Origin of the sequence: Salinimicrobium sp. TH3 (assembly GCF_026676115.1) — a bacterium.
GTDB lineage: Bacteria > Bacteroidota > Bacteroidia > Flavobacteriales > Flavobacteriaceae > Salinimicrobium.
In genome coordinates this window covers 115,344-576,716 of record NZ_JAPONB010000001.1, presented here as the reverse complement: position 1 = coordinate 576,716, position 461,373 = coordinate 115,344, and the positions used below count along the sequence as shown (strand labels likewise).

At 41.0% G+C, this 461,373-nt stretch carries 407 protein-coding genes, 5 tRNA genes and 2 pseudogenes (1 of these 414 cut by a window edge); 204 read left to right on the top strand and 210 right to left on the bottom strand.

Translation table 11 applies throughout. The annotated features are described in order from the left end of the window. Positions 1-259: 259 nt before the first annotated feature. Positions 260-625: a DUF779 domain-containing protein gene (locus tag OU683_RS02485; RefSeq protein WP_268134807.1), complete on the bottom strand. Its 366-nt coding sequence runs from the start codon at positions 623-625 to the stop codon at positions 260-262. Between the two features lie 9 nt (positions 626-634). Next, positions 635-2,134, bottom strand: coding sequence for an aldehyde dehydrogenase family protein (locus tag OU683_RS02480; protein WP_268134805.1), 1,500 nt, complete (start codon positions 2,132-2,134; stop codon positions 635-637). A gap of 115 nt (positions 2,135-2,249) precedes the next feature. Between OU683_RS02480 and OU683_RS02475 the strand changes: the two genes are divergently transcribed. The 5 genes from OU683_RS02475 to OU683_RS02455 all read left to right on the top strand — a co-directional run bounded on the left by OU683_RS02475 (position 2,250) and on the right by OU683_RS02455 (position 6,258). Beyond that, the gene (locus OU683_RS02475) at positions 2,250-3,167 is read left to right on the top strand and encodes an AraC family transcriptional regulator (protein WP_268134803.1); all 918 of its coding nucleotides are present in this window, start codon (positions 2,250-2,252) and stop codon (positions 3,165-3,167) included. A gap of 122 nt (positions 3,168-3,289) precedes the next feature. Then, complete coding sequence (locus OU683_RS02470) at positions 3,290-3,658, top strand: DUF6122 family protein (protein WP_268134801.1); 369 nt, start codon at positions 3,290-3,292, stop codon at positions 3,656-3,658. A gap of 232 nt (positions 3,659-3,890) precedes the next feature. Beyond that, entirely contained in the window at positions 3,891-4,508 is a 618-nt protein-coding gene (locus tag OU683_RS02465) for a deoxynucleoside kinase (protein ID WP_228914354.1), read from the top strand. Positions 4,509-4,713: 205 nt separating this feature from the next. After that, entirely contained in the window at positions 4,714-5,367 is a 654-nt protein-coding gene (locus OU683_RS02460) for a sterol desaturase family protein (RefSeq protein ID WP_268134798.1), read from the top strand. Positions 5,368-5,553: 186 nt separating this feature from the next. Beyond that, on the top strand, positions 5,554-6,258 hold the full coding sequence (locus tag OU683_RS02455; RefSeq protein ID WP_268134796.1) for a protein-L-isoaspartate(D-aspartate) O-methyltransferase: 705 nt from the start codon (positions 5,554-5,556) through the stop codon (positions 6,256-6,258). A 300-nt stretch (positions 6,259-6,558) separates the two neighbouring features. Here OU683_RS02455 and OU683_RS02450 read toward each other — a convergent pair whose 3' ends face one another. From OU683_RS02450 to OU683_RS02435, 4 genes are all read right to left on the bottom strand, one after another. Further along, on the bottom strand, positions 6,559-7,590 hold the full coding sequence (locus tag OU683_RS02450) for an App1 family protein phosphatidate phosphatase (RefSeq protein WP_268134794.1): 1,032 nt from the start codon (positions 7,588-7,590) through the stop codon (positions 6,559-6,561). 113 nt (positions 7,591-7,703) lie between these two features. Further along, positions 7,704-10,076, bottom strand: coding sequence for a sodium-translocating pyrophosphatase (locus OU683_RS02445; protein WP_268134792.1), 2,373 nt, complete (start codon positions 10,074-10,076; stop codon positions 7,704-7,706). Positions 10,077-10,368: 292 nt separating this feature from the next. Next, positions 10,369-10,884 (bottom strand): inorganic diphosphatase, encoded by a 516-nt coding sequence (locus OU683_RS02440; protein WP_228914350.1) that lies wholly within the window; start codon positions 10,882-10,884, stop codon positions 10,369-10,371. A gap of 455 nt (positions 10,885-11,339) precedes the next feature. Next, positions 11,340-12,320: a pyruvate dehydrogenase complex E1 component subunit beta gene (locus tag OU683_RS02435; protein ID WP_228914349.1), complete on the bottom strand. Its 981-nt coding sequence runs from the start codon at positions 12,318-12,320 to the stop codon at positions 11,340-11,342. 165 nt (positions 12,321-12,485) lie between these two features. Between OU683_RS02435 and OU683_RS02430 the strand changes: the two genes are divergently transcribed. From OU683_RS02430 to asnA, 11 genes are all read left to right on the top strand, one after another. Continuing rightward, positions 12,486-13,232, top strand: coding sequence for an electron transfer flavoprotein subunit beta/FixA family protein (locus OU683_RS02430; RefSeq protein WP_228914348.1), 747 nt, complete (start codon positions 12,486-12,488; stop codon positions 13,230-13,232). A 73-nt stretch (positions 13,233-13,305) separates the two neighbouring features. Further along, entirely contained in the window at positions 13,306-14,274 is a 969-nt protein-coding gene (locus tag OU683_RS02425; RefSeq protein ID WP_268134788.1) for an electron transfer flavoprotein subunit alpha/FixB family protein, read from the top strand. An 83-nt stretch (positions 14,275-14,357) separates the two neighbouring features. Further along, complete coding sequence (locus OU683_RS02420) at positions 14,358-14,981, top strand: bifunctional nuclease family protein (RefSeq protein WP_268134786.1); 624 nt, start codon at positions 14,358-14,360, stop codon at positions 14,979-14,981. A gap of 11 nt (positions 14,982-14,992) precedes the next feature. Then, entirely contained in the window at positions 14,993-16,705 is a 1,713-nt protein-coding gene (locus tag OU683_RS02415) for a nucleoside transporter C-terminal domain-containing protein (protein WP_268134784.1), read from the top strand. A 269-nt stretch (positions 16,706-16,974) separates the two neighbouring features. Then, positions 16,975-17,799, top strand: a complete 825-nt coding sequence (locus OU683_RS02410) for a thymidylate synthase (protein WP_268134783.1) — start codon at positions 16,975-16,977, stop codon at positions 17,797-17,799. Positions 17,800-17,828: 29 nt separating this feature from the next. Further along, positions 17,829-18,203: an energy transducer TonB gene (locus OU683_RS02405; RefSeq protein WP_268134782.1), complete on the top strand. Its 375-nt coding sequence runs from the start codon at positions 17,829-17,831 to the stop codon at positions 18,201-18,203. Between the two features lie 18 nt (positions 18,204-18,221). Then, entirely contained in the window at positions 18,222-18,635 is a 414-nt protein-coding gene (locus OU683_RS02400; RefSeq protein ID WP_268134780.1) for an energy transducer TonB, read from the top strand. Positions 18,636-18,646: 11 nt separating this feature from the next. Beyond that, positions 18,647-19,429, top strand: a complete 783-nt coding sequence (locus tag OU683_RS02395; protein WP_268134778.1) for a hypothetical protein — start codon at positions 18,647-18,649, stop codon at positions 19,427-19,429. A 118-nt stretch (positions 19,430-19,547) separates the two neighbouring features. Continuing rightward, positions 19,548-20,522 carry an L-histidine N(alpha)-methyltransferase gene (gene egtD, locus OU683_RS02390; protein ID WP_268134775.1) on the top strand — a complete coding sequence of 325 codons (975 nt, stop codon included), beginning with the start codon at positions 19,548-19,550 and terminating at the stop codon, positions 20,520-20,522. Further along, positions 20,519-20,800, top strand: a complete 282-nt coding sequence (locus tag OU683_RS02385) for a DUF427 domain-containing protein (RefSeq protein WP_268134773.1) — start codon at positions 20,519-20,521, stop codon at positions 20,798-20,800. Before egtD ends, OU683_RS02385 begins: the two co-directional genes overlap by 4 nt. Before the next feature lie 332 nt (positions 20,801-21,132). Then, complete coding sequence (gene asnA, locus OU683_RS02380; protein ID WP_268135044.1) at positions 21,133-22,155, top strand: aspartate--ammonia ligase; 1,023 nt, start codon at positions 21,133-21,135, stop codon at positions 22,153-22,155. Positions 22,156-22,233: 78 nt separating this feature from the next. Here the strand turns inward: asnA and OU683_RS02375 are convergent, their stop codons facing one another. From OU683_RS02375 to OU683_RS02365, 3 genes are all read right to left on the bottom strand, one after another. Continuing rightward, positions 22,234-22,890 (bottom strand): Crp/Fnr family transcriptional regulator, encoded by a 657-nt coding sequence (locus tag OU683_RS02375; RefSeq protein ID WP_268134771.1) that lies wholly within the window; start codon positions 22,888-22,890, stop codon positions 22,234-22,236. 119 nt (positions 22,891-23,009) lie between these two features. Next, the gene (locus OU683_RS02370; protein ID WP_268134769.1) at positions 23,010-23,627 is read right to left on the bottom strand and encodes a hypothetical protein; all 618 of its coding nucleotides are present in this window, start codon (positions 23,625-23,627) and stop codon (positions 23,010-23,012) included. A 28-nt stretch (positions 23,628-23,655) separates the two neighbouring features. Beyond that, entirely contained in the window at positions 23,656-24,261 is a 606-nt protein-coding gene (locus OU683_RS02365) for a porin family protein (RefSeq protein WP_268134767.1), read from the bottom strand. Between the two features lie 198 nt (positions 24,262-24,459). Here OU683_RS02365 and OU683_RS02360 point away from each other — a divergent pair, with 198 nt between their 5' ends. Beyond that, positions 24,460-24,909, top strand: a complete 450-nt coding sequence (locus tag OU683_RS02360; RefSeq protein WP_268134765.1) for a hypothetical protein — start codon at positions 24,460-24,462, stop codon at positions 24,907-24,909. A gap of 29 nt (positions 24,910-24,938) precedes the next feature. Here the strand turns inward: OU683_RS02360 and OU683_RS02355 are convergent, their stop codons facing one another. Next, on the bottom strand, positions 24,939-26,012 hold the full coding sequence (locus tag OU683_RS02355) for an aminotransferase class V-fold PLP-dependent enzyme (protein ID WP_268134763.1): 1,074 nt from the start codon (positions 26,010-26,012) through the stop codon (positions 24,939-24,941). Positions 26,013-26,075: 63 nt separating this feature from the next. Between OU683_RS02355 and OU683_RS02350 the strand changes: the two genes are divergently transcribed. From OU683_RS02350 to fabD, 5 genes are all read left to right on the top strand, one after another. After that, positions 26,076-26,525 (top strand): 2TM domain-containing protein, encoded by a 450-nt coding sequence (locus OU683_RS02350; RefSeq protein ID WP_268134761.1) that lies wholly within the window; start codon positions 26,076-26,078, stop codon positions 26,523-26,525. Positions 26,526-26,528: 3 nt separating this feature from the next. Continuing rightward, positions 26,529-27,020 carry a dihydrofolate reductase gene (locus OU683_RS02345; protein WP_268134759.1) on the top strand — a complete coding sequence of 164 codons (492 nt, stop codon included), beginning with the start codon at positions 26,529-26,531 and terminating at the stop codon, positions 27,018-27,020. After that, complete coding sequence (locus tag OU683_RS02340; protein WP_268134757.1) at positions 27,004-27,864, top strand: fructosamine kinase family protein; 861 nt, start codon at positions 27,004-27,006, stop codon at positions 27,862-27,864. The genes OU683_RS02345 and OU683_RS02340 overlap by 17 nt, the downstream gene beginning before the upstream one ends. 92 nt (positions 27,865-27,956) lie before the next feature. Then, the gene (locus tag OU683_RS02335) at positions 27,957-28,457 is read left to right on the top strand and encodes a pyridoxamine 5'-phosphate oxidase family protein (protein WP_268134755.1); all 501 of its coding nucleotides are present in this window, start codon (positions 27,957-27,959) and stop codon (positions 28,455-28,457) included. Positions 28,458-28,541: 84 nt separating this feature from the next. Next, the gene (gene fabD / locus OU683_RS02330; protein ID WP_268134753.1) at positions 28,542-29,423 is read left to right on the top strand and encodes an ACP S-malonyltransferase; all 882 of its coding nucleotides are present in this window, start codon (positions 28,542-28,544) and stop codon (positions 29,421-29,423) included. A 165-nt stretch (positions 29,424-29,588) separates the two neighbouring features. Here the strand turns inward: fabD and OU683_RS02325 are convergent, their stop codons facing one another. Together OU683_RS02325 and OU683_RS02320 are read right to left on the bottom strand one after the other, a co-directional pair. Continuing rightward, positions 29,589-30,869, bottom strand: coding sequence for a metal-dependent hydrolase family protein (locus OU683_RS02325; protein ID WP_268134751.1), 1,281 nt, complete (start codon positions 30,867-30,869; stop codon positions 29,589-29,591). Between the two features lie 7 nt (positions 30,870-30,876). Continuing rightward, the gene (locus OU683_RS02320) at positions 30,877-32,010 is read right to left on the bottom strand and encodes a DegT/DnrJ/EryC1/StrS family aminotransferase (RefSeq protein WP_268134749.1); all 1,134 of its coding nucleotides are present in this window, start codon (positions 32,008-32,010) and stop codon (positions 30,877-30,879) included. Between the two features lie 84 nt (positions 32,011-32,094). On the opposite strand from OU683_RS02320, the gene OU683_RS02315 reads away from it, so the two are divergent. The 4 genes from OU683_RS02315 to OU683_RS02300 all read left to right on the top strand — a co-directional run bounded on the left by OU683_RS02315 (position 32,095) and on the right by OU683_RS02300 (position 35,009). Further along, a complete protein-coding gene (locus OU683_RS02315) occupies positions 32,095-33,333 on the top strand; it encodes a 3-deoxy-D-manno-octulosonic acid transferase (protein WP_268134747.1) in 1,239 nt (412 codons plus the stop codon). Between the two features lie 102 nt (positions 33,334-33,435). Continuing rightward, entirely contained in the window at positions 33,436-33,675 is a 240-nt protein-coding gene (locus tag OU683_RS02310) for a hypothetical protein (protein WP_228914328.1), read from the top strand. A 71-nt stretch (positions 33,676-33,746) separates the two neighbouring features. Next, the gene (locus OU683_RS02305; RefSeq protein ID WP_268134743.1) at positions 33,747-33,983 is read left to right on the top strand and encodes a hypothetical protein; all 237 of its coding nucleotides are present in this window, start codon (positions 33,747-33,749) and stop codon (positions 33,981-33,983) included. A 111-nt stretch (positions 33,984-34,094) separates the two neighbouring features. Further along, complete coding sequence (locus OU683_RS02300; protein WP_268134741.1) at positions 34,095-35,009, top strand: glycerophosphodiester phosphodiesterase family protein; 915 nt, start codon at positions 34,095-34,097, stop codon at positions 35,007-35,009. Here the strand turns inward: OU683_RS02300 and OU683_RS02295 are convergent. Then, the gene (locus OU683_RS02295; protein ID WP_268134739.1) at positions 35,006-35,383 is read right to left on the bottom strand and encodes a response regulator; all 378 of its coding nucleotides are present in this window, start codon (positions 35,381-35,383) and stop codon (positions 35,006-35,008) included. The two genes, OU683_RS02300 and OU683_RS02295, sit on opposite strands and share 4 nt — an antisense overlap. Then, entirely contained in the window at positions 35,376-38,015 is a 2,640-nt protein-coding gene (locus tag OU683_RS02290; protein ID WP_268134737.1) for a PAS domain S-box protein, read from the bottom strand. The genes OU683_RS02295 and OU683_RS02290 overlap by 8 nt, the downstream gene beginning before the upstream one ends. 296 nt (positions 38,016-38,311) lie before the next feature. Between OU683_RS02290 and OU683_RS02285 the strand changes: the two genes are divergently transcribed. The 3 genes from OU683_RS02285 to arsB are packed head-to-tail and all read left to right on the top strand — an operon-like array spanning position 38,312 to position 40,507. After that, entirely contained in the window at positions 38,312-38,647 is a 336-nt protein-coding gene (locus tag OU683_RS02285; RefSeq protein ID WP_268134735.1) for an ArsR/SmtB family transcription factor, read from the top strand. Positions 38,648-38,664: 17 nt separating this feature from the next. Beyond that, positions 38,665-39,438 carry a metallophosphoesterase family protein gene (locus tag OU683_RS02280; protein WP_268134733.1) on the top strand — a complete coding sequence of 258 codons (774 nt, stop codon included), beginning with the start codon at positions 38,665-38,667 and terminating at the stop codon, positions 39,436-39,438. Between the two features lie 40 nt (positions 39,439-39,478). After that, a complete protein-coding gene (gene arsB, locus OU683_RS02275; RefSeq protein ID WP_268134731.1) occupies positions 39,479-40,507 on the top strand; it encodes an ACR3 family arsenite efflux transporter in 1,029 nt (342 codons plus the stop codon). A 68-nt stretch (positions 40,508-40,575) separates the two neighbouring features. Here arsB and OU683_RS02270 read toward each other — a convergent pair whose 3' ends face one another. Both OU683_RS02270 and OU683_RS02265 read right to left on the bottom strand, forming a co-directional pair. Beyond that, positions 40,576-41,628: an alpha/beta hydrolase gene (locus OU683_RS02270; protein WP_268134729.1), complete on the bottom strand. Its 1,053-nt coding sequence runs from the start codon at positions 41,626-41,628 to the stop codon at positions 40,576-40,578. 525 nt (positions 41,629-42,153) lie between these two features. Then, complete coding sequence (locus tag OU683_RS02265; protein ID WP_268134727.1) at positions 42,154-42,834, bottom strand: hypothetical protein; 681 nt, start codon at positions 42,832-42,834, stop codon at positions 42,154-42,156. 410 nt (positions 42,835-43,244) lie between these two features. Between OU683_RS02265 and OU683_RS02260 the strand changes: the two genes are divergently transcribed. From OU683_RS02260 to OU683_RS02200, 13 genes are all read left to right on the top strand, one after another. Next, on the top strand, positions 43,245-44,117 hold the full coding sequence (locus OU683_RS02260; RefSeq protein ID WP_268134725.1) for a hypothetical protein: 873 nt from the start codon (positions 43,245-43,247) through the stop codon (positions 44,115-44,117). Positions 44,118-44,195: 78 nt separating this feature from the next. Beyond that, positions 44,196-44,915, top strand: coding sequence for a DUF8737 domain-containing protein (locus OU683_RS02255; protein WP_268134723.1), 720 nt, complete (start codon positions 44,196-44,198; stop codon positions 44,913-44,915). A gap of 81 nt (positions 44,916-44,996) precedes the next feature. After that, positions 44,997-45,878 carry a CPBP family intramembrane glutamic endopeptidase gene (locus OU683_RS02250; protein ID WP_268134721.1) on the top strand — a complete coding sequence of 294 codons (882 nt, stop codon included), beginning with the start codon at positions 44,997-44,999 and terminating at the stop codon, positions 45,876-45,878. A gap of 69 nt (positions 45,879-45,947) precedes the next feature. After that, entirely contained in the window at positions 45,948-47,231 is a 1,284-nt protein-coding gene (locus tag OU683_RS02245) for a S41 family peptidase (RefSeq protein ID WP_268134719.1), read from the top strand. Positions 47,232-47,502: 271 nt separating this feature from the next. Then, positions 47,503-47,790, top strand: a complete 288-nt coding sequence (locus OU683_RS02240) for a hypothetical protein (protein WP_268134717.1) — start codon at positions 47,503-47,505, stop codon at positions 47,788-47,790. Positions 47,791-47,803: 13 nt separating this feature from the next. Then, on the top strand, positions 47,804-48,256 hold the full coding sequence (locus OU683_RS02235; protein WP_268134715.1) for a hypothetical protein: 453 nt from the start codon (positions 47,804-47,806) through the stop codon (positions 48,254-48,256). 173 nt (positions 48,257-48,429) lie between these two features. Further along, a complete protein-coding gene (locus OU683_RS02230) occupies positions 48,430-52,626 on the top strand; it encodes an AAA family ATPase (protein WP_268134713.1) in 4,197 nt (1,398 codons plus the stop codon). Between the two features lie 2 nt (positions 52,627-52,628). Further along, positions 52,629-53,285, top strand: a complete 657-nt coding sequence (locus OU683_RS02225) for a response regulator (RefSeq protein WP_268134711.1) — start codon at positions 52,629-52,631, stop codon at positions 53,283-53,285. 263 nt (positions 53,286-53,548) lie between these two features. Further along, positions 53,549-54,433 carry an SDR family oxidoreductase gene (locus OU683_RS02220; RefSeq protein WP_268134709.1) on the top strand — a complete coding sequence of 295 codons (885 nt, stop codon included), beginning with the start codon at positions 53,549-53,551 and terminating at the stop codon, positions 54,431-54,433. Between the two features lie 305 nt (positions 54,434-54,738). Continuing rightward, positions 54,739-55,497: a DUF5602 domain-containing protein gene (locus tag OU683_RS02215; RefSeq protein WP_268134707.1), complete on the top strand. Its 759-nt coding sequence runs from the start codon at positions 54,739-54,741 to the stop codon at positions 55,495-55,497. A gap of 82 nt (positions 55,498-55,579) precedes the next feature. Next, on the top strand, positions 55,580-56,164 hold the full coding sequence (locus OU683_RS02210) for a diheme cytochrome c-553 (protein ID WP_268134705.1): 585 nt from the start codon (positions 55,580-55,582) through the stop codon (positions 56,162-56,164). Positions 56,165-56,670: 506 nt separating this feature from the next. After that, a complete protein-coding gene (locus tag OU683_RS02205; RefSeq protein WP_268134703.1) occupies positions 56,671-57,363 on the top strand; it encodes a VOC family protein in 693 nt (230 codons plus the stop codon). A gap of 357 nt (positions 57,364-57,720) precedes the next feature. After that, positions 57,721-59,088 (top strand): phage integrase SAM-like domain-containing protein, encoded by a 1,368-nt coding sequence (locus OU683_RS02200; protein WP_268134701.1) that lies wholly within the window; start codon positions 57,721-57,723, stop codon positions 59,086-59,088. Between the two features lie 460 nt (positions 59,089-59,548). Here the strand turns inward: OU683_RS02200 and OU683_RS02195 are convergent, their stop codons facing one another. Together OU683_RS02195 and OU683_RS02190 are read right to left on the bottom strand one after the other, a co-directional pair. Beyond that, positions 59,549-60,559 carry an endonuclease/exonuclease/phosphatase family protein gene (locus OU683_RS02195; protein WP_268134699.1) on the bottom strand — a complete coding sequence of 337 codons (1,011 nt, stop codon included), beginning with the start codon at positions 60,557-60,559 and terminating at the stop codon, positions 59,549-59,551. 8 nt (positions 60,560-60,567) lie between these two features. Continuing rightward, positions 60,568-64,224 carry a metallophosphoesterase gene (locus tag OU683_RS02190; RefSeq protein WP_268134697.1) on the bottom strand — a complete coding sequence of 1,219 codons (3,657 nt, stop codon included), beginning with the start codon at positions 64,222-64,224 and terminating at the stop codon, positions 60,568-60,570. A gap of 236 nt (positions 64,225-64,460) precedes the next feature. Here OU683_RS02190 and OU683_RS02185 point away from each other — a divergent pair, with 236 nt between their 5' ends. Continuing rightward, positions 64,461-64,832: a hypothetical protein gene (locus OU683_RS02185; protein WP_268134695.1), complete on the top strand. Its 372-nt coding sequence runs from the start codon at positions 64,461-64,463 to the stop codon at positions 64,830-64,832. An 870-nt stretch (positions 64,833-65,702) separates the two neighbouring features. Here the strand turns inward: OU683_RS02185 and OU683_RS16580 are convergent. Both OU683_RS16580 and OU683_RS02180 read right to left on the bottom strand, forming a co-directional pair. After that, positions 65,703-65,918: a hypothetical protein gene (locus tag OU683_RS16580; protein ID WP_442800846.1), complete on the bottom strand. Its 216-nt coding sequence runs from the start codon at positions 65,916-65,918 to the stop codon at positions 65,703-65,705. Continuing rightward, positions 65,915-66,145 carry a recombinase family protein gene (locus OU683_RS02180; protein ID WP_268134693.1) on the bottom strand — a complete coding sequence of 77 codons (231 nt, stop codon included), beginning with the start codon at positions 66,143-66,145 and terminating at the stop codon, positions 65,915-65,917. Before OU683_RS02180 ends, OU683_RS16580 begins: the two co-directional genes overlap by 4 nt. Positions 66,146-66,294: 149 nt before the next feature. Between OU683_RS02180 and OU683_RS02175 the strand changes: the two genes are divergently transcribed. The 3 genes from OU683_RS02175 to OU683_RS02165 all read left to right on the top strand — a co-directional run bounded on the left by OU683_RS02175 (position 66,295) and on the right by OU683_RS02165 (position 67,586). Next, positions 66,295-66,960, top strand: a complete 666-nt coding sequence (locus OU683_RS02175; protein WP_268134691.1) for a hypothetical protein — start codon at positions 66,295-66,297, stop codon at positions 66,958-66,960. 134 nt (positions 66,961-67,094) lie between these two features. Beyond that, entirely contained in the window at positions 67,095-67,313 is a 219-nt protein-coding gene (locus OU683_RS02170; RefSeq protein ID WP_268134689.1) for a hypothetical protein, read from the top strand. A gap of 105 nt (positions 67,314-67,418) precedes the next feature. Beyond that, positions 67,419-67,586, top strand: coding sequence for a hypothetical protein (locus tag OU683_RS02165; protein WP_268134687.1), 168 nt, complete (start codon positions 67,419-67,421; stop codon positions 67,584-67,586). 265 nt (positions 67,587-67,851) lie between these two features. On the opposite strand, the gene OU683_RS02160 is transcribed toward OU683_RS02165, so the two are convergent. Continuing rightward, positions 67,852-68,055, bottom strand: a complete 204-nt coding sequence (locus OU683_RS02160; RefSeq protein WP_268134685.1) for a hypothetical protein — start codon at positions 68,053-68,055, stop codon at positions 67,852-67,854. A 360-nt stretch (positions 68,056-68,415) separates the two neighbouring features. Here OU683_RS02160 and OU683_RS02155 point away from each other — a divergent pair, with 360 nt between their 5' ends. Continuing rightward, positions 68,416-68,784: a hypothetical protein gene (locus OU683_RS02155; RefSeq protein ID WP_268134683.1), complete on the top strand. Its 369-nt coding sequence runs from the start codon at positions 68,416-68,418 to the stop codon at positions 68,782-68,784. Here the strand turns inward: OU683_RS02155 and OU683_RS02150 are convergent. Next, complete coding sequence (locus OU683_RS02150) at positions 68,776-69,861, bottom strand: CNNM domain-containing protein (RefSeq protein ID WP_268134681.1); 1,086 nt, start codon at positions 69,859-69,861, stop codon at positions 68,776-68,778. The two genes, OU683_RS02155 and OU683_RS02150, sit on opposite strands and share 9 nt — an antisense overlap. Positions 69,862-70,040: 179 nt before the next feature. Between OU683_RS02150 and OU683_RS02145 the strand changes: the two genes are divergently transcribed. Further along, entirely contained in the window at positions 70,041-70,592 is a 552-nt protein-coding gene (locus OU683_RS02145; RefSeq protein ID WP_268134679.1) for a manganese efflux pump MntP, read from the top strand. Between the two features lie 13 nt (positions 70,593-70,605). On the opposite strand, the gene OU683_RS02140 is transcribed toward OU683_RS02145, so the two are convergent. Together OU683_RS02140 and OU683_RS02135 are read right to left on the bottom strand one after the other, a co-directional pair. After that, entirely contained in the window at positions 70,606-71,688 is a 1,083-nt protein-coding gene (locus OU683_RS02140) for a CNNM domain-containing protein (RefSeq protein ID WP_268134677.1), read from the bottom strand. A 618-nt stretch (positions 71,689-72,306) separates the two neighbouring features. After that, on the bottom strand, positions 72,307-73,179 hold the full coding sequence (locus tag OU683_RS02135; RefSeq protein ID WP_268134675.1) for a GNAT family N-acetyltransferase: 873 nt from the start codon (positions 73,177-73,179) through the stop codon (positions 72,307-72,309). Positions 73,180-73,388: 209 nt separating this feature from the next. On the opposite strand from OU683_RS02135, the gene OU683_RS02130 reads away from it, so the two are divergent. Beyond that, entirely contained in the window at positions 73,389-73,883 is a 495-nt protein-coding gene (locus tag OU683_RS02130) for a hypothetical protein (RefSeq protein ID WP_268134673.1), read from the top strand. Between the two features lie 24 nt (positions 73,884-73,907). Here OU683_RS02130 and OU683_RS02125 read toward each other — a convergent pair whose 3' ends face one another. The 7 genes from OU683_RS02125 to OU683_RS02100 form a co-directional block, all read right to left on the bottom strand. Then, the gene (locus OU683_RS02125; protein WP_268134671.1) at positions 73,908-77,624 is read right to left on the bottom strand and encodes a bifunctional metallophosphoesterase/BamA family protein; all 3,717 of its coding nucleotides are present in this window, start codon (positions 77,622-77,624) and stop codon (positions 73,908-73,910) included. Positions 77,625-78,575: 951 nt separating this feature from the next. Then, positions 78,576-78,983, bottom strand: a complete 408-nt coding sequence (locus OU683_RS02120; protein WP_268134669.1) for a DUF6730 family protein — start codon at positions 78,981-78,983, stop codon at positions 78,576-78,578. 11 nt (positions 78,984-78,994) lie between these two features. Beyond that, complete coding sequence (locus OU683_RS02115) at positions 78,995-79,861, bottom strand: relaxase/mobilization nuclease domain-containing protein (protein WP_268134667.1); 867 nt, start codon at positions 79,859-79,861, stop codon at positions 78,995-78,997. Beyond that, positions 79,858-80,154 carry a mobilization protein MbpA gene (gene mbpA, locus OU683_RS16560; RefSeq protein ID WP_326493541.1) on the bottom strand — a complete coding sequence of 99 codons (297 nt, stop codon included), beginning with the start codon at positions 80,152-80,154 and terminating at the stop codon, positions 79,858-79,860. Before mbpA ends, OU683_RS02115 begins: the two co-directional genes overlap by 4 nt. A gap of 99 nt (positions 80,155-80,253) precedes the next feature. Further along, complete coding sequence (locus OU683_RS02110; RefSeq protein WP_268134665.1) at positions 80,254-81,150, bottom strand: DUF8464 domain-containing protein; 897 nt, start codon at positions 81,148-81,150, stop codon at positions 80,254-80,256. Between the two features lie 307 nt (positions 81,151-81,457). Beyond that, the gene (locus tag OU683_RS02105; protein ID WP_268134663.1) at positions 81,458-82,666 is read right to left on the bottom strand and encodes a primase-helicase family protein; all 1,209 of its coding nucleotides are present in this window, start codon (positions 82,664-82,666) and stop codon (positions 81,458-81,460) included. A gap of 782 nt (positions 82,667-83,448) precedes the next feature. Beyond that, the gene (locus OU683_RS02100; RefSeq protein ID WP_268134661.1) at positions 83,449-84,438 is read right to left on the bottom strand and encodes an IS110 family RNA-guided transposase; all 990 of its coding nucleotides are present in this window, start codon (positions 84,436-84,438) and stop codon (positions 83,449-83,451) included. Between the two features lie 1,335 nt (positions 84,439-85,773). Here OU683_RS02100 and OU683_RS02095 point away from each other — a divergent pair. Genes OU683_RS02095 through OU683_RS02085 form a run of 3 tightly spaced genes read left to right on the top strand, consistent with a single transcriptional unit; the run spans position 85,774 to position 88,408 of the window. Next, on the top strand, positions 85,774-87,270 hold the full coding sequence (locus OU683_RS02095) for a transglycosylase domain-containing protein (protein ID WP_268134659.1): 1,497 nt from the start codon (positions 85,774-85,776) through the stop codon (positions 87,268-87,270). Then, positions 87,261-87,893, top strand: coding sequence for a hypothetical protein (locus OU683_RS02090; RefSeq protein ID WP_268134657.1), 633 nt, complete (start codon positions 87,261-87,263; stop codon positions 87,891-87,893). Before OU683_RS02095 ends, OU683_RS02090 begins: the two co-directional genes overlap by 10 nt. A 26-nt stretch (positions 87,894-87,919) precedes the next feature. Then, entirely contained in the window at positions 87,920-88,408 is a 489-nt protein-coding gene (locus tag OU683_RS02085; protein WP_268134655.1) for a hypothetical protein, read from the top strand. A gap of 453 nt (positions 88,409-88,861) precedes the next feature. Here the strand turns inward: OU683_RS02085 and OU683_RS02080 are convergent. The 3 genes from OU683_RS02080 to mutS form a co-directional block, all read right to left on the bottom strand. Next, a tRNA-Leu gene (locus OU683_RS02080) sits at positions 88,862-88,947 on the bottom strand. 16 nt (positions 88,948-88,963) lie between these two features. Then, a tRNA-Gly gene (locus OU683_RS02075) sits at positions 88,964-89,036 on the bottom strand. Between the two features lie 196 nt (positions 89,037-89,232). After that, positions 89,233-91,818, bottom strand: coding sequence for a DNA mismatch repair protein MutS (mutS, locus tag OU683_RS02070; protein WP_268135042.1), 2,586 nt, complete (start codon positions 91,816-91,818; stop codon positions 89,233-89,235). A gap of 220 nt (positions 91,819-92,038) precedes the next feature. Here mutS and OU683_RS02065 point away from each other — a divergent pair, with 220 nt between their 5' ends. Beyond that, on the top strand, positions 92,039-92,575 hold the full coding sequence (locus OU683_RS02065; RefSeq protein ID WP_268134653.1) for an RNA methyltransferase: 537 nt from the start codon (positions 92,039-92,041) through the stop codon (positions 92,573-92,575). A gap of 28 nt (positions 92,576-92,603) precedes the next feature. On the opposite strand, the gene folK is transcribed toward OU683_RS02065, so the two are convergent. Further along, positions 92,604-93,728 (bottom strand): 2-amino-4-hydroxy-6-hydroxymethyldihydropteridine diphosphokinase, encoded by a 1,125-nt coding sequence (folK, locus tag OU683_RS02060; RefSeq protein WP_268134651.1) that lies wholly within the window; start codon positions 93,726-93,728, stop codon positions 92,604-92,606. A gap of 173 nt (positions 93,729-93,901) precedes the next feature. Here folK and OU683_RS02055 point away from each other — a divergent pair, with 173 nt between their 5' ends. After that, positions 93,902-96,550: an AsmA family protein gene (locus OU683_RS02055; protein ID WP_268134649.1), complete on the top strand. Its 2,649-nt coding sequence runs from the start codon at positions 93,902-93,904 to the stop codon at positions 96,548-96,550. Here OU683_RS02055 and OU683_RS02050 read toward each other — a convergent pair whose 3' ends face one another. Beyond that, positions 96,551-97,345: a DUF2797 domain-containing protein gene (locus OU683_RS02050; RefSeq protein WP_268134647.1), complete on the bottom strand. Its 795-nt coding sequence runs from the start codon at positions 97,343-97,345 to the stop codon at positions 96,551-96,553. A 106-nt stretch (positions 97,346-97,451) separates the two neighbouring features. On the opposite strand from OU683_RS02050, the gene OU683_RS02045 reads away from it, so the two are divergent. Further along, entirely contained in the window at positions 97,452-98,966 is a 1,515-nt protein-coding gene (locus OU683_RS02045; protein WP_268134645.1) for a GH3 auxin-responsive promoter family protein, read from the top strand. Positions 98,967-99,402: 436 nt separating this feature from the next. Here the strand turns inward: OU683_RS02045 and hemL are convergent, their stop codons facing one another. From hemL to OU683_RS02030, 3 genes are read right to left on the bottom strand one after another with little or no spacing between them, the layout of a single operon-like run. Beyond that, a complete protein-coding gene (gene hemL / locus OU683_RS02040) occupies positions 99,403-100,692 on the bottom strand; it encodes a glutamate-1-semialdehyde 2,1-aminomutase (RefSeq protein ID WP_268134643.1) in 1,290 nt (429 codons plus the stop codon). A gap of 9 nt (positions 100,693-100,701) precedes the next feature. Further along, a complete protein-coding gene (locus tag OU683_RS02035) occupies positions 100,702-101,505 on the bottom strand; it encodes a glucosaminidase domain-containing protein (protein WP_268134641.1) in 804 nt (267 codons plus the stop codon). A 1-nt stretch (position 101,506) separates the two neighbouring features. After that, the gene (locus OU683_RS02030; protein WP_268134639.1) at positions 101,507-102,445 is read right to left on the bottom strand and encodes a 1-aminocyclopropane-1-carboxylate deaminase/D-cysteine desulfhydrase; all 939 of its coding nucleotides are present in this window, start codon (positions 102,443-102,445) and stop codon (positions 101,507-101,509) included. 197 nt (positions 102,446-102,642) lie between these two features. Here OU683_RS02030 and OU683_RS02025 point away from each other — a divergent pair, with 197 nt between their 5' ends. Continuing rightward, positions 102,643-104,010: an FAD-containing oxidoreductase gene (locus OU683_RS02025; protein WP_268134637.1), complete on the top strand. Its 1,368-nt coding sequence runs from the start codon at positions 102,643-102,645 to the stop codon at positions 104,008-104,010. Positions 104,011-104,027: 17 nt separating this feature from the next. Here the strand turns inward: OU683_RS02025 and OU683_RS02020 are convergent, their stop codons facing one another. Further along, positions 104,028-104,246 carry a hypothetical protein gene (locus tag OU683_RS02020; protein WP_326493539.1) on the bottom strand — a complete coding sequence of 73 codons (219 nt, stop codon included), beginning with the start codon at positions 104,244-104,246 and terminating at the stop codon, positions 104,028-104,030. A gap of 141 nt (positions 104,247-104,387) precedes the next feature. Between OU683_RS02020 and OU683_RS02015 the strand changes: the two genes are divergently transcribed. The 4 genes from OU683_RS02015 (at position 104,388) to OU683_RS02000 (ending at position 109,085) form a co-directional block, all read left to right on the top strand. Next, positions 104,388-104,561 carry a C1orf53 family protein gene (locus OU683_RS02015; RefSeq protein WP_169578534.1) on the top strand — a complete coding sequence of 58 codons (174 nt, stop codon included), beginning with the start codon at positions 104,388-104,390 and terminating at the stop codon, positions 104,559-104,561. A gap of 6 nt (positions 104,562-104,567) precedes the next feature. Next, positions 104,568-106,628, top strand: a complete 2,061-nt coding sequence (gene hutU, locus OU683_RS02010; protein WP_268134632.1) for a urocanate hydratase — start codon at positions 104,568-104,570, stop codon at positions 106,626-106,628. Positions 106,629-106,646: 18 nt separating this feature from the next. Then, positions 106,647-107,183, top strand: a complete 537-nt coding sequence (locus tag OU683_RS02005; protein WP_228914307.1) for a DUF4136 domain-containing protein — start codon at positions 106,647-106,649, stop codon at positions 107,181-107,183. A gap of 144 nt (positions 107,184-107,327) precedes the next feature. Then, entirely contained in the window at positions 107,328-109,085 is a 1,758-nt protein-coding gene (locus tag OU683_RS02000) for an aromatic amino acid hydroxylase (RefSeq protein WP_228914306.1), read from the top strand. Here OU683_RS02000 and OU683_RS01995 read toward each other — a convergent pair whose 3' ends face one another. The 3 genes from OU683_RS01995 to alaS form a co-directional block, all read right to left on the bottom strand. Then, a complete protein-coding gene (locus OU683_RS01995; protein WP_268134629.1) occupies positions 109,086-109,703 on the bottom strand; it encodes a DUF4230 domain-containing protein in 618 nt (205 codons plus the stop codon). Between the two features lie 57 nt (positions 109,704-109,760). Continuing rightward, positions 109,761-110,699: a GSCFA domain-containing protein gene (locus OU683_RS01990; protein WP_268134627.1), complete on the bottom strand. Its 939-nt coding sequence runs from the start codon at positions 110,697-110,699 to the stop codon at positions 109,761-109,763. A 149-nt stretch (positions 110,700-110,848) separates the two neighbouring features. Continuing rightward, complete coding sequence (gene alaS / locus OU683_RS01985; protein ID WP_268134625.1) at positions 110,849-113,461, bottom strand: alanine--tRNA ligase; 2,613 nt, start codon at positions 113,459-113,461, stop codon at positions 110,849-110,851. Positions 113,462-113,586: 125 nt separating this feature from the next. Between alaS and OU683_RS01980 the strand changes: the two genes are divergently transcribed. From OU683_RS01980 to OU683_RS01960, 5 genes are read left to right on the top strand one after another with little or no spacing between them, the layout of a single operon-like run. After that, complete coding sequence (locus OU683_RS01980; RefSeq protein ID WP_268134623.1) at positions 113,587-114,564, top strand: M23 family metallopeptidase; 978 nt, start codon at positions 113,587-113,589, stop codon at positions 114,562-114,564. Then, a complete protein-coding gene (locus OU683_RS01975; RefSeq protein WP_268134621.1) occupies positions 114,564-114,896 on the top strand; it encodes a MerR family transcriptional regulator in 333 nt (110 codons plus the stop codon). Before OU683_RS01980 ends, OU683_RS01975 begins: the two co-directional genes overlap by 1 nt. Before the next feature lies 1 nt (position 114,897). After that, on the top strand, positions 114,898-115,494 hold the full coding sequence (locus OU683_RS01970; protein ID WP_268134619.1) for a LemA family protein: 597 nt from the start codon (positions 114,898-114,900) through the stop codon (positions 115,492-115,494). 11 nt (positions 115,495-115,505) lie between these two features. Next, positions 115,506-115,940: a TPM domain-containing protein gene (locus OU683_RS01965; protein ID WP_268134617.1), complete on the top strand. Its 435-nt coding sequence runs from the start codon at positions 115,506-115,508 to the stop codon at positions 115,938-115,940. Then, positions 115,940-116,734, top strand: coding sequence for a TPM domain-containing protein (locus OU683_RS01960; RefSeq protein WP_268134615.1), 795 nt, complete (start codon positions 115,940-115,942; stop codon positions 116,732-116,734). Before OU683_RS01965 ends, OU683_RS01960 begins: the two co-directional genes overlap by 1 nt. A gap of 259 nt (positions 116,735-116,993) precedes the next feature. Here the strand turns inward: OU683_RS01960 and der are convergent, their stop codons facing one another. Together der and era are read right to left on the bottom strand one after the other, a co-directional pair. Further along, on the bottom strand, positions 116,994-118,298 hold the full coding sequence (gene der / locus OU683_RS01955) for a ribosome biogenesis GTPase Der (protein WP_268134613.1): 1,305 nt from the start codon (positions 118,296-118,298) through the stop codon (positions 116,994-116,996). A 164-nt stretch (positions 118,299-118,462) separates the two neighbouring features. Next, positions 118,463-119,353: a GTPase Era gene (era, locus tag OU683_RS01950; protein WP_228914296.1), complete on the bottom strand. Its 891-nt coding sequence runs from the start codon at positions 119,351-119,353 to the stop codon at positions 118,463-118,465. A gap of 189 nt (positions 119,354-119,542) precedes the next feature. Between era and OU683_RS01945 the strand changes: the two genes are divergently transcribed. Continuing rightward, positions 119,543-120,052, top strand: a complete 510-nt coding sequence (locus OU683_RS01945) for a hypothetical protein (RefSeq protein ID WP_268134610.1) — start codon at positions 119,543-119,545, stop codon at positions 120,050-120,052. 72 nt (positions 120,053-120,124) lie between these two features. Here the strand turns inward: OU683_RS01945 and OU683_RS01940 are convergent, their stop codons facing one another. Beyond that, complete coding sequence (locus OU683_RS01940) at positions 120,125-120,751, bottom strand: DUF4403 family protein (RefSeq protein ID WP_268134608.1); 627 nt, start codon at positions 120,749-120,751, stop codon at positions 120,125-120,127. 137 nt (positions 120,752-120,888) lie between these two features. On the opposite strand from OU683_RS01940, the gene OU683_RS01935 reads away from it, so the two are divergent. Then, positions 120,889-121,404 (top strand): gamma carbonic anhydrase family protein, encoded by a 516-nt coding sequence (locus OU683_RS01935; protein WP_268134606.1) that lies wholly within the window; start codon positions 120,889-120,891, stop codon positions 121,402-121,404. 7 nt (positions 121,405-121,411) lie between these two features. Here the strand turns inward: OU683_RS01935 and OU683_RS01930 are convergent, their stop codons facing one another. Next, on the bottom strand, positions 121,412-121,537 hold the full coding sequence (locus OU683_RS01930; protein ID WP_255702490.1) for a hypothetical protein: 126 nt from the start codon (positions 121,535-121,537) through the stop codon (positions 121,412-121,414). Positions 121,538-121,897: 360 nt separating this feature from the next. Here OU683_RS01930 and OU683_RS01925 point away from each other — a divergent pair, with 360 nt between their 5' ends. Then, positions 121,898-122,563: a hypothetical protein gene (locus tag OU683_RS01925; protein WP_268134603.1), complete on the top strand. Its 666-nt coding sequence runs from the start codon at positions 121,898-121,900 to the stop codon at positions 122,561-122,563. On the opposite strand, the gene OU683_RS01920 is transcribed toward OU683_RS01925, so the two are convergent. From OU683_RS01920 to OU683_RS01900, 5 genes are all read right to left on the bottom strand, one after another. Next, positions 122,560-123,864: a dicarboxylate/amino acid:cation symporter gene (locus tag OU683_RS01920; protein WP_268134601.1), complete on the bottom strand. Its 1,305-nt coding sequence runs from the start codon at positions 123,862-123,864 to the stop codon at positions 122,560-122,562. The genes OU683_RS01925 and OU683_RS01920 overlap by 4 nt on opposite strands. Positions 123,865-123,910: 46 nt before the next feature. Beyond that, positions 123,911-124,867, bottom strand: a complete 957-nt coding sequence (locus OU683_RS01915; RefSeq protein ID WP_268134599.1) for a calcium/sodium antiporter — start codon at positions 124,865-124,867, stop codon at positions 123,911-123,913. A gap of 95 nt (positions 124,868-124,962) precedes the next feature. Beyond that, positions 124,963-125,466 (bottom strand): hypothetical protein, encoded by a 504-nt coding sequence (locus OU683_RS01910; RefSeq protein ID WP_268134597.1) that lies wholly within the window; start codon positions 125,464-125,466, stop codon positions 124,963-124,965. Positions 125,467-125,572: 106 nt separating this feature from the next. Further along, on the bottom strand, positions 125,573-125,914 hold the full coding sequence (locus OU683_RS01905) for a hypothetical protein (protein WP_268134595.1): 342 nt from the start codon (positions 125,912-125,914) through the stop codon (positions 125,573-125,575). A 147-nt stretch (positions 125,915-126,061) separates the two neighbouring features. Continuing rightward, positions 126,062-126,505 carry a hypothetical protein gene (locus tag OU683_RS01900; protein WP_268134593.1) on the bottom strand — a complete coding sequence of 148 codons (444 nt, stop codon included), beginning with the start codon at positions 126,503-126,505 and terminating at the stop codon, positions 126,062-126,064. 223 nt (positions 126,506-126,728) lie between these two features. Here OU683_RS01900 and OU683_RS01895 point away from each other — a divergent pair, with 223 nt between their 5' ends. The 9 genes from OU683_RS01895 to OU683_RS01855 all read left to right on the top strand — a co-directional run bounded on the left by OU683_RS01895 (position 126,729) and on the right by OU683_RS01855 (position 136,802). Further along, entirely contained in the window at positions 126,729-127,763 is a 1,035-nt protein-coding gene (locus OU683_RS01895; protein ID WP_268134591.1) for a zinc-dependent alcohol dehydrogenase family protein, read from the top strand. A 568-nt stretch (positions 127,764-128,331) separates the two neighbouring features. Further along, positions 128,332-130,065, top strand: a complete 1,734-nt coding sequence (gene acsA / locus OU683_RS01890; protein WP_268134589.1) for an acetate--CoA ligase — start codon at positions 128,332-128,334, stop codon at positions 130,063-130,065. A gap of 2 nt (positions 130,066-130,067) precedes the next feature. Continuing rightward, on the top strand, positions 130,068-131,054 hold the full coding sequence (gene pdhA, locus OU683_RS01885; RefSeq protein ID WP_268134587.1) for a pyruvate dehydrogenase (acetyl-transferring) E1 component subunit alpha: 987 nt from the start codon (positions 130,068-130,070) through the stop codon (positions 131,052-131,054). Next, a complete protein-coding gene (locus OU683_RS01880; protein ID WP_268134585.1) occupies positions 131,051-132,037 on the top strand; it encodes an alpha-ketoacid dehydrogenase subunit beta in 987 nt (328 codons plus the stop codon). Before pdhA ends, OU683_RS01880 begins: the two co-directional genes overlap by 4 nt. Then, on the top strand, positions 132,034-133,371 hold the full coding sequence (locus OU683_RS01875) for a dihydrolipoamide acetyltransferase family protein (protein ID WP_268134583.1): 1,338 nt from the start codon (positions 132,034-132,036) through the stop codon (positions 133,369-133,371). The genes OU683_RS01880 and OU683_RS01875 overlap by 4 nt, the downstream gene beginning before the upstream one ends. Next, positions 133,368-133,622: an acyl carrier protein gene (locus OU683_RS01870; protein ID WP_268134581.1), complete on the top strand. Its 255-nt coding sequence runs from the start codon at positions 133,368-133,370 to the stop codon at positions 133,620-133,622. The genes OU683_RS01875 and OU683_RS01870 overlap by 4 nt, the downstream gene beginning before the upstream one ends. A gap of 326 nt (positions 133,623-133,948) precedes the next feature. Next, positions 133,949-134,620 carry a BON domain-containing protein gene (locus tag OU683_RS01865; RefSeq protein ID WP_268134579.1) on the top strand — a complete coding sequence of 224 codons (672 nt, stop codon included), beginning with the start codon at positions 133,949-133,951 and terminating at the stop codon, positions 134,618-134,620. A gap of 45 nt (positions 134,621-134,665) precedes the next feature. Continuing rightward, positions 134,666-135,130 carry a hypothetical protein gene (locus OU683_RS01860; protein WP_268134577.1) on the top strand — a complete coding sequence of 155 codons (465 nt, stop codon included), beginning with the start codon at positions 134,666-134,668 and terminating at the stop codon, positions 135,128-135,130. Positions 135,131-135,467: 337 nt separating this feature from the next. Further along, a complete protein-coding gene (locus OU683_RS01855) occupies positions 135,468-136,802 on the top strand; it encodes a tyrosine-type recombinase/integrase (protein ID WP_268134575.1) in 1,335 nt (444 codons plus the stop codon). Between the two features lie 91 nt (positions 136,803-136,893). Here OU683_RS01855 and OU683_RS01850 read toward each other — a convergent pair whose 3' ends face one another. From OU683_RS01850 to OU683_RS01840, 3 genes are read right to left on the bottom strand one after another with little or no spacing between them, the layout of a single operon-like run. Continuing rightward, positions 136,894-138,195: a hypothetical protein gene (locus OU683_RS01850; protein ID WP_268134573.1), complete on the bottom strand. Its 1,302-nt coding sequence runs from the start codon at positions 138,193-138,195 to the stop codon at positions 136,894-136,896. Continuing rightward, positions 138,188-139,189: a nucleoid-associated protein gene (locus tag OU683_RS01845; protein ID WP_268134571.1), complete on the bottom strand. Its 1,002-nt coding sequence runs from the start codon at positions 139,187-139,189 to the stop codon at positions 138,188-138,190. Before OU683_RS01845 ends, OU683_RS01850 begins: the two co-directional genes overlap by 8 nt. Positions 139,190-139,194: 5 nt before the next feature. Then, complete coding sequence (locus OU683_RS01840) at positions 139,195-139,602, bottom strand: helix-turn-helix domain-containing protein (protein WP_268134569.1); 408 nt, start codon at positions 139,600-139,602, stop codon at positions 139,195-139,197. A 169-nt stretch (positions 139,603-139,771) separates the two neighbouring features. On the opposite strand from OU683_RS01840, the gene OU683_RS01835 reads away from it, so the two are divergent. Continuing rightward, positions 139,772-141,493, top strand: coding sequence for a hypothetical protein (locus OU683_RS01835; RefSeq protein WP_268134567.1), 1,722 nt, complete (start codon positions 139,772-139,774; stop codon positions 141,491-141,493). Beyond that, a complete protein-coding gene (locus tag OU683_RS01830; protein ID WP_268134565.1) occupies positions 141,474-141,803 on the top strand; it encodes a hypothetical protein in 330 nt (109 codons plus the stop codon). The genes OU683_RS01835 and OU683_RS01830 overlap by 20 nt, the downstream gene beginning before the upstream one ends. A gap of 24 nt (positions 141,804-141,827) precedes the next feature. Here OU683_RS01830 and OU683_RS01825 read toward each other — a convergent pair whose 3' ends face one another. From OU683_RS01825 to OU683_RS01815, 3 genes are all read right to left on the bottom strand, one after another. After that, a complete protein-coding gene (locus OU683_RS01825) occupies positions 141,828-143,402 on the bottom strand; it encodes a hypothetical protein (protein ID WP_268134563.1) in 1,575 nt (524 codons plus the stop codon). 270 nt (positions 143,403-143,672) lie between these two features. Continuing rightward, a complete protein-coding gene (locus OU683_RS01820) occupies positions 143,673-144,962 on the bottom strand; it encodes a hypothetical protein (RefSeq protein WP_268134562.1) in 1,290 nt (429 codons plus the stop codon). Continuing rightward, entirely contained in the window at positions 144,959-148,087 is a 3,129-nt protein-coding gene (locus tag OU683_RS01815) for a type ISP restriction/modification enzyme (protein ID WP_268134561.1), read from the bottom strand. Before OU683_RS01815 ends, OU683_RS01820 begins: the two co-directional genes overlap by 4 nt. Before the next feature lie 450 nt (positions 148,088-148,537). Between OU683_RS01815 and OU683_RS01810 the strand changes: the two genes are divergently transcribed. After that, the gene (locus OU683_RS01810) at positions 148,538-149,140 is read left to right on the top strand and encodes a DUF6088 family protein (RefSeq protein ID WP_268134559.1); all 603 of its coding nucleotides are present in this window, start codon (positions 148,538-148,540) and stop codon (positions 149,138-149,140) included. Further along, entirely contained in the window at positions 149,140-150,138 is a 999-nt protein-coding gene (locus OU683_RS01805) for a nucleotidyl transferase AbiEii/AbiGii toxin family protein (protein WP_268134557.1), read from the top strand. Before OU683_RS01810 ends, OU683_RS01805 begins: the two co-directional genes overlap by 1 nt. A 468-nt stretch (positions 150,139-150,606) precedes the next feature. Here the strand turns inward: OU683_RS01805 and OU683_RS01800 are convergent, their stop codons facing one another. The 6 genes from OU683_RS01800 to OU683_RS01775 form a co-directional block, all read right to left on the bottom strand. Beyond that, entirely contained in the window at positions 150,607-153,813 is a 3,207-nt protein-coding gene (locus OU683_RS01800; protein ID WP_268134555.1) for a cytochrome c biogenesis protein, read from the bottom strand. A gap of 408 nt (positions 153,814-154,221) precedes the next feature. After that, on the bottom strand, positions 154,222-154,965 hold the full coding sequence (locus OU683_RS01795; RefSeq protein ID WP_268134553.1) for a hypothetical protein: 744 nt from the start codon (positions 154,963-154,965) through the stop codon (positions 154,222-154,224). A 581-nt stretch (positions 154,966-155,546) separates the two neighbouring features. Then, positions 155,547-155,619 (bottom strand) — tRNA-Met (locus tag OU683_RS01790). Positions 155,620-155,676: 57 nt separating this feature from the next. Further along, a complete protein-coding gene (locus OU683_RS01785) occupies positions 155,677-156,030 on the bottom strand; it encodes a SpoIIAA family protein (RefSeq protein ID WP_268134551.1) in 354 nt (117 codons plus the stop codon). A 76-nt stretch (positions 156,031-156,106) separates the two neighbouring features. After that, positions 156,107-156,289, bottom strand: a complete 183-nt coding sequence (locus tag OU683_RS01780; RefSeq protein WP_268134549.1) for a CPXCG motif-containing cysteine-rich protein — start codon at positions 156,287-156,289, stop codon at positions 156,107-156,109. Positions 156,290-156,291: 2 nt separating this feature from the next. Further along, the gene (locus tag OU683_RS01775) at positions 156,292-158,199 is read right to left on the bottom strand and encodes an ABC-F family ATP-binding cassette domain-containing protein (RefSeq protein ID WP_268134547.1); all 1,908 of its coding nucleotides are present in this window, start codon (positions 158,197-158,199) and stop codon (positions 156,292-156,294) included. Between the two features lie 346 nt (positions 158,200-158,545). Between OU683_RS01775 and OU683_RS01770 the strand changes: the two genes are divergently transcribed. Then, a complete protein-coding gene (locus OU683_RS01770) occupies positions 158,546-158,932 on the top strand; it encodes a DUF983 domain-containing protein (protein WP_268134545.1) in 387 nt (128 codons plus the stop codon). On the opposite strand, the gene OU683_RS01765 is transcribed toward OU683_RS01770, so the two are convergent. The 7 genes from OU683_RS01765 to topA all read right to left on the bottom strand — a co-directional run bounded on the left by OU683_RS01765 (position 158,929) and on the right by topA (position 168,428). Next, positions 158,929-159,987 (bottom strand): NAD(P)/FAD-dependent oxidoreductase, encoded by a 1,059-nt coding sequence (locus OU683_RS01765; RefSeq protein ID WP_268134543.1) that lies wholly within the window; start codon positions 159,985-159,987, stop codon positions 158,929-158,931. The two genes, OU683_RS01770 and OU683_RS01765, sit on opposite strands and share 4 nt — an antisense overlap. Positions 159,988-160,056: 69 nt before the next feature. Beyond that, complete coding sequence (porN, locus tag OU683_RS01760; RefSeq protein ID WP_268134541.1) at positions 160,057-160,950, bottom strand: type IX secretion system ring subunit PorN/GldN; 894 nt, start codon at positions 160,948-160,950, stop codon at positions 160,057-160,059. Positions 160,951-160,961: 11 nt separating this feature from the next. Then, a complete protein-coding gene (gene porM / locus OU683_RS01755) occupies positions 160,962-162,506 on the bottom strand; it encodes a type IX secretion system motor protein PorM/GldM (RefSeq protein WP_268134539.1) in 1,545 nt (514 codons plus the stop codon). 51 nt (positions 162,507-162,557) lie between these two features. Then, complete coding sequence (porL, locus tag OU683_RS01750; RefSeq protein WP_268134537.1) at positions 162,558-163,202, bottom strand: type IX secretion system motor protein PorL/GldL; 645 nt, start codon at positions 163,200-163,202, stop codon at positions 162,558-162,560. 56 nt (positions 163,203-163,258) lie between these two features. Continuing rightward, positions 163,259-164,614, bottom strand: coding sequence for a T9SS ring complex lipoprotein PorK/GldK (gene porK, locus OU683_RS01745; protein WP_268134535.1), 1,356 nt, complete (start codon positions 164,612-164,614; stop codon positions 163,259-163,261). A 112-nt stretch (positions 164,615-164,726) separates the two neighbouring features. Continuing rightward, the gene (locus OU683_RS01740) at positions 164,727-165,881 is read right to left on the bottom strand and encodes a formimidoylglutamase (protein ID WP_268134533.1); all 1,155 of its coding nucleotides are present in this window, start codon (positions 165,879-165,881) and stop codon (positions 164,727-164,729) included. Between the two features lie 3 nt (positions 165,882-165,884). After that, on the bottom strand, positions 165,885-168,428 hold the full coding sequence (topA, locus tag OU683_RS01735) for a type I DNA topoisomerase (protein WP_268134531.1): 2,544 nt from the start codon (positions 168,426-168,428) through the stop codon (positions 165,885-165,887). A 176-nt stretch (positions 168,429-168,604) separates the two neighbouring features. On the opposite strand from topA, the gene miaB reads away from it, so the two are divergent. The 7 genes from miaB (at position 168,605) to groL (ending at position 175,270) form a co-directional block, all read left to right on the top strand. After that, positions 168,605-170,050 (top strand): tRNA (N6-isopentenyl adenosine(37)-C2)-methylthiotransferase MiaB, encoded by a 1,446-nt coding sequence (miaB, locus tag OU683_RS01730; RefSeq protein ID WP_268134529.1) that lies wholly within the window; start codon positions 168,605-168,607, stop codon positions 170,048-170,050. Between the two features lie 71 nt (positions 170,051-170,121). Next, on the top strand, positions 170,122-171,378 hold the full coding sequence (locus OU683_RS01725; RefSeq protein WP_268134527.1) for a sigma-54 interaction domain-containing protein: 1,257 nt from the start codon (positions 170,122-170,124) through the stop codon (positions 171,376-171,378). Positions 171,379-171,405: 27 nt separating this feature from the next. Further along, positions 171,406-171,912: an LptE family protein gene (gene lptE, locus OU683_RS01720; RefSeq protein ID WP_268134525.1), complete on the top strand. Its 507-nt coding sequence runs from the start codon at positions 171,406-171,408 to the stop codon at positions 171,910-171,912. Then, entirely contained in the window at positions 171,912-172,760 is an 849-nt protein-coding gene (locus OU683_RS01715; RefSeq protein WP_268134523.1) for a DUF8458 domain-containing protein, read from the top strand. The genes lptE and OU683_RS01715 overlap by 1 nt, the downstream gene beginning before the upstream one ends. A 5-nt stretch (positions 172,761-172,765) precedes the next feature. Further along, a complete protein-coding gene (secG, locus tag OU683_RS01710) occupies positions 172,766-173,104 on the top strand; it encodes a preprotein translocase subunit SecG (protein ID WP_228914271.1) in 339 nt (112 codons plus the stop codon). A 146-nt stretch (positions 173,105-173,250) separates the two neighbouring features. Continuing rightward, positions 173,251-173,526, top strand: a complete 276-nt coding sequence (locus OU683_RS01705; RefSeq protein ID WP_228914270.1) for a co-chaperone GroES — start codon at positions 173,251-173,253, stop codon at positions 173,524-173,526. Between the two features lie 103 nt (positions 173,527-173,629). Continuing rightward, positions 173,630-175,270, top strand: coding sequence for a chaperonin GroEL (gene groL, locus OU683_RS01700; RefSeq protein WP_268134519.1), 1,641 nt, complete (start codon positions 173,630-173,632; stop codon positions 175,268-175,270). A gap of 162 nt (positions 175,271-175,432) precedes the next feature. Here the strand turns inward: groL and OU683_RS01695 are convergent, their stop codons facing one another. The 11 genes from OU683_RS01695 to OU683_RS01645 all read right to left on the bottom strand — a co-directional run bounded on the left by OU683_RS01695 (position 175,433) and on the right by OU683_RS01645 (position 185,415). Then, positions 175,433-175,996 carry a DinB family protein gene (locus OU683_RS01695; RefSeq protein WP_268134517.1) on the bottom strand — a complete coding sequence of 188 codons (564 nt, stop codon included), beginning with the start codon at positions 175,994-175,996 and terminating at the stop codon, positions 175,433-175,435. A 32-nt stretch (positions 175,997-176,028) separates the two neighbouring features. After that, on the bottom strand, positions 176,029-176,481 hold the full coding sequence (locus tag OU683_RS01690; protein ID WP_268134515.1) for an SRPBCC domain-containing protein: 453 nt from the start codon (positions 176,479-176,481) through the stop codon (positions 176,029-176,031). Position 176,482: 1 nt separating this feature from the next. Further along, positions 176,483-176,923: a VOC family protein gene (locus OU683_RS01685; RefSeq protein WP_268134513.1), complete on the bottom strand. Its 441-nt coding sequence runs from the start codon at positions 176,921-176,923 to the stop codon at positions 176,483-176,485. A gap of 156 nt (positions 176,924-177,079) precedes the next feature. Further along, positions 177,080-178,312 (bottom strand): ATP-dependent Clp protease ATP-binding subunit ClpX, encoded by a 1,233-nt coding sequence (gene clpX / locus OU683_RS01680; protein ID WP_228914265.1) that lies wholly within the window; start codon positions 178,310-178,312, stop codon positions 177,080-177,082. A 51-nt stretch (positions 178,313-178,363) separates the two neighbouring features. Then, complete coding sequence (gene clpP / locus OU683_RS01675) at positions 178,364-179,038, bottom strand: ATP-dependent Clp endopeptidase proteolytic subunit ClpP (RefSeq protein ID WP_029033202.1); 675 nt, start codon at positions 179,036-179,038, stop codon at positions 178,364-178,366. 123 nt (positions 179,039-179,161) lie between these two features. Beyond that, entirely contained in the window at positions 179,162-180,475 is a 1,314-nt protein-coding gene (tig, locus tag OU683_RS01670; RefSeq protein ID WP_268134508.1) for a trigger factor, read from the bottom strand. An 85-nt stretch (positions 180,476-180,560) separates the two neighbouring features. Continuing rightward, positions 180,561-180,902: a phage holin family protein gene (locus tag OU683_RS01665; RefSeq protein WP_268134506.1), complete on the bottom strand. Its 342-nt coding sequence runs from the start codon at positions 180,900-180,902 to the stop codon at positions 180,561-180,563. An 89-nt stretch (positions 180,903-180,991) separates the two neighbouring features. Next, complete coding sequence (locus OU683_RS01660) at positions 180,992-182,560, bottom strand: SGNH/GDSL hydrolase family protein (protein WP_268134501.1); 1,569 nt, start codon at positions 182,558-182,560, stop codon at positions 180,992-180,994. A 15-nt stretch (positions 182,561-182,575) separates the two neighbouring features. Continuing rightward, positions 182,576-183,823 carry an OmpP1/FadL family transporter gene (locus tag OU683_RS01655; RefSeq protein WP_268134499.1) on the bottom strand — a complete coding sequence of 416 codons (1,248 nt, stop codon included), beginning with the start codon at positions 183,821-183,823 and terminating at the stop codon, positions 182,576-182,578. A 114-nt stretch (positions 183,824-183,937) separates the two neighbouring features. Further along, entirely contained in the window at positions 183,938-184,699 is a 762-nt protein-coding gene (locus OU683_RS01650; protein WP_268134497.1) for an alpha/beta fold hydrolase, read from the bottom strand. Beyond that, complete coding sequence (locus tag OU683_RS01645; RefSeq protein ID WP_268134495.1) at positions 184,699-185,415, bottom strand: pyridoxine 5'-phosphate synthase; 717 nt, start codon at positions 185,413-185,415, stop codon at positions 184,699-184,701. The genes OU683_RS01650 and OU683_RS01645 overlap by 1 nt, the downstream gene beginning before the upstream one ends. Positions 185,416-185,503: 88 nt before the next feature. On the opposite strand from OU683_RS01645, the gene OU683_RS01640 reads away from it, so the two are divergent. From OU683_RS01640 to OU683_RS01595, 10 genes are all read left to right on the top strand, one after another. Then, complete coding sequence (locus OU683_RS01640; RefSeq protein ID WP_268134493.1) at positions 185,504-186,160, top strand: CBS domain-containing protein; 657 nt, start codon at positions 185,504-185,506, stop codon at positions 186,158-186,160. 2 nt (positions 186,161-186,162) lie between these two features. Continuing rightward, positions 186,163-187,047, top strand: coding sequence for an NAD kinase (locus tag OU683_RS01635; RefSeq protein WP_268134491.1), 885 nt, complete (start codon positions 186,163-186,165; stop codon positions 187,045-187,047). Between the two features lie 101 nt (positions 187,048-187,148). Next, the gene (porG, locus tag OU683_RS01630; protein ID WP_268134489.1) at positions 187,149-187,865 is read left to right on the top strand and encodes a type IX secretion system protein PorG; all 717 of its coding nucleotides are present in this window, start codon (positions 187,149-187,151) and stop codon (positions 187,863-187,865) included. Position 187,866: 1 nt separating this feature from the next. Beyond that, on the top strand, positions 187,867-188,607 hold the full coding sequence (uppS, locus tag OU683_RS01625) for an undecaprenyl pyrophosphate synthase (protein ID WP_268134487.1): 741 nt from the start codon (positions 187,867-187,869) through the stop codon (positions 188,605-188,607). Next, a complete protein-coding gene (gene bamA / locus OU683_RS01620) occupies positions 188,591-191,233 on the top strand; it encodes an outer membrane protein assembly factor BamA (protein ID WP_268134485.1) in 2,643 nt (880 codons plus the stop codon). Before uppS ends, bamA begins: the two co-directional genes overlap by 17 nt. 33 nt (positions 191,234-191,266) lie before the next feature. Further along, positions 191,267-192,070: an OmpH/Skp family outer membrane protein gene (locus tag OU683_RS01615; protein ID WP_268134483.1), complete on the top strand. Its 804-nt coding sequence runs from the start codon at positions 191,267-191,269 to the stop codon at positions 192,068-192,070. Positions 192,071-192,138: 68 nt separating this feature from the next. After that, positions 192,139-192,648: an OmpH/Skp family outer membrane protein gene (locus tag OU683_RS01610; protein WP_228914252.1), complete on the top strand. Its 510-nt coding sequence runs from the start codon at positions 192,139-192,141 to the stop codon at positions 192,646-192,648. Positions 192,649-192,714: 66 nt separating this feature from the next. After that, a complete protein-coding gene (murI, locus tag OU683_RS01605; protein WP_268134481.1) occupies positions 192,715-193,503 on the top strand; it encodes a glutamate racemase in 789 nt (262 codons plus the stop codon). A gap of 68 nt (positions 193,504-193,571) precedes the next feature. Beyond that, positions 193,572-194,480 carry a NifU family protein gene (locus OU683_RS01600; RefSeq protein WP_268134479.1) on the top strand — a complete coding sequence of 303 codons (909 nt, stop codon included), beginning with the start codon at positions 193,572-193,574 and terminating at the stop codon, positions 194,478-194,480. Between the two features lie 53 nt (positions 194,481-194,533). Further along, positions 194,534-194,836, top strand: a complete 303-nt coding sequence (locus OU683_RS01595) for a hypothetical protein (protein ID WP_268134477.1) — start codon at positions 194,534-194,536, stop codon at positions 194,834-194,836. A 68-nt stretch (positions 194,837-194,904) separates the two neighbouring features. On the opposite strand, the gene OU683_RS01590 is transcribed toward OU683_RS01595, so the two are convergent. Beyond that, positions 194,905-197,193, bottom strand: a complete 2,289-nt coding sequence (locus OU683_RS01590; RefSeq protein WP_268134475.1) for an inorganic phosphate transporter — start codon at positions 197,191-197,193, stop codon at positions 194,905-194,907. 202 nt (positions 197,194-197,395) lie between these two features. Here OU683_RS01590 and OU683_RS01585 point away from each other — a divergent pair, with 202 nt between their 5' ends. The 3 genes from OU683_RS01585 (at position 197,396) to OU683_RS01575 (ending at position 199,313) form a co-directional block, all read left to right on the top strand. Beyond that, positions 197,396-197,902, top strand: a complete 507-nt coding sequence (locus OU683_RS01585; protein ID WP_268134473.1) for a nicotinate-nucleotide adenylyltransferase — start codon at positions 197,396-197,398, stop codon at positions 197,900-197,902. Between the two features lie 202 nt (positions 197,903-198,104). Continuing rightward, on the top strand, positions 198,105-198,308 hold the full coding sequence (locus OU683_RS01580; RefSeq protein ID WP_268134472.1) for a dodecin family protein: 204 nt from the start codon (positions 198,105-198,107) through the stop codon (positions 198,306-198,308). 159 nt (positions 198,309-198,467) lie between these two features. After that, positions 198,468-199,313, top strand: coding sequence for a mechanosensitive ion channel family protein (locus OU683_RS01575; protein WP_268134470.1), 846 nt, complete (start codon positions 198,468-198,470; stop codon positions 199,311-199,313). Positions 199,314-199,405: 92 nt separating this feature from the next. On the opposite strand, the gene tsaB is transcribed toward OU683_RS01575, so the two are convergent. The 23 genes from tsaB to OU683_RS01460 form a co-directional block, all read right to left on the bottom strand. Then, the gene (gene tsaB / locus OU683_RS01570; RefSeq protein ID WP_268134468.1) at positions 199,406-200,062 is read right to left on the bottom strand and encodes a tRNA (adenosine(37)-N6)-threonylcarbamoyltransferase complex dimerization subunit type 1 TsaB; all 657 of its coding nucleotides are present in this window, start codon (positions 200,060-200,062) and stop codon (positions 199,406-199,408) included. Positions 200,063-200,079: 17 nt separating this feature from the next. Next, on the bottom strand, positions 200,080-201,342 hold the full coding sequence (locus OU683_RS01565) for an efflux RND transporter periplasmic adaptor subunit (RefSeq protein WP_268134467.1): 1,263 nt from the start codon (positions 201,340-201,342) through the stop codon (positions 200,080-200,082). Positions 201,343-201,345: 3 nt separating this feature from the next. Next, a complete protein-coding gene (locus tag OU683_RS01560) occupies positions 201,346-202,782 on the bottom strand; it encodes a TolC family protein (RefSeq protein ID WP_268134465.1) in 1,437 nt (478 codons plus the stop codon). 59 nt (positions 202,783-202,841) lie between these two features. Beyond that, positions 202,842-203,963, bottom strand: a complete 1,122-nt coding sequence (locus OU683_RS01555; protein WP_268134463.1) for an efflux RND transporter periplasmic adaptor subunit — start codon at positions 203,961-203,963, stop codon at positions 202,842-202,844. A 24-nt stretch (positions 203,964-203,987) separates the two neighbouring features. Beyond that, entirely contained in the window at positions 203,988-205,250 is a 1,263-nt protein-coding gene (locus tag OU683_RS01550) for an ABC transporter permease (RefSeq protein ID WP_268134461.1), read from the bottom strand. Positions 205,251-205,252: 2 nt separating this feature from the next. Continuing rightward, the gene (locus OU683_RS01545) at positions 205,253-206,497 is read right to left on the bottom strand and encodes an ABC transporter permease (RefSeq protein WP_268134459.1); all 1,245 of its coding nucleotides are present in this window, start codon (positions 206,495-206,497) and stop codon (positions 205,253-205,255) included. Continuing rightward, on the bottom strand, positions 206,490-207,191 hold the full coding sequence (locus OU683_RS01540) for an ABC transporter ATP-binding protein (RefSeq protein WP_268134457.1): 702 nt from the start codon (positions 207,189-207,191) through the stop codon (positions 206,490-206,492). Before OU683_RS01540 ends, OU683_RS01545 begins: the two co-directional genes overlap by 8 nt. 114 nt (positions 207,192-207,305) lie before the next feature. After that, on the bottom strand, positions 207,306-207,533 hold the full coding sequence (locus tag OU683_RS01535) for a hypothetical protein (RefSeq protein WP_268134455.1): 228 nt from the start codon (positions 207,531-207,533) through the stop codon (positions 207,306-207,308). 4 nt (positions 207,534-207,537) lie between these two features. Next, complete coding sequence (locus OU683_RS01530) at positions 207,538-208,071, bottom strand: DUF420 domain-containing protein (RefSeq protein WP_268134453.1); 534 nt, start codon at positions 208,069-208,071, stop codon at positions 207,538-207,540. After that, positions 208,061-208,798 carry an SCO family protein gene (locus OU683_RS01525; RefSeq protein ID WP_268134451.1) on the bottom strand — a complete coding sequence of 246 codons (738 nt, stop codon included), beginning with the start codon at positions 208,796-208,798 and terminating at the stop codon, positions 208,061-208,063. The genes OU683_RS01530 and OU683_RS01525 overlap by 11 nt, the downstream gene beginning before the upstream one ends. Continuing rightward, complete coding sequence (locus OU683_RS01520; RefSeq protein WP_268134448.1) at positions 208,799-209,452, bottom strand: hypothetical protein; 654 nt, start codon at positions 209,450-209,452, stop codon at positions 208,799-208,801. It lies immediately after the preceding gene. 76 nt (positions 209,453-209,528) lie between these two features. Continuing rightward, a complete protein-coding gene (locus OU683_RS01515) occupies positions 209,529-209,891 on the bottom strand; it encodes a cytochrome C oxidase subunit IV family protein (protein WP_268134447.1) in 363 nt (120 codons plus the stop codon). Between the two features lie 18 nt (positions 209,892-209,909). Beyond that, complete coding sequence (locus OU683_RS01510; RefSeq protein ID WP_268134445.1) at positions 209,910-210,890, bottom strand: cytochrome c oxidase subunit 3; 981 nt, start codon at positions 210,888-210,890, stop codon at positions 209,910-209,912. Positions 210,891-210,936: 46 nt separating this feature from the next. After that, the gene (locus OU683_RS01505; RefSeq protein WP_268134443.1) at positions 210,937-211,518 is read right to left on the bottom strand and encodes a cytochrome c oxidase subunit 3; all 582 of its coding nucleotides are present in this window, start codon (positions 211,516-211,518) and stop codon (positions 210,937-210,939) included. Then, positions 211,509-212,411, bottom strand: coding sequence for a heme o synthase (cyoE, locus tag OU683_RS01500; protein ID WP_268134441.1), 903 nt, complete (start codon positions 212,409-212,411; stop codon positions 211,509-211,511). Before cyoE ends, OU683_RS01505 begins: the two co-directional genes overlap by 10 nt. A gap of 116 nt (positions 212,412-212,527) precedes the next feature. Further along, a complete protein-coding gene (locus tag OU683_RS01495) occupies positions 212,528-214,639 on the bottom strand; it encodes a gliding motility protein RemB (RefSeq protein WP_268134439.1) in 2,112 nt (703 codons plus the stop codon). A gap of 272 nt (positions 214,640-214,911) precedes the next feature. Continuing rightward, positions 214,912-215,637 carry an energy transducer TonB gene (locus OU683_RS01490; RefSeq protein ID WP_268134437.1) on the bottom strand — a complete coding sequence of 242 codons (726 nt, stop codon included), beginning with the start codon at positions 215,635-215,637 and terminating at the stop codon, positions 214,912-214,914. A 33-nt stretch (positions 215,638-215,670) separates the two neighbouring features. Then, the gene (locus OU683_RS01485) at positions 215,671-216,084 is read right to left on the bottom strand and encodes a VanZ family protein (protein ID WP_268134435.1); all 414 of its coding nucleotides are present in this window, start codon (positions 216,082-216,084) and stop codon (positions 215,671-215,673) included. Further along, positions 216,074-216,454: a glycine cleavage system protein GcvH gene (gene gcvH, locus OU683_RS01480; RefSeq protein ID WP_268134433.1), complete on the bottom strand. Its 381-nt coding sequence runs from the start codon at positions 216,452-216,454 to the stop codon at positions 216,074-216,076. Before gcvH ends, OU683_RS01485 begins: the two co-directional genes overlap by 11 nt. A 59-nt stretch (positions 216,455-216,513) precedes the next feature. Beyond that, the gene (gene sov, locus OU683_RS01475) at positions 216,514-223,659 is read right to left on the bottom strand and encodes a T9SS outer membrane translocon Sov/SprA (protein ID WP_268134431.1); all 7,146 of its coding nucleotides are present in this window, start codon (positions 223,657-223,659) and stop codon (positions 216,514-216,516) included. A gap of 5 nt (positions 223,660-223,664) precedes the next feature. Next, positions 223,665-224,246: a Holliday junction branch migration protein RuvA gene (ruvA, locus tag OU683_RS01470; RefSeq protein ID WP_268134429.1), complete on the bottom strand. Its 582-nt coding sequence runs from the start codon at positions 224,244-224,246 to the stop codon at positions 223,665-223,667. Positions 224,247-224,404: 158 nt separating this feature from the next. Next, positions 224,405-226,696, bottom strand: a complete 2,292-nt coding sequence (locus OU683_RS01465) for an NADP-dependent malic enzyme (RefSeq protein WP_268134427.1) — start codon at positions 226,694-226,696, stop codon at positions 224,405-224,407. Positions 226,697-226,799: 103 nt separating this feature from the next. Next, positions 226,800-228,758 carry a trehalase family glycosidase gene (locus OU683_RS01460; RefSeq protein ID WP_268134425.1) on the bottom strand — a complete coding sequence of 653 codons (1,959 nt, stop codon included), beginning with the start codon at positions 228,756-228,758 and terminating at the stop codon, positions 226,800-226,802. On the opposite strand from OU683_RS01460, the gene OU683_RS01455 reads away from it, so the two are divergent. Then, positions 228,757-229,578: an energy transducer TonB gene (locus OU683_RS01455; RefSeq protein ID WP_268134423.1), complete on the top strand. Its 822-nt coding sequence runs from the start codon at positions 228,757-228,759 to the stop codon at positions 229,576-229,578. The two genes, OU683_RS01460 and OU683_RS01455, sit on opposite strands and share 2 nt — an antisense overlap. Here the strand turns inward: OU683_RS01455 and queG are convergent. From queG to OU683_RS01400, 11 genes are all read right to left on the bottom strand, one after another. Then, on the bottom strand, positions 229,567-230,490 hold the full coding sequence (gene queG, locus OU683_RS01450; RefSeq protein WP_268134421.1) for a tRNA epoxyqueuosine(34) reductase QueG: 924 nt from the start codon (positions 230,488-230,490) through the stop codon (positions 229,567-229,569). The two genes, OU683_RS01455 and queG, sit on opposite strands and share 12 nt — an antisense overlap. A 162-nt stretch (positions 230,491-230,652) precedes the next feature. Further along, the gene (locus tag OU683_RS01445) at positions 230,653-231,987 is read right to left on the bottom strand and encodes a cytochrome P450 (protein ID WP_268134419.1); all 1,335 of its coding nucleotides are present in this window, start codon (positions 231,985-231,987) and stop codon (positions 230,653-230,655) included. Positions 231,988-232,050: 63 nt separating this feature from the next. After that, complete coding sequence (gene ruvB / locus OU683_RS01440) at positions 232,051-233,073, bottom strand: Holliday junction branch migration DNA helicase RuvB (protein ID WP_268134417.1); 1,023 nt, start codon at positions 233,071-233,073, stop codon at positions 232,051-232,053. A gap of 85 nt (positions 233,074-233,158) precedes the next feature. Beyond that, positions 233,159-234,976 carry a cytochrome c oxidase subunit I gene (locus tag OU683_RS01435; protein WP_268134415.1) on the bottom strand — a complete coding sequence of 606 codons (1,818 nt, stop codon included), beginning with the start codon at positions 234,974-234,976 and terminating at the stop codon, positions 233,159-233,161. 21 nt (positions 234,977-234,997) lie between these two features. After that, entirely contained in the window at positions 234,998-236,125 is a 1,128-nt protein-coding gene (locus OU683_RS01430) for a cytochrome c oxidase subunit II (RefSeq protein WP_268134413.1), read from the bottom strand. A 26-nt stretch (positions 236,126-236,151) separates the two neighbouring features. After that, the gene (locus OU683_RS01425; protein ID WP_268134411.1) at positions 236,152-237,543 is read right to left on the bottom strand and encodes a quinol:cytochrome C oxidoreductase; all 1,392 of its coding nucleotides are present in this window, start codon (positions 237,541-237,543) and stop codon (positions 236,152-236,154) included. A 35-nt stretch (positions 237,544-237,578) separates the two neighbouring features. Then, the gene (locus OU683_RS01420; RefSeq protein WP_268134409.1) at positions 237,579-238,274 is read right to left on the bottom strand and encodes a c-type cytochrome; all 696 of its coding nucleotides are present in this window, start codon (positions 238,272-238,274) and stop codon (positions 237,579-237,581) included. A gap of 5 nt (positions 238,275-238,279) precedes the next feature. Next, the gene (locus tag OU683_RS01415; protein ID WP_268134407.1) at positions 238,280-238,807 is read right to left on the bottom strand and encodes a DUF3341 domain-containing protein; all 528 of its coding nucleotides are present in this window, start codon (positions 238,805-238,807) and stop codon (positions 238,280-238,282) included. Positions 238,808-238,809: 2 nt separating this feature from the next. Next, positions 238,810-240,597 (bottom strand): NrfD/PsrC family molybdoenzyme membrane anchor subunit, encoded by a 1,788-nt coding sequence (gene nrfD / locus OU683_RS01410; protein WP_268134405.1) that lies wholly within the window; start codon positions 240,595-240,597, stop codon positions 238,810-238,812. A 34-nt stretch (positions 240,598-240,631) separates the two neighbouring features. Continuing rightward, positions 240,632-243,712 carry a TAT-variant-translocated molybdopterin oxidoreductase gene (locus OU683_RS01405; RefSeq protein WP_268134403.1) on the bottom strand — a complete coding sequence of 1,027 codons (3,081 nt, stop codon included), beginning with the start codon at positions 243,710-243,712 and terminating at the stop codon, positions 240,632-240,634. 23 nt (positions 243,713-243,735) lie between these two features. Continuing rightward, positions 243,736-245,112: a c-type cytochrome gene (locus OU683_RS01400; RefSeq protein ID WP_268134401.1), complete on the bottom strand. Its 1,377-nt coding sequence runs from the start codon at positions 245,110-245,112 to the stop codon at positions 243,736-243,738. A 216-nt stretch (positions 245,113-245,328) separates the two neighbouring features. Between OU683_RS01400 and OU683_RS01395 the strand changes: the two genes are divergently transcribed. After that, positions 245,329-245,715: an SPOR domain-containing protein gene (locus OU683_RS01395; RefSeq protein ID WP_268134399.1), complete on the top strand. Its 387-nt coding sequence runs from the start codon at positions 245,329-245,331 to the stop codon at positions 245,713-245,715. A 353-nt stretch (positions 245,716-246,068) separates the two neighbouring features. Here the strand turns inward: OU683_RS01395 and infB are convergent, their stop codons facing one another. The 3 genes from infB to rimP are packed head-to-tail and all read right to left on the bottom strand — an operon-like array spanning position 246,069 to position 250,685. Next, positions 246,069-248,933: a translation initiation factor IF-2 gene (gene infB, locus OU683_RS01390; protein ID WP_268134397.1), complete on the bottom strand. Its 2,865-nt coding sequence runs from the start codon at positions 248,931-248,933 to the stop codon at positions 246,069-246,071. Positions 248,934-248,964: 31 nt separating this feature from the next. Beyond that, positions 248,965-250,209: a transcription termination factor NusA gene (gene nusA / locus OU683_RS01385; protein WP_268134395.1), complete on the bottom strand. Its 1,245-nt coding sequence runs from the start codon at positions 250,207-250,209 to the stop codon at positions 248,965-248,967. Between the two features lie 11 nt (positions 250,210-250,220). Then, positions 250,221-250,685 carry a ribosome assembly cofactor RimP gene (rimP, locus tag OU683_RS01380; RefSeq protein ID WP_268134393.1) on the bottom strand — a complete coding sequence of 155 codons (465 nt, stop codon included), beginning with the start codon at positions 250,683-250,685 and terminating at the stop codon, positions 250,221-250,223. A 167-nt stretch (positions 250,686-250,852) separates the two neighbouring features. On the opposite strand from rimP, the gene OU683_RS01375 reads away from it, so the two are divergent. The 10 genes from OU683_RS01375 (at position 250,853) to OU683_RS01330 (ending at position 261,237) form a co-directional block, all read left to right on the top strand. After that, on the top strand, positions 250,853-251,689 hold the full coding sequence (locus tag OU683_RS01375; protein ID WP_268134391.1) for a universal stress protein: 837 nt from the start codon (positions 250,853-250,855) through the stop codon (positions 251,687-251,689). A gap of 338 nt (positions 251,690-252,027) precedes the next feature. Continuing rightward, entirely contained in the window at positions 252,028-252,240 is a 213-nt protein-coding gene (locus OU683_RS01370; protein WP_268134389.1) for a hypothetical protein, read from the top strand. Between the two features lie 407 nt (positions 252,241-252,647). Beyond that, a complete protein-coding gene (locus OU683_RS01365) occupies positions 252,648-253,919 on the top strand; it encodes a PAS domain-containing sensor histidine kinase (protein ID WP_268134387.1) in 1,272 nt (423 codons plus the stop codon). Further along, a complete protein-coding gene (locus OU683_RS01360) occupies positions 253,916-254,968 on the top strand; it encodes a response regulator (protein ID WP_268134385.1) in 1,053 nt (350 codons plus the stop codon). The genes OU683_RS01365 and OU683_RS01360 overlap by 4 nt, the downstream gene beginning before the upstream one ends. A gap of 95 nt (positions 254,969-255,063) precedes the next feature. Then, positions 255,064-255,876, top strand: coding sequence for a universal stress protein (locus OU683_RS01355; RefSeq protein WP_268134383.1), 813 nt, complete (start codon positions 255,064-255,066; stop codon positions 255,874-255,876). A gap of 192 nt (positions 255,877-256,068) precedes the next feature. Further along, positions 256,069-256,791 carry an iron-sulfur cluster repair di-iron protein gene (gene ric / locus OU683_RS01350; protein ID WP_268134381.1) on the top strand — a complete coding sequence of 241 codons (723 nt, stop codon included), beginning with the start codon at positions 256,069-256,071 and terminating at the stop codon, positions 256,789-256,791. A 100-nt stretch (positions 256,792-256,891) separates the two neighbouring features. Next, complete coding sequence (locus tag OU683_RS01345; RefSeq protein ID WP_268134379.1) at positions 256,892-259,174, top strand: nitric-oxide reductase large subunit; 2,283 nt, start codon at positions 256,892-256,894, stop codon at positions 259,172-259,174. 102 nt (positions 259,175-259,276) lie between these two features. Next, a complete protein-coding gene (locus OU683_RS01340; RefSeq protein WP_268134377.1) occupies positions 259,277-260,497 on the top strand; it encodes a hypothetical protein in 1,221 nt (406 codons plus the stop codon). A 51-nt stretch (positions 260,498-260,548) separates the two neighbouring features. Further along, positions 260,549-260,776, top strand: coding sequence for a hypothetical protein (locus OU683_RS01335; RefSeq protein ID WP_268134375.1), 228 nt, complete (start codon positions 260,549-260,551; stop codon positions 260,774-260,776). A gap of 59 nt (positions 260,777-260,835) precedes the next feature. Next, positions 260,836-261,237: an endonuclease domain-containing protein gene (locus OU683_RS01330; protein ID WP_268134374.1), complete on the top strand. Its 402-nt coding sequence runs from the start codon at positions 260,836-260,838 to the stop codon at positions 261,235-261,237. A gap of 526 nt (positions 261,238-261,763) precedes the next feature. Here OU683_RS01330 and OU683_RS01325 read toward each other — a convergent pair. The 3 genes from OU683_RS01325 to OU683_RS01315 form a co-directional block, all read right to left on the bottom strand. Further along, on the bottom strand, positions 261,764-264,796 hold the full coding sequence (locus OU683_RS01325) for a DNA polymerase III subunit alpha (RefSeq protein WP_268134372.1): 3,033 nt from the start codon (positions 264,794-264,796) through the stop codon (positions 261,764-261,766). A gap of 361 nt (positions 264,797-265,157) precedes the next feature. Next, positions 265,158-266,378, bottom strand: a complete 1,221-nt coding sequence (gene dinB / locus OU683_RS01320) for a DNA polymerase IV (protein ID WP_268134370.1) — start codon at positions 266,376-266,378, stop codon at positions 265,158-265,160. Positions 266,379-266,545: 167 nt separating this feature from the next. Beyond that, positions 266,546-268,219 (bottom strand): hypothetical protein, encoded by a 1,674-nt coding sequence (locus tag OU683_RS01315; RefSeq protein WP_268134368.1) that lies wholly within the window; start codon positions 268,217-268,219, stop codon positions 266,546-266,548. A 162-nt stretch (positions 268,220-268,381) separates the two neighbouring features. Between OU683_RS01315 and OU683_RS16575 the strand changes: the two genes are divergently transcribed. Continuing rightward, positions 268,382-268,582, top strand: a complete 201-nt coding sequence (locus tag OU683_RS16575) for a helix-turn-helix domain-containing protein (RefSeq protein ID WP_442800844.1) — start codon at positions 268,382-268,384, stop codon at positions 268,580-268,582. Between the two features lie 355 nt (positions 268,583-268,937). Here the strand turns inward: OU683_RS16575 and OU683_RS01310 are convergent, their stop codons facing one another. The 8 genes and pseudogenes from OU683_RS01310 to OU683_RS01275 all read right to left on the bottom strand — a co-directional run bounded on the left by OU683_RS01310 (position 268,938) and on the right by OU683_RS01275 (position 272,731). Beyond that, positions 268,938-269,762 carry a hypothetical protein gene (locus tag OU683_RS01310; RefSeq protein WP_268134366.1) on the bottom strand — a complete coding sequence of 275 codons (825 nt, stop codon included), beginning with the start codon at positions 269,760-269,762 and terminating at the stop codon, positions 268,938-268,940. 256 nt (positions 269,763-270,018) lie between these two features. After that, positions 270,019-270,563 (bottom strand): annotated as a pseudogene (locus OU683_RS01305) (DNA polymerase Y family protein); the annotation flags it as partial. A 211-nt stretch (positions 270,564-270,774) separates the two neighbouring features. Further along, the gene (locus tag OU683_RS01300) at positions 270,775-271,092 is read right to left on the bottom strand and encodes a type II toxin-antitoxin system RelE/ParE family toxin (protein ID WP_228914190.1); all 318 of its coding nucleotides are present in this window, start codon (positions 271,090-271,092) and stop codon (positions 270,775-270,777) included. Then, positions 271,083-271,322, bottom strand: coding sequence for a hypothetical protein (locus tag OU683_RS01295; protein ID WP_268134364.1), 240 nt, complete (start codon positions 271,320-271,322; stop codon positions 271,083-271,085). The genes OU683_RS01300 and OU683_RS01295 overlap by 10 nt, the downstream gene beginning before the upstream one ends. A gap of 124 nt (positions 271,323-271,446) precedes the next feature. Next, positions 271,447-271,599 (bottom strand): annotated as a pseudogene (locus tag OU683_RS01290) (Y-family DNA polymerase); the annotation flags it as partial. Between the two features lie 241 nt (positions 271,600-271,840). Next, the gene (locus tag OU683_RS01285; protein ID WP_268134362.1) at positions 271,841-272,206 is read right to left on the bottom strand and encodes a GerW family sporulation protein; all 366 of its coding nucleotides are present in this window, start codon (positions 272,204-272,206) and stop codon (positions 271,841-271,843) included. A 19-nt stretch (positions 272,207-272,225) separates the two neighbouring features. Beyond that, positions 272,226-272,456 (bottom strand): hypothetical protein, encoded by a 231-nt coding sequence (locus OU683_RS01280; protein ID WP_268134360.1) that lies wholly within the window; start codon positions 272,454-272,456, stop codon positions 272,226-272,228. Positions 272,457-272,503: 47 nt separating this feature from the next. Further along, on the bottom strand, positions 272,504-272,731 hold the full coding sequence (locus OU683_RS01275; RefSeq protein WP_268134358.1) for a hypothetical protein: 228 nt from the start codon (positions 272,729-272,731) through the stop codon (positions 272,504-272,506). 489 nt (positions 272,732-273,220) lie between these two features. Here OU683_RS01275 and OU683_RS01270 point away from each other — a divergent pair, with 489 nt between their 5' ends. The 6 genes from OU683_RS01270 (at position 273,221) to OU683_RS01245 (ending at position 279,574) form a co-directional block, all read left to right on the top strand. Next, positions 273,221-273,586: a (deoxy)nucleoside triphosphate pyrophosphohydrolase gene (locus tag OU683_RS01270; protein WP_268134356.1), complete on the top strand. Its 366-nt coding sequence runs from the start codon at positions 273,221-273,223 to the stop codon at positions 273,584-273,586. Continuing rightward, on the top strand, positions 273,583-276,729 hold the full coding sequence (locus tag OU683_RS01265) for a DEAD/DEAH box helicase (RefSeq protein WP_268134354.1): 3,147 nt from the start codon (positions 273,583-273,585) through the stop codon (positions 276,727-276,729). Before OU683_RS01270 ends, OU683_RS01265 begins: the two co-directional genes overlap by 4 nt. A 1-nt stretch (position 276,730) precedes the next feature. Beyond that, the gene (locus OU683_RS01260; protein ID WP_268134352.1) at positions 276,731-277,711 is read left to right on the top strand and encodes an HNH endonuclease; all 981 of its coding nucleotides are present in this window, start codon (positions 276,731-276,733) and stop codon (positions 277,709-277,711) included. Positions 277,712-278,021: 310 nt separating this feature from the next. Next, positions 278,022-278,330, top strand: coding sequence for a hypothetical protein (locus OU683_RS01255; protein WP_268134350.1), 309 nt, complete (start codon positions 278,022-278,024; stop codon positions 278,328-278,330). A 254-nt stretch (positions 278,331-278,584) separates the two neighbouring features. Then, the gene (locus OU683_RS01250; protein WP_268134349.1) at positions 278,585-279,358 is read left to right on the top strand and encodes a hypothetical protein; all 774 of its coding nucleotides are present in this window, start codon (positions 278,585-278,587) and stop codon (positions 279,356-279,358) included. Between the two features lie 84 nt (positions 279,359-279,442). Further along, positions 279,443-279,574, top strand: coding sequence for a hypothetical protein (locus OU683_RS01245; RefSeq protein WP_268134347.1), 132 nt, complete (start codon positions 279,443-279,445; stop codon positions 279,572-279,574). Positions 279,575-279,719: 145 nt separating this feature from the next. On the opposite strand, the gene OU683_RS01240 is transcribed toward OU683_RS01245, so the two are convergent. The 4 genes from OU683_RS01240 to OU683_RS01225 all read right to left on the bottom strand — a co-directional run bounded on the left by OU683_RS01240 (position 279,720) and on the right by OU683_RS01225 (position 284,682). Further along, the gene (locus OU683_RS01240) at positions 279,720-280,556 is read right to left on the bottom strand and encodes a DUF5602 domain-containing protein (RefSeq protein ID WP_268134345.1); all 837 of its coding nucleotides are present in this window, start codon (positions 280,554-280,556) and stop codon (positions 279,720-279,722) included. 184 nt (positions 280,557-280,740) lie between these two features. After that, a complete protein-coding gene (locus OU683_RS01235; protein ID WP_268134343.1) occupies positions 280,741-282,093 on the bottom strand; it encodes a vanadium-dependent haloperoxidase in 1,353 nt (450 codons plus the stop codon). 416 nt (positions 282,094-282,509) lie between these two features. After that, positions 282,510-282,659 (bottom strand): hypothetical protein, encoded by a 150-nt coding sequence (locus OU683_RS01230; protein WP_326493538.1) that lies wholly within the window; start codon positions 282,657-282,659, stop codon positions 282,510-282,512. 217 nt (positions 282,660-282,876) lie between these two features. Further along, on the bottom strand, positions 282,877-284,682 hold the full coding sequence (locus OU683_RS01225) for a DUF885 domain-containing protein (RefSeq protein WP_268134341.1): 1,806 nt from the start codon (positions 284,680-284,682) through the stop codon (positions 282,877-282,879). A 641-nt stretch (positions 284,683-285,323) separates the two neighbouring features. On the opposite strand from OU683_RS01225, the gene OU683_RS01220 reads away from it, so the two are divergent. Beyond that, complete coding sequence (locus OU683_RS01220; RefSeq protein WP_268134339.1) at positions 285,324-285,620, top strand: GIY-YIG nuclease family protein; 297 nt, start codon at positions 285,324-285,326, stop codon at positions 285,618-285,620. A gap of 191 nt (positions 285,621-285,811) precedes the next feature. Here the strand turns inward: OU683_RS01220 and hemN are convergent, their stop codons facing one another. The 4 genes from hemN to OU683_RS01200 form a co-directional block, all read right to left on the bottom strand. Continuing rightward, the gene (gene hemN / locus OU683_RS01215) at positions 285,812-287,176 is read right to left on the bottom strand and encodes an oxygen-independent coproporphyrinogen III oxidase (protein ID WP_268134337.1); all 1,365 of its coding nucleotides are present in this window, start codon (positions 287,174-287,176) and stop codon (positions 285,812-285,814) included. 438 nt (positions 287,177-287,614) lie between these two features. Further along, positions 287,615-288,391 carry a TIGR03915 family putative DNA repair protein gene (locus tag OU683_RS01210; RefSeq protein ID WP_268134335.1) on the bottom strand — a complete coding sequence of 259 codons (777 nt, stop codon included), beginning with the start codon at positions 288,389-288,391 and terminating at the stop codon, positions 287,615-287,617. Then, on the bottom strand, positions 288,392-289,651 hold the full coding sequence (locus tag OU683_RS01205; protein WP_268134333.1) for a putative DNA modification/repair radical SAM protein: 1,260 nt from the start codon (positions 289,649-289,651) through the stop codon (positions 288,392-288,394). It lies immediately after the preceding gene. A gap of 333 nt (positions 289,652-289,984) precedes the next feature. Further along, entirely contained in the window at positions 289,985-291,457 is a 1,473-nt protein-coding gene (locus OU683_RS01200) for an AsmA family protein (RefSeq protein ID WP_268134331.1), read from the bottom strand. 282 nt (positions 291,458-291,739) lie between these two features. On the opposite strand from OU683_RS01200, the gene OU683_RS01195 reads away from it, so the two are divergent. Next, entirely contained in the window at positions 291,740-292,084 is a 345-nt protein-coding gene (locus OU683_RS01195) for a hypothetical protein (protein WP_268134329.1), read from the top strand. Positions 292,085-292,208: 124 nt separating this feature from the next. On the opposite strand, the gene OU683_RS01190 is transcribed toward OU683_RS01195, so the two are convergent. Both OU683_RS01190 and OU683_RS01185 read right to left on the bottom strand, forming a co-directional pair. Continuing rightward, on the bottom strand, positions 292,209-292,808 hold the full coding sequence (locus OU683_RS01190) for an REP-associated tyrosine transposase (RefSeq protein ID WP_268134327.1): 600 nt from the start codon (positions 292,806-292,808) through the stop codon (positions 292,209-292,211). A gap of 280 nt (positions 292,809-293,088) precedes the next feature. Further along, positions 293,089-293,161: transfer RNA gene (locus tag OU683_RS01185), tRNA-Gln, on the bottom strand. A 252-nt stretch (positions 293,162-293,413) separates the two neighbouring features. Between OU683_RS01185 and OU683_RS01180 the strand changes: the two genes are divergently transcribed. The 11 genes from OU683_RS01180 (at position 293,414) to OU683_RS01130 (ending at position 306,643) form a co-directional block, all read left to right on the top strand. Beyond that, a complete protein-coding gene (locus OU683_RS01180) occupies positions 293,414-296,680 on the top strand; it encodes a glycosyltransferase family 117 protein (protein WP_268134325.1) in 3,267 nt (1,088 codons plus the stop codon). Positions 296,681-296,700: 20 nt separating this feature from the next. Continuing rightward, entirely contained in the window at positions 296,701-297,342 is a 642-nt protein-coding gene (locus tag OU683_RS01175; RefSeq protein WP_268134323.1) for a polysaccharide deacetylase family protein, read from the top strand. Between the two features lie 351 nt (positions 297,343-297,693). Beyond that, entirely contained in the window at positions 297,694-298,167 is a 474-nt protein-coding gene (locus tag OU683_RS01170) for a hypothetical protein (protein ID WP_268134321.1), read from the top strand. A 118-nt stretch (positions 298,168-298,285) separates the two neighbouring features. Then, positions 298,286-298,468 carry a hypothetical protein gene (locus OU683_RS01165; protein ID WP_268134319.1) on the top strand — a complete coding sequence of 61 codons (183 nt, stop codon included), beginning with the start codon at positions 298,286-298,288 and terminating at the stop codon, positions 298,466-298,468. Further along, the gene (locus OU683_RS01160) at positions 298,461-298,616 is read left to right on the top strand and encodes a hypothetical protein (RefSeq protein ID WP_228914171.1); all 156 of its coding nucleotides are present in this window, start codon (positions 298,461-298,463) and stop codon (positions 298,614-298,616) included. Before OU683_RS01165 ends, OU683_RS01160 begins: the two co-directional genes overlap by 8 nt. Positions 298,617-298,905: 289 nt before the next feature. Then, positions 298,906-299,655, top strand: coding sequence for a DUF6090 family protein (locus tag OU683_RS01155; RefSeq protein ID WP_268134317.1), 750 nt, complete (start codon positions 298,906-298,908; stop codon positions 299,653-299,655). Positions 299,656-299,681: 26 nt separating this feature from the next. After that, positions 299,682-300,722, top strand: coding sequence for a serine hydrolase domain-containing protein (locus OU683_RS01150; RefSeq protein ID WP_268134315.1), 1,041 nt, complete (start codon positions 299,682-299,684; stop codon positions 300,720-300,722). A 537-nt stretch (positions 300,723-301,259) separates the two neighbouring features. Continuing rightward, a complete protein-coding gene (locus OU683_RS01145) occupies positions 301,260-301,985 on the top strand; it encodes an SDR family NAD(P)-dependent oxidoreductase (RefSeq protein ID WP_268134313.1) in 726 nt (241 codons plus the stop codon). Positions 301,986-302,294: 309 nt separating this feature from the next. Beyond that, a complete protein-coding gene (locus OU683_RS01140) occupies positions 302,295-305,555 on the top strand; it encodes a S41 family peptidase (RefSeq protein WP_268134311.1) in 3,261 nt (1,086 codons plus the stop codon). An 88-nt stretch (positions 305,556-305,643) separates the two neighbouring features. Next, positions 305,644-306,258 carry a Crp/Fnr family transcriptional regulator gene (locus OU683_RS01135; protein ID WP_268134309.1) on the top strand — a complete coding sequence of 205 codons (615 nt, stop codon included), beginning with the start codon at positions 305,644-305,646 and terminating at the stop codon, positions 306,256-306,258. A 157-nt stretch (positions 306,259-306,415) separates the two neighbouring features. Further along, on the top strand, positions 306,416-306,643 hold the full coding sequence (locus OU683_RS01130; protein ID WP_268134307.1) for a YgaP family membrane protein: 228 nt from the start codon (positions 306,416-306,418) through the stop codon (positions 306,641-306,643). A 142-nt stretch (positions 306,644-306,785) separates the two neighbouring features. On the opposite strand, the gene OU683_RS01125 is transcribed toward OU683_RS01130, so the two are convergent. Beyond that, positions 306,786-308,204 (bottom strand): glycosyltransferase family 2 protein, encoded by a 1,419-nt coding sequence (locus OU683_RS01125; RefSeq protein WP_268134305.1) that lies wholly within the window; start codon positions 308,202-308,204, stop codon positions 306,786-306,788. 259 nt (positions 308,205-308,463) lie between these two features. Between OU683_RS01125 and OU683_RS01120 the strand changes: the two genes are divergently transcribed. From OU683_RS01120 to OU683_RS01100, 5 genes are all read left to right on the top strand, one after another. Continuing rightward, entirely contained in the window at positions 308,464-309,042 is a 579-nt protein-coding gene (locus tag OU683_RS01120; RefSeq protein ID WP_268134303.1) for a Crp/Fnr family transcriptional regulator, read from the top strand. A 79-nt stretch (positions 309,043-309,121) separates the two neighbouring features. Further along, positions 309,122-310,492 (top strand): TolC family protein, encoded by a 1,371-nt coding sequence (locus tag OU683_RS01115; protein WP_268134301.1) that lies wholly within the window; start codon positions 309,122-309,124, stop codon positions 310,490-310,492. A gap of 17 nt (positions 310,493-310,509) precedes the next feature. Next, the gene (locus OU683_RS01110) at positions 310,510-311,472 is read left to right on the top strand and encodes an HlyD family secretion protein (protein WP_268134299.1); all 963 of its coding nucleotides are present in this window, start codon (positions 310,510-310,512) and stop codon (positions 311,470-311,472) included. A 4-nt stretch (positions 311,473-311,476) separates the two neighbouring features. After that, the gene (locus OU683_RS01105) at positions 311,477-312,640 is read left to right on the top strand and encodes an ABC transporter permease (protein ID WP_268134297.1); all 1,164 of its coding nucleotides are present in this window, start codon (positions 311,477-311,479) and stop codon (positions 312,638-312,640) included. Between the two features lie 199 nt (positions 312,641-312,839). Then, complete coding sequence (locus OU683_RS01100) at positions 312,840-313,994, top strand: porin (RefSeq protein ID WP_268134295.1); 1,155 nt, start codon at positions 312,840-312,842, stop codon at positions 313,992-313,994. A gap of 56 nt (positions 313,995-314,050) precedes the next feature. Here the strand turns inward: OU683_RS01100 and OU683_RS01095 are convergent, their stop codons facing one another. From OU683_RS01095 to OU683_RS01025, 15 genes are all read right to left on the bottom strand, one after another. Then, positions 314,051-314,347 carry a thioredoxin family protein gene (locus OU683_RS01095; RefSeq protein ID WP_228914156.1) on the bottom strand — a complete coding sequence of 99 codons (297 nt, stop codon included), beginning with the start codon at positions 314,345-314,347 and terminating at the stop codon, positions 314,051-314,053. A 242-nt stretch (positions 314,348-314,589) separates the two neighbouring features. Further along, complete coding sequence (locus OU683_RS01090) at positions 314,590-315,324, bottom strand: LytR/AlgR family response regulator transcription factor (RefSeq protein ID WP_268134292.1); 735 nt, start codon at positions 315,322-315,324, stop codon at positions 314,590-314,592. Beyond that, the gene (locus tag OU683_RS01085; protein WP_268134290.1) at positions 315,321-316,367 is read right to left on the bottom strand and encodes a sensor histidine kinase; all 1,047 of its coding nucleotides are present in this window, start codon (positions 316,365-316,367) and stop codon (positions 315,321-315,323) included. The genes OU683_RS01090 and OU683_RS01085 overlap by 4 nt, the downstream gene beginning before the upstream one ends. Before the next feature lie 80 nt (positions 316,368-316,447). Continuing rightward, the gene (locus tag OU683_RS01080) at positions 316,448-316,954 is read right to left on the bottom strand and encodes a lipid-binding protein (protein WP_268134288.1); all 507 of its coding nucleotides are present in this window, start codon (positions 316,952-316,954) and stop codon (positions 316,448-316,450) included. Positions 316,955-316,972: 18 nt separating this feature from the next. Beyond that, positions 316,973-317,602 carry an immunoglobulin-like domain-containing protein gene (locus tag OU683_RS01075; protein ID WP_268134286.1) on the bottom strand — a complete coding sequence of 210 codons (630 nt, stop codon included), beginning with the start codon at positions 317,600-317,602 and terminating at the stop codon, positions 316,973-316,975. A 20-nt stretch (positions 317,603-317,622) separates the two neighbouring features. Then, the gene (locus OU683_RS01070) at positions 317,623-319,110 is read right to left on the bottom strand and encodes a SusD/RagB family nutrient-binding outer membrane lipoprotein (RefSeq protein WP_268134284.1); all 1,488 of its coding nucleotides are present in this window, start codon (positions 319,108-319,110) and stop codon (positions 317,623-317,625) included. Between the two features lie 19 nt (positions 319,111-319,129). Beyond that, positions 319,130-322,288, bottom strand: coding sequence for a SusC/RagA family TonB-linked outer membrane protein (locus OU683_RS01065; protein ID WP_268134282.1), 3,159 nt, complete (start codon positions 322,286-322,288; stop codon positions 319,130-319,132). 675 nt (positions 322,289-322,963) lie between these two features. Next, the gene (locus tag OU683_RS01060; protein ID WP_268134280.1) at positions 322,964-324,184 is read right to left on the bottom strand and encodes a metallophosphoesterase; all 1,221 of its coding nucleotides are present in this window, start codon (positions 324,182-324,184) and stop codon (positions 322,964-322,966) included. A gap of 144 nt (positions 324,185-324,328) precedes the next feature. Beyond that, complete coding sequence (locus OU683_RS01055; RefSeq protein ID WP_268134278.1) at positions 324,329-325,099, bottom strand: 3-hydroxybutyrate dehydrogenase; 771 nt, start codon at positions 325,097-325,099, stop codon at positions 324,329-324,331. Beyond that, the gene (locus tag OU683_RS01050; protein ID WP_268134276.1) at positions 325,096-325,887 is read right to left on the bottom strand and encodes an alpha/beta fold hydrolase; all 792 of its coding nucleotides are present in this window, start codon (positions 325,885-325,887) and stop codon (positions 325,096-325,098) included. The genes OU683_RS01055 and OU683_RS01050 overlap by 4 nt, the downstream gene beginning before the upstream one ends. 14 nt (positions 325,888-325,901) lie before the next feature. Further along, positions 325,902-328,382, bottom strand: coding sequence for a TonB-dependent receptor (locus OU683_RS01045; RefSeq protein WP_268134274.1), 2,481 nt, complete (start codon positions 328,380-328,382; stop codon positions 325,902-325,904). Between the two features lie 129 nt (positions 328,383-328,511). Continuing rightward, positions 328,512-329,951 (bottom strand): hypothetical protein, encoded by a 1,440-nt coding sequence (locus OU683_RS01040; RefSeq protein ID WP_268134272.1) that lies wholly within the window; start codon positions 329,949-329,951, stop codon positions 328,512-328,514. Then, on the bottom strand, positions 329,951-330,880 hold the full coding sequence (locus tag OU683_RS01035; protein ID WP_268134270.1) for an alpha/beta fold hydrolase: 930 nt from the start codon (positions 330,878-330,880) through the stop codon (positions 329,951-329,953). The genes OU683_RS01040 and OU683_RS01035 overlap by 1 nt, the downstream gene beginning before the upstream one ends. Further along, a complete protein-coding gene (locus tag OU683_RS01030; RefSeq protein ID WP_268134268.1) occupies positions 330,858-332,375 on the bottom strand; it encodes a class I adenylate-forming enzyme family protein in 1,518 nt (505 codons plus the stop codon). The genes OU683_RS01035 and OU683_RS01030 overlap by 23 nt, the downstream gene beginning before the upstream one ends. Continuing rightward, a complete protein-coding gene (locus OU683_RS01025; RefSeq protein ID WP_268134266.1) occupies positions 332,372-333,850 on the bottom strand; it encodes a sodium/pantothenate symporter in 1,479 nt (492 codons plus the stop codon). The genes OU683_RS01030 and OU683_RS01025 overlap by 4 nt, the downstream gene beginning before the upstream one ends. Before the next feature lie 216 nt (positions 333,851-334,066). Here OU683_RS01025 and OU683_RS01020 point away from each other — a divergent pair, with 216 nt between their 5' ends. The 3 genes from OU683_RS01020 (at position 334,067) to polA (ending at position 339,518) form a co-directional block, all read left to right on the top strand. Continuing rightward, entirely contained in the window at positions 334,067-335,032 is a 966-nt protein-coding gene (locus OU683_RS01020) for a glycosylasparaginase (protein ID WP_268134264.1), read from the top strand. Positions 335,033-335,036: 4 nt separating this feature from the next. After that, complete coding sequence (locus tag OU683_RS01015) at positions 335,037-336,350, top strand: sugar MFS transporter (protein WP_268134262.1); 1,314 nt, start codon at positions 335,037-335,039, stop codon at positions 336,348-336,350. A gap of 342 nt (positions 336,351-336,692) precedes the next feature. Continuing rightward, the gene (gene polA, locus OU683_RS01010) at positions 336,693-339,518 is read left to right on the top strand and encodes a DNA polymerase I (protein ID WP_268134260.1); all 2,826 of its coding nucleotides are present in this window, start codon (positions 336,693-336,695) and stop codon (positions 339,516-339,518) included. A gap of 150 nt (positions 339,519-339,668) precedes the next feature. On the opposite strand, the gene OU683_RS01005 is transcribed toward polA, so the two are convergent. Continuing rightward, positions 339,669-340,271 (bottom strand): lipocalin-like domain-containing protein, encoded by a 603-nt coding sequence (locus OU683_RS01005; RefSeq protein ID WP_268134258.1) that lies wholly within the window; start codon positions 340,269-340,271, stop codon positions 339,669-339,671. Positions 340,272-340,622: 351 nt separating this feature from the next. Between OU683_RS01005 and rplM the strand changes: the two genes are divergently transcribed. The 4 genes from rplM (at position 340,623) to tsf (ending at position 343,462) form a co-directional block, all read left to right on the top strand. Then, a complete protein-coding gene (gene rplM, locus OU683_RS01000; RefSeq protein ID WP_268134256.1) occupies positions 340,623-341,078 on the top strand; it encodes a 50S ribosomal protein L13 in 456 nt (151 codons plus the stop codon). Further along, positions 341,078-341,464, top strand: coding sequence for a 30S ribosomal protein S9 (gene rpsI, locus OU683_RS00995; protein ID WP_268134254.1), 387 nt, complete (start codon positions 341,078-341,080; stop codon positions 341,462-341,464). Before rplM ends, rpsI begins: the two co-directional genes overlap by 1 nt. Before the next feature lie 182 nt (positions 341,465-341,646). Beyond that, complete coding sequence (rpsB, locus tag OU683_RS00990) at positions 341,647-342,546, top strand: 30S ribosomal protein S2 (protein ID WP_228914141.1); 900 nt, start codon at positions 341,647-341,649, stop codon at positions 342,544-342,546. Between the two features lie 91 nt (positions 342,547-342,637). Continuing rightward, complete coding sequence (gene tsf, locus OU683_RS00985; RefSeq protein WP_268134251.1) at positions 342,638-343,462, top strand: translation elongation factor Ts; 825 nt, start codon at positions 342,638-342,640, stop codon at positions 343,460-343,462. A 98-nt stretch (positions 343,463-343,560) separates the two neighbouring features. Here the strand turns inward: tsf and OU683_RS00980 are convergent, their stop codons facing one another. After that, entirely contained in the window at positions 343,561-343,929 is a 369-nt protein-coding gene (locus OU683_RS00980; RefSeq protein WP_268134250.1) for a hypothetical protein, read from the bottom strand. Positions 343,930-344,075: 146 nt separating this feature from the next. On the opposite strand from OU683_RS00980, the gene pyrH reads away from it, so the two are divergent. The 6 genes from pyrH to OU683_RS00950 all read left to right on the top strand — a co-directional run bounded on the left by pyrH (position 344,076) and on the right by OU683_RS00950 (position 351,618). Next, positions 344,076-344,783 carry a UMP kinase gene (gene pyrH, locus OU683_RS00975; protein WP_268134248.1) on the top strand — a complete coding sequence of 236 codons (708 nt, stop codon included), beginning with the start codon at positions 344,076-344,078 and terminating at the stop codon, positions 344,781-344,783. Positions 344,784-344,825: 42 nt separating this feature from the next. Beyond that, positions 344,826-345,380, top strand: a complete 555-nt coding sequence (frr, locus tag OU683_RS00970; protein ID WP_268134246.1) for a ribosome recycling factor — start codon at positions 344,826-344,828, stop codon at positions 345,378-345,380. Between the two features lie 126 nt (positions 345,381-345,506). Beyond that, the gene (locus OU683_RS00965) at positions 345,507-347,927 is read left to right on the top strand and encodes an efflux RND transporter permease subunit (RefSeq protein WP_268134244.1); all 2,421 of its coding nucleotides are present in this window, start codon (positions 345,507-345,509) and stop codon (positions 347,925-347,927) included. A gap of 90 nt (positions 347,928-348,017) precedes the next feature. After that, positions 348,018-349,460: an asparagine--tRNA ligase gene (gene asnS / locus OU683_RS00960; RefSeq protein ID WP_268134242.1), complete on the top strand. Its 1,443-nt coding sequence runs from the start codon at positions 348,018-348,020 to the stop codon at positions 349,458-349,460. A 92-nt stretch (positions 349,461-349,552) separates the two neighbouring features. Continuing rightward, positions 349,553-351,013, top strand: coding sequence for an RNA polymerase factor sigma-54 (gene rpoN / locus OU683_RS00955; RefSeq protein WP_268134240.1), 1,461 nt, complete (start codon positions 349,553-349,555; stop codon positions 351,011-351,013). Next, on the top strand, positions 351,013-351,618 hold the full coding sequence (locus OU683_RS00950; RefSeq protein WP_268134238.1) for a hypothetical protein: 606 nt from the start codon (positions 351,013-351,015) through the stop codon (positions 351,616-351,618). The genes rpoN and OU683_RS00950 overlap by 1 nt, the downstream gene beginning before the upstream one ends. Here OU683_RS00950 and OU683_RS00945 read toward each other — a convergent pair. The 9 genes from OU683_RS00945 to OU683_RS00905 all read right to left on the bottom strand — a co-directional run bounded on the left by OU683_RS00945 (position 351,613) and on the right by OU683_RS00905 (position 358,019). After that, complete coding sequence (locus OU683_RS00945; RefSeq protein WP_268134236.1) at positions 351,613-352,320, bottom strand: porin family protein; 708 nt, start codon at positions 352,318-352,320, stop codon at positions 351,613-351,615. The genes OU683_RS00950 and OU683_RS00945 overlap by 6 nt on opposite strands. A gap of 99 nt (positions 352,321-352,419) precedes the next feature. Beyond that, positions 352,420-352,902: an ExbD/TolR family protein gene (locus OU683_RS00940; RefSeq protein WP_268134234.1), complete on the bottom strand. Its 483-nt coding sequence runs from the start codon at positions 352,900-352,902 to the stop codon at positions 352,420-352,422. A gap of 19 nt (positions 352,903-352,921) precedes the next feature. Next, on the bottom strand, positions 352,922-353,530 hold the full coding sequence (locus tag OU683_RS00935) for an ExbD/TolR family protein (RefSeq protein WP_268134232.1): 609 nt from the start codon (positions 353,528-353,530) through the stop codon (positions 352,922-352,924). 7 nt (positions 353,531-353,537) lie between these two features. After that, positions 353,538-353,975 carry a hypothetical protein gene (locus tag OU683_RS00930; RefSeq protein ID WP_268134230.1) on the bottom strand — a complete coding sequence of 146 codons (438 nt, stop codon included), beginning with the start codon at positions 353,973-353,975 and terminating at the stop codon, positions 353,538-353,540. Between the two features lie 17 nt (positions 353,976-353,992). Continuing rightward, positions 353,993-354,787, bottom strand: a complete 795-nt coding sequence (locus OU683_RS00925; RefSeq protein WP_228914128.1) for a MotA/TolQ/ExbB proton channel family protein — start codon at positions 354,785-354,787, stop codon at positions 353,993-353,995. Positions 354,788-354,857: 70 nt separating this feature from the next. Continuing rightward, a tRNA-Ser gene (locus OU683_RS00920) sits at positions 354,858-354,945 on the bottom strand. A 99-nt stretch (positions 354,946-355,044) separates the two neighbouring features. Beyond that, positions 355,045-356,073, bottom strand: a complete 1,029-nt coding sequence (locus tag OU683_RS00915) for an asparaginase (protein WP_268134227.1) — start codon at positions 356,071-356,073, stop codon at positions 355,045-355,047. After that, complete coding sequence (locus tag OU683_RS00910; protein WP_268134225.1) at positions 356,057-357,199, bottom strand: 1-acyl-sn-glycerol-3-phosphate acyltransferase; 1,143 nt, start codon at positions 357,197-357,199, stop codon at positions 356,057-356,059. Before OU683_RS00910 ends, OU683_RS00915 begins: the two co-directional genes overlap by 17 nt. Before the next feature lie 52 nt (positions 357,200-357,251). Further along, complete coding sequence (locus OU683_RS00905; protein WP_268134224.1) at positions 357,252-358,019, bottom strand: TatD family hydrolase; 768 nt, start codon at positions 358,017-358,019, stop codon at positions 357,252-357,254. Between the two features lie 52 nt (positions 358,020-358,071). Here OU683_RS00905 and OU683_RS00900 point away from each other — a divergent pair, with 52 nt between their 5' ends. Beyond that, positions 358,072-358,509, top strand: a complete 438-nt coding sequence (locus OU683_RS00900; RefSeq protein ID WP_268134222.1) for a retropepsin-like aspartic protease — start codon at positions 358,072-358,074, stop codon at positions 358,507-358,509. Positions 358,510-358,757: 248 nt separating this feature from the next. Here OU683_RS00900 and odhB read toward each other — a convergent pair whose 3' ends face one another. Both odhB and OU683_RS00890 read right to left on the bottom strand, forming a co-directional pair. Then, positions 358,758-360,035, bottom strand: a complete 1,278-nt coding sequence (gene odhB / locus OU683_RS00895) for a 2-oxoglutarate dehydrogenase complex dihydrolipoyllysine-residue succinyltransferase (RefSeq protein ID WP_268134220.1) — start codon at positions 360,033-360,035, stop codon at positions 358,758-358,760. A gap of 57 nt (positions 360,036-360,092) precedes the next feature. Then, on the bottom strand, positions 360,093-362,885 hold the full coding sequence (locus OU683_RS00890) for a 2-oxoglutarate dehydrogenase E1 component (protein ID WP_268134218.1): 2,793 nt from the start codon (positions 362,883-362,885) through the stop codon (positions 360,093-360,095). Between the two features lie 113 nt (positions 362,886-362,998). Here OU683_RS00890 and OU683_RS00885 point away from each other — a divergent pair, with 113 nt between their 5' ends. Continuing rightward, on the top strand, positions 362,999-363,535 hold the full coding sequence (locus OU683_RS00885; RefSeq protein WP_268134216.1) for an alpha-ketoglutarate decarboxylase: 537 nt from the start codon (positions 362,999-363,001) through the stop codon (positions 363,533-363,535). Here the strand turns inward: OU683_RS00885 and OU683_RS00880 are convergent. Continuing rightward, positions 363,532-364,506, bottom strand: a complete 975-nt coding sequence (locus OU683_RS00880; protein WP_268134214.1) for a polyprenyl synthetase family protein — start codon at positions 364,504-364,506, stop codon at positions 363,532-363,534. The two genes, OU683_RS00885 and OU683_RS00880, sit on opposite strands and share 4 nt — an antisense overlap. Positions 364,507-364,649: 143 nt before the next feature. Between OU683_RS00880 and OU683_RS00875 the strand changes: the two genes are divergently transcribed. The 10 genes from OU683_RS00875 to OU683_RS00830 all read left to right on the top strand — a co-directional run bounded on the left by OU683_RS00875 (position 364,650) and on the right by OU683_RS00830 (position 378,258). After that, complete coding sequence (locus tag OU683_RS00875; RefSeq protein WP_268134213.1) at positions 364,650-365,258, top strand: TetR/AcrR family transcriptional regulator; 609 nt, start codon at positions 364,650-364,652, stop codon at positions 365,256-365,258. Then, positions 365,255-366,685: a TolC family protein gene (locus OU683_RS00870; RefSeq protein ID WP_268134212.1), complete on the top strand. Its 1,431-nt coding sequence runs from the start codon at positions 365,255-365,257 to the stop codon at positions 366,683-366,685. Before OU683_RS00875 ends, OU683_RS00870 begins: the two co-directional genes overlap by 4 nt. A 22-nt stretch (positions 366,686-366,707) precedes the next feature. Beyond that, complete coding sequence (locus tag OU683_RS00865; protein ID WP_268134211.1) at positions 366,708-367,880, top strand: efflux RND transporter periplasmic adaptor subunit; 1,173 nt, start codon at positions 366,708-366,710, stop codon at positions 367,878-367,880. A gap of 1 nt (position 367,881) precedes the next feature. Then, entirely contained in the window at positions 367,882-371,334 is a 3,453-nt protein-coding gene (locus OU683_RS00860) for an efflux RND transporter permease subunit (protein ID WP_268134209.1), read from the top strand. Positions 371,335-371,466: 132 nt separating this feature from the next. After that, positions 371,467-372,663 carry a glutamate-5-semialdehyde dehydrogenase gene (locus OU683_RS00855; RefSeq protein WP_268134207.1) on the top strand — a complete coding sequence of 399 codons (1,197 nt, stop codon included), beginning with the start codon at positions 371,467-371,469 and terminating at the stop codon, positions 372,661-372,663. After that, complete coding sequence (gene proB, locus OU683_RS00850) at positions 372,647-373,468, top strand: glutamate 5-kinase (protein WP_268134205.1); 822 nt, start codon at positions 372,647-372,649, stop codon at positions 373,466-373,468. Before OU683_RS00855 ends, proB begins: the two co-directional genes overlap by 17 nt. 643 nt (positions 373,469-374,111) lie before the next feature. Next, on the top strand, positions 374,112-375,860 hold the full coding sequence (aspS, locus tag OU683_RS00845) for an aspartate--tRNA ligase (RefSeq protein ID WP_268134203.1): 1,749 nt from the start codon (positions 374,112-374,114) through the stop codon (positions 375,858-375,860). 58 nt (positions 375,861-375,918) lie between these two features. Further along, on the top strand, positions 375,919-377,712 hold the full coding sequence (locus OU683_RS00840) for a chloride channel protein (RefSeq protein ID WP_268134201.1): 1,794 nt from the start codon (positions 375,919-375,921) through the stop codon (positions 377,710-377,712). After that, positions 377,709-377,960 (top strand): hypothetical protein, encoded by a 252-nt coding sequence (locus tag OU683_RS00835; protein ID WP_268134199.1) that lies wholly within the window; start codon positions 377,709-377,711, stop codon positions 377,958-377,960. The genes OU683_RS00840 and OU683_RS00835 overlap by 4 nt, the downstream gene beginning before the upstream one ends. A 103-nt stretch (positions 377,961-378,063) precedes the next feature. Further along, entirely contained in the window at positions 378,064-378,258 is a 195-nt protein-coding gene (locus tag OU683_RS00830) for a cold-shock protein (RefSeq protein ID WP_228914110.1), read from the top strand. Between the two features lie 60 nt (positions 378,259-378,318). On the opposite strand, the gene OU683_RS00825 is transcribed toward OU683_RS00830, so the two are convergent. Further along, positions 378,319-379,272 (bottom strand): NAD-dependent epimerase/dehydratase family protein, encoded by a 954-nt coding sequence (locus tag OU683_RS00825; RefSeq protein ID WP_268134195.1) that lies wholly within the window; start codon positions 379,270-379,272, stop codon positions 378,319-378,321. A gap of 130 nt (positions 379,273-379,402) precedes the next feature. Between OU683_RS00825 and OU683_RS00820 the strand changes: the two genes are divergently transcribed. The 3 genes from OU683_RS00820 to OU683_RS00810 all read left to right on the top strand — a co-directional run bounded on the left by OU683_RS00820 (position 379,403) and on the right by OU683_RS00810 (position 383,087). Then, the gene (locus OU683_RS00820) at positions 379,403-379,966 is read left to right on the top strand and encodes a hypothetical protein (RefSeq protein WP_268134193.1); all 564 of its coding nucleotides are present in this window, start codon (positions 379,403-379,405) and stop codon (positions 379,964-379,966) included. 362 nt (positions 379,967-380,328) lie between these two features. Continuing rightward, complete coding sequence (locus tag OU683_RS00815; protein WP_268134191.1) at positions 380,329-380,724, top strand: transmembrane 220 family protein; 396 nt, start codon at positions 380,329-380,331, stop codon at positions 380,722-380,724. Continuing rightward, a complete protein-coding gene (locus OU683_RS00810) occupies positions 380,721-383,087 on the top strand; it encodes a TonB-dependent receptor (RefSeq protein ID WP_268134189.1) in 2,367 nt (788 codons plus the stop codon). Before OU683_RS00815 ends, OU683_RS00810 begins: the two co-directional genes overlap by 4 nt. Positions 383,088-383,197: 110 nt before the next feature. Here OU683_RS00810 and OU683_RS00805 read toward each other — a convergent pair whose 3' ends face one another. Beyond that, positions 383,198-384,511 (bottom strand): PQQ-dependent sugar dehydrogenase, encoded by a 1,314-nt coding sequence (locus tag OU683_RS00805; RefSeq protein WP_268134187.1) that lies wholly within the window; start codon positions 384,509-384,511, stop codon positions 383,198-383,200. 229 nt (positions 384,512-384,740) lie between these two features. On the opposite strand from OU683_RS00805, the gene OU683_RS00800 reads away from it, so the two are divergent. Together OU683_RS00800 and OU683_RS00795 are read left to right on the top strand one after the other, a co-directional pair. Beyond that, positions 384,741-387,095, top strand: coding sequence for a multicopper oxidase domain-containing protein (locus tag OU683_RS00800; RefSeq protein WP_268134185.1), 2,355 nt, complete (start codon positions 384,741-384,743; stop codon positions 387,093-387,095). A 17-nt stretch (positions 387,096-387,112) separates the two neighbouring features. Next, positions 387,113-388,066, top strand: coding sequence for an ion channel (locus OU683_RS00795; RefSeq protein WP_268134183.1), 954 nt, complete (start codon positions 387,113-387,115; stop codon positions 388,064-388,066). A 121-nt stretch (positions 388,067-388,187) separates the two neighbouring features. Here the strand turns inward: OU683_RS00795 and OU683_RS00790 are convergent, their stop codons facing one another. Together OU683_RS00790 and OU683_RS00785 are read right to left on the bottom strand one after the other, a co-directional pair. After that, positions 388,188-388,538: a hypothetical protein gene (locus OU683_RS00790; RefSeq protein WP_268134181.1), complete on the bottom strand. Its 351-nt coding sequence runs from the start codon at positions 388,536-388,538 to the stop codon at positions 388,188-388,190. Positions 388,539-388,542: 4 nt separating this feature from the next. Then, positions 388,543-390,048, bottom strand: coding sequence for an FAD-dependent oxidoreductase (locus OU683_RS00785; RefSeq protein WP_268134179.1), 1,506 nt, complete (start codon positions 390,046-390,048; stop codon positions 388,543-388,545). 137 nt (positions 390,049-390,185) lie between these two features. On the opposite strand from OU683_RS00785, the gene OU683_RS00780 reads away from it, so the two are divergent. The 3 genes from OU683_RS00780 (at position 390,186) to OU683_RS00770 (ending at position 394,995) form a co-directional block, all read left to right on the top strand. Continuing rightward, on the top strand, positions 390,186-391,700 hold the full coding sequence (locus tag OU683_RS00780) for a carboxypeptidase-like regulatory domain-containing protein (protein ID WP_268134177.1): 1,515 nt from the start codon (positions 390,186-390,188) through the stop codon (positions 391,698-391,700). 669 nt (positions 391,701-392,369) lie between these two features. Then, positions 392,370-392,864 carry a nuclear transport factor 2 family protein gene (locus OU683_RS00775; protein WP_268134175.1) on the top strand — a complete coding sequence of 165 codons (495 nt, stop codon included), beginning with the start codon at positions 392,370-392,372 and terminating at the stop codon, positions 392,862-392,864. 67 nt (positions 392,865-392,931) lie between these two features. Continuing rightward, complete coding sequence (locus tag OU683_RS00770; protein ID WP_268134173.1) at positions 392,932-394,995, top strand: M13 family metallopeptidase; 2,064 nt, start codon at positions 392,932-392,934, stop codon at positions 394,993-394,995. A gap of 192 nt (positions 394,996-395,187) precedes the next feature. Here OU683_RS00770 and OU683_RS00765 read toward each other — a convergent pair whose 3' ends face one another. Further along, positions 395,188-395,676 carry a CIA30 family protein gene (locus tag OU683_RS00765; protein WP_268134171.1) on the bottom strand — a complete coding sequence of 163 codons (489 nt, stop codon included), beginning with the start codon at positions 395,674-395,676 and terminating at the stop codon, positions 395,188-395,190. Positions 395,677-396,069: 393 nt separating this feature from the next. Here OU683_RS00765 and OU683_RS00760 point away from each other — a divergent pair, with 393 nt between their 5' ends. The 4 genes from OU683_RS00760 (at position 396,070) to OU683_RS00745 (ending at position 400,149) form a co-directional block, all read left to right on the top strand. Further along, positions 396,070-396,600: a hypothetical protein gene (locus OU683_RS00760; protein WP_268134169.1), complete on the top strand. Its 531-nt coding sequence runs from the start codon at positions 396,070-396,072 to the stop codon at positions 396,598-396,600. A gap of 210 nt (positions 396,601-396,810) precedes the next feature. Further along, complete coding sequence (locus OU683_RS00755) at positions 396,811-398,034, top strand: MFS transporter (protein WP_442800845.1); 1,224 nt, start codon at positions 396,811-396,813, stop codon at positions 398,032-398,034. Between the two features lie 206 nt (positions 398,035-398,240). Continuing rightward, entirely contained in the window at positions 398,241-399,107 is an 867-nt protein-coding gene (locus OU683_RS00750; protein ID WP_268134165.1) for an RluA family pseudouridine synthase, read from the top strand. A gap of 220 nt (positions 399,108-399,327) precedes the next feature. After that, positions 399,328-400,149: a sulfurtransferase gene (locus OU683_RS00745; RefSeq protein WP_268134163.1), complete on the top strand. Its 822-nt coding sequence runs from the start codon at positions 399,328-399,330 to the stop codon at positions 400,147-400,149. On the opposite strand, the gene OU683_RS00740 is transcribed toward OU683_RS00745, so the two are convergent. Continuing rightward, positions 400,146-401,057 (bottom strand): DMT family transporter, encoded by a 912-nt coding sequence (locus tag OU683_RS00740; protein WP_268134161.1) that lies wholly within the window; start codon positions 401,055-401,057, stop codon positions 400,146-400,148. The two genes, OU683_RS00745 and OU683_RS00740, sit on opposite strands and share 4 nt — an antisense overlap. A gap of 216 nt (positions 401,058-401,273) precedes the next feature. Between OU683_RS00740 and OU683_RS00735 the strand changes: the two genes are divergently transcribed. Continuing rightward, complete coding sequence (locus tag OU683_RS00735; protein WP_268134159.1) at positions 401,274-402,050, top strand: sulfite exporter TauE/SafE family protein; 777 nt, start codon at positions 401,274-401,276, stop codon at positions 402,048-402,050. Between the two features lie 6 nt (positions 402,051-402,056). On the opposite strand, the gene OU683_RS00730 is transcribed toward OU683_RS00735, so the two are convergent. Next, positions 402,057-402,560 carry a RidA family protein gene (locus OU683_RS00730; protein ID WP_268134157.1) on the bottom strand — a complete coding sequence of 168 codons (504 nt, stop codon included), beginning with the start codon at positions 402,558-402,560 and terminating at the stop codon, positions 402,057-402,059. Positions 402,561-403,129: 569 nt separating this feature from the next. On the opposite strand from OU683_RS00730, the gene OU683_RS00725 reads away from it, so the two are divergent. The 11 genes from OU683_RS00725 to OU683_RS00675 all read left to right on the top strand — a co-directional run bounded on the left by OU683_RS00725 (position 403,130) and on the right by OU683_RS00675 (position 412,602). Then, entirely contained in the window at positions 403,130-405,217 is a 2,088-nt protein-coding gene (locus OU683_RS00725; protein WP_268134155.1) for an AAA family ATPase, read from the top strand. 156 nt (positions 405,218-405,373) lie between these two features. Beyond that, complete coding sequence (locus OU683_RS00720) at positions 405,374-405,958, top strand: hypothetical protein (protein ID WP_268134153.1); 585 nt, start codon at positions 405,374-405,376, stop codon at positions 405,956-405,958. Positions 405,959-406,125: 167 nt separating this feature from the next. Next, positions 406,126-407,184: a serine hydrolase domain-containing protein gene (locus tag OU683_RS00715; RefSeq protein ID WP_268134152.1), complete on the top strand. Its 1,059-nt coding sequence runs from the start codon at positions 406,126-406,128 to the stop codon at positions 407,182-407,184. A 469-nt stretch (positions 407,185-407,653) separates the two neighbouring features. Continuing rightward, entirely contained in the window at positions 407,654-408,277 is a 624-nt protein-coding gene (locus OU683_RS00710; protein ID WP_268134151.1) for a class I SAM-dependent methyltransferase, read from the top strand. Further along, a complete protein-coding gene (locus OU683_RS00705; protein ID WP_268134150.1) occupies positions 408,274-409,206 on the top strand; it encodes a ketopantoate reductase family protein in 933 nt (310 codons plus the stop codon). Before OU683_RS00710 ends, OU683_RS00705 begins: the two co-directional genes overlap by 4 nt. 298 nt (positions 409,207-409,504) lie before the next feature. After that, a complete protein-coding gene (locus OU683_RS00700; RefSeq protein ID WP_268134148.1) occupies positions 409,505-410,068 on the top strand; it encodes a hypothetical protein in 564 nt (187 codons plus the stop codon). Positions 410,069-410,096: 28 nt separating this feature from the next. Beyond that, positions 410,097-410,555: a hypothetical protein gene (locus OU683_RS00695; protein ID WP_268134146.1), complete on the top strand. Its 459-nt coding sequence runs from the start codon at positions 410,097-410,099 to the stop codon at positions 410,553-410,555. 108 nt (positions 410,556-410,663) lie between these two features. After that, on the top strand, positions 410,664-411,245 hold the full coding sequence (locus OU683_RS00690) for a helix-turn-helix domain-containing protein (protein WP_268134144.1): 582 nt from the start codon (positions 410,664-410,666) through the stop codon (positions 411,243-411,245). 78 nt (positions 411,246-411,323) lie between these two features. Further along, complete coding sequence (locus OU683_RS00685) at positions 411,324-411,806, top strand: DUF423 domain-containing protein (RefSeq protein WP_268134142.1); 483 nt, start codon at positions 411,324-411,326, stop codon at positions 411,804-411,806. 91 nt (positions 411,807-411,897) lie between these two features. After that, positions 411,898-412,272, top strand: coding sequence for a hypothetical protein (locus OU683_RS00680; RefSeq protein WP_268134141.1), 375 nt, complete (start codon positions 411,898-411,900; stop codon positions 412,270-412,272). A gap of 138 nt (positions 412,273-412,410) precedes the next feature. After that, complete coding sequence (locus OU683_RS00675) at positions 412,411-412,602, top strand: hypothetical protein (RefSeq protein ID WP_268134139.1); 192 nt, start codon at positions 412,411-412,413, stop codon at positions 412,600-412,602. Between the two features lie 2 nt (positions 412,603-412,604). Here OU683_RS00675 and OU683_RS00670 read toward each other — a convergent pair whose 3' ends face one another. From OU683_RS00670 to OU683_RS00650, 5 genes are all read right to left on the bottom strand, one after another. Next, the gene (locus tag OU683_RS00670; protein WP_268134137.1) at positions 412,605-413,753 is read right to left on the bottom strand and encodes an erythromycin esterase family protein; all 1,149 of its coding nucleotides are present in this window, start codon (positions 413,751-413,753) and stop codon (positions 412,605-412,607) included. Between the two features lie 132 nt (positions 413,754-413,885). Further along, a complete protein-coding gene (locus OU683_RS00665; RefSeq protein WP_268134135.1) occupies positions 413,886-414,242 on the bottom strand; it encodes a DUF1508 domain-containing protein in 357 nt (118 codons plus the stop codon). Positions 414,243-414,546: 304 nt separating this feature from the next. After that, a complete protein-coding gene (locus OU683_RS00660) occupies positions 414,547-415,083 on the bottom strand; it encodes a hypothetical protein (protein ID WP_268134133.1) in 537 nt (178 codons plus the stop codon). 185 nt (positions 415,084-415,268) lie between these two features. Then, the gene (locus OU683_RS00655) at positions 415,269-416,042 is read right to left on the bottom strand and encodes an NAD(P)H-binding protein (RefSeq protein WP_268135040.1); all 774 of its coding nucleotides are present in this window, start codon (positions 416,040-416,042) and stop codon (positions 415,269-415,271) included. A gap of 145 nt (positions 416,043-416,187) precedes the next feature. Next, the gene (locus tag OU683_RS00650) at positions 416,188-418,500 is read right to left on the bottom strand and encodes a M20/M25/M40 family metallo-hydrolase (protein WP_268134131.1); all 2,313 of its coding nucleotides are present in this window, start codon (positions 418,498-418,500) and stop codon (positions 416,188-416,190) included. Positions 418,501-418,630: 130 nt separating this feature from the next. On the opposite strand from OU683_RS00650, the gene OU683_RS00645 reads away from it, so the two are divergent. Beyond that, entirely contained in the window at positions 418,631-419,104 is a 474-nt protein-coding gene (locus OU683_RS00645; RefSeq protein ID WP_268134129.1) for a CBS domain-containing protein, read from the top strand. A 52-nt stretch (positions 419,105-419,156) separates the two neighbouring features. On the opposite strand, the gene OU683_RS00640 is transcribed toward OU683_RS00645, so the two are convergent. From OU683_RS00640 to OU683_RS00620, 5 genes are all read right to left on the bottom strand, one after another. Next, positions 419,157-419,504: a hypothetical protein gene (locus OU683_RS00640; RefSeq protein WP_268134127.1), complete on the bottom strand. Its 348-nt coding sequence runs from the start codon at positions 419,502-419,504 to the stop codon at positions 419,157-419,159. 777 nt (positions 419,505-420,281) lie between these two features. After that, complete coding sequence (locus OU683_RS00635) at positions 420,282-420,821, bottom strand: GNAT family N-acetyltransferase (RefSeq protein WP_268134125.1); 540 nt, start codon at positions 420,819-420,821, stop codon at positions 420,282-420,284. Between the two features lie 74 nt (positions 420,822-420,895). After that, entirely contained in the window at positions 420,896-421,369 is a 474-nt protein-coding gene (locus OU683_RS00630) for a hypothetical protein (protein WP_268134123.1), read from the bottom strand. Further along, the gene (locus OU683_RS00625; RefSeq protein WP_268134121.1) at positions 421,369-422,037 is read right to left on the bottom strand and encodes an ATP-binding cassette domain-containing protein; all 669 of its coding nucleotides are present in this window, start codon (positions 422,035-422,037) and stop codon (positions 421,369-421,371) included. Before OU683_RS00625 ends, OU683_RS00630 begins: the two co-directional genes overlap by 1 nt. 274 nt (positions 422,038-422,311) lie before the next feature. Beyond that, positions 422,312-422,875: a hypothetical protein gene (locus OU683_RS00620; protein WP_268134119.1), complete on the bottom strand. Its 564-nt coding sequence runs from the start codon at positions 422,873-422,875 to the stop codon at positions 422,312-422,314. Between the two features lie 183 nt (positions 422,876-423,058). Between OU683_RS00620 and OU683_RS00615 the strand changes: the two genes are divergently transcribed. The 3 genes from OU683_RS00615 to OU683_RS00605 are packed head-to-tail and all read left to right on the top strand — an operon-like array spanning position 423,059 to position 424,136. Beyond that, positions 423,059-423,391, top strand: coding sequence for a single-stranded DNA-binding protein (locus OU683_RS00615; protein WP_268134117.1), 333 nt, complete (start codon positions 423,059-423,061; stop codon positions 423,389-423,391). Between the two features lie 45 nt (positions 423,392-423,436). After that, a complete protein-coding gene (locus OU683_RS00610) occupies positions 423,437-423,769 on the top strand; it encodes a single-stranded DNA-binding protein (RefSeq protein ID WP_268134115.1) in 333 nt (110 codons plus the stop codon). A gap of 28 nt (positions 423,770-423,797) precedes the next feature. After that, entirely contained in the window at positions 423,798-424,136 is a 339-nt protein-coding gene (locus tag OU683_RS00605) for a single-stranded DNA-binding protein (RefSeq protein ID WP_268135038.1), read from the top strand. Positions 424,137-424,455: 319 nt separating this feature from the next. On the opposite strand, the gene OU683_RS00600 is transcribed toward OU683_RS00605, so the two are convergent. The 5 genes from OU683_RS00600 to metG form a co-directional block, all read right to left on the bottom strand. Continuing rightward, a complete protein-coding gene (locus tag OU683_RS00600) occupies positions 424,456-424,950 on the bottom strand; it encodes a hypothetical protein (protein ID WP_268134113.1) in 495 nt (164 codons plus the stop codon). A 174-nt stretch (positions 424,951-425,124) separates the two neighbouring features. Further along, positions 425,125-426,000, bottom strand: coding sequence for a hypothetical protein (locus tag OU683_RS00595; RefSeq protein ID WP_268134111.1), 876 nt, complete (start codon positions 425,998-426,000; stop codon positions 425,125-425,127). A 92-nt stretch (positions 426,001-426,092) separates the two neighbouring features. After that, positions 426,093-426,995 carry a histone deacetylase family protein gene (locus tag OU683_RS00590; protein ID WP_268134110.1) on the bottom strand — a complete coding sequence of 301 codons (903 nt, stop codon included), beginning with the start codon at positions 426,993-426,995 and terminating at the stop codon, positions 426,093-426,095. Positions 426,996-427,215: 220 nt separating this feature from the next. Continuing rightward, positions 427,216-427,410: a GIY-YIG nuclease family protein gene (locus tag OU683_RS16570; protein WP_442800843.1), complete on the bottom strand. Its 195-nt coding sequence runs from the start codon at positions 427,408-427,410 to the stop codon at positions 427,216-427,218. Between the two features lie 358 nt (positions 427,411-427,768). Further along, positions 427,769-429,871 (bottom strand): methionine--tRNA ligase, encoded by a 2,103-nt coding sequence (gene metG, locus OU683_RS00580; protein WP_268134108.1) that lies wholly within the window; start codon positions 429,869-429,871, stop codon positions 427,769-427,771. A gap of 112 nt (positions 429,872-429,983) precedes the next feature. On the opposite strand from metG, the gene OU683_RS00575 reads away from it, so the two are divergent. Further along, entirely contained in the window at positions 429,984-430,565 is a 582-nt protein-coding gene (locus OU683_RS00575) for a hypothetical protein (RefSeq protein WP_268134106.1), read from the top strand. A gap of 85 nt (positions 430,566-430,650) precedes the next feature. After that, entirely contained in the window at positions 430,651-431,010 is a 360-nt protein-coding gene (locus tag OU683_RS00570; RefSeq protein ID WP_268134104.1) for a YraN family protein, read from the top strand. Here OU683_RS00570 and OU683_RS00565 read toward each other — a convergent pair. Continuing rightward, complete coding sequence (locus OU683_RS00565; protein ID WP_268134103.1) at positions 431,007-431,540, bottom strand: DUF421 domain-containing protein; 534 nt, start codon at positions 431,538-431,540, stop codon at positions 431,007-431,009. The two genes, OU683_RS00570 and OU683_RS00565, sit on opposite strands and share 4 nt — an antisense overlap. Positions 431,541-431,560: 20 nt before the next feature. Further along, positions 431,561-432,820: a DUF389 domain-containing protein gene (locus tag OU683_RS00560; RefSeq protein WP_268134101.1), complete on the bottom strand. Its 1,260-nt coding sequence runs from the start codon at positions 432,818-432,820 to the stop codon at positions 431,561-431,563. Between the two features lie 212 nt (positions 432,821-433,032). Between OU683_RS00560 and OU683_RS00555 the strand changes: the two genes are divergently transcribed. Then, positions 433,033-434,292: a cation:proton antiporter gene (locus OU683_RS00555; protein WP_268134099.1), complete on the top strand. Its 1,260-nt coding sequence runs from the start codon at positions 433,033-433,035 to the stop codon at positions 434,290-434,292. Between the two features lie 112 nt (positions 434,293-434,404). On the opposite strand, the gene mfd is transcribed toward OU683_RS00555, so the two are convergent. Further along, complete coding sequence (gene mfd / locus OU683_RS00550; protein WP_268134097.1) at positions 434,405-437,779, bottom strand: transcription-repair coupling factor; 3,375 nt, start codon at positions 437,777-437,779, stop codon at positions 434,405-434,407. A gap of 487 nt (positions 437,780-438,266) precedes the next feature. On the opposite strand from mfd, the gene tnpA reads away from it, so the two are divergent. Continuing rightward, positions 438,267-438,716: an IS200/IS605 family transposase gene (gene tnpA, locus OU683_RS00545; protein WP_268134095.1), complete on the top strand. Its 450-nt coding sequence runs from the start codon at positions 438,267-438,269 to the stop codon at positions 438,714-438,716. A gap of 325 nt (positions 438,717-439,041) precedes the next feature. Here the strand turns inward: tnpA and pdeM are convergent, their stop codons facing one another. From pdeM to OU683_RS00520, 5 genes are all read right to left on the bottom strand, one after another. Continuing rightward, positions 439,042-439,680 (bottom strand): ligase-associated DNA damage response endonuclease PdeM, encoded by a 639-nt coding sequence (pdeM, locus tag OU683_RS00540; protein ID WP_268134093.1) that lies wholly within the window; start codon positions 439,678-439,680, stop codon positions 439,042-439,044. An 8-nt stretch (positions 439,681-439,688) separates the two neighbouring features. Further along, the gene (locus tag OU683_RS00535; protein ID WP_268134091.1) at positions 439,689-442,166 is read right to left on the bottom strand and encodes a ligase-associated DNA damage response DEXH box helicase; all 2,478 of its coding nucleotides are present in this window, start codon (positions 442,164-442,166) and stop codon (positions 439,689-439,691) included. 172 nt (positions 442,167-442,338) lie between these two features. After that, the gene (locus OU683_RS00530; protein ID WP_326493540.1) at positions 442,339-442,623 is read right to left on the bottom strand and encodes an endonuclease domain-containing protein; all 285 of its coding nucleotides are present in this window, start codon (positions 442,621-442,623) and stop codon (positions 442,339-442,341) included. Between the two features lie 371 nt (positions 442,624-442,994). After that, the gene (locus OU683_RS00525; protein ID WP_268134089.1) at positions 442,995-444,581 is read right to left on the bottom strand and encodes an ATP-dependent DNA ligase; all 1,587 of its coding nucleotides are present in this window, start codon (positions 444,579-444,581) and stop codon (positions 442,995-442,997) included. Between the two features lie 131 nt (positions 444,582-444,712). Next, entirely contained in the window at positions 444,713-445,750 is a 1,038-nt protein-coding gene (locus OU683_RS00520) for a ligase-associated DNA damage response exonuclease (RefSeq protein WP_268134087.1), read from the bottom strand. Positions 445,751-445,980: 230 nt separating this feature from the next. Between OU683_RS00520 and OU683_RS00515 the strand changes: the two genes are divergently transcribed. Beyond that, complete coding sequence (locus OU683_RS00515) at positions 445,981-446,406, top strand: tellurite resistance TerB family protein (protein WP_228914044.1); 426 nt, start codon at positions 445,981-445,983, stop codon at positions 446,404-446,406. A 30-nt stretch (positions 446,407-446,436) separates the two neighbouring features. On the opposite strand, the gene fbp is transcribed toward OU683_RS00515, so the two are convergent. Next, positions 446,437-447,447, bottom strand: a complete 1,011-nt coding sequence (gene fbp, locus OU683_RS00510; RefSeq protein WP_268134084.1) for a class 1 fructose-bisphosphatase — start codon at positions 447,445-447,447, stop codon at positions 446,437-446,439. 117 nt (positions 447,448-447,564) lie between these two features. Between fbp and OU683_RS00505 the strand changes: the two genes are divergently transcribed. From OU683_RS00505 to OU683_RS00485, 5 genes are all read left to right on the top strand, one after another. Next, the gene (locus OU683_RS00505) at positions 447,565-448,047 is read left to right on the top strand and encodes a GNAT family N-acetyltransferase (RefSeq protein ID WP_268134082.1); all 483 of its coding nucleotides are present in this window, start codon (positions 447,565-447,567) and stop codon (positions 448,045-448,047) included. Further along, the gene (locus tag OU683_RS00500) at positions 448,044-449,294 is read left to right on the top strand and encodes an aspartate kinase (protein WP_268134080.1); all 1,251 of its coding nucleotides are present in this window, start codon (positions 448,044-448,046) and stop codon (positions 449,292-449,294) included. The genes OU683_RS00505 and OU683_RS00500 overlap by 4 nt, the downstream gene beginning before the upstream one ends. A gap of 19 nt (positions 449,295-449,313) precedes the next feature. Further along, complete coding sequence (locus OU683_RS00495) at positions 449,314-451,137, top strand: bifunctional lysophospholipid acyltransferase family protein/GNAT family N-acetyltransferase (protein ID WP_268134078.1); 1,824 nt, start codon at positions 449,314-449,316, stop codon at positions 451,135-451,137. An 82-nt stretch (positions 451,138-451,219) separates the two neighbouring features. Beyond that, positions 451,220-451,870: an SDR family oxidoreductase gene (locus OU683_RS00490; protein WP_268134077.1), complete on the top strand. Its 651-nt coding sequence runs from the start codon at positions 451,220-451,222 to the stop codon at positions 451,868-451,870. A 100-nt stretch (positions 451,871-451,970) separates the two neighbouring features. Further along, a complete protein-coding gene (locus OU683_RS00485; protein WP_268134076.1) occupies positions 451,971-452,171 on the top strand; it encodes a YwbE family protein in 201 nt (66 codons plus the stop codon). 406 nt (positions 452,172-452,577) lie between these two features. On the opposite strand, the gene OU683_RS00480 is transcribed toward OU683_RS00485, so the two are convergent. Next, on the bottom strand, positions 452,578-453,792 hold the full coding sequence (locus tag OU683_RS00480) for an MFS transporter (RefSeq protein ID WP_268134074.1): 1,215 nt from the start codon (positions 453,790-453,792) through the stop codon (positions 452,578-452,580). 295 nt (positions 453,793-454,087) lie between these two features. On the opposite strand from OU683_RS00480, the gene OU683_RS00475 reads away from it, so the two are divergent. Continuing rightward, positions 454,088-455,248 carry a DUF3800 domain-containing protein gene (locus tag OU683_RS00475; protein ID WP_268134072.1) on the top strand — a complete coding sequence of 387 codons (1,161 nt, stop codon included), beginning with the start codon at positions 454,088-454,090 and terminating at the stop codon, positions 455,246-455,248. Between the two features lie 150 nt (positions 455,249-455,398). Further along, positions 455,399-455,908 (top strand): hypothetical protein, encoded by a 510-nt coding sequence (locus tag OU683_RS00470; protein WP_268134070.1) that lies wholly within the window; start codon positions 455,399-455,401, stop codon positions 455,906-455,908. Here the strand turns inward: OU683_RS00470 and OU683_RS00465 are convergent. The 7 genes from OU683_RS00465 to OU683_RS00435 all read right to left on the bottom strand — a co-directional run. After that, positions 455,903-456,289: a VOC family protein gene (locus OU683_RS00465; RefSeq protein WP_268134068.1), complete on the bottom strand. Its 387-nt coding sequence runs from the start codon at positions 456,287-456,289 to the stop codon at positions 455,903-455,905. The genes OU683_RS00470 and OU683_RS00465 overlap by 6 nt on opposite strands. Positions 456,290-456,360: 71 nt before the next feature. Then, the gene (locus OU683_RS00460) at positions 456,361-457,302 is read right to left on the bottom strand and encodes a 2-hydroxyacid dehydrogenase (RefSeq protein ID WP_268134066.1); all 942 of its coding nucleotides are present in this window, start codon (positions 457,300-457,302) and stop codon (positions 456,361-456,363) included. Between the two features lie 6 nt (positions 457,303-457,308). Then, positions 457,309-457,674: a cupin domain-containing protein gene (locus tag OU683_RS00455; RefSeq protein WP_268134064.1), complete on the bottom strand. Its 366-nt coding sequence runs from the start codon at positions 457,672-457,674 to the stop codon at positions 457,309-457,311. A 203-nt stretch (positions 457,675-457,877) separates the two neighbouring features. After that, entirely contained in the window at positions 457,878-459,230 is a 1,353-nt protein-coding gene (gene mgtE, locus OU683_RS00450; RefSeq protein ID WP_228914030.1) for a magnesium transporter, read from the bottom strand. Then, the gene (rsmA, locus tag OU683_RS00445; RefSeq protein WP_268134061.1) at positions 459,220-460,062 is read right to left on the bottom strand and encodes a 16S rRNA (adenine(1518)-N(6)/adenine(1519)-N(6))-dimethyltransferase RsmA; all 843 of its coding nucleotides are present in this window, start codon (positions 460,060-460,062) and stop codon (positions 459,220-459,222) included. Before rsmA ends, mgtE begins: the two co-directional genes overlap by 11 nt. Before the next feature lie 14 nt (positions 460,063-460,076). Further along, positions 460,077-460,385 (bottom strand): DUF4286 family protein, encoded by a 309-nt coding sequence (locus OU683_RS00440; RefSeq protein WP_268134059.1) that lies wholly within the window; start codon positions 460,383-460,385, stop codon positions 460,077-460,079. 43 nt (positions 460,386-460,428) lie between these two features. Beyond that, a protein-coding gene (locus tag OU683_RS00435; RefSeq protein ID WP_268134057.1) for a tetratricopeptide repeat protein crosses the window boundary here: on the bottom strand, positions 460,429-461,373 show its 3' portion. 840 nt of this gene lie beyond the right edge of the window; only the last 945 of its 1,785 coding nucleotides appear in the window; its start codon lies off the right edge, out of view; its stop codon occupies positions 460,429-460,431.

The following is a 461,373-nucleotide window of genomic DNA, read 5'->3' as shown; positions in this document are numbered from 1 at the left end:
TCCGGCTTTTTCTTTTTCCTTCGGAAAAAGAGATTTCTTCCTATCCGTCATCCTGAACTTGTTTCAGGATCTTTTTGAAATCCGGTATACATCCACCCTACCCTGCGGGAACCCCTACGAAGAAGAAGATAAATAAAAAGCCCCGGAGGGGCGACAGATATTCCAGGGTTTCAACATGAATAAAAAAAGCCCGGGACGAAAAGTCCCGGGGAAATAATGGAGCAACAAGAAACCTGATGGGCGGCAGAAAAAATTATTCCTACCCGGGGTTCAGGAATTTTGCTTCCTCTTCGGAAAGCATTCTCGACTTTGTCAAAAATCTTTTCCCGAGAGGGATCTCCAGTGAAAAACTTGAACCTCTACCGGTGGTAATATCCACCGTAAGATGGGTGTGCTTCCAGTACTCAAACTGGTCATGGCTCATGTAAAATGGGATTTCGGCAACCTCCCCCAGCAGGATATCATTATCATCCAGGTAAAAATCCTCTTTTGGAAGCAACATAGGAGAAGAACCATCACAACAGCCGCCGCTTTGGTGGAAGATCAATTCCCCATGCTGTTCCCTTAGTTGCTGCACAACCTGCACTGCCTCTTTTGTGATATCTACTCTTTTATGGTCTGCCATGACTTATTTTTAAAAGAACCCAAGCTTATTTTTGTCATAGGAAATAAGCATATTCTTGGTTTGCCTGTAGTGGTTCAACATCATTAAATGATTTTCCCTTCCAAAGCCCGATTTCTTGTAACCGCCAAACGGCGCATGTGCAGGATAATCGTGATAACAATTTACCCATACCCGTCCGGCTTTAATAGCTCTCGGCACCTGGTAGAGCTGGTGGGCATCCCGCGTCCATACGCCCGCGCCCAGTCCATACATGGTGTCATTGGCAATTTCAATGGCATCGGCTTCATCCTTAAAAGTACATACAGCCACCACAGGACCGAATATCTCTTCCTGGAAAACCCTCATCTTATTATGCCCTTTTAAAAGCGTGGGTTTGATATAGAATCCGTCTGCGAGATCTCCGTCCAACTTAGCTGCTTCTCCCCCTGCCAATACTTCGGCGCCTTCATCTTTTCCAATCTGAATATAAGACAGGATCTTTTCATACTGGTCATTTGAAGCCTGCGCCCCCATCATGGTGTTCTCATCAAAAGGATTCCCCATTTTTATGGCATTCACCCTATCTATCACCTTCTTAATAAAGGCATCATAAATATCTTCCTGGATCAACAGCCTGGAAGGAGCCGTACATACCTCCCCCTGATTAAAAGCAAACAGCACTGCACCTTCTATACATTTATCAAGAAACTCATCGTCATGGTCCATCACCGAACTGAAAAAGATGTTCGGGGATTTTCCTCCCAGTTCCATGGTGACCGGGTTCAGGTTCTTGGAGGCATATTGCATGATAAGTTGTCCCGTTGTGGTTTCCCCGGTGAAGGCCACCTTATCTACCCGCGGACTCGAAGCCAGAGGCTTACCTATTTCGGGTCCAAAGCCATGTAAAACATTCAGAACCCCCGGAGGAAGGATATCTGCTGTTTTTTCAGCAAAGAGAGTGGCCGATGCCGGAGTTTGCTCTGCAGGTTTTAATATTACACAGTTCCCGGCTGCCAATGCACCTGCCACCTTCCACGCAAGCATTAACATTGGAAAATTCCACGGAATGATCTGCGCCACAACTCCTAGCGGCTCCCGAATGATGAGGGAAAGCGTATGTTCATTTAACTCTGTAGCCGTGCCTTCTTCTGCCCTTATTACTGAAGCAAAATACCTGAAATGATCTATGGCTAAAGGAATGTCTGCATTGATTGTTTCGCGAATGGACTTCCCGTTGTCGGCAGTATCCATTTGAGCAAATTCCTCCAGATTCTCCTGGATTACATCGGCGATTTTGTTGAGGAGAGCAGACCTTTCTGCCACAGAGGTTTTACCCCAGGCATCTTTTGCAGCATGTGCCGCATCAAGTGCCAGTTTTAAATCCTTTTCATTGGAACGAGGATACTCCGCCAGAATTTTATTGTCAATAGGGGATGGATTTTCAAAAAATTGCCCATCAACAGGAGCTTCAAATTTACCGTTGATAAAGTTGTGGTACTCGTCCTTAAATTTTGGTTTGGAATAACTCATATCTGATATTTTTTCTATTTTATATTTTTAAATATCTATATTTAAAGTGTTTATAAAATGAACATATCTATTTTAAACTATCACAATACTATCACATTGATAAAAACTGACTGAATTGAATGACAACCTGATAAAATATCAAAACACCCGAAAATTGACCACAGCCGTGGAAAACAGGACCATTTATAGCGGCGATTTCGCCGAGCTAAATGTTTTTGAAACGAGACAGGTGATAGAAAAGGTTTCTCTTCAATTCGGCTTTCCTGTTATTGCCAGCATGCTCACAGGTAAAAAGGTGATGCACCTGGAGGGAAGAAAGGCCTTTGATTTTTTTCCGGGAGAATCTGTAGTGCTACCCTCCAATGAAAAAATGATCATAGATTTTCCTGTAGCAACTGCCGGGAGCCCTACCAGCTGCCTTGCTCTTGGGATACATCCGGATAAGATAAAGGAGACTGTAGAATTCTTCAACACCAAAACCAGGATCGATTATGAGAATGATCAACACAGTTTAGATGAAACCTCTATTCACTTAGAGAACAATGAAGAAGTACAAGTTGTCCTGGAGCGAATTTTCCATACTTTTTTAAGTGACAATGTAGCAAAAGATGCTTTACTGGATCTTATGCTGCAGGAGTTAATCCTTAGGCTCCTGCAATCACGTGCCAAAAGTGTTTTTATAAATGACCCCGCTCTTTTTGAGAACAACCGGATGGCCTATATTGTAAAATACATGAAGGAAAATCTTAGGGACAATATTACCGTAGATAAACTAGCAAATATCGCCTGCATGAGCAGTTCCCATTTTTACAGGACCTTCAAGAATACTTTTGGAGTGAGCCCCGTGGATTTTCTCAATGGACAACGAATAAAACTGGCGAAAGATCTAATAAAAAACTCCAGGATGAGCCTTGCAGAAGTTGCATTCCAATCGGGCTTCAACAACCCTAGCTATTTCACCCGCCTGTTCAAGCGTATAGAAAACACCACCCCGAATACCTTCAGGAAAGAATCCCGAAACTTTATGGAATAATCCCGGCGCTTCTTTCCTCACCGCCGCAAACAGCTGTTTCCGACAATCGTTCACTAAAAACAATTAAGTGTAACTTTGCACCAAAATTCGAAGCCAAAACCTGGTACAAAGAATTCTTCATAATGCTACAAACGCTGGTACACTATTTTCTCCACTTCATCTTTATTGGTGCCATTGCCTATTGGTACGACCCTAAAAACTGGAAAAAATATTACCTGATCCTCCTGGCAACAATGCTGGTGGACCTGGATCATGTTTTTGCAGATCCCATTTTTATGCCGGGACGTTGCGGGATTGGATACCATCCCCTGCATTCTGAATATATTATTCCGTTTTACTTCCTGGGAGCAATTTTTATTAAACACAGGATCCTTAAACTGGTGATGATAGGACTTGCTTTTCACATGATCACCGATTTTATTGACTGCCTCTGGATGTATGGGAAGTGTGAGGAGTGTTCTGTAGGGGAGGTGTTTAAAAATATATTTTGAAAACCAGAGCCTCGAGTCCAGAGACTAGAGTCTGGACTATAGACTTTGATAGCGTCTCTAACCATTCCCCAATTAACCAATCCCCAATTAACCAATCCCCAATTAACCAATCCCCAATTCCTCCTTAACTAAAAACCAATTTCAATTTTACTTTTAATAAAAAATCTAATTCCATTATATTTACCGGCGGAGTTTTCACTGCTCCCAGATCAACAGCCAAAAATCTCTGAACATGCACGTAGCCATTGCGGGAAACATAGGGGCGGGAAAAACCACCCTTACCAAATTACTAGCAAAACATTTTAACTGGGAAGCTCAATATGAAGATGTCCTGGAAAACCCATATCTGGAAGATTTCTACAACAAAATGGAACGCTGGTCATTTAACCTGCAGATCTACTTTTTGAACAGCCGGTTCCGCCAGATCCTTGAGCTTAGGGAAAGCGGAAAAGCGATCATCCAGGACCGTACTATTTATGAAGATGCTCATATTTTCGCACCCAACCTGCATGCAATGGGTCTTATGACCAACAGGGATTACGAGAATTATAAATCTCTTTTTGACCTTATGGAAAGTGTGGTACAGGGACCAGATCTTTTGATCTACCTGCGCAGCAGTATTCCCAATCTCGTTTCCCAGATCCACAAACGCGGCAGGGAATATGAAAATTCCATTTCTATCGATTACCTAAGCCGGCTCAATGAGCGCTACGAAGCCTGGGTACACAACTACAACAAAGGCAACCTGCTCATCATTGATGTGGATAACATTAACTTCGTTGATAATCCAGAAGACCTGGGTAATATTATCACCAGAGTGGATGGCGAACTCCACGGACTTTTTAAATAGAAATGAGATTTTAGATATTAGATAGTACATTTTTAAGAAGATATTCCTTCCAGGCTTCCCACCCGGAGTGGCAAACTTATGAGCCTAACCGGGATGATTCCTACAGTGGGATGAAGTCTCACAACAGATAAGAATTCCCTTGATATTTGCAGCAAAGTAAACTAACTTAGTAAGGATCAATTGATTGAACTCCTAAAATCCTGCTATGGAATCTCAAAAGCTGAAAAGACCGCAACACAAGGGTTCCCCAAGATTATTCAAAAATCCTGTTTTAGAGAGACTTACTCATACCCACATCTCGGCACCCCTGATTATCTTTTTTTCTATTGCCGCCGTACTTATCTACTACGGAATTTTCGAGAAAGGTTTTGCAGTACTTGAAATGGTCCTGCTATTCCTCGCCGGGCTTTTCTTTTTTACGCTCGTGGAGTATTTGATGCATCGCTACCTCTATCATATTCCTGCCACTACCGAAAGGAGAAAAAAGATCTCCTACACCATGCATGGAGTGCCTCATGATTACCCAAAAGATAAATCCAGATTAGCCATGCCACCTGTTTTGAGCCTTTTCATCGCCAGTGTCCTCTTTATAATATACCGTTCGTTATTAGGAGATCTTGTTTTTGGTTTTCTTGCCGGTTTCCTGGTTGGATACGCCGCATATCTCTCAATACATTACTCTGTACACGCATTTAAAGTGCCCAACAACTCCCTTAAGATCCTGTGGCACCATCACGCTATTCACCACTACCGGGAGTCTGATCGCGCTTTTGGAGTCTCCTCTCCACTATGGGACCATATCTTCGAAACAATGCCGCGTAAAACTCCTGTCGAAAGACAAAAAGGGAGCCTCAATTAGTTCTTATGGTTCTTCGGTGATTTGTTGCAGGCTGCATATTGATTCGGCTTTACATTCCTCTCTTATCTGGGCTAAAACTGATGATCTACTCAAATATGTTTAGCCTGACCCGACGTTAGATTACTGTACGCATCCCCTCTTATTTCTTGATTTTCATTATCTTATAGTATGTAAAAAAGAAAGATCATGAAAACGACAATTTTTATCCTGACATTTATTCTGTTCTTTTTCCTACCCTCCACAGACCAGGACAGATACCAGCAACAGCGCGAGAGAATGGTGAAGCAACATCTTGCTTCCCGCGGAATAGATGATAAAAATGTTTTAAAGGCCATGCGCACTGTGGAGCGACACAAACTCGTCCCCCCTAACATGCAAAGCTATGCCTATGATGACAGGCCTCTACCCATTGGAAAAGGGCAAACCATTTCTCAGCCATTTATTGTTGCCTATATGACTCAGGCGATCGACCCAAAACCCGGAATGAAAGTTCTGGAGATAGGCACGGGATCGGGATACCAGGCGGCTGTATTGGCCGAGATCGTGGATGAAGTTTACACCATTGAGACGGTAGAGTCCCTGGCTGCAACTGCTAAAAAGAACCTGACGCAGATGGGGTATGAAAATATCCACTTCCGCGTGGGGGACGGCTTTTACGGCTGGGAAGAACACGCGCCCTATGATGCAATCATTGTTACCGCTGCTCCCGAAGAGATCCCTCCCCGACTGGCAGAACAGCTCAAGGTGGGCGGCAAAATGGTCATCCCGGTGGGCCCAATGTCGGCTTCGCAGGAACTCAGACTTGTAGAAAAACAAAAGGATGGTAAGCTGAAGATCAAAAATTTGATGCCGGTGAGGTTTGTGCCGTTTACAAGGCGATCACAAAATTAAAACGTGAGACGTGAGACATGAGACAGGAGACAGGAGACATGAGACATGAGACATGAGATAAGAACAAAATTTAATCTGGAGCATCCCTGTTTAAAAAAGAATTTAGAGGGCGTCTCCCTCCATTACAATAATGTACAGCTACGGCAACAGGCCACCGGTAACGTGAACAGGAAACATGAAACCGACAACCGGTAACTTGAACGAGGCAACTTGAAACAGGCAACCGGCAACCTGGAACCTGGAACCTGAAACCTGAAACCTTGAACCTTGAACCTTGAACCTTGAACCTGAAACCTGGAACTAAATAAACCCCATTTCCCGCGCATGTTCCTGGGCTTGTTGGGAATTTTCGACCATTAGGACCGGAACAGTCTCGAAGTTATCCACTATACTTCTCACCCGTCTCATTTGTTGGCGGTGTTTTACACTTCGCAGGTAAATTGCAAGAATACGGTCGGGGTACTGGGCAGCGATTTCTGTGTATATAGCAGGATCGTGTTCTCCACTATCACCAATGAGAATGAACTTAAGGTGAGGATAAGTCTTCAGGATATTCACGATCTCCTTTTGCTTGTGCGGCTTCTCGGGCCGTAAGGTTTTATCAAAAGGGGTTCTAAAATCCCGCAAAAGAATAGGTCCTTTAGGGAAATCATTGATCTCCAGAAAAATTCTGAGATACTGGTATAGATTCCATGGACTATTGCTTAAATAGATTATGGGGTTCTGTTCATCTCCTTTCTTTCCGGCATGCAGATCCCGATAAAATTTAGGAGAACCTTCTAAAGAGATCCTGTTGTGAGCATTTTTGAAAAGGGAATTTTTGATCACCCTCCACTTTAAAAAAGAAGTAACACCTGTATGCAAAATCGTGTCATCGATATCGCTAATGACTCCGTAGCTGGCCTTTATGGGTGGGATAAGCAATTCGGCTTCAAATTGATTATTGTTGGTGATAATACTGTTATGCACCTCAGTTACAAAAGAGGCTTTTAGCTTCACCCAACCTTCATCATCGGCAAACTCCTTAAGGTTTAGGGAAATGGTCTTGTCGTAGAGGAAATAGCCTTTGGAATTGGTTTTTGTTGTAAGCACCACACCATTTGGAAGTTCCAGGGCAATTTCGGCATTTGAGATCTCATAGCTGTCGAACTGCTTATAGGTGTTGGAAAGTGTCCTGAAAAATGATTGGTCCTCATGCATCTTCAGGTTATCATCATCTATAGCCCGTCCCAACAAATAAAGATGACTGGAAGTTCCATAACTGCGGTAGGTGGCCAGTTTTACTTCAGGTTTTGCGGTAAGATGATTTTTAATCCTGGAAAGGAGCTTCATAAACAGGTTTTAAAAATGCCATTTTTGACACTTTTTTCAAGATACATTTTAAAACAAAAATCCCCTGTGGTTGCAGGGGATTTTAAAAATTTTTTAGGAAATTTCCTTCTGAATCACTCTTTTTCAGGAGTTACTACTGAAGCTTTTTCAGCCGGTACAGCTTCCGAAGCAATAACCGCATCAGCAATTTTTCCCGCAGCAACAAGAGCCTCATTTTTATCTGTTGAGAATTGTACCACAGGTGCTACTTCTGCCTCCTCCTGCTCGTGAATGATAGTGACTTCATCTACCTCGGGGGTATTGGCCATAGCCATATCTTCTCCAAGAATAGGCGCGATAACAAGGCCTATCAAACAGGTAAGCTTAATCAAAATGTTCATTGATGGGCCCGATGTATCTTTAAAAGGATCTCCCACAGTATCACCGGTTACGGCAGCTTTATGAGCTTCAGAACCTTTATAGGTCATTTCGCCGTTGATCATCACCCCGGCTTCAAAAGATTTCTTGGCGTTATCCCATGCACCTCCAGCGTTGTTCTGGAAGATCGCCCAAAGCACACCACTTACGGTAACTCCGGCCATATAACCTCCAAGCATTTCGGCGATAAGAGGATTTTCATAACCAAGAGCCATTGGTATAAGTACGATTAGGATAGGGAATCCAATGGTTAGAAGACCCGGCAACAACATTTCACGTAAGGCTGCTTTTGTGGAGATCTCTACACATTTATCATATTGTGGCTTGCCTGTTCCTTCCATGATCCCGGGGATCTCACGAAACTGCCTACGTACCTCGTTTACCATTTCCATTGCCGCTTTCCCAACAGATTGCATTGCAAGAGCCGAGAACACTACGGGTATCATACCTCCTACAAACAACATGGCAAGCACAGGAGCTTTAAAGATGTTGATCCCGTCAATTCCAGTAAAAGTGACATAAGCTGCAAAAAGAGCAAGAGAGGTAAGTGCCGCCGAAGCGATGGCAAATCCTTTTCCTGTCGCTGCAGTTGTATTTCCTACTGAATCCAAAATATCTGTTCTCTCTCTAACTTCTGAAGGCAGTTCGCTCATTTCGGCAATACCTCCGGCGTTATCGGCAATTGGTCCAAAAGCATCAATAGCCAGCTGCATTGCCGTGGTCGCCATCATGGCCGAAGCCGCAAGCGCTACTCCGTAGAAACCTGCAAAGGCATAAGATGCCCATATCGCTATAGCGAAAAGAAGTACAGAATAAAAAGTAGAGATCATCCCGGTAGCAAGACCGGCAATTATGTTGGTCCCGGCACCTGTGCTGGAATTTTGAACAATAGAAAGTACAGGTTTATTACCCAGCCCAGTGTAATATTCGGTAACAGCAGAAATTACTCCTCCAACCACAAGTCCCACTAAAGTGGCATAGAAAACCCTCATTGAAGAAATCAACTGTGGGCCTTCGCCAAAGAATTCCATTTGCATGGTTTCCGGCAACATCCAGGTCACAAGGAAGAAAGATGAGATGGCAACCAGGATGATGGACACCCAGTTCCCTCTGTTAAGTGCTGACTGTACCTCAGCTTCTTTAGCAGTACTACTGCTAATCTTCACCAAAAGCGTTCCCACGATAGAGAAAATGATCCCGAAGCCGGCGATCGCCATTGGTAAAAGAATGGGTCCAATCCCTCCAAAACCTTCAGAAATAATATCACCGCCCATGTCTTTGATCACATAATTACCAAGAACCATAGCCGCTAATACGGTAGCTACATAACTTCCGAAGAGGTCGGCACCCATCCCGGCAACATCACCTACGTTGTCCCCAACGTTATCGGCAATGGTAGCAGGGTTACGAGGGTCATCTTCTGGAATACCGGCTTCCACTTTTCCAACAAGGTCGGCACCAACATCGGCCGCTTTGGTATAAATACCACCACCCACACGGGCGAATAGCGCAATAGATTCGGCTCCCAGAGAGAATCCTGCAAGAGTTTCCAGTACAATGGTCATTTGGTGAACGTCTGTCCATTCCCCGCCCATAAAGACATGATAGAAAATGATAAAGAAGGTCGTTAAGCCAAGAACGGCAAGACCGGCCACACCAAGTCCCATAACTGTTCCACCTCCAAATGACACTTTTAATGCCTGTGGCAAACTTGTCCTTGCGGCCTGGGTTGTACGAACGTTAGACTGGGTTGCGATACGCATCCCTATATTTCCGGCGAAAGCCGAAAAAATAGCCCCAAATATGAAGGCTACAACAATTAGAATATGGGTGGTAGGAACAATAAATGAAATTCCTGCCAGTAAAATACTTGCGACGATGACAAAAATGGTAAGGATCTTATACTCGGCATTAAGGAAAGCCAGTGCTCCTTCGTAAATGTGAGAGGAAATATCCTTCATCTTTCCATCTCCCGCATCCTGTTTCAAAACCCAGGAGCGTTTTGCCCACATAAAAATGAGCCCTATGATTGCCAGGATAGCCGGCAACCAGATCATCAATGATTCCATAATTTTTTGTTAAATTTATTTACGGTGCTAAAGTTAGCAAAAGAGGGGAAAATATAGCATCCTAAATATGATGTTTGTCAGTAACAGGCAAAAAAGTTCAGATATTCTCAGTCATAGGTAGCCCTAAGGCGTTAAAAATATATTTTAGAGAATAATTTTATGATAATGCCATTTTTTAATTGGTTTTTTAACGAATGCAAATTGAAAGGAAATTAAACCTTAGGAATATCTTAAAATAAAAAAGCAGCTATTTTTCAATAGCTGCCTTCTTAATATGGTAAGCGTAGGAAGATTAAAGGATCGAAAAATTTCCTTTTTCCCCGTTGCTGTCTTTATATCGTTTAATACAATCCTCGATAATAGCATTTGCCTCCTTAACGTCTCCCCAACCTTCAACATCAACCTTCTTTTGCTCAAGATCTTTGTACACCTTGAAAAAATGCTCTATTTCCTTGATAAGGTGACCATTTACGTCGCTAAGGTCATTAAGCCTGTTCCAGATAGGATCGGAAATAGGTACACAGATCACTTTCTCATCAGGTCCCTTTTCATCGGCCATGTGGAAAACACCAATAGGCTTTACCTCCATCACACAACCCGGGAAAGTAGGTTCGGTCACCAATACAAGTACGTCCAAGGGGTCACTGTCTAAAGCCAGGGTTTCGGGAATGAAACCATAATCTGCAGGATACATCATGGAAGAAAAGATCATCCTGTCATAGCGCACTTTCTTTAGATCAAAGTCATACTCATATTTATTACGGCTCCCTTTTGGGATTTCGATAAGAACGTCAAATGTTTTACTCATTATATTATTTTTAATTTCTTTTTTTCTCTTAGGGGCGGCAAATATAATACTTCCTTCCGTTTTAAATAGGTATATCTTATTGAGAAGTTGCTCCTTAAAATAAAGTTTAGGTTTTTTTTCACAAATGGCAAAGGCAAATTCCAAATCCCAAATCCCAAATCCCAAATTCCAAATTCCAAATTTCAAATTCCAAATTTCAAATTCCAAATTCCAAATTCCAAATTCCAAATTCCAAATTCCAAATTCCAAGTTGCAAGTTGCAAGTTGCAAATTCCAATTTGCAGATTTAAAGATTTGGAGTTCGGTGCTTGGAGTTCGGTGTTTGGTGCCTGGTGTTTGGTGCCTGGTGTTTGGTGCTTGGTGCTTGGTGGCTGGAATTTGATGATTGGTAATTGGGGTTGTAAACAAAAAAGCCTCCCAAAAAGGAGGCTTGAAAATGTTATTTTTGAAAGGTTTTATTCCTTATACATTACTTTCTTCACCGCTTTGATCACGTCGTTGTGATTTGGCAACCACTCTTCCAGCAATACAGGAGAATATGGCGCCGGGGTATCGGCAGTATTTATCTTTACAATAGGAGCGTCAAGGAAATCGAAAGCCTGTGACTGCACCTGGTAAGTGATCTCTGTAGCAATATTTCCAAAAGGCCATGCCTCTTCCACGATCACTAACCTGTTGGTCTTTTTCACAGATTCCAGGATAGCCTCGTGATCCATCGGGCGAATAGTACGCAGATCGATGATCTCACAGGAGATACCTTCTTTTTCCAATTCTTCAGCAGCCTTGTAACATATCTTGATGATCTTACCAAAAGAAACAATAGTAACATCGCTACCTTCTCTTTTAATATCGGCTTTACCAATTGGCAAAACATATTCTTCTTCGGGCACTTCACCTTTGTCGCCGTACATTTGTTCAGACTCCATGAAGATCACAGGGTCATCATCGCGAATAGCAGCTTTTAAAAGCCCTTTTGCGTCATAAGGATTAGAAGGAACAATAACTTTAAGTCCCGGAGTATTTGCATACCAGCTTTCAAAAGCCTGGGAGTGGGTAGCACCCAATTGTCCCGCAGATGCTGTTGGACCACGAAATACAATAGGAATATTAAATTGCCCGCCGCTCATTTGGCGCATCTTGGCAGCATTATTTATGATCTGGTCAATTCCCACCAGGGAAAAGTTAAAGGTCATGAATTCTATGATAGGGCGGTTGCCGTTCATGGCGCTACCAACCCCAATTCCTGAAAAACCTAATTCTGAAATGGGTGTATCGATCACACGATCGGGACCAAATTCATCCAGCATCCCTTTTGATGCCTTATAAGCTCCGTTATATTCAGCAACCTCTTCCCCCATAAGGTACACAGTTTCATCCCTGCGCATCTCTTCACTCATGGCCTGGGCTATTGCTTCCCTGAACTGGATTGTCTTCATTACACGTATTTGATTAAAAATTTCGAACCACAAAAATAGTAATTCAAATAAGGATTATCGCCTACTTCAGAACAAAAATTTCTTATGCACGCACAGTATTTTTCCTCAGTTTTTATGTATCTTCGTAAACCAATTATAAATTTTATTTAAAAAATACTGAGATATATGAAAATATTAGTGTGTATTAGTCACGTTCCTGATACTACCTCCAAGATTAATTTTTCTGAAGGTGACACAAAATTCGACACTGCCGGGGTACAGTTCGTGATAAATCCAAATGACGAATTTGGTCTTACCAGGGCCATGTGGTTCAAAGAAAAACAAGGCGCAACAGTAGATGTGGTAAATGTAGGTGGTACAGAGACCGAGCCTACCTTAAGAAAAGCTCTGGCTATTGGAGCCGATAGCGCTATACGGGTAAATACACCGGCTACAGATGGGGTATATGTTGCAAAACAAATTGCCAAAGTAGCACAGGACGGGGGTTATGACCTTATTATTGCCGGCCGTGAATCTATTGACTATAACGGCGGGATGGTTCCCGGAATGGTTGCAGGACTAATTGGAGCTAATTTCATAAATACCTGTATTGGATTGGAAGTGGAAGGAAATGAAGCCACGGCAATTCGCGAAATCGATGGAGGAAAAGAAACGCTTAAGACAAGCCTTCCTTTAGTTATAGGAACACAAAAAGGAATTGTACAGGAGAGTGATCTTCGTATTCCTAATATGCGGGGAATAATGCAGGCCCGTAAGAAGCCACTTAATGTAGTGGAACCGGTGGAAGCAGGAACACATTCTGAAGCTGTGAAATTTGAAAAGCCACAGCCAAAAGGAGATATTAAACTTATCGATCCCGATAACCTGGATGAGTTGGTGAATTTGCTTCACAATGAGGCGAAGGTGATTTAAAGATGAAGAGTCTGGAATCCAGACTCCATTTTTAAGTATTCAATTTTCAATAAAAAATATACCATAAAAAGATATGTCAGTTTTAGTATATACAGAATCAGAAGAAGGAAAATTTAAAAAGACCGCATTCGAAGTGGCCTCTTATGCAAAAGGTGTTGCCGACATGTTGGGAACAGATGTCACTGCCGTTTCCTTTAACGCACAGGGCGCAGGGGACCTTGGCCAATACGGAGTAAGCAAGGTACTTAAGATAAATGATGATAAACTTCAAAAATTCAATGCCAAAGCTTATGCCGATGCCATTAAACAGGCAGCCGAAAAAGAAGGAGCAAAAGTAATTGTCCTTAGCCAGAGTGCTAATGCAAAATATTTAGCTCCGCTATTGGCGGTACAACTGGATGCAGGTTACGCCTCCAATGTGGTTGCCCTGCCCGAAGGTACCGAGCCCCTTCAGGTAAAAAGAACAGCTTTCACCAATAAGGCTTTTAACTTTACAGAACTTTCTACAGATGTGAAGATCATAGGCCTTTCCAAAAATGCCTTTGGTCTTAAAGAAAACGCAACAGAGACTAAAGAGGAAGATTTCTCCCCTTCTCTTGCTGAAGGAGATTTCTCAGTAAACGTAGTTTCTGTGGACAAGGCAGCCGATAAGGTGACCATTGCCGATGCCGAGATCGTAGTTTCTGGCGGAAGAGGAATGAAAGGACCGGAAAACTGGGGAATGCTCGAAGAACTTGCAGATACTCTTGGGGCAGCAACAGCATGTTCCAAACCAGTAAGCGACATGGGCTGGAGACCACACAGTGAGCACGTAGGTCAAACAGGAAAGCCCGTTGCCGCAAATCTCTATATAGCAGTGGGAATCTCGGGTGCAATACAGCATCTTGCCGGGGTAAGCGCTTCAAAAACAAAGGTGGTGATCAATAATGACCCCGAAGCTCCTTTTTTCAAAGCAGCCGATTACGGGGTGGTGGGAGATGCCTTTGAAATTGTACCAAAGCTTACCGAAAAATTAAAGGAATTTAAGGCTGGTAACTCATAATTTTTTAACTTGCGAGCCTTTAAGAGGGCTGTCTAAATTAGGTTTTTTGCCCGTTTAGACAGCTTTTTTTGTATTTTTGAAGTATGAGCTTAGTGCGCCTTAATATAAAAGGAATTTCTTACAGCCAGACACAGAACGGGGCTTATGCCCTAATCCTGAGCGAGGTAGAAGGAGAACGAAAATTACCCATAGTCATTGGAGCCTTTGAAGCCCAATCTATTGCTATTGCTCTCGAAAAAGAGATCAAACCTCCCCGCCCGCTTACCCATGACCTTTTTAAGAATTTTGCCGACAGATTTGAGATCGTGGTAAAACAGGTGATCATTCACAAGCTGGTAGATGGAGTTTTCTACTCCAGTCTAATTTGTGAGCGCGATAAGATAGAAGAGATCATAGATGCCAGGACTAGTGATGCCATTGCTCTTGCCCTGAGGTTCCAGGCACCCATTTTTACCTATAAAAACATTTTAGACAAGGCCGGTATTTACCTAAAAGGAGATGCCAGCAAAGAGGCAGAAGAAGAACAGAAGAAAGAAAATATCATCGTAGATGAACTATTTTCTAAAGAAGTGGAGATAAAACCTGACCAACAGAATTATAAAAAACTTTCTCTTAACGAACTGAATAACATGTTAGATCAGGCCGTAAAAAACGAAGATTATGAAAAAGCGGCCCGCATACGAGATGAGATCTCCAAGCGAAAATAACTCCCCCCTTTATGAACAAAATTTGGTGCTGCCTGTTTCTGATCTTCTTCGGAATATCTCCCCTTTTTGCCCAATCTATTTCTAAAACCTGGGATTTTGAAGCTGTTGAAGACAGTTCTCAAAATGCCATTTTTGAGATCTCTCCCGGAAATGACTACTTAAAACTTGATAACGGTGACTTTGAATTCGCCCTTACCAATGAAGAAGTTTCCCATGCAAAAGGGAATTATGTATATCAAAATGATGTCCTGGTTCTTTTTTTCGATACCCCCGGCGATAGTATACAGAATTTCAGAGTCAATACCTTAACCGATTCTACCCTGGTTCTTTCTGCCAGGAATGTCACTTATTCCTTAAGAGAAATCCCCCAAACTGTTGGAGAAGTACTTCCGGTAGAAACGGCAAAGACTGTAGTGCCCAACCAGGGATTTACATTTACAAGCTTCTGGAGAGGGGCACTGGGAATGGTTTCCTTAATTTTAATAGCATTTCTATTCAGCAGCAACCGCAAAGCGATCAACTGGAAAACGATCCTTGTAGGATTGACAGCCCAGTTATTACTGGCTGTAGGGGTGCTAAAAGTTGAATTTATTCAGGATATTTTTGAGTTTGTTGGAGGTATTTTCGTTCTTATTCTTGACTTTACTGCTGCAGGAAGTGAATTCCTGCTGGGCGGACTTATGAGTGTAGAGAGCTACGGTTTTATCTTTTTGTTCCAGGTGTTACCTACAATTATTTTCTTTTCGGCGCTTACCTCAGTTTTATTCTATCTAGGAGTTATCCAGATAATCGTAAAAGGAATGGCTTGGGTGCTCACCAAACTTATGGGCATCTCTGGTCCCGAAAGTTTAAGTGTGGCAGGGAATATCTTTCTGGGTCAAACAGAGGCTCCACTTATGATCAAGGCCTATCTTGAAAGAATGACACGCTCTGAGATCCTGTTGGTAATGATTGGTGGAATGGCCACTGTAGCAGGAGGAGTACTCGCTGCTTACATTGGCTTTTTGGGTGGGGATGATCCCGCCTTAAGACTTGAATTTGCAAAGCACCTGCTCGCAGCTTCGGTGATGGCCGCGCCGGGAGCGATCGTGGTTTCCAAGATACTTTATCCACAGCAGCAGGAGATAGACACCAATGTTGAGGTTTCTTCAGAAAAAATAGGATCCAATCTTCTTGATGCCATTGCAAATGGTACTACCGAAGGTTTAAAACTTGCAGCCAATGTTGCTGCCATGTTACTTGTGTTTATTGCTTTTATTGCCCTTATCAATTACGTGCTGGGCTGGTTTGGAGATCTTACCACTCTCAACGCCGTAATGGCTGAAAACACTCCTTATGCAAGGCTTTCTCTCGAATCTTTGCTGGGTTTGATATTTGCACCGCTTATGTGGCTCATTGGAGTGGCTACAGAAGATATGATGCTCATGGGGCAACTTCTTGGAATCAAACTGGCAGCCAGCGAATTTGTAGGATATATTCAATTGGCAGAACTAAAAAATCCGCTGAATGCCCTTAGCCTCACCTATGAAAAATCCATTATCATGGCTACCTATATGCTGTGTGGTTTTGCAAATTTTGCCTCTATTGGGATCCAGATTGGCGGGATAGGTTCCCTGGCGCCCGGGCAACGAAAAAATTTGTCAGAATTTGGAATGAAAGCTCTTATTGGAGGTACTATTGCATCTTTACTTTCGGCCACTATTGCCGGGATGATCATTGGTTAATTTATATTTAAATGTCCTAAAGATGGAACCAAGAGCCAGGATTCAGGACTTAAGACTTATAATTACTCAGGATTCATATTTATTCTAAAACAGGTATACTTTATCATAAATACGATAGTTAATAAGTCTGTAACAATTCCTTTTTAGAATTAACTTTTTTAATCGGGACAGTTTTCTATTTTAGCTGAAATTGATCCGGAATTTGTCATTTTTGACAGGTAAGCATCAGCACTATCTTTAAAATATAAACCCTTCAGAATTAACTTATAATGAAGCAGTATCACGACTTGATAAAACATGTCCTGGAAAACGGAAATGAAAAAGGGGACCGCACCGGCACCGGCACTAAAAGTGTTTTTGGTTATCAAATGCGATTTGACTTAAGCGAAGGTTTTCCTATGGTCACCACGAAAAAGCTTCATCTAAAGTCTATCATTTATGAACTGCTTTGGTTCCTTAATGGGGATACGAATATTAAATACCTGCAGGAAAACGGGGTGCGTATCTGGAACGAGTGGGCCGATGAAAATGGGGATCTGGGACCGGTATATGGACACCAATGGCGCAACTGGAACGGTGAAGATATTGACCAGATAAAAGAGGTGGTGGACACTCTAAAGAAGAATCCAAATAGCCGCCGCATGCTCGTTACCGCCTGGAATCCATCGGTATTGCCAGATAATTCAAAAAGTTTTTCAGAAAATGTGGCTAACGGGAAAGCGGCACTTCCCCCCTGCCATGCCTTCTTTCAGTTTTATGTAGCCAATGGGAAACTCTCCTGTCAGCTTTATCAGCGCAGCGCCGATATTTTCCTGGGAGTGCCATTCAATATTGCATCCTACGCCCTGCTCACCATGATGATCGCCCAGGTTTGCGGTTATGAGGCCGGGGATTTTATTCACACTTTTGGTGACGCACATATTTATAACAATCATATGGAGCAGGTGAACCTGCAGCTGTCAAGGGATCCAAGGCCGTTACCGGTGATGAAGCTCAACCCGGAGGTGAAAAATATTTTTGATTTTAAGTTTGAAGATTTTAAATTGGAGAATTATGATCCGCATCCGGCTATAAAAGGCCGCGTAGCGGTTTAATTTTTGTTTAATTTAAATTTTTCAACAGTATGAAGAAGTTCTTAGTTATCACATGTTTTTTCTTTGGGGGAATTGCAGTTTCCCAGGCACAACAAACCTCCCCGGTTTGGCCCGGTTGTGAAGATGCCGAAGACAAAACAGAATGTTTTAACGAAAAACTAAATGCCCATGTGAGGGAACACTATGAATATCCCATGAAGAACAATGCTTACGTACGTGGGCAGGTGAAAGTTTCCTTTGACATTAATAAGCAAGGGGAAGTTGTAGTAAAATCGGTGGAAGGCTCCGAGCCTTTGGTTAATGAAGCAGCAAGAAATATGCTGGAAAAAATTCCTGAAATGGAACCGGGAACTTTAAACGGGGAACCCGATACACGCAACTTTACCAGCACCTATCGCTTTTAATATTTTTATCTCCCGATCATGAAAAAACTATTTTTAATTCTTTTCCTCTTTACCGCAGGCACCAGCATTGCTCAGGAAGGAGTGAAGGTTTCCAATAGTACCGTTACCACCAAAGAAATTCCTCCAATTTGGCCGGGATGTGAAGCATCTGCCGGGGATACAAAAGCGTGTTTTAGGAAGAAACTTACGCAGCACCTCAAGGAAAATTATAAATTCCCGAAGGATGCCAATGGCAACTATATAAGAGGAAAAGCAGTAGTTTCTTTTGTGATCGACAAAGAAGGAAAGCCGGTGGTAAATAAAGTAGAAGGACCAAAACAGGAGCTTAATGAGGAGGCAAAGCGAATAATTCTCGCTATCCCGCAAATGAAGCCGGGAGAACTGGCAGGAAAACCCAGGGAGATTAGCTATAAAGTTCCTTTCACCTTCTAAAATTTTTCCCTTTGAAGAACCTTCTGTGTTTCTTATTACTGGCCCTTTCAAGTTCGACAGCTTTTGCTCAGAAGGAAAGTAATTCCGGAGCTTTTATTCCTTTAATTAACGCTGATGTGTCTCCGTCCTCCACAGAATGTGTAGAAAAAACTCCTGCCTGTACAGCCATATTGATTGAAAAATATGTGTTGCAGCATATCACAGGAGTAGGAGCATTGACAACCGTTGAAGAAGGCAAGATTGAAATACCTGTACGAATCATTATTGACACTACAGGAAAAGTAGGCTGGGCTTCCGTAAAAGGTATACCTAAAGAAGCCGCAAAGGCATTGGAGAGACGATTAAAGAATATGCCTCATTTTATCCCCGGGGAATATGATAACAAAAAGGCGAATGTTATAGTAGATCTGAAAGTACTTCTCTACATTTCAGAACCCGGTACTTCCCCAATAGAAGTTGTTACTTCTAAAGAAGCAGATCAACAGCCTATTTGGAAAAAGTGCCGCAAAGCTGAAGACATTCAAACCTGCACCACCTCCTCGGTTAATGACTGGATGAACCGCCACGTTAATATTTCGGCCATAAAAGAACCGGGAACCTATTCCCTTACGGCTGCTTATGTAGTTAGTGTGGATGGAAAAGTAGGTCGTGTGGTTGTATTTGGCGGGGGAGAGGAATTTGCAAAAGAAGTTATCAAACAATTGAAAAGTATACCTCAATTTGAACCCGGTAAGAAAGCGGGAAAGGACGTAGCAGTTAGTTCTCTACTACCTATGTCGCTCAAGAAGGTTTAAGCGCATTGTTAGTATTCCTTTAACTAAAAGGGATTTTTAAAAGATTAAATTTGAAGGAAACCCGCGGGTTTCCTTTTTTTATTTTGAAATTAGGAAAGTTATGCGGAAAATTATTTCAATGAACGAGACAAAACCTCCCGAATTTAAGACGCAATTTGCCGAAGATGTTTTCAAAGGCCTTACCTCCTATCCTAAAAAGATAAGCTCCAAATTTTTCTATGATGAAAAAGGGGATGAGCTCTTCCAAAAGATCATGGAGCTGCCGGAATATTATCTTACGGGAAAGGAGTACGATATACTGTTACAGCACAGGGAGGAAATAGGGGACGCTTTTTCCTCTTTTAACGGTTTTGACCTTATCGAACTTGGCGCTGGAGATGGGAAAAAAACCAAGGTGCTATTAAGACATTTCGAGGAAAAAAGTTACGACTACAAATACCTGCCGGTCGATATAAGCAAGAATGTGCTGGAACAGCTAAGTGACAGCCTGCTACAGGAGTTCCCTGCATTAGATGTAGAACCACAACAAGGGACCTATGCAAATGTACTTACCCGTCTTGCAGATTACCGGGACAGGAAAAAAGTAATTTTATTCCTGGGATCGAATATTGGGAATCTTACTCCCGAAGAAGCCGTTGCATTTCTTAAAAAGATCTCCTCTGCCATGCATGAAAAAGATCTGTTTTTTATGGGGGTGGATCAAAAAAAGGAGCCACAGGTGATTCTGGACGCTTACAATGATAGTGCAGGAGTTACCGAAGCCTTTAACAAGAACCTGTTGACACGGATGAACCGGGAGCTGGAAGCCGATTTTGATCCGGAAACTTTTATACACTGGCCGCTCTACAATCCTGAAACCGGGGTAGCAAAAAGTTATCTTGTTAGCACAAAAGAACAAACGGTGCAGATAAACGCACTCAATCTGGAAGTACATTTCCATAAATGGGAAACAATACATACAGAAGTGTCTCAAAAATATGATGATACCTCAATCGCGTGGCTTGCAGAAGAAGCCGGGCTGGAAATGGCAGGAAGTTGGGCAGACAAGGATAACTGCTATAAAAATTACCTTTTTAAAAGAACAGGATTATGAAAGCAATTTGGAACAACACCATTATAGCAGAGAGTGATAATACAGTGGAAGTGGAGAACAACCAGTATTTCCCTCCCGAAGCTATCAAAGCTGAATTCTTTCAGCTAAGCGATACACACACTACCTGCCCCTGGAAAGGCCGGGCTTCCTATTTTCACCTAAAGGTGGGAGAAGAGAAAAACCCCGATGCAGCCTGGTTTTATCCTCATCCAAAATCTGAAGCTGCAAAAATCAAAGATCATGTAGCCTTTTGGAAAGGAGTTAAGATTGAAAAATAAATTTGGCAATAAATAAAAAAGAAGTAAGTTTACAAATATCAAAAGACACAAACAGGTGGTTTTCAATAACAACAATAATAATTTCAATAACAATCTGAATCGACTCAGGTTGCGGAAAGCTATTATTGTATAACAAGATCCCTTAAACAATATTTAAAGCCTTTCCCACACCAGGAAAGGCTTTTTTTTTTTGCTCAATTATGAAACGACTTCAAACAAATAATATCAATAATAATAGTCCGCCACCCGGGGGAGAGGATCTCTGTGCTTATAAGCCTGCCTCCTTCCCGGGGCAGGCTTTTTTTATTTCTAAAAAATCTGAAACAAGAATTATGAAAACTACACTACAACAACAATCGCAAAAACTTGAAACCGAAGAAGCTGTACACTTCGTAAAAGCCGAATTTGAAAAACATTTAAAAGAGAAGCTTTCTTTAGTGCGGGTCTCTGCCCCCACGGTTGTTCTGCAGGGCACCGGCATCAACGATGACCTCAACGGAATAGAACGTCCTGTAGGCTTCCCTATTAAAGAAATGCAGGAACAGAGGGCCGAGGTGGTGCAATCTCTGGCTAAATGGAAAAGGCTGCGCTTAAAGGAATATGAGCTGGAACCAGGTTTGGGAATAGTAACCGATATGAAGGCGCTGCGCCCCGATGATGAGCTGGGGCCTATGCATTCGATCTCTGTAGACCAGTGGGACTGGGAGAAAGTTATGGCTCCCGAAGATCGCCACCTGGAATTCCTTAAACAACAGGTCTCCAGGATCTATGAAGGCATTTTAGCCACCGAGGCAGCAGTAACCAGCCGGTATCCCCTACTCACTCCCATTCTTCCTGCAGAAATTACTTTTTTGCATACCGAAGATCTACAGGAAAAATATCCCCGGCTTTCATCAAAGGAAAGAGAAAACATGGCCGCTAAGGAATATGGCGCTGTGTTCCTTATAGGAATAGGAGGGGAATTGCAGGGGGGAGAATTCCATGACGGCCGCGCCCCAGATTATGATGACTGGAGCTCTCCAACCTCTGCTACCACAAAAGGCCTAAACGGCGATATTCTTGTATGGAACCCGGTGCTTGAAAAGGCCTTTGAACTCTCCTCCATGGGAATAAGAGTGGATGCAGCTATACTGGAACAGCAATTAAAAATGCGACAGGCAGAAACAAGAAGCCAACTGTTCTATCACAAGCAGTTACTTGAGGGAAAGCTTCCGCAAACTATAGGAGGCGGGATTGGGCAATCCAGGTTGTGTATGTTCCTGCTAAGAAAAGAACATATTGGAGAAGTACAGGTAAGCATCTGGCCGGAAGCAATGAGGAAGGAAATGCAAAGAAAAAGAATTTACCTTCTATAAGTATTTAGTCCCTCCTCCAATAAAAATCCTTTAATTTAAAGATGCCCCAAAAAAGTTTAATCTTCTTGGGGCATCTTATCAATCATATTGTTTGCTAACCTTCAGTAATCGATCACGATCCAGAATCTGGATCTCCCTATGAGACATTGAAATAATTTTGTCCTTTTGAAATTCAGAAAGGATCCTGTTGACTGTTTCCTTGACCGTTCCGGTGAACCCTGCTAGTTCTATTCGGGACAAACAAATGGCAATACCGGAATCATTGTTGTCATTATCAAGGCTCAATAGATTATCGGCCAGTCGTCCCCTGAGAGGCTTGTAAGCGAGACTTGTCAATTTATTTTCCAAAGAGACCACTTCCTGTGCCAATTGGGTTATCACTCTATTATTAAAGGATTCGTCCTCATGAACCAATCTTAGAAATTCACTTTTAGGAAGAAAAAGAACAGTTGAATCTTTTATAGCCCTGGAGGAGGAACTGTATTTTCTATTGAGCAGTAAATCTGCACAGCAAAAAATGCCTTCTTTTGAGATAACCCTAAGGATATGATCTCTACCCTGACTTGCAAGTTTTGAGATCAATACTTCCCCACTCTGCAAGTAAAAAACTCCCAAGGGAGTACTACCTTCAGAATAAATAACCTGATTCTTTTTAATTTTCAGGATATCAAAATTATCACGGATCTGCTCCACAAAGGGACCTGAAAATTCCAAAGTAGAAAAAGATTTTTCCATGGCTGTGAAATTAAATCAGGGGAAGGATTCACAAACCAAGATAAAAATCTTTTTCCCATCGTTAAATGATAAATGTCATAATCTCAAAATTGTGAGTATTTTTAAGAAAGTTAGAATTCCTATTTTTTGACGTAAGGCATTTTTTTGCTCGCTTCTCTCATCAAATTATCGACAAGCCTGCTGGGGGTGCTGCCAATACCTCCCGCAAATTTGTGATCATAGTTCCATATTAACTTTTGTTGACTACAATCATTAATGTTCAAAGCGGCATGAACTTCATTAGTAGATCCCACTCCAATCAAAATAGTAGTAACAACAGCAGCACCTTCAGACATTGGTTTTGACAGGTGGTAATTTGAGGAAATTATTCCATCTACTCCAAGGACCTCACACATTTGAGCGGTGGTAAGCATTTTTTCCGGATACCCGGCCTCTTTTAATTTTGCGTTGGTAGTCTGCAGATCCTGTACCTCGGGTTTTATCTTACCCTGAGATTTTCTTTTCAACATCCAGGAATACATTTCTTCCTGGAAACTTTGAGTTTCTGCCCGCTGCTGCAATTCAACATCCTGTGGAGTCATTTTTTTGGTAGCTTGAATGGTCACCACTGGAGGAGCAATAGCTATTGATCTGTGGTTTTCTGCAAGATTCTGTGCATCAGGACTATAAAAAGTTTTAGCACAGGAGCTTATAAGCAACAGAAACAAGATTACACCGAATATATTAAAGGTTTTCATTTTTTAGAATAAAACTTAATGTTGATAATTAGAATTTATAGCCTAAAGAAATTTGAAACACACTGTGCTTCAGATTACTTTCATCATAAACATCAGAGAGTCCATAAAGGTACCTCGCCTGTACAAAAATATTATAAGGAAGATCGTATCCTAAACCAAACAACCAGCCAAACTCGACTGAACTTGTTTCATCTTCAAAATCTAAAGAGACAGATTCTCCCATTGCTTCTGCTTCCACTTCTGAACTGGTCTCGAAAGAAATTTGAGGTCCTGTTTCAATAGATAGTTCCTGAATGGGGAAATACTTGAAGAGGACAGGAACTGAAATATAATCCAGTTTAAAGGTGATATCTCCGTCAAATTCGTTGCCCATATCATCCATAAATATCCCCTCCACCTTTGCACCCGCAGTACTGTAAAGCACTTCCAGTTGTGCTCCAAAACTTTCGGAGAACTTACCTTCTACTAAGCCTCCTAAATGAAATCCTGTTCGTGACTTCAAATCAAGATCATCTGCATCACTGCCTGTAAAGTTGGCAATATTGACACCTCCCTTAATTCCGAAATTCCACTCCTGCGCTGGTAGCTGTACAGTCAACAGCAACATAAACAGCATTGTAATCGTAGTTTTCATATCTATTAGATTTAAATGAAATTTCTCTCTAATTATTAAAGTTAGAATTAAGATGGAATAAAATAGCAATCAAAACCATTGACTTATAGTGATTTAAGTCAATCAAAAAGATGACAAAAGTTGTCATTGTACATTTTTTACATCATCCTCCAGTCAGCCAGAATGTTGTAGCTTCAAGAGAAGAAAAGAATAGAAGCTATGAAAACAACGGTTGTATTAAGAAAGTTTCTTGCTGTAGGTTTATCGGGTATTCTGCTCTCCTGTAACGTCTATCAAAAAACACCGGTGAGTTTGGAAAGCGCACTCCAAACTAAAAATCATGTAAAAGTAACAACAATTGAGAAAAAGGAGTATGAGTTTCAATATCTCGAAAAAAACAATGATCAACTCCTTGGGGCTACAAAAAAAAGATCCAGAACGGCTAACCTTTTGAAAAAGGAACCTATTGTAAAAGAAGGTCGAATCTGGAAATTTGAACTTAATGAAGATAACCTACAATTCATTTACTATAGAAATGAATTCCAGACCAACATGGTGAAAATTGGAGTTCCGGTTTTTCTCACAGGCCTTTTGGTCTTCGCTTTTATAGAAGGTACAGATGATTGGGGATGGGGAAGTCTGGACAGTACAGATGGCACGGCAGAGTAAAGCAACTTTAACCCGAACACACAATTGTTTTATATCAAGGTTTTAAGAAGCTTTTCAAGATCCTCTTCGGTATTAAAATAAGTAAAGCTTACCCGAATTCCCTCACCCCGCATAGAGCAGATTATCTTGTTGCTTCGCAGCTTTTGAAATAATTTTTCATCTCCTTTAATGTTAAAAATAGAAGAATGCAGCTTCCGGTTCACCACTGCAGATTCCAAAAGGCCTCTTTCTGCAAGTTTCTCTTTGGCAGGCGCTGAGAGTTCCCTCACCCTGGATTCGATCTTGTCTATTCCTATTTGTTCAATAAGATCAATGGCTGCTTTTAAACTTCCGAAGTTGAGCGTGTCCAGGTGACCGGGCTCAAACTTCCCGATAAAACTGCCCTTGTGCGGCTTGTTCTTACCCTGCAGGTCTTTTAGCTCCAGCCCTTTTGGAGCAATTTTCTCCTGCAAATGTTCTTTAAAGAGAAAGAAAGCATTTCCATAGCCGGCATTGAGCCACTTATATGCACTGGCCCCAAGTACATCCAAAGCTGAAGCTTCAAAATTAAATTTTTCGGTTCCACAATACTGGGTACCATCAGCAAAAAGTAGCAGTTCCGGGTATTGTTCCTTCAGCTTCAGGAGGAAATCGGGATCTATTTTAATACCGTTGATGTATTGTACCAGACTAAAAGCGAAAATATCTGGTTTGTGCTTTTCTACTGCTTCAGCAATATTTTGCTCCAGGTTTTCGTCTATTTCGGCATAGCAAACTTTAAAACCTCTTGACTCCACAGCCCAGTTGACCGAAGGATAATCCTTTCGCAGTAAAAGAACCTTTTTGCTGCGATCAATTCCTTCCATAAGTAAATTAAACCCATAAGAGAAATTGGGTGTTAGCGCCACCAGGTTGGGAGCGCAATGAAAAAGATCACCAACTGCCTTTCTTACCTTGAGGAATAATTTCCCGCGGTTCTCCCGAAATAAACTTCCCCCAATAAAAAAATCAAGGTCGTGGTCCTGCCGGAATTCCAGTACAGCCTCGGGCAAAAGACCCGAAGCAGCAGTGTCGAGATAGGTATACTGCTCTAAAAGGGGAAACTGTTTCTTAAAATTCTTCATAGACATGGAATATTCCGCAGTAAAATCAATAAATTTGGGTAGATATCTAAATTACCTATAAATATGGGGCTGGAAAAAAATAGTTCTTCAAAAATTGATCCTGAGCAGCGAATGCTCATCGAAAGAGCGCAAATGCGGGCGAGACAAAAGAGAAAGTTGTATCAACATTTTATTGTCTTCCTGCTGGGCTCGGTGGTTCTTATCCTTTTAAACGTGATCTTTGAAATAGGTCGTGATATCAATCCTTTTGGGTTGGACTGGTTTGTATGGGCTATCATTTTCTGGGCTTTGCTCCTGCTTATTCATGCTTTTAATGTTTATGTCACCAATAAATTCTTTGGGAAAGACTGGGAAAATGAGCAGGTGGAAAGACTTGTGGCCAAACAGAGAGAAAAGATTGAGGAGCTTCAAAGAAAAGTGGAAAGAGAGCATCCCTTGCCAAAAAAAGATCAACCATACATTCCTCCCACTACCCACAAACCTATTGATCCAGATGCTCCAATAAATTCTTAATAAATGGGAAAAGTTACTTTGATCGCAGCTGCAGGTGAGAACAATGAATTGGGCAAAGACAAAGACCTGGTATGGCATTTACCCGATGATTTCAAAAGGTTCAAAAAATTAACTACGGGCCATACGATCATTATGGGCCGTAAGACGTTTGAAACTTTTCCCCAATTACTCCCCAACCGCAAGCACGTTATTATTACCCGAAAGCAGGATTACAATCCCGAAGGAACTATCGTGGTGAATTCTTTGGAAAAAGCACTTGAAATGGCCAAGGAAGACCCTCAGCCTTTTGTAATTGGTGGAGGCGAGATCTATAAATTATCAATGGAAAAGGCAGATTGTATCGAACTCACCCGTGTTCACGGAACTTTTGAAGCCGATACTTTTTTTCCGGAAATTGACGGGAAAAAGTGGAAGCTTGTAGCTACTGAAACCCATCCCAAAGATGAACGCCACGATTACGCATTCACTTACCTAACTTATGAACGTGCCAGGTGATCAACAGGTCATAAAGGAACTGGCCAATAGGAAAGGCTTTGAAATAAACAAAGTAACATTTTTTTCGGGAGGCAGTATTAATGAGGTTTACCTTCTTGAAACTTCTGAAGGAAAAAAAGTCGTTAAGATAAATTCTGCGAGAAAATTTCCTAACATGTTTGCTGCCGAAAAGCAGGGCCTTGAAGCCCTGAAAAAAGCTGAAGCTTTTGATGTGCCGGCTGTTTTGGGTTTGGGAGAAATAGAGGACATGGCTTACCTGCTCCTGGAACACAAAAAAGAAGGGGTTCAAAAAAGCCATTTTTGGGAGGTATTTGGGGAGCAACTTTCCAAACTTCACAAATCATCGGCAGAAGAATTTGGTTTTTACGTGCCCAACTATATCGGCAGCCTTCCCCAGTATAATGAAAGACGTAAATCTACAGCCGATTTCTATGTAAGTCAGCGGCTGGAGCCACAGGTGAAAATGGCTATAGAAAGAGGGTTTTCGCTGGGCGATCTTTCAGGATTTTATAAGAATATTTCAGAAGAAATTCCCGAAGAAGCCCCTGCCCTGCTGCACGGAGACCTCTGGAGCGGCAATTATATTACAAATGAAGAAGGTTTGCCTTGCCTCATTGATCCTGCTGTATGTTATGGCCCCCGAGAAATGGACCTGGCGATGATGAAACTTTTTGGGGGTTTTCCTTCGGAAGTATTCGAGGTTTATCATGCATATTTTCAGCTTCAGCAGGGATGGGAAGAGCGAATTCCTTTGTGGCAGCTGTATTACCTCCTGGTCCACCTCAATATATTTGGCAGCAGTTATCTTCCGCAGGTAAAAGGAATAATTCGCCGCTTTTCATAATCTTAACAGGCTTCGCTGTTCTTTTAGCAGTTCTTTAGAGGACATCCCTCCCTAATTCCTTTATATTTAAATGGATAAACATAAAAAAAGATATGAGCACAGAGAATTTAAATAAAGAGAAATCGTGGGAAAAGCTAAAAGAAATGGTAGACGACATAAAAGTAGCCATGATGGTTACCGGGCTTGAAAAGAAGCCGATAAATGCCATTCCCATGAGTACAAAAAAGGTAGACGAAAAAGGAAATATCTGGTTTATTAGCATGGGCAATAGTGAACACAACCAGAATTTAAAGACCAATCCCGATGTTCACCTGCTCTACAGTAATCCCGACGATATGGAATTTATGAGCCTTTATGGAAAGGCAGAGATCACCAAAGACAGGGCAGTACTCGAGGATCTATACAACCCCAGAACCGACAACTGGTTTGACGGGCCCGACGATCCTAACTTAACCGCAATAAAAATTACTCCTGCAGAGGCATATTACTGGGACACGAAGACCAATAAGTATGTTACCCTCTTTAAAATGGGAGTTGGTGCCCTTACAGGTGACAATAAAGATATTGGCGAAAAAGGAAAATTAAACCTTTAGAACCAGCTTCATAAGACAAATCCTTACAGCCTCGCTGTAGGGATTTTTTTATTTTACTAATTTTGCAGACTAATCACCAATGATATGAAAGCATATATATTTCCAGGCCAGGGAGCACAGTTCACAGGAATGGGACAGGATCTCTATGAGAAATCCCCTCTTGCAAAAGAACTTTTCGAAAAAGCCAATGATATTTTAGGGTTCTCAATCACGAATATCATGTTTGAAGGAACCGACGAAGACCTTAAGCAAACAAAGGTAACGCAACCGGCAATTTTTCTCCATTCGGTTATTTTATCCAAAGTATTGGGAGATTCCTTTAAGCCCGATATGGTTGCAGGCCATTCCTTAGGGGAATTTTCGGCCCTTGTCGCCAACGGAACTTTGCAATTTGAAGATGCATTGAAATTAGTCTCTAAAAGAGCTTTGGCCATGCAAAAAGCCTGTGAACTGGAAGAGTCTACCATGGCTGCAGTTTTAGGACTTGAAGATCATCTGGTAGAAGCTATTTGTGCCGATATTAAAGGTACAGTTGTGGCTGCTAACTATAATTGCCCGGGACAACTGGTAATTTCCGGAGATCTTTTAGCTGTGGAGAAAGCCTGCGAAGAATTAAAAGAAAGAGGTGCAAGAAGAGCCATGATCCTTCCCGTGGGAGGTGCTTTTCACTCTCCCTTAATGGAACCTGCAAGGGAAGAGCTGGCAGCCGCAATTAAAGAAACCGATTTTAAAACCCCTTCCTGCCCCATATATCAAAACGTATCCACTTTTGCCGTTACAGATCCTTCTGAAATAAAGAAAAACCTGATCTTTCAATTGACTGCGCCCGTAAAATGGACCCAAAGCGTTCAAAACATGATCAAAGACGGCGCTACTGAATTTATTGAAGTAGGCCCGGGAAAAGTGCTTCAGGGATTGGTCAAGAAGATAGACAGAAGTGTGCAGGTGCGTTCTGCAGAATTTTAATTATTAGAATCAAAAGCCAAGAGCCAAGAGGCAAGAGGCAAGAGGCAAGAGGCAAGAGGCAAGAGGCAAGAGGCAAGAGGCAAGAGGCAAAACAAGGACTTGTGGCAATATCTAAAAAGCCGGAGAAAATCTCCGGCTTTTTAGTGTTTCATGTTTAGCAAGTTATTATTTATGCTTGTAAACTTTTCCTTCTTTCATTACAAACTGCACGTCTTCCAAAGTTTTGACATTGCTGGTGGGATCTTCCTTTACTGCAATAATATCGGCAAAGAAACCGGGGGCGAGTTGTCCTAATTCTTTTTCCATCTTCAAAATTTGTGCGGGAACAATGGTGGCCGACTGAATGGCTTCAAGTGCCGGCATACCTGCCTCCACCATATAACCAAACTCTTTCCCATTTTTGCCATGTTCAAAAACTCCGGCATCTGTTCCAAAGGCAATCTTTACTCCCTTTTTATATGCTTTTCCGAAGGTGTTTTGAAGTTGCGGTCCTATTTCCCGGGCTTTTGGCACTACTAACTCCGGATAATAATTTTCAATTTCGGCTTTTTCTGTCACTTCTTTTCCTGCGGTTATCGTGGGGACCAGATAAGTACCGTGCTTTTTCATAAGCTCCATTGTTGCGTCACTCATCAAGGTGCCGTGTTCAATAGTAGTAACCCCTCCTTTTATTGCCCGCTGCATACCTTCATCTCCATGAGCATGAGCTGCAACATGAAAACCATAATCTTTTGCAATATCTACGATAGCTTTTATTTCTTCAAGGGTGAACTGCGGATTGGAACTACTTTTGGCGACACTTAATACTCCGCCGGTAGCGGTGATCTTGATAAGATCGGCTCCATTTTTATAACGTTGCCTCACTGCTTTGGCTGCATCTTCAACAGAGTTCACCACACCTTCTGCAGGCCCCGGGTCTCCGGCAAATTCCCTGTTCATCCCGTTTGAAGGATCGGCGTGACCTCCCGTGGTGGCAAGAGACTTGCCCGAGGTAAAGATTCTGGGACCTTTCACTTTGCCTTTATTAATGGCGTCCCGTAACGAGATATTTACTCCACTGCCTCCCAAATCCCGCACTGTAGTAAATCCCGCCAGGAGAGTGGTTTCGGCAAAAGCAACAGAATTAAAAGCATCATCTGCAGGATCATTAGTAAACCGCTGCAGGTATTTCGAAGGATTGGTTTCACTTTCCAGGTGCACGTGCATATCGGTCAACCCGGGAAGCACGAACATGTTCCGTAGATCAATTAAACTGTCTGAAGTTCTTGCCGGTTGCACAAAACCATCCCTGATTTCCCTGATCTTTTTTCCAGAGACAATAATTGTCTGATCGTTAAGGACCTTTCCGGTTTTGGTATCCAAAAGTTTTCCGCTGTGAATGTAAGTGTCCTGTGCAGCAGCTACAAAAGTAAACAGCAGAGTGCAGGCCCAAAGAAGATGCTTCATATAATACTTATTTCGTCAAAAAATCGGTTATAGTATTTGTAATATAGGAAATTTGTTCATCATCAAGTTCGGTGTGCATTGGAAGGGAGATCACCTCTTCTACCAGGCGATTGGTCACAGGAAAATCGGCCTCATTATAACGCTCATCCTTATATGCCTTTTGGCTATGGAGCGGGATTGGATAATAAATACCATGAGGAATACCTTTTTCTGCCAGGTGTTTAGCCAGTCCATCTCTTTTCCCATTAGCCACTTTGATCGTGTATTGATGATAAACATGAGTATCATCTGCACCTTCGGTATAAGGCACGGTTATACCCTCTACACCTTTTAGGGCACGGCTATATTTTTGTGCAGCTTCCTGCCGGGCCTTATTATACCCGTCCAACTGTGGAAGTTTCGCTCTAAGAACTGCGGCCTGTAAGCTGTCAAGCCTTGAATTCACGCCCACTACATCATGGTGGTAGCGCTCATACATCCCGTGATTCACAATTCCCTTTATGGTATGGGCCAAATCATCATCATTAGTAAAAATTGCGCCTCCATCTCCATAACAACCCAGGTTTTTAGAAGGAAAAAATGACGTGGACGCAGCATGTCCAATTGCTCCGGTTTTTTGGGTTGTACCGTCCTTAAAATGGTAATTAGAACCAATGGCCTGTGCATTATCCTCGATTACATATAGATCGTGTTCCCTTGCAATTTCCATAATTGCATCCATGTTTGCAGCCTGCCCGAACAGGTGCACCGGAACGATAGCTTTGGTGTTTGGTGTAATGGCCTTTTTAATGGCTTCGGGATCGATATTGAAAGTATCGGGTTCCACATCTACAAGGACAGGGGTTAACTGAAGGAGTGCAATTACCTCCACGGTTGCCGCAAAAGTAAAATCGGCAGTGATCACCTCATCACCTGGTTTTAATCCCAATCCCATCATAGCTATTTGTAAGGCATCTGTACCGTTTGCGCAGGGGATCACATGTTTTACATCCAGGTAAGTCTCCAGTTCTTTTTGAAAAGCATGAACTTCGGGTCCATTAATAAAGGCAGTGGTATCGAGGACTTCTAAAATAGAGTTATTGACAGTATCTTTTATTTTTTCGTATTGACCCTTAAGGTCAACCATTTGTATATTTTTCATCTTATAAAGTTAGGACTACAAAAATACGAAGAATGTCACTTTTGCCAATGGTATTTTATTATTTTAGCACCCAAACCACCAGTCTTGCATTTTCTCTACAATTTCGCCATTAAATCTGCTGAAAAGTTACTCCCCCTGGCGGGAAGATATAATGAAAAGCTCCGCCTTTTTAACCACGGAAGAAAGGACCTTTTTGAGCATCTTGCTACTGAAATTGCACCTACAGACAGGACCATATGGTTTCATGCAGCATCCCTTGGGGAATACGAACAGGCCGTGCCGGTGATTGGGCAGGTAAAGGAAATATTTCCCAAACATAAAATCGTGCTAAGCTTCTTCTCCCCTTCAGGTTATGAAGTAAGGAAAAACACTTCCCTGGTAGATGTGGTAACTTACCTTCCTCTAGACACCAAAAAAAATGCCTCAAGGTTCATTGACCTTGTTCACCCCGATTGGGCTCTTTTCATAAAGTATGAATTCTGGCCCAATTTCCTTGAAGAACTTAGGAGAAGAAAGACCAGAACTTTACTGATATCGGGAGTTTTCAGGGAAGATCAGGTGTTTTTCAAGCCCTATGGAAAATGGATGAGAAAATACCTTGAGGCGTTTGAGTACTTTTTTCTTCAGAATCAAAACTCAAAAGAGCTTTTAGATAGAATAGGCTTTAAAAACTCTGAAGTAAGCGGCGATACGAGATTTGACAGGGTAAGTGCACAACTGGAGCAGAACAATCATTTAGGTTTTGTCGAGGATTTTGTAGACAATAATTTGTGTATCGTTGCCGGCAGCACATGGCCCGAAGATGAGGATTTGCTAATCAACTTCATCAACGAAGCAAAGACAGGAGTCAGGTTCATTATTGCTCCACATGCCATTAAGAAAGAAAAAATAGAAGCATTTCAAAATAAGCTTGAGGTAAGTTCAGTACTATATTCAGAGAAAGACAGTAAGCAGCTAAAGGATTATAAGGTGCTAATTATTGATAACGTGGGGCTCCTTACCAAAATTTATAGTTATGCGAATATCGCGTATGTGGGAGGTGCCGCCGGAGAAACAGGTCTGCACAATGTTTTAGAACCTGCCGCTTTTGGAATACCGGTTATCATTGGGAAAAACCACTCAAAATTTCCCGAAGCAGGAGCACTCGAAAGATCTGGAGGATTGCTTTCGGTTAAAAGTAGTGAAGAAGCCGGGGCCGCACTCACTCAACTCGTTGGTGATAAGAGTATCCGGGAAAGAATGGGCTCAAATTCAGCTGCTTATATCAGGAAAAACAGAGGGGCAACTACAATGATTTCAGAATATTTCTTAAAAAAACGATAAAAACTTCACCTTATACCTTCAGGCTGCAGCAGTTTATTTAAACACTTCTTTGCATATATAAAAAATAGTTTAAATTTGTTTCAACTAATTAAACATACTCACATGAAAAAATTATTTTTAGGATTACTTGTAGCTGCATTTACTCTTTCTACTTACTCTTGTAGAGAGACTACTGAAGAAAATGTAGAAACTGAAATGGAAGAAGTAGAAACTGATCTTGAAGAAACAGGAGAAGACATCGAATCTGGTCTTGAAGAAGCAGGAAATGAAATAGAAGAGGCTGGTGAGGAAACTGAGCAGGAAATTGAAGAAGAAATGAACGAAACTGACGACATGCAGTAGTTCCTTCTTTTTTAAAGAATTTAAAGCCATAAGTTTACTCTTATGGCTTTTTACTTTAAAAAATAGCAGTTATGAAAAAAATTTTTTTGAGTTTATTGATTACAGGAGTGACCTTGACAACCTACTCTTGTAGGGAAAGTACCCAGGAAAAAACAGAAGATGCTGTAGAGGCAATAGGTGAGGACATTGAAGACGGTACACGACGTGCTGCCAGAGAAGTAGAAAAGGGTGCAGAGAAAGTAGAACAGGAGATCGAGGAAGAGATCCATGAGACCGATGACCAGGTGGAGCAGGAAAAGATAGAATAGTATATTTCTCTAAAAGTTTCACAAAAATATTTTAAAGCCGTTCCTAATCAGGGGCGGCTTTCTGGTTTTTGAAGCGGCATTTCTATATCTTTAGATAGAACTAATTGGAAAATGAGAAACCTTTTTCTGGTGTTTAGTAGCTTAATTTTAATTTTTTCCTGTGTGAGTTCCAAAAATGTCATTTTTCATCCCGGTTTTGAAATAGTTGGCCACAGAGGAAATGTTTCTTTGTACCCGGAGAATACCCTTGAAGGCTTTATAAGTGCGGTGTCGCTTGGGGTAGATGCAATAGAAATGGACCTTGTGATCTCTGCCGATAAAGAAGTCGTTGTTTCTCACGAACCGTATATGGCCGCTGCCACGGTTATTACTCCAGAAGGAAAAAGGATTAGCCGTTCAAAACAAAAAGACTATAACCTGTACAGGATGACCTATGATAGCATCAGGCAATTTCCAACAGGCACTCTCAAAAACAAAAAATTTCGCAATCAACAGCAAAGTTCTAATGCTCACAAGCCTCTTCTCAGTGAAATATTTGAGGCAGTGGAAAATTTTAGAAAAAAAGAGGGGCTCGAACCTATTACCTATTACTTGGAGGCAAAATCAAGACCTCCCGATTATGGCATCTTTCAACCGCATCCCGAAGAATTTGCAGAATTAATTATGGAAATTGTAAGCAAGCATCAAATGGAGGAAGTTGTGATTATCAAATCTTTTGATGCAAACTTCCTCAACCTCCTGAAGCAAAAGTATCCTGATATAAAAACTTCCTATCTTATCTACCAGACTCCCTGGAGAGAAGGACTAAACCGCCTTGACTTCACTCCCGATGCCATTGGCCCCTACTACAAGCAATTGAGAACAAAAGAACAGGTAAAGGAAATACAGGCCAGAGGAATAAAAGTTGTCCCCTGGACCATTAACAGCAAAAATAAAATTAAAAAAATGATCAATTTAGGTGTTGACGGTATTATAACCGATTATCCCGAGTACATAGTCAACCTAAGAAAGAAAGCCGGTAATTAACTTTTCGCTTTGGATTCCAGGATAACACCTATTTTATTAACCAGATCATCCATTTCAAAAGGTTTGGCAATAAAATCATTGGCCCCGGCCTCCCTGCATTTGGTACCGGCATCATGAAGGGCAGACATCATTAGAACCGGAATATTTTCCATTTGAGGATTGTTTCTAAGACGGGCGCAGACGTCTGTACCATTAACGCCAGAGATGAGCATGTCGAGAAGCACCAAATCAACCTTTTCGGCAATGATAAGTTTTTCGGTTTCTTCGGGTTTTGCGGTTACAGTGACATCATATTCGTAGAACTCGAGAAGGGTTTTTAGCATTTCCCCAATTCCCGAATCGTCATCAACTACCAGAATTTTATTTTTATTCATTTTCTTTTTTGTTTTCCAGAAGCACAAAACTAAAGTCTGAACCTTCCCCTTTTTTACTTTTTACTTCTATATAGCCATTATGGCGCTCAATGATCTCATTAGCAAGATACAATCCTATTCCAAATCCAGAATAAGTATCATCACTCTCCACTCCTATCCTGTAAAATCTTTTAAAAATATTCTTATGGTATTTTTCATCAATCCCAATTCCCTTGTCTCTAACGCTAACACCTACCTTTTTGTCGTCCACCTTTAGAATGTGGATTTCGATGTACTGACTCTCGGGTGAATATTTAATAGCATTAGTAATAAAATTGATTAGCACCTGTCCAATTCTGTCTTTGTCTGCACAAACTTTCGCATTATAGGTATGAAAGATATCCATTTGATGCTGAGTGTTCGTAAGCTTTATATCCTGAACGGTTTCTTCTACAAGTTCGTTAAGATCAAAGACTTCCTTTTTCAAATCCAGCTTATCCTCCTCCAGCCTCGAAAGATCCAGAATCTCGGCAATGAGCCTGGTGAGACGTACTACCTGATTGTCAATTCGCTCGAGTGAAGGTCTAATTGGAAAACCTCCGGGTATTTCTACCTTATTTTTTTCGAAAAAATTCAGTAGAAGCTGAACATAACCTTTAATGGAAGTCACAGGTGTTTTTAATTCGTGGCTTACCATTTTAAGAAAATCTTCCTTCCTTTTTTCTTCTTCTTTAAGCTTTTGAATTTGGGTATTAGTCCCAATCCACATTGCTACTTCCCCATCCTCTCCTCTTACCGCTTCGGCCCTGCTTAGATGCCACAAAAATTCACCGTTTCTATCCTGAAGTCTCAATTCCATTTCAAAATCGCTTCCGGTCTCAAGGGAATACTGCCACTTCTCATTGAATTCTTTCTCCTCCTGCGGGTGAATAAAGCTCTCCCAATTGCGTTTCTTGAGCTCAGAAAAACTCATACCAGTATAGTCCAGCCAATTTTTGTTGAAGTAGATTGCTTCCCCGCCGGCATCTGTATTAATAACCTTTCCAGGCATAAGATCTGCCATGAGTCGAAAATGACGTTCCCTTTCTTTTAAAAGGTTTTTTGATTCGACCATTTCGGTAACGTCCACGGCCATATTTAGAATTCCAATGATCTCACCTTCTTCATTGCGAAGCGGCTTGTAAGTAAAATTATAGTAACCCGTTACTATCTGGCCATCCTTCATTAAAGCTGCCCCGTCCTCTTTCCCCCAGTAGATTTCCCCTGTCGTGAATACTTTAAGCAGGAGGTCATGAAAAGGCTGCCCCTCAAGCTCTGGTAAAGCCTGGCGCAAAGTGGTTCCAATTACAGACCTGTCTTTCCCCCATACGTCCAGCATAGCATCATTAGCCAGCTCAATCTTCATTTCCTTACCCATGTAGACAGCCATGGCCACAGTAGCCTGTTCTACTATGGAACGAATGCGGTGCTCATTTTCTCTAATCACCTGCTCCTTAAGGTGGTCATCATGAACATCTGTGACTGTGCCTATTAAACCTTCAAATTCTCCCTTTGAATTCCATTTAGGGCGACCCCGGTCGATCACCCACCTGTAATATCCATTTTTATTATAGAGACGAAATTTCCTGTAGTATTCCTTTTCCTCTTTATGAGCCAATTTGAAATGTGTCGCTACCATATCCCTGTCTTCGGGATGTACCGCGCTCAACCAACCAAAACCTGAGGATTCATTTCTGCTCTGTCCTGTATATAAATACCAATTCTTGTTAAGATAATAGCCTTCTCCCTGCGCATTCGAAATCCAAATAATTACCGGCACCGTATCAATAAGATTTCTCAATTCTTTCTCACTGTTCTCCAGGCTTTGCCTGTTTACAACCTTTTCGGTGACATCTACGGCATGAACAAAAATTCCCTCAACTTTTCCTGAAGCATCCTTTATAGGCTGATACACAAAATCAAGAACTAAACTTTTCCCTCCTCTTTTATTCTTTAAATCAAGTTTTATTTCTTTTCCTATGAAAGCTTCTCCCGTATCATAGACCTTATCCAGCATTTTAATAAAGCCCTGATTTTCAACCTCGGGCAGTATTTCTTTGACAGGTTTACCTATTATTTCACGGTATTCTACAAGGGCAAGATACTTATCGTTCGCAAGTTCAAATTTGTGATCGGGACCTCGCAGAGTGCATATTAGGGCAGGAACTTCAGATAGGACCTCACTAAGTAATTTACGGTAGTCAATTTTGTCCCCCTCAGGTAAATTCACATCCTGAAAGCAAAGCAGGAAACCGGGTGAACCCGAACCATTGGCGGGAATATAATTAGCATTGATCCTGAAACGGTGCTTTTTAAGTCCTGCAGATGATAAAATTACCGGAAAATCTTTTACAGCTGCTTTTGACTTTATGAGAGTATGTATAAGGTCATTTAAACGTGAAGATTCTTCCCTGTCTTCCAGCAGGGGAACCAGGTATTCTCCCGTAAAATTATCGGGGGGAGTTTCAAAGATCCTGGAAATGGCATCGTTTGCAGCAAGAATCTTCCCTTCCTCGCTTATAACCACAACCGGTTCGCGCAAAGAAATTATTAAACTTTCGGCAAATTTTATCTGTTCAGGATCTTCCATAAAGGGTGCCTGGCTGCTCTTCATTAAAGTAGTACTTCTTTTAGGAAAAAAGCTAAATTAACCTTTTCCAATTGCTATTCTATAAAAGATATCTCAAAATTCCCGGAAAAAACAATTTTGGCAAAAGGTTAACACCTCGACCTGAAAGAGCCTTCCAGGATTCTTTTTATCTCTCCTTATAACGAGTGGGTAAAACCAAAAGAAATTATCCTTTAAAAAATCTACAAAATATATCGTAATATTGCGATATATTTACTCTTCCTCGACCGGGTTCCAATATCCAGTGAGGGATGGTTTGCAACATTAAAATTCAGAATGAAATGGGAGTAACAAAAAATGATCTTTTTACTAAATCTCAGAACGAAATGGCTCTTGCAGCAAAAGCCTTTGCGCACCCTGCCCGCATTGCCATACTGGAATTCCTGCTGAAATCTAACAGCTGTATCAATGGAGATTTAGTTAATGAATTGGGACTGGCCCAGGCTACTATTAGTCAACATCTTCGGGAACTAAAAGATATTGGCATCATACAGGGGACCATTGAAGGTACAAAGGTGAATTATTGTATCAACCCATCCCGTTGGGCAGAAATAAAGGAAAAATTCAATAATATCTTTAATGAATATAATAGCCCTTCTTCAAACGATTGCTGTTAACCTGAAATAGATCCAAAATGAAAATTGCCTTATTTAGCGATATACATGCAAATCTTCCGGCTCTCGAAGCATTTTTCATAGATGTGGAAAAGCGTGATATAGACTTCATCTATTGCCTGGGAGATCTTGTGGGATATAATATCTGGCCAAATGAAGTCATTGAAGAACTGAGGAAAAGAAATATTTCTGTAATCGCCGGGAACTATGATTATGGCATTGGGAGAAACAGCGATGACTGTGGCTGCGCCTATAGCACCGATGAAGAAAAAGCCAATGGAGCAGTCTCCATTTCCCTTACCAATGAACTTATTTCAGAAAAGAACAGGGCTTACCTTCGGAGCCTTCCGGCGCATATGAGCGTGGAATTTAAAATGAACAGGGGAAACTTAAACTTGTTGATGGTTCATGGCAGTCCGCGCAAGATCAATGAATATCTCTTTGAAGACCGGGAAGAAAAAAGTCTTTTGAGAATATTGGAAAAGGCCGGGGCAGATATTATGTGCTTTGGCCATACACACAAACCTTATCACAGGATCCTGAATTCCGGGGAAGAAGAAAATCCGCATTACAGGCATGCGATTAATCTTGGCTCGGTTGGAAAACCTAAAGACAAGGATAACCGCGGCGGTTATGTAATTCTGGAAATAGATGAGAATAGTTCCATTAAAAAGGCAGAAAGCATAAAAGCAGACTTTATAAGGTTTAGTTACGATGTTGAAAAAGCTGCAAAAGCGGTAGAGGATAGTCGGTTACCCAATGCTTACGCAGAAAATCTTAGAAGAGGATATTAAGAACATTCGGAGGAACGAACCGCCACCAAAATTTAAGTAAATGTCTGAGAAAAAAAAGATCGCTTTTTTTGAAAAGTATCTAAGTCTATGGGTAACCCTTTGTATAGCCGGAGGTATATTCATTGGCTACGTGGCAGGAGATGCTATGGAGGTCATGAGCACCTGGGAGATCTACCAGGTAAATATTCCAATTGCCATTCTAATCTGGTTGATGATCTATCCAATGATGTTACAGATAGATTTTAGCAGTATTAAAAAGATAGGAAAAAGGCCAAAGGGTATTGTACTAACGTTGGTAATGAACTGGCTGGTTAAACCATTCACAATGGCATTTTTTGCCTGGATCTTCTTTACCAGGATTTTTGCCGCCTTTATTGATCCCGCGCTCGCCGGAGAGTATATCGCCGGAGCTATTATTCTTGGAGCTGCGCCATGTACGGCAATGGTCTTTGTTTGGTCCTATCTTACCGACGGCGATCCCAATTACACCCTCATGCAGGTTTCGGTAAATGATCTTATTATTCTGTTTGCCTATGTGCCAATTGTAGGACTCCTGCTTGGAATAACCAATGTTGTTGTTCCTTATGAAACCCTTATTTTGAGCATACTTATCTACGTGGTTGTACCATTACTGGCAGGTATCCTTACAAGTAGTATGCTTATCAAAAAACACGGGGCAGATTGGTTCCAGACTGACTTTCTACCCAAGTTCAAGCCACTGAGTGTCATCGCACTTTTACTGACCCTGGTTCTGCTTTTTGCATTTCAGGGGGGGAATATCCTCAATAATCCACTTATTATCGTTTTGATCGCGGTGCCATTGATCATTCAGACCTACTTTATCTTTTTTGCCACCTGGTTCGCGGGTCGAAAACTCAACCTCAGCCATCCGGTATGCGCCCCGGCTGCTATGATTGGCGCGAGTAACTTTTTCGAGTTATCTGTTGCCGTAGCCATAGGGCTCTTTGGGCTGGAAAGTCCGGCAGCATTGGTTTGTGTGGTAGGCGTTCTGGTGGAAGTCCCTGTAATGCTCTCCCTGGTGAACTACGCTAACAAAAAGAGGTATTAAAATTTAGACCAGAGATAATTTCAAAGAAAAAAATGCTTCGGGGAAATGAACACCTTCTAATTGAATGATCAATTATCATTCGCCTGTTCATCTACCTCCAAATCTCTTATTTCTGCGGAATCAGAATTAATTTTCAGTTTCAGGGTTTCCCTTAAGAACTCTACGATTTCCCTTGTAACCACATGAGTATTTTCAGACTTTATTTCACTCCCTAAAAAGTGATTTTTCGGCTCCTCCAGTCTCACCAGCTTCTTTAGAGAATCGGGGGTAGCAAGTAATGCGTGGATTTCGGGATAAACCTCTACCTCAACATGATCATCCTCTTCAAGAAAATTCTCGTAATAATAAAGGGTAAGGACGGGAGAAGTCACCTTCCGGAAAGTGTCTTCAGAAATAAGCGTCCCCAGTAAAACCTGCAGGTCCACCAGGGCCTGGGAAGGATAGATAGTATCGAAGTATTGCGCGGCAATTTCTTTTTCATGCTCAACTTTCATGTGGTCTCCAAAAGATATAAGATGTGCCACTTCATAGCCCCAAGGTGAGTTCAATAAAAAAGCTCCATCTGTCTCATCCTCTATATACGGCGACAAGTTAATAAGCGCATGCACTTTTTCCGGATAAGTAGCAGCTAACTTAAAGGCGAGCGTACCACCCGTGGAGGTGCTCATGATGATCACCTTTTTACCAATTTTTTCACCTACTACCAGGGCTTCCTTAGCGGATTCCCAGGCAGCTCCCGGAGAAAATTCCTCCAGAGCTTCCCCGGCAACCATGCCGTGTCCTGCCCAACGGGCAAGGTAGAGGTTGGCTCCTAAAGTGTCGGCTATCTTAACATTAACCGGATATCCATCCCGGTAACTCCCGCCAAAACCATGCAAATAGATAACACTGTATTCTGTGACCTGCGGCTCGTTTTGCTGCCAAAGTATCCGCGCCTGATTATCCTCCCTGAGAGGAAGCTGTTTTTCCCTTTTTTGGATATAGGTTCCCAGCTGTTCCAGATCATTGGGAAGATCTGGCAGTTCTTTCCCGTAGTCGGGATTAGGCGGTTTAGGGCCTAAAAAATAGGTGATTATGAGGATGAGGAGAACAACAGCAGGAATCCAGTATCTTTTCTTCATTGGGAATAGGGACATCTTGATAAAGGTAAGGATTCTTTATAAAAACCGGTAAAAGGGCTTGAAAAGGAGAATACAGTTGTGAACCAACTGAGGCGGGGTTCAAACGAGGGAATTACTTCAAAATCTTTCTAAAACGCAAGAGTTTGATATCGAATTTTGAGAATAATAGCATTTACAAATGATAAACTTACTCTTTATAAAAAGAGATCAATTGAAATTGGAAGATTTAATGAAAAATCCTGGGGAGAAGCGGCCAAATATTATGGCTTGAAAACAAAAAACCCCTCTAAACCAATAAGATAAAGAGGGGTTCTGTACTCGGAGCGGGAAAATATTGAATACAAGAATGTTTTTAGCCTTTGCTTTCCGGCTTAGGATCAGATCTTCGTTTTCCTAAAACTCTAAAATATCCCCGGCTTGGCAGTCCAAACCTTTCATGTTGAATTCTGGATTCTGAATCCTTTAATGGGAGCTCCAAGGAACTTTAGTCCTGACGGAAACAAAAGGCGCAACGCTCTGTTAACTTCACTCCCTATCATTTCTGACATTTCGCATATCAATTTTGCTTTTTCCGGTTCGAATTAAAAAGTACATTATCAAACCGGCCACACCTGCAACCAAGGCAGCAAACATTACTAAGAACATCTTGTATTCAAGCAGCATCCCGGTGACGGTCAACATTATTAGGAACAACCCAAGATAGGTCCAGAATGGGCTTTTAATAATTTCCGAATTCACCGGTCCCGGAAGATTATTTTCTTCAGGATTTACAAAAATGTACTTCAGGGAATCCATATCCCACAGCACAAGATACAATACAGCGAGTAGCATTAATCCTGTTACAACAGGAGTTCCCTTAAAGTTGTAGGAAACGGTGATCATAAAAATGTTCAGAATTATTCCAAAAAACATTAAAGCACCCGCTTTGGAAAAACGCTGAGTTACAAGGAGAACCCCAGCAATTATCTGGGTCCAGCCAATAAACTGCCAGTAAAGGACCGACTGCGAAATGACCCGGAAAAACTGCTGTATCGCGTGGAGCTGATCTAATTGAATGTCCCCATTCCATGGAATTCCGGAGAATTTACCCATACCAATGGCTGCAATGATGAAGGAACATCCAATTAAATAACGGAGATAAATTGTAAATACCTGCAAAATTGATCTTGACTTCAAATTGCGGTAAAGAGAATCAATACGGTTCATATAACATGTGTTTTTTAATGTAGACTTCTAAGAATCAGTCATGTTACATCGCTATATATGAATCCCTGAAATATTAGTAACGATCCGGTGTGGTTTTGAGGTGGGAAATTTGGAATGGCCTTTAATCAAAAATATTATTGAAACTCCGTTTTCTCTTGCAATGCCTGATAGAACCATGAAAAGGAATAACTATATGTAATTAAGTAATCTTCCAAAATGCCAGCTTAAAATTTTCTTACCTCCCTTTTTTCATTCCTATAGAAAAACCTCTTATCTACCTGTTAGAGTGTAGGTAAACACAAAAAAATATACCCTGAACAAGGCAGCTTAAATACATGTATGAGGGGATTTCATAAATTCCGGTTAACCCACAACTTTGTATATCAGATCACAACTTAAACTGAAAACACATGAAACCGATTTATCTTTTTTTTAGCTGCATTATTTTAGGCGGCACTCTCGCCTTTAAACCCAAAGATGTTTTCAATGACCTAAACATCACCCATCAAGAGGTAAAAACCCAGATCCTGAATGGAATTAAACAGGAAACCTACAGATTTCCTGTCAACAAACTGGCAAAAACGCTTTCTCCCGAAGCAAGGGCGGCTGCCGTAACAGCCCTGGCAGTATTTGCAAGGGAGTATGTCAATTCCAAAGATTTCCTCTACGATTACATGGGAACCGGCGAAGCCACTTATGAGGATATTTCAGGAGCTGAGGAGAATCTGGCTGCCCAGTTTGCTTCTGCGGAAGCTTCATCCTTTCAAATGCAAATCGACTTTTCGAGGCAGGGCATTGAATATATGAAAAAGGCTCTCGACAATCCTTATTTGGGAGCAGCCGAAAAAGCTGAAATGAAAAAACAAATAGCTGAAGCTGAAAAGGAGCTGAACGTATTTGAACAGGAACATAAAGAACAACAGCTGGAAATTGAAAAAGAAGCAAAAGAAAACAACAGGAAAAGTTATGCGCAGGCACAACAGGACCTGGAAGATCAAAAAGCACAGCAGGAATTGTTGAAGGGATTACAGAAAGAAGAGGAGGAAAAAACTGCAAAAGAAATCAGGAAACAACTGAAAATTCGACTTGAAAAGTTCCTGGCCGACACAGAAGGCATGGACTTTAACGCAAAACTAATTCCCGGAAGAAACGGAGTGTCCAAATTTGCCGATCCGCAGCTGGAAGCAAAAGACAAGCAGTGGAAACTATATTTCCGCGCAGGGGAAGCCCCTGTTATGGCAGCCCGATCCTTTGCCAAAGACTGGTTGAAAGAGCTGGAATAGATCAAAATTAAAGCTAATTTTTAGATCCCTGTTATTACTCTAAATATTTAAAAAGACCGGTAATTAAATTCTGGCATTATGGAAAAACTATCTTTTTTCACTCATTTGATTATGATACTGTCTTCAGTATTTGTTGTCTATATGCTTTTCAAAGCGGCCGGAAAGCCAAAAAATTTTCTAATACTAGTCCTGGTGTGGGCGGGTATTATCAGTTTTTTCGGCTTTACCGGTTTCTATAGGGAGGTAAACGTTGCTATACCCCGATTTTTGTTCCTGGTAGGTCCCGGAGTGGCATTTTGCCTTCTAACGCTTTTAACAAAAAGAGGAAGAAGATTGATAGATTCTGTAGAGCTCACAGACCTTACCCTTTTACAGACTGTGCGATTTCCTGTAGAAATAGTTCTTTTTCAACTTTATGCCGCGGGCATGGTGCCGCAGATCATGACCTTTAATGGTTATAATTTTGATGTAATCACAGGACTAACTGCTCCTGTGATATTTTATTTAGTCTTCAAGGCGGGACTATTAGGAAATAGAGGGCTGCTTGCATGGAATTTCCTGGGACTGGGCTTAGTTTTAACCATTATGTTCATAGCAGTTGCGTCTTCACCAACTCCTTTTCAGCTATATGGATTTGAACAACCTAATATTGGAGTTACTTATTTCCCTTTCGTCCTGTTGCCCGGGATAATAGTCCCTGCTGCTCTTTTTGCCCATTTGGTCAGCATAAGAAGACTTGTTATTAATGTGCTTAAACATTCGGCCAATTTTCAGCCTAAATACACTCCCGAAATCTAAAAAACAGGTAAAATCTCAGATACGGTTTCGACGGGAATAACCGTGGGTGATTTTTATAAGTCACATTCAAAATAATTTATTATGAAAAATTTGATTCCTTTCAGGCTTTTAATTTTTGGAGTATTGCTGATTGTATTAACCATTGCCACACAGTTTCTTCCAACAGATTCACCTCTGTCCATGTTTGGCGTTATGTGGGTGCCGGGGATCGCAGCCTTAATTGCTACATTTTCCACAAAGAGAAAATTCTCAGAGTTCGGCTGGAAACTTAATCTAAAATGGATGGGTTATGGTTGGTTGCTGCCCATTTTATATGGAGGAATTGCTTACAGCATCATTTGGATATCAGGATTAGGGGCTATGCCCAAGGATACTTTCTTAGAAAGGGCTCGTTTAACTTTGGGGATGGATAATCCTAATGACATAGTTATCATTATTTCAGCATTCTTTTTTATCAGTATTTTAAACTTGCTCCCCAATATGATTTTAGTTCTGGGAGAAGAACTGGGCTGGCGGGGTTTTCTCGTACCAGAAATGATCAAAATAACGACATTTAGAAATACAGCATTAATAAGCGGCAGTATTTGGTTTTTCTGGCACTTACCGGGGATCATATCCGGAAATTATGGAAATGCAGCTACTCCACTTTGGTTTCAACTAGCTTGTTTTTTCATCCTTGTTCTGGCGGGGGCGATTATTTTAACATGGTTAAGGCTCAAATCAAACAGTCTTTGGCCAGCAGTCATATTTCATGCTGTACATAATGGGGTCATACAAAGTTTCTATACCAATCTTACGGCAGATACGGGAAATACGGATTATTTCATTGGAGAATTCGGAATTATGGTGCCGCTGGTATCTGCAGTCATCGCTTTGTATGTTTATATAAAAAATGAATATACCCAAACGATCTTACCAAAAGATGAACTTCACAAAGACAGCGAAAGAGTTTCTGTACTGTAAGAACTTTCAGTAGTTCCGGTTCTTCCGCTTATTTATCTAAAAACATCTATTAATTAAAATTCAAATTATATGAAATTAAAGGCTTTTATAGCAATATTAATGCTATCACAACTGGCACAGGCGCAGCTTACAGCGGAAGAAAAACAGAGCACTTTGAAATCTATGTTCGATATACTTTCAAAAAAATATGTTAAAGAGGAAGCAACTGAAGAGATTGAACAGCGATTGACTAAACATTATCTAAATGGTCGTTACGATAGTCTCATTTCTGAAGAAGATTTCGCTTTTAGTGTTACTGAAGATCTGAGGGAAATAACACAGGATCTTCACCTGGGTTTGACTTATTATCCTGTTGAAAATTCTGAAAATGTTGTTGAAAGTGACGAGAAAGAGAAGGAAGAATATTTAAAGATGGTTTTAGGCTCATCCGGCTTTGGCTTTAGAAAAAAAGAAATCCTTCCCGGTAATATTGGTTACCTGGAAATTCCTCTTTTCGGACCATTGGACCGAGTAGCGGACACACTCGTAGATGCCATGCACAAGGTAGCCGACACAGATGCTTTAATATTAGATCTTCGGGAATGCAGAGGAAGTATGGATCAAAACACAGTCCCTTTCCTTTTAGGTTATTTCTTCCAGGATCCGGTGCATCTAATGGATTTTCATATTCGAGAAACAAACTTCATAAGACAATTTTGGAGTGTCGCCTGGGTTCCCGGTAAAAAGTATCTGAACAAGCCGGTTTACGTACTTACCAGCGGCCGCACTTTTTCGGGAGGGGAAGCTCTGGCCTTCCTGATGCAAAAGCGGCAACGGGCAACAATCATAGGCAATATTACCCGCGGAGGATCCCACCCATTCCAACTGATGAGGCTTAACAATAAATTTGGTGTTAACGTTCCCTATTCAACCTCCGTAGATCCCGTTGATGGTAGTTCCTGGGAAGGAGTGGGAGTAAATCCGGATATATTCGTAGACACTAAATTGGCTTTACACGAAGCTCACCTGCTTGCCCTCCATGATCTTCTGGAAAAAAATTCAGGAGTTGAACGTAAGAGATTGGCAGATATTATCGAAAAACAGCAGGCCGATAAACCCATTTTTAAACATTTAACTTTTAAACTAAAGGCTTTTCCTGAGGCCAAAAAAGTAATAGTTACCGGCAGTTTTAATTCTTGGGAGCGGGAGAGTCTTTTTATGGAACGTAAGGGTGATGAATGGATTTTATCAACAGAAGTTTCTCCCGGCAGACATACCTATAATTTTATTGTAGATGGCAAATGGATACTGGACCCTGCAAATCCTGAAATTGAGAAAGGAGAGTTTGAGAATTCGGTTGTATTGGTGAAATAAAAGATATGTACTATTAATCTTTCTTTGGTACAGAAAAACAGAAAAACCATGTGCATTCTCCCCCTCTGTTATTTGGTCTACCCTGAAGATAAAAGAATGGTTTTGCATATTTTATGTTTCCGAATTCTCTGTAATTCCCACTGCTCACCGATTTGAAATACCCTATAGACGGTAGACAAAACCCCTCTTAAACGGTATTTCATATACTTTATTTCGGTCACACCTTTGTATCATAAGAATTACTCTTTTCTAAGAACTAAAGATAGAACACATGGAAACGATAGACAGGTTATTTGGAAATTACGGTAGTGAGCGCCTGGCAGGAGTATTCAAAAGCTACTGGACCCTGTTGCTGCTTATAAAACAGGTGATGTTTTCTTTATTCCTGATCGGATTACCCATTCAGGATCAACTGCCTGTCGAAAACACAGAAATTATTAAAGAAGTCACAGTTAAGGACCGGGAAGAAAATCTGGACAATCCCAATTTTTTCCGGCTCGTAGTAAGCCTGGCCCAGGTCAGTCCCAATGAACAGTTCGAAAAAACCTCTGTAAATTAAAACCTCTACTCAATTGCCTACTTTAAACCCACATCATCTCCAGGAAGTGATTCTTGCTGAAAACGCAAATTACATGTTATCATCTAATGCTGCGGGCACAATTCTTTATCAGGAACACTTTAAACCACACCTGCTAAAGCGACCCGAACTTAAAGAGATATTATATGCAATGTCCAACGGAAATTTTAAAGCTTACCTCATAAAGATCAACAATGGAAATATTTTACCTCCCGAAGACATGTCCTGGGTCGAACGATTTAATCTCATGCGACTCTATAAAGCCGGAATATCAAAAGTGGCTTATGTTTCGCCACAAAACATTTTTAACAGCCTGGAAATGGAAAAGGAACTAGCCCCTGGAAAGATCTTCCACATCAGGATTTTCCGAAAAACTCCAGATGCAGTAAAATGGCTGGAAAGTTATCTGCAGGAAGGGAATAATTCTAAATATTCAAAAGGTCTTTAGCTTAAGACCAGGGGCCTGTTACACTGGTAACTTCTGACTTACAGACACACAGTGACCAATGAGACAAATTCGATTTATTTCATAAAATTTAGATAAGTATAATTTCATTTATGAATTTAAATTAAATTTATTCTCCCCTATTACAGAAACGTCGAAAGATTAACAGCTAAGGTATGCCTGGTCTTCCAACCATCTCCAAACCAGCCAACAGGCTTTTAGGTCGAAACAGAGAATTTAAAAAAATCTCTGAAATTCTTTGGGACTCACAAAAAACTTCTCTACTCATCGTGGAGGGGCCGGCGGGGATTGGCAAGACCAGCCTCATCAAACATGTGCTGGAAGAAAATCTGCAAAAAAACTTCTTTAAGCTCTATGGTAAATTTCAGAATAACCGGGGAGACACCCCTTATTCGGCATTTCGTCAGGCATTTACCTTATGGAGTCAACAGATCCTCCTGTTAAGCGATAAAGAATTTGATGAACTTCGGGAAAATGCTACCTCTGCCCTGCAAACTCATATTAGGGTAATCACCTCTGTGTTTCCCGATCTGGAAGTGTTTTTTAACAGGAAACATCTGGTTCAGTATCCCAACAAGGTGGATTCACATCAAATTAAAGCAAGGTTCTACTACTTCCTGAAGAAGTTCTTTAAAAGTATTACCGCACTCGGATACGAAGTTGTTCTTTTTCTTGACGACCTGCAGTGGGCAGATAGAGCTTCCCTGGACCTACTTGAAGAATTGACAGGGAAGCAGATTGGAGGATTAAGACTTGTAGCTGCCTACCGTCCGCACGAGGATCCTTCTTCTGCCCTTTCCCAACCATTGGGAAATATATTTACTGGTAGCAAGGTGAAACTAATACGACTCGAACCTTTTCCCCGTTCTGTTGTTCCCCGTATGATCCCACCGGAATGGAACTTTTCTAAAGAGAATCTGGCTTCTTTCTCGAACTACCTTTGGATGGAAACAGAAGGAAACCCTTTTGGAATACAAGAGATCATCAAGGCGGTCGAAAGCCGGGACCTATTGAGCTTAGGGCCCGGAAATCCTCTTTTTTGGGAGCGTTTGCCCAGGCTTGGAGGAGAAAAGGATTCTGTAGTTCTTATTAGAGAGCAAATAAGAGCTTTACCATTTCACCAGCAGAAACTCATTGCAGCTGCTTCCTGCTTAGGTTTCTATTTTACTCCGGAAGCGCTCCAAAATATTTATGACCCGTTTGACAAAGAATCCCGGAAATCTTTGGGTCTACTTAGCACCCGGGGTCTTCTCATAAAGAAGGGGACAACTTACGTATTTGCTCATGACCACGTCTTCTCTGCTGCCAATTCCTTACTTTCCAATTCAGAAAAATGCGACCTGCACTTGAAAGCTGCAGTCTATATGCTCAAAGTCTGTGGAGATTACCAGAATGCAGATTTATTTAATGCCGTGAATCATCTTAACCGGACCAAAGAACTGGCTGGTTCAGGAAAGATCTATTCCAAGGAAATTGTACTTCTTAACATACAGGCTGCCCGCCTTGCGATCAACAACTCGGCTTTTGAAACTGCATTAGGCTATATTCAAAATGCCGATAAATTTTTCAGGGAAAGTGAAAAACCAATCAGGATCAAGGATCCGGCCCTACAAAGGATCTTTGAAGCAAAGAAACTTGAAATTGAAAGTATCGGTTATCTCATCTTTTATGGATATGCTGAAACCAATTTCCTCCTGCAAAGATTTGAGATTGCCCTGTCTTATGCTCAAAAAGTTCTTGACCTCAATGGCACCCGACATCAAAGGGTGAAAGCTATGTTGATCAAAATCAGGATCTGTTCTGCATTGATGTATCAAAAAAACACTTCTCACCTCCTCGAACACGGGCTTAGCAGTTTTGCGCAGATACTGGGAGAATTCGGCATTCATTTTCCATTCACGGTTGAAAAAATGGAGAAAGAAAACATGGAGAATTGTAGCCTGCTTCAGGAAAAAGCTGCTGCTTACACCGAAAAAACAGATTTTACCCGGCTACTCAATCCTGATAAGGAATATCAGGACCTGCTAAAGCTCATAACCACTTCCCTCACCTTTCTTTACTACCTCGATGTGAGGAAACATCTTTATCTAACGATTAGAAGTCTCCTGCTCATAGTGGAAAAAGGACATACCCCTGTAAGCCCGGTACTCTTTTCTGCCAGTTTTGTCATCTCTTCCCTGAGCCGGGAGAACCGGGATCTTGCTTATTTCCTGGGAAGACTTTCTCTTAAGATGATCGAAAACGATCCTTTTAAAAGATATTCCCATATCATTTACTATGTAGGTACTCTTAATTTTTTCGCCTGGAATAATCACTACAGGATATGCAGTAAAAAACTTAAAGAATCTGTTGTAAAAGCCTATGAAGCCGGAGACCCTCATTATGCTGCCTTTTGCTCTACCAACATTCGCCTGCTGGACTGTTATAGAGGCAGGAACCTTCTGAAACATATGGAGGCTACAAAGAGGTTTGAAAAGAATTATCACATTTTTTTCATCAGCAGCAGCGATGACGATCTTACTAATTATCTCGTCGGAACTAAACAGGGTTTGGAGAAGGGAAAATTCCGATTCTCAAAAGATCTTTTAAGACAGTCGGAACAAAATCTGAATAGCCGGTATCACTTGAATCTTGCTTTACAAAAGCTCAATTATATTGCCGGTTATAATGAGGCAGCATTAAAAGCAGGAAAGATTTGTGAGAGTCTGGGACATATCTACAAGGGATTCCAGATCGAGCTGGAACATTTTTTCTTTTATTCCTTAAGCAGGTTACAGGCAGCATATTCAAATCCCGAATCTTTTCCGGAAGTTCTCTCCAGTGTTCAGCCGAAACTTGAGGAATTCCAGCGGCTCACTGCCTTTGGTTCGGGTAACTATCTTCACAAGGTTTATTTGCTGCAGGCGGAAATTGCAAAGTGCAGAGGGGATTTTGAAGAAGCCACCCTGCTGTATGACCGTGCCATTGAGCAGGCCCAAAAGATGAAATTCACTCATCATGCCGCTATTGCTGCAGAACTAGCTTTTAAGTATTATCACTACAAAAACAGAACCGGACTGGCAAAACATTATTTAGAAATATGTCTAAAGAACTACAAACGCTGGGGTGCCATGGCGAAAGTAGATCAACTCCAAACGAAGTATGGATATCTTACTCCAAAGAAGAAGCGATCACAGGAGAAGATTGAGCTTGGCGGTCACTATGAAACCATTAAGAAGATACTCCGCCGTAATGTTCCTTCAGGGAATATAATTTTAGAAGAGCTGGGACAATATCTTTTAAACCTGTTGATTAAAGACCTAAAAGCAAAGAAAGGGGGGATTTTTATACTTAAAGACAATAACTGGCAGGTTCTGGCGTCAAAATCCCTGGGCGTTCGGGTTGAGGAAGCTTTAAAGGATCTTAGGGAGAAGCTTCCCGTAAGTGTTTTAAACTACATCATTAAAAAAGGCGAAAAATTGCTTCTTCAGGAGTTACTGCGGGAATCTCTTTTCGCCGAAGATGAATATCTCAGAGAACAGCAACCCGGGAATATTACCATAATCCCTGTAAAACAAAGTGCAGAAACCATAGCAATATTTTATCTGGAAGACTGCAGGATTGATTCGGAAGCTGAAAAAGACCTCTTTCCTGTCAAGTTAGAACTCGCCTGCACCACTTTTACAAATGCCGTCTATTATGAAAACACTAACCTCCTGAACAAACAGCTTAAACTGCAGGAAAGGAATCGAATAGAAGCGGTGATTGAGTCCCAGGAAAAAGAAAGGCAACGTATTGCAGAGGAATTGCACGATAGTTTAGGTCAAATCCTCGCACTCACCAGGATTAATCTTTCCCGGATTCAGCCAACAGATACGGCTTCCGAAAATGAAGAGCTCCTAAAAAATATTTCAGATCTTATTGATGAGAGCTGTGAAGAAGTGAGAAGTATTTCACATAATCTCATGCCTCCCGACCTAAATAACCGCGGTATTGCCGATATTCTACAAAAACTCATTGCTAAAAACAGGGTAGTCAATGGAATTGAATATAAATTTTATGCAGAGAGACTGGAAAGTGAACCTTCCGCAGCATGTAAGTTTACACTGTATCGTGTACTGCAGGAGATAATTCAAAACATTATTAAACACGCTTCAGCGACCAAAGTCAACGTTAGTCTCACTGAGACAGGGGACTTGCTGCATCTCCTGGTAGAGGATAATGGTAAAGGCTTTGACACAAGTGTAACAGGATTCGGCCTTGGATTAAAGAATATTTATTCCCGCATCAAACTTCTTAACGGATATCTGGATATTGATTCTTCAATTAATAGTGGGACAGTTTTCAACATAACTATTCCCCTAAAAATTTAGGTATGGAAAAAATAAAAATAATACTGGCAGACGATCACCAAATGTTCCTGGATGGATTATCTTCTTTATTGTCACAACTAAAAGAAGTGCAGGTATTGGCAGCGGTGAAAAGCGGAAACGAAGTTCTGGAGAAATTAAAAGAACTCTCTCCAGATCTTGTCATTGTAGATCTTAATATGCCTGTGCTCAATGGCATCGAAACTACAAAAGCCATAAAGTCGAAATATCCGCAAATCAGGATCCTGGGGTTAACCATGGAAAATGACCTGGATTCTGTGACCGCTATGCTTGAAGCCGGTGCCTCGGGATATATTTTAAAGAACACCGGGAAAGCAGAACTGGAAATGGCAATTATGCAGGTTATGAAAGGAGATCCTTACCTGAGCCAATCTATAAGCACCCAACTGGCACAAAACCTTCTTCAGAATTTTCAGCAAAGAAAAGAGCAGGAGAATGAACTGGACGTTCTTACTGAAAGAGAGCTTGAAATTCTCAAATTGATCGCTTATGAAAACTCAAATACCGACATAGCAGATGTTCTTTTTATAAGTCCCAAAACAGTGGAAACACATCGTAAAAATCTTATGCGTAAAATTGGGGTGAAAAATTCTCTTGGTGTCTATAAATTTGCTTTAAAGCATAAACTTGTGGAAGAATAAACTGAATTCGGGGGTTTTCTGCATTTCCTGAAACTCTTTTTCACAAGATTTCCTTTTCCTGACTAATAGTGCCGGTACCTTATGTCTGGTACATCTAAATCCTGAAAATACCAGATTTGGTGTATATAAAATCCTATAGATAAGGTATTTCAGGATACTCCTTTCTTACCCAATTTTGTACCGTAGCATTTCTAAAATATCTAATGAAATAATTTGGATATAGGAGCTACTTCATCAATCAATCAAATTTAATTTTTTAAAAAATGAAAACACTGGTAATTGGAGGTACAGGTACCGTTGGAAAAGAAGTTGTAATGGAACTTCTAAAAGAAGGAAAAGCACTTAGAGTATTAACTACTTCAAAAGAAAAGGCAAAATCTCAACCTGCAGGAGTAGAAGCCGTTATGGGTAATACCGGAGACCCTGAGAGTCTTCAAAAAGCATTTTTAGACATTGACAGGCTTTTTATGGTCAATGCCCACACCCAAACCGAAGTGGAACAGGCTATGAATGCCGTTGCCGCAGCAAAAAATGCCGGGGTAAAAAAAATCGTTTACCAGAGTATTCATCGTGCACATGAATTTCAAACCATTCCACATGTAAAATCGAAGGTTTTGATCGAAAATGCGATCAAAGATTCAGGTATTAATTACACTTTTGTTTGTCCCAACAATTTTTACCAGAATGATTTCATGTTTCATGAAGCTGTAACGAAATATGGTGTTTATCCACAACCAATAGGGAATATTGGCCTAAGTCGTAATGATGTAAGGGACATCGCAGAAGTAGCTGTGAAAGCTTTATTTACTTCAGATCTTGATGGCCTTTCTATTCCTATCGTAGGACCCGATGCGTTGACAGGGAACGATATTGCGAATATACTTACCGGAGTGCTGGATTACAGAGTTCAATATGCCGGTAATGATCTTGCAAGCTGGGCTGCACAGACCAAACAGTTTGTACCGGAATGGATGGTAGAGGACTGGAGGATCATGTATGGCGAATTTCAGAAAAGAGGCTTAATCGCTACAGATGAAGAAGTAGCGCTGCTGACTGATGTATTGGGCAGGCCTCCCAAAAATTATGTGGATTTCCTCAAAGAAAATAAATCACTATTCCAGAGAGTACCTGCTGTGGCTGAAAGCTGAATCTTTACTATTCCTTTTCCAAAAGGATCACAAAAGGCGGGTGCATTTTATCCAACCCAGTACAGCCTTTCCTTTGATGCTGCAGAGAAGAAATACATAATAAATCTGTTGGAATTTCAGAGAAGTTAATATCAGTACCAGATTCACGATAGAAAAGAATAAAAATAAATACCTGAACACTGGCAATTAAAAACATGTCTATCAGGTATTTAAAACTCAAGTTTTTCGACACAACTTTGTCTCTGGAAGTTTTGCAAAACCAAATATAATTATCAATTAATCACTTTAATCAAAATTATTAAATCATGAAAACCTTTAATTCAACTTTTTTAAAGCTCTTTTTACTAAGCCTAATTTGCTTAACGGCAATCAGCTGTCAGGATGAAACTCCCCTGCCTCCAATGACTTTTCATGGGCCGGCAACTCAATTAGGGGATGGGACCATTAGATCCTTTGTAAGAATAGATGAGGACGGTGCTCCCGAGGAAATAGGTCTTATCTTTCCCGAATCCGCTTTAAATAATCTTCCTCATACAATGACCTTTTTGGAGATACAGCTTCCACAACAAGCTTATAAAACTCCTTTTGATCATATTGGATTTGACTGGAATCCTCATGGACATGAGCCTGAGGGAGTTTACAACGTTCCTCATTTTGATATGCACTTTTATATGATATCTTCGGCTGAGCGCATTCAGATTGGGGTGGAGGATCCTTTATCTGAAAAGCTTCCCCCTACAGGATTTATGCCTGCCAGTTATATCCCCTTACCCGGATCTGTTCCTCAAATGGGAAAACATTGGGTAGACCCTTCTACTCCCGAACTTAATGGAGGGGAATTCACGCAGGTCATGATGATGGGGTCTTACAACGAAGAGGTGATATTCTATGAGCCCATGATTACTCTAGATTATTTAAAAGAAAAGAAAAGCGAAAATATTCCCCTGGAATTAGCACAAAATTATCTTCAGGAAGGGAGATATTATCCTACGGCTTATAAGATCTCTTTTGACCAAAAGAAAAAGGAATATACCGTTAGTTTAACAGGATTGACCATAAGATAAAATTAAAAATACAGGTGTGGCTTTTCGAAGCCACACCCAACTATATGTATCTAAACCAGATTTGAAAAACGCATTTTATGTTATGAAAAACCTATTACTTGCCCTTGGCTTTTTAAGTCTTACATCCTGCATTCAGGAAAGTAAATCTTACACTCCTGTTGAACAACCTGTAAACCTGTCTCTGGAGGAGTCAATTAGAAGAGGAGAATATCTCGTAACTATTATGGACTGCCATGCCTGTCATTCTCCAAAAATAATGACGCCGCAAGGTCCCGTACCGGATCCAAACCGTCTGTTGAGCGGATTTGATGCCTCACAGCCTCTGGAAGAGTTAAGTGAAGAAGAAAAAATCACTGCTAAAAAGTGGGTTCTTTTCCATCCACAAATGACCTCAGCCATAGGCCCGTGGGGAACCACCTTCGCCGCCAATATCTCTTCTGATGATACGGGCATTGGAACCTGGTCCTATGAACAGTTTAAAAAAGCAATTACAGAGGGGAGGTATAAAGGTCTGGAAAATACTAGGTCTCTGCTACCGCCTATGCCTTGGCAAACCTATCAGGATCTCGAGGATAAGGATGTGCGCGCCATCTATGATTATTTGAAAACCACTACTCCGATAGAAAATATAGTACCGGCACCACAACTTGTAATGCAGCCACAGTAGTATTGACAATATGCATTTTATAAATTCAAAAAAATTAATAAAGATCGGATATTTAGTCCCGAACATGGTGCAGGAGTAATCTTTTGAGACAGGGAACGGCATAAAGAAGGATTTTTTGTTAACCTGCACATTCATGAAGGAGACGAATCATTAAAAGTCCTGGAGGATAAAATTCGTTTTAAAGTTAACGGACTGCAAAAAGTATGTGGCCCTGGATCAATCAAATTTATACTCGCCGGATAGAACTTGGATTTCTTGTTATAGAGAATGCATGTCTGGATGGTATTTCCCAGTAGAAAATGGGCCTTATTGTAAAGGTTCTGGCTCCTGACGGTTCTGTGACTTTTGAGGAAGTCTATTTGAAGGATTTCCCGTCCTGGAGATTTCCACCTCCTGACATAGATTTTGATTCCCGGGAACGGGTTCGGCATCTCTATCAATCCACCAGGCATCTCCTTTAGTTCTGTAGCCTGAGCAAACTTCCTCTCTTATTTAAAACTTTTCAAATGAGAATAGAACAGTTATCCCTTAAGACCTCGGACATAAAAGGCGCAGGGAAATTTTATGGAGATCTTCTAAATCTACCTGTTATCAACGGTACCCGAAGTAAGATCTCCTTTCAGGTTGGATCGAGTATCCTCAGTTTTTCCAAAGCTTCACATAAATGTTTTTATCACTTCGCCTTTAACATTGCACCCCATCTTTTTGACGATGCCTTTAAATGGATAAGGAAAAGAGCCCGGATATTACCTTTTTCGGCCAGCTCTCCTATCGCCGATTATCCCGGATGGCGTGCTAAAGCTTTTTATTTTTATGATCATGAAGGGAATATAGCCGAATGCATCGCGCGTTTTGATCTTCCTAATCCTCCCCCTGCAGTCCGTAAAATTATTCCTTCATTTATTTCAATAAGTGAAATTGGAATTGTGGTAAAGGAAGTAGAACCGGTACTTCATCAAATGAAACAGGTATATGAAATACCCTTATTTAAAAAAGGACCGCAACTGCCCGATTTCACTCCAATGGGAGATGATGAAGGTTTGCTCCTCATAACACAAAATTCCAGGGGATGGTCGCCCACCCAGCGACCTGCAGAGCAACATGATGCAGAAGTATGCTTTATCCAGAATAAAAAGGTCAGAAATCTTAAAGTGGAATCTGGCAAAATTCTTATACCAAAAAATAATATTTTTATTTAGTCCCGTCTTAGTTCCTGTCCCTATGTTCTATTTTTAATTAGCTAAAATAGTGGCCTTTAATCTCATATTAACCCAAACTATAAGCAAGACCCTTTTTAGATTTTATGGAGAGACCACGGAGAAAATTAAGTTTTATTAAACAAAAAACCCTCTAAATCAATAAGATAAAGAGGGTTTCTGTACTCGGAGCGGGATCTTGAATTTCATTTTATTTAAACCCATTTATTCCTATTCACTGCTATACACATGATTTAAAGGTGTTTACAATAATTATTAACATCAAAAGATCACATATAATTTCAACAAATGTCGGGAAAGTGTCGGGAAAGGCTTATTTTTATAATAAATGCTTTTGCTATGGCTACCGTGAAATATATAATCAGAGGAAAGGAGGACCCTGTAACCATTTATCTACGTTTTATTCACGGACGGAAACATGACTATACAAAGAGCACCGGCAAAATTGTAAATCTTTCTAACTGCATTTTATCTGGTAGTGGCAAAAAGAGTCCAATACTGGAAGGAGTAAAAAGGAATTCCCCCGAGATGAAGAACCTCAATAGAAGATTGAGAGACCTTAAAAATCAAATCATAGATCGTTATGATGAAGCCACTCCAGACATGATCAGCGGCGAATGGCTTCAAAAACAGATTGACACTTTCAATGGAAAATCTTGTCCAGGCGAAGAAACGAAAAGTGATTTATTAGTTGATGCTATTCAATCTGTAATAGATACAGCTGGAATGCGTGAAAACTCAAAAGGAGGATTAGGACTATCCAAAAACCGCGTTGACTCTTACAATAATCTTCTGAAGATCATCAAAAGTTACGAGGGCAATAAAAACCTTAAAGTGCAGGATGTCAATATAAAATTTGGTAAGGATTTTCTTGAGTGGATGCTTAAAAAGAGAAATTACTCAGAGAGTTATGCGAAGAAGAAAATAGATGATTTAAAGACCGTTTGTGCAGATGCGGAAATTCAGGGGCTCACAGTTAGTCCGCAGCTCAAAAAAGTAAAAGGAGGCAAGTCTAAAAACGAATTTATATTATATCTCACCCCTCAGGAACTTAACAAAATTGAAAAGACACCTATTGCTAGTCAATCATTAAAGAACGTCAGAAAATGGCTCCTATTGGGCTGCAATTTGGGCCAACGAGGCCAAGATCTTTTAAACCTGACGGATGACAATTTCGTCACCCGTCATGGGTTGGAAGTAATTGAGTTAAAACAACAGAAAACCGGAAAACAGGTTACGATTCCAGTTCTCCCAGTAACTAAAGAAATATTAAAAGAAGGCCTACCCTATAACATCTCACTTCAGAAATTCAATAGTCTTCTAAAGGACCTTTGTAAGGAGGCAGGAATTAATGAAGTAATTCCTGGAACAAAGATTGAAATGGTGGATAAAGATGGAAAAGTAATTCCAAAAGATGAAAAAGGAAAGAGGAAGCAAAAAGGGGAAAAACGGAAAGTCAGAGGATCTTTTCCTAAGTGGCAATTAATGAGCTCCCACGTGTGCAGGAGATCGTTCGCCACAAATACTTATGGGAAATTGCCAACCCCCTTAATAATGCAAATAACAGCCCACAGTACGGAAAAAATGTTCCTTGGGTACATCGGCAAATCTTCAATGGACTATGCTCAACAAATTGCAGATTTTTATGCTAAGGAAATTAAAAAAGAAATTTCTTCCTCCATACTACCTAAAACAAGTAAGGCTTAGTATTTTATCCATTGTACCTGTAAGGGATAACACTTTCTCTTAAAAGATATGCTTCGCTTACCCCAAGTTAGACCATACCCCCTAATATGTATAACTACTGATTCAGCAGTCCTGTCCAATATAAAATCCATTTTTCGACCTTTTTTGGAAGAATATTGGGTAGAAAAACAGTTTAGAAATAAATCGGGATATTACGAAAAATGGAAGCTGGTTTCAAGTCACGTTGGCAGAAGAAGCTTTACAATAAACTATTACGGCGAGGTTCCTTTATCTCCCCTGAAACTATAACAGAACAATGTACAAAAGGTAATCTTATGGCGTTGTTAGGAAAAGGAGATAAAGAAAAAGCCATTGATACTTTTAAATATTTTGATTAAGTCATTCAAGGGGTCCTTTAAAATATTTAATACCGAATAAAACCTGATATTGTTGACCGGTCCGAGATGTTCACATTCCTTTATCAATCAGTAGAAGGTAATATAAACTCTGCAATCATCGGGAAGTGATCTGAACCCACATGGGAAAGCCGCTCTAATTCTCCCAATCGAAATTCTTTGGTGACGAAAAAATGATCAAGAGGCCATCTTAGGAATCGGGAATTAGCATTATAGGAGTTATATAATCCTCTTCCCAACCGCACATTTTTTAATTTACCCTGTTCTTCAAAAAATCGGGTGGTTTGTGACCATGAGACATCATTAAAGTCCCCTGCTACAATCGATGGCAAAGTCTCTTCTGCTACAATATTACCTACCTTTGATAAAGCTACTTCCTCTTTGGCCACATTATCCGGATATTTTGAACTGGGAACAGGAGCTACAGGGTGCACTCCATGGAAGGAAAATTCCTGCCCGGAAGGCAAAGTCATTGTTGTATGAAAAGAAGGAACATCCGAATGTTTCAGAAATTTGATGTTCGAATTTTTTAAAGGTAATTTAGAGTAAAGAACCATTCCATAAGCATTTTCAAGAGGGTACTCCATTTTATATGGGAAAGCTTTCTGTAAAACATCTAGCTGCTCTGCCCACCAATCATCTGTTTCCATAGCCAAAACAATATCTGGATGATTTTCATCTATAAGTGCTATCAACTTATCCGAACTTCGATTTGTCACTAGAACATTCGCTATAATTATTTTTACAGAGGACTCATCCCCGACTAAATTTTCCGCATCAGGAACCACTTTTTCTCCAAAAAAATAAGGGCTCACCTTAATTGAATGGATAATGATCGCGGTTAAAAGGCCTATGACAAGAAGTGCATAACCTATATTCCAATTTCTTTTAAGAATAAATAAAAGGATGAGGCAGAGAACAGATATTATTAAATATTGAACCCGGGGAAAATCCAAAATTTTAATAAACCAAAAAGAGATATCATGAATAAGTGAAAGAACACCTAACAGGGTCATTAAAATACTCAGACTCACTATTACAATAAGGAAAAATGAACGCAGGTGTTTAACCATCATTTTAAATTTTAAAGACCGAATGTTAATCCAAATGAGAATCTGAAACCTTCTTTACTGTGAAATAAATTAAAATCTGCTGCGGCAGCCTGGGCTACAGTTAACCACAATCCACCTCCATAACTTTGATGCCAGGTTTCACTATCTTCATTTGAAGCCCAGACCCTTCCTAATTCATAACCTCCCAGAACACCCATTTGGAGGGGCAAAAAGTTGTTTTTAATAGGATCAAAGGTGTATCTTAAATCGGACCCGGCAGAAAAAGCTTTAGACCCAGTGAACCTCTCATGCCTGAAACCTCTCAACCCGTTTTTACCGCCTAAAGTTGCAGCGTTGTAAAATTCAAATTCATCAAAGAAGTTTAATTCTGCCCTTATTTTGGGATTTAAAACTAACTTATCATCATCGGATAAAGGAGTAAATAAATCCAAGAAAGGATTTAGGTATAGAAAAGTTTTGGAAACTTCTTCAATATCAGATTTTCCACCCGCAGTTATTTTAAACCTTAAACCTTTTGAAGGATTTATTGCACTATTGAGACTCTCGTATTCATATCTTCCTTCCAACCCACTATAATAAGACCTTTTAAAGATTTCTGACTCTTCAGAAAAATCTTCTGTAATGAATCTGTTTGGAGTATCCTCCACTTTAACACCTTCAAGAAAAGCTCTGAATTTTATAAAACTTCCATACTTTCCTCTCTTGACCAAACCTAATTCCCCTCCTAATTTACTTATCCGAACCCGATTAAAATCTTGGGAATATTCTTCAGTAATATTGGGTGTTTCATTGCCAAATCCAAAAAAGTTTGTGGTATTCCGAGGACTGGAAAAATATGCTCCAACAGCTAGGTTATATTTCCTTTCCGGGTGAGCAAATTCGCCCTCGTAAGAGACTTCAAAGCCCTGAGTAGCAAAAAAATAACCGCCGCTCAAAGAGTGTCTCGAAGTAAAAGGTTTGCGCACAAGACTATTGACAGTATATTGATTTCGAAAACCTAAAATTACACCGTCATCAGGATTGTATCCTACGTAAGGTAGAAAACTGTTCTTATTCGATATCTTAAGGTTCTTGTTGTACACATTTATGTCATAGTTATCAGTTCGATAAATCTTGGCTCCATTGTTTTCTTGAAAAGTATTGGGCTTGGTTTTATAATCGTATACTTTTATTCCCTCCCCCTGCTGAAGATTATAGATATCATTATTCTGACCTCCGATCAACTTTACCTTAATATCTCCGTTTTTCTCTCCTGTCACGAAAAACTCATCGTCGTCGTCAAGCCCATATACCCAGACTTCTTTAGTTTCTTCTTTATTTAATATCCGTTCGTTTACTATCTCATCTCTTTCCCCATCTTTGTTTCTGGAAATTCTTACACTGGTATTTCCTCCCGGAAGCCTGGTAACATCAATATAATCATCTTTATCTGTTCCCGTTATTATGGCAACCTCGGCCAGACCTCTATAGTAACGAGCTACAATATCCACCAGATTGGCTTTTCTTCCCTTGAACTTTTCTATAATCTCTTCTGTTGTTTCTCCCTGTGTTTCCTGAGGAAGTTTGGTGAAGGCCTCCCTGATCACCTCGTCAGTAATCTCTCGTTGTAAAATTTTAGCCTGTTCCAACCATTCTTCTTTGCCGCTATCCTGGAGTAGAGCGCGATCAAGATTTGCAGCAGATCTATTGAACCATTCCACATCCCCAATGTCTTCACTGTACCTGCCAAATTGATTTAAAAACCCAATTATTCCACGTAGGTTATTGAACACAGAACCGTCAAAGTTCGAGAAAACCTGATCCCTGTCCCTGGGAATAGGCTTGAAGATTCGATCCCCGTTTTCTTGTTCTATCTCCGCCCATCTCCATTGATCATTATGCCTATCCCAATCCCCTATCAGCATATCAAAGATCCTCGCCCTAATATATGCTTTTTCATCGAGTTTATATTTTTCATCCCTTCTTAACCTGTCAAACATTCCGGCTGTACTTTGAATATCGTGATTTGGAGAGCCAAAACTTTCATGGCCCAACCAGTGTTCCTCAGGTCTTTCTTCAATCATGTAAATTTCATTACCATGTACGGAATTATATTCGCCCAGGCCCTCCTGTTTGGGCAAATAATATATTTCAGGATTGGTGTGTAGTACTCCTGCAGCATCTGCAAGAGTTGGAATTGCAAGAAATGCAAAGGGATGGGAGGCGGTGTAAAAATCCTGTATCATCTCCTCAGCAAAGGTGTTTTCAAAGGCTTCTTCCACAGGTTTATCCTTATAAGCTGTTGCCTGTAAAAATTGTACGGCATCCTTTCGAAGCATCCTAAAGTTGTACTCCCTGTTAAGAGAATCTTTTACTCTTAGAGAATTCGTTTGATTACCTCCTCCCATTCTCATAGGAATTAAACCACCATATAAGGTATCTAGATCAGCAACAGGAATATCTACCTGTTGTTCATACAATTTCCTGTAACGCTCACCCCAAAGATCTTTGTAAAATTTTGTTTTTTCTGTTTCATCTTTTCCATAAACAGAAGTTCTATATTCAATAGGAAAACTTGAAGGGAGACTATCCAGGGCAAACTCAATATTTTTTTCAAAGACCTCTCTCTGATATATAAGTTCCGCTTCATTATTTTCACTACTGTAAAAACTGATCCAGGAGGATCCGTCTTTAAAAACGTCTAAAACCGCAAAACCTTTTTTGGCTTCTGATAAAAAACTACTCTCTGTACCTTTAACATAGGATGTCGTGGCACCTGAACCTGAAACCACCTGTTTTATATAATCATCCTCCAAATACTGGAGGGAATGATCATGCCCTGAAACAAATACTACCTTCCCCCATTTCGTGGCTATCGTTCTTAAACGATCAATGAATGAAGCATAATAAGGATTTCCTGCATCTTGAATAGAGATTCCTCCACTAGTTCTGATCAGGTTGATTAACTGTCCAATCACTGGAATAGGAACAGACTTCTTTTCGGGATCGATATACGATGACCATCCAAACTTCCCACCATGGATTCCATTTGAAATTAAAGGGTGGTGCAGTGCAAAAACAGTTGTCTTATTCTGGTTTTTCTTAAGTTCTGTTTCAATTTCTACAAATAGCTCCTCACGAGTTTTTATCTCTGAACAATCGTCATTAATTAAAGGATGATCATTCCAGTCTTCCAGGAACCACTGAGAATCCAATACGATCAGATGAACATCATCAGAAATATCTACAAAAGAAAAAGAACAACCGGGGGTGGGGGAGATTACTTTTTTCTCTTCCATATTGTCCTCTAAATAATCTTGAGTATCTTTTAATCCGTAGATCCCTTCAGCCCATTCATTTTCTCCGGGAACAAATACAAATTTTCCCGAAAAATCTTTCATCTTCAAAAGTTGATCTTCCCAGGGAAGTACCAGATTCTCGTCGAAATTATCACCTAAGAAAATTAAAAAACTGTTCTTTTCATCCCTGACATTGGCTGCGGAATTTAAAAAAGAATTCAAAGCTGCTACAGAGGAATTAGGGTCATTACTGCTTTGTGAACCACTGTCTCCCACCAGATAAAAAGATTGAAGGTATTCTTTATGATCGGGATATTGTAAATTGTCTGTAGATTGTGAATGAATGACATGGCTAACTAATAACAGGAAAAGAATATTTAAGAATTTCATTTAGGGGATTTTATTTTAATTTTCCCAAAATATAAAATAAGCTTTCTATTTTTTTAAATTCTATGTTAAAGCAGATAAGGCGTGTAACCATATGCAGGAAGAAAATTCACATAGAAGTCCTATTTACTTAATGACCTTAAAAACATTCTTTTGATAGAATATTATGGTTTCAAATTTTTTAACCCGGTCCTCGGAACAGTATTTGTAGTAGACGGACTAACTAATATTTCTAAATTTTGAAGCACACCAGATTTTTCTACAGAATAGAAAAAATAAGTCACCGACCTACAGAAGAGGATGTTATTACTGTTATTAATGAAATTAAGGAAAATGATCTTTCAATGAGCAGGATCGTGGCTACTCGAATTTATTTAGATGAACTACTAAATTTACGGGGGAAATATTCTCCCGATAGTTATACCTCTTATGACCTTAAAAAAGGAATGGGTTTTAATGTACGGCTTTTACTTTTTGATACTAAGGATGAGGAAGTTTATGTTGTTGAAAGCAGTATGGAAAAAACTAAACCAGCCGTTGAAGTTCAAAAAGAAGAAGAACGAGAAATTTTTAAGGCTTTAGGCTTGGATGATTCAATTTTAAAAATTTGAATTATGAACACAGCATCCCTTTTCCTTCCGAAACTTGGTTGGTTAGTTAGATGCCCCCTTCGCCCATAAAGCAAGGGGGCTATCTTATTAATTTCAATACCTGATAATTTGACTTTTAAAAAAATAAAAAGAGATTTAATAATGGAATCGATATGTTTTACCGTACAACGATTAGTATAAGTGAAGTTGATTGACAAAACCTAAGATTTAGTTGAAGAAGTTTCACCAAAGAATGATTACTTTTTTCTTTTGAATACAACCCTATACTTCCAAGACTCGAACGCATAGGCGTCTTGATTCCATTGAAGGATTAGAGTATTATCATCCAACTTTTCAATTACAGAGCTACTTAGGGTTCCATCAGGGTTGGTAAAATGAAGAGTTTTACCGTTTTCATTTATTCTCCATTCTCTGGTCCCTCTCATTTTAAACTCCCCAATACATGTAGAGTTTCTTATTACTTTTACATCTTTAACAACATCCTCCTCCGAATAGTCTTAAATGGATGTATTGGTGGGGAGCTGGAAGTTTTGAGAACCACAAAAGATAAATTGTAAAAAGGGCGATTACAAAAAGTATCAGACTTACCTTTCTTTTCCTCGTGTTTATTATTCTCAACATGCTTGGAGTCACTATGAAAATAAATAAAAAAATTAAGGATTCTTTAATAATTAATCAGTAATTTAAGAGAACTAATCTAAAAACCGCTTCACTTTTTGAATAGTTCCACTACTTTCTGAGATCAAGGTCATGGTATTTCTAATAGATTGCCCAGCCTTTATATATTTCACCACATCACGGTGTTTGGTCAGAAATTGGTGAGGTGTCTCAGTTGGTCCCTCACTGTGGGGCCTAATTTGCCACCGTCCTTTATGTACTTTTTTCGCCACTATTCATTCTTTCCATGGTTTGTTTTAACTCCATACTCGCAAAACTGGCTCCAATGGTTAACATGGTCTGGGTCAATAAATTTACCGACTTGTCGGAATTCAATGTCGACAGCCCGTGATTATCGATAACAATATTAACTCCGATATCGTTGGTGACCTCAACAAACTGAAGAAAATCAACAACTTTACGGCTTATCCTGCTAATTCGCTAACCATAATGTTCTGAATATTGAGTTCTTTAACAAGGTTTAAAATATCTTGGTTAATCTTCTGGTTCATGGTACCGCTCATGTAATAAGCTTTAACCTCAACGATATCGAAGCGGTTATTATATTTCTCCTGAAGTTCCTGTAATTGCATTTGAACATCCTGTTTCTTTTCTGTTGTTGAACATCTTCCGATTATAATTGCTGTTTCAGTCATTGTTTTTACCTATTGGTGATGTAACTAATACAGATAAAAACTATAGCATCTTTGTGTATTTTCAATTCTTTTTTGTCTAATTTACTTTAAGATGCTGCTATAAAAACAGTTAATAAACTTATCTTGGCTGTCAATTCTCTAAGTTTCTTATGAAGGTAAAAAGTGAAATTATTTGGGCTATATTGCTAATAGGGTCAGCAACACTTGCTTTTTATTTAGGTTCCAGAACAGAAAGAATAGAAATGGAGGATGATGTGCTAAGCATTGTGAAAGAAAAATCAGATACAATTAGAGCCTTAAAAATTAAGATTGGCCAATTATCTGAAGAATTAACATCAAGAGGAATTTACAGCTATCCCCAAGCTCACATAGTTAAAGAAGATGATTCTTCGTCAGTCGTATTGATAACGCTGAATGGAAAAGAAACAATTCCTGATTTGGAGATTGAAAAAATGATTACTTACGAAAATGGTGAAAATGATAAGGTGAATGAAAGAAAAGAACTCACCACTAACATAGGAAATTTAACTCCACATAATCCTGTAGCATTTGAAATTAAGGAGTTCAAAAAGAGTATTAAAATAATTTTGGAATTTAAATCTGGGAAAAAGCAATGGCATCAATGTATTATTGCAAAAAAGACTTCCCAAGGAGAAATTAAAACATTTTGGGTATTAACTACTGAAGATTCCATGGTGATAGATAAACATGTCGACCAAGGATTTCCTACCGACGATGAAGGTTATTTGGTTATGGGACCAAATAAGAAAATGAAGTTTGCAGAAATTGAGTTCCAGTCAATATTTCATCGATAACTTTATCCTGGCTCAGCTCACAACGTATCATCTATTTCCTTAGATTATTCTAATTACTTGTGAATGCTTTGATCTACATATTAAACATAACCATATTATTTTTTATTTAGTATTTACTATAACTATTTGAATAAATGGAAGATAACCAGTTTTTTGCTCAAACTTCTTCAGCCGATGGAGTTATGATTATTGATATTAATGGTCGATCAGAAACCGAAATAATAAATATTGCTTATCAAAGTGTAAAATCGGGCTCCCAAATTGTCATGCGGAATGTAGCTAAAATTGAACGTAGCATTTTGGAACGAGCAGCAATAGTAGGACAGGGATTGGTTCTTTTTGACTTAAGATAAATGAGAATATTATCCAGCGCTAAAGAAGTTTATATTTCTTTTTAGATAAATCAGCCACTGATTTGTTATGTTAGATTTTTTAAAAATTTCAAAACATACATATCTATGAAAACGACAGGAATCATTATTGCTGCAATATTAATATTAGGTCTAATTGCAGTTTTAACACTAGTATTGGAAGTAATTGGTTTTTTGGCTGGGGTAGTTCTTTTTATAATAGCAGCAATAGTTCTAGTGTATTTCTTTAAAAAGGTCAAGGATAAAGTTAGTTAACAAAAATCCTTTAATATTGTCATTTCTAATCCTTCACTAAGTTTAAGGGGCATCAGAGGATCCAAAATTTAAAAAAAGTGTGCAAAGTCCAATCTGACGGGGGATCCAGTCTGACGGGGTGATATAAATATCATTGTAAATTTCTCTAAATAGAGAACAGAAAAGAGCGAACACAGGTTACCACCGCATTTCCCCCTAACCACCCTCCTTATGATGCTTAAATATAGAAAAAATAGATATATAATACCTTTACACGCTTTCTGAATTAGGTAATCGTACCTGTATCATGGTTTTTTCTAAAATCCCTAATTTTCCTAAGCAAAGCTTTATTTATTAAATCTTTTGGAGAACTATCTTCTAATTCGGCAATCCTTTTAATCTCCTCCATAACGCAGGTTTTAATCATTATTGATACTCGTATTTCTCTGGAATCTTCTAAAGGGTCCAGATTTGTTTCCGTCTGTTTCATATTTAAAGCAAATTAATTTTATAACATAAAACAAATACTGTTCCTACATATTCCTAATTCTATTCCTCTAAACAAATATTTTTAATTCTCTTTTAAAAAATTGGTAAATTAATCTAATTTAAAAATTTCGATTAAACACAATTCTATTAACATGCAGAGGAGGCGGAGAAGAGAAAAACTTAAAAGCTTTTATGAAAGTTGTAGAACAACTTTTATAGTAATAATTATTTTCGGGATTTGCGCAGTTATCATATGGTTTTTAATTTATTAGAGAAAAAAACATGGTATAATGGAAATTTCCGAAACACTACTTCAAATTCTTTTAAACCATTCCTTTCTTCTTAAAATCGAAATGAAAAAATGAAAAATAAAGCCCTAAAAGTTCGTGCTTTGAATGAAATTCTTCAGGAAATAAATAATTTTGGGAGGTTTAAGAACAGGAAAGGAAACCCAATTTATAATCATGTTCTTAGTCTTCTCAAAAAACATAAAATTCTTATTCAGAGTAAAAATGAAAATTCGAAATATTGGTATCCTGGTGAAAATTATACAGAAGCCATAGAAGTTGGTACAATAAAGTATATGCGGTCAAGTAAAGAGAGAAGTTTTCATTCCTTTTTCGAAAAAACATTCTACAGTGAGAAAGGAATTTTTTTCTCTGGTTTAATGATTGGATTTCTTTTAGGAGGTACTTTGATGTATATGATATTAGAAAAACTTCTATTTTGATGAATTTGAATTGTCCCCATCTAATGAAAGAATACCCATCTTTCTAGCACGTTCTTCCCATTTTTTTCTGGCAAGTTTTTGCATATCTTCAATACTATCACTTTCATCCATTATTTCCAATCCTAATAAAGTCTCTATAATATCTTCCATAGTCACTAGACCAATAGTGTTTCCATATTCATCTACTACCATTGCGATATGTGTTCTAGTTTTAATAAATCTATCAAATAGATTAGGAATGGGCATTTCTCTAGTGATAGCAGGAAGATCTCTCCTCAGGATACTTAATGGCTCAGGTCCTTTTTTATCTATCATTTCTTCCAGGAGATCATCTTTTAAAACAAACCCCGAAATGTTATTAGGTGAATCTTTATATATAGGGATTCTTGAAAATTTAAGATTTCTGTTTTCATGAAAGAAATCTTCGATGGAAGTTTCTTCATTTTCAATTTTCGCAACCGAAAAGGGCGTCATCACATCTTTTGCTTCTATAGAGCGGAAAATTAAAAGATTTTTTAAAATAGTAGACTCATTTTGCTCAAACACGCCTTCATCTTCCGCCACATCCGCAATAGCAATAAATTCCTCCCTACTCATTGTACTAACATGAGCCGATTTACCAATCGCTTTTGTGGTCAGCATCATTAACCAAAGTATTCCCGTATATTTCAATGGAAAAATGAGAGCTTTTAATGCTTTCGCTGTAAAGTTTCCCAGACTTTGCCAGTAAGTTGCTCCGATGGTCTTAGGTATTATTTCAGAAAGAACCAGAATTGCTAATGTCATTAAAGCTGAAACTATTGCCACTGCATTTGTTCCGTCACCAAACGCTTTTTCTGCCTGAACCCCCACCATTATAGCCCCGACAGTGTGAGCTATAGTATTAACTGTAAGAATGGCAATAAGAGGACGATCAATATTTCTTTTAAACCTGGCAAGGGTTTCGGCGAACTTCTTTCCCTCTTGTTTTTTCATCTTTATATAAGAAGGTGTAAAACTTAATAAAGCGGCCTCAAGTATTGAACACAAAAAAGAAAAGAAAATTGATAAAACTGCATATAGAATCAATAACTCCATGGAAAATTTATTTTAAAGTTACTGATTAAGAACAAAACCGCTGTTAAGGTTACAATAAAATTAAAGGACTGGAAATGAGAGTGGGGTTTTTTACCTCTTAAGAACCAACATTCCATCATTTTTCCAGGTTTCATCTATATTTGTTCGAAGCAAAACAAAAAAAATAAAAAGGGTAATTAATGACCACCATTGACCTAATACTCCTGGGAATAGTCATTGCTTCAAACAACTTGGCATTTGCATTCGGTTTAGGGGCTTTAGGCACGAGCAAATATCATTTAAGGATAGTAGTGATTTTTACTCTTACGGAATTTACCATACCTCTTGTTGGATTGCTAATTGGACGCCTTATAAGTTCCTTAATCGCTGATTACGCCAGTATTGTAGGCACTTTAATATTGGTCGGCCTGGGATTATACACCATTTACTCATCTTTAAAGGATAAAACCAAAAAAGATACTTCTATAGAATATATAACCTCCATAAAAGGACTAATATTAATCGCGTTGGGCCTAAGTGTTGACAATTTGCTAGTAGGATTTAGTCTCGGATTAAGAGATATTAATCCCCTAAGGTTAGCCTTATTTATAGCCTTTTGCTCTATGGTATTTACTTTTACAGGGCTAAAAGGCGGTAAATACATCAAAAATAATGTAGGGAAATATGTACAAATCTTTGCCGGTATTGTCTTAATAATTCTGGGTGCTATAAATTACTTTGGTCTACCGTGAAAGGGCAATACTATTAATACCGGGAAGAATCCTGAACATTTTCCTCATAATTATCAATTAGTAGCTGATATTTTTTCTGTTTGGCTTTCCATTTTTCCATGGCATACTGTTGCATATCTTCAACGCGATCTTTTTCATCAACAATTTCAAAACCTAATAAGGTTTCGATAATATCTTCCAGGGTTACGATACCGTCCATACCACCGTATTCGTCTACAACTAAAGAAATTTGTTCTTTCTTATGCAGTAGCTCCTCCCAAATTCTAAAGAGAGTGTCTGTTTCAGGAAAAGTCGAGATATTCCTCTTAAGATCTTTTAATTTGAGATCGAATTGATCTTCAGCTAATTTTTCAAATACCTGCTCTCGAAAGACGTATCCAGTAATGTTATCCCTGCTGCCCTGATATACCGGGATACGGGAAAAATGCAAAAATTCCTTATTTATGAGGAACTCCTGTAAGGGCATATTCTCGTTGGCTACTATTACCACAATCCTAGGGGTCATAATTTCAGAAAGGCGAATGGTTTTTAGCCTAATCAGGTTTTGAATTATTTTGTTCTCTTTATCACCAAAAATTCCTTCTTCAGTACCTATGGATGCTAAAGCAGAGATTTCTTCTCGGCTGGTTGTTAGCTCCTTTTCTTTTCTTGATAAATATCGGGTAAGGAACATTGACATGATCACCAGAGGGTAAGTAATCGCAATCATCCCCCTTATTATTTTAGTCGTAATTCCCATTAATTCTCTACTAAAATTGGCTCCAAGCGTTTTCGGTATGATTTCGGTCAGTACAAGTATCAGTATGGTTAGAACTGCTGAAACGACTCCAAAGTAGGCTTCCCCAAAAACTATTGTGGCTTGTGCGCCCACACCGGCTGCACCGACTGTATGAGCCACTGTATTCAAAGAAAGAATAGCAGAAAGAGGTCTGTCCACATCTTCCTTTAAGATCAGGAAATTTTTTGCGCTTTTACTACCTAATTCCATTTTAGCTTTCACGTAAGAAACTGGTGTGGATAATAAAACAGCCTCTGCTATAGAACATAAAAAAGAAGTAAAAAGAGCTATAAATAAATATATGAAGAGAAGCGTCATTAATTAAAAAATATAATTTTAATTAATTCACTCACTTTTGGATTATGAAGCCTTGGGTAGTCTGAACAAAAATTGTTCTGAAAAGCGGGGTTGACACCTCCGCTAAATATACTATTGCTGCAATGTTCGGGGTCTGGATCCATAATACTATTATAAACTATAATGTTATGTGTAAAAATTGAACAAAAATTGTTCCGCGGTGACACCAGTAGAAAATATAAAAACTCAGGAGGATCATTATAAGACAAAAGAGGTGAAAATTTCCATTTCCACCTCTTCTTGACTAAAACCTTCTATATATGAAAGATTAAGCTCAATTTACAAAAAAATAGCATATTAAAATTCCTAGTGATCTAATTCGCTTTATTAAGCCTTTATAAGTCAAGGAGCCTTAACGCACTTTGACATTATAATGCTAAAGAAAGTTAAGTTAAAATCATGCATGGGCTCCCAAAATTACATTTTAAGCAAAGAACTATCTATAACAATTAATTGTTATTATTTCAATCTCAGGGACCGATTTGAAAAGAAAATTAAAGAAATGAGAAGACTTAAGGTGTTTAATGTTGATCATTTTTAGTGGGTTAATAGGCATTATTAAATTTTATTGGGTAAAATTTAGATGACCCCCTCCAGATCTCCAGCCGAAAAATTGATTTCTTTAATCTTCCCTTTTTCGTCTCCTTTGTAAACGACATTCTGTATACCTCTATCTAAGCTAATTAAAAATTTTGACCCACTTAGTTTCCTGTTATTTAAATAATAAATAAGGGGTGCATTAAATTTTAAAGCTATGGAATTGAGGTATTTTGAAGCCTCGTTCTGAGCTCCTCGAATTTCTTCAATAATTACAAATTTTATATTTTTTCTTTTCTCTACCTTAAAGACTACTAGGGTTTGATCTATGAATTTTGCAACTTTATACTCGGAAAATCTATATCTCCATTTTAAATAACCTGCAGAAAAAAATGTCTGTATACCTCCATTGTACCTTTCGTAAGGAAGCTGTCCTAGAGCATTTTCTGTCTCCAGTACAGCAAATGTTTTCCTCTTACTAAAAGGTATTACTAATCCAATCCTGTATCTAATTTCTCGTTCGAGTTTTTTCCAACCCATCTTCAAATTCCCCTGAATGCTGTTTTGATTAGGAGTGTTAAAAATCAGGTCACGTTCATCCTTTGTCCTTTTTAAACCATAAGCATTTAAACGTGTGAATAACCCTTGCCTCCTATAAGATGGATCCGTACAAGTGTCAACAGGGCGAACTGCCCGAATAAAATTCTGACCTCTAGAAAATTTCCACTTCATGAACATTCTTAGGCCTACAATCTTATTTTTTTCAATAGCCACTAAACCCAGAGATTGACCAAAAGGATTTTCCTGATGTTTCCACTGGAAATAATCATTAGTGATTTTATTGGCAAAACTTCTATTAAAAAGCTTTACGGATCCGTCGATATCCTTCTCATAATCTAATTCTCGAATCTCCATTTTTATTTATAATATATGGAAAATGAAATAAAATGAGGTAAATTTGATCGTTAATATTAGACTTCGAATATCACATAAGTAGCTATTTAAATCTATTTTAATTACTTAGACAAACTTGAAGTCATTTATTTTAAGGAGTGACATCTTATCTTGAGTGATAGACTTATTTAGAAAGAAAGATTGTTTCAAATTTGAAATATTTTATAATCATGATAACATTTTCTGTAATATTTCTTTTTCTTCTTTATTTAGTAGGTACTCTTCTGAAGAAAAAGTTCATAGCCGAATCTATAAGGTGTGAGAAATTTGTTGAAAATCATCCTGAAATATGGGAAGCGGATTCTAAAGTACAGGCCATAATCCAGAAGATAGAAAGGAATTTATCTGCTTGTCCCATATGTCAAGGAGTGCACTATCAGCTTTGGAACGACAATGAACATAAAATCGAGTATAGATGTACCGGGTGTAAAGAAATTTACAACCTAAACACCACAGAGGCTAAAATTTACATTAATGAACTAAAGGTACAACTAATAACTCTTGACCTTTTATTAGCAAAAGTGGCAGAGCATAGACATCAAAAAGGATGGGAGGCCCTTAAACATAGTATTAAAAATAGCTATGACACCTCGAAAAACATCCCATGGATAAGAACTATATCTTTAAAAGGTAGAGGTTCTCTGACTTTACAAAAGATCCCTTAACTATGAAGAGAATTACAAGTCCGCTCACAACCTCATACCTAGCCCGAAGGTAAATCTCCATCCTTCGTCACTTTTGAAGGTGCTAAACTCAGCCTTAAGAAACTCCGCAACGTTCACTTTAAGCCCCCCGCCGTAGCTGTCATGCCAAGTATTGCTCTCCTGTCCCGGATACCAAACCCTACCTATGTCATAACCTCCAAACACTGATAACCAAAGTGGTAGGACAGGTGTTTTAAGTGTGTTAAAATTATAAATCAAATTTCCTCCTGCAGCCGCTGCCTGTTTACCTGAAAAACGTTGTTGCCTGTAGCCACGTAATCCATTATTACCTCCGAGGGAGGCTGCCTGGTAGAATTGGTAATCATTTCCAAAATTTACAGTTCCCTGAATTTTGGTGTTAAGTACCAGCTTTCGATTCTTAGAAATAGCATTATAAAGCTCAAGATAAGGGTGAAAATAGCCATAGATTTCTTCTGTAGCCTCCACATTCATTTTTCCACCTCCTGTAAGCCTAAGGTTCAGTCCGCTGGTAGGGGTCAATTTTGAATCATAATTTTCATATTTATAAACGGCTTTTAACCCTCCGAATAGTTGCCGATCAAATATGGATTCACCCGGTGTAAATTCTTCTAAAAGAAAGTCATTCCGCTTTTCCTCAACACTTATACTTTCAAAAGTCGCCAAGTATTTAAGATGGTGTCCATTTGGAGATTGACGGGTCCATCCTGCTTCTCCTGCTATTTCTTCAATCCTAATTCGGTTATATGGCCAACCTTGTTCTTCTGTGAAATTCTGCGTGTCATTTCCAAAGCCAAAGAAATTTCTTGTATGTCCTGGGCTGGAATAATAAACACCCAAGTAAAAATTGTAATTTCCGGTGAAATTTTTAAATTCTCCCCCGTACCTCAAGTCGAATCCCCTGGTCCTGGAGTAGTAACGCACCTCTAGATCATGTCGACTTCTAAATGGAAATTTTACAAGGTTTCCGAAGGTGTAAGTTCCACTGAGAGTTGGCACGAAACCATCATCGGGATTATAACTAAAACTGGGTACAATACTCATCCCAGTGGGATCCCTTCGATCTGGATTATACAAATTAACGTAATAATCATCTGTGAAAACTGTTCGGGCACCGCTCTTTTCCTTTACCGCATTTTCCTGGGAACGATGGTCATATATCTTGAGTGAGTTCCCATTTTCTATCTTATAAAAATCATTATCCTGCCCACCAACAAGTCTCACCAGGATATTACTTTTCCCTACTCCCTTCACATAAAATTGATCATCATCGTCCAGCCCATAGACAATAACTTCTTTGGTCTGATCTTCGTAAAATGTTCTTTCTGCGACCACCTCGTCCCTGTCTCCATCCTTATTTCGCGAAATACGAATTTTGGTACTTCCATCTTCCAGTCTCTCAACATCAATGTAATCGTCCTTATCGGTACCTCTAAGGATAGCAACTTCTATTAGAAGGTCATAATACCTTTCAGCAATGCCTACCAAATTATCTCGACGTCCTTTTACCTTTTTAATCAACTCGTCAGTTTTCTCACCCTGTATTTCTTCAGGTAAATGGGTGAAGGCTTCTTCTATTTTTTCATCCGTTAGTCTCTCCTGAAGAAAGGAAGCTTGGGAAATCCACGTTTCCTTATCTAGATTCTGAATAAGATTTCTATCCAGGGTTAAGGCCGAACGTGTGAAAGCCTCTAAATTCTCAATATCCTCTCCGTAGGCAGAAAATTTAGCACTCAGTCCTCCCAGGGAACGAAGGAATTTGAACAGGATACCATCATAATTAGAAAAGACCTGGTCCCGGTCTCTGGGAATGGGTTCAAAAACTCTATCTCCATTTTCCAGTTCTATTTCCGCCCAGCGCCACTGATCGTTATGCCTGTCCCAATCTCCCAGGAGCATATCGAATATTCTGGACCTTATATAAGCGGGTTCGTTAACACTGTACTGTTCGTCTCTTCGAAGACGGTCAAAAAGTCCCTCTGTACTTTGAATATCATGATTAGGTGCTCCAAAGCTTTCATATCCCAGCCAATGTTCTTCGGGACGCTCTTCTATCATGTAAAGATCATCCCCGTGCTCAAAATTATAATTCCCTAAAAGTGGTTGTTTTGGTAAATAATATAATTCTGGATTGGTGTGCAGAACTTCCCCCGCTTCAGCCAAAGTTGGTACGGCCAGGAAACCATAAGGATGAGAAGCCGTGTAAAAACCCCTGATCAAAGACTCCAGAAGAGTTCCGTTGAAAAGCCCGGTAACAGGTTTATTCTTATAGAGTGCAGCCTGAATAAATTGAAGTGGATCTTTTTTGATCTTTCTGAAGTTATACTCTCTATTTAAGCTGTCTTTTACTCTTAAGGAATTTGTCTGAGTTCCTCCCCCCATCCGCATCGGCTCGAGGCCGCCGTAAAGCGTATCCAGGTCGGCAGTACGAACAGTGACAGGTTCCAGGAAAAGATCCCGATATCCATCTCCCAACCACATGTTGTCATATAGCTTAATTTCATCTTTTCTTTCCGGATATACCGACTTTTCAACCAGGGCGGGGAAAGTTTCAGATAAGGTATCAATAGGAAAAGTTCTATTAGCCTCGTAAACCTTCTTTTGATAAAGTAGAACAGGCTGATTTTGTTTTGAAGCATAAAAGCTGACCCAGGAAGAACCATCTTCAAATACGTCAAAGACGGCAAACCCCTCTCCAGGATATGCAAACAAGCCATTGTTCCTTAATCCTGCATATGAAAAAGTAGAAGCAGCCCCTGCGATTATTTGTTTTACATGACCTTCTTCAAGATATTGTAAGGAGTGATCATGACCGGATGCGAAAACAACTTTTCCCCATTTCTTAGAAATTGTTTCCAGCCGGTCCAACAGCTCGCTATACCTTCTATTCTGAACATCCTGGGAAGAAAGTCCTCCACTTGTACGAAGCAACATGGCCATAGATCCAATGAGAGGGACGGGAAGTTTCTTTTCAGAAGGTTTTAAATAAGGAGATAAATAAAAATTTCCACCATGTACCCCGTTGGAGAAAAGAGGGTGATGCATTGCAAAAACGGTGGTTTTATTCTGGTTCTTTTTTAGCTCCGTTTCAATTTCAACGAGCATGGCTTCCCGCGTTTTGATTTCGGGACAGTCATCATTAATGGTTGGGTGATCATCCCAGTTGTTGATGTACCATTGTGAATCCAGAATTATTAGGTGAACTTCATCGGAAATGTCTACAAATTGAAGCGGACAACCATTGCGTGGCATGAAAACATCCGATTGATCTAGTTTTCCCTCTAGGTACTCTTCTTGTTTCTCCAGTCCCTCCATGCCTTTCTCGTCCCAATCCAGCTCCCCGGGAATAAAGACAGGTCTAACAGAAGAACCTTTTACTGCATTGATTTGTTGATCCAGGTAATTTTCTGCACTTTGTCGTTCTTTAGGATTCTCACCTATTAGATTCTCAGCGCGAGTATTGTCACCTAAGAAAACGACAAAATCTTCGGCTGAGGAAACTGAATCCAAGTAATGTTCAAGTGCTTTTAAACCTGAAGAGTTAGTATCAGCGACCTTATATCCAGCATCCCCTATAAGATAGAATGATTTAACCTTTTCCAGGCCTGTGGGATAATTAGTTTTATTTGATAAGTAAGAGTTGACGTATTGTGGTTTGGGTGATCCACAGGAATGAAGAATAATCAAGACAAAAACGAGAAGAGGAAATAATTTAATTTTCATAAATTCTTTTAAATAGCAGGTTTACAGTAGAAGGGAACTCTGAAAGTTAGGTAATGAAGCCGATGGGAAAAATTCTTCCTGACCACAGGTCTAACCAGCTATAACATCCTCTTTTTTAGCTCTCAAATTCTACAAAAAGAATATAAATGAAAAAGTGCACCAAAAAGTTTAAATGCTGTTAAACAACCTTCAGCCTTTGTGAAGACGTAGTTAAAAGTTATAGGGAAACTCATGCATATTATGGACTTATAGAAAAAAATCCTGAAAAATAACGAGTATTATTTTAAGAAATTGAGCAAATATTAGTTGATCAACGTTGGCAGTGGCTATTTTAGCATAAACATTTTATTTTTATTCTTTAGCAAAAAGCCCGTATTTTAGCAACAAGAGCTCCAACCGTTTATTACAACAGCAGTGCAACAGCAACATGAAAAAGCGGTTTCAACTGCTCCTATAAGAAATAAAAAATGTTTCCAGCACGAATTCAGGAAAGAGCGTGAGATCTGAGAGGATTGTTCCTTTCAGCAGGAATCCCTCCTGTCCTCTTCCTCTTTGCTTTTGCTTATTTAGTCCAATCTCCCACTTTTCCTGAAACAACTTTTGAACTTCTCCTTTCTTGGCCAGCAGTAATTTCTCTAATTGTTTTTATTCAATGGAAAGTTTAGTCGTGTAAAAACAAAAATCTTTTGTAGTCCGGACACAATGGCTACAGCGAGAGGAAACAATAACTATCGGAAAAACTATTTTTATAAAAAAATCAAACAAATGGGCAAAATAATCGTACAGTCTTGAAAATAAATAAACCGTAAATTGCTAATTATCACAAGCATTACGGTTTCTTCCTGTGACCCCACCTGGGATCGAACCCGAGACCACCTGATTATAGCTATGTTGGTTTAGCTTAAAGAACAGCATTGGCGGTATGAAATGTTCTGGTCCAACCGTCAGTTCTCATAAGCTTTTTTTCTGTTTAGGATATTCTTGGAGATAGGTGCTATACGACCTCGTTAGCCTCTCCTCTATTTCTGCGTCTTTTAATGTTATTAATTCAAAACTGAGATAACCAATCAAGCTGACGAGTAGGATCAGAAGACTTCCTAACATCATGCCTAAATTTTTAGGGAGTATATAGGCATTTTTTAGTTTAACATCAATAACAGTTAGTCTTTCCGTGGCTATTGCTTCCTTTTCTTGTTGCTTTTGAAAGAAAAACTTTAACTGTTTTTCTAATACCTCAGTAGTAATAGGAATGCTCCGGGTGCTGAGATCTTCATTCATTTTTTTCATTTGCAAAAGACCCTTTTGGAAGTCTTGCATTTCATCAGCCATGAGCTCCATGATTTCATCTAGTTTCTTCATCTTTCTTTGTTTTAAAATCCTACGCCTGTATCCAGTGCCCTTTTTATAGTTTGCTTCACCAAATCCCTTACCATTTTATTTATGAAGCCGGTACTAAGTTGAATTGTATTACTGGCCAACTGCAAAGACTTTGGTGCATCTTTTAATTTAGTGAAGCTATTATTCTGGCTTATTCCAAGGACAATTTTACTGCCAGTCATAGACCGGTGTATCTCGCTTCCCTTTAGGTTTATTCCTTTAAATTCGAACCGGAAACCCTGCAGCTGATTCGATTTGTTGAACGATGAGATCACCGTCACCCGATGCTCCTGCATTCTTTTAATGTATTCATCCAATGACTTCGGTCTGACCTGCAAAACCCTTTCATGAATATTCTGAACTTCCATGCGATGTTGTTTTAGCTCCAGAAGCTTATCCTGTTGCACTTCCCTTACCCTCGTGAGTCCCATCTCCCTGGCCACGTTATCCGCAGCAATTTGACTTCGCTTTCCAATAAAATTATCTTTATATGTCTCTCCTGTCATACTTATGCGATTCACATAGATATGTATATGGGTGTGTTCTTTATCTCTATGGACAAAGGAAATTGCCTGGTGGTTTTTTAGGCTCATCTCCGTCAAGAATCGCATGGCTACTTCTCCAAGATCTTTCCGAGTCATATTCTTTCCGTCTTCTATGGTGGGACTCACTACAAAGCTTAAAGTGTTATTGATGCATCTGTTATTTTGTGACTGTATGATCTTAAATTCTTCGGCAATCTCCTGCGGTGTATCACCTGCCAAAAATTCTTTAAGAACTACTTCGGCATCTTTCTCCTGGTTCCAGCCATATGCTATAGATTCTCTTGTACGAGATATGGAGTGTCCCTTCCCAATCATTTTCTAAATTTTTTTAAGTGGGTTCTTATATCTTCAGCCAGACTTTTTACAGTCGCAGCTAGCTGAGGATCTCGATTTTTAAACATGCTGCTGATTCTGGAAAAGTTAGTTTTGTACTGCACGAGTAACCGGTAAAATTCCAGTTGTTCCGGAGTAATTCTCTCAACAATATTTCTTTCAAAAGCGGTGGAACGGAGATACTCTGAAAGAGAAATTCCTGCCCTGGCCGCTCTTTTTTTGAGTAGCTTTTTCTCGTAAATCGAGCAGCGGATTTGGATGAATTCTCGTTTCATTTTTTTAGTTTTCAGTCTTTGCAACCTCCGGGCGCAAAGCAAGATTGTCATGACAATGACACATCTTGCTTTGCTACTCAAAAAAGTAGAAATAAGTCATTAGCCTGATTTGGTTTTTAATGGTTTATACTTCCTGTCATGGGTGCCATTAACAAGTTTTTCATTCAAGTCTTTATGGCCTGCGCATAACGAACTCCCATCCTTACAATTAGGTATGATTCTTAGAATATTTTCTGTTGCTTTAATTCCGGCGGAGTCGCGGTCCAGGTATAATGTCACAGTTGAGTAGTGGGTAAAAATCACAAGGACTTCAGGTAAAAAAGACAGAGAATTCAGAATCAATAGATCAGCATTTTCAACTTCTTCGGGATTGATAATTGCTAAAGACAGAAGATCAAACATTCCTTCCAGTACTGTAAGATGTTCTTTCCCTTTACTGAGATATGAATAACTTTTAGGTGGTGTGGAGGTTTTGAAGTAAAGGTTGCGGAGCTCCCAGCCTCCTAAATGGTTCTTCAGGCCCAGGGCAAAGAATCTTTTACCATTCGATATATACCAGATTTCCTTGCAGTAGACCTTTGCTACTTCAACCGGGATATTGCGAATTTGAAGATATTTCTTGAGCATTTTATGTTCTATTGGTAAGATCTCCAAAACTCTATTTGAAGGTTCTATTCCACTAGTTCTGACTTGGCTATTCAGAGGAGAATTAGAAACAGGAATCCCATCTGACAAATAAGCCAGTGCTTCTGCTACGGAACAATTCAAAATAAGGCATACCAGGTCGATCACGTTTCCTCCTTTCCCGATACCGAAGTCGTACCACCTGTTTAGTCTAAAGGAAATTTTGAAAGAGGCTTTAGTTTCTTTTCGCAGAGGACTTAGGAACCAGGCTTCTTTTTCCGTTTTCCGGCTGGGAAAATGTCCCAGGTTTTCAAGGGTTTTGATAATGCAAATGTTACGTGCTGTTTCACAGTTCATTTTTTTTGTTTTCATCAGCATATTATTTACGTCAGATTGTAGCTCTTTATAGAAAGAACACTGTTGAGTCCTTTTTGTCATCATTTTATTTTTGATGACAGTTTGATGACAAAATGATGACAGCCGGAACCCTTGCTATTACTGGTCTTATCTTACTTTGTCATCAATTCATCAAAAAAATAAAAAAGATTCAAAGTTTTTCTTTCAAAAGCAGTCTTCATTTTGATGAAACGATGACAGCAGCTGAAACTTCCCGAAAATACTGGAGTTTCCCTGTCATCGTTTTGTCATCATTTCATCATTTTTCCCCAGAAGAAGGAGTTCAGGGATTTTTGAGATCCTCAAAATTCTCCAGGAGGAAACTTTTGTTTATAGTGAAATAGCGTCCTTTAGCTTCTCTGAATGTAGTAGAGCCATCTCCCCACAGTAGTAATTTTTGATAGCGGTTGGAGTTGCTTTGGTTTTCCAGTTTCCAATCCTTTTTCAGGATATTGCGGATCTGGGTAAGATCGAAACGAAGCCTCGATCTATTTATGGCGTTATAGGCATCCATGGGACAAAGGTCCAATGATTCCAAGTCATGGTCCTCCATGATCGTAAGAAGGATTCCGGCCAGTTCCCTTTCCACCCGATTGCGGTTGTTCTGCACAAGTCTTTTTAAAGCAGGAGTATCTATTTGATCAGCAGAAAACCACATACGGGTTTGATGTTTGGAATGGAGCTTTCTATTTTTCAGGAAGTGCAGAAAGGAAGGAATTTCTTCGGCAAGAGTCTCCAGGAATTCTGTTTGTTCTTTTTTTAACACTGGTACCTGTAGTACCCAGAAGCGGGTTTCATGGTGGTCGATTTTAATAAAATTCTCTTCATTATTGCTGCAGAGGATGAACTTCCCGAAGAATTCTACTTCCCGTTTGTCTTTCCCTTTTGCCTCCAGTTTATTTACATTGGTGGTGCTCAGGTATTTGATCCTTTCGGTTAACTCTTCTTTATTGAACAACACTTCATCGATACAGATCAGGAGCTTGTTAGCCCAATCAGCGTTGAACTGACTGGTGAAGCTGTCATTGGTAAGATAGGTGAGATTGCTCTCAAAAATGAGTTTAAGCCATTTTAGAAAAGTACTCTTTCCTGTGGAGCGTTCCCGAGACACCAGGCAAAGAATGGGCAATATTTGAATAGGCTTGGTAAATAACAGTTGAAGGTAATCCAGGCCAAGTTCGTAATGATTACCAAAGATGTGTTTCACAAAATTTAAAGAGACCGTACAAGGGCCCTCTTTTAATTCATGGCTCAAGGGCGCATACGTATTGTAAAAGTTTTGGAAGGAGGATTGAAAATTCAGATGGTCTGGAACACAAGTAAAACCATCAAATTTTGGAATGGCTGCAAGAAAAGTTTTTCCATGGTCCTGCCGGATCGTTTCAATATTCCATGGCACCAGGGATTGATTCACCACTCCGGAAATGTTCGGAGTATTTACCAATTTATAATATTGGGTGGCAACCCGGATATATATATTCTTGTTTTCCAAGACTCTTTTTTCTTTTATCTCCTTTGTACTGACAATTTATCAACTAAATATAGCAATTGATCTAAATAATTGAATAACAATAGCTTAAAATAAGTTTTAAGTAGAAATAATTCAATTTATCGCTTTTTAAAATGGCGTTCTTATAATTTCATATCAAATAGCCTTTAATGATGCTCCGGCAAAAAACAGGATGATCTTGGTTTTCGAAAATTTGGCAAGAAAAAGCTACGGGGAGTAATTTTCTTTAAAAAAATGAATTTTTGAGACAAGATATTTTTCAGATTTACTTATTGTATCTCGAGCGTTTTCCATTTTCTCTGAGATTATTTTTGCATCTGAACACATTCTCTGATTTTTTTAGATTTACTTCCCGTAGAGTATCCTATGTTAAAAACAAATCTTTTAAAATAAATTTCTTCTATAGTGAGAGGTGCTATTGAAAAAAAAAGAAGATGATTTACTTTTTATATCTTGAGCGTTTTCCTTTTTTGAAGTAGACGAACACTTCGTAGAAGGTACTGCAGCTACGACTATGCTTTTTCTTTTGTGACTTACTTCCCATAGCGCCCTCGCTGTTACCTTTTTTGATAAGGTCGTATGTATCACATTTAAGATTGGGAAAGACTTATAAAAAGGCGAAGTATGAGCCTGATTATGCAGTCGGCCAAGATTAAATGTTATTATTTTTTTATCAAAAAAGGTAAAGAGAATGCTCTGGCCAAAGAACTTTGAAAAGAAGTTCATTACCATGAAGTTAGAGTCAATAAGAGAAGCTCTATATTCTAGGAGGCATACTTCATAATTTCGACATAAGGAGTCCCTCTTCCCGCTACAGCAAACGCTCTGGCTAGGAGCTTATTTCTTATAATATTAATGGTGCTCATCTTATTTTTCCCAGATTTAAGCCTTCTTTTATAGTACTCCCTAAGTTCAGGATTGGTACGAATGGCACAGACTGCACATAAATGAAGTAAAGCCTTCCCATCCAGATGAGCTAGCCTACTTACTTTAGTTTTTCCTCTAATACTAGTTCCAGATTGATTAGGGAAAGGAGCTATTCCGCAATAGGCAGCAAATTTCCTCCAGGTTTTAAAAGTTGTAAATCCATCTGTAAAAACAATCAGATATCTCGCAGTAACTTTCCCTAGTCCCTTAATAGTCATCAATAGCTGGTATTGTTTTTTAAGGATTGGGTCTTGGCTTATTATTTTGTCCATTTCTTTTTCAAGAAGTTTAATCTGTTTGTCTAGAACCTTTATAACCTCTCGTTGCACCCCATACAGTAAGTCTTCATCTTTGAAGATCCTTTGTTGCTCCTTCAAGGTGGTCATGTGACCAGCGCGTTGAATTACTAATTTCTTGCGCATGGACATCAGATACTTGAGTTTTATTAAAGAAGGAGTAGATAACTTAAAGTCGTCTATTTCTTCTCTTACGCGATAACCGTAAAGTGCAATACGTTTTGCATCTGCCTTATCATCTTTACCTCGTGTGATTCCCATTGATCGTTTTATTTCCAGCCCTGGAACAACCTGCAGTAAATACTTCTCTCCTCCTAAAAATTGGATCAACTGATGAGAATACAATCCAGTATGTTCAAAGACAAACAGTAAATGTTCTTTTGCTAGATTACTGGTTTTTAATGACCAACTTACCATCTGTTCAATTCCTTCAGGATCATTACTAAAGGTTTTTTGAAGACCGCTCGTATGGATGCAGCAATCCAAGGTCAACTTACTTACATCAATGCCCACAACTTCTTTTATTTTCATAATTTAGAATAGTTTAAATGGTTGCATTAAACTAAGACCTTTATTAGCTAAAGACTATAATCCTATATGGTTCTTAGCAACCGGTTAGAAGAACGGGGACTGATACTCTACAAAGACCGAAAGTCTTGCCGTCGCTTTAGTTCACCCCGTTCTTTTTCACCTATAATTTATTAAAGAATCCAGTTGATCCGGGATTAGGAATAAAGGAAAACTATAATACAAAACTAAAGGCCTTCGCTGTTACCATTTTCCGTTGCTCCCTTAGGGAATTTAGAATTAGGATAGGCCGTATAGAAAATTTTACATTAATGGCTGGAGCTCAATTCAGGCCGGCTAACTTCTAAATTCCATTGTTTTGCATCAGTATAAATGGTAACAGCGATGGGAGGAGGTGAAAAATTAGGTGAAGAGGTATCTATCATTAACTGAAATTAATTACTTGCAGGATTTGGCGGACTCTTGACTAACGGATAGTACAAGATTCTATTTTTTAGAACATCCTCATTAATCCGTTAGTCATGTGTCCAAGACCTCCCCCCAAAGCTCTTTTCCTGAAACGCAGTGGAGGGGAATGTGCTTTGGGGGTCATAGATTTAAAGTTTTATCTATGGAAATTAAAGATTTTCATTTCTGAAAGAAAAAGGTTTGAGGCTGTAGGTTATCAATTGTGGAGAATCTGCAAATTGGTAATTTTTATTTTGCTATAACCCTATAATCTTTTTCACTATTGAGTTCATCAGAAGGAGAATCTAGTGACCCGGCTTTCCAGCAGAAAACCTAAGTATTTCATTTAATACGTTGTCTGAGGAGGCGTGGAGAAACAGGCCTTAAAACTAATGGTATGCTAGTTATTCAGGGTCTTTGACGCACCTGTGATAATTCTCCTTGCCCCTATTTAAACCACCTGCATCACGTCCTCTCTCTATATAAATTGAAAGACCCCGGAAACCGCAGAATGTTTTAAAGCCGGAGCAGTGAGAGATAAAGACTAATATGAGTAGGATTCAACCTGTGGTCCTTCTTAATTCCATCAAGGCATTCATGTGGTGTACAATATTCATACATAGAAATTAAAGGTTTAGGTCTTGTCCACCTTCGATAAGCAACCGGTGATCTGATTCTCGTTCTTCTAGATGAACTCTCCAGGAGGAAGTTTAACTATTTTCAAGCTATAGAATTGTGTAAAATTCATCAAATGAATTTCAAAAAGTGATGTCTAGCTAGCTCTATAGGTATTCTTTCATAACGAATAGTTTTTTTAAAAATACTCAATAAAAATATCGTTAATAATGTTAATTTTATCCAAAATTATTATAGACTAGCACCCCTTTTATTTTGGAAGATATTCAGACCCAGTTCGATGGCTATACCGTATACTTTGGTGACAGAAAAATAAAGTTTCCTTTGGGAGTTATTTCCTCAAATCACGAATGCAGAGCTAGATCGAATTTTTTCCCCGCTAAGTTAAGCGCCTATACAGTATATATTGAAGACAGAAAGTTTTACGACCACTCTGGAATAGATTTTAAAGGAATTGTAAGAGCTGCCAAAACAAATTTTATAAAAGGACGTATTGTCCAAGGAGGCAGTACGATAACTCAGCAGTTGGCAAGAAATTTAATTAACGACAATACAAAAACTTTCAAAAGAAAAATAAAAGAAGTTATTAGAGCTTTTGATATTGAGGGAAGTTATTCCAAAAATGATATTCTTAATCTATATTTCAACAATATTTATTTTGGAAAAAATCTTCGAGGGGTAAGGGCGGCTGGACTTTTTTATTTTGGAAAAGATGTTAACGAACTGTCTCAAGTCGAGTGTTTATATTTATTGACTATTATAAGAGGACCTAACTATTATCTTACAAACCCAGAGCAAAAAAATAAACGGTTCCTGTTCCTAAATGAAGTCCTATATAACAAAGGATTAATTTCAGATAACCTTTATAGGAAAAATTTAAAATCCACTACCAATTTTGGTGAAAATTCCCTTCAAGTATTCACTGACACTGTTGTTCCTTTTATTGCCAATGGGATAAGTACAAAAGGATGTAAAATTTTCACTTCACTTAATAAAGATCTACAGGAAATTGTTGAAACCTTCAGAAGAGATTCTAAATATCCCGTTTCTATTATAGCAATAAGAAGAGAAAAGGTGGTTGCTTTTAGCAGTAGTTATGGCTCAGATTATCCTTTTAAATCAAGAGCAAATGTTGGATCAACTTTAAAACCCTTTTTATACTGTTTTTTAAGAAACTCAGGTATTCCAAAAGAAAAAAGATTTGATGCTGTAAAAAACAATTTAAACTGGAAAGTTCGGGAGTACTATAAAAATAATTCTACTCTGAATCTTGAGGAGGCTTTGTATTTATCCAATAATAATACTTTCATAAATGCTTGTGACCAAATTGGCATAGACAAACCTTTATCTGAATTGGCAAGAGTTCTTAAGAAAGAACGAACCTCAATGACGGAATCAATTATTTTGGGGGCAACAAACCCTGGAATTACGCTTTTCGAGCTTGCGACCGCTTACGCTCAATATTTTAAACCTCAGAACCTTACCCCAATAAAGAAGGAGTGCTTAGCTATTCTGAATAGAGTGGCAACTGATAAATTAGGTTTTAATGTAGAAAACGCATTTTTAAAAACAGGAACTACCAATGCTAATAAAGAACGTTACGCTATAATTGGTAACGCCGAAATGACCTTTGCTATACTTCGTAATGAAAATCCTATTGATGATTCTTCAAAAGAAGGGGGGTTTATTAAGCAGATTTCAAAAGCAGTTTATGCCATGTTAGTCACCAAAAAAAATTACAAATGGAGTTAATAGAACATTTCTCAGATGTTAAACCAGAATTTCTTCTGATTCTTATAACTTCGTTTTTTGCTCTTATATCTTGGATTATCAAAGGTCTTATTGAGAAACCTTTAACTGAATCACGGATTACTTTTAGGGATGTTTCGGAAAAAAGAATTGAAATTCTTTCGGAAATAAAAAGCCGACTCGCCTTTATAGCATATTTTCCATCCGAAGAAGAAAGTAAAGAGTTTAAGGAACAACTTCAGGAAATTCTGCTTCGGGACGGTAAAGTAGGATTTTTAAATAAACTAACGTTTGAAGCCGTTTTAAAACTCTCTATAGATCCTGTAACAAACGAGAAGTTACTGCTAAAAACAATTGAAGAAATAGACGAAGATCTCTATATCCAAGTTTCCAAAGTTCAAGATGAGGTAAAGTTTTATATTAACTTCTCGAATTATCATCCTGTGAAAAGATTTTTCGGTTTCTTAATACTAGCAATTCAATATTTAATCGCACTTACTTTGGTATTAATTACTTTAACTCTTATGGTTTCAGGACTAATTTATTTAAACTGGTTCCTAAAAATTAGTTTAATTCTTCTCTTACTAGGCGGTACTTTTGGAGTAGGAAGAGCAATAACTCGGTGATCTCTACCTTAATATTAAAGAATAATATGTGTGAATTTATAATTAATATCGCTTCTACAATACTTGGTGGAATTCTCCTGACCCTAATTCTATTTCTTCTCAACGAGTACGTTTTTAGGAAAAAAAATTTTACCGGAGAATGGGATGTTGAATTGACTACCCATCAAACTGATTATAAAAAATATCAGCATATGAAATTGTATTATCGAGTCCATATATTACAAAAAGGAAACGAACTTACTGGATCAGGAGAAAAGTTAAAAGAAATTTTATCAGATGGAAAAGAGATGACATATAGTGAGAAATCGACAGTTGCAATTAATGGATATTATGAGAGAAAGTATCTAGGAAAAAGCAGAATCTATTTGAGTCTGATCGAAAAAGGGGCAAAGAGAGAATATAGAACTTTTTATGTTTTAGAAATCAGTAATAAAAGTAAATTAAAAGGTGAATTTTCCTCTACCGCAGCCAATTCTAAAGGGGAAGTAACCCTAATAAGACATAACAATTTTTAGAACTAATATTAGACAACCATAAACAAACGATAGGTTTTATTTACTTTTTAAAGAAGTTAAATCACGCATTTAGGTAAATTCTTTCTTCCACAGGTTTAATGTTGGTCTGGATGACCTTCCACAAACCCCATTTCAATAAGGAAATAATGTGGGATATTGAATTCCATTCCAAATTCTTAAGGATTCACTTTTGACTAAGCTACATTTTAGACAGTACTCAGAAATTTGAAGGAGGTAAAAGTCAAATCCCCTTTGAAATTTTTTATGGTTGAACAACTCTATTTTTTAGTTTTTGTTAAAGATCCATTTCTTTTTGAAATAGTATCAATACGTATGAATTGATAACAAAGAATATTCTAGAGAAGGATTAGCTAAATGTCGGGAAAGAGTCGGGAAATAAAACATTAAAAAACAAAAAACCCTTGAAAATCAGGTGATTAACAAGGGTTTCTGTACTCGGAGCGGGACTTGAACCCGCACGGGAATTTCTTCCCATTGGATTTTAAGTCCAACGTGTCTACCAATTCCACCATCCGAGCGTGGAAGGTTTATGTGAGCGAAAAACGGGATTCGAACCCGCGACCTCCACCTTGGCAAGGTGGCGCTCTACCAACTGAGCTATTTTCGCGTTTTAAAGAACATAAAAAATAGAGAGGCTTGGTGGCGCTCTACCTCCCGATAGCTATCGGGAGAGCTATTTTCGCATTTTTAAAGAACTTCTCCTGTTGTGAGGAGTATTGCGGTGCAAATTTAATACATTTCTGAAACTGGCAAAGATTTTTTTTCAAAAAACCCCCGTCTTTTATTAGTCTGCCGGTAATCACCTATACCCCTGCCTGTTGCCTGCTGGTAAGCATTCGTTTAATCTCGTTGAGCTTCATCAAAGCTTCCACGGGAGTAAGGGTATTGATATCTGTATGCAGTATTTCTTCTTTAAGTTCTTCCAGGATAGGATCATCAAGATTAAAAAAACTGAGCTGCATATCGTCTTCGGCCGACTTCTTTACGGCTCCCGATTTTTCCTTCATCCCATGAGAATCTTCAAGTTTCTTCAGGATCTTATTTGCCCTTCTTAAAACCTGTTGGGGCATGCCGGCCATTCGCGCCACATGTATCCCGAAACTGTGTTCACTGCCTCCCGGCACCAGCTTTCTTAGGAACAGCACATTATCCTTAAGCTCCTTTACCGAAACATTATAGTTCTTAATACGCCCAAAGGTCTCCCCCATATCGTTTAGCTCATGGTAATGGGTTGCAAAAAGGGTTTTTGCTTTTGCAGGGTGCTCATGAAGATATTCTGTAATTGCCCATGCAATAGAAATACCATCGTAGGTGCTGGTTCCCCTACCTATTTCATCCAGCAGTACTAAACTTCTTTCCGAAAGGTTATTAAGGATGCTCGCAGTTTCATTCATTTCCACCATAAAAGTGGATTCCCCCATGGAAATATTATCACTGGCACCTACCCTCGTAAAGATCTTGTCTACCAGGCCAATCCTAACTGCTTCAGCAGGCACAAAACTTCCCATCTGCGCCATAAGCACAATGAGTGCGGTTTGTCTTAGAATCGCCGACTTACCACTCATGTTAGGCCCTGTGATCATGATAATTTGCTGGGTTTCCCTGTCCAGGTAAACATCGTTGGCAACATAGGCTTCAGAAAGTGGCAACTGCTTTTCAATGACAGGATGACGACCATTGGTTATTTCGAGTTCAAAGGAATCGTCAATTTTTGGTTGACAGTAGTTTTCTGAATTGGCTTGTTGGGCAAAGGAACATAAGCAATCGAGCTGCCCAATAATAAAAGCATTTTGCTGCACCGGCTGGATATAATCTCCAATCCAGGTAACGAGACTGGCAAATATATCCTGTTCCAGCTGAAGGATCTTTTCTTCGGCTCCCAATATTTTTGCCTCGTATTCCTTAAGTTCTTCGGTGATATATCTTTCTGCATTAACGAGGGTCTGTTTCCTCACCCAGTCCTCCGGCACCTTGTTTTTGTGCGCATTACGTACCTCTATATAATAACCAAAGACATTATTGCTCCCAATTTTGAGGGAGGTGATCCCTGTGGCGGCACTCTCCCGCTCCAGGAGCTTATCTAAATAATCCTTGCCCGAAAATGCTATTTTTCGCAGGTCATCCAGTTCAGCTGAAAATCCTTCAGCAACAGTATTTCCCTTCTGAATATTTACCGGTGCATCTTCGTAAAGGGTTTCTTTTATTTTATTCCGAAGCAGATCACAACTTTGCAGGTTCTCCCCCATCACCTTTAGAGCCTCTTCGCCCGAAGAAGTCGCAAGTGCCTTGACCGGTATCACTGCTTCCAGGGAATTTTTAAGCTGGATCACCTCCCGTGGGCACACCTTTGCGGTAGCCACCTTGGAGATCAACCTTTCCAGATCGCTAATCTTTTTAATATGATTTCTGGTCTTCTCAAGTGTTTCGGGCTCATCAACAAGGTAAGCGACCACCTTGTGACGCTTCTTTATTTTTTCGGCATTTTTAAGAGGTAAAGCAAGCCATCGTTTCAACATCCTTCCTCCCATTGGGGAAATGGTTTTATCAATGACATCAAGCAGGGTTACTGCATTTTGAGCATTCGAAGTGTATAGCTCCAGGTTGCGAATGGTGAACCTGTCCATCCACACATATTCCTCTTCGGCTATACGGGTAAGGCCGGTAATATGCTGCAGGCGGTGATGTTGTGTTTCTCCCAGATAGTAAAGAACAGATCCTGCCGCAATAATTCCCTCCTCCAGGTGCTCTACTCCAAAACCCTTTAAAGACTTCGTTTTAAAATGAGTGTTCAGGTTCTCGTAAGCATAATCCAGTTTAAAGACCCAGTCCTCCAGGAAGAAAACATGGTGGTCCTGCCCAAAACTGGCGTAAAATTCTTTTTTCTTCTGCTTTGGAACCAGCACTTCGCTGGGACCAAAATTTTGCAGCAGCTTATCAATATATTCAACAGAACCTTCGGCAGTAAGGAATTCTCCCGTGGAAACATCCAGAAAAGATATTCCCAAAGACCTCTTGCCAAAGTGAACCGCGCATAAAAAATTATTGGTCTTGCTTTGAAGCACCTCATCATTCATAGAGACCCCGGGAGTCACCAGTTCGGTCACGCCCCGTTTTACGATCTTTTTGGTGAGTTTTGGATCTTCCAGCTGGTCACAAATTGCCACCCGCTCCCCCGCCTTTACCAGTTTGGGTAGATAGGTATTCAAGGAATGATGTGGAAAACCCGCCAATTCGCTGCGTTCGCTGCCATTATTGCGGTTAGTAAGCACAATATTGAGGATACGTGCTGCTTTTACGGCATCTTCCCCGAAGGTTTCATAAAAATCGCCTACCCTAAACAGCAACATCGCATCGGGATATTTCTTCTTGATGCTGTTGTACTGCTGCATTAAAGGGGTCACCTTCTTCTCTGATTTTCCTGACACTGGGCTCGAATTTTTGCTGAGGGCTAAAATATGGATTCTCTCAATTTAAAGATAATCTTCCCCTCTCTCATTTTCAAACTTTTATCCACAACCTATCAAAACCTTTGAACCTAAGAATCTTTAGCCCCTTCAACTAAAATAATCCCTTCCCCGTATGTGCTTTTTTATTTTTTATTTTTGTCCCATGGAAAACCGAAAGCTGAAAAACAGCGAACTCATAAGAAAATCTACCGAAGAATTTAAGTCAGCCGAAAAGACGCCGCTTATTGTCATTTTAGACAATGTACGCAGTCTCAATAACGTTGGCTCGATTTTTCGCACCTCAGATGCATTTTTGATAGAAAAGATCTACCTGTGCGGGATAACAGCCACTCCGCCTCATAAAGATATTCAAAAAACTGCTTTAGGAGCCACCGATACTGTGGTCTGGGAATACCGGGAAGATGCCCTGGAGCTGGTGAAAGACCTTCAGCAGGAAGACGTTCGGGTTTTTTCGGTAGAACAGGCCGAAAATTCAACTTTGCTCGATGCATTTACTCCTCAAAAAGGGCAAAAATATGCCCTTGTTTTCGGGAATGAGGTAAAGGGAGTGCAGCAAAAGGTAGTTACTGCCAGCGACGGAGTCCTGGAAATCCCACAACTGGGGAGCAAACATTCGCTTAATATTGCAGTAAGTGCAGGAGTCGTCCTGTGGGATATGTTTTCAAAAATTAAAAAATAAGACCTGTCAAAAATGCCTTTTTTGACTCCTATTTTTCGGTAATTTCCGATAGAAGGTTTAGATAATCTTCCCTTCTTTTCACGAAATCCAGATTGGAAATATCAATAATCTTCACATTGAGCCCGGGCTGGGATTTGATGAAAGACAGGTAGCTGCGGTTGATGTTTGCAAGATAATCGGCTTCAATATTCTGTTCGTAATCCCTGCCCCGCTTCTTGATGTTTTCCAGCAACCTTTCGGTATTTTGATAGAAATACACATATAGATCGGGTTTTACCAGCTCCTTGTACATAAGGTTAAAAAGTTTCTGGTAAAGCGAGTATTCATCTTCATGAAGGGTGATCTTTGCAAAAATGAGGGATTTAAAAACATCATAATCGGAAACCACAAAATCCTTGAAAAGATCGTATTGAGCAAGGTCATCTGAAAGCTGCTGATACCTGTCGGCCAGAAATGACATTTCCAGTGGAAAAGCGTAACGTGACTTATCCTCATAAAACTTCGGAAGGAATGGATTGTCCTTGAACCTTTCCAGGATAAGCTTGGCATTAAAATCCTGGGAAACCATGGTTGCAAAACTGGTCTTACCGGCACCTATATTCCCTTCCACGGCAATATAATTGAATCCTGAAAAGGAAAATTTCTTCGGAAGCTTCAGTTTTTCGGGTATAAGCTTTAATTCTGTTCTGTCGACAGACTCCAGCAGGACTTTAATTTTCACCTTTTTGTGAGGGTGCTTTACTTCCGAAGCAATATCGGCAAGAGGCGCCAAAACAAAATTCCGGTTTTGAATTTCGGGGTGAGGTACTGTGAGGTCTTTAGAAGTGAACACCTCATCTTCCACAAGCAGGATATCAAGATCTATTGGCCGGTTTTGATAACGGTCGCCGGTTTTTCTCTCCCGCCCCATTTTTTTCTCGATCTCCAGCAGCTGCTTTAGGACCTTATGAGGTTTAAAACGACTATCTACAGCAATACAGGAATTAAGGAAAGGCTTCCCCTCAAAACCCATGGCAGGGGTTTCATACACTCCCGAAACTGCTCTTACATCTCCTGTTTTTTGCTGAATTTCTTCAATAGCCCTTTGTAAAAAGTCAAATCTGGCACCCTCATTGCTTCCTAGTGCTATATAAACGGTTTTTAAAGGGTTCAAAAGATCTTAAGAAATTTTTAGTAAGACGGGATCAAGATATTTCACAGCAAATTAAATAAAAGAAATGCACATACCCTTAACTTTGTTATAAAGAGTTTCAACAAAAAAAGCTCCTCAAAGAATTCGGGCTTAAGGCACGATTTGAGGAAAATATGATCTCATAAAAGTAAAAGATGAAAAAATTTTTAAAAATATTCGGAATTATCCTGGGAGTGATCCTTCTCCTGCTTTTTCTCACTCCATTTTTATTTGAAAAGCAGCTGAAAGATCTAGTACAGGACACCATCAATAAAAATGTCAATGCCACAGTGAGCTTTGAAGATGTTGATTTGAGCATCTTCAGGAATTTTCCCGATGCCACCCTGGCCATTCAAAACCTGAAGATCATAAATAATGCTCCTTTTGAAGGTGATACTCTTGCGCTGAGTGAAGAAATTGTTTTACAAATGTCGGTTCGTGAACTCTTCAAAGGCGCAGGGGAACCTAAGAAGATTGATGCTCTTAAATTAGAAAACACTTTTCTAAACGTAAAAGTGGACTCCCTGGGGAACAATAATTATGATATTGCCATACAGGATACTGTTTCTACCACCACCTCGAATGGTGGCGGGTTTAAATTTGATGTAGAACATTACGAGATCAATAACTCCCGGGTAGACTATGTTGACCAGGGGCAAAACATGAAACTACTGGTGGAAGATCTAAACCACCAGGGTACGGGAGATTTCTCTGCACAAACTTCTACGCTAAGCACTTTTTCAACAGCCCTGGTAAGTTTTGAAATGGACAGTGTCAATTATTTAAAGCGGAACAAGCTACAACTTGATGCCGATTTTAAAATGGACCTTGAAAATATGCGCTACACCTTTTTGGAGAACGAAGCGCTTATAAATAAGCTCCCCCTCACCTTTGACGGCTACGTTCAGGTGAATGAAAATAATAATGAAGTGGATCTTACTTTTAAGACCCCCACTTCCTCCTTCAGGAATTTCCTTGCAGTAATGCCCGATGAATACTCTAAGAACATTGAGAATGTAGAAACAAAAGGAGATTTTGTGGTAAATGGATTCATCCGCGGAATTGTTGACGAAACCTATATTCCAAAAATGGAGATCAATATTACTTCCAACAATGCAGCTTTTAAATATCCCGACCTACCCAAAGCAGTGGAAGATATTACCATTGCTGCTGTTTTAAAAAATGACACCGGTATTGCAGAGGATACCTATATGAACATTGACCGTCTCAACTTCAGGATTGATCAGGACGCTTTTAACGCCAGCGGAAGCATTAAAAACCTTACCGGCAATATGCTGGTGAATATGGCACTACAGGGAACTATTAACCTGGCCAATATCACCAGAGCCTATCCGCTTGAACTGGAGCAGGACCTTAATGGTATTGTCACTGCCGATCTTACTACAAGCTTTGATATGGATTCTGTAGAAAAGGAGCAGTATCAAAATGTGAAGAGCAGCGGTACAGCAACCATAAGGGATTTTAGTTACACTTCTCCCGAAATTCCAAATGAGATAAAACTCTCTACTGCCCAGTTGCGATTTAATCCGGCTACCGTTAGCCTGGACAACACGGTTTTGACCACGGGGCAAACAGATCTCGCTGTTACCGGCACCATTCAAAACCTGATGGGGTATTTATTCACAGATCAAAAGCTAAAGGGGAATTTTACTGCTTCTTCCAAAACTTTTTCGGTGAATGATTTTATGGTGAAGGAAACTGCAGTAGAAGGAGAAGATAATGAACCGGTAACCACTGCAGAGATCCCCGGAGATGAAGCTATAAAGATCCCGTCATTTTTGGATGCCAATATTGACTTTACCGCAAATAAGGTGCTGTACGACAACCTGGTACTGGAAAATACCCATGGAAATTTGAGGATCGTAGATGAAACCGCCCGCCTGTCCAATGTTACTTCCAACATCTTTGCAGGTAACATCCTGTTGAACGGATTGGTTTCTACCAAAGACCTTATTCCAAATTTTGCCATGCAGCTAGAGTTACAGTCCATTGACATTGCACGTGCATTTAAGGACATGGAGCTATTAAGGAACCTCGCACCTATTGCCCAGGCCTTGCAGGGAGAACTCACTACAAATATAGACTTGAGAGGAAATTTAAATGATGACCTTACCCCACAGCTACAAACTTTAGCGGGGAATGCACTTGCAAAGGTTCTGGGGGCAAGGGTGAACCCGGCTCAAACTCCTCTGCTTGCAAAACTGAATCAAAGCCTTACCTTCATTGATCTCAATAATCTTAACCTAAAGGACCTGGAGACAAGGTTAACTTTTAATAATGGACAGGTTGAAGTGCAGCCGTTTGATTTTAATATCAAAGGAATTAAAGGCCGCGCCTCGGGAGCTCATGGTTTTGATATGGACATGAATTATAACGTAGCCCTGGAAGTTCCAGCACAATATTTAGGCAGCGAGATAGGCAGCACCCTCTCCCGTCTTAGTGCCCAGGACCAGGAGAATATGACTGTTAGCCTACCGGTAAACATTACGGGTAGTTTTAGTAATCCTAACCTCAACCTCAACGTACAACAAGCGGTAAATAATCTAACGCAACAAATTCTCGCCACTCAAAAAGAAGCTCTCAAAGATAAGGGCCGGGATGTATTAAGTGACATTATTAGCGGAGGCCAAAAGAAAGATACCACAGATGGCAGAACTACAACTCAAAAAGATTCTTTAGCTAAAAGGAATCCCAATGAGGCCATTAAAGAGACTGCCAAAGACATCCTGGGCGGAATTCTGGGAGGCAATAAAAAGAAAAAAGATACTACAAAGAGCCAGTAACTATTTGATTGATAGAGAAACATTAAATCCCTCATGTTTCCTTACGTTGAAGACCATCCCATCTTCAAAAATAAGGTACTGTCCTTTTATTCCTTTTAAAACCCCCTCGTAAAATGGCATTTTTGCGAGGTTAAGAGTTTTACATTTTGTAGGATAGCTCATTACGGGAAACTTAATCTCGAGCTCCTTAGAATTGGCAAGGTAGTAATCCAGGACCTCGGCAGGCAAATATTGCTTCATGTCTTCACGAATCGCCGCCAAATCAAGATCTTTGAGATTATTGGTGAGCATACTGCGCCAGTTGGTTTTATCAGAAAGATGTTCTTTGAGAGCAACTTCTGTGATCCCTGCAAGATACCGGTTTGGGACCTCCACCACCTCAATGGCTTCGTGCGCCCCCTGATCGATCCAACGGGTAGGGATCTGGCTTTTTCTGGTTACTCCCACTTTCACATTACTGGAATTGGCCAGGTAAACTACATGTGGCTGCAATTGAGCTGCTTTTTCATATTCCAGATCCCTGTCTTCCTCATCGAGATGAGCTTTGCTCAATTCCGGCCTAATTACCCACTCCCCCATTTCGGGCAATTCCATGAAACAATTATAACAAACTCCATTAGCAAAGATTTTCTTTTTCTTATGACAACTGGTACATTCGTAGTTTAGGAAATTAATCGCTAAACGCCTGTCCAACACCTGGTTCATATTGAGAAAATCCTGCTCAAAAATGAGGTAATATTGAACTGTTTCTGCTAATTCAGTTTTCATTTTTGTTAGCACACCTTCATAAGTCATAGAAAAGAAGATTTTATCGCAGCCTTATTTTTTGAAAGCTGTAAGAATAGTTTTAATTTTAACCGGTTGCATACCGATTTGAAGCGCCCAAAGATAAAAAGAAAAAATGCCAATTCCTTTAGTACATTCTGTGGCTTCCTGGTTCCTCAAGAAGCGAATCCATCAAATGGAGTTGTTTATCAAATATCCCCAGGAAGTGCAATTTGAGTTACTTAAAAAGCTCATACAAAAAGCAAAAAACACAGAAGTTGGGCTGCAATATGATTTTGCTTCAATAAAGACTTACGAAGATTTTGCTAAACGGGTGCCTTTACAGCAGTACGAAGATTTTGAGCCGCAAATAGAACGCAGCCGCCGTGGCGAAAATAATATCTTTTGGCCTACTCCCATTAAATGGTTTGCAAAGTCGAGTGGCACCACTAATGCAAAGAGCAAATTTATTCCCGTTAGTGATGAATCTTTGGAAAAATGCCACTACGCTGCGGGCAAGGATATGCTGTGCATGTACCTTAATAACAATCCTGGATCGCAGTTATTTAGCGGCAAAAGCCTTAGGCTGGGTGGCAGCAAGGAACTGTATAGCAGCAACGGCACCCAGTTTGGAGATCTTTCTGCAATATTAATTGACAATATGCCTTTTTGGGCAGAATACAGCAGTACCCCCAGCAATGAAATCTCGCTAATGAGCAACTGGGAGGTTAAAATGCCGGCGATAGTAAATGAAACCATTGATGAAAACGTTACCAGCCTTGCGGGTGTACCTTCCTGGATGCTGGTGCTACTCAACAACGCTTTAGAGGCTTCGGGCAGACAAAATCTTTTTGAGATATGGCCCAATCTTGAGGTCTATTTTCACGGCGGAGTAAATTTTGCGCCCTACATGGATCAATATCAAAAAATTCTGCCTTCCAGCAGCTTTAGATATTTTGAGATCTATAATGCTTCGGAAGGATTTTTCGCCATTCAGGATACGAATGATTCCAAGGAGTTACTGCTAATGCTTGATTATGGTGTCTTTTATGAGTTCATTCCCATGGAGTATTTTGGTACACCTGAAGAAAAAGTAATTCCCCTTTCTGAAGTGGAATTAGATAAGAACTATGCAGTGCTTATTACCACAAATGCAGGTCTATGGCGCTACAAGATTGGAGATACCGTACGCTTCACCTCCCTGGATCCATACCGCATTAAGATCACGGGCAGGACCAAACATCACATCAATGTGTTTGGGGAAGAACTTATTATCGAGAACGCCGAAGAAGCATTAAAAAAAGCTTCTCAACAAACCGACTGCGAAATAGTGGATTATACCGCTGCACCTGTTTTCATGCAAGGCAGGGAAAAAGGAGCGCATGAATGGATCATTGAATTCAAGACGCCTCCCGCCGATTTTAAATTTTTTGTTGAATGCCTGGACAGGCATTTGCAAAACATCAATAGCGATTATGAAGCCAAGCGCTTCAATAACATGACCCTCAATTCACCAAAGGTCCATATTGCCAGGGAAAAGCTATTTTACGACTGGCTAAAAAAGAGAGACAAACTGGGAGGACAGCATAAGATTCCGCGGCTTTCCAACAAACGTTGTTATGTTGAGGAGCTGCTGGAGATGAATGGGTAGACGTGAGATTTGAGACGTGAGATCTGAGATCTGAGATCTGAGATCTGAGAATTTAGACTTTAGAATTTCAAAACCTGATAAATTTTTGTTGTCTCCCTCTTGACAGGGCCTAAAGGGATGAACTAATTATATGCCGCTCCTCTGGAGCTCCTTTCACTATACTTACATTCTACCTATAAATATTACGCTCCTCCGGAGCTCCTGTTACCCTCTTTCCATTCTTGCTATAAAAATTACGCTTCTCCGGAGCTGATTTGTAATTAATCAAGCTCCGGAGGAGCGACATGTTTATAGAAATGTCTAAAGGACTCAACAGAGCGCCTGAAGTGCGGCATGTTTTAAAAGTTAAAACCTCACAGATTTTAAAAATCTGTGAGGTTAATAATTATTAGAACCCTTTCTGGGTTTGGAGCCCTGAAAGGGTTGATATCTTAACTTACAACTCCTTCGACACCTGGTGCACGGCTTCTATTGTAGCATCAAGATCTTTATAAGTCAAAGCATCTGTAATGAACCAGGTTTCAAAAGCACTTGGTGCGATATAGACTCCGTGATCAAGTAAACCGTGAAAGAATTTATTGAACTTTCCATTCCCGGCAGATCTTGCTGCAGAGGCAAAATCGGTTACCGGTTCTTCTCCAAAATGGATAGAGATCATTGATCCCTTCCTGTTAATGGTGTGTGCCACCTCGTTGCGGTTAAGCACATTTTTAATGCCTTTATGCAGGTAGGCAGTTTTTTCATTTAAACGCTCGTAGATCTCGTTATCACTGTTAAGTTCCTGCAGCATTGCAAGTCCTGCAGCCATTGCAAGAGGATTTCCGCTAAGGGTTCCTGCCTGGTAAACAGGTCCTACAGGCGCAAGATAATCCATAATCTCATTTCGGGCAGCAAAAGCTCCCACGGGTAGTCCGCCGCCAATTACCTTTCCGAAGCAAACGATATCTGCGTTTATTCCGTAAAGCTCCTGTGCACCACCTTTTGCAAGACGGAAACCGGTCATTACCTCATCAAAAATAAGCAGTACATCATGTTCATCACACAGCTGGCGAAGACCTTCCAAAAATCCCTTTTTTGGAGGGATACATCCCATATTTCCCGCAACCGGTTCAAGAATAATACAGGCTACTTCCCCTTTATTTGATTCCAGCAGTTGCTTCACATTTTCGAGGTCATTAAAAGTAGCCAGCAAGGTGTCCTTAGCAGTTCCTTTGGTTACCCCGGGACTGTTAGGCGTTCCAAAAGTCACTGCCCCACTGCCCGCCTGGATCAAAAACGAATCACTATGCCCATGATAGCAGCCTGCAAACTTGATGATCTTATCACGATCCTTAAAGCCGCGGGCAAGACGTACGGCGCTCATGGTAGCCTCGGTACCCGAATTTACCATACGTATCTTGTCGATATTCGGAACCATGGAAACAGCAAGTTCTGCAATAGTGGTTTCCAGTTCTGTCGGGGTTCCAAAAGAGGTTCCCTTTCTCGCCTTTTCTACTACCGCATTAACTACCGGTTCAAAGGCATGACCTAAAATAAGAGGCCCCCAGGAGTTGATATAATCAATATACTTATTCCCGTCCTCATCATAAATATAAGCCCCTTTCGCTTCTTTAATGAAAATTGGTTCCCCGCCAACGGCAGAAAATGCCCGTACAGGGGAATTTACCCCACCGGGTATAACTTTTTTAGCTGCAGTGAACAACTCGCTGCTTCTTTTGTAGATCATAATATTGTTTTAAGGAGTCACTAGAAGAGTCTGGCCAATGCCAATATTAGTGCCTTTAAGATTATTTATTTTTTGTAACTGTTCAACGCTTAGGTTGTGCCTTTTTGCAATAGAATATAAGGTATCCCCCTGCTGTACGGTATAAGCCCGGCCTCCAGAATTGCCCGACGTGGTCGATTCTGTATAAACAACCACCTGTCTCGCAGGAGTATCGCCATCGTACAAATGGAGTTGATATCTTTCTATAATGCTAATGAGCTTCTCGGGGTACCGCCTGTCTGTCGCGTAACCTGCAGCCCTAAGGCCGTGAGCCCAGCCTTTGTAATCGTAGGGGTCAAGCTCAAAAAGTGCAGCATACCGTTTTCTTTCGGCAAGGAAAAGGGAATGATCCCTAAAAGAATATTTGGGGTCCTTATATTTTCTGAAACATTCCTGTGACCGGTCATCATCATGATATACCTTCCCCCCGGTCCAGCCATGGCATTTTATTCCAAAATGGTTATTTGCCCTGCGGGTTAATTCCCCCTCCCCGGCACCCGATTCCAGAATGCCCTGGGCAAGGGTAATACTGGCAGGAATTTTATAAAGTTCCATCTCCTCCTGTGCCATGGGTGCGTATAGCTCAATATACCTTGCCACCTTATCCTGGTAGGTCCCGGGAGTGGGCGCAGGAAGCCTGCCAGCCGGTCTCTCCCCGTTAGTCCTATGTTCTTTACTGGTGACCTCTCCCCCTTTGGAAGCTTTCTTACTTGTTCCACAGGAAACTGTGAAAGTGAGAAGTACAAGTGTAAAAATTTTAAATGCGACTTTCATACTAGGTCAAAATTGGAGGTAAATTTCTCATTTTTAACACCTTATTCATACCGGGAATTCCCTGAATTCCGCCTGTATGAATGGCTAAAATACGAGTATTTTTCAGAAAATATCCAGTCTGTGCGAGATCAAAGATACCGTACATAAGTTTTCCTGTGTAAACAGGATCTAATTGCACCCCATACTTCCTTCGGAAGTTATTGATGAAGTCAATGAGCTTTTCATCCACTTTAGCATAACCTCCAAAATGATAATCTGGTATAATCTTCCAGTTATTTTTTTTGCTTAAGCGCTCTATTTCCGGCTTAAGAAAGTCGCCTTTTAGGGCGGGGAAGCCCAGGATTTGCTGATGCTCTTCAGAAGAATTTATTAATCCGCTGATGGTTCCTCCAGTCCCAATGGCACAACAAATCACGTCAAATTCAGCATCTTTAGGAGTTAATATTTCCTCACAGCCTTTTACGGCCAGTTCATTGGTGCCTCCTTCGGGTACAAGATAGAACTCGCCAAATTTCTCCTGCAGCTCTTTTAAAAATTCTTCGGAAGCTTTTTCCCGGTAGTCACTACGGCTTACGAAATGCAACTGCATTCCGCAGGAATGAGCGAACCTAAGCGTAGCATTCTCGCGGAGTGTCTTTTCCAGGTCTTTCCCAAGTTCTTCTCCCCTAATTACCCCTATTGTTTTAAAGCCCGAAAGTTTCCCTGCAGCAGCGGTGGCTGCAATATGATTGGAATACGCGCCCCCAAAAGTGAGCAGGATTTGCCTTTTTTGAGAGGCAGCTTCAGCCAGGTTGTATTTAAGTTTGCGGAATTTATTACCCGAAACCTGGGGATGCAGAAGATCCTCCCTCTTTAGATAAATGGAAACTCCATTGACTTCAGCTATAAACTGATTGGGGATCTTGGGAGGTGCATAAAATACATTTTCTGTATTATTCATTTGGCAGGGGATAATAGTCCTTTCTATCGCTGAATGATCTTCGGCATTCAGGTTTTTATAATTCTGGTTCAAATATTAAGAACTAATTATAAGAAAGAAAGCTCAGTTTCTCAAAAAGAATCTATAATTTCTAAAATCAACTTTTACAGTCGATTTCCTTTAGAAGAAACAAAGATGAGCAAAAGAAATACAGACAGATGAAAACATTTGATGCAATAATTATAGGCACAGGCCAGGCAGGACCTCCCCTGGCTTCCAGTCTCGCCAAAAATGGTTTTAAAACGGCGATCATTGAAAAAGATGACCTGGGCGGCACCTGCGTCAATACAGGATGTACTCCTACCAAAGCTTATGTCGCTGCTGCAAGGAGAGCTTTTGTGGCAAAGAATAGCCGGGATCTGGGGATAAGTGTCGAGGGTGAAGTAAAAGTAGATCTTAAAAAAATCAGGGCCCGCAAGGATGATTTGATCTCAGATTCACATGCCGGACTACAAAAGCAGTTTGAGAATGAAGAAAACATAATTCTTATTCGTGGTAAAGCGGTCTTTGTGGACAATAAAACAATTGAGGTAAATGGCGAAAAGCTTACTGCAGAAAAGATCTTTATCAATGTTGGCGCCAGGCCTAACGTCCCTAAAGATTTTAAAGACGTGAATTATTTAACCAACCGGAGTATGCTTGAACTTGAAGAGGTGCCTGCAGAGCTGGTCATTGTGGGAGGAGGATATATTGGTTTGGAATTTAGCCAGATGTTTAGCCGCTTTGGAAGCAAAGTGACCATACTGGAGCGGGGACCAAGGCTCATGAAAAAAGAAGACGAAGATATTGCCGCAGTTATAACAGAGATCCTTGAAACCAGCGGGATCAAGGTGCTACTAAATTCAGACTGCATCAAAGCCACCACAGAAAAAAGATGCATTGAAGTAACCTATGACTGTGAAGAAGGAGCAAAAAAGATCCAAACCAACCATTTGTTGCTGGCGGTGGGAAGAGTACCTAATACAGATGGTCTGGGCCTGGAACATACGGGAGTGCAAATGGATAAACGCGGATACATTAAGGTAAATGATCAACTACAAACTTCTGTGCCCCACATTTGGGCTCTGGGGGACTGCAATGGAGAAGGAGCCTTCACCCACACCGCCTACAACGACTTTCAAATTGTAAATTCCCAGTTATTTGAGGAAAGGAAAAGATCCCTTTCTGACCGGTTTGTTTGCTATGCCGCCTTTATTGACCCGCCACTGGCCCGGGTAGGAATGAATGAAACTCAAATAAAGGAAAAGGGTATAAAAGCGAAAGTGGCAGAAATACCTATGAAACATGTGGCCAGGGCAAAGGAGAAAGGGGAGACTTTAGGAAAAATGAAGGTGTTTATTGATGCAGAAAGCGAAAAGATCCTTGGTGCAACATTTTTGGGAACCGGAGCAGACGAGATCATCCACACGGTCATCGACCAGATGTATGCAGGAGCTTCTTACAAAGTAATAAGAGATGCAATTCACATACATCCTACGGTAAGTGAACTAATTCCTACTATGCTTGAAGAACTAAGGGATCTCTAGTCCCGAATATCAACCCACTAGAGGTAATGTCGAAATCCCCAGAATGATCTTTTCTCCAGGTATTTAAGGTTTTTTTCGTTGGCATAGGCTTCCCGTTCAAAACAAATCCTGTTATAGGCCTTGTAGGAATCCCGGTACTTAATAAGTCTTATAAAATATTCGAAAAAGTACCAGATAAAAAAGAATATGATAAGCAGCTCCAGCTGTTGCTTGAGGTGTATTCGCTCGTGATTCATAAAAACTGAATTACGCCTTAGCTCTTTTCGCTTTATTACAATAAATGGCCAAAGGACGACGCCATCAAATTGTTTGGCAAGAATAAATTTATTTACCACCACAAACATTAGGGCAAGATAAGAAAATGCTATTTTTGTAATATGAGTTTTTTAAAGAAAAAAATTCCGCTTGAGGAAGGGGACTTCTATATTACTCCAGAAGGCTACCGCTGCTTTACCGAACAATACCACCTTAAAAGAGGATACTGCTGTGAAAGCGGCTGTCGCCACTGCCCCTACGGCTTCAATAAGAAAACCAACCAACAGAAAAAATAATTCTATATGGACTTCAAAAATGCCATTTTAGAAGGTATTCCCAACACTTTACCGGCTGCGAAAAATTTTGATTCCGCAGTAAATCATGCGCCAAAACGCAAGGATATTCTCTCTTCCGAAGAGAAGAAACTGGCCTTGCGCAACGCACTTAGGTATTTTGATAAAAAGCATCACGAGGAGCTGCTTCCGGAATTTCGTCACGAACTTGAAACCTACGGAAGGATCTATATGTACCGCCTGCGCCCGGACTATGAGATGTATGCGCGTCCAATTTTTGAGTATCCCGGAAAATGTGAACAGGCAAAAGGAATCATGCTCATGATCCAGAACAACCTGGATCCTAAAGTAGCTCAGCATCCCCATGAATTGATCACTTACGGCGGAAACGGAGCAGTGTTTCAAAACTGGGCGCAATACCGGCTGGTGATGAAATATTTAGCCGAAATGACCGGGGAGCAAACCCTTGTCATGAACTCGGGCCACCCGCTCGGCCTCTTTCCTTCCCATAAGGATGCCCCACGCGTAGTGGTCACCAATGGAATGATGATCCCCAACTATTCGAAACAGGACGACTGGGAAAGATTTAATGCCCTGGGAGTAACGCAGTACGGACAAATGACGGCAGGAAGCTATATGTATATTGGGCCACAGGGAATTGTCCATGGTACCACGATCACTGTGCTAAATGCATTACGAAAGATAGCCCTAACTTCCACTTCACCCGATGGTACAGGTATCAAAAAAGGCAATTTGGGAGAGGGTTCTTTATTTGTGACTTCGGGGCTTGGAGGAATGAGCGGTGCCCAACCCAAAGCAGGAAATATTGCCGGCTGTATCACGGTGTGCGCCGAGGTAAATCCAAAAGCTGTTGAAACCCGTCATTCCCAGGGATGGGTCGATGAAGTCGTAGAAGACCTCGACTTACTCGTGCAAAAGGTGACAGAAGCAAAAGCGGCAGGAAAAACAATCTCTTTTGCATACCTGGGTAATGTGGTAGAGGTGTGGGAAAAGTTTGATGAAGAAAATGTGCAAATTGATCTGGGCAGCGATCAGACTTCTCTCCATAATCCCTGGGCGGGTGGCTATTATCCTGCAGGTCTAAGCCTGGAAGAAGCTAATGAGATGATGAGCAAAGATCCCGAACGCTTTAAAGAAAAAGTGCGGGAAAGCCTTCGTAGACAAACTGATGCGATCAATTGCCACACAAAAAAGGGAACTTACTTCTTTGATTACGGAAACGCTTTTTTACTTGAAGCTTCAAGAGCAGGCGCAAAGATATACAGAGACGGGAAAGGCAATTTTGTAAGTGGAACTTCAGCCGGGGAAGAAAAGGATTTTGCTTATCCAAGTTACGTGCAGGATATCATGGGCCCTATGTGCTTTGATCTGGGATTTGGACCATTCCGCTGGGTGTGTGCTTCGGGAAAAGAGGAAGACCTGGAAAAGACCGATGCTATTGCCCGCGAGGTGCTTAAGAAATTAAAACAAGAGGCTCCTGATGAAATCCAGCAGCAAATGCAGGACAATATTAAATGGATTGAAGGAGCAAGAGCCAACAAACTGGTGGTGGGCTCCCAGGCTCGCATACTTTATGCCGATGCCCAGGGCCGCATCGAAATTGCAAAAGCTTTTAATAAGGCTATTGAAAAAGGGGAAATTGGAATGGTGATTTTAGGAAGGGATCATCATGACGTGTCGGGAACAGATTCTCCTTATCGCGAGACCTCCAACATCTATGACGGTTCCCGCTTCACGGCCGATATGGCCATTCAAAATGTAATTGGCGACAGCTTTAGAGGAGCCACCTGGGTGAGTATTCACAATGGCGGAGGTGTAGGCTGGGGAGAGGTGATCAACGGCGGGTTCGGTATGGTTCTTGAGGGTAATAAGGAGTCGAAGAGGCGACTCAACGCTATGTTATTCTGGGATGTAAACAACGGGATCGCTCGTAGATCCTGGGCTCGTAATGAAGGAGCTATCTTTGCAATTAAACGGGCTATGGAAACAGAACCGCGTTTAAAGGTTACACTTCCAAACATGGTCGATGACAGTCTCCTGGACACTTAACCTTAAAACCATATTAGTATGAGAGCTATTAAAATTACTTCGGTACTTCTTCTGATGGTACTGGTTATGACTTCTTGTAATAGCGTGCGTGTAGCGACAGATTACGACAAAGAAGCCAATTTTGCACAGTACCAAACTTATGCCTTCTTTAAACCTGGAATTGACAAAGCAGAAATTTCTGATCTTGACAAGAAGAGGATTTTAAGAGCCATAGATGACGAAATGCAGGAAAAAGGTTTTACCAAATCTGATAATCCAGATATGCTGGTGAGCATTTTCACTAAGACAAAGGAAAATATAAATATTTATAACAATCCTTATGGCTATGGATATGGTTGGGGTTGGCATCCATGGTACTGGGGTGCAGGTCATAACACCATCAATTCCACTACCGAAGGTACTCTTTATATAGACCTTGTAGATGCAGAAAAGAAAGAATTAGTGTGGCAGGGAATGGGTACTGCAGCCCTTTCCAGTAAAGTTGATCGAAAACAGGAGAGGATAAATGAGATTGTAGAAGAAATTCTGGAAAAATACCCTCCTTCTCTTAATTAATGCTGAAGTCCCCCTTTTTAAAAGCCACTATAGTGAAAACCGTAGCGGCTTTTTTTGTTTTTGCAAAGCTTACTTCATTGAAAATCAAAATATTGCATCATCAATATTTTTGTATCTTTAATTTCTGTCATTTTTGATACAATCATGGAACAAAAATTTGAATCGAACGAAATTATTGACCGGCTTCCGGCACACCTGAAGCAATTCATAAAACCTCAGAATTACGAGGACTACACTCCTATAAATCAGGCGGTGTGGAGATACGTAATGCGCAAGAATGTGGATTACCTTAGCAGGGTTGCTCACTCTTCCTATCTGGATGGACTTAAACAAACGGGAATTTCCATTGACCACATCCCCAACATGTATGGGATGAACAGGATCCTAAAGGAAATTGGCTGGGCTGCAGTAGCGGTTGACGGTTTTATACCGCCTGCGGCATTTATGGAATTTCAGGCATTCAATGTTTTGGTGATTGCAAGTGACATAAGACAACTTGAACATATAGAATATACCCCGGCACCCGATATTATCCATGAAGGTGCAGGCCATGCACCCATCATTGCCAACCCCGAATATGCAGAATACCTGCGCCGGTTTGGAGAAATTGGTTGTAAGGCGATCTCCAGCGCAAAAGATTACGAGATCTACGAAGCTATAAGGCACCTCTCTATCATTAAAGAAGCCGAAGATACTCCCGAAGAAGAAATCGCAGCCGCCGAAAAAAGAGTTGAGGAGCTACAAAATGACCAGCGGGAGCAAAGCGAAATGGCTCAAATAAGAAATCTACACTGGTGGACAGTGGAATACGGTTTGATAGGAACCCCCGAAAATCCGAGGATCTATGGGGCCGGCCTCCTTTCCTCCATTGGGGAGAGCACCTGGTGCATGACCGATAAAGTAAAAAAGATACCTTACACCATAGAAGCAGCTCAACAGGAATTTGATATTACAAAACCTCAGCCCCAGCTGTATGTGACACCAGATTTTGCCCACCTAAGCCTTATCCTGGAAGAGTTTGCCAACAAAATGGCACTCCGCGTTGGCGGATTGGAAGGCTTACAAAAGCTAATCCATTCAAAAAACATAGGTACGATAGAACTTAGTACCGGGATCCAGATTTCCGGAAAATTCACCCGGGTAATCGAAGAAAACGGAAAGCCGGTATATTTCCAAACTACGGGAGAAACTGCCCTTGCTTCAAGAGAGAAAGAGTTAGTTGGCCACGGCATAGAGAATCATCCCGATGGTTTTGGATCTCCCGTGGGAAGATTAAAAGGTATAAACCTCGCCATTGAAGATATGAGCCCCCGCGACCTTCGCGCCTATGACATTTATGAAGGAGAGCAGGTGAATTTCGAATTTGAAGGCGGCATCACAGTCAAAGGTGAGATCATCACAGGAACCAGGAATTTACAGGGAAAGGTGATCTTAATAAGTTTAAAGAACTGCACCGTCACCTGGAAAGACGAAGTACTTTTTAAACCTGAATGGGGGAATTATGATATGGCGATAGGAAAAGAAGTGATATCAGCTTTTGCAGGACCTGCAGATGCAAAATCTTTTGACCTTATCACCCACACCCCTTCTTCCACCACCATCAAGAGCAAAAAAACACCTGAGCGCGAAGAACTGGAATCCCTGTATAAATCGGTAAGAAATATCAGGCAGGGAGAAAACACAAAGTTTTCATTGGACGCTGCTTTTGATCTCGTGAAAAAATATCATCCTAAAGACTGGCTGCTTTCCGTCGAGATCTTCGAATTGACAAGCGGTAAAGATGAGAAACTGGCTTCAAAGGTGTTAGAGCATCTGGAAGACGTAAAACATCGAAGACCCGAAGTAGCACATTTAATTGATAATGGGATTGGACTCGTAAAACCCGAACTGGTTACAGGATAATTACAGCTTAAGTTCCTGCATTTCTTCGATGGAAGTTCCAAACTCCTGTTCATTATAGGTAAGGGTCCAGCCCAGAGTATTGGTGAGGATATAGATCTTTTGCAGTTCGCTAATGAGCCGGTTCTCTGCATTAGATTTTAGGGAAGATTTCTCCACCTTTTCCCGTATGGATTTATTTATCCGGGTCTTGATCTTATTATAATCGGCCGCTGTGAATTGATTGAGGTAGTCCTGGGTGATGTCGTAATATTTAATATCTGGATAGATATTGATCTCCTCCTTGGGAATGTACTTGATATGCACCGTTTTATTCTCCACATCCACCTCGGTTTGTAGTTTACTCAGGTCATAAGCAACTGTAGCCTTGGCATTGACAATAATAAGCGCCCTTTTGCGGGCCGGGAGCACATCAAAGAATCTTTTTTCAGTATCCTTGTAGGTGTAGACCTGTGCAAAAGTACCTTCGGTCACTACCAGTTTCCCCACATTTTTGATCTGCTGCTGTATCAACGCTGTGCTCTCTTCCAGGCGGTCGCGTTCGGCATCCCGGTTTTCACAATAACGAAAGGTCAAAAAGATGATCAACACGACAAGGGCACCAAGAAAATATTTCTTCATGTTCTAAAAATACGAATTAGAAAAAGGGTTTATTTGAAGAAAATGTGAAGATTTACTTCAAAATTTAATTTCAGGATATTCTTTTTCAAGTTTTTCCATCTTTTGCTGAAGATCTCTGCGGAATTTTTGATGTGCTTCGGAAGCTTCATTAAATGGCCGGTGTGAAAGCCCTTTTTTAATGGTATCCACTCTCTTCATTACTTCGGAAGCTTCTAAAGCTATCCATGCCTCCTTAAATTTCTCCCAGATGTAATCGACAGCCATCTTATTTGGGTGTACCATGTCTTCTGCATAGAAACGGTAATCCCGAAGTTCATCCATCATAATCTCATAGGAGGGAAAGTAAGCACAGTGATCTTCAGAAGCAACAATTTCCTGAATCGCTGTGATCAACTTGGCCTTGCTTAGCTGATTTTCCACAAATCCATCTTTTAAATGCCTCACAGGAGAGACCGTAAAAATGACCTGTGCTTTTGGATTCATTTCCTTCACAATTGCTGCTGTCTCAAAAAGGGCATTTTGAGCCTCTGTTATTTCTTTGCTGAAGTTTGACTGCGGGACCTTATGGCAATTAGCAACCATTTCTCCAGATTCTTTAAGCCTGTAGCCCCAGGCCGTGCCGGGTGTAATGATAACATGAGTAGTTGACCGTAGAAAGCCTGCTGTTTCCTCCACAGCAGCATTCAGCTTGTTGAGGATCTCCTGTTTTTCTACCGAATTAAGATCGGAATGGGCTTCATAACTGTGCCAGGCTTCATTGTGGTAAAAAATGTCGGCTTCAGTAAAAGTGTGTTGGGATTTTACCCTTTTCAGGAAGTTATGGATGGCTGCGGGATGAAATAAAATTCCGAAGGGATTGAGCAGGTTTGGGAACTTAAAATAATCCAGTTTCTTCCCAATATTTTCGACAAAACAAGAGCCCAAAAGCAGCACTTTTGAAGAATAACCAATTTTTGGTTCCTGAGGCGCTATGGGAACTTGAGTACGAAATTCCATCTTTTTGATTTCGGTGACCTGCAAGGTTTCCAAAACCTTGCAGGTCTTTTTTACAATAAAACCTACAAGGTTTGGAAAAAGACCTTGCAAGTTAGGTATGAATAAAACCCTTTTAAGGTTTGAAACCCTGAAAGGGTTGATTTCATATCTTATTTCACGAACTCCTCTGCCTTTTGCAGCGCCTCGTTAAGTCCTGCAGGATTCTTACCTCCGGCAGTTGCGTAGAAAGGTTGTCCGCCGCCGCCGCCCTGTATGTACCGGCCTAATTCTTTCACTACTTTTCCGGCATTTAGTCCTTTTTCCTCTACCAGGTTTTTGGAAATATAACAGGAAAGCATTGCTTTTTCGTCCTGTTGCGCTCCAAAAAGAAGGAATAGATTCTCCATTTCATCTCCTAACTGGAAGGAAAGATCTTTGATCCCGCCCATATCCAGATCCACTTTTTGAGCTAAAAAGTTTACTCCGTTGATCTCTTTGATCTGGCTTTTTAGATCTCCTTTAAGGTTCTTAGCCTTATCGCGAAGCAGGGATTCGATCTGTTTCTTCAATTCGGCATTTTCCTCCTGCAGGTTCACCACAGCCTTTACGGGATCCTGAGCATTCTTAAGCACTGCTTTGATCTCGCTGAAGGTCTGGGTCTGTGCAGTAAAGTATTCTTTGGCAGCTTCATTGGTGATCGCTTCAATTCTTCGGATTCCTGATGCGACCGCGCCTTCAGAAATAATCTTAAAGTGCCAGATGTCTGAAGTGTTTCCAACGTGGGTTCCTCCACATAGCTCCATGGATTTTCCAAAGCGAACTGCCCGAACCTTGTCCCCATATTTCTCTCCAAAAAGAGCAATTGCACCGTCATCTATGGCTTCCTGATAGGTCATCTCCCGGTTGTCGATAAGTGGAAGTTTTTCTGCAATTCTGGAATTGACAAAATCCTCTATTTGATGAAGTTCCTCGGCACTTACTTTGCTGAAGTGCGAAAAATCAAATCGCAAATAATCACTCTGCACCATAGAACCTTTTTGCTCCACATGGGTTCCCAGGATACTCCTTAAAGCCTGGTGCAGCAAATGAGTGGCGCTGTGATTGGCTGCGATCCTTGCCCGTTGCGCAACATTTACTTTTGCTATAAAAGTACCCGTAATATCTTCGGGCAATTCTTTTGTGAGGTGAATGATAAGATTATTCTCCTTACGGGTGTCTAAAATGTAAGTAACACTTCCATTTTTTGCTTCGAGAACTCCCTTATCCCCTACCTGGCCACCGCCTTCGGGATAAAAAGGAGTTCTGCTAAAGACCAGCTGATAAAGCTCACCTTCTTTTTTGGATTCCACTTTTCTAAACCGCAGGATCTCCACTTCGGCTTCGAGGCTGTCATAGCCCACAAAACCTTCAGTTTCTGCATCCTTCACCACCTGCCAGTCGCCTGAAGTTACTTTTGATGCATTCCGGGAGCGGTCTTTTTGCTTTTGAAGTTCTGCCTCAAATCCTTTCTGATCAAGACTATATCCCTTTTCACTTAAGATAAGCGCAGTAAGGTCAATTGGAAATCCGTAGGTATCGTATAGTTCAAAAGCCTTTTTTCCTGAAACATTCTTGTCTTTGCTCTCTTCCATGATTTGATCCAGCATCACAAGACCCTGATCCAGGGTGCGTAAAAAGGAATTTTCTTCTTCCCTAATCACATTGGTAATTAAATTTTGTTGGGAACGCAGCTCGGGGAAGGCTTCTCCCATTTGAGATGCAAGAGTTTCAACCAGCTTATAAACGAAGGGCTCCTTTTGATTTAGGAATGTAAATCCATAACGTATTGCCCTGCGCAGGATACGACGAATCACATAACCCGCACCGCCACTACCGGGTAACTGCCCGTCGGCAATTGCGAAAGAAACTGCGCGCAGGTGATCTGCAATTACACGAATGGCAATATCTGTCTCCTCGTCCCTGCCATATTCCGATCTGGTGGTCTCACTTATCTTCTTAATGAGCGGGGTGAAAACATCTGTATCGTAATTTGATTTTACTCCCTGCAGCGCCATACAAAGTCGCTCAAATCCCATTCCTGTGTCCACATGGCTCTCAGGTAGTTTTTCAAGGGAACCATCGGCTTTTCGGTTGAACTGGATAAAAACCAGATTCCAGATCTCCACTACCAAGGGGTGATCATTATTTACAAGATCTCTTCCGGGTGTTTTTGCCTTCTCTTCAGGAGACCTTAGGTCAATATGAATTTCGGAAGAAGGTCCACAAGGCCCCTGGTCGCCCATTTCCCAGAAATTATCCTTTTTATTTCCGTAGATGATGCGCTCCTCGGGCACGATTTGTTTCCAAAGATCCAATGCCTCTTTATCCAGTGGCAGGTCCTCATCGGGGCTGCCTTCAAAAACTGAAACATAAAGATCTTCCTTGTTTAGTTTGTAAACTTCGGTAAGTAATTCCCAGGCCCAGGTTATGGCTTCCTTTTTAAAGTAATCCCCAAAACTCCAGTTACCCAGCATCTCGAACATGGTATGGTGATAGGTATCCTTTCCAACTTCCTCCAGATCATTATGTTTTCCGCTCACGCGAAGGCATTTTTGAGTATCGGCAATCCGCCTGCTGCCGGGGGTCCCATTACCCAGGAAGTACTCTTTGAACTGGTTCATCCCTGCATTTGTAAACATTAGCGTTGGGTCATCCTTCACCACCATGGGTGCCGATGAAACAATGGTGTGGGACTTACTTTGGAAAAATTCGAGGAATTTAGAACGTATCTCCTGGGATCTCATGAAAAGTTAAAATTTTTATATTATGCTTTCGGGAAAACAATTTTTATATTTGTTCGTTTCTCAAGCTGATTGTTGCACTGTTTTTGCAACATTATAGGTAACGCAAAAATAGAATAATTTAACTTATGTCTAAGGTTAAATATTATTACGACAGTGAGACGCTTTCTTATAAAAAGATAGAGCGCAAAAAAAGCCGTAGGTGGGGAATTGCTGCTCTTAGTGTACTTGGAGCCTTTCTCGCAGGTTTTATATTACTGGTCATTTACCTCAACATTCCCCAGCTGGAAACCCCCAAGGAAAAAGCGCTTACCAGGGAACTTGAAAATATGAAACTTCAATATAGCCTGCTCAACCGAAAAATGGAGCAGGTTGAAAATGTCCTGGCTAACGTTGAAGATAGAGATAATAATATTTACCGACTCTATTTTGAGGCCAACCCAATCCCCGAAGAGCAGCGTCTTGCAGGATTTGGAGGTATTAACCGCTATAAAGACCTGGAAGGTTTCAACAATTCCAAGCTTATAGTAGATAGCCATAAAAAGCTGGACATGCTTACTAAAAGGCTGGTTGTACAATCGCGTTCTTTGGATGAAATTGTAGAACTCGCCAATGATAAAGAGAACCTACTCGCTTCCATCCCGGCAATTATGCCGGTTAAGAACGAAAATCTTAAAAGAATGGCTTCGGGCTATGGCTGGAGAACAGACCCTTTTACCAAAGTGAGAAAATTCCATTATGGAATGGATTTCACTGCACCTCGTGGTACTCCTGTCTATGCAACGGGTGATGGCGTGGTGGAACGGGCAGATAACCGCTCCAGCGGATACGGGAACCACATTAGAATAGATCACGGTTATGGCTATGTGAGCCTCTATGCACATTTATATAAATACAATGTACGAAGAGGAACTAAAGTCCAGCGGGGAGATCTTATTGGCTTTGTAGGAAGCACCGGGCGTTCCCAGGCTCCTCACCTGCATTATGAGATCTTTAAGGATGATGAGAAGATCAATCCCATCAATTTCTACTATGGACATCTTTCTCCTACCGAATATGATGAGATCCTGGAACAGGCACAACTTGAAAACCAATCCCTGGATTAATGCATGTAGACCTGCCCGATAAACTTTATTACTCTATAGGAGAAGTAGCCACAGCTTTTAGTGTCAATGCCTCTTTAATAAGGTTCTGGGAAAAGGAGTTTGACGTGATCAAACCAAAGAAGAACGCCAAAGGGAATCGCAAGTTTACCCGTGAGGATATTAAGAACCTGGAATTGATCTATCACCTGGTCAAGGAAAGAGGTTTTACTCTTGAAGGTGCTAAAATCCACCTAAAGGAGGAGAAAAGCCGGAAAACATTATCTAACTTTGAAATCATTCGAAAGCTGGAGAATATAAAATCCACACTTATCAATTTAAAAAAGGAACTATAACATGAAAAAATGGCTTGTACCCGTATTGATCATAGGAGCAATACTGTTGGGAATATATTTATTAACTGTGGGTAAATACAATACTGCTGTAGAAAGACAGGAAAATGCAAAAACTGCATGGTCCCAGGTAGAGAGTGCATACCAACGCCGGAGTGATCTTATTCCAAACCTGGTGAACACGGTGAAAGGAGCTGCAGATTTTGAAAGAGAAACCCTGACAGATGTTATAGAAGCCCGTGCAAATGCGACCTCTGTCCAGGTTGACGCAGATAATTTGACCCAGGAACAGCTCCAGCAATTTCAACAAGCCCAGGGACAGGTATCTTCTGCTTTGTCAAGGTTATTGGTTACCGTTGAAAGATATCCGGAACTGCGTGCAACGTCGAACTTCCAGCAATTGCAGTCCCAGCTTGAAGGTACAGAGAACAGGATCAATGTAGAAAGGAACAGATACAACCAGGAGGTGAGGGATTACAACACTTATATTCGAAAATTCCCAAACAATGTTATTGTAGGTATGTATGGATTTGAAAGGATGCCGCTTTATGAAGCAGATGCAGGATCTGAAGACGCCCCCGATGTAGATTTCGACTTTTAAAACTTTCAAAAATGTCAAAAATAGAAGAATTTCTTAACGAAGAACAGGAAGCTGAAGTGGTAGCAGCCATAAGAAAGGCAGAGAGTCGTACTTCTGGAGAGATTCGTGTGCATATTGAGAAAACCAGTAAAGGAAATATTTGGGACCGTGCTATGGAGGTTTTTCATTTACTTAAGATGGACAACACCAAAGAAGACAATGGGGTGCTCATTTACGTTGCAATTGATGACCGACAGTTCGTGATCTACGGCGACAAAGGCATCAACAAGGTTGTGCCAAAGGATTTTTGGGAGACTACCAAAGATGCCATTGCCTCCAGTTTCAAAAAAGGTGATTTTAAACAGGGTCTTATAGACGGAATTCTAATGGCCGGGAAAGAACTACAGGAACATTTTCCATGGAGCGAAGGTGATAAGAATGAACTTTCGAATAAAATATCCACATAATGATTAATTTACTTCGGAATTCTCTTTTTTTAATACTTCTAACTTCCTTCAGTTTTACTGCCAGTGCACAAAGGGATATCCCGCCAAAGCCTTCTCTGGCGACGAGTGTCTATGATGAAGCCGATGTACTCACACCCCAGGAAGAACAGGCGCTGGAACGAAAGCTTTTCAATTATGCCGATACTACCTCCACCCAGATAGTTATAGCTACTATAGAGAGCCTCCAGGGGGAAGAGATCGCTACTTATGCAACCGAATGGGCCCATGAGTGGGGTGTGGGACAGGAAAAAGAAGATAACGGGATCTTCATCCTCCTTTCTGAAGGAGATCGATTAATACAGATACAAACCGGTTACGGGATAGAACCCTATCTTACCGATGCCCTTTCCCACGAGATCGTGCAGAACATTATTCTGCCGCGATTTAGAGAGGGAAATTACTACGCAGGTCTTGATGTAGGAACAAGTGCTATTTTCCAGGTCCTTAACGGAACTTATGAAGGTTCGAGACCAGCTTCGGGAGGAGGATCCTCCTCGCGCTTTATTATTCTTGCCCTCATCTTTGTTGTTTTTATTATCATCCTTAGCTCCCGAAATAAAAGAGGTGGCGGCCGGGGCGGATATCGTCGTGGCGGCGGACTCCTTGATATATTGGTTCTAAGCAGCCTTGGTCGCGGCGGATTCGGCGGCGGCAGCTTTGGTGGTGGAGGCGGAGGCTTTGGCGGTGGCGGAGGCTTCGGAGGAGGTTTCGGCGGCGGCGGCTTTGGCGGCGGCGGTGCCGGAGGAGGATGGTAGTCCGGAAGTAGGCTGTATTCAGTATTCCAGTGGGCAGTTTTTGCAGGCAGGAAATTGAAAGCGTTAATTCCCGGAGTGCTAATTTTCCCTATTTTTCGGAATATAAGTTCAATTGAACCGGTACTTTCAGACACCAGATTTCTATTTTCAATCCAGGGTTTTAATGTTTTCTGGCAAAAATAGATTAAAAAAAAAGTGCTGCTACTTTAGGTAACAGCACTTATTAGAATTTTAAAAGGTCTAAAGTTACACCTTTACCTTATTTTTTCCTGAAGTAGACGGAAACAGGCACACCTGTGAAGTCAAATTTCTCTCTCAATTTATTTTCCAGGAATCTCTTATAAGGATCCTTTACATACTGTGGTAAATTACAGAAAAAAGCGAATTGGGGCTGCGGGGTAGGTAATTGCATACAGAACTTGATCTTCACGTATTTCCCTTTGTAAGCCGGCGGTGGATAAGCTTCCATGATAGGAAGCATCACCTCATTAAGTTCGCTGGTTTTGATCTTTTTGCTCCTGTTTTTATAAACTTCCACAGCAGTTTCTATCGCTTTGAAAATTCGCTGTTTTGTGAGCACCGAAATAAAAACAATAGGCACATCTGTGAAAGGTTCCATTTCAAGGCGAATTTTCGCCTCGTATTCTTTCATAGTGTTGGTCTCTTTTTCCAGAAGATCCCATTTATTCACCAGTATCACGATACCTTTACGGTTACGCTGCGCCAGCCAGAAAATATTCTGCACCTGTCCATCGAACCCACGGGTGGCATCCATCACAATCAAACATACATCGCAATGTTCTATAGCCCGTACAGAACGCATCACAGAGTAAAACTCCAGATCTTCTTTAACCTTGGATTTGCGGCGTATACCGGCAGTATCTACAAGGTTAAATTCAAAACCAAAACGGTTGTATTTTGTATCGATCGAGTCCCGGGTAGTTCCGGCAATATCTGTCACGATGTATCGATCTTCCCCAATCAATGCATTGATAAAAGAAGACTTTCCTGCATTGGGACGACCAACCACCGCGAAACGTGGTAATTCGGCTTCTTCGGGACGGGTATCTTCGGGGAGAGCTTCTACCAAAGCATCTAACAATTCCCCGGTACCACTTCCGCTGGTACTGGCTATTGGAAAATATTCGCCCAATCCCAGGGAATAGAATTCCACCGCATTTTCCAATCTTTTTCCATTATCTACCTTGTTTACAGCAAGGAAAACAGGTTTATTTACCTTCCGCAGGAGCTGCGCTACATCTTCATCCATAGGAGTAACTCCTGATTCCACATCAACCATAAAGATAATGGCATCGGCTTCTCCAATGGCAAGTTCTACCTGCTTATCAATTTCGGCTTCAAAAACATCATCACTCCCCAGGACATATCCCCCAGTATCAATTACAGAAAAATAACGGCCATTCCAGTCGGTTTTCCCATAATGACGGTCGCGGGTTACTCCGCTCACTGAGTCTACGATGGCTTCCCGGCGCTGAATCAACCGGTTAAAAAATGTGGATTTACCAACGTTAGGCCTACCTACAATGGCTACTATACTACTCATAATAAAATTTTCTTAATAAGGCTGCAAAATTAGGGCATTTAAAACAATTGCCCGGCACTTATACCTGCCTAATTTTCAGGAATAACAGAGATAAATGTTTTTTAAATTTTGCAAAAAATAAAATGTGGTCGAGATTGACCTTTGCTACCAACAGAATTTAAAATTTACTTCTTATCCCCTGAATAACCAAAGCGACGCAACTGTTTTGAATCACTTCTCCAGTTCTTGTTCACCTTCACATATAATTCAAGGTGCACCTGTTTTCCAAAGAATTTTTCAAGATCCTTGCGCGCCTCTACTCCCACTCTTTTTAATGCGGCGCCTTTATGGCCAATAATAATTCCTTTTTGGGTTTCCCTTTCGACCATGATCACACTACGCATACGAATGATCTCTTCCTCTTCAAAAAACTCTTCTGTATCGATCTCCACGCTGTAAGGAATTTCCTTTTTGTAGTGCATAAGGATCTTTTCCCTTACGATCTCATTGACAAAAAAGCGTTCGGGCTTATCTGTAAGTGTATCTTTTGGATAGAACGGAGGCGACTCCGGTAAAAGTTCCACAATTCTATTGAAAACCTGCGGCACATTGAAACCTTCCAGTGCAGAAACAGGAAATATTTCGGCATTCGGAACTTTTTCCTGCCAAAGCTGGACTTGCTCTTCAAGTTGTTGCTGGTTCGATTTATCTATTTTATTCAGAAGTAATAAAACAGGGATTTCTGAATGGATAATCTTGTTGAAAAAGGATTCATCTTTAAGTTCCTGTTCTCCAATCTCCACCATATAGATCAAAACATCTGCATCTTCAAAAGCAGATTTGACGAAATCCATCATCGACTCCTGAAGTTGATAGGCGGGTTTAATAATACCGGGGGTGTCGCTTAGGATGACCTGGAAGTCTTCTCCATTTACGATACCAAGAATGCGGTGCCGGGTGGTTTGCGCCTTGGAAGTAATGATACTTAATTTCTCCCCCACAAAGGCGTTCATTAGGGTAGATTTCCCAACGTTAGGGTTACCTATTATATTTACAAATCCTGCTTTATGCGCCATAATTCAATTTTTCTTTGCAAAGATACTCATTTATAACAGCAGGAAACCTCCTATATGGTTTCCGGTCATTATATAGAATTGCATTTTTAATCTTCAATATCCTCTCTAAATCCTTTTAACAGATAATTATAACTAGTAGAGGTTCGCTTTTGTATTTTTGAAGGGAATAACTACCAAAAAGAAAATATAATGAAAAAATTTATGATTTTAGTTTTTACCATGGGACTTTTAGCTTCTTGTGGTGACAATGAAAAAGAAAGTTTATCCAAAGAGTTTGATGAATTAATGGCACAGAACGATAGTATTGCACAAGTTCATGCAGAGTTCCAGGCCACTCATCAAAGAATGCAGCAGAGCCACAATGAGCTTATGCAGCAGCTGGACACTTTACAGGTTTCAGATTCTACCTATTATGATCAAATGGCGCAAAATCAAGTTATCATTAAAAAGCATGAAGGCTTGTTAGCCGGTCATGAAGAATTAATGCAGGGCCATAAAGACCTAAAGGATAACTTCGGAAACCTGAGCAGCTCAGAAATGAAAGCCCAGATCTCAAAAATGAAAGAGGTGCATCAAACCATAATGGATGAGCACAGCACCATACGGAGTGAACATGAAGAAATGATGAATAAGCACGACGAAATTCGGAAAAATCTTATTGACAGCAACAGGGAAGTCGAACAGCAGCCCTCAGCCTAGGAAAAATAAATCCTGAAAAATTATTTATTCCCATAGTCCTTGAAAAAGGTATTATGGGATTTTTTTTTTGCTTTAAATATCAATGCTGTTAATATTCAAAACGTTATTCCCCAGTACCTGAACCGAAACGAGTAAAGTCCTCTGACCCGGAATTATGTCCTGAACCTTGAATTCATTAATCTTACCTGTAATATTTACCCCTTCTGTCACCTGCAGTGCACCGGTAAGTTTTTCATTAAGTTTCTCTAATTTTTTAGAAACTATTGGTCGAATGTCAAATTTCATTTTCTCTTTAAGCCTGGAGTATAAAAAATTATTGATAAGCATTTCCACCAGGTTATTTATTACCCACCCGTTGTTTTCACTCTCCACTTTAAATCGTCTAATTAGTAACTCCTGCTCTGCTTCCTGAAATCCCAAAGAAAGATGTGCAACAGCAGAAATTTCCCTGTTTTTAAAAAAAGTAGTAAGCAGCCTTAACTGCACATGTACTGCAAGATCAAAGTCTTCTAAATGGCTTCGTTCAAGATTAATCTTCTGTATACGGGCATGGTCGGCGGTTTGGCCATTTGCTTTTCCCTTACTTAGAACTTTTCCAAGTAATTTCTTCTGAAGATAGATTTCCAGCACCTTATAATTAATTTTCACAGGTAGGCGCAGGATCACATTATACTTATTTTCAGGACTTTTTTCCTCCATAATTTCTGGTTCCTTAAAATTAAAAGATAGTCATTTTTGTTTTTCCAGTCAACTCTATCCGGAAGGGGTAAAATTTGTCATAGAACAATGAAAGGAACTATGCCTTTTGTATTTTTACAGAACAAAAGAATATTCTTATGCCTCTTATCCTTCCCGTAGAAGATAAACATCCTCAAATAGGCGATAATTGCTTTATTGCCGAAAATGCAACAATAGTAGGAGATGTTATCATTGGAAAAAATTGTTCAATCTGGTTTACAGCCGTAGTACGTGGGGATGTGAATTCCATCCAAATAGGAGACCGAACAAACATCCAGGATGGAGCTGTTATACACTGCACTTATAAAAAAGCAGGTACCAGTATAGGAAATGATGTTTCAATTGGACACAGAGCAATAGTACATGGCTGCAGTATAAAAGACAGGGCATTGGTGGGAATGGGAGCAATTGTAATGGATGACGCAGTAGTTGAGGAAGACTGTATTATTGCTGCAGGAGCTGTGGTTCTGGAAAAAACAATTTGTGAGGCGGGCCATATTTACGCAGGAATTCCCGCAAAAAAGATTAAGAAATTATCTGAAGCCCAGATTGAAAACCTTAAGAAAACTGCTGCGAACTATATCATGTATAGCAAATGGTTTCGGGAAGAATAGCTAGTTTTCAAAAGAACCACAATCTGTGAAGGGAAAGAATAAGGACTATTCCTGCCACAGCCGCCAGCACAAAAAGTCCAATACAGGGAACATCGGAGTTTTTGATAAGCTTTATGATATCTTTTTTAGACATAGATCCTTTTTCTCCTCTATCTGCAAATTGGATGCCATTTCGCACCGAATGTTGAAAATAATTTTTCAACCATCTTTCGTAATTGTTTGGAAACCAAAATCTTAATTCAAGTGTGATATTATATTATGAAGGTTGTTTTACTTTACATTTTTTACACCCTTTACAAATGATACCGGTGCAGTGATTCATTGTGGGTTCATCACAGCCACAAAAGCGATTGATACGCGAGAAACGACTTAATAATTATGTGCTTCCCAAGTTATTTGTATCCGGGCCTTCAGCTCCCCGGAGAAATTTCAGTTTGTATATGGGTTCGAACTAATTAAAGCATATATTGTATTAAAATTCCCACTTTATCCAATGAAGATAAATTCAGACTTTGTTTGGGCAATAATCCTATTGGGATTGGCGACAGCTGCTTTTCTTCTGGGCATGAAAAAAGGAAGTATCAACGCCGAAGATCAACTGGAGAAAAGAATTGAAGAAATAAGAATCCTCGAAAACAAGAATCAGCAGCTTTCCGAAGAGCTTAGATCCCGGGGTGTCTATAGTTATCCCCAGGCCAATATTATTTCAAAGATGCAGGATTCTATTGCCATGGTACTTATCACCCTCAATGGAAAAGATCCCATTCAAAATCTCAAAGTAAGAAGAAAGGTTCATTATGACTATTCTTTGTCTAAGGATACGCTATACAGCCAGGATGTAAAATTTACAGATCTTGGAACTCTAAAACCTCATAATCCTTCAGCCTTTGAAATACCTTTGCCCGGCAAGGAAGCAGCTGTTCATCTTGAGTATGAAGCAAATAGAAAACAATGGCATCAATATATCTGGCTCAGGAAACCGGGAAATGGGACAATCAAATCCTTTTGGGTGATCACTAATAACAATTCTGTTATTATAGACCGTCATATTGATCCGGGTTTTCCTACAAATAAAGAGGGAGAGGTAGTTCTTTTAAAAGACAGGAGTATCAACTATGCAGACCTGGAAATGAATTCCATATTCTCTCCAAAAGGCTAAACCTGCACTTCCTCCAGTTGGGCTTTAGCAAGTTTATCACTGGAAACAACAGCTTTTGCCACTAAGCTCGAAACTGCGGCATCTCCGGAGACATTCACCACGGTCCTGCACATATCCAAAGGTCTGTCAATTCCAAAGATCAAAGCCAGTCCTGCCTCGGGTATTCCTGCCTGTGCAAGAACAATTACCAGCATTACCATTCCTGCTCCCGGTACTGCCGCCGATCCTATTGAGGCAAGCGTAGCCGTTAGAATTATTCCTAATTGAGTTCCCAAAGAAAGATCGAGTCCAAATGCCTGGGCTATAAAGACTGCTGCTACTGCCTGGTAGAGACTGGTACCATCCATGTTTATGGTTGCCCCAACCGGAAGCACAAAACTGGCAACTTCTTTTGGCACCCCCAGGTGTTCGGTTACCCTTTCCATAGTTACAGGAAGAGTTGCAGCACTGGAACTTGTCGAGAAAGCCAGTAATTGAGCAGGAGCTATTCCTTTAAAAAAAGAAAGTGGGGATCTTCGGGTAAAGAAATAAACCATTAAGCCATACACGCCAATCATTAAGAGCAATCCAAGAATAACAGTGAAGGCATACATACCAAGAGCGGCAAATAGGTCAAGGCTGGGGGAATCAATCACCAGAGTCGCCAAGAGAGCAAAAACACCAACAGGCGCAGCCATCATGATGATATCGATCATTTTAAGAATCACCTCATTTAAACCATCAAAGAATTCCTTAACCGGTTTTGCCGTATCCCCGGGAATAAGAATTAATCCCACTCCTACCATTAGGGCAAAGAAGATCACCTGAAGCATATTTCTGTTATCTGCAGCTGCTCCCATAAAATTTTCGGGCACAATATCCACTATTCCCTGGAGCGGACCGGTCTCCTGCTGTACAACAGCTTTAGAAATATTTGTAGAAGCCTCAGTTTCATAACTTGAAAGGAGGTCCAGTCTTGTCTCTTCAGAAATCGAAGCACCGGGTTTAATGAGGTTTACCAGAAGAAGACCTATACAAACTGCCACTATAGTGGTGAGAACAAAAGTAAAGACCGTTCGAAATCCCATTTTTGAAAGGTTAGAAAGGTCTTTCAGGTCGGAGACACCTTTGATCAGCGAAGCCAGGATAAGAGGAACAGCAATTAGCTTCAGTGCATTTATAAATATATTACCGAAAGGTTTAATCCAATCCCGGACAAAAGAGGGACCCCATTCAAACTGCGCCAACGCCAGCCCCAGAAATACACCCAGACTCATTCCAATAAGAATCTTCCAGTGCATTGGGATATTTTTTTTATCCATGACTTCAGAAGTTGTTTATATTAAAAACCTGCCTTATCCACAGATTTTATATCTCTTTAAGAACAAGGTAGGTGGTGTAGACCAGATAAATCAGGAGCAAAACACCTGCTTCCCATCTTTCGAGCCTTCTCTTCCCACCAAGGAACATAAATAGAAACAACAGAGCCGTACCTCCAAACAGGAGAAACAGATCGTTGTTAAAAACGGCATTGTATCCAATAGGTCTTACCAGGGCACTTAATCCCAGAATGAAGAAAATATTAAAAATGTTGGAGCCAATAATGTTACCTACTGCAATATCATTGTTCTTCTTAAAGGCCGCAATAACAGAAGTGGCTAACTCGGGCAAAGAAGTACCGGCGGCAACAATGGTAATACCAATGATCTTCTCACTCACCCCAAGAGTTCCTGCAATTTGCATAGCGCTTTCAACCACCAGCCTTCCTCCCAGGATCAAACCTGCAAGTCCAAGAATAATAAACCCGAAGATTCTGGTATTTGACTTGTCCTTTTCTAAACCCCGAGAGGTTGAAGGGACATCTTTTAATTGCTTATAGACATAAAAAAGAAAAGCCAGAAAGAATAAAATCAAAACCAAAGCGTCCCACCTGCTCAAAGAACTTTCCTGATCTACAAAAAAATCATTGACCAGGAAAAAAAGCACTACTGCAGCAAGTAAGGAAATTGGAATTTCTTTCCACACAGTAGTTTGCTGTACCAATAAAGGAGAGATCAATCCTGCCACGCCAAGGATAAAAAACAGGTTGAAATTATTACTGCCTATAACATTTGCAAACACTATTTCCTCATGCCCCTGATAGGCAGCTACCACGTTGACAACAAGCTCTGGAGCCGAAGTTCCAAAAGCAACAATAGTAAGACCTATGGCGAGATCGGATATTCTTTTTTTACGGGCAAATGCAGAAGAATTCTCTACCAGCCAGTCTGCACCTTTGATCAACAATAAGAGACCGGCAATGAGAAGTAAACTTTGTAGTATCATTAAATATGATAAAATTTTTTAGTTAAAAGAATAAAGGAAAAAGGTGAAATTGGGAAGAGACAGTGAAGATTGTCTCTTCCTAAAGTTTTTTGTGGCTATGCTGCAGAATTAATGGTAGGACGAAAAGCTATAAAGGAATTTATTGTGTTATTCCATTTCTCTGCATGTTTCAATTCATAGTCCTGAGTGTAAGTCTCTTCACAGTCGTACAATTTTATGATTCTAAAGGAACCATCGTACAACTTCAACTGCAGATCAATCTTTTGAAGGATCTGTTCGTTCCTTTTTTCAATTCTTACCGCCTGCACCTCCTGGAGCAATTCACATGCCCGCACTTCCCGAAGGTCTATAACTTCTGTCAACAACCCGTTTCTTCTCTTTTGTACCAGTAGAAGAGTTGTCTTTTCTTTGTCCAGCCCTATTATATTATTATTCCAATTATCCTTCTCGTCAAGCCGAAGACGAAGTTTCCGGGCCTCCTCTAAAAATGTATTTTTCAAATTACGTTCTTCTCTTTTCCCAATAAGGATGAAAATAAGATAAGGTACAAACACTAATGCCAGCATGGCAAAATCCACAATCAATATATCAAGTTTCATATAAGTTCAATCATTAAGTTTCATGTAAAAAATTTTAGTGTCTATTCTAAAAGGACGACACAAATGATGGTACTAAGCACCAATACACGACTTCTGGACTGAAACCCTAGAGAAAAATATGAAACGGGAAAATTACCTCCTTTACTCCCAGACCAGGAATAATGAAACGGGAGCGCTTAATGTAATTAAGGGAAGTAAAAGTATGGTTAAGGATATGAGCTTCAAAATCAATTCCTGTACTATAACCACCGCTTGAAAAAAGGAGATTTTTGTGGGTAGGGAGTATAGAATCAAACAAAGAAGTAATCTGCTCACCTAACAGGTCATGGCTTTCTGCCTCCTGCTCCTTTTCCTGTACCTGATTAACAGGAAGGTCTAAACTGGCCGAAAAAAGAGAGCAGGTGCTACCCAGAAGCATCAGCAAGAAGAGCTTTACCCTCAAATTCATAATAGATTTTTTCAGCATTTTCATGATCAAATGTAATACATAGTTATGTTAAAAAAACATCGCTCGATCTACAGATGAAATTTTTTTTTGGACGGTTTCACCGGGTACCTTAAGGAACCGGATAAACTAAGCTGTAAAAGGAAAATTTCACTCAGCTGTGTTGCTCACAAAAATGGTCGTTACATCATTTGTCCCCTGTGATTCATAAGTGGCACCAGTTGTTTCTAATGATGTAAGCTTAGTAGAAGTACAACCTCCACTACTCGATTCTTCCAGGGTGAATGCAATAATAAATTCTATTTCTTCAGCGATGGTAACGGTATAGGTATCAGATTTGGCCTCCCAGCCCAAAAGAACATTAAAGACATTTCGCTCAGTCTCAAAACGGACGTCTACTCTTTCCTCTTCATTATTTTCTATTTGGAGTTGATTTGGATTGAATTCGTCTTCGAAGAGATTCTCCCCTGTAGCTTCATCAATGACTTCAAAAGTTAATCCTACAGGACCCGTTTCACAAAGAATACCTTCATCAGATGAAGTACAGCCCGACAATAAAACCATGATAAATAGAACTCTTATTAAATTTTTCATTGTATAGATATTTATAAAGTTTAAGATAGGCTTTTTCAGGGAAAAAAATTTAAACAAAAAAACACCTTGAAAAAAGGTGGGTTTATTATTACACCAGGAATTTGGAATGACACCCCTAAGACACTCATTAATTGATATTTATCATTGAGTGCCGGCCTGTAAAAGATTATTTTAGCAGGATTGGATTTTCTCCCCCGCGTTTTTTCACTCAATATTCATAATCATGAAAGCGATGTTACTGAAAAAGGTGGTAGATATGGATCAGGACCCACAGCCGCTGGTCTTATCTGAAGTTCCAAAACCTGAACCCGGGGAGAAGGAGATCCTCCTAAAGCTGAATGTCTGCGGAGTTTGCCATACTGAAATCGACGAGATCGAAGGCAGAGCCATGCCTGCTTTTTTCCCCATCATTCCCGGCCACCAGGGAGTGGGACGGGTTGAAAAATGCGGAAGTGGCTGCACGAAATTTAAACCGGGAGACAAGGTAGGAGTCGCGTGGATATTTTCTGCCTGTCAAAAATGTCATTTTTGTACATCGGGAATGGAGAACCTATGTGAAAATTTTAAAGCCTCAGGCAGAGATGCACATGGAGCTTATGCTGAATATATGTGCATTAGGGAAGATTTCGCTGTTGGAATTCCAAAAAAACTTAATGATTTACAGGCGGCACCACTACTTTGTGCTGGCGCAATAGGATACCGCTCTGTAAGACTTGCCGCTCCAAAAGACCATGAGAATATTGGATTGATGGGATTCGGAGCCTCGGCACACCTGGTTATTAAAATGCTGCGACATTTACACCCCTCCCTTGCTATCTATGTCTTTTCACGAACGAAAGAAGAACGTGAATTCGCGAGGGAATGCGGTGCAAGCTGGACAGGAGACATAGATGGGCAACCCCCTGTAAAGTTGCAGAGTATTATAGATACAACTCCTGCCTGGAAACCAGTTCTGGAATCCCTGAAAAATCTGCAAAGAGGGGGCCGCCTGGTTATCAATGCTATTCGCAAGGAAAATACTGACCGCGATATTTTAACCAAAATTTCTTATCAAGATCATTTGTGGTTAGAAAAGGAGATAAAGACTGTTGCTAATATTACAACAATGGATGTTTCGGAGTTTCTGCAACTTGCCGTAAAAGCCGGGATTTCACCTACAGTTACAGAATATCCACTTATTAATGCGAATGAGGCACTTTTGGAAATAAAGCAGAAAAAAATTAAAGGGGCTAAAGTTTTAAGGATTAGCAATTCTTAAGTGGTGCAAGATCAATTGAATCTGCCACTTTCCAATTCAAAAAAAGCATCCATACAAGGATCACGATGAGGATTGCAATTATAGCTTCGCTCCACCACTTACAGGTGTATTTGGGACGCTGATGCCGGCTTTTTCCAAGTCTAATGGTGTCATCCCAATATTTTTTAATTTCACTCTGAAAGCTACTGTCAAAAAGTTCTTAAAATACTATTTAAACTGAAATTGACATTTTATAGTTATACATCAAATTGCCTTATTACATTCTAACAACTTAAGGCGCACATCATTTAAAAAAACTGATTACTAACTAATTAAACCTAATGACAATTGTCATTCTTTTTTTTTATTTCTCTTCGTAAATTAGTTTTCAATGTCAATCCCCCCATTTTTTTTTGAAGCAGATCTCGAATGCCTGGAAGGTTCACAACGGCCAAGGTTTTCCCTTCTAATATCTACGGCAGGAACCTGTTTGAGGTGATCTGTGTGAGGTAGTCTGGGAGACCAATCCCCATTTCTGCTTTCAATTTTCCGGCTAATAATAGTGATTGTAAAATTAAAATGTACGGCCATGATCTCTACAGGAAATAAAATCATCAATAATCTCTCAGACTATGAAAAGGAACGAACTTCCTTTTCCTGGGAGACAGTAGGTCGGGACCTGGATCTCGGCCCTGAAGGAAGTGGTAACAATATCACCCACCTGGCGGTTGATTGTCATGCACAGGGTAAGCTAAAAGAAATTGTAGCCTTTAGATTTATTAATAAAGACAAAACCTGGGAGGATTTTTCATATCTGCGCCTAAAAGAAGAAACCTCCCGTTTTGCCAATGTGATCACCGGGCTTGGCCTCCAAAAAGGGGAGACAGTGTTTAGCCTTGCCGGCAGGATTCCGCAGTTATATATTACAGCCCTTGGTACCCTAAAGAGTACTGCTGTTTTTTGTCCGCTATTTTCAGTTTTCGGACCCGAACCTGTTTTTCAGCGGCTTCACAAAGGCGAGGCTAAGATCCTGGTCACCACTTTGGCTATCTATGAAAAGACAGTAAAGCAACTTGAGGAAAGACTGCCTTCGCTGCGGAATATCATTCTGACCGATATTGAAGAACATCGTTCTGAGAAGATCCTTTCCTGGAAGCGGCTTATGAATGAGGCTTCCCCTGATTTTCAAATTCCTCCTACCTCGCCTGAAGATCCTGCTTTGCTGCATTTTACAAGCGGCACTACAGGGATGCCCAAAGGCGCTCTACATGTTCACAAGGCGGTACTGACTCATTATATCACCGGGAAATATGTACTGGATTTTCATCCCGGCGATATTTTCTGGTGCACGGCAGATCCCGGTTGGGTCACCGGCACCTCCTATGGAATTATTGCGCCCCTTGTGAACGGGGTTACTTCAGTTATCGATCAGGAAGAATTCGACGCTATGCGTTGGTATTCCATCCTGGAAGAACAAAAGGTGAATATCTGGTATACGGCTCCCACCGCCATCAGGAGACTAATGCGGATGGACATTAAGCCGCGGGAGAAATTTAAACTGGATGCCCTCCGTGTGATTCTCAGCGTGGGAGAGCCGCTGAGTGCCGAGGCAGTGCTCTGGGGAGAAAAAAACTTTGGAATGCCTATCCTGGACAACTGGTGGCAAACGGAGACCGGCGGCATCATGATCGCTAATTATCCTGCCATGCAGGTTAGACCGGGATCCATGGGCAAACCCCTCCCCGGGATCCAAGCCGCCACAGCCGAGGTGACTGAAGACGGGCTGAAGTTCATCAAAGAAAATGGGAAGCAGGGGCACCTGGTCCTGAAAAAAGGATTCCCCTCCCTGTTCCGTACTTATCTGCATGAAGAAGAACGCTACAATAAATGTTTTGTCGGCGACTGGTACGTCACGGGAGATCTCGCTAAAATGGATGAAGACGGTTATTTCTGGTTCGTTGGCAGAGCCGACGACATCATAAAGACAAGCGGACATATGGTAGGCCCTTTTGAGGTGGAAAGCACCCTGATGCGGCACCATGCCGTAGCCGAAGCCGCTGTGATAGGAAAACCGGAGCCCTCTATAGGGGAATTGGTTAAAGCCTTTATTGTACTGAAACCGGGGAATGAACCCAATGAAGACCTGAAACTGGACATCACCGGTTTTGCCCGTAAGCACATGGGACCTGCGGTAGCTCCCAAAGAAATTGAATTTGTTGAAAGTGTACCCAAGACGAGAAGCGGAAAGATCCTGCGTCGGCTGTTAAAGGCGCGGGAACTGGGTCTGCCCGAAGGTGATATCTCCACTTTAGAAAAAACCTGATCATGGAAAATCAAAAAAATATTGAACCCCAAAAGGCAGCCGATCTTCTTTACCAAATGCTTCTCATGAGAAAATTTGAAGAGAAGAGCGCCGAGCTGTACACAAAAGAAAAGATCAGGGGTTTCCTGCATCTATACATAGGAGAAGAAGCTGTGGCCACCGGAGTTATACAGACACTCAAGCCAGAAGATTATATACTTGGCACCTACCGGGAGCATGCCCATGCCCTGGCCCGGGGTGTTGACGCGGGAGCGATCATGGCCGAAATGTATGGCAAACAGGAGGGCTGCAGCCGGGGAAGGGGCGGTTCCATGCACCTCTTTGATAAGGAAAAGAATTTCTTTGGCGGGAATGCAATCGTGAGCGGTCATCTACCCATGGCCACAGGTATGGCACTTGCTTCCAAAAAGCTCAAAAAAGGTAATATCACCGTCTGCTTTTTTGGAGAAGGCGCGGCAGCAGAGGGGGAATTCCATGAAGCACTCAACCTCGCCTCCCTGTGGAAGGTTCCGGTCCTGTTCGTTTGTGAGAACAACCTGTATGCTATGGGTACTGCCTTGCGCTATTCTCACTCCATGCAGGAGCTAGAGAAAAAAGGCCAGGCTTATGGTATAGAATCGGCGGCAGTAGACGGTATGGACCTGCTACGCGTGATGGAAGCTGCCACTAAGGCTGTGGATCTGGTAAGGAGTACTGGCAATCCCTATCTGCTGGTGTGCAACACCTACCGCTTTAGGGCGCACTCCATGTTTGACGCGGAATTATATCGTGATAAAGCTGAAGTGGAAGAATGGAAAAAGCGGGACCCCATCCCTCAGTTTAGGGAGTATTTGCTGAAGGAGAATCTAATAAATGAAGAACAGATTGGAGAAATGGAAGAAAGGCTTAAACAGGAAATTCAGAAAGCTGTGGATTTTGCTGAAGCCGGTACCTGGGAACCTGAAGAAGATCTGGGCAAATTTGTCTACACCCAAAATTCTGCATCATGAGTGAAATGATCAAAATAACCTATCGCGAGGCACTAAAAGCCGGGATCAGGGAAGCCCTAACCAATGACGAGCGGGTTTTTCTCATGGGAGAAGACGTGGGTCGCTACGGTGGTGCCTTTGCTGTGAGTAAAGGTCTGCTACAGGAGTTCGGGGAAGACCGGGTGATGGATGTACCTCTGTCTGAATCGGGTTTCGTAGGCGCGGGAATAGGAGCCTCTTTAGCAGGTATGAAACCTATTGTGGAGGTAATGACGGTTAATTTCGGACTCCTTCCCATGGACCAGATCGTGAACAATGCCGCCACCATGTTACATATGTCGGGCGGACAGATCAATGTTCCGGTGGTGATACGAATGAGCTGCGGAATAGGAAAGCAGCTGGCCGCCCAGCATTCCCACAGCTGGGAGCCTCTGTTTGCCCATATACCGGGGCTGGTGGTCCTATCGGTGGGTACCCACGAAGACGCCCGGGGAATGCTGCATACCGCACTTGAGCATCCCGACCCTGTGATCATCTTTGAATACACCTCTATGCTGAACAGGGAAGCTGAAATACCCGCCGATGCAGGTCCCATGGATATTTCCCTGGCTAAAGTGAGGCGGGAAGGAAAGGATATCTCCATCATTACCTACGGCATAGGAGTACATAAATCCATGGAGGCAGCAGAGAAGCTTGCGGAACAGGGAATAGACGCAGAGGTTATTGACCTGCGGGTCCTACGGCCACTGGACGAAAAGTGCTTCTTAGAATCGGTGGTTAAAACCCACCGGGCTTTGCTCGTTGAGGAAGCCTGGGGTTCAATTAATGTTTCTTCAGAAGTGAGTGCCCGCATCATGGAAAAAGCCTTTTTTGATCTCGATGCCCCGGTGAAAAGATTAGGTGGGGTTGAGGTACCTATTCCCTATCCCCTGCACCTCGAAAATGCTTCGGTACCGCAGGTGGACGATATAGTAAACGCGGTAATAAAAATTCTACGGCCATGACAGACTTTAAAATGCCAAGCCTTGGGGCAGATATGGAAGCAGGGACGCTGGTGGAATGGAGAAAAAAACCGGGAGACCTGCTTCAGCCCGGCGATATCATTGCTGAAGTAGATACTCAAAAAGGCCTTATTGAGATCGAAGTTTTTGAAGGAGGGATACTGGATAAATACCTCATCGAAGTAGGAGATAAAGTACCGGTGGGGACACCTATGGCCAGCCTGAGGCCCGAAGGAACTACCGGAGTACCGGCAAAAGAGGTTAAAGAGCAGGTACATCCCATTCAGGAAAAAGAAAAACCGGAAGAAGCACAGGCTACAGAGCATTCTGAAAAGGTAAACATCCCTTCCAAAGAGAAACTTTCCGAAGAGAAATCTTTTAAAGATAAACCTTCAGAAGAAACATCTTCCGAAGAGAAACTTTCCGAAGAAAAACACAGGATAAAAATCTCCCCTCTCGCCCGAACTATCGCCGAAAAAAACCGGCTGGACCTCTCGGGGATAACAGGAACGGGTGAAGGCGGAGCGATCATCAAGGCCGATGTGGAAAAAGCCATGGCTGCCAAAAAAGAGGAAAAACATGAGGAAACTCTAGAGAAGAAGATCGAAGAACAGGTTCCTGAACGACCTGTTAAAGAACAGAAAACTACGGAACCTGCTGCCGCAGGAATAAGTCCGCAGGAATCCATTCGAAAAGCGGTGGCAGCGGCGATGAGTCTTTCCAACCGGGAGATCCCACATTACTATCTTGAAAAGAGGATCGATATGCTGAAGGCTTTGACCTGGTTAAAAGAGACCAACCAGCAAAGAGAAATTTCGGCCCGCCTTATGCCTGCAGTACTATTTATCAAAGCCGTCGCCAAAGCGATCGACAGCGCCCCCGCTCTTAATGCGGTGTGGGAGAACGGCCTGCAACTTAAGAATGAGATCAATATTGGTTTTGTAGTTTCCCTGCGGTCGGGCGGAATACTGGTGCCGGCCATTAAAAATGCAGATCTTAAAAGTACCGATGAAATTATGATCTCTCTTAATGATATTATTCCCCGGGCCCGGGCGATGAGACTGCGGAGTTCTGAACTCAGTGAGTCCACCATCACCCTAACCAGCCTGGGAGAGAACGGTGCCGATAAGGTATTTGGTGTGATCTATCCGCCGCAGGTTGCCATTGTTGGTTTTGGTAGTATAATCGATGAGCCGGTAGTTCAAAAGGGTATGCTTGCCTTTAGACCTGTTGTTCACGTAACCCTGGCCGGTGATCACCGGGCAACAGACGGACTCACCGGCAGCCGCTTCCTGGAAGCATTGAATAACCATTTACAAAATCCCGAAACCTTATGACACGAGAACAGATACGATCGGACATTTTTGAGCTGCTTAAGAAAACAGCTCCCGAAACAGACCCTACAAGGCTTGGACCCGATGAAAACATCAGGGAGGCACTCAACATTGATTCATTTGATGCCCTGCAGTTCCTGGTGGCCATTAATGAGAAAATGGGAATTGATATTCCTGAAGAAGATTATGGCAAAACCACCACGTTAAAATCGCTTACAGATTATTTAGAGCTAAGATCAAAAGCAGGAAATTAAACCAATCTCTGTTATTTTCCAAAATTTGACATCCACTCCTGCAGAATTACAAAAACATTTTCTGAAAAAAATAATCTTCGCGGTAACAAAGAGGGCATGGATGCAAAACATAATTTATTCAAACTGGAGTGAAAAGCAGAAAATTCATATACCTAAGCACATATATGTCGAATGGATTAAGATTTTTTCCAGAATACTCCTGCTGAAAACCGGGTTTAAGTAGAGAGAAATAATTGCTGATAAACATCATTCCTTAATCGGTATAACCATTTTGTATTTAGATAATGAAAAAGGTTTCGCTTTATTTTTAATTAAACAAAAATGTCATGAGGGCTGATCAAAAAATTAAAGAGGAGGTTGTCCAGCAACTTGAGTGGGAACCTCACATCGACGCCACAGGAATCGGAATTGCTGTAAGAGATGGAATAGTAACTCTTAGTGGAAGAGTAGGTACTTATTATGAGAAATTACTTGCGGAAAAAGCAGTTAGTAAGGTTCGGGGGGTGCGAGCGGTTGTTGAGAAACTGAAGACCGAAATTTCCCAATCAAATGAACGTTCGGATGAAACCATCGCAAAGGCTGCTTTAAATCATTTGAAGAGCCATTCCCAGGTTCCTTTTGAACAAATAAACCTAAAGGTAGAGGAAGGCTTTATTACCCTGGAGGGTGAAGTTGATTGGAACTATCAGCGGGAAGCAGCTCAAAAGGCAATTCAGTTTTTGACTGGAGTCAGAGGAGTGAAAAATAATCTAAAAGTACGACCCGCTACAAAACCGGACGATCTAAAAAGGAAGATTAGGGACTCCTTTGAAAGAAATGCTGTTATTGACGCTGATCATATTGATATAAAGTTGATAGGACACAGAATTATTTTATCCGGCTCTGTTCATTCCTGGCTTGAAAAGAAACAAGCTGAAAAAATTGCTTTAAATGCACCAGGCATTAATAAAGTTGAGAATAATATTCTTATTAAAACGCCTCAGGATTATGTGGAATAACACGTAGTTGATCTAATTAAAAAAGAATCAAAAAAGTTTATGACTATGAACTCGAAATTGAAGTACAAAGAATTAGTCCTGGAGAAGGCAATAGATCGGCAAAAACAAATCATTAATGATTTCCGAGGAAGTATTCAGGAGATGAAAAACAGTGAGATGGCCGTAAATGAAGATCAATATGATTTGGGACAGGGAGGATTCAACAGTGGAAGCAGTGAAATGATCGAGAATTTAGACAGGGAATTAAATTTTGTTCTAAAGGAAATGGATCTGTTGCAAATATTAAAAGAAAATTTAGGGATCAAGGACCGGGTTGCTCTGGGAAGTATTGTAGAAACCGATAAGGCCACTTTTTTTCCTTCGGTTAGTATTGAGAATTTTGATGTGAATGGAAAATCCTTTCTCGGAATATCAAGGGATTCTCCGATTTTTCAGGAAATGACGGGGAAAAAGAAAGGGGAAAGTTTCCGTTTTGGAGACCAGGAATATTTCATCGTCGATCTTTATTAGATTTGCAGAAGAGCACTCTCCGCTTTCGTTGTCATTCGAGCGGGATTTGCAGAAATAGTAGCAAGGACGATAAAAGAATAAGAAACAAAAAAAACCACCTTAAAAAGGTGGTTTTGCAAGTAGCGGGAACTGGACTCGAACCAGTGACCTTCGGGTTATGAGCTGCAATTAGGAAAACATCAAAATTCTAAAAACCCGTATAAACACTATTGTTTACAGAGGTTACCATTTTTACAGATATCAAAAAAAAGGGGTTAAAATGAAATTATTCTGTACTTATTCTGTACTAGTTTTTTGAACTTTTAACTATCTTTAATAGTTTAAAAATAAGTGGATTATGGCCAGTATAAAAGTTGTCCTTCGCAAAAACATGATCAAGAAAGATGGAACTATTCCTCTTGCTCTTAGAATCAGTGAAAATTATAAGACAAATTATCATTGGCTGGGACACTACGTTTTGGAGAAGGATTGGGATAAAAAGTTTCAAAAGGTTAAGAAGAGTCACCCTAACCATAAAAAACTGAACCATTTCCTGATGAAGAAAATTACTGAGGCTCAGGATCTGTATTTTCATGCAGAAGATGATTTGACACCCAAGCAAATCAAAAATAAGCTCAAAGGACCGGGAGGTTCGCAATCTTTCTTAGCTGTAGCCGCCGAACGTGTAAAGCAAAAGCACGACAAAGGAACTTTTTCTGTCGCAAAATCTGAGTTATCTATTCTTTACAACCTGGAAGAGTTCTTAAACCTTAAGACCTCTCTGAAGAAAGAAGAAGTCATAAAAGGAATAAAGGAACGGAGACGCTTAAGAGTAAGTAAGACCAGAAAAGGTCAACTTACTTTCGAGGATGCCATTTCTTATTTTAAGAAGAATACGCGGCTGGAGTTCCGGGAAATCAATGAATCTTTTCTGAATAAGTACAAGATCTTTTGCTCCACTTATATGGGGCACAAGACCCGAACTATTACCAATCAACTTATTTTCATTAGAACGCTCTTCAATGTCGCCATAAAAGATGGAATTGTTTCTCCCAAATATTATCCTTTTGCGGGCGACAAAGAAAAGATCAGGATAGGCTCAGGGAACAAAATAGGTTTAACCTCTGAAGAAGTGACCAGAATAGAAAATCTTGCGGCGGAAAACCATTCTTCTATGTGGCATACCAGGAATATCTGGCTTGTTTCATTCTACTTTGCAGGTATAAGGATCTCAGATGTAGTAGCACTTAAATGGTCAGACATAAAGGATGGTCGCCTCTACTATGTGATGAATAAAAATGAAAAGCCACTGAGCTTTAAAGTTCCGGACAAAGCCAAAGCTATCTTTAACCTATACCTGGAGGATAAAAAGGAAAACAACGGCTACATTTTCCCTTTTTTAAAAGATGCAGATCCACAGGATCAGAAAAGCGTATTTGTAAAAATGAGGAATGCTACCAAAGTTTTGAATAAATTTCTGAAGCGAATAGCTGAAGAATGTGAAATAGACAAAAACCTTTCTAATCACATTGCCCGCCATACTTTCGGAAACATAGCAGGCGATAAAATCCACCCTCTCATGCTCCAAAAACTTTATAGGCACAGTGACCTCAAAACCACCTTAAATTATCAGGCAAATTTTATTCACAAAGAGGCAGATGATGCATTGGAGAGTGTAATAAATTTTCACTAGTGATAAAAGTTTCAAACAAATTTTAAAACCTTCTTTTGTTGATAAAGCAGGATCTTTATTGTTTCTATACTCCTGCAGAAAAGTCTGTTCCTTATAATGATTTAGAGTCCTCAGAAAAAATCAAATATGTATCGACGCAAGCAAAGATGAGCATAAGGCCTAAGAAAAGCATCAGGTTCTGAGTAACTGTTGCGCTAGGAAAGATAAAATTGAGGCCATAAATACAAAGTAAAATGTTTAAGAACCAAATAGAAAATGAATAAATTCTTAAACCAGAGGAAAGACGTTTAATTCTGTCATGTAGTTTTATTTTGATATCCTTAAAATGTTCAAGTTCTTCCACATGTTCTTCAAAAAAAGATTGACTGCTCAGTAATGAAAAGTCGTAGTCCATCTGGACTTTAGTTGAAATCAAATCTTTCCAATATATATGGATCAAGTAGCTTATATAGACAGTAAAGATAAAGAGTCCCGTCAGAACCAAAGATATCCCCGTTTCAGAATCATTTAGACGGTTTATGGCAAATGCAGAAGCAGCTACAGATAAAGGAAGAGCTAAAATTTGTCCTGAAATTTTGTTTAGCACTTCATTCTGACCCGAATAATATTTGTTTTTATACTCCTTGTATTCAGCTTTTATTTTTTCCAAAGAAATACCATGAAGGTAAACGTTGAAATTAAGTTTAGCTTCCTGGACAACTTCCTTCAACTGATGACAAATACAGGACAACTTATCGCCCGAAATATTGTAGCATTTATCGATAAGAGAGTTTTTCAAAAAAATGGGAAATTGATCGTTGGATTCGTATAGATCTAAAAAATCCTGTACATCAGTTGAGATATTTTTCATCTCATTAAGATCAGGAAGGCCCCTTTGGGGGTATCTTATAACTAATCGCTTTTTTTCAGCGAAGGCAGTTAGAACAAAACTTCTATTGCTCTCTGAGAAGAAATCTACTAAAGAGAAAATGTCATCAGCCTCCTTTCGAGCCTCAGCCTTGAAAAAATTCAGAAGCCTAAAATAACTCTCCGCATTTTGCATTAGGAAAGTGTCTGAAGCTACTTCACCATTTACTTTACTTTTCTTTTCTTCATGATCATACCAAAGAAAATCGTTATCATTGATTTTGTGAACTACAATATCATTATCAAAAGCTGTTGCCTTGATCTCCTTGTTAAATTCTACGACACTGTTGAAAAAAGTAAATGGGAGTTGATACTTTTCAAACGCTATTTTATTTTGGATTATTTCAACTGAAATTCCGATGTCGTCGAGAAAGACTTCTAAATTGTTGTCCTCGGGAAATTCCAGCTTTTTGGTTTCGGTTTCATGATAGAACCATTCAAATTCTGGATTTTGAAAAAGAAATCGATAAATTTCTAAACTATTCATCTAACTTCTGAAACTTATTTTTCAGAACCTGGTTATCTATTACCAAGAGATTACCTTCTCCAGAGTATATGCGCCCCTGATCAATATCCGATCTGGAGAAACTCACTCGGATCTTGCCGGAAGATATAGAATACTTTTTAAATCTGGAAAGAATTGAAGCTACAGCCCGGAACTCTTGATTGATATCTATGTTATTATTTTCTATGACGGTGGCCAAATAATCCTTGTCATCCCAAAACGCACTACTCAATTCACTTATTTTCACCACTCTTCCAACTGATTGGATATAGTCATAAACACTATTCCGAAGTTTTTCTGGCTCATAAACAGCTTGCGTCGCTGGGTCAATCGGCATTTCAACATGATTATTAATCAAATTGACAAGAGTTTTTGTGTCCTCTAAGTTCTTCTCTGATAGACGCACTTCAATCCAACTAACGAAATAATCTGATATATCAGCTTGTTTAAAGGTGAAGTGCAAATACCTGCTTTTATTTTTTTGGAGCTTATTCTTGTTTATTCTGGCCGCCATGGCCAACTTTTTTGTATTTATAATAACTGTTTTGTTTACTATAAACGTTCCATCTTCATCTTTGTCGAAAATGATTTCTTCACTATCACGAACTAAAAATACCCCCACATAGTCCAGACCGTTATTCTTATAATCGGCATAAACAAAGTATCCGCCAGTAGCAAGATTAGAACCTGTCAATAAATCGTTGATTCTTCTGATTGACCTTTTAGTGAAATGGAGAAAAGCTTCTTCAGTCTCATCATCAACAAATGTTCTAATTGTTTCCTGAAAATCATTTCTTTCTTCTAAAAATTCGCTACGAATAACTTTTTCATCCTTCTTAAAAGCTTCATTCAATTTTTCAATTAGATTTTGAACATTCTCATTTATTTTTAGGATATTGTCTGTTTCGTAAAGCTCAGTATAATTAACTCCCTGCTCCTTGGCGATTTGATGAATTACAACTTTGGATATCTCCATATTACCTATAACTGTTTTGAGAACTTTTGCAAGATGGAAACCTTCTCCTTCTCCGCCTCGAGCAGTCTTTCGTACAACTTTTTATTTTCCTCGTAGGCTTCTACTAACTTGTCGAGAGGATTAAAGGTGCATCCATAATTCACGGCAGATGAATTGTCTACATGGTAGGTGTTCCCAATTATGTTCAGAATTGCCTCCTCAGAAAAATTTTCTATTCCTTCTTTAGTAACTCCTAAGGCTTTAGCTACTTTTTCCAGTTTTTCTTCCTCTATTGATTCGCTTTGTTCAAGATGAGATACACTTTGTTGGCTGATACCAAGTTCTGCGGCAAGAGCTTCCTGCTTCATGCCTCGAAGTTCCCGGATACGGCTGATTTTACGGCCAATGTGGTTAGATTTAGTTGCTGTTTCCATACTTAAAAATAAAACTTCTTCTTTTAAATAATTCGCTGTTTTCCAAAATTGGTAAAATACAATCCTTCTTTGGTAAAGTACCAGTGTTTCTGGTTTGGTACGGTACCAACTCGATATAGCTTGTAGGGAAGTTAAAGAGTCGGAATATTAACGCCAATTTAGGAAAATTATGGAACATGCTGTTGAAAATTTTGAAGCTATTGACCCTGCTGCAATGGAGGAATTCAGAAGGAGAATAAAAGAAGTAGAAGAAGTCGCACAGGTATATCTTTTAGAAGATCCTTTTGAAGGTATAATTGTTACTTCCATCTTAAAAGAAGATTGTCTGATGAATTCGACAGAACTTTCTTCGCAAGTTGAGAAGATACTGAAGACTCTCCCGAGCAAACGACGTAGGATATATTCCTTTACCTATGCACAGGAAGAATTGAGCAAAGGCAATCTGTACTTTATTAAGAACTGCCTCTTAGGAAAGCCGATTTATGGATCGCAGATCTCTGTAATCTCCTTAAATGAAGAAAGGGAAAATGTGGAATTTCTTCTAAAAAAGGCTACCTCCAACTTCGAAAGGGAAATTAACCGAATCAGTTCTTTTACAGAAGGAATTAGCTTTTACAGGAAAAGAAAAGAATGGGCTGGCGCAGCATTTCTGATTCATCAAAAAATTGAATGGCTCTATCGCTGCATGGAGACTTTTGCAATGGGAAAACCATTGATTTGCCATAAAATTAAAAATCATCTGGTTTATGCCCATCCATTCATTCATGGCGCTGGCCCGATTTTCAACACAGACAAGAGAGTCGAACTTCAATTACTGGAAGTTTTAGATAGAGCATACAGCGAGAGCCGGTACCATTCCGCATTTGATGTTACCAAAAGAGAAATAAAGGTTTTAGAGGAAAGAGCTCAAATAATGGAGAACCAGGTAAGGGAAATTTTCAGTTTCCGATTTGAGGGTTGTCAAAAACTCCTGGCTAAAGGAAGAGAAAATATACATATGAGAACTGCTGAAGTCGAAGTGGATCCCTCATTAGGTGATGATGAGGAAAAGGTTTTTAAACTTCTAAAGGAGACCGTTTCTGAAATGGTAACTCCACTAAAGATCGTTTCTTTTGGGAAAAGGAAAGGTTATAGAGTGAGACAAAACTTTGAAGGAACTCAAACTACTTCTTTTTTAAATTATGATCTATTAGTGGTGACCAATGATACAGTCGGTATTTATCCAAGTAGAATCTCCCAGCTGATTACTGAGAAAAGCAAGGGGCTAATTACCACCTCCATAATAGTCACAACTCCAAAAAGGATAGAGCAGGCCCTTTGTAAGGGAAACTTATTTCTTCACCGCATTTTAAAAGAAGGGACACTTGTCTATTCAGATCCTCAATTTTCAATAGAAATACCAGACCAGGTAAAACCGTCTGAAGAAGATATACAGAAAATCAAGAGAGATTTTTCCATCCGTCAAAGTAGAGCTCACGGCTTCTTGAGAGCTACCTCCGAAGTTGAAGGAGACGATGATGCCACAGAACTGAGTCTGCAACATCTTGCCCTACAGCAAATCAGCTTGGGAGCCATTTACGTAATCCTAGGTTTGCGTCCCGATAATACAAAGCTGGAATACCTCCTGGACCTTTGCAGCAACTTTTCAGATGCTCCTGATTCTTGTTTCCCCAGAAAGTATGAAGAAGATCAGAGGTTGTTCAACAAGTTAATCAATTCTACTCAAGACCTAAAATTTAAAACAAGTGACCGGCACAGTCTTGTAGATACAGATATTCTCCTTACCAGAAGTCAGGCTTTTATTAATGAGATGGAGAATGTTGTCGAGGAAAAGATAAAAGCACTGGAGATAGAACTAAAAGAGAAGAATAATGAAAACGCAGAAAACTAAAGAACAGGCAATGGTAGAGTTGCTAAAAAATAAGCTGGTAATACTAAAGCCGCACGACACCTACAAGGGAAAATATAAGGTCGATCTGCTTTACGTAGAAGGTTATGGTGAATTATTGTTCACCATTCGTTCCCTACTCTACCTATGCATCAATTCTCTTGAGCATGGAGATTTTAAAGCCTATTCCGCAGATCGTAATCCCAAGCATAACATTCAAGATGTGCTAGAGCTTGCCTCAAGAATGATTCCCGTTGAAGAGGGAGATCTTTTGGATGAGTTGAGGGGGATAGTAGGAGATAAGAAGTCTTAAATTGTGAATTTTTTCAGCATTTACCTAAGCATAAAATTTTTCAATAATCTTCTTTAATTGATGAAAATTTTTAGTTTCCATAAGGTTTAGCAATTCTTTCCTATCGTAAAAAATTTCAAGATCCTTCGGCTTCAGCTTCGATTCATTTAATTTTTTCAGGGAATCCAGGGCATCTTTAGAATAGCCGCCGGTTGTAATATAACATCCTCGGAACTGGTAACCTTCAGAAATATCGTTCTGAAATTTCTCCTTTATAAAAGGTAAAGTTTTTCGGAAAAACCAGCTAATTGATCCTTTTGTTTTAGAGTCACCTAAAGGGATTTCATAATTTGCTTTATAACCTTTGAGCTCTACAATCACTATTTCCTTTGGATTAGATGATCTGATTACATAGTCATACTCATAACCCTCAGTAACTTGTCCTTTGCCTCTTCTATAATAATAATTAGACTGAATTTCTGATGAGGGATATTTGTTTCTCAAAACCTGATACATCATCACTTCAAAGAGGGTCCCTTTGATAGCCTTTAATTGTTCTTCTTGTCCTGAATCATGAATAGTGGCTAGAGTATCTTCAATAATTTGATCAAAATTCTGATATTCAATAACTTCTTTATCAAATGAAATTTTAGAAAGATTCTCTAATATTTTTAAAATGTTTGAACCATATATAGAACCAAGGTCATAGCTGAGAAAACCTAATTTCTTGATTTTATTTTCAACTTTATTCGAACATTTTTTGTAAATAATAATTGGCAGGATTTTACGCTTACCTTCTTTTACAGAATTTAAATTGATTTGAATACGACTTACAAAGCCATCGAGATCAAACTCCTCATAATCTCTGTTGATCAGAATATCGAAAGCCACCAAAGTTTGTTTTTCAAACCCACTTTCGGCTGATCGCGGATTTAATCCAGTGGTTTTTGTATAAGCGAAAGCATCCCAGATTAGATTATTGTGTTTAGCACCCTTGAAGGGATTATTTCTGTTCCGGTAAATAATGTTTTGGTTGTCTATCAAATTTGATTTAATAAACCATGCTAAAATATCTTTTATCATGGCTGTATCCACAAGCATCTTCGCAAAATGCTTTTCAATTATACTCTCGTTTTCCTCCCTGGAATTAAAAATTAAATACTTGACTGAATTAATATCTGACTTCATCTGAAGGATTTCAGCTTTTTGTAAAAGATCTATAAGATCCTCAAGAGTATCGACCTTAGTACTGGATTTTTCTAAAGGAGAAGCCGTTATCTTTAAGGCTTCGTAGTACGATAGTATACCATCATTAACTTCTAGTCCAGCCAATAAACGAAAAAGGGGAGGACGGTGAATTTTGGAAATTATTTTTATTTTTTCTTTTGTGAGTTTCGTGGGACCCAGAGAGTAAGCAAATTGTCCTTTCCCAAAACTCATGGGCTGGGATGAATTTATCAGTTTCTTTTCACAAGCTCGTTGGATTATTTTTCTTGCATTGTCAGGTCGTACATTGAATTTCTCTTTAAGCTTTTCGCTTAATTCGCTACCAACGAGAACCTTTTTTTTAGAGAGAATTTCCTGAAGAAATTGTTCCTTTAGATTACCCAAATACTTCATAATGTCACGCTGCCCTTATAGTATAATATTAATAATTTAAATACCCCTTCAAATTTTTTAAATCGAATAATAAGTAATTGATTATTAATGTTTTATAATATAGCTTATGACGTAGCTTGATGAATTAAAAGTCACAATAGCTTAACCGTTCAAAGCCTGATGTTGATTTATTTAAACTTTAACGAGTTCTGAATATCCCATGGATTAAATAAATTATTTTCTCTGCAAAATCCATTTCTACTCATTTCCTCATAAAGAATAATCCGCTGCTTAGCTGTAAATTCTGGTTTCGATTCGAGCAAATTCTGCCAATTGTTCATCAATTCTTCTTTCTTCATCGCTAATCTTGTCTTCTTCGGTTTTGCATTTTTCACTTTTTCCTTGGAGTCGGTCAATATCACCCGATACTGCATTGATACGTCTTGGAAGTTCTCCCATAGGGTCTTCAGCTCCGAATACATCTCGCTCCCTTCTTCGAATTGCTGATTCCTCTTCTCTAAGTTTTTCTGTTTTTGCAGTATATCTTGCTTCCAAATCTTTTTGCTCCGCTTCAATTCTTTCTGACTCTGCTCGTTCTCCTTTTTCAGCTTCTCTAAGGCCATTTTCCTCCGGTTCAAATTCTGAATATAATCCTGCTTCTTGCTCTGTTTCCATTTTTCCCAGTCTTGATTTAGCTGCTGTTGTAAGTTCTCCAATTCGGACAATTTCAGCTCCAAGTTCTTTTTCAATTGCAAGAAATTTATCTGTCTCCATACATCGCTCAATTGATTGTATAAGCTCTCTAATTCTGGCTCTTCTGCATGTGGAAGATTCTTGAAAAAAACTTCTTTGCTGCTCATTAATTGACGGAAATTCTTTTCGATTCTCTCCGGTAATTGAAAAGTAGTCTGTATAGAATTCTTCATTGTTAAAAACCCATTTAGTGTTTGTTCCTGCTTCAATTATTTCCCTCAGTTCATCTTTATCTCCATGAGGTAGGTCTATTTGTATTGTATCTATGCCCAGGTTAATCAGTTTTGCTTTTTTTATATCATCAATGGGATGAGTTATAATTATTTCTATAAATAAAATAGGAGCTCCATTTTCACCATAGAATACCACATCGGGTCTTATATGTTTCTTCTTAACCTGACTGCTATCCTCTGTAGAAGGTTTGGCCTCAACCCTTTCCTTTAGAAAAAAAGTCTGCTGCGCCTTAATTTCTGAAGGATTAAACACTCTCTCTTCCCGCAGTAAAAGAGGAACATGAGAAGAACCTAGAGGAGGATATTTTAACACTTTTGGAAGAAGAATTGATCCTTTGTCGATGATGATTTTCTCAACAACTCTCTCTAAATATTTTTTACTATTAAAGGAACAATGAAAACTTTGTTTTTCCCTGGGATCAATTATATGCCGAAAATATGATTTATGCTCGGGGTTCTTCCTTTGAATGACCGCTTCTAAGGGCCTTTTGCATCCAATACAGGTATATCCCCTACGTCCACTCTCAGCTCTTGAAATATAAATATCTTCTCCTTCAAAGTGGGCATATTGAGTATCGAAATTTTCTATTTTCATGACTCAACTAGTTCAATTCGATCTATTTCCTTCATCAACTTGTCCGTTTCCGTCAAGGCGACAATGATCTTTTGATAATGTAGGATATCCTCAAAAGTCAGCTTCCTGTCCTTCCTGTCTTTGATCCACTTTTGAGCAGGCTGATACCCGCCAATGTAGAAATCCCAGGCTACTTCCGGAACATTGTCAAAGTACTGGCTGTCATTGATCCACACTTTTCCTGTTCCCTCATCTTCATTAGTGAGTTCAAATCCTGGACTGGTATTGGTGATTTTTCTCGTAATTTTATTGTCTCCATCAACAGGATAGCTGGTAATGAAGTTCTCCACCCGAGGATTTTCCAGCAGATGAATTGTCCTTAATTCCCCGCCTAACCTGACGAGCTGCCAAAACTTCTCCTGATCCTTCGGATAAGGAACCCTAGGAAAATCAATTTTTAAAAATTCCTTGTATGTCTTCCGGTAGGTTGGTGAATGTAGAACAGCATAAATGTAGTCCAGTAGATCTACAGGCGCGAAAGTTCCCGGTAAATCATCTTTTTCATAGGTATACTCTAGTCCTAATTTATTTGCAATGTCATAAATAATTTCCTCATTTAGATTTGGAGTTCTTGATCTACCGTCGATAAATACCTCCTGCTCATTTTTTTTCTCTGGATAGAGGTAGAGTGGAAAAACTTTCGGACCACCTCTCCTATATAAGTTCGTATCACAATAACTTTTTGAAAGATAAAGACAGTCGAAAACATCAATATTAGCGGATTCCGGTCTTGCAACAAGGACGATCCCTATATTATCTTTATCAAAGTGTCGTATAGTTTTTTCCCTGGCTCTCCCTAACAAGGTTATGTCATAGTAGATAAATTGCTTGTCAAAGGGCCGGTATAGATACTCCCTAATTTTTAGAGAATCAAAATCATGTTCTAAACGTTCAATGTTATTCTTTAATTCATCGGTAGTAATGGATATTAAATTTTTATCATCGTGAGATTTTATACCGCTTGAGTTAAAACTCAATAATTTAGTTACTTCAAATCCCTCTTTGTAGCTTTCTTCTAATTTAAGATCCTTTTGAACCATTAGAAAATTAGGAGCACTGTTTGCAACATTTACAAATGGGATTTGAGACAGATTAGTTTTTTCTAAAAAATCATATTTATCCAATCTTTTACCATAACAGTGGAAATGTAATACCTTACCTAATTCTTTAGTGTCTTTTTTCCCAGTTTTCACCAATATATTAATGGAAACCCCCTCCTTGATATCAAAAACATTTTCATCTTTACTTCCGTCCGGTGCCGTTTCTTTCTTTGTACTGTTTCCGTGTAAATCTATGGTGTATATTTTATCGTATGCCTTTAGTAAGTTCCAGCGCATACCCCTGAGTACAGAGCTGTCAAGAAAACCATGAGGAGTAATGTAGGCTAAGATCCCTTCTCCATTCTTTTCAATGAAATGTTGGCCATAGCGCAAAAATTTTATGTAGTCATTGTTTACTGATTTAGAATTTCTTTCTTTCAGCTTTTTCTTACCGCCTGGCTCCTTCTTGTAATCTTCCATAAGATTCATTATCCATTCTCCTTTATTGGCACTTTCGCCAGAATAAGGAGGGTTCCCAATAACACACATCACTGGTGTATCCCGCTTGATATGATTCGCTTCATTTGCCTCAATACTAAGCCAGTTTGAGAACAAAGTTCCTGTATCTTTATGATATTCTTCCAGAGAATTAGTGAGGTAAACATTAAGCCTCTGAGTACTACCATTCGTTTTATAGCCGGTTTCCCGTAAAAGCATATCCAGCTTTAAATGTGCCATGGCATAAGAGGCCATCAAGAGTTCGAAGCCATTAAGTCGCGGGATCAAATGCTCTTCCACATACCCACTCCAGGCACCCTGCATCTTTTCAAATTTTTGGGAGTAGATATAGTTTACCACTTCTGCCAGGAAAGTCCCTGTTCCTGTTGCAGGATCAAGGATCTGCACCCTGTGCACTTCCTTTTCCACTTGTCTGTAGCCGCTAACAGAGCGTTTGTCGGTAACATCTGTATTTACTTTTATTTTTGTTTTGGACGTGTCAGCAATTCCCTGAGGCAGATTAAATTCGGTTTTCAGAATATCATCAACGGCTCTAACTATAAACTTGACTACCGGTTCAGGCGTGTACCACACCCCACGTGCCTTCCGTAGTTTAGGATCATATTCTGCTAGAAAAGTTTCGTAAAAATGAATGATCGCATCCTGCGTCTGGGTGCTGCTTCCAAAATTCTTGAGCAGTTGTTCCACATTGGTCGCCCTGAATACTTCCGCGAGGTTATCTACTACTATTTTTATTCTGTCATCAATATCTGGACCTGCTACATAGCCAAACAATTTGCGCAAGAATGGATTGGATTTGGGTATGAGTTCTGCCGCCTCTTGTCTACTAAAGTCGGCCAGCGTAGGATCGTGAAGCCGGGCAGCAAACATTCCGTAGGCCAAAGTTTGTGCATATATGTCGGCAAAACCTTTGGGCGTAAGATCATGAATAAGGATTTCTTTAAAAGTCTCAAACTGCCCTTTTAGTGAAGTGTTTTCCTGCGTTTTTTCATCTGAAGTAATCGCATTCTCCAATATACTTTGAAGTAAACGAGCTTTATTGGCCATCATCACTGCTAATTTCTTGGATGATCTGATGGTCTGGCCTACAAAACTGCAGAAATTTATTAACAGGTTCTCAAATTGTTTGAAGTTCTCCTCCAATGGAATGACTCTCCCCTCTTCTATTTTTCCCAGACGAATTTCGTGAACCAATACTCCTTCACTATAAAACCTGAACCACAAATAGTCTGTTATGATAAGGTTGTCCAGAGCTTCGCGGTAACGAGTAAATTGCTCGTTGTATACCTTTGATGTAAGATCTTTACCTACATCTTTCGCTTCAATGTATCCAACTGGAATTTTGCCTCTTGTGAGAACATAGTCAGGATTCCCGCAGTCGGTAACGTCTGTAGGTTCATTAGTCACGTTAATCTCGGGGACAAGACTGCGAATTAAATTTTCAAGATCTCCTCTGTATGAATGTTCTCTGGATATTCCCGATCTGTAGCGATCACTGAGAATTACGAGATACTGATGTATGTTCATTAAATTTCTTATTAGAAGTTAGTTGCTACAGACTAACTGGTAGGGAGAAGTAGGTTCTGCGGCTCGGGTAGTAAATCTATAAAATTATCTTAAAAAGCACATTCTTTTACTCCTATATCTTCTTTACATAGAGGTAAGATTACCGTTAAGGAAGGACTATGTCACTTATTTTTACAAGTTTGAAGTTTTCAAATTGTAACGGCCCTTTCTTATACTTGCTTATATCAAAAAATTAATCTAACTTCGGATGCATTACTAGCTTTCAAAACAAAAAAAAGACTTTAGACCAATCCTTAGGTGAAAGCTAGTAATGCATCCAGTAAAAAAATTCTTAACCAGGTGCCCTATGTATACATAGGGCACCTCCTTTTTCTTTCAATTGCACATAACATTACTCGCTTTTTCTGTCACAAATTTATTCTATATTTGTGACAAATATTATTTCTAATAATGGCTGAATCAGTTGAAAAACAAGTAAAAAGAACCATCAAAAATTACCCTAGGGGCAAAATTTTTTTCCCAGAAAATTTTGACAAATTAGGTTCGTCCACAGCTATTAGAAAAGCTTTAAATCGACTAGAGAACGAAGGTATTCTTAAAAGATTAGCCCACGGTATATATCTCTACCCAAGAGAGCATCCCATTCTTGGGATAGTACATCCTACAACAGAAGAAATTGCCTTAGCAATAGCAAAAAGAGATAAGGCTAGAATTATCCCCACGGGACAACAGGCACTGAACAAATTAGGACTCTCAACACAGGTCCCTATGAATCTCATCTTTTTCACTGATGGTTCCCCAAGGTCTATCAAAATAAAAAAAGGAACAATCAAATTTAAAAAAGGGTCTCCCCGATTACTTTCCCTCAAAAATGATCAAATGATCCTCGTGATTCAGGCCTTAAAGGAATTAGGAAAAGATAATATTACTCCTGAAATAAAAAACACTATCAAAAAGGTCCTTGAACAGGTAGAGCAGGAGACAGTGAAACATGACATAAAACTGGCTCCTGTTTGGATTAAAAAAATAATAAAAGAATCTATCGAGCAGTAATGGAAGAATGGTTTAAATTAAGCATACAAGACAGAGAACTTATAATAAAGCAGGTAAGTTCGGAAACAGGATTGCTTCCAGTTGCTGTAGAGAAAGATCTTTGGGTGATGATCGCTTTACGAGGCATTTTCAGTACCGAACTGAAAGATCATCTGGTTTTCAAGGGGGGCACTTCTTTGAGTAAAGCGTGGGGAATTATTGAAAGATTTTCAGAAGATATAGATCTGGCCATAGATCGATCCTTCTTCGGGTTTAATGGAGATTTGAGTCGACAACAAATAAAAAATTTAAGAAAGGCCTCATGCAAATATGTAAGTAAACAATTTTGTCATTCCCTTCATGAGGCCCTTTCTGGTCAGGGAGTAAAGGAATTCGAGCTTTCGGTGACTAAGTTTGAGGAGTCTGATACGGATCCCTTAGCAGTTGAACTGCGCTACAAATCATTAGTAGATAAACAGGAATATCTACAGCCCCGCATTTTAATTGAGATCAGCTCCCGATCACTTATTGAACCTTATGAGGTAAAAGAATTGAGGTCTTTAATTAGTGAAATTTTTCCTGATCAAGAATTCGCGGGAAAGCCTGTAGATATCCCCACAGTACTTCCTTCGAGAACGTTATTAGAAAAAATGTTTCTACTGCATGAGGAGTTTCAAAAGCCGAATGAAAGAAAGATCAGAAGTGCCCGAATGACTCGCCATTTATATGACATTTCTAAACTAATGGCAACCAAATATCTGGAGGACGCTCTTACAGACAAAGAGTTGTATTCCACCATAGTTGAGCACAGACAGAAGTTTACAAGAATATCTTGGGTTGATTATTCAAGGCATCAATATGGGACTCTCCAATTTTTACCCCCTGATCATATCCTTACCGATTACAGAAGTGACTATGAGGCTATGAGAGAAAGTATGTTTTACGGAAACACAGAGTCATTCGACAATCTTCTCATCAAATTAAGACAACTCAATGAAAGAGTTAATGGCATCCAATGAAGACCAGGGAAACGATTTAAAAGAAAATCTTTCTTAAAATTTTGCTCGTAAGATAACCGAAATTCGATTCAAAGGTCAAAAGCGAACGCAGCGCAGCGAAGTGCTGCAAGCCCAAATCTACCGAACTAATACTATGTTGTGAGGCAAAAATCTCAGCTGTAATGTGGTCTTTTACTAAAGAAAGATCTCTTTCAGGACTTTTTCCAGATGTTTTAGTAAAATAAAAAATTTAAAAAAAAGGCAGAATTGTCTAATGGATCGTAAAGCCTGGGGGTATGCACCGCAACATCGCTCCGCGTGTTGCCCTCTTGCTATTCTCCTTTTACTATTCTCCTTTTACTATTCTCCTTTTAGTTTTACAAAAACACTCTGGATAATGAATTTTCTATGATTGTAATTTCCATAATTGGCAGCTTCTCTTCCAGGAAAAATACTGGAACCGGCATGTCAAAACTATCCAAGTAGTCTCTACGTCCCTTTCCTGTCTGAATCGTCCAAGGGTTCAAGGCTAAGGCGCTTTCGATGCTTCTTTTTGTAGTACTTGTTAAATCTCCAGTACGATATGGCTCCCAATAAAGCTACAATGACCACTGAGTAATAAACAAAGTTAGGAGTAATCACCTTATCTCCACTGGCATAGGAATGCAGGCCGGAAAGATAGAAGTTAACCCCAAAGTAAGTCATCATAATACTGGCGAAGGCAACTATGGCCATAAAATTAAACAACCAGCGGCTTCTCATTCCCGGGACGAGGCGCATGTGAATCACAAAACCGTAAAACATAATACTCGCCAAAGCCCAGGTTTCTTTAGGGTCCCAACCCCAGTAACGGCCCCAGCTTTCGTTGGCCCATTGACCTCCAAGAAAGTTCCCGATAATTAACATGACTAATCCGACGGTAAGCGCCATTTCGGTAATAATGGTAATTTCCTTAATATTGAGGTCCATTTTCTTTTTATTTTTCTCCGTTGTCATAATCATTAGCAGTAAAGCAACCACTCCGAGAATCATTCCCAAAGTAAACGGTCCGTAACTACCTACAATTATCGGAACGTGGATTACTACCCAATAGGAATCTAGTACCGGGGGTAAATTAGCGATTGCTGGGTCCATCCAGTTCAAATGTGCAATCATTAAAATCATGGAGGTCACAAAAGCGGTTGAAGAGATAGTAAGATGACTTTTCCTTCCAAAGAGCAATCCAAACAACATCGTTGCCCATGCGACATAGATCATCGATTCATAAGCGTCACTCCAGGGAGCATGTCCCGAAATAAACCAGCGGGCAATAAGTCCTGTAGTATGTAAGACAAAGAAAATTATAATTGCGACTATACTCAACTTAATTAAGCCGCGAATAACTTTACCGTCTTTAAAGATCTGGAAGATCACGAAAATTAACATGAGTACGCCTGTCAGCAGATAAAAGGAGAACAAGGTCCTGAAAATATCATATTTATTATAAAGAATCTCGGCTTTTATCTTTTCTTCTGAAGGCATTACTTCTGCGCCGAATTTCTGCTGAAAGCTCTTGATGCTTCCCAACAACTCGTTCGCCTGAGAATAATCACCTGTTTCCTTCGCAGTTCTTAAAGCGCCGAAGTACATTGGCAGGATCTGCCGGGTGTACAGCGAATCCATTCCTTGAAAGCCAGCTTCGGCAGCTTCAGGAAAAGATACCCACTTGTTGTTTTCGTGCTCGGGAATTGGAAAAATCCTGAGAAATTTGCCTTGCAGAGTATTGTAAAGCAGGTTCACGCGCCGGTCAGTTTTGATAAAATCCGTTTCAAATTTGTCCGGAACAGCAGCCTTATAGGCGCTTTCGAGGTACGGAGAAAGCTTATAATTTCCCTCGCTGTCAAAAAAACTGGTCAGTGCCAGAAATTTCTGATCTTCAGGCACCCCTACTACGTGCCGGATACTGTCATTGCCGATAGGTACGTTAATTATCGGAACATTATACCAGATCGTTGGATTTTCCGTCATGCTTACCAAAACTTGATCAGAGGTCAATCCTTCATACTTGTGGCTCGTGCTGAGTTTTCGAAGTAATTCTGAAGAATAAGTGTTAACCGGCTTCATTCTTCCACCGGCATCCTGCACCACAAGTCGGCCAAACTGCGCCGCATGTTCTTCAGAAACAACATTTGCTTTTATGATGGAATCAATTCTTGCTTTAGGAATCGCCAACGGATTATTGTGTTCGTGGTTTTGCTCCTGTGCAAATCCTGAAGCAGCTGTGAACATCGCAATGGCAACAGTCATTAATTTCGATTTCTTTTTCTTTACTTTTTCAAGCATGAGTTTTAGCTCGCCAAATCTCGAACCCTTAGCAAAAAGAACCCACATTAACCCAATATACAACAGGGTATAACCTATATACGTGATCCATGTTCCCCAAAAGTCGTGGTTTACAGAAAGGACGGTTCCCTTCTCATCTGCATCAAAGGAAGCCTGGAAAAAGCGATATCCTTTGTGGTCTAACACATGATTCATAAAAATTTCATAGTCAAAGCTTTCCTCATCAACAACGGTCACTTTACTTTTAAAAGATGAGTAACTTTTTTCTGTTCCGGGATATTTGTCGGCGATAAAATCATTCAATTTAATAGAAAATGGAAGCTCATATTCCTTGGAGCCGTACTGTACGTAAAATTCCAATCCGCCAATGCTAAACATTTTAGGATCATTAATCCATCCCTTTCCTCCTAGCAATTTTACGATTTCAGATTCTCCACCGGTACTTACTTTGACCACTGCTGCATCCTGTTGCCCATCTAACTTCTCTTCAGTTGGAATGACATCATATCTACCTCTAACAACAGGATCGGGTAATACAAATTGCATTCCTGCCATATTATAGAGAGACCTTAAATTTAAAGTTTGAACAGAATCTGCCAGTACCTCTCCCTGTTGTTGGTCTGCCATTCTCATGTAAGTTCCTTCAAAAGGAGAAGAGATTGTATACTCCCCGTTTTCATGAGTGATATTGATTGCCCCTTCGGTTGGTTTGTTTAAAGCGAAGAGAATATTATGAATGCTGGAAACTTCATTTTCCTTTATGTAATGATCATGACGATCACCTCCCCCGGCTTCCACTATTTTGAGATAGTTCTCCCCTTCGGGATTTTCGACAAGTCCTTCTTCGGCTCCATGGATAAAGTCGATGATTTCAAGCTTTACAGGTTGCCCGTTGTAATCTGTATTAAAAGTGTGGTCATTTGAAGCACCTGGAGCTAATAAAACGGCTTCTTCCACCACTCTACGTCTGGGTTCTCCGTCAATTTCTCCGTCAATAAAAGTTGTCAAAAATGTCTTTTCTGAGAGAAATGTGTTTTCAGTCGCTCCCTCTCTAATAGGCATCATACCTTCATAACTTATATACCTGGTTACAAAAGCACCCACCAGAATTAAGATGAAAGAAAGGTGGAGCAGTAAAGAAGACCATTTTTCTTTCTTATGTAGCCGGTAACGAAAGATGTTCCCTAAAAAATTAAGTACAAATAATGCCATGATGACTTCAAACCACAGCGCATTATAAATCCAGACTTTGGCTGTTTCTGTACTGTACCAGTTTTCGATAAAAGTTCCCATTCCCAGGGCAATAGCAAAAACGATAAAAAGGAAGCCCATTAAACGAGTAGAGAATACAATAGATGCTAATTTTTTTTGCATGAAGGGAGGGCTTTTTAGACGCCGCAAAAATAGGGAATTTATGAAGAAATTAAGGTTCCTTTAATAGGAGTTTTTGCAGAGATAAATCAAACGGACGTATGGTTTGAGGGTGACTGCAATGTAGTGGAAGGATTTTCTCCTGGAGCGAAATGAAGGGAATTCTGTAGCCATGGGTCCAAGACTCTTTCCCTAAGCTCTTTTTCCGAAGCGCAGCGTAGGGAAATATGCTGAGGGAGTGGATTTAAGTTGTCTTTTAACTTATCCATAATTTGTACAACCTGTGGAACAACTTGTGGTAATAGTAGTGAAACAACTTGTGTAATAGTTTTGATTTCTATTTTAAAACAATAAAAACACACTCTCAAAAAGATCTTTATTTTTTATTTTTTTGTTTTCCTATGTACCTTTCTATAATGTTTTCATTTTTTTCCGGCGGGTAAAAGAAAAAAGAGGAGTGATAGTATCGATGAGCTGGAGACGGTGTCTTCTTTTTCGGTAGACGATTTTCTGAGGCAGACTACTGTACTTTAGGCACCATTGTACTGTTTCTTTATGAATTGGCCCCGAATAGTTTTTCTTAATCTTTAAAAGTCTTTCTTTTTCTGCAGCGTTTTTTAAACGGGAAGCAATGGCTTTGGAAATTTTGAAGATCTTTTCTACTCCATTGACTGAAACAGGCACAGCTTTTTTTCTGTTCCGACCAGATAGAAGAAAATGATAGGTTCTCCCTTTTTTCTGAACGCTTTCCTTTTCTCTTTGTCTTTTCAGATAAATACTGTGTAAATAAGCATAAATTCCTGCCCCTATAAAAGCTTTTAATCTATAGAGGTCAAGTGGTAGTAGGAGGATCGCACTACGGCTCCTCCACTCATTTTCATCTCTTATTCTATCAAAGGATTTTATAAGATAATAACCAGTTTTTGTATTGAGTCTCAGCCATCCTTTTTCTTCAAAAAAGCGAACATAGGATTTTACTGTTTTCTCTGACTTGATCCTTAATACCTGCTGAATGGCTCTCATCTCTCCCCATGACAGTCTGGATTTTCCATGCGGGTACATCATTTTGAGAAGCAGGAAAAACCGAACCCTGGAAATATAATGTTCCTGTTGAGCAGAAATAAGTAATTGAACCGGGACCTTTATTGGGCGCATAAGGATTAAGAAATAGAAGATGAATAATTCTAAAGGGGGATCAGGACCTAAGGCGGCTTAAAAGCTAAAGTGTAGTTTATACCCATGATGGTTGATAAAAAATCCCTCCAAAAGTTTCATGTTGGTCTTCGGCGGGATAGGTGATTTGACTTTCGTGAAGCCAAATTCAGGAAGGGTTCACTGGATAAGGGAATTGATGAGCTACTTTAACTATTACCAAGACTCAGAATTATACTTTCTTCAATAATTCACTTTATCCAGCTAAAAATTAATAATTGAAGAAGACAATCGATCACATGCCGCTCCTGACTTCTACGAAAAGGAAGAATAAATTTTTTAAAAAAACTGAATTACTTCTGGAAGTAATTCAGTTTTAAGGACTCGAAGAGGGATCAAGGCCGGTGAATTCGCAAAACTTTTTATAAATGACTCACAGGCAATTGAATCGTTTTGGGTCGAAAATTTATGTGCTCTGTCAACTGACTTTGGTTCTGCACCTATTTGTACTTATTCTGTACTTATTCTGTACTAGGACAAAAAGAAAAAGGCTTCACATTTCTGTGAAGCCTTGTCTTTGCTAGTAGCGGGAACTGGACTCGAACCAGTGACCTTCGGGTTATGAGCCCGACGAGCTACCTACTGCTCTATCCCGCGATATTGGACTGCAAATATACAGTCAATTTTCATTTCTCCAAAGCTTTTTTTTGAAAATTATTCCATCACCCAGTTCATAGCCTTTATTCGCTCCTTTCTCTCAAAAGTTTTAACCTTGGCAGGAACTATTAGATCTTTAATATCCATAGATTTTTGAAACAACTTATTGTCTGTAACTACTGCTATTTTTTCCAGATCCTTTGAATGAGAAAAATGGAAAGAAAGAATTTCCATAAAGCCTCTAAAAGAGGCACCTTCATCATTCTGGTCCTCGATGTACAGACAAATAGGGGATATTTTCTTAATCCTTTGTTTTACTGCTTCTAAAATCTCCTCTATTTTCTCCTGATCAATTTCAGAATTGACCATAAAGCCAACAACATTTTCAGCAAATTCAAAAGATTTTTCCACAGTTTGTTTTTTGATACCGTTCCCGAATTTAAAAAAAGTATCTTATAAACCGCTGAAATTTTTGATTTTATAAAGATTACTGATCGATACTGGCTACCTGAAAGCTATTTAATTCTCCATCTTCAAATGAGACTGAAACTTCAATAGGATTACAGCAATTCTCACAATCTTCGATATATTTCTGTTCTCCAATTGAAGGATCAAGAAGCATGGAAATTTCCTCCCAGCAGTATGGACATTGAAAGAAATGCTCAATCATAGCTATCCTTTTTCTTCAATAGAAAGCTGCACTTGCTCCCAATCTTTCATTAATCGGGACAGTTCTTTTTTCTTTTCCTGATAGGTATTTAAAAAGTCTTTTTGAGCAACGCTTTTCTCATAGTTGGCAGCAAGTTCAACATCTTTTGCTTTTATTTCTTTTTCAAGACGGGAGATTTTGCTTTCAATGTTGCTCAATTTGTTATTAAGGGATTTTAGCTTTTTCTGGTTCTCGTAAGAATCTTTATTACTTTCCTTTGGTGCCTGCTTTTCAACATCTCTCTTCTCAACCTCACGCATATCCACCAGTTTACGCTGGTCAAGGTAATAATCTATATCTCCCAGATACTCCTTTATTTTATGATCCTTAAATTCATAAACTTTGTTTGTAAGCCCCTGCAGGAAATCCCTGTCGTGCGAAACCAGGATTAAGGTACCTTCAAAACTCTTTAAAGCGTCTTTAAGAACATTCTTTGATTTAATATCCAGGTGGTTTGTAGGCTCATCCATCACTAGAACATTAAAGGGCTGAAGCAGCATTTTTGCCAAAGCCAACCTGTTCCTCTCTCCTCCCGAAAGTACCCTCACATATTTATCGACTTCATCCCCTCTAAATAAAAAGGAACCCAGGATATCCCTCACCTTTGACCTGTTCTTTTCATTAGCAGCATCTATCATCGTGTCCAGGACTGTCTTTGAACCATCAAGATACTCGGCTTGATTCTGAGCAAAATACCCTATTTGAACGTTGTGCCCCAGCTTAAGCTCTCCTTTATGGTCCAGCTCTCCAACAATAATTTTAGCAAGTGTTGATTTTCCCTGCCCGTTTTGACCTACAAAAGCAGTCTTTGAGTCCCGTTCAATAAGCAGGTCAATATTCTTAAGCACAGTTTTATGGCCATAATTCTTGGAAATATGATGTGCTTCAATAACCACTTTCCCCGGAACTACCGAAACGGGAAATTTTAAATTCATGACCGAATTATCATCCTCGTCGACTTCGATACGATCGATCTTGTCAAGCTTTTTTATAAGAGACTGGGCCATGCTTGCCTTGGAAGCTTTAGCACGGAATTTTTCAATAAGTTTCTCCGTCTGCTGGATTTGTTTCTCCTGATTTTTTTGTGAAGCCAGTTGTTGCTCCCTTAATTCATTGCGAAGCACCAGGTACTTTGAATATGGTTTATTAAAATCATAAATCCTGCCCAATGAAATCTCAATAGTCCTGTTCGTCACATTGTCCAGGAACATCTTATCATGGGAAACAATTACTACAGCACCAGGATAATTATTTAAAAATCCTTCAAGCCAGATAATGGATTCAATATCAAGGTGGTTGGTAGGCTCATCCAGCAAAAGAATATCGTTTTGCTGAAGCAGAAGCTTAGCCAGCTCTATTCTCATTCTCCAACCCCCGGAAAAGGTGTTGGTCAGTTTGCCAAAATCTTCTCTTTTAAACCCGAGGCCCTGCAGGATCCTCTCGGTTTCTCCCTGATAACTATAGCCGCCATGGATCTCATATTGATGCTGCACATCATTGAGATCTACCATTAACTGGTGGTATTCCTCACTCTCATAGTCTGTACGCTCTGCAAGTTGATGATTGATCCTCTCAAGACGTTTTTCGAGTTCCTTTATTTCCTCAAAGGCTTCATAAGATTCTTCCAGCACAGTTCTTCCTTCAACGAAGTCAATATCCTGTTTAAGAAACCCAATCTTTAGATCCTTGTCGGCAGCAATTTGGCCGGTATCGGGTTCCATTTCTCCCGAAAGGATCTTGAGCATAGTAGATTTTCCGGCCCCGTTTTTTCCTATTAATCCCACCCTGTCACCGGCTCCAAGCCTAAAAGTGATCTCTTCAAATAAATATTCTCCACCAAAGGAGACCGATAAGTTGTGTATATTCAACATTCCACTGCAAAATTTTTGCAAAGATGCTCACTTTTTTCGGGGGAAAAAAATAACCTTTTAATTGCATCGGGTTAATTGAAAACCAGTTAAGAACCCAAATTTTTAATCTTCTGGCTTTATCTTCTTATATGAAATTTTCAAAAGATGTTCCAATTTAAGGTCTTGAAGGCAATTAGGAGGCGGGAAGATAAATTCCTGGTTGAGTATCTTTAAAAGTTATTGAACTACCGCAAAGTAAGAAAAGAAAAATACGCCGAAAATCAACCCTTTTTAGCAACTCATTAATGCCCGGTCCCTCCCATATTTCAAAGAAGATTCTTAAATTTACAACAGATTACAGAATCCTATGGAATTCCTGAAAGGAAATAAACTATACAGCATTTTCACCGGCACCTGTCCTGTGTGCCAGGAAGAAAGCATGTACAAAGAACCGAATCCTTATAAAATATCCAGACTGTTTGAAATGCATGAGCGTTGCTCCAATTGCGGCACAAAATACAAAATGGAGCCTTCTTTCTTCTTTGGAGCCATGTATGTAAGTTATGCAGTGGGAATAGCATTTGCAACTGCAGCCTTCGTGATCTCCTATTGGTTTCTGGGCCTTTCTCTACTCCCTACTTTTATCGCAATAGTCATTACCCTAATCCTGTTTTTGCCGGTTATTGTACGCTGGAGCAGAAACATATGGGTGAATTTCTTTTTTTCTTACGACCCTAAAAAGGCAAGTAATTAAGCCTCTTCATACCATTTTTTGGTAAATCGTGAAATGTCGGTCTCTGGATCCAGTGATTTCCCTTCTTCAATAAAGCTTAAAAGCTCCTGGGAAATTGAAGGAGCTATGAGAATGCCCCGGCTTCCAAAACCATTACAGGTGTAAAGATTGCTGAATTTTGGATGCTGTCCCACCAGTGGCCTCCTGTCAATTGTCGAAGGTCTAAGTCCGGCAACCTGATCCACCACTTCAAAATCTATTTTAATAAGGTCTTTCAGTTTTTTAATTAGTTCCTCCCGTGCTGCTGTAGTAGGTCCGGGTGTTTTGTCGCTGTTACTGTAAGTCGCACCTACAGCATAATGTTCACCCCCCGCAGGAAAAATGAAGATGGAGGATTTCACCCCTACTTCTAGATCGAGCCCGGGTGCTTTTATAATTATGTATTCTCCTTTGTTCCCTCTTAACGGAAGATAGTTGAAAAATGGATTATTTTTTAATCCAAAACCTTCACAAAAAATGACATTTTTGGCACTTAGATTTTTGTACCTGACGCCTGTAGAGTTAATTTCCAACTTATCGTAATCAAAAGTCTCCTTTATAAAAGAACCTTTTTCCTTGAGATGCTCAGCATAGGATTCCAAAAGATATCGCGGATCGATGCGGGAGGCACCAAGAACTTTGCCGAAAGAAAACGGTCCCGGAATATGCTTGTTGAGGTTTGAAACAAGATTGGTGTCGAGATAAGGAGACATTTTAGGCTTATCGGCTGCAGTAAACCAGTTGTTCTGCTCCTCAATTGAAGAAAACCTCCTGTAGACCTCTAAAGGTCCTAAAAAGGTCTTTTCCAAAGTCTCTTCCATGTCCCTGTAAAACCTATAGGCAATGTCCAACTGAACATCGGCGTTCCAGGCCAGGGTGAAACGCTTCAGGACGACCGGATTCATGAATCCGCCGGCTACTTTTGAGGCTTCCTGGCTCTCGTCATCAAAAACAACAAAGGATTTTCCGCTTTTTTCGAGCCTGTAAGCAAGACAGCTTCCGCTAAGACCTGCGCCAACAATTATAAAGTCTTTCATACCGCAAAAATAGGTATAAAAAAACGCCTTTCTGAGAGGAAAGGCGCTTAAATATAATTTCAGGATAGATTAATAATTCCACATATCCTGTTCAAAATTTCTTATTTGTTCCTTTATACGTTCAGATTCGAGCAACTGCATAAAAGCATTGTTATTAATGTAATCATCAACCTGTCGGTCTCCCTGCACGTTATCTTCAGCATAAATCACTGCATTAAATCTTCTTGCATTGAGCAAGTGGTCAAAAGATACAGGATTTGAAGTGTTCTGAGGATTAAACGCGTAAGCTTCATTTAGAACTTCCCTTGCCCCCGGAAACCAAACCCAGAACAATTCTACTAAAGCCGAGGCACCACCCTGATCAATAAAGTTAACATCGGGTGCAACAGGTGCGATCCCGAGTAACCTGTATTTAAGTTCGGCCTGGCGTTTATCAAAATACCAGTATCCACGAATATGGTATTCAGCAATATCGGCAGAGGAAATATCCCTGCGGCTAATGAATTGCGGGTCGATCTCCTCCCCTGCATTATACTGTTCAATACCAAGATCTGTAGTATCTACTTTAGACAAGGCAGCCTGGATATCATTCAAGGTACGCTTGTCATTAAAGTAAGAGTCTGCATAGATATTTTTGATCTTTCCGCTTTTAATGCCGGCAACCAGTACATCATAAAGTGATCTTCTTGAACTACCAATCTGGTTAGTATCTATAGGATAATACAAAGGGAAATTCACCCTTTCATCGAGATCTATGACCTCCCAGGTGGTTTTTGCCCACAGTACATCCCTGTCATCCACATATCCATATTCCAAAGGATCGTTCTTTCCATAAGTAACGTCTGCTTTGGTTGGACCTCCTATCTCGTCGGGGCTCTTAGCGTTTAAAAGATTAGTTTGACCCAAAGAGGTGCCCGAAACAAGCAATCCGCATAATCCTAACAATATTTGGTTCCACTTCATGTTCTAATGATTTAATTTGTTAATTCAACCAATACCGGAGAAACCTGCTTCAACTTATAACCTGAACTACCTGCAAGCTGTGCTTCCACATCAAAGATCTGGATAGTCTCTCCTCTTCCTGCTCTTCTAAGAGCTGCAATGGCGCTTTGGTCAAGTTTTTGTCCTCTTACCTGAATTGTAGGCTGCCCCGGTACACGGAATTTAAATCCTGTCACCCTTAGATCAACATCAAATTCGAAATCGGGAAGAGCTGCTCCAATGGTGGAAATTTCAAGATTTTGACGCTGCATTCTCACAGTACCGTCTTCCCCTCTTACAGTTCCTACCGGTCTTGGAATATCACGCACCCTAAATGTTTTACTGTCGCTAACTCTTTCTCCGCCTGGTAGCTCTCCACTAACGTTAATGGTCACTTCGCGTGCCTGCAGCGTTGTTACATCCATGATGTAATTACCTGCACCACCAGCAGATCTTAATCCAGGTGCATTAGCTGAAACATTTCCAACTCCCGGAATAGAAATGGTCATTGGGTTTGCAACCCCACGATAAACCACATTCATTTTATCGGCAGAAATAACTGCTGAATTAGGTTTAGGTATAACACTATAACTTTGATTCACAGGTATAGTTACAATAGAATCCCCTTCTTTAAACTGAAGTTCACCGCTAATTTTCTGCTCTCCAACATTACCTGCAGGGAATTCCAACTTCACTTGCCCTGCCCTGGTAGATTTCACCTCCTGGCCGTTGATAGTAACTTTATCAAATTGCAATGTGTTATCTACACGTCCTAATACTACTGTACCTGTAAAGTTTTCACCACTAAAAAAAGCAGTTTTATCTGGAATAACCAGAGCTTCATAATTAGTAAGAGAAACTTCACTCTGCAATTGGCCCGAAAGCATTGCAGAAAGTGCATCGTTTTCTGCAGATTTTGCATCCCCCTGCATTTGAGTAAGCTTGGTGATCGAAGCAATTAAAGGAAATCCTTCAAAGTTGTAAGCAAGCCAGGGCCGTTTTACCCCTTCTCCGTCAACCACCGGTTCTGTACTAAATTCTCTTTTAACTTCAGCTGCGATTTGAGAGAACTCTTCTCCCAGCACATTTGCTACTCCTTCGCGGTATTTTTCTATTTCAGCAAGAAATTCCTTTCCGGCCTGACTTGGCTGACCACTTGAGAAAAGATACTCATCAAGTTTAGCAGACTGGTCCATTGCTTCATAGTCTTCCCGCTCTTCTCCTTCTATATCCTCAAGAGCTTTCTCTTTGAGATTGTCGATATAAGTAGTAAAATCGGTAGTAAGGGTATGGATTTGTTCTGCTTTTTCCTTTAAGGGAACATATTTTGCCGGTTGCTCTTCAGCTTTTGCTGCCAGCCCCGCCATAGCGGCCATATTTCTTTCGGTAACAGAAGCGTTTGATTCCGCAAGGCTCTCATTGATCATCCCAAAAGCTGTAAGTACTTCTTTGGACATGTTAAGAGCCATCATTGCGATGAAAACCAGATACATCAGGTTAATCATCTTCTGTCTTGGTGTTTGTTTTCCAGACGCCATTCTCTATCTTTAGTTTGTTTTTTTTAAATAATTTTCTGCAGTAAATGCCTATTAAGCCTTTACATGCATTGCAGAAAGCATTCCTCCATACACACTGTTAAGAGAAGAAAGATTGGAAGCCAAAGATTCCATTTGCTCATTCAGTCTGTGTGCATTTTCGGCTACTGCTTCATTAACTTCTGCCTGACGTCCGGCTGATTCCACCTGTACTTTATAAATACTGTTCAATGACTCCAATTGGTTTGCTGCAAGGCTCATTTCTTCACTGTACTTCTTTTGAGAAGCCATAGCATCTACAGTAGGAGTGATATTTTTTGCGGCACCTTCAAAATTTCTAATGCTTTCTCCAAGACTACTCATAAGTCCTGCATCGATCTTAGCCTCACGAAGGATCTCATCAAGCTTACGGGAAAGCATACCCTCAGTTTCCTGATCGCTAACCACCGTCTGATTGTTGCGTACAGTTGTTTCACCACCTGCAAGCTCTGGGTAGACGAGTGACCAGTCAACATCATCATCTACAGGTTCAAATGCAGAAACAGCAAATACTATTGCTTCTACGATAAGACCTATGATAAGCATTAAGTTACCAAATGGCCAGTGCATAATTTTGAATAGTGCTCCCAGGATAACTACAGATGCACCTAAACCGTACACCATGTTCATTAACTTTTTACTTGACTTCGATTGTGCCATAATAATTTAAAATTTAGTTCTTCTTTGTAAATAGGTTATTGTGAAAATAGGGATTTTTATCTTGTTTGGTTGAGGGTAATATCTGTACCCATGTAATCCTGCACTGTTCTAAAGCCAATATAACTCCGGGCAGAATCTGCGTATTCATAATCCCTTGAGCTCACCTGGAGGAAGTACGCCACATCTTTCCATGATCCTCCACGAACTACTTTTCGCATGTTCGCCTCATCATTCACAGAAGGGTTCATTGATGAAGAATACTCATAAGAAGCCGGATCATATGATGAGAAAACCCATTCCCCAACATTACCGGCCATATTGTAAAGCCCGTAATCGTTAGGCTCATAGGATTTTGCCTCAACTGTGTAAAGAGCCTGATCGGCGGCATAATCTCCTCTTAATGGTTTGAAGTTAGCCATAAAACAGCCACGGTCATTCTTGGTATAAGGCCCACCCCAGGGATAAGTAGCAGATTCCAGACCACCACGCGCTGCGTATTCCCATTCTGCCTCGGTTGGCAGGCGGTAAGAATTCACATTATGCTTACCTCTTTCTTTTCGGTAAGAATTATGGTAAAGCGTTCTCCATTGTGCAAATGCACGGGCCTGTTTCCAGGAAACACCCACCACCGGATACTCTCCATAAGCGTCATGCCAGAAGTAATCATTGTGCATTGGCTCGTTATAGGAGTAATTAAAATCCTTGATCCAAACCGTTGTGTCGGGATAGATCTGGATCTCTTCAGTTTCAATAAAGTCGGCACGTCGTCCCGGTTCGGCTCTTGCTGCCGAGCTCACGTCCATCCAGGTATAACGAAATTTAAGATGGTTCACATCAAAAGAACGCTGCCCGTTGTATGCTTCTTCAATGGGAATATACAAGGTATCCATTACTTCGGCATAATACTCATCGGGATAGTCTCTGGTATCCCATATAATATCTACATCTTTATTAATCTTTCGACCTTCATAACCACCCATACTATAGTAGTTATCGTACATATATTTCTCGTATGGAGTCATATCGGCTTCTTCGGTATCGGCAAAAGCAAATTCACCAATACCTCCTGTTCCCGGAGTTTCACCAATCTCTTCGGCAAATATGGCCAATTTCATCCTGGTCACTGAATCTTTAACCCAGTTCACGAATTGGCGATATTCTGCATTTGTAATCTCGGTCTCGTCCATGTAAAAGGAACGAACCGTTACGGTTTTGGGAGGTGCATTTTTTAAACCGGCAATATCATCATCACTTTTACCCATGATGAATGCCCCACCGGGAATTAATGTCATTCCCAGGGGCTTTTCGGGATGCCATTTTTTTCCCTGCGCACCTACCAATTGCCCTTGATCACCGCGGCCACACGAGGCCAAAACAGAAATTACAGCAATAAGCGAAAAAAGTTTCCTCATAATATCTCTCAAAAGTTAGGACATAATAGCTCCAAGGCAGTAAACCTATTTATTTATTTTCTAATAAACAATTTATTTAATCAAAATGCTGAAGCTACAAATGTTTATATCATTAAATTTCGTTTTTCCTTTTAGTTTTATACCACCTCTCAGGGATGATTTGATTGCAGGCATCCAAATAATCTCCTTGCGTGCAAGGTAATAACGTATGCCGTTTAAGTTTATTACTTACCGGGGAAATAAAAGGAATTTCTATCCACCAGCGACCACTCACGGGACTCTTGTAAAACACCAGTATTTCATCATCAATTGGCACCTGATATCTTATAAACTCTTTTTTTGAGGAAATAGTATTTTCATTCTTTCTGAAATTCACTCCCTCCACAAAATACCAAAGAATCTGCGCGATCAACATTCTGGATGCAGGAAAATTCAATTGTGAAGTATACTCATATACACCAAATGAAGATACTTTATCACTTATACCAGCATATCTGGACAAAGCACAAATCTCCTTTCCATCAAAACCATTCGGCGATTTAAGCCGATAGTTGCCCAGGGCTCCTCCACTAATTGAACCAAGATCCAAACTCACAAGATTAGCATCCCTCATCACCGGTTCAATCACCGTAATATCCCCTGTAACTTCACCAAGACGATAGGCATCGAAGAACATACGATCCATCAATTCTATTTCATCCTGCGAATTAAAATAGGTTTGATATCCAAGACCTGAATAATTAAACAGATTGTAAGGCTTGGTTACCACAATCTTTCCTACATATGAACGGTTGCTAATAGGTTTATCGGCGTCTCCAAGATCAAATTTCGAGTCTATGTTCACCAGGTTTACCATTTGCTCAACTCCGTCATACGCCCTGTACTGTGCATACACCAAATCTTCACTCCCGCCTAAAATGACAGGAATAATACCTTTTTTGAGACACATATTTACAGCAGACTGGACTGCAAAAAAAGTATCTTCAACAGTTTCCCCTTTTTGAATATCCCCCAAATCGGCCATTGGCAAATGCCAGTTACCGGGGTATAGATTATAAAATTCTCTGCGAATGCCATCAAAGTTAAAAGGTTCTCCTGTTGGCTCCTCATCAAGACGATCTTCCAAAACACCAAAAAAAGCAATTTTCACCCCATCAAGATCGGGAAAAGCTTTATCCTCAAGATGAATTCTAAGGGAAGACCGCAACTTATTTCCTGCAATTTCTGCAAGTTCACCATTCACCGGCGTGAAAAATTCCAGTTCCATAAATTACTTCTTTTTGGAGGTGGTTTTTTTACGTGTTGTTTTTTTGGCAGCTGTCTTTTTGGTCCCTGTGGATTTTTTTGCCGCTTTTTTCTTTGGTGCCTTTTTCTCTATGATATCCTTCACCTCTTCAAGGCTTAACTTTGTAGCATCAACAGTTTTAGGAAGTTCAATTTTGGTCTTACCTTTTATAATATTAGACCTTCCCCATCTGGCTTTTTCAACTCTAATCCCCTCATCTTCCCAATTATGGATCACTTTTTCGCGCTCCTTCTTGATCTTATCTTCGATTAGCTCTTCAATATCCTCTGCAGAAAGATCATCAAAATCATATTTTTTATTGACATTGATAAACATATCGTTCCATTTAAGAAAGGGCCCAAAACGACCAACACCTTTTTGTACCGGAAGGTCTTTATACTCATAAATAGGAGCATCGGCTTTTTCCTTTTCTTTGATCAATTCCAATGCCCGCTCCATGGTCACTTCAATAGGGTCCTCTCCTTTTTCAAGGGACACGAATTTTTTCCCATATCTAACATATGGTCCAAAACGCCCATTGTTCACCTCCACTTTTTCTCCTTCATATTCCCCTAATTCCTTCGGAAGCTTAAAGAGCTCCATCGCTTCTTCAAAAGTGACAGAATCCAGGGTTTGATCTGGTGAAAGACTGGCAAATTTCGGTTTTTCCTCATCCTCCACAGAACCCATTTGGACCATTGGACCAAATTTCCCCAAACGCACGCTCACAGGTTTTCCGGAGTTTGGATCTGTACCCAGAATTCTCTCCCCAACTTCCCTATCGGCATTTTCGGCAACGTCCTGAACACGAGGATGGAAATCACTGTAGAAATCCTTCATCATTTTTGTCCATTCCTCATTACCATCGGCTATATCGTCAAAATCCTGTTCCACCTTAGCCGTAAAGTTATAGTCAAGAATGCCCGAAAAATGGTTTACCAGGAAGTCATTTACCACCATTCCAACATCGGTTGGCACTAATTTCCCTTTATCACTACCTACATTTTCTGTAAGTTTCTTTTCATTAATCTTTTCATTCTTCAGACTAATCTGAACATACTCCCGCTCGACACCGTCAACAGATCCTTTTTCAATATAGTTCCTGTTTTGAATAGTTGAAATTGTTGGTGCATAAGTGGAAGGACGGCCAATTCCCAGCTCTTCCAGTTTCTTCACCAAAGAAGCTTCGGTATACCTGTAAGGTGGACGCGTAAACCTTTCGGTCGCCGTTATATAGTTGTTTTCAAGCTTTTCATTCACCTGCAATGCCGGTAACATTCCTTCCTGCTCCTGTACTTCTTCATCTTCCTCATCTCTACTCTCAAGATACACCTTAAGGAAACCATCAAATTTTAGCACCTCCCCATTGGCAGTAAATTGCTTGTCATGCCTATCGGCTTCAATCTTTACGTTTGTACGCTCCAGTTGAGCTTCGCTCATTTGGGAAGCGATCGCCCTTTTCCATATTAGTTCATACAGCCTCTGTTCATCTCTGTCTGCCTTTACGCTATGCGCAGCAAAATTGGTTGGCCTAATCGCTTCGTGTGCTTCCTGCGCACCTTTTGTCTTTCCTTTAAACTGGCGGGTCTTGCTGTAGTTTTCCCCATAGGCGTCTAAAATCTCTTTTTTGGCACCTTTTCTTGCATCGTCAGAAAGGTTGACGCTATCGGTTCTCATATAAGTAATATGTCCCGCCTCATAAAGACGCTGGGCCATGGTCATAGTCTTGCTTACCGAAAAATATAATTTTCTGGCTGCTTCCTGCTGAAGCGTGGAAGTCGTAAATGGTGGGGCCGGGGATTTCTTTGCGGGTTTGGTAGTAAGATCGGCTACTTTAAAGTTCGCTCCCAGGTTATCTGAAAGAAATTGTTCAGCTTCAGCTTTGGTGTCAAAGTTCTTTGGAAGTTTTGCCTTAAAAACCTTTCCTTCTTCCGTAGTGAATTCAGCATCTATCCTAAAAGATGCTTCAGCTTTAAAATTCTGAATTTCCCGCTCCCTCTCCACGATCAACCTCACAGAAACAGATTGCACTCTACCGGCAGAAAGTCCGCCTTTTACCTTTCTCCACAATACGGGAGAAAGTTCATAACCTACCAGCCTGTCTAAAACCCTTCGTGCCTGTTGTGCATTTACAAGATTATAATTGATCCCACGTGGATTCTCGATCGCTTTAAGAATAGCAGATTTCGTGATCTCATGAAATACGATCCTCCTGGTTTTATCCTTATCAAGTTTTAGCTCTTCGGCCAGGTGCCAGGCAATAGCCTCTCCCTCGCGGTCCTCATCACTCGCCAGCCAAACCATATCGGCATTCTTTGCTAAGCTCTTGAGTTTCTTGACGACATCTTTTTTGTCCTTGGATACTATATATTTAGGAGTAAAATCACCCTCGGTATCCACCCCAAGTTCTTTGGTAGGAAGATCGGCAATATGACCAAAACTCGAGGCAACAATGTAATCCTTGCCAAGAAATTTTTCAATGGTCTTAGCCTTTGCGGGGGACTCTACAATCACTAAATTCTTCGCCATAGTATCTTTTTTAGATTTGCAAAAGTATAGGAAATTTTAAACATCGCTTTTTTAATTTTCAAAAATGCATTTATCAGGTCTACAGAAAAGACATTATTTCTTCCTGTCACTTTGTCACTTCTCAACTAAAAACGTATCTTTGCCCGTTCAATTACCTAATGGTACTTTTTTGAAATATGGAGAAGATTATAGATGAAAAACAGCAGGGAAATGCACTGGTAATGGAGCCTAAGACCGGAAACGGGAAAAAGCTGATGATCGAGAGCTATGGCTGCCAGATGAACTTTAGCGACAGCGAGATCGTAGCATCCATTCTTGCCAAAGAAGGCTTTGATACTACGCAGAGCCTTGAGGAAGCAGACCTTGTTCTTATTAACACCTGTTCTATACGAGATAAAGCAGAACAAACAGTTCGCAAGAGACTGGAAAAATATAACGCAGTAAAGAAAATTAATCCGGGGATGAAAGTGGGAGTCCTTGGCTGTATGGCCGAGCGTCTTAAAGCTAAATTCCTGGAAGAAGAAAAGATCGTTGACCTCGTTGTAGGACCCGATGCATATAAAGATCTTCCAAACCTTATAAATGAAGTTGAGGAAGGAAGAAACGCGGTAAATGTAATTCTTTCCAAAGATGAAACTTACGGCGATATTTCACCGGTTCGACTGCAAAGCAACGGCGTTTCGGCTTTTGTCTCTATTACCCGTGGTTGTGATAATATGTGCACCTTTTGCGTGGTTCCCTTTACAAGAGGAAGAGAGCGCAGCCGGGATCCACAGAGCATTATGGAAGAAGTGAATGATCTCGCAAAAAAAGGCTTCAAAGAAATCACTCTTTTGGGACAGAATGTTGACAGCTATCTATGGTACGGCGGCGGACTTAAAAAGGATTTTAAGAATGCTTCTGAAATGCAGAAAGCGACCGCCACAAACTTCGCTGCACTTTTGCGAATGGTTGCCGAAGCACATCCTAAAATGAGAATTAGATTTTCCACCTCCAACCCGCAGGATATGACCCTGGACGTGATCGAGGCAATGGCAAAATATAGAAATATTTGTAATTACATCCACCTTCCTGTGCAAAGCGGAAGCAATAGGATCCTCAAGGAAATGAACCGCCTCCATACCCGGGAGGAATATTTCACCCTAATAGATAACATCAAAAGATTAATTCCCGATGTCGCTATTTCCCAGGATATGATCACCGGCTTCCCTACAGAAACTGAAGAGGATCACCAGGACACGCTATCATTAATGGAATACGTGAAATACGACTATGGTTTCATGTTCGCATATTCTGAAAGACCGGGAACAATGGCGGCAAGAAAGCTTGAAGATGATGTGCCCGAAGAAGTGAAGAAAAGAAGACTTACAGAGATTGTCAGCCTTCAGCGGGAACACAGCCTTTACAGAACGCAGCAGTTCGTTGGCAAAACAGTAGAAGTTTTGATCGAGAAAGAATCGAAAAAATCTGATGCTCATTGGAGCGGCAGAACTACCCAGAATACAGTCGCGGTTTTCCCAAAGAAGAACTACAAAGTAGGGGATTTTGTAAATGTTAAGATAGAAGATTGCACCAGTGCTACCCTAATAGGAGAAGCAGTTGGGTATAGCGAGAATAACTAGTGTTCAGTGCTCAGTGTTCAGTGTTCAGCAACTGAACCTTAAACTTTAAACCTTGAACCTTGAACTTATAGATGGAAAGCATTCAGGCAATAAAACAACGTTTTGGCATTCTGGGGAATGACCAGAAGCTTAACAGGGCTGTAGAAAAGGCCATGCAGGTGGCTCCTACAGATATCTCTGTGCTGGTAACCGGGGAAAGCGGTGTGGGAAAGGAAAGTATTCCCAAGATCATCCACGCCCTCTCTCACCGAAAGCATGGAAAATACATTGCTGTCAACTGTGGAGCAATCCCCGAAGGCACCATTGATTCGGAATTGTTTGGGCATGAAAAAGGGGCTTTTACCGGCGCCTCCCAAACCCGAAGCGGATATTTTGAGGTCGCCGATGGCGGGACTATTTTTCTGGATGAAGTTGGGGAATTACCTTTAACTACGCAGGTTCGATTATTAAGAGTCCTTGAAAACGGGGAGTTCATTAAAGTAGGATCTTCCAAAGTGCAGAAAACAAATGTTCGTATTGTAGCTGCCACCAACCTCAACATGAGCGAGGCTATTAAAAAGGAGAAATTTCGGGAAGATCTGTATTACAGGTTAAGTACCGTCGAAATATACCTGCCGCCCCTGCGCGAGCGAAAAGACGATATCCACCTGCTCTTTAGGAAATTTGCATCAGATTTTGCTTTAAAGTACAAAATGCCCACGATAAGGCTTGATGATGATGCCATAAGCCTGTTACAAAAGTACCGATGGAATGGAAACGTAAGGCAGCTAAGAAATCTGGCCGAACAAATTTCTGTCCTGGAACAGGAAAGAAGTATTGACGCTGCAAAGCTTAAAGAGTATCTCCCCGGTTATGGCAGTAATTTACCGGCAATTATTGAGGAGAAGAAAAAAGAAAGTGACTTCAGCAATGAAAGGGAGATCCTTTACAAAGTACTTTTCGACATGAAAAATGACCTTAACGATCTTAAAAAGCTCACTTTGGAGCTTATGGAGAATGAGAGTCACACAAATGTGAAAGAGGAAAACGAAAGCCTTATTAAAAAGATCTATGGAAATAATGATGAGGAAGATGTCATTCCCGAAGAAATAACAGACGAGCAACTGGAAGTGCTTCAAATTCCGCAGCAAAATCAACCCGATAAACAGGATAAATATTATTTTGCTGAAGAAATTGAGGAGGAAGAAACCCTTTCCCTTCAGGACAAAGAACTGGAACTCATCAAGAAATCCCTGGAGCGTCACAACGGAAAACGAAAGGCAGCGGCTGAAGAATTGGGGATAAGTGAGCGCACTCTGTACAGAAAGATCAAACAATACGACCTGTAAAATGTCATTTTTGACAACTATTATTTTATGAAAAAAATACAACTGCTGCTTGTCTCCCTGTTCCTCCTTAGCTTCCATTCCTGTGGCATCTACTCATTTACGGGAGCCGATGTTGGTGAGGCACAAACCTTCCAGGTGAATTATTTCCAAAATGCAGCACCAATAGTAGAACCGGGAATAGACCGCACCTTTACACTGCAGCTTCAGGATCTTATTCAAAGTCAGACAAACCTAAACCTGACAGATGAAAACGGAGATTTGGTATATGAAGGTGAAATAGTGGATTATTACGTGTCCCCAATGAGTGCAACAGCTCAAAGTACGGCTGCTCAAAACAGACTTACCATTGTGGTGAATTTGCGATATTATAATACGCTTGATCCCGAAAAGGACATTTTAGACAGGCGATTCTCTTTTTACTATGATTATCCTGCCAACGATCAGCTTTCCGGCTCCACTTTGGCAACGGCCCTTGAGGAAATATTCACCCGCATCACCCAGGATATTTTTAACGCCACCCTTACAAACTGGTAATGAAACAGGAGGAAGTAATATCGATATTAAAAAACCCGGCTGCAGTCTCTTTTGAGCAGACAAAAGCCCTGCACGAGGTCTTGAAAAAATATCCGTACTTCCAGGCTGCCCGTGCGGTGCGGCTAAAGGGGCTTAAAAATGTAAATAGTTTACATTACAATAAAGAATTAAAGGTTGCAGCTGCCCACACCGCAGATCGAGGAGTACTGTTCGATTTTATAACCTCCGAAGAATTCAACCAGAACAAGATCGCCAATTCCATTAAAAAACAGGAGCAGCGTCAAAAGGATATTGAAGATCTACAGCCCGGAGAGGCGGAAACAAAAGATGACAACCTCTCTCTTGACAAGGCTTTAAAGATGAAGGTGAAGGAATCTGAACAGGTTTTTGATCCTGAGCTTTTCAGAAGAAGAGAAAAAGAAGGGCAAACTTCAGCTGAAGATGATTCCCTTGATTTGGGAAAACCCCTCTCTTTTAATCCCAATGAAAATCACTCTTTTTCAGAATGGTTAAAACTTGCTTCAGCAAAACCTATAAACAGGGAAGGATTATCTTCAGAAGAACAGGAAGCAAAGAGCAGAAAATTTGAACTAATTGAGGAATTTATTTCCAAAAATCCCCGCATTACCCCCTCAAAAACTGCAAAAAAAGCCAATCTCGCAGAGGACAGCCTGGCAGCGCCGGAATCCCTTATGACAGAGACTTTAGCGCGGGTATACCTGGAACAAAAAAACTACAAAAAAGCCATACAGGCATATAAAATTTTAATTTTGAAAAATCCGGAAAAAAGTGGTTTCTTTGCAGACCAAATTCGGGCAATCGAAAAATTACAGGAAAATAACAGTTAAGCATAATGAGCACGTTTACAATCTTTTTGACACTTATAATTATAGTAGCGTTTTTGCTGGTAGTGGTTATCATGGTTCAAAACCCTAAGGGTGGCGGACTATCATCTGCCTTTGGCGGTGGTGCAAACCAAATTGGGGGAGTCCAAAAAACTTCGGACTTTTTAGATAAAAGTACCTGGACCCTGGCTACACTTTTACTTGTGCTTATCCTACTTTCCAACGTTACCATCATGGATGGAAATGGAGTTGGAGAATCTAAGATAATGGGCGGTGAACCAGAGGTGGAAACCAACATCCCTGCACCTATTGAAACTCCTGCCAACAATCCCGGAGAGCAGAACTAAACAGTTTTCTAAAATATATCTTATAATGCCAGCTTATGACAAGCTGGCATTTTTTTTTGGCTTTTGTCAGCATTTACCAACTGGCACAATTTTCGTCTTTAAGCCAGTTCAATTAATAGAATCATTAACTAAAATACATTTGTAAAATGGCACTAAACATTAAACCTCTTTCAGACAGAGTACTTGTTGAGCCTGCCGCAGCTGAAACTCAAACTGCATCAGGTATTTACATTCCAGAAACCGCAAAAGAAAAGCCTCAAAAAGGCACAGTAGTAGCCGTAGGCGGCGGTAAAAAAGATCACGACATGACCGTGAAGGTTGGTGACAGTGTGCTTTATGGAAAATATGCAGGTACCGAGCTCAAACTGGAAGGTAAAGATTACCTTATCATGAGAGAGGAAGATATTCTTGCTATAGTATAACCCCTGTGGTTACACCGCCATCATCTTACAGGCGGTTTTTCACTTAATCAATTTTTGAAAACAAAATTAATTCCCTGTCCAGGGAGAAAAAAATTTAATAAAAATGGCAAAAGAAATAAAATTTGACATCGAAGCCCGCGACGGTATTAAACGCGGAGTAGATGCATTGGCTAATGCAGTAAAAGTTACTTTGGGACCAAAAGGTCGTAATGTGATCATCAACAAATCCTTTGGAGCTCCTGTAGTTACAAAAGATGGTGTCACTGTTGCAAAAGAGATAGAATTAGAAGATGCTCTTGAGAATATGGGAGCACAAATGGTGAAGGAAGTTGCTTCTAAAACCAATGATATCGCAGGTGATGGTACAACTACTGCTACTGTACTTGCCCAGGCCATTGTAAAAGAAGGTCTAAAAAACGTTGCAGCCGGTGCAAACCCAATGGATCTTAAGCGTGGAATTGACAAGGCCGTAGAAGCTTTGGTTGCCAACCTTAAGGAACAAAGCCAGCAAGTAGGAGATTCTTCAGAAAAAATTAAGCAGGTAGCTTCAATATCTGCTAACAACGACGATAAAATTGGAGAGCTAATCGCTCAGGCCTTTGGGAAAGTTGGAAAAGAAGGAGTGATCACTGTTGAGGAAGCAAAAGGAACAGAAACTCATGTTGATGTTGTAGAGGGAATGCAGTTTGACCGCGGTTACCTTTCTCCATACTTTGTTACCAACAGCGAGAAAATGACTGCCGATCTTGAGGATCCATATATCCTTATCTATGACAAGAAGATCTCTTCAATGAAAGACCTTCTTCCTGTACTTGAGCCTGTTGCTCAAAGCGGAAAGCCACTTTTGATCATTGCCGAAGATGTTGACGGGGAAGCTCTTGCAACTCTTGTTGTCAACAAATTAAGAGGTTCTCTTAAAATTGCAGCTGTAAAAGCTCCGGGATTTGGAGACAGAAGAAAAGCAATGCTTGAAGATATCGCGATCCTTACAGGTGGTACTGTAATTTCTGAAGAAAGAGGTTACACCCTTGAGAACGCAACTCTTGACATGCTTGGTACTGCCGAAAAAGTAGCTATTGACAAAGACAATACAACTGTAGTGAACGGTGCAGGTGACAACCAGGCCATCAAAGACCGTGTGAACCAGATCAAGTCTCAAATGGAGAGCACTACCTCAGACTATGACAAAGAAAAACTTCAGGAGCGTTTGGCTAAACTAGCCGGAGGTGTTGCCGTACTTTATGTAGGTGCAGCTTCAGAAGTGGAAATGAAAGAAAAGAAAGATCGTGTTGACGATGCACTTCATGCAACCCGCGCGGCTGTAGAAGAAGGTATTGTTGCCGGTGGTGGTGTAGCCCTTGTACGTGCAAAATCCGTTCTTGCCAATCTTGAGGCCCTTAATGCCGACGAGGCTACGGGTATACAGATCGTGAACCGTGCAATCGAATCTCCTCTTAGAACCATTGTTGAAAATGCAGGTGGCGAAGGCTCTGTAGTGATCAATAAAGTACTTGAAGGAAAAGGAAACTATGGATATGATGCAAAATCTGACACTTATGTGGACATGATGAAAGCAGGGATCATCGATCCTAAGAAAGTAACCAGAGTAGCTCTTGAAAACGCTGCTTCTGTTTCTGGAATGATCCTTACTACCGAGTGTTCTTTGGTTGATATCAAGGAAGACAACGCCGGTGGTGGCGGAATGCCACAAGGAATGGGCGGTGGTATGCCCGGAATGATGTAATCTAGAAGTTAGATTTTAGATGTGAGAATTTAGACTCACTCAATGATAGGAAAACCCGCTTCAGCAATGAAGCGGGTTTTTTATTTCCTGCTACTAAAAGATTCACCCCTACACCTGGATTTAAAAAGATTTAAAAATGACATTTTTGAAACTTCTCTTAACCTATGTTTCGGCTGCAGAAGTTCCTACAGATTCCAGCGCCCTCTCTGCCTGAAGTAGATGTCTTTGATTATGATAGATCACCACTCTCAAAGTATCTCCCAGCCGCAACCTGATGAACCTGGAAATACTTATCCCGGTTTTGGTACGGGTAAGACTGACGTTTTTTGCTTTTTTGAGCAACTCCAGTAACTTTTGCTGATGCATGATAAACCTGTCAATAACTTCTTTGCCCAGTTTCTTTCCCGAAGGATTAGTACTCTTCAAGGTTTTCATCTTTTTAAAACCCTCTTTTGGAAGCATACTTTGAGCAAAATAATTTCCCAGAAAACCACTCCTGAAGATCTCTTCATGCGGATAAGGCGAAGAAGCAATTCGGTTTTCAATTTCAGGAACATAGAAATCCCCGTAATAATTGAGATGCTCAATACATTCCAATGCACTCCAGGAACCCGCCCCAGGACTTTGGTTAAGATCATGGACAGATCTTTTGTTTAGCTCCCGGGCCATTCTTAAATTGGCCTCTGTACGAACAATAAGATCATTAATTACATCGGAAGATTTCATTCTCACGTCCCTTGAATAAAGAAATTAAAAATCTATTTTTTAAGATAATCAAATGCACCTTTGCGAAGGTTTATACCGTGCTCCATATAAGCTTTTAAACTGGCCAAAAAATTAGCCCAGCCCTCGGTGTTCCGCCCATACCAGGTTATTCCCTGTTCGGTTACCTCCATCTTTCCTTCGGTCACCCTTACCAGGGTTTGGGTACCGGTAATTTTCTCAAGGCTAATTTTTACGGTAGTTTTGAAACCTTCGGCTCCATCCCACTCAAAAATGACCTTTTCAGAGGCATTTACCTGAACAACTTTAACAGGAAAACTATCAGGGAATTCGGGAAAGGTCCACCTAATGGTTTTCCCTTCCTGCAGGCTACCCGAGGAACTTGAAATAAAGTACCCGCTCATTTTTTCCGCATGTACTATTGCTTCAAAAATGGCAGTTTTAGATCTTGAAATTTGAATCGCAGTATTAATCTCCAGTTGCTGCATTCTAGGTATTACCTTCGGGCTTGGGATGGTTAATGATCCAGGTTACTCCAAACTTGTCTGTACACATTCCATAGTAACTTCCCCAGAAAACATCACCTATTTGCATGGTAATAGAACCTTCGGCACATAAAGCTTCAAAGTACTTGTCGGCTTTTTGTTTACTTTCCACATCGATTGCGAGAGAAAGATTGTTCCCCTTTACCACCTCTGGGCACCATCCATCATCGCAATCACTCCCAATTAATTGGCATTTTTCTCCAAGGGGTAACACAATGTGCTTAATCTTATTCATTCTATACTCCGGAATCTCGAGCCCTTCATCTGACGGGATATCCCGATATCGACTTATATGAGAGAATTCGCCTCCAAAAATCGATTTATAGAAATAAAAAGCTTCTTCACAATTGCCGGAAAAAGTAAGGTAGGGATTTAATTTTTCCATTATATGTCTATTTAACAAATCATTACATTCTGTCTAATTTACACGTTTATTCGAATTGTTGTATTAAAATTTTCAAAAATTAGAAGGTCCTGGAATACAGGGTCAAAAAAAAGCCATTCTAAAAGAATGGCTTTAAATATCATTTTTGATACTTTATTAAGATACTGCTTTGAGTCTTTTTATACCAGATTTATCCAGTTTCTCCTCGGCATAATCTCTATCCACTTCCAGAACGTTGGTATTTCCTTCGGGCATCTCAAACATCGCATCGGTAAGAATAGCTTCACAGAGGGATCTTAAGCCACGAGCTCCAAGCTTATATTCTATTGCCTTTTCTACAATGAAATCAAGAGCTTCATCGGTAATAGTAAAGTTAATATCATCCATTTCAAACAGTTTTTGGTACTGCTTAATAATGGCATTTTTAGGCTCTGTAAGTATTGACCTAAGGGTTTTTCTATCCAGTGGGTTCATGTGCGTAAGCACCGGGAGACGACCAATAATTTCGGGGATCAATCCAAAATCTTTTAAATCTTTTGGAATGATGTACTTAAGCAGGTTTTCCCGCTCAATAGCATCATCGCTTTTGGAAGCACTAAAACCAACCGCCTGCATATTGAGTCGCTTGCTAATGTTTTTCTCAATGCCGTCAAAAGCTCCTCCTGTTACGAAGAGAATATTTTCTGTATCTACTTCAATAAACTTTTGATCGGGATGTTTACGACCTCCTTTTGGCGGAACATTCACTGTAGTTCCTTCCAGGAGTTTAAGTAATGCCTGCTGCACGCCTTCTCCCGACACGTCGCGGGTGATAGAAGGGTTATCGCTCTTGCGGGCAATCTTGTCGATCTCATCAATAAATACGATCCCGTGTTGTGCCTTCTCCAGGTTATAATCGGCAGCCTGAAGCAAACGGGTAAGTATGCTTTCCACATCTTCCCCCACATAACCGGCTTCGGTCAATACCGTGGCATCTACGATAGCCAGCGGCACGTTTAGCATTTTGGCTATGGTTTTGGCCATAAGGGTTTTACCGGTACCGGTTTCCCCTACCATTATAATATTACTTTTCTGGATCTCGATGTCATCGTTATTCACCGGCTGTAATAATCTTTTGTAGTGATTATAAACAGCGACAGATAGCACTTTTTTAGTGTGCTCCTGCCCAATAACGTATTGATCCAAAAAGCCTTTGATAGCCTGAGGCTTTCTAAGCTTTAGCTCTGAGGAAAGTTCTCCCGAGCTGTCTTGTTTTGATTCTTCAATAACGATCCCGTGAGCCTGCTCAATACACCGGTCGCAAATATGAGCGTCCAGCCCGGCGATAAGCAGATTGGTTTCAGGTTTTTTTCTTCCGCAGAAGGAACATTCTAATTCTTCTTTTGCCATAAATCTTTTCTTGTAGCCTTTAAGGCTTCTCTACATTCTTCAAAAAAGGGATTATTCCCTAGTTAAAATTTCATCTATCATTCCGTATTCCAAAGCTTTATCTGCTTTCATCCAATAGTCACGGTCACTGTCTTCATGGATCTTCTCATAGGTTTGACCGGTGTGCTTTGCAATGATATCATAAAGCTCTTTCTTAAGGATAAGGATCTCACGGGCTGTGATCTCAATGTCACTTGCCTGTCCCTGCGCCCCACCTAAAGGCTGGTGGATCATCACACGGGAATGCGGCAAACCGCTCCTTTTTCCTTTTTCCCCTGCACAAAGAAGAACTGCTCCCATAGAAGCGGCCATTCCCGTACAAATTGTTGCAACATTAGGCTTAATGAACTGCATTGTATCATAAATACCCAAGCCTGCATAAACGCTTCCTCCAGGAGAATTAATATATATCTGGATATCCTTGGAGGAATCTGTACTCTCTAAAAACAACAACTGTGCCTGAATAATATTGGCCACCTGGTCGCTAATTCCGGTTCCTAAAAAGATAATACGATCCATCATTAAACGTGAGAAAACATCAAAAATGGCAATGTTCATTTGCCTCTCTTCAATGATGTTTGGCGTCATACCCTGAGGGTACATGCTGCTTATTATCTTGTCGTAATAGTTACTGTTGATCCCGTGATGACGGGTTGCATATTTCTCAAATTCTTTAGCGTAATCCATTGAAATAAAATCGGTTTTACTTTAAAAAGAGGAATTTTTCCCCCTAAATCATTTACCAAAAAAGGCGTTATCCCGCATTCGGTCTAACGCCCTTAAAGATATAAGTATTAATTAACAAAAGTTCTATTGGTAAACTTCTTTAACAAATTCTTCGTATGTTACTTCTTTCTCCTCAAGGTTTACTTTTTCCTTGTAAAGTTCAAGAAGTTTCTGGTTCATTAATTGCTCTGAAAGGCGCTTCACTTCCTCCTGATTTGAAAGAATTCGGGCTGCGATATCATCAAGTTCCTTTTCTTCGGGATTCATCTGGCCAAATTGAGCCATTTGTTCTTTGATCCTGTCTTTGGCAAAAGATTTTAGATCTTCAAATTTCACTTCCAGGTTATGCTCCTGTATAAGCTTACCTTCGATCAATTGAAACCTTAATCCTTTTTCGCTTTTTTCGTACTCTTCTTTCGCCTGCTCTTCAGAAAGTTCTTTTTCACCTGCTGTTTGGATCCACTTCTGAAGAAATTCCTTTGGAAGATCAAAATTGTGAGTCTCAATCAACATTTCGGTAACATCATTAAGCAATTGCTGGTCACTTTGTTGTTCGAATTGCTTTGCAGCGTCTTCTTTTATTTTGTCCTTAAGCTCGGAAACAGAAGTCACTTCCCCTGCCCCAAAAAGCTTATCGAATAACTCCTGATCAAGATCGGCCAACTCCTGAGTGTTAACTTCCTCTACTTCAAACTGCACCTCAACATCAAGTCCATGCGCTTTGTCATGCTCAACTTTAAGAAATTCCATCAACTGGTGATCATCTTCAAAAAGATCCTTGGTACTAACAGAAACAGTATCACCGGCCTTAGCTCCAAGGAAAGGCTCCTTGTTTTTCAACTTTTCAAGAGGAAGGGTAGTTTTAGATTCTATTCCTTCAGCTTCATTTTTAAAAGTACCTGTAACCTGGTCTCCTTCTTCGGCAACTTCTTTTGAAACGAGTTTCCCATATTGCTTTTGAAGGGTCTTCACCTGGTTATCTATCATTTCCTCACCGGCAACGATCTTGTAATAAGTTATAGCCTCTTTGTTGTCCAGGCTCACTTCAAATTGTGGAGAAAGACCTAATTCAAATTCAAAGGTGTAGTTATCACTGTCCCAGTCAAAATTATCCTGCTCCTTTGGAAGCGGATTTCCAAGAACATCAAGTTTTTCTTCAGTAAGATATTTATTCAATGAATCCTGAAGCAACTTGTTCACCTCATCAACCAAAACAGCCTTACCATACTGCTTTTTTACCATTCCCATTGGCACATGTCCTTTTCGGAAGCCGGGGATATTAGCATTCTTACGGTAATCTTTTAGTACTTTTTCAACTTTGTTGCTGTAGTCCTCCTTAGCTATATCTACCTTGAGTACGGCATTAAGTTCGTCTATGTTCTCTCTCGTTATATTCATTATAATTGCTTATAAAAATTGGTCTGCAAAAGTACAACTTTTTTAAGAGCGAGCAAAGTTTCAAAAAGTTGAAATTCAGCAGCCTTTATTTCTTTTCGGCAATAGAGAAAAACAGAGATTGGATAATTGACAGCAAAAGGCTAAAAAGCACTGCGATCCAGAAGCCACTTACCTGGAAACCATCTACAAAAGCATCAACCAGCAGTATAATTATTGCATTGATCACGATTAGAAAGAGCCCGAAAGTAATAATAGTAACGGGTAATGTCAACAGCACCAGGATAGGCTTGACAATTAGATTAAGCAGCGCCAGCACCAGGGCTACAACAATTGCAGTAAAATAACCAGTAACCGTTACACCGGGAAGAAAATTGGCAAGAAAAACTACAACAACGGCTGTAAGGAGAATTCTTAAAATAAAAGTCATAGTTTATTATTTTTAAATACTAAGATAGTCTTTTGAACGAAAAACGCCGGGAATGTCCCGGCGTTTTTGAAGTTTAACAATAACAGCTTTTAGTCGTTACTTGGGGTAATGGTGCCATAATAACCAATATTCACAGTTGGGACCGTAGCATTATATGTGGCGTTAACAGTTTCAATAATTGAATTAGCTACAAGCGCATATCCTCGTGGGGTGAAATGAACCCCATCAAGAGAAAATAGCCCTCCGGTAGCGAATGTAGAAGTGACAACTCCGCCGTCAAATGGAATTCCCTCAGAGTCTACACGGGAAGCCAAATCATTGATATCAACCAAAGCCAAACCATTCGCCTGGGCAAGTTGGCTAATTGTTTGATTGTATGCTGTTGTTGCTGCACTTATGGATTCGATTTCCGATTGATCCAGAGCATCTTTATCATCAATTCCATTAACTGCATCCAAGACTAACTGGGCCTGTTCCTGAGTGGGCTGTCCTCCTTGCTGAAGTATTCCAAGTACCTCCATAACCTCTGGAGAAATAGCTGCGGAACCATATCCCTGCTGTCTTAAGGCTGTTTGATTTATAGTTAGAACAAGCAGCTCTTCCTCAGTCATTTGACGAAAACCAAGTGGGTTAGTTTGAGTTTCAGGAACATCAATTATAAAGCGGTTTTTCCCCTCAGTGAAAGTAATAGCATATTGAGAAGCTATTGCCTGCGCCTGCTCTGCGGGCACTTGCTGGCCCATTAAAAACTGCGTAAATATTCCGGCTACAGCCTGAAAATAACCGGTCAATCCGGCAGCTTGTTCTGCAGAAAGTTCTAATGCGTTATTAGGAACTGTATTAAAAAAAGCAGCTGTAGTTACGTCTGGAATATTTAAAAGAGCACCTTCTTCGGCTCCTGCCTCAATCATTGAAGAAACTAATTGTGAATAAGCTCCGGCAAATACCTGCGGATCGGTAATGTCATTTCTTCCATATTGAGTTGGATCCATTTCTCCAGTTCGGTCCACTCCTGTCCCTCCAGATACTGCGTATAAGAAAACGTCATTATTTCCTATCCACAATGTAAAAAAGGTGGGATTTTGTGCTACTGCATCTGCAATTATTGAAGTGTTTGGAGAAGAAGCAAACCTAACGAAATAAGGATTCGCAAGCCCCATTTGTAAAGCTTCCATACTGCCATAACCTGGCGCAAGAAGCTCATAAGATTTTGCTCCAGGAACAGCCATATTATTAAAAGGCCCAGAAAGAATATTACTAACATCTGTAGTAATCGCTCCACCATAATTTCTAGGTGCAGCATTAAGCTGTTCATCCACCCCTAAGACCAGACGAGTATTATATCCGGGTAATTGCGTACCATTAAGAAGAAGACCTCCTGCATTATCGGCAACAAGTGGTTGTGTGAAAAGATCTGTTTCCTGCACTTTAGCAAACTGTTGAGCTAAAATATTTGGATAAGAATTTTGTTGTCCTGAAAGATAAAGGGTCCCGTCTGCATAACCCGCAGTCAAAGAGTTACCTAAAGCAACATAATTAGAAAAATCTGCTTCACCATTGGTATAGGCGCCCTGTTCATCAACCGGATTTTCGAATTCCGGTTCACAGGCAACCATCCCCAGGGCCAGAATTCCGATATATTTTATATAGTTTTTCATATTCAAATTTCTTTATTATAGTTTATAAGTAACACCCAGCCCAGGAATAAAGGCTACAGATTTATATGTTCCTCCAAAAGGCACATTTTGCCCATTTTCATCAATGTAATGGTCATAGGATGCATCTACTTCATCAAATCTTATGTACGCAAAAGAGGCGTCTATTGCAAGTCTGGAAGTCACATTAAGAGAAAGTCCTCCGGTGAAACCCATGGAGTCATTACGTGGAGTCTCTGGCGCAAAATATCCAGGTTGTACAGGAGATTCATCAAGATAATAACCTGCACGCAAGGTCAACTTATCTGTTGCAATATATTGTGCTCCAAACCTCCAGGTATTGGCATCCTCATAACCTCGTGGATTTTCAGAAACCACACCATTGGCAAATTTTATATCAAGGGATTCATACACTCCCCAGAAAGTTCTGTTAAAATCAAAGGCCAACAACCATTTTTCATTTAGCTCATAGGATAGACCTACAGTAAGTTCTGCCGGTAAAGGTAACTGAGCATCAAAAGTTGTATCGCTAAAAGGTGCAAGTGGTGTGTTTGGAATATTTTCAAAATCGGCATCTCCACCTTCAGCATTCATAATGATCTCAGATCGGTAGTTAACCCCTACTCTAAGATCTTCGGTAGGAGTAAAAAGTGCACCTGCAGACCAGCCCCATTCGTTCACTCCCGAAGCGTCAATAGTAACGTTTGATCTCTCACCTTCAATGTTGGTAAGTGTTCTGCTTAAATTACGGTTAAAATTTACCGAACCTGTCACGAAGATGGGACCACCACCAACGCTCACGAAATCGGCGATCTTATAAGAAACAAGTGGCTGGATGTAGATAGCCTGAAGTTTAATATTGTTAACTAAGTGAGAACCGGCCCAGTCATCTTCCCATTCTACAGTACTTCCGTAAGGGGTATATATACTAAGACCAAGAGCAAGATTTTCATTTAATTTATAAGAAGCATTGAAGTAAAAAGGAGTTCCCGCAGGGTTATCTGTACGAGCTGTTGCTCCTGTAGATTCATTTTGCCATGCAACTTCAGAAAATACTGCACTTACCCCTGCAGAAATGGTTAATTGGTTTTCAAGGTATACAAGTCCTGCCGGATTGAAAAAACCCAATTCGGCACTGTTAACTACGGCCACTCCCGTGTGTCCCATAGCCAGTGCACGCTGCCCCTGTACACCAACACGATAACCACCGGCATAAGTTATAGTACCTGCAAGAACAAATACCATTAGTAATAAAACTTTTTTCATAATAGTTTGTGTAGATTTAATTTTAGGATCAATGGCCCAAAAATAGCATAAATTGAATATAAGGCAAGAAAAACATCAATTTATTACGCGTGCATAGTAAATTCCACAACAGAATTACAAAAATTGCATTACCTCATCATAAAATCCCTTTTTATTCTCAGCATGAACCCAGTGCCCCGCTCGCGGAATGACTGAAATTTTTGCTTCAGGAAAATGTTTCTCTATGAGCCCTTTATCTTCTGAAGTGATATAATTTGATCTTTCGCCTTTAATAAAAAGTGTGGGTTTGGAATAGACGTAATCTTCCGGCAGCGCTTCACCTACTTTTTCTATCTCTCTTGTAAGAACCTCCAGATTCAACCTTAGTCCCAGTCGATTCTTTTCTTTCCAATAAAGATTTTTAAGTAAAAACATTCTTACTGCTTTCTGCGATACATATTGTGACAACACTTCATCTGCTTCTCCCCGCGATTCCAGAGTAGCCTCATCAACAGCTTTTAACCCTTTCAAAATATCCTGGTGATGCGGCGGGTAATATTTTGGAGCAATATCCACTACTACCAGCTTTTCAATGAGATTAGGAAACAAAGCGGCGGCAGTCATTGCTGCTTTACCCCCCATAGAATGTCCTATCAAAATGACATTTTTGAGGCTGTGTTGCTGAATATATTCCTGGATATCTTTTGCAAGCTCGGTATAATTAAAAGCCTCACTGTGAGGGCTGCGACCATGGTTTCTTTGGTCAATGAGGTGCACCTGGTAACCGGCTTCGGCAAAATCATTCCCAAGCGTTTTCCAGTTATCACTCATCCCCAGGAACCCATGAAGGATCAAGAGAGGTTGTCCCTCTCCGAGGATATTCGAATGTAATTTCATTAGCTTCTTAGTAAACTCAAGTATTGGTTAATAACATATTCCAGCCCCTGGTACAGTGATTCGGCTATTAAAGCATGGCCAATCGACACCTCCAGCAAACCGGGAATATTCTTCTGAAAGTATTCAATATTGGCCAGGGAAAGATCGTGACCGGCATTTATTCCCAACCCAAGATCATTGGCTGCTTCGGCACAGGATCTATAAGGTTTAATTCCTTCTTTGTTCCCTTTGGCATATTGCCGGGCGTATTCTTCGGTATAGAGTTCAATACGATCTGTCCCCGTATTTGCTGCACCTTTGATCATTTCAAGGTCGGGATCCACGAAAATTGAAGTCCGGATCCCTTTGTTCTTAAATTCTGAAATGATCTCCCTCAGGTAATCCTTATTTTTAATAGTATCCCAACCCGCATTTGAGGTAATTGCATCTTCTGCATCGGGAACAAGGGTCACCTGTTCTGGTTTTACTTTTAATACCAGGTCCACAAATTTCTGAATTGGGTTTCCTTCAATATTAAATTCTGTGGTTACTACGGGACGAAGGTCCAGCACATCCTGGTACCTTATATGGCGTTCATCGGGTCTTGGGTGAACTGTGATTCCCTGTCCACCAAACCGCTGCACATCTTTGGCGACCTGTACAACATTTGGAATATCTCCCCCGCGACTATTTCGAAGGGTTGCAATCTTATTAATATTTACGCTTAATTTAGTCATTTTTGACAAGGGTTTTGAACAAAAATACAAAGTAGATTAAGCAAAAAAGTACATTATTTTGATTAATTTGCAGAAAAACCCCGGGGCAATGAACATTCAGCCATATATACTTAATGAGATAAAAATCCCGCAATTTGACACCCCTGTGGCAGAAGTGCTTGAGATTTTCAATGAATACCCTTATTCTCATTTACCTGTCAAACAGGGTGAAACCTATATGGGGTGTATCCCCGTGGCCGATGCCCGGATCTTTGACAAAGAAAAACCCATGGAGGAATTTCAATATGCCCTGGAAGGCTTTTTTGTAAGGGATACTGACAACTGGATAGATGTATTGCATAATTTTTCCAAAAATGATTCCAACATAATGCCTGTATTAGATGAAAACAATACTTTCCTGGGATATCTTGAGCTACAGGAGATTATGAACTTATTTACCGAATCACCTTTCCTTAACAATCCGGGCGGTATTATAGTAGTGGAAAAAGGAGTCAAGGACTACTCCTTTAGTGAAATATGCCAGATTGTGGAATCCAATGGCACCAATGTACTGGGCGCATTCGTTTCAGCCATTGAAAATGAACGGGCACAAATCACTCTTAAAACAGGAGCTGTCCCTTTTAATGCCATGTTTCAAACCTTTAGAAGGTATGGCTACGAGGTCGTATCCCAACACTCTGAAGATTCTTTTTCATCGAGCTTGCAGGATCGCTCCCGCTACCTGGATAAATACCTAAACATTTAAGAATGAAGGCTGCTATCTACGGGCAATTTTATCATACCAACTCGGGCGCCTATATTGAAGAACTTCTAAATGTTTTAGATTCTGAAAATATTGAGGTCGCTATAGAAAAGAATTTTCTTAGACTCATTGACGAAAGCAAAGAAATTGAAAAGGATTTCCACCATTTTGCAACCTTTACTGAGCTGGATGACACCTTCGATATCTTTATAAGTGTAGGAGGAGACGGGACTATACTTCATTCGGTAAATTTTGTTCAGGACCTTGATATTCCTATTATGGGAATAAATACCGGGAGACTTGGTTTCCTGGCTACGGTACATAAAGAAGAAATTCGGGCAACCATCTCAAGACTTCTCAAAAAAGAGTATAAGATCTCCGAACGTTCCCTGTTGTGTATTATGACCCAACCTGAAGCGGAAGAACTATGCAACAACAATTTCGCCCTTAACGAAATAGCAGTTAGCAGAAAGAACAGTACCTCCATGATCACTATTGACACCTGGCTTGATGGAGAACCACTCACCTCTTATTGGGCAGACGGTTTAATAATTTCCACCCCTACCGGCTCAACCGGCTATTCCTTAAGTTGTGGCGGCCCTGTGATTACACCTGCCACAAAGGCGCTTGTGATCACTCCAATTGCTCCTCATAATCTTAATGCCCGCCCACTGGTTATAAAAGATAACACCACAATTACTTTAAAAGTGTCGGGGCGTGCAGATGACTACCTCGTTTCTATGGATTCCAGGTTAGAAACTCTTAAAAACAACACTACAGTGACCATTAAAAAGGCTCCTTTTAAAATAAAAATGGTGGAATTTACAAGTGACACCTTCTTAAAAACCCTCCGCAAAAAACTACTTTGGGGAGAAGATAAACGCAATTAAAACAATAAAATTTGCTTTAATCTGTTTATGCTAAAGCACAAACTCCCTCATGTTATTGTAGGGTTAACAATATTGTTATATTTGCAGACTTTTGAAGACCTATGAGGTATCTTGTTGTTATGGTTCTAATTGCCCTTTGCGGAAATCAGACCTATTCCCAGAATTTTGAAGTAGGCCCTTTTATAGGAGGAGCAAATTATATTGGGGATGTGGGCAACACTACCTATATCAATCCGAACACTCCGGTTTTTGGAGGTCTTGTAAAGTGGAATCGCAGTGACCGTCATTCCTTTAGGTTCTCCCTCCTTTATGCGAAAATCGAAGCCGATGACGCAAAATCCAATGAAGGCCGAAGACTGCAAAGAGGATATTCTTTCTCCAATACTATTGCTGAAGCTTCATTAGGTCTTGAATTTACTTTTTGGGATTGGGACCTTCACGCCAATACTTACCAATCAACTCCTTATCTTTACACCGGAATTAATTACTATTTTGCCAATCATTACATGTTGAAAAATTTGGCTTATACCAATCCGGCAGCAAATGAATTACAGGAAGCCGGGAATAACTGGGAATTTTCACTACCTATTGTAATGGGGTATAAACAAACCCTGAACAATTTTCTCTCTGCTGGCATGGAAATAGGAGCCCGCTATACCTTTACCGACAACCTGGATGGTAGTCACCCTTCAGAAGTTGATGGTGATTACAACCTATATGATTTTGGTAATCGAAATACCTCCGACTGGTATGTTTTTACCGGTATCTATTTTACCTTTAACTTTGGGAGAGGATCGGGTTGCTTCAACAAATACTAATATGGATTTTAAAGAGAACATTAACCCTGAAAAATTACCCAAACATATTGCCATTATTATGGATGGCAACGGCAGGTGGGCAAAAAAACAGGGCTTAATGCGCGTAAGAGGCCACGAAAAAGGCACTAAAGCGGTTAGAGAAGTTGTGGAGGCAAGTGCAGAATTAGGGGTTGAAAATCTTACGCTTTATGCATTTTCTACAGAAAACTGGAACAGGCCCAAGATGGAAGTGGATATGCTCATGCGACTTTTAGTCTCTTCCCTAAAAAAAGAGATCAAAACCCTTCAGGACAACAATATTAAATTAAACGCCATAGGTTGCATTGATACATTACCTGCAAAAGCCTTTAAAGAACTGCACGAGGTAATTGAAAAAACCTCGTCAAACAACCGGATGACCCTTACCCTGGCCCTAAGCTATGGTTCCCGGGAAGAATTGTGCAATATGGTGAAGGAAATCTCGAATGAAGTGGCTGCAGGTGAGTTTTCTTCTAAAGATATTGATGAATCGGTTATAAATAAGCATCTTTACACCCGCAATTTACCAGATGTAGATTTGCTAATAAGAACAAGCGGAGAACAACGCATAAGCAATTTCCTTTTATGGCAAATAGCTTATGCCGAATTATATTTTTCAGAAATACTATGGCCAGATTACAGGAGAGAGGATCTCTACGAAGCCATTTATAACTATCAAAACAGAGAACGAAGATTTGGAAAAACAAGTGAGCAACTTAGTTAGTGCCTTTAAAACAAAATCTACATTAGCACTTTTGGCCCTTGGCCTCTTAATAAATTTTACTTCAGTAGCACAGGATCTTCCAATTGCAAACGGCCAGGAGTACACAATAGGTGAAATTAAGGTTACAGGAAATGTTTCCTTTAATGAACAAACCATCATTGCATATACCGGTCTAAAAAAGGGCGAAAAGATCTTTATCCCCGGCGACCGCATAAGTAAGGTACTTAAAAAATTATGGGATGTAGGGTCCTTCAGCGATATCAATATTTATGTTACCAACATAGAAGGTAACGTGGCCGATCTTGAACTGGAAATTCAGGAAGTTCCTGCACTTGCGAATGTGAGAATCCAGGGCATCAAGAAAAAGAAACAGGAGGAACTCATAAAAGAAAATAAGCTAACGGTAGGTACTAAGATCACAGAAAACCTGATTACCACTACCAGAAATTTTATCCAGAACACTTATAAAGATGAAGGCTACCTCAACACCAAGGTTGCCATTAATACCGTCCCTGTCGAAGACACTTTGAACCGGAACACGGTAAATATGGTAATTAACGTGGATAAGGGAGAGAGAGTGAAGATAGAAGATATAGAGATTACCGGTAACGATGCTTTTTCTGACGCACGTCTTAAACGGGCCATGAAAAAGACCAAACAGGAAAATTTCCTAAGATTCTGGAAACGTTCGAAATTTATTCCGGAAGAATATGAGGCAGATAAGCAGAGGTTGCTTAATGTTTATAAAGAAAAAGGATATCGTGATGCACGTATAGTTTCGGATAGTCTTATTCGTGTAGATGAAGATGATGTTGCTCTGCAAATCAATGTGGAAGAAGGAAACCGATATTACTTTGGGGATATAGAATTCATTGGGAATTCTGTTTATACAGACCAGGAGTTACGAAGAAGACTGGGAATAGGTAAAGGAGATGTTTACAACGGAGTCCTGCTTGAAAAACAGATCGCCGATAACACCAAACCCGATGCAAATGATCTCACCAACCTTTATCAAAATAATGGCTACCTCTTTTCCAACATTAATCCGGTTGAGGTAAAGGTTTATAATGATACCATAGATTTTGAAATAAGAATCAGAGAAGGTAAAATTGCCTATTTTGATGAAATTACAGTAATAGGTAATGACAAGACCAAAGACCATGTTATTTACAGGGAAATGCGTACCAAGCCAGGGCACAAATACAGCAAGGAAGCCGTAGTTAGGACTGTAAGGGAACTTGGGCAACTAGGTTTCTTTGATGCTGAAAACCTTACCCCCGATTTTAAAGAAGTTGACCAGAACACAGGTACTGTGGATTTGGAATATTCTGTGGTGGAAGCGGGAGCAAGTCAGATTGAACTCCAGGGAGGTTATGGAGGCGGAGGTTTTGTTGGAACCCTTGGACTGTCCTTCAATAACTTCTCTCTAAGTGGACTTTTTGACAAAGATGCTTACCGACCTTTACCAATGGGAGATGGACAAACACTTTCTTTGCGGGCACAGGCCAGTACTTATTACCAGACTTACAGCCTTTCCTTTTCTGAACCCTGGTGGGGAGGAAAAAAACCTGTAAGACTTTCAACATCCCTGCAGCACACAGAACAATATTTCTATGATTACAGGAACCGCGAGGCAGATAAAGACCGAAAGTTCTCTATTTCGGGAATTACGTTTGGTCTGGCCAGAAGGCTTACAGTACCAGATGATTTCTTTGTATTTTCTACTGCAGTTGCCTTCCAGCACTACAACCTAAGTAATTACAATACTGGGCTGTTCACCTTTGGAGATGGATATTCCAATAATTTCTCTTTAACCTTAGGACTAACCCGCGACAACACCTTCAGCAATCCTATTTTTCCAATGGGAGGTTCTAAATTTGAGGTAGTTGCAAAACTTACTCCGCCTTATTCCTTATTTAATGATGTGGATTATGCTAACCTGGGAGACCAGGCCGAATTTCAGCTTAAGAACGCGAACGGAGATTTGATCAACAGGCAGGGAAGACCATTAAGAGAGGGAGAAGATCCCGTTCCGGATCAAGCAAAAATTGACCAGGAAAAATATAAGTGGCTGGAATTTTATAAGATCAAATTTAACGGTACCTGGTATACCAACCTATACGATAAGCTTGTATTAAAAACGCATGCAGAATACGGTTTCCTAGGTGCTTACAATAATGATCGCGGAATTCCTCCTTTTGAAAGATTCTACCTTGGAGGAGACGGTATGGGAACGTACAGTATGGACGGAAGGGAAGCTATTGCCCTAAGAGGTTATCCAAACCAGTCCCTTACTCCATTGGACAGGGGAGTATTAAGTGCTGCATCAGACAATGATGGAGCCACTATTTACAACAAGTATTCCCTGGAGTTAAGATATCCTATTACTTTAAAGCCTACAGCTTCAATTTTTGCCCTAACCTTTCTTGAAGCCGGTGCTTCTTTTGATGGCTTTAGGGACTACAATCCTTTCCAGGTCAACAGGGCGGCAGGTGCTGGTCTAAGAATTTTTATGCCGGCGTTTGGATTACTTGGAATAGACTTTGGATATGGATTTGATCCACTTCCAGGAGAGACCAAAGCGAATGGTTGGGAAACCCATTTTATAATTGGACAGCAGTTTTAATTTGGCACGGTATTTTCTATACACCCATTAATTATGAAAAATTCCATTCTTATAACACTTGCTTTCTTAGTCTTTTCAGGCTTTGCCGCAAAGGCGCAGCAAACAGTAAGAATTGGTTATGTAGATATGGAATACATTCTGGAGAACGTTCCCGAATATCAGGAAGCCTCTGCTCAACTTGAAAACAAAGTTCAACAGTGGAAAAGAGAGATAGAGACAGAATTGAACCGGATTGAAAAAATGAAGCAGGATCTTGCGAATGAAAGGCCACTTTTAACAAGTGAGTTGATTAGTGACCGGGAGGATGAAATAAAGTTTGAAGAAAAAAAGATCCTTGATTATCAGCAAAAACGTTTTGGTCCCAATGGGGATCTTATAACACAAAAGCTGCAATTGGTAAAGCCAATTCAGGATCAGGTTTTTGTAGCGGTGCAGGAAATTGCTAAAAACCGGGATTACGATCTTATCTTTGATAAATCGGCAGATGTGATCACATTATATGCAGCCGACAGGCTGGATGTTAGTGACCAGGTTCTTAGGAGCATTACCAGGGCCTCTAATAGAGAACAGCTGGAAACCCGTCAGGAAAAACGGGAACTTGTAAGACAGGAAGCAAAGACTGTTGAAGAAGATGCAGTTCTTTCAGAAAGAGAGCAACTGCAACAACAAAGAAAAGAAGAAAGAGAAGCTCTGCTGGAAGAAAGACGCAGAGTGAGAGATTCAATTCGCACGGCAAAGAAGGAAGAAATAGAAAGACGCAGGGAAGAAATATTAAAAGAACGTCAGAGAAAAAAAGATTCCGTAGCCAAAGCGAGGGAAGAAAACAGAAATAACTAAAAGGCCATTATTAAAATTTCGGTAAATAATTCAACAATTAAATAATCTAAATAATCAATTCTTAAACAATGAAACAATTCAAGACACTTCTAATAGCTGTAGCTTTAATCCTGGGAGCATCCTCTTTTGCAAACGCACAAACAAAAGTGGCTCACATTGCAACTCAGGAACTTATTGAACAAATGCCGTCCTATAAAACTGCAATGAACCAGTTAGAAAAGTTACAAAAGACTTACGATACCCAGATCAAGGAGATGGTAACTGAGGCCCAGGGTACGATGAAAAGATATGAAGCCGAAGCTCAAACTAAAACCGATGAAGAAAATCAAAAAAGAGCATTAGAGCTTCAACAAACCCAAAGATCTATTGGCGAGTACCGTCAAACTGCCGAGCAGGATCTTAGAAAGAAAGAAGTAGATCTTCTAAAGCCTGTTTTCGAAAAAGCCCGTACTACAATTCAAAAAGTAGCTCGTGCAAAAGAGTTTGACTATGTTCTTGACTCAACAACAGGAACCGGAGTGATCATGGCCGATGGTTATGACCTAATGCCAGATGTGAAGAAGGAGCTGGGAATTTAATTTCCATTTTTAAAAAATATTGTAAAAACTGCGCATCATTGATGCGCAGTTTTTATTTTTACAGGAATGAGTAAAGACAAGCCTATTGGGATTTTTGATTCGGGAGTTGGCGGCACCTCCATCTGGAAAGAAATCCATCATCTGCTCCCCCTGGAGCATACTATTTATTTAGCCGACAGCGCTAATGCTCCTTACGGAGAAAAACCTCCCGAAGAGATTGTAAGGCTAAGTGTCAAGAATACCCGGAAACTACTGGAAATGGGTGCTAAGATCGTTGTAGTGGCCTGCAATACGGCAACGACAAATGCCATCACCCACCTAAGATCTTCATACAATGTACCTTTTATTGGGATAGAACCTGCAATTAAGCCTGCGGCTTTGCAAAGTGAGACTAAATGTATTGGAATACTGGCAACGAAAGGAACCCTATCCAGCGCACTTTTTGCCAGGACATCAGATCTTTATTCCAAAGATAACAAGATCATAGAGGTGGTGGGAAAAGGTTTAGTCGAGCAGATCGAAAAAGGGCAAAAAGACTCACCCTTTTTAAAGAAGATGCTTGAAGAATTACTGGACCCAATGATCAAAGCAGGAATTGATCACCTGGTCCTGGGCTGCAGCCATTATCCCTATTTAATTCCCACGCTTGAGAAAATCCTTCCCGCACATGTAAAGATCATTGATTCTGGCATGGCGGTGGCAAAGCAAACAAAGGTAGTTCTGCAAAGTCTAGACCTCCTTACCGGGGATCAACAACATATACCCGAGTTCTTCACGAATGGCAGCCCAGAAATCCTCAAGAACATCATCCCCGCCCCTGCCGGTTCGTTCGAAGTTAACTATATGGATTTCTAAAGCATTGAATCATTCTAAATAAGAAGTAGAATGCGAAGAGAAAATTGTACTTTTGCAAAAATTTTGACATGAAAAATATAACTATAAATATACAGCCCACCACTAAACCTACTATTGTAAAGTTTGAGGCTAACATTTTTTTGACCAAACATGAAAGCTTTGAATTTCAAAATATTGAAGAAGCAGGACGTTCTCCTTTAGCCCAACAGCTATTTCACCTCCCGTTTGTAAAAAAGGTCTATATAGCCCAGAATTTTGTGGCTATCGAGAAGTATAATATTGTGCACTGGAAAGATGTACAGCAAGAAATTTCGGAGCAAATAGAGTCATTTTTAAACAGTGGCGGAACGGTAGTTACTCCTCCCAAAGAGGAAGTCAAAAAAATTCCGGTAACCGTTTATGCCGAGAGTACTCCAAACCCAACTGTAATGAAGTTTGTTTCCAATAAGAAACTGGTGCTTCAAAGCGTGGAATTTAAAAATATTGATGAGGCAAAAAATGCACCTTTAGCCAAAGCTCTTTTTCATTTCCCTTTTGTAAAAGAAGTTTTTATTGATGAAAACTACCTCTCAATAATGAAATTTGACATTGCCGAATGGGAGGAAATCACCCAGGAGCTCAGGGAATTTATGAGAGAGTATTTGGAACAGGGTAAGGATGTTTTACTGGACGACAGCGAACAACCATCTTCTACAAAAAATAAAGAAGAAACCCCGGTAAAGGAGATTGAACTGGATGATATCTCCAAGGAAATTGTTGCCATTCTTGACGAATATATCAAACCTGCAGTTGCAAGTGACGGTGGAAACATCCTGTTTGAAAGCTATGACCAGGACCAAAAACTGGTAAAGGTGATCCTACAGGGAGCCTGTAGCGGTTGCCCTTCCTCCACAATTACCCTTAAAAATGGAATTGAGACCATGCTAAAAGATATGCTTGCAGGACGGGTGGAACGTGTGGAAGCTGTTAATGGCTAATTTCAGGATTTATACACCGAAATAAAAGATCCGGTTTCCAAATATATTGAGCTATGAAAAAAATAAGCAAATTTGTAAAAATCCCGTTGTTGATCCTAAGTGTTTCAGCAATATTTACCGGTTGCCAGGAGATGAATTCCAGAGTGGATGAGCAACTGGACAGGATCAATGACCGCGCAGAGGAACTTGATTCTGCCGTTAATCGCGGCTTGGATAAGGTAGAGGATCTTGATTCTACCATTACCGCAAAAACAAAGAGAATTAAGAACCTGGATTCTGTTGTGCGAAAGACTTCAACAAGAATTGACTCTTTGGTTAATAAAGGCACACAAGAAATCGACCGCAGGTTAAATTAAACTTCAGGTTAACTGAAGTAAAAAAAATAAAAGACTGCAAGACCTTTCAAAAATGGGGTTTTGCGGTCTTATTTTTTTTGAGGTACTCCAGCCGAAAATCGAGTGGTTTCTACAGCGATATTGAATTCCCGGTATAGCTCCAGGAGGTTCATTGTGGAGGTAATGAGGTCACGGGTTTCCAGAAGTAAACCAAAATAAAGCTCAGAATTTTTAGGACTGCTTTCGGTGGTCCTTATACGGTTGATCTGCTTTTCTATAAGCTCCCCAACATCACTCAAAAGCGCCTGCTTCCCTGCCAATACCACATCAATACGTGCAAAATCCTGTTTATCAAAAATGTCCTCTATCTCGTCAAACAGAGCCTGCATTTTATCATCTACCCTTTTTAGATCCCTTATTTGATTAAACTTGAGGTTCTTATGGTTGTTATTCACGTGATTGTAGCTGTTCCTTGTAATATACCCAATTGACTGGACAATATCCTGCAGGTAATCCAGGATAAGTATGTAAAAACGATTGGAATCAAGGGAACCCTCCTCAATAGTTTTGATGAAGTAAAAGACATTCCGCTTTAGCTCATCAATTTCGGATTCAAGTTTTTTAATTGACTTTTTGTTCTTTTTAAGTTTACTCTTGTCATAATACCCAAGGTTTTTTACCGTCTTGGAAAACATCTGGTTCACTCCGCAAACGATGCCCGAAATATTTTTTGAGCTCTCCACTACTATGTCATTAATGGTGCTGATGTCATTCCTTCGGAAAGGTTTTTTTAATTTCTTCTCCTTCTCTTTTCTGGAATGAAGAACAAAGCTGCGGGCTATGCTGAAGATCGCCAGGCCAATAAGCACTGTAATGGCAATAATTCCACCGAAATAGATTATCGCTGCAAAAATGGCCGCTGCCGAAAAGGCTACAAGGGCGGTGACAAACCATCCACCTACAACATTTACAACACCGGCAACTCGATAAACTGCGCTTTCCCTATCCCAGGCCCTGTCTGCTAATGAAGTACCCATGGCCACCATAAAAGTAACGTATGTGGTGGAAAGCGGTAATTTTAGACTGGTACCAATAGAAATAAGGATACTTGCCACTACAAGATTGACCGAGGCCCGAACAAGATCGAAGGCCGGTGTATCCTGGGCATCTCTGGTGAAAGCCTTTGGTTTCTGAAATTTTTCCTCTATTTTACTCCTTACCTGCTGGGGAGTTATGGCCCCTATGACATTTCCCAGTAACACAGAATAGCGCACAATTCCCCGAGAAAGGAAATTAGGATCAAATCGCTCTGTCACTTCTCCCTGTCGGGAAAGATTAACGCCCGTTTCCACCACGTTTCGCGCCTTTCGTGAAAACCATAGTGTCACCACCATGACTGCCCCTGCTCCCAATAAAAGAAACGGCGGCGTGGAAACTTCCCCCTGCAGGCCAGTCATTGGAAATTCTGAAGGTAAGACCCCCGAAGAGGCATAGGCTGTTTGCCATAATTCAAAAGACTGCCAGGCTGCAATTGGCACCCCGATAAAATTCACAAGGTCATTTCCAGCAAAAGCAAGTGCCAGGGAAAAGGTGCCCACCAGGATCACGAACTTGAGAATATGAGTTTTCAATACACTCATTAACAGCTGCGAGATAACGGTAAAAAAAACCAGCCCTATCCCAATAATGATTAAGGTATTATTGTCCAGGTAATCGAGGTAAGCTTCAGGAACAAAAGTGACTGATTTTAAGCCTTTCAGAAGAATAAAATATAGAATAGCTGTTAAAGATACCCCTCCAAAAATGGCACCTGCATACTTAATTTTCTTCTCAAATTGAAAAGAGAAAATTAACCGCGATAGATATTGAACAATAGCTCCAATGAGAAAAGCAATGACTACAGCCAATAATATCCCAATAATAATCTCGGTGGCCTTTGATGTATTGATATAGGTGAGGATATCACCATAATTTCCAGACTCATTGTATATTTTAATTGCCGCAATACTCACTGCCGCGCCAAGTAATTCAAAAACTATAGATACTGTGGTGGAAGTGGGTAAACCAAGGGAGTTAAAGAAGTCCAGTAGCAGCACATCGGTGATCATTACCGCCATGAAGATGATCATGATCTCTTCAAAATAAAACTCGCCCGGCATGAAAATACCTTTTCTCGCGACCTCCATTATCCCACTTGAAAAGATTGCGCCCACACCAACACCTATACTGGCAACTATAAGTATGGTCTTCATAGGAAAAGCACGGGATCCAATTGCCGAGCTTAAGAAGTTGATGGCGTCATTACTCACTCCAACAACCAGATCTGTCACTGCCAGCGCAAAGAGGGCAACCAGCATTACGATATAGATATCTTCCATTAAGAAAAGCGGGTTTGGCACTGCAAAATATGAATTATTTATAGAAAGGCGGGAAAACCCATGGTTAATATAAATGCAAAACACAAATGGTAATACTTAAAACAATTGTATAAATAACTTTGTTTCAGATAGTTATAAATATTAACTTAGTATAATAACTTAGTTTTCGACAACTAAACAGTATTAACTAAAACATTCAGTTATGAAAAAAGCACTTTTAATATTTTTCCTTCTTGGAATAATGGCTCCGACTTTTGCTCAGATTACAGAACCTGAGGAACTTAAAGAGGTGAATTTGGTTGCGGTAAACTATAAATACCTGGATGCCGTAACTAATGAACAGGTTGCAATACCGGTGAGAAAGCTGGAAGAACATGTTGCGGCGTATGATATCAAATCGTCAGAGATTTACCATGATGATTATGATACCTATGAGGTAAGTTTTTTTATACCTGAAGGGTCTGTGCTCGCAGCTTATGACCGGGATGGTAAATTAATTAGAACCATTGAAAGATATAAGAATGCAGGGATCCCAGATGTCGTTCGAAAAAACGTTATGAAGCAATACCCCAACTGGACAATTTCCAAAGATGTTTATCTTGTCAATTATCACGATGAAAGAGGAAGTGACAAGAGATATAAATTGAGGTTAGAAAACGGCAAAGAAGTGATAAGGATTAAAACAGATGAAAAAGGGAATATCATTTAGAAAACAAATAATTTTAGACTGGCCCTCAACAAGTGTTTAACTTTTGAGGGCTTTTTTATTTCTCAATCTTTTCATTATTTCAAAAGTCCAGTCCTTTCCAAAGCAGAAGGTTTAACAATTCCTTGGAAAAATTTTGAGGAGGAAATTTGTATATTGATAATCAATCAATTAAAACAAATACTAACCTTAAAATAAAAGAATTATGGCAGTTATGAAAGTACTGGAAATTATGGCAAATTCTGAAAAAAGTTGGGAAGATGCCGTAAAAAATGCTGTAAAAACCGCAGCAAAATCTGTAAAGAATATAAAATCTGTATACGTTAAGGACCAAACAGCAAATATTGAAGGTGATAATATTACAGACTACCGGGTGATCGTTAAGATCACTTTTCAAGTAGATGCCTAAGTTACAGGCGTGATTTAATTAGTTAATTAAGCTCTCTTCGGAGAGTTTTTTTATTTCTCAGAATTTTCCTTCCCACACTTCTTTCACAGAATTTTAACAGTTTCTAAACGCATAAAAATGGCCGATTCTCCCACCTTTGCAGCAAATCATGTAAAGTAGATGGAGAAAATCACCGATCTTAAAACCATAACTGCAGAATATTTCGAACAATTTTTAGGCTTTTTGCCCGATCTCCTGGGAGCGATCCTATGGCTGGTCATTGGCTGGTGGCTTGTTAAAATAGTCATTGGTTACCTTAAAAAGTTCTTCGATAAGAAGGACCATGATCAAGCTTTAACCAAGTTTCTTTTAAATTTGGCAAATGGGGCGCTTGTTGTACTGCTACTAATTAGTGTGGTAGGGATGCTTGGGATTGAAACTACCTCATTTATTGCCATTTTAGGGGCCGCAGGTTTGGCCATTGGACTTGCACTGCAGGGTTCTCTATCAAATTTTGCCGGCGGAGTTTTAATCCTTTTACTCAAACCATTTAAATTAGGAGACTGGATCGAAGTAAATGGTATTTCGGGTAGTGTGAAAGATATTTCTATGTTTTACACGAGACTCAACACCTTTGGAAACCAATTGGCCATAATTCCTAACGGCGAACTGTCTAATGAAAACATTGTAAATTATTCAGCTGAAAATACCAGGAGAGATGCCATCACCATTGGAATTTCTTATGACAGCAATATCAAAGTAGCTAAAGACGTACTTTTGGAGCTGCTCAAAGAGCAGGAAAACATACTTGAAGATCCTGCTCCCGCCGTAGTGGTCACCGAGCTGGCAGACAGCTCTGTAAATCTTTCGGTTAGGTTCTGGGCCAAAATTGAGGATTTCTGGGATTGCCACTGGTATACAATTGAAGAAGCTAAAACACGTCTCGAAGCCGCAGGTATTTCAATTCCTTTCCCGCAGCGCGATGTACATTTCTTTAATCACAGCAAAGAATCTGCTCCAGAATAGAACCGGGTTTATAATAAAAAATGCCCTCAATAAGTGTCTTTCTTTTTGGGGGCACTCTATTTTTAAAACTTTTTTTATTCTTGATTTTTTGGCTACCCGGCCATAAAATCTTTAAGATAATATGGTTCAAAATAAGCCACATCCTCAAACTTTTGCTTCTGAAACTTTTCTACCGCCAATGATACCATCTCTCCGGCAGAAGGTAACTTCCCTTCAATAAAGGTAGCGTTGGGATGTTCACAGATCTTACTGAACTTCTCTACTCCACTACCAATAAAAGTTACTGCAGCATTTTCCAGATACTCCAAAAATGAATCTGAATTTAAAATTTCTGCGCGGGTATCAAACACCTTTTTATATTCAGCGGTAAATCCGGTGGTATAGACTTCCATCCTGCGGGCATCCAAAAGAGGAATAATGAAACCATCTTTTTTCTGCTTTACCTGGAGAGCTAGAGACTTCAAAGTAGGGATCGAAATAAGGGGCAGGTCTAAGGCAAAGCAGAGGCCTTTTGCAGCCGAAACTCCAATTCGAAGACCAGTATAGGACCCGGGGCCTTTGCTCACGGCAATGGCTTCAAGATCGCCGGCCTGCACATCATTCTCCTTTAGGATCTCCTCAATGAAAAGGTGCAGCCTTTCGGCATGTGAATAATTACTGCTGTAGTCTTCTTTCAAAGCCAGCAATTTCCCTTTATTCTCCAGTGCTACCGAGCAATTTGTGGTAGCTGTTTCAATACATAAAATCACCCTCGCAAGTTAAGGATTTATTCGGTTTCATTTTTCACTTCAACTTTGTCACCGGGTTTAAGAACTTTAGTGACGGTATTATATGGTCCTGTAATGACCATTTCACCTGTCTCAAGACCTTCTTTGATCTCAATCCTCGCATCATCCTGGATCCCTGTTTCCACTACACGTACTTTGGCTTCGTCACCTTCCTTAATGTAAACAGTTTCAAAAAGCTCTTCGGGAGAAGCTTTATCATCTTCCTTGTCACGGCTGCCTGCAGTTGTATCTGCTTTCACAACTACTGCACTAATAGGCACGGCAATCACTTCGTCGCGACGATTGGTGATAATATCTACCGTGGCAGTCATTCCCGGTCTAAATGGAGAAAAATTTTCAGGCTTTCCTTCGAGCAGGTGGTCATAGGATTCTTTAAGTATTCTCACTTTTACTTTAAAATTCGTCACCTGATCGGCCGTAGCTGTGGCGTTGGCCGAGTTTGAAATTTCTGTAACCACTCCTTTAAATTCCTGCTTGAGATAAGCATCCACCTCAACTAAAGTAGAATCCCCTATGGATATTTTAACTATATCATTCTCATTAACATCTACCTCAACTTCCATATCGCTTAGATCGGCCACTCTTAGAATTTCGGTACCTGCCATTTGCTGTGTACCTACTACTCTTTCTCCCAGCTCGGCATCAAGAGAAGAAATGGTTCCACTCATTGGCGCATAGATGTTGGTTCTCCCTAAATTTTCCAGGGCTTCATTGACACTGGCCTCGGCACTTCTTACGTTGTAAAAAGCGGCTTGACGGGAAGCCTGTGCTACTTCATAGGCCGAAACGATCCTATCCCATTCAGCCTTGGAGATAATTCCTTTTTCAAACAGTGTTTTATTTCGCTCATAGTTGGCTTCAGCTTCTTTTAATGACGCTTCTGCCTGTGAAAGGCCCGATCTTATATTTTGAAGTCCCGCACGGGAACGTTCAAGGTTGGACTGGTAGATTTCAGGATTAACCCGCACCAGTAAATCCCCTTTTTGAACCTGCTGCCCTTCAACTACCGGAAGTTCAATAATTTCTCCTGAAACTTCCGAAGAAAGCATTACCTCAACCTCTGGCTGGATCTTTCCCGTTGCCGATACTTTCTCAATAACATCAAATCTCTGTACTTCTGTAACCTCAACTTCCTTAAAATTGCCCGATTTCCCAAACCATCCAGCTTTTTTACCCACTACCAGCAAGACAATGATTAAAACGGTAATTCCGGCAATTATATAAATAGTCTTTTTCTTCATTACTTAGAATTTAAGGGCTGTGATAGGCACTCCAAAATACAGTTCCAACACTTTTAATTTAAAAATATAATCATACTTAGTTCTTACCACTTCGCTCTCTGCGTTCTCCAGATTAAACTTTGCCTGGCTAAAGTCAAAAGCATTGGTCATTCCCACATTATAGCGTTCTGTTGCGTATTCATAAGCCAGCAGCTGTGCTTCCCGGGCCACCAATGCAGCTTCATATGCTTTTAAAGCGCCACGGGCATCTGTATAAGCCTGGTAAACATTTGCCTCAAGATCGAGTCTCGTCTGCTCCAGTTGATACTCAGACCTCAGCACATTTACTTTTCTTCTTTTGACCTGATTGCGGGTGCTAAATCCATTAAAAATAGGCACGCTAAGCTGGATCCCATATGAGATCCCATCATTAAGCTGAAGTTGTTCAAAGAAGGGAAGCGGGTTTCCAATTTCGGTAACCATATTTGGCGCCACTACAATTTCTTCGGTTGACTCTACAAAACCTATTTGGCGATAAGGCTCATCGGGATCAAGACCTGCAGAAATAAATCGCCCGGCACCAGATTCTCTTGTATTATAATTAAAAAAGGCACCAAGAGTAGGCCAGTAAGCGCCACGAGCTATTTCTAACTCCTTTTCTGCCAGTTCTGTGTTCATTTCGGCAACTTTCACTTCGTAACGTTCCTCCTCGGCAGCATCAATTACCTGGGAAACCGGCATTTCCAGGACCTCACTTCCAAAAACTTCGTAGTCTCTGTCGGCAATGTCAAAGTTTTCATAATCTTCAATAAGCAGCAATTGAGCTAAGGAGACCAAAGAGATCTCGATCTGGTTTTCGGCCACAATCATTCGCTGTACCTCATTTGCCGAAGTAGCTTTTATCTCCAGTAGATCGCCCCTGGGAAGGGAACCTGCTTCTACTAAAGCCTCAGCCCTCTCTAGTTGCTCAAGGGTTATTTGATGCTGTGCCTGGATCACCTTAAGGCTTTCTTTATTAAAAAGTACCTGCAGGTAAGCATTGGCCACAAAAAGGGCAATATCATCCTTCATTTGCTCCAGTGAATATTCACTGGCCAGTTTTGCCATTTTAGCGTACTGGTACTGCTTAAAATTTCTTAATCCGTCGAAGAGGGTTAATCCCGCTGTAGCTCCTGCGGAAAAATTCCTGGTGGTTTGGGTTTGAAGGATACCGGTAGTAACATTTTGAGTAAGTCCCGTATTCCAGGAATTGGAAGCCGAAGCATTCAATGCAGGCAGGAAGTTTCCGAAAGCATCAGATATCTGGATATCTGCCAGCTCCACATCAAGCTGTGACTGCTTTACACTTATGTTGTTGTCTAGTGCATATTCAATACATTCCTGAAGTGTCCATTCTTTTTGTTGCGAAAACCCGAAAAAGGAAGAGGAAAGGAAAACTGCAGTTAATAAAAATCTTTTCATAATGGTAGTTGTAAAATATAAGTCTTCTATGAACCTTTTTTGTTACACAAAGACACAATCTATTGCACCTGTGCAGTTGGCCCGGCTGGTTTTAATTGATTCCATACTTTGATCTTGTCATTCGCGCTAATACCGCTCTTGATTTCTACAAAAATACCGTCGCTCACTCCCAACTCAACTTCTCTGCGTTCAAACTGCTGGTCTCCCGTAGCCACTTCAACAAACGGCTCCTGTGTTTTAGGATCAAACTGGATCAAAGCTTCGCGAACTGCCAGTACATCCTCGGCCCTTGCGAGAATGATCGAAGCATTCGCGCTCAATCCTGCTCTAATAAAAGTGGTATCGGCCTTATCTAAAGTTCCTTCTATATCAAATTGAATTGCCCCGTTTTCCTCAACTCCTTTAGGGGCGATATAATCCAGCACAGCATTAAAGGTTTTGTTCTCAATGGCACCTACGGTCACTTCCAGCGGAAGGTCTTCCTTTATTTTCCCCACTTCACTTTCATCTACCTTGCCTTCAAAGATCATCTCATTAACATCGGCCAAAACAGCGATAGTAGTTCCCTCATTAAAGTTGTTACTTTCTATAACCTGGTTCCCAACCTTAACAGGAACATCCAGCACCATTCCTTCCACTGTGGAACGAATCATAGTATTGGCTGCACTTCCCAGCCCACTGGTTGTTCCTGTGCGAACGATCTCATAATTTTGTTGTGCAGAACGGTAGTTCTGCTCTGCACGTCTATAAGCAACCTGCGCATTGTCAAATTCATTGGCAGAGATCACACCTTTTTCAAAAAGGGATTTTTGACGCTCAAAATTTTTCGCTTCATTGTCAAAATTGATCTTCGCAGTCTGTACTGCATCTTTAGCACTCTGCAGGGAAGCGACGTTAGGAATCACCCTTATTTTGGCAATCTGGTCTCCGGCCTGGATGCGATCCCCGGCTTCGATATATATTTCTTCAATAACTCCCGAGATATTGGGCTTGATCAAAACTTCCTCTTTAGGAACGATATTTCCCGTTGCCACTGTCTTTTTTACAATGGTTTGTTCTGAAGCCTGCTCGGTTTCATAAACCGTTGGATCCTCCTGATTTTTAGCATACAGGTAGTACAATGCACCGGTAAAAGCTACTGCAATTAGAACCAGGATCAGGATAGTTACAACTCTTTTCATTCTGTTACTTATTTGTATTTATTGTTATTCTGTTCTTAAAGCATCTACAGGTTTAACTTTTATCGCGTTTTGAGCCGGAATTAAACCTGCCAGTAAGCCCGATATTACAAGGATACCCAATGCCACCATTACTACCCCAAGATTCACGCTGGGGTTGAGAAACATCATTTCTGAAGTATCCATTCCACTCAATGCCTGGTTCACAAGGGCAATCACTCCTGTAGCAAGCACTATTCCCGCCATTCCCGAAATAATTGTAAGGAAGATAGATTCCATTAGGATCTGTCCTCTTATAGCCCAGGGTGTAGCCCCAAGAGCACGTCTAACTCCAATTTCATTGGTGCGTTCTTTAACCACGATGAGCATGATATTGCTTATCCCAATGATCCCTGATAAAAGCACCAGGATTCCTACAAAGTAGGCCACGCCTTTTAGTGCGACAAATAGACCGTTGATCTTGTTATACTCTTCATAAAGGTCAAAATTCCCTACCGCTCGGTCATCTTCAGGATGTATCGAATGCCTGGATTTGATGACGTCCAGCACTTCCCCTTTTAGTTCGGTAATTGAAGAGCCATCCTGTGCGGTGATTGCCATCCATCCCACATTATTCCCTTCATTAAAAGCCTGGGAAAAAGAAGTAAAAGGAACATAGATCTGTTTCTGATTTTCCTCTGCATTACCATTGTTACCCTTCTTTTTATAAGTCCCGATCACCATAAAATTAACTCCGCTCACCTTAATGTACGTACCCAACACCTCTTCTCCCTGATCATAAAGCACTGTTCGCACTCCCTCTCCAATAACAGCTACTTTTCTTTTTTCATTGATATCTGAGTAATTAATAAATCTTCCCGAAGTGATATCCATAGGCTCCTGCTGAATGATCTCGGGATAATCGCCATAAACATTAAAGGCCCCTGTATTCAATCCTCTCACCACGTTATTGGCACCACCAAAACCTCCCAGTTGATTTCGGGGAGAAACGAACCTCATGTTTGGCACCTCACGCTTGATCGCCGCTACATCATCTATTTTGAAACTATATCTTCTTCCTTTAGGTAAACCTTTGTACGGTTTGGAGGTGACCTGCGTCCACATGAACATGGAATTGGTTGCCATTCCTCCAAAACCTTGCTTCACCCCGTTTTCCAAACCTTTTCCTGCAGCAAGCAGGATCACGAGGATAAATATCCCCCAAAGCACCCCAAATGCGGTAAGAATGGTTCTAAACCAGTTGGCACTAAGTGCTTCCAGTATTTCGTCCCAATTATCTCTGCTAAACATGCTTATTCATCTCTTAATGCGACAATAGGTTTAATCCTGGCAGCCCTGTAGGCAGGGAAGAATCCGGCGAGTGCTCCGGCAATCACCAGGATGAACACCGTAGTGAGTGCGATCCCAAAATTCACCGAAGGATTTGTTATAAATTCTGTTTCTATCATCGGCCCCACCAGTTCAAGCAAGGCAAGGCTTCCAATTAACCCAACAAGCCCGGCAATGGCAGTTACAAAAATAGATTCGTGCAGCACCATTCCCACTATAGACAAAGGTTCTGCCCCCAGGGCTTTTCGAACCCCAATTTCCCGGGTACGTTCCTTCACTATAATGAGCATAATATTACTTACCCCCACGATCCCGGCTATAATTGTACATATTCCTACTCCCCAAAAGAAGTACTTGATCATATCCATAAGGTCATAAAACCGCTTTGCATTCTCAAGAGAATTATTGATATTGATAGCACGGTCATCCTCGGGAGCTATACTATGTTGTTCCTTTAGAAATTCCTGTAATTCTGAAGAAAATTTATTTGAGGCAGCAAGTGCCGCTTCGAAATTGTCTTGTTTATCAAGAGTAAAGGCCATGTTATTTATGTAGTTCTGACCATTAAAGACTCTTTGTCCCGTAGACAGAGGCACATAAACCCTGTTTTCCTCACGTTCCCCTCCGGGGTCTGTAAAAACACCTATGACCTTAAAATTAATTCCGGAAATTTCTATGTATTTACCAATAGGATCTGCCTCCTTAAAAAGGTCATTTTTTACCCGGTTTCCAATAACAGCCACTTTTTCATAATTTTCATGATCGGTGTAGTTAAGATACCGGCCTTCTGTCATAGTACTGTTCTCAAGGAACTGGTAATCTGGAAGCACACCTTCTACCCTGTATGAACCCGATTCTTTCTTAAAGGTAACCACCCCATTCCAAATCCTGTAAACGGCCGATTTGTATTCGAGCTCATCAATATATTTCTGCGCAGTGGTTTGATAATCGGTGTTCTTTAGTCTTATCTCCCGCCCGGGATTTAGACCCTTATATTCTACAGAGGTTCTGTTTGTCCAGATGTAAAGGATGTTGGCTGCATCCTGCTCAAATTCAGCAGAGATCCCGTTCCTCATTCCCTGGCCAATACCCAGCAAAATGACAAGAATAAAGATCCCCGATGCTACCGAGAGCCCGGTAAGAAAGGTCCGCAGTTTATTCTTGCGGATAGTTTCGAAGATCTCCTCCCAACGTTCCAGATCAAACATACTGCAGTGCCTTTACCTGATCTACTTTTTTATCATCTATAATAACACCATCCTTCAAATTGACGATGCGCTTTGTCATTTCGGCAATATCATGCTCGTGGGTAACGATCAAAATCGTACGTCCTTCTTCGTTGATCTTTTGAATGAGGTCCATCACCTCATAAGATGTTTTGGTGTCAAGTGCACCGGTAGGCTCATCGGCCAGTAAAACTTTAGGATCACTGGCAAGGGCTCTGGCTATTGCAACTCTTTGCTTTTGACCTCCCGAAAGTTCATTAGGATGGTGTTGCGCCCAGGGACCAAGGCCTACTTTTTCGAGGTACGCCATTGCCCGTTCAATTCTTTCCTTGCGCTTCATACCCTGATAATAAAGGGGCAAAGCGACATTATCAAGAGCTGTCTTGTAATTTATAAGATTAAAAGACTGAAAAATAAATCCCAGAAACTTATTCCTGTAGCGGGCTGCTATCTTTTCATTAAGATTTTTAATAGGAACTCCATCGAGCGTATACGTGCCCGAATCGGCTTCATCAAGCATCCCGAGGATATTAAGAAGCGTAGATTTACCGGAGCCGGAAGAACCCATAATTGAAACAAGTTCTCCTTCGGCAACATTAAAATTAATTCCCTTTAGGACGTGCAGAGAATTATTTCCGGTCTTATAGGACTTGTGCAAATCTTTTATTTCGATCATACCGGGCTCTTTCTTTTAATTAGAGGGGACAACCATTAGACTTGAAAAAGGGGGGAATGTTACAGTTTTCAGAAAAAGATTCCAAAAAAAGCACATTTTCAAAGGGAAAGGAAGCTATTCTTCGGTACGGGCTTTTTTACGGGATTTCCAGATAAAATAGGCTATACCGGCCATTAGCAGGTAAGGAAAGATCATGAGATACATGATCCCGTCATTAATACCTTCAGCAGCCGATTGGCTTTCTCCACTTTCAAGAACAGCCCTACACATAGCACACTGGGCTTCTGCATCAAAGGAAAGAGCCAGTATAAAAAATGCACTAAGCAAGTTTCGTGTTCTCATAATCTTAATAATAAGGCGCCATGAATAAATATACCAACACTCCTGTCACAGCTACATATAACCATATTGGAAAAGTATAGCGGGCAATTTTTCGGTGTTTCCATACCTCTCCTGTAAGACCTCGGTACATGGTGAACAAAACCAGGGGAACAATAATAGCCGAAAGCAGGATATGCGTGATCAAAATAAAGAAATAAATATACTTAAGTACGCCTTCCCCACCGTAAGGTACAGGCTCATTGCTTATTTTAGAGATCACATAACTCACTAAAAAAACTGCCGACAGAAAAAATGCTGAAATCATTAAATTTCTATGCCACGCCAATTCCTTTTTTCTCATTGAAAAATAACCGGCAATAAGCAACAAAGCAGTAAAGAAATTTAGAATAGCATGGAACAGAGGAAAATTATTGAAGTTTCCTCCAAGTACCTCATACCTCTCAGGGAGGTACATTAAAATTAATACCAGCACGGGAACTAAAATGGAGATCACCAAAATGGCCGGCACCATCACCCTGTCGGACTTCCTATTTATCATTGACAAGTTTTTTTGCATCTGCAATCAAAATATCTATTTGAGGCTCTTCTTCACCGGGTTCCACAATGGATTTACGCGGAACAGATCCACGGTAATAAATAATTGGGTTACCATGTCGGTCTTTACGCGATCTTATATACCCTTCTTTATCAACCAGTGCAAAATAACCCGAATGAGCAAAACCTCCCTCAGCATTTTCATCTTCACCGGCATAAATATTGAATCCTGAATTCGCGAGATCATAAATTTCTTCCCGCTCACCGGTCATCAAATGCCAGTTTGGATGGGTTATTCCGTTTAAGGCAGCATACTCTTTTAAAACTTCGGGAGTATCATGCTGTGGATCAATGCTGAAGGATGCGATCCCGAAATCATCATTTTCACCAAAAACATCCTGCACCTGAACTAAATTTTCTTTCATGATAGGACAGATAGTAGGACAGGTAGAAAAGAAGAATTCAGCTATATAGACTTTTCCGTCGTAGTCTTTATTTGTGATAGTATCCCCGTGTTGATCTATGAATTCAAATGCGGGGACCTTCTTTTTTTCCCCGTTCACCATGATATATTCCAGCTCAACTTTTTCTGAAGCACGTTCTTCCTGCCCATCAGATCTATTCGAGGAGACGACTTCCCGTTCATTTATCCTGTCGATAATTTTGGGAACAACTATGATCCCAAAAATAAGGATCACAAAGGAAATTCCTATGTAGGAGTAGTTTTTCATTTATTTCTCGGTATTCTCTCTGTTATATTTCTTTAGTGCCAGGCGATACTCTGCCAGGATGACTTTTACGTCATCATTCATTTTATTGTTGAGCACAAAAATAGAGCCAGTATCATAGCCGTAAAGCTCCTTCCCGTCGTCGTCTTTGTCCCTGCCACGCAGCTTTCCTTCCTTATCAATTATAAAAACATTGGGAGTGGAAAGATCACCGGTTAATTCCAGGTCGGTGTTAAGACTATCAAACAACGCGTTGATCTCTTCGGAAGAACCGGTAACAAATTTCCACTTTTTTAGATCTATAACTTTGGAAATTTTATCCTGAAGCTTTTCAACTTCAGCTTCACTTCCGGAAGGTACTACAGAAACAAACTGAAAATCGTTAAACTCAGCATAGCGGTCATAAATTTTTTCGGCAAGATGATAGGCATTGTTGGAATATTCCAGGGGCTCACCCCCAGGAAAACCAAGAATAGTGATCTTGCCGTCAAAGCTCACTTCCTCCTCTTCATCCTCAAGACTTCTGAAGGATTCCAACTGATAGATCTCCTGTGTAAGCACAGGCAGGCGCGCAAAATTATTAACTCCTGAAGCGAAGAACAAATAGGCCCCCAGGGGGAGTGCAAAAAGCACAAAAATGACAAAGAATTTTTTCATGATATCTTTACGGAAAGATGTGCACAAAAATAAAAAAAGGCGGTTTTAAAACCGCCTTTCTCTAATGTTTTAACTTTTAAAAATCCCAGGCTACCTGCCCTCTTTTCATTACCTCGTGAACGTAATCTCCTTCGGTTAGGAGAATAAAAACCAGGTAAATAATAAGAAAACCTGCAGTCCAGACTACAGAGCGCCTAAGCCCTTTTGTCTCGCCCTCCATGTGCATGAAGGCCCAGGTAATATAATATGCCTTCCAAATGGTAAGCACAATAAAGATCCAGTTAATTAATTTTAAGCTTACAAAGTAAGTATCTGTTAATACCTCGGGCTTAATAATTCCAAGAATTACCTCCACAATGGTGATAACCGAAAGAATGATAAATACGGTCCAGATCCTTTTGGTGTTCGATTGATGTGCGTGAGTTGTATCGTGTGCCATTTTATATTGTATTCCAGATTATACTAAATAGAAGAAAGTAAATACAAATACCCATACAAGGTCTACAAAGTGCCAGTACAGTCCTACCTTCTCCACCATTTCATAGTGGCCTCTTCTTTCATAAGTCCCAATAAGAACATTAAAGAAAATGATGATATTGATTAAAACTCCTGTTAAAACGTGAAATCCATGAAATCCTGTAATAAAAAAGAAGAAGTCTCCAAATAAAGGATTACCATATTCATTTTTTTGAAGGTTAGCCCCCTCAATGATTCCAATTCCTTCGTTTTCAAGTTTAGCTAAAGACTCCGCTCTTGTAAGCACGACTTTGTCTCCTGTCTCGGTCAACTCCTGAGTTCTAATATGAAGGTTTGGATTAGCCGCGAAACCAACAAGCACATCTTCCATTGTGAAGCGTGGCAAAGTAGGTTCGTCCACAAACCACAATGCATTGGAACGTGTTTGCTGTAATCTCTCTGTTGGTGCAGCAACCACAAACTCATCAAGAGCAACGCGATGTCCTTCATCATTTACTACCTGCAGCACATTTCCACCCCTGGTTTCTACTGCTCCATAAGTGCCCTGAATAAAGTTTTTCCATTCCCATGCCTGTGAACCAAGAAAGATTATACCCCCAATGATTGTCAACAACATATAGAAGGTAACCTTGGATTTCTTCATTTGATGCCCGGCGTCTACGGCCAAAACCATAGTCACAGAAGAAAAAATGAGAATAAAGGTCATTAAGGCCACATAATACATTGGCGCCTCTACTCCGTGCAAAAAGGGAAAGTGGGTAAAAACCTCATCGGCGATAGGCCAGCTTTCAGAAAATTTATATCGGGCAAAACCGTAAGAGGCAAGAAAACCGGAAAAGGTAAGCGCATCTGATAATATGAAGAACCACATCATCATTTTTCCATAGCTCACCTTTAGAGGTTGATTTCCACCACCCCATGTTTTTCCTTCGGTACCTGTTCTGGTCACAGTCGCTTCCATAGAAAGAGTTTGATTTTTAAAGTATGGGCAAAAATAGGTTTTTTATTTATCTAAAGAAATATAAAAATAAAAACAGGTATATCCAAAGGGCATCCACGAAGTGCCAGTAAGTAGCACCAAGTTCTAATCCAAGTGTTTGCCCAGCATAATACTTCTGTTTAAAATGGTTATAAATTATCACCAAAAGCACGATTATTCCCCCTAAAAGGTGCACTAAATGCGATCCTACGATCAAATAAAGAAAAGAAGTAGTAACACTACTGGCACTACCTGTGAAGAAATATCCAGATTCCAACAGTTCATTAAAGCTCAAAAACTGTAAAACAATGAACCCAATGCTAAGCAATAAAGTCGCAACAAGACCCGAAGTAGCAAGAGAATGGTTATTCTGCTTCACTGCTTTTATGGCAAAATGAAAGGTAATACTACTTAAAAATATTACCACAGTACTCCAAATAAAGGTGACGGGCAATTGTAATTCAGTAAGCCAGTCCGGTCGTTTTGTGCTTACTACATAAGCACTGGTAAGTCCCGCGAACATCATAGCCATACTTATGATCCCAAACCACAGCATCATCTTTTTTGCCCGGCCCTGCTTGTACGCTTGGGTTCCTTGTGTTAAATCCATACTCGAATTAATTTATCTAATACATATATAATTTGCAGCAGCGTGATATAAGAAACACTTGCCAGCATTAGTTTTTTAGCCGATTTTTCGTCTCTTTTCCGGTAAAGCTGCACGGCATAGAACAGCATTCCCATTCCCAGAAGAAGTACAAGTACTGCAGAAAACGGTGTAATATACAGTGCACCTGTCATCCCGGTTACCGGTATTAAAGAAACTATTACGGTCCAGATGGTGTATAAAACGATTTGTATTGCGGTACCTTTATCCCTTTTCCCGGTGGGTAACATAAAGAAGCCACCTTTTGCATAATCATCATACAACCACCAGCCAAGGGCCCAAAAATGTGGAAATTGCCAGAAGAATTGTATCATGAACAAGGTTCCCGGCTCAATACCAAAATCTCCCGTAGCGGCAACCCATCCTAACATAAAAGGAATTGCCCCCGGGAAGGCACCCACAAATACCGATAGTGGGGTCTTGGTCTTTAGAGGAGTATATACACTTACGTAAAGAAAAATACTAATGGCCCCAAACATTGCTGTTCTGGGATTGATAAGATAAAGTATTACCAGCCCCAGTACGGTGAGGGAACTTGCAATAATAAAAGCAGTATTAACCGACATTCTTCCCGAAGGAACAGGACGGTTACTGGTTCTCTTCATCAAAAGATCAAGATCCTTTTCAAGGATCTGGTTATAGGCATTTGATGCTCCGACCAAACAATACCCTCCAATCGACAACATGATCACTGTGAGAAGATCAACAGATTCTGCTCCTAAAAAATAACCGGCAACCGAAGAAAAGACTACACTTATTGCCAGTCTCACCTTAGTAATCTCCTTTAGATCGCTTACCAGGGAAATTGCAGGACTATGTACTTGAGTATTTTCCAAAAAAAGGGAATTTTGGCGCAAAGATACTTCTTAATTGTTTTCTACCAAGTCCATGAAGCCGTTAAATTTATATCGCCTAAAAAACATAACTATTGATTTCCAACCCATTATAGGATTTACATATCAAAGTACCAGTTAAAGATATCTGTCCGCAGCCCAATATTAACCCAGTATGTGGTATTATCAAAGTGCTCTACAGTATTAACTTCGGGGTCAAAGTTTCGATAAATAAAGCTGCCGAAAAATTTAAGATTTGTAGCAGGATTAATAATATAGCCAACTTCAGTTTGAGCAAAGAATGAATCGGTATTATTTCCCTGACCAATCCTTACGCCTGTTTCCAGAGGCCGCTCCTCTTCACTGCGGTAGATATTTCCGCCGTAATAGTCACCATTTTCAGAAAAGTCAAAACCGCGTTCCCCATAAATCGCCTTCACATGACCATAATATCTTCCGCTTTTATACCTGGCAATAGCCACAAGCTCTCTAAAATTAGCTCCCCATAAATGCGCCATGGATTGGTTGGCATGACCATAATTGAGGGTAATGGTGTTGTGAGAATAGGTGTAAGGTCGCACCTGATTATATTCCAGCTGCAGGTGAAGGTTCTCTACATTGAAAGCATTAAAATACTTTGTCCCTAACTGGAAGCCGTGTTTATTCTTCCAGCTGCCTTCTCCTCCAAAAACATCACTGGAAGAAAATTCATCAATAAGCCACTGGCCATAGGTAAGGAATCTATTATTCCATTTATACTTCCCGGTAAGGCCAATGATAGCATTTCCAGCTTGTGCCCCGGTCGAAAATTCAATGGCACGGTAAAAGATCACCGGGTTTAGGTAATTAAGGTCGAATCCACGGTTGTTGTCATTCTCCCACATTACAGATTCAAAAAAGCCAATATTAAGCCTCTTTGTTACATTGTAGCTCAAATAATGGTTAGCCATAAATTTTGTTCTGTAGGAGTCCTCTCCCGTAACTTCGGGCCGTACATCACGCAAAGACATCCACGTGTTGGTGTATTTAATTTTCCAGAAGGTGGTGTTGAGCTTGAAAAAAGGGTATGGTGATGCATTATCACTCAACAATAGTGACCTGTAACCGTCCCCAATAAAGTTTTTTCCATGACCAAACTGTAGGTTAAAGAATTTACCCGGGCTATAAGAGAGATAGCCTTCGGCGACAGGATAGTCATAGGCCTGCCCCATAAATGGCTTGGCAATTCCACGACCCGGAATAATAGCCGCACCCTCAGAACCTGGTCTTATTGATTCCGCATAGTGATTAAAATAATCTGCAAATCTCCCCTGGTTCTCATAAACTACCGAATAGAAGCTAAAATTACTACCTAGTCCCCCTTGAAAAATGGCAGCCCTTGTATTATTGTAGGTAACATCCAATTCACTGTCAAAGTCTTTCCCCACCTGCAAGTCAAGGGCAAAGTCTACAGTGAACCAATAATCTTCACCCTGGAACCTAAAAAGATGCTCATTCCATAATTTTCTCCCCACCCATGAGTCTACAGGCTTTTGAAGCGCCGCAAGCTTAGCCTCAAAATTATAATAAGGCTGTACCTCCGAATAGAGAAAAGGCTTGGAAGAAGTGTGAAAATTAGTACCTATCCTGTTGACCTCATCTTCAAACCTACTGTAAAGTTCGTGCGATAGAGGAATATTGATCTCACTTTCAAACCGTGGATTACTAATCTCCAATGATTTGATCTCGTCATACTCCTCTGTCACTTCTTTTCGTCCAACAGGAGCTGCCACTTCGGCCTTTACAGCTACTAGTTCCTTCTCATAGGTGGGTAATGCAGCTTCCTCTTGTTCAAAAGGAATTTTAACCGGCATACGGAACTGCATATTAATTGGCCTGCTGTTGTAGGTAGCAGGGGAAATTTTCGGAAGGGTCTTAAAAATGCGGTTTATCTCCTCCTTTAATTCGGAATAAGCCGCATCGATAAAAATGACTTCAAAGTCTCCATCACGGGTGACCTCAAAAAGCACTATTACTTCTCCTTTATAATTGTCTTCAGAAATTATCTCTGGCAATTGAAATTCTCCGCTTATTTTTTGTTTTAATGTGGCTCTGAAACAACTTTCCTCCTGTTCAAACTCTACATTTTCACATTCAGAAAAACGTGGAAATCTTTCAGGATCTCCTTTAAAGGTCTGAGAAAAGGCAATAAACGGAAGAAATATAAGGAAGAGCGTGTAAATTTTTGTCATAGCCTGCACAATGCTCAATAGATTACTGCGGAAAGATACATTATTTTAAAAACCTGAAGTATTTTCATACAATCAAAAATCCCGCAACCAGGTGCGGGATTAAAAATGGCATTTTCAGGATATTTTATTCCTGAATTCGAAATTTGATAGGCAGTGAGTATGTTACTCCTACCGGTCTTCCTGCAGGATCTAATTTTTCCTACGAAAAAAATGATCGGAAATAAAAAATCCCGCAACAAGTGCGGGATTTTCAAATATATTAAACGACTAAGTTAGTCCTGTACTCTAAAAGTAATAGGAAGGGAATAAAGCACCCCTACCGGTTGACCACGTTGTTTCCCTGGCTGCATCTTAGGTAGCATGTTCACTACTCTTTCCGCTTCCTGCTGTAGACGTGGATGTGGAGCCCTCGCTCCAAGAACGGTAATGTTACCATTCTTCTCGATCCTAAACTGCACATAGATCCTGTTGATTCCAGAAAGTCCAAGATCACTACCTAAACCGGTATCAAATCTTCGGTTCACGAAGTCATTGATCTTTTCACTCATACAGTCCTTACGGGCCTGATTGTTTTTCTCGTTTTCACATCCTGGAAAAACAGGCACATCTTCAATAACAGCAAACGGAACGTCCCCAATTTCTTCTTCTTCCTCAACTACTTCTACCTCTTCAACTTCCACGATCTCTTCCTGGTTAGTTTCGGTAGATTCGATCACCGTCTCTTCAACTTCTTCTTCATCTTCTACGATCTCGATAATCTCGGGTGCTGGTGGCGGTGGCGGTGGCGGTGGTGGTGGTGGTGTATTCAATTCGGTGATTGGCACATCTTCCTCTTCAAAGGCATCCATATCAACCATCCCGGTATCAATCGCTTCCTTATCATAGGTTTTCCACTCAATCGCCCTCCAGGTAATGAAAAGCATCACGATCATTCCAATCTGGAAGAACAAAACGCTTCTCCTGGATAAATCAGCTTTTGGATTTTTTTTGGGTTTCATAATTCCGTTTTAATTATAGGTTGGCTAAAATAATTAATTTTTCATTAAATCTAAATTAATCTTGGCTTTTAACCTGATTAGATATTTCCTCAAGGCCCACACAAGAATTCCTGCAAGAACAACTCCCAGAGTGTTAGCAAAAATATCGTACAGATCCAATTGTCGATAACTCGTCAATGTATCCTGTAGAACCTCAATAAAAATGCCAAAGGCTATTGAGCATAAAGAAATAATAATAATTTTCTTAAAAAGATGGCTTTCTTTAAAAGAAAAGAGTACAAACAACATCCACAACAGTCCAAGACCAAAATAGGCGCCGCCATGCATTACCTTGTCGCTCACCCCAAGGTCCTTAACCGGGGTATCCGAAAGATTAATGAGAGACAGGTATAGTATTAGAATCGTATAAGATACTGAAGTGAGAAGAAAAAGAAGTTTAACCTTCAACAACTTCAGTATATTCTTCGGCACTTAGAAGATCGTCGATCTGCGATGCATCACTAAAACGGATCTTTATCATCCAACCCTCTCCATAAGGATCTGAATTTACTTTTTCCGGCTCGTCCTCCAGGCTCTCATTGAATTCAATGATCTCTCCCGAAAGCGGCGCAAACAGATCAGAAACTGTTTTTACTGCTTCAACAGTACCAAACACTTCTTCTCTATCCAGCGTTTCATCTACAGTTTCAACTTCTACATAAACGATATCTCCCAGCTCACCCTGGGCAAAATCGGTAATACCTACAGTGGCAACATCCCCTTCAATTTTCACCCATTCGTGATCATTGGTGTACTTTAAGTCTTTTGGAATCTTCATGGTTAGTTTTTTAGTATAACAAAGTTAATTTTTTAATCCTTTTAGTCAAGCCCCCTGCTCTAATTTCCGAAGTTATATCGCAAAGTCACTCCAGACCTGATCGTAGTCTGGGGATAAGCTGTTGAAATTGCATATTCCGAGAAACTGTGATCGTAGTAAACCAGGGCGGTAAGGTTCTTTGAAAGGGCATAATCTGCCGTAAAATTGATTGCCCAAATATCCTGCCCTGCAGTAACCTGACTATTGTCTATGTCCAGATATCGTATGACGGTTTCATTGTGACGATATGAAACATCTGCCTTAAAATTAAGGTCACTGCTAAGAATTCTTTGACGCCCCCCAATCTTAGTATCAATCTTTAGGTCTTTGATTCGGTATCCTAAACCAAGAGTGTATTGGTTCCCGCTTATTTCGGTTAGAAGATTATTATCAAAACTTAGTGAGAGTGCCCGGTCCTTTTGGATATCGGCTAAAATTTTAATAGAATTTGCCATTTCCATATCCACCCTAACAAGAGGGCTAAACTGTTCGGTAAGATTAACATTGGAAAATAGCAACTCACTTTTGTAATTCCCTGCCTGGTCAACATCGCGGGGATTGGCAGGATCATAATCCAAATTGGTCTGGAACTGGTTAAGAGTATATCCTGCGGTATAACCATGATTAACCGAAAATCTCTTAAAATTCTTTTTGAACCAGGGCAGACGCATAAAGCCGGTATATTTCAGGTTCCAGTTGGGAAGAGGGAAATCCCTGAATGCTCCCAGCGCCACATCATCGGGATCGGAACCCGAATAAGCAGCTAAGAATGCGGGTAGTAACACATCCTGATTATTCTTTCCGTAACCTACAGGATAGCCAAATTCATCTGTCTCATTTGGATCCAGCCCATTTTCTACAGCCAGTCTTCTCGCCACTGCCAGCCTGTTCTCCCTAAATTCCTGGAAAGTCGCCGAAGATTCAGCCGTACTTTGATTAAAAGCAGTTTTAAGAAGAATCGTAGAAATATTGAAGTTCCCAAAAGTTAACGGAGTAAGCGGCACATATTGACCTCCAATTACCCTGTAATTTTCCTGAAATGTTTCTGAATATAACCTGCCCGCGGTAAGCTGAATAGTTAGATCTGGTAACAGTGAAATATCAGCATTGATCCCCAGTTGTTCATTTTCTACTTGTGTGTACTGCTGATTAAATTGCTGATATAAAGTAAGCCAGCCTTTTCGGGCTGCCATATACCTCACCTCTTCCTGACTTCCCAGGGTAAAGCCGAAGGTTGGGTTCCAGGTACCCATAAATCCTATGTCATTGGTATACCCGGGAAGAAAGATCCCGTTGTTCTCCTGGTAATTCACCTGTATCCTGCGAATGGATGTAAGAAGTCCCACAAAAGTGTTGTAGGTCCTATCCCCTGCACTTAGCCGCGCAATATCTGCCGGGGCAGGAGTTTTAGGTTGATCCCCGTCTAAAGTAGGAACTGCTCTACTGCGCTCCTCTATCGTTTGGGCTCCTCCCGGTCGTGTCCTTTTCTTCAAACCAAAGTAATCATACAAGGTCTGCATTTCCATATTTGCACTTACCTGGTGTACATTGGAATTTTGAACACTGTTTCCAAGATCGGGAACGTCTTCCAGAGTTTGATAAATTTCTGAGCCCCGCTCCCATTGGAAATTCCCTGTGTACGAATAGGTCGCCTTCATAAATTCAAGCACAGGAACCTTTGCCATTGGTAAATCGTAATTGAGCTGTAAGGACTGGTAATGTTGATTAGGAATCCCTACATTGAAAAAGCCGTCCCAAATATCTGTAGTAGTATCGGGATTGTTGTCTTCATCAAGATAGTTCCGAACAATTCTGTTGGTTGAGGAATCGAAATTAAGCCGCAGGCTTTTAGTGAAGTTATAATTGATGGTGTACTGCCAGTCAAACAAAAAGTTTCGCTGGTACAGCGTTGGAATACCATTAATGAAACCGGGAGGCAAATTGATCTCCCTAAATTTCTGCTCATTATATTGCCTGAATATAGTGGAAGTTGCAGTTACGTTTGAAGGGAACACATTGAAATTAAAATCCCTCAAGAGTGCATAATACGCACTGCTGTCCAGAGCCTTTACATTCCTCAAAGGCTCAATATTCACAGGTGCAAAAGTATAGTCATAAGTGGCTCCCACCCGCACATTTTGATCAAAGGCATCTTCTATTTCGAAATCCCTGTGATCCACCTGATTATAACTTCCGGAAACACTAAGGTTTTCAATATCGTAAGGCATAGGTTTATCCTCTCCTAATCTTTCCTTGCGAAGACCTATAACATTTATACTTTGGCGCCGGGTAAAGTCCTCGGCTCTTTCTCTAAGATCATCCCTAATTTCTTCTGTTGCGGCATTATCCAGTACCGTTTCTAGTTCCAGATCGAGATATTCGGGATCATATTTTGGAGTAATTAATTCTTCCCCATAGCTGTAACTCACAGGAATTTTCACACCCCAGGCAGGTGGTAAAAGCTGTCCCATATTAAGATTACTTACAACATCATATTGTAAAAAGTCTTCTCTGCTTCTTTGGTTTGGCCCCTGTTCCAAAGAACCAAAACCAACAGTACTCCTTCTTCCGGTAGCCGAAAGATTCGCAAAATCGGCCACGTTGGCATCCATATTCACGATTGCTGCCCACCCCCCTTCATTATCCAGTTCAGACAAACGCAGTTCATTGAACCATACTTCCCCGCAAAGGTTTCTGGAAGTGGCTTCAGAAAGACCATTTTTGACCCCCAACATGAGCATTCTTACATTCCCAAAACTGGGATTTCCTTTGATCCCTATTCTTAAGCGTCCTACCTCGTACGGGGCTTCGGCTGCAACCTGTTCTCCTGTTTCATTAAAGAAGTTAAGTTCGGTTGACACTAAATCGGGATTTCCAATCACTTTTGCTTTCACCTCCTGCAGTAATTCCAGCGCCAGGTTCATGCGGTTTTCTACAGGCCAAATTTCCGAAGCAGAGGCTGCACCAAATTCGGTTGGTTTCAGCGGGATCTCAATCTGGTAGAAGTTATCGGTAAAATCTGTACCAATCCGCACGAAGGCCACCAATTCACCATCCTGCCATTTTAGCCTGTTCACCAAAGGTTCTGCATGAATGAACAGCTCAAGATTCTTGTACTGCCGCATATCTAACTGGAAGTTCTTGTATACTCCGCGGGAATCCTGTGGTTCGAGATCACAAACAGTTACCGCAAGCGACTGCTCGTTCTGTCTCACCCGGGTGTTGTTGTTCATCAATTCCTCACGATCTACCCCTGGTGGCAATACATAAGGGATAGGCTGGCGATTTTCATTCTCTTCTATACTTACTGATGCTACCGTAAAAGTGGTGCTCTCATTGGTAGGATCAGATTTATCGGGATCCAGACTCTGGGTGTATCTACGGTAATCCCCCCGCACGAGGTCCATGGTTCCAAACCTAAGCACTGTGGGATCTTCAAAGCCGGTAAGGTACATCCTCATAAATCTTATAGACCTAAAATCTCCAATTCCTCCACGAGCGGCAGTGGGTTCATATATTGGCACCTTAAACTGCAACCATCTTACAGGCAGCTCCTGCCCGTTAGGTAGATCAATAGAAAATTCCTTGACATCTGTCACATAGCGGCTATTGTCTATGCTCATATTGGGAAAAACAGGAACCTCATATTCGAAATAGCTGTCAACTGTGTTCATGGTATTGTCCCGGTTTAGATCCTCAACTGTAGGTAAAGTGGTGTTGCCGCGGTTGGTATTGGTAACATCTGGCGGCGAATTCCCCTGAATACCATTATAGTCGAAATAGCGATCGAGAATTCCTCCTGAAGCATTCAGGAAATAATCATAATTATCGGCTGCAGGATCGGGAAGATTTCCAAAACCAGGGAATTGAGTGGCTTCTTCTGCATCCGAAAGTCCGTCGTATCCAATATCCTGATTCAGCCTTTCCTGCCCTTCGGTATTAAAAGCGTAAATAAGGGACTGGTTGGAAGGCACTTTACCAAATTCAGTACGGGTTGTGTTCTGCTCCCCGCCATCTACAGGAAGCCCGTTTTCGTATTGCTTTCGCCCGTCTTTTAAAACATCTTCAGAAATATTTCCGAGGTTAAAAACCAGCTTCCCACCGGGATTTCCAGCATTTTCTGAATACAGGAAAGGATCCATCATCCAGAACTCGATGTATTCCACGTTACTCTGCTCAAAGTTTGTCGAGCTAATCGCCCGGGTTATGCCTCCAAAATTCTCTGCAGGGTTTGGCAGGTTATTGCCACCGGCAGCTGCAGGATTAAAATTATATGCCCCTCTAATTCCGGGATAATAAGCCAGGTCAAGAGTATACAACACCTGTGACTGGCCCTGCACCACATCTACATTCGGAAAGATTTCATTGAGAAAGACCCTTCGGGTAGCATAACTGGAAAGATCTGAATCTGTAACTCCCGAAGGTCTGCTGCTTCCGTAGAAAATAGGATCTATGCTGTACCAGGCAAGTTTTGCTCTTTTGTAATTGGTGGCGAGATTTCCATTAGCCAATTCGCCGCCAAAACCTAGAGGAACGCTGGAAAGTTCCCACCCCAATGGATTATCAATAGCAATAGAGGTTTGCGCTGCCTCAAAATCATCCACATAGGTGGTGGCACGACCTTCAAATTCACTCCCTTTTGGCGCACCCGGTAACAAATAGGCCACTTCCCCACGCAGGGAGAGATTGGAGATCACATCTGTATCAATATTGGGAAGTTTATTGACCCAGCGCGTCAAAAAGGGCAATTCGGTTGAATAATTCAGGTTGAGCCCAAGAATAGTATTGTTTATGGGTTCATAGCTGTAATTGGATTTTTGGGTAAGCGGGCGTTCATTAAGGTTTAGATAGGTGGCACCCACCAGGAAATTTTCATTAAAAAGATGCTCGACATTAATCCCGGTAAACCGTTTTGTTTGCTGCCCAAAAAGGGCATTATTCTCTGTTGATACCTGGATAGGAATATTTGAAGCCAATAAAGCCTCATCCAGGATCTGCACCCGTCCAAACTGGTAGTTCACCACATAGTCAACCCCTTCCTGTAACACTCTTCCCCCGGCGGTCACCGTAACCGATCCCTGTGGCACATTAAAAGCGCCTATTGGAATTCCTTCAACATTTGAGGATTTGTAGCGCCCGCGAAGCTGGAACTTGTTCTTTTCGGCCTGCTCCTGCTCTGCCTGAGTTTTGGTGGTATTATAAAGCGCCCGGAAAACGTATTTTTGCTGATTGGCATTCCAGGTTTCGGGAAGCTCATAAATTTCAGAACCTGCATTAGGATTGGGATCCAGTTTGTTGAAAAGGTAATTTCCAAAAGGTTCTACAGAGGTAAATATTATATTCCCTGTTTCGGGATTAATAGTAATTCCCGGCACAAAATCAAAAAACCCGTCCCCACCTACTATAGGATCGCCCGAAACATTGAGATTATCGAGGTTAAACACCCTTAGAAGTGTTGTTTGCTCCACATCTTCGGGTAGAGGCACACCTTCAACTCCTGTAATGTAATTGAGGGGTTGGGGATCTGTATACACGATGTTCATTCGAAAATCATCTCTCTCCAGGTTAAAAGCCCCCAAATTGTAGATGTTCTTCATCATAAGATCCCATACCGGTTCATCCACATTGGTAACAGAACTCTTTAGCATCTTCACCACCAGGTTTTGAGAAACAGAAGATTCCTCTCCCGTACCACCCGAGGCATCGATCCCGTCACTTGCGAATTCCCCTACCTGATAAACCTCTCCGCCAACAGTATATTGGAAAGCAACAGCAAGAATTTCATCACTCGCCAGCCTTTGGTTCAAAGAGATGTAACCCAAACTGGAGTTTAAGCGATATTCTGAAGGTTTTAACTGCCTTGCATTTTCCAATTTCACATAATCCCTTCCTTCTGAAACCTGCAAGCCACCAAACCCGCTTTCCACCCTTGCCACATCTCTAATTGCGGGAGTAAGTACAGATTCAAAGGGTCCTGTTATCCCGAAAGGGTTTAGATCGTTATTGCGGTTATCGGCAAAGGCACCTTCCGGCTGATTAAAAAAGTTTGCCGGCGGGTTTACCAACCCAATATTTCCCGGCACCGGCGATTCCCCAAGATCCTGGATAGCGACAATATTTCGGGTATCGGTGAGGTTTTGTACGTTATTGGTCCTGTTGGTCACCCATACCTGTACCCTGTTGATCTGTATGTTGGAATTTATAAAAGGATAATTTTCCAGTGCTTCATCGTAATGGTCACGAAAGTAATGTGCCAGGAAAAAGTGCCTGTTCTCGTCGTATTCAATTGCAAATTTGTCGAATTCCTGTACAGTTGCCCCACCTTCAACATTCACCGTTCGCCGTTCACTTTTCTGTTCAGAAAAAACCCCGGTTATCGTGGTCTTTCCAAACTGAAGCTGAGTCTTTACCCCAAATAAACTTTGCGCGCCCTGGATCAAAGCCGAATTAAGTGGCATATTGATATTACCCACCTCGATCTTTTGAATGATATCATCTTCGGTAGGAGTATATTCCAGTTTCAACTGGTTTTGAAAATCAAAAGTAGACTCGGTATCGTAGTTTGCCGTTACCTTTAGGCGCTCGCCCACATTTCCGAGGAGACTCAGCTGGATTCGCTGGTCAAAATCAAAAGTAAACGTACTTCGGTTTCGGGGTGAGAAAGCAGGATTATCTCTTTTTGAATAAAGAATTCCCAAATCCAGTGCGACAGATCCCTGCGGAATAAATTCAATATCACCACCACCAAATATATTCTGAAAGAAATCGGAATTCACATAAAACCCGGGAAGCAGGTCCCGTTGATCTTCCTCTGTACCTTCTTTTCTTCCCGAAAGCGCATCAGATTTTTCCTGAAAGTAATTTTTCATTTCTTCCTGGATCACCAACTCCTGGTATTCTTCGGGAGTAAGGATAAGGGGAGCGGTAATATTTAACTTTCCTAAAGTTTCTCTATAGACATAACGGTCAAGGACGGGATCATAGGTGTAAGCGGCAACTATACTGTTTGGATTAGGCAACCTCAATTTTCCCAATGAATAACCTGTTTTTACGGTATCCTGTTCAACGATGGTATCCTGCGCCAGGGTTGGCGAAGAGAGTACCAGAACACAAAGAAGTGCAAAGGAATTTGAAAGCCAAAACCTGAAATTGTAGTTCTGCTCCAAAGGAGTTATAATTTTTTTAGTGCCTGCTTAATAAGAGATTCCACTGAAGCATCAGGTTCTTCCTTCACAATTCTCTCTACCACTTTTTCAGACTGCTTTCGTGTGTACCCAAGGGTCTCTAATGCAGATAACGCTTCTTCACGGCTTGTATTGCTTTGAGGCGCTGAAACTTCATCAATACCAAAGACTTTTACAATTTTGTCTTTAAGATCAATGATCACCCGCTGCGCCGTCTTGGCTCCAATTCCTTTTATTCCCTGAATGGTCGCCACATCGCCTGCGGCAATGGCTTCCATTATTTGTCCTGGCTCAAGGGAAGACAACATACTACGAGCTGTACTCGCGCCAACTCCCGAAACAGAAATTAACAGCCTAAAGATCTCCCGCTCAGATTTTTCCCAAAAACCAAAAAGGGTATGCGAATCTTCTTTTACCTGTAAGTGGGTGAATAACTGCAGTTGTTCCTGCGAAGGAATTAAAGAAAAAGTATGTAGGGAAATGTGGATAAAATATCCGACTCCGTTGCAATCGATCACCACATTAGTAGGATTCTTTTCAACAAGCCGGCCTTTAATGCTGTAGATCATGGAGAGTAGATATTTGTAGCGTCAAATGTAATAAAATTGAAAGGATAGGGAAACAGCAATTACCTGCTGCTCTTAGCTTTTAAAAAGGCCTTTACCCGATATAATTCTTTAAAAAAAACAAGAGGAAAATGTATTTTTTGACACCTTCACTTTTTTATTTATTGTTCACGTTTAGCTTTTCGCTCCTTTTCCTGGGCATCTACCACTGCTACAGCAGTCATGTTCACTATTTCCTCTACACTTGCACCAAGTTGAAGCACGTGTACGGGTTTATTCATCCCCATTAGGATTGGCCCAACAGATTCGGTTTTGTTAAGCTCTTTTAGCAGCTTATAGGTACTGTTACCCGAATCGAGATTGGGAAATATAAGAGTGTTCACTTTACGACCCGCAAGTTTTGAAAATGGAAATTTCTTTTGCAACATTTCATTGTTAAGCGCAAAGTCGGTCTGCATTTCCCCATCGACAATAAGGTCCGGGTAAAAGCGATGTAGATAATCTACCGCTTCCCTTACTTTTTCGGCTTTTTCATTCTGTGAGGATCCAAAATTCCCGTAGGAGATCATCGCCATCACCGGCTCCATTCCAAACAGTCTCACGGTCCTGGCGGTCATTTGAGCAATCTTTCCGAGTTCCTTGGCAGTGGGATCAATATTTACCGAAGTATCACTAATAAAAAGTGGCCCACGAGAGGTATTCATAAGGTTCGTCGCTGCAACTTTAGAAACGCCCGCCGCTTTACCTATTAACTCAAGCATGGGCTTAAGTACTGTAGGATAAGATCTGGAATATCCTGAAATCAAAGCATCTGCATCTCCCGAGTTCACCATCATAGCCGCAAAGTAATTGCGTTGACGCATTAATAAGCGGGCATCATAGCGGGTAACTCCCTTTCGTTTCCGAGTTTCCCAGTAAACCTCTGCATACCGGTTGCGACGTTCGTCTTCAACATCACTTTTGGAATCGATTATTACAACATCATCTGCATGAAAATCGATCTCCTTCATAAGTTCTTCAATCACATCTCTGCGGCCCAGCAAGATAGGTTGTGCAATACCTTCGTCGTGTGCAATCTGTGCTGCTTTAAGAACGTCCAGATGATCGGCTTCGGCAAAAACAACCTTTTTAGGATTCATTTTCGCCCTGTTCATTAGCAAACGGGTGATCTTATTGTCATTCCCCATCCTTTCCAGCAGCTCATCTTCATAACGTGCCCAATCCTGAATAGGATTTTTGGCAACTCCGCTTTCCATTGCGGCCTTAGCCACTGCCGGAGGAACCTGTGTGATCAACCTGGGATCAAAAGGCTTGGGGATAATATAATCTTTCCCAAAGAGAAGTTTGGTTTCCCCGTAGGCAATATTCACCTGCTCGGGCACCGGCTCCTTAGCCAATGCAGCAAGAGCTTTTACGGCTGCCATCTTCATTTCTTCATTGATCTTGGTTGCCCTCACATCAAGAGCGCCCCTAAAAATGAAAGGAAAACCAAGCACATTGTTCACCTGATTAGGATGATCACTACGACCAGTCGCCATAATAATATCTTTTCTGGTGGCAACGGCCAGGTCGTAATCTATTTCAGGTTCTGGGTTGGCCATGGCGAAAACAATAGGCCGTTTGGCCATTTTTTCTAGCATGTCGGGTTTTACAATATTCCCAACCGATAGTCCTAAAAACACATCGGCCCCTTCCATAGCGGCCGACAAGTTCTTATATTCCTTTTTTACCGCAAATCTCTTCTGAAGATCAGAAAGGTCTTTCCGGTCTTTGTGCAGCACTCCTTTTACATCAAACATCACGATGTTTTCCACCTTCACCCCGAGGGAAACATAAAGATTGGCACAGGCAATTGCAGCCGATCCCGCACCCGAGATCACCACTTTCACTTTACCTATTTTCTTTTTTGCAAGATCAAGGGCATTAAGCAGGGCAGCCGAAGAAATAATAGCCGTACCGTGCTGGTCATCATGCATTACCGGAATATCAAGTTCTGCCTTTAACCTTCTTTCGATTTCAAAAGCTTCGGGCGCTGCTATATCTTCCAGGTTAATTCCGCCAAAAGTAGGCGCAATATTCTTGACGGTCTCCACAAAAGCATCCACATCTTTAGTGTCCACTTCAATGTCAAAAACATCAATATCTGCGAAAATTTTAAAGAGCAAGCCTTTACCTTCCATTACGGGTTTTGAAGCTTCGGGACCTATGTCACCAAGGCCAAGTACGGCGGTACCGTTAGAAATTACCGCCACAAGGTTTCCTTTGGTGGTGTATTTATATACGTTCTCTACATTTTTATGGATCTCCAGGCAAGGCTCTGCAACCCCGGGAGAGTAGGCCAGTGAAAGATCGCGTTGGGTAGAATATTTTTTGGTAGGCACCACCTGTATTTTACCGGGGTGCGGTTTTGCGTGATAAATTAAAGCTTCACGTCTTTTGCGTTCGTTCCTCATAATTCCCTGTTTATTCAGGCGGAACAAAGGTAAGGGTTTAGTATTTACAGCTTAATGATGTGGGTCATTTTTTCCTGCGGGCAGAGAGATGCCTAAAACAGCATTATTGTTCGAAGTTTAACTTCCCTGGCGGCACCAGGTCGTCAAGCTTTTCATGGTATTTTTTCGGCAGCAACTCCAGTCCCAGTTGATAGGATGCGTTCATCCAGCCAAAACCCGAGGTGGTGATATAATCGAATTCTGTTCCAACATTCCCGTATTCGGCATAGACTTTATGAGTGGCATCCACAACATCGTATTTTTCCGGAATAGTACCGTTGTAATCCACGGCATTTTTAGTGATCATCCAAAGCCACCTGTAAATAAGCTCATGCGCCTGTTCCTCGTAACCATAGTTTAACAAGCCCTGCCACAGGAGCATTTGATGCGGGGCCCAACCATAAGGGTAATCCCACTGCCTTTGCACTTCGTTTGTCGCTGTTTCTTCTACGGAAGCCTTTGCGCTGGAAAGGATCCCGCCCTGCGCCTTGAGGTCCTGCATTAACTGAGGAACCATTCTTTCAGACTGTTCTTCTGAAGCCAGTCCGCTCCACAAAGGGTAAAAATTCGTAGCTGAAATATATCCGGTTTGCTCTTCTGTTTTGAAATTATAATCGAAAAAGCTGCCCTTCTCCTCACTCCACAAATAACGGTTCATTAGCTCTTTGCGCTTTTCAGCTTTATCTTCCCAGTAGTCATCTGGATAAGTTTTTCCGGCTGAAGTTGTGAAGCTGTCATCAAAATATTCATCAATGAGGTATTCAAAATCTTTCTCATATTTGTAAAGCAGCGAGTTGAGATCCACAGTATTTAAATTTGCTGCCCTGTTCTCCAAACGCCACGACGTATCATGCCCGCTCTCCCGAAGAGTTCTGTCATGCCTGAAGTATTCATCTACTTGTGAATCTTCTATTGCTCCCGATTGATATTTCTCTACAAATTCTGAAACTTCAAAATCATGCTTTGATGCAAACTCCCGAAGCACCTCGTTGAAATGCCCTTTTTCAGTCTCAGGTGGAATACCTATACCCTGGGCGAAATATCTATTAAGACCATTGGAAGTGAGTCGTTCCCCCTCTACCATCCACACCTGTTCATATTCTTTTATGGCTGCTTCCAATGCTTTCCGCAGCCAGGCCTTATCCTCTTCTTCCATGGCTTCATAAACCTCCCGAACAAAAGAGGACATGAACGGCGGCTGAGTGCGAGTTAGATAATAAGAGCGGTTGGCATTTAGGATCTTTCCGTAGTGATTGATCTGGTAGATAAAATTATCTACCATGGCTTTGGCGAGATCTATCCTGCCGTCAACAAGCAACCCTACCCCTTCAAAATAGCTATCCCAGCCATACATTTCATTGAACCTGCCGCCCGGAACCACAAATGGAACTCCGCGATCATTTTCTATTTTCAAAGCCAGCAGTCCGGGTTGATCATTTATGGATTTTACATACTGCGGAGTTATCTCCTGCGGAAGTATCACCACCTCAAAACCACTTAATTCCTGCTGCAGCTCCTTGTAGTAATTTATTCCTGTAGTGTCTGTCGCCGGTACATATAAACGCTGCACCCCATCTGAAGCCTTTGTGTCCCGAAGGATCTTTCGCAGGCCTTTACGATCAATAGTCCTGGTGAGATCATCCCAAAATTGTTCCTTGATTCTTCGGGAAATTCGCTTAGTTGGTTCTTCTTTGATCCCCTGTAGTGAAATCTGAAGTGTTTCCCTGTCATCTGCCCGGGCAATGGCAAGCTCCTGTAGCAAATTGGACAAATAATAAATGTCTTCAATTGCCACTGAATCTCCAGCGGTACGGGGTATCAAAAATGGCATTTTTGGCTCATCTTCTACGGTGATCTTTTTGTCACCATCGGTATCGGCCACAGCAATTAGCCTCTCGAAAGTCGAATCAATCCTAAGTTCAAAGGTTTCAGTTTGCGCAAAAAGCTGATGGGAAATTCCAAAGAAACACAGGATCAGGAGAAACTGCTTAAAAACTTTTATATTTAAAAAAAATAACCTCATGAAATATCTTTACTTATTCCTATTTCTATTCTTTTTCAGTAATAATTCATTTTCACAGGACGCTTACCTTATGCCTGCTGTTGATACCGCACCTGTTATTGGGGAGTGCGATGATTCTAAAGATACTAAAGATTGCTTTAATGATAAGCTAAGCGATCACATTCAAGCCAATCTTGATATTAGGAAAACCTTACATGCCACAGGGAAGGCTTATGTTCAATTCAAAGTCTCGGCAGATGGGCAGGTGCAGGATGTAAAGGTGCGCGCAGAGGATAGTAAGCATAGGAAAGAGGCAAAAAGGGTAATTAAGATGCTTAAGATCAAAGAACCTGCAACCCTGAATGGCGAAAAGGTAGCTGTGTTGCATTCTTTGCCAATCACCTTTAGAACCGTAAATCATAACAGCATGGAGGAATTTCTGAGTTCTGAAGATTTCCAAAAAAACATCGAAAAGAGCCGGGGCAGGCAGGAAACAGAGCGGCTGGGAGTTATTAAATTTGAAGAATTAAAATTTCCTCCGGAATATCAGGAATGTGTCTCCATGCCCGATAACAAAGAATGCTTTCGTAAAGTAACAAACGAAAGACTGCGAGCGCATCTTCAAAAAGGAAGAGCAAAGATCAAATCGGGTACAGAAATAAAATATTTTTTTGAAGTAAACAAGGAAGGAAAAATCCTAAACGTAATCGCAATTGCTCCGGGAAAACGGGCGAATCAAATAGTTAAAGAAGCCCTAGAGAATTTGAAATTCAACAGCCCCGCCAAAGATGAGCAGGGAAATCCTGTCAAAACTGAATATGCAGGGAGTCTAATCTTTTAAAAATCTGATATTCCTGGTAAGTCCGCTGTACTTTGTGCGTTTAACTGCCGATTTTTTAAAGACTTTTCTAAAAGTTTCTTCGGTGATCTCCTCCCAGTCTTTTTTGCTCATACTAAGCAGCTCGGGATGCGGATTGAACAGGGGTTCATTATGAGGTTTTGAAAAGCGGTTCCAGGGACATACATCCTGGCAAATATCACAACCAAATGCCCAGTCGTCAAATTTTCCTTTCATTTCCTGCGGCAATTCCTCTTTTAGCTCAATCGTAAAGTAGGAAATACATTTGCTACCGTCAACCTTATAGGGTTCCACAATTGCATTCGTGGGGCAGGCATCAATACATGCAGTGCAGCTCCCACAATGATCTGTAACCGGCGCGTCATACTCCAGGTCAAGATCTACGATCAATTCGGCTACAAAAAAGAAGGAGCCTTTCTGCTTTGACAATAAAAGGGTGTGTTTTCCAACCCAGCCCAGGCCTGCCTTTGCGGCCCAGGCCTTATCCATCACAGGCGCAGAATCTACAAAAGCCCTGCCTTCCACTTCTCCTATTTCCTGCTGAATGAATTGAAGCAGGCTTTTCAATTTATCCTTGATCACAAAGTGGTAATCTGTACCGTAGGCGTATTTACTGATCTTATAGGAATCTTCCCGCTGAGTTTCCTCAGGATAGTAATTAAGGAGCAGGGAAATAACACTTTTAGAACCTTCCACAAGTTTTGTGGGATCAAGGCGCTTGTCGAAATAATTCTCCAAAAATGACATTTTTCCATGTCTTTGTTTTTGCAGGTATTCTTCCAGTCGTGGCGCTTCCTCTTCAAGAAATTCGGCTTTGGAAATTCCGCATGACAAAAAACCGAGGCGCTTTGCTTCGGTTTTTATAAGCTTTGAATGTTTAGATCCTAAATCCACACTTACAGGCAAAACTATTGCAATTATTGCACAAATATTACTCCAGAACAGTTAATTATCTATTAATCACCAGGACCATTATTCTGGTTAATGCGGAAGAAATTCTGCGGGTTTTACTTTTACCTGATCTGTTCAAAGAAGTAATTTCAGAAGGAGAGTGAGTTACCTTGAATTAAATCGAAGAATTGCATTTTTTGGCTTTAAAGTAATGAGCGGTTGGATCTGGATTTCGGGATCCAGAGCTTCAATCCGGTATCTTTTAACCACTTCGGCAACAGCCATGATCATTTCATACATGGCAAAATTATTACCAATACACTTTCTTGGGCCGGCGCCAAAAGGAAAATAATGCGAGGAAAATTCAGAAGCATCAGCCCGGGCAAATCTTTCGGGGAAGAATTTGTCGGGGTCATCCCAGTGATCTTTATGCCTGTGAATTTCATAAACAGAAAAAAGCACATCGGTGTCTTTGGGTATCTTTATACCTTCAAATTCATCTTCTTCTATATTCCTCCTGTCGATAAAATAAGCCGGCGGGTAAAGTCGCATTGATTCCTCCACTACATGTTGGGTGAATTGAAGAGCCTGAAGAAATTCCATCAAAGATGAGCTTTCTTTTTCGGCTTTTTGAACCTCCTGAAAGATCTTATCCTGATATTCGGGGTGGTTTGCCAGCAATTGGGAAGTAAAGGTAAGCGCATTTGAAGTTGTCTCATGTCCAGCGGTAAAAAGGATGAGTATCTCATCAAGAAGCTGCTCGCGCGGCATAGGCTCCCCATCTTCATAGCGGGCGTCGAGCATCATATCAAGAAGATCGTTATGCCGAACACCACTCTGTTGTCGCTCTTCCACAATTCTCGCCAGGATGCCTCTTGCCTCCTGAGTAAGATCGAGGTGCCTTTGAATTTCTCCCCGCATCCTGAACCACCAGTTTAGATATGGCTGCCGGAGTTCCCGGACCACCATTTTTTGAGCGGCTTCTGTTATATATTGTAACCTCGCAATTTCTTCTTTGGTCGCAGCACCGCTAAAAAGGCTCTTCACTACAGTTTGAAAAGCGAGATCATTATAAATGGGGAAAATATCGAATGGCCTTCCTGTTTCTATTTTGTCAAGTTCGGTATCGATGGCTGTTTTTATAGTGTCCAACAGGTTTACCAGCTGCTTCTTGTGAAAGGCCGGCTGCAGCATTTTTCGCTGTTTTTTCCAAAGTTCACCCTCTGCGGTAAGCAGGCCCTGCCCAAGATATTTGGCAATATCTACGGTTTGAATAGTGGTTTTCCTGTAGTTCTTCTGATTCTTCTGAAGAACATATTTTGCAAAATCGGGGTTGCGGGAAAAAATCACAGCTTCACGAACGGCCAGTTTAAGCCTCCAGGTATCCCCAAGTTCTGTAAAATTCTCGCGGTGAAACGGCAGGGGGTTTTTTAAAATCCTACGGGCATTCCTGTAGAATTTAAAAACTGATACTGTTGGTATGCCTTTGATTTCTTTCATGATGCTCAATCTCTTCAGGCACACCTTAAAGGATTTAAATTCCCTTAAAAATGTGTCCCAGATTTAAAATAATCCACCCTGGATACCGCCTTTGGTGCGCCCAAGATGCTTGTAGGCAGCTTCTGTAACTTCGCGCCCCCGTGGTGTTCTTTGTATAAAACCCTGCTGGATAAGGAAAGGTTCATAGACTTCTTCAATGGTCTCTGCACTTTCGCTAACGGCAGTGGCCAGAGTGGTAATACCTACCGGGCCGCCTTTAAATTTATCAATGATCGTAGTAAGGATCTTATTATCCATCTCATCCAAACCATGAGCATCAACATTAAGAGCTTTCAAACTATACTTCGCGATCTCAATGTCTATTTTCCCATTGCCTTTAATCTGTGCAAAATCCCTTACCCTTCGTAAAAGGGCATTTGCAATACGCGGTGTCCCGCGGCTGCGGCCGGCGATCTCTATAGCGGCCTCCATGGTAATTGGCACTTTAAGGATCTGCGCACTTCGTTGTACAATATCTGAAAGTAGTTCGGTGGTATAATATTCGAGTCGGCTGGAAATTCCGAAGCGGGCACGCATAGGTGCGGTTAGTAATCCGCTACGGGTGGTCGCCCCTATGAGGGTAAAAGGATTGAGGTTAATTTGCACCGATCTCGCGTTGGGCCCTGTTTCGATCATAATATCGATCTTATAATCCTCCATGGCCGAATAGAGATATTCTTCTACTACGGCACTTAGGCGGTGGATCTCATCAATGAACAATACATCCCTTTCGTCGAGATTAGTAAGCAGACCCGCAAGATCTCCAGGTTTGTCCAGGACAGGCCCTGAGGTCACTTTAATTCCCACCCCAAGTTCATTAGCCAGAATATGGGCCAAAGTGGTCTTTCCAAGTCCCGGAGGACCGTGAAACAGTGTATGATCAAGAGCTTCCCCGCGCTGATTAGCAGCCTCAACAAAAACCTTTAGATTATCCAATACCTGATCCTGGCCTGCAAAATCATCAAATTCGAGGGGCCGTAAAGCTCTTTCGATGTCAAGTTCTTCCGAAGAAAAATTTTCCCCGGTGGGATCAAGGTTTTCGTTCATATTAAGGAAATTAAAGAAACAAAGATAAAAGAAAAAGCCTTTTCATGTGGATGAAAAGGCTTTATACTATTGTGTTCAAAAAGGATTAATGATTTAACTCTTCTTCACCCTTTTGTAGCGGAACGTTCTGTGGTGCAAAATCCTGTCCTGCGATCACATACTCTCCGTTCTCATTCGTTTTACTATAATCATAAGGCCAACGGTATACGTGTGGGATTGGTCCCGGCCAGTTTCCATGAATAGGTTCTACCGGAGTAGTCCATTCAAGCGAATTGGAATTCCATGGGTTTGCAGTCGCTTTCTTCCCTGCAACCATTGAATGTATAAAGTTGTAAAGGAATAACAATTGTACCAAAGCAGTTATTATTGCAAAAACAGTGATCAATACATTGACTTCCAAAAGATCGTCAAAGTAAGGAAAAGCAGTGTTGTCATAATATCTACGGGGAAGCCCGGCCATTCCAACAAAGTGCATCGGGAAGAAAACTCCGTAAGCACCTATAATTGTTATCCAGAAGTGGATATATCCCATGTTCTTGTTCATCATACGTCCAAACATCTTAGGGAACCAGTGGTAGATTCCTGCGAACATTCCGTAAAGGGCAGAAATACCCATTACAAGGTGGAAGTGAGCAACAACGAAGTATGTATCGTGTACGTTAATATCCAGTGTACTGTCCCCAAGAACAAGACCTGTCAAACCTCCGGTAATGAAAGTCGAGACAAATCCAATGGAGAACAACATGGACGGGTTCATTTGCAGGTTACCCTTCCAGATGGTCGTGATCCAGTTAAATGCTTTTACTGCGGAAGGAATCGCGATCAAGAGGGTTGTAAAGGTAAATACCGAACCAAGGAACGGGTTCATACCAGATACAAACATATGGTGTCCCCAAACGATCGTGGAAAGGAATGCAATACCAAGGATCGATGCGATCATGGCACGGTATCCAAAAATAGGTTTTCTAGCGTTGGTTGCCAATATCTCTGAAGCGATACCCATGGCAGGAAGAATTACAATATATACTTCCGGGTGACCAAGGAACCAGAAAAGGTGCTCGAAAAGAATTGGAGAACCTCCCTGATAGTGCAGTACTTCTCCTCCAATGTAAATATCACTCAGGAAGAATGAAGTTCCGAAGCTTCTATCCATAATTAGCATTAAAGCTGCCGATAAAAGAACAGGAAAAGAAACAACCCCAATAATAGCGGTAACAAAAAGCGCCCAGATTGTCAAAGGTAAACGTGTCATGGACATTCCTTTGGTCCTTAGGTTGATCACTGTAACTATATAGTTAAGAGAACCAAGTAAAGAGGAAGCAATGAAAATGGCCATAGAAACAAGCCAGAGCGTCATTCCCAGTCCAGATCCACCAATGGCCTGTGGCAATGCACTAAGCGGAGGATAGATAGTCCAACCGGCAGAAGCAGGTCCTGACTCAACAAAAAGGGAACCAAGCATGATCACACAGGAGGTAAAGAACAGCCAGTAAGAAAGCATGTTCATAAATCCTGAAGCCATATCCCTTGCACCAATTTGAAGCGGAATAAGAAGGTTACTAAAGGTACCACTCAATCCTTGTGTAAGTACAAAGAAAACCATGATGGTACCGTGAATTGTTACAAGTGCTAAATAAACTTCCTGGCTCATTACTCCTCCCGGAGCCCATTTCCCAAGGAAGATTTCGAAGATCTTAAATGATTCTGCCGGCCATGCGAGCTGCATACGGAAGAAAATAGACATGGCAATCCCAATGATCCCCATGAAAAGCGCCGTAAAAAGGTATTGCTTGGCAATAACCTTATGGTCCATGCTGAATATATATTTCGTAAAGAAATTACCCTCATCATGGTGATCATCATGAGCGTGTTCATTAACCGGTACGTGTCCTACTGCTGACATATTTCTTTATTCTTAGCTTAATTAATTTTCAACCTGTGCTAGTTCCTCTCCACTATTCTTCTTAACCTCTTTTGCTGCAGTTGCAGATTCAAGAGTTTCAGAATACTCATTTTGTTCTGCCATCCAGGCGTTGAACTCTCCTTCACTTTCCACAACTACTTTCATTTGCATGTTGTAGTGCGCTACCCCACAAATTTTATTACATAACAGGTAATATTCGAAGTTTTCATATTCTGCCAAAGGCTCTTCACCCAATGCAGCAAGTTCTTCGCTTTTCTCTCTTCTAATTTCATTAATATATGCGACTTTATCCCTCATATACTCGGTCTCGTTTATCGCATCTGTGGTGACAGTGGGTGTAAAGGAGAACTGAGTGATCATTCCCGGAACCACATTCATTTGTGCTCTAAAATGGGGAAAATAGGCAGAGTGAAGTACATCCTGTGATCTCATTTTGAAAAGTACAGGCCTATTCACAGGAAGGTGGATCTCTGCAGTGATGACATCATCCATGGCATATGGATCACTTTCGTCAACACCCATTGTATTTGCTCCTTCAATAAAACGAACGTTAGCCTTTCCAAGCACATTGTCTTTTCCTGCATAACGTGCCTGCCAGCTGAATTGCTTGGCATAAAGTTCAATAACAATAGGGTCTTCCTCCTCGTCAATATCCATAATATCACTCCAGGTAAACAACCCGTAAATGATCAATCCTGCAAGTACGATAACCGGAATAATCGTCCAAACAAATTCAAGTTTATCGTTATCTGCAAAGAAAAGAGCTTTCTGTCCTCTTTTACCCTTGTATTTAAAGGCAAAGTAGTGAAGTAATCCCTGAGTAATAACCTGTACAAACATGATCACAGCCATTGTGATCAAAAGCAAATTATCATACTCTGCACCATGTTCTGAAGAAGCTGCAGGTAAAGCCCTGTCCCCAAAATTCCAGAAGTTGTAAAGCATGAAAATATAAAACGCGATTCCAAAGGCAAGCATAAGATTACCCTGCGTCCTGTTATCCTTGTCATTGGCGATCTCTGAAGAATCAACGGAATCTGAACTCCTTGATAATTGGTAGATCCTGGTAAGCTGCCAAATAGTTATCGCAAATAATGCTACTACTATTATGATTAAAAATACTGTCATTTTATAATTTCTCTTTAAAAAATCTTTTAATAATGATAATGTTCACTCTCCTTCATGAAAGGATTACCCTTTGCATGTAGTGGGGCTTTGGTTAGGGAGTTGAATACTATAAAAATAAATAATCCTCCAAAAAATGCCAGGGCACTCAATTCCGGGATACCAATAAACCATGATTCCCCAACAGTTGCCGGCATTACCATCACATACACATCAAGATAATGACCCAATAGAATAATTATTCCTGTCATTACCACAAACCAGTTCACCCTTTTAAAGTCGCTATTCATTAGTAATAAAAGCGGAAAGATAAAGTTAAGTGCAACCATTCCAAAGAATACCAGCCCATAATCTTCAATACGGGATACAAAATAAGTTACTTCTTCAGGAATGTTCGAGTACCAGATAAGCATAAACTGTGAGAACCAAAGGTATGTCCAGAAAATACTAATCCCAAACATGAACTTGGCAAGATCATGTATATGACTGTCATTTACAAATGGTAAATAATTACGTGATTTAAGATAAATAGTTACTAAAGCAATCACGGTAATACCAGAAACAAACATACTGGAGAATACATACCATCCAAAAAGGGTACTAAACCAGTGCGGATCCAAACTCATGATCCAGTCCCATGACATCATAGATTCGGTCACGATAAAGAATACAAGGAATCCTGCAGACAACTTGAAGTTCTTTTTGTACCAGTTAATATCTGTTGCGTTATCCTGCCGTCTCGAGTTCCTGGTTAGGTAATATCTAAACAAGGCCCAACCCGCAATATAAATGGCTGCTCTAATAAGGAAAAACGGCACATTAAGGTAAGACTGCTTATTTTGAATGATTTCATCATGAGCCACTACTTCGGGATCCATCCAGACAAACAGGTGATTGAAATGGAAACCAGAAAGTGCCAACAGCACAAACATAATAATACCACCGGGGAGCAAGTAAGCCGTAATTCCTTCCATTACTCTGAAAAGAACAGGGGACCATCCTGCCTGCGCAGCAAACTGTACTGCATAAAAGGCCAGCACTCCCAGTGCAATCATAAAGAAAAAGAAAGCTGCAACATATACAGCTGCCCATGGTTTATTCTGTAATTGATGAAAAACATGCTCCAGGTGCACTAATTCAGCATCTTCAGCCATTTTGTGTACCTCCTCACCTGTACGCTCGGTATTTACTTCATGTTCCGAAGGGACAAAGTCAAAACCCTGGGCATCATCCTCCAATTCATCCTCGGTTTGTCCTGGTAAAGGCATTTCCACCACTTCTCCGTGATCATCATGTGCTATTAGCTCTTTAACCTCTTCAATATTTGCAGGCACGGCAATGAATCCGTAGATCAAACCTAACAGACCTACTACCATGAGGATGATAGAAAATAATTTTAATTTACTGGATAGCGTGTACATATTGTATAATATCTAATGTGCTGTTATTCTTGGTTTTATTCGATTGGTTCGCCTTCTGGTTCGCTTTGCTTCACCTCCATGGTCTGTTCGGCATTCACGGGCGGCATAAGTTTTTCCTCCTTCTCATTTAAATTTTGAGTTTCTGTTCCCTCTGCTTCAAATTCCCTCTCTGGAGCCCCTTCAAGCTGGCTTTTCAAATACATTACATAGTGATCTATTTTCCAACGTTCATCAATTGATGTTTGCGAAGCATAAGATCCCATTGCGTTAAGACCATAATACATTACGTGGTAAATACTTCCTTCTGTGATCGCTCTTCCCGCGTCTGAATAACTTGGAATTCCAAGGAACTTTTCACGCTCCACCAGAATACCCTTACCGTCTCCTTTGTCTCCGTGACAAACTGCACAATAAATTGTGTAAAGTGCTTTACCTTCAGCTAAATTGTCTTCGGTATAAGGAAGAGGGTTTTGTAATTCTGTCTTGGCAGTGGCATATCCATCGGGTGAATTCTCATACTCGTAAGGTTTCCATCCTCTGGAAACAGTTCCCTCCACAGGCAATTTAGCCTCCTGCTCATTAACAAAAACTTCGTATGCTCCATAAGGTTCATAGCTTACCGTCTCGTACATATTTGGCATATACTGGTAATTTGGCTTGGAGTTTTCCATACAGGAAACCACACTAAGTGCTAAAATGAAAAATATGGATTTTCTAAATAAACTTTTCATCGGGTTTATTTGTTATCTATTAATTTAATTTCAGAAGCACCGGTATTGAACAAAAAGTCGGTTAGCTCCTCCGTATTATGATTCCCAACCATTACTTCCATTAGGAAATGGTCATCTGTGGTTCTAACGTCAGGGTTCTCAGCTTTTTTGAACGGCCATAATTTACTTCTCATGAAAAAGGTAAAAACCATAAGGTGGGCAGCAAAAAATACTGTTAACTCAAACATAATAGGAACGAAAGCAGGCATGTTCTGGATAAAGCTAAAACTCGGCTTACCCCCAATATCCATTGGCCAGTCTTCGATCATAATAAAGTTCATCATAGCTACTGCTACCAGCAAACCTATTATCCCATAAATAAATGAGGTTATTGCGAGCCTGGTTGGCGCTAGTCCCATAGCTTTGTCCAGCCCGTGAACCGGGAAAGGAGTATAGATTTGCCCAATGCTATAGCGGGCCTCCTTAACTTGCCTTACAGCCTGTAAAAGCAAGTCGTCATCTGTATAAAGAGCGTGTATAACTTTAGATGCCATTCTTATTTACTTTTTAGTTGGTTTGCCTGGTTGTTCCAGTCACCGCGATTATCGGCAGTAGGGAAGTTTTCAATTACCCTCTCCAGTAATGTATAATCCTCAGGGGTTAGGTTGCTTACCTGCTCATAGGTATAGATTCCAACCTGATGTAATTTTTGTTCCATTAAAGGACCTGCACCATTCAATTTTTGAAGATCATCTGCAGACTGTGTCGCAGGATCAAAAACTCCAATCCTGTGCAGCATTTCATCAATCTTATCTCTGTCTAATTCAGACGCTGTCATACTTTCGGTATGAGTAGTTGGCTCATGCTCTTTCTTTGAAGTATGATCACCTCTCTTTATCCAGCCACCCTCAACATTTGAAACCGGTTCTCTAACAATAGTATTTGTATGATCTGCATGGTCTCCATGCTCTGCACGCAGCTTTTTATATCTGTCGCCAGATGCCTTAAGAATTGTCTTTACCTCGGCCTGTGCAATAACAGGGAAGGTACGGGCATAAAGCAGGAACAACACAAAGAAGAATCCAATTGTTCCAATAAATATTCCTATATCCACAAAAGTTGGAGAGAACATTGTCCAGGATGAAGGCAGATAATCCCTGTGCAATGAAGTCACAATAATTACGAATCGCTCGAACCACATTCCCACGTTTACAACAATAGAGATAAAGAAAGAGAACATGATGCTGGTACGAAGTTTCTTGAACCACATGAACTGTGGTGAGAACACATTACAGGTCATCATAGACCAGTAAGCCCACCAGTAAGGTCCTGTAGCCCTGTTAAGGAAAGCATACTGTTCGTATTCCACACCCGAGTACCAGGCCATAAATAATTCTGTAATATAGGCAACACCAACTATAGAACCGGTGATCATGATCACGATGTTCATTAGTTCGATATGTTGAATAGTGATATAGTCTTCAAGATTAGACACCTTTCTCATGATAATAAGAAGAGTGTTTACCATCGCAAAACCCGAAAAGATCGCTCCAGCCACAAAATAAGGAGGGAAGATCGTTGTATGCCATCCCGGAATAACAGAAGTTGCAAAGTCAAAGGATACAATAGTGTGTACAGAAAGTACAAGAGGCGTAGCCAAACCTGCCAAAACAAGTGAAACTTCTTCAAATCGTTGCCAGTCCTTTGCACGTCCACTCCACCCGAAACTCAGGATTCCATAAATGTGCTTCTGAAAAGGCTTTACTGCACGGTCTCTTATCATCGCGAAATCTGGTAATAAACCTGTCCACCAGAATACCAAAGAAACTGACAGATAAGTAGAGATCGCAAATACGTCCCAAAGCAGTGGTGAATTAAAGTTTACCCAAAGGGAACCAAACTGATTAGGAATTGGAAGTACCCAATAAGCAAGCCATGGACGACCCATGTGAATGATTGGGAACAATCCCGCCTGCACGACCGAAAAGATCGTCATGGCTTCTGCCGAACGGTTAATGGCCATCCTCCATTTTTGACGGAAAAGTAAAAGTACCGCCGAAATAAGTGTACCGGCGTGACCAATACCTACCCACCAAACAAAGTTGGTGATATCCCAGGCCCACCCAACGGTCCTGTTTAATCCCCAGGTACCAATTCCTGTAGAAACTGTATAGATAATACAACCTAATCCCCATAGAAAAGCCACAAGTGCAATAGAGAAAACTATCCACCATGATTTGTTGGCCCGTCCTTCAACAGGAGCAGCAACATCTACCGTAACATCATGATAGGTCTTATCGCCGAGTACTAAAGGCTTTCGAATAGGTGCTTCGTAATGAGACATATGCTTTTTATAATTAATTCTTTAACTGTTTTATTTATGCTTCAGATGTATTGCGGACTTTAGTTTGGTACATTACGTTAGGTTTTGTACCAATATATTCCAGGGCGTGATACATCCTCTCATCCTCACTTAAAGCTGCTATTTTGCTTGCTTCATCATTCACATCCCCAAAGACAATAGCTCCTTTGTCACAGGCTGCAGAACATGCAGTCTGGAACTCTCCATCTTCAATCGCCCTGCCTTCACGTTTGGCATCAAGAATCGTCTTTTGAGTACGCTGGATACAGAAAGAACATTTCTCCATAACTCCCCTCGACCTAACAGTAACATCGGGGTTCAACACCATGCGCCCAAGGTCATTGTTCATGTTGTAATCAAACTCCTCGTTCTTGTTATAAAGGAACCAGTTGAACCTTCTCACTTTGTAAGGACAGTTGTTCGCACAGTAACGGGTACCAACACATCTATTGTAGATCATTTGGTTTTGTCCCTGGCGGCCGTGCATAGTAGCAGCAACAGGACATACCGTCTCACATGGAGCATGGTTACAGTGCTGGCACAACATTGGCTGAAATACAACCTGAGGATTATCTGAAGCCATTTCCATCTCTCCAAACTGTGAAAGAGAATCGCCAAGACCACTCATGTTTTCTTTCTTCTCCACATCCTGCTCAAATGTTTCCTCAGAAGAGTAGTAACGGTCAATACGCAACCAGTGCATATCACGATATTTTCTTACTTCTTCTTTACCTACTACCGGCACATTGTTTTCGGCGTGACATGCGATCACACATGCACCACAACCTGTACATGCATTAAGATCAATAGACATTTTAAAATGATGACCTACAGAACGGTCAAACCCATCCCAAAGATCCACATCTGGTGAAGTAACCGGTGTCTCTACGTGGTTTAGAGAAACTTGGGGCATTTCATTCCACACGTGGACATCTTTTGTATTAAAGATCTCCAGGGTAGTTTCTTTTATAATATCATTCCTACCCATTAGAGTAGTATGCAACTGCAAACATGCAAATTCATGAACGCCTGCAGCTTTTTCTATAATAACATTCTGGTGAGCACGGAAATCTTTATACAGAGGATAAGCATTTACACCTACCTGCATTTCACGCTGAATCCCTTCTCTTTTACCATAACCCAATGCCAGAGAAACTACTCCTCTCGCCTGGCCCGGCTGAATAAATACGGGAACTTTTTCAAGAACAGTATCTCCAACTTTAAGGTTTACATAATTACCATTTAAAGCCCCGTTAGAAACGTGCTCATTTTCAAGACCCAGGGCTTCAGCATCGGCTCTGGATATTTTAAGATAGTTATCCCATGAGGCACGGGTAATAGGATCTGGCAATTCCTGCAACCATGGGTTATTAGCCTGATTTCCGGCTCCCATAGCTACAGAAGTATAAAGCTCCAGCTCTAATCCTTCTCCCTGCGCTGCAGAAAGATTTCTCACCGCTGCGCTTTCATCAAATGATGTGGATGCAGAGGTAACCTGATCGGCTCCAACCTGCGCACTTACAGGAGAAGTTCCTTCGAACACCCCGTCGTGAAGCGCATCAACCCATGAGCTGGATCCCATTGATCCTTCCCAGGTTTGCTTCAGGTAATCTGCGTAAGATATATTTTTATCAGTCCATCTTAGAAGTACATCCTGAAACTGGCTTGTATCAAAAAGAGGCCTGATCGTAGGTTGCATCAACCCAAATTTCTGTGTTGTAAATTCTACATCTCCCCAGCTCTCAAGATAATGAGGGGTGGCTGCAACATAGTTGGAAAGAAGTGCGGTCTCATCATTCTTCATGGAGAACGTCACTTTAAGGTCCACTTTAGCCAATCCTTCCACAAATTCATCGGCAAATGGTAAACTATAAACAGGATTAACTCCTGCAATAAGAATAGCACCAACCTGCCCTGCCTGCATATCTGCAACTAATTGCCTTACCGCAGCAGTACTTCCCTGGCGCAGCATTCTTGGTGTTGCAGTGTTCATCACAGTACTTCCAAGAGCTTCGTTAATGGATAACGCAAGAGACTGTGCCTCAACATCGGGAATACCTGTAACTACTACAGCCTTACTTCCCGCCTCACGAAGTTGTCGTGCAGCTTTTATAAGAGCATCATCAATATGCGCCGGAAGATTACTCGTCGAAGCACCTCCGGTAACATAACCGTGAAGAGCTGCGATGGCAGCTTTTTGCTGAGAAAGTGTAAGGGTTATTCTCCTGTCGGCATTGGCACCAGTAAGAGAAAAATTCGATTCGAACTGCACGTGGCGTGACATCTTTCCATTTTCAGGAATACGTCCTTTTGCATAACCTGCATCATGACCACCACCGGCCCAGTCTCCAAGGAAATCGGCTCCAATGGAAACTATAACTTCAGCTGTTGAGAATTCGTAAGATGGCAAAGCCCTTCTTCCGTAACGGTTCTCAAAAGCATCCAACATGTGGTCTTCAGAAACAGTGTCATAAACAACGTGACGAACATTTCCGAATTTTTCAGAAAATTCATTGATAAGTTTTGCGGTAGAAGGACTGGCGAAAGTTTGCGTGAGCAGAACAATCTCTCCATCAACATTGTTTAGCTTTTCCTTTACCTCACGATCAAACTGTTCCCATGAAGTAACTTCACCGTTAGCCAGAGGCCTTTGAAGTCTTTTATTATCATAAAGAGAAAGAACCGATGCATGCACCCTTGCATTGGCACCCGTAGTCCCCATGGTGTTTTGCTCAATTTTTATAGGACGACCTTCACGTGTCTTAACAAGCACACTTGAAAAATCAAATCCATCGGCCATAGTGGTAGCATAGTAATTTGCTACTCCGGGAACAATCCTTTCGGGCTGCACCACGTAAGGAATAGACTTCATTACCGGACCTTCACAGGCAGCCAAAGAAGCCGCTGCGGTACTAAAACCAACGTACTTCAAAAAGTCCCTTCTTGAAGTGGTCGATGTTTCGAGAGTCTCCTTGTTACCTAAAAATTCATCTGTAGGGATCTCCTCTACAAACTCCTTTTGGCTGTGCGTCTCAACAATTGAGCTGGTTTCATTCAGCTCTTCAACACTTTTCCAGTATTTCTTGTTTGATGACATATGCTTACTTTCTACTTTTTAAATTAATAATGGCACTTGGCACATTCAATCCCGCCCATTTGGGCAACAGTTAATTCTTCAACCTCATATTTTCTTGAAAGCTCTTCATGAACTTTTTCATAATATTCGTTTCCAGCGGTACGAACATTGGTTTCGCGGTGACAGCTTATACACCAGCCCATCGTAAGAGGAGCATTCTGGTACATAATTTCCATTTCCTGAACAGGACCATGACAGGTTTGACAGGCAATCCCTCCAACTTCTACGTGCTGCGAGTGGTTGAAATAGGCAAAATCGGGCAGATTGTGAATTCTGATCCATTTAACAGGTTCAGTTTCTCCGGTGTATGCTTGTTGAGAAACATCCCAACCTACTGCGTCGTATAATTTCGCAATTTCTCCGTCATAGAATTCTTTTGAATATTCTTCTGTCGCTGTTCCTTCAGCAACTTCGCTTATTGATTTGTGACAGTTCATACACACATTCAAAGATGGAATACCCGAGGTTTTAGACACCCTGGCAGAACTGTGACAAAATTTACACTCGATCTGGTTATCACCTGCGTGAATCCTGTGTGAGAAGTGAATTGGCTGAATTGGCTGGTAGCCCTGATCAACCCCTACCTGCATCATCCATCCATAAGCAAAGTAAGATCCAACAAGCACAAGCACAACTGAAGTAACTATTACCAGGAATTGATTTTCAACAAAAGATTTCCATATAGGCTTCCCTCTCTTTTCTTTTACCGGTAGTTCCACACCGCTGGCAGCTGCAAATCTTCTAAGAGTTTTATTTACCAGGTAGAGAATCACAAGCAGCATTAAAAGCACAAAGGCAAGTATCCCAAGCAAAATATCTGTAGAGATTCCACCGCCACCCTGCGCACCGGCCCCGGCAGCTTCTGCTCCCGGCTGCTTTTCCTGAGGCACAGCCTTAGGCGCATTCACATAAGCAAGAATGTTATCGATATCGCTATCGCTCAACTGTGGAAAAGGAGGCATTGCCACCTGATTGTATTCGTTGTAGATCGCAACCGCCTGCTCATCCCCCTCGGCGATCAAGGCCTGGGAATTTTTAATCCAGCTGTGCAACCATTCGGTTTCCCTTCTATCACCTACACCTCTCAATGGCGGCCCAATAGAATTCCCATCTAGTTTATGACAGGCAGCACAAAGCGTATTGAAAAGTTCTTTCCCGGCAGCTTCATCCCCACCGGAGACTTCTGCCTCCACATTTGATTCCTGAGGCCCCTGAACAGTTTCCTGCCTGTCTGCTTCGTCTTCAGAGAGCGGAGAATCATCAGGCTCCTGCGCTAAAAGAAGGGTATTAAACGAGAAAAACAGGGATACACTGAAAAATACTATTCGAGCTGCTGAATGGCGGTATTTCACCTTTTTCATATTATAAGTTGAATTAACGTCTTATTTGGTACGATTTTTAGTAGAATTAAAACGTGACAAAAATCATGTTTTAGCACCTAAAAATTTACCGACAAAAGTAATACTTAAGTTCGATTTGAGAGGATAGCCAAATAATTTATAATAGTTCTAAATAACTGTTAACGACAGAATTTATCGGCAAAGTTATACTTTTGTATTTCAGAAAATTAAGAAAGAATGTTGAGAAAAAGCAAATTAATCCTGACTACTCTTGTTGTAATTGGAACTGTAACAGTCTCTAAAGCGCAGGAAGGACAGGTAACCATCCATCAGGATGAAATAATACCAGAACTCCTGGAACAAAAATCAGAAATGGTAAAAGACGGGGTTATTGGCGAGCGATATAGGGTACAATTATTCTCGGGAGATAATAACGAAGCCAGTAAAGTCATTAAAGAATATAGGTCCCTCTTCCCCGAATGGTCATCTACAATAGTTTTTGAGACCCCAAATTACAAGGTGTGGGTAGGGAACTTCAGAAACAGCCTGGAGGCCGACAGGGCCTTGCTGGAGATCAAAAAATCTTTCCCGGCAGCTTTTAGATTCAAACCGGAGAAGAGATAATGAAAAGCAACAGGTAACTTTGATAATTAAGCTAAAGAGCACATCAAAACAATCCTGAATATAGTAAACTTTTGGATCAGCAGAAATTCAGTTAATGAAAATTAATTCCGGAAAAATTTTTTCGTTAGGCCACCTTGCAATCAACCTTCAAAAATTTATCTCGGAAAATACATATCTAAAAATGCCATTTTTAACACGAGTTTTTTCAGCTTAAATATTTTCTATCATACCAGAAAAAAATTCCAAGGGATTCGAAATTATATAATACAGAACAGGTGAGATCTATTTCACCAAATCACAATAAAAAAGGGACGCAAATTGCGTCCCTTTTTCTGTTTATATACTTCTAAGTATTATTTCAACTTTTTCTTCACGGCAACTTCCTGGAAAGCTTCAACTACATCACCCTCCTGGATGTCGTTGTAGTTCTTGATTTGCAATCCACAGTCATAACCTTTAGAAACTTCCTTCACGTCATCCTTGAATCGTTTAAGAGAGGAAAGTTCACCTGTGTAAACCACAACTCCGTCACGAATCAATCTTATACGGGAATTTCTATAGATCTTACCATCTGTAACCATACAACCGGCAATAGATCCAATTTTCGACACTTTAAAGATCTCTCTGATCTCTGCGTTCCCGGTGATCTCCTCCTTCATTACAGGGGAAAGCATTCCTTCCATCGCATCCTTAAGATCGTTTATTGCATCATAAATGATGGAATAAGTTCTAATGTCGATTTCTTCTTTTTCGGCAACCATTCGGGCATTCCCTGCAGGTCTTACGTTAAATCCGATGATAATCGCATCTGATGCTGAAGCCAGTAACACATCACTCTCGGTGATCGCACCTACTCCTTTATGGATAATATTCACCTGAATTTCTTCAGTAGACAACTTCTGGAACGAATCTGTAAGCGCTTCCACAGAGCCGTCCACATCACCTTTAAGAATAATGTTAAGTTCTTTAAAGTCACCCAGTGCAATACGACGTCCAATTTCATCAAGCGTAATGTGACGCTGAGTTCTTACCGATTGTTCGCGCTGTAATTGTGTACGTTTGGCAGCGATATCTTTAGCTTCACGCTCATCTGTCATTACCTTGAACTTATCACCCGCTTGTGGGGCACCATCAAGACCAAGAATAGATACCGGTGTCGAAGGACCTGCTTCTTTCACGTCTTTTCCACGCTCATCCTGCATTGCCTTCACCTTACCACTGTGTCTACCTGCAAGTACAAAATCTCCTATCTTAAGTGTACCTGTTTGCACAAGAATTGTAGAAACATATCCTCTTCCTTTATCCAGGTAAGCTTCCACCACAGTACCTGTAGCAAGTTTATCAGGGTTAGCCTGTAGCTCCAGGATTTCGGCTTCAAGAAGCACTTTTTCAAGCAATTCCTTAACCCCTACTCCTGTTTTGGCAGAAATATCATGGGATTGAACTTTACCTCCCCAATCTTCTACAAGAAGATTCATTGAGGCAAGTTTTTCTTTTATCTTTTCGGGATTTGCCGCCGGCAAATCCACCTTATTAATTGCAAATACAATAGGAACTCCTGCAGCCTGTGCGTGGGAGATCGCTTCTTTTGTTTGAGGCATCACATCATCATCTGCCGCTACCACGATAATTGCAAGGTCGGTTACCTGGGCACCCCTTGCACGCATGGCCGTAAAGGCCTCGTGACCCGGAGTATCTAAAAATGTTATTTTCTGACCGTTTTCCAGCTTCACCCCGTAGGCACCAATGTGCTGCGTGATTCCACCGCTCTCCCCGGCAATTACATTTTCTTTCCGAATATAATCCAGTAAGGATGTTTTACCGTGATCTACGTGTCCCATTACTGTAACGATTGGAGCACGTGGGCTTAGATCTTCAGGATTCTCGGGAACTACTTCTTTTGGTTCATCAATATCTGCAGTAACAAATTCCACTTCAAAGTCAAACTCCTCAGCAACGATAGAAAGAGTTTCAGCATCAAGACGCTGATTCATCGTTACCATCATTCCAAGAGACATACATGCAGAGATGATTTGAGTCACCGGCACATCCATCATCGTGGCAACTTCGCTCACGGTAACAAATTCGGTAACCTTTAGTATCTTGTTTTCTTCTTCAAGTTGTGCATCCTCTGTCCTTTGGCGGTGAGTATCACGCTTGGTCTTACGGTATTTGGCACCACGACCTTTGCTGGATTTCCCCTGTAACTTCTCAAGGGTCTCACGCACCTGCTTTTGAACTTCTTCTTCGCTAGGCTCTTCTTTTGTTACAGGACGGGCACGTTTCCCGGCTGGTTTGTTAGGTCTTGAACCACCACCACCTTGTCCCGGCGCACCTTTAACATCTTTACTTATACGACGACGACGTTTTTTACGCTTCTCTTTCTCTTCTTCAGCTTTTTTGTCTTTTTCGTCCTTCTTCTTAACAGGCTTTTTAAACTGGGAAAGATCAATTTTCTCTCCGGTAAAATTAGGGCCGCTAAGTTTTTGATATTTTGTAGCAACAGTAGAGGATTCTTCTTCTTTGCTCTCAGAACCTTCGGCCGCTTTTTCCTCTTTAGGTTTTTCCTCTTTAGACTCTTCAGCCTTTTGCCCGGAAGTTTCCGGTGCTTTCACTTCAGGTTTTGAAGTTTCTGCTTTGGGAGCTTCAGCTTTGGGAGCTTCAGCTTTTGGAGCCTCCGCTTTTGGCGTTTCGGCTTTTGGAGTTTCGGTTTTGGTAGCTTCTGCTTTTGGGGCTTCAGCTTTTGGAGCTTCTCCTTTAGGCGATTCCTGTTCTGCGGCTTCAGGAGCTTTGGCCTGTGGCTGTTCAGGCGCTTTAGTCTCTTCTGCCGGAGCTTTAGGTTTTTCAGGTGAAGCTGTTTTAGGCTTATCCAGATCGATCCTGCCTACCTGTTTTGGGCCTTCCAGGTTAGACTTCGCTCTAATAACCTCCTGCTTCTCCTCATGTTTGCGCTTTTCTTCCTGCTCCTTTTCTCTTTCAAGTCGAAGACTTTCTTTTTCCTTGCGCTTTTCTTCTCCAACTTCCTTCGCCTCTACCTTCTTACTCTTATCGGTCTGGAATTCATCAGAAAGCACCTGATAAATTTCCCCCGAAATTTTTGTGGTGGGACGCGCCTCTATTTCGTGCCCCTTGGAATTGAGAAATTCCACGGCACGATCCAACGAAATGTTGAATTCGCGTAACACCTTATTTAATCGCATTGTCTTCGCTTCAGCCATAAATTGCCCTCTAAATTAACCTCTTTTATTCTTAACTATTGTTCTCTTCTTCAAATTCTTCTCTAAGAACTCTCATTACATCCCGTATGGTCTCTTCTTCAAGATCTGTTCTCTTGACAAGATCCTCTACGTCCTGCTCTAATATGCTTTTTGCTGTATCAAGACCAATTTTGGCAAATTCTGCGATAACCCAGTCATCGATCTCATCTGCAAATTCTCTTAATTCAACATCTTCTTCAACGCCTTCTCTAAAGACATCTATTTCATAACCTGTCAATTGTCCTGCCAATCTTATATTATGGCCTCCACGACCAATAGCTTTAGACACTTCTTCGGGCTTTAACATCACCTCTGCCCGCTTATTCTCCTCATCTATCTTAAGAGAGGTGATTTTTGCAGGACTAAGGGCCCTTGTGATCAACAACTGGTTATTAGTAGTATAATTGATCACATCAATATTCTCATTCCCCAGTTCGCGAACGATACTGTGGATCCTTGATCCTTTCATACCCACACAGGCACCAACAGGATCAATACGGTCATCATAAGAATCTACGGCTACTTTCGCTTTTTCACCAGGTATTCTCACTACTTTTTTCACATTGATCAAACCGTCGAAAACTTCAGGGATTTCCTGCTCAAAAAGTTTCTCCAAAAATAAGGGAGAAGTTCTTGACAAAATAATAACCGGTTTATTTCCTTTTAATTCAACACTTTCAATGATTCCCCTCACATTCTCTCCTTTACGGAAGAAATCTGATGGAATTTGCCTGTCCTTTGGAAGGATGATCTCATTACCATCATCATCCAATAAGATAATCGCACGATGGCGAATGTGGTGAACTTCGGCAGTATATATTTCCCCTTCAAGCTCCTTAAAGTGTTTGTAGATATTAGTATTATAGTGTTCGTGTACCTTTGAAATAAGATTTTGACGCAAAGAAAGTATTGAGCGACGCCCAAGGTCGATCAACTTAACTTCTTCAGAAACATCTTCACCAACCTCAAAATCGGGTTCGATCTTACGGGCTTCGGTAAGGGAAATTTCCTGGTTAGGATCTTCCACCTCTCCATCGGCCACAACGACCCTGTTTCTCCAAATCTCAAGATCCCCTTTGTCTGGGTTTACAATAATGTCAAAGTTGTCGTCTTCACCGTACTTCTTCTTAAGAGCACTTCGCAGCACCTCTTCCAGGATCGCCATTAAAGTTGGCTTATCTATAGACTTATCATCCTTAAATTCTGAAAACGAATCTATCAACGCGATATTTTCCATATCTTATTCTATTAAAATGTTATTATCACCTTTGCCTCTTTCACATCCTCTAAAGGCAAGACAGCTTCTTTATTTACAGTCACCTTTCCTTTACCTACAGGCTTAGGCTCCCTGGCCTTCCACTTAAGAGTGATCTTTTCATCCTCAAAAGAGGTGAGTTTGCCTTCGATCTTCTCTCCATCAACAGTGGTAACTGCAAGAGTTCTACCAATATTTTTTTTGTACTGCCGCGGCATTTCCAGCGGACTCGAAACACCTACCGAGGATACATCAAGCGAAAAATCTTCCTCTTCGCGATCAAGATTATGTTCTATTTTGCGGCTTACCGCAATACAGTCATTTACAGACACCCCTTCATCACCGTCTATAATGACAGTAATATGGTTCGCCTCGTTGACGTTGAGCTCAATTAAAAATAATGAATTATTTTCTTCGAAAGCTTCCTGCAGTAATTTTTCTACTTTCTCCTGTAACATTCCCGGGTCTGGCTATAAAAAGAGGGGACTTTCTGTCCCCTCGTTGTTCTTTTTTCGCTTCAACGGTGCAAATATAGTAATATTTTTGTAGAACGAAAACAAGATTTTGAATGAAAAAATATTTGTAGTTTTATAACTAAATCAACCTTACCTATTTACAATAACCTATGAAAAAAATCCTTGTGCCGACCGACTTTTCGGAGAAGGCAGAAAACGCCCTCAAAGTAGCCGCTCAACTCGCGAAAAAATTTAATGCAGAAATTTATCTTTTGCATTTGATAGAATTACCTGCAGATATGGTGAACCCAGTGGGAGAAACACGTACCAACGATTTACCCGAGGCTCTATTCTTTATGAAGCTGGCAAAAAAGAGGTTCGATGACCTGCTGTCCCGCCCCTATCTTCAAGATCTTGCGGTGCACGATATTGTGGAGATTAATAAGGCATTTGACGGTATCCTGGAAGCCAGCAAAAAACACAGCTGCGACTTTATTGTTATGGGTTCTCAGGGAGCTTCGGGCTTAAAAGAAATGTTCATAGGTTCAAATACCGAAAAGGTTGTGAGAACATCTGAAGTGCCGGTGCTTGTTGTTAAAAACGACCATCCCACCTTTAATATCAAAAATTTCATTTTTGCTACCAACCTGGAAACCACAGGGAAAAAGACCCTGGCAAAGGTGGTGGCCCTGGCCGAATCTTTCGGGGCAAAGCTACATTTGGTCTATATAAATACTGCCAATGAATTTTTGACCACGATCGACTGCGATAAAAAACTAAAAAAGTACATGGAGGAAACAGAATTCAACAATTATGAATTCCACGTTTTTAACGATGATACCGTAGAAGAGGGAATATTAAACTTCTCAAAAAAGGTGAATGCAGATGTTATGGGCATCGCCACTCATGGACGCAAAGGTTTATCACATTTTTTCAATGGCAGCATAAGCGAAGACCTGGTAAATCACGCAAATAGCCCGGTCATCACATTTAAACTTGAAAAATAGCTTTTTAAACAATCTCTTTTTGGATTAAAAAACTTCCCTTTAAGTTTAATCTGTGTTCGATTTTATAGAAAAAACAGAAGAAGATCCTCATATCTCCTTCTAAAGATTCTTTAGGATAATTTAAGGAAACTAAATCTCCAGATTCAAAATAACAGGCTCCTGCTGCAACTCCCGGTTACTCCCTTATTCCTCCCTAATAATGGAATTTTAGAGACTTTATGAGAGTTGTACCGGTTAAGTTAAGCAATTGAAAGTCATAAGTTAAATTTGAGTCAAAGCTAAAAAAACAGGCCAATTAAATTTCCCACAGATGTATCTTTATCCCATAATTTAATCATATGATATTAAAGGCAAGTTTTCAATTAGCATTTTTGGCTATAGAGATCATTCTCACTTTTTACAGCAATGTACTGGAGGATAATCTTATGGTTAAATTTTTGCTTTTTGTTATCACTGCTGTGCTTATAGCAATGGGAGTGACAAAACTTGCAAGCCGACTTTTACCGGCAGATAAAGATTATGTCTCGCCCGAAGACGAGCAGGCGTCATAGTTGTAGATTTTTACAGGTGCTGGAGAGAGCGTGAAAGTTTGAATACTGTAGAGCTGCAACAAAAGGATCCGGATGGAAATATTCTTTCTCTCCGGATCTTTTATATTAACACCCCTTTCAAAAAAGGCATTTTCAACTAGTCTTTAATTGACCATGGTGCTCTGGCAAGATCACTAAAAATCCTTCTTCAGTTTATTTAAAAAAATCCACGGCTCCCCGGCTCCACCCGCAGCCCGAAAAAATTTTAAATTTTCTTCTTTTATAAACCTATTTAAACCCCTGTAAACACAGGGGAACAAACACCCTCTAAACTATTTTGGGGGATTCTTTTCCTGTACAACAAACTCATTCAAACCTCAGTTATTCTAAATTGTTTAAATTTGACCTTCACTCCAAAAAAACCGATATTGAATAGCGCCGCAGATAAGCACCTGGAAATATTTGAAAAAGACCAGAATGTTTTTAATGTACTTTTTGAAGCAGCTTCAGAAGGTATTATTGTAGTTGATAAAAATCAAATTATTATAAGCAGTAACCTCGCGGCAGATAAAATGTTCGGGTACGAAAAAGGGGAGCTTAAAAACAAGCCTTTGAACCTCCTGATACCGCCAAAATACCGTTCTGCACATCCTGCTCATTTTAAGGGGTTTTTGCAAGACAGTGAAAAAAGACAAATGGGTCATGGGCGTGACCTGTATGGAGTGAAAAAGAACGGGGATGAATTTCCTGTAGAAGCGGGTCTTAACCCCTTCAAAATTGGGGATGAGTATTATGTAATGTCTCTCATAATTGACATTTCGATTAGGAAGGAAGCCCAACGTCAAATCACCGAGCTAAACAACGAACTTGAAGATAAGATCAAGATAAGGACAAAAGAGCTGGAGGAAAGCATTGAAAAGCTTCAGAAAGCCAACAAAAATCTGGAGCTGGAGATAAAACGTCGTAAAGAGGCCGAAAACAGGATCAAAACAGCTTTACAAAAAGAGAAAGAGCTCAATGAACTGAAAACAAAATTTCTTTCCCTGGTATCTCATGAATTTAAAACCCCGCTTAGCGGTATATTAACCTCGGTGGTTCTAGCAGGAAAGTATAAACTTGAAGAGCAGCAGGAAAAGAGGGAAAAACATCTCAACACCATCAAGAGCAAGGTTCATTACCTGGACAACATCCTCAATGACTTTTTGTCTATTGAAAGGCTTGAAAGTGGTAGGGTGAATTATAAATTCACCAGTTTCAACCTTAGCAAACTCGTCAATGAAGTAGTCTATAACGCCAATGTCACTCTTAAGAGCGGGCAAAACATCAAATATACCCGTGACATTGAAAACATTGTACTTAAGCAGGACGAAAAAATTCTGGAACTGGTCCTGTCCAATCTATTGAATAACGCAATAAAATATTCCCCGGAAGACACTTTAATTAGATTTGAAATTGAGGTGGAAGGAAAAAAGATCAGGTTTAAGGTAACAGATGAGGGAATGGGAATTCCCGATAAAGATCAAAAACATATCTTTGAAAGATATTTTAGGGCCGAAAATGCTCTTTTAAACCAGGGCACAGGAATAGGTCTTAACATAGCCAAAGTGCATTTGGAGAACCTGGGAGGAACCATAAGCTTTAGCAGTAAGGAAAATTCCGGAACCCAGTTTATTGTAGAACTACCTATAGTCAAAGAATGAAAAAAGTACTTTTTATAGAAGATGATACCGTAGTAAGGGAAAACACAGCCGAACTACTTGAGCTTGCGGAATATAATGTTATCACGGCAGCCAATGGCCGCTCCGGCCTGGAGGTGGCACGACAGGAACTCCCAAACATTATAATCTGTGATATTATGATGCCAGAAATGGACGGCTATGGAGTACTTCAGGCTCTTTCTGAAGATCCTCAAACCCGCCACATCCCGTTTATCTTTCTTTCAGCAAAAACTGAACATAAAGATATACGTCGCGGCATGGACCTGGGGGCAGATGATTACCTCACCAAACCTTTCGAAGAAGAAGAACTAATAAGCGCCATAGAAAGCCGCCTGGCAAAAGTGGCTATCCTTAATAAAATTCAGGAAACCAAAAATCCTCCTGCGCAGGAAGACTCTCAGCAAAAGATCAATTCCCTTCAGGAACTAAGGGAGGAAGTTAAAAAATACGAACAGCAAACCTTTAAGGCGGGTGAAACCATCTACGAAGAAGGGAAGCTGGGGAACCATTTTTTCTTCATAGATAAAGGAGTTGTGAAGAGTCATCGTATGGATGAGTATGGGAAAGAACTTATTACCTCTTTATATAAGGAAGGAGATTTCTTCGGAAATACCTCTTTTAAAAAGAGTGACACCTATACCGAATATGCTACCGCCATGGAGGAAACAAGGGTTTATGCTGTTTCCAAAGAGGAGCTGAAGCATATTCTTATGAATAACAGCAACATCACTCTTGAATTAATAGATGTATTGGGTGATAACCTGGCAGGAATTAAAGGGCAACTACTGGAAATGGCCTATGGGTCGGTTCGAAAAAAGGCAGCACGCACCATTCTGTTATTCTCTCAAAAAATAAGAAGGCATCCAACCCAGAGCATCAGGATCTCCAGGAGCGACCTTGCCAGTGTGGCAGGTATGGCTTCAGAAACTCTTATACGTACGTTATCAGATTTTAAGAAGGAAGGTTTGCTGGAAATAGAAGGCCGTAATATCAAGCTTCTTAACGTGGAAGCACTCAAAAAAATTAGTTGATCCTCCTTATTATTTAGAATAGTTCAATAACTGATGTTCATCATTTTTTCCACTATGCATCCTGCATATTTTTGCGGGGTAAATAGATGTGACAGATGATGAATATCTTATTGCCCACAGATTTTTCTGAAAATAGCAGGAATGCCGCAGCATATGCGCTGCAGTTCTTTAAGGACACTCCCTGCAATTTTCATTTGCTACATGTTTTCCCGGTTCCAGTAAATAAAATGGCGACTGGATATATGTCAATGTCCCAGGAAGTGCAGGCGAATTTTGACAGTTTGCTTGAATGGCTGCAAAGTATACGTACTAATCCAGAACATACCTTTAATATTTGTTTTAAGGCAGATTACCTCATCAATGCCGTAAGAGCCAAGGTACAGGAAAAACAGATAGATCTAATCCTTATGGGCACCAAAGGAAAAACCAATAATGAAGGTGTCGTTATAGGCAAAAACACTTCAGACGTTATGATGAAGGTCAAGTGTCCCGTGCTTGCAATTTCGGAACACGCTTCTTTTAAAGAACACAAAAAGATCCTTTTCCCTACAGATTATAAGATCCATTACGGGAGTAAGGTTTTGCGCACTCTCCTTAATCTCGCTTCCCTTTCAAAGGCTAACGTAAAGATCCTGGAAATTTTCAACAATGATAAGGAACCCTCGACCGAACAAATTAAGAACCGGGATTTCCTGCAGGATTCTTTTTCTCCCAGAATTCCGGTGCTACAGACCTATTACACCTATAAAGATCAAAGTCCCAAGAAAATACTTATTGCCAACCGCGATGTAGACATGATCGTATTGGCTGCAAAGAACCTTAACTTGTGCCAAAAATTTCTGCGCAACGAGGAGAATGAAAATATTCCGTTTATAAATCAGCTGCCATTATTGGTTTTACATGGTTAACAGGTTGTTTTAGTTTAGTGTTATTAGATTGTTTTTAAAGTTGACGCCTCCAATCCCGGAGGCGTTTTTTTTTGCTTCTAAAAATAATTAGGACAAATTTGTCTTTTATGACCCGACTCATAAACCAGCCTTTATCAATCTTTGATCTTTGTACCTGAAAAATAAACTCCTGTTAATCTAAAACATATGATCATGGAAAATTTACAAGCAAAAACAGTTGCAGAAATGGTAACCGAAAACATCAAAACTGCACACATCTTTAAAAAATACGGTATCGATTTTTGTTGCGGCGGCGGCATTAGCCTTGAAAAAGCCTGTGAAAAATACAAAGTAGACTATAACCTTTTGAGCCAGGACCTCCTCAATGTAGATCAGGACACATCAAAGGCTACAAATTACAATAGATGGGAACTTGATTTCCTTACAGATCACATCATTAATGTGCACCACAGCTACGTTGAAGAAAACATCCCACTCCTACTACAGTATTCCGAGAGAGTTGCACAGGTTCATGGAGGACATTACTACGAACTGCTGGAGATAAAAGATCTTGTAAAGCAGGTAGCCGGGGAATTAAGCGCTCACCTTAAAAAAGAAGAGTTAATCCTGTTCCCGTTCGTCAAAAAGATGGTTCAGGCAAAAAAAGAAAATAAGGAATTACCTGCAGCAAATTTTGGCACCGTAGACAATCCCATTAAAATGATGGAGATCGAGCACGAAGATGCCGGGGAACTACTTAGAAGAATTTCCGAATTAAGCAGCAGTTATACTCCGCCTCAAGGCGCCTGTAACACCTACAGAGCTTTCTACGCGAAACTGGAAGAATTTGAGCAGGATCTACACCAGCATGTGCATCTTGAGAACAATATTCTTTTCCCAAAGGCTCTAAAGCTTGAAAAAGAACTCCGTTCATAACACCGACAGATCATTGAATTAAATCCCCAACCCCGCCGAAAAAGAAACAGCCTGTAAGTCACAGGTCTCTAATTCTTTTTCGGCTTTTAATTAGACACGAATGAGTAAAGAAAGAAAATTATGGATCGTTTTCCTCACGGTTGTGACTGCATCCTTTGCCATCCTTGGTTATTATGGCTTTGAGATCTACCAGAAAGCGCCTCCAATGCCGGACAAAATAGTCACTACCGAGGGAGAGATTGTTTTCGAAGGTCAGGATATTAAAGACGGACAGAATGTTTGGCAAAGTATGGGTGGCCAGGAAGTTGGCTCCATATGGGGCCACGGAGCGTACCAGGCCCCTGATTGGACTGCAGACTGGCTTCACCGGGAGGCATTGTTTATCCTCGGCGAATGGTCGCAGGAAGATTATGGGCAAACTTACGGGGAACTGGAAAGTGAAAAACAAGCCCTCCTTGAAAGAAGGCTGCAACTGGAGTTGAGAAAGAACACCTATAATGAAGCCGATAATACCATAACCATCTCTCCTATGAGAGCAAAAGCCGCAGAATATCTTAGTGATTATTACCGCGGACTCTTTATGGAGAACCCCGAACTGGATGAATTGAGAGATTACTATGCCATACCTCCCAATTCTATTAAGGACGAGACAAGGATGCATCAAATGGCCGGATTCTTTTTCTGGGCCACCTGGGCAACTGTTACAGAACGGCCCGGAAGTGATGTCTCCTACACCCATAACTGGCCCCCAGATGATTTGGTGGGCAACAAGGCAACCGGAGATCTTTTGATCTGGACCGGATTAAGTATCATCCTTCTCCTGGTAGGGATTGGCCTAATGGTATTCTATCATGCCCGCATGAAAGAAGAGGAAGAACTGGAAAGGCCGGTGAAAGATCCTTTAATGGATCAAACCATTACGCCTTCTATGCTGGCGGTGAAAAAGTACATTTGGATTGTATGTGTTCTCATTCTTATCCAGGTAACCTTTGGAGTAGTAACTGCACATTACGGGGTTGAAGGAGATGGTTTCTATGGTCTTGACCTCGCCGAACTTCTCCCCTATTCAATATCCCGTACCTGGCACGTGCAACTGGGAATTCTCTGGATCGCCACTGCCTGGCTGGGCACAGGACTTTATATAGCACCTGCGGTTTCAGGAAAAGATCCTAAATTTCAGAAATTCGGAGTCAACTTTTTGTTCGTATGCCTGTTGATCATTGTATTTGGTTCTATGGCCGGACAATGGATGGGAATCATGCAAAAACTTGGACTGGCAGAGAACTTCTGGTTTGGACACCAGGGTTATGAGTATGTGGACCTGGGAAGATTCTGGCAAATATTCCTGTTTGTAGGGCTCTTTGTATGGCTCGCGCTTATGGTGAGACCACTTATTCCTGTAATACGCCAAAGAACTTCAGAAAGAAACCTGCTTATCATGTTCCTTGTTTCTTCCGCAGCCATTGCCCTGTTTTACGGAGCAGGACTCATGTGGGGAAGACAAACAAATCTCGCGATTGCCGAATACTGGCGCTGGTGGGTGGTACACCTTTGGGTAGAGGGCTTCTTTGAAGTATTTGCCACAGTAGTATCTGCCTTCCTTTTTGTAAGACTGGGCTTACTACGTACCAAAACTGCGACCTTGAGTGTGCTGCTAGCCACCGTGATCTTCCTTTCGGGAGGTATTCTTGGAACCTTTCACCACCTCTATTTTAGTGGTACCCCAACAGCTGTAATGGCTTTAGGAGCGACCTTTAGCGCCCTTGAAGTAGTGCCACTGGTATTGATAGGCTATGAAGTTTATGAAAACTATAAATTGTCTAAGGCAACAGAATGGCTTAAGGATTACAAATGGCCTATTTACTGCCTTATAGCTGTCGCCTTCTGGAACTTTTTGGGAGCAGGGATCTTTGGATTTATCATCAATCCTCCAATCGCCCTTTACTACATGCAGGGATTAAATACTACCGCAGTTCATGCACACACGGCTCTTTTTGGAGTATATGGTTTCCTTGGTATAGGCCTCATGCTGTTTGTTCTTAGAAGTCTTTACAGAGTACAGGTTTGGAATGATAAACTGTTAAGTTTCTCCTTCTGGTCTATTAATATAGGACTTATTCTCATGGTGCTGCTCAGTGTCCTTCCAATAGGCCTGTTACAAACAGTAGCCAGTGTAAATGAAGGAATGTGGTATGCCCGTTCTGCCGAATTTATGCAGCAACCGGGAATGGATACGCTGCGCTGGATGCGAGCAATTGGAGATACAATTTTTGCAGTAGGCCTGTTTGCCTTTGTATGGTTTGTCTTCACTCTTGACAGCCGCAAGAAGTTACCGCAATCTAAAAAAGAAAAACTACGAAAAGAAGAACCCGTAGAAGTATAAACCTAAATTTACTGAGGAGGCAAAAAGCTGTTTTTATATTCCATTTTTTGGGGTGTTAAAAAGGCAGTTTTTTGCCTCCTCTCTTTTTCCTACTTTTAAAACATGATTGATCTTAAAAAGCACACCAACATTGCCCTTGGATATTTCTTCCTCGTAGGGCTGCTGGGAGTGTTCCTCCGGTTCTTTTTTGTTATTCCCATCCCTGCCAACTTCAGGTATGTTGTTCATTCCCATTCGCATATCGCATTGCTGGGTTGGGTATATATTGCCCTTACCACGCTTATCTATAAAATGTATTTTTCTGAAGCCGGCTTCGGAAAGATCTATAAACGTATTTTCTGGTTTACACAAATTACCTTAGTAGGAATGCTGGTCACATTTCCCTTCACAGGATATGCTCTTTTTTCGATCATATTTTCCACGCTCTTTCTCATTGCCTCCTATTTTATGGCCTGGTTTATCCTGAAGAAGACTCCGCCGCCCTTTAAAAACACCTATTCCTTTAAACTCATTAGAGCATCCCTGTGGTATATGGTTATCTCCAGTATTGGTCCCTGGGCCATAGGCGGTGTTATGGCCACTTTGGGTAATACCAGCATCTGGTACAAGTTGTCAATATATTTTTACCTGCATTTTCAATATAACGCATGGTTCATCCTCGCGCTCCTCGGAATTTTTTTCTACTTCATGGAACAGCAAAACCTAAAGCCTCAAAAAGAGGTTTTTAAAAGCTTCTTCTGGCACCTCAATGCTGCAGTGGTTCTTGGTTTTTTCCTGTCGGTTCTCTGGACAAAGCCGCATTGGATCTACTATGTTTTAGGTGGTTTGGGAGCAATCCTGCAAATCACTGCATTTGTGAAGTTTTGGAAGATCGTTATCCCTTTTTGGAAACGACTTCGTTTTTCTCCATTTTTTAAACTCCTGCTAAGCATAGCAGGGATTGTGCTCATCTTTAAGCTCCTGTTACAGCTTTTATCGGCTATTCCCTGGTTCGCCAATCTGGCTTTTAGCTTTCCCGATTTTGTCATAGGTTACCTGCACTGGGTTTTTTTGGGTGTCGTGACCATTTCCCTTCTTGCTTTCCTCTCTCACACCAGGCTCCTGCAACTTCCAAAATGGATTTTCTGGCTCTATTTTGCTGCCTTTCTTATGACCGAAACCCTTATTTTCTACAAAGGAACTGTGACCTGGCTTGAACTTCCGCTTTTTGGAGATTACTTTCGCCTGCTCGCCTACAGCAGCATTTTCCTGCCACTAAGCGCCTTTCTATTGCTCTTAAGGAATATCTTAACGAAAAGTCAAACTTCTGCTAAATTGGATTGATTTATTAGTCCGTTAACTCATTGTGCCGCCGTTCTTTGCTATCTTAATGATATGAGAATTTCAGCCCATTTTTATGTCATCGTTGCGACCCTTCTACTGGTCTCAGTAGCGGTAATGGTATTCTACAACGTTTCTTATGACATAGTCTTCTATACCGTAATATCCGGCCAGGCATGGTGGCTCCTTACCGTTTATAAGGTCATCACCGACAATTATTCTACAGAAAAAACCTTCGACGACTGGTACGAAGATCATCCTGTTGGGAAAGAGGAAATTTAGTAGGCAATTAGCAGTGCTTTAGTGCGCAGTTATTTTCCAATAAACCTAATATATTACCGATGAAAGATGATCTTTACCACCAGGATGGGATGTGGAAAGGAGCTCCTCCTGAAAACTTCGGAAGAGCGAAATTCCTTCGCAAAAATATGACTCCGGCTGAAATCCTTCTGTGGGAAAAACTTCAAAATCCTCCGTTTTCCCTTTATAAATTTCGTAGACAACATCCTGTTCAGTATTATATTGTCGATTTCTACAGCCATTCTTTGAGATTGGCTATTGAAGTAGATGGTAAATATCATGAAACTCTTGACCAAAATAAAAGGGATCTGGAAAGAACCGAAATTCTTAGATTGAACCATCTTAACCTCATAAGGTTTACTAATAAAAATATTTTAAATCACACTGATGATGTTCTGCAGGAAATTGAGGAGAAAATAGAATTAATAAAAAGTAACAGATAGGATAAATCCATTCCTTTCCCCCGACCCTAAAGCGAGGGAATGGATTTTAGCAGAATTCCCTTTTCTAACTGATGCTTTTTCAACTCTTTAGCCCCGATAGCTATCGGGAGGGAAAAACGAAAAAATAATCATCTTTCCAACCCATTCCTTTCCCCCGGCCCTAAAGGGAGGGAATGGATTTCAGTAGAATTCCCTTTTCTAACCGATGCTTTTTTCGGCTCCCTTTAGCCCCGATAACGATCGGGAGGGAAAAACGAAAAAATAATCATTATTCCAACCCGTTCCTTTCCCCCGACCCTAAAGGGAGGGAATGGATTTCAGTAGAATTCCCTTTTCTAACCGATGCTTTTTTCGGCTCCCTTTAGCCCCGATAACGATCGGGAGGGAAAAACGAAAAAATAATCATTATTCCAACCCGTTCCTTTCCCCCGACCCTAAAGGGAGGGAATGGTTTTTAGTAGAATTCCCTTTTGAAACCGATGCTTTTTTCGGCTCCCTTTAGGGTGGGGAAAAACGAAAAAAGCATCTACTTTAAGATCATCCCCTTCCCATCTTCCTTAAAAGAAATCTTCATCCTCGTACTGCTTAAATATCTTGGATCTCCTACTGTTTCCTGTCTTTCAAGCCATTCTATGTTGATGCATATATAATCCAGCTCCTCCACTACCTTTCCTTTACATAGATAGATCCCCTTGCTGTGCAGCGGAAACCGCTCTGCCGCCCGGGGGAATTGTACTGTATCGAAAATATAACCCGCACGGTCGTAGAAAGTCCCAAAGCACATGTACTGCCGGTTGATAGTGGGCGTACGTTTGGCGGTGATGAGATGCCCGTAGATCTCTATTGTTTTACCTATATGCTGTTTCAGATCTTTACCCATCACCACTCCCGGTCGTTTCAGCTTTTGATAGGCTTCAGGCCTGAGCAGTTTGAAGTGATCGTGCAAAGAAAATCCCAGCAGCTCCATCTGGTCATAGGCATCTATGAGCATGGAATGTGATAGTTCGGGCAGGTCGAAATCGCGGTGCGGCGGACGAAACAACAGGGTTTGTCCGCTGCGGGTGCGGGTGCGGTTGAGTTTGAAATAAGCTTTCCACAGCAGGTGATGTTTATCCACACCGGTGAAGCGGAAGGCATCAATCTTCAGCAGGATACTCAACTGTTCAATGGAGATGGGCACCCGGTCGATAAAGTCATCAAAAGATTTATAGCTTCCGAAGAAATTACGATCCTCCAGGATGCGCTGCACCACCTTTATCTCCAGCTCCTTGATGTAACCCAGCCCCAGGTAGATATCCTTTCCATAGATGACAGTGTGATGATCGCTTTTGTTGATACATGGCGGATGCACCCTTCCGCCGCACTTGCGTATCTCCTGGATGTAAGTTTCCACATCATAAAAACCACCGCCATTATTGAGACAGGCAACCATGAACTCCAGCGGAAAGTAAAATTTAAGATAAAGACTCTGGTAACTCTCCACGGCATAGGAGGCCGAATGTCCCTTCGGAAAAGCGTAGCCGGCAAAGGACATGATCTGTGTCCATACCTCTTCAATAAGTTCTTCGGAATATCCCTTCTCCCTGCAGTTGTTGCGGAATTTATCCTCCAGTTTTCGAAAATCCACCTCGTTTCGTTTTTTCCCGCTCATGCCACGGCGCAGAATATCGGCTTCCTCAAGGGAGAGGCCGGCGAAATAGTGGGCGATCTTGAGCACATCTTCCTGGTACACCATCACGCCATAAGTTTCAGAAAGAATTTCAGCTAAAACAGGATGCGCCTGTTTACGCCGGTTGGGATCGCGGTGGCGCTTAATGTACTCCTCTTTCATGCCGCCGTTGGAAACTCCCGGTCGTATGATGGAACTTGCCGCTACCAGCCCCAGGTAATCATTTGTTTGTAATTTCTGAAAAAGTCCGCGCATGGCAGGCGACTCCACATAGAACACGCCCATGCAGTCGCCCGTGCGCAGCAGGTTGTTAATGTTGGGATCATTCTTGAAAACCGAAATATTCTCCATGTCTTCAATTTCAGCTCCCGATTGATTCTCCCTAATGATCTCAATGGCATCGGTGATCTTGGAAAGGCCACGCTGGGCGAGGATATCAAATTTAAAAATGCCCACGTCTTCGGCGATATTCATATCAAACTGAATGGTCGCAAAGCCCTTGGGCGGCAAAAAAGTGGCGGCATATTGATGGATTGGCTCCTGTAAAATGGCAATTCCGCCGGAGTGTACACTCAGATAATTAGGAAATCCGGCGATCAATCCACTGTAGCGGAACACCAGTTTCTCCATCTCATCAATATCCTTAGGATCAAAATAGCCTGAAGAAAGCTTGTCGATCTCTGCTTTGGGTAACCCGAAAACTTTCCCCAGCTCCCTTATTACAGCCCGCCGCTTAAAAGTAACATAAGTAGCCAGCAACGCAGTATTCTTATATCTTCGGAAAATATAATTGGTCACATCCTGCCGGTCTTTCCAGGAGAAGTCGATATCAAAGTCGGGCGGCGAGTGACGGCTCGCATTGATAAAGCGCTCAAAATAAAGATTGAGTTCAATGGGATCTACATTGGTGATGCCAATGATGTAAGCCACCACCGAATTCGCCCCGCTGCCCCGGCCAATGAACGGGTAATTCTTCGATTTGGCATACTCCACGATATCGTGGTTGATTAAAAAGTAAGACACAAAACCCAGGCTAATGATCGCGTCCAGCTCCTTCTCTACCCGCACCAGAGTTTCGGAATTGGCGTTGGGATAACGGCGCGGCAGTTTTTTATAGCAAAGTGCCCTTAGCACTTCAGCATCTTCCTCTTTGCTGTTGCCAAAGATCTGCAGGTTTCGGTTTTGGCGGGCGCTGTCAAAACTAAAGTTGACCTCGCAGCCATCGATAAGGCGCTGCGTATTTTCAGGGATAAAAGGATAATCTGCAAAGGTTTCAAAAAGGGAATTTTCGGGTAACATTTTATGAGTGGGAGAGCCCTGTTCTACTTCGGGCAGCTGACTTAACAAAATGTTCTTATCAATGGCCCGCAGCAGGCGGTGAGCATTGTAATCTCTTTTATTCCGGAAGCTTACTGTTTGCAGCAGCACCAATTTATCCTGCAGCTGCAGGTACTTTGAGAATTTCAGTTTACGCAGGCTCTCCACGGAAATGCCAATAAACTCATCCTCCCTAAAATGCCATTTTTGGCACCTCATCACCTGCTCCAGCGGATAAATAAACCAGCAATCCTCCAGCAGCGGAGCTTCAGCAGCGAATTCCTTATCGTGGTGAAGGTGTGTAGAGAGGTGATCGTTGAGCTGCTTAAAACCATTATTATTCCGCGCCAGTCCCACATATTGCTGCTGCACCCCATTTCTAAAATCGATCCCGATAAGGGCCTTAAAATTATATTTTTGAGCCGTCTTCAAAAAGCTGAGGCAGGCCGAGGTGTTGTTGATATCGGTCACCGCCACTGCAGTTGCCTCATTCTCTTCCGCCAGGTCACACAGTTCCTTCTCTGGGAAAGTCCCGTAGCGAAGGGAGTAATAGGTGTGGTTGTTCAGATACATGTTTTGATCAAATTTTTATGAAAAGATCCAAGATCGCTGCGCTACAAGAATCAAGAACCAAGACTTTCTCCTGCCGTCACTTCGAGTGATTTTTTCTGAGCGCGAGCGAGGGAAAATTGTATCGAGAAGAAGGCCGGGCAGTCACTCCCTTGTTCCCGATACAAATCTGTCCCTGCTCACGCAGTTCCAGATTCACTCGAACTGACGGGGAGAATTACATCTCATCTTCAGATTTTCAAATCATCACATCTCCAAATTTCCTATTGGAATTTGGTGCCTGGATTTTGGAATTTCTTTTTTTCATCTTCAAATCAATTTTAAACCTTGAACTTTAAACCTTGAACCGCCCAAAGGGCGAAGATTAATTTTGTCTATGCGCATACAACATAGGTGGGGCGCCGTCGAAGGAGTTTTGTCTTCCGCCTATGCTGGTGCCGCCAATGGTCGATGCCCGCATCACGCTGTTCTCCCCAAACCTGTTCCTAATGCGGTCAATGGAATTATACAGGTCCAGCATTTCCTCGCTGTCATCAAAAAGATTGATCTGGTAATGCCCGCCTACGAGTCCGCCAAACTTCACTCCCACCAGCCTTATCAACAACCGCCGGTTGTACAGCTGCCTAAAGAGTTCTTCGATCTTGGGGATCAAAATATGATCGGCGCTGGTGTAGGGAATGCTCGCCTGTTTGGTATAGGTATTAAAATCTGAATACCGAATCTTCACACTTATATTCGACGTAAGCTTATCCCCGCGCCGCAGCTGGTACGCCAGGCTCTCGGTCATAGCGGTGAGGGTGGCATTTAACTGTACCATATCAATAGTGTCCCGGTGAAAAGTACGTTCGGCCGAGATAGATTTGCGCTCATGAAACGGAATGATAGGCACCTCATCGATCCCGTGCGCCCGTTTCCATATGATACGCCCGTTTTTGCCCAGCACACTTTCCATCATCTCCACCGGCATCTCCTGTATGGTCTTTATTTCCCGCACGCCCAGCCCCAGCAACGTCTGAAAGGTCTTGGCTCCTATCATTGGGATCTTACGCACAGACAGGGGTGCCAAGAATGACCTTTCGCCGCCGCTTTCTATGAGGATTTGATTATTAGGCTTGGCCTCGCCCGTGGCGATCTTTGACACCACTTTATTGCGGGAGAGGCCAAAGGAAATGGGGAGTCCGCTTTCGCGGATGATCTCCTTTCGCAGCTCGGTGGCAAACTGGTAGGTGCCAAAGAAGCGGTCCATACCCGTAAGATCGGCGTAGAATTCGTCGATACTCGCTTTCTCAAAAGCGGGCACTTTATTCTGTATGATCTCGGTTACCTCGTTGGAATATTTACTGTAAGTGGTGGTTTCTCCCTTGATAATAGTGGCGGCGGGACACAGCTGCCGGGCCACTTTCATCGCCATGCCCGAATGCACCCCGTACCGGCGCGTTTCATAACTACATGCCGCCACCACCCCGCGATCTCCCAAACCACCCACCAGCACCGGACGGTTATTAAGCTCGGGATGCAACTTGCGCTCTACAGACACGAAAAAAGTGTCCAGGTCGAGATGTAAGATAGCTTTATTCTTCTCCATTATTGGATAATTTCCTATTAATTGGAATATTTCCAAAATTATAAAAATAAGAGATTCCCTCCTGTTTGAAGAGCGTTAAAAAAAACTTTAAATAAATGATAGAATCTATAAATACAAAAGGAGCTAAATTTTTAGCTCCTTTTGTATTTATAAGTATGAATAGGAAATTAATCTACAGTAGCTCCAACCTTAACAGAGTCGGTACAACCATTTACAGTAGCCGTGTATGTGGTTGAAAAAAGACCTTGTGGAACAGTTCCATTATTAAATTTATCAACAATACTTTGAAGAGTAGGATTGAAAGTTCCATTTGTAGGAGCATCACTTTTTAAAAGGTTAGAAAACACATAGTTTCTCAAATCTACAGCTGTCCAGCCCTTAATATCAGTCACTCCAGCTTTATTTCTAACTGTAAGCTTTCCACTAAGATTATCTGCACCTAAAAACTCAGTGCAGCCATCAATAGTAGCTCCAATTTTTACTGAATCGGTACAACCATTTACAGTAGCAGTATATGTAATGGTAAAGAGACCTTGGGGAACAGTTCCATCATTAAATTTATCATGAAGACTTTGAAGTGTAGGACTGAAAACTCCATCCTCAGGAACACCACTTTCTAATAAATTGGCAAAAACGTAGTCTTCTAAATCCTGAACTGTCCAGCCCTTAATATCAGTCACTCCTGCTCTATTTCTTACAGTAAGCTCTCCACTAAGATTATCTTCCCCTAAAAACTCAGTACACGGCACCTTACCGTCAATAGTAGCTCCAATTTTAACAGAATCGGTACAACCATTTACAGTAGCAGTATATGTTGTGGTAAAGAGACCTTGTGGAACAGTTCCATCATTGAATCTATCATGAAGACTTTGAAGCGTAGGACTAAAAACTCCATCCTCAGGAACACCACTTTCTAATAAATTGGCAAAAACGTAATCTTCTAAATCCTGAACTGTCCAACCTTTAATATCCGTCACTCCTGCTTTATTTCTTACAGTAAGCTCTCCGCTAAGATTATCTTCACCTAAAAATTCAGTACAGGGCAACGGACTCTCTATGGTTGCTCCAATTTTCACAGAATCTGGACAACCATCTACCCTGGCGATGTATGTGGTGGTAAAGAGCCCCTGTGGAACCGTTCCATCATTAAATTTATCAACAATACTTTGGAGCGTTGGATCGAAAACTCCATTCTCAGGAACACCACTCTCTAATAAATTAGCAAACAAATAATTTTTCAAATCTTCAGCAGTCCAACCTGTAATATCAGTCACACTAAGCACTCCGCTAAGATTATCTTCCCCAAGAAACTCAGTGCAGGGCACACCATCTACGGTTGCTCCAACTCTAACAGAATCTGTACAACCATTTACACTAGCTGTATATGTAGTAGTGAATAGACCTTGTGGAACAGTTCCATTATTAAACTTATCAACAATACTTTGAAGGGTGGGACTAAAAACCCCATCCTGAGGAACACCACTTTCCAATAAGTTGGTAAACACATATTCTTTCAAATCTTCAACCGTCCATCCTTTAATATCAGTCACTCCCGCTTTATTCCTTACAGTAAGACTTCCAGTAAAGTTATCAGAACCCAAGAAATCAGTGCATTCCATAGTTGCATTGAGTTCTGAATCATTATTGGTATTTAATTCAAGCCCATCATCCTCAACAGAACAAGCCATAAACCAAAAGCTTAAAATGGCTAACATGTAAAAATTTTTCATAAATATTGTTTTTTTAAATTTACTTCGAAAGTATAAAATAGGAAATTGATAAACATTTATATAATTGTTAAATTTATATAGAGTTTCATTAAACTTTCTTTCATCTATCAAGTTGATTTCGTGAGGCTTAATTATTATTCATATTAATTCTATTAATGCATTTTACCCGTTGTGTAGATTATGGTTCATAAAATGGATTTCTTTTTATAAAAACCCATAGTGCCAAGGGACTTAAGCTATAAAAAATAAACATTCTTCGAGTTTAAGATTAAAGTGATATTAGAGATGAGAAGGAATTCTTTATCTTTCCAGGAGACTTGTGTGCTCTTCAAGATTCCTACTTTGGAAACTTTAGTCAAATGGGTAAAGATTTATGATGAGGAAGGGCCAGAAGGTTTGTCTAAGGAAAACCGAGGAAGATCTAAACCTATGCCTAAAACCAAAAAAACCTATGACGTGAGGAGCAACTCTTAGATGAGTTAGCTGAACTTAGAGCAGAAAATGTTTACCTAAAAAAGCTTCATACCTTAGTTCAATCAGAAAGAGCTAGAAGAAAAAACACAAATCATCCAGGGGTAACGGAAGTTACCGAGTTTAAAGTCAAAGACAAGAAGCTCTATTTTGAAAACTTCTTTGGAGACTCTTAAATCGGAACTGTATTATCTAAACCAATTAAAAACATGACAGAAAAAGACTTAACCTAAAAGAAATGAGCCCAATATAATATCGAGCTCATTCAGAAAATTTAATTTTTTTAACCCGTCCAATTTTTGGGAGTAGTCCAATTGGGGACTCCTGTTTAGAATTTGATAAAATCTCTAAAGACTAATTAATTGCTTTGACAACCTGCATTTTCACATATTACTGTTGCTCCAATAACTATAGAATCTTGACAATCACCTACAGTTACTGTATAAGTTGAGCTATGGAACCCGTACGGCACACTGCTTAAGTTGTCAAAAATATATTGAAGAGAAGGGTTGAAGTCTCCACCTTCAGGGGCGCCTTCCAATAATGTATCCCATACATAATTCTCAAAGTCTCCAAAAGTCCACCCTCTAATATCAGTCAATCCTTCTGTACCTGTCACTGTGAGCTCTTCACCAATATTATCCGGGCCTAAAAACTCGGTACATTCAACTTCACATTCCTGCACGGTATATTCAAAATATGCCCAATTCCCTTTATTATCTGCAGGAGTTCCAGCCCAAACACTATACGAATTGTCGTCTTTGAAAAATGTAGATTGAGAGGCAATGTAGAAACTTGCAGGATAATCAACCAAATCAAATTCAAAAGTGTGTCCTTCAGAATCGGGATTGTTTACCTTATAATGCATTTGGCCGGGAGGCAAATTTCCTGATCCCGATCCAGCAGTTGGAAAATCCACCAGGGAGTTGGCAATATGTAACTTTACATTATCCAATTCAAAACCCGGTTCTGGCAAGATCTTTATATATAAATTGTTCTCATCATTCGACACTTCTATACTCCCGGCTTCTCCAAAGTTATGGATAGTTGGCTCGCACCCGGTTGTATTCAAAACAGCATTTAATTCCTGAATTTCATTTTCATTAATATCCATTTCAACTTGGTCCACAGAACAAGCTGCAAAGTTTAATCCTAACATAGACAACAAGAAAATTCTTTTCATAATAGGTTGATTTTTATTTATTTAAACCGAAAGTAGTGAATCCAAAAAAATAAAACTACGTCCTGGAACAGTTTTCGATATAAGAATAAAAAGGTCGGTTAACTCCTACAATTTTCAGTTAATTCCTACAGTTTTAAGATTCATTTTGGAGGAATAAGTAATTTTAATAACCATTCAATTCTAGTTATTCTTTCTTTCCGAAAATTTATAAGGAATTGAAAAAGCTTTTTTTGAAGTTAGTTTTTAGAATTACGAAACGCACAGACAGGGGTGCCAAGAATGACCTTTCGCGGCCGCTTTCTATGAGGATTTGATTATTAGGCTTGGCCTCGCCCGTGGCGTGGCGATCTTTGACACCACTTTATTGCGGGAGAGGCCAAAGGAAATAGGAAGGCCGCTTTCACGAATGATCTCCTTTCGCAGCTCGGTGGCAAACTGGTAGGTGCCAAAGAAGCGGTCCATACCCGTAAGATCGGCGTAGAATTCGTCGATACTCGCTTTCTCAAAAGCGGGCACTTTATTCTGTATGATCTCGGTTACCTCGTTGGAATATTTACTGTAAGTGGTGGTTTCTCCCTTGATAATAGTGGCGGCGGGACACAGCTGCCGGGCCACTTTCATCGCCATGCCCGAGTGTACTCCATAGCGGCGCGTTTCATAACTACATGCCGCCACCACCCCGCGATCTCCCAAACCACCCACCAGCACCGGACGGTTATTAAGCTCGGGATGCAACTTGCGCTCTACAGACACGAAAAAAGTGTCCAGGTCGAGATGTAAGATAGCTTTATTCTTCTCCATTATTGGATAATTTCCTATTAATTGGAATATTTCCAAAATTAGAAATAATTGGAATAAGAAGAATAAAGCAAGCTGTTAAAAAGGAGAAAAATTCTTATAATTGAATTTAGACAATAAAAAACCAGCTTCTTTGAGGAAGGTTATCTACAAAAAATTATAGTAGAGAAAGATAAGGAGAGAAAAAAGAATTTCACCGGAATAGACAATTTCTCTATTCAGTTCTTTTTATTTTTCGTGGATTTTGTCGGGTATCAAAAACATCCAGTATTTCAATCCGGTCTTTCTGATAGTTGAGCAAATAAATAATTTTATAGCTTTTATAAATCAAATAACGGAATTCCCCAGAGCGTTCTCTAAGTAACTCCTCGATTTGACCAATTTCAGGCTGTGATTTTAATTTAAGAGTTTCATTATAGATTCCGTTTGTCAATTTTCGGGCAACCTGAGGACTTGCTTTTTCGGAATAATATTCAAAGATATTTTCAAATTCTCTAACTGCGAATTCAGTCCAATAGATGCCTAACTCCACTTTTTCATTCTGGCTTTTAAGTCGGAGGCCTCGACGAGTTTCCCGCTTCGGGAATCATCCATGGATTTGTCAATTCTTAAATTAAGTTCTTCTACACTCATGGGTTCGGCCTTATCTTGAACAGATTTATTTTCCTTCCGAAGAATATTCTCAAGTTGAATAATTATCTCTTCATTCTGAACTTTCAGAAATTCCCGCACAAATTCTTTTTTTCTTATTTCTAAATCCATAGTCATCAAGCTTTTATCAAAGGTACGAAATTAGGTTTTTCGAATAAATTTAATTAAAATTTTGAGCCGGGTAGGCTTGGCCCTGTTATGGGAATCTTGCGGACAGAAAGGGTGCCAATGAACGCCGCGTTTCATAACTACATGCCGCCACCACCCCGCGATCTCCCAAACCACCCACCAGCACCGGACGGTTATTAAGCTCGGGATGCAACCTGCGCTCTACAGACACGAAAAAAGTGTCCAGGTCGAGATGTAAAATAGCTTTATTCTTTTCCATTATTGGATAATTTCCTATTAATTGGAATATTTCCAATATTTATAAAAATAAGAGATTCCCTCCTGTTGAAAGAGCGTTAAAATGAAAGATAAAATTTTTAGTGACTGGGAATAAACAAGTTATAATCAAAAGCTTTGGAAGCTGTTCCCCCCAGACACCTTGAAAAACTGTCAAAGCGAGGACAGCAGGGTAATTGAGTACAGTAACTTCCTCAACCCCTGCATGAACAATCCACATCACCTTAAAGGTTCTCTTTTTTGTTGGCTTTTTCAGAGAGTTTTTCAATAAGATCGGGCACCTTTTCAAAAACAGCAGCCAGGCCGGTCTTTGCACCTGTTCCTAAAAAGGAGATCTCATCCCCTTTAGTTACCAGGAAGCCTATTGGCTGAATGTTCACTCCTGCACCGGCACCGCCACCCTGTCCTTTGCCTTTCTTGGGATCCTGTCCCTCACCGCCACCGGAACCAAAACCCATCCCCACCTTAATAACGGGTACACAGGTAAACTCTCCCAGTTTAAACTGTTGTCCAATGACAGTTTCTGTTTTCGCCTCCGATCTCATAAAATCGGTAATTCTGTCCAGTAATTCTTCAAATCTCAGTTCCATGATTAGTCATTTTAAAAGATTATTTGAAAAAGGCAAACAGCATCCTCATTAACCTGTTTCCTACTCTAATGCGAATCCCGTTTCTTCCTAAAAAATTTATACCTGTCGAAGCATCCTGTAGGTTTAAAAGATAAAAGACCGGGTAAAGCAATGCATTATGCCGGTAATTTCCTGTGTCAAGTTCCCACCTCAGCTCCCTCACCTTAAAAGACCGCAACACGTTAAAGATCCTCTCGGGCATCCTACTCATTTTTACTCCTCCTTTTTTCCTCTTCTTCCCGGGCTTCTCTTTCTTTTTTACAGATCTTTTTGCTCTAAGGGGATAAAAATTACCTTCAAAAAAAAAATCCTGTACCTCAAAAAGACCAGTTCCTCTGCATCGGAAATGAGGTTTACACCTCCCACTCCTCTATAGGTAAGGGAATACTCTGCTTTTTCGGTATCGATCACAAGAACGAGCGGTGTTAACAATAAAAAGAACAGGAAAGTCAACAACAGACCTAAAATAATGAGAAGCCAGATCATACATCCAATTTTAAGAACCTAAATCTCTGAATTACTGGCGCTTAAAAGGATGACTTTTATCAGGATCGCAAGAGTTTAACAAAGAATTAAATAAATCTTTTTGTGGAACCTGCTACCCGTTGCTTGTTTATAGATCCTGGTGTAAATCTGGTGACCTTTAAAGTGATTCCCTGCTGATTTATTCATTGAGAAGTAATTTTAGTGAACATCGCTTCTCGCGACAGAAAAGAGATCTTTAAAGATGGGCAGTGTAAGGTGCTAGCCTCATAAAACCCCACCGGAAAAGCTTAAGAAAAATGTTTGCTGATCTAGGGGTCACTAATTATTGATCATTAGTCATTGAAAAGCCACAGTGACACCAGTTAATGGGATCTGTGATCTTTTAATTCCCTTATAACAACTTTGGGAAAGAACTGTTAATAATGAGATTTTGCATCGCTACTCTTGTAAAGTATTTTCTTACTTTTATTGAAACAAATATTCATAAGGGTGATCCTAGTTACTTGTGCAATTATAGAACACCATGGAAAAATTCTCTGTGCACAAAGAAGTGAAAAGATGAACCTCCCACTTAAATGGGAATTTCCTGGAGGAAAGGTTGAAGAAAATGAAGATTTACAAACCTGTTTAAAAAGAGAAATAAAAATCAATGAACGTTTACCTTTTAATACTCACTCCTATTCAAATAATAAAGTAATTAAACTAATTCCATTTCGCTGTTCCCTACAAACATTTGAAATTGATTTAAAAGAACATTTAAAGGTTGAATGGGCATCTCCCACTGATTTGTCACGGTACGATTGGGCAGAAGCCGATATTCCTATTGTTCAAAATTATATTCAAAGTAGCCAATGAACCTCGAAACAGGACTCTACGAGCAGCTAATAAACAAACTGGTCGCCAATAAATTGGAATCCGTTGATTCTGAAAAATTTCACATCAGCGAAACCACTTTGGACAAAGAAGAAGCTTCGCAATATTTAAGTCTGTATTTAGCAGAAACAATAAGGTACGCTCTTAATGAAATTAAAGAAAAAGATCGGCCGATAAAACAAATTGAGCTTTCTAATAAGATAATACAACTCTTAGTCTCAGAATTAGGAAACGTAGAATTATCCGACAATCTACTGGAAAGCGAGGGTAAAATTTTGCAAGCGGTTTTTTCAAAACTCAATTTTCCCTTTTCAAGCTTAGAAGCGAGACTGAAGGAGATAACTCCTTATACTCGAATGAGCCAGAGTGAACTTTTCACCGGTAACAATGTTGGGATCTCATTGGAAAGTGAATTGAGGAAAGAAATTCTTTCTGCCGATGAAATCTACTGGTTAGTGTCTTTTATCAAGTACTCCGGAATTAGAATTTTCAAGAAGGAACTAGAGGAATTCACGAACAGTGGTAAAAGTTTAAAAATTATTACCACTTCCTATATGGGAGCTACAGATGTAAAGGCCATTGAATATTTATCTTCTTTACCAAATACAGAAATAAAGGTTTCATACAATTCCGAACATGAACGACTGCACGCCAAAGCTTACCTCTTTCTAAGAAATTCTGGTTTTCATACCGGCTACGTTGGCTCTTCAAACCTTTCCAGATCTGCTTTAACTAATGGCTTGGAATGGAACCTCAAAGTAACAACCCAAGAAATCGGTCATATAATTGATAAGTTTCAAAAGACTTTCGAAACTTATTGGGAAGATCCCGAGTTTGAACCATATCACAAAGGGAGAGATAGAGAAAAGCTGAGCAAGGCACTAAAGAGACAAAGTTCTTACGGATCAAATCAAATTACTACCTTTTTTGACTTAAAACCATATCCTTATCAAGAGGAAATACTGTCTAAGTTACAATCTGAAAGAGAAGTCCATCATAGAAATAAAAATTTATTGGTGGCAGCCACGGGAACTGGGAAAACCGTTATCTCAGCTTTTGACTTCAGGAGGTTCTATTTAGAAAATCCAAATGCAAATTTCCTGTTTGTTGCTCACCGGAAAGAGATTTTACAACAGGCGCAGATAACATTTCAGCATGTCTTGCGTGATTCGAATTATGGAGAACTGTGGGTTGATGGAAATGAGCCGGAAAAATATACTCAACTCTTCGCATCGGTTCAGACTTTGAACAATCACTTAAAGACTCTCGATTTAGGACTTGATTTTTATGATTACATAATAGTTGATGAAGTGCATCACATCAAGGCCGATAGCTACCGTCCAATTCTTAAAAGATTTGAACCCAAAATCCTTTTAGGCCTGACAGCAACGCCAGAAAGAATGGATGGAGGAGACATAGCAGAAGATTTTCATAACAAGATTGCTGCAGAAATTCGGCTACCAGAAGCTCTAAATCGTAAACTTCTAAGTCCCTTCCAATACTTCGCTCTTTCTGATACTATTGATTTATCAACAGTAAATTGGAGGAATGGGAAGTATGAGGTAAAAGAACTGACAAAGCTTTATACAGAAAATGACAGACGCGTATCAGATATCATCCGTAATTGTGAGGAATATTTGACAGATGTTCATGATGTACAAGCTATAGGATTTTGTGTGAGTCAAGAGCATGCCCGATACATGGCCGAGAAATTTACAATAGCTAAATTAAAAGCCAATTATTTAGTTAGCAGTAATAGCTCGGAGAGGGAGTTATTGAGAAATCAGCTCCTGAAAAAAGAAATTAATTATCTCTTCGTAGTAGATATTTTTAATGAAGGTGTAGATATTCCAAATATTGACACGGTCCTTTTTCTAAGACCTACAGAAAGTTTAACCGTTTTTCTTCAGCAATTAGGACGCGGACTTAGACTTGCTGAAAACAAAGATTGCTTAACTGTTTTGGACTTTGTGGGTAATGCTCGTCCAGAATACGATTTTGAACATAAATTCAGAGCCTTGGTGGGCAAAACACACACCTCAATCATAAAGGAAATAGAAGATGAATTTCCTCATTTACCTTTAGGTTGTTCTATTGTACTGGAGAAAAAAGCTAAGGAAGTTATTCTAAGAAACATCCGAGAGGCAACTGAATTCAGAAGACCACAGCTATTAATGAAAATTCAACAGTTTAAGCATCATTCGACCTTACCGCTTACACTGAACAACTTCTTAGAATTTCATCATCTTGAGATTCGCCAGATTTATAGAAAAGGAAGCTGGAAAAGACTATGTGCAGATGCAAAGGTAATTTCTGATTTTGATGAGCCTCAGGAAAAAGAACTAACGACTTGCATGCAGAAAAAGCTCATCCAGTGTAACTCGTTAAGCTATCTGCAATTCATTCGGAAAGTAATTTCTGAAAACACCAACCTCAATTTGCTTACTCAGGAGGAAAAAAATATGCTGTTAATGTTCCATTACGATGTTTGGCAAGAGGCAGGGACAAAATTAAATTTTTCAGATATAAATGACAGTATGACTTTGTTGAGAAAAAATAAGGTCATGCTTCAAGAGTTGCAAGAATTCGTTGAACATCAAATAGAAAAAATAGAATTTGTTGAAAAGGATATTCGATTAGGTTTTCCTTTCCCTTTAAAGCTCCACAGTAGATATAATAGAGAAGAAATTTTAGCTGCAATCGGAATGAGCACCTTCAGTAAAAAATCTTCTAACCGTGAAGGATCCGCTTTTAACAAGAAGCTAAACGTGGAGGCTTTATTCGTCACGCTTAAAAAGACCGAAAAAGAATATTCTCCAACAACGATGTATGAGGATTATGCTGTGAATAAAACCCTTTTTCACTGGCAATCACAGAATAGCATCTCTCCAAATTCACCAAAGGGAGAATCGTACATTCAACATAAAACGATTGGCAAGAAAATACTACTTTTTGTAAGGGAACAAAACGTGGATGAATATGGTTTTACAATGTCCTACACATTTTTGGGTGAGACAGAATTTATAAAATCAAAAGGTGCAAAACCTATGAGTGTAGAATGGAAACTTCTTGAACCCATGCCCTCTTACATTTTAAAAGAAAGTCAGAAATTAGCTGTTGGTTAGAATGACAGAAGAACTAATTATTAAATATTCCTCTCAATTCAAAAAATTGAGGCGTGGTCCAGTTAAAGATAAGGGTTTGGCACCTCATAAGCCAATTTTATTACTTTCTGTTATTCAACTAATCGCAAAAGGGATAATTAGTAGAAACCGCATTTTTATTACTCACGAGTTAATTCTTGCTTTTAAACAAAATTGGAAGATCTTGGTAGAAACAGATCATAACCCCAATTTTTCTCTTCCTTTTTTTCATTTGAAAAATGAGCCTTTCTGGTATTTAGTAACTAAACCTGGTAGGGAATTGATTCTCACGAGTTCAAAAAGTATTAAAAGCTTTAAAAATCTTAAAGAAACTATTGCATTTGCGGAAATTGACCGAGAACTATTTTTACTTCTTCAGGAAGTTCCAAACCAGTTATGGTTTGAACAACTACTATTAGAAAGATATTTTCCTAATTATAAATCTGCATACCTAAGGCCTGATAGAAATTACGAAGAGGAAAATATCGAAAATGAAATTTTAAATGAACCGAAGGAAGCATATCAAACCCATATTCAACGGTTGAGAGAAACTTTAGAAGAAGATGAATATGAAGAGGAATTATTTGTTCGTGGGGGATTATTTAAAAAAACCATTCCTAAAATTTATAGCCACACCTGCTGTATTACAGGAATGAAAATACAATCTTCACATAACCTTCAAATGATAGATGCTTGTCATATTTACCCCTTTAGTTTATCTGGAGATGATACCGTCACAAATGGTATTGCACTATCACCTACCATGCATCGCGCTTTTGATAGAGGCCTGCTGACGATAAATTCGAATTTTTTGGTGAGGGTTTCTCCATCTATTCAAGAAGAAAAATCGAGATTTACTCTTTCACAATTTGAAGGAAAGCAAATAATTCTCCCTGAAAAGGAAAAATATTACCCTTCACAGGAATCTTTGAGCTGGCACAATAAAGAAGTTTTTCTGCTTTAAAAGGATACTATGAATATTGTAAACCAACTTGATGTGCAATATCTTAGTTCGTCAAGAACGATTGAAAAAATTCAAATTACAGATTATCTTAAAACATATATTTGCTTTGTATATAATTACGAAGGATATCATTTCAGATTATTTGAAAGTGAAATAGCTTTAAATTCATTTTTCCAACAAAACAAAGAGCCACAATTCGAATTTTATTCTGAGAGAGAATTAGATGAATTTCTCACCAACCAATATCAAATATTTTAATTCTTTAACCTAGTATAAAAAATTCCTGGTAACTTCTCATGAAAAATAGGTCATGCAAAAGAGTAATATTTCATTTCAGTTTTTACACCGTGATGAGGGGAATTACAAAATCTTTGGAGAAGTAATATTTGATAATAGTGAAGGTCTAACTCCTCAACAAGCAGAGGAAATTTTACGTAAAAAACTTATTGATTCGGAGTTCTTCTATCCATCAGAAAATCAAATTTCTCTGTTTCCAGAACATTCGGGAAATCTTTACTTTTCAGATTGGTATGAATTCCAAAGGTTTTCTTTAACCATTGAAGACCCAACCGATCCTCGCAGTTTAAGCACCTTTTTACGCCAATTCTCTAGTCTTTAATCCTGAATTCAATCCTTAAATTCCATTCCTTAACCATCATCGAGAACAACCTCATCTCCGGTTTGTTACACGACTTAAACTTCTTAATTCATCAATCCAACTTCAAATCCTTCCGACTAAACCTTGCGAATCGCTCACGCCATTTTTAACCAACATTTCACTTTTCCTACAATTCATGATGCGCTTATAATCAGTAAATTAAGAAACAAGCCTCCCGGTTTCCCGGGCGGGTAAAACTTAATTCCCTATGCATTATGAAACCTTTGTATTTCCTGATCTTGCTGGTTCCATTCCTGGCATTTTCACAAGACGATGACCCAAGCTCTTACTTACTGCACGAAAATGTGCTGCTGACGCCTGTTCCTACAAGCCTCTCCGAATTCCGGGAAGGGCTTAAGGAACATAATGAAGAATTTCATTCCGAAGAATCCTATGGTGCAAGGATGTATTATATCTCCAGCGGTCCCAACACGGGAAGTTATATGTGGGTGATGGGCCCTTTCCCCTGGAGTGCGCTGGATGAGCCCCGGGAAGACCGCAAAGAGCATGATGAAGACTGGGAAAAGAATGTGCAGCCTTACCTTTTACCCAACTCGCATACCTCCTACTGGCGCTATCATCCAGAAATGTCTGCTTTCTCCGAAGATTTTGAGCTGGACAAGCTGCTGGTGCGTTACTACAACATCAAGACCTTTGAGAAAGAGCGTATGATAAAACTTTTAGACATGGTAGGTCTGGTGATGAAGGAAAAATTCCCGGAGATCAATTATACTGCCTACACTAATATTTTCCCCTCCGAAAAGGAAGGCAGGGATATAGCACTGGTGTTTTTCTTTAATGAATATTCCTGGCTGGGCCAGGATCCCGATTTTAGAAAAGCCTATGAGGAGATCTATGGCAGTGAAGGGCTGGCAGAATTTATTTCAATATGGCAGGAGGTAAACCAGGGAGAAGAATCGGAGATCTGGATCTTTGACCCCGAACTAAGCGGAATCGGCAATAGTGTTGAAATTCAGGAGCAGGATTAATCTTCCAGTCGCCTTTGCATGGCAGGGCATCTTTACGGAAACAGGCTCCCCATAAAATTGCATTCTCAGAATCCAAAATAAAAAATGAAGGCCGAACTCCTCCAGCGGCAGATTCCCTCCCTCGGCGATACTTTGGGCGTAATGGAGCTGAAAAAGCAGAACGGAATGTACATGATTAAAAGAGATCTTATTCCTGGCAAAAATGTGCCGGAATAAAAAAAGTTTAAGGTTTAATGAAAAAAATAAACCTGCAGGTTTAAGTAAAGATCTTGCAGGTTTATTTTATGTTTCTACTGTAATTTCTGATCACTGACCACTAATCTCTTTTACTATTCCTTTTTTATTGTTAACTGATCATTGCCTAGTCATACCACACCATATCTCCCATGCTAATCACGTAGTCCTTGTGCCTGGCATCATAATACATCTTATAGGTAGTAGGATAATAACCGCTTCTCTCAAATTCATCCGGCTGGGCGATGGCAAAGTCTGTCCCATCTGCATGGTTCACCAGGTAATCTACTGTGATCATAGGTTCCATAAAGATAAAACTGTTATCATAACTGCCGTAGATGAACGTATGGGTAAAAGGAAAAGGTTCATCCAATCTCGTCCAGTGAACCCCCATATTGGGAACCAGTTGAGCGAATGCAGGCACAAATGGTGGCGGTGGCGCATAGTTTGCGGGCCAATAGACCTCATCGGGATAATCCACTCCTTTTTCGGGATCTGTGATGTCCATCTTGTAATCCCGGCTCACCATGTAAAAATGTACATCAAAGTGCTCTTCTTCATAGAGGGGAAAAGGCTCATGCCCGCCGGGATTCCAGTTAAGGTCTACATGGTCAAAAGCGAGACCCTCCATTTTGTTGGGTAGATCCAGGCTAATGATCTCATGGGTTAGTGGCAGGTCTTCCAGGACTTTTTCTGAAATACGAACCCCTATCTCCACGGGAATTCCGTCACGGGTCATGGTGACCATGGTGCGCACTACTCCGCCGTTGAAGGGCTCAGCCGGACCGTAAAAGGTGCTCGTCTTAGAATCTGCCGGATTATTGGCGCGGCTTTGAAGATCCAAAGAGGAATCCATATTCTCCGGCACAGCTTCTTTTTCACAGCCTGTAAACAGCACGAAAAATAGAAAAGGGAGTAGGTAGGAAAAGAATTGGGGTGACAAAGGAAGAATGTTCTTATTCATAATTCAATTTATTAATTAGTAATTCATTCATTTTTAGAGGACGATCTGCCCGCCAGATCAATACTGAGAGAGAAAAAGTCTTCGGGATCATTTTCATTTTCCCCTTTGGCGTTCAGAATATGCTTAACTGGTGGAATTGATCCGCAGCTCTTGCTACGGATCAATTCACTTTATTGTTTTGATCCTATTTTTTAAATTCTATTTCATTGATCAATTCTCCCACTGCTATACCTATTTCCTCTCCAACATCAACAGAAAGCTGGTAATTAAGTCCGCTGTGCGTCCTGCTTAGGGCGTTAGCCTCTATCATTTCGTCAAAGGAATCATAGTAAAAAACACCATACAATTCCTCCTGGGTTGTATCCTCAAAGGCATAATCACTTCCAAAATAGGCTTCAAGAACCTCAAGGGCCGCGACGGTCACCCCGGTGGTTGCAGGATATGAAGGATGCTGCGGCGCCGGATATACACCTTGCCAGGAAGTGTATCCTAAGACACCATGAATATAGGTTACCGGTCTTAGGAGTTCATACTCAAACTTTGCATTGAATATTGCAACAATGGCATCAAAAATGGCAATTCCCTCCTTCGCCAAAAGCACCGAGGCTTCTTCCAGATTCACATTTTCCTCATCAATGAGATCTGCAGTAAGCTTCATCATATGCGAAGGCCGGTTAAGATTTACACCCAAAATATCTCTCCAGGCCTGGATGATGAGCAGCTCTTCTGAAGTTAGATCCTGAGTGATCTCGTATACCGCCATGTTCATTTGATAGAATTCAGATGCAGGGTCTGTGGAATAAGGAGGTGGTGGCCCCGGCATTACTGTTTCTGCAATATTTGGAATAAAGGTCCTTAGATCACCCTGGCAAGCCCCGGCAGCCGGAAAGTACATGGGAGGGGTAGGAACCCATGTTCCGGGCTCTCCCGAAGGAACATAGGGAGGACAAGGGGTAAAGGTTCCGTCTGTCTTACTCCAGTTATAGACCATTTCTGCTACATACGTCCCAAATTCGGCAGATCTTTCAAGTTGTTCCGCACTTATACTTTCCAGAAATTCCTCGTTGAGCTGTTCTTCCAGTTCGTTTATAGCCGCAAGATTAGCCGGTTGCGGGAAATCCTGTAGCAGGCTCCTTGATATTTCAGCAAGGGCAGCATTGGCACTTGCAGGCCAGTAGTAGTCTTTTGGTTTACCATCAAACACTATAATTTCCCCACTCATTTGGGAAAATACAGATTGATAGGAAGGCATTCCCGGCAGGACCGATTCATATAGAGCAAGGCCGGAATAGGCAAAGATCCTGGCGCTTTGCGGATTAAAATAAGGCGTGTTCTGGTTAAGATCGGCCAACAAATTATACCATGCAGTTGCCACATCGGCATCATACTGTTTGGTATGCCTTAGAGCCCGGTTTTCGACCCTTGCCTCAAGATCATACCCCTCAAGAACCTCTGTTTCCAGTGCTTCTTTTTCACACCCGGTAGCTATTAAAAATAACGCCAATACCAGGGACCAACATAAATTTGTAGTTTTCATGCTCGTTAGTATTAATTAAATAATTTTTAAGCCTTTGGCCTGTGATAAAAAATTGGGGGATAATAAAGAGGGGAGCAAATCTTTCCGGAAAGCTGTCACGAATCAAACCATAAATGTAAATTAAAATTTTGATGCTAATTACCTGACATTTAATATTTTAGATGGGTGAAAACACCCAATTATTAGCGCTGAATGATCTCTAAAAGAAGAATTGGATATATGAATTCAGCCTCTGGAATGTATGCAGGGCGACTTAATGCTTATTTTTTGGAGATATAGAAAAAAAGCCACCTCAAGGGCAGCTTTTATTAAAATGTTTGATCTATTTAGTCATACCGCATCATATCTCCCACGCTAATCACATCAACCTTATGTTAGGCACAGTTACACTTTCTTATAACGTGGAATTTTAATCCCTAAACCGTCATCGAGAATAACCTGGTTTCAGGCTTGCTTCTTTGTAGCAGCAGGTCAAATGCCATACAAATATTCCTTACAAAAGGCCGTCCCGATTCTTTGACAATGAGTTTCTCATCTCCGAATTCCAGGAGACCGTCGGCTTCCATTTCCTTCAGGTTGATGAGTACTTCAGAACATTTGATTTTGTATTCTTCTTAGGAAGTTTCCAGTTGCACATAGTATCTATCTAAGCAAAAGGACGCCGAGCGGCTTTACCTTTTTCTACAACATTAACTGAACTTATGGAGGTTATTGTTACGTAACCAACAAAAAAGCCCTTCCCGAATTATCATTCAAAAAGGACTTTTTGGAACCTGATATTTTCTAGCTCTCGCTGTTCTTCACTTCGTCGATCCAACGGTTGATCTTATTCTCAAGCAACTGTAAAGGCACAGCACCGGTTTCCAGCACCTGTGTATGGAATTCGCGGATATCAAATTGATCCCCAAGTTCTGCCTGCGCCTTGTCGCGCAACTCCTGGATCTTTAACTGGCCGATCTTATAAGATAACGCCTGCCCCGGATTTGCCATATATCTTTCAATTTCTGAAATCACACTGGCTTCAGGCTCTGCTTCGTTGTCCAGTGAATACTGGATCGCCTCCTCTCTAGTCCAGCCTTTGCTGTGCAATCCTGTGTCAACCACCAAACGAACCGCGCGGTGCATCTCTGCGCCAAGGGTTCCGAAGTACTGGTAAGGATCTGTGTAAAGCCCCAGTTCTTTTCCGAGGGATTCAGAATAAAGCGCCCAGCCTTCACCATAACCGCTGTACCAGAGCGTCTTCCTGAAATCGGGCAGCTCCTCATTTTCCTGAGTCAGGGAGATCTGATAATGATGTCCCAGAATGGCCTCGTGCAGGAACAAAGATTCGTCGCTGTAAACATTGTACGCAGAAGCATCGGGCACAGGGACATAAAAGATTCCGGGGCGGGTGCCGTCCAGCGAACCGGGATTGTATTCGGCACTGGCCGATTTCTCACGGAATTCTTCTGTTCTCCGGACCTCAAAAGCCGTTTTCGGAGTCACATTGAATAGCTTGTCAATATTGGGCTTCATACGCTGGTGAATATCCTCAAACCCCTGGATAACCTCTTCAGCCGACTCATAGGGCATTAGATCCTTACTCTCACGCACATAATTAAAGAATTCCTTCAGGCTGCCTTCAAAACCAACCTGCTCCTTCACTTTCATCATCTCCTGCGAGATGCGCTCCACCTCCTTCAGTCCAAGCTCATGGATCTCTTCGGCGGTCATATCTGTTGTGGTGTAAAGCTTGATCTGGTGCTTATAAAAATCCTCGCCGCCGGGAATATCTGTAATTCCGCTGCTCTCGCGCCCCTGTGGCAGGTAATCTTCCACCATAAAGTCGTGCATCTTTTTATAAGCCGGGATGACTTTCTCCCCGATCATTTGTTTGTATTCCTGCGTTAGCTGTTGTTTCTCTTCTTCAGAAAAGCTTTCCGGAAAATTGTCGACAGGACCGTAAAAAAGATGGTCTTCAGCATCACCTTCAGCCATAGACGCGAACTGCGGAATCACTTTGGTGATCAACGAAGCCGGAAGTACATAACCCTGTCCCATTCCTTCGCGCATCCTGTCTTCCGCAGAAGTCATCCACGTGAGGTAACCCTCAACGCGCTCAAGCCAGTTCCTGTAATCTTCCACGGTTTGGAAAGGCTGCGCCCCCATGCCGCTGGCGAGTTGCCCCATAAAGAGGTTCACAGACCACATCTGGTCAATGGGCATATATTTATTCTTTTCAAACTCCAGGCCTTCCAGATTGATCTCTGTTTCCCAAAGCAGGATCTCCTTGCTTAGACGTTCTGTTTCTGAAAGATTGGCGTCATCTATTGCCTGCACCTGGTCTCTGTAGGTGCTGTAATAGTTGCGCAGACTATCCTCATATTCATCTGAAAGGAAGTTAGGAAAACGGTCATTGTAGCGCATATCGCCTGAAGTCGTAGCCGAAATTGGATTCAGCCGCAGTCCGTCTTCGTAATAATTATGCAAAACAGAATCTAGTTTCGCGCTGGCAACCAGCGCCAGATCCTCCTGCTGATTCGTCTCTTTATCCTGACATGAAGTAAGAACGAGGCTCAGCAATACAGGAGCAATAAATTTTTTGATCATTCCTGAAATTTTTGGTGAAGGGACTAAGATAGTTATTTGTTATTAGTGATTAGTTAATTGGGGAATGGGGAATTGGGGGTTGAATATTTATGAGGTGTTTTGTAAACTCTGAATCTTTCAATTTTTAAATTTTAAAAAAGTGGCCACGAACCCACCTGCCGGACGGGCAGGTACACGAATATTTTTATTTACTCAAACACCTAAGTTCTCACATCCTTAAATTTCGCGTGTTAAGCTGTACCGGTGACAGACGAAAAGTCGAAAAGTCGAAACCGAATTCGGGCTCCTTCGCAAAGACGGAAAGAACTTTTGAACCCGTCATTGCGAGCGAAACGCAGTGAAGCGAAGCAATCTCCCAATGAAGTAGCAGTCACTCCATTTCAGTTAAAAGCAAGAGCAGGATTCCCGAAGAAGGAGATTGCTTCAGTCGCCTCTCCAGGCTCCTTCGCAATGACGGAAAAAACTTTGGACCGTCATTGCGAGGGAGGGAGCATCCTGACCGAAGCAATCCCCCAATAAAGTAGCAGTCTCTCCATTTCAGTTAAAAGCAAGAGCAGGATTCCTGAAGAAGGAGATTGCTTCAGTCGCCTCTCCAGGCTCCTTCGCAAAGACGGAAAGAATAATTTTATTTAATTTAGTTTATGTTTTTCTCCTATACATATATGATGACCAATTTTCACCACACGGTGATATACACGGGAGTTACTTCAAATCTGGTTAAAAGAGTTTATCAGCACAAAACAAAAGCTTTTAAAGGTTTTACCTCAAAGTACAACTGTGAGAAGCTCGTTTATTTTCAAGAATTCAGCAATATTTCAGAAGCCATTGATTTTGAGAAAAAGATCAAAGCAGGTAATCGTGCAAAAAAGGAAAAATTAATTTCGGAACAGAACCCGAAATGGAAAGATCTTTCTGATGGATGGGTCTTTATTGTTTGAGTCTTCTTTGAACGGTGATTGCGAGGGAGGAGCATCCCGACCGAAACAATCCGCTCATGAAATAGCAGGCTCTCCATTTCAATTAAAAGCAAGAGCAGAATTCCCGAAGAAGGAAATTGCCCCAGTCGCTAAAAAAGTTCCTTCGCAAAGACGAAGGAACTTTGAATTTTAAACCTTGAATCCTGAACTTTTTATACCGTCATCGAGAACAACCTGGTTTCAGGCTTGCTTCTTTGTAGCAGCAGGTCAAATGCCATACAAATGTTCCTTACAAAAGGCCGTCCCGATTCTTTGATGATCAATTTTTCATCCCCGAATTCCAGAAGACCATCGGCTTCCATTTCTTTCAGGTTGATGAGGACTTCAGGTAGTTCGGGGAATTTCATTTCGTCATCTTTCCAGGAAGTTTCCAGGTTGCACATGAGATTTAGAATGTGCTGGCGGAGTTTCTCATCTTCCGTAGTGAGAATATGTCCGCGGTAAAGAGGCAACTCCCCTTTTTCGAGGATCTCGTAGTATTCTTCAATGGTCTTGACATTCTGGGCGAAACCGCTCCAGCTGTCACTAATAGCCGATACTCCCAAACCTATCATCACCTTGGTTTTAGAAGAAGTGTAGCCCATAAAATTACGGTGCAGCTTGTGGCTCTCCATGGCCTTGTAAAGCGTATCGCTCTTTAGCGCAAAATGATCCATGCCCACTTCCACATAACCGGCTTCGGCAAGCAGTTGTTTCCCCACTTCATACATCTCACGCTTCACATTGGCCGAAGGCAGATCTTCCTCCTTAAACCCCCTCTGCCCGTTCCCTTTTATCCAGGGCACATGGGCGTAGCTGTAAAACGCGATCCTGTCGGGCATCAGCTCTTTTGTCTTTTCAATAGTTTCCCGAATATGATCAACTGTCTGAAACGGCAGACCAAAAATCAAGTCGTGGCCTACAGAAGTGTAGCCGATTTCACGGGCTCCTTCAGTAGCATTTTTTACATTCACAAAAGGCTGAAACCTGTGAATAGCCCGTTGTACCTCAAAATTATAATCCTGCACCCCATAGCTCACCCTTTCAAAGCCCAGGTCATAAAGCAACTGCAGGTGCTCCTGTTTGGTATTGTTGGGGTGGCCTTCAAAGCTAAAATCGGTTTCCTCTGCCCTCACAGCTTTTTCGAAAAGTCCGTCAAGAAGGATCCTAAGATTTGCCGGAGAAAAGAACGTGGGTGTTCCTCCACCCAGGTGTATCTCCTTAATGACCGGCTTTTCCTCCAGCAGGTTCACATACATATCCCACTCCTCGAGCACCGCAGCGATGTACGGCGACTCCACTTCATGGCGTTTGGTAATGCGTTTGTTGCAGCCGCAAAAAGTACAAAGGCTTTCGCAAAAAGGCAGGTGAATGTAAATACTAATCCCCTCTTTGCTATTGCTCTCCAAAAATGACTTTTTTAGCGTCTCTTTATATTGATCTACCGTAAATGCGGCTTCGTTCCAGTACGGCACCGTGGGATAACTGGTATACCTGGGGCCGGGAACGTTGTATTTCTGAATCAAAGATGTGCTCATACCTCTTTATTTAGATCGCAAAAGTAACAGGCTTATCTTGTATATAACATGATTTTAATCAGGTCATAAATGTCTGAATTACATGTTTCTCGAAAATGGATTCTGAAATAAATTCAGAATGACGTTAGTTCCCGTCAACCTGTCTCGAAGCTTCGGGAGTTTCAGGTTCTAATTATGGGAAAGAAAAGAACCCATAAAACAATATGCGGTTTAATATGATTTTCTGTGAATTGCTTTCGCCTTTAGGCGGAGGATTTAATGAAATTAAAGATAGATAGGGCTTTAGCCCAATAGAGTTTCCCCTATTCCATCAGCTTCTTTTAAAAACACCGCAATTTGGGCTAAAGCCCTGATTTCACCTCTTCTCTAAACCACTGACTAAAGCCAGTGGCAATTCATTTGTACCATCTGAATGGTAGAAGAATGAAAATGCCATTTTTAAAGGTTCTTTTCAGTAAGATATTTCCAGTAACGCTTTGGAAGGTGCTGCACATGAAGTTTTTGATTTGCCCTGCTTTTGATGTTGGTACTGGTAAAATACTGGTTCCATAGCTTCTGAAATGCAATTTCTGAAGAGTGAAAATAAGCTTCGGGGGCGCCCGAAATGCCTATTGCAGGATCAAGATCCAGGGTGATGTAATTTACTACTGAAAGATCCCAGGCAATCCCGAAATTCCGCTTTAGATCATAAATGATCCACTTTTGATCTGCATACCGGTTCTTAAAATGACTTTTTATAACCGGCAGCACATTAAAATCGGGTTCTATGGCCGCAAAATACACCTCATCTTTAGTAAGCCTAAAGCGCACAAATGCTTCCATGCGATGTTTCTCCCGCCCCACTTTTTTAGCCGCCTGGGAAACTTTAAGAACAGCAGGATGGGAAAAATCCCGGTCCACAGGCACATTTTCGGCCAGGATATAGCGTATCATGCTGTACATGTGCATCTCCATCCCCAGAATTTCACTTAAAAAAGCCCATTTTAGATCCCGCAGTCCGGCGGCTGAAGCTTTCTTTTTTAAAGAAGACCACACGCGTTTGGCTTTTTCGGGTTCGGTGAATACTTCCCTTGGTTCTGAGAATAATTGTTGCCCGGCCTGTCCTCCCGGCGGTTTTATATCCACCACTTTCAGCTTTTCTTCGTAGGCGGTGAACACGCAGCAAAGAAAACCTTCCAGGGTTCCGTCATAAACAAGTATCGCCTGCTGTTCCATTTAAAAAAGGCTTAACTGGCTTCCAATATCTTTCCTGAACTTTCCCGAAGAGGTGCCTAAAATGATATTTTTGAGGTACTCGCTGGAAGGTTCTTTAACTTCAAATTCACGGGAGTCGCAGGTGATAAAATGTTTCGCCCTGTTCATGGCAATCCCGATGTTCTTCAAATGTTCCCAGTTGAGCTTCCGGAATTTCCTTGCGTGAAGGATCTTGTTAACCGACTTGAGCCCGATGCCCGGGATCCTTAACAGCAATTGCTTCTCCACCCGATTAATGTTTACCGGAAAAAGATGCCGGTTTCGTAGCGCCCAGCTAAGTTTTGGATCTACCTCCAGGTCAAGGTTGAGATGCTGTTCATTAAGCAGTTCCCTAATATCAAAGCCGTAGAAGCGCAGGAGCCAGTCTGTCTGGTACAACCGGTTCTCCCGCAACAGCGGCACCTTACTCCCCAAAGCCGGCAACCGCGGATCATTAGCCACAGGCACATACCCCGAATAGTAAACCCGTTTCATGTTGTACTTCTTGTAGAAAAACGTAGCCGAGTACATGATGTCGCGATCACTCTCGCCAGATGCGCCAATGATCATTTGCGTACTCTGCCCCGCCGGGGCATACCTGGGGGTCCTTTTTATAAGCTTGCTTTCCTGTTTATACTGGATGATCTCATTTTTCACTTTTTCCATGGGCTTCATGAAATCTTCGTGTTTTTTATCGGGTGCCAGAAGCTTGAGTCCGCTTTTGGTGGGAATCTCAATATTGACACTCAGCCGGTCGGCGTAGAGCCCGGCTTCCCGCATAAGTTCATCGCTTGCTCCGGGAATTGACTTGAGGTGAATATAGCCGTTGAAATTCTCTTCCAGCCGCAGTTTTTTGGCTACCTGTATAAGCCGCTCCATGGTATAATCGGCATCTTTAAAGATCCCCGAACTTAGAAAAAGACCTTCGATATAATTGCGCCGGTAAAAGTGGATGGTGAGATCTACCACCTCCTGCACCTTAAAGGCAGCGCGTTTAATGTCGTTGCTCTTTCGGGTGACGCAGTAGGCACAATCAAAAATACAGTGATTAGTGAGCAGGATCTTGAGCAGGGAAACGCAGCGGCCGTCTTCGGTATAGGAATGACAGATCCCCATTCCCGATGAGTCCCCGAGACCGTTAGTGGTATTTTTGCGTTTGCTTCCGCTGGAAGAACAGGAAACGTCGTATTTGGCGGCATCGGCTAAAATACTCAGCTTCTCCTTTATCCTTTCATAATCCATGCTGCTGATTTTCAGCAAAAATAGGAAAATATCCTATTAAATGGAATTATTCCTATGCATTAAAATTTTGGGAAGAGATGATGATTATAGAATAAATACTGCTACGAGAAAATTAAAGGACGCTCAACCCCAATGACCGGCCGGGAAGGCAGCAGAAAATTTCACGCCGTCTCTCTTCAAATTTTACAATCAATTTTCGAAAGGCCGGGAACCTGTTTCTCAAAAATGACATTCTTTAAAGGGCTCTTTTAGAACTATTTTCAGCATCGTTTTTTATTCACATGAATCAAACATGCAGACCTTAACTTAAACATTAAACCTAGACCTTAACCTTTAAAGTTGTCCTACGGCATCGATCAAACCTTCCCGAAGACCTTTCCAGGCATAGTTCCAGAAGGAACGATGTTTATTTCTTTCCACCCTTACATCCTGTCCTCCCCCTTCATCGGGTTCCTGTTTATTATCCACAAAGAGATTTGCAATAGAGCTTAAAAAGCCTTTTTCTTTCTCCTTTTCTTTGGTGAGCAGCTCGATCTTGAAGTTATCATACTCCATCCTGTAATCACCCTGCAGGATATCATCATTCCCGTAGAAATTAAAATAAACATTATTAACGGTGCCCCGTGCTCGGGCATTCATGGAAGGCACCAGGAATGGATCCAGGGCTTCTCCTTCCAGTCTCCCAAAACTGCCCGAAATCTGGAATTTATCCTGAGGATCAAAAACAGGAAAAGTCCAGTCAATATTTACAGGTGTACCCCGCATAAAATCGGCATTGGCAGTAATTTTAGGCTGAGCCTTTAGCTCCCGAATATTGTGGAGATTATTGATGTTGGCATTTACAGCCGCAAAACGTACAATTGCAGGCCCATCTTCTGGCTCTACCTGCTCTTCGTAAACGATCTCACTATTTTCTACCAGCACCTTTTCGAAATTGAGAAACAACGGCGCCTCCCGCAGCAATTTGCTGTATAAAGCTTTCTCCCTGGGATCATCGGGCACTTGTTTGTTACGGTAAATAGTGAGATCGGCCCCGCTAATAATCATTTCATGATTTCTTAGATATATAGAATCCTTACGCATTCCAAGATTAAGGCTGTCCAGGGTGATCGTATTTACATCAAGCGTGATGTGATCTTTTTCATAAGGGATCTTTTGAATAAATTCACTCCTGGGATAAAAGGACCGTATTTTAAAATCTGAAATTTTTACCTCCCCGTTAACCGCCGAAAAATTTCCAACATCAATATAATGTTCAGAATTCATCTTCAGGTAAATCGTATCCATTTCCACATCATAAAATTTGATTTCGGAGAGCTGCATTCCGGCTTTCACATTCTTCACCTGTGCAGTTGGAATATGGGCGTAAAATGAGGCAGCAGCGGTATCTGCACTTTTTTTGCTGAAACTCCCGTCCTCTATCCTGAAATTTTTTATGTGCACTTTCTGTTTAGCGGAATCTTTTTCTGCTGAAGTATCTTTTGGAAACAAACTAACCTGCGGGGAATTGAGCTCGAGCTCATCTATCTCCACCTCGTTCTTAAAAAGGAATTTATAGTAGGAGATACCACTCACACTTATTTTGTCCACATTACCGGCAAACCGGGCCCGATCCAGCTTCAGGTCTTCCACAGTGAATTTATTGAGGAAGATATTTACAGAAAGGTCTTTATAATCTGAAGCTCCTACCTTACTTTCAAGTCTCTGCTCAATTCTGCTTTTTACATAGAGGTTGGCAAGGAACAGCAGGAGGATCATTCCAATTACACCGGCCGAAATCCAGATTACTTTTCTTTTTTTACTCAAACCTGTTTTTTGATGAAGATAGTATTTTTCCTCCAAAAGCCTTTAACTACAAAGCATATAAAGCACTTCTTACAGATGATTCACGCTGTTTGAGGAAAAACTGTTAAAAATGTTTTAGCACTTAAACTTTGTAGCGCCCTCTTTCCTCCCAAATTTTTCACAAGAGCAAAGCCTTGTTGTTAATTCTGTATTAATCAACATTTTGTTAGAACATATTTAACACCTCAAACCTTAATTTAGGCCCCTCAAGCAGAGAATATTTAACCAAAACTAATCAGCCTCATGACATCATTTCAACCCTCTCAAATTATAGAAGAATTTAAAAATTTTGTTCATAGCAGTTGTACAGATTGTGAAACAGAAATAGAAAAATTCAGCTCTCTTCACAAGGGTATTATCAAAATGTATTTTGGAGCCCGAAGGGTAGAGATCGATTATAAAAAACATACCATCAAGGCAGAAATTCCTGTGTCTGATCATGAATATACCACAGTAAATTTCGAATGCCAGGACCTGGATCGTTTTCTTTCTTCCTGTCTCAAAAAGGATAAAAGAAGCCTGAATTTTTATCAGAGTTGCTTAAATTACTACAACCATATTCCTGAAGCACTGTCGCAGGTGGCGTAGTGAAATGCAAAAAATGTGGCTTTAAAATATATAGCTCCGGAATTTTCCGGGGCTTTTTTTGTGTAGGGGCTGTGTGTTTAAAGGCTGTGCGAAGTCTGAGACTTCGCACAGCCTTTAAACACACTTAGTAATATTTATCTCTTATTCTTTTGTGCATTGGCATATTTGAGACGGGATTGTCGGCCAGAGTCACATGCTCAAATATTCCTTTTCCGTTCATATAATTTGAAGCGCTGGAATATATGTAATGGGAAGCACGACTCACAAACCCCGCACGTACGGGATTCAGGTGAATATAATCCAGTTTTGACCACAAGAATTTTGAGCTGTAAATTTCTTCGGGGTGGTTGCCGTACTTCCAAACCTGATAGTTCTTGTTTCTGCTATGGGTCAAAGTAGCTAGTGCCAGTCTCTCCAGAATCCATTCTCGTCTGCTTTCCCGACAATTTTGAAGATGCTCCAGAATCTTTGTGGCAGTAAACTTTTTGAAATCCCTTAGCAGATTTGACAACTCCCCTTTTTCAGATTGTATGATGAGATGAATGTGATTGGTCATTATAACGTAACCATAAACTATCATTCCTTTATTCTGCACACAGTAAGTAAGGCTGTCAAGAATGCAATCCCTGTAGATCTGCCTACTGAATATATCAACCCAGTCTACAACAGTTGCTGTAATGAAGTGGGCCCTTGTTTGATCTCTTATTGCGTAACCTGCTCTCACTAAGTCAATTTAGTGAAAATTTGTTTATAGGTTGCTGTGCGAAGTCTGAGACTTCGCACAGCCTTCACACAATCGCAGCTATCTAAAAACAACAAAAGCCCCGAACTTTCGTTCAGGGCTTTTTCATTTCAGTTGGCCTCCCTTCGACTTCGCTCAGGACAAGACCAGGGTTCCCTTCGTCTGCGCCTTAAAAAGGCTCCGCTCAGGATAAACTTCTCGCCCAACAAAATTCCGGGAAAACAAAAGCCCCGAACTTTCGTTCAGGGCTTTTTCATTTCAGTTGGCCTACTAGGGCTCGAACCTAGACTCTTCTGGACCAAAACCAGACGTGTTGCCAGTTACACCATAGGCCATTGCTGTAATGCGGATGCAAATTTAAAACAAACTTTGGCTTGTACAAACATTTTTTTCAAATTCTTTTCCCGAAGGCTAAATTTTATTGTTCCTTTAAAATGATATTTTTGGAACCTCCTGATTATAAACCTTTCAATAGATTAAAATTCAATAGTTAGCCGCCCCAATCCAAAATATCTTCTTTTGAAATTCGTTCTTCCTACAGTATTTTAATTATTCTTAAATTCGCCACTGTTCTCAAACTCACAAATATGACAGATTTTAACTTTACCAGGTGGAATAAAATTCTGGGCTGGTTGGTTTTCCTTATAGCACTCGCAACCTTTTGGCTTACTGTAGAACCCACGCTTAGTTTTTGGGATGCAGGAGAATACATTGCCACTTCTTCAAATCTTGAAGTTGGACACCCTCCCGGTGCGCCACTTTACCAAATGATGGGAGCATTTTTCTCCATTTTTGCCAGCGAACCTTCACAAGTGGCTTATATGGTTAATCTCATGTCGGTCTTTGCCAGCGCCTTCACCATTCTGTTCATGTTCTGGTCTATTGTATTACTGGTTTTGAAGATAAGCGGACCTGTGAGCGCGATCTCCGGTGCAAAAAAAGCTGCTGTTCTTGGTAGTGCTGCGGTAGGCTCTCTTGCTTTTACTTTTACAGACAGTTTTTGGTTCAATGCCGGGGAAGCCGAAGTTTATGCCATGGCCACCTTCCTTATGGCTATTCTGTTTTACCTGGGACTGCTTTGGGAAAGGGATATGTTTGCGCCACGGGGGAACCGCTGGGTGATCCTTATCTGCTTCATTGTGGGACTTTCTTTTGGAGTTCACTTTATGGGGCTGCTCACAATACCTGCCATTGGTTTTCTTTACTATTTCAAGAATTTCTCGAAGATCACGGTTAAGAACTTTATCATTGCAAATATTGTAGTGGTGGCAGTGCTAATGTTCATTTTTAAGCTGCTGCTCCCCTATTCCCTGGTGCTTTTCTCGGCTACAGAAATTTTCTTTGTGAACACTTTAGGGCTTCCGTTTAATTCGGGAACAATTTTTACGGGCCTTGTTCTTATCGCTGCTTTTTACTTCGGAATTAAATACACGCGGCGCAAACAATACTTTCAGCTAAATACATTACTGCTGTGCATCCTGTTCATCTTCATTGGGTTCTCCTCCTGGCTGATGCTTCCTATAAGAGCAAACGCAAACACGGTGATCAATGAAAATAACCCGAACAATGCACGGGAACTACTGGCATATTACAACAGGGAACAGTACCCGGAAACGCATTTGTTCTACGGTCCCCAGTTCACAGAGATCTACAGCGGGCTTGATGAAAACAATCCTTATGTAGACGACAAGCCTAAATATGAGATAGATGAAGCTACCGGCGAATATGTAATTGTCAATGATTACAAAAACGCGAAACAAAATACAGATGATGATCACAAGGCATTCCTGCCGCGTATGTGGAGCACAGAGCATGCTTCAAATTATATGGAATTTACGGGGCCGCTTGACTTCACCATTAAACCCGAATACCAGCAAGAGGACCAGCTTATTGCCGCTGTGAATGAATTTAAGCAGAATTTCAATCAGGGGAATGTGGATTATGAACAGTACCATAGCTTTTTAAGCCGCTTTAGGGAATATCTGGATGTTGACAAACCATCTTTTGCGTCGAACATGAATTACCTTTTTGAATACCAGATGGGTTATATGTACTGGCGTTATTTCATGTGGAATTTCGTAGGGCGCCAAAACGATGTGCAGGGAAAATATACAGACCAGAATGGAAACTGGCTTAGCGGGATTGACTTTATTGACGAGGCCCGTCTTGGCAACCAGGATCAGCTGCCCCCCGATGCAAAAAACAATCCGGCCAGGAATACCTATTATTTTCTTCCGCTTCTATTAGGGATAATTGGACTGGTGTTCCAATACAGCAGGGACAAGAAAAACTTTTGGGTACTGCTGGTGTTCTTTCTCTTTACAGGAATTGCCCTTAAGATCTACCTTAATGAGCGGCCTTTTGAACCGCGGGAAAGAGATTATGCTTTGGTTGGTTCCTTCTATGTATTTGCAATATGGATAGGATTTGGGGTTTATGCCCTGTTTGATCTTTTGAAGGATTACCTGAAGCCAAAGATCGCTGTTGCCCTTGTGGTGGTTGTATCTTTGCTTGCCGTTCCCGGGATACTGGCCAGTGAGAACTATGATGACCACGACAGATCCAACCGCTACTCTGCCCTTGCAATGGCAAAAATGTACCTTGATAGTCTGGATGAAAATGCAATTCTCTTTACTATTGGGGATAATGACACCTTCGCTTTATGGTATGCGCAGCAAGTGGAAGGCTACCGCACAGATGTGCGTATCGTAAACACCAGCCTCTTTGCGACCGACTGGTATATAGACCAGATGAAGCGCAAAGCCTGGGAAAGTGAACCTATCCCGGGACAGCTACAACACGAGCAGTACAGGTATGGAACAAGAGATGCCGTGTGGTTCCAGCCCATTACGCAAGACACTATGAACATAGACACCTGGATGAACTGGATCGCCAGCGACGATCCCCGCACCAAGGCAGATTTGATGAGTGGGCAAAGCGTAAGCACCTTCCCTACCAAGCACATTAGGATTCCCGTGAACAGGGAAAATGTGCTGAAAAACGGCATCGTAAAACCTCAGAACACCGATGAAATTGTTGACGAAATTATCATTGAACTCTCGGGAGATATTCTATACAAGAACAGGCTGTTAATGCTGGATATTATTGCTGGAAATGACTGGGAGAGACCTATTTACTTTACCGGCGGAAGTTTTGGAGATGACGATTACCTGTGGATGAAAGACTACCTGCAGCTGGACGGGGTGGCTTACAAACTGGTGCCGATAAAAACACCGGTGAATCCGCGCAACCCGTTTGATATGGGCCGTATTGATTCAGATAAGATGTATGACATTGTGATGAACTGGTACTGGGGCACCTCGGGAGATCCTGACCTGTATTACGATCCCGAAACCCGTAAGAACGCAATTACCTATCGCAGCAACCTGGCACGTCTAGCCGAGACTCTTATCAACGAAGGCAAAATGCAGCGGGCAGAAGATGTTATGGACCTCGCAATGGATAAAATGCCTGTAGATTACTTTGAATACTATACTCTACTGGAACCATTTATACAGGGATATTATGAGGTCGGGAAAAAAGAAAAAGCGCGTGAACTGTGGCAGGATGTGGCGCAAAAATATCAGGAGAACCTTACCTATTACAGTTCCCTTGAGCTGGACAGACAATTTTCCCGCGGAAATGAAATAGTTACCGACATTGAACGCTACAGGAGCCTGGTAGACCTGTTGATCATAAATGACACCGAAGAACTCGCAAGAGAAGAGGCAGATAAGTTTAACCAGTACCTTATGCTTTTCCAGCATTTCTACGGAAGCCCTGAAGTGGCGCCCGAAGAAGTACCGACTGATGGAGCAGACCTGCTCCCTACCGAAATAAGGGATTCGCTGTAAAAAGAGGGGCATAAGGAGACATGAGGGAGCGCATACCAAGGATCATAAAATGGATCTACCCACAGAGGATTTGGGAGGGTCCTGAGGACGAAAAGGCCCTCTACCTCACCTTTGATGATGGTCCTGTCCCGGGGGTGACTCCGTGGGTGCTGGAACAGTTGAAGGCTTACGATGCCAGGGCCAGCTTCTTTTGCATTGGTGAGAATGTGGAAAAACATCCGGAAGTCTTCAGGCAGGTCATTGATGCAGGTCACGTGGTAGGCAACCACACCTACAATCACCTTAATGGCTGGAAAACTCCGGTAGAAGAATACATTCAGAATACTATCAAAGCCCGGGAGGTTATTGATCAAAATCTCCCATCGGGAAAAGACCTTCAAGATCCCCTTTTTAGGCCCCCTTACGGAAAGATAAGAAATGTACAGGCTAAAAAACTTCAGAAACTGGGCTTCAGGATCGTGATGTGGAGCATAGTCAGCATGGATTATGACCTGCGCATTTCTCCCGAAAAGTGCCTTGAAAACGTACTGAAGAATGCAGGACCGGGCAGCATCATAGTCTTCCACGACAGCCATAAAGCCGAAAAAAATCTAAGGCAGGTATTACCCCAGGTATTGGAGCATTATAAAGATGCAGGTTACAAATTTAAAACATTGGTATAAAGCCAAAGGCCTATCAAAAATGGCTTTTTTGAAAGATAATTTCCTACATTTATTTCCCTAAGACAAAATCGTTCTGCCAGAAAGTGAATTCTTCCCTACACTCCACTTTCATTAACCAGCGATGTATCGATTATTTAAACCTGAATTTAGATCATTATCGGCCGCATCGTTAATGACGCAACAGGTGTTTATGTGAGCATTGAACCACACTTACAAAAAGCTTATGAGACTAGATAATATTCTATAGTGATAAGGGAAAATTAAGGAAGAATGTTTTGAAGTATTGGGAACTGAATTAGCAATAGAAGATGGACAAATTCCCGAAAATCTTTAAAAGTAGAAACTATACCGATGAAAATCATTGAAAAATTACTTAATTCCAGCCATATAATTTATCCCTCAAATTTGAAGGGAAATAAACTAAAGCAAAAAGTTGAGGATATCTTCCAGCAAAGAAATCAGGGTTTTGTTGGAAAATTTGTAAGTCAGGATGAGTTTGAGGCTTATGACAAATGGACCTATATAACGTGGTACGTTCCCAATTTTAAAAGGAAAACCGCCTATTTAAAAGGGAAAATAATTGATTCAGGAGAAGGCACATCTATGATGCTAAACACAAGACCAAATCCTGTTATTTCCATTCTCCCTATTCTTATTGTAATTGTTGGAATTATTACCATACTAGCAGCAAAATCATATAATGAAGACAATAAGACTTTTATTTTGGGACTGTTTATAATTGCAGTTGGAATTTTATTTTACCTAATGGGAATGTTTCTACGAAACCGACTACGTAAAAATTTTAAAAAATCCTTCAATTTATAAAAGGTGAAAAATGCCATTTTTGAATACCTTTAAAAAAATGATAAGTGATTATTTGCAATTCCTATGCAACTTCCATTATTAGGGACTACAACAATAGTTTCTTAAAAACATTGAACTGATGAAGATAAATAAAACAGGATTCTATATTTTAAATGTGATATTATTCTCAGCCATAATAGCCACACAATATGATTGGATTGATGCACGTACTGTAATTTCTGTTTTTATAGTACCTGCTTTTATTATTTCAGCATCCCTGACTTATAGAGTAAAAAATAAAAAACCACTCAAGAATGAATAAGGTTAGAATAATAGGCCTAATGATTCTCCTGTTAGGAATAGGAGCACACTATTTACTGGACACAATAATCCACGGCTTTTGGATTGGAGCCAGCATGGGGCTGGGAATTGGACTTCTTGTGATTGGCAAAGTTAAAAAGGTTTGGTGATCGACCTTAAACCTTGAAAAATTCAGCTTAAACTTTGTTCCCTTGATTTACCAGGAGGTATCGTTGCAGTTGATCGCGATACGAAGAAAGATAATTAACTCTGTGGTAAATATAACTCCCCTGAATAAAACTAAATCTGGAGTTCCATCCTTATTGCTCACCTCCAACGGCTGAATGTACTAACAGACAATCAGACTCACCGGTCCAAAAATTTGTTTTCGCGTTTGTGCATCATAATATATATGAGCTAATTAATTTAAAATCATATATTTAGAGAAAGTATTCTCTAATGATCAATTTCTTCAGGAAGATCCGCCGGGGATTATTATCCGAAAACAAATTCAGCAAATATCTTGTTTATGCAATTGGAGAAATAATTCTGGTTGTAATTGGGATATTGATTGCTCTGCAAATAAACAACTGGAATGAGAACAGAAAAGATGCAATTCAGGAAAAAGTAGTTCTCAAAAATCTATTAGAAAATTTACACCTGGCAAGATCTCAATCTGTATCATTAATTTCCAAAGAAGATACTTTGAAAAGAAGACTCATCAGGATTCTTGGAATTGGGTCAAACCCAATTAAAATTGCGCCGATCCCCGACTCAATCTTCAAAAGGGCCGTTTGGGATTTAGAAAGTGACAAGCCAACATTTAACGCTTACGACAATTTAAAAAACACTGATAAATTAAGCCTGATTAAAAATAAAAGCATCAGTGAAAAATTTACAGAATTAGAATTTCAATTAAATAAACTTAATGATATCCTCGAGGATAGATTAAGTGTCCATCAAATACGTATTGATGATATTCTGGAGAAGGAAATTAATTTCGTCCCTCTGGTAAAATCTAATGTTCCCGAAATTAACATAGAAAATGAAGAAGAAAACGATTATAACCAACTGTTAACTAATGGTAGAATAAGAAATCTTCTGGGAATGAAATTAACCTTTACTCAGGACGTGATTGATCGGAGGAAAGATCTTGATAGAGAAATCAACGAGTTGATTATGTTATTGCAACACGAACTAGACCATTAAAAAAATAAAAGCACATTAGGTGAAAAATGACCAGGCAACAAACTAAACTCATAATTACAACAACATTAATTGTTGGCACCGTGATCTCACTCTTTTTCGTTCCATGGATTGTATTAAAGGCATGGATATTACCGTTACCCGACACGGTGGAAGAACAGGTAGAAGAGATAACAAATTATGGATTTGATGGAGTAATTGTTTATATAAACCAGGGAGGTCAAAAACAAGAATTTTACGCAGCAGGATGGAAGGATAAGGAACGTAAAATACCCGCAAGCCCTTACTCATTATTCAAAATAGCCAGCATTGGTAAATTATATGATGCTGTTGCTATAGCAAAACTAGTCAATGATAAGCATTTGTCTTTAAACAAAACTGTTGCTGATTACTTTCCTGAACTTGAAGGGCGAATCGAAAATGCAGAAAGAATTACCCTGGAAATGTTGGTAAAGCACAGAAGTGGCATTCCCAACTTAACCGACACACCAAATTTCTGGATCAACCCACCAAAAAGTAGTGAAGAAGCATTGGAAAGAATATTGGATTTGCCGGCAAATTTCGAACCCGGTGAAAAATATGAATATTCAAATACTAATTATCTATTGATTTCAGAACTTATTGAAAAGGTTACAGGCAGGAGCAAATTTCAATATATAGAACAAGAGATTCTACTACCCCTTGGACTGGTAAATACATATGCTTCAATTCATGATGTCAACTTAGATGACGTAATGAGTGGTTATTACGTGGGAGTTGAGGAAGATATTAAAACAACAGATTATGGATCTATGTTGGCAACCGCCGAAGATGTTGGCATTTTCCTAAGGGCATTGAACGATGGCTCCTTGTTTGAAGGAGAGGAACAGATGATCTATTCTTCGATTTACGGTTATGACCATACCGGGTTAGTCCCCGGGTTTCAAAGTATTGCCAGGTATCATAAAGACATTGATGCTGTGGTAATCCAGTTTACAAATACCACAGATTTTGAAGGATACAACTGGAATTTATCAGAAATTTTCTATAATCGTATTGTCAAAATATTACGGAAGAGAAAAACCACATGAAATGGGATATACAATGATGTGCCCTATTGAGATAGAAGTAAATTCCAAGGCTGAAGCCTGCTAAAATTTGGATCAGGTTGAGATTTCAAAAGGATAATTTCCTACATTTATTTCCCTAAGATTAATCGTTCTGCCAGAAAGTGAATTCTTCCCTACACTCCACTTTCATTAACCAGAAAATCCTCTAAAAACATTTAAAAACATGAATAAAAGTACATTCGAAAATTTAATGATTCTTGCTATCGCTTTAATTCTTCTAATCGTGAGTTTTCTCGGGAAAGAGGAATATAGCCCAATCGGTTTGATCCCGCTCATATTACTATTTTTAAGCGGGAAATTATATTATAGAAAATCTTAGCAACAACAGGCCGGGAAGCCACGCACGGGCAACAGAGAGAACAAAGTTTCTCAATAGGGTAGAATAACTACTTAACCAGGTCAGGGATAAAAAGTCCGTGTGAATCTATTTTTTAAACAATACGTTCCTAAACAGTTTCAGGAAAAGACTGTACTTTAGAATATTAATAGCCGCAAGGATTGGTCAATAATGAGAATAAACTAAAAGAGATGAGAAACTATGTGATTATTGGTGGTTCTTCAGGTATTGGTAAAGAGATAGTTGCTATACTTGAAAAACAAGGAGCTAATATTGTAGCGACCTACAACAACAATGTTCTCCAGGACAAACAAAATATAAGATATATCAAACTGGATGTTTTATCTGATATTTTAAATCCTGATGATCTCCCCGAAGAAATCCACGGTTTGGCATATTGTCCCGGTAGTATTAATTTAAAACCTTTCCACCGTTTTAAAGAAGAAGATTTTATTGAAGATTTTAAATTACAGGTTTTAGGTGCAACAAAAATTATTCAACAGCTTTTACCAAAGATGAAAAAAAGCCATGATTCTTCAATTGTGCTATTTTCAACAGTTGCTGTTCAAACCGGTTTTAGCTTTCATTCACAAGTTGCTATTTCTAAAGGTGCGATTGAAGGATTGACCAGGTCCCTTGCAGCAGAATTATCTCCAGGCATAAGAGTAAATGCAGTAGCCCCGTCCCTCACCAATACCAATCTAGCCAGTAAATTTTTAAATACCCAGGAGAAAGTGGATGCTCAATCTCAAAAGAACCCACTAAAAAAAATAGGAGAACCAAAAGATATTGCAGAAGCAGCTGTCTTTTTACTAACTCCGGGATCATCCTGGATAACCGGTCAGATTATTCACGTAGACGGCGGCTTTTCAACAATAAAACAATAGCATTCAATTCAAAAACATCTAAAACAACTGTACTTGGTCGTGGATTTTATTTGAAATTGGCAGAAGCAGTAAAAACCTTCAGATTACAGCCCATTCTTATTGTTACAAACCGATTCCAATAAAGAAAATTCTGCATTTTTACTTCAATTTGGACTAGTTTCCGGTTCATGTTTCTTCAGAATGACAGTTTAAAAAAACTGCAACATTCCCATTTTTTTATAAAAATGTGTCATAGGCTCCAACATTCATTCCTGAAGAAGTTTTATCTTCAGGAATGAATTTGTTCATATAAAACACCTTTTGGCATTTATGAAAAAACTTTTAAACCTTCCGTTTTGTATTTTACTTCTTCTATCTGGTCTTACTTACGCCCAGATAAACATTAATGACACCCGCCTGCTCTCCCAACCGGCAATGAGTGATTCTCAAATAGCCTTTATTTATGCTGAAGATCTCTGGGTGGCAGACAAAAATGGTTCCAATCCCCGCCGACTAACTGTAGATGAAGGAGTGGAGCGAAATCCTGTATTTTCCCCCGATGGGAAAACCATTGCCTTTAGCGCAGAATACGATGGAAATCTTGATGTATATGTGGTGCCTGCTGAAGGTGGAGTACCTAAAAGATTAACCTGGCACCCCTATCCGGACATTGTCAGGGATTTTACTCCAGACGGTAATATGGTGCTCTTCACCTCCCAACGTGACGTTTTTACCAACCGCTACAGCAGCCTTTTCAATGTAAATATTGAGACGGGAAATGTAGAACCGCTAAAGATCCCTCACGCTAACTGGGCAGATTATAATGAGGACGGAAGTAAAATAGCCTACACCCCCCTTGGAGACCGTTTTGAACAATGGAAACACTACCGCGGCGGAACTACCACCAGGATCTGGATCTATGATCCTGAAACCTATGAGGTGGCCGAGGTTCCCAAACCTGCAGGAGGTAGTAACGATACTAAGCCGCAATGGCTTAATGGAAAGCTCTACTTTAGAAGTGATCGTGACGGGGAATTCAACATCTACAGCTATGATCCAGCCTCAAAAGCCGTGTCCAGACATACCAACTTCAAGGATTTTCCTGTTATAGACCTTGCAGCAAGCCGGGACGGGATCATTTTTGAACAGGCAGGTTACATCCACCGGCTTGATCCCAACAGTGGTGAAACAAATAAAATTACAGTAGGTATAGCCACAGATCTGCTTGAGTTAAGACCACGCTTTGTTAGCGGGGATCAATATGTTCGAAGTGTTTCGGTGTCTCCGTCGGCTGCCAGAGTGGTCATGGACTACAGAGGGGATATTATTACTGTACCTGCGGAAAAAGGTGATCCAATGAACATCACCAGTACTGCCGGAGTCCATGAAAAAACTCCGGTATGGTCCCCCGACGGAAAGACAATCGCCTATTTTTCAGACGAAAGTGGGGAGTACGCATTGCATTTTTATGACCAAAGCGAAAATGTAGTTACCAAAAAGGTAGAGCTGAATGGCGCAGGCTTTTACGCAAATCCACACTGGTCTCCGGACAGTAAGAAAATTGCATTCGTAGATAACAGCCGAAGCCTGTACGTATATAACCGGGAAAAGGACAGGATAGAAAAAATTGCTTCAGATGTTTTATATACCCCCGGAGTCTTCAGAGAATTATTCGGGGATTGGTCTCACGATTCAAACTGGATCACCTATACTATTATTACCAATACTAATTTTGAACAGGCTTTTGTTTACTCTTTGTCTGAAAATAAATCCTGGCCAATTTCCGATGGCTATTCCAATGTTACCAGTCCCGAATTCGATCCCAGCGGGAAATACCTTTACATGCTTGCTTCTACAGATGCAGGGCCGGTAGTGAACTGGTTTGACCAGTCAAACCAGGATATGGAAATGAGCAGCTCCATGTACCTCGTAACGCTGCAAAAAGATGTTGTTTCTCCATTTTTTAAAGAGAATGATGTCGAAGTTATTGAGAAACAGGAAAAAGAAGAGGAAAAGAAGAAAAAGAACAAAGAGGAAGATAAAAAGGCTGCTATAGCTCCTTTAAAAATAGACTTTGAGAACCTGGAATTTCGCATGGTGGATATTCCAATTCCATCGGGAGCTTACGACAATCTTGAAGCTCCTGCCGAAGGACAGTTATATTATTTAAAATTTCCATATCACGAGCAAGGCCCGGGGAGTCTTAGGAAGTACGACCTAAAAGAAAAGAAAGATACCCTAATTATGCCCGCTTCAAATTATGAGGTCGCAGCAAAAGGAGAAAAAATACTTTACCGGGTAAACGATAAATTCGGTATTGCCGATTTGGGTAAAAAACCCGCGAAGCCCGGCCTGGACCTGGGAAGTGTGCAGGTCAAGATAAATCCTAAGGCAGAATGGCAGAATATATTTAATGAAGCCTGGAGAGTGAACAGGGACTACTTTTATGATCCGGGTATGCACGGCGTGGATTGGGATCAAATGAAAGAAAAATACAGCCAGTTCCTGCCGCACCTCACTACACGGGATGACCTGTACCAGGTCATGGAGTGGATGTTCAGCGAACTTGGAGTAGGACATCACAGGTTCTCCAGCAGGGGAGATAAATTTGAAGAACCCGACGACATTAAGGGCGGACTACTGGGCGCTGACTATGAAGTGGCAAACGGCAGGTACCGCATAAAAAAGATCTACGGGGGTCTAAACTGGAATCCCGATATGCGATCGCCACTTACCGAACCCGGCGTTAACATTAAAGAAGGTGACTACATCCTCAAGGTAAATGGTGAAGAAGTAACATCAAATGACAATCTTTTCCGATTTTTTGAAAATACAGCGGGAAAACTGGTAAACCTTACGGTAAGCTCTTCCCCTTCTCTTAATAACGCCAGAACAGAGAAAGTAACTCCCATAGAAACAGAATGGGCACTTAGGAACCGGGATTGGATAGAAGGTAATATTAAGAAAGTGGACAAGGCGACTAACGGCCAGGTGGCCTATGTGTATGTACCCAATACTGCTGACCAGGGTCATGAATACTTCAAACGTTATTTCTTTCCTCAAGCCAATAAAAAGGCTTTGATCATAGACGAAAGATTTAACGGGGGCGGACAGTTGGCAGATTATTATATTGATCTTCTAAAAAGACCTCATCAGGCGAACTGGAGCTTTAGATACGGTGAGGACCTAAAATCTCCAAGTGCTTCCATACAGGGACCAAAAGTTATGCTCATCAATGAAACGGCCGGTTCGGGCGGGGATTATTTACCCTGGATGTTTAGAAAATTCGATATGGGCACCATTATAGGAAAGCGCACCTGGGGTGGACTTGTAGGGGTGTTGGGATATCCCGAATTTATAGACGGTGGGATCGTAACTGCACCAAATGTTGCATTTTATACTGAAGATGGTTACAGGGTAGAAAATGAAGGTGTTGCACCCGACATTGAGGTGGAACAAACACCAAAGGAAGTAATAGCCGGCAATGACCCTCAGCTTCAAAAAGCGATTGAGGTGGTGATGCAACAACTTAAGGAAAACCCACCAAAAGAGGTAAAGCGGCCTCCATATCCTGTTAAGACTAAAAATTAAAATAAAGAGGGCCATTTTTAATGGCCCTCTTTATTGCTGTTGGGCTCCTATTTTCATAATCATAGCAGCAGTAGAAAAAAAATTAGAGATGGAACCATTGAAAGAACTTTTTCCACTAAACCCTGGACTTACCAGGGAGGTAAACGATGCTTCAACAAATAAGGAGCTACCGGAGAATACAGTAATCCTCAGAGAAGGACAGTATATTACTGTGATCCCCGTTGTACTGCAGGGACTAATAAAAGTATTTACGAGACATGAAGACAGGGAGCTACTGTTGTACTACATTCGGCCTAATGAAAGCTGCATCATGTCTTTCTCTGCCGGATTAAGGAGAGAACCCAGCAAGGTATTTGCAGTTACAGAAGAAGACACCAGCGTACTCCTGCTGCCGGTGGATCGGGTTCGGCAATGGACCAAAGAATACCCGGATATTAATTCCCTTTTCTTTCAACAGTATAACCTTAGATACATGGAACTTCTCGGCACCATACACGACGTCCTCTTTGAAAAAATGGATAAACGCCTGTACGATTACCTTAAGGAGAAAATAATTCTAACCAACAGCAATCCCTTAAAGATATCTCACCGCAAGATCGCGGGGGACATGGGAACCGCCAGGGAAGTAATAAGCAGGGTTATGAAGAAACTTGAAAATGAAGGAAAAATTAAACAGCATTCCAATAGCATAGAATTATTATAGTGGTGACTAAAGTCACTGCAGGGAAGAATATTCATGACTAGTTTTGAAAGAACAAATTTTGGAACCAGAAGAGTGAAGTGAAACTTTTCTTTCTCAAATAAGTTCATTGCAGGCTGAGACCTGGTTTAAATTAATACTAACATTAAATCTTATAGTCATGAAAAAGAACATGGGAACAGCAGATAGAATTATCAGATTGATAATCGCTGCAGCAATTGCGATACTTTTCTTTACAGAAATAATAACAGGTACCCTGGGAATTATTCTTCTTGTCCTCGCCGGAGTCTTTGTATTAACAAGCTTTATTAGCTTTTGTCCCCTTTACCGAATCTTTGGCTTTAACACCTGCCCGGTCAATAACAGGAACAAAGCGGCAGCAAACTAAGTACAAAGAATGGATTCAATACGCTGGAAAGATATTCTGCCCCCCTTTGTCGTCAAAAAATCTTTCCGGCGTATTAAACCGCTTCCAAAAAAAAGGAACCCCCAGGGAGTTCCTTTTTTATTTTTTAGAAGCTTTCAGGATTTTAACCCCGGGTGAGCCATCCCCTTTTACTTGCCGTTGCAATTGCATAGGGAGTGATCCAGAATAATCCAAAAGTGTACAGGATACTGTATGAATATGCCCAGAAGGACTCAGATAACTTGTATTTCTTCGCATAGAACAGCACCGGGAAACTGGACCAGATCAATATGCTTAAAAGGGTTGAGCTTATGAACAGCACCGGTTCCATTGAAAGAAAGAAAAGCATCAAAAGAATAGAAGGATAGGTCATCACCAGCTTTAGTACCTGATTGATAAACAGGATACGAGATCCTGTTTTAGAACCTTCCCGGAAATCGGTGAACACATATTTTGCCATGGCAATATTCTCCCGTACGTTGCTCCTTCCCCATCTTATGAACATCTTGTAAAGTCCGGAATATTTTTCGGGTACATTAGTATAGGCGAAGGCATTTCTCTGGAAGAGGACATGATATCCCTGCTTAAGGATCATATTGGTCATTGCCCGGTCTTCCCCGATATCTGAAGCCTGCCCCATAAAGGTTTGATTGATCCACTCATCAAGGCATCCAAACACAGCTTCCCTTCTATATGCAGCCAATGCACCGGGAGTACACAACACAGACTCTAGACTACTTTCGGCAGAACGTACAAATTCAAAACTCAGCACAAAACTTACATCGAGCATTTTTGGCAACAAAGCTTTCTGCCCGTTATTAAGAACCCGAATGTTCCCTGCAACCGCACCACATTTTTCGTTCACCACAAAAGGGCTTACAAGGTTGCGCAGCGTGTCACCGGTAACCTCAGAATCACTGTCAACGGTAATAAAGATCTCTCCGGTCCCTAAGTTAAAGCCGCGGTAGAGGGCATGACGTTTCCCCTGATTAACGGGTTGCTGGTATATACTCAAACGATCTCCAAGTACTTCTTTCGCTTTTTGCATCCAGCTCCAGGTATCATCTTTACTACCATCATCAATGGCCAGTAATTGCAGTTTATCTGCAGGATAATCACTTTTTGCCAAACTCATTAAAGTGGCCCATACCTGCTTTCCTTCATTATAAGCGGGCACGATGACCGTGCAGGTAGGCAGATCATCATTGGCAACTGCATCAACCGGTTTGTAACGAAAATACAGGTATAGGTTATATAAGAAGAATCCTGCCCTAAACAGGAAAAGCCCACCCGCAATTATAAAAAGTACCATGCCCCATTGGGAATCCATACCCTTTAAATTAAAGCTGGTAAAATCACTTTGTAAGGCATATACCAAATAAGCGGCGCTCATAAGCAGCACCAGGCTGCTTGCCCTCACAATTATTCCTTTAATATGCCTTGGTTTTGGTTTTGGTTCTTGTTCTACGAAATTTTCTGTAAACTTATTTTCTTCGGCTGCAATTGATTCCAGGGGAGCTGGATTAATATTATCTTTATTCATTCTTTCTTTTCTAATTTTAAACGCTAATGGAATTTTGATGATCCCATGAGGTGATAGCAATTCGCATACCAATTACCAGCACACTAAAAACCATGGAATATTATATAGAATCCCCGAAGTATTGGGGATTTTTTCTACAGGTGATAGGTCAACTACCCAACTTGATCAACATAAATTTAGATTAAGGCAGTCTTAAGATCCTTTACTTTCTTTTCAAATAAATACCTTTGTAAAAATTCTTAAAAGACCGGGCAAAAATATGAATCTTTCTGATTTTCTTAAGCAATTTGTTTCTTTTCCTCCGGAAGAATTAGAGGATATTATTTCACATTTTGAAAAAGAAATTGTTCAGAAAAATAAGACACTGGTAAATCAGGGACAGGTTTGCAATAAATTGTACTTTATAGAAGAAGGTGTTGGCAGGAGTTATTACCTTAAGGAAGACGGGAAGGAGATCACACAGTGGTTCTTTATTGAAGGTAAATTCATGTCCAGTATCGAAAGCTTTTTTCAGCAGGTCCCAAGTCTGTATTACCTCGAAATGCTTGAGGACTCCACCATTTACAGCATTACCCGTGAAAAATTAGATGCCCTTTTTGCCAAATACCACGATATGGAAAAATTTGGACGGTTGCTTTCTACCGAGATGCTCACACGGGTGGTCAATAAATTAAATGCCCTCCAGTTCCAGACTGCCAAAGAGCGATATGAATACATGCTTACTGAATTTCCAAATATCTCCAACAGAGTTTCTTTAGGTCATATCGCTTCTTACCTGGGGATGACTCAGGAAACACTGAGTCGGATTCGACGCCATGACACTCCCAAAAAATCCTGATTTTTACTTTTTGACATAAGTCAAAGGATACAGCCCGCTTAGTGAGGAAATTTGCACTGCTTTAATAAAAACAGTTGCAATGAAAATAAACCTCTTAAGAATAAGCCTTTTTTGCCTGGTAATTAATCTGTTACCGACAAGTTCGATGGCACAGGAATTAGATCCCGCACTTAAGGTCCTTATCAAAAAAGGACTTGAAAAAAGTCACACCGTTAATGTCTATGATTTGGATGCCGAAAAGGCCCGGGTGGATCAAAAACTGGCTAAAGCGGTATTTCTTCCCAAAGTTACCCTCAACGGGAGCTACACAAGGTTAAACGACGACATTACTTTTGACGATGAGACCCAAAACCTTTTAATGTCCACTCAAAAGCTTCTTATCAAAGAAGCTGCGGGCATTCCTTTCAATTCCCCTTTTCCTGAAAATATTCCTCTACAACAAGCAGAAAACCTGCAGGATAAGAATATTTTGAAATCTTCGGTCGATGTAGATTGGGTGCTGTTCAGCGGATTTGAAGCCACTAATGCCCTTAAAGCCGGAAAACATAAAGAAGCTTCTGTGAAGTTTGCCGGACTGGCCGAAAGAAACAGGATTGCCCTTAAGATCATAGAAACCTATGATCAACTTGCTCTGGTAAATGCTTCAGAACAGGTACTTTCCGCTTCTGCAGATTACCTGGAAGAGCAGGAATACTATGTTAGAAAAGCCATTGAGAATGGCCTCGCCACACCAATCAGCAGAAAGAAGATAGAGCTCGCCCAGCAACAACTGGCAGGGAAACAACTTGAATTCAGCCAGAATAAAACTTTGTTGATTGAGGTTTTACATCAGCTAACGGGTGAAAACAAAGAACAGTTAAAAAACCTTCAGCCGGAACTTAACTCTGTGATGCCGGACAATCTAATGAACACCAAAAAACGAAATGAAATCAAAGCTTTGGAAGAGGCGGAAAAAGCTACCGACTATAAAGCCAAAATGGAAAAAAGCAATTTTATTCCCAAGGTAGCTCTCAAAGGACACTATGAATTCCTCGAAGACGACCTCTCTCTTTTAGATCCCCAATGGTATGTTGGTGTGGGAGTGCGCTGGAATATTTTTGACGGGAACGAATCCAGGCTAAAAAGCCTCAAATCAAAAATTGAAAGCAGGAAATACCGGGAACAAATTGAAGAAGCTGAAGAAATGATCGCCCTGAGCAGCATAAAAGCAGAACTTTCATATGAGTCTTCCCTTCAAAATACACAGATCGCGAAGAAAGAAATAGAATTGGCCGAAGCCACATATGAAATGCTTGATAAGCAGTACAAGAATGATCTTGCTTCCATAAACGAGGTACTTGATGCCCTGAAAGATCTTGAACAGGCAAAATTTCAACTGCAGCAGTCCTACTTCGAACAACGAAGAGCTACCACGGCACTGCTACACGCAAAAGGACTACTTAATTACTAAACTATCATTTTAAAAATATGACATCAATAAAAAAAATTGGATTCGGGCTAATCACGCTACTCACCTTGGGCTCATGCAATAATGAAGAGGAAATAACCCCTTTTAGAGGGAAGGTGAAATTTGAGACTATTTCTGTAAGCAGTAAACTGGCAGGAAGAGTAAAGGAATTATATGTGGAGGAAGGACAGGAAGTGAAAAAAGGAGACACCCTGGCTCACCTGGATATTCCTGAGATCAATGCTAAAATGCTCCAGGCAGAAGGCGCTGTGACAGCGGCACAAGGTCAGTTGAATATGGCTTATAATGGAGCTACCACAGAACAATTGATCCAGATAGACGGTAAACTGGACGCAGCGAAAGCGCAGATGGAATTTGCACAGGAATCTTACAACCGACTGGATAATATGTACAAGGATTCTCTTGTATCCCGCCAGCAACTGGACGAGGTAAAAATGAAATTAAATATGGCCAAAGCCCAGGTTTCGGCTATTGAAGCAAAGCGCCGGGAAGCAAAAAACAGTGTAAGATCAGAGCAGATCGACCAGGCAAAAGGTCAGTTAGACCGTGCACAGGGTGCTAAAGAAGAAGTTCTTACCGCCTCCAATGAGATCTTTCTGTTGGCTCCTGCAGATATGTCAATTGAGACCATAAGCCTTGAAGAAGGAGAATTGCTTACTCCCGGTTATGCACTATTTAACGGATATAAGAAGAACAGCCTTTACTTCAGGTTTACAATTAATGAATCGAATATTTACGATTTTAAAGAAGGGGATGAATTGATAATGGTTAATCCTTATACTAATGAAGAGGTCAAAGGCAAGATCATGGCCATTAAGCAGCTTGCTCAGTATGCCGATATCACCACTACTGCCCCGCTGTATGACCTGTCGGAATCTGTTTATGAATTAAAGGTGGTTCCAACTTCTGATATTTCCCGGCGCACCTTCTATACAAATGCAACCATTCTTCTTAAAAAGTAACAGCATGAAAGAATTTTTGAAATTACTCAAGATAGAATTCAAACGTATATTCTCCAATAATGTGCTTTCTGCTATCTTTTTTGGAGCTCCCGTTTTGTACGGGATCTTATTCGGCTTTGTATATCAACAGGCAAAAGTTGTAGATCTTCCCATTGTTATTGTTGATCAGGACGTAAGTCCTTTATCAGATCAAATTATTGATGCGTTTGAAATAAATGAAGCGCTGCTATTAAAGGATCTAAGGTACACCCCGGGCACCATTGCCGAAGAAATGCCAGGGGAACAGTATGCTGCCGTTATTACCCTGCCATCGGGGTTCGAAGCCGACATACTTCAAAAGAGACACCCCGAAGTGCGGGTGGACCTCAACATGGCGAATATCCTTAATGCCAACATCGCAAGTAAGAATATTCAGCAGGTGTTGATGACCGTAAATGCCGGGATTGAAATTGAAGGTTTGCAGAAACAGGGAATGCCCCAATCCCAGGCAATGGAGTCATATGAGAGCTTTAAGATCAACTTTAATAAACTTTATAACTCCACCGGAAACTATCTGAGTTTCATGTTACCCGGACTTTTAGGCGCTATTATGCAACAGGTCATCTTCCTGGCCATGGCACTGGTTTTTGCAAGGGATTTTGAGGATGGATATTTTAAAGAGCTGGTAAAAGGAAAAAAATGGTCGGTTTACCATATAGGTTTAAAGGCAACTCCGTTCCTGCTCATGCTGCCGGTGATGTGGTTTATAGTTAGTCAGTTCTTCGTTTTCTTTAATGTTGAAGCCGATATTTTCAATTTCCCTATGTTAATACTTACCACGCTTCTCACCTTTGCATCTATGGGGATCGGGATGTTGTTCTCGATATTGATCCCGAATCAGCTGAAGGCTACAGAACTTTTAATGGTGATCTCCACCCCTGCTTTCGTTTTGAGTGGATTTACATGGCCAAGCCTTGCAATTCCTGAGTCTATCAACGCTTTCTCCCAATCCCTTCCGGTGACCCATTATTTGAGTGGCTTCCGAAAAGTGGCTTTTTACGGCGGAGATATGTGGGATATACTTCCGGAATTAAAATTCTTAACTATTATAACAGCTATTACTTTAACCACTATGGTGGTAGTCTTACAACTTAAGATCAACCGAACTAAAAAGCAGGTGGACTCATAGCCAAAAAGTTTAGGATAATTCCACCATTCACTCAGGATTAGAAATCAGGACCATACACCGTGATAGATTATTGTCAAAATTTTAGTAAATTTAGATAGTTACCACACATTAAAAATCACTTTTTTTAATAAACACCTCAATAAGTAACATTTTCAGCCATTAATCCAATGCAATTTAAACTAGAAAATCCCTTTACTTTATGATAAAATCATTCCTGGTATGTGGGCTTTTAATAATTCCTCTAATGGGATTTTCTCAGCAAAACGACAGTCTTGCTGAACCTATTATTCCTGTAGAAAAGGTAGAGCTCCTAAAAAATATAAATATCACCTTTGATATGCGTATGGAGTTTAGGGCATATACCTTTAGAGGCGGTGACAATGACTACGATGGGATTCAGTTTCAAAATGGACATACAGCCCTAGGAATTTCGGGAAAACTGCACGAAAAGGTGAATTTTCATTTTAGAAACCGCTTTAATAAAGATAGTAATGTTCAAACCCTGGACCAACTGGGCAGCAATATAGAACTGGCATACATCAACGTCAAAGCCAGTCCCGTCCTCAATGTTTTCCTGGGTAAAATGAGTGCGTTTTATGGAGGTTACGAATATGAGTTTAGTGCCTTAAATGTTTTGGAGTATAATGATATTTACAACAACGCTCTCGCGTATGTGACGGGGGCAGGAATTTCTTATGAGGCTTTTGATAATCACACTTTTGGTTTGCAGGTGCTAAATTCGCGCACTATGCATTATGATGACCTTTACGGTGATATTGTTGCAGAAAACATTCAGGAACCGGTATGGCCGGTAGCCGTGGTTGGAAACTGGCGGGGAAACTTTTTTGGCGGAAAATTCCAAACCATTTACAGCATGAGTTATTCCAATGAAGTAAAAAACAGAGGGACCTCCTTTTTTACTTTAGGCCATAAATACCAAAACCGAAACCTCACCTTAATGTATGACCTTCACTACAGCTATGAACAGGTGGACACAAAAGGGATTATGACAGGTATTCTGGATAATGACCAGATTGCTGAAGACGTTACTTATCTCGAAAACTGGTTGAGAGCAGAATACAGTTTTAGCCCAAAATTCCAGGCTTTGTTGACCCTAATGACCAGTAGCGCCTATGGAGACGTTACCAGTGGTCATGACCACATGAGAACCAGCTATGGATATATTCCTACCCTTTATTACAGTCCCTTTAAGAATATTGATATCCGGTTCTACCTTGCATATATCGGGCGGTATTACGATTATTCAGATTATGCTGTAGAAAACCTCGCTTTATCCGATTATAACAAAAATGAAGTTAGGGTTGGCTTTATCGCTCCCCTTTTGTTATTGTAATTATTAAATCTTCAGCAAAATTGACTGTTCGGGTACTTACCTTGTTCATCAAAGCACTAAATATACTCTTGAATTAGCCCAATCAAAGTGTTGGCATCCTGTTCCCCGCTTTGCCGCCATTTCATCTCCCCTTCCTTGTAGATCATGAGGGTAGGCAGGCCTTTTACACGCAGGGCTTCTGCCAGTTCAGAATTTTTATCTACATCTATTTTGATGATCCTGGCCTTATCGCCTAATGCAGCAGCAACGTCCTTTAAAACCGGATGCATGGCTGCGGAAGCTTCATGCCAGTCGGTATAGAATTCCAGCAGGACTGGCACTTGCAGGTCAATTAATTCCCCAAATTTTGACATAATCCTGAAATTGATTCCGGGCCACAATAGAAATAAAACTCCCGCAGCCTTAATCAAATATAATCAAAAGTTTGATTTATACGGGTTTGGGTCCTTTACGAAGTTCGAGCCTGAAACTTGTGATAATAAACAAGAGGATGATCTTTAATCAATGGTTTTAAAAAAATCTCTAAAAAAAATTTTTAAATCGGGAATAGTTATGGGTACGGGGGATTTCTTTAGAAAGGGGGATAAGCAATGCTTTATAGGAAAGCCTCTACTTTGGAACGGTAAATATCGGAGATATAAAAATCATTACCATCCTTCATTTTGATCTTTAGTGAGCTTTTATTCTTAACCAGTTCTTTTATATGAAACCTGTTAACAATAATGGACTTATTAATTCGAAGGAAATTTGAAGGAAGAAGGTTTTCGAGGGCTTTAAGGGAGATTCTTACCAGTTTTTTCTGACTGGTAAGGACGAAATTGGCATAATAGCCTTGTGAAAAAATGTACTGCACAGCACTACCATCCAAAAAGTGGGAGGTGTTCCCCTCTGGAATGACAATAGTATCTTTAGAGTCTGCCCTTGGATCCATGAGAAAATTTTTAATCTTGTCCAGGTCCATACTTTTTTCTCTGGCGGTAACTTTTGCGACAGCCTTTAGAAAGCGCTCATAAGTAAAGGGTTTTAAAAGGTAATCCACTGCTTCAACATCAAAGGCCCTAACAGCATAATCACTAAAGGCTGTGACAAAGACAATCTTAGCCTCAATGCCTCCCAATTTGGTAAGAATCTCAAAAGCATTAAAATCCTTCAACTCAATATCCATGAAAATCAAGTCGGGATCGTAGTTTTTTATCTTTCGTAGTGCTTCCACTCCCGTCTTTGCCGAATCGGAAATTAGATTCAGTTCCTTATGCTTTTGAACCATTTTTTCCAATCGTCGCCGGGAAAGCCCTTCATCCTCTACCACTAAAGCCTGCAACATTTTCATAAGAACCTAATTTCATTCACCACATTTTCTCCTTCCTGATAGATGCTGAACACAACTTTATCTCCATACATGATCCTCAAACGGTCCTTAACTCCCGAAAGTCCATGTCCAACATAAAAGGTACCCAGTGGGGCACCATTATTTTCAATACATATTGCCCTCGCAACGGAACAGGCCCTGATCTGGATCGATAAAGACCGCCTATTCCTTTTAAAACCATGTTTAATTGCATTCTCCACCAATGGCTGAAGGATCAAACATGGCACTTCCATTCCCAATGCCTTTTGATCTAAATCAAATTTAAAACATAACTGATCTTCAAATCTAATTTTTTCAATAAAAAGATATTTTTCAATAAATTTTATTTCGTAGGATAGCTTATGTTTTGAGTTATATGCTTTCTCAATAGAAATGCGTAGCAAATCGCTTAGCTCTATAAGCATAAGCTGAGCTTTTTTCTTGTTTTCGTCTATAACAGCGACAACACTGTTAAGGGAATTAAATAAAAAGTGAGGCTGGAATTGGTTTTTTAAATTTTCTAGTTGCACATTGATAAGATGACTCTTCATTTCCCCTTCCCGCTTGGCCAGGAAATTTTCCCTTTGAAAATAGTCAATGGCAAAAAGTAAAACCGAAAGAAAGATATAGGACTTTAATACATTATGGAAATTGTACCGTACATAATTTTCGTATTGATTAAAATACCAATCAATTTCCGGTTTTTGGAGGATCAAACCCACTAAAGCAGTAGTAAGGGCGATGTAAAGAAGGCTAAAAGCAAAACCACCTAAAAATAAAATAGTTATTTTTTTTGTGGTCCCCACCCTCTTTAGATTATTATGGAGAGGAACTATAAAGAAAAAAATAAGGCTTATTGTCACTAAAAAACCCATTGCAATATTTGCCCAGACAAATTTTTCTTCTGCAGGGTCCTCGTAATTTCCCAGGAGTAATACCTGGAGCAAATAAGTAAGCGTATAGATCAACCATGCAATAGAAAGCCACTTCTTACTCCGTATGGTTAATTTTTTTTCAGATCTCATTTTAAGAAAACATAAAGGCAATTTTGTCTTTATTAAATTAGGCAATTCTTAAAACAAGCTCTAAGAAAATTTAATCATTTCTAAAAATGAGGATCTTCATCCTCGAGGAATCCTGTTCGCCCATGGCCTTTAAAGGTATAGATAACTCCGGGATCCCAATCAAACTCTGCCTCAAAGTAAATACTATCCACGACTGCTCCCGACGCCGGTGCAGTTGCTCCCTCTGGAAATACAGCACCATTTTGGACAAGAACTGTACCCCCCGTAATTACTTCTGTAGTCTCTCCTGAATTTCCAAAGGTCAAATTACTCACGTTTGCCTGGACCCGGGTTTTAAGTTCCACGGCAGAACCGTGATCATCCAGCCAGATTGTGTCGTTATTATTAGTTGCCGTATTATAAGTCGACCATAAATGATAATCAGACACCAGGGCGCCGTCCGGACCAAAACCGGCAACCCACCACTCCCCACTAAGCTCCTGAACATTTGTTTCCCCTGCATCATAGTCTGCATATCCATCTTCTTCACAGGAAGCAAGAAAAACAAACAGGACTGAGGCGAATAAGAATTTCTCTATTGATTTCATGTCATTAGAATTTTGGGTTTACATACTAAAGGTTCGGGTAAATATCCCACAACAGGATATAAACTGAGCTATGGTAAAACTTGTCGGGGAGTCCAGGGTTGCAAACGAATCCGGAAATCGGGATGGGTCTGCCGCAACTGTTCCAAATCTGGATGACTGGGGAGGAATAATTAAATTTCCGTTCCCAAGGTCAACCATAAAAACTGAAATGCTATTGTTAGGAAGCGTATCAGAATTAAGGTAATAGCCGGGCTGGATCTGGGTCACAGTATTGGTCCTGGTGCCGGTGAAATACGTGCCGCTAAGATCTCTTCCAAATGCTACCTCTTGATCTCCTACCGCCACATACCGAGTGGTCGTTGCAGGAAAACCATCTTCATTTACTGCAGAATATTCCAGTATATAGACCCCGGGAGTACTTGTATCTACCGTACCTGAAATTTCAACATCAAGAACATTCTCCCCGGCAGTAGCTATCACACCGGGATCTTCAAAACTACTTCCGAGATCGACATATAAATAAGGCCCGCCGGTCACTTCAAATTCGGCATATTGAGTAACAGTGGATTCGATAGGGTCTTCCAAATCGCATCCCATAATACCTATTGCCAGAAATGACATTACAAGAGATTTTGTATATAGTTTCATAGTAAGCAGTTTTAATAATTTTATTGGTTCCACCACACCTTCTCAGTTAAGTCGTTCTTTTGGTCAATATTGGTATTCCTCTGAACCTCTAACTCCGGATAAAATAGACTAAACGGAATCTGGTCTCCCGGTAAAATGGAGGCGAGCGAAATAATTCGGCGGCCTTCTTCATATAACGGGTCTTCGGGGTCAGTAAGAACAGGATATCCGGTTCTTTTTGTTTCAATCCAGGCCTCAATATTATTTATATTGGCTAAGGCCGCCCATTTCTGAACTATGATCTGTTCCAGGTTTTCTTCAAAGCTTGCACCACCATTATAGTCGTAAGCCTGTCCATCACCTGTAAATTCCTCTGGATCAACTTCCCCAATAAGATCCTGATCATCACCTATTTGTGAATAAAGTTGAAACGAGGACGCCACGCCGGCGATATATTTCTCCTCTGCCCCGGCACCGCCGGCATATCTTAACAAAGCTTCCGCTTGTAAAAATTCACTTTCGGGTATTGTAAGGAAAAAGACGGGGTGGGTAGGTTCTATATCCGGGCGGGAAAAATCGCTGGCCTGCACTGCACTAAATTCAGGCGATAAACCTTCCCCCTGGTCCAGCCCTACGTAAATACCCTCATCATTTACGGTATATACCTCGTTAACCCTTGGATCGTCATTCCTTAAATAAAACTCCAGTAATGAATTACTCGCTATGGTATTCACATTCCCTAAGAAATCGATCTGAACTTCATAAAAGGGATTTCTTTTATTTATAGCATCTCCAAATGCGCTAAAAGCAGCATTTTCAGATAAAAAATTGTTCCTATTGATTAATTCCATTACTGCAGAGGCATTAGCCTGTGACGTGGATGCCATTCTTATATAGAATCTTAATAATAAAGTATTGGCAAATTCCACCCAATTTTCCATCTCTCCGTTATAGATGAGGTCCTGAGCCCCTACTTCGGAATCTCCACCACTATCTTCATAAGCTGTCATAGCTTCATTTATACTGGCAATAAGATCTGCATAGGTCTCCTCCCCGGGAGTGGGCATGGGCGAAATATTTTCATTTCCAACCAGGGCTTCAGTATAAGGAACATCCCCAAAAACATCTACCAGGTACTGGAAAGTGTAAGCCTGCAAAACAGTGGCAATTAAAAAAGTTGCCGGATCTTCATCTTCCATGGATTCATCTTTTACAAACTCAAGGTCATTTAAAGCCCCGGCGTATAGTTCTGTCCAAAGCCTGTTTGCATAATCGGTACCCAGGTTGTACTCATCTATCTGGGTATATTGGCCTGCTCCCGGAGACTGGGTGTAGTATTGGGCAAACATGCCACCCAAGTTAAATAGATCACCCCCTATTACGGTGGCTATAGACCCCTGTGCTGCAGAAAGGGCTAATCCTTTACTAATTTGGGCCGGAGTATTGGGATCTGTATTGATATCAAGTTCCTCTTCACAGGCAAAGAGCATCAATAAGGAAAGCAAAGCCGGATATATAACTTTTTTCATAACGCTGTTTGTTATCTAATTAGAATCTTGTTTTTATACTGAAGCCGATACTTCTGGTACTCGGGCTTGCACTAAATTCCCCGAACTGGCTGGATAGATCTGTACCAAAGGTAGACACCTCCGGATCTATATATTGATTGCTTTCCGGAGTCCATATGAAAAGGTTCCTTCCCACTATCGAAAAAGATAGTGCATCAACCGGTAACCTATCCAGTACACTTTGGCTCATGGAATAATTAAGCACAATTTCTCTAAGTTTAACGAAAGATTTATCTATTACATCGCCTCTGGAAAGTGCACTTGAACTATAGTAATTATCCATGTTTGCTACAGAGACTGGAGTTGTATTCTCCACATAGATTGTCGATCCATCATCAGTTACCACCTGTTGAACAGAATTTGGAACAATAAAAGGTTCCCTGTTATTATAGGTAGTTGTAATAGAGTTCCCTGTAAACCGTGTAATTGAGGCAGTTCGGCTGTACATCAACCCTCCCTCACGAATGTCCAGGGTGAAACCTAGAGACAAATTCTTATAAGAGAACTCATTTATAATTCCCAGGGTATAATCGTACTGCGTATCTCCATAAACTTCGGGTGAAGGAGAGGCAATGGGTATTCCTCTGTTATCTACTACTATGCTTCCATTTTCTGTCCTTTGGGGAACCGGACCTTCAATCAAAGCCAGAGGACTTCCCTCACGTGCGACAAGAGTTACAGTGCTTAAGCCACCTAGTGACACCTGATCCAATCTTGGGTCAAGAGTTACAAGCTCTGAATTGTTTTGGGAGAAGTTTGCAGATGTATTCCACCCAAATCCATCAGTATTCCTAAACCAGGCTACTTTTAAAAGAGCTTCTATACCTTCGTTACTAATCTCTCCAAGGTTTCCGGTCTGGTTCGTAAAACCAGAAGTGGGCGCTAAAGGAAGTGAAAGAATCTGGTTTTCCACTGTTGCATTATAATAAGTAAAATCAAGAGAGATTCTATTGGTAAAGAATTCCATTTCAACACCAATTTCAAATTCTTTTCTCCTTTCCGGTTCCAGGTTTGGATTTGCAGCCCTGTTACCCACTTCGAAGGCATTGACTCCCCCAAGAGGAAAATTAAGGCTTCTAAAACCCTGATTGTCCATAGAGCCGGAAACAAAGACCGGAAGGATCTGGTAAGGACTTGTATCCACACCTACTTCTCCATATCCTGCCCGTAATTTCCCATAGTTTATAACATCTGTCAGTTCATCAAACGTTCTTGTAAAGATCCAGCTGCTATTCACTCCCCCGTAAAGGACCGAACGATTGTCTTTTGGCAAGGTAGAGTACCAGTCATTCCTGATGTTCCCGGTTAAGAAAAGCATATTTTTAAAACCCAGAGTGGTATTGTTGTATAAGCCATAAAGCCTTCTGTCACTTATTGATGAGCTCGCCGAAGGATCCTCTCCCGAGTTGCTAAGGCTGTAAAAACCTGGAATATTCTGACTCCCTACACTTGCAGAAAGAATAGAACTACTCCTGGTGTTCACGTTGAAACCTGTAGTTGTCTGGATCCTAAAATCCTCGTTAACTTCGAAGTCTATATCGTATAACAGATCATGGTTTAACTGTTTTATAGAAGTTGAGGATTCAAAGTAAGAGCCGGGATATTCTGTAGAAGTTCCTGCATTTGGACTTCCTTCCACAGGGTCTACTATGGCTTCCCAGACTTTGGTAATACTGGAATATTGGTCAAGTCCAAACCGGTAAGTAAGATCAGACCAGTCGGTAACATCTACACTAAATTCCAATGAGCCGTAAACCCGCTCCTTTTCATAGTCGGTACCGTTCTCGTTTAGGGTAAAGTATGGGTTTGTAATTCCATATGGAGTGTAATAGTTGGAAACATTGTTAAAAGGATCTGTATAATCTTCAAAGCCCGCGATATTTAGATCTGTAGGGATCTGCATCAGGTTATTTAAAACGGTGATACCCTGCCCCGCCGCAACGGCAGCCCCATTGGTATTCACATAATTAAGATTACCCGAAATTTGCATACCACCCATCTGGCTTTGGGTATTTATCCCTATAGAATTTCGGCTGAAAGAGTCGGCATCGGTAGGATAGATCCCATCCTGTTGTAGGTTGGAGAACGACAAACGAGCAGTTGTGGTTTCTCCACCCCCAGAAATAGCCGCACTATTCAGGTAATAGGTTCCTGTGGTAAAAAAATTCTCAAGCTGGTCTTCCTGAAACAAAAATGGTTTTAGCTGTTGAGCGTTGTCCACAATATTACCCCACACCCTAAGCTGTCCGTCAAATTTGGGTCCCCAGGAACCATTCTCGATCAACAGGTGCAAACCGTCCCAGCCCTGGCCGAAGGTGCTCTGATAATTAGGTGTTCTTAAAATTCTTGTGAAGAAAGTGGTAGAAGAAAGGTCAACTATAAGCTTACCTGATTTTCCAGATTTAGTAGTAATAATTATTACTCCGTTGGCAGCCCTGGATCCATACAAAGCTGTTGCAGAAGCGCCCTTGAGGATAGACATACTCTCAATATTTTCAGGATTTATGTCCTGAGACCCCCTACCAAAGTCATAGGCTGTTTGTAAACTGCTGGAAAAAGCAGATTCATTATTAATTGGCACTCCATCCACCACATAAAGAGGCTGGTTGGAGCCGCTCATGGAACTTATTCCACGAATTATAACTCCCGATGAAGAACCCGGGTCTGTTGAAGCACTGGAGATATTAACCCCGGCAACCTTCCCTTTTAATGCATCTGAAATATCTGCCTGGGCTCCACGGTTCAATTCTTCAGATCCCACAGTTGTCGTAGCCGAACCCAAAGAGGATTTTTCCCGTTCAATTCCTGCTGCTGTAACAATAACCTCTTCCAGGACAGCCGAACTTACGCTTAGAACAGCATCAATTACAGAGGGAGCTCCCACAGCTATTTCTTCGGTTTCCATTCCTAAATAGGAAAAAACCAGGATCTCCCCCTGTGCAGCTTCTATGGAGTAATTTCCATCAAAGTCGGTTTGAACACCTCTTGTGGTATTCTTTACGAGAACATTGACTCCTGGGAGCGGCAGTCCGCTTTCATCAACAACAGTTCCCGTTATAGTCTTTGCTTCCTGACTGAAGGTATTTATTGATCCGCCCAGGAGAAAAAGAACAAGTAGAAAAAATACTTTTATTTTCATACAAAGGTTTTTAAAGCTGAAGTAGCCGAATTTTTAAAATAAGAGACAAACCACAGTAAGGTTTCCAGATCATTCAATAATTATTGATAAAACAAGTAAAAGAAGACACTGCAACTAAAAATTTGATATGTAAGCGGTAAAAATTGATATAAAACCCAAGGTTCTGTGACTTTACTGTCATACCAGATTTGGGAAAAGACCCGATGGAAAAGGGTAATGATTTAAACGAGGGAGATGTGAAGAGCAAGAAAAGAGAAGACCTGGAAGGGTTGAGGCTAATTCAAACAAACTCAAAAGATTACAGAATATATTTTTTTTGAGGTTTCCAGGTCTGTCTTTTATTACCACTAATTAAAAGCCAATAAATTCAATAATATTTTTTATGATATGTAAACAGCAAAAATTGATATAAAAACTGGAAGAGTCATTGGTAAGTTTTATCTTTCTAAGGAAGAGATATTTGAATTTATAGTAATAAAAAGTAATTGAAATAGATGCCAAATCAGCTAACCGAAACAAACAAGGAGCAATTAAAATACTTCAGACCTAGATTTGACCCTGTAATTCTGGAAAAATTATTGTGAGGCTAAAAAGCATCTTTAGCCACAAGCCAGTTGGATAGAATAACTGGCGTAAACGGCGGGGAAGCATAAGATCAAGACAAAAAAATTAGTTTTAAACCGGTTTAGAGCCTTTACGTAATTCAATGACCGATACTTCGGGCCATATTCCTACTCTACCGGGATAGGCTAAAAATCCGAAGCCGCGGTTGACGTTGAGAAAACGTCCTGCCTCTTCATAAATTCCTGCCCAGTATTCATACCTGTACTGTACGGGGCTCCATTTGAACCAGCCAGGAATTTCGATCCCAAACTGCATCCCGTGAGTATGCCCACTTAGGGTGATATGGAATTTCTTCTCATCTTTTCTCACCTTTTCCTGCCAGTGAGAAGGATCATGAGAAAGAAGGATCTTGAATTCCTTTTCTGTTAGCCCCGAAGCGGCTCTGTCAAGATCTCCAACTTGTTTAAAACCTGCCCCCCAGTTCTCCACGCCCACAATGGCAATAGAATCATTGCCACGGGCAATTTTTTTGTGATCATCTAAAAGGAGATTCCAGCCCATTTCCCCGTGAACAGCTTTAAGAGCATCCAGATTTGCCTTTTTTGCCGCTGCAGATTCCCAGTTCACATAATCCCCGTAATCGTGATTTCCAAGTACAGAGAATACGCCGTCTTTTGCAGAGAGGGTGCCAAAAACCTCCTTCCAGTCATCCATTTCGGAGGCTGTATTGTTCACCAGGTCCCCGGTAAACATGATGGCATCGCTTTGCTGCTCATTTATAAGGTCGATCCCATATTTGATCTTTTCAGGATTGTCAAAACTTCCGGAGTGGATGTCACTTATCTGCGTGATCTTATAGCCGTCAAAAGCAGCGGGCAGATCCTCGAAATGAAGCACATACTTTAATACCTTGTAATTATAGCGACCATGATACATCCCGTAAAGCAAGGAAGCAAAAGGAATAGCTGCAATTCCCAGTGCGATCTGGCTTATGAACCTTCGCCGTGAAGGCAAAGCATATTCCTGCTCTGTGTGCGCAATTTTTTGAAACCCGCTCACCACCAGCCTAACCAGATCCTCACCAAATAAAAGGACAAAAAAGATAAGTTTAGGCGCAAAAAAAGCAAGAAAGAATCCTATTGCATAACTGCGTGCTCCTGTTAATCCCTGTTTTTCGGGCACATTGAACTGGTATAGCAAATAAGCCAATACGCCTAGCGAAAGGGCAAGATAAATAATATAGATCCAGGAATGGCGGGTAACGGTTTTAAAAGCCTGATAAGCGTAAATATCCAGAACAATATATATAATGACAAAGATGATCCAGCGCATGCAAAAATTTTAAGCTGCAAAGGTACTGCTAAAGTCCTGCCAAAAAATTCACATTACTAAATGTTTAACTGATAGTTCCATAGACACTACTTAAACAGAAAAAAGCAGGGACCGGCCCTGCTTTTTTAACCATAAAAGAAAAAATTACTGCGCGGTCCAGCCTCCATCCAGCACATAGGAGCCGGCAGTAAGAGCAGAAGCGTCTTCTTTGGCTAACAGAAGAGCCAGTTCTGCAATTTTTTGTTCGGGTATAAATTCTTTTACTGCCTGTTTTTTAAGCATCACCTTTTTAACCACCTCATCTTCGGAAAGATGATGAGCTTTTGCCTGATCTTTTATTTGACCTTCCACCAATGGCGTTTTTACATATCCGGGACATATGGCATTACAGGTAATATTATGCCCTGCGCCTTCCAGGCCAAGGACCTTTGTTAATCCAATTACCCCATGCTTGGCAGAGACGTAAGCCGCTTTATACTCTGAAGCCCTTAAACCGTGCACAGAAGAGATATTGATTATCCTGCCAAAGCCATTCTTTTTCATCACCGGCCAGGCTGCTTTTGAGGCTACAAAGGCAGAAGTCATATTGATGGCAATGATGTCATTCCATTTCTCCAGCGGAAATTCTTCTACCTTTGAAACAAATTGTATGCCCGCATTGTTGATCAAAACATCTATTTTCCCGAAGGTTTTTACCGTGTCCTTCACCAGGTCCAAAATTGATTGTAGCTCTTTAAGATTGGCATTCGAGAAAGCCGTTTTCACGCCCATTTCTTTCCCAATTGTTTCGGCTATCTGTAACCCATCTTTTTCGAGACCGTGAAACATGACATCATAGCCCGCAGCCGCAAAGGCTGTTGCAATGGCTTTTCCTATTCCACTGGTGCTTCCGGTTATTAAAGCTACTCTGTTCATCTTCTGAAAAAATTTAGCAGGGCCCTATTGAATTGCTCCGGTTGGTCCATAGTAACTCCATGCCTGGAATTTTTGATCACCACCACTTCTGCATCAGGCATTTTCCCTGCATAGGATTCTTTAAGGCTCACCGGCGTATAATCAAGATCTGACGCAATGACCAGCACCGGAATTGTTATCTTTTTGATCTTATCTCCTATCCCCCATTTCATTAAAGTGGTGAAGGAGTTATAATAGGCATCTACAGGATTTTTACGTGCCCTCTCAAAAAAGGCATTTTTAAGCTCCTTTTGATCTTTTCCAGGAAACATTCCTTCAGAAATTTGTCTCGCCAAAGGTTCCATACCCGAAGTTTTGAGAGACTTTGTCCTTTCCCGAACCATCTCTTCCCCCATTTCTCCCAAATCATTAAAGTCGGGTGCAGTATTTACAATGACCATTTTTGAAACAAGCTCCGGAAAATTCACAGCCATTTCAAAAGCTATCGCTCCTCCCATAGAAAATCCCACAATAGTGCATTTTTCTATCTCCAGTTCCTTCAGAAGCAACTTCATATCTTCTGCGCATTTCTCTACACCATACTCAGATTTTTCTGCAGGTTTGGAGGAGTTTCCATGCCCCCTTAGATCGGGAGCAATTATTCGGAATTCCTTTGAAAACTCCTCCACCTGCAAATCCCAGTCGGCTTTTGTGGATCCCAGGCCGTGGAGCAGAAGAATAACTTCTCCTTCCCCGCGGTCAAGATACTCCAGTCCTATCCCGTTGGATAATTCAGTTTTTTGAATCATATGATCCTGCGGGTCTAATTATTTCCTACAGGCAGGTGAAATTTCAGCTCTACCATATATAATCTGCCTATTGCAGGAGAGGCCACAAACTGCCTGACTTCAGAATCAAAGATGTTTGTAACAGATGCACCCAGTGTCCAGTTTTCAGTAAAATTATAACCCAGGGTAAGATCAACATTGAAGAAGCCTCCCAGCGGTCCATAATTCCAGGTTCTTCCCACGCGGGCATTTTCAACTACAGGATCCCCTCCAACAAGAAGGTCCCGCTGAGTTTCGGCTGCTACATTGATACCGGAAAAGAAATCGTACTCCTGCACATATCTTCCATACAGGGAGCCAAAGAATTTGCTGCCGGTATAATAATAGCCCAATCCAAATTTGTGCTTTGGTGTATTAATGGGAAGGTCTGTTTTTAGTACCTCTCCATCCCTGTTGGCATCATTGGCAGGATCGTCTTCATCAAGAGTATAATCAAAATAGGAGTAGTTAAATGAAAATCTGTTCTGGTCATTAAAGAAATAATTAAGTCCAAGATCGGCTCCATAGGTATCCACATCTCCAAAGTTGAGATAGGTAAGGACAAAAGAACCGTCAGATCCAGGGATCAATTCCTCTATAGGAGTATTTCCTCTTGTATCCACCGGTGAAGTAGCCGAAATATTGATTAAAGGGCTCAGGAAATCTTCAGACATGTTGTAATAGGCATTAGCCTCCATAAAAAGCTTATCTGTAAAAAGTTTTCCCTTGTATCCTGCCTCAATTGAACGAATAGTTTCTACGTCAAGGGCCGGGATCTCTGTTCCATCTTCCAAAGTAAAACCTTCCCCGTTCCCAAGTACCAGGCCTCCAAAGAGATTTCCGCTAAGGTTGAGAATAGAAGGAGCAGCAATTCCTTTTCCATAAGTCAGCCTGAAACTTCCAAAGTCGAAGTTCTTAACAATAGCTGCTTTTGGAATAAAGTTTCCTCCATATAACTCGTGATCGTCATATCTTCCAACAAAAAGCAGGTCAAGCCCGGCGTCTTCAAAAGTGTATTCCAGTTGTCCATAATATCCCGTCTGGTCAATTACAATAGGCCCATCCATGTCCAGCAAGTAAGTTCCCTTGGAATCTGCCCGGTCCTGCTGATATTGAATTCCGGCCACATATGTAAGTGCGCTGATCTCGTTGTTATATTGTGCTTCCCCATTCCACCTCCTGGAATCATCGGCGAATACTGCACCTCTTGGCAGAGCTAATCCTCCATCGGGTAAAGCCGGAACGGGGAACCATTGTTCTGTAAATGATCTCTCCAATGCTTCAGCTTCCGAAAATCCGTTGTTTATGAAAGAAATATAATTCTGCGTACGTTGATTTATTGCATACGTATCTTCGGTCTTACTCCAGGTGTGGTAAACGTTAGCATAAAAATGCGGAGAGAGATACCGCAGCTGTGCGTAATCTATATTCCAATCCTTGATTTGATTCCTACCGGCATTGGTCACGCCTAAATTGGAGTTATTACTATGCCCGTAGGATGCAATAAGATCATTGGTTTCATTTAGACCATAGTAAACTGCGGCTCCATATTTAGTAGTATGGAAATCGGGATCCAGTTCTAGTTCGGGGTATGCTGTTGGTCCTACATAAACCGAATCCACATAATCAAACTCAGTTCCCTGGGTATGCTCTCCCCAAAGCTTGATCCCAACATTATCTTTAACTTCCATAGCGAAGCGTCCTCTAAAGGTCAATTGCTCCTGGTTCCCTGCACCTGCAATTAGGTCCAGCCCTTCTGAAGTTCTTGGATCTTTGGTCAAGGTGTTCACCAAACCATTATGGGCATTAGGCCCGTAAAGTGCGGCGTTGGGACCTAAAATGATCTCTACGCGCTCAATATCTTCTTTGGTAATGGTTGTAAAAGAACCAAAAGGTAAGCCGGTAGCTACAAGATTGGATATCCTTCCATCCTCCACCTGCAGGTTCTTGGAATTAAAAGCAGAATTAAAACCGCGTATATTGATCCCTGTACCCTGTACTCCGGATCTCACAAAGTCAACTCCCTTTTGGCGGGCAGCAAGTTCCCCCGCATTAGGACCGGGAAAGTTCTCGATCTGCTCCGAAGAAATAACGTTAACCGTGGCAGGCGCGCGGGTGATTTTTTGTGGTCTCCTGTTTGCAGAAACAACCACTTCACTCAATAAATCGCTGGATTTGTTAAGCCTTAGATCAAGAGTCACCTCCTGTCCTTGTTCCAGGTCAATCCTGCGGGTCATACTTTCGTACCCCATAAAAAAGATGTCCAGCGTATATTGTTCCGGCTCAAGGTCCTTTAGAATAAAATATCCCTTCTCGTTGGTCGTTGCCCCTGTGTTGGTGCCACGTACCACAACATTGGCGCCTAGAAGAGGTTCTCCTGTTGTAGCATCAACAATGTTCCCGCTAATACTTCCCGTTTGAGCATACGATAGTACCCCGAACAGCAAGCCCATGATGGTGAAAAATTTGATCTTCATAAAAAGATGGTTTTTAAATAATTAAGACCAAATTAACAAGAGTTAACACCAACGGGAGACAAACAAAAGATTTCTGAAGTGTGACCCATCTAATCCCTGTCTCAAAAAAGGGTGATTATTGTGAAAATTTCAAGAAACCAGAAGGCTTTTATGAAAGTGCGACTTTAAAGCAGAAAAGAAATTTGGCAGGGCAAAGGATAGCCGATCCAAAAAGGCAAGCAGAGCATCCACGCCTTCTTCGGTCATTTGGGAAGCCGCGGGAAGAGAGCCGCTAAGACGCTCAAACAACTTATCTTCAGAAATATTCCCGTTGAGATAAAGTGCAAGGCCATAATAAAATTGAATTTTTGGAAAGTAATCTTCCCTTCCCGATGCTTCTGCCTCTTTTTCCAAAAGATCATATTTCTCTATCACTTTTAAGGCTTCCGCGGGTTTTTCAGCAATTGTGAGGGCAAGCAGGTAGTTTGAAAAAAATCTGTTCCAACGATGTTCGAATACGTGCTTTTTATTCTCATACAGAAAATTCACGGCAAAATTCTCTGCTATCTGGATCCGGTTGTTACGCACCAAAGCCCGCAGGTAATGAGTCGCAAACCCAAGCTTCTGGTGATGGTTATGAGAGCTCTTGAATAATTTATAATTATCTGTGAGTAATTCTAAAGCCTCCCGGTTTTTCTCCTTTTTGAGAAGGATCGCAATAAGATTATTTAAGTAGAATAGTTTATCACTGTTCTCCTGCTTTACAGAAAGGTGGGCAAAATATTCAGCTTTTTCAAGATCTTTTAGATTGGAATGCAGGATCACCCTGTTCCCGTAGTAATTAAAAAGTACCCGCCTCGAATACATAAGCCCATTACGGAAACAGCCGTCCATATAGTCGAATACTTCTTTTGCTTTTTCATATTCCTTGTAGTTGAAATAGAGAAACACAAGTCTTATAAAAGCATGATATTTATTGCGGCCATCAAGCTTATCATCATAGAGATATTCCAGAAGTTGCGCTTCCCAGTGCTTCGTATTTAACGCCTGAGTTGTGTACTGCCGGGTAAGATCCTTCGTAGCCAAAAACAGCTGATTCTTCACTGTAATAGCACTGGCGTAATGTTGCTTATTCTTTTTTAAAAAATCCTGGGTTACCTCGCAGTCTTTGTATCTAAAGCGCACCAGCAGGTAATCCTGATATTCCTTGACCAGCTCATAGAATTTTTCAAAGTAAAAGGAAGTTTGATCATATTCATGTATGCGCTCCAGGAGTTCCTTTTCTTCTTCGGAAGAAATAGTATCCGTAAGCACTTGTTTCTCAATGTGGCTTAGATAGATAAGATTTGCATCTACATCTGCCTTCTCAAGTTTTTTCGTAATCCATTTCTTGATATATGCGTACTTGCGTTTATCTACCGTTTCGTCGAAATCTACCGAAGCATGGAACTCTTCAGCATTATGGCAGACCCTGCTTAAAATATCTTCCTTTTCATCATCCCGAATGCGGTTTTCCTTAAGAAGAAAGGCCGCCTCATGGGGCAGCACACCTTCAGCAAAATCGGTGAATATTTTAAGTTTGGATTTCATTAATTCTTTAAGAATTCCCTGATTTCGGAATTTACTTCTTCAGCTCTTTCAAAGTTTACGAAATGTCCTGCTTTATCGATAACTTCCACCTCAAGATCGGAAAATTTTTCTTCGGAAAGTTTTATAAGGTTTTCAATGCTTTCTGAAGGATGAAGGTACTTATTAGGAATTAGCATATCATTCGCCCCCCAGATCATCAACACCGGAATATTTATTTCTTTGATCCTGTCAATCACCGGTTCATCCAGCATAGCGTGAATATTATTCACTACCACCTCTGCATAAGCAGGAAAATCCTTAGCCGATTTTATTCGAATCCTGTCATCTACCATTTGTTGGGCATCTTCAGGGAAATCGAAAAAGTTGAGTTTATAATTAGCCAGGATCTGTTCATTGGTTGTATTTACCACCATCACAGGGGTATATGAAGCCTTCATCAAAGTTGCCTCCTGCTCGGTAAAAGTCTCTATACCAGCCGGTGCAATTAAAACTAATTTTTTAAAGTCTTCAGGGTAATTAAGAGCAGTATGCATGGCAATCTGGCCACCCATAGAATGTCCCACTAAAATGACATTTTTGAGATCCTTCTTTTTAATAAATTCCTGCAGCATTCCGCCGTAGTCATTTAAGCTGTAATTGGTACTGTTCCTGGAAGATTTCCCGTATCCCGGCAGGTCCACTGCGATGCACCGGTATTCATCTTTAAGCCCATTAATATTCTTTTTCCAGGCATCAAGAGTACTTGACAGGCCATGAATAAAAAGCAGCGTTTTCTTTCCGCTGCCCTCTTCGGCATATGCAATTGTCTCAGAATTTAAGTTGATGCTCTTCACAGGAAGACTGTATTTTACCAGGTCGTTGATTTTTTCTTGTGCTGTAGATGACGCTATTGTTATGAATAGCAGACTAAACAATATTCCTTTTCTCATTTTTTAAATGGTTGTAGTCATTTTTCAATTTGTTCCGGTCTATCTTTCCTATTCCCGATTTTGGAAGGGAATCCAGAAATATAATTTCCCTCGGGATCTTATAAGATGCCAGGTAACGCTTTAATTCTTTAAGGATTTCAGCTTCTGAAGTTATCCTGTTCTTCTCCACAAATGCGACTCCTACCTCTCCCCATTGTTCATCATCCACGCCAATCACTGCAGCTTCTTTCACCAGCTCCCGCTTCACCAGCACCTGCTCTATCTCCAGCGGAAAAATATTTACTCCGCCTGAAATATATGACTGGTTTTTCCTGCCAATAACGTACATAAAGCCATCGGCATCCATTCGAACGATATCACCCGTATGCAGCCATCTATCCCGAATTTTTTGATAAGTATAGGTCGAATTGTTCCAGTAACCCGGCGTGACAATATTACCGTGAATGCAAAATTCCCCGGGTTCATTTACCCCTACCTCTTCATTTTGCTCATTCACGATCTTATAGTCCACATAAAAATTTGGTTTCCCTATGGAACCCTTTTTCCACAGGGCATCGTGGTGATGCAGAGATGTTATGCAAGGTCCGGCTTCGGTAAGACCGTATCCCTGCCGAAGCATTATACCTTTTTCAGCCCAGGCATCGATGATCGGGATTGAAAGATTTTCTCCGCCTACGACCATATACCGCAGATTGGAATTTTTAAAATTTTGAAAATTCTTGTTCTTTACCATCATTCGCAGCATAGTGGGAATGGCAAGAAACAAGCTTATTTGTTTATTCTCAATATAATTCAACACCTTCTTTGCCTTAAACCTGCTCATAAAATCTACCCGTGCGCCCCGGTGAAGCATAGGGAGCAACAGCACGTTCCATCCAGAAGTATGATATGGCGGCAGGGCATTGAGGGTATAATCTCCAGAAGTAATTTCCAGCTGCACCGAAGTATTAAGGCTGTTCCAAAAAAGCATTCGATTAGTGTAAAGCACTCCTTTGGGTTTGCCCGTAGTTCCCGAAGTATAGAAGATGAACACCGGCCTGTCCGGCTCAATATTAGATGGCGAGGTATTAGAGCTAAATTTTTCTGCACTCTCAAAAAGGGCTTTGAGCGAAATGACTGGCAGATCTATTTTTTGTTTGATCTCCCCAAGCTTATTTTGAAAGAGTTCAACATCTGCAAAAAGGAGCTTTGGATCAATATCCTCTATGCAATATTGTATTTCAAAAGCAGAAGAACGGTAATTTAAAGGCACCAGGATTGCTCCCATGCGTTGGGAAGCAAGAAAGAGAATGAGGAATTGCGGGGAATGCTGCGCCAGTACCGGCAGCCTGTCCTTTTCCTTGACCCCAAATTCCTTCCGCAGGGAATTTTCCACTTTTAAAGAGGCTTGATGAAGTTCTTTAAAAGTGTAGGACGAGCTACCATCGGCAGCTGCTACAGCTACCTTATCGGGTGTGTATTCTGCCCATTTTCCTATCCAATCAAAGTAGTTCATGCTGTCTTCCTACTGAATAAATATAGAGAATTACCTATTATAAATGAGATAACTATGGCAATAGCTGCAGAAACGCCGGGATTATTTACCGGCTCCTGCATGTATGGCGTGATCCTGCCGTAGTAAATAATAAAGTGCAGAGCTACAGCCGAAAAACTTGCGATAAAAACGGCATTTTTGCTCACTTTCTTAAAATAGATCCCAAAGAGAACGGGTACAAATGCTGCTGCAAAATAGGCGTAAACCCCATTCTGCGCGAAAATAGCGACGCTCACATTGGGATTGACGATCTGGTAGTAGCTAAGAAAAAAGCTTACTATAGCCAGGGCGACAATTACAACCTTGTTCACGGCTACGCCCGTTTTTTCAGTTTTATTGATCACCGGCCCAAGCAAATCTGTTGTAATTGTACTGGAAAGCGACTGAATAAGTGCTTCAAGAGTGGAAAGGCCTGCAGATATCAACCCGGCCACTATGATTACTCCCACTCCGGCAGAGAAGGTTCGCACCACATAAGCCGAAACCAGCTCATCCATCCCCAATGCTTCTCCCTTGTAGCTAAGATCGGGAAAGGTGATCCTGGCGTACAGGCCAACGATCACAACCAGAAAGAAGACACTCATGGTGAGAATGGCCACAGTGAGATATGGATTCACTGCCTTTTCACTTCTCAAGAAAAGTGTTTTTGTGATGATGTGTGGCTGGCAAACTATGGCTATCCCAATAATAATTTGGGTAAAAATGATCTCAAAATAATCCCGAAAGAGAAAACTTTGAGGATTTGTAGGTTCTGTTAGCTGAGGGTTTATATTATTTAAAAGATCAACAAACCCATCAAAACCATTGGAGAAATATTCAGATCCCGATAACAGCAGGATTACCGCAACAATAAACATAAGAATCGCCTGCACGGTGTTGGTATAGACCATAGAATTAGCACCCCCGAACATGGTGTAGCCAAAAACAAAAGTCACCAGCCCCAGCAGGACGTAGAACGGTTCCAGGTTAAGGGATTTCGAAATAATTTGCGTTAAACCTACACAGATGAGCACTATAAAAGTGATGAGTAAGAGTGACAGAACAGCAAAAAAAATGGTCAGCCCTTTAGAATCATATCGTTTTCCTATCCATTGAGCCATGGTAAGGGCCTTAACGGTGGACCCATACTTTTGAAAGGATTTGGTAAAGAATATCAGGGACGCAAAAATGGCAATGGGCATCACTATTCCAAAAGAGATAATTCCTGAAAACCCATAAAGCGCGATAAACCCGGGATTAATAATAAATGTTGCAGCGCTGGTCATGGAAGCCGCCAGGGACAAACCAACTGCCCAGGCCGGAAATCCACTGCCAATAGCAAAGTCGTTCATGTTCTTTGTGCGAAGATTTCCCCTTATCACAAAAAACAGGATGATCAAAGCATAGACAACAAGAAGAATAGTAACATAAAGTGACCAGGTCTCTGAGGCGAACATAATTCAGGATTAGAATGTGAATTTAATATTCTGCTCGGTATTCCAGAACTTTAATAGTTTATTAAGAACTGTGACTTAAAGCATTTTATCCAATACAGAACATTTTTTATCAATAAATATGAGCATTCTCATATAATGCGACCCACTATGCCTTCAAATTTCTAAATCTCTTTTCATACATTTACGGCCGGCTCTAAAATTATGTTTTAGCTAAACTTGAAAAGACGTTATTTCATAAGAAATGCTTCCCTTAGCGGATTAGGAATTGCCACTGCTTCTCCATTCATGGATTATTTAAACCTGTCAAAAATGTCAAATTTTCAGCCTGTTTGTATTGCCACCTGGAACTTTCCCAATGCCAGCCTCATGGCCGGGGAAATGCTCGAGGCTGGAGCATTGGCTCTTGATGCAGTTGAACAGGGCGTGATGGTTGAAGAAGCCGACATTAGAAATACTACAGTAGGTCGTGGCGGCGCCCCAGACAGGGAGGGAAATGTCACTCTTGACGCCTGTATAATGAGCCCGCAGGGAGACGCCGGTGCTGTGGTCTACTTGAAGAATTATACTCACGCTGGCTCTGTGGCCAGAAAGGTCATGGAAGAAACCCCTCATGTTATCCTGGCGGGAGAAGGTGCCGATCAATTCGCACAGGAAAAGGGATTCGAAAAAGAAGACCTTCTTACCGAAGCTTCAGAAAAGGCATATAGGGAATGGCTTAAAACCAAAGAGTACAAGCCTCTTATCAATATTGAAAATCACGATACTATTGGCATGCTCTGCATAGATCATAAAGGTGATATCGCAGTTGCATGTACCAGTTCTGGCCTGTCTTACAAAATGAACGGGCGCGTAGGAGATTCCCCTATTATAGGAGCCGGACTCTTTCTCGACAATGAAGTGGGAGGTGCAGTCGCGACCGGGATGGGTGAAGCAATTTTGAAAAGTGTAGGCTCTTTCCTCATCGTAGAGCTAATGAGACAGGGAATTTCTCCGCAGGAAGCATGTGAGACAGCTATTTTACGAATAATTAAACAAAACCCAAATTACAAAGATTTCCAGGCGGCATTTATTGCCATCAACAAAAAAGGTGAAGTAGGTTCTTACTGCATTCAAAAAGGCTTTTCCTATATGGAATACAGAGCAGGAGAGAACAAAAATGTAGCCAGTAAATTCTATTTTTAAAACCATGGAAGAACAAAAAAAATCCTATCGTACCGCTTTTATTTTTTTAACAATACTTTTTTTCCTTTGGGGATTTATTACGGTATTAGTAGATTCTCTCATACCAAGATTAAGGGAAGTTTTTACCCTCACTTATTTCCAGGCAGGAATGGTTCAATTTGCCTTTTTTGGCGCCTATTTCCTGTTATCAATTCCGGCAGGATGGCTGCTTTCCAAAATTGGATATAAAAAAGGAATTGTACTGGGTCTCTTTACCATGGCTACAGGTTGCCTGCTTTTTTGGCCGGCGGCTTCTTATAGGGTATTTGGAATTTTTATGGTTGGTTACTTTATCCTGGCCGGTGGAATCACTATCCTGCAGGTTGCAGCCAACCCGTATGTAACGATTCTCGGCCCCGCAAAAACTGCTTCCAGCCGACTCAACCTGTCGCAGGCCTTTAACTCTTTGGGAACAGCAATCGCCCCCGCCCTTGGTGCCCTTTTTATCCTTAGCGATAAAGTACTTACAAAAGATGAGATCGCTTTTATGACCGAAGCCGAAAGAGTTAAGTACTATGCTGCGGAAGCTTCAGCCGTACAAACCCCTTTCGTTGGTATAGCCATTTTTATTATCCTTATAGCACTGGTCTTCTTTTTTGTAAAACTTCCGAAGGTAACAGACACCGAAGCCTCCAATGATTACGGGGTAGTCCTTAAGAACCGCAACCTGATAATGGGAGCTTTTGGACTATTCTTCTACGTAGGTGCCGAGGTAGCTATTGGATCCTATATGGTCAACTATTTTTTAAGTCTTAACCTTCCCGATATAATAAGGGAAACGCCATTTATGCGAACCCTGGCCGAATGGATTCTGTCCTCGGGCGTCACCACCTCAACAGATATGGCGGTAGTGGGCGTATTTGTAACTTTCTACTGGACCGGAGCCATGATTGGCCGTTTTATTGGTTCTTACCTCACTAAGATCCTGAACCCGGCAAAAGTACTTAGCTTCTTTGCAGCCTGCGCCATTGGTCTCGTCCTTATTTCCGACCTTACTACCGGACTGGTTGCAATGTGGTCTTTGATCGCAGTTGGACTGTTCAACTCCATTATGTTCCCTACCATTTTTAGTCTGGCGCTTGACGGACTTGGAGATAACAAACCACAGGGATCTGGAGTGTTGTGTACGATGATCGTGGGTGGGGCAATAATTCCCCCGGCCTTTGGTTACATCACAGATTCCTACGGGTTTAACCTTGCACTTATCCTCGTGATGTTGTGCTACAGTTATATACTTTACTATGGTTATCGCCGCAGAAAAACAGAGATCGCGATATAAAGGTTTTAAAATTTAAAGTTCCTGGTTGGATTTAGTTGCGGGTTACAGGTCGCAGGTTTGCCAACCAGGCACTAAAAAAATGGCAACTAATCGCTACCTACTTGCCTATTAATAAAGTAAGTTGCCGGTTGCGGATTACGAATTACTTTGATACTAGCTTTTTTACTGCCTACTAGTCACTGCGCGCTGAACACTGAAAAAAGCGGGTTGCTATTAATTCCTTGCCTACCCTTCATCTCCAAATTTTCAAATTAGCAAATTTTCAAATCTTCCCACATCTCATATCTAAAATCTCACGTCTAACATAAGTTTTGTAATTTTAGTCTTTTTAAAAAATCATTCATGGCCGACCAAAAACGCTTATTCCTTCTTGACGCTTATGCTTTAATTTTTAGAGGATATTACGCCTTTATCAATAACCCCATTGTAAATTCAAAAGGCCAGGATACTTCGGCCATTATGGGTTTTATGAATTCCCTGTTCGACGTCATAAGACGGGAACAGCCAGATCATTTGGCAGTGTGTTTTGACAAGGAGGGAAGCGCCGCACGTACAGAAATGTTTGAAGCTTATAAGGCCCACCGGGATGCCACCCCCGAACCTATTCTTAAAGCTATTCCTTATATCCAGGATATTTTGACTGCAATGCATATTCCCGTGGTAGTGTTGCCCGGTTGTGAGGCCGATGATATTATAGGAACCCTGGCAAAACAAGCCGAAAAAGAAAACTATAAGGTGTTCATGGTAACACCCGATAAAGATTTTGCTCAATTGGTTTCCGAAAATATTTTTATGTACCGTCCAGCCCGTATGGGTAACGGCATTGAAATATGGGGAATTCCCGAAGTGCAGAAGAAATTTGCTGTAGAACGCCCGGAGCAAGTGATCGATTTCCTCGGAATGATGGGAGATGCTGTGGATAATATTCCCGGTTTGCCCGGGGTAGGTGAAAAGACCGCGAAGAAATTCCTGAAAGAGTTTGGCAGCATGGAAAACTTACTTGCGAATACCGATAAGCTTAAAGGCAAGATGCGTGAAAAAGTGGAAGCTCATGCTGAGCAGGGCAGGATTTCCCGGAAACTGGCCGCCATCATGACCGACTGTGATGTGAAATTTCATGCTGAAGATTACGAACTCTCCATGCCCGATGCAGAAAAGGTACAGGAGATTTTTGAAGAACTGGAATTTCGTCGCCTAAAAGAACAATTCCTAAAGCTGTTTTCGGGTGGGGAAACTGCACGACCTACGCAAGTTACCAGTACGGCAACCGCAAAAGCCCAGGAAAGGCAGGCAGGAGCAGGCCAATTTTCCCTTTTTGGGACCGGAGCGACAGAAAGTATTGAGAATTTTTCGGGCAGGAAGACCATTAAAGATGTTCCGCATGTTTATCAAAGTGTCGCTACAGGCATGGCCATGCAACTCTTCCTTCAGAATTTGATGAAGCAATCCTGTGTTTGTTTTGAATTTACAACAACAGGATTGAATCCGCTTTCCGCAGAAATTATTGGAGTGGCATTTTCTTGGGAAGCCGGAAAAGGGTTTTATATCCCTGTTCCCGAAGATCGGTCTGCGGCCCAGGAAGTGATGGAAAAACTCAGACCCTTTTTTGAAGCTGAAAATATCGAAAAAGTGGGCCAAAACCTGAAACATGATATCAAGGTACTGGCAAAATACAATATCAGGTTTAAAGGGGAACTGTTTGACACCATGATCGCCCATTACCTCATTAACCCCGATATGCGCCACAGCCTTAATGTGCTTTCAGAAACATATTTAAATTATTCTCCTGTTTTTGTGGAGGAATTATTGGGGAAAGGGAAAAACCAGAAGTCCATGCGCGACATTCCACTCGAGCAACAAACAGAATTCAGCGTTGAGGATTCCGACGTGATCCTCCAGCTAAGGCAACATTTCACTCCAGAACTTAAAGAAGCCAAAACCGAAAAACTTTTCAATGAGATCGAGATCCCACTGGTACGTGTCCTGGCCGATATGGAACTGGAAGGAATAAAACTTGATAAAGATTTTCTTTCCAGCCTTTCGGAGGAACTGGATAAAGATATAACCCTGCTTGAAAAAGGCATTTTTGACACCGCAGGGGAAGAGTTCAACATAGGCTCACCAAAACAGCTTGGGGTAATATTATTCGAAAAACTGAAACTTGTTGATAAGCCTAAAAAAACAAAATCGGGACAGTATTCTACCGGGGAAGAAATTCTTTCGGCATTGGCACCCCAGCACAAGATCGTGCAACAGGTACTTGATTACCGGGGACTGGTCAAATTAAAAAATACCTACATAGACGCTTTGCCCCTGCAGGTGGACGAAACCACAGGCAGAGTACATACAGATTATATGCAGACTGTTGCAGCAACCGGAAGGTTGAGCTCCAACAACCCAAACCTGCAAAATATTCCTATAAGGACCGAAAGAGGAAGGCAGGTACGAAAGGCCTTTATTCCGCGTGATGAAGATCACATCCTGCTCGCGGCCGATTATTCCCAGATCGAACTTCGCATCATTGCTGCCTTAAGTCAGGAGGATAATATGATCTCAGCTTTTCAGGACAATCAGGATATTCACGCATCAACCGCTGCAAAAGTATTCAATGTGCCTTTGGAAGAAGTGACCCGGGAGCAGCGCAGCAATGCAAAAACAGTGAATTTTGGAATAGTTTACGGGGTTTCGGCCTTTGGGTTGAGCAACCAGACAAATCTTTCAAGAGGAGAGGCAAAAGAATTGATCGACACCTATTATAAGACCTATCCAAAGCTCCGGAATTTCATTAGTGAACAAGTAGAATTTGCCCGGCAGCATGGATATGTCCAGACAGTGCTTGGCAGAAGAAGATATTTGAGAGATATCAATTCCCGAAACCAAATGGTTCGCAGTGCCGCTGAAAGAAATGCCGTTAACGCCCCAATTCAGGGAAGTGCTGCCGATATCATTAAACTGGCAATGATCAATATCCACAAAAGATTACAGGAAGGAAATTACAAAACAAAAATGCTGCTACAGGTGCATGATGAACTTGTTTTTGATGTTTACCGTCCCGAACTGGAAGAAATACAAAAGATGGTGAAGCACGAGATGGAAAATGCATTTATTATGGATGTCCCGCTGGAAGTGGAACTAGGCACAGGAGAGAACTGGCTCGAGGCACATTAATTAGATGTGAGATGTGAGATTTGAGATTTGAGATCTAAAATCTTTCGTTGGTCCCGAACCTGTTTAAAAGAAAACAGGAAAGATGAGCATAAAAAAACCTTCGGAAACAGGTTCCGAAGGTTTTGATCATTCAGGGGGCAAAAAAGGTTGTTATTGTTTTAAATATACCATTTCAATTTTTTGAATCTCTGAAGCCACAGTATTGCCGGGATCTGGCGCTACATAAACTGCAGCATTTGTTTCAGTTTTTGTAAGGGTTACTTTTAGAAATTCGGAATTGTCTTTGGTAAAAAGGCTTATTGTTCTGGTCTCGACGTATTGCTGTCCATCTATTGAAAATGTAATGGTGAGTTCATTTCCATCTACAATTTCATAGGTTGCAGAATAATCGCCGGTTGTTTGACAGGAGAACATTCCGGTAGCCTCGCTAAAAAATAATCTGGCCTGGTGCGTATCAACCCCACCATTCTCTTTAAATATAAAATACATGGGATCGAAACAATTGGTTTCTAACAGGAGGTCATTAGTCCTGTTACCATCCTGGTCAAAATCTACAGTGTTTTCCATTGAAGTCATGGAGTACATGTTCCATGTTCCTACGAGGTCTGCTGCCAAAATATTGACTTCCTGAATAGAAGTGGTTCCTGTAAGATTTAATTCCTGAACATCACTGTTCACATTATCCTTTGAGCAGGCAGTAAAAAGTGGCGCCAGCATAATCCCCGCCACTGCATTAAGTAATAATCTTTTCATAGTCAAGTTCTTCATTTCGAGGGTACAAATGTAAGAGAGAGAAATCTTATTTAATAATTCTTTAACACTTATTTCCCTTTAATCGACATTAAGTGTATTTCATCGATCAATCAGAACTTATTAGATATTGTGAAGGACCTAAATTAATGGCTTAAATTTCTTTAAAAGAAGAGATTTCCAAAGCTGGAAAAACTAAATTCTGGTGACATTTACAACAGGTCTGAAAACCAGAAACTTCTACTCCATTAAATTAGTAATCTGGCGTTTGTAATATAAATTTATAATTGTACATTTGCACCCCTGTTTTATGCAGGGAATGGAATGTTTAATTATTAAGTAAATTTAATTAGTGTGGACACATTAAGCTACAAAACGGTTTCTGCCAACAAAGCCACTGTAAATAAGGAGTGGGTTGTTGTTGATGCCGAAGGACAGGCCCTTGGCCGCCTTTCTTCTGTAGTAGCAAAGCTACTAAGAGGAAAGTTAAAAGCTAATTTCACCCCACACGTTGATTGTGGTGATAACGTAATTGTTATCAATGCCGAGAAGATCAACTTAACAGGAAAGAAATGGGACTCTAAAGAGTACATTCGCCACACCGGCTATCCTGGGGGTCAAAGAAGTTTAACTGCAACGGAATTATTCACTAAAGGTCCAGAGAGACTTGTGGAAAATGCAGTAAAAGGAATGTTACCAAAGAACAAACTTGGAGCAGATCTTTTCCGTAACCTAAGAGTTTTTGCAGGATCAGAACATGACCTACAGGCGCAAAAACCAAAAACTATTAACTTAAACGATCTTAAGTAATGGAAGTTATTCACAAAATTGGCCGTAGAAAAACGGCAGTTGCACGTGTGTACGTTTCTACAGGAAGCGGTAACATCACTGTAAACAAAAAAGACGTTAAGGATTACTTCTCTACCAGCACCTTACAGTATAAAGTAAGACAGCCGCTGAATCTAACCGGGAACAACGAAAGCTTTGACATCAAAGTAAATGTTTACGGTGGTGGAATTACCGGACAGGCAGAAGCTATTCGCCTTGCCCTTTCCAGAGCTATGGTAGAATTGGACGCTGAGAACAGAGCTACTCTTAAACCAGAAGGTTTACTTACAAGAGATCCAAGAATGGTTGAACGTAAGAAATTCGGTCAGAAGAAAGCTCGTAAGAAATTCCAGTTCTCTAAACGTTAATATTATTGGTGTTCACAGCACCAAAAGTTCATTAAAATCATTAGATTTTTGTTGTTACTCCGGAATTTACACTAAGCATGTCGAAGTGCCGGTGGTTAGTTTAGCATCTAAACGGTCAAGGCCAGATTTTAAAATCGCCACTTGATTGTTGCTATCTCAACAGAACGTAAACTATTACAAAAATGGCAAACAAAGTAGAAGTAAAAGAATTACTTGATGCAGGTGTACACTTTGGTCACCTCACAAGAAGATGGAATCCAAACATGGCGCCTTACATATACATGGAGCGCAACGGGATTCACATCATCAACCTTTATAAGAGTGCTGCTAAAATGCAGGAAGCCGGAGACGCGCTTAGCAAAATTGCAGCCAGTGGTAGAAAAATACTCTTCGTAGCTACCAAGAAACAAGCAAAAGAAATTGTTGCTGAACAAGCCGAAAAAGCTAACATGCCTTACATCACAGAAAGATGGCCTGGTGGTATGTTGACTAACTTCGTTACTATTCGTAAAGCTGTTAAGAAAATGGCTTCTATCGATAGAATGAAGAAAGACGGTACTTTCAACACACTTTCTAAGAAAGAACGTTTACAAGTAGATCGTTTAAGAGCTAAGTTAGAGAAAAACTTAGGTTCTATTTCCGAAATGAGCCGCCTTCCGGCCGCTTTATTCGTAGTAGATATCACTCGTGAACACATCGCGATTAAAGAAGCTCAAAAATTAAACATTCCAATTTTTGCTATGGTCGACACCAATTCAGATCCAAGAGATGTGGATTATGTTATCCCTGCAAATGATGATGCTTCAAAATCAATTAGTAAAGTTGTTTCTTACATGGCCGATTCTATCGTAGAAGGTCTTTCTGAAAGAAAATCTTCTGGAAAAGATTCTAAAGAAGAAGATCAAACAGAAGACAAACCAAAAAGAACTCCTAAGCCAAGAAAGCCGAAATTAGAAACTGAAGTTCCGTCTACAGATCCACAGGATAAAAAAGACATGAAGGAAGCTCAGGAAGACGTGAAACTAGAGTCTAAGAAAGAGACTTTAGCCGATGCTCGTTCTACTAACGGTGAGGAAGAATAGAAATTTCATAAGTTAATCTATGAGTCGTTCGGTTTCTTTCTTATGAAATTAACTGAACGACTTATTCTTTTAATATAAAACATTATACACTATGGCTAAGATAACCGCCGCAGAAGTAAATAAACTAAGACAAGCTACCGGTGCCGGAATGATGGACTGCAAAAAAGCATTGGTAGAAGCCGAAGGAGATTACGATAAAGCTATTGAAGTGCTTCGTAAAAAAGGACAAAAAGTTGCTGCTAACCGTGCCGACAGAGAATCTTCTGAAGGAGCTGTGATTGCAACAGTAAATTCTGATAACACAAGAGGTGTGATCGTTTCTCTTAACTGTGAAACAGACTTCGTTGCAAAAAATGATTCTTTCGTTCAGTTCGCACAGGATCTTGCAGATCTTGCCCTTGAAACTTCTTCTAAAGAAGAACTTCTTGGAAAGCAATATAAAGGAATTACTGTTCAGGAAAAACTTACTGAGCAAACCGGGGTTATTGGTGAAAAGATCGAAATTGGTGACTTTAGGACTCTAGAAGCTCCTTTCGTAGGATCTTACATCCACGCCGGTAACAAGATCGCTGTTCTTACAGGACTTTCTGCAAAGACAGATAATGCCGAAGAAGTTGCGAAAAACGTTTCTATGCAGGCAGCTGCAATGAACCCTGTTGCTCTTAACGAAGAAGGTGTTGACCAGTCTGTAATTGAAAAAGAGATCGAGATCGCTAAAGATCAATTAAGACAGGAAGGTAAGCCAGAAGAAATGCTTGACAATATTGCAAAAGGAAAGATCAAACGTTTCTTTAAAGACAATACTCTTGTTAACCAGGATTTCATCAAAGACAGCAAAATGTCTGTTGGTGAATATGTAAAGTCTGAAGATGCCAACCTTAAGGTTGTAGGTTTCGAAAGAGTTGCACTTGGATAAGCACTTGCTCAATCATATAAAAACCCGCTTCCTTCCAGAAGCGGGTTTTTTATTTCCAGAACCTTATTTGAGTTCCAAACCGCGAGATTTGAAAGCTTCTATAGTCTCTCAAAGGTCATAATAACCTCTTCGCCTTCGGGAAAAGAGGGATATAAATTTCCTATTCTAAATCTACCCGGATCCAGCTTCTGGAAAAACAGCTCACTGCTTCCCTCCTGCCCACTCGCCAGACTTAACAAAATGGCATCATCTTTAATTTCGAAAATGTAATTTTCCTCATTGCCTTCTCCATCTATTCTTGTTAGCCTGTTCTGTGATGAAAAAATAAGTGTAGTGCGATCACTTACAGGTTCCACTTCGATCCATTCCCCCGGAAGGGTTTTTTCTATAGAATCATCCTTATCACAGGAGATCGAACAAAAAAGGACCAGCACCAAAAATGCTTTAAGAATTATAATTTTCTTCATTGCTTATTTTTGAAAGGGAAACTTTTATCCCGTTAATAAAAGTATAAAATTTAGCCCTCATCACAGGGCTACTTCAATATTCTTTTTTGTCTCCTCCATAACATTAATAATTTCCTTAGTTTTGCACAACCCATCAAATCACGTAAATGCACTATAAAAGAATCTTACTTAAACTTTCGGGCGAAGCACTTATGGGCGATCGCCAGTATGGAATTGATCCATTCCGTCTAGCCGAGTATGCACAGGAAATAAAAGCAGTTACAGAAAGAGGAGTTGAAGTGGCCATAGTTATTGGCGGCGGGAATATCTTTAGAGGTGTATCTGGTGCCAGTCGTGGTATGGATCGCGTAACTGGAGATCACATGGGAATGCTGGCTACGGTAATAAATGGTTTGGCATTGCAATCTGCTCTCGAAGATGCAGGCATCCAGACGAGGCTACAGTCTGCCATAAAAATTAATGAAGTAGCAGAGCCTTTCATTAGAAGAAAAGCAATGCGCCACCTGGAAAAAGGGAGAGTGGTAATTTTTGGTGGTGGCACAGGGAATCCTTATTTCACTACAGATTCCGCAGCCGTTTTAAGGGCTATAGAAATTCACGCCGATGTGATCCTTAAAGGGACACGTGTAGACGGGATTTACTCTGCAGACCCCGAAATTGATAAGAAGGCTACTAAATTTGACTTTATTAGCTTCGACGAAGTCCTTACCAAAGGATTAAAAGTTATGGACACGACGGCTTTTACCCTTAGTCAGGAAAATAAGCTGCCTATTATTGTTTTTGATATGAATAAACCCGGTAACCTTGAAAAGGTTGTAACCGGAGAAAAAATAGGTACCAAAGTAAATTTTTAGGCATACCAGATTTGAAATAGTTTTTAAAATTAACCTTTAGAAATGAACGACGAGTTAGATTTTGTTATTGATAGTGCAAAGGAAGCAATGGATAAAGCCATTCTTCACCTGGAGAAACAGTTATTAAACATTAGAGCAGGAAAAGCGACTCCGGCTATGCTTGGCAGCGTAAGAGTAGATTACTATGGAAGCCAGACACCTCTAAATCAGGTAGCCAACGTGAATACTCCAGATGCCCGTACGCTCACCATTCAACCTTTTGAAAAAAATATGATCCAGGCTATTGAGAAAGGGATCATGCAGGCCAATTTGGGATTTAATCCAATGAACAACGGGGACAGCGTGATCATTAATGTCCCACCTTTGACCGAGGAGCGTCGCCGTGAACTTGCAAAGCAGGCCAAAGCCGAAGCCGAAGATGCCAAGATCGGGGTTAGGAACGATCGCAAGAATGCTAATCAGGAAATAAAAAAACTGGACATCTCTGAGGATCTTCAAAAGTCTTCTGAAGCCGAAATTCAGGAACTTACAGACACTTATATTGACAAGATAGATAAGATTTTGGCCGTTAAGGAAAAAGAGATCATGACAGTCTAAAATGGCAAAAAAATTTTACTTTTTCTAAAGCGGCTTTATTGGCCGCTTTTTTCTGCTCTATTTATAAGGCAGCTATTGCGCTAAAAATATCCTTGCTTTCCTACCTTTGCAAAACAACTTTTTACCATGTCAAAATTTCTCGGCTTCGAGTTCTGGAATACGGTTGCACGCACCATTCTTCGGAACAGGATCCTTATCCTGATATTGATCGCTGCAGCGACCATTTTTCTTGGTTTGCAGTGGAAGAACATGAAATTTTCCTTTACTGAAGCTAACCTCCTGCCCGATGATGACCCTATTAATTTGCAGTACCAGGAATTTTTGGACAAGTTTGGGGAAGAGGGCAATGTAATTGTACTTGCCGTTAAGGATTCTGCTTTATTTTCTCCTGAAAATTTCATGGCCTGGAATTCTTTGGCTGAAAAACTGGATAGTTTTCCTGAAGTTGAATTCTCAGTTGGAGTTGGCAACCTTCAGAAACTTCAGAAATTTGAAGATCCAGGGAGGTTTGAGATGGTTCCTTTTGTTACCGAGCCCCAGCCCAACACCCAAGAGGTAAGGGAGTATCGGGAAGAATTATTCCAGGATTTGCCCTTTTACGAAGGTTTGGTTTACAGCAGGCACTCCAATACAGTTCAAACTGCAATTTATCTTGACAAGGAGATCGTCAACACAGGAAAACGCAAAACCTTTGTAGTAGAGGACCTCATTCCCCTCGTAGAAAAATTTGAAGCAGAACAGGGGCTAAATGTCTACGTCTCGGGAATGCCTTATATACGCACGCTTAATTCCCAGAACATCATTGATGAGATAGGTTTATTCATTGGAGCTGCACTTTTAGTCACTTCCCTTATATTTTTCTTCTTCTTCAGGAGTATTCGCGCTACGGTGATCTCCATGATCACGGTTGTTATTGGCGTGATGTGGGCATTTGGTGTGCTGGGGCTACTGCATTATGAGATCACGGTGCTTACCGCGATCATCCCGCCGTTGATCATTGTAATTGGGATCCCAAATTGCATCTTCCTTATCAATAAATATCAGCAGGAGATAAAGAAGCACGGGAACCAGGCGAAGTCGCTGCAACGAGTGATCACCAAAGTGGGAAATGCCACTCTAATGACCAATCTTACGACAGCTTCGGGATTTGCCACTTTTATTCTTACAGAAAGTACCTTGCTTAAAGAGTTCGGGATCGTGGCTTCTATAAATATCATTGCGATCTTCATCCTCAGCCTCCTTATCATTCCCATCATCTACAGCTACATGAAGGTGCCCCGGGAAAAACACCTGAAACACCTGAACAAAAGATGGATCGCCGGGTTTGTGGACTGGATGGAAAAAATGGTAAGGCATCACCGCATTGGGATCTTCATTGTCTCGCTTGTGCTGCTGGTAGCGAGCATTATTGGTATCTATACGATCAGGATTTCTGGAAGCCTTTTGGAAGACATGCCACAGGAGGCGGCCTTTTTTAAAGATATCAAATTCTTTGAAGAAGAGTTCGATGGTGTTATGCCATTGGAAATATTGATAGACACCAAACGGGAGCAGGGAGTAATGAAACTGCCTACCCTAAGGAAAATGGATGAGCTTCAAGAGCTCATTGCCGAAGAAGAACAGCTTTCCCCACCCGTTTCTATAGTAAACCTGGTTAAGTATTCGAAACAGGCCTATTACAATGGGAATCCAAAATATTACCAGCTGCCCACTTCCCAGGAACGCAACTTTATTCTTCCTTATGCCAAGGGGCTCGATGCTGCCGGTGATAATTTGCTCACTTCTTTTGTGGATAGTACCGGCCGTTATGCCAGGATGACCACCTTTATGAAAGATATTGGCACCAAAGAAATGGAGGAGATTGAGGAAGATCTATGGCCAAAGATCCTGGAAATTTTTCCTGAAGATCGTTTTTCTGTAGAGATGACAGGTAAAGCTTTGATCTTTCAAAAAGGCACAAATTACCTGGTTAAAAACCTGATCATTTCCCTTAGTCTCGCGATCTTCCTAATTGCCCTGATCATGGCATGGATGTTCCGCTCCTTTAAAATGATACTTGTATCTCTAATTCCAAATCTCCTGCCTCTTCTGGTGACGGCAGGAATGATGGGTTACCTGGGAGTTCCAATTAAACCCTCCACCATCCTGGTTTTTAGTATCGCCTTTGGGATCTCGGTAGATGATACCATCCACTTCCTGGCAAAATACCGGCAGGAACTCAAAGCGAACAACTGGAAGGTCAAAAGATCTGTCTATGCTGCTTTGAGAGAGACCGGTGTGAGTATGTTCTATACTTCAATTGTGCTGTTTTTTGGTTTCTCTGTATTCATGATAAGCAGTTTTGGGGGAACAGTAGCACTTGGAGGATTGGTTTCGGCTACCCTGCTGTTTGCCATGCTGTCTAATTTGCTACTACTCCCGGCGCTACTTCTATCCCTCCAGAAGGAAATTGCGAATGAAGATGTACTGCGGGAGCCTACAATAAATATCTTTCCGGAGGAAGAAGATTCTGAAGAGATCTACAGCAAAGAGGACCCAAAAATGTGATTTTCCACACCTGTTTTTCGTCAAGGCCTTTATTTAATTACTTGTAAGGCAATTGCGGAAAAATTATCTTTGCTCTCCAAATAGAAAAAGATGATCACAGGAAAAGTTGCAGAACTTTTAGAAAGCACTCAATACTTACAGGAAGTAGAAGTAAATGGCTGGGTTCGTTCCTTTAGGAGCAACCGCTTTATCGCCCTCAATGACGGCTCTACCATCAACAACCTTCAATGTGTTGTTGATTACGAAAAACTAAGTGAGAATACCCTTAAACGCATCACCGTTGGGGCAGCGATAAAGGTCACCGGGACCCTGGAAGAAAGCCAGGGCAGCGGACAGAAAGTTGAAATCCAGGCAAATTCTGTAATAATTCTTGGAGATGCAGATCCCGAAGAAGTTAAACTTACCATCCTCTCTCCTAAAAGGCATTCTCTTGAAAAACTTAGGGAGCAAGCGCACCTAAGGGTACGAACAAACACTTTTGGGGCAGTGATGAGACTAAGGTCTAAACTTTCTTTTGCCATTCACAGCTATTTCCAGCAAAACAATTTTCATTACGTAAATACCCCTATAATCACCGGCAGTGATGCTGAGGGTGCCGGAGAAATGTTCAAAGTAACTTCTTTTGATCTTGATAATGTTCCACGTAACGAAGATGGATCCATTAATTACAAGGAAGATTTCTTCGGAAAGGAAACCAACCTCACCGTTTCTGGACAGCTTGAGGGCGAGACCTATGCTCTTGGTCTTGGACAGATCTACACTTTTGGACCTACTTTTAGAGCAGAAAACTCCAATACTTCCCGTCACCTGGCCGAATTCTGGATGGTTGAGCCCGAAATGGCTTTTTGCGACCTGGCAGGAAATATGGACATAGCTGAAGATTTTATTAAGTACGTTCTAAAATATGTATTGGACAACTGCAAAGACGATCTTGCATTTCTTGAAGAACGCCAGGCCAATGAAGACAAGGTAAAACCGGAAGCCGAAAGAAGCCCCATGAGTCTTACAGAAAAGCTGAAGTTTGTAATTGAAAACAACTTCAAAAGGGTGAGTTACACCGAAGCTATTGACATCCTAAAGAATTCGAAGCCCAACAAAAAGAAAAAATTTAACTATATTATAGAAGAATGGGGAGCCGACCTGCAAAGTGAGCATGAGCGGTACCTCGTAGAAAAGCATTTTAAATGTCCGGTGATACTTTTTGATTATCCGGCCAACATAAAAGCTTTTTATATGCGTTTAAATGAAGACGGTAAGACCGTGCGGGCCATGGATATCCTTTTCCCAGGTATTGGGGAGATCGTTGGTGGCTCACAACGGGAAGAACGCCTTGAGGTGCTACAACAAAAGATGCGGGCGCTTGATATTGATGAAGAAGAGTTGTGGTGGTATCTTGATACCCGTAGATTTGGAACCTGTGTACACAGTGGATTTGGACTTGGATTTGAAAGATTGGTGCAGTTTGCCACGGGAATGGGGAACATTCGAGATGTGATCCCATACCCCAGAACTCCGCTTAACGCCGAATTCTAAAACTTTTTACATCCTAAAGTACTCATAAACAATCTACGTTCGTTTACGTTTGTAGATTGTTTTTTTTATTTTTATAAAAAGCCTGAAACTATATGCTAAAACAGCAGTTAAACCTAAAATTATCTCAAAAGCTTTCCCCTCAACAAATCCAGTTGATGAAGCTTATTCAGCTTCCTACGCAGGCTTTTGAGCAACGGCTTAAGCAGGAGATGGAAGAAAATCCCGCACTTGAAGGTGGGAAAGAAGATAATGAAGAGTACGAAGAGGAGTTTGGAACAGATGACTACCAGGATGAAGATCAGGGCAATGAGACCATTGAGGCAGACATTAATGTAGATGAATATCTAAGCGATGACGAAATTCCTAATTACCGTTTGCAGGCCAATAATTATAGTGCAGATGACGAAGACAGGCAGGTTCCCTATGCATCGGGAACATCTTTTACGCAGTATTTAAGGACCCAGCTCAGCACTCTCAGGCTTAATGAATCTGAAGAAGAGATCGCCGAGTTTTTGGTAGGAAGCGTGGATGAAAGCGGATATATAAGAAGATCTATTCAGGACATTGTTGATGACCTCGCTTTCACTCAAAATGTTTATACCGATGAGGAAACTGTTGAAAAAGTACTAAAATATGTACATGAACTCGATCCTGCAGGGGTTGGTGCAAGGAATCTTCAGGAATGTTTATTAATTCAGTTGAACCGAAAAGAGCAAACAAGAGCAGTAAGTCTTGCTACAGATATTCTTGAAAAGTCTTTTGATCAATTCAGCAAGAAACATTACCAAAAATTGCTTTCCAAGCACGATATTTCCGAGGAAGAACTTAGGAATGCAATTGATGTCATAGAACATCTTAACCCCAAACCCGGGGGTGCCTATGCTGGAAATACCCGTGCAGTGGAACATGTAATTCCCGATTTTACCATCAAGATAGTGGATGGGGAACTTGAACTGAGTCTTAACGGTCGAAATGCTCCAGAAATGCACGTCTCCAAAGATTACAGTGAGATGCTTAAAGGGTACAAGGAATCCAAAGAAAAAAGCCGGGCACAGAAGGATGCGGTAATGTTCATAAAACAAAAACTGGATGCCGCAAAGTGGTTCATTGAAGCAATTAAACAGCGACAAACTACCCTGTTTATAACAATGAGCTCTATCATGAATTACCAAAAGGAATTCTTTCTAACTGGAGATGAAAGAAATCTAAGGCCCATGATCTTAAAAGATATTGCAGACGAGATTGATATGGATGTCTCTACGGTTTCCCGGGTGGCGAACAGTAAATATGTCGATACTCCCTATGGAACAAGGCTCATTAAAGATTTCTTTTCTGAATCCATGAAGAACGACCAGGGGGAAGATGTTTCAACCAAAGAGATCAAAAAGATCCTTGAGATGACCATTGAAGACGAAAACAAGAGAAAACCTCTAACAGATGAGAAGCTGGCGAAAATGCTGAAGGAAAAGGGCTATCCAATTGCACGTCGTACTGTAGCAAAATATAGAGAACAACTGGATATTCCCGTTGCCCGTCTTCGAAAAGAGATTTGATGAAGCTTCTTATTAAGTCTGCATCCTACCTTTTTCACCCCATTTGGATGCCCTCTGCAGGAACTTTAATATATTTCCTGGTTACACCACGATTTTTCCCAATAGAAGTCATTAAAGCCAAGCTTTTGGCAGTTGCCATCATGACTATCTTCATTCCTATCGTCTTTGTATACATGCTCAAAACCCTTGAAAAGGTTAATGACCACCATTTAAAAGAAATACATGAAAGGAAATGGCCGCTGTTCTTATATGCCGTATTGGATTTTGTAGTGCTCAAATATGTTCTAAACACTTTTGATTACCCCGAATTATATTACTTCTTCATGGGAATAATGCTGTCTGCACTCTTAGCTTTACTATTTCTTCTTGCCAAAATTAAGGTAAGTCTCCACATGATGGGACTTGGAGGATTAACCTTATTCCTTGTATTTCTCAGCCTGCATTTTAATCTCAACCTGGTCTACACCATCAGTTTTATGATTGCCATTACGGGCCTCACCGCCTCTTCGCGATTATATCATGAAGCACATTCCTACACCGAATTAAGTCTGGGGATAATTCTCGGTTTCCTTCCCCAGGTAGGAGTCGCCTTTATGTGGTTATAAAAGATAGAAGGTAAGTCCCAACTGAAAAGTCCTTAGATCAAGGTCCTCATTATTCACTGTCGCATCTTTGAAGAAAGAGTTTAGACTGTAGTAGAGAGAAAAGTTAAAGGTGTTATAGCCAAAGGTAAAAGTTGCCCCTAATCTAAGTTTCTCAAATTCCGGTACATCCGATTCCCTGTAAGTATTTCCATCCTGCACAAATTTTGACTGAAAGTAATATACATATCCAGGTCTTAAACCTGCGTAGATACGCCAAAACTTATAACTTTCTGGAGTCGAGGTACGCCATCTAAACTGAATTGGTAAATCAATGGACTGCGTTGTAAACCGATTAGTATTAAAATCTACCCTATCCCGGTCAAGTACTGCAAAATAGGTTCCCTCCCCCTCCACAGCTTCTCCTACGTAGAGGTTGTGCCCATAGGTATCAATGGACCAGCCAAGACCAAGCCCAAGGGCAACATTCCGCCGGGAATTAATCGGAAAATCCCTAATAAAGCCGGTGTGAAAACCTCCTGAGAACTGAGAAGTCCTAATCTCTGAAGGCGTCCCACTAACAATGTTGTAGGTGAAACTAAAATACACCTGGTCCTCACGATACAGGCTGTCTATCACTGTCGGAATTACATTTTCTTCCTGAGCCTGAAGGAAAAAGGAAGAAAAAAACAAAACGAAAAAAAGCCATTTTTGCGACCGGTACATGAAAGAATTTTGATCAAAGATAACGCGAAGAAAAGCAGCATTCAAAAAAAAATCCCCTTTCCGGAAGAAAGGGGATCTTAAAAAGATTATAAAAAGATTTTAATCAAAGTTTTGAGATGCATCACCGGTACGGGTGGTGTAGTTGATCTTAAGGGCTTCAGCCTTTCTCAATTCCATTTTAATATCAGACACTAATCCCATATTGGTTTCATGGTCAACCTTTAATGCGGTTGTAAGGAAAGGAACAAGTTCCTCTCTTTTAGTTTCTCTTTCAGCATAAATGAACTGTTGGATCTCACTAACCTCAGCAAAGTTATCATTCAACTGTATCCTGGATTCAGTACCAAAACTTTGTTGATATCTGGCGCTTGGTTTACCCGCATAGATATACATTACAAGATCCTTCTTATCAAGTTTCTCTACCTGGTCTGCATAAGGAAGTACGTTTTGCACCTTTAATGTAGTCTCCCTCATTGTTGTTGCCACCATGAAGAAGAAAAGAAGCATAAAAACGATATCTGGCAGAGCTGATGTATTTATCGCGGGCAGTTCACTGCCTTTTTTCTTATTGAATTTTGCCATAGTTCTTTAATTTTCGCGATTAATTTTTAGGATCGGCTTCTGAAAGCTTTTGAGGCCACATATCTCTTATTTCCTCAATGCGTTCTTTCAAAGCTTCCTTGTTTCCTGTATAATTGATGTTGTCATAATCGGCCTCCATTTGAGCGAAGGATTTTCCATACAACCTTTGGGCCGAACGGTTACGCAACTCATTATACGCTCCTACCAATTCATTTTGAACTGCAATATAGGTACCATATTCAGTTTGCCTGTCATTTACAAGCATGATAACTGCTTTTATAGGATTGTCTGAAGAGGTTGGATCTCCGGCACCTTCACAGTAAGTACAGGCTTCCGGTCCTACTCCTCCACCATTATCCAAAAAGGCAACAGCGGCATCTCTAAGATCCTTAAGCTCCATTAGCTCATCTTCTACTAACAGATCATTATTTCGGTTTACAATTACCTTGAAAATATTCTTTTCCTTGATAATTGGCGGTTCCACGTTTTCATCCTGCATTGGAGGCAACTTTCTGCTGATACCGCTATCTGTTTCAATAGTTGTTGTCACCAGGAAGAAGATCAAAAGCAAGAAGGCGATGTCGGCCAATGAACCGGCATTTACTTCAGGTGTAGATCGTCTGGCCATAGCTAATTTATTTTATTAATTTTCTGATTCCGGAAACCACCATCAACAGAATTGCAATTCCTGCAAGCATATAGAAGGTCACTAAACCTGCGCCTACCCAGTGGTTTGCATTTGCCGATAACATCGTTCCGTCACTAAGTTGAGTTTCTGTTCCGTCAGTAAGCAGGTAAGCAATTGCCACTACCAGAATGAAGGCCCCAACTGCAATTAGTGTTCTCTTAATGTCACCCGAAAAAAGTCCTTTAATAACATAGAACAATACCAGGAGCACAATAATAGCAAACACTAAGTATGCCACATACAGGAATGGAGTTACCACACTTGCCTGTACATCTGCCGAGTTTTCTATAGCATCATCACCGGCCATTAGAACTCTTCCCCAAAGGATTAGTCCAATAACCCCGATAACGAGTGCTATATATTTTAATATTTTATGTAAGCTCATAATTAAGTTTGGTAATGTTATACTCTTCTTTTGTTCTTGTAGTCTACAAGGATATCCATCAAAGTGATAGAAGCATCTTCCATATCATTCACGATACGGTCGATCTTAGCGATAATGTAGTTGTAAAAGATTTGAAGAATAATAGCCACGATCAAACCAAATACTGTAGTAAGAAGAGCGATCTTAATACCACCAGCAACTAGTGAAGGTTGCATATCTCCCGCAGCTTCGATTCTATCGAAAGCCTCGATCATACCAATTACCGTACCCATGAACCCAAGCATAGGAGCCAAAGCGATAAACAGAGATACCCATGATACGTTTTTCTCAAGAAGTCCCATTTGAACACCTCCATAAGCTACAACTGCTTTTTCAGCAGCTTCTGTACCTTCATCGGCGCGGTCAAGACCCTGGTAATAAATAGAAGCAACAGGACCTTTTGTGTTACGACAAACATCTTTGGCAGCTTCGATACCACCTGTATTCAATGCGTCTTCAACATCCTGCGCAAGTTTCTTAGTATTGGTAGTTGCAAGGTTAAGATATATAATTCTTTCAATCGCGATCGCCAGACCTAAGATCAAACAAAGAAGTACGATCCCCATAAATCCGGGTCCACCTTCGATGAAGCGTCTTTTAAGCTCCTGGTGAAATCCTACATCTTCAGTTTCTTCAGCAACTGCCTGATCTTCATCCTGAACAAAGTTCACCATGGTAGCCGGCAGGGCATTCACGTTATTTGTCGCATTTACATCTACGGCTCCGAACACCATAATTGTAGCGATCACCAAAATTGAAAATAATCTTTTCATTACTTTTTGTCTTAATTTAATTAGTTAACGGGTTAAAGATATAAATATTTATTCAAATAAAAATAACTAGCAGAGAGGAAGGGATTCGAACCCTCGATACCCTTGTGGGGTATACACACTTTCCAGGCGTGCGCCTTCGACCACTCGGCCACCTCTCTAAAATATTATACTGACAAAATCTTTTTTCAAGCTATTTCTGAACAGTTCGCCAAATAACGAAAAAAAAGAGAAGCTGGTCAAGTAACAGCCCTTAATTTTTATGACATTTCCCCACGCAAGGAAGTTTCGAATATTGTTCTAAATACTTTTGGACTTAGTTCCTTCGCCAGGAGATACATCATTTTAGCCACAGCTGCCTCTGTAGTAATGTCTTTACCCGAGACAACCCCAATTTTTTTGAGTTGTGTACTTGTTTCATATTGGCCCATCGCTACACTGCCACCAATGCACTGGGTGACATTCACAATAACCACACCCCTGGAAATTGTATCCTTGAGTAATTGAACAAACCATTCCAGGGTAGGGGCGTTTCCGCTACCATAGGTTTCCAGGATCACTCCCTTTAATCCTTCTTTACCCAATATATGCTCCAATAAACTCCTGTTTATCCCCGGAAAAATCTTTACCAAGGCAATCTCATCATTAAGACCTCTGTGAAGTTTCATCCTGCGACGCTGGTTGGGCTTCCATAAGTAAGCATCATTAACTGCCAAATGAACTCCCGAATTTACTAAAGGCGGATAATTGGGTGACGCAAAAGCCTGGAAATGTTCTGCATTAATTTTGGAAGTACGGTTCCCCCTGTACAACTTATATTCAAAATAAAGACCCACCTCGGTGATTACCGGCTTTCCGTTCTTTTGAAGCCCTGCGATTTGAATACTGGTAATGAGATTTTCTTTAGCATCTGTCCTAAGATCCCCAATAGGTAACTGGGAACCGGTCAGGATCACAGGTTTTGAAAGATTCTCGAACATAAAACTTAGAGCCGATGCACTATAAGACATGGTATCACTCCCATGTAAAACAACAAATCCGTCATACTCTTCATATTTCTCCTCAATGATTTCGGCCATTTGCACCCAATAGGCAGGATTCATGTTTGAAGAATCTATAGGCCTTTCAAAACTCACAGTATCAATATGATGCTCCAGCAGTTTTAATTCAGGAATATTTTGCAAAAGCTCATCAAAGTTGAAAGCCTTAAGCGCACCTGTCTCAAAATCCTTCACCATACCAATGGTTCCCCCAGTATATATTAGGAGAATATTAGCGCTGGTCTTCATGCTGATTCTTCTGATTAATCACTGGATTGGCATACATTAGAAGATAACTGTTCACCTCAAGTGCATTCTTAAAGTCAACCCGGCGGGTAAGCCGCCTTTCAAATTGTCTCTTTTGTTTAGTATTGTAAAACTCTTCGAACATGCTACTACCGTTAAGTAAGTCAAAAGCAATGTAGTTGGCAGGCCAAAGTTTATAGTTCTTATGGATGCGCCGATCAATACTCGCCGTTAAGACTTGCAGCTGTTCATTCACAGATCCGGCTTTCGCCTCAATCTCCTTAAGCGCCGCTGTGCTTATAGGTTCTCCGGCAGCAATATGTATCCTCCCCTTATTCCCAAGGGCACCTTTAAGAATAGATTTAAAATCTTCATTTGCCGATTTTGTATAGATCTGCTCCATTCTTTTGGCAAGGATCTCCGGCAACTTTAGCACATCTGTAGGATCAAATTCATAGGAAATCGCCACAGGCACAACTTTCAGCTTGCCAAAATATTCGGCCACAGAATCATCTCCCTTTGCCATCGCCAGCATTTTCAGTACTCCTTGCTGTGTATGATCATTACCGTCTTTGGTCCTACCCTCACGTTGGGCCATCCATACCGATCGTTTCTCCTCGAGGAGAAGTTTTCTTATATATTCTGAAAGTTTTTGTGAGCTCTTCAGCATTTCCCTTGGACTCACTCCCCGTGTCACCAGGAAATTACGATTGAGTCGGGAAAGTGCAAGCAGGAATGGCTTTTTCACAAGGTTATCCCCAATTGCTGAAGCAGTCATCTTTAGATCGGCCTCGTAAAGCACGCAATTAAGCAGCGAAGTGTCCAGTACTATGTCCCGGTGATTGGAAATATAAAGGTAAGATTCATTCTTATCAAGTTTATCAAATCCTGAATAAGACAAACCCTCAGAGCTTTTACTCAACACCTTCTGCACGGTGTGATAAATAATTTTGGTCTGGAAGTCCCTAATAGAATTACAGCTAAGAACCTTCTCCTCTACCTTCTCAAATGCAACATTCGGAAAGGTAAACTGCAAAAGACCTTTGATCATAGGATGCCGCACATAATCCTTTAATGCACCCTGCACTTCTGCATCGTCGTAAAACCGAATATCATCGTAATTTGTCACTGGTTGATCGTTAGAGTTAGCAAAAAAACAAAAATATTAGCACAAGTCTTGTTTATATCCCAAAAATATCCCGTGAGTTACGGGTGGTGACCGCTGCTATTTCTTCGGGAGTGGTGTTATAGACCTCGGCAACCTTATTAAGTACTTCAATTATATAAAGACTTTCATTGCGTTTACCCCTGTAGGGCACCGGCGCCAGGTAAGGAGCATCGGTCTCCAGCACAATTTCACTAAGCGGGATCTGATCTAAAAACCTGTCAATTTTGCCATTTTTGAAGGTTACTACACCACCAATACCCAGTTTCATATTATAGGAAAGCGCCTTCAAAGCCTGCTCATGGGATCCTGTAAAGCAATGGAATATCCCAAAAAGACCTTCTCCTTTCTCTTGTTCCAGCACTTCAAACACTTCATCAAATGCATCCCGGCAATGGATTACAATTGGCAATTGATGTTTTTTGGCAAGCTGAATTTGATACCTGAAAGCTTCCTGCTGAATTTTTAAAGTTGACTTGTCCCAGTAAAGGTCCACTCCTGTCTCTCCCACTGCATAAAACTTCTTTTCATTAAGCTGCTTTTCCACAATATCCAGCTCCTCCTGAAAATTTTCCTTTACATGAGTGGGATGCAACCCGGCCATTAAAAAGACATTTTCGGGGAATTCTTTTTCAAGAGCATACATATCTTCGATATAGGCCGAATCAATAGCCGGAATAAAAAATCGCGTAATATTGGCATCTAATGCTCTATTTATCATCTCCCTGCGATCTTTCTCAAAAGATTCACTGTAGAGGTGGGTATGAGTATCTGTTATTGTCATAAATGCAAAAATAATTTAATTTATACAGCTATCTTTGCCAAAAAAGAAAAGAATGGCATCTCTTAAGAAGTTACTTAAAGAAAAAGGTTATATAAGAATACCTCTCACCTATACCGCCACTCAACACCTGGAATTAAAAGCGAAAATAAATAAAATTGAAGGAAATTTCATCCTTGACACCGGAGCATCCAGCACCTGCGTTGGGCTGGAAGCTATTTCATATTTCGATTTACTCGCAGAAGACAGTGATGTAAAAGCGGCAGGTGCCGGGGCAACTAATATGTTGACTCAAATTGCAATGAAGAACCTTATTGAGATCAAAGGCTGGAAAACAAAAAAAGTGGATCTCATACTTTTCGACCTTAAGCATGTCAACGAGGCTCTGGTAAAACATAAAGCCGAAAAGGTGCAGGGAATTATAGGCGCCGACATACTTAAGAAAGGCAAAGCCGTAATTGATTACAAATCTATGAACCTTTACCTTAAATAAATTTAAAAAATGGGGGTTTCCACCCATTTTACAGCGGTACATCTTTGACTACCTTGAGGTTAACCAAAAAATCTACCGCTATGAACTTTTTAAACCTAAAACACCTGCCGGTGTTTCCGGCGTTACTGGCACTGTTAATTATATTTGTACTGGTACTCAATCTCTACATTCTACTTGCATCCTAGTACAAAAAGAAAGGCCGTAATTTTAGTAATTACGGCCTTTCTTTTTGTATCATTTTTCGAACTCTATAACTCCAGAGCTCTCTTCACATCATTATCCATTAGAAGTTCTTCCGGATTTTCCAGTGCCTCTTTTATGGCCACCAAAAATCCAACAGATTCTTTTCCGTCTATAATCCTGTGGTCATAAGAAAGTGCTACATACATAATAGGACGAATTTCCACATGCCCGTCAATAGCCACAGGTCTGTCCACAATATTGTGCATTCCCAGGATCCCACTTTGAGGAGGATTTAGAATAGGCGTTGAAAGCATAGAACCAAATACTCCACCATTGGTAATAGTAAATGTACCTCCGGTCATTTCATCTACAGTGATCTGCCCGTCGCGCACCTTAATTGCAAGACGTTTGATCTCTGCTTCCACCCCACGGAAGCTCATATTTTCTACATTTCTCATTACCGGAACCATCAATCCTTTTGGACCCGATACTGCAATGCTAATATCTTTATAGTCATACTTCACCTGGTAATCTCCGTCAATCATGGAGTTCACTCCGGGATATAGGTCCAGCGCTCTTACTACTGCAAGGGTAAAGAAAGACATAAACCCAAGGCTTACACCGTGTTTATCTTTAAACTCCTCTTTATATTGCTTTCGAAGAGAGAAGATGGCAGACATGTCTACCTCATTAAAGGTAGTAAGCATAGCTGTCTCATTCTTAACTTCTACCAGGCGCTCTGCAACGCGACGGCGCAGCATAGACATTTTTTTACGTTCCTCTCCACGCTTCCCCTGTCCAGGAGTACCCATAGACGGTTTTGCATTGGTAGCATCTTCCTTAGTGATCCTGCCGTCACGGCCGGTTCCTTTTACAGAATTTGCATCCATTCCTTTTTCATCAAGAATCTTTTTGGCCGCAGGAGAAGGACTTCCCGTTGCATAGGTTTCCTTTTCCTGGGACGGCTTGCTTTGAGCCTCTGTTTTGGCTTCAGCTTTTTTGTTGTCTTTTTTAGAAGATTCCAATTCCTCTTCCTTAGCCGACGAGGCCTCTTTCTCCTCTTTCGCTACTTCCTTAGAATCACTATCTCCACCTCCGGGTTTTGGAGCATCTGTATCGATCAAACAAACCACCTGACCAACAGCTACGGCATCTCCCTCTTCTGCTTTTAAACTAATAATACCACTAGCCTCTGCCGGAAGCTCAAGGGTAGCCTTGTCACTATCAATTTCGGCAATTGCCTGATCTTTTTCTACATAATCTCCGTCTTCAACCAGCCATTGGGCGATTTCTACTTCGGTGATCGATTCTCCCGGAGAAGGGACTTTCATTTCTAAAGCCATGATTTCTTCTTTTTTATTTTAATGCCGAAATTAATACCGGCTGAAAATTAATAATTATTAAACTACCTCAACAGTTTTATCAAATACAGATTCAATAACTTTTTCGTGACGTTTCTTGAACCTCACAGAACTACCTGCTGCAGGCGAGCCATAAAACTTTCTACTACAAACCCTGAAGCTTTTTGCTTCCTCAAGATGCAATAGTAAATGTCCATAAGGCCCCATATTTCTTGGTTCTTCCTGGGCCCACACCACATCATCGGCATTCTTATATTTCTCAATAACCTCCTTAATTTGATCTGTTGGCAATGGGAATAATTGTTCTAGCCTCACCAATGCGACATCATCACGTCCAGATTCTTCCCTGCGCTCGAGCAGGTCATAATAGAATTTCCCGGTACAGAACACAAGGGATTTGACCTTATTTACATCGGCCGCCGTATCATCTAAAAGTGGCTGAAAAGTACCATTAGCAAACTCTTCTTTTGTAGAAACTACTTTTGAATGCCTTAGCAGACTTTTGGGAGTGAAAATAATTAAAGGTTTCCTGTAATTTACCTTCATCTGCCTTCTAAGCAGGTGGAACATGTTGGCAGGAGTGGTCACATCGGCAACAAACATGTTGTCCTTAGCGCATAACTGCAGGTATCTTTCCATTCTTCCTGAAGAATGTTCTGCTCCCTGACCTTCATATCCATGCGGCAGGAACATTACCAGTCCATTTTGTAATTTCCACTTATCTTCGGCAGCAGAAATATATTGATCGATCATGATCTGTGCTCCATTGCTGAAGTCTCCAAACTGCGCCTCCCAAATGGTTAGACAATTAGGGCTCGCCATTGCGTACCCATAATCAAATCCTACTACACCATATTCAGACAACAGGGAGTTATATATTTTAAGATCACATGATGAACCTTCCTTGGTATCACAAGTCGCCCCTTTAATTTGATTGAGAAGTATGATTTCCTCCTCACTGTCCTCTACCTTAACTACGGCATGGCGGTGAGAGAACGTACCTCTTTCAACATCCTGACCGCTCATTCTTACGTAATATCCTTCTTTAATGAGGGTTCCATACGCAAGTAATTCGGCCATACTCCAGTCAAGGCTGTTGTTCTCAAAGAACATGGTGTGACGTAGCTCCACCAGCTTCTTGATCTTTCTAAGGAATTTTTTATCGGCAGGCAACTGGGAAACTGCATTGGCAACTTCGGTAAGAACTTCCATATCCACGGTTGTATCCACCTCTTCCATCATGCGGGATTCATCTACATGTTCAAATCCTTCCCATTCGTCCTGCATAAATGGAGTAACCCTTGTCTTTTCCTCTTTTCGGGAATCTTCCAGGTTCTCCTCAAGCTTTGCCTTATATTCCTCCTCCAGCTTTTGAACATAGGTATCATCAATGACACCTTGCGCCTTCAGCTTTTCTGAATAAATATCCCGCGGATTCTGATGACTGGCAATAGCCTTATAAAGTTTTGGCTGAGTAAATCTCGGTTCATCTCCTTCGTTGTGCCCATACTTTCGATATCCTAAAAGGTCAATAAAAACATCCCTTCCAAAGGTCATTCGCCAGTCAAGAGCAAAGAGGACTGCATGTACTACGGCCTCGGCGTCATCTGCATTCACATGAAGCACAGGAGACAATGTCACTTTTGCAACATCTGTACAATAGGTCGAGGAACGACCGTCAAGATAATTGGTAGTAAAACCTACCTGGTTGTTAACCACTATATGTATGGTACCGCCGGTGGTATATCCCTCCAGCTGTGCCATTTGAACTATTTCATAAACAATCCCCTGGCCGGCTATTGCAGCATCACCATGTACAATAATAGGCAGAACAGCATCTGTTTTTTTCTGATAATGGCGGTCCTGTTTTCCACGGGTGATCCCCTGGACTACGGCTCCAACAGTCTCGAGGTGAGAAGGATTGGGAGCAATATTTATATTGATCTCCTTCCCGCTGTCGGTTGTTCGGCAGGAAGTCCATCCCAGGTGATATTTCACATCCCCGTCGAAAATATCCTGCTCGTAATCTTTCCCGTCAAATTCCGTGAAGATATCCTTTGCACTCTTTCCAAAGATATTGGTAAGGGTACTAAGACGTCCCCTATGAGCCATTCCCATGACAAAATCCTTAACTCCAAGATCGGCAGCCTTTTCGATAATAGCATCAAGTGCAGGGATCAAACTTTCTCCTCCTTCCAGGGAGAAACGTTTTTGACCTACATATTTAGTATGAAGAAAGTTCTCGAAAGAAACTGCTTCATTTAACTTCTTTAAAATGTGTTTTTTCTGCTCGTTGTTGAACGAAGGCTGATTCTCATTAATATTCAATTTTTCCTGAATCCATTTTACCTGTTCAGGCTTTCGAATATACATGTACTCTATCCCTATGGAATCGCAATAAACTTTCTCAAGGTGTTTAATGATTTGCCTTAAGGTGGATGGTCCTATTCCAAGGATTTCCCCTGCATTAAAAACCGTTTCCAGATCCCCTTCATCAAGATCAAAATTATGTATATCAAGAGTGGGACTGTATTTTCTGCGCTCCCGCACGGGATTGGTCTTTGTGAAGAGGTGACCCCGGGTACGGTATCCATCGATCAACTTCACCACCCTAAACTCCTTGAGAACCGAATCACTCATTTCTATCGGCTCCCCTTGTTCGGGATGTTCAACAAAGGTTTGGCCATTTCCGGAAGACTCCAGCCCAAAATCAAATCCCTGGAAAAAAGCTCTCCAGCTAGGTTCTACGCTGTCGGGATATTGTAGGTATTGGTCATAGAGTTCAGCGAAATAGGCTGTATGTGCGGCATTTAAAAATGAATATTTGTCCATAAGATGAAACTACCTGTTTCTTTTTTGTAAAACGTTACAAAAGTACAATTTTTAAAAAAGAAGCATAGGAGCATTTAATATATTTACCTTTTACCTTTAAAACATTTAACATCATGGCCTTATTTTTAAGCAAAAGAAAAGGGATTCTAGCTTTAATAATTATATTTTATTCCTCTCATTCATATCTAGTTGCACAGGAGAGCGGGGTTCCAAAAAAGGCTTTTTGGGAGGATGTTCGTTTTGGCGGAAGTTTGGGAGTTAATTTTAGCAACGGGTACTTCGGTGGTTTTATAGCTCCAAAGGCAATCTATGATTTTAACCAGTATACATCGGCCGGAGTAGGTCTTACCGGCTCCTATAACAATACTTCCCGTTACTCTTCCCATACTGTGGGGGCAAGTTTAATTGGTATACTGCGGCCATTCAACCCTTTGCAGCTTTCAGCAGAATTTGAAGAGCATTACGTTTCCCGGAATCTTAAACTGGATGGCGCCAATATTTCTGATGACTACTGGTACCCTGCCCTCTTCCTGGGGCTGGGTTATAATACCGGCCCAGTCACCATAGGGGTGCGATATGATGTTTTGTATGATGATGAAAAGAGCATCTACGCTAACTCTTTTATGCCCTTTGTAAGTATTTATTTCTAAACCTGCCTGTTCATCAAACCTTTACCAAAGTTATAAAGCAGCTTTTTCCTGTCTTCTTCTACCTGTAATTCATCAAGCACAGCAAAAGCTTGTTGTGTGTATTTCTGAATTTCCTTTCGGGTAAGTTCGGCCGCACCACTGCTCTCAAAAAGGCTTTTTACGGTCTCCACTTTTGATGTGGGATCTGGCGGATTTATTGAATATAAATGTTCCAGCTGAATAGCTTCCCGGGAAGCCGACTGTTGTAGAGAGGTGAGGTAAAGAAAGGTCTTTTTATTTTCAATAATATCGCCACCCACCTGTTTACCAAAGGAATCCGGGTCTCCAAAAGCATCGAGATAATCATCCTGCAATTGAAAAGCTATTCCCAGCAGACGCCCAAATTCGTAGATCCTGTTACAGTTATCTTCGGAAGCATTTGCAACAATAGCCCCCATTTTCAAAGAAGCTCCTACAAGAACAGCAGTCTTGTATTCTATCATTTTAAGATACTCATCTATTTGCACCCTTTCCAGAACTTCGAAATCCATGTCGTACTGCTGGCCTTCGCAGACTTCAATTGCCGTTTTTGAGAACAATTCAGCAAGTTGCCTAAAGGTTTCCCCGGGGTAGTTTTCGAATAACTGATATGCTTTAATAAGCATAGCATCTCCCGAAAGTATGCCGGTATTTATATCCCATCGTTCATGTACCGTCTGCTTACCTCTCCTTAACGGGGCATCATCCATGATATCATCATGTACAAGGGAAAAATTGTGAAAAACCTCAATGGCCAGGGCCGCATCAAGAGCTTTTTTATAGTCACTCCCAAAGATCTCGGCCGCCATAAGTACCAGCACAGGCCTCACTCGCTTCCCGCCCAGACTAAGAATATAAACCATAGGATCGTACAAATTTGCAGGTTCCTGTTTTATAATCTTCCGGGAAAGGTATTCTTCAAATTCTTCGCGGTACCGGTCTACTGAGAGCATAAAAAAATTTTGCGCTAAAATACCAAAACAGGAAGAAAATTCCCCCTTTTTCATCACTAAGAAATCTCGAAGCATAAACTTAGGAAACTTTAATTGTTTATTTAGTTTCCATTTGTATCTTTGCAAGCTCAAAAAATAAAATTTTGAAAGATCAAATTATAGAAAAAGCCGCCGAAATGTTTCTCACCCTTGGAGTGAAAAGCGTGACCATGGATGAGATAGCGGCCGAAATGGGGATCTCAAAAAAGACTATTTATGCTAACTTTTCAACTAAGTCCAAATTAATTGAAGAAACGGCAATGTATGTCTTTGAACAAATCTCTAAAGGCATACAGAACATTAGAGATGATCGAAAAGATCCTATTGAGGAACTTTTTGAAATAAAAGATTTCGCCTGCCAGAACCTCAAGGACAAAAAATCCTCTCCGCAACATCAACTTCAAAAATATTACCCTAAGATCTATACCACGATACGGGAGAAGCAGAAACATATTTTGGAAGAACTCACTAAAGAAAATCTCCAGAAAGGAATTCGCGAGGGAGTGTATAGAAGTAATATCCCTGTGGCCTTTACAAGCCGCATCTATTTCATGGGGATTGTAGGGATCAAGGACCAGGATTTTTTTGATGAAGGGGAATTTCACATAAACGAATTGACAGAAATGCACCTGGAATATCACCTGCGAGCCATTGTTACCGATAAAGGATTAAAAAAACTGGAAACTTATTTAACCACAAACAGCACAAAATGAAAAAATTGATATTTCTATTTAGCAGTCTGTTTTGCCTTAGTGCCTCTGCACAGGAACCCGATCCTGATAGATTGGCCCTGTCACTGGAGGAAGCGATTGCCCTTGGACTTGAAAATAATTACTCCTCTCTAAAATCTGAAAAGGAAGTCGAGAAAACTTTGTCTCAAAAATGGGAAATCATTTCCCAGGGTTTGCCGCAAATCAATGGAAACGTAGATTATCAAAATTTCCTGAAGCAGCCGGTAACGCTTTTACCTGCAGCTGCTTTTGATAACACGCAGGCTACTATTGATGTAGTTGAAGAATATTTTGAAGGTATTCAAAGAAATGACCAACCTGTGAATGCTCCCCAGGGTTTTATCCCGGTACGGTTTGGGACCAAACAAAATGTTACTGCAACAGCCACCTGGTCTCAACTCATTTTTGACGGCTCTTATATTGTAGGTGTACAATCTGCCCGCACCTTGCTACAAATCGCCAAAAATGCCAAAATAAAGACCGACCTCGAGGTAAGGAAAGCGGTTATTAATGCCTATGGCAATGTGCTCATGGCCAGGCAAAGTGTGGACATCCTTGAAAAAAACCTGGAGAATGTAACCGGAAATCTTAATGACACTCAAAAGATTTTCGAAAATGGCCTGGCAGAAGAGGAAGATGTAGAGCAGCTTAAGATCACCCGCCTTGGCCTTGAAAACAACCTCAACCGCAGCAGGCGTATGCTGGAGATCTCTTACCAGTTACTCAACATGGCCATGGGAATCCCTGTTGACCGGGCTGTGATCCCTACAGATGATCTCAATACCCTTGCGCTACAATTTTATGATCTCCAACTACTGCAGGAAAATATACCTATTGAGGAAAATATAGACGTACGAATTGCCCAGAATTCTGCCGAAGCTGCAAGGATCTTCGTCCGGCTGGAAAAGGCTAAGGCCTTACCTCAGCTAACCGGCTTTTTAAACTACGGGACTTCGGGCTACAGTGACTCTTTCACATTTTTTAATGATGACCAGGAGTATTACCAGCAATCTATCCTTGGTGTAACCCTTAATGTACCAATTTTTAGCAGCGGAATGAGGAATGCGCGTACTAAACAAAAACAGCTCGAATACGAGCAGGCCCTGCTTGACCTCGAAGAAACTACGAACAGGATCTCTCTTGAAATAGATGCTGCAAAAGCCGACTACAGGTTTAGCCTTGAAAATTTTGAAGCGCAGCAGGAAAGTCTGGCCTTAGCAGAGAGAATTGAAAATAAGAACCAGATCAAATTCTTTGAAGGGCTTGCCAGCAGCTTTGAGCTAAGTGAGGCACAAAGACAACTTTATAGCGCCCAGCAAAACCTGTTGCAGGCTATGCTGGAGGTGATAAATAACAAAGTAGAACTTGAAAACGTGCTAAGCACAAAAACTTATTCTGAAGAAGACTAATCAAAATACGAATCACTGTAAAATGAAAAAATTAAGCCTAATTATAGTAAGTCTCCTCATCCTTGTTTCCTGCGGAAAAAACAATTCTGTTGAGAAGGTTATAGAGTCCGGAGACCTGAGCGAAATACGCGCCAAAAAAGCCAATTTAAGCGCTCAACAAAGTGAATTGTCTTCTCAAATTGCTCAATTGGATGCAGCTATTGAAAAATTGGATAAAAACAATGACTTTACCCTGGTGAGCGTAAGAAAGATATCAGATTCTCTTTTTAAACATTATGTTGAATTGCCGGGGGATGTGGAAACCAAACAGAATATCACCATCTATCCCGAATATTCGGGTATTCTCATTGATGTGAATGTAGATGAGGGAGACAGGGTTCAAAAAGGGCAAATTCTGGCAAGAATTGACGAAGGCGGATTAGGAAGTCAGCTGGCACAAATGGAAGCCCAGGAAACTCTGGCGAAAACAACTTTTGAGAGGCAGCAGAGACTTTGGGAACAAAACATAGGTAGCGAGATCCAGTTTCTTGAAGCCAAAACAAATTATGAGGCTATTCAAAATTCGGTTAACCAAATGCGATCTCAATTAGCAAAAACGGTTGTTAGAGCTCCTTTTAGCGGAGTGATTGACGAGATCTTTACCGAGCAGGGAGAAGTTGTAGTTCCAGGTCAAAGTAGATTGTTCAGGTTGATCAATCTGTCCAATATGTACATCACTGCTGCAGTACCGGAGTCATACCTGGGTAAAATTGAAGTAGGAACAGAAGTAATGGTCGAAATAGGCGCCACCGGAACTTCCTTTACCAGTACTGTTAAACAGGTGGGGAATTTTGTAAACCCGAACAATAGAACTTTCGAGATCCAGGTAGCTGTACCTCAGAATACAGAACAGATCAAGCCAAACCTGATTGCAACCGTAGGCATCAACGATTACACTTCAGAAAATGCTATCATCATTCCAGAGAACGTGATCCAGAAGAATTCTGCCGGAGAGAATGTTGCGTATGTAGTCAAGAAAGAAACCGACAGTACAGGCGTAGCCGAGCGAAGAATCCTGGAGACAGGGCTTAATTATGATAATGCTGTGGAAGTACTTTCTGGACTGCAACCGGGCGACCTGCTTATCACGAGTGGGGCACGAAGCATTCAGGAAGGAGAACAGGTAGAGATGGATAACCGAAACGCAACGAACTAAAATGAAATTAGATAAAGATTTTAAACTTTCTTCCTGGGCCATTGATAACCGCATGACGGTATATGTCATCATTGCCATCATCTTTATTGGTGGATTGATGTCTTACTACAGCATGCCACGGGAGTCATTTCCGGAAGTAATTGAGACTAAAATATATGTGAGTTCGGTCAACCCGGGGAACTCTGCCGAAGATGTTGAAAAGTTCATCACCGAACCGCTCGAAGAGGAATTCAACAACATTGCAGGGGTACAGGATATTTCTTCCACTACCCTTCAGGATTACTCCCTCGTGATCGTAGAATTTGATGAAGATATTACGATCGATGCGGCGAAGCAAAAAGTGAAAGACAAGGTGGATCAGCAAAAAGCTGCAACCACCTGGCCCACACTGGATAATGGTGCCAAGGTCGAACCCAACGTGTTTGACCTTAACATTTCAGAAGAAATGCCTATCCTCAACGTAAACCTCACAGGGGATTATCCTGTGCAAAAACTAAAGGAATACGCAGAATATCTGCAGGACAGGATCGAGCTCCTTCCCCAGATAAAAGAGGCATCTGTACGGGGAGCCGAGGAGAAAGAGGTAGAGATCGCGGTAGACATATATAAAATGACCGCTTCCAAAGTAAGTTTCCAGGACATCATTAGTGCGGTGAGTATGGAAAACCAAACCATTTCTGGAGGAAATGTGATCACCGGAGGCATTCAAAAGAACATACGTATCCTGGGAGAGGTTACCGATCCCGACGAGTTAAAAAATGTTATTGTAAAAAGGGAAGATGGAAACGTCTTTTTAAGAGACATTGCCAAAATAAGATTCCAGGAGCAGGAACCTACCACCTTTGCCCGTGAGTATGGAGAACCTGTGGTGATGCTTGATATCAAAAAGCGTGGCGGGAAGAACATGATCGAGGCGATAAGTGACATCAAAGAAATTGTGAAGACAGAACAGGAAAACTATCTTCCGGACGATCTTCAAATAAGCTTCTCGAATGACCAGTCTACCACTACAGAGAATATGGTGGACGACCTTGTGAACAATATCATTTTTGGGGTGATCCTGGTTGTGGTGGTATTGATGTTCTTTTTGGGCTTCAGGAATGCCCTTTTTGTGGGGTTTGCCATTCCGTTATCCATGTTCCTCTCATTTATCATCCTTTCGAGTATAGGGTTCACCCTTAACACCATGGTTCTATTTGCACTGGTAATGGGGCTGGGAATGCTGGTAGATAACGGGATTGTTGTAGTAGAGAACGTGTACAGTCTTATGGACCAGGGAGTACCAAGGTTAAAAGCGGCAAAACAGGGAGTGGGTGAGATCGCCTGGCCCATTATTGCTTCTACCGCCACTACTCTGGCAGCCTTTTTCCCGCTTGGTCTATGGCCGGGAACCATAGGGAAATTCATGATTTACTTCCCTATCACCCTCTCTATAGTTCTTGGTTCTTCTCTCTTTGTAGCATTGATCATTAACTCAATGCTGACCTCGGAATTCATGAAGACCGAAGAGAAGGAGCTAACAAAGAAAAAACTTATTCGTATAAGTGCAATTTTTGCGGGAATAGGAGTAATTCTATTAGTCGCCGGATTTTTACTGGATATGGGTGCGCTGCGGGCGTTTGGAAACCTTTCTTTACTTGCAGCCATCCTGTTGTGGGCTTATAAATATTTCCTGAGTCCATGGGTGGATTTCTTCCAGTACAGGGCATTAAAAAAGCTGGAGAAAAAATATGAATCCACGCTTCGTTTTTCTCTCCGCGGAAAAAATTCTTACCTGGTTTTCTTCGGAACTGTAGCAATGTTGATCCTCTCCTTTATCCTGGTAGGGATCGTACAGCCAAAAGTTCTTTTCTTTCCTGAAAATGAACCGAACCAAATCATTACATACATAGAGTTACCCGAAGGTACAGATATTCGTAAGACCAATGAGATCACCAAACGGGTAGAACAGCAGGTGTATGAGGTGATCGAAAAATATGAAGATGAAGACGGGTACAACTTCATGGTGGAATCTGCCATCTCGCAGGTAGGCCAGGGTGCCGGAAATCCCCAGACAGATGGCGGCCAGCAAAACGATATGCCGCACAAGGGAAAGGTCACCCTTACAATGCGTGAGTTCAAAGACCGGCGCGGAGTGAGAAGTAGCCATGTTCTTTCTGAAGTTAGAGAGGCAGTACAGGGATTCCCTGGAGCTTCAATTATTGTGGAAAAGGATGCTGCAGGACCGCCTGTTGGATATCCTATCAATATGGAATTGAAAGGAGAGGATTACGAACAGATGTTGATCACCGCCGAGAACCTGCAGGAGCACATCCAGAATATGAATATTCCGGGGATCGAGGAATTGCAGATTGATGTTAATAAATCAAAACCCGAACTTAATGTTACAGTAGATCGGGTAAAGGCAGGACAACTTGGGGTATCCACGGGAGCAGTAGGGCAAACTTTACGTAGAGCGATCTATGGAGAAGAGATCTCTACCTTTAAAGAAGGTGATGAAGACTACCCTATCAATGTGAGATTCAATGAAGACTTTAGGTACAATGAAAATGCGTTGTTCAATCAGCCTATTACCTTTAAGGATCAAAACACCGGAAACATTGTCCAGGTGCCAATATCATCTGTCACAAAAACAGAGCTTACTTCGGCCTTTAGTTCCATAAAGCGAAAAGACCTGAAAAGGGTAATAACAATTTATTCGAACGTATTGGAAGGATATAATGGGAACGCCATAGTGGAGCAGCTTCAAACAGAACTGGCATCCTATGATTTGCCCCAGGATATTTCCCTGGAGTTCACAGGGGAACAGGAGAAACAACAGGAGAATATGTCTTTCCTGTTAAAGGCTTTATTGATTGGTCTGGGAGGAATACTACTTATTTTGGTGGCACAGTTTAACTCGATCCCGAAACCTTTGATCATTCTTATGGCTGTGTTTTTATCACTGGCAGGGGTTTTCCTTGGACTGGTAGTTTTCCAGATGGACTTTATTATAATCATGACCATGATGGGAATAATTTCCCTGGCGGGAATTGTTGTGAATAATGCCATTGTATTGGTAGATTATACCCAGATCCTTATCGACCGCAAAAAAGACAGCCTGGGACTTGAGGACAGCGAACTCCTGACAAAAGGCCAGTATTTCGAAATGATCGTAGAAGGAGGTAAGTCAAGATTGCGGCCTGTACTATTAACTGCCATTACGACAGTATTAGGATTAATTCCTTTGGCCATAGGCCTTAACATTGACTTTTTCTCACTTTTTACAGATTACGATCCACAAATTTATATTGGAGGGGATAACGTTATCTTCTGGGGGCCGCTGGCCTGGACTGTAATTTTCGGACTCATCTTCGCAACCTTCTTAACCCTTGTTGTTGTGCCGGCTATGATGTACCTGGTGAACCGGGGCCGGGTAAAAATGAGAAACAGGAGAGAACAAAGACTTGCCTAAAATGGCATTTTTAACACCTATTATTAAGAAACCTTCGGAATTATCCGGAGGTTTTCTTTTTAATTCCGCACTATGGCAAAGTGTTTGGACTATACAGGGCAGGAAAGTTTAATATTAATTAAAATTCAACGAATGAACACTCAGTTAACCATTGATGAACGAAACAAAGTATTAGTCTCAATGGCAAATCTTGTGGAAAAAGAAAAAGATAATATTTTAAAAGCAAATAAGATCGATCTCGATGGCTATTCGGGTGATGATCTGGCCATGGAAGACCGACTAAAAGTGGATGATTCCAAGATTGAAGGAATGGTTCACTCATTAAAACATTTAGCTTCCCAGGAGGATCCTGTGGGAGTGGAAAGATTCAGCTTTAAGCACGATAACGGTATGCAGGTTTATAATAGAACTGCATCTTTTGGGACTGTAATGATTATATATGAATCCCGTCCCGATGTAACCGTTGAAGCTGCAGGGATTGCCTTTAAATCGGGTAATAAAATCCTTCTAAAAGGTGGAAAAGAGTCTCTAAATTCAAATCTAGAGATTGTAAAGCTTTGGCATAAAGCTCTTGAGGATAACAACATTTCTACAAACTGGGTGGAATATCTTCAGTTTGACAGAAAACAAACTCAGGAATTTCTTGCAAACCCAGATCAACAGGTGGACCTTGTTGTTCCAAGAGGCGGGGAGCGTTTAATTAAATTTGTAAAAGAAAATTCTTCGGCACAAGTTATTGTAAGCGGCCGCGGAAATAATTTTGTCTTTGTAGAAAAGAATGCAGATACAGATATCGCCCTTGATGTGATCCTGAACGGAAAAACCGGGAAGATCTCTGCCTGTAATGCAGTAGACAAGGTTCTTATAGATTCTGCACTTCCGAATAAAGATGAATTTTTGAAACAACTTCAAAAATCCCTTACAGACAATAATGTAGAGATTATTGCCGACAAATCTCTTGAGAACATCGAAGGCAGCAGGCCAATCCAGAGTGAAGATGAATGGTATGAAGAATTTCTGGATTACAAGGCGCTTATCGGGGAGGTAGATTCCACAACTGAAGCAATAGCCAAGATCAACAAATATTCAGGAGGGCATTCGGCTTCAATTATTTCACGTGATGATAAAACAGCACAAAACTTCATGGAAAATGTAGATAATGCGGCTGTATATCACAATGCTTCGACCCGGTTTACAGATGGCGGGCAATTAGGACTTGGCGGAGAGCTTGCCATTAGTACAGATAAATTGCATCAGCGTGGGCCCATTGGTCTACAGCATTTAGTAACCAATAAATGGTATATACACGGAAATGGACAAACTAGGTAAAATTTTAGAACAGAATAATATAGAAATGGAAACTCCAAAGAAGAAAAAAAGGATACTATTAAAATTAGGTTCTAATACCCTAACTAAGGAAACCGATCATATCTCAAGAGGTAAGATCGAAGATATAGGTCGACAAATTGCGAATCTTAAAGATGATTATGAATTTGTGATCATTAGTTCGGGAGCTGTGGCTGTGGCCAAACAGTTTGTGAACCTGGAGCGCAGTGGGGAAAACATTGATGTCAAGCAGGCCCTTGCCTCTATTGGCCAGCCACACCTTATGCGAATATTTCAGGAAAGCTTCCGGGAACTAGGGTTGTTGATCGGGCAATGTTTGCTATCTCCAAATGACTTTAGCAATGAAGAGTCAAGACAGAACATTATTAACACTGTGAACGTACTAGTAGAGAATGATTACATTCCTATCATTAATGAGAATGATACTTCTTCTACAGATGCGATCAAATTTGGTGATAATGATAACCTGGCGGCGCAAACCGCAGCTTTACTTAATGTAGATCTTTTTATCATCGCCACCAACACTCATGGTGTTTACAAAAAAGGTACTATTGAAGCCAAAACACCCGAAACCATTCGCAATGTAAATGATCTTGAAGCCCTTAAAAAAGAAGTGATGAGTGAAACAAAATCCACTCATGGAACCGGCGGAATGGAATCAAAAGTTTCAGCTGCCGAGATCACTCAAAAAGCAAAGATCGAAACCTGGATTGTTAACGGCCTCGATGATAATTTTATCCTGAACTCCATAAACGACAAGGTACATTTTACCAAGATTGGTCATTAAGACCTAATTCGAAGGATTTATAATTAAAAGGCTGTCCAGAAATGTGCAGCCTTTTCTAATTAAAATAGCCAATTGCAATGCCCAAATTCCAATTACCCTCCTGTCCTTTGGGCTCCAAATCCTGCTCTCATTTCACACCAAACACACTAAGGTTCAAAGAAGAGCACAAAGAATTGGATTTTTTATATGCGTGCATTCCTGGCAAAGCAAATCTTCCCACAGATCACCCAAATTTTCTTCTCTCATCTCACATAAAGGTCACAAAGGCAAACAACAAGAATGCAAATTAAAGAGGCTGCTCCTGTCCCGTAGGGACAAAATATCGGTAGACAAAAATTATCACCCTCATACATTGTCCCGTAGGGACAACATATAGGTAGTAGTAGCACAAGAATCACCCGTGCATCAAATTTCCCGTAGGGAAAATATATTGGTTCATACGTCACGGATTGCAAATCGGCGCCAGCTCTCCCGGAAATCATTCGTGTATTCGTCGCAAAAATGTTTTGTCAAATACCTCCCAAAAATGTCATTTTTGACATCTGTTCTCACATGAAATTCATTTTTATAGATTAACTTTTTTCAATCTCTCTTCTATCCCGTCAGTTCTTCTTATTTTTGCCCCTTCAAAAAAGATCAATTTATGTACAGAAGCCATACCTGCGGGGAATTAAGATTAGAAGACAAAGGAAAAGAAGTTACACTTTCCGGATGGGTGCAAAAGATAAGGGACAAAGGCTTCATGGTATGGGTTGATCTTCGCGACCGCTATGGACTTACGCAGCTTATCTTTGACGAAGAGCGTACTCCCAAGGAAATGATCAAAATGGCTTCCCAGCTTGGCCGGGAATTTGTTATTCAGGTTTCGGGAGAAGTGATCGAGCGGGTTTCAAAAAATCCAAACATGCCAACCGGGGATGTGGAGATCCTGGTTTCAGAATTAAAGATTCTTAACTCAGCACAACTTCCGCCTTTTACAATAGAAGATGAAACCGATGGTGGCGAAGATCTGCGCATGAAATACCGTTACCTTGATATTCGCCGCAATCCTGTGAAGAACAAATTGATCTTCCGCAGTAAAGTGGCTATGGAGGTACGCAAATTCCTTTCAGAAAAAGGATTTATAGAGGTGGAAACTCCTGTCCTGATCAAATCCACACCCGAAGGTGCACGTGATTTCGTGGTACCCAGCCGAATGAACGAAGGACAATTTTATGCCTTACCTCAATCCCCTCAAACCTTTAAGCAGCTGCTTATGGTTGGCGGAATGGATAAGTATTTCCAGATCGTAAAATGTTTTAGGGATGAAGACCTGCGCGCCGACCGGCAGCCGGAATTCACCCAAATCGACTGTGAAATGGCATTTGTGGAACAGGAAGATATCCTCAATACTTTTGAAGATTTCACACGTCACCTCATCAAGGCCGTAAAAGGCGTAGATGTAACCGAATTTCCTCGTATGACCTATGATGAGGCCATGAAGAAATACGGAAATGATAAGCCGGACATCCGCTTTGGAATGGAGTTCGGGGAATTGAATGATTTGGCCAAAAATAAAGGTTTCAATGTATTCGATCAGCAGGAACTGGTAGTGGGAATTGCTGTTCCCGGGGCTGCATCTTTTACAAGAAAAGAAATAGATAAACTTATTGACTGGGTAAAACGCCCTCAAGTTGGGGCGAACGGACTCGTTTGGGCAAAGTACAATGAGGACGGAACCCTAAAATCTTCGGTAGATAAATTCTATTCTGAAGAAGATCTTAAATCCTGGGCTGAAAGAACAGGCGCCAAAGTTGGGGACCTTATCCTGGTAATGGCAGGTGATGCCAATAAATCCAGAACTCAGTTAAGTGCTTTGCGCATGCACCTTGGTAATGAACTGGGCCTTCGAAAAGCTGATGAATTTGCGCCACTATGGGTAGTAGATTTTCCCCTTTTAGAGTGGGATGAAGAGACCGGCCGTTATCATGCAATGCACCACCCCTTCACCTCTCCAAAGCCAGAAGATATTAAACTTTTGGACACAGACCCTGGTAATGTTCGCGCCAACGCTTATGACCTGGTGTTGAATGGAAACGAAATTGGAGGAGGATCAATAAGGATACACGACAAGAATACGCAGGCAATGATGTTCGACCATTTGGGATTCACTCCCGAAGAAGCTAAGGCCCAGTTCGGGTTCTTAATGGATGCTTTTCAATATGGAGCCCCTCCGCATGGAGGAATAGCTTTTGGATTTGACAGGCTTGTAGCTATCCTCGGCGGACAAGAAACCATTAGAGACTACATCGCATTCCCAAAAAATAATTCCGGAAGAGATGTAATGATCGATGCTCCCGCACGAATTAATGAGGAACAGCTTAAAGAGTTAAATTTGAAGGTTACAAATTAACCTTTAATATACCTGAAAATACTTCCTGTACTAGCAGGTGATTTTCGGCATTTTTAATATGAACGCAAAAAGCAGGAATCCCTTATTCAAAAGATTTTTGATCTGGAGAACCAAAAATCTTTCTTTGCAGCAGTTTGTGATGATACTGGCGGCGCTCATAGGTTTTACCTCGGGTCTTGCGGCTGTGTTAATTAAGAACTTAACACATTTTATACAGCGTTTGCTTGAGGGGGAATTAATTGTGAATTATCACCATGCATTCTACTTCATATTCCCCATTGTAGGCCTTGCCATTACAATTCTTATTGTGAGATATGGGATTAGACATCCCATTGGACACGGTATACCATCCACCCTTTATGCAATCTCCAAAAAAAAGGGTCTAATGAGGCCTGTACAAATGTACGCTTCATTGATCACCGCACCTATAACTGTAGGTTTTGGTGGATCTGTGGGACTGGAAGGCCCTACGGTGGCAACAGGCGCCTCCCTGGGATCTAATATTTCGCGGGTTTTCAATATGAATCAGGCAACGCGAACCTTATTAATAGGTTGTGCGGCGGCCGGAGCCATGTCAAGTATTTTTAAAGCTCCTATTGCAGCTATTATTTTTGCAATTGAAGTTTTCAGTCTTGACCTCACCCTGGCCTCGTTGTTACCCTTGCTGTTGGCGTCGGTTTCAGCTATCCTTACCTCCTATTTTTTCTTTGGTTCAGATATTATTCTGCCTTTCAGTCTTAAAGACAGTTTCGAGATTGCCGATGTTCCTTATTATATTCTTTTAGGTGTTTTAGCAGGGCTTTGTTCTATTTACTTCACCAAAACCTATTTCTGGATCAATAAATTATTCAAAAGAATAGATTCTTCATTTCACCGCTTACTTATTGGAGGATCGGCACTGGGAGTTCTCCTTTTTTTTATTCCTCCTCTCTATGGAGAAGGCTATAACGTAATAAACAATTTGCTCCAGGAGGATTATCTTGAGGCTTTGGGAAGTAGCTTATTCAACGAATATCTTGATAATTTTTGGGTGATAATTGTTCTTTTGGCGGGACTTGTCATCTTTAAGATTGCCGCCACCTCCCTAACGTTTAATGCCGGAGGAATCGGAGGAATATTTGCTCCCGTGCTGTTCATGGGAAGCACAATGGGACACGGTTTTGCCTTGTTTTTAAACCACCTGAATTTCCTGAAGACCCCACTCTCGGTAAGTAATTTTACCCTGGTTGGAATGGCAGGTTTGATGGCCGGGGTATTACAGGCCCCTCTAACCGCAATATTTCTTATCGCAGAACTTACTCATGGATACGAGCTCTTTGTACCACTTATGATCACTGCAGCCATTTCTTTTATAATCACAACCAGATTCCTCCCACATTCGGTCTATACAATGGAGTTGGCTTTGCGTGGAGAATTGATCACTCATAATAAGGATCAGGCTGTTCTTACGCTTATGAATATTCATCAGGTCATTGAAAGAAATTTTGTTTCTTTAAAATCGGGAATGACACTTGGAGAAATTGTAAAGGAGGGAGTTGTAAAATCTTCCCGGAATATTTTTCCTGTAGTAGATGATGATAATAACTTTATGGGAATTCTTCTTCTGGACGACATAAGGCCAATCATGTTTGATAAAAAGCTTTATGACAGTGTAAAAATAGAGGAGCTCATGCAAACAGCTCCCGATACTATTGATGAGGAAAAAGACAGCCCAAAAACAATAATGAAAAAATTTCAGGAAAGTGATGCCTGGAACCTTCCTGTAGTTAGAAAGAATAAGTATCTTGGATTTGTGTCCAAATCAAAACTTCTTACTGCTTACAGGAAGAAATTAATAGAAGTAACTGTATGAAAACTTTAGGAATACTTACCCAGATTGCAGCCGTTTTAATTGGAATATCCTTCCTTGTAGGATTTTATATAATGCAAGTGGAGAACGATCAGGCTTTAGGAGACAGGATCATTGGCCTCACAGTACTTGCAAGTGTATTTATCCTTTTGCCCATGTTTTTGGTACTCCGCTGGAGGGGAAAAAAATTAAAAGACTACACTCTTTCCGATGAAAATTTAAAAAAAATGAAGGACAGAAAAGAGAGGTAACTGCCACATTTTAAAATTTTTAGAAATAAATAACAAATTGATTACCCCCTGTTTCAATTATTAGATTATGTTTGTACTTTATTAATTATTATTTTTTTTTAAAATGGAAGGTACAGTTAAATTTTTCAATGAATCAAAAGGTTACGGATTCATTACGAACGACGACACAGGAAGAGACATCTTTGTTCACGTTACCGGACTTAATGGAGAAACTCTTAACGAAGGAGACAAAGTTGAGTACGAGGAAGAAGAAGGAAGAAAAGGATTGACCGCAACAAGAGTGCGTGTGATCAACTAATCATATTAGTTTTTACTCAATCAAAAAGTCCTGCACGGTGTGCAGGACTTTTTTTTTGTTTTATACATGATGTACTTCCTTGATGCCTTCAAGCATTTCTGAAGTCATTTTCTCCAGGTCAAACTCATGTTTCCAGCCCCAGTCTTCCCGGGCCTTGGAGTCATCAATACTTGACGGCCAGGAATCGGCTATAGCCTGCCGGAAATCCGGATCATATGAGATCTCAAATTCGGGTATGTGCTTTTGAATAGCATTTGCAAGAGTCTTTGGAGTAAAATTTAATGCTGAAAGATTATAGGAGGAACGGATTTTCACTTTTTCTGAAGGAGCATCCATAAGGGATATGGTAGCTCTAATGGCATCATCCATGAACATCATAGGAAGTTCTGTATCCTCTTTAAGAAATGAGGTGTATTTGCCATTTTTCAAAGCCTCATGATAGATCTCCACTGCATAATCTGTTGTACCACCGCCCGGGAGTGTCTTATAGCTTATTAGTCCAGGATATCGAATACTCCGCACATCCACCCCGTATTTCTTGTGGTAATATTCACACCAGCGCTCTCCGGCCTGCTTGCTTATACCATACACGGTTGAAGGTTCCATAATAGTAGTTTGCGGCGTGTCATGCTTAGGAGTGGTGGGTCCAAAAACGGCAATACTGGATGGCCAGAAAACTTTGCTCACTTTTCCCTCTTTTGCAAGGTTAAGAACGTGGAACAGGGAATCCATATTTAAAGCCCAGCCCTTCATTGGAAACTTCTCGGCTGTTGCACTAAGCATAGCTGCCATAAGATATACCTCATCGATCTCATACTGTATTACCAGGTCCTCGATCTGGTGGTAATTGGTAGCATCGGCAATTTCAAAAGGGCCGGAAGCCATCAGTTCTTCGTTTCCTTCACGAATGTCGCAGGCGATGACGTTCTCATTCCCACGTTTTGCCCGAAGGGCCATAGTAAGTTCGGTTCCTATTTGTCCGCATGCACCAATTATCAATATCTTTGAAGCCATAAATTTTTTGTTTGCTAAGAAAGCAAAGATATTGAATTCAGGAAAGATGAAGAATTTTGCAGTCTTAAAACATATTTCATAGTGTACAAAAGCCACCTTAACAATTGCTTTTAAAATGTATCTTTAAAAAATGAGGAAATTTCTTTTGCTATTTACGTTGATCGCCCTTTTGTCCTGTGCCGAAAAGCAGGAGGCAAAGGTTTCTGAAGTGCAGTCTGAAAGAAAATTTTCCGACCGGTTAGAGCTTAACAGTGCCCGAACCGTAAACCTGTTGCCCGAGGCAAGACAGGTCGCAGGAAATTGGCTGGCATATGCAACTGCTCAAAATGAAATTCAAAACCTGGAGAACAGTACCGGGATGGATATTATGGATGCCTCCAATAATCTGGTACAGATCATGGAAAACCTAAACACCACAATTCCCGATACGCTGCGCAGTACAGCCGTGGAGGCACGCACCAACGTACTTTATACCAAGGCGCAGGTGTTGCACCAGCTTTCCAACAAAAAACAGAAAAATCCCGATGAGATCCTTGATGTTGCCGAAGACCTGGTAGTAGAATTTGATAACTTCAAACTTCAGCTGAACGAGCTCTTCCTTAAGACTCCCGAGAATTTTGAGACCGAACTCGACAAGGAGTTCGAAGATTCCATGGAACCAGACAGCACAGGGACTGTGCCACTTTTCAGGTAAATACTATTGAACCTTTCGGGAGGTATTGGGTTTACTTTAAAATACCCATATTTGCGGTAAGCCATAAAAGTTGTCCTATGAGAAAAGATTCTTCTGGAATTAATCTTTAAAGATCTGTCTCTTTAATTTTTTCTCTTTTTAAAGGTTAAACTGTCGTTAAATGGCTGCTCCTGCTATTCCGCTTTCTTAACTTTAAGAGACAAATAGGAGGTCTTGTTATAATCTATTATATCAAAAAGATGAAAAGATTTTTCCTGTTTCTCTTTATTCCTGTGCAGTTGCTGAAGAAAAACGTGGAAACGGGGAACAAGGCAAAGAAAAGTTTCCCTGTTAAGGGAAATTAAATTCTAAAAACAGAATTTGTGAGAATATTTAATGCTCTTTTTGCAATTATCTTCTTATTCTCTGCCATTGTACAATATAATGATCCGGACCCTCTCCTGTGGATGGTTATCTACGGTTATGGAGCCCTTGTTTGCCTGCTTGCGATATTAGGAAAAGACAATAAAATTCTTCACTATGCAGGGATCCTGATCTTCCTCGCTTATGCGTTGTACCTTTTTTTCGTGCCTAAGGGAGTTCTCTCCTGGTTAACCGAGCATGCTGCCGAAAATATTACCGGATCAATGTCCGATGAAAAACCTTGGGTCGAGTACACCCGGGAATTTTTCGGGTTACTCATCCTTAGTTTCGCCCTTTTTATAAACCTGATCTTTAGAAAAAACATAAATAAGCAGAAGTTAAAAGTTACTCAATGAAACATTATCTACTCATAAGCCTTTTCTTTTCTCTTATTTCCATGACTTCAGGCGCCCAGGAGAAAGGACGTCTAGTGGGGAAAGTACTTTCAGATTCTGCACAACCGCTTCAAAATGTCCGGGTCAACCTGCTGAATTCCTCCTTCCAGACAAAAACCTCCCCAGAAGGGGATTTTTCCTTTCAAGGAGTGCCCTATGGTTCATACATCCTGTACATTAGCAAAGCCGGATATTCAGAAACCACTCGAATCGTCAATATAAATGCGGAAGTTGTTGAACTGGAGATCACTCTTTCATCGGAAGGTGAGCGCTTAAAAGAAGTAGTTGTCACCGCCCAAAAAAGAGAAGAACTTATTCAGGAAATACCTCTAAGTATAACCAGCCTCTCAAAGGAAAATATCAAACAAAGCCAGATCCGGAACGTTAATGATCTTACTGCAATTTCTCCCAACCTCTATGCCGCCGATCCCGGAGACAGAAGAACCGTGACCTCTATAAGGGGAATTGTCACTACCTCCTACGATCCTGCAATTGCAACTTACATAGACGGTGTAAACCAATATAACCTCGACACCTATATCACCCAGCTTTTTGATATAGAAAGAATAGAAGTGTTACGAGGACCACAGGGAACTCTTTACGGAAGAAATGCCATGGGTGGTGTGATCAACATTATAACCCGGGAGCCCCAAAAGGAAACCAAAATATTTGGAGAAGCTACTTTAGGCAATTTTAACCAACAGCGCTATATGGCAGGCATAAGAACACCGGTAACCCAGAATTTATACTTCGGGGCAGCCGGATTATATGAAGAAAGGGATGGATTTTACACCAACCGGTTCACGAATTCCAGTTATGATGATCAGTACAATTTTTCAGGAAATTACTACCTGAAGTACCTTTTCAGTTCTACCTGGAATGCCACCTTAAACCTTAAACATTTTACAGCCGAAAATGAAGGAGCTTTTCCTCTGAACATGGGGAATGAAGCTGCACTTGAAAACCCTTTCACCCTTAACCAGAACCAACTTTCAACAATGAAGGACAATACTTTCAACACTTCTCTGGTCATTGATTATAAAGGGGAAAACCTCAACTTTAGTTCACAGACTGCCTACCAGCAGAATTACAGATACTACCAAAATCCTATTGATGCAGACTTCTCCCCTCTTGATGCGATTTCCATCATCAATGACTATGGAAAGAACTGGAATACGGTGGAAGTTGTGACTCAGGAATTCCGGCTCTCTTCTCCCCGTGGACCGGGAAGAGATCTTGAATGGACTGCAGGAACTTACATGTTCTACCAGGAAAGTCCGGTAAAACAAGCCACTCATTTTGGTGAGGATGCTCCTTTATTGGGATCAGAAGAAATCAATTATTCCCTCATAAACACCAGCGAAGCAACAGGTAAAGGAATTGCCTTTTTTGGACAGTTCAATTATCAGGTGATGAAGAAACTCGGCTTGATAGCAGGTCTTCGGTATGACCACGAATATAAAAAGCAGTCTGTGCTGGGAGAGTACCAGTTGGATTCTGATACGCAACCGCTCTTTGAATATCAGCCGGACACTACCGCCACCGCAAGTTTCAATGCCTTCTCGCCTAAGGCGGGAATCACCTATGATCTTTCAGAAGAAAACCTTGTCTTCCTGACCTACAGCCGGGGTTTCAGGGCAGGAGGGCTCACTCCTTTAAGTGCAGATCCTTCACAACCACCTCTGTACGAGTACCAACCGGAGTTCAGTGATAATTACGAAATAGGTACTAAGAACTCCTTTTTGGAGAATAAGCTGCTGGTAAATGCCACTGTTTTTTATACGGAAGTGACCGATGTACAGGTACCGACCTTAGTCATGCCCGATGGAGTTATCATCACCCGAAACACTGGAAAATTAAGCAGTAAAGGGTTGGAATTAGAGCTTCGGGCTTTAGTAATCCCAGGCCTTGAACTCAGCTATGATCTTGGCCTTACTGATGCCCAATACGAATCGCTGCTTATTGCGCAAAACGGGGAAGAAGTCAATTTGAAAGAAAATAAGCAGATCTATACTCCCGGCATCACTTCAATGCTGGCCCTGCAGTACCGGTCAAACCTGGGACTGAATGAAAAATGGGAATTCACGGCCCGTGCAGAATGGAAATACCTGGGGGAACAATATTTCGATCTCGCAAATAATCTAAGGCAGGAGCCGTACAGCCTGTACAATGGAAATATTGGCGTCTCCTACCGGGATATTAAGCTCATGCTATGGGGCCGTAATATTTTTGATAAAGAATACATTAGCTACGGCTATAACTTTGGTGCAGTTCACCTTGGAAATCCTGCTACTTTGGGAGTGACTTTATTGTTCGAGATATAATTGAAAAGAATCTATGATCTTTCGTCAACCTGAACTTGTTTCAGGTTCTATTAAGACTTAGACTTCTTAAAAAGATTCTGAAATAAATTCAGAATGACTCCTACCCCTATTTACTTCGCCGCAATCATTTTAAAGACTTTCCCGGTGTTCCCTGTGGGTCCTTCTTCATCGGTGGTAAGAACGAACATTTCTCCCTCTTTGTTCTGGCCAAAAGACAGAAGATAATGACCGATTGAAGTAGAGTTGGTTTGATCTATTTTCAGCTCTTTAAAGCCCCACATCCCGGTCTCTTGCGGAGTGGCCATAAACACTGCTCCCGCAGGTTTTCCGTGATGTTGCGTCCAGGTCCCAAAAATGTATTTCCCAGCCAGATTTTTAATCATCTCACCTCTGTAGACATAACCTCCTATTACCACCAGGCCTTTGCCTCCATGATCGGTACCACCTTGTTTAAATTCAATAACAGGATCTATTAGAGGATTGCCCATCTTATCTTTTTCGGGACATTCCTCTTTCTCCTTATCATTATTATAAGAATTGAAACAGTGAGATCCTTCTTTCACATTCCACCCGTAATTGCCACCTTTTGTGATCACACTTACTTCTTCCCAAAGTACCTGGCCCGCATCTCCGGCGATAAGATCATTGTTCCCCTCCAAGTCAAATGAAAACCTGTAGGGATTTCGAAGCCCATAGGCATAGATCTCATCCATTCCGTCTTTGTCTACAAAGGGATTGTCTTCAGGAATTCCATAGGGAGAATCTCCATCCACATCGATTCGTAGAATACTACCAAGCAAATTCTGCTCTACATCCTGCCCGTTTCCACCCGCGTTCTCGGCGTACCAGTCGGGCACATGGCCCATATCAATATCATTTGCACCTCCACCGTCACCAAGAGCGATGTACAGGTAATTATCAGGACCGAATGCCAATGTTCCGGCATTGTGATTATCCTGTGGTTGATCGACCTTCAGAATTATCTTTTCTGAAGTCTTTTCAGCCATATTGGGATTATTCGGAGAAACCCGGAATTCTGAAATGTGGCTGGTGTGATCCCAGTTTTTAGGGCCACCCTCACTTAGCGGAGCACTGTAGTAGACGAAAAACCTCCCGTTCTCATTATAATCAGGATGAAAAGCCAAGCCAAGAAGTCCCCTCTCCTCGTGAGCGTCCTTAAGAGATACTATTTTATCCTTAAGATCCAGGAAAGGCTCTTGCAAAAGACCTTTTTGAGGAGTATAGATACGGATTACCCCTACCTGATCCACAATGAAATACCTTCCTGACTCGTCGGGCGATTCCACAAGGGCCACTGGGGATACTAAATTATCTGCTATAACTTCCAATCCTACCGATTCCTGTGAGGAACCCGTTAGAACCCAACCAAGACTAAACAATACGAAGAGCAGTTTTATTTTCATAACTATAGATTTTTATGATTTTCTAAAGTATTCATAAGTTAATGAAATTCTCCGGAGAGACTGGTTAACTACCTGTTAAGAAACAAGTAGCAGGCTTATAAAAGCATTTGAAATTCCTATGCCCGGATTAATTCCCGGGCCGAGATTTAACAGTACTTTCATACAGAAAACGGTAGAAGCTGACTAACTTGTAAGAATTCCTTTTTCGTGTAATCCTGAAGAAAACGTAATGAAAAATCTTCTTCTGCCTCTTCTGTTCACTGCCACACTTTCTTTTCCTTCACTTGCTCAACGTCCTCAATCTGTTGAAGGTAATGTCGATAACTGGCCGGTCCATGAATATGAACTGACCATAGATGAAGAAATGGTCAATCTCACCGGAAAAAATGTGAAGGCCATGACCATTAATGGAAGTATTCCGGGGCCTGTTTTGGAGTTCACCGAAGGAGAGTATGCGAAAATCCATGTAACGAACAAGATGGATGTGGAGACTTCGGTGCACTGGCACGGACTGCTGCTCCCCAATTTCTTTGACGGCGTGCCTTATCTTACCACTCCTCCCATAAGACCGGGAGAGACTTTCACTTATGAATTTGCCCTGAAGCAGTCGGGCACCTATTGGTATCATTCCCATACGGGACTCCAGGAGCAACGCGGCGTTTATGGCTCTATTCAAATCAATCCGCGGGAGCAAACCATGGAATATGATAAGGATCTTGTTTTGGTGCTTTCAGACTGGATGGATGAAAACCCACATGAACAGTTGCGCAATCTCAAAAGAGGCAATGAATGGTACCTGATCAAGAAGGGGCAGGTACAAAGTCTAAATAAAGTCCTGGCTAAAAACGCGCTGGGAGCCAAACTCAAAATGAGCTGGCAACGCATGCCCGATATGGCTATTTCTGATAACTACCATGATCTTTTCCTGGTAAACGGACTCCCGGAACAGCAGTATCCTGATTTTGAACCGGGAGAAAAGCTTCGGCTGCGATTTGTCAATGCCTCTGCAGCGTCCTATTTCTGGCTCACCTTTGGGGGAGAAGATCCTTTTTTGGTTGCTGCCGATGGGCTGGATGTGGTACCGGTAAAAAAGAACAAGACCCTTATCGCTGTTGCAGAGACCTATGACTTCATTGTCACTGTTCCGGAAAGTGGAAAACTGGAAATTCGTGCCACTTCCCAGGATGGTTCGGGACATGCTTCAGCATATATAGGAGAAGGAGAAATTATACCTGCCCCGGTAGTCCCCGAACCTGACCTGATTGAGATGATGAAAAAGATGATGGCCATGGATATGAAAATGGGCGCTCCGGCATCAAAGTTCAGACCCGGGAAAAATGACTCCATTAAAGTGATGAAAAAGTATGCCATGGAAATGGATCACATGGAGATGGACATGGATTCCGAAGGAATGAAAATGAAAGAGGATCATACCCAGCATGATATGGACATGAATGAAGACATGAAAAGGGATACCCTGGTTCAGGACAAAATGAAAGATCCCAACCTGATGGATCCTATGAAAAAGCCGCTGCCCGATTCCCTGGTAATAGGCGACGCCATGAAAACCGCGGGATCTCCTGTCTTCAATTATGATTACCTCAGAGCCCCAGCACCTACCACTATTTCTGACGAACAGCCGCTTAAAGAAATTCTGTTCAATCTCACAGGAAATATGAACAGGTACGTGTGGAGCATTAATGGAGTACCTCTTTCTGAAACCGACAAAATAAAAATCGAACAGGGTCAAAAAGTGAGGATCACCCTGAACAACCTTACTATGATGCATCACCCCATGCACCTTCATGGACATTTCTTTAGAGTGATCAATAAGAATGGAGAATATTCTCCACTAAAGCACACCGTCAACGTGGCGCCCATGCAAAAAACCGTAATTGAGTTTGATGCCAACGAATATGGGGACTGGTTCTTTCATTGCCATGTACTCTATCACCTCAACTCTGGTATGGCACGTGTTTTTAGTTATGACACGCCTCGGGATGAGCGACTCGACTCATATCCATTAGCCAATCTTACAACCGAAGCCAATGAATATTTTACCTGGGGAGAAGTTACAGGCGCCAGTCATATGACAGAATTCTATGCTACCACCACCAACATTAGGAATCAATTCAGGTTACGGGCCGAGTATGGCTGGAATGAAAACCTGGAAGTTACCCTTACCTATGAAAGATATCTCAATGACTACTTCAGAGTTTTTGTCGGTGGGAATATTGAGAACGAAGAAGAAGATAACCTGGATGAACTGGAACCTACAGCCATTGGAGGAATCAGGTATCTGCTGCCGCTGTTAATTGATTCTGAACTCAGTATTGATCACAAACTGCGGCCACAAGTAGCGTTTAATGCCGGACTTTTGCTTTTTCCCCGCCTTGAATTGTATGGGGAATATGAATACCAGATTGATTTTGGCTGGAATGGAGATCTCGAAGAGAGCAAAGACTACGAAAGCGAAACGGTATTCCAGGTAGGTCTCGAGTATGTGCTTAGCAAAGGAGTAAGATTAATGGGAAGCTACGACAATCGTTTTGGTGCAGGAGGTGGTATTTCTCTATGGTTCTAAAAATTTAAAATTCAACTATGAACGTACTTTATTTAAGCCTTGGACTCCTCCTTCTTATACTTGTAATCTATGATTTCTTTTTTACCACCCTCTCCGGTAGCGGAGCAGGACCTATTTCTAAAAAAGTAGCCAGCCTCTCCTACCGGGCAACCCGCTGGTCTTCCGGCTTTTTTGGCAGGAAAGCCTTTGACTACTGCGGCATGACCGTTAATCTGGGAGTACTGTTTGTGTGGATCATTATTGTGTGGCTGGGGCTGTTCCTGGTCTTTTCCTATGATCCTTCCGGAATAACCAATAGTGATTCGCGGCCGGCCAACTGGGTAGAGAGGCTCTACTTTACAGGATACGTAATCTCTACATTAGGCATGGGAAATTTTAAACCTATCACCCCCTTCTTTGAGATACTAACAAGTTTATTTTCCTTTTTCGGCTTTATTTTCTTTACCAGTTCAATGACTTACCTGATCTCCGTTTCCTCTGCGGTCATTCGAAAAAGAACACTGTCCAGGAGTATTTCTAACCTTGGGAAAAGCCCTTCTGAAATTGCCAATAAGCTCGAGAAAGTAAACAGTTCTTACAAGGATCAACAAGTACTTTCGTTACAGGAAAAGATCGATAATCACCTTGTGAGCCACCAGGCATATCCTGTGGTACATTTCTTTAGCCACTCAAATCCCGAAAACTGTCTTAGCCTTAATTTTGTGCGACTTGACGAAGCCCTAACCCTCCTGCTTAAGTCTAATGAAAGGTATCAAAATGAAAAAGAAGAGCTGCAGCTATTAAGAAGTACCATGACAAATCTTTTAATGCATTTAAAAGAGAATTTTTCAGCTTCTCTTCCCAATGAAGATCGAACTTCGGGTGACAAACAGGAACAAACCGACCTATATGACCTTGACCAGAGAAGAGATATCTTATCTTCCCTGTTGCAAAGCGAAAGTTTGAACTGGGGTCACGTGGAGGAGGATTGAAAAAATGTCTATAGCCTGTCATGGCATTGTTTTTAAATTAATAAACAAGCAGGGGGGAAATATTTAAAATAAGAATCAATAAAAAAGGAACATCGGCCGGCACTTCACCTTTGGTTAAAGGTCAATGGGTGCCACCAATAACGTGATACAAAATCCAGCCAAGACCGAACAGACCAAGGGCGCCATGTATCAAAGCTACCCACTTCGGGATCTTAAGGTGGCGTATATCCCTGTAAAAGAGATAAACCCCTCCCGTTGCCGCAAGGAGAAAAATGATAATACTATCCCAATGCTTATGATGAGAAGTTGTAGTTAATGCGTAAATAATAAGAATAAGAATTCCCAGAACAGCCAGAGAGCCATGTATCAATGCCACTCCTTTAGGCGGAATTTTCTTCTTTAAAACGAAACTTATCAGGTAAAGCCCGAGTAAAACAGCAAGACTGATGAGTATAATTGCAGTAATTACCATAGTACTATTCTTTTTTATTCAGGTTCCTCTTGTCAAGTGGGGAAAATGCAGGTCCCTCGATCACTTCCCCGGTGGCCTTGAAGCGGCTGCCGTGACAGGGACAGTCCCAGGATCTTTCGGCATCATTCCAGTCCACGATACAATCCATATGTGTACAAACGGCCGACTGGCAATGAAGCTCTCCCTTATCATCCCTGTAAACTGCCCATTTCTCCCTCTCGATCTCCATGACTTTACCCTGCCCGGGCCCGATCTCTTCTAAGGAATCAACTTCAGCTTTCCCGGGCAGGTCCTTTAGATATTGTTTGGCGACATTGATATTCTCTTTAATGAAATTCTTTGCAGATTTTACCGGCGTGAACCTCGAGGCTTTGTATAAATCCCTCCAGGCATTTTCCCGGCCGTTAAGCTGGTCATCCAGGATCATGGCAGCAAGTACTCCGTAAGTAAGTCCATCTGTGGAAAAACCTGTAGCCAAATAGATATTGTCATCTGTACTTTCTCCTATATACGGCAACCCATCGGCAGGTTTATAATGTTGGGCGCTCCACCTGTATTCGATTTCCTCCACATCAAAATAGCGCCGGGCATTTTCGTCAAGTTTGTCAAAGAAACGGCTGTAATCGTCTTCCTGTCCTACTTTGTGATGCCCCCCAAGAACCAACACGTAGTTATCACTGCCTTTACTGTAGGTTCTCATGGAAGTGTGGAAGTCTGCTTCTGTGTCCCAGTAGATCCCGTCAGGAAAATCACCAGACTTCAATCTGGCCGCAATAGCGTATTCCCTGTACGGGTAAAGAGCTGTTTGCAAGCCGTAGATTCCTTTGGGAGTATGGGTGGCTAAAATGATTTTTTTGGCTGTCACTGTTCCGGAGGATGTTGAAAGAACTAGCTCCTCCTTCTTTTCTATATGATGTACTTCAGAATTTTCAAAGATCCTGCAATTTGCAGAGTCTATTTGTTCGGCCAGACCCCGTACAAAAGCCGCGGGATTGAATTGGGCCTGATTTTCCACTTTTATGGCCGTACTCACCTTTACAGGGATTGGCAGTTCGTGCAATTCTTCAATAGGCAATCCATAATCTTTTGCTGCCTCTATCTCTTTCTCAATGGTCTTATCTTTTTTTTCGGTCTCACTAAACAAATACCATGGGACCCGCTTAAAACTGCAGTCTATTTCATACCTGTTCACCAGTTCCTCTACCAGGTTCACGGCCTGTGCCCGGGATTGTGCAACTTTTGAAGCGGTCTCTTTATCCCACTTACTTTGGATATGGTGTAAACGTTTGTCTACCATAGCATACAGGTTTCCCGTAGAGTCGCCGGTAGTTCCTCCTCCAAGAGCTCCAGCTTCCAGCAACACTACTTTTTTACCCGATCGCGCAAGGAGGTAGGCTGCAGTAATTCCCGTTATCCCGCCACCAACAATTGCAATTTCGGTCTCGAGATTCTCACTAAGGACAGGAAAATTAGATTTGGTGGCTGTTGATTTCCAGATTGATCGTGTCATAGATTGGCTTTTCTATAAAGTTAGAAAACCCTTCATCCTGCTGCCAATTGTTTTTAGTTAGTATTTTGTTAATGCTGAAAACCATCATAATTTGTAACAATCATAAAACATATACGTCTTAAAGTAAACCGTTTACTATGAGATACTTTCTTTCCTTTCTGCTGCTGCTTCAGGTACATGTTTTACAAGCACAGGAGATACGTGCCCAGGTACTCGACGCAGCCACGAAACAACCTATTCCTTACGCCAATGTCATCTTTGCCGAAAACCGGGGACTGGTGACCAATGAAGAAGGAACCTTCAGCTATAACCCTCAAAAAGAAAAATCTCCCGAAATTATAAAGATCTCCTCCCTGGGATATGAGCTGCTCGAGATAGCACCCAAAGAAATTTCCGAAGGGATCATTTTACTAAAGCCTGCTACCATTGAACTGCGCGAAGTATTTCTTTCTAACAAAAACCTTTCAGCAAAAGAGATCATTAAGAAAGTAAAGGAAGAAGTGAATAATAACTACAATTTTGAAAACAGCAGGAAGAGGATCTTCTTAAGAGAGTCGGATATTAGTTATGTGCGCCGGTTCGACCTCGAAGTGGACAAAAGTACAATTGCCGGTATAGACCAGGACCTCATGAACGAGATCTCTTCTAAAATTCCAAAAGTATCAGATTCTTATAAAGAAATCCTGGCCGATATGTACGGGAACTTTGACAGCCAAAAAGTGAATATAATAAAAGCTGCAAATCTTCACGATCCACAGAGCACACAATCCCTGGAACAAGTGACAGACCGTTTGAATTCCTTGTTTATGAACACTCTTAAAGATCGCTCCTACCTAAAGATACGTTCGGGGATCATAGGCGTAAAGGTAGATGAGAAAGAACTTAGAGAGGAATTTTTAGTGAAAGAAGAAAAGAAAGAAAAAACACCCGTAGAAAAAGAAAAAATTCTTGCCGAAAGGAAAAAGAATCTCAAAAAGAATTCTAATTCCAGGATAAACAGACTTATGGACGGGATGTTCTGGAGAGAAGACATCACTTTTAACCTTTTTGACAAGGCTAACAAGTACCGGTTTACTCAAAACGGCTATGCCTGGATAGACAATGCTACAGTTTACGTCATCGATTTTGAACCAAAAAGGGGCGCCGATTTTAAAGGCAGGATCTATGTAAATACAGAGGATTACGGGGTCCACCGCCTGGAATATGAAAATGTAAAACCGCTGAAGAAATTCCGCCTTTTTGGAATAAGCACTAAAGATGACGTTTACCGGGGCAAGATGATCTTTGTAAAAGATGAAGCAGGAAAGTATAACCTTAGCTATCTTGAACGGGAGACCGGCGAATCTGTTGGGATTGACCGTCCGCTTACCATCATCGAAAAGAACAAGCACGTTCCCGGCCGCCGTAAGCAGAATGAACTGGATCTGGACCTTAAATTCAACCTAAGCCAGGTGAATAAATTGCAATTGGTGGTCTACGAATCTGAGACCATGCCTGCGGCCGCACTTTCTGAAATTCCAGAACCCGAAAATTTCGAGTATGAGACTTTTAAAGTTTACAACCCCGATTTTTGGAATGGTTACAATATTATAGAACCCAACGAGGCGATAAGAAACTTTGTTGCCCTTGATGCCGGAGAGGACGAGATCTAAACCTTAATTCCCGATTTGAAGTTGGATCGGGTTTGGCCTAAAGGCCTTCTGTATTATATTTTTGATCCTCCGGCTAAAGCCGGAGGCAATTTAAGTATGCCATCTTTAAAGTTTAAATTGAGAAATAAATTGCTGCCACCTTCTAGTGGTGGATCAAAGGTTTCCTAAATAAAAGGCTTTAGCCCAATGATTATAGGCAGAAGAATATAAATGCACTGTTGGTATAGACCGGCCAAGGCCTTTGCAGGATTTCTTTAACCTCTGGCTAAAGCCGTAGGCAGTTAAGTATGTCATTCTTAAAATTTAGATAGAGAAATAAATTGCTGTCACCTTCTAGTGGTGGATCAAAGGTTTGCTAAATAAAAGGCTTTAGCCCAATGATTATAGGCAGAAGAATATAAATGCACTGTTGGTAAAGATCGGCCAAGGCCTTTGCAGTATTTCTTTAACCTCTGGCTAAAGCCGTAGGCAGTTAAGTATGTCATTCTTAAAGTTTAGATAGAGAAATAAATTGCCGCCACCTTCAGGTGGTGGATCAAATGTCTCCTGTATAAAAAGGGCTTTAGCCCAATAATTATAAGCGGAATAATTAACATGCAGCGTTACGTATCTACCAACTACAGAATTACGATTTTCAAAATTCCTTATCTTTCATAAAAATCTAAACACATGCGAAAAATCTCTTTTTTGGCCCTCCTGCTTTTTTTCGGGGGCTTCGCTTTCGGTCAGGCTGAAGAGCCTCACGTAAACCACCTTCTCGAAGAGTGGCACAAGGCCGCCGCTGAAGCTAATTACGATGAATACTTCAGCTTAATGGCTGCTGAATCTGTTTTCATTGGAACCGATGCTACAGAGAACTGGAACAAACAGGAATTCATGGAATGGTCAAAACCTTATTTTGACCGCGGGAAAGCCTGGAGCTTCTCCACTCTCGAGCGCAATATTTTTCTTGCCGATGATGCAAACCTAGCCTGGTTCGATGAACTGCTGGACACTCAAATGGGCATTTGCCGCGGCTCGGGCGTAGCGGTAAAAGAAAATGGAAAGTGGAGAATAAAACACTACGTTCTTTCCATCGCCATACCCAATGATAAGGTGGACGCTGTAACCTCTTTAAAAGCCGATTTTGACAAGGCTTTTATTTCAGAAATAAGATCGCGCTAAGTTCCATAAAAAGGTGAAAATTAGATCATTTTTCTTATTTTACGCCACTTTTAAAATTAACATGAATATGAATAAATTAAGTAAAGGTTTCCTTCTTACTCTTATGGCAACAGCGGTTGTTACCGGCTGTAAGAATGATAAAGAAGTAGAAGCCGAAGAACAACGCGGGATCAATCTTGCCTATATGGATACCACAGTGGCCCCGCAGGAAAATTTCTTCAGGTATGTGAACGGCCGCTGGCTGGACACCAATGAGATCCCAGAAGACAAAACAACATGGGGGAGCTTCAACGAATTACGTGAAAAAACAGATAAGGATGCTCTTTCCCTTCTTGAAGCTGCTGCAAGCAGCGACAGTCTTGATGCCAATAGTGACCAGGCCAAGGCGGTTTACCTGTACAAGACTATAATGGATACCGTGGCCCGTAACGAGCAGGGAATCGAACCTATTCGTCCTTACCTCGACAAGATCGCGGCTATAGAAACTAAAGAAGATGTTCAGGAATATCTCCAGGAGATGCAGATGTACGGCGGCGGCGGATTTTTCAGCTTTGGCGTGGGTGCCGATGCCAAGAATTCCAACATGAATGCGGCTTATCTTGCTCCGGGAAGCCTTGGGCTGCCAGACAGGGATTATTATATCGCCGAAGATGCCGATTCCCAGGAAAAGCGTGAAAAGTATGTTGCCCATATAACCAGAATGCTTCAGTTTTTAGGAGATTCTGAAGAAGAGGCTGCAGAAAAAGCTAAGACTATTCTTGAATTCGAGACGACCCTCGCGCAACCAATGCTGGATAAAGTAGAGCGTCGGGATGCCCGAAATACTTACAACCCAATGACCATTACCGAGCTTCAGAATAAAGTTCCGGCAATTGAATGGAACAGGTATTTTGAATCTGTCGGTGCTGCCAATGTGGATACGATTATCGTAAGTCAGCCAAAATACATGGAAGAAGTTCAAAAGACTTTCGCTTCCCAGAATGTGGAGGAGTGGAAAGAGTACCTGCGATGGACACTTTTCAATGATGCCGCAGGAATGCTCGCTACCGAGATCGAAAATGCAAATTGGGAGTTCTACGAAAAAACCCTTCGTGGCGCACAAAAACAATTACCGCGGAATGAGCGCGCCCTTGCGACCATCAACAGCACAATTGGAGAAGCCCTTGGTAAATTATATGTAGAAGAACATTTCCCGGCTGAAGCTAAACAGAAAGCTGAAGAAATGATCCAAAACGTAGTAAAGGCCTTCGAAAACCGCATCGACAACCTTACCTGGATGAGCGACAGCACAAAGGTAAAAGCGAAGCAAAAATTGGCTACTACCAAGATCAAAGTTGGATACCCAGATGAGTGGAAAGACTACAGCAGCGTGGAGATCAAAGAACCTGCTAATGGTGGTTCGTATTTCCAGAACATGCTCAATGCTGCAAAATGGAACGTAAAAGAAGATATCGCAGAACTTGGTAAGCCTGTAGATAAGAGCGAATGGTTTATGGCACCACAAATTGTGAATGCTTACTACAACCCGCTTTACAACGAGATCGTATTTCCTGCTGCTATCCTGCAGCCACCGTTCTACGACTACAAAGCTGATGCTGCGGTTAATTACGGCGGAATTGGTGCCGTAATAGGTCACGAGATCTCTCACGGTTTTGACGACAGCGGATCAAGATTTGATGCCGACGGAAACCTGAACAACTGGTGGAGCGAAAAAGACCTGGAGCAGTTTGAAACCCTTGGGGGAAGACTGGCTGACCAGTACAGCGCTATAGAAGTGCTTGATTCGGTATACATCAATGGAAAATTCACTTTAGGTGAGAACATTGGAGACCTTGGAGGAGTGAGCGCCGCTTATGACGGACTTCAGATCCACCTTGACGAGCATGGAAACCCCGGAGAAATTGATGGCTTTACGCCAGAACAACGCTTCTTTATGAGCTGGGCAACCGTGTGGAGAACGAAGATGAGAGAAGAAGCTTTGAAAAACAAGATCAAAACAGATCCGCACTCTCCGGGAGAATACCGTGCTTATGTGCCTCTTCAAAATATTGATGCTTTCTATGAAGCTTTTGATATTCAGGAAGGTGATAAGATGTATGTAAAACCTGAGAACCGCGTGAAGATCTGGTAAGACCATTGTCATTCCGACGAAGGAGGAATCTCTTTCGATGTTTACATTTCTCCACTGTCATTCCGACGCAGGAGGAATCTTCTTAAAATTTCAAAAGCCTCTTCTACGGAAGGGGCTTTTTTATTGAAATAAATTTATTCTTCAAATTTTATTTATTGACCTGAAAATTTCTGCTGCAAAGAATAAAAAAATTTACCTCAGCTCTATCCTGTCGATCACAAGTTTAAATTTCTCCTTCTTTTTGTTGCCGATCAAAAAGGCAATCTCTTCAAGATGATCATTAGAAAAATTGGGCATATCTAATTTTCTCCCTCTAAAAGTGGGATACATGTTCTTTAGCTCAATTTCTATTTCCTCCCATTCTCCCGAAGTTGAAAACGGAGCTACATATAAATAGTCATCCCCCGTTTCGCCTTTGATCCTGAACTGGTATTCCTTACCATCCCCTCTTAATTTTATAACGATCTTAGAGTAATCCTTTACCTCAATTCTTCCTGTCTTGTAACGCACAGAGGAGAAGCCTCCATTGTTCTCAAGGGAGATCTCCCCTCCAAAAACTCCGTGACCTTCATCGTTGAGACGAATTTTGCCCGAGGATCGTCCTCCCATCACAACATCATCGACGATCATCCAATCCCGGATGTTAGATTCCTTATTAAAATCAAATATGAGCTGTGCCATCACTGAGGAATTTAAGACCACACAAATAAATAAAACTTTCACCATCCCTTATCATTTTTCATTATTAATTCTTAATCTACAATTGAAGAAAGTGTAACATTTTAAACCAATTGGTTACCAATATATAAACAGGTTCAAAATGGAAAAAAAAGACAAAAATTCTAAAAACCGGAAATTTACACTTGCGACTGCTATTTTATTATTCGCAATTTATATTCTGGTCAAAAAAGCTGAAATCGGGTTCTTTGAGATCTAAAGCTGAAACTTCATTAAAAAAATAAATAACCTGTGGATCGGGAAGATTGATCAAAAATCCGGCTATTTATTGTAGATACTAATATTGAATAAGAACAAAATACCCACTCCCCGGGAGGTATTAATCACCTTGTGAAAATGAATAAAATATTAAAGTTCCCTGTATTGTTTTTAACTGCAGTTTTATTGTTTGGATGCTCTTCAAATGACAGTGACGAGGAGTGTATGAAAACCATTACAATTCCTCAATTTTATTACGTTAACGGTCAGTCTTACAGCTATAATACTACCCAGGAAGTTACCTGTGATACTCCCGAACCAACAAAGTCTAAAGAAATTGACCCCCCTAAATTAGAAGGTTTTTCCTATGAAGTTTTAAAATTCGAATTCACACCAGATACGGGAAGCAATACCTCAAAGCTGGAATTTGAAATTAAGCTTACTAATCCTAAAAATTACGCTGTTACCGGAGTACCTGTCCTTACTGTTAATATTGACGGTCTCCAGACATCCGGTAGTTTTTCTCAAAACGCTTCGATCCCCTGTTATGAAATCGCTGCCAATTCCAGTTGTATCTTAACTTATAACCAGGCGGAGTCCCGGGATGTTGTAATTATCGACTCATATGAACTGGTAGATGTGAACTATTATATAATTAAGAATAACTAAAAAACCTTTCAGGCATTTTAGTCCGCTGCCCTAAAATCCCTCTCAAAAAGGACATTTTTGAGAGGGATTTATAAAGTTAGGAAGTAACCAAAATTTCCACTTTAGACGTCTCTACTCTTAGGGGCTTTTTTTTGCTCATAGAATTTCTTCTTCTCTCCCTGAAAACCAATCCATTTTTAATTTAATTTCAGCCTTTTATTCTCAACAATGTTGCAGCGACTATTTAGGGCTTATGTAGGATCCTTTAGCGACCTGAGGCGGGAGGTGTGGCTCCTGGCCTTCATCACCTTCATCAACAGGGCGGGCACAATGGTGATCCCTTTCCTTTCGCTGTATTTGACCAAAAACAGGGGCTTTTCTCTTGAAGAAGTAGGTTGGATCCTAACCTTCTTTGGACTGGGATCTGTTGCCGGCTCCTGGCTGGGCGGGAAACTGGTGGACAGGATTGGCCATTACAAAACCATGGCTTTAAGCCTGCTCATTTCGGGGGTGTTTTTCATCTTTTTGCAGTTTCCCTCTACCTTCTGGGGGATTTGCGCCGGGATTTTTATCGTGATGCTGGTAGCCGATGCCTTTAGACCCGCAGTTTTTGTCGCTATCAATGCCTACAGCAAACCCCAGAACAGAACCCGGTCCATAACCCTCATAAGGCTCGCGATCAACCTTGGTTTTTCTGCAGGGCCCGCCGTGGGCGGATTGATCATTGCGACTTCCGGTTACAGCGGACTCTTCTGGGTAGACGGGATCACGTGTATGCTGGCAGGAATTCTTCTGCTAAAATTGCTCCACCCAAAGAAAGCTGTGGAAAACCCAAAGGAGATCATAAGCATCCCAAAGTCCATGATGAAAGACAAAGCTTACCTGGTCTTTATAGCCGCCATGATCTTATTCGGGTTTGTTTTCCTTCAGTATTTTTCGACCATGCCTCTATATTATGCACGGGTACATTTTTTAAGTGAATCCCACATAGGCCTGCTCCTGGGATTAAATGGTTTCCTCATCTTCCTGTTTGAAATGCCGCTCATCAAGTACCTGGAATCAAAAGTGCGCTCCACCTTATTTCATGTCATTGGGGGAACCATCCTTGTCTCCATAAGCTTCCTCCTTATCAACCTAACAGGATGGGTGGGGATCCTGCTGGTGGGTATGATCTTTTTGACTCTGGGGGAAATGATCGCATTTCCTTTCTCCAACAGCTTTGCTCTTAAAAGAGCCGAAGGCGGAAAACAGGGTTCTTATATGGCCATGTATAGCATAGCCTTCTCCATAGGGCATATTTTTGGACATAACTCTGGCATGCAATTGATCGACAAATTTGGATATACCCTCACCTGGAACGTGATGATCCTGCTTTCCCTGGTTGCCTGTGGCCTGCTCATGTACGTAATGTTCCTGGTAAAAAAGGAAACTAATGCTCAGGTTATTGAGGCTTAAAATTTCCTGACGCCGGAGTCCGGATTACCCTTCAAAAATGCCATTTTTGGGCTGTCTTAAAAGCCGGGATATCGTCATTCTGAATTTTTATTTCAGGATCATTTTGCCTTTAAACCTGAATGATATGAAATCCCTCCTTATGCCCGAAAAATAGGAAAGCTCTATTCAATGTCTTAATTTTAATCCGCGTTTTTGACCATCTACCCGTGCAAATTATCCAGACCCATCAAGTTCCTTTAGCAATCACGCCCATGCGGCTGCAGGAATACGGGGTTGGGATCTTTAGTACCATTCCCACCAGGTCAGGATTAAAAAAGGCTTTAAAAAAGGAATATATCACGGTTAATGGGGAAGTAGCAAGTACAGCTACTTTTATCACCGGCGGGGAGACGATTACATTAATTCTTCCAGGGGAAACAGCAACCGGGAAAAAACTCATTTTTCCGCTGCGGGTGCTATTTGAAGACGAACACCTGGCGCTGGTGCATAAACCTGCAGGTATTGTGGTGAGCGGCAACAGTTTTAAGACCCTGGCCAATGCCCTGCCCCAAAACCTGAAGCGTAGTGAATTAATTGATGCTACCACTCCCCAACCCGTTCACAGGCTGGACCTTGCCACTACCGGTATCCTGCTGGCGGGAAAGACCCGTGCCGCGATTCGCGCCCTCAATAAACTCTTTGAGGACAAAGAAGTGGAGAAGATCTATTATGCCTTGTGCATTGGCAAAATGGAAGCTTGCGGCAATATTACCGAAGATGTGGACGGCAAAAGCTCATTTACAGAATACAAGGTACTGGAATGGGTAGCTTCAGGAAGATTTCGCCGACTCAACCTTGTGGAGTTACGTCCAAAAACCGGAAGGCGGCACCAGTTGCGCAAACATTTGGCGGGCCTGGGAAATCCCATTTTAGGAGATAAGGAGTATGGGTGCGAAAACCTTATTCTTAAAGGCAAAGGTCTGTACCTGCACGCCGGCAGCCTAAAATTCACACATCCTTTCACCGGGGAAACCCTTCACATACAGGACGGGCTGCCTAAGAAGTTTAGAAAAATATTTCCGCAGCCGGAATAAGGATAAAAAAATGAACCCGAAAAAGTGTAGATATGATCGCCCATCAAGTGTACAGGCACTGCCAACAATATTGAAAAAATAAAGGCAGCTAACTCCTATTCTCCCCCAACATTAGTATTGTCTAAAAATTGTAATTTAGAAACAGGGAAAGAACATTCTTGAAGCCAACAAGTATCCATCACTACTCCCGCAACTTATTCCAGGTCGTAAAAAATTTTATATGAACAGTCCCATATTAAGCGCTGCACAATTGCACCGGAAGTTCGACAACCCCGATCTCATCATTCTTGATTGCAGCCCCCAGTCCAACCTGTCGGGGCTCAAACCTGAATTTGAAAACACGGTCATTAAAAACGCCAGGTATTTTGATATTGAAGAAGATTTTAGTGACCTCACTTCGGGTCTCCCTCACACGCTTCCGTCACCCGAACAGTTTCAGGAAAACTGCAGAAAGCTTGGCATTGATGATTCCAGTGAGATCGTGGTCTATGACAACCTCGGTATTTATACGAGTCCGCGGGTATGGTGGATGTTCAGGGCGATGGGGCACGAGAAGATCGCGGTTCTTAACGGCGGACTCTCAGCATGGGTAAAGGCAGGATTCCCAACCCAAACAGAACATGATACTGCAAAAAAGAGAGGCAATTTTACTGCGCACTTTCAGCCGGAGCTGGTTTCCGATATTGATTTTGTAAAACAGAACCTCACCAAAAAAGAGGCGCTGATCATTGACGCCAGAAGCCGCGAAAGATTTAACGGAACTGTCCCCGAACCCCGGGAAGGAGTAAGAAGGGGGAATATACCGGGTTCTGTCAATATTCCTTTCGAGGAAGTGCTTGAGAACGGAAAGTTCAAAGAAAAAGAAGCGTTGAGATCTGTTTTTAAAGAGGTAAATGACCCGTCGAAGGAACTGGTTTTTAGTTGTGGCTCGGGAGTCACGGCCTGTATCCTGTTTTTGGCAGGTGAACTGGTACTTGATCAAAAGAAATCGGTTTATGACGGTTCCTGGGCCGAATGGGGCAGCCGGGAGGAGAACAGTTAAGAAATTTCTTCAGGTTTTGGGATTTTCCTTTTTCCGAAGGCTATGAGCAGTAAACCCAGGATAGTGATAAGACCTCCAATAATGGTGATCATATCGGGAAACCGGCCAAAGTAGAGATAGGCGCCAAAGAGGACAAATAATCCTTTCGTGCTGCTAATAATTGCCTTTTGCGATAAGGGAATGTATTGCAGGGCGAGATAGCCGGCGATCACCGTTAAAAATGGTCCCAGGGAAGCCCCGATAAAGATATTGAGCAGAGGTTTAAAGGGTATTGTTAGAGATTCTTCCGAAGAGACCAGTGCCATTATTGAAAATACCAGGAGAAAAAAACTGCGGTTGGTCGTTAGGATAACTGGATTGATGTTCCTGATGTTCTTTTTTATAATGACCGCGCTAATAGCTGCAAAGGCAGCATAATACAGCACATATTGCGTTCCATCGATAAACATATCTTTTAAAGCCGTCTCTCCTTTATAGCTTATGATAAAGGCACCGGCTATGGCAAACAGCATACCCACTAATTCCTGCCGGTTGAAGCGCTCCCTGAGCAGGAAAAAACTGAGCGTGATGACAAAAACCGGGGATACATTGCCAATAAAAGAAGTGACCGCCGGGTTAGAAATGGTATGAATGGCTTTGAAGAAGAAATAGGTCCCCACGACTTCTATCACTCCAAGGACCGCCAGGATACTTAAATTCCTTTTGGCAAATTCTTTTATGGACCGGTAGGTTCTTTGGGTACAGCCATATAAAAATATCCACGTTAGCCCGATGCTGAACCAATACACCCCAAACTGCGGCATGCTTACCTCCATAAGGGCCGCCTTGCTGAAGATGTAAACATTGGAAACAGCGATTACAGAAACAAACGCCAGTAAAACACCTTTTAGTTCATCGGATATTTTCACAACATAAAGTTAGCATCTTGCCTTTGAGACGTTTGCAACAATTGTTACTCAAAAAGGAAGGAATTTCCCGACCCCGATTTGCAGAGGCAAAGCAGCCTGTTTGAAGTTTCTTCTGTCGAAGAGGCTTATTTATTTCACCTGAAAATTTAATATTCCAATTACATTAGCAGAAGATCTGCTCCATAAATTGCAGCAGAATTAGAATGAGCTAAACCTATGCTGGAATACTTTATCATTTGCCTGTTCGCCCTGCTGGCATCGGGGCTCACTTTCTTTTCCGGGTTTGGGCTGGGCACCATTCTTTTACCGGTTTTTGCATTGTTCTTCCCGCTCGACATCTCCATAGCCCTGGTGGCCATAGTGCATTTCCTGAACAATCTTTTCAAGCTTAGCCTCATTGGCAGAAAGGCCGATAAAAAGGTCGTTCTAAAGTTCGGAATTCCGGCCATTATCGCTGCCTTTGCCGGGGCATACCTGCTTACCATACTTTCTGAAACCGAAGCATTAACAAGCTATAACCTGGCAGGAAAGACCTTTTTTATCACCCCGTTAAAACTAATCATTGCTTTATTGTTATTCGTTTTTGCGCTTTTTGATATAGTCCCGAAACTGATGAAGCTGAATTTCGATCCCAAGTACCTGCCCCTGGGCGGAGTCCTGAGTGGCTTCTTCGGCGGACTCTCGGGACACCAGGGGGCGTTGCGGACTGCCTTCCTCATAAGGGCAGGATTATCGAAGGAAGTCTTTATTGGCACCGGAATTATGATTTCTGTCTTTATCGACATCTCCCGGCTCACGGTGTATGCTGAAGATATTCTGAAAATAAGATCTGAAATTGATTATTCCCTGCTTATTGCAGCTACTTTGTCGGCTTTTGTTGGGGCAGCGGTTGGCAACAGGATCCTGAAGAAAATTACAATTGAAACCCTTCACCGGGCGGTTGGCATCATGCTGCTCCTGTTCTCTGTACTGCTGGCAGCAGGAATAGTTTAGTTAGAATTATTCGCTTTCTTCCTTTAGCTCCACCACCACTTCGATCTCCACGGCGATGTTGGAAGGCAAACTTACATGGCCCACGGCGGCCCGGGCGTGTTTCCCCCGCTCCCCGAAAACTTCGAACATGAGGTCAGAAAACCCGTTGATCACCTGCGGCTGCTCATAGAAATCTGGAGTAGAGTTCACCATGCCCCGCACTTTCACGAACTGTTTGATCCTGTCCAGATCTCCCGTGACTGCTTTAAGAGTGGCAAGGATCCTGATGCCGGTATTTCGTGCCGCAGCATATCCTTCTTCGGTGCTGAGATCCTTCCCTAAAGTGCCTTTTTCGGGGCTGCCTTCCCCGGCCAAATACAGCAGGTCCCCCACCTGTCTCCACTTCACGAAATTGGCCGAGGGTTGCCGTACTTCGGGTAATTCAATACCCATTTTTGCAATGCGTTCCTCGGGCGTCTGCGCCCACACCGGGGCGGCAAAAAGAATGATTAAAAAAAGTAACTTTTTCATAAGAAAGTTTTGGAACAAAAAGATAAGAAAAAAGGACATTCCCGAGACCTTTTGGAGTTTGGAAATTGGTGGTTGTAATTTTCTCAAAAGGTCCCCGCAGACCACGCAGATCTTCCCAGAACTATTCTCCCATCTCTAATTAACCAATCCCCGAATTAACCAATCTCCAATTAACCAATCCCTAATTACCAATCCCCAATTAACCATTTTGGAATTTGGAATTTGGTGCCTGGAATTTCCTGTGAATTGGTGCTTTGAATTTGGAATTTTCTCAAAAGCTTTCCCGCAGATCACACAGATCTTCGCAGAACAATTATTCTCCAATCCCAAATTAACCAATCCCCAATTAACCATTCCCCAATTAACCATTTTGGAATTTGGAATTTGGTGCTTGGAATTTTACAGCCTTGTAAGAATTAACATTATATTAGCAGGAAGATCCTGCTCCTTCTTCCCTACCGCTGTTGCAGATCAAAACCTGTCTCTATCCCGCCGCTGGGGATGATAAAGACAAGTGAAATATTACATATAAGACGTTGTGGCCAATACTAATCGAAATTTGAGAATTAATGAAATTTAGAAAACTTCAAATTGAAAATTTTAAAGCAATTGAATTAGTAACGATTGAATCCCTTGGGGATTTAGTTTTAATAGCAGGACAAAATGGAGTTGGAAAATCTTGTATATTCGATTGTATAAGATTATTTAAATCCAATTATGGTAGTTACAACCAAGATGAAATTAACAACTTTTACAATGAATTTCAAGTAAGAATAGGGAATCAATTTAATGCGGATAAGCTATTTAGAGATAAGGAAAAGCCAATTATAATAAGTGCTACTATAATGCTTGCGGAAAGTGAGATGGAATTTCTAAAACAGAATGGAAAAAAGTTACTCCAACGATTACTTTGGAGGCTTTACACCAAAAACCCGAATTATGATCCAACAATAGATGATCTTTCAGGTTCGGCAGCATCTAATCAAAGAATGTACGGTCAAAAAGTAGAATTGGAATCTGATAAGTACATGACTGAATTTGATAAACTAATTCAAAAAAATGAGTTTGATGGGCAAGTGAAAATTTTTTCGGACAATACTCAAGAGGTTCGAGGAAATATAATACTAGAGCTTTTGTTTCACACCTTTAGTCCAGAAGAACTAGGCATAATAGATTATCATGGTGCACACCGAACTTATCAAAAAGAGCATTTACAGAACTTAAATCTAAATTTTGGTAATTCAAATGAAAATTATCAAAACCATGCATTATACAATTATACGAACAAGTATAATAATGTAAAAACCGAGATGGCATCCAGCTATGTAAAGGCTTTAATTGCTAAAGAAAGTGGAGCAACTGATCAAGCTATTTCAGATCTCAATAATTCATTAAGTTATCTGTTTACAAATTTTTTTCCTGGTAAAAACTTTCACGGAATGGTACCAAATTCTAATGGATCCTTAGAGTTTCCAGTTGAAATTAAAACTGGTGAAAAACATGATATATCAGATTTGAGTTCTGGTGAAAAGGAAGTATTATTTGGTTATTTAAGATTGAGAAATCAAGCTCCAAAAAATTCTGTGATTCTCATCGATGAACCGGAATTGCATTTGAACCCTAAGCTAGCTAAGAAACTTCCCGAATTTTACTATCAAACAATAGGAAAAGAATTAGGCAATCAAATTTGGTTAGTTACTCATTCAGATGCAATCCTTAAAGAAGTTGCAGGCAATACAGATTACAGCATTTACCATATGTCTGAATCTTTAAATGATGGGAATAATCAATTAAGAAAAATATCATTAGAAAATGATGCTGAAGCTGCATTAATAGATTTGATTGGAGAATTTTCCTCTTATGATCAGGGAAATAAAATTGTAATATTTGAGGGTGAAGATTCAGAATTTGACAAAAATATGACTAATGCACTGTTTCCAGAATTTGAGAATAACACAAATTCGATATCAGCTGGTAGTAAAACAAATGTATCTAATCTCCAAAATGTTCTGAAAATAGCAGCAGATGAAGGAATAATTCCTAAAAGGTTTATTTCTATAGTTGACAAAGATTCAAGTAAAATAATAGATGATATTGAAACGCTTGAATTTTCGTGGGACTCATACCACATTGAAAATTACCTTTTAGATGAAAGGTATATTAATAAAGTATTAATTGATTTAGGGGTAAAAGATGAAAATCTCGATACAGAGGATAAAATTTTAAATTTATTGAAAGAATGTGCCAAAGCAAATTTAAAATTCCATATCCAACATGAGTTAAAACAATTTGTAACATCGGAACTTAATTATTCTGTAACAACTAAAATTGATACTAATAATTCCCTTAATGAAGAGTATTATAAAGCAGTTGAAAAAACAATTTCTGAAATAGAATCAAAAAAGAATAATTCGTTGAGCCAAAAGGAATTGTGTAAAAAAGAAAAATTGATTTCTAATAAATTCAGTAATGCCTTAAAAGATAATACGTGGAAATCAATATTTAATGGTAGAAATATTTTAAAATGTTTTACCAAAAAATTAAATATCATTCGATACGAGCAGTTTCGTAATCTTATTATTTCAAAGATGAAAAACGAAAGTTACAAACCAGAAGGAATGAAAAAGGTTATCGATCAAATTTTAAATATAGAATAGTACTGGCCACAACATCCGTTCATAGCAAATAACGATTCTCATCGAAAAAGTGTAATTTTAGTTACCAGGAAATAAAATTATAAAACATACAAGTCCGCGTCCCTATTCCCGAAACTTGCAATCGTAACTGTTGATATTCATTAAAAAACAGATACCATGAAATTAGCAAAAGCACTTTGGTCTTTAGGTTCACTTCTGGTTAACGTAACCATTATTATTTACATCGTATTATCTAGTAGAGCACCGGCAAATTTGGAAGTTAGATTTGCCTATATCAATGAGAAATGGGGAATATATAGCGCTCATTGGAAAATAGAATTCCTGCTCATGACAATGATCGCTGTAGGTGCGTTTTATTTTGCGATCAAAAGCAAAAAAATTAGTTGGTCTCTTATTACTGTTGGACAGATAATTTTATTAATGATCTATCCTTTGATGTTAGGTGGCTATTATAACACGCCAGTTGACCTGGCAGTAATGGTAAATCAAATTGCAATAATAGTTTTTGTGTTCGCAAACATTATCTTTTTAAGAGGTCTATTGGTGCTGTACCTCAAGGATGATTTACTAAAACCCTGGCTAAGATATACGGCAGTTGTTTTTGCAGGTATTGAAGTGTTGGTTCTTCTTTTAGTATTTGCTGATGCTATAAGTTGGAAACAGGCAATGGTAGCCGCACCTTTAATTAATCTTCTGTACCTGATTAATGCATATTATGGCATTAAATTAAAAATTGAATAACCGACATGCCAACAAACATCTGAGTTCAAAAGCTAAGATTATCCCGCCTAATTTCGCCCGCAGATCTCCCCGCAGGCCTTATTGTTTTTACCGGCTGTAAAACTGCACATGACCTATTTTTAATTAAATTACTTCAGGCAATCTATATCGATCAAAAAATGAACATCATGAAAAAAATTCTTTTTTGCGGTTTTTTCTTTATCGCTATCAGCTTAACAGCTCAGGAGTTCCAGACAGAAAAAATGGACAGCTTATTTTTTTTGTTAGAAAAACATGACAAAGCGATGGGCAGCCTATCGGTCTATTCCAAGGGGGAAAGGGTATATCAAAAATCAATTGGCTACGCCAATGTAGATGACAAAATAAAAGCAACAGATACAACACAATACAGGATTGGATCCGTTTCTAAAATCTTTACCGCTACTCTTGTGATGCAGTTAATTGAAGAAGGTAAATTGTCTTTAGAAACAAAGTTGTCTGAATTTTACCCCGAATTACCGAACTCAGATCAAATAACAATAGAGCAACTCCTGAGACATGAAAGTGGACTTTTTGATATTATAAAATCTCCGGATTTTAAAGAATGGATGGTAGAAAAAAGAAGCAAAGACGAATTATTGTCCAAAATCAAACAAAACGGCAGCATATTCTCTCCGGGGGAAAAAAGGGAATATTCCAATACCAATTATATAATCCTGACTTTTATTCTCGAGGATATTGAAAATGAAGATTTCGCTGATATTCTTGAAAAGCGCATCCTTAAGCCACTCCAGTTAAATAATACTTACTACGGCGGAAAAAATCCTGAAATTTCCGAATCAAGTTCCTACGAAAAAAAAGAAAATGCCTGGGAAAAACCTTCACATATTCACCTAAGCATTCCTCGGGGAGCCGGAGGGATCATCTCAACTCCTGATGATCTGAATAAGTTTATTAACGGCCTTTTTGAGGGGAAATTAGTAAATGAAAATTCCCTTGAGACGATGAAAAAAGAACCTGGAATTGGAATGACCGCTATTCCTGTGTTCAGGGAAGAAGAAATGATTGGCCACATGGGAGGTATGGACGCATTTCAATCTCTTCTCGTTTACATGCCTAAACAAGACATGACTTTTGCATATTCCTTTAATGGGATTGACTATTCCTATAAGGAAATTGTGATGGGAATCTTCAATATTTTATTAAACAAGGAATATGATCTACCACAATTGGAATCTTTAGATTAACGGAATAAAAGGTGAAGCCTGTTCCACTATGGTAATGAATATGCCAGAAAAAAACGGATTCGATCTGTTGGAACTTTTAGTGGTAGAGGTGGATTTCCTCAACAATTAAAACTATAAGGATTTCCTTAGCAGTGAAGCAGGACCGCAGAAAGTTACGGGAACTATTCACGGGCGCTTCTTTAATAATGCCTTTCATAAATGGCATTTTTGAAGCCTCTTTTTTTGAAATGGCTTTTTACTTCTTCATAAAAATAGTTGCCTCCCTCCTCCAGGTAGTTTTAACTGATTTTTGCCTTTTCCTCACGATAAGAAAAGCCTGTTAAAAAATGTCATTTTTGACTACCTTTAAAAGACAGGGATTAATCTGTATCCCTTAGCTTAAAATCTGGCCATAGGGAAAGTTGTGGGCAACTTCAAACCGGGAAAGTTCGAGAGTTTGGAATGCCTTTACTACAAAATTAATCTGTTTATGACTGAATTTTGGGAAGCGGCATTTAGAAGTAATGATACAATGTGGGGAGAGCACCCTACTGATAATGCACAGACTGTACTTGGTTTAATGCAGAAGCATGACATCAAGAGCGTGTTAATTCCGGGGTTTGGATATGGAAGAAATGCAAGGGTGTTTTACGATGAAGGATTTGAAGTAACCGGAATTGAAATTTCTAAAACAGCTATTGAAAGGGCCCGGAAGTACTTTGGAAGTGATGTCATCATACACCATGGTTCTGTAACTGATATGCCATTTGATAAATCCACGTATCACTCCATCTACTGTTATTCCCTCCTTCATCTTTTGAATAAAGCCGATAGAAAGAAATTCATAGACGCCTGTTTTTCCCAATTAAAGCAGAATGGTATAATGGTTTTTGTGGCATTATCTATAAATGATAAGCGGTTTGGAATAGGAGAAAAATTAGGAAAGGACACCTTCCATTCGCCCCAGGGGTTAAACCTTTACTTCTATGATGATGCAGCCATTAAAGATGAGTTTGGTCCTTACAACATTATTGAAGCCAAAGAAATCAATGAACCTGAAGAAAATCCAACTGAAAAACACTGGATGATAATTTGTGAGAAAAGCCAGTTATGAAGAGGCGCATTTTAATATTTGGTGCCGGGGTCATAGGTTCAACATATGGCGGATTGATGGCCGCATCCGGACAAAAGGTAACCCTCCTGGCCCGAAATAAGCGGTTAAAGGAATTGACCAATAATGGATTGTTACTTCAGAAGGATGAACAGGAGAAAGTTCAAAAAATTCCGGTTAAAATTATTTCCGAATTAAAACCGGAAGACACCTATGATTTTGTATTCGTAACACTTAGAAAAGATCAGGTTCGGGAATCCCTTCCTGTATTGAAAAAGAATAAATCCAGGAATTTTGTTTTCATGGTGAATAATCCATCAGGTTATGATGAATGGACTAAAGCACTGGGACAGGACAGAGTTATTGCTGGTTTTCCGGGTTCGGGTGGGAAAATTGAGCATGGCATTGTCTTCTATAGAATTGTTTCAGGATTGATCCAACCTACTACAATAGGTGAATTGAACGGAAGGATTAGTGTACGAATTAAGGAGTTGAAATCGATATTAGAAAATGCAGGATTTAAAGTATCTATTTCAAACAACATGGATGCATGGCAAAAAACTCATGTTGCATTGGTAGGCCCGTTAGGTGATGTGATCTACTTTGATGGTGGCAACAATTACTCGGTCGCAAGAAATTCGGCGGCCATCAAGCTTATGAACAAAGCACTGAAAGAAAACTTCAGGTTCTTGAAAAACTCGGGAATAGGTATAGTTCCCCGAAAACTGAATTTCATACAAATAATGCCATTGTGGATCTTGAATATTACCATGAAGTATGTATTCAATACAAAATGGGCAGAAACAGTAATTAGCAACCATGCATTAAATGCCAGAAATGAAATGAAGGTAATTAGCAATGATTTTATTGCATTGGCTAAAGAGAAAGGATATCATTTAAAGGAATTTAAAAAACTGGTTGAAAAAATTTAAACCCCCCTCCGGGATAGCTAATGAAGATCTCCGGAAGCTTATAGGGAGTTTAAGTCTGATAAAGCATACATACCTACAAAAAGCCTGACTTGTGAAAAATGACATTTTTGAAGCCTTTTCTTCTTAAAAGTGGCTTCTATGGTTTTCCGTAAAGTCTGTTAATATTTTTAACTATATTCGTCACCGGGTCTTCTATCTTTCCCTACCTCCTGAAGATCTGCATTTTAAAATCTGCCCGTTTTTCTCTGTCCTAAATGGATACGGAGATCAAATGCCGGGCACTAACTCTTTTTTATTGATGAAAAATTTTTTCCTGTCCCTTGTCTTCTGTGCTATTCCTTTTTTTGCTCATTCCCAAAATGCCAGTGTAGAGCAATCCACCTACGGTATCCAGAGTGGAATTTTGGGCCTCTGGTTTCATAATGAGGCTGCCCTTTCTGAGGAGATCGCGCTGAGAAGTGAACTTGGCTTTGACACCGGATTATTTGCCGGCAGTTATTATGACAACGTTGGCTTTTTACTGGCTCCGGTGATAAGCCTTGAGCCACGATGGTACTACAACCTCAACAAGAGACAGAGAAAATCCAGAAGAACAGACGGGAACAGCGGCAACTTCCTCTCTTTAAAAACCAGCTATCACCCCGACTGGTTTGTAATTTCAAATTACGACAATATTAGTGTTGCCAGTGACATTTCCATTGTGCCAACCTGGGGAATAAGGAGACATCTGGGCGACCATTTTACGTACGAAACAGGAATTGGATTTGGGTACCAGTACTACCTCACCGGCAGTTCAGACTTTTTTGAGAATAAACATGACGCTGCCATCAATCTACATTTGAGGATTGGCTACAGGTTTTAATCAATATTAAAAAATAAAAAGAACATCCATGAAAAGATCAGCACTTTTTATTCTCATTCTTTCATTGCCGCTATTATCCGCATCCTGTAGTAATGAACTTGATTATAGTGAAAGTTGGATAGAGTATGCCACTTTTGATGACTATGGCCACAATAATAAGCAGGAAGTAACAGGAGACACTATATTCGCCTCTTTCACCACTCCTGAAAAACCCCTGATCCTACAGATTAGAACTCAATCCAACGATGGTAATCCGCCCAGGTTCTTCAGGACAATCGATGAGGGAGAGAGAATAGAGATCACCAATGAAGTTCCCATGGGAGGATTCTACCAGCATGACAATGGCGCTACCAGGCATGTGAAGGATATTGACATCATGATCCCTTCAAACCTTTTTTCTGCAGGACAAATCCTAAAGTATGAAACCATTATTGGTACCCACACCGGCAATCTCTCAAAAGAAGTAATTGTGCAGATAGAGCCTTAGAGCCTTTATTTTAACTAATCTGACACTTATGACGGTAAAATGTCGTAGCAAAGACGCAACACTTTGATTGCTTCACAGAATACTTTTGCTCTACACAAAATCATAGAAATGAAAGATCAAAAAATATCTAAAAGAGTAAAAGAACTTAGAAAACAAAACGGCCTGACGCAGGAACTGCTGGCAGAAAATTCCGGCCTCAGTTTAAGGACAATTCAACGGGTTGAAAACAATGAGACTGTTCCCCGGGGAGATTCTTTAAAAAGATTAGCTCGTGCCCTGGAAACCACCCCCGATGAAATAATCGACTGGCAGGTAACTGAAGATAAAGGATATCTCACTCTAATGTGTTTGTCTGCCATGGGATTTCTATTCTTTCCGATCCTGGGGGTAATTATTCCCCTCATTTTCTGGATTCTTAAAAAGGACAAATTAAAAAAGGTGAATGAACTCGGTAAATCCATTATGAACTTCGAGATCACCTGGTGCATTATTTTTTTCTCTTGTTTTATTCTGATGTTCTTCGGCTTTTTTAGCGGGCTTACCACGCTAAGTCCAGGAAGCATTCTACTGTTCTATATTCCGCTAATAATTCTATATTTCTACAATTTTGCAGTAATTCTTATCAACAGCATAAGGATCTATAAGGAACAAAAATCCAGATTCGTACCGGCATTCCGGATCTTTAAATAGTTGAAAGGAATCTCGACAAACTTGTTAGAACTATTACTAAACCTCTCTCTGCCAGTAGACAAACCCTAAAATAATAACATGAAAGCATGGAATTTTCAAGTAAAAAATGATCCTAAAGAGGTCAGCAGAAGATTAGAATCATCCCTTGGTGGGACTAAAGGATTTGTATTTAAAGTGAATTCTGATAAAAAGGAAGCGGTGAAATTTAAGATCCGGAAAAGGATGCTTCTGGGATTTGAAATAAATATTCAAAATAATCTTATTGTAAACGGAAAATTATTCACTGCAGATCCTCAGAACAAGACTGATGTAAAAATTGATTTCAGGTTACACCCGTTATCAAAAGTACTGCTTTACGGCCATCTTATTTTAGGATTAGGCCTGTTAAGCGGGATGGTCCTGGAGTATAGTTCTGATACATATATGTGGATAATAGGAGGAATTTTATTAGCAACAGGGGTCTTTATCGGACTACATTTAAAGAAGGAGTTTGAGAGGCAAGTTCAGGAATATAAGACTTTGATCTCCGGAATATTAGAATTAGCGCCTGCTGAAGCCTGAGGCCGACAGAAAATGATTGGGCTCAGCAGCCAGTACTGTATTTAAACAAAACTTCGATAAACAACTTTCAGAAATATCTAAACCTCAAATTTTGACCGAACAAAAAACAGCAGGAAAACAAAAAACCCTTAGCAGCATATTGATCTGGTTACCTTCACTGGTAATCACTCTTTACTATATTCCAAACGCTCTGGATAAATTACTCAATCCATATCAAACCGGAAAAATCGTAGAAAGTGCTGTTGTGATGATCATCGCCGGCACTTTTCTGTTAGTTGGAACCGGGCTGTTCTTATACAGAAAAACCATTTTGATAGGCACTTCCATGCTGGTTTTATATATGATTTTCATTGTTCTGATCCATATGTATAAAGGAAAACCATCTGAGGTCGTGATCCTAATTCTTATGGCGACCATTTTCGCTTCATACATAAGACAGCCGCATTTATTTTCTCAAAAACCATAATTACAGAAGAATTTAATTATCGAAACCGAAAAGGGCCGGGAAGAGATCACTCTTGATCTAACCAGTGAAAAAGTTCAGGTTCTCGAAAATGGTTTCTTTATAGTCCTGGAGAGGATCTATCAGGAGGAATACAGGCAGATGAACAGAAATTATGAAGAGGGGAAATCCATTAAATACATATACCAACCGCAGCTGGGAATGGTGAAAGAAGGTGACGGGGATCTGCTTTGGTGGTACTATGGAGGAAGCTGGAAATCTCCCGAAGACCTAAAGCGAATTATGTCATTCCCGATGAAAGATCTTGCCGTGAATGTGGTCCTCAGCAATTAATATTATTTTAGAGGGATGTATTCAGCCAGCTCTCCATCTTCTATAAAAACAATTGCATCGAAATGCCGGAGCCACTCCGTTTTTAAATGCCTTTTCCCGGCACTCCATAATTTGGCATAATAAGGTGAACCCGCTAACTCTGGATATTTGCTTCTAATCTCTTTGGTGTCCATAAAGTAGTCCTTATGAATATCTGGCAGGTAGTGCAGGAGATTCTTCCGGGATTTTCTTTTTCTCTCGATCTTTTTCGTCTTCCGGTAAGGCATTTTTATTGAAGCGAAGGCGATGTGGTAAGAGTTATCGGGATTGGCCTTTAAAAATTCAACTCCCATAGTTTTCTCTCCCATGTATTCACTATCTGTCCTTGCAATATGTGCATTAGCCGCCCAGACTATAAATTTTTTATCGGGATATTTATTTGCGAAAAAGCTGAGGTTTTCAGCCATCTGCCGGTCTCTTTCAGCAATTGACAATTTTATATTCTTTGACCTGTAGACAATAGAGGAACTTTTTAAATTTTTGATAGCCTGTAGCCAGAAGTTATTCTTGTGAAGGTTTGGATGAGTGAGTATCTTTTCAGTTTCATCATCAAAATAAAGCAGATCCTCAGGAGCAATGAGATCATTAGCCTTGAATTCAGATTTTAGGATCTGGCGCACAATGGATATATATCTACTGCTGAAATCTATTCCTTCAATTTCCAGAAACTTCTCCAGGTCGCCCGGAAAGGATTTTTTGGAATAAGAAGAATGAAATCTGTTATCTACACCCCAAATGCTAACCCTATGCTCTTCTAGAAACTTAAAAAGTTCCTGACATTGTTCAGCCTGAGACCAGATAGCATAGAGATGGGACTGGTGATGTTCATTATAGAGCGCATAAAAATCTGATTCAAAGATGATATTTTCAAAACCTTCCTCCTTCACCAGATATTTGACAAAATCTGTTTTCTTTCTTAGATCTGCTCCAGATCTGTGAAAAGATTCTCCCAAAAACACAAACTGCTTGTTGTCAATATTCCTGGAAATAATATTCTTTACCTTTTCAGAAAGGATGCTTGAAGAGTCCGATAATTCATAAACATGATCTTCTATTTGAGCTGATAAAATACCTGGAAATAGCACCACTAAAAGAAAAAATAGTTTCTTCATTTCAATATTTAAGATTGTAAATATGAGATAAATTTTAAATTTTCTTCCTTACCGGATTCCTAAGTTAAACCAGACCTCTTTCAGAAAAACCATTAATGGCTAACAAAATTGTTAGTTGTAAATTGTTAATGATCATTCCTCAACTTCGGCAAAAACATCATCACTAATTGAAAAGTCAAGGGTTTCAGCATCGGTTCCATATTTTAGGAACTGGTCGATCCCTTTTTGCAGCATAAGTTCTGTAGAGAATTTACGGCTGGTGGCGAGAACGAATCCGCCGCGGGTGATCCTGAAGAAATATTTCCCCGAGCCTGTCCTGGCTTTTCTAAAAGTGAAAGAATCAAGATCATTTTGAATGGTCTCTATGATCTTCTCACAATCAGATTTCTCCCTGCAGGAGATACTGGTAAAGATGGTCTTTCCCTTGCGGGAGGCAAAAGTGAACTTGTAATTTCCATTATCTCTTTTACTTATCACAAATGCGCTCATAGGTTTCCTCTGGTTTTTCGAAACTTCAAATCTAAAAAAACAGGAGAGGGAAGCAACTCATAAATTTAAAAGTTATTAAGACAATAAGCACCAAATTACAAGAAGGTTGATTGGAGATTGGTTAATTAGAGATTAGTTAATTAGTGATTGGAGAAGGGGTGTTCGCCGAAGACCAATGTCATCTAAAGAAATTTCACAACAGGGATACAGATGGCGCGGATTTGTAATCCGTGCCGATAAAGCAGATCTATAAAAACCAAAAAGCCGGCGAATTGCCGGCTTTTTAATTATTTATTTTCAAAGTCTACTTATTTCCACCTTTACTTATGATACCACGGTTCTTTTTTTGTAATTCTATCTCCCGCCTGTCTGCTTTTTTAGCCTGCTCCCGGTGCCATTCGGCCGCTTTCAAAGCTTTTTCCCTGTTCCATTCGGCTTTGTCTTTTTGAAGCTCCCTTTCCCGTTCTGCCGCCTCTTTTGCAAGTTCACGGTAATACTCAGCCTCTTCTTTTGCACGTTCCCGTTCAAATTCATTGTCGCGTTTGCGCATTTCCCTGGCTCTTTCTTCAGCTTCTTTCGCTCTCTTGCGGTAGAATTCGGCATCGGCTTTGGCCATTTCACGGTAGGCTTCGGCTGCATCTTTTCTTTCTTCGCGGTACAATTTTGCTAATTCCCTTTCACGTTCCCGGTGCCATTTAGCTTCCTCCCTTGCTCTCTTGCGGTATAATTTTTCAAGGGCCTTATCGTCTTTTCTGGCTTCTTTAGCCATTTCCTTGCGTTCCCTGAACTCCGCCTTGTTTTCTTTGTTCTTATTCTGCGCAAATGCCGAAAATCCTGACATCAGAAAAAATACTCCTGCAATTAATATGGTTTAGTTTTTCATGATCTATAAATTTATTAACTATATATTCAAGGATCATACCGCTTATGCCCCTGCGGAGTAATGTGGTTTAGTGGATTTAGGCCGTGGGAGGAATCACGGTGGGTTCAGGTTATAACAAGGGCAGTTTTATCTCTGTTTATTGATCAAATTCCTTCTGAAAACTTATACTGCAGCTCCCGCATCACTTTGGATGCTGAGATTATTTTTCCAACAGAAGGTTTAGAATGATCAAATTCCGGAATTTCCAGCCCCGCTTCCCGGGCTTTTTCGCCGTAATACTTCTCCCGTGGTGGATTTAGCGGAAAAACAGCGTTATATTCCTCTCCAAAAATGTCATTTTCGAGTACCTTTTTTATCACCTGCAGGCAATCTTTCAAATGAATAAGATTCACGGGCCCCAGTGGATTTGCGAGTCCACTTCTGCCGGCGAGATATTTCACCGGGTGCCTTCCCGCGCCAATAAGTCCGCCAAAGCGAATCACTGTGGTGTCAAAAACGGGATTTTGGGACAGTATTTTTTCTGCGGAAATGATCTCCCTGCCCGAAGCTGAAATTGCGTTAGGTTCATGATCTTCGGTATATATGGTAAAGCTTTCTGTTTCCTCATAAACTGAAATCGAGGAGATAAAAATAACCTTTTTGACCCCTGAAGTTTCTATTGCCCGCCCCAGCTTTGTAATAGCCCCCGAATAATCAGATTTCGGATCTTTGCGGAGTCCCGGCGGGAAATCTACCACCAGGACATCGGTCAAAGCCAGAAAACCTTCTATATCTCCTTTAATTCCTTCCGCAGCAACCTTCAGCTGAAATCCCTCAATTCCGGCATTTCTCAAAAGAGGCAGTTTATCTACAGAGGTGGTGGAGCCTTTAACCGAAAGACCTTCAGCAAGAAGCATTTTAGCCAGCGGTAGTCCCAGCCAGCCGGTTCCGAGAATTGATATTTTGTTTAAATGTATAATGTCTAAGGATTTAAATGAAATTCAAAATTCCAGGCACCAAATTCCAATATCGGGTTTAGCCATCTTGATTCTTGGTTCTGGTTTCTTGGTTCAAATTTAAAACTTACTCCAATTTAAACGTTCTTTTCACCACAATGGCGTCATTTAGTACAAAAGGTCTTGGGATCATATCATCTGCACGCGCAGGCACCTGTAACTGCATATTCTCATGCAGGTCATATGAAGCTTCCAAAAGAGTGATTTCGGGATGTATTCCTTCTTTCACACTAAGCTCCAACCGTAAAGTGTCTTTACTCACCGCGTAATATGCCAACAGGTTATCCCACCAGCGATTTTTATGTACATGCAGGTCACTGCTGCCAGGCCGCAAATCTCCCGCTTCTTTTGCATTGGCTTTAAAATAATTAAAATCAATTTCTTTGTCGGCAAAAAGTTCAATTCTGTTAATATCCCGGTTGGGCGCGATCTTTATGTTATATATATCCTCACCTTCGGGTTCAATGACAGCTTTTTGAACCGAAACATAGGGTTCTGGAAGCATAATTTGTGGCGCGACCGCCGTTTTACTAAAATTACTGCCATTCTTGCTGCCAAACCAGTGCTTTTGCTGTGCCTCTACAGCATTTTCAAAATATGGTGCAGTATAATCATCCAGTATTTCTTCATAGGTATTCCAGGTGGCAACGCCCGCATCTTTATCGGCCAGGTACACCAGACTGTTGGGACGGGGACGATCTTCATTAAAATCTGATTTAAAGTGTGCGATCACAAAAAGCACCATAAAAACAAGAAAACTCAGAAAACCTAATAACTGATTATTTCTGAAGGCTCCAAAAACCGGCCAAAGCAGTACGAACAATAGATTCACCAGGACCGCGGTAAGTACAAGCATGCCCAGGCCCAATGCCACCGGAAAAGAGACTATAAAGGGCATAAGGATAAATATCGCCGGCAGACTAAAAAATGCCACTATAGGCAGCTTCCATTTAGGGTCAAAAATCATGATCAACAGCTGGATGATGCCAAAAAACACCGGAATAATGAAATATGCGGCACCTTTAAGGTAAACTGCGGCCAAAAGAATTATCACCCACCACAAAAGGAGAGGTGCTACCAATAATTGACGGGAATTCTGCGGTTTTCTAAACTTGTGATAGACATAGAAACACACAGCGAGAGAAAGAAAAATGACTGCTCCAATATACCAGTAGCCGTTATAGGTAAAGCCGTGTTCCATTTCTTTGTACTGCGGGTAGAACCACAGTACCAATTCCCAAAAGAAATAGCCCAATAGCCCGGCCAGGAACAGCGACAGCAGCAAAGGCAAAAATCCTTTTACCATAGGTTTTACTTCCAGCCTCCGCTTCAGCATACCATAAATGATCACTCCAAGCAGCAAGGTAAATGAAAGGATGACCATGGGCATGATCCAACTGTAGGGATATTTTATAAAATTGAATCCCGGAAGATTAAAAAAGAGCACATCTTCTTCCGAAGAAAAATTATTCAACGGGACCGACGCCGAATAATTAAGTAAGGGCATAAGGTAACTCCCCTGGTGAGCCAGGGTTCGCAGATCCAGGTTTTCGGGAATATCTGTTGCAGTATGATAATCGAAATGATCGTCAATAAAAGCAAAGTTGAAACCATTGATATTTCCCTGCTCCCGCAATACCGTGAGATCTGTATCATTGGGCAACATTTTATACACGCTGTAAGCGAGGGAATTGGTAACCGGGAATTGCACCCCGGCTTCTGAAAAATGATTAATCAAAGTCCGGTTCCCGCTGTTGGTCTCAAGCAGCATAAAAGAATTCCCCCCGCTGCCACGAGACTCAAAATTGAGCGCCAGCCCCACTTCTTTGGCCCAGGGATGATCTTCAGTGAAAAGATCGGCGCCATTAAGACCTAACTCTTCGGCATCGGTAAAAAGCAGTATGATATCATTTTCAGGCACTTTTCCCGAAGCCCGGTAGGCACGAATCCCTTCAAGAATGGTTGCGACGCCACTGGCGGCATCACTTGCCCCGGGCGAAGAATGCATCGCACTGTCATAATGGGACATAAGAAGCAGCGCAGGACCGTCTCCCGTACCTTTAATTCGCGCCAGGATATTTTGCGCCCGCACAAGGGTGCCTTCCCTGTTGAGGGAGAAGCCTTCCTGCATTTCTATTAGCAGCCCCAGCTTCTCAAGTTCATTCACAATGTAATTGCGCGCTTTGGAATGGGCAGCACTACCCACATAATGCGGCTCCTGTGCCAAGGCCTCCACATGCTCAAAAGCCCGTGCAGTAGAAAATTGACCGGCCGGTACTTCTTTGCTCACATCCACCTGTGGCCTGGTGCCGGAAAAGCTCCAAATAACTCCTGAAATAATTATTAATAAGGCAATTCCTGCCAGAATTTGTTTCGACATAATTCAAATATATCTAAAACCATTTCAACAATTAAAGACTACCTCCCAAAAATCTTAAATTATTGCCAACAGACTTCAGGTTATTATATAAATTTTATATTTTAAGAACTAATTATCAAACACTTGTGCTATGGGTATTAAAAGTTTTCAGGGTAAAAGGGCTGAGCCCGAAAAGGCTGCAAGTGCTTCTGTTTGCGTTTCAGATTATATGTCTACAGATCTTGTGACCTTTAGGAAAGACCAAACCATTTTTGAAGTCATGGAACTCTTTTTAAAACATAAGATTTCCGGAGGTTGCGTGGTAGATGAAGATAACAAGCTGCTGGGTGTAATTTCTGAAGGGGATTGTATGAAACATATCTCCGACAGTCGCTATTACAACATGCCAATGGATAACAATCTGGTGGAAAAACGCATGACCTGTAACGTGATGACAATAGACGCCGATATGAACGTGCTGGACGCTGCAAAAAAATTCATTGAAAACAGGTTCAGGCGGTTTCCTATAGTTAAGAATGGGGAACTCGTAGGCCAGTTAAGCCAAAGTGACGTGTTGCGGGCAGCCTTAAATCTTAAAGGGCAGAGCTGGAACCCTGGTATTTAAAATATTTTTTACTGAAGCCTCTTTGGAATCTTAGATCCGGGAGGCTTTTAGCTTATATCCTTTTTACCAGCGCATAAAAGTTCCCATCCAGCGGCAGGTATCCCTGATCATAGACAAAGTAGTAGGTATTGCCGGTTTTTGTAGTATAGATGCTGGTGAAGTAATCGAAATTAAATCCTTTTGCGGCAAGCTTTGATTTTGGCAGTTTGATTTTCCCATCGGGATTTAGCTCCTCCAGGATACGATAATTTTTGCGCAACAGGTTATTGACGTTGCGCACCATATTTGTGCTGTCTTTGTTTAGATTATTGTTATAGGAATTACGGCAGTAATCACTGCAGAATTTTTTATCGGTTCTACCCACAATCTTTTCCCCACATTCAAGACAGCTTTTTTCCATATTATTAAAATTAGTGATTTTTAGATTAATCTGCTGACGTAGGTTAAAGTTGTAGGTTTTGTAGCTTTTTTGCCACGAATACACGAATTGTTTTTATATACTCAGATCTTCTCACTCAGACCTGTTACCCCTGTTCATTGTTAATTGGTAATTGTTAAATGAATTTTGGCCACGAATACACGAATTGTTTCTATATACTCAGATCTTCTCACATATAGTCAAAGGTCGCAAAGGATAACCTATGTCATTCCGACGATAGGAGGAATCTCTCTGGAAAACAAGAGATTCTTCGCTGCGCAAAAGCTTCGCCCTGAATGAAAAACATTTCCCCCCTGTCATTCCGACAAAGGAGGAATCTCTTTGAAAACGAGAGATTCTTCGCTGCGCAAAAGCTACGCTCTGAATGACAAACATTTCCCCCTGTCATTCCGATAACGGAGGAATCTCTCTAGAAAACGAGAGATTCTTCGCTACGCAAAAGCTGTGCTCGGAATGACAAACATTTCCTCCTGTCATTCCGACAAAGGAGGAATCTCATTAGAAAACGAGAGATTCTTCGCTCCGCAAAAGCTGCACTCTGAATGACAAACATTCCCCCCGTCATTCCGATAAAGGAGGAATCTCTTTGAAAACGAGAGATTCTTCGCTGCGCAAAAGCTACGCTCTGAATGACAAACATTTCCCTCTGTCATTCCGACAAAGGAGGAATCTCTCTAGAAAACGAGAGATTCCTCCCTTCGCAAAGGCTACGCTGTGGAGAAAAACATTTTCAAATTCTCAAATTTTCAAATCACTTTTAAGTTTCGCATAAACCGCCACACTAATAAACCTCCCGTTCTTGATCTCGGAATCTCTCATAATTCCTTCCTGCTTAAAATGTTGTTTTTCAAGAGCATTTTGGCTACTGATGTTTTCCGTCTCCACAAAGGCTTCTATTCGGTGAAGATCCAATTTTTGAAAAGCATGATCCAGCACCACCTCCATGGACTCCTGCACAAATCCCCTGCTCCAATACTTTGGAAGCAGCCAAAATCCAAGTTCGGCTTTTTTGTGCTCCCTACTCCGGTTGTTGAAACCAATTGCACCACAGAATTCATTATCTTCAGCCAGAGTGATTGCCCACCATATTCCTGTCTGCGATCTTTCAAGCTCTTCATACCACTCCAGCTGTTCCCGGGTAGCATCAAGCGTTTTATAATTTACTCCGTAATATTTAATTACTTCAGGATGGGAAAGTCCTTTATAGATATTTTCCAGATCGTCTCCTGTGATCTGGCGAAGGTTTAGTCGGGACGTGGTTAAATTAGGAAAATCCATTTTTACAATTAACAATGATCAATAGACAATTAGCAATTCTCATTTACTCACTACTCTATTCTCTATGCTCTATTCTAGCTCAATTTCTCCAGTTCCAGGTTCAGGTCGTACTGCAGGTCTTCATGCAGCTTTTCCATATTCTTTTTTACCAGCTCCAGCTGTCGGTCGTACATATTCTTGAGAATCTTATTTTTGTGAATTGAAGGTTTGAAATTATCCATTTTTTGAAGGAAATAGATCAATAATTCTAATTCAGTTTCTTTTTTCCCGGAATAGCGACTGTATTTTTTGATATTTTTGAGCAGCTTACGCATACCCTTTTTTGTGTAGTAGAAGTTGTTGCGATTGATCCCGGCAAATTCTTCATCCATTTCGGCTTTCACCTTTGCTTTGTATTCATCTTCATCACGGGCATCAAAGAGAAGATAGGTGAGCAGCTCCTTATTTTCCTTTTTGAACCGGGATAACCGCAGGACGATTTGCAGCAGCTCTTCCCTGTCCTGGAGTTTTAATTCGTCTCTTATCTCTTTAGCAGAAGCTGGTTTCATTAATTTCTTTCTTTTAAATATTCAAAGGTAGCCAGGTCTTTTTCATGCTCTACTTCAAACAAATTTCCATTCTTTAAAACAAAGCTACGGTTGGAGATTTCCAGCACATCACGGTAGTAATGATCAGTAATTACTAATCCTTTAGTAGTCCGTAGACCGAGGAGAAGTTCTTTTATTCTTTCAATATACTGCGGCTCCACCATAGAAAATGGTTCATCCAGCAGGAGGAAAGGGTGCGGCAGGTGGGAAAGTAACAGCACCTCCAGGTATTTTAACTGTCCGGCAGAGAGCTTTCCTGTCTTTTGACCTTCAAAAGCAGCAACCCCGGGAGCGTAAAAAATCCTGTCCTGCGCTTCCCCTTCCGGAAAAAACAGCGGAATGACATCCCGTACTTTCATTTCCTTAGGAAGAAAAGTATCCTGAGGTAAAATTCCGATTTTTTGCTGCGGAATAACGTCTGAAGCCTTCATCTTCACTCCATCAATATTCAAACTTATAGAACCCACTTTTAAGGTTCCCATCATTCCTCTAAGCAAAGAGGATTTGCCGGAACCATTCCTTCCAAAAAGGCCAATAATTTCTCCCGTTTCACAAGTCAGGGAAATATCCTTTAAAATATGCCTTTTTCCGAAGCTCTTATTCACTCCTGTTACCTCTAACCGATTCATATAAATAAGAAAAGTATTAGGAGGAAAGGCAAAATAAAGATAACGTTAAGGATCCAGACCCTTTTGATCAAATAGCTCCTGCTTAAGCCGAGGTTGAAATAAAGATAATATTCATTCTTCCTGAAATAATTGAATCCAAAAAAACCGATAAACATACCAAACGAAATAAAAATGAGCAGGCCGGTAATCACTCCAAAATAAATTGCGCTTATAACAGAAAAGACGAGATTGAAGAAATTAAAATCCCGGTAATACTTCCAGAAGGCTCTCAAATTCATGAAATATCTTCTATAGGAATTGTCGAGTTTTCACTCTCAAAGAATTGATCAAGACATTTGATGTCACCAAAGTCCTGTAGAGGTTCGATTTCTTCAGATTCGGGATTTGCCCTCCAGGCCCTGACTGTCTCCATCACATCTGTTTTACCTGTCCCTTTGACAAGGGCTACGATCTCACCTTCATGATAGTCTACATGATAACAGTAACCCACGGTTACGCGTTCATCGTTCCTCAGTTTTTTTACCAGAAGCGTATCTAATGCAAGGTAAGTTGTGTGCTTGATTTCCTGCTCATCCCGGCCTGCCACCTTGTAGAAGAGCACAAGGTAATCTCCATTCTTCCGAAGGTTCAACAGCCTGTAGGTATCTTCGGGGGTGCCCATGTATACTGAAGTATCAATCACCTTTTCGTAACCTGCCAACATCTTCAAATCCCTGTAGTCAATGAATTCCGTTTCAAAAGGAGAGCTTTCAACTACCACCTGTTCTTCAGCTTGTTGTTTTTCCCTGCAGGAAGAGAGCAGAGTAGAGATAAGGAGTAAAAGGATCAGCTTTTTCATGGCAGAAGGTCTATACATGTAATAATACGAAAAAATTAACTGCAAGCATAGCCATTTACAAATGCTTACAAACAGATCTAAACGAAAACAAATCAGTATCAACCGATTATCATTTGTTGGTGGTAGTAGGTTTGTCCTGTTGAAATGAACGAATGATTTTCAACTTATTTAATTCTTTATAACATGAATGCACTAAGAAACAAAGTACAGTTGATTGGGAATGTAGGCAACGCACCGGAGATCCTCAGCTTCGAATCGGGAAAGAAAATGGCAAGATTCTCCATCGCCACAAATGAAATCTATAAAAATGCCCAGGGCGAGAAAGTAACCGACACCCAATGGCACAATGTAGTTGCCTGGGGCAAGACTGCCGAACTTATCGAAAACTACGTGCCCAAAGGAAAAGAGATCGGTATTGAGGGAAAACTAACCAGCCGCAGCTATGAGGACAAAGAAGGTGTAACAAGACACGTAACCGAAGTACTGTGCAGCGAAGTCCTATTATTAGGGAAATAATTAAGAAACTGAGAATTATTAAAAACATTAAAAAAAACAGAAATCATGAATACATTAAGAAACAAAGTACAGTTGATTGGCCACGTAGGTAACGCACCAGAGATCTTAACTATGGAATCGGGTAAAAAACTTGCCAAGTTCTCCATCGCCACAAATGAAACCTACAAAAACAATAAGGGAGAAAAAATAACCGACACACAATGGCACAATGTAGTTGCCTGGGGCAAGACTGCCGAACTTATCGAAAACTACGTCCCCAAAGGTAAAGAGATTGGCGTGGAAGGAAAATTGACCAGCCGTAGCTATGAGGATAAAGATGGAGTAAAAAAGTATATCACCGAAGTTGTTTGCAATGAAGTACTGCTTCTCGGAAAATAAGGATATGTCAACCATAATTCACAACATTATGAACACCTTAAAAAACAATGTGCAACTCTCAGGCAACGTAGGAAAAGCTCCCGAGATCCTAACTCTTAGCACAGGAAAAAAACTTGCGAAATTCTCCATCGCCACCCGCGAAACCTATACAAATACAAAGGGAGAAAAAGTGACAGACACCCAATGGTACAATATTATTGCCTGGGGTAAAATGGCCGAAATGGTGGAAAAACAGGTTCCCAAAGGAAGGGAAATTGAGATCGAAGGAAAACTTAGCAGCCGCAGCTATGAAGATAAAAATGGCAACCGGAAATATATCACAGAGATCGTATGCCGGGAGTTGATTTTGCCGGAAAAAAAGGAATAAATATGACATTTTTGAAAATAAAAGCGTAGAAGATCTTGATCTTCTGCGCTTTTGGTATTTAATAAGAAATCTCCTGCGATAAAAGTAGCCAAACGAATCCAGAAACATCTGAAGTAGTTTATTAATGAATCGCAGAAAGAAAGGCGGCGAAGAAGAAAAAACTCTCTACAGCACACCAAAGGTAAATGCCGAAATTATTCCTACTCATATGAGTATAAGTTAAGGTATTACCATTCCATTTCTATTAAACATAGCCCTTAAACTGGCTGACTTACGGATATGCGGCAAATCTTAATATTTCTTCCCTTATCATTTATTGTTAAGTCTTCCCGTTTCTGAGATCCCTTAATCCCCGCCACCCCAGGATTGTTGCTGTCACGGCATATGCCAGGAAAAGGATTATTGTTGCATAATCAAGAATTTTCATAACAGGGTCTTCTTCAAAAGAATTGGTCTCCACATCATATTCCCCAGATCCCCAGTAGGTGATAATAAATAAGCTGCCTAAGGAAAGAATAAGCAATATAAGAGGCAGACTCAATTTCCAATTAGGGCGGTATTGGAGTAATATGGCTATTAGAAAAGGAAGCAGGAACAGCAAGTAAAGAAAAGCAGAGGCCAGGGAGAAAATAAATCCCACGTATAGGATATATAAGAACTGACTCTCTGCTATGGGTGACCACCCTAGCGACTCAAGAAAAGTCGCAGCAAATAGTAAAATGATAAGAAGGCCCGACCCTATGTATATTTTGTACAGGGCTTTAAATTTCTTAGCAGGGAACTGCTTTAAAATTGGCCTGACACCACTTTTCATTTTTCTTCCCTATAAAATAAATGACCTAATAAATTTAAGCAAACGCTATAGATTAATTCCTGATAATTATCAATATCAATGGTGCTAAATAATTTAAAACAAATTTTCCCTTCCCAGCCTGGAGGTAGTGGCGTGTGCATCAACTAAATTTCTGTATCCAGTTGTTTTAATAGATTATTCGGATTGATAATGTCCCTTTTTAAAGAAATCTCCTTTGCCGCCACTGGTATAAAAACCTATAATACCACAAACTGTAGCAGTAAGGGCGTAGAACAATTCTGCTGCCAACGAGATGCCGCTTCCCGGAACCAGTAATTTCAAAAGCCCTCCCAGGAATAAAAGAATAAGAGGAAAGGTGAGGCTAAGGTGTGACCTGCCATAGCGGAAAAGAAACAGAAGAAAATAAAAGTGATACAACAACCTGAAAACCCCAGCCCCCATTAGAAAGAGCTGAATGGTGAAGAGCATTTCAAAATCTAAAAAAGCATGAGCAGGCCACCAGTCCAAGCCAGGAAAATAAGAAACCAGCGAAAAAAATAGACCGGTCACTCCGCTGGCGATAAAGATGAAATAGAGGAATTTGGCTGTTTTTTCCATAGCTCTTACCTCTTTTTCAGAATGACCAGCGTGTTCTTTTTCCTGACCTTTTCTCATTTTCTGAATTCCATATATCCCGAAACCAAATCCGCTGATTATATAAAGCCCTGTCAAAATTCCCAGTAACATGTACTGACCACCAGCATCAAATATCCAAATCGTCAGAATCATAATTGCCAGAGCCGGAGGTATGCTGAGGCTTAAATCCTGTGGTTCTTTTCTAATGGATCTAACAAGGAAAGGCAGGGAAACAAGCAGGCGTAGAACTGAAAAAAGAAATAAAAATGAGAACGCTATTAACCAGATCTCCGGATAGGAAAATGGCCATAGATCCCAGCTGTAGAGCTGAGATTGAAGGTAGACGAGGAACAAAGCTGAGCTGCTCACCAAGTAGATGGTGTAGACAGTATGCCTCTTTCGCTGCTCTTTTCCTTTTTTTAGGGACGTTTTCATAACCTATACTACAGAAAGAGGGGCCCAGGTTGAAAGTAGTAAAAAGGAATGAAAAGAATCCTGAGTTATATCAATTTGCGACCTGTAGTGAATTAAAAATAGATCTCCTGCGCCAGCCGAAAGGTATTGGCATGAGCGTCAATTATATTTTTGATATGAGGGGAATAGCCACCGCCCATGCTTACCTCCACCGGAATATTAAGGTCGTGGCAGGTTTGCAGCACATATCGGTCACGCTCCTTACAGCCGGCCTCTGTGCAGCCGAGTTTCCCAAGTTTATCAGTCGAAAGGATATCGACACCACTTAAGTAAAAGATGAAATCAGGTTTTTGTTCTTCAATAAGTCGCGGCAAAGTTTCTTTGAGGATCTTGAGATATTCCTCATCCCCGGTGCCATTTTCCAGCTCAATATCGAGATCGGATTTTTCTTTTTTGAATGGGTAATTGTTCCTGCCATGCATTGAAAAAGTAAAAACTGAAGGATCATTCTGAAAAATCTCTGCTGTCCCGTTGCCCTGGTGTACATCGAGGTCCACAATGAGGATCTTTTCAGCGAGTTTGTTCTGCTGTAGCCACCGTGCCGCCACCGCCTGATCGTTGAACATGCAAAAGCCTTCCCCCTGATTGGTATAAGCGTGGTGTGTACCCCCGGCAATGTTCATGGCGATTCCGTTTTTCAGGGCAAATTCGGCAGCCTTAATAGTGCCTGAAGTAATAATGAATTCCCGCTCCACGAGCCGTTCGGACAATGGTAAACCAATCTTTCTAGCTTCCCTGTAGCTGAGCGTTTGATTTTTCAACCCTTCAACATAGTCCTTGTCATGAACGGCCAGAATATCGGCTTCATCGGGATATTCGGGTTCAAAAAAGTTCTCTCGCGAGCAGGTGCCCTCGTGCAATAATTGCTGTGGCACCAGCTCATACTTTTCCATTGGGAATCGATGACCTTCAGGTAAAGGCAGAACGTAAATGGGATGGAAAGCGATTTTGAGCATTTCTGTGTCAGATCGAGCTTAGACTACCGCTACCAATCGTCAGGTCGAGCGGAGTCGAGACCTAGGTTTAGTATCTTCATACAGACCTAAAAGTTGCCTTTTAATTATACTTGTTTTTAGAATGACTCTCATTTCTACATTCAGCCAGCAGCTTTAAGAGCATTTCATCATCATTGGCTAAAGCTCTCTTCTTCTGGGCGCTCCACCTTTTGATCTTCTTTTAAAACCATATTGCCTGATTCACATCATTAAATTCCTGATGAAAAATGACCTCTACGGGTCTCCTTTTGAACGTGAAACTGTTCTTGTTTACACCTGCATTATGCTCATCTAACCTTCTGGAAATATAATTTGTTACTCCTGTGTAGAGTAACTTATCAGAACATTCCAGGATATACACATAGTACAGTTTCATCTTTTCCATTTTAGTCCCTTTTTCACGAAAGACCCCTGGACTCTACTTCAGCTCCGCTCAGCACAGGCTTCTCGGGGAGACAATTGTTTTGTCAGGTCGAGCGGAGTCGAGACCTCAAACCTACGGCAACTACCTAACTGCTTCCTTTACCGCTAACTCCATTAAAAGACTCCGAAAAATCTCTTATGCAGAAACAAGATCCATTTTCACAAGCAACCCCTCGACTCCGCTCGGGGAGACATTTGAATACGACTCCGCTCGGGGAGACATTTGGATACGACACCGCTCGTGGATACAGTTTTCGGTCAACTCAAGTGCTTCGAACGCCACTCAGGTAGCCGGAGCCGAGATCTGATTATTAGGAAATCACCGTTCCCTCCTTCACCCCGTCTTCATCGGGATTAAGGAATACCAGTTTACCTGAAGCATTTTCGGTCATTAGGATCATCCCTTCACTTTCTACGCCGCGTAATTTCCGCGGAGCAAGGTTGATCAGCACCGTTACTTTTTTACCTATAATGTCTTCCGGTTTAAAGCTTTCGGCAATTCCTGAAACTATGGTTCGCACGTCAAGACCTGTGTCTACTTTTAATACGAGAAGCTTGTTGGCCTTCAGCATTTTCTCAGCTTCTACAATGGTTCCCACACGTAGATCAATTTTTGAAAAGTCCTCAAAAGTGGCAGTTTCTTTTTGCGGTTCTGCTTTTTTATTGTCGGCTATATTTGCCGCTTTCGTTGCTTCAAGTTTTTCCAATTGTTTCTGAATTTGTTCGTCTTCTATTTTAGAGAAAAGCAATTCTCCTTTTCCTATCTGGTGTCCGGCAGGCAGAAGTACTGATTCCTTATTAATCTGCTCCCATTGATTCTCTCTGTCATCTTCAACAATTGCTGCTTCGTTCGCTTCCGAAGAAGCTTTCCCGTAGTCCAGCATTCTCTTCAGTTTTTCGGCAGTGTAAGGCAAAAATGGCTCACTCAGGTTCGCCAGTGCAGTAGCTATCTGCAGGGCCACATACATAATTGTTTTTACTCTTTCCTCGTCAGTTTTGATAAGTTTCCAGGGCTCTTCATCGGCCAGGTATTTATTTCCAAGGCGGGCAACGTTCATTAGTTCTCCCTGTGCTTCTCTAAACCTATAACGTTCAATAGAACTGGCGATCACTGCAGGATAAGCCCTAAGTTCAGCCAGGGTTTGTTCATCAACTTCAGAAAACTCTCCCGGCTTAGGCACAACCCCGTCGTAGTACTTATTGGTAAGCACCACTACCCGATTAATAAAGTTTCCAAAAATGGCAACCAGCTCATTATTATTTCTCGCCTGGAAATCCTTCCACGTAAAGTCATTGTCCTTGGTTTCGGGTGCATTTGCCGTTAAGGCGTACCTCAACACATCCTGCTGCCCGGGAAATTCCTCCAGGTATTCATGCAGCCAGACCGCCCAATTCTTGGAAGTTGAAAGCTTGTTCCCCTCCAGGTTCAAAAACTCGTTTGCCGGAACATTTTCGGGAAGGATGTAACTTCCCTCTGCTTTAAGCATTGCCGGAAAGATCACACAATGAAAGACGATATTGTCTTTTCCAATGAAATGTACCAGCTTTGTATCCTCACTTTTCCAATAAGGCTCCCAATCCCTTCCGGTCTTCTCTGCCCATTCTTTGGTAGAAGAAATATACCCGATTGGCGCGTCAAACCACACGTAAAGCACTTTTCCTTCGCCACCCTCTACCGGCACAGGAATCCCCCAGTCTAAATCCCGGGTTACGGCACGAGGCCTTAACCCGTCATCGATCCAGGATTTTACCTGTCCGTAAACATTGGACTTCCAGTCTTTCTTATGACCTTCCAGGATCCATTCCCTAAGCCAGCCTTCGTATTGGTCGAGCGGTAAGAACCAGTGTCTGGTTTCCTTCAAAACAGGTTTTGAACCGGTAATGGCCGACTTCGGGTTAATAAGATCGGTCGCGTTATGGCTGGTCCCGCACTTCTCGCACTGGTCTCCATAGCTTTCTTCGTATCCGCACTTTGGGCAGGTCCCTACAACAAATCTATCGGCCAAAAACTGTTCAGCTTCAGGATCAAAAAGCTGTTGAGTGGTTTCTTCAGTAAACTTTCCGGCGTCGTAAAGTTTTTTAAAGAATTCTGAAGCAGTTTTATGATGAACTTCAGCAGATGTTCTTGAGTAATTATCAAAGGAAATTCCGAAGTCCTGGAAGCTCTTTTTTATGATCTTGTGATATTTGTCCACCACATCCTGGGGAGAAACGCCTTCTTTTTTTGCTTTTATAGTAATTGGCACCCCGTGCTCGTCACTTCCACATACGAAAGCCACCTCGCGCCCCTGCATCCTCATGAAGCGGGCATAGATGTCGGCAGGTACGTAAACGCCTGCTAAATGGCCAATATGTATAGGTCCGTTAGTGTACGGCAGGGCAGCCGTAATAGTATATCTTTTTGGTAATTCCATGGTCAAAATTAAAGGCTGTAAAGTTAAGCAAGTACAGGGGATTACAAGTTAAATTTTAGTAAAAGGCAGTGCAGGTGCGGCAAATGTTGTGCATTTTAGTAAAAAAATAAAAATGAAGAAACTCTTGATACTGGGGCTTATAATTTTAGCTTCAGGTTGTAAAAGCAAAAAATTAACGGCTAATTCTCCGGAAAAATTCCGTCTGGAAAATTTAGCCGAGGTCATAAATGAGAACAGTTTAGAAAAAATCTATCCCGATGCAGAAATTTCTGAAGGTGTTGACCTTTTTGAGGAGGGAACGATAGAGCGGGCATACAGCATACTATATCCAAACACAGATGATGAGCTGCTCATTATCTGGGAGGACAAAACAATGAATAAACCACACCAGATATATACAGAAAATGATGGCCGCTGGAGAACCTCTGAAGGAATTGAAGTGGGAACCAGTTATGAAGACCTGGTCAAAATTAATGAAGGAAGTATTGACTTCTACGGTTTTGGATGGGATTATAGCGGCGCAGTTGACTGGAAAGACGGCAAGATGAAAGATTCAAATGTCAGAGTATTTTTGGCACCGGTGGCTGCACCTCCAAAGAGTTTTTACGGTGATAAAATCATTGAAGCAGATCCCGAAGATATTATTAATCTGGATCTAAAGGTTAGAGCTATTATTTTACAGAAAGAGGATTAAATCCCTAAATTCAGAAAACTTGAGAGAAAATAACCTCTCAAAAAAGATTGAATAAAATTACATTTTCGAAGGGTGACAACAAATTATGGCACAACATAATGAACTTGGGAAACGTGGTGAGGAAATGGCCGTAGCCCATCTTCTTGCCACAGGTTATGAAATTGTGGCCCGTAATTTTATTTATCAAAAAGCTGAAATAGACATCATCGCTCAAAAAGATAATATCCTGGCGGTCGTAGAAGTTAAAACCCGCAGTACACCCGATTTTGGAGATCCGCAGGATTTTGTCAAGAAGAAACAGATCAAGCAGCTGGTAAAAGCTATCGATTACTTTGTAAATGAACACAAACTGGACGTCGAGGTACGTTTCGACATAGTGGCAATCATAAAGAACAAAGCCGGGACAAGGCTGGAGCACATTGAGGATGCCTTTCTACATTTTTAAAGCTCCGTTTCGTCCAGTAGATCTTGAAAAGTTGAAGATTTACCTTCCTTCGATTTTCCGATGACAGAAAGCTGGGCATCGATCTCAAGAATCACGGCGGCAACATCGTCCATACTACCAAAGCCTTTTTTTCTGACTGCACTAAGTACTTTACTTTCGTCCAATCTCTCTTTATGAAGGTTCTTTTCAATAAACTTTCCATCATAGAAAAGCAGGGTTGGTGAAGTATTGAAGATCTTCTTGAAGACCTTTGACTTTCCTTCAAAATAGGCGAAAATGAACTGTAAAACGGCAAGTAATATGAAGGCAGTCACGGCTTCGGAAATTGAAAGATCCTTAGTGGTAAGAGTACGGCCAAAAACAGCACCCACAGCCACGGCAATTACAAAATCAAAGGCACTCATGCTGGCAAGGGTCCTTTTACCCGAGACCCTTAAGATGAGAACTATGGCTAAATAAGCCGTAAACCCCACCACCACGATCCTTATTAGCGGCTGGACCCCGTTCCATAAAAATGTAGTATCATCCATGATTTGTTCCTGAATTCATTTTAGTCTTCTGCTATGTTTACCTGGTATACCTCATAAATATTGTCGTCCTGGTGTTTAATATTTTGTTTAAGGTGATCTATTATCCTTTTTTTCAGAACACTTTCCGGTAAAGAGGAATCCCTGGGAAGCACGGTCACATTATAGCTCACTGTTGGATTTCCCTTGATCCTGGTGTTGGTAAAGTTCACATCCTTCTCAATTACCTCAATAAATTCCAGTTCATTGAGCGCTTTATCGAGTTCTTCGGTAAGTTCGGTGTTCATACTGGCCTTGCGCAGAAACGGAGGCCGGCTGAACTGCCAGAACATCATTCCGGCAATTGCCAGCACTACGAATGAGCTGGTGAACCAGGTCATCTTGCTGCTTCCCTGCAAAAAACGGACTCCTTTGGGAGTGACTTTTCCGTAGAAATAGAAAACGAGGGTGGCAGCCAGGTGAATTCCCAACAGCTGCAGGACTACACGAAATACACTGCTGCTAATGATCTCCCAGTCCAGCAGATACAGACCCGCTCCAATTAGTCCTACCGGCGGCGCAAGCGAGGCAGCAACAAGTATTCCTACCGCCGCACCCGATACCAGGCTATCTCTTTCGGACTGCACAATATTTATTGCCCCTGCAAAACCTGAAATAAGAGGCAGTAAAATTGCCACTTTTGACACCTGACTTACTTCTACCATTAATGGGGTGAGGGTCTCCAGCGGAAAGATCACGGTCATGAGAAAACTTACCAGGATCCCGGTACCAATTGCCAGCCCATATCGGGCCAGACTACTTTTTAGAAGTGGCATTTTTCCGGCTGAAGTTGCCAGCGCGGCATTCATGGCAGGTCCCGCAAAGGGAGCGACTAGCATGGCTGCCACCAGCAAGAAAACAGTGGTAGTATAAAGCCCTATCCAAACAATTATCCCGGCCGCAATAGAGTATCCAATAAGACCTTTTATAGAACCTACACTTTGAATGCCTCCAAGGTAGATTTCCAGGGAACTTTTGGGCTGCACATCGGCCACCTGGTCAGGAGAATCTGAAGCCGGAGGATAAAGAGTGATCACTCCCCGCGGAATGAGGCTTATCTCGGGTTGTTCATATTTATCAAGGCGTTTAAGGAAGTTATTCACCTTCTGGTTGGGTAGAAAAAGTACAAAAACATCGTGTTGTTCTTCAGAAAGACAGATGGTGTTCTTGCCTTTAAAATCTGTTACCAGTCCCAGAATTTCTTTTTTATTGCCTTTTGGAATTTTAATAATTAATTGTCGCATTTATGCTATTTGTTTGAAAACAACCAGATTACTTTTAGAATCTGCCTACAGCACAAGATAAAAGAAAGCAACAAAAACAGCGATCACCTTAAGGGAACTTTAAGGCAGAAGCAGGAGCTAATCGGCAGCAAAAAAGAACTTTTATAAATTTCTTAAGAAAATAGAAGCTGTCACTAATTAACTTTAAGAAAACTCTTACAGAAATCCTCACTATGGACTTAATGCTCGTCGTTTTCTTTATTAGTTTTTTGATCATTCTTTCGGGCGCTTTCTTCAAGAAAATCCACAACATTTCTGTCACTGAACCTCTTCTTGCCCTTATTTTAGGAGTACTTGTTGGACCTGAGGTTCTTAACATCATAAAATCTTCAGATTCCGTTTCGGAATTCAAGGTACTCGAATACGCCTGTCAATTTACCATTGCAATGGCTTTAATGGCAACAGCATTGAGGCTGCCAACCCACATCTTCAGGAAAAATGCCGCCACACTGTCCAATCTGGTTATCTTCGGAATGATCTTCATGTGGGGTTTGAGTAGCGGAATAATATACTTTCTCCTTCCGAAGTTATCCGTTTTTGAATGTTTTTTGATCGGTGCAATTATTACACCTACAGATCCAGTCGTTGCCTCCACCCTGGTGACCGGAGAAAAGGCGGAGAAATATCTCCCGAAGAAGATCAGGAATACGCTTTCTTTTGAAGCAGGTGCGAATGACGGTTTTGCCTATCCAATAGTATTTTTGGCGCTCTACCTGTTGGGTGTAGAAGGTAGTGGGGATCTTTCTGAATGGTTCACCAAAGTCCTGCTCTACGAAAGTATTCTTTGTGCAATTCTCGCCTACGGAGTTGGATTTGCTTGCGGATTCCTGATGAAGAAAACTCACCAGGCAGGTTATCTGAACGCTAAAACCCTTCTGTCATTTTCCATAGCTGTGGCGCTCCTTCTCATGGGAGGATTTCACCTGCTTAAAATGAATCCGATCATTGCAGTATTTGTAGGGGGTTTCGCCTTCGCAAAGGATATTACAGCAAACGAAGATCTCAAGGAACAGAGAGTGCAGGAGACAATGGAACGAATTACTACCATTCCGGTGTTTTTTATTCTGGGACTTATGCTGCCCTGGCAGGAGTGGTATGGCATGGGCTGGACTTCGGTCTGGATCGTAATTCTTATCCTCTTCCTTAGAAGACTGCCGGCACTTTTACTCCTCATGCCGATAATGCCACAATTCCGGAAGAAAATATACAGCGTCCTCCTTATGGGTTGGTTCGGACCCATTGGAATTGCTGCGCTTTATTACGCAGTACTTTCTAAGGACAAGGCAAATCTTGAAGACGCCTGGATCATTCCCAGTCTTATCGTGGCTGCTTCCACTCTGGTCCATGGTTTGACCAGTGTTCCTTTAGAAAAATTGTATCACAATAGAATCAAAGGAACAAATGAAGGAGAAAACCTGGACAGCAGAACCTAAAAAAAAGACCTCACTGACCTTGGAGACCTGTGAGGTCTGTTCAAATCACCTCTCAAAAATGCTATTTTTGAGAGGTGTTATTTTTCCTCCATTAAATTTACCCCTTCGGGGGTTAGGGGGCTTCCACCGCCACCTTCACATCCAGTGGCTGAAGCACTTTTAAAGCTTTATCTACAGAAGTTACTTTTTCGAAAGTCAGCAACAATCTCAACCCGCTGCGGGTTTTCTTTTCTTTCATGGTACAACTGTGCGGATGCGTTTGCACGTATTGCAGTACTCGTGTAAAAGCTTTGCTCTGGTAGAAAAGTGACTGCTGGTCGGCAATAAAATAACCTATCAGTTTGCCCTGCTTCATCACGATCTTCTCGAGCCCGATCTTGGAAGCGATCCACTTGATACGGACGCTGTTAAGCAGATCTTCAGCCTCTGCAGGTAGTTCTCCAAACCTGTCGATTAGTTCGGCCTCAAATTTCTGAAGCTCTTCTTCAGTTTTCAGGTTATTGAGCTGGGTGTAGAGGTTCAGCCTTTCAGAAATGTTGTTGATGTAGTCATCCGGGAACAGCAATTCGAAATCGGTGTCGATCTGCGTATCCTTCACGTATTCTTTATCTTCTGTCTCCTTCCCTTCATAAAGATCCCTGAATTCATTTTCCTTCAGTTCCTCGATGGCTTCATTCAGGATCTTCTGGTAAGTATCAAAGCCTATTTCATTGATGAACCCAGATTGTTCCCCTCCTAGAAGGTCTCCCGCGCCACGAATTTCCAGATCTTTCATCGCAATGTTGAATCCGCTTCCCAGTTCACTGAATTGCTCCAGGGCAGTAATTCGCTTCCGGGCATCATCTGTCATGGCAGAATATGGCGGAGTAATGAAATAGCAGAAGGCTTTTTTGTTGCTTCGGCCGACACGTCCCCGCATTTGGTGCAGATCTGAGAGTCCGAAGTTATTGGCGTTATTAATGAAAATGGTATTTGCGTTTGGTACATCGAGTCCGCTTTCAACAATGGTGGTCGAAACCAGCACGTCGAACTCTCCATTCATGAACTTCAGCATCAAAGTCTCCAGCTTTTTCCCTTCCATTTGCCCATGCCCTATCCCGATCTTCGCATCGGGCACCAGGCGCTGTATCATTCCGGCGACTTCCTTTATGTTCTCCACCCGGTTATGGATAAAGAACACCTGCCCACCCCGCTGAATCTCATATGAGATCGCGTCGCGAATGGTCTCTTCTGAGAATCTTATCACGTGCGACTCAATAGGATACCGGTTTGGCGGCGCAGTAGTAATGGTAGAAAGATCCCTTGCAGCCATTAAACTGAACTGCAATGTACGCGGAATGGGCGTTGCGGTTAATGTGAGGGTATCAACATTTTCTTTGATGGTCTTCAGCTTGTCCTTTACAGCCACCCCGAATTTCTGCTCCTCATCCACAACCAGCAGCCCCAGATCTTTGAATTTTACCGCCTTATTGACCAGTTTATGCGTTCCAATGACGATATCCACCTTTCCGTTCTCCAACTCTTCCAAAGTGGTCCTTCTTTCCTTTGCCGTTCTAAAGCGGTTCAGGTAATCGACGGTAACGGGGAAATCCTTCAGGCGTTCGGTAAAGGTCTTGTAATGCTGAAAGGCCAAAATTGTTGTGGGCACCAGCACAGCCACCTGTTTCCCGTTATCTACTGCTTTAAATGCTGCTCTTATGGCAACCTCTGTCTTTCCGAAGCCAACATCCCCGCACACCAGGCGGTCCATGGGCCGTTCATTTTCCATATCGGCCTTCACATCGGCTGTGGCGGTACTTTGGTCGGGCGTGTCTTCGTAAAGGAAAGAGGCCTCGAGCTCGTGCTGTAAATAGGAATCCGGACCATAGGCAAAGCCCTTCTGCAGCCTGCGCTTGGCGTATAATTCGATAAGGTTGAAGGCGATATGTTTTACCCGCGCCTTGGTCTTTTGTTTCAGATTCTTCCAGGCGTTGCTGCCCAGTTTATAGATCTTAGGCGGCTTCCCGTCCTTGCCGTTGTATTTTGAGATCTTGTGCAGCGAGTGGATGCTCAGGTACAGAATATCGCGTTCGCCATAAATAAGTTTGATCGCTTCCTGTTTTTTGCCCTCCACATCGATCTTTTGGAGTCCGCCGAACTTCCCTATTCCGTGGTCGATATGAGTTACATAATCGCCGACTTCCAGGTTGGTCAATTCCTTCAGCGTGATCGCCTGCTTTTTAGCATAACCGTTCTTGAGGTGGAATTTATGGTAGCGCTCAAAGATCTGGTGATCTGTGTAGCAAATCATTTTTGAAGCCTCATCAATAAACCCCTGATACATGGAAAGCACCACGGTTTTGTACTTCACCTCTCCCTCCATATCGTCAAAAATGTCATGGAAACGCTTGGCCTGCTGCTCGCTTACGCAGAAAATATAATTCGTATAACCATCTTCCGTATTCTCCCTCAGATTCTGAATAAGCAGCTCAAAATTCTTGTTGAAGGATGGTTGCGGTTTAGTACTGAATGCTATTGTCTCCGGTCTAGATCCTGAAACAAGTTCAGGATGACGGGAATTCGTTACCACCAGTGAATACTCCTGCATCTGCTCCTTCAAAAGTGCCGAATTACAGAACAATTCTTCGGGTTCGTTATGCTTTATTTCTTCGGAAAGATCTTTAAAAGCTTCTTCGGCTTTGCTGAAGAGTTTGTCCAGGCGATCATAAAGCAGCTCTGTATCCTTGCTGAAGATCACCGTTTTTTCTGAAATGTATTTCAGAAAACTCTCCCGCACCTCCTGAAGCCGCTTGTGCTCCACATTTGGAATTACCGTGATCTTCTTCACCTGATCTGTCGACAGCTGCGTCTCCACATCAAAGGTCCTGATGCTCTCTACCTCATCTCCGAAGAACTCGATCCTGTACGGTTCGTCATTGCTGAAAGAAAACACATCCAGGATCCCCCCACGCACCGAAAATTCTCCGGGTTCGGTTACAAAATCCACTCTTTTAAACTTGTACTCGAACATGATTTCGTTCACAAAGTCAATGGAAAGTTCGTCACCGACCTTGATCTTCAGCGTGTTTTTCTCGAGTTCCTTCCGTGTCACTACCTTCTCAAAAAGGGCATCGGGATAGGTAATTATTAAAGCAGGTTTCTTTCGGGAGTTGATCCTGTTAAGCACCTCAGCCCGCAAAAGTACGTTGGCGTTATCAGTCTCCTCCAGTTGGTAAGGCCGGCGATAACTTCCGGGGTAGAAAAGCACATTCTTATCGCCCAACAGCTGTTCGAGGTCATTTAGATAATAGGCAGCCTCCTCTTTGTCATTGAAGATCAGCAAAAAAGGCTTTTCGGCTTCCTCAAAAGCATTGGCCACCACAAAGGAAAGTGCCGATCCAACGAGGCCTTTGAGTTCAACATGAGTTCGCGGCAGGGCAAGCGCTTTCCCCAGATCCTGCTGTGGCGCAGACTGTGCAAAGCTTTGGGCAATAGAAGATTTACTCAAAAAATAAAAATTTGGTGCAAAGATAAGAAGTTATTGCCTTTCAGCTAAAGCTGAAGGAATTAAGGAAGAGTTAAAAGAAAAGGATTGGGCTAAAGCCCTATTTCTCATCATTCTCTGGTCCTCCGCCTTAAGGCGGAGGCAATTCAGCGGAGGCAATTCATGAATTTGAAAATAATTTATGTTGCAACCTATGAATTGCCACTGGCTTCAGCCAGGGGTTTATTAGTTGATCCAGAACAGGGCTTTAGCCCAACCTCTTTTTATAAATATTATCATTAAACCAAATCTCAATTAACTGAAGTGAAATATGCCTCAAATTAAAAAGGCAGAGGAAATTCATGAATGAGGATCATTTTCATTTTTGATTAATGATTTGCCACTGGCTTCAGCCAGGGGTTAAAAAAGACAAAATCCCAAGGGCTTTAGCCCAATCTTTTTGTATCAGATTATTTTATTAAATTCATCAACCGCCAATTAGCAAAGCACCATGCCTCACATAAAGATTTACATCCATTTTGTATGGAGCACCAAAAATAGAGTTCCTCATCTCAAAACTTTAGAACTCAGGAAGCAGGTGTGGCAGCATATAGCAGAAAATGCCAGATCAAAGGGAATATTTGTAGATTTCGTCAATGGGTATTCAGACCATTGTCACTGTCTTGTCTCTTTAGGAGTTGATCAAACCATTCAAAAGGTGATCAATTTGATCAAAGGAGAATCTTCTCATTGGATCAACAAAAACAATTTAACTTCTGAAAGATTTGAATGGCAAAATGATTATTTCGCTGTTTCTGTTTCTGAATCTAATATTGACAGAGTAAGAGACTATATTAAAAATCAGGAAGAGCATCACAGAAAGAAATCATTTCAGGAAGAATATGAGCAATTCATAAAAAAATACAATTTTAAGAAATTCCAGGATGAACAATTGGGCTAAAGCCCTTTTGCTTACCTCTTCTCTGATCCTCGCCTAAAGGCTGAGGCAATTCAATATATTTCTTTCCACTCCTCAAAATAAAAACCTTCATCTCTCATTATAATGATCCAAAGATTGGGCTAAAGCCCTTTGTAATGCTATTCTGATCGCCTGAAGGCGGTGACAATTCATCATTTCTCTAAGAAATTGAATGCAATGTTTTATACCCCTTGAATTGCCACAGGCTTTAGCCTGTGGTTAAAATTTGAAGTTCTAACAGGGCTTTAGCCCAATATAAGGCTCTAAAAAAAGTCTTGATTCTAGTCTCTAGATCCTTGATTCTATTTTATTCATTCAAACAAATCACTTCCTCCTTCGTCACCACATACACCTCATCATCTCCTTGCGGAATGAGGATGTGTTTTCCGGTGAATTCTCCGAATGCGGGCAGGATGAGCTGATCTTTTGACTTGAAAAAGCAGGAAAGCTTCAGTTGTTGTCGCCCAAGACCATTGATCTTCACCCCGGGATGTATATGTCCCGAAAAATTGAAAAAACCTGCTCTTTCTTCGGGATGGTGGGTGAAAAGAAAATTCTTTATGGTCATTTCCGAAGTAATAAAAATACCAAGAGCTTCGTACTTCAGCGGAGAAATAATGTCGTGATTTCCTTCCACAAGAATAACTTCAGCAGAAACGGTTTCCATCCATTGCTCAAAAAGAAGCCATTCCTTATTGAGAGAGCTGTGAAAAAGATCTCCCAAAAATGCAATTTTAGAGGGGTCAAAAAAGCCGATCACCTCATCCATTTTTTTGAAATTGCCGGCAATGGCCTTCTGCGGCACTGCACTTCCAAATTTCCTGAAATGAGAAACCTTCCCCAGGTGCACGTCACTTATCACCAGCAGGTCTTCTTCCTCCCAAAACATAGCTCCGGAAGGATGTAAAATAAAGGTCTGGTTAAAGAGGGTAAGTGTTTTTGTCATTTTTGAAGCTACAGGTCTCCCCATTGAGCCATCATTTTTTTGATTCGGTCCTCCAGTTTTTCTGAAGATAATTTCTCACGCATCCTGTCGGTAATGATCGGGAAGGCGAAAGGTGTGGGTTTTTCGCATTGTTTCCAAACCAATTTCTGTTCCGAAATGCGTTCCATGGCCAATCTTAATCTTCCTTCCTCCAATTGATGCTCGAATGTTTCTCTAAACGCCTGCTGAAACAATAAATTGTCCGGTTCATAATCCCTGAAAACGCTGAAAAGTAGCTGGGAATTAGACTGCAGATGCTTGGTCTTGATCATCTTATTCGGAAATCCGGTGAAGACCATTCCGGCGATGACAGCAATATCCCGAAATTTCCTGCGGGCCATTTCAGTCGAGTTCAAACTTTTCTGAAGATCATCCATGAGGTATTCGGCAGAAAAAAGGTCATTGTCAAACACCTGCTGCATGTCGATTTGCTGATCGGAAAGCAGTTCGAATCCGTAGTCATTAAAGGCAAGAGAGAAAGTAATGGGCGACAGTAAGCTTATCCGGTAGGCGAGCAGACTGGCCATGGCTTCATGAACAAACCGGCCCTCAAAAGGGTAAAAAATAGCGTGATATCCTTCGCGCGTTTTAAAGGTTTCGATTAGAAATTCATCTTTTTTGGGGATAATGGATTCTCTCTTTTGCCTCTGAAAAATGTTATGCATCGCCTGGAGTTCGGTTGAAGTTTCTGCATTAGAAGCTTCTTCAATTTCTGAAGCAACAAACATCTCCTCCCGAAGCAGCTCACTCATTTGTGCCGAAAAGCTCATCCTGCCGCCTGCCCAGCTGGGGAAGCGGGAATTTTTCACCTTTGATTTCTTCACGATCACCTGCATATTCTTGATCTGGTACAGCTCAAGGTTCTTGCCCGCAAAGGTAAAGACATCGCCAGGATTGAGTTTTGAGATGAACCATTCTTCAATTGTGCCGATATAGCCGCCACCAAGATATTTTACCGCAAGCACCGCGTCGCTTACAATGGTTCCTATTTGTAGTCGGTGCCGCATGGCAACTGCCCTATTGTTCACCTTAAAGAGTCCATTCTCTTCGATCTCTACCTTTTTGTATTCATCGTAAGCCTGCAGCGTTTGACTCCCCTGCGTGATGAAATTGAGCAGCCATTCCCACTGTTCTTCGGAAAGTGCCTGATAGCAGAAAGTGGATTTCACTTCAGGATAAATATCCTTTGGAAAGAATCCGTCGGAAACTGCAAGAGTGGTTAAATACTGAACCAGCACATCAAAAGAATTGAGGTAAGGGATACGATCTTCCACCACAGTGTGCTTAACAGCTTTTTGTAATGCAGAAGCCTCAATGAGTTCCATGGCGTGCGTGGGCAAAAAGTAGATCACACTCTCCTTTCCCGGCTGGTGTCCGCTTCGACCTGCCCTTTGAAGAAATCGCGCCACACCTTTAGGTCCGCCAATCTGGATGATCGTCTCCACCGGAGCGAAATCCACTCCAAGATCTAGACTGGAAGTCGCCACCACCGCCTTTAGCTGCTCATCCCGAATCGCCTGCTCCACCCACAACCTTGTCTCTTTGTTGATACTGCCATGATGCATGGCCAGCTCCCCAGCGAATTCAGGATATTTCTGAAGTATTTTTTGAAACCAGATCTCACATTGGGAACGGGTGTTCGTAAAGAGCAGCGTCGTTCTCGACTTCCGGATGATTGGCACCACCTCATCAATGAGGTGCAGCCCCAAATGTCCCCTCCAGGGGAAAGTTTCCATCTTCTCCGGAATGATGGATTTCACTGTGATCTTCTTTTTAATATCGGCCCTGATCAAAACCGAATTATCAAAGGCTTTCGATCCCGGACCCAACAGGACTTCCCGCGCCTCCTGCAGATTACCAATGGTGGCAGAGATCCCCCAGATCTTCATTTTTGGAGCCACAGTTTTGAGTCTGGAAAGAGCCAGTTCGATCTGCACTCCTCGTTTTGTCCCAAGCAGCTCGTGCCACTCATCAATGACTATAGCATTAAGGTTCTTAAAAGTCTTTGCATAGTCTTTTGAAGCGAGTAGCAGCTGCAAACTTTCGGGCGTGGTTATTAGCAGGTCGGGCATTTGTTTTTTCTGTGCGGCACGTAATTTCTGGGAAGTATCTCCCGTCCTGATCCCTACTGTGAGTCCGCTACCGATATCCTGGGCGAACCGATTCGCCGCCTGTTCGATTTCTACCGAAAGTGCCCGCAACGGGGTGATCCAGATAGCCTTAAGGCCGGGTTTATGTTTGGTCTTATAATCTGGATTTTGCCTGATGTAGTCCAGCACAATAGGAATCCAGAGGGCGTAGGTCTTTCCGCTTCCCGTTGGGGCATTAAGGAGTCCGTGTTTACCATCCAAAAATGCCTTCCAGGATTCCTTTTGAAAAGCAAAAGATTTCCAGGACCGGGATTTGAACCAGTCGTCGGCAAGTTTTATGAGTTGTTTGTTATTCATGCTTGTGCTCCGGTTGGACCCTTCCGTCTCCGCCTGCGGCGGAGCCACCTTCCCTGGAAAAGGGAAGGAGCTATTTGTGCTACCATTTATAATTCTTCTTCAAACTTTATTCTTTATTTCCCAGTCTATACACTGGCTCCAGCAAGCTGTAGCCAAAGCTCCCCTCCTTATTTTAAGGAGGGGTGTCCGAAGGACGGGGTGGCCCGTCGTTTTTGAAATTTCTTTTTATCTCCTCCAGCACCCAATCCAAATTATCAAATACTGTTCTGTTCTCAAACCTGATCACCATCAGGTTAAATTCTTCTAATTTTTTAGTTCTTGCCGCATCTTTTTCCTCATTGGTTGGGTTCATATGATACTGCCCGTCGACTTCTATAACCAACTTTTCTTCTGCGCAGTAGAAATCGACTATGAAGTTAAGGATGCTGTGCTGCCTCCTGAATTTCCTTCCCTCCAGCTTCTTTTGCTACAAATGCGTCCACAGATAGGCCTCGGCAGTAGTTCCATGGTGGCGGAGTTTCTTGCGGTAGGGTTCGAGATTTTTTTTGTTGTGGATTCTCTTTTTCATAACAAGCTTTGTCTTTTGGTAGGGTGATTTGTTTCCAGCACGGACCCTTCCGTCTCCGGCTATTCGCCGGATCCACCTTCCCTTAGCAAGGGAAGGAGCTTTTGTTTTTTTTACTATTTTGAATTCTTCTTCAAACTTTATTCTTTGTTTCCCATTCTACACACTGCCTGCAGCTAGCTGCAGGCAAAGCACCCCTCCTTATTTCAAGGAGGGGTGGATCCGCGGAGCGGAGACGGGGTGGTCCGTCGCACCTCAATTTACTAATGGATCAACTGCTTCAATTCTTCTATTGTATTTGCTTCTTCTATTTTCTTGTCCTGTCTCCATCTTAGGATTCGGGGGAACCGGGTGGCTACGCCGCTTTTGTGTCTTTTCGATTCGGCTATGCCTTCAAAAGCGATCTCAAATACCAATTCCGGTTTTACTGACCGTACGGGTCCAAAGCGCTCCAAGGTGTTCCTCTTGATCCACGCATCTACCTGCCGGAATTCCGCATCGGTGAGTCCGGAATATGCTTTTGCAAAAGTAACAAGCTCATCATCCTGCCACAGTGCAAAGGTGTAATCTGTAAAAAGATTGGAGCGCCTGCCGTGGCCGCGCATGGCATACGTGAGCACAGCATCTACTGTAAGCGGTTCTACTTTCCATTTCCACCAATCGCCCTTTTTTCTACCCACCAGGTATGGCGAATCCCAACGTTTAAGCATCAAACCTTCACTCCTGACCTCCCTCGCCCGTTCCCGTTCAGCAACAGCCTCCTCCCAATCAGTAAATGAAATAGTTTGGGAAAGGTGAAAAGGCAATTCTTCAGTATCTACCTCGTCATGCAAATCCTCGAGTATTTTACGACGTTTTGAATAAGGTAATGTTCTTATGTCCTTTCCCTCCCACTCCAGCAGGTCATAAGCTTTCAGGATCACGGGTGTTTTATTGAGTAAAGCTTTGGAAACTGTTTTCCGGCCGATTCGGGTTTGCAGGTCATTGAAAGTTCCAATTTCCCCATCGGGAAAGGGGAGGATCTCCCCGTCTATTACAGTTCCATCCGGAATAACTTCTAAAAATGACGAAAACTCCGGGTATTTATCGGTCACCAGTTCCTCGCCACGGCTCCACACGAAGATCTCCCGATTCCGGATCACCACCTGGGATCTTATCCCATCCCACTTATGTTCGGCCGACCATTCTGAAGGATCTCCCAGCTCCCGCGGTTCCACCTCAATAGCATAGGCCAGGTAGAAGGGATAAGGTTTGGAAAGGAAATCTTCTTCATTCTCTTCTAAAATGAGTTTTTGGAAGGTGATTTTTTGCGGGCCCCAGTCGCCCATGAGCTTGTAGGCCAACACATCCTCATCAATATCAGTTGCTTTTGAAAGCGCGCGGGTCATTAGCTTCTGACTCACTCCTATCCTGAAACTACCAGTTATAAGCTTGGTAAAAACAAAGCGTTCATAATAATTTAGAGCAGCCCAATTTTCATGAAGATATTCTTTCTTTTCGGCTTCGGTAGCTGCTTTAAGGTCGATCATTTCCTCCAGGTACTGGCTAAGGCTTTTCTCACTGGATTCTTCTGCCGGGGGAATCACCAGCGCAATAGTTTCTGCGAGATCTCCAACTATGTGGTAGGATTCCTCAAATAACCAGAGGGGAATATTTGCAAGTTCCGCTGCAAATTGTCGTAACAGGGTAGTATTGACCGGCCTTGGGGGACGACGGTGCGAGAGGATTGCAATTGCCCACACTTTATCCTTATTGGGCACCCGTTGAAAATAGCGCGTCAATGCCGCCACCTTCACCGTGGTTTTGTTGGTGCTGTCAAGTTCCCTTATAAGTGCTGCGAATTCGTTCACGCTGGTTCTTGGTGATTAGGGATTAGTGATTGGTTATTTGGGATATTGAATATTGATTATTGATTATTGATTATTGTTACTTTTTCTGGCCACTGAACACCGACTATTTATCACTGTTAATTGCTATTTGTTCATTGATCATTGTCCTCTGATTTTGAGTTCATCTCTGCTAGCTCTCCTTGGTATTGGGTTTCGGCGGTACGGCCGTCGTAACCTTGTTCGTTCAGGAAGCGGCAAAATATTTCTGAATAACCGTGTGTGCAGATCACCCGCTCGCAACCTGTAGCTTTTATGGACGACAACAGTCCCTGCCAGTCGCAATGATCTGAAAGTACAAATCCGCGGTCGACGGCTCTGCGGCGGCGGGCTCCGCGAAAAGCCATCCAGCCGCTGGCCATTCCTGTTTCGAAGGGTACCATTTTCCTGATCCAGGTACTGCCATGGGCGCTGGGGGGTGCCAGCACCATTCCGCCTCTGATTTCTTCTTTCTTTGTTTCCCTGGTAATGCGGGTGGTTTCCGGAAGTTCAGCAAAAGACCGGACTACCTCGGTCATGTTTTCAATCGCTCCGTGGGTGAAGATCTTGCCTATAGACGGATCTAAAAATTTCAGTAGCCGTTGGGCTTTTCCGAGGGAATAGCCAAAAAGAATAGAAGTCTTACCTTCAGACTGATTCTGTTGCCACCAGCTGTTGATATCGTTCATCACCTGCTCCTGCGGGAGCCATTTGAAGGCCGGTAATCCAAAAGTACATTCCGTAATAAAAGCATCGCATTTCACAGGTTCGTAAGGCACAGCCAAACCATCATCTTCGGTCTTATAATCTCCGCTAAACACCCACACCTCCCCCTTGTGCTCAACTCTCACCTGGGATGAACCAATGATATGTCCTGCAGGATGTAATGAGAATTTCACATTATTGATCGTAAAGGTTTCCCCATACTCCTTGCCTGAAACTTCAATATCTCCCAGCCTGTGTTTAATAATTGGAACATTGGTGTGGTGAGTAATATACTTCTTGTGTCCCCAGCGGGAATGATCTGCATGACCGTGAGTGATAATGGCTTTATCGACCGGCTTCCATGGATCGAGATATACTCCTGCAGGTTCGCAGAAGATCCCTTTTTCATTAAAACAAAGCAGGGTTTTTTTCTGTTTTTTAAGCGGCATAATTTCAAGTTAGGAATATTTCTACAGGGCAGCTGTGGCATTAGGAAAAAATTAAAACTGCCAGGCTCTTTTTGATGGGTTAGCGATTGCAGCGGAAAGCTCCCGAAGCCTGTAAAGGCGAGGGACTATGAGCGGAAAGCGCGGCCCCCGCTTTTAAAGTGGGGGAAACCCCCAAAGCACAATCATTAAATACCCTTATTTTATTATATTTGAGTAAAAAATACTAGACTATGTCATTTTCAGACCTATTTGGAACCGGGGAACACCTTAGAAATTTAGGGCATTTTGCTTCAATTGTAAATCTTGCCGCTGCAGACGGACCTATTAATGACCGGGAAGAAGCCCAGTTAAAGAGATTCGCGATGAAGCTCGATATTCAGGAAGACGAGTATACTAAGGTGCTTAAAAATCCAAATGCATTTCCAATTCACCCTAATAATTCAATGGAAGGACGGCTTGAGAGACTTTATGATCTTTTCAGGATCATTTATTCAGACCATGACATAGATGAGGAAGAGGTAGAATTGCTGCGCAAATACGCAATAGGTATGGGCTTCTCGCCCCAGGTTTCTGAAGGGATCATTAAACGTTCCATGGAAATCTTTAGCGGGATGAGTTTTGATGACTACCGCTACTTGTTATACAAGAATAAATAGGTTCATAAAATGCCTTTTTAGAAGCTGAAGTTATTCGGGGTTTTTAGCCATGAATTCTTCGGCTTTCTCCACCATTTCCCTGTTTCCGCAGAAGAAGGGCACACGTTGGTGCAACTCGGTAGGATCAATATCAAGAATTCTGTCAAAGCCGTTACTGGCTTTCCCACCCGCCTGTTCGGCAATAAAGGCCATAGGGTTACATTCGTAAAGCAACCTCAACTTTCCATTCGGGGCACTGGAGGTGGTTGGATAAAAATAGATACCACCTTTGATCATATTCCTGTGAAAGTCGGAAACGAGAGATCCAATATACCTCGAAGTATAAGGCCTGTCTTCCTTTTCTTCCTGGCAGTACTTTATATATTTTTTCACTCCCAGTGGAAAATGCACGTAATTTCCTTCATTAACAGAGTAAATACATCCTTTTTCGGGGAACTTCATATTAGGATGAGACAGATACCATGATCCCAACGCAGGGTTAAGGGTAAAACCATTTACTCCGTGCCCGGTAGTATATACAAGCATCGTGGAAGTTCCATAAACAACATAACCTGCGGCGACCTGTTTATTCCCGGGCTGTAGAAAATCCTCCAGCTGAACAGGGGTTCCAACAGGACTAACCCTTCTATATATTGAGAAAATGGTACCTACAGAAACATTAACGTCAATGTTAGAACTACCATCCAACGGGTCCATTAAAACAACATACTTATTTTTATGGTCATTATTCGAACCGGCAATGGTTATGAAATCGTCATTCTCTTCGGAAGCGATCCCGCACACAATCTCCCGGTTTGTAAGGGTTTGGATAAACTTTTCGTTAGCATATACATCCAGCTTTTGTTGATCTTCGCCCTGTACGTTGGTTTCTCCTGCTGCCCCTGTAATATCTACTAGCCCGGCTTTGTTAACCTCATGATTTACCACTTTGGCGGCAAGCCTTATGGAATTGATTAATCTGGAAAGTTCTCCTGAGGAGTAAGCGAATTCGGCCTGATTTTCAATAATAAACTCGCCTAATGTTTGATTTTTCTTGATCATGGAAGTAGTAAATATGCTTTACCGGACAAAACTAAACCAAAATATTTTAAGCGACTATAACGTTTTCGTAATTTAATCTTAAAATCAAATCTCTATTTTTGTCCTTAAACAAAAGCTATGGATAAGATAATTCGAGATGCAAGAAAGGAAGACATGCCGGCAGTGCTGGAATTAATTAAAGAACTGGCCGCCTTTGAAAAAGAACCCGATGCAGTAATTACCACTGTCGGGACTTTAGAAAAGGAAGGTTTTGGAGAGCATCCGCTTTTTCATGTTTTTGTGGCTGAAGTAAACGGAAAGATCGAAGGTATGGCTCTTGTATACTATCGCTTTTCAACCTGGAAAGGTCGCACGCTGCATCTCGAGGATCTTATTGTAAGAGAAGAGAAACGAGGTACCGGACTTGGAAACCTATTATATCGAAAGGTAATTGAATATGCCCGGGAACAGGGACTAAAACGTGTGGAATGGGTGGTGCTGGACTGGAATACACATGCCATTGACTTTTACAAACGCAGCGGAGCTAATATTCTTGAGGGTTGGTACACAGTGCAGATGGATGAGAACGGAATCACCAACTACGTAGAAACTGGCAGATGAAGGTATTCAAATTTGGAGGCGCATCTGTAAGAGATGCCGGCGGAGTAAAGAACGTACTCAAGGTTTTGGAGGGAGAAGGAATTAATGAAAAGCTTATCGTTATTTCGGCCATGGGAAAGACCACAAATGCCCTGGAGGAGGTCGTTAAAGACTATCTTCAAAAGGGGCATTTTAATGATGCTCTTCAGCCGGTAAAAGAGCTTCACAGGGAGATCCTTTTAGGACTTTTCGAAAATAAAGATCATTCTGCTTTTGCTCAAGTGCGCGATATATTTAAGGAACTGGAGAATTTCCTTAATCATAACCGCTCGACCAATTACGACTTTGTATACGATCAGGTTGTGATCTATGGAGAGTTATTATCAACCAATATTGTTAGCACTTATTTTTCTTCCCGCGGAATCAAAAATGACCTGCTTGACGCGAGAAACTGCATTCGGACAGATAGTACTTACCGTGATGCACAGGTGCAATGGGAGGAGACCCAGGCACAAATTAAATTAAAGGTTAATCCAAAAAACCTCACGATTACCCAGGGATTTATTGGTGGTGACCCTAATAACTTTTCCACTACTTTGGGACGGGAAGGAAGTGATTACACCGCCGGAATTTTCGCCTATTGCCTTAATGCCGAAAGCGTAACCATATGGAAAGATGTCCCGGGAGTGTTGAATGCAGATCCAAGAGCATTTGAAAACCCACACCTGCTGGAGCAAATCTCCTATGAAGAAGCCATAGAACTCGCTTTCTACGGGGCTTCGGTGATCCATCCAAAGACGCTACAGCCATTGCAGCGAAAGGAAATCCCGTTGTATGTGAAATCATTTTTGAATCCTGTGAACCCGGGAACGGCAGTAAGAAAGGGGCAACCCATTCTTCCAAAGATCCCGTGCTTTATTGTCAAAAAAGACCAGGTTTTAATCTCTTTATCTTCACTGGACTTTTCCTTTATCCTGGAAAAAAATATTAGTGAAATCTTCAATTTATTTCATAAATACCAGATAAAAGTGGACCTTATTCAAAATTCAGCCATTAGCTTTTCCGTATGTATTGACAATAAATTTAATAACCTGGAAAAGTTGATCAACCATTTAAAGGCGACTTTTAGAGTGAGTTATAACACAGGCGTTTCTCTTTACACGATAAGGCATTTTGATGAAAAAGCTGTAGAGGCACTGGAAAAGGACAAGAAGATCCTGCTCAAACAAACTACCCGGGAAACCGTGCAATTAGTAGCCATACCTTAAGACTTAAAAAATAATCTCAATGGGAATTGTAAGTGCAAAAGAAGTTGCCAAAGTCATGAATTTGGACAAATTCGGAATTATAGGAACTTCTATAGGGTGGATAGTCCTTAAAACCACACAACTTTCGGTGATCAATAAGGAGTATGATAAGCGAAAGCATATGACTGCCCCTCAATTTATCGATTCAATTCTGAAAGGTTTTGAAATAGATTTCGAAATTCCTGAAGATGACTTAAAGCGAATCCCAAAGTCAGGACCTTTTATTACTATTTCAAACCATCCCCTGGGAGGGATTGACGGGATGATTTTGCTCAAGCTTTTGCTTTCACAGCGGGAGGATTTCAAAGTGATCGCCAATTTCCTGCTTCAGCGTATTGAGCCGATACAACCTTTCATCATGCCTGTCAATCCTTTTGAAGATCACAAGGAGGCACAATCCAGCACAAAAGGCATAAAAGAAGCCATAACCCATTTACAGGAGGGGAAACCTTTGGGAATTTTCCCGGCGGGAGAAGTTTCCACATACCGTGATGAACGAAGGATCGTGGACCGGCCGTGGGATCCTGCGGCCATGAAGCTAATCCAGAAGGCTAAAGTCCCTGTGATCCCGGTTTACTTTCATGCCAAGAACAGCACTTTCTTCTATAAACTGGCTTCGGTAAGTGATGTCCTTAGAACTGCAAAGCTGCCCAGCGAGATGCTTTCACAAAAAAGACGCAAGATCAAAGTGCGCATTGGAAATCCTATCCAACCCAAGGACCTGGAGGAGATCACAACCGTAGAGTCTTTAACGGCTTTCTTACGCCGAAAAACTTACATGCTTGCCAATGCCTTTGAAAAAAAGCCATTTTTGAAAGGAATTCCAAAGAATTTTAAGATCCCGAAACCTCCGAAAAAAATTGTAGAAGAAACACATTCCGATCTTATGTTGGCCGAAGTGGAACTCTGCCGCAAACTGGATAAAAGACTACTGGAAAGTAAAAACTATGAAGTCTTTCTTGCCAAAAAAGAGATCATTCCCAATGTGCTCAAGGAAATTGGGCGGCTGCGGGAAATCACCTTCAGGGCAATAGGAGAAGGCACCAATATGTCTACCGACCTTGATAAGTTTGATGATTATTACTATCACATGTTCCTCTGGGACAATGAAGCCAAAAAAATTGCGGGAGCATATCGAATGGGGATGGGCGCCGAGATCTTTGAAAAATATGGAATCAATGGATTTTACCTGCAGGATCTCTTCAGGTTTGAGCCAGAGCTGCATAAAATGATGAGCGAATCTATTGAAATGGGCCGGGCCTTCATTATTAAGGAATACCAGCAGCGTCCCATGCCACTGTTTTTACTTTGGAAAGGGATAGTACACTGCACCTTAAGATTTCCGAAGCACAAATACCTTATAGGAGGGGTAAGTATTAGCAACAAGTTCTCCAACTTTTCAAAGTCTTTAATGATAGAGTTCATGAGGTCAAATTATTATGACCCATATGTAGCTCAATACATAAGGCCTAAAAAAGAATTCAAAGTAAAACTTAAGGACCAGGATAAGGATCTAATTTTTGATGAGACCAAAGCCGATCTCAATAAATTTGACAAGATCATTGACGAGGTAGAACCGGGAAGCATGCGCCTTCCTGTGCTTATAAAAAAGTATATTAAGCAGAATGCCAAAGTAGTAGCCTTCAACGTGGATCCTATGTTCAATGACGCAGTTGACGGACTTATGTACATACGCATTGCCGATCTACCCGAAAGTACGGTTCGCCCGGTAATGGAAGAATTCCAGCAGGAACTGGAGCGCAAGGTCACCGAAATGCGGAAAAACGGAGAACTTCCTAAATAAACCTGCTCTTTATATGAAAAACATGAAGTTGGATTTAGATTTTTTGATGCTTAACTTGCTGTTTTAGCAAAAAATAAAAAACATGGAAAAGATATTAATAGTAGGAGCAACCGGAAGCACAGGAAAAAGGATCATTGAGATCCTCAACAACAGTCAAAGTTTTGAGCCGGTGGCCATGATTAGAAAGGAAGAGCAAAAGACCATTTTTGAGGACATGGAAGTCGAATGGGTACTTGCCGACCTGGAGCAGGAGGATTTCTCCGGAGCCATGAAAGGTGTCAAAAAAGTGATCTTTGCTGCGGGTTCGGGAGGAGATACCGGAGAGGAAAAAACTACGGAAGTAGATGAAAAAGGGGCTATTAAAATCATCGATGCAGCCAAAAAGGCTAAAGTCAAAAAGTTCATCATGTTAAGCGCAATGGGAGCAGATGAACCTTCCAGCCATCCAAAGCTGGAGCATTACCTTAAAGCAAAAGCAGCAGCAGATAAACATCTTGAGGAAAGCGGATTAAACTACACCATAATACGCGCAGGAAGACTTTCTGATGATATGGGCACCGGAAAAGTAGAACTTGCACACAAGCTCGAAGGCGCAGGAGAGATCCCAAGAGATGATGTTGCTTTTCTTTTAATTATGTCCCTGGCAGATCCCCTGGTTCAAAATATGACCTTTGAAGCTATTGAAGGCGAAGAACCAATAAAATCTGCTATGATCGAACTAAGCAGAGAATGAATTAGACGTGAGATTTTAGACTTGAGATGTTAGACTTGGGTTATTGCATAACTCTGAGCTAGCCTTGGAGTTAATTTTCTATTTCTTTAAACTGCTAATCATGAAACCTACAAGAAAGGATATTACTGCCGGAAGCAGGGTCGCCATAGTTCAGAAGCAAGATCAACGAACGGGCAGGCTGACCTATGGTTACGTGGCCGACATACTTACTAAATCTCCCATGCATCCCCACGGAATAAAAGTACGGTTGGAAACAGGCGAAGTAGGAAGGGTTCAAAAGATCGAAGACACGCTTTCTTGATCAATTAACAATGATCAATTAGCAATAAACAGGACTTCTGCTGTCAATTCAAGATCCTGTAAATATGGGGCAATTCGTAAAAATGAGAGTTCTGTTCTTTTTCCATTGATGAAAAAGAACCAAAAAATCTAGGCTTACGAAAATGTTGCTAAAATTTTCATTCGGAGCCTAAATTTTAGGAACTCGCCACAAGCTCACTAATAAGTTCATAATCCGTAAGGCTCAAACAGCCTAAAATTTTACGGCTCGCTCATTTCAATTTTTACGCAAAATTTTCGATAGGCCGATCGTCCGGTAAGACTCAAAATAGAGTAGCCGGGACAGATTAGATTCGAAATTAATGCCGTCGATTCGAGTGAATCTGGAACTGCGATAGCAGGAACAGATTTGTATCGAGAATAAGGCATTATGCAGGTATTTCCTGATCCTGATAGGATTTGATCCGTTGTGAGTTGATGATGATCAGGGCCATGAGGACAAAAATTCCGGCCATGAGGTATTCAAAGCTTACTCCGGCATCCATTAGTAATCCAACGACTAAGGGTCCCAGTGCGGTACTAATGACCGAGAACATGGTGAAGACACTTCTTATCACTCCCATTTTTTCGGTTCCGTAGAGTTCGGCTATTAAAGCTGTTTTTACCGTTCCTGCCACTCCCATACTTATTCCGGCGGTGACGAGAAAGATCAATGCTCCTACAATGCTTTCCATAAAAGCAAAAGGCAACAGCCCTAAGTTGATTGGGATCAAATAATACCGGAAGAGTTTCCTGGCTGTGAATTTATCTACCCACATCCCTCCAAAAAGGGAAAAAAGGAAACGGGTTACTGCATAAACCGTAAAGAAGGTGGCATATAATTGCACAGACCAGCCTTTGTTCTCCACAAACACATACTGATAAAAGAAGATAGCAGTTGCACCAAAGCTAAGGATGAAACTCGCGGGCATCATTACCCCAAATTTCCTGTCAAAAACTACAGACTTATAATCCTTTAGTAAAGACCAGGGAGAAGGGCTTCCTTTTGTCGACAGCTTTTCATCGAAGTATTCAAGTCGGGTGAATTTAAGTCTAATGAGGTAGATCAACAAAGCAACCCCACTGGAAATTGCAGCAACTCTCCAGTCGAACCAGCTTATTAGAAAAGCAATGATCAGCGGAAAAATAGCTTCCCCAACCGAAAAACCGAGGGAGGAAAAACTCAGGGCTTTTCCGCGGTCATTCACGTATTGCTTTGACATAATGGTCATGCTGATGTGCGTGAGCAGTCCCTGCCCGGCAAGGCGGAGGCCCGTTACTGCGACAATAAGGAGAATTATACTTTCAGAAACTCCAAGGAGGATGCTGGAAAGTGCCAGAGCGGTGATGGTAAAGGCAGTGACTTTTTTAACCGGCTTATGATCTACGGTATGACCAACGGAAAGCATGATGAAAGAAGCTGCAATCGTACAGCCGGCATAGATCGCTCCAAAAGCACCTTCAGAAATGCTGAAGGACCTGATGATCTCGGGTACGTAGAGGGAAATGAGAAAGGTCTGGCCAAAGCCTGATAGCAGCGTCAGCAGCCACCCGAAACTTACCGTCCTGAAATTTCCCTTTAGAAAGTAAAAATAATCCTTCAAAATGCCTTTTTTGAAGCTGCAAAGGTAAGGCCTTATTCCCGCAGGGAAAAAGTTAGCTGTGCTTTAGGAAATATTTAAAATAAAAGGTTTTCGTGCAGGTTCTTTGAGAAAACTGATATCTTAATTTTTAAGCATTTTTGCCTGATATCCGGCTTCTTTACGGTTTTCCCTCAACTTCCTTAACAAAAATTTAATAAATTTACTGAGGTAGATTTTGTTTATCCGGTAAATAGAAACTGGAAACAACAGGTCTATTTGTGGTTTAAGAAGTTACCTGAAGGCCTAAAAGAAAACTTTGAGTAAAAAAATAGGATACATAGATGAATTTGGGGATAAAAGTATACACTTCGAAAAGGATGGTGTTACAACCTTTTTCATTGTAAGTGCAATTATAATTGACGAAGAATCAGTTGAACAGGTTCGTGAACAATTTAAAAAAATTGCTAGTAACTATACCCAAGCACCAGAAATCAAATCCAATTCAAAAGCATTTAGGAATATTGATAAAAGAATAAATTTTCTGAAAGATATTTCGACACTTGATTTTAGGATTTATAGCATTATAGTAGATAAAAGAAAAATTTTCGAAGAAAGTGGCTTACAGTTTAGAAATAGTTTCTTTAAATATATAAATGGTTTATTAGACCACGAATTATACGACTATTACCCCTACTTGAAGCTGGTAGCTGACAATCATGGAACGGATCAGTTCATGGAAGGATTCATTAATTACGTTGAAAGCAATCATAATCAAACGGAGCTTTTTCGAGGTCCAGAATTTCAGTTTTCGGACAGTAAATCTGAACCACTAATACAACTTGCAGATTTTATTACTGGGAGTATTGCAAAATGTTATGAACCAGGAAAAGTAGAACAAAGAAGTCACGAAATTCCCCGAATTCTTAACAGGCATATTTTACACCTAAGAGAATGGCCAGAAAATCCTCCTAGGTTATTCCGAAAAATAGAAAATGAAGATGAAAATTATAATCAGGAGTTAGTTGATTTTATATTTTTTAGAATTAATGAATATATAAATGCGAATGAAGAAAAGACAGAAATAGAAATTAAAAATCAACTGATTTGTCTGAACTACCTAATTTATAGGTTCAAACTCGACCCTTATGAATATATATATTCTGATGAAATAATTGATCGGATTAAAATTCGAGATGTCAATTTTAATAAAAGAATCTTCAGTAAGGAAATAATTGGAATCCTAAGAGATAATAAAATTCTGATATTAAGTTCTCAAAGCGGTTATAAAATCCCGTGTTGTAAAGGTGATTTGATAAGGTTCTTCAATAACTATAGTTCTCAAATCATGCCTATGATTGAAACTTTACGTAAAACAAATGTTGTGATAAAAAGTGCAACTTCTGGTAACATAGATTTACTTGAGGAAAACAATTATGAATTACTAAAAGAAATAATCCAAGTGACGGCCAACAGGTAACAAAGTCGGTTAACACAAATACGGCAGACCAGTCAAAAATGGCATTTTTGAATACTTTTAAAAATTAAGTTTAACTGATAAACCTCTTTTTCCAAAGCCATAAATTGAGTTATTCGGGACCTAATAATTTCTCATAGCTATAACTAAAAAATGAAATTTCGCTCCCTTTATAAATCCAGGACTGAGAACCTGGGAGTAACAATGAAACCTGCGGAGTTGAAGAAAATATTGAATGAAAATCCAGAAAGATTTCACTTCATATGGATGACGGAAAACAGTTTCATAATAAGTTTAAATTTTTCCTACGGCAGCAACCTACTATTTGATATAAACCGGCCAAATACTAAAAGTGAAATCATATTCTATGGGAAACTGACTGAAATAGAAAATTCAAAAACGAAAATTGAACTAAAAACAAGAAGCAAAACTTTCCTTGCTACATTATTGATCGTTCTACCATTGCTCGTTGTTTTTCTTCAGATAATTATCAAATTCGAATGGCCAATTTTCTTAATTCAGTTTGCCATCTTTCCACTCGCGATCATAGGATTATTGAACTTCATTAGAAGCGAGGAAGACGGATTGTTAAGGATTTTCAAGGAATACCTGAATGACGAGATAATTAAGCACGACAAGAATGTGGCAGGGAAGCTGCTATAAAAAAGCCTTATCATTTGGTTCCCACAGTTCGATCTTATTGCCGTCGGGATCCATGATCCAACCGAATTTCCCATAATCGAAAGTCTGCATCTCCCCCACGATCTCCACACCCTCTTTCTTTAGTTCCTCCAGCAATTCTTCCAGGTTCTCCACCCGGTAGTTGATCATAAACTGCTTTTTTGAAGGCTCATAATAGTCGGTGTCTTCATTCATGGGGCTCCACTGGGTAGAGCAGTCGTTTCCTTCCTTATCCTTCCACCAAAAGGTGCTCCCCCACTGGTCTGTGTTAAGGCCAAGGTGTTTGTTGTACCAATCTTTTGTTGTTTTTGGATCTTTGGTTTTGAAGAAGATCCCGCCGATTCCGGTTACTCTGTTTTTCATATATCTTACTTTTGTGGCTGAGACGCCTTAAAAGGTGCTTTACTGTGACTGAGACACCGCATGCGGTGCCTTTACTTGTAGTGACTTATGATCTTATGAGCTATGGTATCGGCCAGCTTTTTGTGGCTTTCTACCGTCCATCCTGCCACGTGGGGACTTAGGAGCACGTTGGGCATTACCAGCAGCGCCTGAAGTGCTTTTGGCATTTCGGCAGCTTCAGTAAAAAGATCTTCAAAAGAACCTTTTTCGTACTCCAGTACATCCAGTCCTGCACCAAGGATCTTTCCAGATTGTAAGGCCGTAACAAGGTCTTCGGTGACCACACTTTTTCCACGAGCGGTGTTGAGTAGCCAGAAAGGTTTTTCGAAAGCCTGTATAAAGTCTTTATTCACCATTCTGTTGGTTTCCGGAGTCCAGGGGGTGTGCAGACTCACCACATCACATTCTCTCCTGAATTCTTCTAAAGAAACCTGCTCTGCATGCTCATCTCCTACTCCCTCTAAAATGTCATAACAAACCACCTTTACATCAAACCCCTGCAGCTTTTTGGCAAAGGACTTTCCCATGTTTCCATAGCCAATGATACCTACGGTTTTTCCTTCGAGCTCCACTCCGCGGTTGGCTTCACGATACCATAAGCCTTCCCGCACCTGCCTGTCGGCCTGGTTTAGTTTGTTGAAGAGGGAAAGCAACATTCCCAGGGCATGTTCACCCACTGCATTTCTATTTCCTTCGGGTGCAGAAAATAGCTTCACACCCTTTTTATCGGCATACTCGACATCAATACTCTCCAAACCAGCCCCAACACGGGCGATAAACTTTAAATTGGGAGCAGCATCAAGGAAATCCCTGTCGATTTTAAACCTGCTCCTAATTACGATACCATCATATAAATGTTGGTTCTCAAGGATCTCCTGCTCACTTTGATTATAAGCCTCTATGTTTGTAAATCCTGCAGCTTCGAGCTGTTGCAAAAGAGTCGGTTGATTAGAGTCGGCGTGAAGAATGGTCATAAAAAATCAGATTTTTGGATAGTCAGATTGGGTGAGGCTGTCTTCCACCTCCCCGGTGTGTTTGGTGCTGAGTTTTTCAAACAGCATAATATGTACTTCCTCACCATCTTTAGTCATAGGACAATGCTTCACTCCTTTGGGAACAATAATGATCTCCCCTTCCCTTACAGTCTCTGTGCGATCTTCGAACTGAAGATACAAAGTTCCCTTTAGCACCTGGAACAATTCATCTTCTTCATCATGTTGATGCCAAACAAATTCATCTTTCACTTTCGCTACGAGTACCTGCATGTCATTGACAACCCCTATTTGACGCGGATGCCAATGGTTGCTGAAGCTTTTCAATTTTTCTCTGGGATCAATAGGTATCATACAATGGCATTTTTAAGATGAACTAAATTACAAAAATGAAGTTGGGGCAGGGATTGAAGCGGCATCTTTTTTACCCTTTTTGGAGGGTAAAAAAATACAGCGGAAAGCCCGGTGCGCAGCAGCCCCCATGAAAAGAATAACAATATTCAAATTCCAAAATCCAAATTCCAAAATTCAGAAAATTTAAAATTGGTATTGGAAGATTAAAAGCCCAGGATGAGCTTCGCTATGGAAAAGTAAATAAGGATCCCAAAAATGTCATTGCTGGTGGTAATAAACGGGCCGGTAGCCATGGCCGGGTCGATCCCGAACTTGTCCAGGATTATAGGTACAAAAGTACCAATAAGTGAAGCGATCACGATCACCGAAATCAGGGAAATCCCCACGGTAAGACCAAATTTGAAATCAAATCCCAATAGGAAAATTCCGCCAATGATGAGCAACAGGGCCAATGCAGCTCCATTTAACAAGCTGAGCAGGATTTCTTTTACAAGCCGATTCCAAAGGGAACCACTTAGACTTTGATTGGCCAGACCCTGCAATACAATGGCAGAGGATTGTACTCCCACATTTCCTGCCATCGCGGCAATAAGCGGCACAAAAAAGAACAGGGCAGCATGTTCCTGCATGGCGGCATCAAAAGTCCCCAAAACTGTTACTGAAACAAAACCTCCCAAAAGTGCTAAAATAAGCCAGGGCAATCTAGCACGGGTAAGGCGCAGGATGGAGTCATCGGCCTCAACATCTTCAGAAATACCGGCAGCCAGCTGGTAATCTCTTTCGGCTTCATCCCTTACAAAATCAAGGATATCATCGACAGTGACACGGCCCACGAGCCTGCCCATTTCATCAACAACGGGAATAGCTTCCAGGTCATACTTCTGCATGATACGCGCAACTTCCTCCCCTTTGGTATGTACAGTTACGTAATCTACCTTATCTATATAAACATCACTGATGTTGGCTTTGCTTGAAGCTGTGAGCAGATCTTTTAAGGAAAGCCTCCCTTTTAATCTCCCCTTATCGTCAACCACATAAATGGAATGCACGCGGGTAACATTTTCGCCCTGGGCTTTCATCTCGGCGAGGGAACCGGTAACACTCCAGTTCTCATTAACTTTCACAAGTTCCTTGGCCATAAGTCCCCCGGCCGAATTCTCATCGTAGCGCAGCAGTTCCACGATATGCTCGGCGTGCTCTTCATCTGAGATTTCCTGGATCACTTCCTGCTTACGTTCTTCAGAAAGTTCTGCGATGATATCGGCGGCATCATCGGTATCCATATTCTCAAGCTCCTCGGCAATTTCTTTGGCCGTAAGGTTATCGAGAATGCGTTCCCGCACATCTTCCTCGAGCTCCATAAGAGCTTCAGAAGTTTTGGTGCTGTCAAGCAGCTTTATGATATAGGTAGCTTCGTCGAGGTCCAATTCATCGAGGATCTCGGCTATATCGGCAGGGTGCACCTCCTCCAGTAGCTCCAGGAGTTCGGCTTCGCGCTTCTCTTTTATGAGAAGTTCAATATGCTCGATATATTCTTCGGTTACCTCAAATTGCATTAGGCTCAATTTTTTGCGTAAGTTCTATGAAACGAGCAGTACTAAGCTGCTCCGGACGAAGGTCAAAGATACTATCTTCTTTAATACTATCGGGCAGGTCAAAGATTTTCAAGCTATTCCGAAGCGTTTTTCTACGTTGCTGAAAAGCCGTCTTCACCACCCTGAAAAACAATTTTTCATCAACAGGCAGTGAAAAATCTTCTTTCCGGGTAAACCGAAGCACCCCACTGTCCACTTTTGGTGGCGGATTAAATACTGAAGGGGGCACTGTAAAAAGATATTCGGCTTCATAGAATGCCTGGACCAGGACCGAAAGAATTCCGTAGGTTTTATTCCCTTCTTTTTCACAAATGCGCTGAGCAACTTCTTTTTGAAACATGCCCGAAAACTCCGGGATGAACCTGCGAAGTTCCAGCATCTTAAATACGATCTGGGTTGAAATATTATATGGGAAATTCCCGATTATGGCGAATTGGTCCTGTCCAAAAATCTCGCTTACATCATATTTTAGAAAGTCCTTTTCATGGATCTTTCCTTCAAGCGCAGGATAATGTTCCTTTAAATATGCGACACTGTCCCTATCGATCTCTATCACATGGAGGTCTGCATCTTTTTTGACCAAATATTTTGTAAGCACTCCCATTCCCGGACCTATTTCAAGCACAAAAGGATAACCTGAATAACTTAAAGTATCGGCGATCCTTTGTGCCACAGTTTCATCGGTCAAAAAATGCTGGCCCAGATGTTTTTTGGCCTTTACATCACCATCCTGGTGTTGGGGCACATAGGTATTGTGGTGGTTTTCACCTTTCCTGTTGTATTTTTTTTTCATGTAAACCGGGATTTCTACTGTTCGCTTACTACCTCCAGCTCGGTCCTAAACGCTACAAATTGCCCTTCAAAAATGGCAGATTTCTTCCTTAAATTTTGAGCATCTTCCTCGTAATAGCGCTCCAGCATTTCTTTATTTGGGGCTGTATATTGAACCGAGTAGGTTATGCCCCCCATTTCTTCCTTCACCATTACCCTGGTCATAAGAGCCCTGGTAAATTTTCCCGTATTGAGCATATCGGGAATATGTTCCTTCTTCATCCATTCCACCCACTCCTCGTGAACATTTTCCTGGATATTTATTGTGACATTGTAGATATACATAAGCTATATTTCCTTTCCCTAAGCGGGATCGTGATTTATTCCATTATTCGAGTTCGTCTCCCCGAAGTTGCCTGAATTTTTTCCGGGCGTCGACAAAGTAAATACTATCGGCGTAATTAAAGATAATTTTTTCATAAAACTCCTTCGCCTTATCGGGGTGATCCAGTTTCCCCGCATAGAGTTCTGCCAGGTAATAATGTGCATTATCTCCCAAAACTTCATTTTTATAATGTTCTATGATAGCGAGGTAATTCTGTTCTGCTTTTTCGTATTTCCCTGCCTCCTCATAAAGCTTCGCCTGCTTTAAAAGGGCATCATCCTCAATCTTTTCTCCTTTGTGCTTTGTAAGGACAGAATCCAGCACCTCTATAGCCTTAGCATTCTTTTCCTGAAAAGCCAGCAAATCGGCTCTGGCATACAGTTTCAAAGCTGTTCTTGTACTATCCTCCAGGGAATTCTCACTTATTAAAAGACTTAATTCCATGGCATCATTGGCGATCAATTGCGAAGTGGCCGACTTTAATACATCCAACTGTATGGTCGCCCAGTCAAAATCTCCTTTATAATAGCTGGTTTTTGCCACCTTGAATCGGGCCATTTGTGCAACGACATCATTCTCCACCAGGTTTTGCACCTGTGAGAAATAGATCAACGCCTGGTTAAACTTCTCATCGAGCACAAGAATATCGGCCAAAGCCATTTTTAAAGCTGCTTCTTCATTCTTTTGGAGATCACGCTCCAGGAAAGCATTTAGAACTTCCCGTGCTTTTGCTATTTTATTCTGTTTAAAAGCCAGGAAGTTTGCATAATCAATGTAAAGAGATAACATAGCCGTTGCCTTCCCATAGGTCTCAAAAAGGGCTTTATAAGCCTCCTCTATCTCCGAATATTTTTCTTTCGGAAGTGTTTCCTGAAGAATATTCAGTCTTAGCTGATGGGCCTGCAACCTAAGATCTTCATTAGGGGCTTCGGCAATGATAAAATCAAG

Bases quoted from the DNA above. Each gene is read 5' to 3' on its own strand.
- mgtE (WP_228914030.1), bottom strand. From the start codon at position 459,230: ATGCAATTTGAGGTAACCGAAGAATATATCGAGCATATTGAACTTCTC.
- OU683_RS02225 (WP_268134711.1), top strand. From the start codon at position 52,629: ATGGAAAAAATAAAAATAATACTGGCAGACGATCACCAAATGTTCCTG.
- OU683_RS00775 (WP_268134175.1), top strand. From the start codon at position 392,370: ATGCGAAAAATCTCTTTTTTGGCCCTCCTGCTTTTTTTCGGGGGCTTC.
- OU683_RS02335 (WP_268134755.1), top strand. From the start codon at position 27,957: ATGAGCACAGAGAATTTAAATAAAGAGAAATCGTGGGAAAAGCTAAAA.
- OU683_RS02020 (WP_326493539.1), bottom strand. From the start codon at position 104,246: ATGAATCACGAGCGAATACACCTCAAGCAACAGCTGGAGCTGCTTATC.
- OU683_RS00880 (WP_268134214.1), bottom strand. From the start codon at position 364,506: ATGCTCTCAGTAGACCGGTACCGCGAAGAATTTGAAGAATACCTTTCC.
- OU683_RS01920 (WP_268134601.1), bottom strand. From the start codon at position 123,864: ATGGATAAAAAAAATATCCCAATGCACTGGAAGATTCTTATTGGAATG.
- porN (WP_268134541.1), bottom strand. From the start codon at position 160,950: ATGAAGTGGAACCAAATATTGTTAGGATTATGCGGATTGCTTGTTTCG.
- egtD (WP_268134775.1), top strand. From the start codon at position 19,548: ATGAACGAGACAAAACCTCCCGAATTTAAGACGCAATTTGCCGAAGAT.
- OU683_RS01930 (WP_255702490.1), bottom strand. From the start codon at position 121,537: ATGTCTAAAAAAGATATCATAAAGCTTATCAAAAACTCCGATGTTCCC.
- OU683_RS01040 (WP_268134272.1), bottom strand. From the start codon at position 329,951: ATGAAATCCAAACTTAAAATATTCACCGATTTTGCTGAAGGTGTGCTG.
- OU683_RS02445 (WP_268134792.1), bottom strand. From the start codon at position 10,076: ATGGAATCATTGATGATCTGGTTGCCGGCTATCCTGGCAATCATAGGG.
- OU683_RS01405 (WP_268134403.1), bottom strand. From the start codon at position 243,712: ATGTCATCAAACAAGAAATACTGGAAAAGTGTTGAAGAGCTGAATGAA.
- OU683_RS02090 (WP_268134657.1), top strand. From the start codon at position 87,261: ATGGAGTTAATAGAACATTTCTCAGATGTTAAACCAGAATTTCTTCTG.
- OU683_RS01635 (WP_268134491.1), top strand. From the start codon at position 186,163: ATGAAGGCTGCTATCTACGGGCAATTTTATCATACCAACTCGGGCGCC.
- OU683_RS02295 (WP_268134739.1), bottom strand. From the start codon at position 35,383: ATGAATAAAAATAAAATTCTGGTAGTTGATGACGATTCGGGAATTGGG.
- OU683_RS01175 (WP_268134323.1), top strand. From the start codon at position 296,701: ATGAGGGAGCGCATACCAAGGATCATAAAATGGATCTACCCACAGAGG.
- OU683_RS01925 (WP_268134603.1), top strand. From the start codon at position 121,898: ATGAAGATAAATTCAGACTTTGTTTGGGCAATAATCCTATTGGGATTG.
- OU683_RS00800 (WP_268134185.1), top strand. From the start codon at position 384,741: ATGAAAAATCTTCTTCTGCCTCTTCTGTTCACTGCCACACTTTCTTTT.
- OU683_RS00705 (WP_268134150.1), top strand. From the start codon at position 408,274: ATGAAGAGGCGCATTTTAATATTTGGTGCCGGGGTCATAGGTTCAACA.
- OU683_RS02320 (WP_268134749.1), bottom strand. From the start codon at position 32,010: ATGAAAAATATACAAATGGTTGACCTTAAGGGTCAATACGAAAAAATA.
- OU683_RS01530 (WP_268134453.1), bottom strand. From the start codon at position 208,071: ATGATAAATAGGAAGTCCGACAGGGTGATGGTGCCGGCCATTTTGGTG.
- OU683_RS00505 (WP_268134082.1), top strand. From the start codon at position 447,565: ATGGATAAGATAATTCGAGATGCAAGAAAGGAAGACATGCCGGCAGTG.
- OU683_RS01260 (WP_268134352.1), top strand. From the start codon at position 276,731: ATGACAGAAGAACTAATTATTAAATATTCCTCTCAATTCAAAAAATTG.
- proB (WP_268134205.1), top strand. From the start codon at position 372,647: ATGGACAAACTAGGTAAAATTTTAGAACAGAATAATATAGAAATGGAA.
- OU683_RS00905 (WP_268134224.1), bottom strand. From the start codon at position 358,019: ATGACAATAACAGATACTCATACCCACCTCTACAGTGAATCTTTTGAG.
- OU683_RS01430 (WP_268134413.1), bottom strand. From the start codon at position 236,125: ATGACAGTATTTTTAATCATAATAGTAGTAGCATTATTTGCGATAACT.
- OU683_RS01780 (WP_268134549.1), bottom strand. From the start codon at position 156,289: ATGATTGAGCATTTCTTTCAATGTCCATACTGCTGGGAGGAAATTTCC.
- OU683_RS00595 (WP_268134111.1), bottom strand. From the start codon at position 426,000: ATGAAAACGTCCCTAAAAAAAGGAAAAGAGCAGCGAAAGAGGCATACT.
- era (WP_228914296.1), bottom strand. From the start codon at position 119,353: ATGGCGCATAAAGCAGGATTTGTAAATATAATAGGTAACCCTAACGTT.
- polA (WP_268134260.1), top strand. From the start codon at position 336,693: ATGGCCGACCAAAAACGCTTATTCCTTCTTGACGCTTATGCTTTAATT.
- rimP (WP_268134393.1), bottom strand. From the start codon at position 250,685: ATGTTACAGGAGAAAGTAGAAAAATTACTGCAGGAAGCTTTCGAAGAA.
- OU683_RS01895 (WP_268134591.1), top strand. From the start codon at position 126,729: ATGAAAGCGATGTTACTGAAAAAGGTGGTAGATATGGATCAGGACCCA.
- OU683_RS01230 (WP_326493538.1), bottom strand. From the start codon at position 282,659: ATGGAAGCCGACGGTCTCCTGGAATTCGGAGATGAGAAACTCATTGTC.
- OU683_RS01705 (WP_228914270.1), top strand. From the start codon at position 173,251: ATGGCACTAAACATTAAACCTCTTTCAGACAGAGTACTTGTTGAGCCT.
- pdeM (WP_268134093.1), bottom strand. From the start codon at position 439,680: ATGACAAAAACACTTACCCTCTTTAACCAGACCTTTATTTTACATCCT.
- OU683_RS01265 (WP_268134354.1), top strand. From the start codon at position 273,583: ATGAACCTCGAAACAGGACTCTACGAGCAGCTAATAAACAAACTGGTC.
- OU683_RS02195 (WP_268134699.1), bottom strand. From the start codon at position 60,559: ATGATGGTTAAACACCTGCGTTCATTTTTCCTTATTGTAATAGTGAGT.
- OU683_RS00745 (WP_268134163.1), top strand. From the start codon at position 399,328: ATGAACAGTCCCATATTAAGCGCTGCACAATTGCACCGGAAGTTCGAC.
- OU683_RS01240 (WP_268134345.1), bottom strand. From the start codon at position 280,556: ATGAATAAGAACATTCTTCCTTTGTCACCCCAATTCTTTTCCTACCTA.
- OU683_RS02005 (WP_228914307.1), top strand. From the start codon at position 106,647: ATGAGAGCTATTAAAATTACTTCGGTACTTCTTCTGATGGTACTGGTT.
- asnS (WP_268134242.1), top strand. From the start codon at position 348,018: ATGATCACAGGAAAAGTTGCAGAACTTTTAGAAAGCACTCAATACTTA.
- OU683_RS01965 (WP_268134617.1), top strand. From the start codon at position 115,506: ATGTCAAAAATAGAAGAATTTCTTAACGAAGAACAGGAAGCTGAAGTG.
- OU683_RS00570 (WP_268134104.1), top strand. From the start codon at position 430,651: ATGGCACAACATAATGAACTTGGGAAACGTGGTGAGGAAATGGCCGTA.
- OU683_RS02270 (WP_268134729.1), bottom strand. From the start codon at position 41,628: ATGAAGAAAAGATACTGGATTCCTGCTGTTGTTCTCCTCATCCTCATA.
- OU683_RS02385 (WP_268134773.1), top strand. From the start codon at position 20,519: ATGAAAGCAATTTGGAACAACACCATTATAGCAGAGAGTGATAATACA.
- OU683_RS01520 (WP_268134448.1), bottom strand. From the start codon at position 209,452: ATGAAAAAATTCTTTGTCATTTTTGTGCTTTTTGCACTCCCCCTGGGG.
- OU683_RS01275 (WP_268134358.1), bottom strand. From the start codon at position 272,731: ATGATCTGGCTTCTCATTATTTTAGGTCTGTTGTTGACTTTCCTGTTC.
- OU683_RS00930 (WP_268134230.1), bottom strand. From the start codon at position 353,975: ATGAGCTTACATAAAATATTAAAATATATAGCACTCGTTATCGGGGTT.
- gcvH (WP_268134433.1), bottom strand. From the start codon at position 216,454: ATGAAGATTCCAAAAGACTTAAAGTACACCAATGATCACGAATGGGTG.
- rpsI (WP_268134254.1), top strand. From the start codon at position 341,078: ATGGAAGTTATTCACAAAATTGGCCGTAGAAAAACGGCAGTTGCACGT.
- OU683_RS02050 (WP_268134647.1), bottom strand. From the start codon at position 97,345: ATGACTTATGAAGGTGTGCTAACAAAAATGAAAACTGAATTAGCAGAA.
- OU683_RS01935 (WP_268134606.1), top strand. From the start codon at position 120,889: ATGCCTCTTATCCTTCCCGTAGAAGATAAACATCCTCAAATAGGCGAT.
- OU683_RS01055 (WP_268134278.1), bottom strand. From the start codon at position 325,099: ATGAACAGAGTAGCTTTAATAACCGGAAGCACCAGTGGAATAGGAAAA.
- OU683_RS00795 (WP_268134183.1), top strand. From the start codon at position 387,113: ATGAACGTACTTTATTTAAGCCTTGGACTCCTCCTTCTTATACTTGTA.
- OU683_RS01560 (WP_268134465.1), bottom strand. From the start codon at position 202,782: ATGAAAAGATTTTTATTAACTGCAGTTTTCCTTTCCTCTTCCTTTTTC.
- odhB (WP_268134220.1), bottom strand. From the start codon at position 360,035: ATGGCTTTAGAAATGAAAGTCCCTTCTCCGGGAGAATCGATCACCGAA.
- OU683_RS01960 (WP_268134615.1), top strand. From the start codon at position 115,940: ATGATTAATTTACTTCGGAATTCTCTTTTTTTAATACTTCTAACTTCC.
- OU683_RS01140 (WP_268134311.1), top strand. From the start codon at position 302,295: ATGAAAAAACTTTTAAACCTTCCGTTTTGTATTTTACTTCTTCTATCT.
- OU683_RS01205 (WP_268134333.1), bottom strand. From the start codon at position 289,651: ATGGATTATGAAAGGATAAAGGAGAAGCTGAGTATTTTAGCCGATGCC.
- OU683_RS01600 (WP_268134479.1), top strand. From the start codon at position 193,572: ATGAAAAATATAACTATAAATATACAGCCCACCACTAAACCTACTATT.
- OU683_RS01805 (WP_268134557.1), top strand. From the start codon at position 149,140: ATGGAAGAATGGTTTAAATTAAGCATACAAGACAGAGAACTTATAATA.
- OU683_RS01255 (WP_268134350.1), top strand. From the start codon at position 278,022: ATGCAAAAGAGTAATATTTCATTTCAGTTTTTACACCGTGATGAGGGG.
- OU683_RS02285 (WP_268134735.1), top strand. From the start codon at position 38,312: ATGGGAGTAACAAAAAATGATCTTTTTACTAAATCTCAGAACGAAATG.
- OU683_RS02170 (WP_268134689.1), top strand. From the start codon at position 67,095: ATGGAAGATAACCAGTTTTTTGCTCAAACTTCTTCAGCCGATGGAGTT.
- OU683_RS01645 (WP_268134495.1), bottom strand. From the start codon at position 185,415: ATGACTAAATTAAGCGTAAATATTAATAAGATTGCAACCCTTCGAAAT.
- OU683_RS00730 (WP_268134157.1), bottom strand. From the start codon at position 402,560: ATGAAAAAGTTACTTTTTTTAATCATTCTTTTTGCCGCCCCGGTGTGG.
- OU683_RS01125 (WP_268134305.1), bottom strand. From the start codon at position 308,204: ATGAATAAAGATAATATTAATCCAGCTCCCCTGGAATCAATTGCAGCC.
- mbpA (WP_326493541.1), bottom strand. From the start codon at position 80,154: ATGAAACGAGAATTCATCCAAATCCGCTGCTCGATTTACGAGAAAAAG.
- OU683_RS01830 (WP_268134565.1), top strand. From the start codon at position 141,474: ATGAAAACGCAGAAAACTAAAGAACAGGCAATGGTAGAGTTGCTAAAA.
- OU683_RS00455 (WP_268134064.1), bottom strand. From the start codon at position 457,674: ATGATACCTATTGATCCCAGAGAAAAATTGAAAAGCTTCAGCAACCAT.
- OU683_RS01850 (WP_268134573.1), bottom strand. From the start codon at position 138,195: ATGAATAGTTTAGAAATTTATCGATTTCTTTTTCAAAATCCAGAATTT.
- OU683_RS01065 (WP_268134282.1), bottom strand. From the start codon at position 322,288: ATGAAAATAAAAGTATTTTTTCTACTTGTTCTTTTTCTCCTGGGCGGA.
- OU683_RS01910 (WP_268134597.1), bottom strand. From the start codon at position 125,466: ATGAAACTTGATATATTGATTGTGGATTTTGCCATGCTGGCATTAGTG.
- OU683_RS00575 (WP_268134106.1), top strand. From the start codon at position 429,984: ATGAAGAAACTCTTGATACTGGGGCTTATAATTTTAGCTTCAGGTTGT.
- OU683_RS01650 (WP_268134497.1), bottom strand. From the start codon at position 184,699: ATGAAATTACATTCGAATATCCTCGGAGAGGGACAACCTCTCTTGATC.
- OU683_RS02065 (WP_268134653.1), top strand. From the start codon at position 92,039: ATGGAAAACCGAAAGCTGAAAAACAGCGAACTCATAAGAAAATCTACC.
- OU683_RS00790 (WP_268134181.1), bottom strand. From the start codon at position 388,538: ATGGTAATTACTGCAATTATACTCATCAGTCTTGCTGTTTTACTCGGG.
- OU683_RS01415 (WP_268134407.1), bottom strand. From the start codon at position 238,807: ATGGCATCTAAAGTTATACACGCTCTTTATACAGATGACGACTTGCTT.
- OU683_RS02290 (WP_268134737.1), bottom strand. From the start codon at position 38,015: ATGAAGAGCAGCCAGGCACCCTTTATGGAAGATCCTGAACAGATAAAA.
- secG (WP_228914271.1), top strand. From the start codon at position 172,766: ATGAGCACGTTTACAATCTTTTTGACACTTATAATTATAGTAGCGTTT.
- OU683_RS02240 (WP_268134717.1), top strand. From the start codon at position 47,503: ATGGAAACGATAGACAGGTTATTTGGAAATTACGGTAGTGAGCGCCTG.
- OU683_RS02455 (WP_268134796.1), top strand. From the start codon at position 5,554: ATGAAAACGACAATTTTTATCCTGACATTTATTCTGTTCTTTTTCCTA.
- OU683_RS01195 (WP_268134329.1), top strand. From the start codon at position 291,740: ATGACATCATTTCAACCCTCTCAAATTATAGAAGAATTTAAAAATTTT.
- OU683_RS01210 (WP_268134335.1), bottom strand. From the start codon at position 288,391: ATGGAACAGCAGGCGATACTTGTTTATGACGGAACCCTGGAAGGTTTT.
- rpsB (WP_228914141.1), top strand. From the start codon at position 341,647: ATGGCAAACAAAGTAGAAGTAAAAGAATTACTTGATGCAGGTGTACAC.
- OU683_RS01035 (WP_268134270.1), bottom strand. From the start codon at position 330,880: ATGAGAAAAGGAATATTGTTTAGTCTGCTATTCATAACAATAGCGTCA.
- OU683_RS00515 (WP_228914044.1), top strand. From the start codon at position 445,981: ATGTCATTTTCAGACCTATTTGGAACCGGGGAACACCTTAGAAATTTA.
- OU683_RS00720 (WP_268134153.1), top strand. From the start codon at position 405,374: ATGAAATTAGCAAAAGCACTTTGGTCTTTAGGTTCACTTCTGGTTAAC.
- OU683_RS00675 (WP_268134139.1), top strand. From the start codon at position 412,411: ATGAACAGAAATTATGAAGAGGGGAAATCCATTAAATACATATACCAA.
- OU683_RS01980 (WP_268134623.1), top strand. From the start codon at position 113,587: ATGTCTAAGGTTAAATATTATTACGACAGTGAGACGCTTTCTTATAAA.
- OU683_RS01595 (WP_268134477.1), top strand. From the start codon at position 194,534: ATGAAAAAAATAAGCAAATTTGTAAAAATCCCGTTGTTGATCCTAAGT.
- OU683_RS00870 (WP_268134212.1), top strand. From the start codon at position 365,255: ATGAAAAAATTGATATTTCTATTTAGCAGTCTGTTTTGCCTTAGTGCC.
- OU683_RS02145 (WP_268134679.1), top strand. From the start codon at position 70,041: ATGACCACCATTGACCTAATACTCCTGGGAATAGTCATTGCTTCAAAC.
- OU683_RS01435 (WP_268134415.1), bottom strand. From the start codon at position 234,976: ATGTCAGCAGTAGGACACGTACCGGTTAATGAACACGCTCATGATGAT.
- OU683_RS01160 (WP_228914171.1), top strand. From the start codon at position 298,461: ATGAATAAGGTTAGAATAATAGGCCTAATGATTCTCCTGTTAGGAATA.
- OU683_RS02460 (WP_268134798.1), top strand. From the start codon at position 4,714: ATGGAATCTCAAAAGCTGAAAAGACCGCAACACAAGGGTTCCCCAAGA.
- OU683_RS01220 (WP_268134339.1), top strand. From the start codon at position 285,324: ATGTTTTTCTCCTATACATATATGATGACCAATTTTCACCACACGGTG.
- OU683_RS00600 (WP_268134113.1), bottom strand. From the start codon at position 424,950: ATGAAAAGTGGTGTCAGGCCAATTTTAAAGCAGTTCCCTGCTAAGAAA.
- OU683_RS00695 (WP_268134146.1), top strand. From the start codon at position 410,097: ATGAAAAGATCAGCACTTTTTATTCTCATTCTTTCATTGCCGCTATTA.
- OU683_RS02000 (WP_228914306.1), top strand. From the start codon at position 107,328: ATGGAACAAAAATTTGAATCGAACGAAATTATTGACCGGCTTCCGGCA.
- OU683_RS01340 (WP_268134377.1), top strand. From the start codon at position 259,277: ATGATTGATCTTAAAAAGCACACCAACATTGCCCTTGGATATTTCTTC.
- OU683_RS01345 (WP_268134379.1), top strand. From the start codon at position 256,892: ATGAGTAAAGAAAGAAAATTATGGATCGTTTTCCTCACGGTTGTGACT.
- OU683_RS01490 (WP_268134437.1), bottom strand. From the start codon at position 215,637: ATGAAACCCAAAAAAAATCCAAAAGCTGATTTATCCAGGAGAAGCGTT.
- OU683_RS01795 (WP_268134553.1), bottom strand. From the start codon at position 154,965: ATGCGCCCAATAAAGGTCCCGGTTCAATTACTTATTTCTGCTCAACAG.
- OU683_RS00440 (WP_268134059.1), bottom strand. From the start codon at position 460,385: ATGTATATCTACAATGTCACAATAAATATCCAGGAAAATGTTCACGAG.
- OU683_RS01445 (WP_268134419.1), bottom strand. From the start codon at position 231,987: ATGAAAGAAATCAAAGGCATACCAACAGTATCAGTTTTTAAATTCTAC.
- uppS (WP_268134487.1), top strand. From the start codon at position 187,867: ATGGATTTTAAAGAGAACATTAACCCTGAAAAATTACCCAAACATATT.
- OU683_RS01225 (WP_268134341.1), bottom strand. From the start codon at position 284,682: ATGATCAAAAAATTTATTGCTCCTGTATTGCTGAGCCTCGTTCTTACT.
- OU683_RS02250 (WP_268134721.1), top strand. From the start codon at position 44,997: ATGAAAAATTTGATTCCTTTCAGGCTTTTAATTTTTGGAGTATTGCTG.
- OU683_RS01355 (WP_268134383.1), top strand. From the start codon at position 255,064: ATGATGAATATCTTATTGCCCACAGATTTTTCTGAAAATAGCAGGAAT.
- OU683_RS01135 (WP_268134309.1), top strand. From the start codon at position 305,644: ATGGAACCATTGAAAGAACTTTTTCCACTAAACCCTGGACTTACCAGG.
- OU683_RS01130 (WP_268134307.1), top strand. From the start codon at position 306,416: ATGAAAAAGAACATGGGAACAGCAGATAGAATTATCAGATTGATAATC.
- OU683_RS00915 (WP_268134227.1), bottom strand. From the start codon at position 356,073: ATGAAGACCAGCGCTAATATTCTCCTAATATATACTGGGGGAACCATT.
- OU683_RS00805 (WP_268134187.1), bottom strand. From the start codon at position 384,511: ATGAAAATAAAACTGCTCTTCGTATTGTTTAGTCTTGGTTGGGTTCTA.
- OU683_RS01150 (WP_268134315.1), top strand. From the start codon at position 299,682: ATGACCAGGCAACAAACTAAACTCATAATTACAACAACATTAATTGTT.
- OU683_RS00765 (WP_268134171.1), bottom strand. From the start codon at position 395,676: ATGGCACAGCTCATATTTGATTTTAATAAGGAATCTAACATCCGGGAT.
- OU683_RS02420 (WP_268134786.1), top strand. From the start codon at position 14,358: ATGAGCTTAGTGCGCCTTAATATAAAAGGAATTTCTTACAGCCAGACA.
- OU683_RS00645 (WP_268134129.1), top strand. From the start codon at position 418,631: ATGGGTATTAAAAGTTTTCAGGGTAAAAGGGCTGAGCCCGAAAAGGCT.
- pdhA (WP_268134587.1), top strand. From the start codon at position 130,068: ATGGAAAATCAAAAAAATATTGAACCCCAAAAGGCAGCCGATCTTCTT.
- OU683_RS01725 (WP_268134527.1), top strand. From the start codon at position 170,122: ATGGAAAGCATTCAGGCAATAAAACAACGTTTTGGCATTCTGGGGAAT.
- OU683_RS01765 (WP_268134543.1), bottom strand. From the start codon at position 159,987: ATGAAAGACTTTATAATTGTTGGCGCAGGTCTTAGCGGAAGCTGTCTT.
- hemL (WP_268134643.1), bottom strand. From the start codon at position 100,692: ATGATCTACAAAAGAAGCAGCGAGTTGTTCACTGCAGCTAAAAAAGTT.
- OU683_RS00965 (WP_268134244.1), top strand. From the start codon at position 345,507: ATGTCAAAATTTCTCGGCTTCGAGTTCTGGAATACGGTTGCACGCACC.
- OU683_RS01120 (WP_268134303.1), top strand. From the start codon at position 308,464: ATGAATCTTTCTGATTTTCTTAAGCAATTTGTTTCTTTTCCTCCGGAA.
- OU683_RS01835 (WP_268134567.1), top strand. From the start codon at position 139,772: ATGGAACATGCTGTTGAAAATTTTGAAGCTATTGACCCTGCTGCAATG.
- arsB (WP_268134731.1), top strand. From the start codon at position 39,479: ATGTCTGAGAAAAAAAAGATCGCTTTTTTTGAAAAGTATCTAAGTCTA.
- OU683_RS00470 (WP_268134070.1), top strand. From the start codon at position 455,399: ATGAAATTTCGCTCCCTTTATAAATCCAGGACTGAGAACCTGGGAGTA.
- OU683_RS16570 (WP_442800843.1), bottom strand. From the start codon at position 427,410: ATGAAACTGTACTATGTGTATATCCTGGAATGTTCTGATAAGTTACTC.
- OU683_RS00490 (WP_268134077.1), top strand. From the start codon at position 451,220: ATGGAAAAGATATTAATAGTAGGAGCAACCGGAAGCACAGGAAAAAGG.
- OU683_RS00670 (WP_268134137.1), bottom strand. From the start codon at position 413,753: ATGAAGAAACTATTTTTTCTTTTAGTGGTGCTATTTCCAGGTATTTTA.
- acsA (WP_268134589.1), top strand. From the start codon at position 128,332: ATGATCTCTACAGGAAATAAAATCATCAATAATCTCTCAGACTATGAA.
- OU683_RS02245 (WP_268134719.1), top strand. From the start codon at position 45,948: ATGAAATTAAAGGCTTTTATAGCAATATTAATGCTATCACAACTGGCA.
- OU683_RS01330 (WP_268134374.1), top strand. From the start codon at position 260,836: ATGAAAGATGATCTTTACCACCAGGATGGGATGTGGAAAGGAGCTCCT.
- OU683_RS00855 (WP_268134207.1), top strand. From the start codon at position 371,467: ATGAACACTCAGTTAACCATTGATGAACGAAACAAAGTATTAGTCTCA.
- OU683_RS01050 (WP_268134276.1), bottom strand. From the start codon at position 325,887: ATGATTCAAAAAACTGAATTATCCAACGGGATAGGACTGGAGTATCTT.
- OU683_RS02045 (WP_268134645.1), top strand. From the start codon at position 97,452: ATGCCAATTCCTTTAGTACATTCTGTGGCTTCCTGGTTCCTCAAGAAG.
- miaB (WP_268134529.1), top strand. From the start codon at position 168,605: ATGGAGAAGATTATAGATGAAAAACAGCAGGGAAATGCACTGGTAATG.
- OU683_RS01900 (WP_268134593.1), bottom strand. From the start codon at position 126,505: ATGAAAAATTTAATAAGAGTTCTATTTATCATGGTTTTATTGTCGGGC.
- OU683_RS02350 (WP_268134761.1), top strand. From the start codon at position 26,076: ATGGGGCTGGAAAAAAATAGTTCTTCAAAAATTGATCCTGAGCAGCGA.
- aspS (WP_268134203.1), top strand. From the start codon at position 374,112: ATGTACAGAAGCCATACCTGCGGGGAATTAAGATTAGAAGACAAAGGA.
- OU683_RS02230 (WP_268134713.1), top strand. From the start codon at position 48,430: ATGCCTGGTCTTCCAACCATCTCCAAACCAGCCAACAGGCTTTTAGGT.
- OU683_RS01080 (WP_268134288.1), bottom strand. From the start codon at position 316,954: ATGAAATCAATAGAGAAATTCTTATTCGCCTCAGTCCTGTTTGTTTTT.
- OU683_RS00460 (WP_268134066.1), bottom strand. From the start codon at position 457,302: ATGACCATTCTTCACGCCGACTCTAATCAACCGACTCTTTTGCAACAG.
- OU683_RS01945 (WP_268134610.1), top strand. From the start codon at position 119,543: ATGAAAAAATTTATGATTTTAGTTTTTACCATGGGACTTTTAGCTTCT.
- OU683_RS01495 (WP_268134439.1), bottom strand. From the start codon at position 214,639: ATGACAAAAATTTACACGCTCTTCCTTATATTTCTTCCGTTTATTGCC.
- mutS (WP_268135042.1), bottom strand. From the start codon at position 91,818: ATGCAGCAGTACAACAGCATCAAGAAGAAATATCCCGATGCGATGTTG.
- OU683_RS00780 (WP_268134177.1), top strand. From the start codon at position 390,186: ATGAGATACTTTCTTTCCTTTCTGCTGCTGCTTCAGGTACATGTTTTA.
- OU683_RS01590 (WP_268134475.1), bottom strand. From the start codon at position 197,193: ATGGAAGATATCTATATCGTAATGCTGGTTGCCCTCTTTGCGCTGGCA.
- OU683_RS00485 (WP_268134076.1), top strand. From the start codon at position 451,971: ATGAAACCTACAAGAAAGGATATTACTGCCGGAAGCAGGGTCGCCATA.
- OU683_RS00700 (WP_268134148.1), top strand. From the start codon at position 409,505: ATGAAAAATTTTTTCCTGTCCCTTGTCTTCTGTGCTATTCCTTTTTTT.
- tsf (WP_268134251.1), top strand. From the start codon at position 342,638: ATGGCTAAGATAACCGCCGCAGAAGTAAATAAACTAAGACAAGCTACC.
- OU683_RS01810 (WP_268134559.1), top strand. From the start codon at position 148,538: ATGGCTGAATCAGTTGAAAAACAAGTAAAAAGAACCATCAAAAATTAC.
- OU683_RS01740 (WP_268134533.1), bottom strand. From the start codon at position 165,881: ATGGAACTGGAATTTTTCACGCCGGTGAATGGTGAACTTGCAGAAATT.
- rsmA (WP_268134061.1), bottom strand. From the start codon at position 460,062: ATGAAAAAAAAATACAACAGGAAAGGTGAAAACCACCACAATACCTAT.
- OU683_RS01880 (WP_268134585.1), top strand. From the start codon at position 131,051: ATGAGTGAAATGATCAAAATAACCTATCGCGAGGCACTAAAAGCCGGG.
- asnA (WP_268135044.1), top strand. From the start codon at position 21,133: ATGAAAACTACACTACAACAACAATCGCAAAAACTTGAAACCGAAGAA.
- OU683_RS01235 (WP_268134343.1), bottom strand. From the start codon at position 282,093: ATGAAAACTACAAATTTATGTTGGTCCCTGGTATTGGCGTTATTTTTA.
- OU683_RS02165 (WP_268134687.1), top strand. From the start codon at position 67,419: ATGAAAACGACAGGAATCATTATTGCTGCAATATTAATATTAGGTCTA.
- OU683_RS00610 (WP_268134115.1), top strand. From the start codon at position 423,437: ATGAATACATTAAGAAACAAAGTACAGTTGATTGGCCACGTAGGTAAC.
- OU683_RS02440 (WP_228914350.1), bottom strand. From the start codon at position 10,884: ATGAGTAAAACATTTGACGTTCTTATCGAAATCCCAAAAGGGAGCCGT.
- OU683_RS01155 (WP_268134317.1), top strand. From the start codon at position 298,906: ATGATCAATTTCTTCAGGAAGATCCGCCGGGGATTATTATCCGAAAAC.
- OU683_RS01715 (WP_268134523.1), top strand. From the start codon at position 171,912: ATGAAACAGGAGGAAGTAATATCGATATTAAAAAACCCGGCTGCAGTC.
- OU683_RS02360 (WP_268134765.1), top strand. From the start codon at position 24,460: ATGAAAACAACGGTTGTATTAAGAAAGTTTCTTGCTGTAGGTTTATCG.
- OU683_RS00940 (WP_268134234.1), bottom strand. From the start codon at position 352,902: ATGGCAAAATTCAATAAGAAAAAAGGCAGTGAACTGCCCGCGATAAAT.
- OU683_RS02115 (WP_268134667.1), bottom strand. From the start codon at position 79,861: ATGATTGGGAAGGGACACTCCATATCTCGTACAAGAGAATCTATAGCA.
- OU683_RS01970 (WP_268134619.1), top strand. From the start codon at position 114,898: ATGAAAAAATGGCTTGTACCCGTATTGATCATAGGAGCAATACTGTTG.
- OU683_RS01505 (WP_268134443.1), bottom strand. From the start codon at position 211,518: ATGGATTTAACACAAGGAACCCAAGCGTACAAGCAGGGCCGGGCAAAA.
- OU683_RS01325 (WP_268134372.1), bottom strand. From the start codon at position 264,796: ATGTATCTGAACAACCACACCTATTACTCCCTTCGCTACGGGACTTTC.
- OU683_RS01455 (WP_268134423.1), top strand. From the start codon at position 228,757: ATGAAATATCTTTACTTATTCCTATTTCTATTCTTTTTCAGTAATAAT.
- ruvB (WP_268134417.1), bottom strand. From the start codon at position 233,073: ATGAACGAAAACCTTGATCCCACCGGGGAAAATTTTTCTTCGGAAGAA.
- OU683_RS01940 (WP_268134608.1), bottom strand. From the start codon at position 120,751: ATGGAGGAAAAAAGTCCTGAAAATAAGTATAATGTGATCCTGCGCCTA.
- OU683_RS00555 (WP_268134099.1), top strand. From the start codon at position 433,033: ATGGACTTAATGCTCGTCGTTTTCTTTATTAGTTTTTTGATCATTCTT.
- OU683_RS02375 (WP_268134771.1), bottom strand. From the start codon at position 22,890: ATGGAAAAATCTTTTTCTACTTTGGAATTTTCAGGTCCCTTTGTGGAG.
- OU683_RS00625 (WP_268134121.1), bottom strand. From the start codon at position 422,037: ATGAATCGGTTAGAGGTAACAGGAGTGAATAAGAGCTTCGGAAAAAGG.
- OU683_RS02325 (WP_268134751.1), bottom strand. From the start codon at position 30,869: ATGAAGCATCTTCTTTGGGCCTGCACTCTGCTGTTTACTTTTGTAGCT.
- OU683_RS02365 (WP_268134767.1), bottom strand. From the start codon at position 24,261: ATGAAAACTACGATTACAATGCTGTTTATGTTGCTGTTGACTGTACAG.
- OU683_RS01360 (WP_268134385.1), top strand. From the start codon at position 253,916: ATGAAAAAAGTACTTTTTATAGAAGATGATACCGTAGTAAGGGAAAAC.
- pyrH (WP_268134248.1), top strand. From the start codon at position 344,076: ATGCACTATAAAAGAATCTTACTTAAACTTTCGGGCGAAGCACTTATG.
- tig (WP_268134508.1), bottom strand. From the start codon at position 180,475: ATGAATATAACGAGAGAGAACATAGACGAACTTAATGCCGTACTCAAG.
- OU683_RS02055 (WP_268134649.1), top strand. From the start codon at position 93,902: ATGAAAAAATTTTTAAAAATATTCGGAATTATCCTGGGAGTGATCCTT.
- clpX (WP_228914265.1), bottom strand. From the start codon at position 178,312: ATGGCAAAAGAAGAATTAGAATGTTCCTTCTGCGGAAGAAAAAAACCT.
- OU683_RS01095 (WP_228914156.1), bottom strand. From the start codon at position 314,347: ATGTCAAAATTTGGGGAATTAATTGACCTGCAAGTGCCAGTCCTGCTG.
- OU683_RS02465 (WP_228914354.1), top strand. From the start codon at position 3,891: ATGCACGTAGCCATTGCGGGAAACATAGGGGCGGGAAAAACCACCCTT.
- clpP (WP_029033202.1), bottom strand. From the start codon at position 179,038: ATGGATTACGCTAAAGAATTTGAGAAATATGCAACCCGTCATCACGGG.
- OU683_RS02135 (WP_268134675.1), bottom strand. From the start codon at position 73,179: ATGGAGATTCGAGAATTAGATTATGAGAAGGATATCGACGGATCCGTA.
- OU683_RS02190 (WP_268134697.1), bottom strand. From the start codon at position 64,224: ATGAAATTCTTAAATATTCTTTTCCTGTTATTAGTTAGCCATGTCATT.
- OU683_RS01695 (WP_268134517.1), bottom strand. From the start codon at position 175,996: ATGAAATCTTCCGATGTAATTAATGATCTTATTGTTCGTACAGAGGCC.
- OU683_RS00810 (WP_268134189.1), top strand. From the start codon at position 380,721: ATGAAACATTATCTACTCATAAGCCTTTTCTTTTCTCTTATTTCCATG.
- OU683_RS02220 (WP_268134709.1), top strand. From the start codon at position 53,549: ATGAAAACACTGGTAATTGGAGGTACAGGTACCGTTGGAAAAGAAGTT.
- OU683_RS02480 (WP_268134805.1), bottom strand. From the start codon at position 2,134: ATGAGTTATTCCAAACCAAAATTTAAGGACGAGTACCACAACTTTATC.
- fabD (WP_268134753.1), top strand. From the start codon at position 28,542: ATGAAAGCATATATATTTCCAGGCCAGGGAGCACAGTTCACAGGAATG.
- OU683_RS01540 (WP_268134457.1), bottom strand. From the start codon at position 207,191: ATGATCGAAATAAAAGATTTGCACAAGTCCTATAAGACCGGAAATAAT.
- OU683_RS02345 (WP_268134759.1), top strand. From the start codon at position 26,529: ATGGGAAAAGTTACTTTGATCGCAGCTGCAGGTGAGAACAATGAATTG.
- OU683_RS01915 (WP_268134599.1), bottom strand. From the start codon at position 124,867: ATGATACTACAAAGTTTACTTCTCATTGCCGGTCTCTTATTGTTGATC.
- fbp (WP_268134084.1), bottom strand. From the start codon at position 447,447: ATGATCAAGAAAAATCAAACATTAGGCGAGTTTATTATTGAAAATCAG.
- OU683_RS00865 (WP_268134211.1), top strand. From the start codon at position 366,708: ATGAAAAAATTAAGCCTAATTATAGTAAGTCTCCTCATCCTTGTTTCC.
- OU683_RS00715 (WP_268134152.1), top strand. From the start codon at position 406,126: ATGAAAAAAATTCTTTTTTGCGGTTTTTTCTTTATCGCTATCAGCTTA.
- OU683_RS01280 (WP_268134360.1), bottom strand. From the start codon at position 272,456: ATGAGTAGGATGCCCGAGAGGATCTTTAACGTGTTGCGGTCTTTTAAG.
- OU683_RS01640 (WP_268134493.1), top strand. From the start codon at position 185,504: ATGAACATTCAGCCATATATACTTAATGAGATAAAAATCCCGCAATTT.
- OU683_RS00835 (WP_268134199.1), top strand. From the start codon at position 377,709: ATGAAAACTTTAGGAATACTTACCCAGATTGCAGCCGTTTTAATTGGA.
- OU683_RS02430 (WP_228914348.1), top strand. From the start codon at position 12,486: ATGAAAATATTAGTGTGTATTAGTCACGTTCCTGATACTACCTCCAAG.
- OU683_RS01005 (WP_268134258.1), bottom strand. From the start codon at position 340,271: ATGAAAAGATTATTACTTAATGCAGTGGCGGGGATTATGCTGGCGCCA.
- OU683_RS02205 (WP_268134703.1), top strand. From the start codon at position 56,671: ATGAGAATAGAACAGTTATCCCTTAAGACCTCGGACATAAAAGGCGCA.
- OU683_RS01655 (WP_268134499.1), bottom strand. From the start codon at position 183,823: ATGAAAAAAGTTTTATTACTAATGGTATTTGTTCTTGCAGGTACTATA.
- OU683_RS02425 (WP_268134788.1), top strand. From the start codon at position 13,306: ATGTCAGTTTTAGTATATACAGAATCAGAAGAAGGAAAATTTAAAAAG.
- OU683_RS01400 (WP_268134401.1), bottom strand. From the start codon at position 245,112: ATGAAAAAGGTGAAATACCGCCATTCAGCAGCTCGAATAGTATTTTTC.
- OU683_RS02155 (WP_268134683.1), top strand. From the start codon at position 68,416: ATGAAAAATAAAGCCCTAAAAGTTCGTGCTTTGAATGAAATTCTTCAG.
- nrfD (WP_268134405.1), bottom strand. From the start codon at position 240,597: ATGTCTCATTACGAAGCACCTATTCGAAAGCCTTTAGTACTCGGCGAT.
- OU683_RS02450 (WP_268134794.1), bottom strand. From the start codon at position 7,590: ATGAAGCTCCTTTCCAGGATTAAAAATCATCTTACCGCAAAACCTGAA.
- OU683_RS02470 (WP_268134801.1), top strand. From the start codon at position 3,290: ATGCTACAAACGCTGGTACACTATTTTCTCCACTTCATCTTTATTGGT.
- OU683_RS01660 (WP_268134501.1), bottom strand. From the start codon at position 182,560: ATGAAAAACTATATAAAATATATCGGAATTCTGGCCCTGGGGATGGTT.
- OU683_RS00635 (WP_268134125.1), bottom strand. From the start codon at position 420,821: ATGGATTTTCCTAATTTAACCACGTCCCGACTAAACCTTCGCCAGATC.
- OU683_RS00535 (WP_268134091.1), bottom strand. From the start codon at position 442,166: ATGAATAACAAACAACTCATAAAACTTGCCGACGACTGGTTCAAATCC.
- OU683_RS01060 (WP_268134280.1), bottom strand. From the start codon at position 324,184: ATGCGCTGGATCATCTTTGTCATTATATATATTGTTCTGGATATTTAC.
- hutU (WP_268134632.1), top strand. From the start codon at position 104,568: ATGGACTTCAAAAATGCCATTTTAGAAGGTATTCCCAACACTTTACCG.
- OU683_RS01870 (WP_268134581.1), top strand. From the start codon at position 133,368: ATGACACGAGAACAGATACGATCGGACATTTTTGAGCTGCTTAAGAAA.
- porM (WP_268134539.1), bottom strand. From the start codon at position 162,506: ATGGCGTCTGGAAAACAAACACCAAGACAGAAGATGATTAACCTGATG.
- OU683_RS02100 (WP_268134661.1), bottom strand. From the start codon at position 84,438: ATGAAAATAAAAGAAGTTGTGGGCATTGATGTAAGTAAGTTGACCTTG.
- OU683_RS01995 (WP_268134629.1), bottom strand. From the start codon at position 109,703: ATGAAGAAATATTTTCTTGGTGCCCTTGTCGTGTTGATCATCTTTTTG.
- OU683_RS02300 (WP_268134741.1), top strand. From the start codon at position 34,095: ATGAGAAACCTTTTTCTGGTGTTTAGTAGCTTAATTTTAATTTTTTCC.
- OU683_RS00465 (WP_268134068.1), bottom strand. From the start codon at position 456,289: ATGAAAAACAGAGTAACCGGAATCGGCGGGATCTTCTTCAAAACCAAA.
- OU683_RS01665 (WP_268134506.1), bottom strand. From the start codon at position 180,902: ATGACTTTTATTTTAAGAATTCTCCTTACAGCCGTTGTTGTAGTTTTT.
- OU683_RS01465 (WP_268134427.1), bottom strand. From the start codon at position 226,696: ATGAGGAACGAACGCAAAAGACGTGAAGCTTTAATTTATCACGCAAAA.
- OU683_RS01030 (WP_268134268.1), bottom strand. From the start codon at position 332,375: ATGAACTACTTTGATTGGATAGGAAAATGGGCAGAATACACACCCGAT.
- OU683_RS01855 (WP_268134575.1), top strand. From the start codon at position 135,468: ATGGCCAGTATAAAAGTTGTCCTTCGCAAAAACATGATCAAGAAAGAT.
- OU683_RS01770 (WP_268134545.1), top strand. From the start codon at position 158,546: ATGGAATTCCTGAAAGGAAATAAACTATACAGCATTTTCACCGGCACC.
- porG (WP_268134489.1), top strand. From the start codon at position 187,149: ATGAGGTATCTTGTTGTTATGGTTCTAATTGCCCTTTGCGGAAATCAG.
- OU683_RS01425 (WP_268134411.1), bottom strand. From the start codon at position 237,543: ATGTACACGCTATCCAGTAAATTAAAATTATTTTCTATCATCCTCATG.
- OU683_RS00665 (WP_268134135.1), bottom strand. From the start codon at position 414,242: ATGAGCGCATTTGTGATAAGTAAAAGAGATAATGGAAATTACAAGTTC.
- OU683_RS01420 (WP_268134409.1), bottom strand. From the start codon at position 238,274: ATGAAAAGTTTATTTAGAAAATCCATATTTTTCATTTTAGCACTTAGT.
- OU683_RS02025 (WP_268134637.1), top strand. From the start codon at position 102,643: ATGAAAACATTTGATGCAATAATTATAGGCACAGGCCAGGCAGGACCT.
- OU683_RS01015 (WP_268134262.1), top strand. From the start codon at position 335,037: ATGGAAGAACAAAAAAAATCCTATCGTACCGCTTTTATTTTTTTAACA.
- OU683_RS00620 (WP_268134119.1), bottom strand. From the start codon at position 422,875: ATGAAAAAGCTGATCCTTTTACTCCTTATCTCTACTCTGCTCTCTTCC.
- OU683_RS02175 (WP_268134691.1), top strand. From the start codon at position 66,295: ATGAAGGTAAAAAGTGAAATTATTTGGGCTATATTGCTAATAGGGTCA.
- OU683_RS00925 (WP_228914128.1), bottom strand. From the start codon at position 354,787: ATGAAAAGATTATTTTCAATTTTGGTGATCGCTACAATTATGGTGTTC.
- OU683_RS01460 (WP_268134425.1), bottom strand. From the start codon at position 228,758: ATGAGGTTATTTTTTTTAAATATAAAAGTTTTTAAGCAGTTTCTCCTG.
- OU683_RS01525 (WP_268134451.1), bottom strand. From the start codon at position 208,798: ATGAAAAACTACTCCTACATAGGAATTTCCTTTGTGATCCTTATTTTT.
- OU683_RS02125 (WP_268134671.1), bottom strand. From the start codon at position 77,624: ATGAAAATTAAATTATTTCCTCTTCTCGTTTTTGTCTTGATTATTCTT.
- OU683_RS01515 (WP_268134447.1), bottom strand. From the start codon at position 209,891: ATGGCACACGATACAACTCACGCACATCAATCGAACACCAAAAGGATC.
- OU683_RS02265 (WP_268134727.1), bottom strand. From the start codon at position 42,834: ATGAACCGTATTGATTCTCTTTACCGCAATTTGAAGTCAAGATCAATT.
- OU683_RS02410 (WP_268134783.1), top strand. From the start codon at position 16,975: ATGAAGCAGTATCACGACTTGATAAAACATGTCCTGGAAAACGGAAAT.
- OU683_RS01580 (WP_268134472.1), top strand. From the start codon at position 198,105: ATGGCAGTTATGAAAGTACTGGAAATTATGGCAAATTCTGAAAAAAGT.
- OU683_RS01110 (WP_268134299.1), top strand. From the start codon at position 310,510: ATGACATCAATAAAAAAAATTGGATTCGGGCTAATCACGCTACTCACC.
- OU683_RS01170 (WP_268134321.1), top strand. From the start codon at position 297,694: ATGAAAATCATTGAAAAATTACTTAATTCCAGCCATATAATTTATCCC.
- OU683_RS00935 (WP_268134232.1), bottom strand. From the start codon at position 353,530: ATGGCCAGACGATCTACACCTGAAGTAAATGCCGGTTCATTGGCCGAC.
- OU683_RS00590 (WP_268134110.1), bottom strand. From the start codon at position 426,995: ATGCTCAAAATCGCTTTCCATCCCATTTACGTTCTGCCTTTACCTGAA.
- alaS (WP_268134625.1), bottom strand. From the start codon at position 113,461: ATGAGATCCCAGGAGATACGTTCTAAATTCCTCGAATTTTTCCAAAGT.
- OU683_RS00685 (WP_268134142.1), top strand. From the start codon at position 411,324: ATGAAAGCATGGAATTTTCAAGTAAAAAATGATCCTAAAGAGGTCAGC.
- OU683_RS01165 (WP_268134319.1), top strand. From the start codon at position 298,286: ATGAAGATAAATAAAACAGGATTCTATATTTTAAATGTGATATTATTC.
- OU683_RS01820 (WP_268134562.1), bottom strand. From the start codon at position 144,962: ATGAAAATAGAAAATTTCGATACTCAATATGCCCACTTTGAAGGAGAA.
- OU683_RS00885 (WP_268134216.1), top strand. From the start codon at position 362,999: ATGGCCTTATTTTTAAGCAAAAGAAAAGGGATTCTAGCTTTAATAATT.
- OU683_RS02260 (WP_268134725.1), top strand. From the start codon at position 43,245: ATGAAACCGATTTATCTTTTTTTTAGCTGCATTATTTTAGGCGGCACT.
- OU683_RS01310 (WP_268134366.1), bottom strand. From the start codon at position 269,762: ATGAAAAGAATTTTCTTGTTGTCTATGTTAGGATTAAACTTTGCAGCT.
- OU683_RS02030 (WP_268134639.1), bottom strand. From the start codon at position 102,445: ATGAATAATACAGAAAATGTATTTTATGCACCTCCCAAGATCCCCAAT.
- OU683_RS00500 (WP_268134080.1), top strand. From the start codon at position 448,044: ATGAAGGTATTCAAATTTGGAGGCGCATCTGTAAGAGATGCCGGCGGA.
- OU683_RS00605 (WP_268135038.1), top strand. From the start codon at position 423,798: ATGAACACCTTAAAAAACAATGTGCAACTCTCAGGCAACGTAGGAAAA.
- porL (WP_268134537.1), bottom strand. From the start codon at position 163,202: ATGGCACAATCGAAGTCAAGTAAAAAGTTAATGAACATGGTGTACGGT.
- frr (WP_268134246.1), top strand. From the start codon at position 344,826: ATGAACGACGAGTTAGATTTTGTTATTGATAGTGCAAAGGAAGCAATG.
- OU683_RS01825 (WP_268134563.1), bottom strand. From the start codon at position 143,402: ATGAAGTATTTGGGTAATCTAAAGGAACAATTTCTTCAGGAAATTCTC.
- OU683_RS01840 (WP_268134569.1), bottom strand. From the start codon at position 139,602: ATGGAAACAGCAACTAAATCTAACCACATTGGCCGTAAAATCAGCCGT.
- OU683_RS01335 (WP_268134375.1), top strand. From the start codon at position 260,549: ATGAGAATTTCAGCCCATTTTTATGTCATCGTTGCGACCCTTCTACTG.
- OU683_RS02340 (WP_268134757.1), top strand. From the start codon at position 27,004: ATGAACGTGCCAGGTGATCAACAGGTCATAAAGGAACTGGCCAATAGG.
- metG (WP_268134108.1), bottom strand. From the start codon at position 429,871: ATGGAATTACCAAAAAGATATACTATTACGGCTGCCCTGCCGTACACT.
- hemN (WP_268134337.1), bottom strand. From the start codon at position 287,176: ATGAGCACATCTTTGATTCAGAAATACAACGTTCCCGGCCCCAGGTAT.
- OU683_RS00630 (WP_268134123.1), bottom strand. From the start codon at position 421,369: ATGAAACCAGCTTCTGCTAAAGAGATAAGAGACGAATTAAAACTCCAG.
- OU683_RS01375 (WP_268134391.1), top strand. From the start codon at position 250,853: ATGAAAAAAATCCTTGTGCCGACCGACTTTTCGGAGAAGGCAGAAAAC.
- OU683_RS01685 (WP_268134513.1), bottom strand. From the start codon at position 176,923: ATGGAAAAATTAAATCCCTACCTTACTTTTTCCGGCAATTGTGAAGAA.
- OU683_RS00950 (WP_268134238.1), top strand. From the start codon at position 351,013: ATGAAGCTTCTTATTAAGTCTGCATCCTACCTTTTTCACCCCATTTGG.
- OU683_RS01775 (WP_268134547.1), bottom strand. From the start codon at position 158,199: ATGTTGAATATACACAACTTATCGGTCTCCTTTGGTGGAGAATATTTA.
- OU683_RS02400 (WP_268134780.1), top strand. From the start codon at position 18,222: ATGAAAAAACTATTTTTAATTCTTTTCCTCTTTACCGCAGGCACCAGC.
- OU683_RS01535 (WP_268134455.1), bottom strand. From the start codon at position 207,533: ATGAGAACACGAAACTTGCTTAGTGCATTTTTTATACTGGCTCTTTCC.
- OU683_RS02085 (WP_268134655.1), top strand. From the start codon at position 87,920: ATGTGTGAATTTATAATTAATATCGCTTCTACAATACTTGGTGGAATT.
- OU683_RS02405 (WP_268134782.1), top strand. From the start codon at position 17,829: ATGAAGAAGTTCTTAGTTATCACATGTTTTTTCTTTGGGGGAATTGCA.
- lptE (WP_268134525.1), top strand. From the start codon at position 171,406: ATGAAAAAAATACAACTGCTGCTTGTCTCCCTGTTCCTCCTTAGCTTC.
- OU683_RS00785 (WP_268134179.1), bottom strand. From the start codon at position 390,048: ATGACACGATCAATCTGGAAATCAACAGCCACCAAATCTAATTTTCCT.
- OU683_RS02180 (WP_268134693.1), bottom strand. From the start codon at position 66,145: ATGACTGAAACAGCAATTATAATCGGAAGATGTTCAACAACAGAAAAG.
- OU683_RS00560 (WP_268134101.1), bottom strand. From the start codon at position 432,820: ATGCGACAATTAATTATTAAAATTCCAAAAGGCAATAAAAAAGAAATT.
- OU683_RS00760 (WP_268134169.1), top strand. From the start codon at position 396,070: ATGAATAAAATATTAAAGTTCCCTGTATTGTTTTTAACTGCAGTTTTA.
- OU683_RS01610 (WP_228914252.1), top strand. From the start codon at position 192,139: ATGAAACAATTCAAGACACTTCTAATAGCTGTAGCTTTAATCCTGGGA.
- OU683_RS01115 (WP_268134301.1), top strand. From the start codon at position 309,122: ATGAAAATAAACCTCTTAAGAATAAGCCTTTTTTGCCTGGTAATTAAT.
- OU683_RS02110 (WP_268134665.1), bottom strand. From the start codon at position 81,150: ATGAAAACAAAAAAAATGAACTGTGAAACAGCACGTAACATTTGCATT.
- ric (WP_268134381.1), top strand. From the start codon at position 256,069: ATGGAAAATTTACAAGCAAAAACAGTTGCAGAAATGGTAACCGAAAAC.
- OU683_RS01585 (WP_268134473.1), top strand. From the start codon at position 197,396: ATGAAAAAAGCACTTTTAATATTTTTCCTTCTTGGAATAATGGCTCCG.
- OU683_RS00690 (WP_268134144.1), top strand. From the start codon at position 410,664: ATGAAAGATCAAAAAATATCTAAAAGAGTAAAAGAACTTAGAAAACAA.
- OU683_RS00660 (WP_268134133.1), bottom strand. From the start codon at position 415,083: ATGTCAGGATTTTCGGCATTTGCGCAGAATAAGAACAAAGAAAACAAG.
- OU683_RS01105 (WP_268134297.1), top strand. From the start codon at position 311,477: ATGAAAGAATTTTTGAAATTACTCAAGATAGAATTCAAACGTATATTC.
- OU683_RS02140 (WP_268134677.1), bottom strand. From the start codon at position 71,688: ATGACGCTTCTCTTCATATATTTATTTATAGCTCTTTTTACTTCTTTT.
- OU683_RS01875 (WP_268134583.1), top strand. From the start codon at position 132,034: ATGACAGACTTTAAAATGCCAAGCCTTGGGGCAGATATGGAAGCAGGG.
- ruvA (WP_268134429.1), bottom strand. From the start codon at position 224,246: ATGATCTACAGCATTAAAGGCCGGCTTGTTGAAAAGAATCCTACTAAT.
- OU683_RS01180 (WP_268134325.1), top strand. From the start codon at position 293,414: ATGACAGATTTTAACTTTACCAGGTGGAATAAAATTCTGGGCTGGTTG.
- OU683_RS01815 (WP_268134561.1), bottom strand. From the start codon at position 148,087: ATGAACATACATCAGTATCTCGTAATTCTCAGTGATCGCTACAGATCG.
- OU683_RS00825 (WP_268134195.1), bottom strand. From the start codon at position 379,272: ATGGCTTCAAAGATATTGATAATTGGTGCATGCGGACAAATAGGAACC.
- OU683_RS01975 (WP_268134621.1), top strand. From the start codon at position 114,564: ATGCATGTAGACCTGCCCGATAAACTTTATTACTCTATAGGAGAAGTA.
- OU683_RS02370 (WP_268134769.1), bottom strand. From the start codon at position 23,627: ATGAAAACCTTTAATATATTCGGTGTAATCTTGTTTCTGTTGCTTATA.
- OU683_RS01565 (WP_268134467.1), bottom strand. From the start codon at position 201,342: ATGAAGAAAAAGACTATTTATATAATTGCCGGAATTACCGTTTTAATC.
- OU683_RS02120 (WP_268134669.1), bottom strand. From the start codon at position 78,983: ATGAAGAAACTAGATGAAATCATGGAGCTCATGGCTGATGAAATGCAA.
- OU683_RS02310 (WP_228914328.1), top strand. From the start codon at position 33,436: ATGAAAAAATTATTTTTAGGATTACTTGTAGCTGCATTTACTCTTTCT.
- OU683_RS00520 (WP_268134087.1), bottom strand. From the start codon at position 445,750: ATGCCGCTTAAAAAACAGAAAAAAACCCTGCTTTGTTTTAATGAAAAA.
- OU683_RS00640 (WP_268134127.1), bottom strand. From the start codon at position 419,504: ATGGAAAAAAGCTGTCTTGAATGTGGGGAAAAGATTGTGGGTAGAACC.
- tnpA (WP_268134095.1), top strand. From the start codon at position 438,267: ATGCCTCACATAAAGATTTACATCCATTTTGTATGGAGCACCAAAAAT.
- OU683_RS00980 (WP_268134250.1), bottom strand. From the start codon at position 343,929: ATGAAGAAAATTATAATTCTTAAAGCATTTTTGGTGCTGGTCCTTTTT.
- OU683_RS01250 (WP_268134349.1), top strand. From the start codon at position 278,585: ATGAAACCTTTGTATTTCCTGATCTTGCTGGTTCCATTCCTGGCATTT.
- OU683_RS01690 (WP_268134515.1), bottom strand. From the start codon at position 176,481: ATGCAGCAACTGGAGATTAATACTGCGATTCAAATTTCAAGATCTAAA.
- OU683_RS02035 (WP_268134641.1), bottom strand. From the start codon at position 101,505: ATGAAAGTCGCATTTAAAATTTTTACACTTGTACTTCTCACTTTCACA.
- murI (WP_268134481.1), top strand. From the start codon at position 192,715: ATGAGTAAAGACAAGCCTATTGGGATTTTTGATTCGGGAGTTGGCGGC.
- OU683_RS01285 (WP_268134362.1), bottom strand. From the start codon at position 272,206: ATGGAACTGAGATTTGAAGAATTACTGGACAGAATTACCGATTTTATG.
- OU683_RS02485 (WP_268134807.1), bottom strand. From the start codon at position 625: ATGGCAGACCATAAAAGAGTAGATATCACAAAAGAGGCAGTGCAGGTT.
- OU683_RS01615 (WP_268134483.1), top strand. From the start codon at position 191,267: ATGAAAAATTCCATTCTTATAACACTTGCTTTCTTAGTCTTTTCAGGC.
- OU683_RS00900 (WP_268134222.1), top strand. From the start codon at position 358,072: ATGGCATCTCTTAAGAAGTTACTTAAAGAAAAAGGTTATATAAGAATA.
- groL (WP_268134519.1), top strand. From the start codon at position 173,630: ATGGCAAAAGAAATAAAATTTGACATCGAAGCCCGCGACGGTATTAAA.
- OU683_RS01085 (WP_268134290.1), bottom strand. From the start codon at position 316,367: ATGAGATCTGAAAAAAAATTAACCATACGGAGTAAGAAGTGGCTTTCT.
- der (WP_268134613.1), bottom strand. From the start codon at position 118,298: ATGAGTAGTATAGTAGCCATTGTAGGTAGGCCTAACGTTGGTAAATCC.
- OU683_RS01545 (WP_268134459.1), bottom strand. From the start codon at position 206,497: ATGTTTGATCTGGAACGTTGGGAGGAGATCTTCGAAACTATCCGCAAG.
- OU683_RS00615 (WP_268134117.1), top strand. From the start codon at position 423,059: ATGAATGCACTAAGAAACAAAGTACAGTTGATTGGGAATGTAGGCAAC.
- OU683_RS00820 (WP_268134193.1), top strand. From the start codon at position 379,403: ATGAGGAAATTTCTTTTGCTATTTACGTTGATCGCCCTTTTGTCCTGT.
- OU683_RS02435 (WP_228914349.1), bottom strand. From the start codon at position 12,320: ATGAAGACAATCCAGTTCAGGGAAGCAATAGCCCAGGCCATGAGTGAA.
- OU683_RS01845 (WP_268134571.1), bottom strand. From the start codon at position 139,189: ATGGAGATATCCAAAGTTGTAATTCATCAAATCGCCAAGGAGCAGGGA.
- OU683_RS01100 (WP_268134295.1), top strand. From the start codon at position 312,840: ATGATAAAATCATTCCTGGTATGTGGGCTTTTAATAATTCCTCTAATG.
- OU683_RS02215 (WP_268134707.1), top strand. From the start codon at position 54,739: ATGAAAACCTTTAATTCAACTTTTTTAAAGCTCTTTTTACTAAGCCTA.
- OU683_RS01245 (WP_268134347.1), top strand. From the start codon at position 279,443: ATGAAGGCCGAACTCCTCCAGCGGCAGATTCCCTCCCTCGGCGATACT.
- OU683_RS00860 (WP_268134209.1), top strand. From the start codon at position 367,882: ATGAAATTAGATAAAGATTTTAAACTTTCTTCCTGGGCCATTGATAAC.
- OU683_RS01090 (WP_268134292.1), bottom strand. From the start codon at position 315,324: ATGAAAATGTTGCAGGCTTTAGTGGTAGAGGATGAAGGGCTTTCCCGG.
- topA (WP_268134531.1), bottom strand. From the start codon at position 168,428: ATGGCGAAGAATTTAGTGATTGTAGAGTCCCCCGCAAAGGCTAAGACC.
- OU683_RS00830 (WP_228914110.1), top strand. From the start codon at position 378,064: ATGGAAGGTACAGTTAAATTTTTCAATGAATCAAAAGGTTACGGATTC.
- porK (WP_268134535.1), bottom strand. From the start codon at position 164,614: ATGAGGAAACTTTTTTCGCTTATTGCTGTAATTTCTGTTTTGGCCTCG.
- OU683_RS01025 (WP_268134266.1), bottom strand. From the start codon at position 333,850: ATGTTCGCCTCAGAGACCTGGTCACTTTATGTTACTATTCTTCTTGTT.
- OU683_RS01295 (WP_268134364.1), bottom strand. From the start codon at position 271,322: ATGGATTTAGAAATAAGAAAAAAAGAATTTGTGCGGGAATTTCTGAAA.
- OU683_RS02150 (WP_268134681.1), bottom strand. From the start codon at position 69,861: ATGGAGTTATTGATTCTATATGCAGTTTTATCAATTTTCTTTTCTTTT.
- rpoN (WP_268134240.1), top strand. From the start codon at position 349,553: ATGCTAAAACAGCAGTTAAACCTAAAATTATCTCAAAAGCTTTCCCCT.
- OU683_RS02015 (WP_169578534.1), top strand. From the start codon at position 104,388: ATGAGTTTTTTAAAGAAAAAAATTCCGCTTGAGGAAGGGGACTTCTAT.
- OU683_RS02160 (WP_268134685.1), bottom strand. From the start codon at position 68,055: ATGAAACAGACGGAAACAAATCTGGACCCTTTAGAAGATTCCAGAGAA.
- OU683_RS00710 (WP_268134151.1), top strand. From the start codon at position 407,654: ATGACTGAATTTTGGGAAGCGGCATTTAGAAGTAATGATACAATGTGG.
- OU683_RS02130 (WP_268134673.1), top strand. From the start codon at position 73,389: ATGATAACATTTTCTGTAATATTTCTTTTTCTTCTTTATTTAGTAGGT.
- OU683_RS02280 (WP_268134733.1), top strand. From the start codon at position 38,665: ATGAAAATTGCCTTATTTAGCGATATACATGCAAATCTTCCGGCTCTC.
- OU683_RS02200 (WP_268134701.1), top strand. From the start codon at position 57,721: ATGGCTACCGTGAAATATATAATCAGAGGAAAGGAGGACCCTGTAACC.
- OU683_RS01075 (WP_268134286.1), bottom strand. From the start codon at position 317,602: ATGAAACTATATACAAAATCTCTTGTAATGTCATTTCTGGCAATAGGT.
- OU683_RS02305 (WP_268134743.1), top strand. From the start codon at position 33,747: ATGAAAAAAATTTTTTTGAGTTTATTGATTACAGGAGTGACCTTGACA.
- OU683_RS00770 (WP_268134173.1), top strand. From the start codon at position 392,932: ATGAATAAATTAAGTAAAGGTTTCCTTCTTACTCTTATGGCAACAGCG.
- dinB (WP_268134370.1), bottom strand. From the start codon at position 266,378: ATGGAGAAGAATAAAGCTATCTTACATCTCGACCTGGACACTTTTTTC.
- OU683_RS02415 (WP_268134784.1), top strand. From the start codon at position 14,993: ATGAACAAAATTTGGTGCTGCCTGTTTCTGATCTTCTTCGGAATATCT.
- OU683_RS02355 (WP_268134763.1), bottom strand. From the start codon at position 26,012: ATGAAGAATTTTAAGAAACAGTTTCCCCTTTTAGAGCAGTATACCTAT.
- OU683_RS00735 (WP_268134159.1), top strand. From the start codon at position 401,274: ATGCTGGAATACTTTATCATTTGCCTGTTCGCCCTGCTGGCATCGGGG.
- OU683_RS01070 (WP_268134284.1), bottom strand. From the start codon at position 319,110: ATGAAAAAAGTTATATATCCGGCTTTGCTTTCCTTATTGATGCTCTTT.
- OU683_RS01555 (WP_268134463.1), bottom strand. From the start codon at position 203,963: ATGAAAAGAGTTGTAACTATCCTGATCCTGGTTCTAATTGCAGTAGCT.
- OU683_RS00725 (WP_268134155.1), top strand. From the start codon at position 403,130: ATGAAATTTAGAAAACTTCAAATTGAAAATTTTAAAGCAATTGAATTA.
- OU683_RS01800 (WP_268134555.1), bottom strand. From the start codon at position 153,813: ATGCAAAAAAAATTAGCATCTATTGTATTCTCTACTCGTTTAATGGGC.
- nusA (WP_268134395.1), bottom strand. From the start codon at position 250,209: ATGGAAAATATCGCGTTGATAGATTCGTTTTCAGAATTTAAGGATGAT.
- OU683_RS00650 (WP_268134131.1), bottom strand. From the start codon at position 418,500: ATGTCGAAACAAATTCTGGCAGGAATTGCCTTATTAATAATTATTTCA.
- OU683_RS01575 (WP_268134470.1), top strand. From the start codon at position 198,468: ATGGAGAAAATCACCGATCTTAAAACCATAACTGCAGAATATTTCGAA.
- OU683_RS00565 (WP_268134103.1), bottom strand. From the start codon at position 431,540: ATGGATGATACTACATTTTTATGGAACGGGGTCCAGCCGCTAATAAGG.
- OU683_RS01510 (WP_268134445.1), bottom strand. From the start codon at position 210,890: ATGGAAGCGACTGTGACCAGAACAGGTACCGAAGGAAAAACATGGGGT.
- OU683_RS01860 (WP_268134577.1), top strand. From the start codon at position 134,666: ATGAACTCGAAATTGAAGTACAAAGAATTAGTCCTGGAGAAGGCAATA.
- OU683_RS01550 (WP_268134461.1), bottom strand. From the start codon at position 205,250: ATGTTTAGCAGAGATAATTGGGACGAAATACTGGAAGCACTTAGTGCC.
- OU683_RS01905 (WP_268134595.1), bottom strand. From the start codon at position 125,914: ATGAATTTGAGGGTAAAGCTCTTCTTGCTGATGCTTCTGGGTAGCACC.
- OU683_RS01395 (WP_268134399.1), top strand. From the start codon at position 245,329: ATGTTGAGAAAAAGCAAATTAATCCTGACTACTCTTGTTGTAATTGGA.
- OU683_RS01045 (WP_268134274.1), bottom strand. From the start codon at position 328,382: ATGAAGATCAAATTTTTCACCATCATGGGCTTGCTGTTCGGGGTACTA.
- OU683_RS01990 (WP_268134627.1), bottom strand. From the start codon at position 110,699: ATGGAATTTCGTACTCAAGTTCCCATAGCGCCTCAGGAACCAAAAATT.
- OU683_RS01865 (WP_268134579.1), top strand. From the start codon at position 133,949: ATGAGGGCTGATCAAAAAATTAAAGAGGAGGTTGTCCAGCAACTTGAG.
- OU683_RS00495 (WP_268134078.1), top strand. From the start codon at position 449,314: ATGGGAATTGTAAGTGCAAAAGAAGTTGCCAAAGTCATGAATTTGGAC.
- OU683_RS02210 (WP_268134705.1), top strand. From the start codon at position 55,580: ATGAAAAACCTATTACTTGCCCTTGGCTTTTTAAGTCTTACATCCTGC.
- infB (WP_268134397.1), bottom strand. From the start codon at position 248,933: ATGGCTGAAGCGAAGACAATGCGATTAAATAAGGTGTTACGCGAATTC.
- OU683_RS01370 (WP_268134389.1), top strand. From the start codon at position 252,028: ATGATATTAAAGGCAAGTTTTCAATTAGCATTTTTGGCTATAGAGATC.
- OU683_RS00890 (WP_268134218.1), bottom strand. From the start codon at position 362,885: ATGGACAAATATTCATTTTTAAATGCCGCACATACAGCCTATTTCGCT.
- OU683_RS02255 (WP_268134723.1), top strand. From the start codon at position 44,196: ATGGAAAAACTATCTTTTTTCACTCATTTGATTATGATACTGTCTTCA.
- OU683_RS00945 (WP_268134236.1), bottom strand. From the start codon at position 352,320: ATGTACCGGTCGCAAAAATGGCTTTTTTTCGTTTTGTTTTTTTCTTCC.
- OU683_RS00840 (WP_268134201.1), top strand. From the start codon at position 375,919: ATGAACGCAAAAAGCAGGAATCCCTTATTCAAAAGATTTTTGATCTGG.